This is a genomic window from Paenibacillus azoreducens, assembly GCF_021654775.1.
GTDB classification, from domain to species: domain Bacteria; phylum Bacillota; class Bacilli; order Paenibacillales; family Paenibacillaceae; genus Paenibacillus_AQ; species Paenibacillus_AQ azoreducens.
Window position 1 is genome coordinate 519,043 of record NZ_AP025343.1, and the last position, 461,373, is coordinate 980,415.

General features: G+C 49.2%; 388 protein-coding genes, 1 tRNA gene, 3 pseudogenes, 2 riboswitches and 1 other annotated feature (2 of these 395 cut by a window edge). Of the genes and pseudogenes, 285 read left to right on the forward strand and 107 right to left on the reverse strand.

What is annotated here, in order from left to right:
• From L6442_RS02235 to L6442_RS02265, 7 genes are all read left to right on the forward strand, one after another.
• On the forward strand, window positions 1-3,257 hold the 3' portion of the coding sequence (locus L6442_RS02235) for a tubulin-like doman-containing protein (protein ID WP_194233492.1). Its footprint begins 133 nt before the window's first position; only the last 3,257 of its 3,390 coding nucleotides appear in the window; its start codon lies off the left edge, out of view; its stop codon occupies window positions 3,255-3,257.
• 2 nt (window positions 3,258-3,259) lie between these two features.
• Window positions 3,260-5,707, forward strand: coding sequence for a transcription initiation factor TFIID (locus L6442_RS02240; RefSeq protein ID WP_212978353.1), 2,448 nt, complete (start codon window positions 3,260-3,262; stop codon window positions 5,705-5,707).
• Between the two features lie 37 nt (window positions 5,708-5,744).
• A complete protein-coding gene (locus tag L6442_RS02245) occupies window positions 5,745-7,022 on the forward strand; it encodes a vWA domain-containing protein (protein ID WP_194233490.1) in 1,278 nt (425 codons plus the stop codon).
• A gap of 17 nt (window positions 7,023-7,039) precedes the next feature.
• Window positions 7,040-7,687, forward strand: a complete 648-nt coding sequence (locus L6442_RS02250) for a beta-mannanase (protein ID WP_212978352.1) — start codon at window positions 7,040-7,042, stop codon at window positions 7,685-7,687.
• Between the two features lie 1,436 nt (window positions 7,688-9,123).
• Window positions 9,124-10,386, forward strand: a complete 1,263-nt coding sequence (locus L6442_RS02255; protein ID WP_212978351.1) for a hypothetical protein — start codon at window positions 9,124-9,126, stop codon at window positions 10,384-10,386.
• Window positions 10,386-13,511, forward strand: a complete 3,126-nt coding sequence (locus tag L6442_RS02260; RefSeq protein WP_212978350.1) for a GAP1-N2 domain-containing protein — start codon at window positions 10,386-10,388, stop codon at window positions 13,509-13,511. The genes L6442_RS02255 and L6442_RS02260 overlap by 1 nt, the downstream gene beginning before the upstream one ends.
• 861 nt (window positions 13,512-14,372) lie before the next feature.
• Window positions 14,373-15,701, forward strand: coding sequence for an MATE family efflux transporter (locus L6442_RS02265; protein WP_237100351.1), 1,329 nt, complete (start codon window positions 14,373-14,375; stop codon window positions 15,699-15,701).
• A gap of 370 nt (window positions 15,702-16,071) precedes the next feature.
• Here the strand turns inward: L6442_RS02265 and L6442_RS02270 are convergent, their stop codons facing one another.
• Complete coding sequence (locus tag L6442_RS02270) at window positions 16,072-17,457, reverse strand: HAMP domain-containing sensor histidine kinase (protein ID WP_212978348.1); 1,386 nt, start codon at window positions 17,455-17,457, stop codon at window positions 16,072-16,074.
• Entirely contained in the window at window positions 17,454-18,131 is a 678-nt protein-coding gene (locus tag L6442_RS02275) for a response regulator transcription factor (protein WP_212978347.1), read from the reverse strand. The genes L6442_RS02270 and L6442_RS02275 overlap by 4 nt, the downstream gene beginning before the upstream one ends.
• A gap of 256 nt (window positions 18,132-18,387) precedes the next feature.
• On the opposite strand from L6442_RS02275, the gene L6442_RS02280 reads away from it, so the two are divergent.
• The 3 genes from L6442_RS02280 (at window position 18,388) to L6442_RS02290 (ending at window position 21,280) form a co-directional block, all read left to right on the forward strand.
• Window positions 18,388-19,125 carry a phytanoyl-CoA dioxygenase family protein gene (locus L6442_RS02280; RefSeq protein ID WP_212978346.1) on the forward strand — a complete coding sequence of 246 codons (738 nt, stop codon included), beginning with the start codon at window positions 18,388-18,390 and terminating at the stop codon, window positions 19,123-19,125.
• Window positions 19,126-19,198: 73 nt separating this feature from the next.
• Entirely contained in the window at window positions 19,199-20,053 is an 855-nt protein-coding gene (locus L6442_RS02285) for an AraC family transcriptional regulator (protein ID WP_212978345.1), read from the forward strand.
• A gap of 96 nt (window positions 20,054-20,149) precedes the next feature.
• Window positions 20,150-21,280, forward strand: a complete 1,131-nt coding sequence (locus L6442_RS02290) for a GntR family transcriptional regulator (protein WP_212978344.1) — start codon at window positions 20,150-20,152, stop codon at window positions 21,278-21,280.
• Between the two features lie 148 nt (window positions 21,281-21,428).
• Here the strand turns inward: L6442_RS02290 and L6442_RS02295 are convergent, their stop codons facing one another.
• Both L6442_RS02295 and L6442_RS02300 read right to left on the reverse strand, forming a co-directional pair.
• The gene (locus L6442_RS02295) at window positions 21,429-21,902 is read right to left on the reverse strand and encodes an Rrf2 family transcriptional regulator (protein WP_194233479.1); all 474 of its coding nucleotides are present in this window, start codon (window positions 21,900-21,902) and stop codon (window positions 21,429-21,431) included.
• Between the two features lie 128 nt (window positions 21,903-22,030).
• On the reverse strand, window positions 22,031-23,149 hold the full coding sequence (locus L6442_RS02300) for a M24 family metallopeptidase (RefSeq protein ID WP_212978343.1): 1,119 nt from the start codon (window positions 23,147-23,149) through the stop codon (window positions 22,031-22,033).
• Window positions 23,150-23,303: 154 nt separating this feature from the next.
• On the opposite strand from L6442_RS02300, the gene L6442_RS02305 reads away from it, so the two are divergent.
• The 8 genes from L6442_RS02305 (at window position 23,304) to L6442_RS02340 (ending at window position 33,785) form a co-directional block, all read left to right on the forward strand.
• Window positions 23,304-24,077, forward strand: coding sequence for a threonine/serine exporter family protein (locus tag L6442_RS02305; protein ID WP_237100184.1), 774 nt, complete (start codon window positions 23,304-23,306; stop codon window positions 24,075-24,077).
• 39 nt (window positions 24,078-24,116) lie between these two features.
• Window positions 24,117-24,608, forward strand: coding sequence for a threonine/serine exporter family protein (locus L6442_RS02310; RefSeq protein ID WP_237100185.1), 492 nt, complete (start codon window positions 24,117-24,119; stop codon window positions 24,606-24,608).
• A gap of 121 nt (window positions 24,609-24,729) precedes the next feature.
• Window positions 24,730-27,942: an alpha-mannosidase gene (locus L6442_RS02315; RefSeq protein ID WP_212978341.1), complete on the forward strand. Its 3,213-nt coding sequence runs from the start codon at window positions 24,730-24,732 to the stop codon at window positions 27,940-27,942.
• A gap of 778 nt (window positions 27,943-28,720) precedes the next feature.
• On the forward strand, window positions 28,721-29,770 hold the full coding sequence (locus L6442_RS02320) for a Gfo/Idh/MocA family protein (RefSeq protein WP_212978340.1): 1,050 nt from the start codon (window positions 28,721-28,723) through the stop codon (window positions 29,768-29,770).
• Entirely contained in the window at window positions 29,767-30,684 is a 918-nt protein-coding gene (locus tag L6442_RS02325; protein WP_212978339.1) for a Gfo/Idh/MocA family protein, read from the forward strand. The genes L6442_RS02320 and L6442_RS02325 overlap by 4 nt, the downstream gene beginning before the upstream one ends.
• 77 nt (window positions 30,685-30,761) lie before the next feature.
• Window positions 30,762-31,643, forward strand: a complete 882-nt coding sequence (locus tag L6442_RS02330; RefSeq protein ID WP_212978338.1) for a sugar phosphate isomerase/epimerase family protein — start codon at window positions 30,762-30,764, stop codon at window positions 31,641-31,643.
• 85 nt (window positions 31,644-31,728) lie between these two features.
• Window positions 31,729-32,505 carry a glucosamine-6-phosphate deaminase gene (locus tag L6442_RS02335; protein WP_212978337.1) on the forward strand — a complete coding sequence of 259 codons (777 nt, stop codon included), beginning with the start codon at window positions 31,729-31,731 and terminating at the stop codon, window positions 32,503-32,505.
• A gap of 50 nt (window positions 32,506-32,555) precedes the next feature.
• Window positions 32,556-33,785, forward strand: coding sequence for an N-acetylglucosamine-6-phosphate deacetylase (locus L6442_RS02340; RefSeq protein WP_237100186.1), 1,230 nt, complete (start codon window positions 32,556-32,558; stop codon window positions 33,783-33,785).
• A gap of 306 nt (window positions 33,786-34,091) precedes the next feature.
• Here the strand turns inward: L6442_RS02340 and L6442_RS02345 are convergent, their stop codons facing one another.
• Window positions 34,092-36,359 (reverse strand): helix-turn-helix domain-containing protein, encoded by a 2,268-nt coding sequence (locus tag L6442_RS02345; RefSeq protein WP_212978336.1) that lies wholly within the window; start codon window positions 36,357-36,359, stop codon window positions 34,092-34,094.
• Between the two features lie 670 nt (window positions 36,360-37,029).
• Here L6442_RS02345 and L6442_RS02350 point away from each other — a divergent pair.
• The 3 genes from L6442_RS02350 to L6442_RS02360 all read left to right on the forward strand — a co-directional run bounded on the left by L6442_RS02350 (window position 37,030) and on the right by L6442_RS02360 (window position 40,474).
• On the forward strand, window positions 37,030-37,926 hold the full coding sequence (locus L6442_RS02350; protein WP_212978425.1) for an ABC transporter permease: 897 nt from the start codon (window positions 37,030-37,032) through the stop codon (window positions 37,924-37,926).
• A gap of 11 nt (window positions 37,927-37,937) precedes the next feature.
• Complete coding sequence (locus L6442_RS02355; RefSeq protein WP_194233528.1) at window positions 37,938-38,804, forward strand: carbohydrate ABC transporter permease; 867 nt, start codon at window positions 37,938-37,940, stop codon at window positions 38,802-38,804.
• A gap of 107 nt (window positions 38,805-38,911) precedes the next feature.
• On the forward strand, window positions 38,912-40,474 hold the full coding sequence (locus tag L6442_RS02360) for an extracellular solute-binding protein (protein WP_212978335.1): 1,563 nt from the start codon (window positions 38,912-38,914) through the stop codon (window positions 40,472-40,474).
• Window positions 40,475-41,532: 1,058 nt separating this feature from the next.
• On the opposite strand, the gene L6442_RS02365 is transcribed toward L6442_RS02360, so the two are convergent.
• From L6442_RS02365 to L6442_RS02395, 7 genes are all read right to left on the reverse strand, one after another.
• Window positions 41,533-42,780 carry a peptidase gene (locus L6442_RS02365; RefSeq protein ID WP_212978334.1) on the reverse strand — a complete coding sequence of 416 codons (1,248 nt, stop codon included), beginning with the start codon at window positions 42,778-42,780 and terminating at the stop codon, window positions 41,533-41,535.
• 733 nt (window positions 42,781-43,513) lie between these two features.
• The gene (locus tag L6442_RS02370) at window positions 43,514-44,164 is read right to left on the reverse strand and encodes an amino acid ABC transporter permease (RefSeq protein ID WP_212978333.1); all 651 of its coding nucleotides are present in this window, start codon (window positions 44,162-44,164) and stop codon (window positions 43,514-43,516) included.
• Window positions 44,165-44,194: 30 nt separating this feature from the next.
• Window positions 44,195-44,860: an amino acid ABC transporter permease gene (locus L6442_RS02375; RefSeq protein WP_212978332.1), complete on the reverse strand. Its 666-nt coding sequence runs from the start codon at window positions 44,858-44,860 to the stop codon at window positions 44,195-44,197.
• Between the two features lie 86 nt (window positions 44,861-44,946).
• The gene (locus L6442_RS02380; protein WP_212978331.1) at window positions 44,947-45,744 is read right to left on the reverse strand and encodes an ABC transporter substrate-binding protein; all 798 of its coding nucleotides are present in this window, start codon (window positions 45,742-45,744) and stop codon (window positions 44,947-44,949) included.
• A 32-nt stretch (window positions 45,745-45,776) separates the two neighbouring features.
• Complete coding sequence (locus tag L6442_RS02385; RefSeq protein ID WP_212978330.1) at window positions 45,777-46,505, reverse strand: amino acid ABC transporter ATP-binding protein; 729 nt, start codon at window positions 46,503-46,505, stop codon at window positions 45,777-45,779.
• 199 nt (window positions 46,506-46,704) lie between these two features.
• Complete coding sequence (locus L6442_RS02390; protein ID WP_212978329.1) at window positions 46,705-47,403, reverse strand: YcnI family copper-binding membrane protein; 699 nt, start codon at window positions 47,401-47,403, stop codon at window positions 46,705-46,707.
• A 99-nt stretch (window positions 47,404-47,502) separates the two neighbouring features.
• Entirely contained in the window at window positions 47,503-49,176 is a 1,674-nt protein-coding gene (locus tag L6442_RS02395) for a copper resistance protein CopC (protein WP_212978328.1), read from the reverse strand.
• 495 nt (window positions 49,177-49,671) lie between these two features.
• On the opposite strand from L6442_RS02395, the gene L6442_RS02400 reads away from it, so the two are divergent.
• Window positions 49,672-49,839, forward strand: coding sequence for a hypothetical protein (locus tag L6442_RS02400; protein ID WP_194235444.1), 168 nt, complete (start codon window positions 49,672-49,674; stop codon window positions 49,837-49,839).
• 280 nt (window positions 49,840-50,119) lie between these two features.
• Here the strand turns inward: L6442_RS02400 and L6442_RS02405 are convergent, their stop codons facing one another.
• Complete coding sequence (locus tag L6442_RS02405; protein WP_212978327.1) at window positions 50,120-51,976, reverse strand: bifunctional diguanylate cyclase/phosphohydrolase; 1,857 nt, start codon at window positions 51,974-51,976, stop codon at window positions 50,120-50,122.
• Window positions 51,977-52,299: 323 nt separating this feature from the next.
• On the opposite strand from L6442_RS02405, the gene L6442_RS02410 reads away from it, so the two are divergent.
• The 4 genes from L6442_RS02410 to nfsA all read left to right on the forward strand — a co-directional run bounded on the left by L6442_RS02410 (window position 52,300) and on the right by nfsA (window position 57,468).
• Window positions 52,300-52,635, forward strand: a complete 336-nt coding sequence (locus tag L6442_RS02410; protein ID WP_194235446.1) for a metal-sensitive transcriptional regulator — start codon at window positions 52,300-52,302, stop codon at window positions 52,633-52,635.
• A 45-nt stretch (window positions 52,636-52,680) separates the two neighbouring features.
• Window positions 52,681-52,881: a copper ion binding protein gene (locus tag L6442_RS02415; protein WP_194235447.1), complete on the forward strand. Its 201-nt coding sequence runs from the start codon at window positions 52,681-52,683 to the stop codon at window positions 52,879-52,881.
• A 238-nt stretch (window positions 52,882-53,119) separates the two neighbouring features.
• Entirely contained in the window at window positions 53,120-55,561 is a 2,442-nt protein-coding gene (locus L6442_RS02420; protein ID WP_212978326.1) for a heavy metal translocating P-type ATPase, read from the forward strand.
• A 1,163-nt stretch (window positions 55,562-56,724) separates the two neighbouring features.
• The gene (nfsA, locus tag L6442_RS02425; protein WP_212978325.1) at window positions 56,725-57,468 is read left to right on the forward strand and encodes an oxygen-insensitive NADPH nitroreductase; all 744 of its coding nucleotides are present in this window, start codon (window positions 56,725-56,727) and stop codon (window positions 57,466-57,468) included.
• Between the two features lie 35 nt (window positions 57,469-57,503).
• Here nfsA and L6442_RS02430 read toward each other — a convergent pair whose 3' ends face one another.
• The 6 genes from L6442_RS02430 to L6442_RS02455 form a co-directional block, all read right to left on the reverse strand.
• A complete protein-coding gene (locus L6442_RS02430) occupies window positions 57,504-58,370 on the reverse strand; it encodes a TatD family hydrolase (protein WP_212978324.1) in 867 nt (288 codons plus the stop codon).
• Window positions 58,371-58,433: 63 nt separating this feature from the next.
• Complete coding sequence (locus L6442_RS02435; RefSeq protein ID WP_212978323.1) at window positions 58,434-58,925, reverse strand: DUF3888 domain-containing protein; 492 nt, start codon at window positions 58,923-58,925, stop codon at window positions 58,434-58,436.
• A 164-nt stretch (window positions 58,926-59,089) separates the two neighbouring features.
• On the reverse strand, window positions 59,090-59,917 hold the full coding sequence (locus L6442_RS02440; protein ID WP_237100352.1) for an ABC transporter ATP-binding protein: 828 nt from the start codon (window positions 59,915-59,917) through the stop codon (window positions 59,090-59,092).
• A gap of 47 nt (window positions 59,918-59,964) precedes the next feature.
• Complete coding sequence (locus L6442_RS02445; RefSeq protein WP_212978321.1) at window positions 59,965-60,726, reverse strand: ABC transporter permease; 762 nt, start codon at window positions 60,724-60,726, stop codon at window positions 59,965-59,967.
• A complete protein-coding gene (locus L6442_RS02450; RefSeq protein ID WP_194235454.1) occupies window positions 60,723-61,016 on the reverse strand; it encodes a thiamine-binding protein in 294 nt (97 codons plus the stop codon). Before L6442_RS02450 ends, L6442_RS02445 begins: the two co-directional genes overlap by 4 nt.
• 62 nt (window positions 61,017-61,078) lie before the next feature.
• Window positions 61,079-62,116: an ABC transporter substrate-binding protein gene (locus tag L6442_RS02455; RefSeq protein ID WP_212978320.1), complete on the reverse strand. Its 1,038-nt coding sequence runs from the start codon at window positions 62,114-62,116 to the stop codon at window positions 61,079-61,081.
• 158 nt (window positions 62,117-62,274) lie between these two features.
• Window positions 62,275-62,386, reverse strand: a riboswitch (TPP riboswitch).
• Between the two features lie 370 nt (window positions 62,387-62,756).
• Here L6442_RS02455 and L6442_RS02460 point away from each other — a divergent pair.
• The 3 genes from L6442_RS02460 to L6442_RS02470 are packed head-to-tail and all read left to right on the forward strand — an operon-like array spanning window position 62,757 to window position 66,424.
• Window positions 62,757-63,848 (forward strand): GerAB/ArcD/ProY family transporter, encoded by a 1,092-nt coding sequence (locus L6442_RS02460; RefSeq protein WP_212978319.1) that lies wholly within the window; start codon window positions 62,757-62,759, stop codon window positions 63,846-63,848.
• Window positions 63,845-65,278, forward strand: a complete 1,434-nt coding sequence (locus L6442_RS02465; RefSeq protein WP_212978318.1) for a spore germination protein — start codon at window positions 63,845-63,847, stop codon at window positions 65,276-65,278. Before L6442_RS02460 ends, L6442_RS02465 begins: the two co-directional genes overlap by 4 nt.
• A gap of 6 nt (window positions 65,279-65,284) precedes the next feature.
• Entirely contained in the window at window positions 65,285-66,424 is a 1,140-nt protein-coding gene (locus L6442_RS02470) for a Ger(x)C family spore germination protein (protein WP_212978317.1), read from the forward strand.
• A 27-nt stretch (window positions 66,425-66,451) separates the two neighbouring features.
• Here the strand turns inward: L6442_RS02470 and L6442_RS02475 are convergent, their stop codons facing one another.
• Window positions 66,452-67,672: an MFS transporter gene (locus L6442_RS02475; RefSeq protein ID WP_212978316.1), complete on the reverse strand. Its 1,221-nt coding sequence runs from the start codon at window positions 67,670-67,672 to the stop codon at window positions 66,452-66,454.
• Window positions 67,673-67,818: 146 nt separating this feature from the next.
• Between L6442_RS02475 and L6442_RS02480 the strand changes: the two genes are divergently transcribed.
• The 3 genes from L6442_RS02480 to L6442_RS02490 all read left to right on the forward strand — a co-directional run bounded on the left by L6442_RS02480 (window position 67,819) and on the right by L6442_RS02490 (window position 72,040).
• Window positions 67,819-68,238 carry a pyridoxamine 5'-phosphate oxidase family protein gene (locus L6442_RS02480; RefSeq protein ID WP_212978315.1) on the forward strand — a complete coding sequence of 140 codons (420 nt, stop codon included), beginning with the start codon at window positions 67,819-67,821 and terminating at the stop codon, window positions 68,236-68,238.
• Between the two features lie 242 nt (window positions 68,239-68,480).
• Window positions 68,481-70,826 carry a bifunctional 2',3'-cyclic-nucleotide 2'-phosphodiesterase/3'-nucleotidase gene (locus tag L6442_RS02485; RefSeq protein ID WP_212978314.1) on the forward strand — a complete coding sequence of 782 codons (2,346 nt, stop codon included), beginning with the start codon at window positions 68,481-68,483 and terminating at the stop codon, window positions 70,824-70,826.
• A 173-nt stretch (window positions 70,827-70,999) separates the two neighbouring features.
• Window positions 71,000-72,040, forward strand: coding sequence for an EAL domain-containing protein (locus tag L6442_RS02490; RefSeq protein WP_212978313.1), 1,041 nt, complete (start codon window positions 71,000-71,002; stop codon window positions 72,038-72,040).
• Window positions 72,041-72,410: 370 nt separating this feature from the next.
• On the opposite strand, the gene L6442_RS02495 is transcribed toward L6442_RS02490, so the two are convergent.
• The 4 genes from L6442_RS02495 to L6442_RS02510 form a co-directional block, all read right to left on the reverse strand.
• Window positions 72,411-73,319 (reverse strand): copper amine oxidase N-terminal domain-containing protein, encoded by a 909-nt coding sequence (locus L6442_RS02495; RefSeq protein WP_212978312.1) that lies wholly within the window; start codon window positions 73,317-73,319, stop codon window positions 72,411-72,413.
• A gap of 271 nt (window positions 73,320-73,590) precedes the next feature.
• Window positions 73,591-75,894 (reverse strand): glycoside hydrolase family 65 protein, encoded by a 2,304-nt coding sequence (locus L6442_RS02500; RefSeq protein WP_212978311.1) that lies wholly within the window; start codon window positions 75,892-75,894, stop codon window positions 73,591-73,593.
• Window positions 75,895-76,313: 419 nt separating this feature from the next.
• Window positions 76,314-76,985, reverse strand: coding sequence for a beta-phosphoglucomutase (gene pgmB, locus L6442_RS02505; RefSeq protein ID WP_212978310.1), 672 nt, complete (start codon window positions 76,983-76,985; stop codon window positions 76,314-76,316).
• Between the two features lie 283 nt (window positions 76,986-77,268).
• Complete coding sequence (locus L6442_RS02510; protein WP_212978309.1) at window positions 77,269-78,312, reverse strand: LacI family DNA-binding transcriptional regulator; 1,044 nt, start codon at window positions 78,310-78,312, stop codon at window positions 77,269-77,271.
• A 923-nt stretch (window positions 78,313-79,235) separates the two neighbouring features.
• Here L6442_RS02510 and L6442_RS02515 point away from each other — a divergent pair.
• The 9 genes from L6442_RS02515 (at window position 79,236) to L6442_RS02555 (ending at window position 89,173) form a co-directional block, all read left to right on the forward strand.
• Window positions 79,236-80,555, forward strand: coding sequence for a sugar ABC transporter substrate-binding protein (locus L6442_RS02515; protein ID WP_212978308.1), 1,320 nt, complete (start codon window positions 79,236-79,238; stop codon window positions 80,553-80,555).
• 139 nt (window positions 80,556-80,694) lie between these two features.
• Entirely contained in the window at window positions 80,695-81,996 is a 1,302-nt protein-coding gene (locus L6442_RS02520; RefSeq protein ID WP_212978307.1) for a carbohydrate ABC transporter permease, read from the forward strand.
• Entirely contained in the window at window positions 81,993-82,838 is an 846-nt protein-coding gene (locus tag L6442_RS02525; RefSeq protein ID WP_194233128.1) for a sugar ABC transporter permease, read from the forward strand. Before L6442_RS02520 ends, L6442_RS02525 begins: the two co-directional genes overlap by 4 nt.
• A gap of 186 nt (window positions 82,839-83,024) precedes the next feature.
• Entirely contained in the window at window positions 83,025-83,531 is a 507-nt protein-coding gene (locus tag L6442_RS02530) for a GNAT family N-acetyltransferase (protein ID WP_212978306.1), read from the forward strand.
• 70 nt (window positions 83,532-83,601) lie between these two features.
• On the forward strand, window positions 83,602-84,324 hold the full coding sequence (locus tag L6442_RS02535) for a response regulator transcription factor (protein WP_212978305.1): 723 nt from the start codon (window positions 83,602-83,604) through the stop codon (window positions 84,322-84,324).
• A 21-nt stretch (window positions 84,325-84,345) separates the two neighbouring features.
• On the forward strand, window positions 84,346-85,449 hold the full coding sequence (locus tag L6442_RS02540; protein ID WP_212978304.1) for a sensor histidine kinase: 1,104 nt from the start codon (window positions 84,346-84,348) through the stop codon (window positions 85,447-85,449).
• A 483-nt stretch (window positions 85,450-85,932) separates the two neighbouring features.
• Window positions 85,933-86,868, forward strand: a complete 936-nt coding sequence (locus L6442_RS02545; RefSeq protein WP_212978303.1) for an ABC transporter ATP-binding protein — start codon at window positions 85,933-85,935, stop codon at window positions 86,866-86,868.
• A gap of 27 nt (window positions 86,869-86,895) precedes the next feature.
• Window positions 86,896-88,020 carry an ABC transporter permease gene (locus L6442_RS02550; RefSeq protein WP_212978302.1) on the forward strand — a complete coding sequence of 375 codons (1,125 nt, stop codon included), beginning with the start codon at window positions 86,896-86,898 and terminating at the stop codon, window positions 88,018-88,020.
• A gap of 1 nt (window position 88,021) precedes the next feature.
• Window positions 88,022-89,173 (forward strand): ABC transporter permease, encoded by a 1,152-nt coding sequence (locus tag L6442_RS02555; protein ID WP_212978301.1) that lies wholly within the window; start codon window positions 88,022-88,024, stop codon window positions 89,171-89,173.
• A gap of 325 nt (window positions 89,174-89,498) precedes the next feature.
• On the opposite strand, the gene L6442_RS02560 is transcribed toward L6442_RS02555, so the two are convergent.
• Window positions 89,499-91,241 (reverse strand): alpha-glycosidase, encoded by a 1,743-nt coding sequence (locus tag L6442_RS02560; protein ID WP_212978300.1) that lies wholly within the window; start codon window positions 91,239-91,241, stop codon window positions 89,499-89,501.
• A 258-nt stretch (window positions 91,242-91,499) separates the two neighbouring features.
• Between L6442_RS02560 and L6442_RS02565 the strand changes: the two genes are divergently transcribed.
• The 12 genes from L6442_RS02565 to L6442_RS02620 all read left to right on the forward strand — a co-directional run bounded on the left by L6442_RS02565 (window position 91,500) and on the right by L6442_RS02620 (window position 104,253).
• Complete coding sequence (locus tag L6442_RS02565; protein WP_212978299.1) at window positions 91,500-92,174, forward strand: response regulator transcription factor; 675 nt, start codon at window positions 91,500-91,502, stop codon at window positions 92,172-92,174.
• 2 nt (window positions 92,175-92,176) lie between these two features.
• Entirely contained in the window at window positions 92,177-93,616 is a 1,440-nt protein-coding gene (locus tag L6442_RS02570) for a sensor histidine kinase (RefSeq protein ID WP_212978298.1), read from the forward strand.
• 449 nt (window positions 93,617-94,065) lie between these two features.
• Window positions 94,066-94,983, forward strand: a complete 918-nt coding sequence (locus L6442_RS02575) for an ABC transporter ATP-binding protein (RefSeq protein ID WP_212978297.1) — start codon at window positions 94,066-94,068, stop codon at window positions 94,981-94,983.
• Window positions 94,983-95,702, forward strand: coding sequence for an ABC transporter permease (locus L6442_RS02580; RefSeq protein ID WP_212978424.1), 720 nt, complete (start codon window positions 94,983-94,985; stop codon window positions 95,700-95,702). Before L6442_RS02575 ends, L6442_RS02580 begins: the two co-directional genes overlap by 1 nt.
• 1 nt (window position 95,703) lies before the next feature.
• The gene (locus L6442_RS02585; RefSeq protein WP_212978296.1) at window positions 95,704-96,447 is read left to right on the forward strand and encodes an ABC transporter permease; all 744 of its coding nucleotides are present in this window, start codon (window positions 95,704-95,706) and stop codon (window positions 96,445-96,447) included.
• Between the two features lie 285 nt (window positions 96,448-96,732).
• Entirely contained in the window at window positions 96,733-97,893 is a 1,161-nt protein-coding gene (locus tag L6442_RS02590) for a GntR family transcriptional regulator (RefSeq protein ID WP_212978295.1), read from the forward strand.
• A gap of 267 nt (window positions 97,894-98,160) precedes the next feature.
• Window positions 98,161-99,453: a glycoside hydrolase family 125 protein gene (locus L6442_RS02595; RefSeq protein ID WP_212978294.1), complete on the forward strand. Its 1,293-nt coding sequence runs from the start codon at window positions 98,161-98,163 to the stop codon at window positions 99,451-99,453.
• 60 nt (window positions 99,454-99,513) lie between these two features.
• Window positions 99,514-100,815 (forward strand): ABC transporter substrate-binding protein, encoded by a 1,302-nt coding sequence (locus L6442_RS02600; protein WP_212978293.1) that lies wholly within the window; start codon window positions 99,514-99,516, stop codon window positions 100,813-100,815.
• Between the two features lie 79 nt (window positions 100,816-100,894).
• Complete coding sequence (locus L6442_RS02605; RefSeq protein ID WP_194233113.1) at window positions 100,895-101,785, forward strand: carbohydrate ABC transporter permease; 891 nt, start codon at window positions 100,895-100,897, stop codon at window positions 101,783-101,785.
• Between the two features lie 13 nt (window positions 101,786-101,798).
• Complete coding sequence (locus L6442_RS02610; RefSeq protein WP_212978292.1) at window positions 101,799-102,725, forward strand: carbohydrate ABC transporter permease; 927 nt, start codon at window positions 101,799-101,801, stop codon at window positions 102,723-102,725.
• 264 nt (window positions 102,726-102,989) lie between these two features.
• On the forward strand, window positions 102,990-103,169 hold the full coding sequence (locus L6442_RS02615; RefSeq protein ID WP_212978291.1) for a carbohydrate-binding protein: 180 nt from the start codon (window positions 102,990-102,992) through the stop codon (window positions 103,167-103,169).
• Window positions 103,170-103,200: 31 nt separating this feature from the next.
• Window positions 103,201-104,253 carry a glycoside hydrolase family 76 protein gene (locus L6442_RS02620; protein ID WP_212978290.1) on the forward strand — a complete coding sequence of 351 codons (1,053 nt, stop codon included), beginning with the start codon at window positions 103,201-103,203 and terminating at the stop codon, window positions 104,251-104,253.
• Between the two features lie 97 nt (window positions 104,254-104,350).
• Here L6442_RS02620 and L6442_RS02625 read toward each other — a convergent pair whose 3' ends face one another.
• The gene (locus L6442_RS02625) at window positions 104,351-105,367 is read right to left on the reverse strand and encodes a LacI family DNA-binding transcriptional regulator (protein ID WP_212978289.1); all 1,017 of its coding nucleotides are present in this window, start codon (window positions 105,365-105,367) and stop codon (window positions 104,351-104,353) included.
• Window positions 105,368-105,780: 413 nt separating this feature from the next.
• On the opposite strand from L6442_RS02625, the gene L6442_RS02630 reads away from it, so the two are divergent.
• The 4 genes from L6442_RS02630 (at window position 105,781) to L6442_RS02645 (ending at window position 110,646) form a co-directional block, all read left to right on the forward strand.
• Complete coding sequence (locus tag L6442_RS02630) at window positions 105,781-106,647, forward strand: ABC transporter permease (protein ID WP_373871805.1); 867 nt, start codon at window positions 105,781-105,783, stop codon at window positions 106,645-106,647.
• A gap of 132 nt (window positions 106,648-106,779) precedes the next feature.
• The gene (locus L6442_RS02635; protein WP_212978423.1) at window positions 106,780-107,625 is read left to right on the forward strand and encodes a carbohydrate ABC transporter permease; all 846 of its coding nucleotides are present in this window, start codon (window positions 106,780-106,782) and stop codon (window positions 107,623-107,625) included.
• 66 nt (window positions 107,626-107,691) lie between these two features.
• Window positions 107,692-109,275, forward strand: coding sequence for an extracellular solute-binding protein (locus L6442_RS02640; RefSeq protein ID WP_212978287.1), 1,584 nt, complete (start codon window positions 107,692-107,694; stop codon window positions 109,273-109,275).
• 24 nt (window positions 109,276-109,299) lie between these two features.
• On the forward strand, window positions 109,300-110,646 hold the full coding sequence (locus L6442_RS02645) for a glycoside hydrolase family 30 protein (protein WP_212978286.1): 1,347 nt from the start codon (window positions 109,300-109,302) through the stop codon (window positions 110,644-110,646).
• A gap of 261 nt (window positions 110,647-110,907) precedes the next feature.
• Here the strand turns inward: L6442_RS02645 and L6442_RS02650 are convergent, their stop codons facing one another.
• Window positions 110,908-112,074 carry a YhgE/Pip domain-containing protein gene (locus L6442_RS02650; protein ID WP_237100187.1) on the reverse strand — a complete coding sequence of 389 codons (1,167 nt, stop codon included), beginning with the start codon at window positions 112,072-112,074 and terminating at the stop codon, window positions 110,908-110,910.
• A 123-nt stretch (window positions 112,075-112,197) separates the two neighbouring features.
• Window positions 112,198-112,719, reverse strand: a complete 522-nt coding sequence (locus L6442_RS02655) for a TetR/AcrR family transcriptional regulator (protein WP_212978285.1) — start codon at window positions 112,717-112,719, stop codon at window positions 112,198-112,200.
• A 224-nt stretch (window positions 112,720-112,943) separates the two neighbouring features.
• Between L6442_RS02655 and L6442_RS02660 the strand changes: the two genes are divergently transcribed.
• The 12 genes from L6442_RS02660 to L6442_RS02715 all read left to right on the forward strand — a co-directional run bounded on the left by L6442_RS02660 (window position 112,944) and on the right by L6442_RS02715 (window position 131,300).
• Complete coding sequence (locus L6442_RS02660; protein ID WP_212978284.1) at window positions 112,944-113,699, forward strand: MerR family transcriptional regulator; 756 nt, start codon at window positions 112,944-112,946, stop codon at window positions 113,697-113,699.
• Between the two features lie 159 nt (window positions 113,700-113,858).
• On the forward strand, window positions 113,859-115,625 hold the full coding sequence (locus L6442_RS02665; RefSeq protein WP_237100188.1) for a cache domain-containing sensor histidine kinase: 1,767 nt from the start codon (window positions 113,859-113,861) through the stop codon (window positions 115,623-115,625).
• A gap of 92 nt (window positions 115,626-115,717) precedes the next feature.
• Window positions 115,718-117,046 carry an ABC transporter substrate-binding protein gene (locus tag L6442_RS02670; protein WP_212978283.1) on the forward strand — a complete coding sequence of 443 codons (1,329 nt, stop codon included), beginning with the start codon at window positions 115,718-115,720 and terminating at the stop codon, window positions 117,044-117,046.
• A gap of 105 nt (window positions 117,047-117,151) precedes the next feature.
• Entirely contained in the window at window positions 117,152-118,033 is an 882-nt protein-coding gene (locus L6442_RS02675; RefSeq protein ID WP_194233107.1) for a carbohydrate ABC transporter permease, read from the forward strand.
• A 12-nt stretch (window positions 118,034-118,045) separates the two neighbouring features.
• Window positions 118,046-118,873, forward strand: a complete 828-nt coding sequence (locus L6442_RS02680; protein ID WP_212978282.1) for a carbohydrate ABC transporter permease — start codon at window positions 118,046-118,048, stop codon at window positions 118,871-118,873.
• A 54-nt stretch (window positions 118,874-118,927) separates the two neighbouring features.
• Entirely contained in the window at window positions 118,928-120,172 is a 1,245-nt protein-coding gene (locus L6442_RS02685; RefSeq protein WP_212978281.1) for a response regulator transcription factor, read from the forward strand.
• The gene (gene ebgA, locus L6442_RS02690; protein WP_306436681.1) at window positions 120,117-123,296 is read left to right on the forward strand and encodes a beta-galactosidase subunit alpha; all 3,180 of its coding nucleotides are present in this window, start codon (window positions 120,117-120,119) and stop codon (window positions 123,294-123,296) included. The genes L6442_RS02685 and ebgA overlap by 56 nt, the downstream gene beginning before the upstream one ends.
• Window positions 123,286-124,068 carry an SDR family NAD(P)-dependent oxidoreductase gene (locus L6442_RS02695; RefSeq protein ID WP_212978280.1) on the forward strand — a complete coding sequence of 261 codons (783 nt, stop codon included), beginning with the start codon at window positions 123,286-123,288 and terminating at the stop codon, window positions 124,066-124,068. Before ebgA ends, L6442_RS02695 begins: the two co-directional genes overlap by 11 nt.
• Window positions 124,069-124,144: 76 nt before the next feature.
• A complete protein-coding gene (gene gcvPA, locus L6442_RS02700) occupies window positions 124,145-125,566 on the forward strand; it encodes an aminomethyl-transferring glycine dehydrogenase subunit GcvPA (RefSeq protein WP_212978279.1) in 1,422 nt (473 codons plus the stop codon).
• Entirely contained in the window at window positions 125,563-127,134 is a 1,572-nt protein-coding gene (gene gcvPB, locus L6442_RS02705; RefSeq protein ID WP_212978278.1) for an aminomethyl-transferring glycine dehydrogenase subunit GcvPB, read from the forward strand. Before gcvPA ends, gcvPB begins: the two co-directional genes overlap by 4 nt.
• A gap of 347 nt (window positions 127,135-127,481) precedes the next feature.
• Window positions 127,482-128,702, forward strand: a complete 1,221-nt coding sequence (locus L6442_RS02710; protein ID WP_212981629.1) for an IS110 family RNA-guided transposase — start codon at window positions 127,482-127,484, stop codon at window positions 128,700-128,702.
• A gap of 1,695 nt (window positions 128,703-130,397) precedes the next feature.
• Window positions 130,398-131,300, forward strand: coding sequence for a DMT family transporter (locus L6442_RS02715; RefSeq protein ID WP_212981183.1), 903 nt, complete (start codon window positions 130,398-130,400; stop codon window positions 131,298-131,300).
• A gap of 67 nt (window positions 131,301-131,367) precedes the next feature.
• Here L6442_RS02715 and L6442_RS02720 read toward each other — a convergent pair whose 3' ends face one another.
• Entirely contained in the window at window positions 131,368-131,751 is a 384-nt protein-coding gene (locus L6442_RS02720; RefSeq protein ID WP_212981182.1) for a VOC family protein, read from the reverse strand.
• Between the two features lie 110 nt (window positions 131,752-131,861).
• Complete coding sequence (locus L6442_RS02725; RefSeq protein ID WP_212981181.1) at window positions 131,862-133,175, reverse strand: PQQ-binding-like beta-propeller repeat protein; 1,314 nt, start codon at window positions 133,173-133,175, stop codon at window positions 131,862-131,864.
• Window positions 133,176-133,549: 374 nt separating this feature from the next.
• Here L6442_RS02725 and L6442_RS02730 point away from each other — a divergent pair, with 374 nt between their 5' ends.
• From L6442_RS02730 to L6442_RS02760, 7 genes are all read left to right on the forward strand, one after another.
• Window positions 133,550-133,762 carry a hypothetical protein gene (locus L6442_RS02730; RefSeq protein ID WP_194233098.1) on the forward strand — a complete coding sequence of 71 codons (213 nt, stop codon included), beginning with the start codon at window positions 133,550-133,552 and terminating at the stop codon, window positions 133,760-133,762.
• Window positions 133,763-133,803: 41 nt separating this feature from the next.
• Window positions 133,804-134,484: a hypothetical protein gene (locus L6442_RS02735; protein WP_212981180.1), complete on the forward strand. Its 681-nt coding sequence runs from the start codon at window positions 133,804-133,806 to the stop codon at window positions 134,482-134,484.
• Complete coding sequence (locus L6442_RS02740) at window positions 134,481-135,677, forward strand: glutathionylspermidine synthase family protein (protein ID WP_212981179.1); 1,197 nt, start codon at window positions 134,481-134,483, stop codon at window positions 135,675-135,677. Before L6442_RS02735 ends, L6442_RS02740 begins: the two co-directional genes overlap by 4 nt.
• Window positions 135,678-136,325, forward strand: coding sequence for a hypothetical protein (locus L6442_RS02745; protein WP_212981178.1), 648 nt, complete (start codon window positions 135,678-135,680; stop codon window positions 136,323-136,325). It begins immediately after the preceding gene.
• Window positions 136,322-136,714: a DUF350 domain-containing protein gene (locus tag L6442_RS02750; protein ID WP_212981177.1), complete on the forward strand. Its 393-nt coding sequence runs from the start codon at window positions 136,322-136,324 to the stop codon at window positions 136,712-136,714. Before L6442_RS02745 ends, L6442_RS02750 begins: the two co-directional genes overlap by 4 nt.
• A gap of 626 nt (window positions 136,715-137,340) precedes the next feature.
• A complete protein-coding gene (locus L6442_RS02755; RefSeq protein ID WP_212981176.1) occupies window positions 137,341-137,751 on the forward strand; it encodes a hypothetical protein in 411 nt (136 codons plus the stop codon).
• Between the two features lie 60 nt (window positions 137,752-137,811).
• Entirely contained in the window at window positions 137,812-138,330 is a 519-nt protein-coding gene (locus L6442_RS02760; RefSeq protein ID WP_212981175.1) for an NUDIX domain-containing protein, read from the forward strand.
• Between the two features lie 114 nt (window positions 138,331-138,444).
• Here the strand turns inward: L6442_RS02760 and L6442_RS02765 are convergent, their stop codons facing one another.
• Window positions 138,445-138,864 (reverse strand): GNAT family N-acetyltransferase, encoded by a 420-nt coding sequence (locus tag L6442_RS02765; RefSeq protein WP_212981174.1) that lies wholly within the window; start codon window positions 138,862-138,864, stop codon window positions 138,445-138,447.
• Between the two features lie 276 nt (window positions 138,865-139,140).
• Between L6442_RS02765 and L6442_RS02770 the strand changes: the two genes are divergently transcribed.
• Window positions 139,141-139,530 (forward strand): DUF4440 domain-containing protein, encoded by a 390-nt coding sequence (locus L6442_RS02770; RefSeq protein WP_212981173.1) that lies wholly within the window; start codon window positions 139,141-139,143, stop codon window positions 139,528-139,530.
• A gap of 45 nt (window positions 139,531-139,575) precedes the next feature.
• A complete protein-coding gene (locus L6442_RS02775; RefSeq protein ID WP_212981172.1) occupies window positions 139,576-141,078 on the forward strand; it encodes an amidase family protein in 1,503 nt (500 codons plus the stop codon).
• Window positions 141,079-141,295: 217 nt separating this feature from the next.
• Here the strand turns inward: L6442_RS02775 and L6442_RS32790 are convergent, their stop codons facing one another.
• Complete coding sequence (locus L6442_RS32790) at window positions 141,296-141,427, reverse strand: hypothetical protein (protein ID WP_272880316.1); 132 nt, start codon at window positions 141,425-141,427, stop codon at window positions 141,296-141,298.
• Between the two features lie 237 nt (window positions 141,428-141,664).
• Between L6442_RS32790 and L6442_RS02780 the strand changes: the two genes are divergently transcribed.
• The 3 genes from L6442_RS02780 to L6442_RS02790 all read left to right on the forward strand — a co-directional run bounded on the left by L6442_RS02780 (window position 141,665) and on the right by L6442_RS02790 (window position 144,880).
• On the forward strand, window positions 141,665-142,255 hold the full coding sequence (locus L6442_RS02780) for an RNA polymerase sigma factor (protein WP_212981171.1): 591 nt from the start codon (window positions 141,665-141,667) through the stop codon (window positions 142,253-142,255).
• On the forward strand, window positions 142,215-143,165 hold the full coding sequence (locus tag L6442_RS02785) for a DUF4367 domain-containing protein (RefSeq protein WP_212981170.1): 951 nt from the start codon (window positions 142,215-142,217) through the stop codon (window positions 143,163-143,165). Before L6442_RS02780 ends, L6442_RS02785 begins: the two co-directional genes overlap by 41 nt.
• 593 nt (window positions 143,166-143,758) lie before the next feature.
• Window positions 143,759-144,880, forward strand: coding sequence for a DUF4367 domain-containing protein (locus tag L6442_RS02790; protein ID WP_237100189.1), 1,122 nt, complete (start codon window positions 143,759-143,761; stop codon window positions 144,878-144,880).
• A gap of 278 nt (window positions 144,881-145,158) precedes the next feature.
• Here L6442_RS02790 and L6442_RS02795 read toward each other — a convergent pair whose 3' ends face one another.
• A complete protein-coding gene (locus tag L6442_RS02795) occupies window positions 145,159-146,124 on the reverse strand; it encodes an L-lactate dehydrogenase (protein ID WP_212981169.1) in 966 nt (321 codons plus the stop codon).
• Window positions 146,125-146,353: 229 nt separating this feature from the next.
• On the opposite strand from L6442_RS02795, the gene L6442_RS02800 reads away from it, so the two are divergent.
• A complete protein-coding gene (locus L6442_RS02800; RefSeq protein ID WP_194233083.1) occupies window positions 146,354-146,605 on the forward strand; it encodes a ferredoxin in 252 nt (83 codons plus the stop codon).
• A gap of 112 nt (window positions 146,606-146,717) precedes the next feature.
• Here the strand turns inward: L6442_RS02800 and L6442_RS02805 are convergent, their stop codons facing one another.
• From L6442_RS02805 to L6442_RS02825, 5 genes are all read right to left on the reverse strand, one after another.
• Entirely contained in the window at window positions 146,718-147,896 is a 1,179-nt protein-coding gene (locus tag L6442_RS02805) for an NAD(P)/FAD-dependent oxidoreductase (RefSeq protein WP_194233082.1), read from the reverse strand.
• 39 nt (window positions 147,897-147,935) lie between these two features.
• Complete coding sequence (locus tag L6442_RS02810; protein WP_194233081.1) at window positions 147,936-148,376, reverse strand: helical membrane plugin domain-containing protein; 441 nt, start codon at window positions 148,374-148,376, stop codon at window positions 147,936-147,938.
• Window positions 148,377-148,984: 608 nt separating this feature from the next.
• Window positions 148,985-149,512 (reverse strand): CcdC family protein, encoded by a 528-nt coding sequence (locus tag L6442_RS02815; protein ID WP_194233080.1) that lies wholly within the window; start codon window positions 149,510-149,512, stop codon window positions 148,985-148,987.
• Between the two features lie 107 nt (window positions 149,513-149,619).
• Window positions 149,620-150,189, reverse strand: a complete 570-nt coding sequence (locus L6442_RS02820) for a TetR/AcrR family transcriptional regulator (RefSeq protein ID WP_212981168.1) — start codon at window positions 150,187-150,189, stop codon at window positions 149,620-149,622.
• Window positions 150,190-150,192: 3 nt separating this feature from the next.
• Complete coding sequence (locus tag L6442_RS02825; protein WP_212981167.1) at window positions 150,193-150,909, reverse strand: MBL fold metallo-hydrolase; 717 nt, start codon at window positions 150,907-150,909, stop codon at window positions 150,193-150,195.
• 629 nt (window positions 150,910-151,538) lie between these two features.
• Between L6442_RS02825 and L6442_RS02830 the strand changes: the two genes are divergently transcribed.
• Window positions 151,539-152,144 (forward strand): RNA polymerase sigma factor, encoded by a 606-nt coding sequence (locus tag L6442_RS02830; RefSeq protein ID WP_194233077.1) that lies wholly within the window; start codon window positions 151,539-151,541, stop codon window positions 152,142-152,144.
• Window positions 152,092-153,702, forward strand: coding sequence for a DUF4179 domain-containing protein (locus L6442_RS02835; RefSeq protein WP_212981166.1), 1,611 nt, complete (start codon window positions 152,092-152,094; stop codon window positions 153,700-153,702). The genes L6442_RS02830 and L6442_RS02835 overlap by 53 nt, the downstream gene beginning before the upstream one ends.
• Window positions 153,703-153,929: 227 nt before the next feature.
• On the opposite strand, the gene L6442_RS02840 is transcribed toward L6442_RS02835, so the two are convergent.
• Window positions 153,930-154,961, reverse strand: a complete 1,032-nt coding sequence (locus tag L6442_RS02840; RefSeq protein ID WP_212981165.1) for a PocR ligand-binding domain-containing protein — start codon at window positions 154,959-154,961, stop codon at window positions 153,930-153,932.
• 208 nt (window positions 154,962-155,169) lie between these two features.
• Between L6442_RS02840 and L6442_RS02845 the strand changes: the two genes are divergently transcribed.
• Together L6442_RS02845 and dhaK are read left to right on the forward strand one after the other, a co-directional pair.
• Window positions 155,170-156,309 (forward strand): glycerol dehydrogenase, encoded by a 1,140-nt coding sequence (locus L6442_RS02845; protein WP_212981185.1) that lies wholly within the window; start codon window positions 155,170-155,172, stop codon window positions 156,307-156,309.
• Entirely contained in the window at window positions 156,309-158,069 is a 1,761-nt protein-coding gene (gene dhaK, locus L6442_RS02850) for a dihydroxyacetone kinase subunit DhaK (protein WP_212981164.1), read from the forward strand. Before L6442_RS02845 ends, dhaK begins: the two co-directional genes overlap by 1 nt.
• Window positions 158,070-159,372: 1,303 nt before the next feature.
• Here the strand turns inward: dhaK and L6442_RS02855 are convergent.
• Window positions 159,373-160,269, reverse strand: coding sequence for a putative RNA methyltransferase (locus tag L6442_RS02855; RefSeq protein WP_212981163.1), 897 nt, complete (start codon window positions 160,267-160,269; stop codon window positions 159,373-159,375).
• Between the two features lie 387 nt (window positions 160,270-160,656).
• On the opposite strand from L6442_RS02855, the gene L6442_RS02860 reads away from it, so the two are divergent.
• The 3 genes from L6442_RS02860 (at window position 160,657) to L6442_RS02870 (ending at window position 163,157) form a co-directional block, all read left to right on the forward strand.
• Window positions 160,657-161,091 carry an RrF2 family transcriptional regulator gene (locus tag L6442_RS02860; protein WP_194233072.1) on the forward strand — a complete coding sequence of 145 codons (435 nt, stop codon included), beginning with the start codon at window positions 160,657-160,659 and terminating at the stop codon, window positions 161,089-161,091.
• Window positions 161,092-161,260: 169 nt separating this feature from the next.
• Window positions 161,261-161,791, forward strand: coding sequence for a sigma-70 family RNA polymerase sigma factor (locus L6442_RS02865; RefSeq protein ID WP_212981162.1), 531 nt, complete (start codon window positions 161,261-161,263; stop codon window positions 161,789-161,791).
• The gene (locus L6442_RS02870; protein WP_212981161.1) at window positions 161,784-163,157 is read left to right on the forward strand and encodes a DUF4179 domain-containing protein; all 1,374 of its coding nucleotides are present in this window, start codon (window positions 161,784-161,786) and stop codon (window positions 163,155-163,157) included. Before L6442_RS02865 ends, L6442_RS02870 begins: the two co-directional genes overlap by 8 nt.
• 712 nt (window positions 163,158-163,869) lie before the next feature.
• Here L6442_RS02870 and L6442_RS02875 read toward each other — a convergent pair.
• Window positions 163,870-164,454, reverse strand: a complete 585-nt coding sequence (locus L6442_RS02875; RefSeq protein ID WP_212981160.1) for an LOG family protein — start codon at window positions 164,452-164,454, stop codon at window positions 163,870-163,872.
• A gap of 59 nt (window positions 164,455-164,513) precedes the next feature.
• Complete coding sequence (locus L6442_RS02880; RefSeq protein ID WP_212981159.1) at window positions 164,514-164,801, reverse strand: hypothetical protein; 288 nt, start codon at window positions 164,799-164,801, stop codon at window positions 164,514-164,516.
• 191 nt (window positions 164,802-164,992) lie between these two features.
• On the opposite strand from L6442_RS02880, the gene L6442_RS02885 reads away from it, so the two are divergent.
• The 6 genes from L6442_RS02885 (at window position 164,993) to L6442_RS02910 (ending at window position 169,974) form a co-directional block, all read left to right on the forward strand.
• Complete coding sequence (locus L6442_RS02885) at window positions 164,993-166,039, forward strand: lactonase family protein (protein WP_212981158.1); 1,047 nt, start codon at window positions 164,993-164,995, stop codon at window positions 166,037-166,039.
• A gap of 439 nt (window positions 166,040-166,478) precedes the next feature.
• The gene (locus L6442_RS02890) at window positions 166,479-167,516 is read left to right on the forward strand and encodes a sulfate ABC transporter substrate-binding protein (RefSeq protein WP_212981184.1); all 1,038 of its coding nucleotides are present in this window, start codon (window positions 166,479-166,481) and stop codon (window positions 167,514-167,516) included.
• 30 nt (window positions 167,517-167,546) lie between these two features.
• Window positions 167,547-168,386 carry a sulfate ABC transporter permease subunit CysT gene (cysT, locus tag L6442_RS02895; RefSeq protein WP_212981157.1) on the forward strand — a complete coding sequence of 280 codons (840 nt, stop codon included), beginning with the start codon at window positions 167,547-167,549 and terminating at the stop codon, window positions 168,384-168,386.
• A 1-nt stretch (window position 168,387) separates the two neighbouring features.
• Entirely contained in the window at window positions 168,388-169,251 is an 864-nt protein-coding gene (gene cysW, locus L6442_RS02900) for a sulfate ABC transporter permease subunit CysW (RefSeq protein WP_212981156.1), read from the forward strand.
• A 107-nt stretch (window positions 169,252-169,358) separates the two neighbouring features.
• Window positions 169,359-169,592: a YezD family protein gene (locus L6442_RS02905; RefSeq protein ID WP_194233064.1), complete on the forward strand. Its 234-nt coding sequence runs from the start codon at window positions 169,359-169,361 to the stop codon at window positions 169,590-169,592.
• Window positions 169,593-169,743: 151 nt separating this feature from the next.
• The gene (locus L6442_RS02910; protein ID WP_212981155.1) at window positions 169,744-169,974 is read left to right on the forward strand and encodes a hypothetical protein; all 231 of its coding nucleotides are present in this window, start codon (window positions 169,744-169,746) and stop codon (window positions 169,972-169,974) included.
• Between the two features lie 574 nt (window positions 169,975-170,548).
• Here L6442_RS02910 and L6442_RS02915 read toward each other — a convergent pair.
• The gene (locus tag L6442_RS02915) at window positions 170,549-171,469 is read right to left on the reverse strand and encodes a hypothetical protein (protein ID WP_212981154.1); all 921 of its coding nucleotides are present in this window, start codon (window positions 171,467-171,469) and stop codon (window positions 170,549-170,551) included.
• Window positions 171,470-171,547: 78 nt separating this feature from the next.
• Window positions 171,548-172,201 carry an MgtC/SapB family protein gene (locus L6442_RS02920; RefSeq protein ID WP_194233140.1) on the reverse strand — a complete coding sequence of 218 codons (654 nt, stop codon included), beginning with the start codon at window positions 172,199-172,201 and terminating at the stop codon, window positions 171,548-171,550.
• 731 nt (window positions 172,202-172,932) lie between these two features.
• On the opposite strand from L6442_RS02920, the gene L6442_RS02925 reads away from it, so the two are divergent.
• The 3 genes from L6442_RS02925 (at window position 172,933) to L6442_RS02935 (ending at window position 177,100) form a co-directional block, all read left to right on the forward strand.
• Window positions 172,933-174,123, forward strand: a complete 1,191-nt coding sequence (locus L6442_RS02925) for an IS701 family transposase (protein WP_237100135.1) — start codon at window positions 172,933-172,935, stop codon at window positions 174,121-174,123.
• A 472-nt stretch (window positions 174,124-174,595) separates the two neighbouring features.
• A complete protein-coding gene (locus L6442_RS02930) occupies window positions 174,596-175,228 on the forward strand; it encodes an NAD(P)-dependent oxidoreductase (RefSeq protein WP_212980453.1) in 633 nt (210 codons plus the stop codon).
• Window positions 175,229-175,477: 249 nt separating this feature from the next.
• A complete protein-coding gene (locus L6442_RS02935) occupies window positions 175,478-177,100 on the forward strand; it encodes an NAD(P)H-hydrate dehydratase (RefSeq protein ID WP_212980443.1) in 1,623 nt (540 codons plus the stop codon).
• 33 nt (window positions 177,101-177,133) lie between these two features.
• Here L6442_RS02935 and L6442_RS02940 read toward each other — a convergent pair whose 3' ends face one another.
• From L6442_RS02940 to serS, 3 genes are all read right to left on the reverse strand, one after another.
• The gene (locus L6442_RS02940; protein WP_212980442.1) at window positions 177,134-177,607 is read right to left on the reverse strand and encodes a hypothetical protein; all 474 of its coding nucleotides are present in this window, start codon (window positions 177,605-177,607) and stop codon (window positions 177,134-177,136) included.
• A gap of 728 nt (window positions 177,608-178,335) precedes the next feature.
• A complete protein-coding gene (locus tag L6442_RS02945) occupies window positions 178,336-178,875 on the reverse strand; it encodes a DUF1572 family protein (protein ID WP_237100191.1) in 540 nt (179 codons plus the stop codon).
• A 238-nt stretch (window positions 178,876-179,113) separates the two neighbouring features.
• Window positions 179,114-180,406 carry a serine--tRNA ligase gene (serS, locus tag L6442_RS02950; RefSeq protein ID WP_212980441.1) on the reverse strand — a complete coding sequence of 431 codons (1,293 nt, stop codon included), beginning with the start codon at window positions 180,404-180,406 and terminating at the stop codon, window positions 179,114-179,116.
• A 470-nt stretch (window positions 180,407-180,876) separates the two neighbouring features.
• Between serS and L6442_RS02955 the strand changes: the two genes are divergently transcribed.
• Together L6442_RS02955 and L6442_RS02960 are read left to right on the forward strand one after the other, a co-directional pair.
• Window positions 180,877-181,182, forward strand: a complete 306-nt coding sequence (locus L6442_RS02955) for an MTH1187 family thiamine-binding protein (RefSeq protein WP_194235253.1) — start codon at window positions 180,877-180,879, stop codon at window positions 181,180-181,182.
• A 96-nt stretch (window positions 181,183-181,278) separates the two neighbouring features.
• A tRNA-Thr gene (locus L6442_RS02960) sits at window positions 181,279-181,350 on the forward strand.
• 310 nt (window positions 181,351-181,660) lie between these two features.
• Here L6442_RS02960 and L6442_RS02965 read toward each other — a convergent pair.
• Both L6442_RS02965 and L6442_RS02970 read right to left on the reverse strand, forming a co-directional pair.
• Window positions 181,661-181,996: a DUF2500 family protein gene (locus tag L6442_RS02965; RefSeq protein ID WP_212980440.1), complete on the reverse strand. Its 336-nt coding sequence runs from the start codon at window positions 181,994-181,996 to the stop codon at window positions 181,661-181,663.
• 254 nt (window positions 181,997-182,250) lie between these two features.
• Complete coding sequence (locus L6442_RS02970) at window positions 182,251-183,408, reverse strand: PsbP-related protein (protein WP_212980439.1); 1,158 nt, start codon at window positions 183,406-183,408, stop codon at window positions 182,251-182,253.
• Window positions 183,409-183,810: 402 nt separating this feature from the next.
• Between L6442_RS02970 and L6442_RS02975 the strand changes: the two genes are divergently transcribed.
• Window positions 183,811-184,389: an LOG family protein gene (locus L6442_RS02975; RefSeq protein WP_194235260.1), complete on the forward strand. Its 579-nt coding sequence runs from the start codon at window positions 183,811-183,813 to the stop codon at window positions 184,387-184,389.
• A 322-nt stretch (window positions 184,390-184,711) separates the two neighbouring features.
• On the opposite strand, the gene L6442_RS02980 is transcribed toward L6442_RS02975, so the two are convergent.
• Window positions 184,712-185,389 (reverse strand): PsbP-related protein, encoded by a 678-nt coding sequence (locus L6442_RS02980; RefSeq protein WP_212980438.1) that lies wholly within the window; start codon window positions 185,387-185,389, stop codon window positions 184,712-184,714.
• Between the two features lie 402 nt (window positions 185,390-185,791).
• Between L6442_RS02980 and L6442_RS02985 the strand changes: the two genes are divergently transcribed.
• From L6442_RS02985 to L6442_RS02995, 3 genes are all read left to right on the forward strand, one after another.
• Entirely contained in the window at window positions 185,792-186,004 is a 213-nt protein-coding gene (locus L6442_RS02985; protein ID WP_194235249.1) for a hypothetical protein, read from the forward strand.
• Window positions 186,005-186,192: 188 nt separating this feature from the next.
• On the forward strand, window positions 186,193-186,483 hold the full coding sequence (locus tag L6442_RS02990; protein ID WP_212980437.1) for a YolD-like family protein: 291 nt from the start codon (window positions 186,193-186,195) through the stop codon (window positions 186,481-186,483).
• A gap of 143 nt (window positions 186,484-186,626) precedes the next feature.
• Window positions 186,627-187,544, forward strand: a complete 918-nt coding sequence (locus tag L6442_RS02995) for a hypothetical protein (RefSeq protein ID WP_212980436.1) — start codon at window positions 186,627-186,629, stop codon at window positions 187,542-187,544.
• A gap of 242 nt (window positions 187,545-187,786) precedes the next feature.
• Here the strand turns inward: L6442_RS02995 and L6442_RS03000 are convergent, their stop codons facing one another.
• On the reverse strand, window positions 187,787-188,347 hold the full coding sequence (locus L6442_RS03000) for a GNAT family N-acetyltransferase (protein ID WP_212980435.1): 561 nt from the start codon (window positions 188,345-188,347) through the stop codon (window positions 187,787-187,789).
• 243 nt (window positions 188,348-188,590) lie between these two features.
• Here L6442_RS03000 and L6442_RS03005 point away from each other — a divergent pair, with 243 nt between their 5' ends.
• Window positions 188,591-189,325, forward strand: coding sequence for a glycoside hydrolase family 73 protein (locus L6442_RS03005; RefSeq protein WP_237100192.1), 735 nt, complete (start codon window positions 188,591-188,593; stop codon window positions 189,323-189,325).
• 89 nt (window positions 189,326-189,414) lie between these two features.
• Here the strand turns inward: L6442_RS03005 and L6442_RS03010 are convergent, their stop codons facing one another.
• A complete protein-coding gene (locus L6442_RS03010; protein ID WP_194235245.1) occupies window positions 189,415-189,753 on the reverse strand; it encodes a L,D-transpeptidase in 339 nt (112 codons plus the stop codon).
• Between the two features lie 96 nt (window positions 189,754-189,849).
• On the opposite strand from L6442_RS03010, the gene L6442_RS03015 reads away from it, so the two are divergent.
• The 11 genes from L6442_RS03015 (at window position 189,850) to L6442_RS03065 (ending at window position 201,791) form a co-directional block, all read left to right on the forward strand.
• Complete coding sequence (locus L6442_RS03015; RefSeq protein WP_194235244.1) at window positions 189,850-190,848, forward strand: polysaccharide deacetylase family protein; 999 nt, start codon at window positions 189,850-189,852, stop codon at window positions 190,846-190,848.
• Between the two features lie 763 nt (window positions 190,849-191,611).
• Window positions 191,612-193,150 (forward strand): HD domain-containing phosphohydrolase, encoded by a 1,539-nt coding sequence (locus L6442_RS03020; protein ID WP_212980434.1) that lies wholly within the window; start codon window positions 191,612-191,614, stop codon window positions 193,148-193,150.
• Window positions 193,151-193,610: 460 nt separating this feature from the next.
• The gene (locus tag L6442_RS03025) at window positions 193,611-194,003 is read left to right on the forward strand and encodes a NusG domain II-containing protein (protein WP_194235242.1); all 393 of its coding nucleotides are present in this window, start codon (window positions 193,611-193,613) and stop codon (window positions 194,001-194,003) included.
• Window positions 193,990-194,541, forward strand: coding sequence for a Gx transporter family protein (locus L6442_RS03030; protein ID WP_194235241.1), 552 nt, complete (start codon window positions 193,990-193,992; stop codon window positions 194,539-194,541). The genes L6442_RS03025 and L6442_RS03030 overlap by 14 nt, the downstream gene beginning before the upstream one ends.
• Window positions 194,542-194,564: 23 nt before the next feature.
• A complete protein-coding gene (locus L6442_RS03035; RefSeq protein WP_237100193.1) occupies window positions 194,565-195,440 on the forward strand; it encodes an ATP-binding cassette domain-containing protein in 876 nt (291 codons plus the stop codon).
• Complete coding sequence (locus L6442_RS03040; RefSeq protein ID WP_212980433.1) at window positions 195,416-196,300, forward strand: ATP-binding cassette domain-containing protein; 885 nt, start codon at window positions 195,416-195,418, stop codon at window positions 196,298-196,300. Before L6442_RS03035 ends, L6442_RS03040 begins: the two co-directional genes overlap by 25 nt.
• Entirely contained in the window at window positions 196,293-197,093 is an 801-nt protein-coding gene (locus L6442_RS03045; RefSeq protein ID WP_212980432.1) for an energy-coupling factor transporter transmembrane component T family protein, read from the forward strand. The genes L6442_RS03040 and L6442_RS03045 overlap by 8 nt, the downstream gene beginning before the upstream one ends.
• An 80-nt stretch (window positions 197,094-197,173) precedes the next feature.
• A complete protein-coding gene (locus tag L6442_RS03050) occupies window positions 197,174-199,090 on the forward strand; it encodes a peptidase U32 family protein (protein ID WP_212980431.1) in 1,917 nt (638 codons plus the stop codon).
• A gap of 31 nt (window positions 199,091-199,121) precedes the next feature.
• Window positions 199,122-200,456 (forward strand): aspartate aminotransferase family protein, encoded by a 1,335-nt coding sequence (locus L6442_RS03055; protein WP_212980430.1) that lies wholly within the window; start codon window positions 199,122-199,124, stop codon window positions 200,454-200,456.
• A 5-nt stretch (window positions 200,457-200,461) separates the two neighbouring features.
• Window positions 200,462-201,343, forward strand: coding sequence for a UbiA-like polyprenyltransferase (locus L6442_RS03060; protein ID WP_212980429.1), 882 nt, complete (start codon window positions 200,462-200,464; stop codon window positions 201,341-201,343).
• A 145-nt stretch (window positions 201,344-201,488) separates the two neighbouring features.
• Window positions 201,489-201,791, forward strand: coding sequence for a hypothetical protein (locus L6442_RS03065; protein WP_194235235.1), 303 nt, complete (start codon window positions 201,489-201,491; stop codon window positions 201,789-201,791).
• A gap of 299 nt (window positions 201,792-202,090) precedes the next feature.
• Here the strand turns inward: L6442_RS03065 and L6442_RS03070 are convergent, their stop codons facing one another.
• From L6442_RS03070 to L6442_RS03120, 11 genes are all read right to left on the reverse strand, one after another.
• Window positions 202,091-203,077, reverse strand: a complete 987-nt coding sequence (locus tag L6442_RS03070; protein WP_212980428.1) for a polyprenyl synthetase family protein — start codon at window positions 203,075-203,077, stop codon at window positions 202,091-202,093.
• Between the two features lie 65 nt (window positions 203,078-203,142).
• Window positions 203,143-203,595 (reverse strand): hypothetical protein, encoded by a 453-nt coding sequence (locus L6442_RS03075; RefSeq protein ID WP_212980427.1) that lies wholly within the window; start codon window positions 203,593-203,595, stop codon window positions 203,143-203,145.
• A 189-nt stretch (window positions 203,596-203,784) separates the two neighbouring features.
• Window positions 203,785-205,662, reverse strand: coding sequence for an FAD-dependent oxidoreductase (locus tag L6442_RS03080; RefSeq protein ID WP_212980426.1), 1,878 nt, complete (start codon window positions 205,660-205,662; stop codon window positions 203,785-203,787).
• 67 nt (window positions 205,663-205,729) lie between these two features.
• The gene (locus L6442_RS03085; protein ID WP_212980425.1) at window positions 205,730-206,620 is read right to left on the reverse strand and encodes an FMN-binding protein; all 891 of its coding nucleotides are present in this window, start codon (window positions 206,618-206,620) and stop codon (window positions 205,730-205,732) included.
• A 1,376-nt stretch (window positions 206,621-207,996) separates the two neighbouring features.
• Entirely contained in the window at window positions 207,997-209,139 is a 1,143-nt protein-coding gene (locus L6442_RS03090) for an ABC transporter permease (RefSeq protein WP_212980424.1), read from the reverse strand.
• 35 nt (window positions 209,140-209,174) lie between these two features.
• The gene (locus L6442_RS03095; RefSeq protein ID WP_306436703.1) at window positions 209,175-210,149 is read right to left on the reverse strand and encodes an ABC transporter ATP-binding protein; all 975 of its coding nucleotides are present in this window, start codon (window positions 210,147-210,149) and stop codon (window positions 209,175-209,177) included.
• Between the two features lie 14 nt (window positions 210,150-210,163).
• The gene (locus tag L6442_RS03100; protein WP_212980423.1) at window positions 210,164-210,940 is read right to left on the reverse strand and encodes an ABC transporter permease subunit; all 777 of its coding nucleotides are present in this window, start codon (window positions 210,938-210,940) and stop codon (window positions 210,164-210,166) included.
• The gene (locus L6442_RS03105; RefSeq protein ID WP_212980422.1) at window positions 210,940-211,653 is read right to left on the reverse strand and encodes an ABC transporter ATP-binding protein; all 714 of its coding nucleotides are present in this window, start codon (window positions 211,651-211,653) and stop codon (window positions 210,940-210,942) included. The genes L6442_RS03100 and L6442_RS03105 overlap by 1 nt, the downstream gene beginning before the upstream one ends.
• Window positions 211,650-212,051 carry a GntR family transcriptional regulator gene (locus L6442_RS03110; RefSeq protein ID WP_212980421.1) on the reverse strand — a complete coding sequence of 134 codons (402 nt, stop codon included), beginning with the start codon at window positions 212,049-212,051 and terminating at the stop codon, window positions 211,650-211,652. Before L6442_RS03110 ends, L6442_RS03105 begins: the two co-directional genes overlap by 4 nt.
• An 819-nt stretch (window positions 212,052-212,870) precedes the next feature.
• Window positions 212,871-214,217 carry an MATE family efflux transporter gene (locus L6442_RS03115; RefSeq protein ID WP_212980420.1) on the reverse strand — a complete coding sequence of 449 codons (1,347 nt, stop codon included), beginning with the start codon at window positions 214,215-214,217 and terminating at the stop codon, window positions 212,871-212,873.
• A 44-nt stretch (window positions 214,218-214,261) separates the two neighbouring features.
• Entirely contained in the window at window positions 214,262-214,894 is a 633-nt protein-coding gene (locus tag L6442_RS03120) for a TetR/AcrR family transcriptional regulator (RefSeq protein ID WP_194234616.1), read from the reverse strand.
• 326 nt (window positions 214,895-215,220) lie between these two features.
• Between L6442_RS03120 and L6442_RS03125 the strand changes: the two genes are divergently transcribed.
• Together L6442_RS03125 and L6442_RS03130 are read left to right on the forward strand one after the other, a co-directional pair.
• A complete protein-coding gene (locus L6442_RS03125) occupies window positions 215,221-215,817 on the forward strand; it encodes an NAD(P)H-binding protein (protein WP_373871845.1) in 597 nt (198 codons plus the stop codon).
• 59 nt (window positions 215,818-215,876) lie between these two features.
• A complete protein-coding gene (locus tag L6442_RS03130) occupies window positions 215,877-216,260 on the forward strand; it encodes a RidA family protein (protein ID WP_212980418.1) in 384 nt (127 codons plus the stop codon).
• Between the two features lie 970 nt (window positions 216,261-217,230).
• Here the strand turns inward: L6442_RS03130 and L6442_RS03135 are convergent.
• A complete protein-coding gene (locus L6442_RS03135; protein ID WP_306436702.1) occupies window positions 217,231-218,853 on the reverse strand; it encodes a response regulator in 1,623 nt (540 codons plus the stop codon).
• Window positions 218,850-220,655 carry a cache domain-containing sensor histidine kinase gene (locus tag L6442_RS03140; protein WP_212980447.1) on the reverse strand — a complete coding sequence of 602 codons (1,806 nt, stop codon included), beginning with the start codon at window positions 220,653-220,655 and terminating at the stop codon, window positions 218,850-218,852. Before L6442_RS03140 ends, L6442_RS03135 begins: the two co-directional genes overlap by 4 nt.
• A gap of 151 nt (window positions 220,656-220,806) precedes the next feature.
• Between L6442_RS03140 and L6442_RS03145 the strand changes: the two genes are divergently transcribed.
• The 6 genes from L6442_RS03145 (at window position 220,807) to L6442_RS03170 (ending at window position 229,632) form a co-directional block, all read left to right on the forward strand.
• Window positions 220,807-221,688 carry a carbohydrate ABC transporter permease gene (locus L6442_RS03145; RefSeq protein WP_212980417.1) on the forward strand — a complete coding sequence of 294 codons (882 nt, stop codon included), beginning with the start codon at window positions 220,807-220,809 and terminating at the stop codon, window positions 221,686-221,688.
• On the forward strand, window positions 221,688-222,524 hold the full coding sequence (locus tag L6442_RS03150; RefSeq protein ID WP_212980416.1) for a carbohydrate ABC transporter permease: 837 nt from the start codon (window positions 221,688-221,690) through the stop codon (window positions 222,522-222,524). Before L6442_RS03145 ends, L6442_RS03150 begins: the two co-directional genes overlap by 1 nt.
• A gap of 337 nt (window positions 222,525-222,861) precedes the next feature.
• Window positions 222,862-224,154 (forward strand): ABC transporter substrate-binding protein, encoded by a 1,293-nt coding sequence (locus tag L6442_RS03155; RefSeq protein WP_212980415.1) that lies wholly within the window; start codon window positions 222,862-222,864, stop codon window positions 224,152-224,154.
• Window positions 224,155-224,776: 622 nt separating this feature from the next.
• Window positions 224,777-227,863, forward strand: coding sequence for a DEAD/DEAH box helicase (locus L6442_RS03160; RefSeq protein WP_212980414.1), 3,087 nt, complete (start codon window positions 224,777-224,779; stop codon window positions 227,861-227,863).
• Window positions 227,864-227,905: 42 nt separating this feature from the next.
• Window positions 227,906-228,646 (forward strand): hypothetical protein, encoded by a 741-nt coding sequence (locus tag L6442_RS03165; RefSeq protein ID WP_212980413.1) that lies wholly within the window; start codon window positions 227,906-227,908, stop codon window positions 228,644-228,646.
• Between the two features lie 152 nt (window positions 228,647-228,798).
• Entirely contained in the window at window positions 228,799-229,632 is an 834-nt protein-coding gene (locus L6442_RS03170; RefSeq protein ID WP_272880318.1) for a M15 family metallopeptidase, read from the forward strand.
• Window positions 229,633-230,591: 959 nt separating this feature from the next.
• Here L6442_RS03170 and L6442_RS03175 read toward each other — a convergent pair.
• Together L6442_RS03175 and L6442_RS03180 are read right to left on the reverse strand one after the other, a co-directional pair.
• On the reverse strand, window positions 230,592-231,209 hold the full coding sequence (locus tag L6442_RS03175) for a GTP pyrophosphokinase (protein WP_194234624.1): 618 nt from the start codon (window positions 231,207-231,209) through the stop codon (window positions 230,592-230,594).
• Between the two features lie 555 nt (window positions 231,210-231,764).
• Entirely contained in the window at window positions 231,765-233,915 is a 2,151-nt protein-coding gene (locus L6442_RS03180; protein WP_212980412.1) for an ATP-dependent helicase, read from the reverse strand.
• Between the two features lie 295 nt (window positions 233,916-234,210).
• Between L6442_RS03180 and L6442_RS03185 the strand changes: the two genes are divergently transcribed.
• Together L6442_RS03185 and L6442_RS03190 are read left to right on the forward strand one after the other, a co-directional pair.
• Window positions 234,211-235,008 (forward strand): zinc ribbon domain-containing protein, encoded by a 798-nt coding sequence (locus L6442_RS03185; RefSeq protein ID WP_212980411.1) that lies wholly within the window; start codon window positions 234,211-234,213, stop codon window positions 235,006-235,008.
• 138 nt (window positions 235,009-235,146) lie between these two features.
• Window positions 235,147-235,971, forward strand: coding sequence for a TrmB family transcriptional regulator (locus tag L6442_RS03190; RefSeq protein ID WP_212980410.1), 825 nt, complete (start codon window positions 235,147-235,149; stop codon window positions 235,969-235,971).
• 34 nt (window positions 235,972-236,005) lie between these two features.
• Here the strand turns inward: L6442_RS03190 and L6442_RS03195 are convergent, their stop codons facing one another.
• Window positions 236,006-236,641, reverse strand: coding sequence for an NUDIX hydrolase (locus L6442_RS03195; protein ID WP_212980409.1), 636 nt, complete (start codon window positions 236,639-236,641; stop codon window positions 236,006-236,008).
• 127 nt (window positions 236,642-236,768) lie between these two features.
• Between L6442_RS03195 and L6442_RS03200 the strand changes: the two genes are divergently transcribed.
• On the forward strand, window positions 236,769-237,074 hold the full coding sequence (locus tag L6442_RS03200; RefSeq protein ID WP_194234605.1) for a hypothetical protein: 306 nt from the start codon (window positions 236,769-236,771) through the stop codon (window positions 237,072-237,074).
• Between the two features lie 52 nt (window positions 237,075-237,126).
• On the opposite strand, the gene mscL is transcribed toward L6442_RS03200, so the two are convergent.
• Window positions 237,127-237,597, reverse strand: a complete 471-nt coding sequence (mscL, locus tag L6442_RS03205; RefSeq protein WP_373871844.1) for a large-conductance mechanosensitive channel protein MscL — start codon at window positions 237,595-237,597, stop codon at window positions 237,127-237,129.
• A gap of 174 nt (window positions 237,598-237,771) precedes the next feature.
• A riboswitch (purine riboswitch) is annotated at window positions 237,772-237,872 on the forward strand.
• Window positions 237,873-238,016: 144 nt separating this feature from the next.
• Here mscL and L6442_RS03210 point away from each other — a divergent pair.
• Together L6442_RS03210 and L6442_RS03215 are read left to right on the forward strand one after the other, a co-directional pair.
• On the forward strand, window positions 238,017-238,586 hold the full coding sequence (locus L6442_RS03210; RefSeq protein ID WP_212980408.1) for a xanthine phosphoribosyltransferase: 570 nt from the start codon (window positions 238,017-238,019) through the stop codon (window positions 238,584-238,586).
• A 61-nt stretch (window positions 238,587-238,647) separates the two neighbouring features.
• Window positions 238,648-240,015: a nucleobase:cation symporter-2 family protein gene (locus tag L6442_RS03215; RefSeq protein WP_212980407.1), complete on the forward strand. Its 1,368-nt coding sequence runs from the start codon at window positions 238,648-238,650 to the stop codon at window positions 240,013-240,015.
• A gap of 514 nt (window positions 240,016-240,529) precedes the next feature.
• Here the strand turns inward: L6442_RS03215 and L6442_RS03220 are convergent.
• The 3 genes from L6442_RS03220 to L6442_RS03230 all read right to left on the reverse strand — a co-directional run bounded on the left by L6442_RS03220 (window position 240,530) and on the right by L6442_RS03230 (window position 242,294).
• Window positions 240,530-241,426 carry a diacylglycerol/lipid kinase family protein gene (locus L6442_RS03220; RefSeq protein ID WP_212980406.1) on the reverse strand — a complete coding sequence of 299 codons (897 nt, stop codon included), beginning with the start codon at window positions 241,424-241,426 and terminating at the stop codon, window positions 240,530-240,532.
• 98 nt (window positions 241,427-241,524) lie between these two features.
• Window positions 241,525-241,866, reverse strand: a complete 342-nt coding sequence (locus L6442_RS03225; RefSeq protein ID WP_194234601.1) for a DUF4870 domain-containing protein — start codon at window positions 241,864-241,866, stop codon at window positions 241,525-241,527.
• 143 nt (window positions 241,867-242,009) lie between these two features.
• On the reverse strand, window positions 242,010-242,294 hold the full coding sequence (locus L6442_RS03230; RefSeq protein WP_194234600.1) for a transposase: 285 nt from the start codon (window positions 242,292-242,294) through the stop codon (window positions 242,010-242,012).
• A gap of 429 nt (window positions 242,295-242,723) precedes the next feature.
• Between L6442_RS03230 and L6442_RS03235 the strand changes: the two genes are divergently transcribed.
• The 29 genes and pseudogenes from L6442_RS03235 to L6442_RS03375 form a co-directional block, all read left to right on the forward strand.
• The gene (locus L6442_RS03235) at window positions 242,724-242,912 is read left to right on the forward strand and encodes a hypothetical protein (RefSeq protein WP_194234599.1); all 189 of its coding nucleotides are present in this window, start codon (window positions 242,724-242,726) and stop codon (window positions 242,910-242,912) included.
• 202 nt (window positions 242,913-243,114) lie between these two features.
• Window positions 243,115-243,864, forward strand: a complete 750-nt coding sequence (gene map, locus L6442_RS03240; RefSeq protein ID WP_212980405.1) for a type I methionyl aminopeptidase — start codon at window positions 243,115-243,117, stop codon at window positions 243,862-243,864.
• A 625-nt stretch (window positions 243,865-244,489) separates the two neighbouring features.
• Window positions 244,490-245,533 carry a cytochrome c oxidase subunit II gene (coxB, locus tag L6442_RS03245; protein ID WP_212980404.1) on the forward strand — a complete coding sequence of 348 codons (1,044 nt, stop codon included), beginning with the start codon at window positions 244,490-244,492 and terminating at the stop codon, window positions 245,531-245,533.
• 183 nt (window positions 245,534-245,716) lie between these two features.
• Window positions 245,717-247,567 carry a cytochrome c oxidase subunit I gene (ctaD, locus tag L6442_RS03250; protein WP_212980445.1) on the forward strand — a complete coding sequence of 617 codons (1,851 nt, stop codon included), beginning with the start codon at window positions 245,717-245,719 and terminating at the stop codon, window positions 247,565-247,567.
• Window positions 247,564-248,187 carry a cytochrome (ubi)quinol oxidase subunit III gene (locus L6442_RS03255; protein ID WP_194234596.1) on the forward strand — a complete coding sequence of 208 codons (624 nt, stop codon included), beginning with the start codon at window positions 247,564-247,566 and terminating at the stop codon, window positions 248,185-248,187. Before ctaD ends, L6442_RS03255 begins: the two co-directional genes overlap by 4 nt.
• A gap of 3 nt (window positions 248,188-248,190) precedes the next feature.
• Complete coding sequence (locus tag L6442_RS03260) at window positions 248,191-248,511, forward strand: cytochrome C oxidase subunit IV family protein (RefSeq protein WP_194234595.1); 321 nt, start codon at window positions 248,191-248,193, stop codon at window positions 248,509-248,511.
• Between the two features lie 99 nt (window positions 248,512-248,610).
• Window positions 248,611-249,522, forward strand: coding sequence for a cytochrome c oxidase assembly factor CtaG (gene ctaG, locus L6442_RS03265; RefSeq protein WP_212980403.1), 912 nt, complete (start codon window positions 248,611-248,613; stop codon window positions 249,520-249,522).
• Between the two features lie 31 nt (window positions 249,523-249,553).
• Entirely contained in the window at window positions 249,554-250,018 is a 465-nt protein-coding gene (locus tag L6442_RS03270; protein WP_194234593.1) for a DUF420 domain-containing protein, read from the forward strand.
• 351 nt (window positions 250,019-250,369) lie between these two features.
• Window positions 250,370-251,284 carry a DUF4850 domain-containing protein gene (locus L6442_RS03275; protein ID WP_212980402.1) on the forward strand — a complete coding sequence of 305 codons (915 nt, stop codon included), beginning with the start codon at window positions 250,370-250,372 and terminating at the stop codon, window positions 251,282-251,284.
• A 347-nt stretch (window positions 251,285-251,631) separates the two neighbouring features.
• Window positions 251,632-252,351 (forward strand): hypothetical protein, encoded by a 720-nt coding sequence (locus L6442_RS03280; RefSeq protein ID WP_212980401.1) that lies wholly within the window; start codon window positions 251,632-251,634, stop codon window positions 252,349-252,351.
• Between the two features lie 96 nt (window positions 252,352-252,447).
• Complete coding sequence (locus tag L6442_RS03285) at window positions 252,448-252,858, forward strand: GntR family transcriptional regulator (RefSeq protein ID WP_212980444.1); 411 nt, start codon at window positions 252,448-252,450, stop codon at window positions 252,856-252,858.
• Window positions 252,859-253,773 (forward strand): ABC transporter ATP-binding protein, encoded by a 915-nt coding sequence (locus L6442_RS03290; protein WP_212980400.1) that lies wholly within the window; start codon window positions 252,859-252,861, stop codon window positions 253,771-253,773.
• Between the two features lies 1 nt (window position 253,774).
• Window positions 253,775-254,677, forward strand: a complete 903-nt coding sequence (locus L6442_RS03295; protein ID WP_212980399.1) for an ABC transporter ATP-binding protein — start codon at window positions 253,775-253,777, stop codon at window positions 254,675-254,677.
• Window positions 254,670-255,968: an ABC transporter permease gene (locus L6442_RS03300; RefSeq protein WP_212980398.1), complete on the forward strand. Its 1,299-nt coding sequence runs from the start codon at window positions 254,670-254,672 to the stop codon at window positions 255,966-255,968. The genes L6442_RS03295 and L6442_RS03300 overlap by 8 nt, the downstream gene beginning before the upstream one ends.
• Before the next feature lie 149 nt (window positions 255,969-256,117).
• Window positions 256,118-257,335: a TraB/GumN family protein gene (locus tag L6442_RS03305; protein ID WP_212980397.1), complete on the forward strand. Its 1,218-nt coding sequence runs from the start codon at window positions 256,118-256,120 to the stop codon at window positions 257,333-257,335.
• Window positions 257,336-257,393: 58 nt separating this feature from the next.
• A complete protein-coding gene (locus L6442_RS03310) occupies window positions 257,394-258,755 on the forward strand; it encodes an erythromycin esterase family protein (protein WP_212980396.1) in 1,362 nt (453 codons plus the stop codon).
• Window positions 258,756-259,130: 375 nt separating this feature from the next.
• Window positions 259,131-259,226 carry a competence inhibitor ComI gene (comI, locus tag L6442_RS03315; RefSeq protein ID WP_227011709.1) on the forward strand — a complete coding sequence of 32 codons (96 nt, stop codon included), beginning with the start codon at window positions 259,131-259,133 and terminating at the stop codon, window positions 259,224-259,226.
• 384 nt (window positions 259,227-259,610) lie between these two features.
• Entirely contained in the window at window positions 259,611-260,549 is a 939-nt protein-coding gene (locus L6442_RS03320) for a hypothetical protein (RefSeq protein WP_212980395.1), read from the forward strand.
• Between the two features lie 416 nt (window positions 260,550-260,965).
• Window positions 260,966-261,652 carry a hypothetical protein gene (locus L6442_RS03325; RefSeq protein ID WP_212980394.1) on the forward strand — a complete coding sequence of 229 codons (687 nt, stop codon included), beginning with the start codon at window positions 260,966-260,968 and terminating at the stop codon, window positions 261,650-261,652.
• Between the two features lie 212 nt (window positions 261,653-261,864).
• Complete coding sequence (locus L6442_RS03330) at window positions 261,865-262,158, forward strand: hypothetical protein (protein ID WP_212980393.1); 294 nt, start codon at window positions 261,865-261,867, stop codon at window positions 262,156-262,158.
• Entirely contained in the window at window positions 262,142-262,549 is a 408-nt protein-coding gene (locus L6442_RS03335) for a hypothetical protein (protein WP_212980392.1), read from the forward strand. Before L6442_RS03330 ends, L6442_RS03335 begins: the two co-directional genes overlap by 17 nt.
• Before the next feature lie 281 nt (window positions 262,550-262,830).
• On the forward strand, window positions 262,831-263,346 hold the full coding sequence (locus L6442_RS03340; protein ID WP_212980391.1) for a hypothetical protein: 516 nt from the start codon (window positions 262,831-262,833) through the stop codon (window positions 263,344-263,346).
• Between the two features lie 223 nt (window positions 263,347-263,569).
• Window positions 263,570-264,007, forward strand: coding sequence for a hypothetical protein (locus L6442_RS03345; RefSeq protein WP_212980390.1), 438 nt, complete (start codon window positions 263,570-263,572; stop codon window positions 264,005-264,007).
• Window positions 264,008-264,372: 365 nt separating this feature from the next.
• Complete coding sequence (locus L6442_RS03350) at window positions 264,373-264,900, forward strand: hypothetical protein (protein ID WP_212980389.1); 528 nt, start codon at window positions 264,373-264,375, stop codon at window positions 264,898-264,900.
• A gap of 536 nt (window positions 264,901-265,436) precedes the next feature.
• A complete protein-coding gene (locus tag L6442_RS03355; RefSeq protein WP_212980388.1) occupies window positions 265,437-266,654 on the forward strand; it encodes a sialidase family protein in 1,218 nt (405 codons plus the stop codon).
• Window positions 266,655-266,827: 173 nt separating this feature from the next.
• Window positions 266,828-267,421 (forward strand): TetR/AcrR family transcriptional regulator, encoded by a 594-nt coding sequence (locus L6442_RS03360; protein ID WP_212980387.1) that lies wholly within the window; start codon window positions 266,828-266,830, stop codon window positions 267,419-267,421.
• Window positions 267,378-272,708 carry an NHL domain-containing protein gene (locus tag L6442_RS03365; RefSeq protein WP_212980386.1) on the forward strand — a complete coding sequence of 1,777 codons (5,331 nt, stop codon included), beginning with the start codon at window positions 267,378-267,380 and terminating at the stop codon, window positions 272,706-272,708. The genes L6442_RS03360 and L6442_RS03365 overlap by 44 nt, the downstream gene beginning before the upstream one ends.
• A 403-nt stretch (window positions 272,709-273,111) precedes the next feature.
• A complete protein-coding gene (locus L6442_RS03370; RefSeq protein ID WP_212980385.1) occupies window positions 273,112-273,954 on the forward strand; it encodes an aldo/keto reductase in 843 nt (280 codons plus the stop codon).
• Window positions 273,955-274,074: 120 nt separating this feature from the next.
• Window positions 274,075-274,518 (forward strand): annotated as a pseudogene (locus L6442_RS03375) (SDR family NAD(P)-dependent oxidoreductase); the annotation flags it as partial.
• Between the two features lie 128 nt (window positions 274,519-274,646).
• On the opposite strand, the gene L6442_RS03380 reads toward L6442_RS03375, so the two are convergent.
• Complete coding sequence (locus L6442_RS03380; protein WP_237099957.1) at window positions 274,647-275,837, reverse strand: IS256 family transposase; 1,191 nt, start codon at window positions 275,835-275,837, stop codon at window positions 274,647-274,649.
• Between the two features lie 105 nt (window positions 275,838-275,942).
• Here L6442_RS03380 and L6442_RS03385 point away from each other — a divergent pair.
• From L6442_RS03385 to L6442_RS03395, 3 genes and pseudogenes are all read left to right on the forward strand, one after another.
• Window positions 275,943-276,302: pseudogene (locus tag L6442_RS03385) on the forward strand (SDR family NAD(P)-dependent oxidoreductase); the annotation flags it as partial.
• Between the two features lie 338 nt (window positions 276,303-276,640).
• Window positions 276,641-277,216, forward strand: a complete 576-nt coding sequence (locus L6442_RS03390) for a hypothetical protein (RefSeq protein ID WP_194235688.1) — start codon at window positions 276,641-276,643, stop codon at window positions 277,214-277,216.
• Between the two features lie 408 nt (window positions 277,217-277,624).
• Window positions 277,625-278,845 carry an IS110 family RNA-guided transposase gene (locus L6442_RS03395; RefSeq protein WP_212981629.1) on the forward strand — a complete coding sequence of 407 codons (1,221 nt, stop codon included), beginning with the start codon at window positions 277,625-277,627 and terminating at the stop codon, window positions 278,843-278,845.
• Window positions 278,846-279,048: 203 nt separating this feature from the next.
• Here L6442_RS03395 and L6442_RS03400 read toward each other — a convergent pair whose 3' ends face one another.
• Complete coding sequence (locus tag L6442_RS03400) at window positions 279,049-279,693, reverse strand: hypothetical protein (RefSeq protein WP_212981469.1); 645 nt, start codon at window positions 279,691-279,693, stop codon at window positions 279,049-279,051.
• A gap of 470 nt (window positions 279,694-280,163) precedes the next feature.
• On the opposite strand from L6442_RS03400, the gene L6442_RS03405 reads away from it, so the two are divergent.
• From L6442_RS03405 to L6442_RS03445, 9 genes are all read left to right on the forward strand, one after another.
• Window positions 280,164-280,841 (forward strand): sigma-70 family RNA polymerase sigma factor, encoded by a 678-nt coding sequence (locus L6442_RS03405; RefSeq protein ID WP_212981468.1) that lies wholly within the window; start codon window positions 280,164-280,166, stop codon window positions 280,839-280,841.
• On the forward strand, window positions 280,823-280,990 hold the full coding sequence (locus L6442_RS03410; protein ID WP_212981467.1) for a YvrJ family protein: 168 nt from the start codon (window positions 280,823-280,825) through the stop codon (window positions 280,988-280,990). The genes L6442_RS03405 and L6442_RS03410 overlap by 19 nt, the downstream gene beginning before the upstream one ends.
• A gap of 2 nt (window positions 280,991-280,992) precedes the next feature.
• The gene (locus L6442_RS03415; protein ID WP_212981466.1) at window positions 280,993-281,241 is read left to right on the forward strand and encodes a helix-turn-helix domain-containing protein; all 249 of its coding nucleotides are present in this window, start codon (window positions 280,993-280,995) and stop codon (window positions 281,239-281,241) included.
• A gap of 247 nt (window positions 281,242-281,488) precedes the next feature.
• Complete coding sequence (locus L6442_RS03420; protein ID WP_212981465.1) at window positions 281,489-282,316, forward strand: sugar phosphate isomerase/epimerase family protein; 828 nt, start codon at window positions 281,489-281,491, stop codon at window positions 282,314-282,316.
• 240 nt (window positions 282,317-282,556) lie between these two features.
• Window positions 282,557-283,279 carry a response regulator transcription factor gene (locus L6442_RS03425; RefSeq protein WP_212981464.1) on the forward strand — a complete coding sequence of 241 codons (723 nt, stop codon included), beginning with the start codon at window positions 282,557-282,559 and terminating at the stop codon, window positions 283,277-283,279.
• Window positions 283,269-284,285 carry a sensor histidine kinase gene (locus tag L6442_RS03430; protein ID WP_212981463.1) on the forward strand — a complete coding sequence of 339 codons (1,017 nt, stop codon included), beginning with the start codon at window positions 283,269-283,271 and terminating at the stop codon, window positions 284,283-284,285. The genes L6442_RS03425 and L6442_RS03430 overlap by 11 nt, the downstream gene beginning before the upstream one ends.
• A gap of 102 nt (window positions 284,286-284,387) precedes the next feature.
• Window positions 284,388-285,308: an ABC transporter ATP-binding protein gene (locus L6442_RS03435; RefSeq protein ID WP_212981462.1), complete on the forward strand. Its 921-nt coding sequence runs from the start codon at window positions 284,388-284,390 to the stop codon at window positions 285,306-285,308.
• Window positions 285,301-286,035 carry an ABC transporter permease gene (locus L6442_RS03440; protein ID WP_212981461.1) on the forward strand — a complete coding sequence of 245 codons (735 nt, stop codon included), beginning with the start codon at window positions 285,301-285,303 and terminating at the stop codon, window positions 286,033-286,035. Before L6442_RS03435 ends, L6442_RS03440 begins: the two co-directional genes overlap by 8 nt.
• Window positions 286,036-286,093: 58 nt before the next feature.
• On the forward strand, window positions 286,094-286,687 hold the full coding sequence (locus L6442_RS03445; RefSeq protein WP_212981472.1) for an undecaprenyl-diphosphatase: 594 nt from the start codon (window positions 286,094-286,096) through the stop codon (window positions 286,685-286,687).
• 14 nt (window positions 286,688-286,701) lie between these two features.
• Here the strand turns inward: L6442_RS03445 and L6442_RS03450 are convergent, their stop codons facing one another.
• On the reverse strand, window positions 286,702-287,589 hold the full coding sequence (locus L6442_RS03450; protein WP_212981460.1) for a LysR family transcriptional regulator: 888 nt from the start codon (window positions 287,587-287,589) through the stop codon (window positions 286,702-286,704).
• A gap of 172 nt (window positions 287,590-287,761) precedes the next feature.
• Between L6442_RS03450 and L6442_RS03455 the strand changes: the two genes are divergently transcribed.
• The 15 genes from L6442_RS03455 (at window position 287,762) to L6442_RS03525 (ending at window position 302,652) form a co-directional block, all read left to right on the forward strand.
• Window positions 287,762-288,451, forward strand: coding sequence for a YeeE/YedE thiosulfate transporter family protein (locus L6442_RS03455; protein ID WP_237100194.1), 690 nt, complete (start codon window positions 287,762-287,764; stop codon window positions 288,449-288,451).
• Window positions 288,452-288,530: 79 nt separating this feature from the next.
• Window positions 288,531-288,758, forward strand: coding sequence for a sulfurtransferase TusA family protein (locus L6442_RS03460; protein WP_194233602.1), 228 nt, complete (start codon window positions 288,531-288,533; stop codon window positions 288,756-288,758).
• 35 nt (window positions 288,759-288,793) lie between these two features.
• Window positions 288,794-289,342 carry a YeeE/YedE thiosulfate transporter family protein gene (locus L6442_RS03465; protein ID WP_194233601.1) on the forward strand — a complete coding sequence of 183 codons (549 nt, stop codon included), beginning with the start codon at window positions 288,794-288,796 and terminating at the stop codon, window positions 289,340-289,342.
• A 142-nt stretch (window positions 289,343-289,484) separates the two neighbouring features.
• Complete coding sequence (locus tag L6442_RS03470; RefSeq protein WP_212981459.1) at window positions 289,485-290,726, forward strand: FAD-dependent oxidoreductase; 1,242 nt, start codon at window positions 289,485-289,487, stop codon at window positions 290,724-290,726.
• Between the two features lie 270 nt (window positions 290,727-290,996).
• A complete protein-coding gene (locus L6442_RS03475; protein ID WP_212981458.1) occupies window positions 290,997-292,082 on the forward strand; it encodes a GGDEF domain-containing protein in 1,086 nt (361 codons plus the stop codon).
• Window positions 292,079-293,329: a hypothetical protein gene (locus L6442_RS03480; protein WP_212981457.1), complete on the forward strand. Its 1,251-nt coding sequence runs from the start codon at window positions 292,079-292,081 to the stop codon at window positions 293,327-293,329. Before L6442_RS03475 ends, L6442_RS03480 begins: the two co-directional genes overlap by 4 nt.
• A gap of 295 nt (window positions 293,330-293,624) precedes the next feature.
• Window positions 293,625-294,647 (forward strand): SAF domain-containing protein, encoded by a 1,023-nt coding sequence (locus L6442_RS03485; protein WP_212981456.1) that lies wholly within the window; start codon window positions 293,625-293,627, stop codon window positions 294,645-294,647.
• A gap of 12 nt (window positions 294,648-294,659) precedes the next feature.
• Complete coding sequence (locus tag L6442_RS03490; RefSeq protein ID WP_212981455.1) at window positions 294,660-295,340, forward strand: hypothetical protein; 681 nt, start codon at window positions 294,660-294,662, stop codon at window positions 295,338-295,340.
• A 1-nt stretch (window position 295,341) separates the two neighbouring features.
• Window positions 295,342-296,187, forward strand: coding sequence for a hypothetical protein (locus L6442_RS03495; RefSeq protein WP_212981454.1), 846 nt, complete (start codon window positions 295,342-295,344; stop codon window positions 296,185-296,187).
• Complete coding sequence (locus tag L6442_RS03500) at window positions 296,188-298,107, forward strand: P-loop NTPase family protein (RefSeq protein WP_212981453.1); 1,920 nt, start codon at window positions 296,188-296,190, stop codon at window positions 298,105-298,107.
• Window positions 298,100-300,169, forward strand: a complete 2,070-nt coding sequence (locus L6442_RS03505) for a hypothetical protein (RefSeq protein ID WP_212981452.1) — start codon at window positions 298,100-298,102, stop codon at window positions 300,167-300,169. Before L6442_RS03500 ends, L6442_RS03505 begins: the two co-directional genes overlap by 8 nt.
• A gap of 18 nt (window positions 300,170-300,187) precedes the next feature.
• Window positions 300,188-300,745: an ABC transporter permease gene (locus L6442_RS03510; RefSeq protein WP_237100195.1), complete on the forward strand. Its 558-nt coding sequence runs from the start codon at window positions 300,188-300,190 to the stop codon at window positions 300,743-300,745.
• Entirely contained in the window at window positions 300,729-301,109 is a 381-nt protein-coding gene (locus tag L6442_RS03515) for a hypothetical protein (RefSeq protein ID WP_212981451.1), read from the forward strand. The genes L6442_RS03510 and L6442_RS03515 overlap by 17 nt, the downstream gene beginning before the upstream one ends.
• Before the next feature lie 3 nt (window positions 301,110-301,112).
• Window positions 301,113-301,676: a hypothetical protein gene (locus L6442_RS03520; RefSeq protein ID WP_237100196.1), complete on the forward strand. Its 564-nt coding sequence runs from the start codon at window positions 301,113-301,115 to the stop codon at window positions 301,674-301,676.
• Complete coding sequence (locus tag L6442_RS03525; protein WP_212981450.1) at window positions 301,663-302,652, forward strand: hypothetical protein; 990 nt, start codon at window positions 301,663-301,665, stop codon at window positions 302,650-302,652. Before L6442_RS03520 ends, L6442_RS03525 begins: the two co-directional genes overlap by 14 nt.
• A 47-nt stretch (window positions 302,653-302,699) precedes the next feature.
• On the opposite strand, the gene L6442_RS03530 is transcribed toward L6442_RS03525, so the two are convergent.
• Window positions 302,700-302,999, reverse strand: a complete 300-nt coding sequence (locus L6442_RS03530; protein ID WP_212981449.1) for a hypothetical protein — start codon at window positions 302,997-302,999, stop codon at window positions 302,700-302,702.
• A 466-nt stretch (window positions 303,000-303,465) separates the two neighbouring features.
• On the opposite strand from L6442_RS03530, the gene L6442_RS03535 reads away from it, so the two are divergent.
• The gene (locus L6442_RS03535) at window positions 303,466-304,605 is read left to right on the forward strand and encodes a copper amine oxidase N-terminal domain-containing protein (protein WP_212981448.1); all 1,140 of its coding nucleotides are present in this window, start codon (window positions 303,466-303,468) and stop codon (window positions 304,603-304,605) included.
• Window positions 304,606-304,794: 189 nt separating this feature from the next.
• Here the strand turns inward: L6442_RS03535 and L6442_RS03540 are convergent, their stop codons facing one another.
• Window positions 304,795-305,157 carry a hypothetical protein gene (locus tag L6442_RS03540; protein WP_212981447.1) on the reverse strand — a complete coding sequence of 121 codons (363 nt, stop codon included), beginning with the start codon at window positions 305,155-305,157 and terminating at the stop codon, window positions 304,795-304,797.
• 88 nt (window positions 305,158-305,245) lie between these two features.
• On the opposite strand from L6442_RS03540, the gene L6442_RS03545 reads away from it, so the two are divergent.
• The 4 genes from L6442_RS03545 to ltrA all read left to right on the forward strand — a co-directional run bounded on the left by L6442_RS03545 (window position 305,246) and on the right by ltrA (window position 313,040).
• Entirely contained in the window at window positions 305,246-306,643 is a 1,398-nt protein-coding gene (locus L6442_RS03545) for a Tle-like phospholipase domain-containing protein (RefSeq protein WP_212981446.1), read from the forward strand.
• A gap of 46 nt (window positions 306,644-306,689) precedes the next feature.
• Complete coding sequence (locus L6442_RS03550) at window positions 306,690-307,823, forward strand: copper amine oxidase N-terminal domain-containing protein (RefSeq protein ID WP_237100357.1); 1,134 nt, start codon at window positions 306,690-306,692, stop codon at window positions 307,821-307,823.
• A gap of 330 nt (window positions 307,824-308,153) precedes the next feature.
• A complete protein-coding gene (locus L6442_RS03555; RefSeq protein ID WP_237100197.1) occupies window positions 308,154-311,180 on the forward strand; it encodes a DUF5704 domain-containing protein in 3,027 nt (1,008 codons plus the stop codon).
• 468 nt (window positions 311,181-311,648) lie between these two features.
• On the forward strand, window positions 311,649-313,040 hold the full coding sequence (ltrA, locus tag L6442_RS03560; RefSeq protein WP_237100198.1) for a group II intron reverse transcriptase/maturase: 1,392 nt from the start codon (window positions 311,649-311,651) through the stop codon (window positions 313,038-313,040).
• Window positions 313,041-313,136: 96 nt separating this feature from the next.
• Here ltrA and L6442_RS03565 read toward each other — a convergent pair whose 3' ends face one another.
• The gene (locus L6442_RS03565; protein WP_212981569.1) at window positions 313,137-313,496 is read right to left on the reverse strand and encodes a hypothetical protein; all 360 of its coding nucleotides are present in this window, start codon (window positions 313,494-313,496) and stop codon (window positions 313,137-313,139) included.
• 106 nt (window positions 313,497-313,602) lie between these two features.
• Here L6442_RS03565 and L6442_RS03570 point away from each other — a divergent pair, with 106 nt between their 5' ends.
• Genes L6442_RS03570 through L6442_RS32930 form a run of 3 tightly spaced genes read left to right on the forward strand, consistent with a single transcriptional unit; the run spans window position 313,603 to window position 315,557 of the window.
• On the forward strand, window positions 313,603-315,000 hold the full coding sequence (locus L6442_RS03570; RefSeq protein ID WP_212981568.1) for a lipase family protein: 1,398 nt from the start codon (window positions 313,603-313,605) through the stop codon (window positions 314,998-315,000).
• The gene (locus tag L6442_RS32925; protein ID WP_306436716.1) at window positions 314,984-315,289 is read left to right on the forward strand and encodes a hypothetical protein; all 306 of its coding nucleotides are present in this window, start codon (window positions 314,984-314,986) and stop codon (window positions 315,287-315,289) included. Before L6442_RS03570 ends, L6442_RS32925 begins: the two co-directional genes overlap by 17 nt.
• Window positions 315,279-315,557: a hypothetical protein gene (locus tag L6442_RS32930; RefSeq protein ID WP_306436715.1), complete on the forward strand. Its 279-nt coding sequence runs from the start codon at window positions 315,279-315,281 to the stop codon at window positions 315,555-315,557. The genes L6442_RS32925 and L6442_RS32930 overlap by 11 nt, the downstream gene beginning before the upstream one ends.
• Window positions 315,558-315,625: 68 nt before the next feature.
• On the opposite strand, the gene L6442_RS03580 is transcribed toward L6442_RS32930, so the two are convergent.
• Window positions 315,626-315,988, reverse strand: a complete 363-nt coding sequence (locus L6442_RS03580; RefSeq protein WP_212981567.1) for a hypothetical protein — start codon at window positions 315,986-315,988, stop codon at window positions 315,626-315,628.
• 211 nt (window positions 315,989-316,199) lie between these two features.
• The gene (locus L6442_RS03585) at window positions 316,200-316,559 is read right to left on the reverse strand and encodes a hypothetical protein (RefSeq protein ID WP_212981566.1); all 360 of its coding nucleotides are present in this window, start codon (window positions 316,557-316,559) and stop codon (window positions 316,200-316,202) included.
• A gap of 94 nt (window positions 316,560-316,653) precedes the next feature.
• Between L6442_RS03585 and L6442_RS03590 the strand changes: the two genes are divergently transcribed.
• The 16 genes from L6442_RS03590 (at window position 316,654) to L6442_RS03665 (ending at window position 337,189) form a co-directional block, all read left to right on the forward strand.
• Complete coding sequence (locus L6442_RS03590; protein WP_212981565.1) at window positions 316,654-316,923, forward strand: hypothetical protein; 270 nt, start codon at window positions 316,654-316,656, stop codon at window positions 316,921-316,923.
• Window positions 316,924-317,129: 206 nt separating this feature from the next.
• The gene (locus L6442_RS03595) at window positions 317,130-317,396 is read left to right on the forward strand and encodes a hypothetical protein (protein WP_212981564.1); all 267 of its coding nucleotides are present in this window, start codon (window positions 317,130-317,132) and stop codon (window positions 317,394-317,396) included.
• Window positions 317,397-317,623: 227 nt separating this feature from the next.
• Window positions 317,624-321,646 (forward strand): type VII secretion protein EssC, encoded by a 4,023-nt coding sequence (essC, locus tag L6442_RS03600; RefSeq protein WP_212981563.1) that lies wholly within the window; start codon window positions 317,624-317,626, stop codon window positions 321,644-321,646.
• Window positions 321,647-321,746: 100 nt separating this feature from the next.
• Window positions 321,747-322,019, forward strand: coding sequence for a WXG100 family type VII secretion target (locus L6442_RS03605; protein ID WP_212981562.1), 273 nt, complete (start codon window positions 321,747-321,749; stop codon window positions 322,017-322,019).
• Window positions 322,020-322,094: 75 nt separating this feature from the next.
• A complete protein-coding gene (locus L6442_RS03610; RefSeq protein ID WP_212981561.1) occupies window positions 322,095-322,847 on the forward strand; it encodes a vWA domain-containing protein in 753 nt (250 codons plus the stop codon).
• 20 nt (window positions 322,848-322,867) lie between these two features.
• Window positions 322,868-323,152 (forward strand): EsaB/YukD family protein, encoded by a 285-nt coding sequence (locus L6442_RS03615; protein ID WP_212981560.1) that lies wholly within the window; start codon window positions 322,868-322,870, stop codon window positions 323,150-323,152.
• Window positions 323,153-323,285: 133 nt separating this feature from the next.
• Complete coding sequence (locus tag L6442_RS03620) at window positions 323,286-324,596, forward strand: protein kinase family protein (protein ID WP_212981559.1); 1,311 nt, start codon at window positions 323,286-323,288, stop codon at window positions 324,594-324,596.
• 28 nt (window positions 324,597-324,624) lie between these two features.
• Window positions 324,625-325,419, forward strand: coding sequence for a hypothetical protein (locus L6442_RS03625; protein ID WP_212981558.1), 795 nt, complete (start codon window positions 324,625-324,627; stop codon window positions 325,417-325,419).
• Between the two features lie 3 nt (window positions 325,420-325,422).
• Entirely contained in the window at window positions 325,423-325,698 is a 276-nt protein-coding gene (locus L6442_RS03630; protein WP_212981557.1) for a WXG100 family type VII secretion target, read from the forward strand.
• A 12-nt stretch (window positions 325,699-325,710) separates the two neighbouring features.
• A complete protein-coding gene (locus L6442_RS03635; RefSeq protein ID WP_212981556.1) occupies window positions 325,711-326,052 on the forward strand; it encodes a WXG100 family type VII secretion target in 342 nt (113 codons plus the stop codon).
• A 12-nt stretch (window positions 326,053-326,064) separates the two neighbouring features.
• On the forward strand, window positions 326,065-331,011 hold the full coding sequence (locus tag L6442_RS03640; RefSeq protein ID WP_212981555.1) for an RHS repeat-associated core domain-containing protein: 4,947 nt from the start codon (window positions 326,065-326,067) through the stop codon (window positions 331,009-331,011).
• A 12-nt stretch (window positions 331,012-331,023) separates the two neighbouring features.
• Window positions 331,024-331,284, forward strand: coding sequence for a hypothetical protein (locus L6442_RS03645; protein WP_212981554.1), 261 nt, complete (start codon window positions 331,024-331,026; stop codon window positions 331,282-331,284).
• 919 nt (window positions 331,285-332,203) lie between these two features.
• Window positions 332,204-333,229, forward strand: coding sequence for an NAD(P)/FAD-dependent oxidoreductase (locus tag L6442_RS03650; RefSeq protein ID WP_194233599.1), 1,026 nt, complete (start codon window positions 332,204-332,206; stop codon window positions 333,227-333,229).
• Window positions 333,230-333,865: 636 nt separating this feature from the next.
• The gene (locus L6442_RS03655) at window positions 333,866-334,816 is read left to right on the forward strand and encodes a helix-turn-helix transcriptional regulator (RefSeq protein ID WP_212981553.1); all 951 of its coding nucleotides are present in this window, start codon (window positions 333,866-333,868) and stop codon (window positions 334,814-334,816) included.
• 252 nt (window positions 334,817-335,068) lie between these two features.
• Window positions 335,069-335,578 carry a MarR family winged helix-turn-helix transcriptional regulator gene (locus tag L6442_RS03660; RefSeq protein ID WP_237100199.1) on the forward strand — a complete coding sequence of 170 codons (510 nt, stop codon included), beginning with the start codon at window positions 335,069-335,071 and terminating at the stop codon, window positions 335,576-335,578.
• Window positions 335,579-335,968: 390 nt separating this feature from the next.
• Window positions 335,969-337,189 carry an IS110 family RNA-guided transposase gene (locus tag L6442_RS03665; RefSeq protein ID WP_237100167.1) on the forward strand — a complete coding sequence of 407 codons (1,221 nt, stop codon included), beginning with the start codon at window positions 335,969-335,971 and terminating at the stop codon, window positions 337,187-337,189.
• A 323-nt stretch (window positions 337,190-337,512) separates the two neighbouring features.
• On the opposite strand, the gene L6442_RS03670 is transcribed toward L6442_RS03665, so the two are convergent.
• Complete coding sequence (locus tag L6442_RS03670; protein WP_212980300.1) at window positions 337,513-338,892, reverse strand: Nramp family divalent metal transporter; 1,380 nt, start codon at window positions 338,890-338,892, stop codon at window positions 337,513-337,515.
• Between the two features lie 327 nt (window positions 338,893-339,219).
• Between L6442_RS03670 and L6442_RS03675 the strand changes: the two genes are divergently transcribed.
• The 9 genes from L6442_RS03675 (at window position 339,220) to L6442_RS03715 (ending at window position 350,171) form a co-directional block, all read left to right on the forward strand.
• On the forward strand, window positions 339,220-341,235 hold the full coding sequence (locus L6442_RS03675) for a serine hydrolase domain-containing protein (RefSeq protein WP_212980299.1): 2,016 nt from the start codon (window positions 339,220-339,222) through the stop codon (window positions 341,233-341,235).
• A gap of 101 nt (window positions 341,236-341,336) precedes the next feature.
• A complete protein-coding gene (locus tag L6442_RS03680) occupies window positions 341,337-343,289 on the forward strand; it encodes a sensor histidine kinase (RefSeq protein WP_212980298.1) in 1,953 nt (650 codons plus the stop codon).
• Entirely contained in the window at window positions 343,282-343,914 is a 633-nt protein-coding gene (locus L6442_RS03685; protein ID WP_212980297.1) for a response regulator transcription factor, read from the forward strand. Before L6442_RS03680 ends, L6442_RS03685 begins: the two co-directional genes overlap by 8 nt.
• Before the next feature lie 258 nt (window positions 343,915-344,172).
• On the forward strand, window positions 344,173-344,856 hold the full coding sequence (locus L6442_RS03690) for a response regulator transcription factor (protein ID WP_272880319.1): 684 nt from the start codon (window positions 344,173-344,175) through the stop codon (window positions 344,854-344,856).
• Between the two features lie 16 nt (window positions 344,857-344,872).
• On the forward strand, window positions 344,873-345,895 hold the full coding sequence (locus L6442_RS03695; protein WP_237100200.1) for a sensor histidine kinase: 1,023 nt from the start codon (window positions 344,873-344,875) through the stop codon (window positions 345,893-345,895).
• A gap of 106 nt (window positions 345,896-346,001) precedes the next feature.
• Window positions 346,002-346,787, forward strand: coding sequence for an ABC transporter ATP-binding protein (locus L6442_RS03700; protein WP_212980296.1), 786 nt, complete (start codon window positions 346,002-346,004; stop codon window positions 346,785-346,787).
• A complete protein-coding gene (locus tag L6442_RS03705; protein ID WP_212980295.1) occupies window positions 346,774-348,693 on the forward strand; it encodes an FtsX-like permease family protein in 1,920 nt (639 codons plus the stop codon). Before L6442_RS03700 ends, L6442_RS03705 begins: the two co-directional genes overlap by 14 nt.
• A 52-nt stretch (window positions 348,694-348,745) precedes the next feature.
• Window positions 348,746-349,084, forward strand: a complete 339-nt coding sequence (locus L6442_RS03710; protein ID WP_212980294.1) for a YxeA family protein — start codon at window positions 348,746-348,748, stop codon at window positions 349,082-349,084.
• A gap of 409 nt (window positions 349,085-349,493) precedes the next feature.
• Window positions 349,494-350,171 (forward strand): MOSC domain-containing protein, encoded by a 678-nt coding sequence (locus L6442_RS03715; RefSeq protein ID WP_212980305.1) that lies wholly within the window; start codon window positions 349,494-349,496, stop codon window positions 350,169-350,171.
• Between the two features lie 845 nt (window positions 350,172-351,016).
• On the opposite strand, the gene L6442_RS03720 is transcribed toward L6442_RS03715, so the two are convergent.
• The gene (locus tag L6442_RS03720; protein ID WP_237100201.1) at window positions 351,017-351,673 is read right to left on the reverse strand and encodes a M50 family metallopeptidase; all 657 of its coding nucleotides are present in this window, start codon (window positions 351,671-351,673) and stop codon (window positions 351,017-351,019) included.
• Between the two features lie 424 nt (window positions 351,674-352,097).
• Here L6442_RS03720 and L6442_RS03725 point away from each other — a divergent pair, with 424 nt between their 5' ends.
• The 3 genes from L6442_RS03725 to L6442_RS03735 all read left to right on the forward strand — a co-directional run bounded on the left by L6442_RS03725 (window position 352,098) and on the right by L6442_RS03735 (window position 354,529).
• Window positions 352,098-353,798, forward strand: a complete 1,701-nt coding sequence (locus L6442_RS03725; RefSeq protein ID WP_212980293.1) for a DUF4127 family protein — start codon at window positions 352,098-352,100, stop codon at window positions 353,796-353,798.
• Window positions 353,799-353,985: 187 nt separating this feature from the next.
• Window positions 353,986-354,360, forward strand: coding sequence for a hypothetical protein (locus L6442_RS03730; RefSeq protein ID WP_212980292.1), 375 nt, complete (start codon window positions 353,986-353,988; stop codon window positions 354,358-354,360).
• 4 nt (window positions 354,361-354,364) lie between these two features.
• On the forward strand, window positions 354,365-354,529 hold the full coding sequence (locus L6442_RS03735) for a hypothetical protein (protein WP_212980291.1): 165 nt from the start codon (window positions 354,365-354,367) through the stop codon (window positions 354,527-354,529).
• A gap of 95 nt (window positions 354,530-354,624) precedes the next feature.
• On the opposite strand, the gene L6442_RS03740 is transcribed toward L6442_RS03735, so the two are convergent.
• Entirely contained in the window at window positions 354,625-354,936 is a 312-nt protein-coding gene (locus L6442_RS03740; RefSeq protein ID WP_194233587.1) for a hypothetical protein, read from the reverse strand.
• A 462-nt stretch (window positions 354,937-355,398) separates the two neighbouring features.
• Here L6442_RS03740 and L6442_RS03745 point away from each other — a divergent pair, with 462 nt between their 5' ends.
• The 14 genes from L6442_RS03745 (at window position 355,399) to L6442_RS03805 (ending at window position 375,014) form a co-directional block, all read left to right on the forward strand.
• Entirely contained in the window at window positions 355,399-356,499 is a 1,101-nt protein-coding gene (locus L6442_RS03745; RefSeq protein ID WP_212980290.1) for a hypothetical protein, read from the forward strand.
• Window positions 356,480-357,817 carry a hypothetical protein gene (locus L6442_RS03750; protein WP_212980289.1) on the forward strand — a complete coding sequence of 446 codons (1,338 nt, stop codon included), beginning with the start codon at window positions 356,480-356,482 and terminating at the stop codon, window positions 357,815-357,817. Before L6442_RS03745 ends, L6442_RS03750 begins: the two co-directional genes overlap by 20 nt.
• On the forward strand, window positions 357,814-359,760 hold the full coding sequence (locus L6442_RS03755; RefSeq protein ID WP_212980288.1) for a YcaO-like family protein: 1,947 nt from the start codon (window positions 357,814-357,816) through the stop codon (window positions 359,758-359,760). Before L6442_RS03750 ends, L6442_RS03755 begins: the two co-directional genes overlap by 4 nt.
• A gap of 185 nt (window positions 359,761-359,945) precedes the next feature.
• Window positions 359,946-360,866, forward strand: coding sequence for a polyprenyl synthetase family protein (locus L6442_RS03760; RefSeq protein ID WP_212980287.1), 921 nt, complete (start codon window positions 359,946-359,948; stop codon window positions 360,864-360,866).
• A 160-nt stretch (window positions 360,867-361,026) separates the two neighbouring features.
• On the forward strand, window positions 361,027-361,206 hold the full coding sequence (comX, locus tag L6442_RS03765; protein WP_194233582.1) for a competence pheromone ComX: 180 nt from the start codon (window positions 361,027-361,029) through the stop codon (window positions 361,204-361,206).
• 51 nt (window positions 361,207-361,257) lie between these two features.
• The gene (locus L6442_RS03770; protein ID WP_212980286.1) at window positions 361,258-363,633 is read left to right on the forward strand and encodes a sensor histidine kinase; all 2,376 of its coding nucleotides are present in this window, start codon (window positions 361,258-361,260) and stop codon (window positions 363,631-363,633) included.
• Window positions 363,611-364,270 carry a response regulator gene (locus tag L6442_RS03775; protein ID WP_194233580.1) on the forward strand — a complete coding sequence of 220 codons (660 nt, stop codon included), beginning with the start codon at window positions 363,611-363,613 and terminating at the stop codon, window positions 364,268-364,270. Before L6442_RS03770 ends, L6442_RS03775 begins: the two co-directional genes overlap by 23 nt.
• Before the next feature lie 788 nt (window positions 364,271-365,058).
• A complete protein-coding gene (locus L6442_RS32795) occupies window positions 365,059-365,181 on the forward strand; it encodes a hypothetical protein (RefSeq protein WP_272880320.1) in 123 nt (40 codons plus the stop codon).
• Window positions 365,182-365,214: 33 nt separating this feature from the next.
• A complete protein-coding gene (gene metG / locus L6442_RS03780; RefSeq protein WP_212980285.1) occupies window positions 365,215-366,849 on the forward strand; it encodes a methionine--tRNA ligase in 1,635 nt (544 codons plus the stop codon).
• 124 nt (window positions 366,850-366,973) lie between these two features.
• Window positions 366,974-367,600: a TetR/AcrR family transcriptional regulator gene (locus tag L6442_RS03785; RefSeq protein WP_212980284.1), complete on the forward strand. Its 627-nt coding sequence runs from the start codon at window positions 366,974-366,976 to the stop codon at window positions 367,598-367,600.
• Window positions 367,601-367,645: 45 nt separating this feature from the next.
• The gene (locus L6442_RS03790) at window positions 367,646-369,145 is read left to right on the forward strand and encodes an MDR family MFS transporter (protein WP_212980283.1); all 1,500 of its coding nucleotides are present in this window, start codon (window positions 367,646-367,648) and stop codon (window positions 369,143-369,145) included.
• Window positions 369,146-369,460: 315 nt separating this feature from the next.
• On the forward strand, window positions 369,461-370,771 hold the full coding sequence (locus tag L6442_RS03795) for a hemolysin family protein (protein WP_237100202.1): 1,311 nt from the start codon (window positions 369,461-369,463) through the stop codon (window positions 370,769-370,771).
• 3 nt (window positions 370,772-370,774) lie between these two features.
• Window positions 370,775-371,929, forward strand: coding sequence for an AI-2E family transporter (locus L6442_RS03800; RefSeq protein WP_212980282.1), 1,155 nt, complete (start codon window positions 370,775-370,777; stop codon window positions 371,927-371,929).
• Window positions 371,930-373,070: 1,141 nt separating this feature from the next.
• The gene (locus L6442_RS03805) at window positions 373,071-375,014 is read left to right on the forward strand and encodes an ATP-dependent DNA helicase (protein WP_212980281.1); all 1,944 of its coding nucleotides are present in this window, start codon (window positions 373,071-373,073) and stop codon (window positions 375,012-375,014) included.
• 146 nt (window positions 375,015-375,160) lie between these two features.
• Here the strand turns inward: L6442_RS03805 and L6442_RS03810 are convergent, their stop codons facing one another.
• Complete coding sequence (locus L6442_RS03810; RefSeq protein WP_212980280.1) at window positions 375,161-376,453, reverse strand: serpin family protein; 1,293 nt, start codon at window positions 376,451-376,453, stop codon at window positions 375,161-375,163.
• A gap of 188 nt (window positions 376,454-376,641) precedes the next feature.
• Here L6442_RS03810 and L6442_RS03815 point away from each other — a divergent pair, with 188 nt between their 5' ends.
• From L6442_RS03815 to L6442_RS03825, 3 genes are all read left to right on the forward strand, one after another.
• On the forward strand, window positions 376,642-377,118 hold the full coding sequence (locus L6442_RS03815; RefSeq protein WP_194233573.1) for a MarR family winged helix-turn-helix transcriptional regulator: 477 nt from the start codon (window positions 376,642-376,644) through the stop codon (window positions 377,116-377,118).
• Window positions 377,119-377,233: 115 nt separating this feature from the next.
• Window positions 377,234-377,545 (forward strand): ArsR/SmtB family transcription factor, encoded by a 312-nt coding sequence (locus tag L6442_RS03820; RefSeq protein WP_194233572.1) that lies wholly within the window; start codon window positions 377,234-377,236, stop codon window positions 377,543-377,545.
• 303 nt (window positions 377,546-377,848) lie between these two features.
• Window positions 377,849-379,024, forward strand: a complete 1,176-nt coding sequence (locus tag L6442_RS03825) for an MFS transporter (RefSeq protein ID WP_212980279.1) — start codon at window positions 377,849-377,851, stop codon at window positions 379,022-379,024.
• A 40-nt stretch (window positions 379,025-379,064) separates the two neighbouring features.
• Here L6442_RS03825 and L6442_RS03830 read toward each other — a convergent pair whose 3' ends face one another.
• On the reverse strand, window positions 379,065-379,799 hold the full coding sequence (locus tag L6442_RS03830) for a ZIP family metal transporter (protein ID WP_212980278.1): 735 nt from the start codon (window positions 379,797-379,799) through the stop codon (window positions 379,065-379,067).
• Window positions 379,800-380,172: 373 nt separating this feature from the next.
• A complete protein-coding gene (locus L6442_RS03835; RefSeq protein ID WP_212980277.1) occupies window positions 380,173-380,895 on the reverse strand; it encodes a peptidylprolyl isomerase in 723 nt (240 codons plus the stop codon).
• A 222-nt stretch (window positions 380,896-381,117) separates the two neighbouring features.
• Here L6442_RS03835 and L6442_RS03840 point away from each other — a divergent pair, with 222 nt between their 5' ends.
• The gene (locus L6442_RS03840) at window positions 381,118-382,047 is read left to right on the forward strand and encodes a hypothetical protein (RefSeq protein WP_212980276.1); all 930 of its coding nucleotides are present in this window, start codon (window positions 381,118-381,120) and stop codon (window positions 382,045-382,047) included.
• A 445-nt stretch (window positions 382,048-382,492) separates the two neighbouring features.
• Here the strand turns inward: L6442_RS03840 and L6442_RS03845 are convergent, their stop codons facing one another.
• Together L6442_RS03845 and L6442_RS03850 are read right to left on the reverse strand one after the other, a co-directional pair.
• On the reverse strand, window positions 382,493-382,783 hold the full coding sequence (locus L6442_RS03845) for a hypothetical protein (protein ID WP_212980275.1): 291 nt from the start codon (window positions 382,781-382,783) through the stop codon (window positions 382,493-382,495).
• Window positions 382,784-382,832: 49 nt separating this feature from the next.
• Window positions 382,833-384,113, reverse strand: coding sequence for an ArsB/NhaD family transporter (locus tag L6442_RS03850; protein WP_212980274.1), 1,281 nt, complete (start codon window positions 384,111-384,113; stop codon window positions 382,833-382,835).
• A gap of 502 nt (window positions 384,114-384,615) precedes the next feature.
• Between L6442_RS03850 and L6442_RS03855 the strand changes: the two genes are divergently transcribed.
• Both L6442_RS03855 and L6442_RS03860 read left to right on the forward strand, forming a co-directional pair.
• The gene (locus L6442_RS03855) at window positions 384,616-386,307 is read left to right on the forward strand and encodes a glycoside hydrolase family 13 protein (protein ID WP_212980273.1); all 1,692 of its coding nucleotides are present in this window, start codon (window positions 384,616-384,618) and stop codon (window positions 386,305-386,307) included.
• 570 nt (window positions 386,308-386,877) lie between these two features.
• A complete protein-coding gene (locus L6442_RS03860) occupies window positions 386,878-388,974 on the forward strand; it encodes an endonuclease MutS2 (RefSeq protein WP_212980272.1) in 2,097 nt (698 codons plus the stop codon).
• 75 nt (window positions 388,975-389,049) lie between these two features.
• On the opposite strand, the gene L6442_RS03865 is transcribed toward L6442_RS03860, so the two are convergent.
• Both L6442_RS03865 and L6442_RS03870 read right to left on the reverse strand, forming a co-directional pair.
• The gene (locus L6442_RS03865) at window positions 389,050-389,529 is read right to left on the reverse strand and encodes a GAF domain-containing protein (protein ID WP_212980302.1); all 480 of its coding nucleotides are present in this window, start codon (window positions 389,527-389,529) and stop codon (window positions 389,050-389,052) included.
• A gap of 191 nt (window positions 389,530-389,720) precedes the next feature.
• Entirely contained in the window at window positions 389,721-390,737 is a 1,017-nt protein-coding gene (locus L6442_RS03870; RefSeq protein ID WP_212980271.1) for an alpha/beta hydrolase, read from the reverse strand.
• An 827-nt stretch (window positions 390,738-391,564) separates the two neighbouring features.
• Here L6442_RS03870 and L6442_RS03875 point away from each other — a divergent pair.
• From L6442_RS03875 to L6442_RS03905, 7 genes are all read left to right on the forward strand, one after another.
• Entirely contained in the window at window positions 391,565-392,281 is a 717-nt protein-coding gene (locus tag L6442_RS03875; RefSeq protein ID WP_212980270.1) for a DsbA family protein, read from the forward strand.
• Window positions 392,282-392,333: 52 nt separating this feature from the next.
• Window positions 392,334-392,783, forward strand: a complete 450-nt coding sequence (locus L6442_RS03880; protein WP_194233558.1) for a disulfide oxidoreductase — start codon at window positions 392,334-392,336, stop codon at window positions 392,781-392,783.
• A 156-nt stretch (window positions 392,784-392,939) separates the two neighbouring features.
• Window positions 392,940-393,539, forward strand: a complete 600-nt coding sequence (locus L6442_RS03885) for a GNAT family N-acetyltransferase (protein ID WP_212980269.1) — start codon at window positions 392,940-392,942, stop codon at window positions 393,537-393,539.
• Between the two features lies 1 nt (window position 393,540).
• Window positions 393,541-394,311: an energy-coupling factor transporter transmembrane component T family protein gene (locus L6442_RS03890; RefSeq protein WP_212980268.1), complete on the forward strand. Its 771-nt coding sequence runs from the start codon at window positions 393,541-393,543 to the stop codon at window positions 394,309-394,311.
• A gap of 298 nt (window positions 394,312-394,609) precedes the next feature.
• Complete coding sequence (locus L6442_RS03895; RefSeq protein WP_194233555.1) at window positions 394,610-395,227, forward strand: ECF transporter S component; 618 nt, start codon at window positions 394,610-394,612, stop codon at window positions 395,225-395,227.
• Window positions 395,208-396,737: an ABC transporter ATP-binding protein gene (locus L6442_RS03900; RefSeq protein WP_212980267.1), complete on the forward strand. Its 1,530-nt coding sequence runs from the start codon at window positions 395,208-395,210 to the stop codon at window positions 396,735-396,737. Before L6442_RS03895 ends, L6442_RS03900 begins: the two co-directional genes overlap by 20 nt.
• Window positions 396,738-397,983: 1,246 nt before the next feature.
• Entirely contained in the window at window positions 397,984-399,498 is a 1,515-nt protein-coding gene (locus L6442_RS03905; protein ID WP_212980266.1) for an MDR family MFS transporter, read from the forward strand.
• A gap of 107 nt (window positions 399,499-399,605) precedes the next feature.
• Here L6442_RS03905 and L6442_RS03910 read toward each other — a convergent pair whose 3' ends face one another.
• On the reverse strand, window positions 399,606-400,073 hold the full coding sequence (locus L6442_RS03910) for a MarR family winged helix-turn-helix transcriptional regulator (protein ID WP_212980265.1): 468 nt from the start codon (window positions 400,071-400,073) through the stop codon (window positions 399,606-399,608).
• 584 nt (window positions 400,074-400,657) lie between these two features.
• Between L6442_RS03910 and L6442_RS03915 the strand changes: the two genes are divergently transcribed.
• Together L6442_RS03915 and L6442_RS03920 are read left to right on the forward strand one after the other, a co-directional pair.
• On the forward strand, window positions 400,658-401,377 hold the full coding sequence (locus tag L6442_RS03915) for an ABC transporter ATP-binding protein (RefSeq protein ID WP_212980264.1): 720 nt from the start codon (window positions 400,658-400,660) through the stop codon (window positions 401,375-401,377).
• Window positions 401,378-401,428: 51 nt separating this feature from the next.
• Window positions 401,429-402,703: an ABC transporter permease gene (locus L6442_RS03920; RefSeq protein WP_212980263.1), complete on the forward strand. Its 1,275-nt coding sequence runs from the start codon at window positions 401,429-401,431 to the stop codon at window positions 402,701-402,703.
• On the opposite strand, the gene L6442_RS03925 is transcribed toward L6442_RS03920, so the two are convergent.
• Entirely contained in the window at window positions 402,700-403,917 is a 1,218-nt protein-coding gene (locus L6442_RS03925) for a BaiN/RdsA family NAD(P)/FAD-dependent oxidoreductase (protein ID WP_373871842.1), read from the reverse strand. The genes L6442_RS03920 and L6442_RS03925 overlap by 4 nt on opposite strands.
• Before the next feature lie 359 nt (window positions 403,918-404,276).
• Here L6442_RS03925 and L6442_RS03930 point away from each other — a divergent pair, with 359 nt between their 5' ends.
• Complete coding sequence (locus L6442_RS03930; RefSeq protein ID WP_228101332.1) at window positions 404,277-405,938, forward strand: two-component system sensor histidine kinase NtrB; 1,662 nt, start codon at window positions 404,277-404,279, stop codon at window positions 405,936-405,938.
• Between the two features lie 216 nt (window positions 405,939-406,154).
• A complete protein-coding gene (locus tag L6442_RS03935; protein ID WP_212980261.1) occupies window positions 406,155-406,589 on the forward strand; it encodes a BrxA/BrxB family bacilliredoxin in 435 nt (144 codons plus the stop codon).
• Between the two features lie 594 nt (window positions 406,590-407,183).
• Here L6442_RS03935 and L6442_RS03940 read toward each other — a convergent pair.
• Window positions 407,184-407,972: a CPBP family intramembrane glutamic endopeptidase gene (locus tag L6442_RS03940; RefSeq protein ID WP_212980260.1), complete on the reverse strand. Its 789-nt coding sequence runs from the start codon at window positions 407,970-407,972 to the stop codon at window positions 407,184-407,186.
• Complete coding sequence (locus L6442_RS03945; protein WP_212980259.1) at window positions 407,965-408,501, reverse strand: PadR family transcriptional regulator; 537 nt, start codon at window positions 408,499-408,501, stop codon at window positions 407,965-407,967. The genes L6442_RS03940 and L6442_RS03945 overlap by 8 nt, the downstream gene beginning before the upstream one ends.
• A gap of 198 nt (window positions 408,502-408,699) precedes the next feature.
• Here L6442_RS03945 and acpS point away from each other — a divergent pair, with 198 nt between their 5' ends.
• Together acpS and mutY are read left to right on the forward strand one after the other, a co-directional pair.
• Entirely contained in the window at window positions 408,700-409,095 is a 396-nt protein-coding gene (acpS, locus tag L6442_RS03950) for a holo-ACP synthase (protein WP_212980258.1), read from the forward strand.
• A gap of 44 nt (window positions 409,096-409,139) precedes the next feature.
• The gene (gene mutY / locus L6442_RS03955) at window positions 409,140-410,297 is read left to right on the forward strand and encodes an A/G-specific adenine glycosylase (protein WP_212980257.1); all 1,158 of its coding nucleotides are present in this window, start codon (window positions 409,140-409,142) and stop codon (window positions 410,295-410,297) included.
• 149 nt (window positions 410,298-410,446) lie between these two features.
• Here mutY and L6442_RS03960 read toward each other — a convergent pair whose 3' ends face one another.
• Window positions 410,447-411,055, reverse strand: a complete 609-nt coding sequence (locus tag L6442_RS03960; RefSeq protein WP_212980256.1) for a superoxide dismutase — start codon at window positions 411,053-411,055, stop codon at window positions 410,447-410,449.
• A gap of 711 nt (window positions 411,056-411,766) precedes the next feature.
• Here L6442_RS03960 and L6442_RS03965 point away from each other — a divergent pair.
• The 6 genes from L6442_RS03965 (at window position 411,767) to folE (ending at window position 416,994) form a co-directional block, all read left to right on the forward strand.
• Window positions 411,767-412,195 carry a GNAT family N-acetyltransferase gene (locus L6442_RS03965; protein ID WP_194233543.1) on the forward strand — a complete coding sequence of 143 codons (429 nt, stop codon included), beginning with the start codon at window positions 411,767-411,769 and terminating at the stop codon, window positions 412,193-412,195.
• A gap of 216 nt (window positions 412,196-412,411) precedes the next feature.
• A complete protein-coding gene (gene lepB, locus L6442_RS03970) occupies window positions 412,412-413,017 on the forward strand; it encodes a signal peptidase I (RefSeq protein WP_194233542.1) in 606 nt (201 codons plus the stop codon).
• Window positions 413,018-413,064: 47 nt separating this feature from the next.
• Entirely contained in the window at window positions 413,065-414,828 is a 1,764-nt protein-coding gene (queG, locus tag L6442_RS03975) for a tRNA epoxyqueuosine(34) reductase QueG (RefSeq protein ID WP_212980301.1), read from the forward strand.
• A gap of 53 nt (window positions 414,829-414,881) precedes the next feature.
• Window positions 414,882-415,916 carry an HD-GYP domain-containing protein gene (locus tag L6442_RS03980; protein ID WP_212980255.1) on the forward strand — a complete coding sequence of 345 codons (1,035 nt, stop codon included), beginning with the start codon at window positions 414,882-414,884 and terminating at the stop codon, window positions 415,914-415,916.
• A 95-nt stretch (window positions 415,917-416,011) separates the two neighbouring features.
• The gene (locus L6442_RS03985; protein WP_194233540.1) at window positions 416,012-416,254 is read left to right on the forward strand and encodes a YneF family protein; all 243 of its coding nucleotides are present in this window, start codon (window positions 416,012-416,014) and stop codon (window positions 416,252-416,254) included.
• A gap of 146 nt (window positions 416,255-416,400) precedes the next feature.
• A complete protein-coding gene (gene folE / locus L6442_RS03990; protein WP_212980254.1) occupies window positions 416,401-416,994 on the forward strand; it encodes a GTP cyclohydrolase I FolE in 594 nt (197 codons plus the stop codon).
• A 469-nt stretch (window positions 416,995-417,463) separates the two neighbouring features.
• Here folE and L6442_RS03995 read toward each other — a convergent pair whose 3' ends face one another.
• On the reverse strand, window positions 417,464-418,492 hold the full coding sequence (locus L6442_RS03995; protein WP_373871841.1) for an alpha/beta hydrolase: 1,029 nt from the start codon (window positions 418,490-418,492) through the stop codon (window positions 417,464-417,466).
• 426 nt (window positions 418,493-418,918) lie between these two features.
• Here L6442_RS03995 and L6442_RS04000 point away from each other — a divergent pair, with 426 nt between their 5' ends.
• Window positions 418,919-419,659 carry an IclR family transcriptional regulator gene (locus tag L6442_RS04000; RefSeq protein WP_212980252.1) on the forward strand — a complete coding sequence of 247 codons (741 nt, stop codon included), beginning with the start codon at window positions 418,919-418,921 and terminating at the stop codon, window positions 419,657-419,659.
• Between the two features lie 62 nt (window positions 419,660-419,721).
• On the opposite strand, the gene L6442_RS04005 is transcribed toward L6442_RS04000, so the two are convergent.
• From L6442_RS04005 to L6442_RS04025, 5 genes are all read right to left on the reverse strand, one after another.
• Window positions 419,722-421,719: a S9 family peptidase gene (locus L6442_RS04005; RefSeq protein WP_212980251.1), complete on the reverse strand. Its 1,998-nt coding sequence runs from the start codon at window positions 421,717-421,719 to the stop codon at window positions 419,722-419,724.
• 119 nt (window positions 421,720-421,838) lie between these two features.
• Window positions 421,839-423,482, reverse strand: a complete 1,644-nt coding sequence (locus L6442_RS04010) for an alpha/beta hydrolase family protein (RefSeq protein ID WP_212980250.1) — start codon at window positions 423,480-423,482, stop codon at window positions 421,839-421,841.
• A 196-nt stretch (window positions 423,483-423,678) separates the two neighbouring features.
• Window positions 423,679-424,776: a DUF1648 domain-containing protein gene (locus tag L6442_RS04015; protein WP_212980249.1), complete on the reverse strand. Its 1,098-nt coding sequence runs from the start codon at window positions 424,774-424,776 to the stop codon at window positions 423,679-423,681.
• Complete coding sequence (locus tag L6442_RS04020) at window positions 424,773-425,174, reverse strand: GntR family transcriptional regulator (protein ID WP_212980248.1); 402 nt, start codon at window positions 425,172-425,174, stop codon at window positions 424,773-424,775. Before L6442_RS04020 ends, L6442_RS04015 begins: the two co-directional genes overlap by 4 nt.
• Window positions 425,175-425,930: 756 nt before the next feature.
• Window positions 425,931-426,077 (reverse strand): hypothetical protein, encoded by a 147-nt coding sequence (locus L6442_RS04025; RefSeq protein WP_194235062.1) that lies wholly within the window; start codon window positions 426,075-426,077, stop codon window positions 425,931-425,933.
• 272 nt (window positions 426,078-426,349) lie between these two features.
• Between L6442_RS04025 and L6442_RS04030 the strand changes: the two genes are divergently transcribed.
• From L6442_RS04030 to L6442_RS04045, 4 genes are all read left to right on the forward strand, one after another.
• Window positions 426,350-426,544, forward strand: coding sequence for a hypothetical protein (locus L6442_RS04030; protein ID WP_212980247.1), 195 nt, complete (start codon window positions 426,350-426,352; stop codon window positions 426,542-426,544).
• Window positions 426,545-426,695: 151 nt separating this feature from the next.
• Window positions 426,696-427,607 (forward strand): helix-turn-helix transcriptional regulator, encoded by a 912-nt coding sequence (locus L6442_RS04035; RefSeq protein ID WP_212980246.1) that lies wholly within the window; start codon window positions 426,696-426,698, stop codon window positions 427,605-427,607.
• Window positions 427,607-428,605, forward strand: a complete 999-nt coding sequence (locus L6442_RS04040; RefSeq protein WP_212980245.1) for a cysteine peptidase family C39 domain-containing protein — start codon at window positions 427,607-427,609, stop codon at window positions 428,603-428,605. Before L6442_RS04035 ends, L6442_RS04040 begins: the two co-directional genes overlap by 1 nt.
• Window positions 428,606-428,620: 15 nt before the next feature.
• Window positions 428,621-429,598 (forward strand): hypothetical protein, encoded by a 978-nt coding sequence (locus L6442_RS04045; RefSeq protein WP_212980244.1) that lies wholly within the window; start codon window positions 428,621-428,623, stop codon window positions 429,596-429,598.
• 1,007 nt (window positions 429,599-430,605) lie between these two features.
• Here the strand turns inward: L6442_RS04045 and acnA are convergent.
• Complete coding sequence (acnA, locus tag L6442_RS04050; protein WP_212980243.1) at window positions 430,606-433,320, reverse strand: aconitate hydratase AcnA; 2,715 nt, start codon at window positions 433,318-433,320, stop codon at window positions 430,606-430,608.
• A 449-nt stretch (window positions 433,321-433,769) separates the two neighbouring features.
• Between acnA and L6442_RS04055 the strand changes: the two genes are divergently transcribed.
• The 7 genes and pseudogenes from L6442_RS04055 (at window position 433,770) to L6442_RS04085 (ending at window position 440,399) form a co-directional block, all read left to right on the forward strand.
• Window positions 433,770-434,786, forward strand: a complete 1,017-nt coding sequence (locus L6442_RS04055; RefSeq protein WP_194235068.1) for an amidase domain-containing protein — start codon at window positions 433,770-433,772, stop codon at window positions 434,784-434,786.
• Window positions 434,787-434,859: 73 nt separating this feature from the next.
• Window positions 434,860-435,954, forward strand: coding sequence for a D-alanine--D-alanine ligase (locus tag L6442_RS04060; RefSeq protein ID WP_212980242.1), 1,095 nt, complete (start codon window positions 434,860-434,862; stop codon window positions 435,952-435,954).
• Window positions 435,955-436,152: 198 nt separating this feature from the next.
• A complete protein-coding gene (locus L6442_RS04065) occupies window positions 436,153-436,473 on the forward strand; it encodes a hypothetical protein (RefSeq protein WP_194235070.1) in 321 nt (106 codons plus the stop codon).
• A 38-nt stretch (window positions 436,474-436,511) separates the two neighbouring features.
• Window positions 436,512-437,513: pseudogene (uvsE, locus tag L6442_RS04070) on the forward strand (UV DNA damage repair endonuclease UvsE).
• 207 nt (window positions 437,514-437,720) lie between these two features.
• Entirely contained in the window at window positions 437,721-438,590 is an 870-nt protein-coding gene (locus tag L6442_RS04075) for an inositol monophosphatase family protein (protein ID WP_237100203.1), read from the forward strand.
• Between the two features lie 95 nt (window positions 438,591-438,685).
• Window positions 438,686-438,946: a hypothetical protein gene (locus L6442_RS04080; protein ID WP_194235073.1), complete on the forward strand. Its 261-nt coding sequence runs from the start codon at window positions 438,686-438,688 to the stop codon at window positions 438,944-438,946.
• Window positions 438,947-439,139: 193 nt separating this feature from the next.
• Window positions 439,140-440,399 carry an SGNH/GDSL hydrolase family protein gene (locus L6442_RS04085; RefSeq protein ID WP_212980240.1) on the forward strand — a complete coding sequence of 420 codons (1,260 nt, stop codon included), beginning with the start codon at window positions 439,140-439,142 and terminating at the stop codon, window positions 440,397-440,399.
• 80 nt (window positions 440,400-440,479) lie between these two features.
• On the opposite strand, the gene trpS is transcribed toward L6442_RS04085, so the two are convergent.
• Window positions 440,480-441,490 carry a tryptophan--tRNA ligase gene (gene trpS / locus L6442_RS04090; protein ID WP_212980239.1) on the reverse strand — a complete coding sequence of 337 codons (1,011 nt, stop codon included), beginning with the start codon at window positions 441,488-441,490 and terminating at the stop codon, window positions 440,480-440,482.
• 210 nt (window positions 441,491-441,700) lie between these two features.
• Window positions 441,701-442,005 (reverse strand) — a binding site (T-box leader).
• A gap of 175 nt (window positions 442,006-442,180) precedes the next feature.
• Between trpS and L6442_RS04095 the strand changes: the two genes are divergently transcribed.
• A complete protein-coding gene (locus tag L6442_RS04095; RefSeq protein ID WP_212980238.1) occupies window positions 442,181-442,756 on the forward strand; it encodes a VanZ family protein in 576 nt (191 codons plus the stop codon).
• Between the two features lie 24 nt (window positions 442,757-442,780).
• Complete coding sequence (locus L6442_RS04100) at window positions 442,781-443,398, forward strand: VanZ family protein (RefSeq protein ID WP_212980237.1); 618 nt, start codon at window positions 442,781-442,783, stop codon at window positions 443,396-443,398.
• 11 nt (window positions 443,399-443,409) lie between these two features.
• On the opposite strand, the gene L6442_RS04105 is transcribed toward L6442_RS04100, so the two are convergent.
• Window positions 443,410-443,550 (reverse strand): hypothetical protein, encoded by a 141-nt coding sequence (locus L6442_RS04105; protein WP_212980236.1) that lies wholly within the window; start codon window positions 443,548-443,550, stop codon window positions 443,410-443,412.
• A gap of 207 nt (window positions 443,551-443,757) precedes the next feature.
• On the opposite strand from L6442_RS04105, the gene L6442_RS04110 reads away from it, so the two are divergent.
• From L6442_RS04110 to L6442_RS04135, 6 genes are all read left to right on the forward strand, one after another.
• The gene (locus L6442_RS04110; RefSeq protein WP_212980235.1) at window positions 443,758-445,557 is read left to right on the forward strand and encodes a sensor histidine kinase; all 1,800 of its coding nucleotides are present in this window, start codon (window positions 443,758-443,760) and stop codon (window positions 445,555-445,557) included.
• A 17-nt stretch (window positions 445,558-445,574) separates the two neighbouring features.
• Complete coding sequence (locus tag L6442_RS04115) at window positions 445,575-446,906, forward strand: response regulator transcription factor (RefSeq protein WP_212980234.1); 1,332 nt, start codon at window positions 445,575-445,577, stop codon at window positions 446,904-446,906.
• 170 nt (window positions 446,907-447,076) lie between these two features.
• A complete protein-coding gene (locus L6442_RS04120; RefSeq protein ID WP_373871840.1) occupies window positions 447,077-447,937 on the forward strand; it encodes a carbohydrate ABC transporter permease in 861 nt (286 codons plus the stop codon).
• The gene (locus L6442_RS04125; RefSeq protein ID WP_194235081.1) at window positions 447,934-448,809 is read left to right on the forward strand and encodes a carbohydrate ABC transporter permease; all 876 of its coding nucleotides are present in this window, start codon (window positions 447,934-447,936) and stop codon (window positions 448,807-448,809) included. Before L6442_RS04120 ends, L6442_RS04125 begins: the two co-directional genes overlap by 4 nt.
• A 118-nt stretch (window positions 448,810-448,927) precedes the next feature.
• Window positions 448,928-450,382 (forward strand): ABC transporter substrate-binding protein, encoded by a 1,455-nt coding sequence (locus L6442_RS04130; protein WP_212980232.1) that lies wholly within the window; start codon window positions 448,928-448,930, stop codon window positions 450,380-450,382.
• 279 nt (window positions 450,383-450,661) lie between these two features.
• Window positions 450,662-451,939 carry an IS110 family RNA-guided transposase gene (locus L6442_RS04135; protein WP_237099969.1) on the forward strand — a complete coding sequence of 426 codons (1,278 nt, stop codon included), beginning with the start codon at window positions 450,662-450,664 and terminating at the stop codon, window positions 451,937-451,939.
• 597 nt (window positions 451,940-452,536) lie between these two features.
• Here the strand turns inward: L6442_RS04135 and L6442_RS04140 are convergent.
• Both L6442_RS04140 and L6442_RS04145 read right to left on the reverse strand, forming a co-directional pair.
• On the reverse strand, window positions 452,537-453,856 hold the full coding sequence (locus L6442_RS04140; protein WP_272880321.1) for a glutamate-1-semialdehyde 2,1-aminomutase: 1,320 nt from the start codon (window positions 453,854-453,856) through the stop codon (window positions 452,537-452,539).
• 48 nt (window positions 453,857-453,904) lie between these two features.
• The gene (locus L6442_RS04145) at window positions 453,905-454,966 is read right to left on the reverse strand and encodes an LCP family protein (protein ID WP_212981570.1); all 1,062 of its coding nucleotides are present in this window, start codon (window positions 454,964-454,966) and stop codon (window positions 453,905-453,907) included.
• Window positions 454,967-455,152: 186 nt separating this feature from the next.
• On the opposite strand from L6442_RS04145, the gene bcp reads away from it, so the two are divergent.
• From bcp to L6442_RS04160, 3 genes are all read left to right on the forward strand, one after another.
• Window positions 455,153-455,614: a thioredoxin-dependent thiol peroxidase gene (bcp, locus tag L6442_RS04150; protein WP_212981571.1), complete on the forward strand. Its 462-nt coding sequence runs from the start codon at window positions 455,153-455,155 to the stop codon at window positions 455,612-455,614.
• 648 nt (window positions 455,615-456,262) lie between these two features.
• A complete protein-coding gene (locus L6442_RS04155; RefSeq protein WP_212981572.1) occupies window positions 456,263-456,718 on the forward strand; it encodes a MarR family winged helix-turn-helix transcriptional regulator in 456 nt (151 codons plus the stop codon).
• On the forward strand, window positions 456,711-458,222 hold the full coding sequence (locus L6442_RS04160; RefSeq protein WP_212981573.1) for a DHA2 family efflux MFS transporter permease subunit: 1,512 nt from the start codon (window positions 456,711-456,713) through the stop codon (window positions 458,220-458,222). The genes L6442_RS04155 and L6442_RS04160 overlap by 8 nt, the downstream gene beginning before the upstream one ends.
• 106 nt (window positions 458,223-458,328) lie before the next feature.
• Here L6442_RS04160 and L6442_RS04165 read toward each other — a convergent pair whose 3' ends face one another.
• A complete protein-coding gene (locus L6442_RS04165; RefSeq protein ID WP_194235086.1) occupies window positions 458,329-458,991 on the reverse strand; it encodes a DedA family protein in 663 nt (220 codons plus the stop codon).
• Window positions 458,992-459,126: 135 nt separating this feature from the next.
• Between L6442_RS04165 and L6442_RS04170 the strand changes: the two genes are divergently transcribed.
• Together L6442_RS04170 and L6442_RS04175 are read left to right on the forward strand one after the other, a co-directional pair.
• Window positions 459,127-460,410, forward strand: coding sequence for a polysaccharide deacetylase family protein (locus L6442_RS04170; protein ID WP_237100204.1), 1,284 nt, complete (start codon window positions 459,127-459,129; stop codon window positions 460,408-460,410).
• Window positions 460,411-460,526: 116 nt separating this feature from the next.
• Window positions 460,527-461,373, forward strand: partial view of an AAA family ATPase gene (locus L6442_RS04175; protein ID WP_237100205.1) — the 5' portion only. The gene runs 137 nt beyond the window's last position; the window shows 847 of its 984 coding nt (coding positions 1-847); the start codon lies at window positions 460,527-460,529; its stop codon lies beyond the right edge, outside the window.

A 461,373-nucleotide genomic window follows, 5' to 3' on the forward strand; every position in this document is an offset into this window, starting at 1 on the left:
ACGCGCTTTTGCGCCTGAAATACCAGATCAACCGGCGCTTCAGGCTGCCGGAGGACCCGCTTTCCAAGAAAAAAATGGAGAAGCCGTCCAATGTGGAGTTTCTGGCTTTTGAAACGAATGAGCAGGACCGGAATAAACGCTATAGAGGCGTGGGACTGGACTCGATCAACGAATTCGTATTGCTGTCCAACGCCGAAATCGGCGGGCTGCTGCAAAACCGCAGCATTTTGGAGCCGTACATTACAAACTGGCTCTCTCCCGAGCTCAGCATCACGGACGGCATGAACGGCGCGGCCGGCGTGCGTCAGGCGGGGCGCCTGCTTCTGTTCACAAAGATCAACCAGGTCGTTCAGGCCATCGACAAAAAGATCAAAACATTGTCCGTCGGCACGAACAAAAAGCTGATGGTATTTCTGCTTACCGGCCTCTCCGGTGGTACCGGCAGCGGCTGCTTCCTGGATATCGCCTATATCGTGCGCGGCATCATCGAGCGCGACCATGGCTCGGCCGGGATCGACCGCGTTAATACGCTCGGTTACCTGTTCACGCCTGACGTCAACCTGTCGAACAAGAGTCTGAGCGAGCATACGCGCGAATACATTAAGAAAAACGGCTATGCAGCGCTCAAAGAGCTTGACTACTGGATGAACGTCGATGCGCGGGGCGAACGCTTCAAGCAGCAGTACGGCAACATTTTGACGGTGAACTCGCCGCTGCCGCCGTTTAATCTGTGCCATCTGATTTCGGCGACGAATACCGAAGGCAAGCTGCTGGAAAATGCGTATGACTACTGCATGAACGTAACCGCAGAGAACATTACCAACTTTATGGCCAGCGAAGAAAAACAGTCCGGCGAAGAATTCGCCATTCATGACTATATCAGCAATATCCGGACCAATATCGCGCAAATGAACAAAGCCTATCCGGCCAACTATGATTACAACATTATCGGCGCGTCTTCGGCGGTGCTGCCGATCGAGGAAATGACGACCTATCTGGCCTATCGCCTGTTCGGCAAAATGGAAACGATGTTCGAGAAGGCGCCGAGCCAGGAGGATGTCGAGACATTTGCCCGCAAGCTGAACATTGATCTCGATACGATGATGAAGACGTTCGAATCCCGCGTGCCTGAGCCGCTTCCGGGCTATCAGAACAGCGAGCGTTTGAGCTACACCAACGTGGTGAAAAATCAGGTTGTCAACATGGACACGGAGCTGGAACAGAACTTCCTGGCCCGCGCCCGCGAGGAATACATCAAGGCGAAAAAGCAGCTGCCGGGCGAAATCGTGGAGCAGTTCAGCGATCAGATCCGCCGCATTTTCCTGCATCCTGAGCAGGGACCATTTTATGTATCGCGTCTGATATACACGGAAAAAGGCTTCTGCCTCCTGAAGATGCTGCTGTCCTATATCGAGACGCTTCGTGAGAACCTGACCCGCATTCCGCGCGATATCGAAGCGGCGAGAGAGCAGGCGAACGAACGCCTGGGCGATGCGAAAAGCGCCTTTGTCTCAAAGGATAAGAAGAAAAACGTATACATTGAAGCCAAAATCAACGAATACTGGCTGATGGCGGACGTGGAACGCACCGAGCAGATGATCGAGTTCTATGAGGATCTGTATAATCTTTTGAATCAGGAAAATAACCGCATTTATAACGTATATACCGAAATTTTGAATGCCCTGAACGCGATCTTTGCCAAAAACGGGGACATCCTCCTGAGCGGCGAAGAGCAGCAGGATCATAAAGGCAATAAAACTTACTATTGGAACATTGTCAGCGTGCCTGATATTTCCAAAGTCATTAACAAAATGATGGAGCAAAAGGATGTCGAGGATCTCATCCGCGATTTTGCCCGCGAGCTTCTGGAGCATTCCAACCAATGGGTCAAGGAGCAGGAAATCGACATCGTCAGCTCGATCTCGGACTTCCTGACGGAAAAATTCGGCGACCTGATCACGAAATCGATGGAGGATTTCCTGGTGATGAAATTCGGCCAGGAGGAGTCCATCGAGAAGTTTGTAGAGCGCAAAATTGCCAGCAAGCTGGATGAGGAAGCCGTGCCGGTATTCCATCTGAGCAACAGCGCGGGCAACCTGTATTTCCCTTCCTGGGGGTTTGTATCCGTGCCGGTGCAAGCACCAAGCATCCTGAAAGGGATTCGCAATTATCAGAACAACTCGGTCGGCAAATCGAATTTTACGGTCAAGGAAAGCGAAGTGAAAAACCGGATCTTCTGGCTGAATACGAAAAACGGCGTGCCGCTGTTCGTCTATACGCCACTGAAGGTTTATGAAGAAAGCTACGAACGCACAATTCTCGACAAGGAAGGCGTCGGCCGCCACTTGGTGCAAACGGACCGCGCCAACTGGACGTATCTGCCTTCGCCGATTCCGGAAAAATCCTGGGGCGAGACCTACGTCAACTCACGCGTTCAGAGCTATAACGCCCGCGTTCGCGCCGAATTCATCGAGGCGCTTGGTTACAAGGTTATTGTGGAAAAAGATATCGATCACAACACAAGCAACCGCTATGCGCTGGTCTATACCAAACCGTTTGACCTGAATGGATTTTTGCGCGCGTTCGATATGCAGCTTGGAGCTTCCAAGCCGAATCTAGGGGAAGTGAAGCGCGCCGCAATCGAGCTTAAGGCTTTACTGGAAGCCGGCCTCGAAAAAGAAGGGACTAAAGATATCTTCGGCAGCATCAATGAGGATATGGCCAAAGAGAATCTGATCCGTTCGCCGGAGCAAATTACGCGCATGCGTGCCGAACTGGCCAAGTATCGTGAGATTGCGGCCAAGCTGCGGGAGCTTGAAGAAGTGATAAGCCGGAATCAGGACGAAGAAAAATGGCTGGATCATTTTATCGAAGCGATGTACACCGGAACGATCTGCAAGAAGGGCGCTTTATACGTTTATGACCGCGATCCGGAGGAAGAATCCTGGGAACCGTTCGCGAATCTGATGAAAAGCGTCAATTACGTGGAATACGAGGTTTACAAGCATTTCCGCGAGCTGGATGAGAAAAGCCGGAGCACGCTGCTGCGCAAAGCCTCCCGCCGCGATAACGAGCTGACGGCCTCCGAAGATATTTCGCCGCTGCTCATCAAACTGGAGGAGCTCGCTCAGGCGTTCCTTGAAGCGCGTGACCGTTTGGAATACGAAAAAGTGGAGCTGGCTGACGGGGAAGAACGCCATCAGTTCTACAAGCAGGTATCTTCCAAATTAAATGATATTCTCAGAAGGTTGAAATAACGATGGAGCAATTATTGGAACGGTTCGCTGCGGATTATGCCGCTAAGCAGGATCGGCTTTCGGGTAAAGGGGATGATCAGAGCACCATCCATTACCCGGCCGTATTTCTGTTCATCGGCGACAAGTCGGCGGGTGCGATTGAACCCATAATGAAAATAAACCATAAAAAATGGGATAACAGCGCCGGCGTCATGTATTTTCACGTGGGAACCGGCACGGGTGCATCGGGGGCTGCATCGGAAAGCCAAGCCTCCGGCCTTGCGCATGCACCTGGCCGTGATTTCCTGCAGGAAAGTCCGGGAGACTCCCGTGAAGCCAAGCTCCGGCTGAGCCGTTTTACGATGGCTTCAGCGCCGGCTGCAGGCGACGCCAAACGGCTGCGCAAGGAGATGTATCAATCCTTTTACCGGAATGAGGAGCAGCTTTACGGACTTAATCGCGCGCTGCGGCAGCTCAGTTATAACATAGCGGATTACGGACGGCTGTATTCGTCATTCGACCGTATTCATCTCTCAGTCATTACGCGGGTCGACGACCCGCTTAATGTGTTCATACCGGAAATTTCGCTGCTGGCGCAGTCCATATTCAGCCAGTCCTTCAAATCCGTACAGATGGATCTGTACGTGCTGATCAGCGAGCGGGAACAGATGGAGGCCTTCGGGTACGGCAGCGCGGCGGGAATCGCTTTTCTGAGAGAACTGGAGCTGATGCAGTGTTCGGATTTCAGCTTTTCGGCCAAACTGCATCTCACGGAGGATGGTTTGTCCATTCCCGTCACGCATCATGCAGCACCGCTTTTTGATCTGGTTTATGTGCTTTCAGACAAAAACGAACGCGGCATTTCGGCCTCTGGCGGCATGCAGGGCAACTATGAAATGATTTGTCATCTCAGCTTGCTGAAGAACCGCAAGCAAAAGGAAGGCCATTATGATATGAATACGGGAGGATATAACAATACCTCCTTTAAAAATAACATCATGACCGAATCCGGACGGCAGGGGTATGTTTCGGCCGGATTCGCGCGCGTGAAGCGGCCTAACGAATCGATCGCCCTCGCAGTGCTTTATCATTTTTACAGCGGGCTGCTGCAGCGGATGAAAAACCTGCCGGACTGGGGCATGCAGGAGAAGATGGCCTTTTTCGGCCTGGACTCGGTTTCCGTAGCGGGACGTGCGGCGGAGCTTGTGCCTGATGATACCAAAATTGCGGAAATGACCGGCATGATGACGCATCCGGTTAGCTACGGCTCCTTGAAACGCATGACGCTGCGCGAAGCGGAGAACGCGTTGTTCGGAGACGGTTGCGCGGCTTACTTTCATAGCAATTACGTACAGGAAGCCGCACATCGGCTTCAGAAGCTGGATTCCGGGGAACGGCTGCGGGCCTGGGTTCGTTCCCGTCTTAATGAACCGTCCGCGGCCGCTATTTTTGCGGTTGTCGAATGGACCGATGAAAAAAACGCCGGCAGCGTGCTTGAAGCAGTGCAGAACCGCATCCGGGACCTGTCGGCTCATTTGGAAGCGGAGAGAGGGCAGCTCGCCGGATTTTACGAGGAACGGGTGGATGAACAGCCGTTTCCGAAACGGCCGCTGATGGAGAAACATAATATCCGCAGCTTTATCCGTTTTTTCTTCGAAACGGCATATCAGCGGAAACGGGCAATTCTCCTCCTTGAAACCGAACTCAAGCTTTACCGCATCTACGAGGCGGAGCTTGAGCGGATTCATTCGGAATATAAGCGGAAAGCGCGGGAGCTGGAAAACCTGCAGGAAACGCTTTTGAATGTTGCCCGCGCAAGCATCCGGCAAGCCGATGATTATATCGGCCAGAACATTATGGAATATTACGGGGTCGTTACGGCTGAAATGATGTATGATGTGGAATCCCGGCGCGGCGAAGGTACCTTCTTTGAAGAACGGTTTATGGGAAGCATCGCGGAGCTTTTGGAAGAAGGTTTGGGACGTGTATTGACGCGGCTTGCCGAAGTGTGCCGGAAGGAACTGCTGGAAGCAGACGCTTTGGATCAGACCTTCGAAGAGGAACTGCTGAACCGTGCCAATGTCGCGACGGATTACAATAATAAGCAGGTTCTTTCGAAAGAAGAACTGTTCAAAAAGCTGTACCGGACTCTGGAGGAGAATGCGGTCATCAATGTGCGTCTTCTGGAATATACCCAGGAGCACCGGTATGAGGAGAAATACTTTTTTGGGGATGCCGAAAGCGAGTTTATCCGGTACGCCCTTTCCGCGGACGAAACTTCCCGCATCTATAAGCTGGGAGTCGTTCATGAGAAACGAAGCAGCGGCGTGGAGAAGCTGAACATCATGGGCGGATTTCATCTGGAGGACTTGATGTACTACCGCAACGGCAGAGTCTACTACGAAACGTACGTCCAAAACGGTTACGAATTCCACGGCATCGAGCCTGAGCGGTTGCCGGAGCTAAGGTAATAGCTCCCATCCCAATATGGAAAGGAAGCATGCGATTATGCAGCGAAAATTGAATTTGCTCCTGCTGCTCTTCAGCCTGATTGGCGGCGCCGTAGGTTTTGCCGTCGGGGAAGTCATTTTGGGCCGGTGGGGCGGCGAGTGGCCTTGGTTTGTGGTGATAGGCTTATACTTCGGGCTGTTGGCTTTGTTTATCGGACTTGCTTGTCTGGTCGCGGAAATCATTTCCCCGCGTTTAAACGGCCCTTCCTGGAGACAGCGTTATACGGGAACTTCTTGGAAGCTGCTCGTGCCGGCCACGCTCGTTATGATTTTCGTGCTCGGCTTAGGGCTGGAGTTTGCTTATGAAATCAATGCCGGAGGATCGAAGCCGATCAAGGATATAGCGCTTGTCATCGATAATTCGGGCAGCATGCAGGAAACCGACCCGGATAACGGGCGTTACGCGGCGGCAAAAAATTTGATCGACAGGATGGACAGCGACAATCGGGTAGCCGTTATGGTCTTTAATGACCGGACAACGTTACTGCAGCCTTTTATGAAACTGAAAAATCAGGCGGCAAAGGATAAGGTCATCGGTGAAATCGACGCGCTGGACGCAACGGATGGCGGTACCGACATCAGTTTGGCTTTAGCTGATACAATGAAGCATATCGAAGGTCAAGGCGAGGGCCGCGGGACGATGGTTGTGCTGCTCTCCGACGGCTTTAGCGAAGTTGACCTGAATACGGCTCTTGCTCCGTACAAGCAGAAGCATATCCAAGTGAACACCATCGGGCTCAGTCTGGTGCAAGCCCAAGGTTCGAGTCTGCTGAGAGAGATCGCTCAGGAAACGGGCGGGCAGTATTACGATGTGCAAAATGCCGACGGTTTGTCGCCGGTGTTTCAGAAAATTTATAAAGACGCGGGAGAACGCACGCTTGTCACCGAGCGGACAGGACCGCTCCAGGACAGCATGGTTTACCTGATTCTGCGCGTAGCCTCGCTGGCCCTGATCGGTGCAGGTATTGGTCTGGCGCTGGGGCTTATTTTCGACAACCGGTATCTGGCCCGCAGCTTTGGCGTTGGGGGAACGGTGTCCGGGCTGTTGGCAGGTTTGATGCTGGAATTCGGTTTGACTGGAGAAGGCTGGAAGGATGCAATGATCCGCCTGTTATCCTGTCTGGTGCTTGCAGGCGTGCTGGCCTTGTTCACGCTTGTTATACCGGTCAAAGAGAATGGCAAGCTCGAAACCGGACTTCATCGCCCGGGTTCGGCCGGACGTGCGCAAACCGGTATTGCGGGGCGATCCAAAAATAACGGCAGCAGAGGATTTTGACACGGGAGGCGAAGAAGATGAGGTTCATCGATGCGGATATAAGCTCGCTGCTCATTCGCGGTGTAACCCATCAACTGGATGGAGACCGCTGTACGCTTCGCTGGCGCTGGCCGGAGGATATTTCGGCGGTCTACATCGAACGAAGCATCGCAGGGGAAGAGCAGTTGTCGGACGCCCGGCGGCCCAATATGAGCAGGTTGAAGCTGTATACTCGAAATGAATACAAAGCGAGCAACGGCTATCATGACCGGATCGACGGCGTCGGCACGGTTGTGTATACCATATATGCATTCACCGAAACGGAGGACGGACCGGCGCTGATCCGCCAGCATGACGGACAAAACCGAAGGGAGTTCAGCACCGGCAAAGCTAAGGTATGGTTCTCCATCCGCCACAAAAGCGGGTGGCTGCAAAAGTACAAAACAGTCCAGATCAAGGTGACGGCGGAAATCCCTATCCCTAAAGAAGCGCTTTGTTACGTAAAAAAAGAGGGCGGTTACCCGGCGAATAAAGATGACGGCACCTTATATCCTTTTGTGACGGATTTTGAAGCCGGACAAAATGTGCTGCCGGTAATCGAAGTGGGCAAAAACGATTATGTGCGGCTGTTTTTTACCGATGGGAAGAGGTATGGGCAGCTATATGAGTTGGTGCCGGAAACGTAATTTTGGGCGCTCCATGTAATTCCCTTCGGCTTCTGTTGAAATCGTGTTATCGGGATGAATGTACATCACTACGCATGCGGATCATTCTTCCGATCGCTGTTGCCCCCGGATTCCTTTGGATTGAATTGTAGGCTGGAATCCGGGGACAAAGGCGACCGCTATCGCTTCTCCAGAATGATTCCGCCTGCTCCGTTGAAGCGCAAGGACATAACACGATTTCAAAGGAAGCCCGTAAACTCTCCGGGAAATTACATTCCGCTTGGTATCTCGGGTGAAGGCTAGTGGCTGATTCCAGCAAACGGAATCAGCACTCGTGAAGACATCGAAGTTCGGGGACAAAGCATATGCTTCCGATGCTAGCTTTCCTTTGGAAAGCTTTTAGGCGACCGCTATCGCTTCTCCAGAATGATTCCGCCTGCTCCGTTGAAGCGCAAGGACATAACACGATTTCAAAGGAAGCCCGTAAACTCTCCGGGAAATTACATTCCGCTTGGTATTTCGGGAGAAGGTTAGTGGCTGATTCCAGCAAACGGAATCAGCACTCGTGAAGACATCGTAGTTAGGGAAGCTACGTTTCGGCTGGGAGTGTGTAAGGAGAAGGAAGCCGGCTGATTCATCTCTAACGAAACGTGATATCGCTATTTACAACAAATAGGGCTTTTTGAAATTTTAACGAAACAGGGTATCGCTATTAAGCTCGATAAGTGCCTGCAAGCCTGATTTTCTCCCAAATAACGATCTATAGTTTCGTTAGATTTCATTTGCTCTTGTTTTTGAGGTAATAGCGCTCTGTAGTTTCGTTAGAGATACCTGCTTTCGTGACTGAATTCTAATAGCGGAATCAGCACTCGTAACGGCTTATAAAGTGATGGTGCTTTGAGGGTAAACTTTGGGCAGTTTGGACACATAAAGGGATTTCTATGATTTGTGCGAGAGTTTTACCCCTTTTTCGGAGTATAATTAGTAGGAAGAATCGTATATAATCCGATTCATTAAAATAGCGGCTGACGGGTTCATCTATGAACCGGCATGAATATTTTGTCAACGGGATTGTTAAGAAGTCTCGTTTTGGAATTATTATATAAAAAATGCATAGGGAGCGGAGGGACGGAATCGTTCTGAAGAAGCAGCAGCGGTCGCTAAAAGCTTTCCAAAGGAAAGCTATATAAGTTGAACTAAATAAAAGGATACGAAATAGGCAAGAGGGTTCAATATTCTAAAGGAGGACCATTTTAGAATATTGAACCTAGGAGAAATGATTCTGAAGAAGCTAAAAGCTTTTTGAAAAAAAGCTGCTTCGGAAGCATATGCTGCGTTCGCCTAAAAGCTTTCCGTAGGAAAGCTAACATCGTAAGCATATGCTTTTTCGAAAGAACGATCCGTAACCGAGGGGCTTCTATGCATAACCCATGAGCATAAAGGGGGAAGAGAAACCAATGGGCATTTTCGATATGTTCAAAAAGAAACCGACCGCTGAGCCAAAGCCGCTTTTTTACGATATTGTGTGTCCGTTCTGCTTCAGCAAGTTTGCGCCCGACGAGGTCGTATTCCGCGCGGCGCACAGCCGTGAAGACGATGAGGATTACGCCCTTCAGGAAGATGAGGTGCTCAATCGTTACCGCGAACGTTTTGGCCTGGATTCGGTGTATGACATGGAGGCGATATTGCGTCCGGACGATATCCCTGTTGAACACCATATTTATTCCGATCATGTGTTGGTCGGCCTGAACGACCGGTACGGCGTGGTGACGCGCCATCGTTTGTGTCCGAAATGCCATAACGAGCTGCCGGTCACATCCGGCAAGGTGCCGAGCAACATCATCTCGATTATCGGCGCCTCTCAAGTGGGCAAATCAGTATATATGACTTCGCTGATCCATACGCTTCAACACTCGACGGCGGATCATTTCGATGCGGCCTGCATGCCGCTGAATGCGGAGATTAGCCGTAAATTCCGGACGATGTATGAGGAACCGCTGTTTGAGCGCGGGGAACTGCTGGCCTCCACGCAGAAGGAGAGAATGCAGGAGCCTTTTATTTTCCAGTTCGTGTTTAAGGATGAGAGTAAACCGCCGCTAACGCTGGTGTTTTTTGATGTTGCCGGGGAAGGGATGGTTGACGAGGATTATCTCGGCCTGCATGGCCAGCACATCAAAAACTCTGCGGGGATTCTTTTTATGGTCGACCCGCTGCAGATCCGATCCATTCGCGACAAAATCCGCATCCAGATGGGTGACGAGCCCGGCGAATGGGTATCGCAATATGACGAACCGCGGGATGTGGTCCTGACCATGTTCGGCGATTTTATTGCGTACGAGGATAAGGGGAAAACCGACATTCCCACCGCCGTCGTATTGACCAAAAGCGATATGCTTCATTCCTTGAAGGATGAGGATGGCGAGTATATCAAATCAAACAGCAATGTATTTAACAATATGGTGCACCGCAAGGTGCTTAATTTGACGGAGTCTGCCAATATCGACGGCGAGATTCGCCGCTTTATCGAAAAGGTGGACCGTCCGTTTAAAGGCACGATGGATGTTTATTTTTCCAATACGGCCTATTTTGCGGTCTCCGCGCTGGGCAGCAATCCTGTACATCAGAAAATGCAGTCTGTTGTCAGCCCGATCCGCGTGGATGAGCCGTTTATTTGGCTGATGTATAAATTGAAGTACATTGAGGGGAGAGACGAGTTATAATGTTAACCCCGAATACGGTCCAACAGCAAATGTATACACGTGAGCGGCGCGGTATTTTCCGTACGACGGAAGGTTTCGACACGATAGCGCGATCACAAGGATTGGACCTTAATTTCATCAAAAAAGTATTGCATCCGTTTTGCCAATACGACGCTCCGGCGGAGCTGACGGCACGAACGGACAAGGAAGGACAAGAATACCCGGATGCCTTGCATGTGGTTCATTTGGAAACCGGCGAGACGATCGTGGGCCGGAGTATATACCAGCCGGCTGACTTTACCGGACTAAGAAGCGCTTTTTTCACGCATAACTACGTGATTCCGGCGGAATTCAAGGACGCACCCGAGTCCGATTACCGCACTTGGTTGAATGCTTCCTTCGCTGAAACGTATGACATCGAGCAAGGGATGGATCTGCCTGAATTGCCGTCGATTCCGGCCATGGAACAAGGCGGACATCTCTCGCGCGACCAGGCATTTGGCCTGCTGCAGGAGCTGAAGATCGACGAGCAGGTATTCAAGCAGCTGCTGTTTGCGGCGATGGCATCGGTTTCCGGCAAGAAAAAGGTATACATCGTACTTGATGTCGAAATCGAGCAGTTGTCCAAAAAGGCGAAGCAGCTGCTTGAGCTGTTGTTTGCCAGCCTTCCTTACGGCATCCGCCGGCAGCTCGGATTTTTGACCTATGCCAAAGAGACGCAAAGCAAAAAGGGCATACAGATCATGTTTGTCGAAAAAGGCGGCCTGCGTCTTAACGACCGGAGCATCGAAAAGGATTTTCTGTTCGAGCTCGCGGCAGGACGGGTGTTTAATGCCGATCTGGATTGGGATGACCAGCCGTATCTGGATTTTGCCTGGGATAACATCGGAAATCCGGCCCGGGCGGAGCGTTTTTATGATTTTGCCGCCCGGATGCTTAAAGATATGGAGCCGATCCGCCAGATTGCGATTGCCAGCTATCACGAGCTTGCCGTTCTTTTTCAGATCGAAGAAGGCAAGGTCGAGCTGTATGAACCTAACAAGCTGTCTGTTCTTCGCAGCATATTGGATTACTTGTCGCCAACGGATAGCCTGCATACCAAAATGCGTCTGAATGATTTGTTTTTGGCAAGCTTTGACCTGGAGTTTGACCGCATCAAGCAAGGAGAAGTTGCGGAGTCCGAGGTCATGGAATGCATCAAGGACTATTACCGGGTGGACCGGAAACATAGCGAACGCAAAATCGTGGAGTATTTTATCCGCTCATTGAACAATGCGATTTCCTTAAACCGCAAAGATCTGGTGTCGGCGATCTACGCGATGATCGAAAGCGATCCGGAGCTGAACCGCGCCTTTTTTGGAAGGGTGCTTTCAAGCCCTGGTTTACCGAAGCTGCTGTTTGATCCCTATATCGAAAATCGGCTGAAAAAAGCGGCAAAGTCGCGGGATGCCGTTGAACTCATCCATCGCTGGGTGGTTACGCACCCGGTCGTTCTGAACAGCACTTTCTTCACCCAGACAGCGGAAGCCCAATTGATCGACAAGCTCCGCAAGGAAGCCGAACCGATCAAAGCGGCCAATCAGGTGCTTGATCAGCTGATGGAGCTGGATCAGGACCCGCAGTATGGTTTTGCACTGGTAGAAGGCGGTTCCACATTTGTGGACAGGCTGCTTTATGCGGCGAATTTATTCATGTTGAAGGACGTCCAGCTGAACAAAATTACGAAGGAGCAGCTGCTGCAAATCGGGTTCCTGAACAACCCGAAAGAATTCCGCTCCTGGGTGTCCCGGTTTGATTCGCGGACCCGCTCCAAAGCGGAGGTTATGCTGGCGGCATATCAATGGTTTTCGAATCCGTATCCTGAGCCTTCCCTGCTCAAAGGGCTTTCTCCGGAGGAACGGGATGAGGTGCAGAAACTGGGACAAAATTGGCTGCGTTCGGAAGTGGGACTTCCCCGTTTCGGCAGTATTACGCTGGCTTTCTGCTACGACGTTGATAGTGAAGCGGTGGATTATAACGGGCTGATGGACTTTCTGTACAAACATGCTCCGCAGCCGGAAACGGTGTACGAATTCATCGAATGGTCGGCGAAGGAGCCTGCTTTTGTACGGCCGCGCGGTCTTGTTCCGGCTTACGCAACGGCTATCATCAACTATTTTACGGAATATGATCCGGCTGCATTCAGAAACAAGGAGAATGTCCGCAAGTATTTTGACACGGCTGCTCCCGTGCTGAAGCCGGTATATGCCAAGGTCAAAAACGAGCTGGCTTCGCCAATGATCAAGTTCTTGAGCGGGAACCCGAAGGCGATGAAACTTGGGGCCGTGCTCGCGCTGATGATCGTCGTGATCGGGGGCATGCTTATCATCCTCAAAGTGAACGGCGGATTTGCCAAGCCAAAAGCGGAGCCGGAGGAAGTTAAAAGTTCGCCGCCGGCCATGGTCCTTCTGCCGAAAAAACCCGAAGTGGTGAAAGAAGTACCCGCACTTACATCGAAGACGGTCAGAAATGCTGATAAATCCAGGGTTACCCAGCTCGTATTCCACTTCAAGCAGGCCGCATCCTGTCGCGATTTTAAAGTGGATGAAGTCGTCGTCAAGAATAAAGAAGGCAGCGTGATGGTAAGAATGTCTTCGCCTAAATTGGAGCATGTATGCGCGGCAGATTCTGTGCAGTCCGGGGCGGATTCCACCACGGGAACCAAGTCTCCTGCAGGGCAAACTGACGGAACGGGTGCAGCAGGTACCTCAGGGGAAATGACCGGTTTGGATGGTGCACAGGTTGACGGTACGGCGGCGGACGGAAATACTGCCGGACAAGCTGCAACCGGAGCAACGCTGGATTCGGCTAATCCCGATACTGGCAGCGCAGATGTGACAACCAACCCTAGCGGTAAAGATGCATATACCAGCACGGTCAACCTTAAACTCACCAAAAAGCTGGATTTGAAAAAGGTGGGTGAGGTGCTGATCGACAACGTACCTTATGTGATTATTTCAGAAGATCAGTTGGGGCAAACGGCGCCGCCCGCAGACAATACACAATCAACCGGCACGCAATCGACCGACATGCAAAATATGACGGATGGCGGTACAAATAGCGGAGTCCCAGGTACGCAAGACATGGAAAAAAGCGATACGCAGTAAGATATAAAAAAGAGTGTCATTCATCCGTATGACGGAGAAAGACGCTCTTTTTTTAGAAAATCAAGAGGCCGGTTGATCTTAGGCTTTCATTCCGGCGAGTCGGGATACAGCTCCATCAACTCGAACCGGTTGTCATCCGGGTCTTTGACCCGGCACTGCCAACTGTGATCTTTGCCCGGCAGCCTCCAAGTCATATTTGGATAGTGTAAAGAAAAACATACAAGAAGAGGGGTTGGAAAACTACTCTGAGAGCCTTTCAACTTTTGAAGGAGGGGTATCCGGCGCACTTGGGTTGCTTGCTGCAGGAAGCTGTGCGGGCTGGGCTGGTATTGTTCGAAGGGACATGTAAGTATGTTATTTTGCATTGCTTGATTCTTTAATGCTCATATGCCGGATAGATGATGACAGAAATAGAGTCCAAATCTCATTGAATGGGTTTGGGCTTTTTGGTGTTAAATTAGTATATGTAGTTCAAAATAATTGACAAGGTTGGTGCGTAGGGACATCCAAAATTGTTCATACACACACAGTATCCTTTTGTTAAAAAAGCCCGTCTTCTGTGCGAATACGTCGATTGACTTTTTTGATCCTCATTTGGGTGAATTCAGGTAAAATTTATGTATGAAAAAGCATATGCGACGGGTGAAAAAAACTGAAAATATCTTTTGTTTTCTATTGATAATTAATAAACGATAAACTATAATGTCTAAGTAAATTTCAAACCGATGAAAACTTTGTCTAATAAAAGGAGATGTTGCAATGAACTCTCAGCACCAATCTGCAGATCATGCGGCTGATTCCCGAAGGCCTGATGCAGCGCCTGGAATAGCCCCTCAAACTGGGCCCGGCGTATACCGGGCCATGATTGCGTTCCTCATTCCGCTCATTCTCAGCAATGCCCTTCAATCCGTCGGCCAGTTGGCAGGCACGATTGTCGTCGGACGCTGGATCGGAGTAGACGCATTGGCGGCCATTTCCGCTTTTTTCCCTCTCTTTTTCCTGCTTGTATCGTTCGTGATTGGAATCGGTTCAGGGAGTGCGATCTTGATCGGTCAGTCTTACGGGGCAGGCAATATAGAAAAGATGAAAACCATCGTAGGCACGACGCTGACCTTCACTTTCCTGCTGGGAATCGTGCTTGCCATTGTTGGCGGCATTTTTACGGAAGATATTTTGCGTATGGTCGGAACGCCGGCCAATATTATGGATGTAACGATCCATTATGCACGCATTATGTTCTGGAGTTTGCCTGTGATGTTTCTGTACATGGTATACACGACGTTTATGCGGGGAACCGGCGATTCCAAAACGCCTTTTTATTCGCTGATCGTCAGCACGGTGCTGAACCTGATCTTCCTGCCGGTGCTGATTTTCGGATGGCTGGGGTTGCCTAAATGCGGGATTTACGGCGCGGCGTATGCCAATCTGATTTCTACCGTCATTACGTTTATACTGCTGCTTTTTTATTTGCACTGGAAGCAAAGCCCGCTCCGCCTGGACGCTTCCGTCCGCAGGCATCTGGGCATGAATAAAGAGATGCTGAAGCTGCTGCTTAAGCTTGGCATCCCGTCAAGCGTCAGCATGATTCTCGTCTCTCTGTCCGAAATTGCGGTCATCGTGTTCGTCAACCGTTTCGGTTCGAATGCCACCGCAGCATACGGATCGGTCAACCAGGTCGTCAGTTATGTCCAGATGCCGGCGATCAGTTTAGGGATGACGGTATCCGTTCTGGCCGCGCAGTCCATTGGCGCCAAACAAAACGACCGTCTGAAGGAGGTCATCCGCGCCGGAATTGTCTTGAACTATATCATCGGCATTGTGTTGATGATTCCGATTTATATTTTTTCGAAAAATATTTTGTCTTGGTTCATTACGAGCCCGGAAACGTTGGACATCGCCCACCAGCTGCTGATGATTACGTTATGGAGCTATCTCATTTTTGGCCATGTGCAGATTATTTCGGCAGCGATGCGCGCGAGCGGGGTCGTGCTGTGGCCGATGATTTTCAGCATCATTTCGATCTGGGGCGTCGAGGTGCCGGTCGCTTACGTGCTTTCCTACCATACAAGCCTCGGCATTCGCGGCATTTGGCTCGGTTATCCGGCGGCGTTTATCGTCAGCATGATTTTGGTGTATACGTATTATTGGCTGGTCTGGAAAAAGAGACAGATTACCAGCTTGGTGCACTAAAACCGCGGCTAAGGCTTGGAATTCCATAAACGCGAACAATTGTATTGTGTTAACCCATTCTTTGCAGCCGGGCTGAGCCCGGCTTTTTTTAAGATATCAGAATGTATAACTTCGGGGGAAACGCATCCTGATATCGCAAGAAAAACTTCTGCTAAAAGCGGTCTGTCTTCTTAGAAAGTACGTCGATAGACGTTTTTCTTACGATTATAGAATGTATAAGTTTTTTGGGGTCTTCGCAAAGTATTTGGAATTAGCGACGAAGCATAGGCTCCACTCATTACTTTTGCTCCGCAAAAGCGCCCCTTTTTGAGAGGCGTCGGACTTCTTTCCGATACTCTTTGCGGGGGTACTTTGGTTCATGTTTATGAATTCACTTTAACGGCAGCTTGATATGAAACTCGGTTCCCTCATTTACCCGGCTTTCAACGGTAATCGTGCCGCCGTGCAGGCTGATGATTTTTTGCGTAATCGCCAGCCCCAGCCCGCTCCCCGTCTCTCCTTCCCTGCGGCTGCGGGCTTTATCGGCTTTGTAGAAGCGGTTGAAGATATAAGGGATATTTTCTTCGGCAATGCCGATCCCGGAATCTTTAAAATCGACATAGCCGTTTTTATCGTCTTGATGCAGCCGGATCGAAATGGTGCCGCCTTCCGGCGTGAATTTGATACTGTTGGTCATGAGATTGACCCATACCTGGTGCAGCAGCCTTTGGTCCGCGCTAATAAGGACTTCGGGCAGCTGCATATTTATAGCCAGTTCTTTCTGGCGCCAGCTCCATTCGGTCGTTAGCAGCACTTCTTTGATTTGTTCGGCCATGTTGAAGGTGGTTTTTTCGAGCGCATCCTGTTCTTTGTCCAGGGATGCCAGCATCAGCAGCTGCCTGCTCATTTGGGACATGCGTTTGGCTTCGCTTTCAATGACCGCCAGATAGTGCTTCCGCTCTTCCTCGCTAACCTCGCCGGTCTGCAGCGTTTGCGAAAAACCTTGAATGGAGGAAAGCGGCGACTGGATTTCATGCGATACGTTGGACACGAATTCCTGGCGCATGGCCTCCAACTGCTCGAGTCCTTTGGCCATCTGGGCAAAATGGCTGGCAAGCCGTCCAATCTCATCTTTCCGGTTTACGTTGAGTTTCAAATGGTAGGTACCTTGCGAAATCAGTTGCGTCGCTTCGGTCAGTTTCGTGATCGGTTTTACAATATAGCGGGTGCTGACGACGACCAGCAAAATACTGAGCAGAATGATCAGCACAACGATTACTGCCAGAAATATATGCAGCTCCCCTAACAGCATATCGATATTGGGACGAACGAATAGGGCATAGGTACCCGTGTCGTAATGCAATGGAACGCCTATTGTGTTGACCAGCGTATTATCGAAAAAACCTGTAATAAACGCCTTGGAGGGAAATTGTCCGATGCCGTGATACACTTCCCCCTGCTGAACCTGTTTTATGATGGAAGAAGCAAGCTCGGCATTGCGGAAGGCCCCGCCGTAAAAGCTGCTTTTGCCGCTTGGCCCCACGACGTATATTTGATAGCCCAGCGCTCCGATGCTCTCAAGATACGGTTCCCGTGCCGAGGCGGGATGGCTCTCGCAGAACAGTTTGATATTTTCCGCCACTTGCGTGATCTTGCTGTCATTGACAGGTTTGAGTTTATATTGGTAATAAACGTTGGCCAGCACGAAAGCAAGCACGCTGCTGAGCATCATGACAGCGATCGTCGTAAGGACGATCCGAAGGTAGAGGGATTTCATTTTTTGGCCACCTCCAATTTATAGCCGACCCCGCGCACGGTGCGGATGCTGAAATCATCGGTTATATCCGCAAAACGCTCCCGCAGCCTTTTGATATGGACGTCAACCGTCCGGTCGTCGCCTTCGAAATCCGCGCCCCAAATCAGCTGGATCAACTCCTCGCGTGAAAAGGTGCGATCCGGGAAACTCGCCAGCTGCGTCAACAGCTCGAATTCCTTCATGGGCAGCATGAACATGCTGTCGCCGCAGTATACCATGTAATTTTTGGCGTCAATGACCGTGTCGTTCAGCTTGATGACCTGTTCATTCACCATCTGGTAACGACGCAGCAGCGCTTTAATCCTGAACACCAGCTCTTTTGGCTCAAAGGGTTTGGTTACGTAATCATCCGTTCCCGCGGAATATCCCTTTTCTTTGTCGGGCAGCTGATCCTTAGCCGTCAACAGAATGACGGGAAAATCATAATCCTGGCGAATCTCGCTGCACAACTGCAATCCGTCTTTGCCAGGCATCATCACGTCGATAACCGCCAGGTTGATATGCTCCCTGGACAGCACTTCCGTAGCCTCGATGCCATCGCATGCCTCGAAAACGGCATATCCTTCATGCTGCAGGACATGCCTAAGCAGTTCGCGGATATGGGCATCGTCGTCCGCCACCAAAATATGTATCATAAGGTCAACTCCCCAGCTCATCGTTTATCATAAATTCCATTATAACTGTTAGTAAAATCAATTTCATAACGGGTTCATAGGACATGATGAAATTGATTTAGAAGGGGTGGTTTACACATCGCGTGCATGCCGTATTTATGGCAATAATCCGAAAATATGCACACTTTTCCCGGCAATAAACGAAGCGCCTTGATTCAGGCATCCGTACCATTAGAGGTGTAACAAATATCACACCCGATCGGGAGGATGAATGACTATGAAACAAAGCAAGTTGACAGCGGAAGAGATTAACGGTTACCGTAAAGACGGATACGCACTATACAAGAAGCAGCTGTTCAGCCCGGATAAGTTTGGCATGTTGAAGCAAATATTCGAAGAGCAGCTGGCCGAAAAGGGAGACAAGCTTTCCGATGAGCTCGACACGCCGCATTTTCGCGACGAACGGCTGCTTGACTTTTTGATGAGCGATGAAGTGCTGAACTTGGTAGAGCCTTTGATCGGACCGAACATCGGGCTTTGGTCGAGCCATTTTATATGCAAGGACCCTTATACGGGGCGCGCGACGCCGTGGCATGAGGATTCCGCTTATTGGAAAGGACGGCTTGACCGCTTTGACAAAATCGTAACCGTCTGGCTGGCCATCGACCGAAGTTGGGAGGAAAACGGCTGCATGCGCGTCATTCCAGGCACGCATCATAACGGATTTTCCGAATATGAGAATGTAGACGGCAAAGCCAATACGTTCGGAACCCAAATCAAAGGCGTGGATGAATCGAAAGCCGTATATTTCGGGCTGGAGCCCGGAGAATGTTCTGTGCATGACTCCCGCATTATTCACGGGGCGCGTCCGAATACGAGCCCTTACCGCCGCTGCGGTTATACGATGCGCTATTTTTCCACGGAAGCCAAGGTGATACCGGAAAATAATCCGGGATTCAAAATCTGGCTTGCACGCGGAAAGGACATTGCGGGAAATCCGTTTATCAATATTTAAAATAATGTATGATCCGTTTCTGTGCAGATAATTTAAAGCCGGAAGCGGACATGATCAAAAGGGAGGGCGGACGATGAACGGCAACCAGCCGAAGCGGCTGTTAAATGAGCAATATTTGTCCGAGTCCGCTCCCTTTCGCATTTTCAAGCACCGGATCGAAGGGAGCATTGAGGTCCATTGGCATGAATTTTTTGAAATGGCTTTGGTGCTTGAAGGGGAGGGCGTTCATGTGCTGAACGGAAAAAGCATGCGCCTTGCGCCAGGCAGCTTATTCCTCGTGACGCCTGCCGATTTTCATGAAATCATTCCCGATCCGGGCAGCGTCATCATTTTGTATGATGTCGTGTTTACCCAGCATGTGCTGCGGCAGGAGCTGTTTCAATGGTTGTTCCAAAGCTCTGGCGAGCGGGCATGCGACTTGGCGGGAACCGTATTTGCGGCTTTCCGCGCAGAATTTGACCGGATGTGGGAGGAGAGCGAGCTGCAGCAGGCCGGAAGCGAATGGGTCTCGCAGGGAGCGCTTGAGCGCGTGTTGATCGATATGGCGCGAATGGGAGCCCGGGATAGAGAGGATTACCAGGCTAGCGGCCATGTGCATCCATCCATTCGGATAGCGGTGACCTATATCCAGCATCATTTCCGCGAACCGCTCACGCTTCATCATGTCGCCAAACATGCCGGCTTGTCGGACAATTATTTCAGCGAATGCTTCCGCAGGCAGCTTGGCACCCCATTCCAGGTGTTTCTGCAGGAACAGCGGCTTCAGTTCGCCCATGCGCTGTTGAAGCTGACGGAGCTGCCTGTCACGGAGGTATGTTTGGCGTCAGGTTTCAGAACATTAAACCATTTCGAGCGAGCCTTCAAAAAGAAATACAACCACACCCCCAGAGAGCTGCGAAGCGGGCAGCGGCCGCAATTCGTTGACTAGTCTCATAGCTCCAATGATATAATGCTAAATATATATGCCGGGAATGAAAAGAAGCGGCATCGAAGCGAGGAATAATAGCTATTGGAGGACTAGACAATGAGTCAGGAACGGGAACCGCTTTATATCCAGATTCAAAACCACTTCAAGCAATTGATCTCATCCAGACAACTGGTCGAGGACGACCGGATTCCGACCGAAAAGGAATTGATTGACCAGTTTCAGGTCAGCCGTATCACGGTAGCGAACGCATTGGCGGATCTGGCGAATGAAGGCTGGATATACCGCATACCCGGCAGGGGCAGCTACGTCAAAGGCATTCCGGAGAAGTACATTCAAAGCGGCCGCAGCTCAGCCATTCAGGAAGCTTACGCCGCGAATTCGCCCAAAATCGGACTCATCTTTCCGTCCATTGAGGATTTTTTTGCGATTCAGATGGTGCGGGGGATCCGCAAAGCATTAAAGGACAGCAAATATTCGTTGATTGTGATGTTTACATATAATTCGAAGGAACTCGAAAAAGAGGCAATCCGCGAGCTGCGTTCCAGAGTGGATGGCCTGCTCATTTTTCCGGTCGATGCCGAAGTCTATAACGAAGAGATTATTGCGCTCAAGATGGAAAATTATCCGTTTGTCCTCCTGGACCGCCATCTTCCGGGAGTCGAAACGAATGTCGTGTTGTCCGATCCGCTTCAAGGCTCCATTTTGGCCGTGGATCATCTGTGGGAACAGGGGCACCGCAACATTGCGATCTGCTCGAATACGCCGATGCCGACCGTGACGGTGGAGGAGCGGATTCAAGGGTATAACGAGGCGCTGAAGCAGAAGGGGGCGCTGATCAATCCTGCGCTGATTTTGACCGATTTCAGCATTCAGGACGAACCCTTCCTGGAGGACTACGCCTTGTCACGTTTTATCAAAAACAAGATGGCCACCGCTTATATTGCCCTGAATTGCACGCTTGGAGTCCATATTTGGTCCGTGGCGCGCAAGCTGGGGCTGAGGGTACCGGAGGATGTCTCTATTATTACGTTCGATAACCCGAGCCCGATGCTCGAGGAATTCAGCGTGTTTACGTTCATCAACCAAAATGAGGAGAAGATGGGGTTTGAGGCGGCGAAAACGCTGCTGGATGTGCTTGCGAACCCGAACCGGACCCCGAAATACAGCAAAATCGTTCTGCAGCCGGAATTGGTAGCCAATCGCACCACCGGGCCCGTGTCTTCCTAAAAAGCGTATAGGCCATTGAATTGATAAGAGCGGAGTTAGCACAAGGGAACTGCGGTGTTGAGACCGGCATAAGAAAGGCTGCAAGTCTGCAGTAAAAATGGAAATCCTCGACCCGAAAGCGGATCGAGGATTTTTTTCGCACTGCAAGTTAAACGCGTCTGATTCCGTTCCAATCGAACTGCTGCAAATCCCCCACCTTGAAAGTTTCGCGCAATAACACGCCAAGCGAATAAGAGGCAAGTTCGGAGCGGTAGCTTTGCTCGGCATGGTCAAAAGCTTGCTTCATAATTTTTTCGCCGGCTTGTGCGGTCTTCTGATCCGAAAATATGTGCTGAACCAGATTTGTCGTTTTCAGGAATGGGCTTACGCCTTCGATCGCTTCAAAGACTTCGAGAAGTTGGATATCATCCACGTCTTTAGCAAGCTGGAAGCCGCCGTTTTTTCCCGACGTCGATGTAATGATTTTTTTTACGACGAGCATCCTCATGATTTTTTTCAAAAACGAAGGAGATACATCCAGACGCTCGCTGATCGTATCGCTTGTTACCGCTTCTCCATTACGCTGCGTCGCCAGCATCACCAATATGCACATGGCCTGCTCAACTCCACTTTTAATCTGCATCGGTACGCTCCTTTTATTGCTGTCTATCTCCATTATAGATAATTTGAAGTCTCCAGACCAACAAAAAAGCATGGATACGTCTTTCCCGTACCCATGCCTTTTATCGCAGTATGCTTCTTTGCAGCGTCTCAAAAAATGAGCTTTTCCAACTCAGTCGGAGCTTTCGTCAATAACTCGTAGCCATCCTTCGTAATCAAAACGGTATCCGAGTGCCGGAACCCCCCGACGCCTTCCACGTAAATCCCGGGCTCTATGGAGATCACCATGTTTTCCGTAAGCAAGTCATCGCTTCCTTCCGCCACGAACGGCGCCTCATGATTGCTGAGGCCGATACCATGCCCCGTGCGGTGCAGCAGGCTGCCAAGCAGGCCGTATGATTCCAGATAATTGCGTGCGGCCATATCGATATCCCTTGCCTTTACGCCCGCTTTGAGAATGGATAACGCCGCATTGCGGGCATTCATCATATGAACGAACATTTCCTTTTCGGATGCAGACGGCTCGCCAATAAAGAAGGTGCGTTCGCATTCCGATGCATAACCATTGATTCGATAATAGGTCATCGCCACGTTAGGGCCATCCCCGTATTTTTTATAAATATTCGGCACGCCATGCGGCATGGCGCTTTCCGGAGCGGGCCATACGACGGCCAGCAAATTGCTGTTGGCAGGGTCAAGCTGCATTGTATTAATTAGCTCCATATAGGATTTCTGCGATAAGGCGGACATTTCAAGCACCATGGTTTCCCGCGACGCTTTTTGGAAAATGTCAAACATCGTCTCATCGGCCTTTTTTGCACAGAACCGGATCTTTTCGATTTCATAGGCGCTTTTGATTTGACGTACTTTCGCTACCAGATTGGACAGCTCGACGCTGGTTCCTTGTATGCGGGCAAAATGCTCGGCAGGTATGTTCCCTTCGACGCCGGTATGCCGAAACTTCCCGAGCACGTCATTCAGCACTTCAAACCAGTTTTCGCCTGCAGGAGAAGGATAATCCCAATAAGCAATGTCATTCGTATCCAGAATTCCTTTTTTGACATGCGCTTCTTCCAATTTCGGAACCACCAGAACAGGTTTGTCATCCAGCGAAATCACGATAAAAAAAGGTCTTTCCTCAGGACTGTAGGTAATGTTCGTGTAATACCAGATATCCTCGCGGGACGACACGACATAGGAATCAAACCCTTTGCTTCTCATTTCCTCTTGCAATTTGCTGATTCGTGCATTCAACTCTTGTTCCAACATGTTCAATACCGCCTTTCCGTATAGTGTGATAAAAAAATAGCATATTCATCTACATTTTTTATCTATAATGGATTATAATTATCCACGTATAAAATTGCAACTGCCCGCGCAAACAATTTATTGCAAACGGGAGCAGCAAAGGGGAGAGCGCATTTTGAAAACCAGTCCGTCATTACAAGAAAATCAGGCCATTCTTGAAGCGGCGCTTCTGGCGGGAAAAGTTATGCTGGAAAGCGGGGCGGAGACAAGCCGTGTCGAAGATACGATGGAACGGATTATCCGCTATGCGATCGGCGACATAGGCACATTCAGCGCGTACACGTATGTAACCGTCAACGGCATATTTGCAAAGCTGGATCGGGTCGGTACGCAGTTCTATCGCATTGATCGACGAAGGTATGATTTGAACAAAATAACGAAGGTGAACCAGCTATCGCGTGATTTTGCGGGAGGCCGGATTGGATTCGAAGAAATGCATGCCGCCTTGCAGGCAGCCGAGAAAGAGAGCATGGGGCAGAAGCTCCGGCACAAACTGATCTATACCGCGAGCTTGAGCGGAAGCATTATGCTTATTTTCGGCGGGGCGTTCGATGATTTGCCCGCGGCTATGACGGCCGGGGTCGTCGCCTTTCTTAGTTGTTTGTGGCTGACTCGAATATTAAAGGTTCCCTTTCTTTCCGAGTGCGGCGCGGCTTTTCTTGGCGGATTGGCAGGGTTGTGCATGACTTCCCTCGCAGGCCGTCATCTGGATCTCGTCATGGTGGGAGCCGTCGTTCCGTTAGTGCCGGGAATCGCCATTACCAACGCCATTCGCGATATGATGGCCAGGCATTATATCTCCGGTGTCGTTGGCGCCATCGAAGCTTTATTTATCGCCGGCGCCTTAGGGGCGGGCATTGCCGGCGTCTACTGGATGTTTATCTTGTAAGAGATACAACATCCGCTTTCGCAAAGGAGAGGTGCACGGATGATGAAAGAAATTGCATTTCATGTGATGTTTAGCTTTATCTCTTCCGTATCGTTCGGGATGCTCTGCAACGTGCCTAAACGGTCGATCGCTGCAGGAGGGATGATCGGCATGATCGGATGGATGGGGTATATGGGAATGTCGGCTTACGGTTGCGGCGTTTTTGCTGCAAGTCTGGTTTGTTCTTTGCTGCTGGCGTTTGCGGGACAATTGGCGGCCGGTAAATACAAAATGCCCGTAACGGTTTTTTTTGTGCCGGGACTAGCGCCCGTCGTGCCTGGCATTACGTTTTATGAAGGCTTCCGCAGTCTTATTTTAGGGGAATATGCTGCGTCCGGGGTTGTCTTTTTGCATGTCGCCTACGGTGCGGTAGGGCTTGCCTGCGGCATCGTTGTCGTAGATATTTTATACCGGTTCACGATTGGAACGGCGATTCGCCGGAGCCAAGCGGCAGCACAGAAGAGGTCTTGCTCAGATGCCCGCGGTACATAGGCTGGGATATTTGGGGCATTCAAAAAATAGTCGGTAAAATCTAATATCCTTTGTTAATCATAAATGCTATATTATATATATTAAAAATGACTTGGAATGAGAAAGGAGTACATCTATCGTCATGAGATTCGTTCTGCAGAAGTTGGAAAACCGGATTCGGGAGCTGTCAGGACTTCGGTACCGGGAGGCGCGGACACTTGATTCCGTTCGCATCGTACCCGATGTTAAGAAACTGGAAGAGGCACGGCAGCAGGCTTCCTCCGGCCAAGTGGTTCGCGTTGGCGACCACTGGGGAGGCAGAGACCGGTATGCCTGGTTTATCACGGAGATTGAATTCCCTTCAAGCTGGAAAGGGCGCGATTGCATCGGCTTGATCAAGCTGGGAGAAACAGGCGGAGGCAACTGCAGCGGTTATGAGGCACAGGTTTACCTGAACGGGGAACCTTTGCAGGCGCTCGACCGCAATCACGCGGAATTGTTTTTCCCGGACAACACGGTCAGCGCGGGGCGTGCGGAGTTGGCCATTTACGCCTGGAGCGGACTGACTGCGCATGACGGACGTTCGCCGTTCGATCATCGCATCGACTCTCTCAGCGTCGCCGTATTGGACCACGATGTGGACGATTTGTATTATACGGCGCTGCATATGCTGCAAACCGTAAAGCAGCTGGATGAACGGCAACTGGAAAGACATGAGCTGACAGAAGCCCTGGAAGCGGCATTCCTTCAGCTTGATTGGAGCCGGCCCGGCTCGGAGGCGTTTTATGCGTCCGCAGCTCAAGCGCGGCATACGTTAAACGAGCGGCTCGCTGCGATTCCGCGCGGTCCGCGGCCGCAGATCACGGCGGTGGGACACTGCCACATCGATGTAGCCTGGTTATGGAGACTGCAGCATACGCGCGAGAAATCGGGCCGTTCGTTCTCGACGGTGCTTACGCTGATGGATCGTTTTCCCGAATACGTGTTCCTTCAATCGCAGCCGCAGCTGTATGCCTACTTGAAGAAAGACTTTCCTACGTTGTACGCAAAGATCAAGGACCGCGTGCAAAGCGGAAACTGGGAAGCGACCGGAGCGATGTGGCTGGAGTCGGACTGCAACATTCCTTCCGGAGAATCGCTGGTGCGCCAGCTGCTGACAGGCAAACGCTTCTTCCGGGACGAGTTCGGGGTGGACAACCGCGTATTGTGGCTGCCTGACGTCTTCGGCTATAGCTGGGCGCTTCCGCAGATTCTGAAGAAAAGCGGCATCGACTACTTTATGACAACGAAAATCAGCTGGAGCCAATACAACCGTTTCCCTTACGACACCTTTACCTGGAGAGGCATCGACGGTACGGAAATTTTGACGCATTATATCACGACGCCGGATAATGACGGCAGCTGGTTCTATACGTACAACGGCAACGTGACCGGTGCTTCGATTCAGGGTCTGTGGAACAATTACCGCCAGAAGGATATCAACGACCAGCTGCTGCTGGCCTATGGCTGGGGCGACGGAGGCGGCGGTCCGACCCGCGATATGCTGGAGGCGGTGCGGCGTTACGAGGACATGCCGGGTGCGCCTCAGGTTAAAACGGGAAAAGCGGAGGAGTTTTTTGCCCGGTTGGAAGAGCAGGTCAAGGATGAGCCGCAGCTGCACTTATGGGATGGCGAGCTGTATCTCGAATACCACCGCGGAACGTATACTTCCCAAGCCCACAACAAGCGCATGAACCGCCGGATGGAACTGCTGCTGCACAACGCGGAATTCCTGAATGCGCTCGCGCTTGCGCTGAATCCGGAACATGCCTATCCGGTGGAGCTGCTGGCGGAGAGCTGGGAAATCGTGCTGCGCAACCAGTTCCATGACATCATCCCGGGCTCTTCCATCCATGAAGTGTACGAGGACAGCAAGCTCGAATATGAGGAAGCGGAAAAGCTTGCGCTTGCAGCGATCGATAACGGCCTTGCTGGCCTGGATGCGAAAGATAGCGGTAAATCGGAACAAGGCCTTAACGCAGGTACTGATCAAGGCCACCCGGTCCGGATCTTCAATGCCCTGGGCTGGACGCGTTCCTTCCTGGCGGAGGTTGACGCCAATGACGCAGCAGAGCTCGCATGGTATTCCGCGGACGGGGCGAAGCTGGATGTTCAGGCGGCACCGGGAAGCTCAGGTAAAGTCATGGTGGCGGTTCAGGACGTGCCGGCGTATGGATTTACGACGATTTACGGGCGACGCGAAGAGAAGAAGCAAAGCGGAAACGCTGCGGATGTGCCGGATAAGGCGGCTGAATCGTGGAGCATCGGAACGGATCGAATTGAGACGCCATACTACAGCATCAGCCTGAACGAAATCGGCCAGATCGCTTCGCTTTATGATAAACAGTCCGGTCGTGAAGTGCTGAAACCAGGCCAGCCTGCCAACGTGCTCCAGGTGTTTGAAGATAAGCCGATGGCTCACGATGCTTGGGATATCGATATTTATTACCAGGATAAGATGACGGTGATTGATGGCTTGCAGGAAGTATCGGTGCTTGAAGCCGGACCGCTGCGGGGCGTGCTGAAGTTGGTTTACGCTTATCAGAACTCCACCATCGAGCAGCATCTGACCGTATACCGCGATCATCCGCGCATTGACTTCAAAACCCGCGTAGACTGGCATGAGCATCAGCAGCTGCTGAAAACGGCATTCCCGGTGGAAATCCGCTCGACCAAAGCGACGTATGAAATCCAGTTCGGCAATGTGGAGCGGCCGACACACTGGAATACAAGCTGGGATTATGCGCGGTTCGAATCGGTGGCCCAGCGCTGGGTCGACCTGTCCGAAGGCGGGTATGGCGTCAGCTTGCTGAATGATTGCAAGTACGGACATGACATCCGGAATCACGTCATCCGTCTCAGCTTGATCAAGTCGGCCGTATATCCGGACGGCAACGCGGACCAAGGGCTGCATGAATTCACATATTCGCTGTACCCGCACAGCGGGGGTTGGTATGAAGCGGGAACGCATCAGGCCGCTTGCGAGCTGAATGCGCCGCTGATGGCAGCTTCCGCGCCAGTCGGGGCAGGACTGCCTGAAACGCTTGGCATGTTGAACGTAAACGCCCGCAATGTCATGATCGACACGGTCAAAAAAGCCGAAGACGGCAAAACGCTGATCGTGCGCCTGTACGAATTCGGCGGCATCCGGACTAAAGCGGCGGTTACGGTTAATCCGCATTTAGGACAGATTCGCTCGGCAGACGAAACCGATCTGATGGAAGAACATCCATCCGCATTGTCTTTTGCCGGTCAGGATATTGAAGTGGCGCTTGCGCCGTATGAAATTAAGACGTTGAATATCGCTATTTCATAATTGAAATTGCGCCTAATGAACTGAGAATGCGTCTGACGAAATTGAAAAGCGCCTAACGTGGCTGAAAAAGCGCCTAACGTGGCTGAAAGGCGTCTAGCGAAACTGAAATGCGCCTAATGTAATTGAAAATACGTCTAACGAAACTGGGGAGCGTTATATCCGCAAAAACGGCGCCGATTTAAATCTAACGAAACTACATATCGTTATTTGGACGAAATGTGGTCGAATGAATCTTTATTGAGCCAAATAGCGTGTCATAGTTTCGTTAGAAATATCAGAAGCTCGTTTTTGCCCGAATAACGATTGTGGGTTTCGTTAGCCACGACTAGGGGCGGTGTGATTCCAATACTGGTTCATCCAGGCACAGATCGCGTTAGGAAATTGCCGTAACCAGTCGAAAGGGATGCAGTAACCAGTCCAAAGGGATGCCGAAGCCGGCCCAAAGGGATACCATAACCAGTCCCAAGAGGTTGCCGCAACCGCTCTAAACATAATATATGCCCTGACGCTCTCGTCAGCCTGGCGGCACAGGAATGATATCCTGTGCCGCCATTTTGCTTATAGCCGGCTGTTTGCCCGCAAAAAGAGAAAAGGCAGTAAATCCAGACAGTCAAGCCTCATATACATCGGTATATACACCTTTACGGATTCATCTTCCATTCTGCAGATGCCTCCAAAGATGCGGGCAAAGCGTAATAACGGAGGATTGGCGTGAGAGTTGACCGCTTCTAGAATGGGAGTTGAAAACCATGGTGCACTCACCTGTAAGGAGGTTGCAATGACGAAAAATATGCGGTTTGCCATTGTCGGCGCAGGAGTGATTTCTCCGCTTCATGCACGAGCGATCGTCAGCCATCCGGAGGCGGAGCTCACAGCCATTGTTGATGAGGTTCCGGAAAAGGCCGAGGTTTTGGCCAAGGAGTTCGGGTCGCCGCCCATATATGCCACGGTAGATGAGATGCTGAAGAACGGCGAAGTGGATGCGGTGTGCATTTGCGTGCCAAGCGGTTTGCATCGGGATATCACCCTTGCGGCGGCGCGGGCTGGCAAACATGTGCTTTGCGAGAAGCCGCTTGGCATCACGGCGCAGGATATGGATGAGATGATCGAAGCGTGCCGCAGCAGCGATGTCAAGCTGGCCACCGTGTTTCAGAAACGGACGGCGGCGGAGGCGCTGCTCACCAAAAAGGCGTTAAATGAAGGAAAACTGGGCCGGCTGGTGATGGGGGATGCCTATATGAAATATTTCCGCAGCCGTGAATACTACAAAAGCGCGGGCTGGCGGGGAACATGGGCGCTGGACGGCGGCGGGGCGCTGATGAACCAGGGCGTTCACGGCGTGGATATTATCCGCTGGCTGATGGGCGACGTAGAAAGTGTTTTTGCTTATGCTTCTCCGCTGATTCACGACATCGAGGTGGAGGATACCGCCGTTGCGGTCGTGAAATATGCAAACGGCGCCTATGGCGTGATCCAGGGGGCGACAACCGTTAATCCCGGCCAGGAGGCGCGTTTTGAAATCCACGGAGAGCATGGGTCGATTATATACGGGGACAGCGGATTCAAGGTGTGGAAAACGCTGGACGGCGACGCGGCTCCAGTTCAAGCGCAGCGCAAAGCGGCTGACGGCACCGATGATCCGAAGGCGATTTCGGCCGATGGACATTATATTTTGGTCGATGACTTGATTCATTCAGTAAGGGAGAACCGCGCCCCGTTGATCTCGGGAGAAGAAGCGCGCAAATCGGTTGATTTGATTCTCGCGATTTATGAGTCGGCAAGGACCGGCAGAGAAGTGCGGCTTCAACCGGGAGGGGACCCGGCATGAGTACAGAGATCTTGAAAATCGGCATGATCGGCTTGGACACATCTCATGCCCCTTTGTTTGCCGAGATGCTAAACGATACCGCCCACCCCCATCATATTCCGGGCGGACAAGTGACGGCGGCATTTCCGGGCGGATCTCCGGATTTTCCGCTTAGTATCAATAGGGTTGCAGGTTATACCGCGCAAATTCGTGACGGGTATGGGGTCAGGATGGTCGAAAGCGTGGAAGCCGTTGCCGAGCAGACGGACGCTCTGCTGCTGCTGACTGTCGATGGCAGGCTTCATGTGGAGCAATTCGCGGCGATAGCTTCTTACGGCAAGCCGGTATTTATTGACAAGCCGTTTGCGCTCAGCAGCAGGGACGCTCGCATCATCGCCGATCTGGCCCGCGAGCATCATGTACCGCTGCTCAGCTGCTCTTCCGTACGCTGGGCCGAGAATCTGGCTGCAGCAGCCGGGGAAAAGGAAGGCGGGAATCTATTTGGCGTTGACTGTTACGGTCCGATGGAGCTGCAGCCGACGCAGCCGGGGTTTTTCTGGTACGGCATTCATATGGCTGATATGCTGTACCGCTGTATGGGGCCGGGCTGCACCGAGGTGCGGGTGACGACGAGCGAGGATCATGATCTGGCGGTAGGGGTCTGGTCCGATGGCCGGATCGGAACCATCCGCGGGAACCGGAAAGGCAATAAACGTTTTGGCGCTTTGCTTCACCGTGAGCAGAATACCGCCCACGTGGACATCTATGCCCAGCAAAAACCCTATTACGCCAGCATGCTGGAGGCGGTCATCCGGATGTTTCAAACCCAAACGCCGCCGATCAATATCAATGAGACGCTTGAGGTGATCGCTTTTCTGGAAGCAGCTAACGAAAGCAGGGTGACAGGGCAGCCTGTCCGCTTAAAAATATCATAAAAAGGGCGGTAGTATGTTCATGCGCGGAACGTCCGCTCAATGAACCATCGCCAAGGAAAAAGGAGGCCGGAAACACGATGCCGCCATTCAGGCTGGGAGTAATTACAGATGAGATCTCGCAAGACGTGGGAGATGCGATCCGAATTGCCAAACAATACGGGCTTCAAGGGCTGGAGCTCCGTTCGGTAGACGGGAAGCAGCTGCACCGGATTAGCGAGCGAAGGCTGGAGGAAATCGCCGCCATGATCCATGACGCAGGGTTAAGTATCTGCGCATTGTCCACGCCGGTGTTTAAAAGCCACTTGAAAAACATTGAGGAGGTGGCCGCCCATCACCGCATGCTCCGCAAATACGCCGAACTGGCGCGGCGGCTGGATGCCCGCCTTCTGCGGGGCTTCAGTTTCTGGGCGGACGGTGATTTCGGCGCGGTCTTTCCGGCGATTGCGGAGGAATTGCGGCAAGCGGCGTCCGTTATGGAGGAATACGACCTGGTCTTTGCCTTGGAGCCGGATCCGTCCGTGTTTGCCACCAATGGGGCAAAGGTCGGAGCGCTCGTTCGGGCTGTGGGTTCTCCGCGGGTTCAGGCATTGTATGATCCTGGCAACCATTTATGGGACCCGGACGGGGAGCTGCCTTTCCCGGATGGGTATGAAGCGCTCCGCGGCCATATCTGCCATATTCATTTGAAAGATGCCGTACGGGAGCATGACCGGACGGAAGCCGTTGCCATCGGCACGGGTGAGGTTGGTTATGAACAACTGCTGGCCCGGCTGATTGCGGACGGGTACGACGGATGGCTTGTCGTCGAGACCCATTACCGGCTTCAATCCACGTTGAGTGAAGAGCAATTAAAACGCCCTGCGGGATACGACTTTTCCGCAGGCGGCGAAGCTGCGACGAAGGAATGCTTGGAGAGCTTTCTTCATCTGCTGAAACAGCTTGAACAGAAAAGCCTGTGAATTCGCCGGGGATTGTTGTTTGAAAGCAGTGTCTCGCGTTCAACACATTCGTGTTCATATCACAATCTAAAGGAGGGGGAGCAATATGCTGGGAACTCCATCTGCCGAGAAGGAATGGATCCAAGACAGGCTCCGGATCAGGCAATATGCCACCCGCGACGAGATGGGGAGGGCGGCCGCCGAGGAAGCCGCCGCCGCGCTAAGGAGCAAGCTGGCCATGCAGGATCATGTCCGGATCGTTTTTGCCGCCGCGCCTTCCCAGAATGAGTTTCTCCATTACCTGGGGGAAGCGGAGGGGATCGATTGGAAGCGGGTAACGGCATTTCATATGGACGAATATATCGGGCTTGATCCAGCCGCCCCGCAACGCTTCGGCATCTTTCTGGGCACGCGGTTGTTCATCCGCGTTCATCCGGGGTGGGTTCATCTGATCGACGGCAGCGCCGATCCTGCCAAGGAATGTGAACGTTATGCATCCCTGCTGCGGGAGGCGCCGATCGACATCGTTTGCCTCGGGATCGGCGAGAACGGGCATCTGGCTTTTAATGATCCGCCGGTAGCTGATTTTGAGGACCCCGAAATGGTCAAAATCGTCCGGTTGGATACCAAATGCCGCCAGCAGCAGGTTCATGACGGCTGTTTTGCCCGGCTGAAAGATGTGCCTGAACATGCGCTGACTCTGACGATCCCTGCTCTGTTGTCTGCCAAGCAGTTGTTCTGCGTAGTACCGGGAGCATCCAAACAACATGCAGTGCGGGAAGCGCTGGAGGGGCCGGTATCTACCGCTTGCCCGGCCTCGGTTCTCAGGACACATCAAGACTGCCGCCTGTATCTGGACCGGGATTCCAGTCCGGGGGGATAAGCGGAAGAGTAGCGCGACCATAACAAGCAAATCTTATGGGAGACGGTAGAATGATGGAAAAGGACAACATTCGGTTTTCCGGTTCCTTCTTAGCTGGAAGGCATTACCGGACGGGTGAGCCGATCGCGCTTGATATTGCGGGCGGAATCATTGTCGGCTGCAGAAGCTTTGCGGCAGCGGACGGAGCCGGAAAGTATGGGGAAGAGACGCTGCCATGGATTGCGCCGGGGCTGGTCGATTTGCAGATCAACGGTTACGCGGGCATGGACCTGAACGTCCCGGACTTATCGGAAGAGGAGGTTCTGGCGCTTTGCGATCGGTTGTGGGCTGAAGGAGTCACCACCTTTTATCCGACGATTATCACGGGAGCGGATGAGTCCATACAACGAGGGCTTGAGGCGATTGACAGGGCCTGCCGCCGGCTTGAACGGGAAGGGCGCGACACCGGCATGATGCATAATATTGCGGGCATTCATTTGGAAGGTCCGTTTATATCCAGAGAAGACGGGCCGCGCGGAGCCCATGACCGCATCTTCGTCAGGGCGCCCGATTGCGACAGCCTGGAAGAATGGCAGCAGGCGGCCGGCGGACGCATCCGCATCCTGACGTTGTCCCCGGAATGGCCGGAGAGCGAAGCGTTTATCATCCGCTGCGCGGACAACGGCATCGTCCCGGCCATCGGGCATACGGCGGCAACAGCCGGCCAGATCGGGCTGGCGGCTGCAGCGGGGGCACGCCTGTCCACCCATTTGGGAAATGGCGCACATCCCGTGCTGCCGCGCCACCCGCATTACATCTGGGATCAGCTGGCGGAGGAACGGCTGTGGGCGAGCGTGATCGCCGACGGGTTTCATCTCCCCGACGCCTTCCTAAAGGTAGCGCATAAGGTGAAAGGCGAGCGGCTGATTCTGGTAAGCGATGCCGTCAGTCTGGCCGGTATGCCGCCGGGGGTGTATGAAACACCCGTTGGAGGCAATGTTACGCTGACGGAGCAGGGCCGGCTGCATCTTACCGGACAACCGGCCCTATTGGCCGGATCGGCCTTGCCGCTTGCGGCCGGGATCGGTCATATGTGGTCGGCGGGAATCTGCAGCCTGGGGGAAGCATGGGACATGGCTTCGGTCAGACCTTCACGGCTCATGAATTTGCCTACCAGTGCAGGGCTGACGCCAGGCGCACCGGCCGATATCGCAATATTTGCGCTTGAGCAGGGGAAAATCCGGATTCTGGAGACGTATAAGCAGGGGCGATTGATGTACCGCCATCCGGATGCGGGTTAAATAACATTTCGCGCCCCTAATAAAAACAGGACTGTTCCCTGCTGAGAAGTCAGAGGGACAGTCCCGTTTTTGCATATGGCAAGCTGTATGCAGCTATCCGCGGCAGGAAACATGGTTGTGGACTTGCCGGCGCCATTCTGCCCCACAAATCCCAATACCGTCTCATTGGCACCGGTGAACTTACAAACTAATAACAGGTGCATGATTACAGTTTCGATCATAAGCATTTGATTAATTGGCTGATACGGATACATGAAGCAATTTATAGTCCACGGATATATGTCGAACACAGGCGTATGATCAGGCTCAAGAAGCATATTTTTTCCGGTACTCTCCCGGCGTCATGCCGGCCTGCCGCTTAAACATGCGAATAAATGAATTTACGTTTTGGTAGCCGACCCGGGCTGCGACATCCTGAATGCGGAGATCGAGGTTTTGCAGCATATCCTTCGCCGTCCGGATGCGGATATCGTTGAGGTAATCGCTGAAATTCAGTCCGGTTTTTTCTTTAAAATAGGAGGACAGGTACCCTGACGTAATGTTCAGCTTGTCGGCCATCATGTCCAGATTGATATCCTCCTCCAGATGATCATTGATATAAGTCATCACAAAGGAAGTAATCGGATCATGATTCTCCGTCTTGCGCCGGATCAATTGAAGCGCCGGATCGAGCAGCCTGCGGAACCAAGTATCGTATTGATCCGGGCTGTAGAAGTCCAAGGTTACATCCAGCGGCGGAACGTGTGCAGCTTCATAGGCGGCGGTAAGATTAAGGCTGCGCAGCAGTTTGTCGAGCTCGCCCGCGACATCCTTGGCGAAACGGTGGTAATCCCGGGCAAGCGCGCCCTTTTTCTCCAGCATGGCCAAGCTTTTGCGAATCCACTCCTGGATGCTTTCTTCGCTTCCGCTCAGCAGCCGGTTTTGAAATTCCTGCTCCCACAGCGCTTTGAAGCAGCCGCCCTCTTTTTCGGGATCGCCGTCCCCCGGACGAATCCACTGGGTTTGATCGCGGAGCATACGCTTTCTCAGCATACTCGTCACCTGGGAATAGGCGGCCGTAAACGGCGCACCCGCGGGCTGAACCGGACTTTCGGCCATCGTCACGAGATAGGATCCGCGATCCAGATTGAATACCCCCTGCAAATGGCGAAGCGATGTATCCGTTTCCATGGATTCGTTTGGCAAAAACACGATGGAAAGCACTTGCTGCGGTTCGGTCTGGATCGTAACCGATTCCGGATAGGACTGCTGCCAAATATGGTCGATATATTCCCGGATATAATAAGCGCCCTTCTCCTGCTCCAGATGATATTCGGCATACCCCTCCTTAAATATGATTTGATAAACGATCATGACATAAGGCAGGCTGGCATCCGCCAGCTCCCTGAGCTCGCTGAGATTCATGTGGATGTTTTTCAAGCGGTTGACATAAGCGTAATGGCGGAGAATGGAGTTTTTGCGGGCCAGATCCCTCGATATACGCTGATGCGTGGAACGCATATGCATCACCCTTCTGCTGATCAGCTCGATTTCCCGTACAGGTCCTGGCGTAGGTTCGGGCTCATCCTTGCGGAGGGTGTCCACCATGATGCGAATGGGAAGATGCACCCTGCGGCTGAAGACATAAGTTAGAATGATAAGCAGCCCTACGACGGCCAGCAGCGACAGAAGGAGAAGATTCAACTTCAGAAGCTGGGCCGAAATGCTTTGAAGCGGGACCTTGTTGACATACAAGAAGCCGGTATCCTTCCCTTTCTTGTAAAAATAATAAGAGTCGCCTGTTTGAATAAACGATTGTTTCTCATCAAACGAGGCAAAGTCGGGCAAAGCGGAAACGCTGGGCCCGGCTGCAGGAGCGTACAGCGGACGGCCTTCCGGGTCAAGGATGTAAAAGCTTCCGTTTAATGCGGATTGCAAATCCCGTGCGAGTCCCTCCGCATCCAGCATGGCAATCAGATACATATCTTTGTACGGGGTCATCTTGATTACGACAGGCATCAGATTTCCTTTCGAACGGGTGGAACCCGGCATTTGCTCGAAAAATCGGGCCGCAGGGAAAACCTTGAACGCATAAGCCTCATCAAATTGCTCCTTCCAAAATGCCGGCGTGTAGGACGGACTTTCATAATAGGTGCCAAACATTGCTTTTGCGCTGCTCGTCCCGTCCTTCTCCACTACGTAATGATCCTTTTGAAAATAAATAATGAGATTATCCATATCGAAAAAAGGATTCGTATACAGACGTTTCATTCCCGCGATCACGTCATTGACATAACCGTAAGCCCGGTTGTCCTTCACCTGCCGCAGCAGGTTGACATACGCCGTCCACAGCGGGTCCTGATTCAAACCAAGTACCATCTCCCGGGTCAGCCGGAATTGGTTTTCATAACCTCGGGCGGCATGGTTCATGCCCAGTTCGTTGTATTTGACGATTTCGTTGTGAATCTGCCGCTTCAGATAAAAGAAGGAAACAAGATTAAAAGCGGTCAGCAGCAGAATAACGGCAAGGAAACCGGACAACAGCTTGGTAAAAAGCGAGGGAAACCCGAGCAACTTTTTCAGAACGAGCGACATAAGATGAACACCTCCATGGCATATGGGCCGGAAAGGCAAGCGGCGGACTTTTAAAGTGCGAATTCAAAAAGGCCGGTTTTCAGCACCGAAGCATAGGCTTCCGATGTGCGTTTTTTCAAAACGCTTGAGTTGGATGAAGCTAGGGACGAAAGGAGCGGAGCGTACATGGAGGTACGTGAGCACCGGAAGGCCCGGCTGAATTCAAGATTCGATGTCGAACCTGCTTCCTGATTCACTTCGTGTTAGATATAGAATTTATTCGTTATCTAGCTACGCTGATGAAATTCTATATCGCAAGAAAACCTACCGTTGAATCGCGGCCCTTTCATCCTTGATTGAGCCTCGATTGGTTTTCTTATCAAAAGCGGACTTTTTGAACTACTTCTTAAAGTGACTATATCATAAGATTTATTTCCGCATTCACACAATATTCACCTTTTCAGGATTCTCTACAACCTTTACACTCACCCGAAAAAAAGGGGATGGCGCCGCAAACATGCCGATTTATTTTTCCCAGGGCCATCCATTATGCTGTCGGTACAGGAATGAAATTGTATTTGACATAGGGAGGTGCGAAATAAAAATGAAACCGGCCGAGACGGATCTGGCAGGCGCCGTTATTACACCGGGGGTACGATCTCGCGTCCGTCCGGGAACAGGAAAGGGGCGGATGGCTAGGGCCTTTCGGCGGAGCAAATATCTTTGGCTGCTCTTCCTGCCCTGCCTGGTATATTATTTGTTATTCAAATATGCTCCGATGTTTGGACTGGTCATCACCTTCAAAAACTATAATGTTTTTAAGGGGATTTGGGCGAGCGATTGGGTTGGTCTAAAGTATTACCGCATGTTTTTCAGCAATCCGGACTTTTGGGTCTTGATGAAGAACACGGTTTTGCTGGGAGTCTACAAGCTGGTGTTTGGCTTTCCCGCGCCGATTATTCTCGCGCTGCTGATGAATGAGATCAAGAATGCCGTCTTTAAAAAATGGGTCCAAACCTTCAGCTATTTGCCGCATTTTATTTCGAACGTGATCGTTGCCAGCATGGTCATCATGTTTCTGTCGCCGACAGGCGGCATCGTGAACAAACTGATTACCGCTTTTGGCGGAAGTCCGGTCAATTTTATGATGGAACCCGGGCTGTTCCGGCCGATTTACGTCATCTCGGAGATTTGGCAGCATATCGGCTGGGAGACGATCATTTACTTGGCCGCACTGACGGCCGTGGATCCGCAGCTTTATGAAGCGGCGGGAATCGATGGAGCCGGAAGATGGAGGAAGCTGTGGCATGTGACTCTTCCGGGCATAGCGCCGACCATCATGATCGTTCTCATTTTGAACATCGGCAAGGTGCTTGAGATCGGTTTCGAAAAAGTGTTCCTGATGTATAATCCTGCAGTTTACAGCACAGCGGATATTATCAGCACGTATGTATACCGCGTCGGCATGGAGCAGGGCAACTTCAGTTATGCATCCGCCATCGATTTGTTTATGGGCGTAATCAGCTTTATTTTCATATTTTCGGCCAACTATTTCAGCAGGCGGTTAGGGGGAACGAGCTTATGGTGAAAACCGGACGCATGCAAAGCCGCATCAGCCTGTTTGCTATTTTCAACACGCTGCTTATGCTGCTGCTCGCCTTCGTGATGCTGTATCCGTTTGTGTATATGCTTGCGGTGTCGCTCAGCAGCGACGTGTATGTGATGAAAGGGGAGGTTACCCTGTGGCCGAAAGGCTGGAACCTGCGGATGTACGAACTGGTTTTGGGCGATCCGAACATTTGGACGTCTTACCGCAATACCATCATTTACACGGTGCTGGGTACAGCCATCGCCATGCTGGTGACTTCAATGGGCGCATACGCATTGTCGCGCAAAGACATGACCTTTCACCGGGGTTTTACGCTAATGATTGTGTTTACGATGTTTTTCGGCGGCGGCATGATTCCCACGTTTCTGGTTGTCCGCTCGCTTGGGCTGGTGGATACGATTTGGGGCATGGTTTTGCCGGGAGCCGTCAGCACCTGGAACCTGATTTTGATGCGGACCTTCTTCAGCGGGATTCCGAAAGAGCTTGAGGAGTCGGGACGGATCGACGGACTGAACGATATCGGCATTTTTTTTCGGATCATCGTACCGTTGTCCAAACCTGTGTTTGCAACGATTTCACTTTTTTACGCGGTGGGAATCTGGAACAATTTTTTGTATCCGCTTTTATACTTGAGAAGCCAGGAACTGTTCCCGCTGCAGGTGCTTCTGCGCAATCTCGTTCTTGCCGGGAGCGTCAGCTCCGGACAGGTCACGCAAATCGGCGGGGATAATCTCGTGGTTGAGGATTCGCTTAAGTATGCCACGATTATGGTTTCCACGCTCCCGATTCTGATTATATATCCCTTCGTGCAGAAGTATTTCGTTAAAGGTTCCATGGTCGGCGCCGTGAAGGGATAATCATAAAGAACGGGCGCAGTGGAAGTTGAAACAAAGATCAAGAGCCGGATTCAATGCAGGTTCGAAGTCCACTCAAAAAACGAAAAGTTCAAAGGGGGATTATATTCATGGGGAAAAAGTGGCCGTATAAGGGCCTGATCGCAGTGCTATTGGTTGTATTGGCGATAGCGGGATGCTCTTCGGGCGCCGAGAAATCTTCGGAGGCAAAGATGCCGAACGAGACGGAAGCCGCCCCGAAACCTCAGAGCGAAGGGGTCACGTTAACCGCTCTTTTGGATAACAATGCGACGTTCCCGTACAGCAAGGATTGGCCGATCTGGAAATGGATCAAAGAGAAAACGGGAGTAACTTTAAATGTCCAAACGCCGTCGGGAAAGCTGAGCGACACCCTTAATCTTGTGATGGCCTCGGGTAATCTGCCGGATTTGATGTACATGTCCAGCCGGCGCGACTCCAATAAATACGGCGACCAGGGAGCTTTGGAAAATATTCTCGACCACGTGGACCAGATGCCGAACCTGAAAAAATGGATGGAGCAGTACCCGGAAGAAGCGAAAGCGGCGCTTTCCGCCGACGGGAAAATGTATATGTTTCCGAACCAGGGCTTCGGGGAAACGAACCGGATGATCTGGCTGTACCGCGAGGATATTTTCAAAAAACACGGGCTTGCCGTACCCACAACCTATGAAGAACTGCATCAGGTGCTGAAAAAGCTGAAGGAGCTGTACCCGGACAGCTACCCGCTGTCCATGCGTTTTGGCCAAATCCCGGATGAAATGATGGCGAATCTGACGACCAACTTCGGCAGCGGCACGGATGTCTATTATAATTTCGACGAAAAGAAATGGAAGTTCGGACCGACGGAAGATCATTACAAGGCGATGGTCGGCATGTGGCATACATTCTACAAGGAAGGGCTCATTCCGCCGGATTTCCTTTCGATCCAAACCAAGCAGTGGCAGGATGTCATGTCCACGGGTCAGTCGTTTATAACGATCGATTACATCAGCCGCGTCGACTTTTTCAACAATGCCATGCGCAAAGACAATCCGGAATACAGCCTGCAATTTATGGCGCCGCCGGCAGGTCTGGCCGGCATGAAACCTGAGAATCCGTACTTCCACTATCTGGAGGGCGGTTTGACGGTCGCTTCCACCTCCAAGCATAAAGATGACATCATGAAATATATGGACTTTTTCTACAGCGAAGAGGGACGGACGTTAAGCAGTTGGGGCAAGGATGGCGAAACGTATACCGAAGAAAACGGGCAAAAGAAATTCAAACCCGAATTTACGGATGTGACGGAAATGCGGAAGGAGACGGGACTGCAGACGAGCGGCACGTATACGTGGATCGATTACAACGCGCATCTGTCTCTGTTTTCTCCGGATCTGAAAAAGGCGTATGAAGAGGCCGCCAAATATGATCCGCCTGCCATGCAGCCGAAGCCGGCCTTTACGGATGCGGAAAATGAAGTCCTTTCGGTGACTGGGCAGGCCGTGAAAAAATACCGGGAAGAGAGTTTCTCCAAATTCGTGCTGGGCACAAGAAGCCTGGGCGAATGGAATAAATATGTGGAGGAAATCAATGGCCTGGGCGTACAGAAGCTGATCGACACGTATGATGCGGCGCTGAAGAGAGTGGAGCAGGCGAAGCTGGAGACCAAGTAAAAATTGAAGAATGATAACTTTCCCTGCCAGCATCATATCAGCACTCGTTCGGTACCTCCATCAGCATCTTTATAAAACTTAAAGAACTGCAGAAGTGCAATTATTTAGAGCGTTTCCCTCCGATCTTTCATAAATGCTTGCGAAAGCGCATCAATTTTTTCTCATTATTATCGAACTAAACGAATATTTTTTGAAAGCCTGCGCTTTCGCAAGTTTTTTCTTTAAACAGATCATATGCTCCTGGAAAAAATGCACTTTAAATCAATTCCATAATGAATAATATTAAGGGTATTTGAACAGCGGCATTATGAAATGGATTCTTGAATTCGTTTTTTGGTTTTAGCAAAATCCTACATGACAAAAATGACTGACTGGCTGACTGGCTGCTCCATCTGAAAAGTTGCAAAAGTGCATCTATTTTAGCGTTCCTGGCAATGATGGCTAGAAAGCTTGCAAAAGTGCATCTTTTCCCCAGCTTTTAGGGATTAACAGACGATTCATGGTCAAATGGATGCACTTTCGCAACAATTTTCCATTTCACGCTATAAAATGCCTGAAAAGGATGCACTTTCGCAACATTTTCCTTTTCACATGATCAGCTGGCTGAAAAAGTTGCGCTCTGAATCCATTTCATCATGGATTGATATCGAGTATTTGAACCTACTGGATCAACCAGCGGTTGGCATGATGAAGTGGATTCTATCTAACATGATTTCAAACTACAATTGGCATTATGAAATGGATTACTTTTGCAACTTTTACCTTTTTTAATCGCAGAACTCGTGATGCATCTCAAGGACATCCAACATAAATGGGAGGAGATATCGTAGTGGCGGGATTCCCTCCGAAAAGCAACTAGGCATTGAGCCGTGAAAATGGAAAAAACCCAACCGTTCCTAAAATGGAACCGGTTGGGTTTTTGTTAAGATATCAGAAAGTAAAAACTTCCGGGAAGCGCATCCTGATATCGCAAGAAAAGCTACCGCTAAACGCGGTCTGTCTTCCTAGAGATTACGTCGATAGACGTTTTTCTCATCGCGAAAGGGAGCTCTTCTAGATTAACGTGGTTTAATGGCGTTGTCGTCGGAAGTCACGATAACCACTTCGGCATTGGTGATGCCAGGGAGCGATAAGGTCATGATCGGCGAATGGAAAGCGACGATTTTCGTTCCTGCACGAAGTGCGGTTTCGCCGCCAACCGTTGGAATGATCTGCGTATCTTTGGTGATATTCAGAATCACGTCGTTGGCTGCGGAATCGTCGGAGCCTACGCTGACATACACTTGATCCTTGGATGTGCGGTCCGAAGCTTTGACGGTGCCTTCGATTTTAACGGATTCGGCTTTTTTCACCACGATTTTGTCCGCATGGGTTTGAGCAGGATAAATCATGGTCATGATTCCGCTGTAAGTGACATCCACATGAACTGCCGTTTTGAGCGCGTCTTTGGTCAGCGCCTTGCCGTCCTCGTCAACGATTTGCGTTTTGTCGTCCACGGTAAGGATCACGTGGTTGACTCCGCCCTTTTCCATGGCCTTGCCGATCACCGTGATTTTGCCGTCAGCCGTATCGGTAATGATGCCTTCCGTGCCTGCAGTCAGCTCTTGGCCGGTTTCGGGGCCATTTGCTTCGTTATCGGTATTGACGATGACATAGTTAGTTGTGGATTGCGGAGGCAAACTCTCCGCCACGGCAGGTCCGTAAAAAGCTCTTACGCTCATGCCTTTCTTGATGGAGTCGGCTGTAATGGCCTTGCCGTTCTGGTCGAGAATGGTAGCCTTGTCCGCGAAGTGGAGCAGAATCGTATCTTCATATTTATTATAAATATCGGTTCCTTTTACCAGGATGCCGCCTTCCCGAACTTCGGAAACCGCCCCGTCAATGGCCGTAAAGCTTTGGTCCTGAACGACAAGCGTCAGCGCGGCGCCGCGGGCTGGAAGGCTTTTCGTGATATTCGGATTGTAGAAGGCCTTAACGACCTTTTTCTCGTCGACGATCGTTTTCAGGGCCACAGGTTTTCCTTTGGCGTCAACAATCTTGGTATCTTTGGTAATGGACAAAATGATTTGGTTTTGATCCGTTGGAGCCAAACCGCGGCCTGTTACCGTAATGAATTTACCTGTGTTATCGTTAACGAAATTCGTAATTTGTCCCATCGTTCCCGGAACCACTTTCACTTGGTTCTGGATCAATTGTTTGTTTTCAGGTGCAGATCCGGACGGAACATCCTGCGCATTTGCAGCGACCGGTACGGCAGCCATGGCCAAAATCGATGCAGTAGCGAGCACTTTGTATACTTTGTTCATTGATTATTCCTCCTATATATGCGGTTTAGGTATGAACGTTCAGAGAAATTTTTCCGGAAATGAAAGACTAGTGTTAATGCTGCTTGCCTTTCACGATCCTAGACGAGGTATGTATGCAAAATGTTGCATATTTTTTCGAATGAGTTTTTAGCTTTTTTAGGACGAATGCCTGTAACTTCATGCTAATTTACTATTTTGACGCATTTAGCCTTTTTATCGTTACCTGTATGGCCGTTGAAACGTATGCAGCTGTATATATGAGTACTTTATTTACGACCGCAGGATGTGAACCGTCCTTTTAAGAAGAGCGCTGGATTCTTCCGTTTAAAGAGATTGCTTAAATAAAAAGAAAAGCAGGGACGCGGATGATCAACACCCGGTTCCCTGCTTCTTTTTTAAGATAATAAGTTATTTGGGGTCCCCGCAAAGTAATCGGAATAAGCTTCAAGGCTACACGTCACTTTGTGGGGTTTTTTAAGTTATTTGGGGTCCCCGCAAAGTAATCGGAATAAGCTTCAAAGGCTACACGTCACTTTGTGGGGTTTTTTAAGTTATTTGGGGTCCCCGCAAAGTATTTGGAATAACCATCGAAGCATAGGCTTCACTCAGTACTTTTGCTCCGCAAAAGCGCCCCTCTTTGAGAGGCGCCCTTATTTCTTTCCGATACTCTTTGTGAGATTATTTTACGGGAATAAATGATCTGCCTCAAACGGCTCCTGCGGTCAGACCGGCCTCATATCTCTTTGGCTTCTTGCCTCCGGGAAATAATCGACAGCGTATAGTTTACCGTAAAATACAGCAGCGAGGCGAGGAGTAAGGCAGGTATGACGTAATTCGGGCTGTGTCCTTGCAGAATCTGTACATTATGCATGATTTCCGGCAGTGAAATGATGATGGCAAGGGAGGTATCCTTCAGCAGCGAGATAAATTGGCTGACCAGCGGCGGCACCATCCGGCGCAATGCCTGCGGGAGGATGATGTGATGCATCGTCTGAATATAACTGAGTCCGGAAGAGCGCGACGCTTCAATCTGCCCCCGGTCGATCGAAGCCAAACCGCCGCGGACGATTTCCGAAATCATCGCGCCCTCGAACAGGGTTAATGCCGTAATCGCTGCCCAGAACGGCGTCATTTTGATTCCGAGATTAGGCAGCACGATATAGGCAAAATAAATGATCAGCAGCAGAGGCAGATTGCGCAGCAGGTCGATCAGAATGGCAAGCAGCCGGGATAAAGCGGGAATCCGCGCATAACGAATGATGCCGAGAATCGTGCCAAGGATAAAGCTGAACAGGATCGAAAGGACTGCGACGAGGAGGGTCATGCCAAACCCCTGCAAAATAAAGGAGAGGTTCGGCCAGGAATAGGCTCCTGCGAAATCCATGCCTAAAACCTCCTTTCAAAAAACTTATGCCTAACGGCCCGCCGAACGGAATCGCCGCTCCATGTGTTGCACGGCAAGGCTTAGCGGAATAGTCAGAATCAGATACAAAAGAGCGACGAGGGTATATACCGTCAGCGGCAGGAAGGTGTCCGCGTTGATTAAATCGGCGTAATACATGAGGTCGAAACCCGCAACAACGGCAAGAATCGATGAGTTTTTCACCAGATTGATAAATTGGTTGCTGATCGCGGGCAGCACGATCTTGATTGCCTGGGGCAGCACGATATGCAGCAGCGTCTGGATGTAAGTGAGTCCGGTGGCGCGTGCGGCCTCCGTTTGTCCCGAAGGTACGGACTGGATACCGGCGCGGATGCTCTCGGCGATAAACGAAGCGGTGTACACCATTAGCCCGAGAGTACCGGAGGTAAAACCGTCAATCGGGAACCCGAGCGAAGGCAGTCCAAGAAAAAAGAAAAAGACGACAAGCAAAAGCGGAATATTGCGGATAAATTCAACATAAGCCGTACCCAGCCAGTTTAGCGGTTTGACCGGCGATATGCGCATCACGGCGATGACCGTTCCCAGTATGAAGCTGCCGACTAGGGCAATAGCACTGGCCCCGAGCGTATGGACAAACCCTTCGAGAAATCGGTCCCAATGATCAAACAGAACATGGATATCGAATGTTCCGGTCATGTTTTCCCCTCCTTTCCTGGATCTCCAGCTTCATAGGAAGGCGCCCGGGGAGAAGGACCTGCACCTCCCCCGGGCGGCAGGTTTCCTTACTCCGGCTTCACGCCCATCCAATGTTCGTAAAGCTTATCGTATTCCCCGTTGGATTTCAGTTCTTTTAACAGATCATTGACGATCCCGGCAAACTCCTCATCCCCTTTTTTGATGGCGATGCCGTAAGGTTCATCGGTGAAATTCCCCCCGACCAGCACGTAATTCGGGTCTTGTTTCTGCATGCCGAGGAGGATGGAATTGTCGGTGGTAAGCACTTCTCCCTGTCCGGCTTTCAGCGCGGTGAATGCATCCTGATAGTTTTCGAATTCAAGCACGGTGGCATTGGGGGCCTTTTCCCGGATATTCTTGGCCGATGTTGATCCTTTGACGGTAAGCACCTTGACCCCTTGCTTCAAATCCGCGAGGCCTTGGATCGGGCTGCCCTTTTTGACGAGAAGAGATTGGCCTGCTTGAAAATAAACGTCGCTGAAGTCCACCTGCTTTTTGCGTTCGTCCGTGATGGTCATCGTGGCGATAATCAGATCGATATCCCCGTTTTGCAGCAGCGGAATCCGGGTTTTGGAGGTAACTTCCTTCAGCTCGACTTTGCTTTCATCGCCGAAAATCTTCTTGGCAAGCGCTTTGGCGATATCGATATCAAAGCCTTCCACTTTGCCTGTGGCCGGGTCTTTTAATCCAAAAAGCTTCGTATCATATTTCACGCCGGCAATGACCTTTCCCCGCGCCTTGATCGTTTCAAGCGTACCGCCTTTCTTGGCGGAACCGCATCCCCCAATGACCAGGCATACAGCTAATAACAGCAATAAGGCACTCCAACATGATTTTTTGCTCATCTTGTATATCTACCCCTTTCGATATGTATGTTCTAATGCCGGATCAGACGGCTTAAAAACAGACGTGCGCGTTCCTCGCGCGGCTGCTGAAAGAACGCCGGAGCGGGTGATTCCTCAATGATCTGCCCGTTGTCCATAAACACAATCCTATCGGCGGCTTCCCTCGCAAAGCCCATTTCATGGGTAACGATGACCATGGTCATGCCTTCATGGGCCAAGGCACGCATGACATCCAGAACCTCTCCGATCATTTCCGGATCGAGGGCGGAGGTAGGTTCGTCAAAGAGCATGATTTTGGGTTTCATGGCGAGTCCCCGGGCGATGGCCACCCGCTGCTGCTGGCCGCCGGAAAGCTGCGAAGGGTAGCTTTGCGCTTTATCGGCAATTCCGACCCGCATTAAATAGGAGAGAGCGCTTTCTTCTGCTTCATGCTTAGGCCGTTTAAGAACCTTCATGGGTGCGAGCGTAATATTATCGATCACTTTCTTGTGGGGATACAGATTAAAATGCTGAAAAACGATGCCGATATCGCGCCGGAAACGGTTGATGTCCACTTTCTTGTCATGAAGAGGCGTGCCGTTAACGATCAGTTCTCCGGAGGAGATGGCTTCAAGCCGGTTGATGCAGCGGAGCAGCGTGCTTTTTCCGGAGCCGGAGGGACCGATGATAACGACAACTTCGCCTTCTTCAATGCGAAGATTAATATTTTGCAGAACTTGAAAGCTGCCATAAGATTTGGATACCCCGCGAAACTCGATCATAATGAAGACCTCCTTTCGTAAGTCATGAAGTCATTGCTGTTTATCTCCGTGGAAGCTGTGTACATCTTTACCAATGTATTTCCATTTCCGTCACATCATGCGTGAATAATGAAAAAATTTCGGTCAAATGGGTCCCGTGACGAATGCAGACAAAAAGCCCGCATCTTGATCAGGTGCGGGCTCGGAAGGCAAAAGCGGATTAACGTTTCTTTTTGATCAAAGCGGCGATCAACGAAATGATCGACAGGACAAGCGCGGCACAGGATACAACAAGCGTGGCAGTTTGTACGCCATTGCTTGACGAGCTTTCACTACCCGCTTGCGCCGTTTCGGAGCTGCTTGTGCCTGTTTGCTGCTGCGTATGATCTTTGTGATCTGCAGCCCCGGCGTTATGGTCATGTCCGGAGGTTTCGACCGGTTGACCGGCAATGGTCGTTATTTTCGTCATGGAATGCGGGGATTCGGAGCCTTCGTCTCCGGTCCATTCCACGATGCTTCCATCCTTGTAGTATTGGAAGGCATCCCAAGCTACGTCGGCCTCTTTGTCGGGATTGTGGGCCACGAAGTTAAACTGCTGGAATTGCCCGGCCAGAATGCCTTCGCCGGTTGCATTCCAGGTGATGCTGCTAATTTTGCCGGAGCCGTCTTTTTCGGTTGTAACTTTCCAGTCAGGAACCGGCTGATACTGCATTAATTCCACGCCTTCGGGTACTTTCAAGGTAACTTTGGTTGTCGCAATTTCCTTTTCGGATGGAATCTTGATCGTATAGGTTTCCCAAGCTCCCGGTTGGGATGCTGCCGGTTTTACGGTTACATGCGCGCTTGCGATGCCCGAGAACAGCAGCAAACCCGCTGCTGCAGCAGTAATAACCGGTAGACGCTTGAAAATGTTCTTCATGTTGTTTCTCTCCTTTAAGATAGAATCATTTTGGATGCAGTAGTGTCAGCGTTAGATGATAAAACATAAATTTTTTAATAAAATTTAAAGTTTATGGCGTTAATGATTACCGACATAAATGATGATATCGGTGTCCCAGGCGTCAAGTTTGGCGGTCAGCACATGCACATGGACATTCCATTTCCCCGCCATGCTGATCAAATCTTGGGCTGTATAACCTTCGGCTTTGCCTCCCGGCATGACGATCTCGTATTTGCCCATGTCCATGTCCAGATGGGTCAAGGTGAGCTTGATTTGTTGGATCCCCTCAACCGGCTGCCCTTTACTGTCATGCACCTGAACTTTAAAGTCGTTTACGCCTGTTACATTCGGGGTAATTTGCAGCGATATCACGTTTTGGTTCTCAAGCGTCCGCTCGACATGAAGCGGGCCGGGTGATGACATGGCGGTCGGCATATTGGTTAGGACAGCCGCAAGCGCCAGAACGACTATGCCGGCAGCAAGCTCAAGCCATACACCGGCTCCCAGCTTGCGCTTTTCCCTTCTTCCGCTCAGCATATTCCAGCCGGCGAGTGCCAGCATGAGCAGCATAAGCACGCATTTGGCCAGCAGCACTTGACCGTATGGCGTGTGGAACAGCGAATACCAGGTCGGCACATTTTGCAGGCTGCCGTAAATGCCGCTGATCAGAATCAAGCCGACGAACAGGCTTCCCCATAAGCCGAATCTGCGGATGACGGCAAAATAACTTTGTTTGCGTTCCTCCGATGCTTTCGGCAAAGTCGACTCTTTGGGCAGCAGCACGGCGAAAGCGAGCAGGCTGCCAAGCCAAAGCGATGCGGCTCCAAGGTGGAGAAAGTCCATGGCAATGCCGATGACTTTGGACTCGGAAGCGGCTGGATGGCCGATAAACGACTTCGCGAGCAGCATGGTCAAGACAAGCAGAAAGGCGATCGTGCCGGCGATATATGCATTGTCTTTGTCTTTGATTTTTGGCGCGTATATTGCCAAGGCTGCAATGATAAGCAGCAGCAGAAGCTGGACCAGCCAAACTTCGCCAAAACTGGTGATCCGGAGCATTTTGAGCAGCAGCGAGGGTTCTGACCATACGCCGCTCCAGCCAACGCCTGCGTCGATCCCGGTCTGCAGCGGAAGACTCAGCAGGAAGCTCGCCGCAAAAACGGCGATGCAGCCCCACATCAGTTTCCTGCTTCTCGGTGACCAGTCCGGACGGATGCCTGCACCCGCCGGGAGCAAAAACAACTGGAAGAAATAGATGCCCGCCAGAAAGGCCAGGCTCGTATAGATCAACCAGCGGATGATAACCAGATCGGCCCCAGGCATGCCTGAGGAGACGACGGTTTCGGAGCGGGTATCAGCGGCGCCGCTGCCAGCCCCGACCTGAAACGAATAAGTGCCTTCAATCGGATGGCCATCCGCCGATACGGCTTTCCATTGAACGGCAAAAACCCCTTTCGGAAGATCAGGCTGCAAGGGGGCTTCAAGAATGAAGGTTTCCCCGTCTGGGAACCGGCTTTCCCCCGAATTTACCGTTTTGCCGGATGAGTCCGTCACTTTGATCGCGTGGAAAGCCTTCTGCAGAGGTTCGTTAAAGTGAATCATCACTTTGTCCGGCGGCTCGGTCAGCTGCTCATTTGCGGCCGGAACGGATTCGACGATGTAGGCATGAGCCGCAGCAAAACCCGGATTCAGCAGGAGAAGGATAACCATCATCATGAGCGCGGCCGGCCAAAGTCGCAATTTTTTGTTCAATCCATCACCTTCTATATAGAGCTTTGCAAAAATGAATATCCAACAATTTGAATTTGCAAACGTCCCTGATTGTTTTTAGACCTTCCTTCGGAAAGCCTCATGGGTAACATAGGCTAAATCTCTTGAATGAAGCCGCTTCTCAGCAGTTGTACGGTATTGTCTGAGCCCAGAATTATTTTATAGTTCGCATCCCCGAAAAAAAATGGCCCGTGTGGGCTATTCATGCAAAAGAGAGCAGCTTTAGAGAATTTCGACAATCCGCTATAAGGGTATGTAGGGGAATAATGGATGTTGTTTTAATGATTTTAAGGGTATGGCAGAGAAATACGGAGCTATAATTCGGCTGGTATCGTTCAGCGCCATTTCTGCATCCTCAGCTCGATCAAGGGAGTTTGAGGCGTTTTCTGCATGTTTTCATTATCTTTCAAAACGCTTTATAATGATAAAGTGAATTCCCGGCAAGGGCGAAAATCAAACCAGGAGTGATTTAATTTTATGAGTCAAGCTGTATTGGAACGTCGCAGTGAAATGCTGAAAAAGCATATTCAACAATTGCTTATTAGGGATAACCAGCAAGGAATCAGTCGTCAGCAAAGCAAGTTTCTGCAGCAAATGATCAAAGAACTTCATCAAACCTCGCATGAAATGAACGAAAACAAATAACGCTTTTTGTAAAAAAAGATCTTACTCTAACCTTATAAGTGCGTGTTCAAAAAGGTCGGTTTTCAGCACCGAGAAGGTTGGATGAAGCTAGGGACTGAGGAGCGGAGCGTACGTTATAGGTACGTGAGTACCGGAAGTCCCGGGTGAATTCAAGATTCGATGCCGAGTTACTTCTTGATTTACATCGTGATCAAAAGCGGACTTTTTGAACAACCTCTATAATTGAGCAAGGACTGTCCATGTCATAGCAATGACAATGGGGCAGTCCTTTTTTGTTTGCTTAAGAGCCGGTCAGGGGCGGAGTTAAGGAAGCGGGCGAGCTCCCGTTTTTTCCTTCAATGTACGCGATGAACAGTCCGGTCAGGTCGGGATCAAATTGGGTTCCGGAGCAGCGGCGGAGTTCCTCAAGCGCCTCTTGAACCGACTTGGTAGCTTGGTAGGGGCGCTCGGAGGTCATGGCGTCAAATGAATCGATGATGGTAAGCATCCGGCACAGCTGCGGGATTTCAGCTCCTTTATAGCCGTGGGGGTAGCCGGCGCCGTCGAACCGCTCATGATGCAGCTCGATATAAGGGGCGAGCTCCTTGAATTTGTCATGGGTCATCGCCATCTCTTTGCCCCAATTGACATGTTTTTTGACCTTTTCCCATTCCGCAGAGGTCAGCTTGTCCTTTTTGTTCAGGATTTCCCAGGGGATTTCCAGCTTGCCGATATCGTGGATCAGGGCCCCCAGGACGAATTGTTTGCGCGTCATCGCGTCCAGATCCAGCAGGATGCTCATATCCATGGCATAGCGGAATACGCGCTTGGAGTGCTTAAAAGTGTTGATGTCCTTGTACAGAAAAAGCTTCAGCAGCTGTTCGATATCCCGCACATCCTGGGCGATTTCGATTTCCTGTTCCGGCTGCACGGAACTTCCGTATATAAAAGCAATGTTTTTGCCTTGTTTTTTCGCATCGTAAAGCGCCTGGTCCGCATGCAGCACCAGTACAGATTTGTCGTGAATGTCGATATGATAACCGGAAATGCCGGCCGAAAAGGAAAGACAGGCATGCGGCAAAATTTCCACTCCGGCAAATGGGGTGTCATTCACTTTTTTGCGCAGCCGGTCTACGAAAACAAGCGCTTCCTCCTCCGTATAACCCGGCATGAGCAGTGTAAATTCCTCCCCGCCATAACGGGATGCCGTTACGCCGGCTTGTTCGGCCTCTTCCTTGAAAATCGAACCAAGCAGACCGAGCAGCTTATCGCCCTCCAAATGGCCGAAGTGATCGTTATAACGCTTGAAGTCGTCGATGTCGATCATGGCTAGAGACAAAGGTGTGCTTGCGTTTGCGGCAAAGCGGATTTCCTGTTCGAGAAGGATTTCGAAATAGCTGTGATTGAAAAGTCCGGTTCGCTCATCGCGAATGGCGCGCTCCTGAAGTTGAAGGTACATGTCGAACAGCTTTTTAAACAGATGGGAAAGGAAAATGCTGATGCCGAGAAATAAGACAAGCCCGGTAATCCCGTTGTTTTTAATCAGAATCGTCAGAACAAGCGACAGAATCAGAATGCACAGGTAGACAAGCCCCGATTCCCGGAGCAGACCCTTCGGCAGCCGGTAAAAATTGCTCCGGTCAGCCATGTAGTAGTAAATGCCGAGACATAAAACATTCAGGACAAAATAAGTAACCAGCGCCCCTATATAGGACAATAAACTGCCATTTTTAAGATCGCCGAGCTCGCCGCCCAACCCTGAGAATACGGTGCCTGCGCCAAAAATCATGGTTGCGTATACGGAAAAATTGGTTAAATGCTTCCACCACGATAACTTCCGTTCGATGACAGCGGACAAAATCGAGCTGAAGAGCAGAAGCGCATGGGCCGCAGGGGTCCCGAACATAAACAGGGTGGCCAAGTATACCGCGGAGTCCATGGATTGTTTATTGCCGTCCGGAGGAATCCGAAATGTATAGAAATACAAAATTAGCGAAGCGCAGAACATGGATCCGAGAAGCGCCCACTGCTTGGTTGTATATGCGAAGGAAAAATGTCTGATACTGAGCCAGAACAGGAAGATGCCAAGCACGCAAAATAAAAGGGCGTTCATGTTTTTCGCAACCCAGGACTTCGCAAACAGGTGTTTTTTTAACATGGAATCTACTCCCTGTCCGTTCATGATGTGTTCTGAAGCCGAAACACGCACGTAGTATATGATATGGGAAAATGGTTGCTGAAAAAAAGTGTGGATTTTGCCATCTTTATTAAAAGCCGGAAGCTGTTTTTCGTTTTAAATTTAGCGTTTAGCGGAGAGAATCGAAATAATAAGATAAGAGATTCGACTTAATCATTCGGAAATCCTTCAAGTAGGGTATTTAAGTAGGTGAACAAGCATAATAGTGTTTTTTGTTTCTTGTATACATAGAGGGGGTATAGTATAATGTGGATAAAAGCTTCGATCAAGGAGGAGTGGATTGAATGATCGCTGAGACCAACCAGGAGCCGGTAATTCAGGAAAAGGGCACGGAAGGCGGGGAGCGGCGCAGCCACCATTCGCAGCGAACGAAGAACAATCTCATTACCCGCCTGAACCGCATCGAAGGCCAAATCCGCGGCGTCAAGGGATTGATAGAGCGGGATACGTATTGCGATGATGTCTTGAATCAGATCGCAGCCATCCAGGCTGCTCTGAACGGCGTCGGCAAGCTGCTGCTGGAGAATCATATGAGAAGCTGCGTGGTGGAACGGATTGAATCCGGGGATCACGCCGTGATTGACGAAGTGCTGGTTACGGTTAAGAAATTGATGAAATAATCATGCCATGAGGCAGGGATTGAAACCTTAAAGGAGGAATATAAGATGAAAAGCATAACGCTGAATGTTCAAGGAATGTCTTGCGACCATTGTGTAAGAGCTGTTGAAGGTGCCGTGAAAGAAGCGGGTGCCGCCGGCAAGGTGGATCTGCCTGGGAATAAGGTTACTGTGGAATATGACGAAAGCAAAGTAAGCCTCGACGCCATTAAAGCAGCCATCGAAGACCAAGGCTACGATGTAGTCTAAGCTTGATTCCTAAGGTGATCGGCTGAAACGTATCCCGTAACGATTGCCGGGCAGCCCCGGGCCCTTTTGTGGTCCGAAGTCGCTGCCCTTTTTTGCATTTATAGGAGGTTTATAAGTTATTTGGGGTCCCCGCAAAGTATTGGGAATAAGCATTGAAGCAAGACTTCACTTTGTGGGGGAATTTTAGCATTTATCATATACCCCGCAAGGGTATATTCCCGGAAAGGAGACAAGGGTCATGGAACGTAATGCGGAAAACCGGGAGCATGAGCAACAGACGACGCTGCAGATTACTGGTATGACTTGTGCGGCCTGCGCCTCGCGGATCGAAAAAGGCTTAAGCCGCATGGACGGCGTCAGCCGCGCGAATGTCAATCTGGCATTGGAGCAGGCAACCGTGATGCATGATCCCAAGAAGGCCGACTTGCGCAAGCTCGAAGAGAAGATCGAGTCGCTCGGTTATGGAACGATAAAGGAAACGATGGATTTTGAAATTACCGGCATGACCTGTGCGGCCTGTTCTGCGCGGATCGAAAAAGGCTTAAGCCGCATGCCCGGCGTTTCCCGGGCCAACGTGAATTTGGCGCTGGAAACAGCTCAAGTGGAATACACGGCAGGTGCGGTTACCGTTCAAGATATGATGAAAAAGGTCGAGCAGCTTGGCTATAAGGCTATGCCGAAGCGGGCAGCGAAGGACAGTGCCGAGCTGCGCCGGCAGGAGATTAACCATAAGCGTTTCAAGTGGATGATGGCCGCAATTTTGTCCTTCCCGCTGCTATGGGCGATGGTGGGGCATTTCTCTTTCACTTCCTGGATTCCGGTGCCGTCGTTGTTTATGAATCCGTGGTTCCAGCTGGTGGCGGCGACGCCGGTTCAGTTTCTGATCGGCTGGCAGTTTTATGTCGGAGCCTATAAAGCGCTGCGCAACAAAAGCGCCAACATGGACGTGCTGGTCGCTCTTGGGACGTCCGCCGCGTATTTTTACAGCTTGTATCTGACGATTCAAACGGCCGGGCCCGGTTCGCATCATCCGGTAGAAATGTATTACGAAACCAGCAGCATATTGATTACGCTGATCCTGGTTGGCAAATGGTTTGAGGCTTTGGCCAAAGGCCGTTCTTCGGAAGCGATCAAAAGCCTGATGGGACTTCAGGCGAAAACCGCGCTGGTCGTCAGGGACGGCCGGGAGGCCAGCATTCCGGTGGAGGATGTAGTAGTGGGCGACAGCGTCATCGTCAAGCCGGGCGAAAAAATCCCGGTCGACGGCAAGGTGCTTGAGGGAGTTTCTTCCGTGGACGAGTCTATGCTGACGGGAGAAAGCATTCCCGTTGACAAGCGAGAGGGCGACATTGTTGCCGGGGCCACCTTGAATAAGAACGGTATGCTGCGCATTCAGGCCACCAAGGTGGGCGGGGAAACCGCGCTGGCGCAAATCATCAAGGTGGTCGAGGAAGCACAGGGATCGAAGGCGCCAATTCAGCGCATTGCCGACGTCATCTCCGGTATTTTCGTTCCGATCGTCGTCGGGATCGCTGTCGTGACGTTTCTGATTTGGTATTTCGGCGTGGAACCGGGACAGTTCGCCCCGGCGCTTGAAAAAGCCATCGCCGTGCTTGTCATTGCATGCCCTTGCGCGCTCGGGCTTGCTACGCCGACTTCCATTATGGCCGGATCCGGCCGGGCCGCCGAGTTCGGCATCCTGTTCAAGGGCGGGGAGCATCTGGAGTCGGCGCAGGCCATAGAGGTCGTCGTGCTGGACAAGACCGGCACGGTTACGAGCGGCAAGCCTGTGCTGACAGACGTCATCCCCGCGCCGCTGATGACGGAGCAGTCGCTGCTGCGGATGACGGCCGCCGTCGAACGCCAGTCCGAGCATCCGCTCGCGGAAGCGATCGTCGCCGGAGCCCGCGACCGCAGCAAAGCGCTGCCGCTGCCGGAGGCGAAGGACTTCGACAATTTGCCGGGATACGGAGTTTCGGCAAGGGTGGACGGCCGGGCGGTGCTGGTCGGCACCCGCAAGCTGATGGCGGAGCGGAGCATTCCGGTCGAGGCGGCCCTGCCTGCCATGCGACAGCTTGAAGACGCCGGCAAAACCGCCATGCTGGTCGCCATAGACGGCAAATATGCCGGCATGGTGGCCGTTGCGGATACGATCAAAGAGACGTCGCGGGAAGCCGTTTCCCGCCTGCAGGACATGGGGATCGAAGTGATCATGATTACCGGGGACAATGAACGGACGGCGAAGGCCATTGCCTCCCAGGCTGGTATTCACCATGTTTTGGCCGAGGTGCTGCCAGAGGGCAAAGCTGAGGAAGTGCGGAAGCTGCAGCAGACGGGCAAGCGGATCGCCATGGTCGGCGACGGCATCAACGACGCGCCGGCGCTGGCGACAGCCGACATCGGCATGGCGATCGGCACCGGCACGGATGTCGCCATGGAAGCTGCCGACGTGACGCTGATGCGCGGCGATCTGAACGCGATTGCCGATGCGATTCTGATGAGCCGCCGCACGATGGGCAACATCAAGCAGAATTTGTTCTGGGCGCTGGCGTATAACACGGTCGGCATTCCGATTGCCGCCGCAGGTTGTCTCGCCCCATGGCTGGCCGGCGCCGCTATGGCTTTCAGCTCGGTGTCGGTTGTGCTGAATGCGCTGCGTCTGCAGCGGGTGAAGCCGTAAAGATCGGACTAACGAAAAAGCCTTGAGCAAAAATTTCGGTTTTTGCTCAAGGCTTTTCTTTCAATATTGTATAATTGGTCCGTTCTCATTTCTGTGTCTCCCTTTCAGTTTTATTAGATTGACTTGATTTTATATCGACCGTTAACTGATGTTAAGTACGCACTATAAAGTAACCCGCTTATTTCAGGATTTTGCAAAGTTCGATTCTGCTCTCGGGAACAATATAGACGAACTAAACCATTTGCTCTGAATCAATCTCATAATGAATAGAAAAGGGGATTTGAACGATAAAATTGATTCCTGGAAGTCTCTTTTGGATTTTTGCAAAACCTTCGAGTGTTTGGACTCGCCGAATAGGGCCTAATGATACTATCTCTAACGGACACCATGGAGCCTAATTCGCTAAAAGCGGCGGCTTTCAAAAACTAACGGACACCACGGCGCTTAATTGCCCCAAAACAAGACTAAAAGAGGCTTTTTTCACAAAATAGCTGCGTCTGTGTCCGTTAGAAATCATAATGTTCGAAATTGACCTTAATAGCGGCTGCTGTGTCCGTTAGAGTTTTGCAGTCGTTGATTAGAAGTCGAGTATGATGCGGCAGAAAAAACGAAAAGACCATTTAAAGCCATTTCACAGGCCTAAAATGGTCTTTTTGAAGATATCAGAAAGTATAAATTCGGGGAAAACGCATCCTGATATCGCAAGAAAAACTACCGCTAAAAGCGGTCTGTCTTCTGTGAAAGTACGTCGATAGACGTTTTTCTTATTATTAAGTTAGACCCCACAATAAAGCGGGTTCTTATCAAAATAGCATGACTGGTGCTAAGCTTTTTGGGAGCTCCCGCAAGTTGAACTGGCTGGCCAGGTTTTCAGTCGCCTTCAAGAGCCCGATGTGGCTTATGAACATGTAGCCGAATGGATGCTGAATCATCTCGAGACTTCGGGGCCTTATAAATGGAGAAAACTTATCGGATATTTAGTTGGTGTAAATTTAAAGCTTTGATGCGTCAACGGCTTGGACCGTATTCAAAGCTTATACTCTATACATCCCGGTGTAAGGGAAGATATACTTGGGGAAGATATGGCTTATAAAATTCATATCTCTTACTCGAAAGCGCACCCGAGAGCGTGTTTACAGCAGGAACAAGGAGGAGATTTTCAGATGAATGATACGTTGTCTCTACTGATGAACCACCGTTCCATCCGAAAATATAAAAATACGCCGGTAACCGATGAGCAGCTGCAGGCGATCATCTCTGCGGCGCAAATGGCGTCAACGTCAAGCAACGTTCAGGCGTACAGCGTTATTGCGGTTACGGAACCTGAACTAAAAAAGGAGTTGGCCGAACTCGCCGGGAATCAGGCTTATGTGCGGGAGTGCCCGGTATTTCTCGTCTGGTGCGCGGATTTATATCGTTTGCAGCAGGTAACGGCTGAGCCGCTGCAGGGGCGCGCGTCTTATGCGGATACGACGGAGAATTTTATCGTGGCGACGGTGGATGCCGCTTTGGCGGCCCAGAATGCCGCGATTGCCGCGGAATCACTGGGCCTTGGCATCGTATATATCGGGGGCGTCCGCAACCGTATCGCCGAAGTGTCCAAGCTTCTTGGCCTGCCTGAATTGGTATATCCGGTGTTTGGCATGTGCGTCGGCGTTGCGGATCAGGAGCCTGGACAGCGTCCCCGCCTGCCGCTCGAGTCGGTGCTGCATCTGAACGGATACGCCAAGGTGCAAAGCGTTGAGGCGGTCAAGGCGTATGACGATGTCATGCAGGCTTACCTGCTTGAACGTACCGGCGGCAAAAAGGATACACCATGGTCGCATGTGATGGCTGACAGGCTGGCTGAGCCGATCCGGCTGCACATGAAGGTTTTTTTTGAAGACAAAGGATTTATGCGAAAATAAATGAGTTCATTGACGGATGTTGGTTCTGTCATATGTTATATTCCATAAAAACGTTTGGCATTGCCAAGCAGCTGGCGGCGTGCTTCCGGCAGGGACAAGCCTCGGATCATTCCCCAGGCGGCAGCCACATCGGCTGTCATGCGCGGGTGGGTCGTCTGCCCGGCGAATGGCCCTTCAAACGGCCAGGGGCCGTCGGTTTCCGACATGACGAGATCAGGTGGATACCTTCTTGCCAGCTCACGGGTTTCTTCTTCATACACAATGTCGGGTGTGAAGGAAATGAAGTAACCCTGTTTCGCCATATACCGTACGGTCTCCGGCGACCCCTTAAACCAGTGGAAATGGGCGCGGCGGACATTATATTTGGCGAGCAGACGGCAGGCTGTATCCGCATCTTCATATACGGCATGCAGCACGATCGGTTTGTCTTCCTCCCTGGCAAAAGCAATAAACCGTTCGAGCAGTTCCTCATAAGGAAGGGAATCGAATGACCGACCGGTTTTTACCGCTTCTGTGCGCGTGTAATAGGGTAAACCGACCTCGCCTACGGCGATCATTTCGCCCGTATGCCGCTTCATCCAGGCAAAAAGTTCCTCGATCTCGCCCCCGCTGGGGATGGCCTGCTCCGGATGGAACCCGAAAGCGGGATGGACAAGCTGCGGATACTCGCGAGCCAGCCGCAAATTGTTTCGGGAGGAATCCAGATGCATGGAAACGGCGATGAGTCCCTCGACATTTGCATTTTGTAGCCCGGACAGTATTTCATGCTGCCGGGTTTCATCATAAGAATCCAGATGGATATGCGCATCCACCAGCGGCGCCAGTTCAGCATGATATGCCGGAGTAGACTCATTTTCGGGATGGGCCCGGCCTGACCAAGCTTTTCCCTCAATCTGGTTCATGGAAGCACCTCCTGAACTGTGAAGTTTAGATATTAGTATTTTCATTTCAATCAGTCCGCAAAATTATTTGGGCAGATTACGATATCTTGTATCGCCTGCTGTTTCGCCGGCGCCTTTAAGCAGTTCCTCCAGATTGGGAGGCAGCTCATAAGATTGAAGATGCCTGAAGGCGATGAGTTTCACTTTGTCGGGAAAAAGGGGGGATATTTCGAAGGTCATCCTATCTTTTCCGACGGCGATATGGGATCCCAGGACAGGGGTGGTCTCCAGCGTAATGGAGAAGTGAAAACCGCGGTCCCCTGGCCCGCCGTTGACTCTTTTGGCCTGAATAATGTCGATTTGGTACGGGTATACGAGCGGGTTAGCGGACAGCAGGTTCTGATAATAGTTATTGACTGCGTTCTGGATATCGGGAAGCAGGAACTCCAATACCATGTCCTGGTACAGCAGCAGTTTAGGTTCTTTTGGCTCTTCCCCGGCTGCGGCGGCGAAGTCCGCCGCTATGGCCAGAAACATGCACAAACACAGCAGCAATGCTCGGATTCGGGTTTTCATAGTTTTCACCTCGTACAAAACTATCCCCAGGAGCGGCCCGAATTATTCCAGGAAACACAGCGTAAATCCGCGTTTGTTAAGCACCTGATGACTCCACCATCAATCTGATCCGGCAAGTTTGATTCCATTGGGACGAACCTTAAATCATTCAATTAACCACTGAGTCATCCTTTTAGAACCTTCTGCATTTTCAGCTGCTCCTCACGCATCCAGCCGGATAGCTCGCGTCTTAGCTTGATGAATTCCGGATGCTCGATGATCTCCTCGCTGCGCGGCCGCGGAAACGGTACATCCACCACCTGCAGCACCGAAGCCGGGCGCCCTGAGAACACATAAATGCGGTTGGAGAGCAGCAGCGCTTCTTCAATGTTATGGGTAATAAAAAGCACCGATCGCCGGCTTTCCTCCCAAATATTCAATAGCCAGCGCTGCATGTCGCTGCGTGTCAGCGCATCAAGCGCGCTGAACGGTTCATCAAGGCACATCAGCTCTTGCGGGCTGAGCAGGGCGCGCAGGAAAGCCGCCCGCTGCTGCATGCCGCCCGATAGAGTATGCGGATGGGCCTTTTCGAAACCGCCCAAACCGACCTTGTCAAGCCAATAGCGGGCATTTTCCCGGGCCGCTTGGTCGACGCTGCCCTGTATCTCTTGTGAGAGCAGAACATTATCCTCAATCGTCCGCCAAGGGAAAAGCGCAGGCTGCTGGGGCATATAGCTGATATGCCCCTGCTGTCCGGTTACGTCCGTGCCGTTCATGCGCACCGTTCCCGCGTCGGGTTTGACCAGGCCGCCGATGATGTGAAACAGCGTGCTTTTTCCGCTGCCGGAAGGACCGATAATAGAGACGAATTCCCCTTTGCGGACGGTGAGCGTCACATTGTTGAGCACCTGCAGATTGTCACGTTTACCGCGAAATGCTTTACTGACACCAGTGGCTTCAAGGGCGAGCGGAGGCTCCGCTTGGGCTGTTTCCACTTGGGCGGACGACCGCATTTCTTCTGTTTTTGACATAGGTTACAGCTCCTTTCTTTGTGCCGGCACTAACTTTCTTGCTTTGGCTTCCAGCGTACAAGCCATTTTTCCAGCAAAGCGATCAATCCAAACATCATTAGGCTCAGTGCGACAATGATCATAATGGCGACAAACATACGGTCGGTGCGGTATCCGGCCTTTTGCAGCATCATATAATAGCCGATCCCCTTTTCAGCCCCGATCCATTCCGCGATGACCGCCCCCATAACGCTGTAGGTAGCCGCAATTTTAATCCCCGAAAAGATCGAAGGCAGCGCATGCGGCAGCTCCAGCTTGGTAAATATCTGGCGTTTGTTTGCCCCGATCATCCGCATATAGTTCAGCATCATCCGGTCGGTCTGCTTAAGCCCGCCCATCGTTGCGACGGCAACAGGGAAAAAGCAGACGAGCGTGATCACGATCAGCTTGGGCAGCAGGCCGAAACCGAACCAGATCATCAGAAGCGGCGCCAGCGCAATCGTAGGGATGTTTTGGCTGAGGATCAGCAGCGGGTAGAGGGCCGACTTGAGAAAAGGGATCATATGCAGGATTAGTGCGATCAATAGACCGACAGACGTTCCGATCACAAAACCTTCCAAGGTCAGCTTGACCGTAGCCAAGACATGCCCCCATAAACCGCCGGCTCCCTCTGCCGTTTGTTTTGCGATATCCGCAGGGGAAGGAAGGATCCATTTTTCGATATCAAAAAGCGAAGTACACAGCTGCCAGGCGATCAAAAAGAAGAGGACCGCCACGAAGGGCGGCCAAACATGACTCCACCAGCGTTTCATGGACGGTATTTCTCCGTTAGCCGCTCCATGCTGATGCCGCTGGGATTATGGGCGATTTTGATCTGGGAGATGATGCTTGGGCTGCCGGCTTCGACCAGCGCCGTATGCATGCGGCGCACAACGTCAAGCAGCTCCTCCAGTTCACCTTCCATTGTCGTTTCAAGCGGATGTACCTCATATTTTACGCCGGATTGCTGAATGACCTCGATCGCACGGTCCACATAAGGAATGGAATCCTCGTTGTTTGGAGTTTTGGGAATTACCTGAATGCTAAGCAGGGTATGTGCCATACCTGATCACTTCCTTTTCTTATAGTATGATTGCTGCTGAAACGTTTGGGATAGCGAGCGCTTTACGGCAAAAAGTCATTGGTAAAAGCCTTATCGACATCAAGCGGTTTATCGAGCAGCTTATGCTCGTACATCCAATCGGAATATCCTTTCCAAACCTGCTCTTTCTGTTCGCCCCAACGCGCTGCGTCGTCCTGGTATTTCGGGCTAAGCCATTTTTGGCTGGCGATAACGAGATCTTTGTCGAGTTCAGGTACGGCTTTGAGCAAAATATTAGCCGCATCCTCCGGATTTTTGATCGCATATTCGTAACCTTTGGAAGTGGCGCGCATAAAGGCTTTGACCAGCTCAGGGTCCTCCTGAATCTGCTTCTCATTTGTCACGATGACCGGCGTATAGTAATCCAGCTTATCCGAGAAGTCTTTGACATACATCATATCAAGCGGCTCGTTGCGAAGCTCTGCTTCAATCCCGGTCCAAGCGTAAAAGATCCAAGCGAAATCGATGTCGCGTTTTACCGCCGTAAAGTAATCGGCTTCGCCCATATTGACGAATTTGACCTTGTTTGCATCCGCCTTGTCGTTTTCCATGATCGAACTGATTACAGCCTGCTCGACAGGCGATCCCCATCCGCCATAGGTTTTGCCTTCAAAATCCTTCGGCTTTTTGATGTTACGGTCAACCGGTGCGGCAAAACCGGAGGTGTTATGCTGGATAACCGCCGCAATCGATACCAGCGGCACACCTTGCGTCCGCCCCTGGGTTACATTCTCCTGGATGCTGACGCCGAACGGAACCTTGCCCGATGCCACCATGGCATCCGACCCGCCGGCACCAGGCTGCATGATTTCGACATTCAGTCCTTCTTCTGCGTAATATCCTTTTTCTTTGGCGACATATAGCCCCGTATGATTCGTATTTGGCGTCCAATCAAGAACGACCTTTACATCCTTCAGCTTTTCGGGTTCATTTTCGCCTACAGCGGAGGATGTTTCACCAGAGGTTTTACCCGCGCCGTTTTCGGTGGCCTTGCTGCCGCAGCCTGCTACCAGAATGAGCAGCAGGGTCAGCAGAAGCAGCCCGATTTTCTTTGTTTTCATTGCTTTTCTCTCTCCTTACCAGGTTTCTCCCCTTCATTTGGCGGCAGAATCGTTGATCCGTGTCTGAGAAATGAACGATAAAATCTTCAGTAATTCTATCATTCAACAAAAAAGCGCCCCGCATTCGGGACGCTTAAGGCGCAAGATGGGCATGGCTGTAGCCATGACAAATTGTTTCCTACGCTGGCATTACCCAGATCAGGTTTAAGGGTCAGTATCTTGAAGGGATACAATCTCAGCCGGCCGATTCCAGCACCCCGGTGATTCTTATGAAGTTGATGGGTTTTCAAAGTGTATTATAGCCTTACCTTTGAAAGAATTCAATCCATTCCCGCTTCCGGACCATAAATAAAAAGTATCTGTAGCCGTTCGGCAGATGGAGATTTCAGGTTAGATCAGCTCGGCGCCAAGTTTCTTGACCCGTTCAAGTCCCGCTTCCAAATCATCAACATGAAGTGTTTCGGGAAAGACCGAAGCTATCCGTACAGGATGAAGTATAAATGTTGTAATTTATGCCATTCTAAGGAAATGGAAGGCGTCGGATTTCTTTCCGATACTCTCAGTACTTTTGCTACGCAAAAGCGCCTCTGAGAGGCGTCGGACTTCTTTCCGATACTCTTTGTGGGGTTATTTCAGGAGGATGAGGAAAATTAGAACGAATATTTCGTTTTTGCAATCGATCATGATCATGATGCTGAGTACGGGTCTTCTGAATCATGTCATCGTTATTCCTATATTGCTGGACGCCGCCAATCGTGACGCCTGGATTTCGGCCCTGCTGGCATGCGCGCTTTCGCTGGTCTGGATTATTGTACTGCATTTCGGAATTACCAAACTCAATCAGAAGCATCTGTTTCAGTATCTGGCGAAAGCTTACCATCCTGCTCTAAGCTGGATTCTCGCGTTCTTTGCGGGCATTTACCTATTTGCGATATGTTTGCTTACGACCAGGGATACCGTATATTGGATCCATCTCACCTTTTCCCCTGAGACGCCCATACTGGTCCTCGTTCTCGTTTTTCTCTTGATCTCCGCGTTAAATGCCTATTTTGGAATCCACTCCATAGCCAATACGGCAGGTGTTTTATTGCCTGTTGTCGTTGTTTTAGGTTTCTTTGTCATGCTGTCCAACACGCCTCACAAGGATTACACCTTGCTGAAGCCGATACTTGAGCATGGAATGCAGCCGGTATGGAATGGGGCCGTCTATGTAGGAGCGGGTTTTGTCGAAGTATTTATCCTCTTCTTTTTTCAGCACTATATCAAGTCGCGTTTGTCTTATCTTTCCTTTATGATCATGGTCCTTCTCTTGCTGGGTCTCACCATAGGCCCGTTAATCGGCGCGATTGTTGAGTTCGGCCCGGATGAGGCGGAAAAGCTCCGGTTTCCGGCATTTGAGGAATGGAGGCTGTTGACGATCGGCCGGTACATCGAGCATATGGATTTTTTCAGCGTCTATCAATGGTTTAGCGGCGCTTTTCTGAGAATTTCCTTGAGTATGTTCCTGATACTCGAAGTTTTCCAGGTTCAGAGCAGGAAGGGGAAATTTTGGATGCTGGGAAGTATGTTTGCGGTCATTGTAGTCCTCACAACCATTCCCTTTAGCGATTATTATTTTTTGAAATTGTTGTCTTCTTACGTGCTTCCTTATTCTTTATGGGGAGTGCTCGGTTTTTCCATCATTATCGCCGGGCTGATCGCTCTGGCTCACCGAAGGGGGAATACAGCATGACGCAAAAACATTGGGATTCATTCAAACAGTATGAGGATGCGGCTGCCAGAATGTTTGGTTCAAGTGCCGACATCATACAACAGGTTATCTCTTTGTCGGGTGCAGAGGTGCATCTGGTTTACTGCCAGGGATTATGCGATGTGAAGAAGGTGGAGCAATACATTATTCCGGAATTGAAAAATATCCCTGAAGATATCCTTCGCTCGGATGAACTGAATCTGCAGCAGAAGGTTCCGTTTCACATGGAGCCCCTGCCAATGGACAAGATGGAAGAGGCGATGAAAGAAATCGTGCTGGAAGGCGATCTTCTTCTGGCTTTTACGCCAATGAATCTTCTCTTTTTCGCGAAGGTGGCCGATCCGCCCAAACGCCAGCCGGAGGAGCCGAATACGGAAGTGTCCACGAGGGGGCCAAGGGATGGTTTTATCGAAGACGCGCTGGTCAATATTGCTTTGATCCGCAGACGGCTCAAGTCGGATATGCTCGCGGTAGAAGAGTATACGGCCGGGACCGAAACCGCAACCAAAGTCTATCTTCTGTATCATAAGGATACGATCAAGCCGCATGTTTTACGCGAAATTAAGGATAAGTTGTCGCATCTGCAGGTCAAAGGATTGGTGAGCAATACGCAGCTGGAAGAAAGTTTGCACGGATTTACGTTTTTTCCCCTGATGACATATACCGGTAGGCCTGACTATGCCGTCAATTCGATCCTACATGGCAAATTCGTCATTGTGATGGGTGGTTCGCCTACGGTGCTTATGGCTCCGGTAACCTTTAACTTTTTGCTCAATACTTCGGAAGATGCGCATTTCGTGAATGTCTTTGTGGCTGTTACGAGGTTTTTAAGAATGTGCAGCGCATTTTTCTCCGTGTTTTTGCCGGGCTTTTGGATCGCGCTGAATACATTCCATCAGGATCAAATTCCCTTTACGCTGCTTGCAACCTTAGTGAATTCGAGACAAGGCGTACCTCTTCCGGCTCCGCTAGAGGCAATCGTGATGCTGATTTTGTTTGAGACTTTTCGGGAGGCGGGTATGAGATTGCCTTCCGCTTTCGGGCAGACCTTATCAGTAGTTGGGGGGTTAATTATCGGACAGGCAGCCATCAGCGCCGGGATTGCAGGCCCGGGAACGATCGTTGTGATTGCAATCTCGGTGCTCTCCACGTTTACATTGGTGAACCAATCCTTGATAAGCGTCATCAGCCTAATTCGGATTGTCGTGCTCTTGATTAGCGGGATCCTGGGGTTGTTCGGAACTTTGGTTTGTCTATTGACCCTGGTTCTCTATCTGGGTAATGTGCGTTCCTTCGGTACCCCTTATCTGGCTCCTATATCACCGCCGAAACTTAGGGATATATACAAAATTCTGTTCAGAATGCCGTGGGGCAAGGGGAATTTTACGGACAAATCGAAAAATAAAGGATGAACATGAATGATGAAGCGAATCCAATGCGCCCTTGTCATCATGCTGGTCACCACGCTTCTTACGGGCTGCTGGGGAATGAGGGAAATCGAGCATATGATCTATGTCAATACGCTCGGGGTCGACTATGAAAACGGCAAAGTCGTCGTTTATATCCAAATGGTTAACTTTAGCGGCATAGCCAAGAAGGAGACGGGGCAGGCCCAGAAACAGACGACATCGGTCGGTAAGGCGGAAGGGGACTCGTTTGATACGGCGATCTTTAATTTGTATGCCACAAGTCCGCAAAGGATCGTTTGGAGCAATATAAAAACAATTGTATTCAGCGAATCCGCCCTGAAACACAGCCTTGCTCGCCAGGTTACGGAGGTGTGGGACCGTTATTATGAATTCCGTTATACCGTCTGGGTCATGGCGACCAGTGAGCCCATGGAAAAAGTATTTAACACCCCATCCATAAGCCAATTGTCGGTGATCTATTCTCAGCTGAATAGCCCTATGCGCACCTACGAACAAAGCTCGATAATCGCTCCGTTGTATTTGTACAAGTTTATATGGAAATGGAAAGAAAAAGGGGAGACCGTTCTTATACCTCATCTGAGAGTCGCGAGGGGTTGGACGGAAGGCAAGAAACCTTCTCCGAATGTCAGCATGTCGGGAGTTTGTTTTTTAGATAATCAGCAGTATCGGGGCTGCCTGAAAATGAAGGATATTTTAGGCCTTCGCTGGTTGGAGAAAAAAACGAGAAGAACGCCGCTGCCTATAAAAAAAGAAAAACAGGTAAAGGCGTTGATGGTGATGAATAAAATTAAATCTTCCATTCACCCCAAGTTGAAACGCGGCAAGCCGGTCTTTGACATCAAGGTCTCCATGCAGGCTACGCTCCCATCGTTAAACACGAGTCTTCATAAGAGAAAGCTGGAGCTGCAGGCGACAAAAGTAGTTAAGGATCAAATAATGGGGACCTACTTAAAAGCTTTGGAGATGGATGTTGATGTTTACGGGCTGTCAGCAATACTCCGCCGCAGCATGCCGGATGCTTGGCATAAACTGAGCAAAAAAGGCAAAATTCCGCTTGATCCGAGCAGCATTCAAAACATCGAGATTAAGGTCGATTTGGTCAGCGGCGGCATTTCCAAGATGAAGTAATATGCAGACAGCCGCCGCTGATGAGAATTATCCGGAAACTTCTTGACGCCCGTTGTATTGCAGCTGTCTTCGCTCAATTCGGAAGGCCGCAAAGCTTAGCAGGACCATGAAAAGCGTAAACAAAGCGAGCAGCCATGAGGTTTGGTTGGCATGCAAATGATCCATGCTCCAGCCGGTGAACAACGGAAGGATCGCACCTCCCACGCCCCCGGCCGCAATGAGAATGCTTGGCGTGGATTCCTCGCTGCCTTCAAGCAATTTGCTGGCAAAGACGAGGGTGATCGAGAAGATGCCGGACATAAACAGGCCAAGCAGCAAAATCACGGCAAAGGACGACCAGATGTTTGAGGTGAAAGGGAACACGGCCAGCAAACCAAGAGTAACGATACAGCTAACCAGGACATATACACGGTAATGGATGCGTTCGGCGACGGTGCCCGCGAAAATCCGCCCCACTGACATCGCGATCCAGAAGCAGGTTACGCTGAGCGCGGCTCCGGCTTCCTTCATGCCGATTTTTTCGATCAAGATGGCCGGCATAAAATTAGCGAGACTCATCTCTGTACCGACGTAAAGGAAGAAAAATAAAATAAACATCAGCAGAATCCCAAAAGATTTGCCCTGATAGGGAAAAGGCTTCTTTCCGGAGGACGTGCCGGCACTGTCGGCGCCTGCCGCCGATGTTTTTGCCCTCAGCGCGGCATCGATTTCTCCGAAGGAGCTTTTGGACCAGAAGAGAAAGGTCACCAAAGCAAATAATGAAATGACAAGAAAAGAGAAGCGCCACCATCCTTGGGTGATTAAGCCGCTGGCAATCAGCGGCATGATCATGGCGCCTACGCCGAAAAAGACTTCCAAACGGCTCATGGCGACGGCCGTCTTGTCTTTGATCGCCGCAATGATAATCGTTCCGATGACGGCCTCGATCATGCCGAAACCAAAGCCGGCGCATAAGGCAATCGGGTAGAGAAGCCCCCATGGGGGAAGCAGCATGTATGTAAGCTCGGCTGCGCAAAGCAGGGAGATTGCGATAAGCACCCCGCCTCTTTTGCCGAATCGGCGGTTCAAGATGGGGGAGACAAGCACACCCGCCAGAAATCCGGCGAACTGCGTGAATATGAGTGTTCCGCCCTGACTGTATTCGCGGCCATAATGCTCAAGCAGTACCGGAAGAACGGAGCCCAGTACGACATGGGCCAAGCCGATCAAAAAATAGGATAAACATCCAATCCAAATCAAACGTTTCATGATAGCTCCTTTAGTGGCATATTTGCTTTTATCCGGATGGATTGTCCGAATCGCTGGTTAGCATTATGTTCATCATACAGGAGAAACCGCTCTAAAGTCATGAATCTTGAAAAATCCGGTTTTTAATTGAAAGGAGAATTGTGCATATGGAAGCCCGGATCGTTATGGAACAAAACATCGTTAAAATTTTGGACCACCATGAATACTGCGCCTTTGCCACCGTGGAAGGAAACAAGCCCAAGCAGCGGTACATGATGCTTTACAACAGGGGACTCAGCATTTATCTCGTTACGGACCGCAAAACGCATAAAGTTATGGAGCTGCAGGAAAACCCGCATGTTTCGCTGTTGTTCGGTTATGAAAACGGGTGTGCCAAAGGATCTGCCGAAATCGAAGGGACCTGCACAATAACAGATGACCGGGAACTTTGCGAGTATCTCTGGAAACCCGAGTTCAAAGACAAATTCACCGGACCCGAAGACCCCGATTACGTCATTCTAAAAATCAATCCGGTTCGCATTGTATATGTTTCGGAGAACGGCGATAAACATGAATGGATCGAATAAAAGAATCCGCGGATAGCAATTTTTCAGGACAAAATATATATGTAAAACCTTATATAATGCCTAGGACAGGGTCCCTGGTATTATTTTTTTTGCAAATGGATGCATTTGTCTTTATTTTGGCCTGAAATCAATATAAACTACTAATGTGGACCGGATGAATTAACCGCTGGACGTTTTTTGGCAGCGGTTACAATCAGGTCCGCATACTTGTCTTATCAGGTATATATAATAGGAGGGGTAAAATGTCGAAGTCCCGCAAAAAAGTAGTTAAAAGCATCACTGCCGCCGTCGTTGCCATCAACGTGCTGGCACTTCCGTTTGTCGCTTATGCCGACGGAAGCACATCAAACTCGAAAGTTAAGATTCGTTTGATGGAAACATCCGATTTGCATGTTAACATGGTCAATTACGACTATTATGGGGACAAGCCTACGGATGAATACGGATTTGCCAAAACGGCGAGCCTGATCAACGCGGCGCGCAAAGAAGCCAAAAACAGTCTGCTGTTCGATAACGGCGATCTCCTGCAAGGCAATCCGCTTGGAGATTATGTGGCCAAAGTCAATCCGTTGAAACCGGGCCAAATTCATCCCGTGTACAAAGCGATGGATTTGATGAATTACGATGCGGGCGGCGTAGGAAATCATGAATTCAACTACGGACTCGATTTTCTGAAATTGGCTGAACAGGGAGCCAAATTCCCGATCGTTAACGCTAACATTTACAAAGACGACGGGGATAAAGATGAAAGCAATGACGTGAACTATTTTACCCCTTATACGATCCTGAACAAAAAAGTGATTGACGAAAACGGCCAGGAGCAAACCGTCAAGGTTGGCGTGATTGCTTTTGCGCCTCCGCAAATCATGCAGTGGGACAGCGCGAATCTGGTCGGCAAGGTGATCGCCAAAGATATCGTCCAAACCGCCAAGAAATTCGTGCCGCAAATGAAAAAAGAAGGCGCCGACATCATCGTCGCGATCCCTCACTCCGGCTTCGAGGATATCCCGCAAACGGATTTGATGGAAAACTCCGTGCTGTATCTGAGCCAGGTTGAAGGCATTGACGCGATCATGTTCGGCCATGCTCATAAAACCTTCCCTAGCGCCGAGTTTAAAGGCAAAAAAGGCGTTGACCTCGAAAAGGGCACCATCAACGGCGTTCCTTCCGTCGAGCCCGGGTATTGGGGGGACCATCTCGGAATCATCGATTTGGATCTTGAAAAGGTAGACGGCAAATGGAAAGTCGTTGACTCCAAAACCGAGACCCGCGCTGTATATGACGTTGCGAACAAAAAGGCTTTGGTTGATGCCGATCAAAAAATTATCGATGCCGTTAAAACGGAGCATGAGGCAACGATCGAATATGTTCGCGGTCCTGTAGGCAAAACTTCAGCGCCAATCACCAGCTATTTCGCACTTGTGCAAGATGATCCGTCCATTCAAATCGTCACGAATGCCCAAAAATGGTATGTGGAAAAAAATCTGAAAGGTACGGATTATGAAAAACTTCCGGTTCTCTCTGCAGGAGCTCCATTTAAAGCGGGCGGGCGCGCAGGAGCATCGTATTATACCAATATTCCGGCAGGAACGATCGCCATCAAGAATGTTTCCGACCTTTACGTATATCCTAATACCGTACATGCGGTAGTAGTAAACGGCGAAGAATTGAAGAACTGGCTCGAATGGTCAGCAGGCCAATTTAACCAGGTCGATCCTTCCAAATCAACGGAGCAGCCGCTTATCAATAACGATTTCCCAACGTATAACTATGATGTTATCGATGGCGTGACTTATCAAATCGATGTAACTCAACCTAATAAATATGATCTGAAAGGCAATGTGGTCAATCCGGATGCAAACCGCATCAAAAACTTGCAGTTCAATGGCAAGCCGATTGATCCAAAGCAGAAGTTTGTCGTAGCTACAAACAACTACCGTGCTTCGTCTTCCAAGCTGGCGAATCCGGACGGCAAACGGATCATTATGGCGGCTCCGGACGAAAACCGTCAGGTGATTATCGACTATATCCGCGAGAATGGCACGATTAATCCTACCGCTGACCATAACTGGTCGTTTGCGCCGGTTGACAAGAAGCTGAACGTAACCTTTATTTCTTCGCCGGATGCGAAGGATTTGGTAGCGAAGAGCAATAATATGGCATATGTAGGAGACGGCGGAAACGGATTTGCGAAGTATTCCTTGGACCTGTCCGTTAAGGCGGAAGCTCCTGCAGCCGAAACGGCTAAGCCGTCAACGGCAGCAGAGACGACTCCGGCAGCAGAAACGACTCCGACAGCGACTAAGGAGGAGCCAAAAGCAGAGGCAGCGGAAGCGAAACCTGCCCAACCTGCCCAACCTGCCCAACCTGCAACCAAGCCGGCGACACAACCGGAAAACACTAAGCCGGCCGCACAACCGGAAAACGCCAAGCCTGCGACCAGCGGCAAGGTCTATGTCATTAAAAAAGGGGATAACCTGTATCGCATCGGACTGCGTTTCGGTGTTGATTGGGAAAAAATCGCCAAAGAAAATGGAATCACTAACGTACGCGGCCTTAAAATTGGCCAGGAAATCGTAATTCCATAAGTAAAATGTGACATATATTATAGATGAAAAACAAGCTGGCGGTTGATCTGTAACCGCCAGCTTGTTTTGTAAAAATAATCCTTGGAAATTCATAAAACCTCACACACAAAGTAAGGAGGTCGTGCTATAATCAAATCAACAATTTTCGGCAAAATATGCCAAGGAGGGACTACATGAGCTGCCGTGGATGTACCGCTATACAACCTATAGAAGATCAAGGCATGGTCAGGCTCAGGCCCAATCATGATCTGATGTCTGCTGTAATCCATGAGAAGAAGCTGGCATCGGAATCGAGCAGGGAAATGATGAAGGTGGAATACAGCTCGCAAGACGAATTGTTGGACCTGATGCAAAGTCTGCATACGCTTCCGGAGCAGATTGTAAACGGAACAGAAATTTCGATTACCGGCCTGAGCCAAAATGCCAACCAAAATCCATGGATTTCTCTATCCCAGATGAAGGCCCGCATGGATCATTCCAATGTCGCTGAAATTATCAGGCAGGGGAATTTCGTCAGCCATATGCAGCCCATTGTAGACGCCTCGCAAGAAATTATCGGCTTTGAGTTTCTGCTTCGGCCTGCGCCCGGGGGAGCGGCGTTTAATCCGTACCATTTGTTTGAAGTGGCAAGGGAGACCGGCATGCATTCTTTTTTGGACAGAGCAGCGCGCATTTCCGCGATCGAAACCAGCGCCAAGTGGCTGCCGCGCGGCATAAAACGTTTTATAAATTTTCTCCCGTCATCCATTTACAATCCGGAATATTGCCTGAGCCATACGTTTAAAACGATAGACCGACTGCATTTGGACCCTGAGGACTTTGTATTCGAGGTTGTGGAAACGGAACAAATCGACAATATGGATCATCTCTTACGCATTTTTAAGGCCTACCGCGACCATGGGATGAAAGTGGCGTTGGACGATGTCGGTTCAGGTTACTCGACACTGGAAGTCATGTCTTTATTGCAGCCCGATTACGTCAAAATCGACCGCAGCTTAATCGACCATTGCGATCAGGACCCCGCCAAGCAGGATAAAATTATGAGCATCTTGGGCCAAGCGGAGAAATTCGGGGGAAGGGTTCTAGCCGAGGGGATCGAGAGGCAGGAAGAGTTTGATTTTTGCCGAAGTTCCGGCATTCATCTTGCACAGGGGTATTTATTTGGCAAACCGGCGGAACGCCCTCCGTTTCAAATGCAAATTCGGGCAGTGTAGCATGAGGAAGTACATAAAGTATTAAATTTGAACGTATAAAGAAATAAGATGAAAAGCAAAGAATTTGTTGCATTAAGTTTTTGAATGTATGTATTTAAGTCAAAGCAATCCCTTCGCATTTCTGGTGGAAATGGAAGGGGTTGCTTTTTGGGTTATGGTAAAGCATGGAGGGAGAAGGATTTGCGGAGAAGCGAAACGTCCGCCTAAAAGTTTACCGTAGGAAAGCTAGCATCGAAAACATACGCTTTATGAGCGGATTTCGGCCATGAATGAGTTAAATCAAAGAAACCCGGGAGAAGGACTCTTTTTAGTGTCCGTTTCCCGGGTCACAGCCAGATGAATGGCGGCAGGCATTTTCTTCAAATCATACTTAATCAGTTCTCTTTTCGCCCTCTATCTCTTTAATAAACGGTTGGGTTCTGTCTGTATAATTGAATTTTCCAAGTTCCTTGGCCTTGCCGTCTTTGCCTACAACTCCATAGTCGACCATGCCACCTAAAAAATAGTCGGTAAAATAGACGTATTGATCGCTGCCTGACGGACGTTTGCCCGATTCTTGGATAATGGATTGAGACAGGTTTGAGATGATGTCTTTGTCATCCTGTTGTTTAGCAAAGTTCAGTTTGCCTGCCCAAATTTGCCATGCGGCTTGATCTTTGACTTCATAGTATTTTATAATATCGCCTTCAAGTACAAAGAATCGTTGAGTTTTACCATATGGGAAATAATATTTCGATATGTTGCTTTCGCTTATTGTTGGAATTGGGTCGTATAAACTGATATGCGGCAAAGATAAAACGGCGGCTCGTGCTTTAACGATATCTTTGCTGTTTTCGGCTCCTTCAGTATTTGAGTTGTAAATCACGGCCGTTCTGGTTCCAGCATCCCATACAACATTTGCTCCCAAAGACTCGCCAATGAATTTTAAAGGGACGTAAACGGTACCCTTCACATTTTTCGGGGGGGTATCCAATGTTAATTTCGAGTTTCCCTGATATGCAATTTTACTGTTTACCGTCATTTTGACGGTTTCTTTGGATTTCGAATTTGCAACCGTTATAGAGTTTGTTTTGCCATCCCATTCCACCTTGAAAATACGCATTAGAGTTAATGCACGAATAGGAACCATCGTGGTTTGATTGATGATGAGGGGTTTTTGATCCACCTGTTTAACTCCGTTCACATTCAGGTTGGCTGATGAAGAGGGGGCCGCCATTACCGAACTGCTGATCGAGAAAGCGAGCAGTAACGATGAAGCGGCTATAAAGATCTTTTTCATGAAAAATGACTCCTTCTTATAGAATTTCGACATGTTATTTTTGGGTCAGAAGTTATTTTTGCCCATCTATATGAATGACGAAAAAAATACGATTTTGTTTCGCTGAAAATGATAAAAATTGGATAGTTGATTGAGAGACAAAAAAGGCCGCCCCTAGTTAAATAACCTAAGGGCGGTCCATTTTCGTAGCCATTCATTTGTGAATTTTTATGGTATGGTCACGGTCTCCCTGAGCGAAAGAAAACTGCATCTGTTCGGGAGTAAAGCGGCATTAATGAGAGATTTTAACGTTGCCCATGCCGCCAACCGTGTACTCTTTGCCATACACTTGAATATCGGCAGGCACTTCCGACTCGTTGGCAATCACAACGTCATGTTCACCGACCGTTACATTCAGACGCGATTCGCGGAACATCACCTTAAAGGAGAAGGATTTCCAGTGGCCAGGATTGAAAGGATTCAGCTGCAGGACGCCGTCTCTCACCTTCAAGCCGCCAAAACCGTGAACGACGGACATCCAGGTTCCGGCCATGCTGGTCGTATGGCAGCCGTCTTCGGTATCGTTGTTGTAATTATCCAGGTCAAGGCGCGAGGTGCGCAAATACATTTCGTAAGCTTTTTCCTTGTAACCAAGTTCGCACGCAATGATCGAGTGAACGCAAGGCGAAAGGGAAGACTCATGCACCGTCAACGGCTCATAGAAATCGAAGTTGCGTTTTTTCGTTTCCAGGTCATAACGGTCGCCCAGGAAAAAGAGTCCCTGGAGAACATCGGCCTGCTTGATATATGCGGAACGCAGAATGCGGTCCCAAGACCAGTTCTGGTTCAGCGGCAGATGTTTCGGGTCGAGATCCTTGACAGGTGTCAGATCTTTATCCAGGAATCCGTCCTGCTGCAGGAAGATTTGACGTTCAGGATCATGCGGGTAATACATTTTGTCGATGATCTCCTGCCATTTTGCCGTTTCCGCTTCGGATAATTGCAGTTTTTCCACGAGTTCGTTGTAACGGGAAACCTCATTTTCGCGGAGATATGCAAGTACCTCCAGCGTGTATTCCATCGTCCAGCTGGCGATACGGTTCGTGTACCAGTTGTTGTTGACGTTATTTTCGTATTCGTTTGGACCTGTCACGCCGAGGATCATGTATTGATCTTTGGACGCCACATAGTTGACGCGCTCTTCCCAGAAGCGGGAAATTTCCGCGAGCACCTCGAGGCCATATTGGCCGAGATAAGCGAAATCGCCGGTGTAATTCACGTAGTTGTATATGGCATAAGCGATTGCGCCGTTCCGGTGGATTTCCTCAAAGGTAATTTCCCATTCGTTATGGCATTCCTCGCCGTTCATGGTTACCATCGGATACAGGGCGCCTTTGGTGAAGCCGAGTTTGGCCGCATTTTCTTTTGCTTTTTCCAGATGCTTATAGCGGTAGATCAGCAGATTGCGGGCGATGGAGGCATCCGCCGTGCTCAGGTAGAAAGGAAGGCAATAAGCTTCCGTATCCCAATAAGTGCTGCCGCCGTATTTTTCGCCGGTAAATCCTTTAGGTCCGATATTGAGACGGTCGTCTTCGCCGCTATAGGTTTGATTCAATTGGAAAATGTTAAACCGGATCGCTTGCTGCGCGGCCACATCGCCCTCAATCACAATGTCGCTGTCGCGCCATTTATTGGCCCATGCCTGCACCTGCTCCTCTAACAGCTGCTGGAAACCGGCAGCCACGGCATTTTGCAGGGCGGCGCGGCCGGCGTCAACCAATTGGCCAAGGCCATGGTCACGGGAGGTTACGTTGGCGGCGTATTTGTATACGACGATCTGATCATTGGCCGCAGCTTCAACCTTCACGCGGTAACCGACGTATTTTTCCTTCGTGATTTGTTCAGGCTGGAGCGCAAGCGCCTCACCGTTTTTGCTGATTTCAAACGTCATGACCGAGGTCAGATGAAAATCCAGCTTTTTCGTTTTAATCGTAAGCACGGCGTCCTTTTCGCCAAATTCTTTGGAGACTTCAGACCAAAACTTTTCTTCATAGTTTGAGTCTTTGTTCTGTACATCGCCGTCCAGATACGGGGTGATCGTAAGGTTGGCGTTAAAGTTAAGCGGAGTTACCGCATAACGGATAGCTCCGATCTCATGGCGTGTCATGCTGACAAAACGCAGCGCTTCAACACGGATCTCCTTGCCGCCTTCCAGTTCAGCCGTAAAGCTGCGGGACAGCGTTCCTTCCTTCATGTTCAACACCCGCGTAAAATCCTTCACTGTGCAGCTCGCAAGGTCCAGCGGTTGTCCGTCAATGTCGATGTTGATGCCGATCCAGTTGGTGCTGTTCAGCACCTTGGCGAAATACTCCGGATAACCGTTTTTCCACCAGCCGACACGGGTTTTGTCAGGATAATAAACGCCGGCCATGTAGCTTCCTTGCAGCGACGGACCGCTGTAGGTTTCCTCGAAATTGGCGCGTTGTCCCATATAACCGTTTCCAATACTGAAAATACTTTCAGAGATTTCATGTTGATGGGCTTGAAAATCCTCTTCAATGATGTTCCATGGATCAAGCTTTAAATATTGTTTCACAATCACCGGCTCCTTTTTAAAGGCATTTTAGAAGTTGTTCAAAAAGTTCGCTTTTGATAAGAAAACCAATCGAGGCCAATCAAGGATGAAAGGGCCGCGATTCAACGGTAGGTTTTCTTGCGATATAGAATCTCATCAGCGTAGTTAGATAACTTATAAATTCTATATCTAACACGAAGTTAATCAGGAAGCGGGCTCGGCATCTAATCTTGAATTCAGCCGGGCCTTCCGGGGCTCACGTACCCCTTACGTACGCTCCGCTCCTCAGTCCCTTCTTCATCCAATCTTCTCGGTGCTGAAAACCGACCTTTTTGAACTCGCATTTATAGTAAAGTATTCCATAAACGAATCGGGGCTATGTCATCATTTGCAAATGTTGGCTGTCGTAATATTGTGATTTCCAGGGAAATATCCCGAAGTTAGTTGGTCCCGAAAATATCGTACAGACGCTGAGCCGACATTTCCTGAAGGGAAGACACAACTTCATCGGCCCGGGCCAGGGTAGTTCTTGAACCTACGCCAATACTGCGCATTCCGGCGCGGATCGCCGCTTCGATACCGGCTTCGGCATCCTCGAATACGACGCATTCGACAGGGTCGACATTCAGCTCCTTGGCCCCAAGCAGAAACACTTTAGGATCCGGTTTGGCGCTGGCCGTTTTAGTTCCGTCGATAATTGCGTCAAAATAAGGTACCAGATGGGTGTTATTCAGGATTTTCATCGCGTTTTTGCTGGCTGAACCAAGGGCGACCAGAATTCCGGCGGACTTCAGCTCCTGCAAAAAGGAGAGCGCGCCGGGAAGAATTTCAGATTCATCCATACGCGATATGTAGTCCACATACCAATTGTTTTTTTTCTCGGCAAGCGCTACTTTAGTTTCGTCATCCAGCGAAATACCGCCGATTTCGAGCAAAATGTCGAGCGACGCCATTCGGCTGACACCTTTCAAACGCTCATTGTCCTGCTCGGTGAAATCAAATCCAAGCTCTTGCGCCAGACGTTTCCATGCCAGATAATGATATTTCGCGGTATCGACAAGCACGCCGTCCAGGTCGAATAGGCAGGCACGGATCGGAGTATGAGATGTCATAAAAAGTCCTCCTTGGTTAGTTGTGCAAACGTTTGAACAAATTGCGAAAATAAAGGAAGCACCAGAGATGCTTCGCCTATTTCTTCAAGCATATGTTGTGGAACCCGATTTTGCAACCCAATTCATCAATGAATGGGTAAAAAGATGGTTCTCCTGTGAAAATAACGTCAAACCGGCCGAACGTCAAGTGAAATTTTTGAAAAGGGCCTCAAAAGGAGAGAATAAGGTGCTTCGGACCCTTCAAAAAACAACGACGTCCGATAACCAAAACCCCACATGTACCCTATAACGACGGCTTTTTAGGTGGAGTATAAATAGACGATTCCCGCATGACTAGCCGATGGGGGATAATGTGCCGTTGTTGAATTTTCAATTTCCCGTCATCCCGGATGGATTGGATCAGCGCCTGCGAGGCGGTGTATCCGAGATTATAAATGCCGATATCGATACTGCTCACCGGCGGTGTCGCCAGTTCGGCGATCGAAAGATTGTTAAAGCTGACAATGCATAAATCTTCAGGCACCCTGTAGCCGAGCTCGTGAAGTCCGCGCAGGACGCCAAGGGACACGAAATCATCGACCACCACCAGCGCCGATGGGCGCTCGGGCAAATTCATAAAAAAAGACATGGCGCGATAGCCGCTTTCCTGCAAAAATTCGCCTTCGACGATCCATTCCTTGCGCATCTCAAGCCCGGCTTCCGTAAGCGCGTTCACATAACCCTTTAAACGGTCGCGCGAAACGATATGATTCGGCGGTCCGCTGACAAATCCGATTCGCTCATGACCGAGCGAGATCAGATGTTTCGTCGCATCGTAGGCGGCTTGGACGTTGTCATTATCCACCGACAGGATGTCCGGGTATTTTTCGCTCCGCCCGATGAGCACGAACGGGTAGTGGTTGCTTGTTAAAAATTCGACGACCTGGTCATCCTTGCGGGAATAAAGCAATATGGCTCCGTCAACCCGTTTCCCCTTCAGAAGGCGGGAAAGAGCTTCGACTTCCTCCTGTTCGCTCCCGCCCGAGCTGATCAGCACGTCATATCCCGAACGGTTGGCTTGCGTGACGATGCCCCGGATCAGTTCCATGAAGAACAGGTTGAGAAACAGCTCTTCCGCCGGCTTTGGCAGAATCACGCAAATACTTTCCGTGGTTCTGGAGACAAGGCTTTTGGCCATGATGTTCGGATGGTATCCAAGCTCCTCCATCACATCTCGCACTCTCTGGGATGTTTCTCGACTGATTCTGGAATTGTTCGACAGAACACGGGACACGGTGGAGGGAGAAACGCCCGCTTTTTTGGCGACATCTTTAATTGTTACAGACATTGTTACCTCCCTGTGAAACCGTTTGTGTTCCTTGCAAAAACGGGAACCTTGTAGAGGTTGTTCAAAAAGTCCGCTTTTGATCACGAAGTGAATCAGGAAGCGGATTCAGCATCGAATCTTGAATTCAGCCGGGCCTTCCGGTGCTCACGTACTTAAACGTACGCTCCGCTCCTCAGTCCCTATCTTCATTCAACCTTCTCGGTGCTGAAAACCGACCTTTTTGAACACGCACTTGTATAAACTGTTTACGGTATTTTTACACTTGCTATCTTAATCGATAGCATGGGGCTTGTAAATACGGGACCTCTCAGTCCCCTTTGATTATTGCCGGAATTTCCGGAGTAAATACCAGGGATATCTTTACGTCGAAGGCGGCTCCACCATCATGTGCAATTTGCAGCGATGCACAGAATGCGCGCAGAATTCGTGCATAAAGTTGCACAATCGATAAAGTCAAACATGAGGGAAGAATAGGTATTATTTATTTTAACCGTCAGTACGACGAATGAAAGACTTGGTGAAAAACCTTTACAAATCAAGGGATTTAGCGAAAATTCAGTTTTTATTTCATGAAAAACAGGGTTAGATATGATACACCGGATCAGATAGATTTCTTTGCAAAAACGCCAAAAAGAATAGATAATTTAAGATATCAAGAGATAATAAGGCATTATAAACTGTAATTGGCTAATTATGGCCGAATTGATAGTGTGCAAACGTTTTTACAAAACGATTATCGTTGTGTATGATGAACACATGATTAAAGCGCTTACCAAAAATGCTTTTACAGCTTTAACAGGCATTTTATGAATATTGATCTGTTGTACATATAGATAAATGGGTCATTCACGCTTTCTGTGAAATCGTTTGCGCTAAAATCAGGACAAGGCAAAACAAAAATGTTGGAGAGGGGTTATTTCAAAATGAAAATGAAACAGTTTATGGCACTGGCTGCAACGCTGACCATGGCATTCTCCCTTACCGCCTGCGGCAGTTCGAACAAATCAGCCGAGGAGCCGGCAGCTTCGGGAAATGAAACGGAGAACGCAGCAAAAACTACTGATAACAATGAGCAAACGTCGCCGGGAGAATTGAAACCTGAAGACGGAGCTTCCCTGGTTGTTTGGGAAAGTAAAGAAGAAAGAGCATTCACGGATGAAATCGCGAAACAGTTTACCGCCAAATATAACATTCCTGTCAAAGTCGAAGAAGTAAGTCCGACCGATCAAGTGACGAAGCTGTCCCAAGACGGACCATCCGGTCTGGCTGCGGATGTTGTGATCTTCCCGCATGATAACCTGGGTAGAGCGGTTGAAGCCGGCCTTTTGCTTGCCAACGACACCTACAAGGATGAAACGGTCAAAAACAATACCGAGGCTTCCATCCAAGGCGTAACTTATGACGGCACGCTGTACGGATATCCGAGAGCGGCCGAAACTTATGCTTTGTATTACAATAAATCGCTTGTCAAAGAAGCGCCAAAATCATTTGACGATGTTATCGCTTTTGGCAAGACATTTACAGATAAAGCCAAGAAAAAATACGCCCTGATGTGGGAAACAGGAAACATGTACTTCAACTATCCGTTTATCGCAACGACCGGCGGATACATCTACGGTAAAAACGGCACGGACAAGGACGATATCGGCATCAACTCCGCAGGGGCTTTGGAGAGCATGCAAACCTATGTGAAGCTGAAAGAAATTTTGCCTATCAAGAGCGGCGACATTAACCCGGACATCAAACGCAGCTTGTTTAACTCCGGCGACGTGGCAATGGATATCAATGGTCCTTGGGAGCTTGGCGGCTATAAAAAAGCGCTGGGCGATAATCTCGGAATTGCTCCGATTCCAACCATCGGCGGCAAACCGGCGATTTCCTTCTCGGGAATCAAGGCTTGGTATGTAAACTCCTTTACGAAGTATCCAAATGCTTCCCAATTGTTTGCCGAGTTCGCTTCCAACAAGGATGCGCAATTGCTGCTGAACGAAAAAGTAGGCTCCATCCCGACCAACAAAGAAGCTTTGGAAGCTGATCAAATCAAAAACGACCCTTACATTTCCGCCTTTGCGGAACAAACCAAAAACTCCCAGCCGATGCCTTCGATCCCTGAAATGGGCAACGTTTGGAGCCCTGTAAATGCGGCGCTGCCTGAAATTTGGGACAACAATGCGGATCCGAAAGCTGCCTTTGATAAAGCGGCTCAGCAAATCAAGGATTTGAATAACGGCGCAACCAAATAATCAAGACTAGATTGACGTTATTCAGGACGGATACACCCGCTGCTCAATGGAGCGGCGGGTGGTTTCCTTTCAAACGGAATACATGGGATATATTTTCATCGGATTCTGTTTTAAGGAAAATTCGGGAGAGGAGAGGCCAATGGAAAATTACCGCAGCAAGGCGACGATATTGTCGGTTTTAAGCATGGGGCTTGGACAAATTTATAACCGCCAGTTTATGAAAGGCATCGTTTTCCTGCTTGTCGAGGCATGGAGTGTTTTCTATTTCAGCGGAAGTTTGGGCAGAGCCCTCTGGGGCATCGTAACGCTTGGGGAGGAGCCCCGCAGATTGGTTAGAGGCAAATGGGTTGAAGGGGACCACTCCATTTTTATTTTGGTTCAAAGCTTGATCACGTTATTGTTCCTGGTGTTGTTTATCATCGCGTACATTATGAACGTCCGGGATGCTTATAAAACGGCGCAAAAGCGGGAGCAGGGCCAGCAGCCGAACAACTTTAAGCAATCGGTGCGTTACATGTTGGACTACAAGTTTGCGCAAGCATTCTTGACGCTGCCGACCATCGGGGTGCTGTTCTTTACGATCATGCCGATTCTGTTCATGATCATGCTCGCTTTTACGAACTATTCGGCACCGAACCATATTCCGCCGGCTAAACTCGTCGATTGGGTCGGTTTTCAAACCTTCAAGGATCTTCTATCGCTGAAAACATGGAGCCATACCTTCTTCGGCGTGCTGACCTGGACGATTATCTGGGCTGTTTTGTCTACGGTAACCACTTATTTAGGCGGTCTGCTTGTAGCGCTTCTCATTAACCAGCAGGGCATCAAATTTAAAGGCATGTGGCGGACAATTCTGGTAATCCCATACGCAATTCCGCAGCTTATCTCGCTGTTGGTAATGCGGAACATGTTTAACGGCCAATTCGGCCCGATCAATCAGTATCTCGGTTATTTCGGTCTTGGCGGGCTGCCGTGGCTGACAGATCCGTTCTGGGCGAAGGTAACGGTCATTGTCGTCAATATGTGGGTCGGCATTCCGGTATCGATGATTCTGATTATGGGCATTTTGACTACAATTCCGAAAGATATGTATGAAGCAGCGGAAATCGACGGCGCAAACGGCTATCAAAAATTCCGGATCATTACGCTGCCGATGATCCTGTTCTCGACGGCGCCGACTTTGATTATGCAGTTTGCCGGCAATATCAACAACTTTAACGCCATCTATCTGCTCACAAACGGGAATCCGGTCGTTGGCGACTATCAATACGCCGGCGCGACGGATTTGCTCGTGACCTGGCTGTATAAACTGACGCTGGATCAAAACAAATACAACATGGCTTCGGCTGTCGGCATCATCATTTTCCTGATTATCGCTTCGTTTTCCATTTACAATTACCGGCGGACCAAGTCATTTAAAGAGGAGGACATGATCCAATGAGCGGACGCAAAGCAAGAAAAGGAATCCGGCTGGGTCTGAGCTACCTGGTTCTGATCATCCTGTCGATCGGCGCGATTTATCCCGCGCTTTGGGTTGTCCTCGGATCATTCCGGCCGGGCAAATCACTGTACAGTAAAACTTTGATTCCGGAGAGTTTCACGCTTGAGCATTACCGCGAGCTGTTTAACTCCCAAAGCTACATGTTTGGCCAGTGGTATCTTAATACACTAAAAATTGCAACGTTATCTATGATTATCGGCGTGTTTTTAACGCTGCTGACCAGTTATGCGGTATCCCGTTTCCGTTTCCGCGGACGCAAGACGGCATTGTCGACGGTGCTCATTTTGGGGATGTTCCCGGGTTTTATGAGCATGATCGCCATTTACCTCTTGTTAAAAGAATGGCATTTGCTTGACACGCATCTCGCGCTTGTCATTGTGTATGCTGCGGGCGCCCCTCTCGGGGGGACTTTTATCGCCAAAGGTTTTCTTGATACGATTCCGCGGACATTGGATGAAGCGGCCAAAATCGACGGTGCCAGCAACTGGATGATTTTTACGCGCATTATTTTGCCGCTGTCGAAGCCGATGCTGACTTATATGGCCTTGACGCAGTTTGTCGGCCCATGGGTGGATTACATTTTTGCAAGGCTGGTGCTGCGGACGAAGGAAAACTGGACGCTTGCGGTCGGCTTGTACGATATGGTAGCTTCCAATCAAAATACCAACTTTACGGCATTTTCCGCCGGCGCGGTATTGATCGCGGTGCCGATTACCATCCTGTTTGTTTTCCTGCAGCGGCTGCTTGTGGACGGACTGACATCAGGCGCCAGCAAAGGCTGAAACTTCATCACAATCTCAAAAGTACAGTGCTTCATCGTCAGATGGGGGCTGTACTTTTTTCTTTCAATAAAAGTATCCTTTGAGTACAATTAAGACCAAAAGAGGCTGAATATAGACTAAAAGTGCGATTTCAAAAGCGGACTTTTTGAACTATCTCTAAAAAATATTTTTCACGGGGGTTAAAACATGGAGGTTGTATATGAAACCGAGCGCCTTTCCCTGCGCGCCTTTCAGGATGAAGATGTTGAGGCTGTTAAGCAGTTTTGGGGCGATGAGGAAGTGATGCGGTATTGTCTTGGTGCCACTGCCCATGAGAAGCTGCCCTTGAGCCTTAAGGCTTACCGCGAATGTCATGAGGCAAAAGGGCTGTCCGTCTATGCGGTTGTGGAAAAAGAAACAGGAACAGTGATTGGCGCTGGAGGTTTTAACATATCTGGTGAAATACGCGAGGTTGAACTCATTTATCATTTTGCCAAATCCAGTTGGGGAAAAGGATATGCGACGGAGACGGCCAGGGCTTGTGTGGAGCTTGCCAAGAGCCATGGGGGCGTAGAGCGGATCGATGCTTCCGTCGACCCTAGCAATGCGGACTCCAGCAAGATCCTTGAAAAAATCGGCTTTACATACGCCGGTATGGAGTGGTTCGAAGATTCGCAGCAGGAAGAAGCCGTTTACGAAATCATGCTGAAATGAAGCAGCGCTTCCATGTAATCCATCGCTTAAATACATATTGCAATCGCATAACGACAAGAGGGGGCGTAAGATGAAAATCCGCGTACTGATCGCTGATGACAATTCTTTTATCCGGGAAGGGATGAAAATCATTCTAAACACGTTCGGGGAATTCGACGTGCTGGCTACGGTGGAAGATGGCCGGGAAGCCGTAGACTACTGCCTGGTCCATGAGGTGGACGTTGCCTTGCTGGATGTACGGATGCCGAATATGAACGGGGTCGAGGCCACCAGGCTGATTAGCGAGCAGACGGCGACCAAACCGCTCATTTTGACGACGTTCGACGATGATGAATATATTCTGGATGCCATCCGGTTCGGGGCGAAGGGATATCTGCTCAAAAACAATGATCCGGAGCGGATCCGCGACGCCATCAAAAGCGTGCATAACGGGCAAAGCGTCCTGCAGGATGTTGTGCTGGATAAGCTGAAATCACAGATGCTCGGGGGGCGGGAGCCGGCTCAGGATATGTCCGCCCCGGCAGCTGCTGCCGGCAAAGGGGCGGCAGGGAGCGTTGCGGAACAAAATGAAAGCACTCCAACCGCATGTCCTTTCGACCGCAGTTTGTTTACGGAACGGGAGCTGGATGTCATGTCGCTGATTGCGCAGGGGCTATCGAACAAGGAGATATCCAAGGAATTATTTATCTCCGAAGGGACGACGGCCAATTATATCACGGCCATTTTAAATAAAACCGGGCTTTCGCACCGGACGCAAATTGCGATTTATTATCTGACGGGCAAAACCCGTTAGGGAAGGGAACATGACTCTTTCATGGAAGTTTGGACTATTGGCAATAAAACGATCATGCTGCTGTTTGTCGTCACTTCCGCCTATTTTGCGGCGGCGGCGTCAAACCAGCGGCTGGTGTTGTTGTTTTTGATTTATGTGGCGCTGAATTTAGGTTTGCATATCGCAAAAAAGAATGTTACCAAGCAAGCCGTCATTTTGGTCATTATGATGTATTTGATCGGCTGCGCCGTTTACCATCCGTATTTTGTGCTGCTGCTTCCGTTTAGCATGAATGAGTTGGCATCCTTTTATCCTCGCAAAAACGGTTACCTGCTGATCGCCGTATTTCTTCCGCTGCTGTTTTTGCACGGAGATATCATGATTTTGTATGCCTTTGCAGCCGCTTTAAGCTTCTTCGGTTATGTAATGGTCCGCCATTATATGGGGAGGGTCGTCAAACAGGAGGATGAGCTGGAACGGATGCGCAAGGATTTGCAGAAAATGGCGAAAAGGCTCAATGAGAATCGGGAATTCGCCAGAGCTTCGGAATATATGGTCAAGCTGGAGGAACGCAACAGGCTGGCCCAGGAAATTCATGATGGCATCGGGCATGCGATGACCGGAGCCCTGATTCAGATGGAAGCAGCCAAACGACTTCTTGGCAGCGACACGGCAGCGGCGGAGACGCTGCTGCAAAACGCGATTGGCATCTCCAAGGAGGCGATCGAAGAGATCCGGATTACGCTGAAACACCACAAGCCACCGGTGGAGCAATTAGGGCTCAGCCGCTTGAAGACCGTGGTTGAAGCTTTTGCGGGTCAAACCGGATTGATGACATCGGTTGTCCATGAAGGGAACATCGAGCGGATCACTCCGCTTCATTGGAAAATTATTTATGAAAATGTCACGGAGGCTTTGACCAACTGCGCCAAATATTCCGGCGCTTCGGCCGTTCATGTGGAAATCCGGGTATTGAACCGCTTTATTAAAGCCGTCGTATCCGATAATGGCAAAGGTGCGTCCAAGATCGTCAAAGGCCTCGGCTTGATCGGGATGGAGGAGCGGACCGCATCGGTCAATGGAACCGTCGTTGCCGACGGTACCCGAGGCTTTATTATCACGACCCTGATTCCGTACGGCGGCTAAATGAGAATTCTCATCTGCCCTCCCATGGCCGCCCACAACAAAATATGAACTTTCTCATGTGCAAAGGATGAACTTATACACTGATATAAGAGCATCCTTTTTTATTATTATAATCGTAGGCAATACATTCGAGAGCTATAGCCTGATAGATCGAAAGAAACTATCGTTCGATAGGTTTTCTTGAGATAAGACAATAAAAGCGGCTCAACTTTAATTAATACCTGTTAAGATGCGAGGTAGCGGAGGGGGACGGAATCGATCTGAAGAAGCGATAGCGGTCGCCTGAAAGCTTTCCGCAGGAAAGCTAGCATCGGAAGCATACGCTGTCTCCGAATTTCTACCTTTATGAAAGATATAATCAAGAAATTTGGGGACAACAGCGATCGGAAGAACGATCCGGAGACCGTAGCGGTCAACTCGCATATATCAAGAACTAGTTTCAGTATGATGGCAAAAAAGAACAACGAAACGGAGAGATGACTGATGAACGTATTGGAAATCCGCGGACTTACGAAGAAATTCGGCGATTTTATCGCTGTTGATAACATGTCGCTGACCATCCGGGAGGGTGAAATTTTTGGTTTTCTCGGATCCAACGGAGCCGGCAAGAGCACAACAATCAACATGATTTCGTCGCTGCTGCGTCCGACGAGCGGAGAAATCCGAATTCTGGAGAAGGACATCATGAAACATAGCCGCTTTGCCAAAATGAACCTCGGCGTTGTTCCCCAGGATTTAGCGATTTATGGGGATATGACCGCATACGAGAACGTGAGCTTTTTTGCGGGGCTGTATGGCTTGCGGGGGGGCGAGCTGAAGGAGCGGACAGAGGAAGCGCTGATGTTTGTCGGCCTTAGCGATAAGGCCAAAAGCTTCCCGAAAAACTTCTCCGGCGGGATGAAGCGCCGCCTTAACATCGCCTGCGCCATTGCGCATAAACCGAAGCTGATTATTATGGATGAACCGACGGTAGGGATTGACCCCCAATCGCGCAACTATATTTTAAGCTCGGTGCGCAAGCTGAACGAATCCGGCTGCACCATTATTTACACGAGCCATTACATGGAGGAAGTCGAGGAGATTTGCTCACGCATCGCTATCGTGGATCACGGGAAAATCATCGCCGAGGGAACCAAGGAGCAGTTGAAGTCGACCGTTACCGACGTCAAGAATATTCGCATTGAATTGAAATCGGCCCAAGGCGGGGAAAGCGAAGGATTAAAGGCCATTCCGGGGGTGCGCAATGCGCTTCAGGATGAACAGGTCATTCGGATTCAGAGCGATACGGCAGTGGATAACCTGAACCGGATATTGAAGCAGCTGATGGATAATGGCAAAGAGATCCGCGCGGTTGAAGAACAGGAACCTAATCTGGAAACGGTATTCCTGACGTTAACCGGACGTAATTTACGGGATTAACATTTCGCGGACAAGGAGGTTAACACGGTGAATATTTTATCGATTGCATTAAAAGAAATGAAGCAGGATCTCCGTGATCGGCGTACGCTGGTGTTCATGCTGGGCTTTCCGATCATTCTCATGCTAATCCTGGGTCTGGCGCTGACCAATGCATTCAGCTCCGATATGAAAATCGGAGATCTCAAGGTTTTGCTGAAGGACTCAACCGGCGGTGGGGAGCTGTCTCAAGCGTTTAACGCTTTTGCGAAGGAAGTAGGCAAAACGGGAGTGACATTTGAGCCGCTTCAGCCCGGGATGGATGGACGGAAGGAAGTTGAAAATAACCGGTACGTGGATTATGTCGAGTTGACTCCGCAAGGAATCTCCCTTTACGGCAGTAGCCGCGATCCGATTCAAAGCAATATCGTGCAGGGGATGCTGGCTTCTTTTACGGATAAATATAATGCGGCCGTGGCGGTGGCCAGGATCGAACCGGCCCAAACCGAGGCGGTGCTGGCAAGCGGCGGGCAGGACTACATCAGGGAAATGTCCATTGCGCCGGACCGAACGCCAAACTCCGTCGACTATTATGCGCTAGCCATGACTGCGATGGTCGCCATGTGGGCGGCCATGTCGGCAGGCGGGCTGATCCAGAGCGAGGTTGCGCTCGGTACCGCAAATCGGCTTATCATCGCCCCGATAAGTAAAGGCGAGATTTTTACGGGCAAGATTTTGGGCGGAATGATGACGAATTTATTGTGCGTGGCGGCGATGGTCCTGTTCAGCAAATATGTGTTTAAAGCTTATTGGGGCAACCATATGGGGATTGTCGCCATCGTTCTGCTGACATTAGTCATCTTTGCGATGAGCTTTGGTCTTGCGTGCAGCTATATGGTGAAAGGCAGGGCGGGCCGCAATCTCATTAGTTTGATCGTTCAGCTCATGTCCTTTTTCGGCGGAGCCTACTTCCCGATCGGCAACGATTCCGGGAGCGGTCTGCTGAGTTTTCTCGTCAATTTGTCACCCATCCGCTGGGCCAATCATAGCCTTACGAAAGTGATATATAGCAATGACGTATCGGCAGCCTGGCCGGTTGTTTGGATAAACGTCGGCTTCGCCGTATTATTTCTAGGTACATCAATTATCGTGATGAGACGCAGGGAGGGATTGTAACATGTGGAGCGAGATCTGGTTTCTGGCTGCCAAAACGTTGATCACGACATTTCGCAAGCGCAGCGCGCTGCTGATATATTTCGGTCTGCCGATTGTCGGCATTTTGGCTTCCATCATTCTGTATGGCCAGCAAGGGCAGAAGGAGTTACGGGTTGGCGTGGTTAATGAGGATCAGGGTCAACAGATCGCGGCGGATACGATCGGTTTTGTGCAGCGTCTCGACCATGTGCAAATCGTAAACGTCACGTCAAGCGAGCTGAAGGAAAAGCTGGCTGCGAGCATACTGGACAGCGGTCTTATCATTGATTCCGGGTATTCGGAAAGCGTGCTGAGCGGAAATCCGGACCATATCGCCATCGAATCGGTAAAGGGGGTTGAAGTAACGGCATACATGAAATCGATGCTGCGCGGATATATCGATAATGTCGCGGCAATGGCAAAAATCGCCGGGGGCGATCAAGCGAAATTCCGGCAGTTGTATGATGCTTACCAATCTCCCGATTTTAAGCTGACGTCGCAGTCTGTTAATGATGCATCTACAACCAAAGAAATGTCGTACTCATCCATCGGGTTTCTAGTGATGTTTATGATGAACTCCGCCGTTGGATTATCGGAGCTGATTTTGAAAAACCGGGAGAACCGAACCTATTACCGTATTCTTTCTTCGCCGATTAGTGCAAGGACCTACGTGCTGGCGAATATTATGGTGAATTTGATCGTCATGTTCGCACAAATTATCGTCGCGTTGTTTTTCATGCGGGTCGTGTTTCAGATGGATCCGGGAATCCCGATGGGGGAAATGCTTTTCATTCTAACGCTTTTTGCGCTTGTATCGGTCAGCGTGTCGCTTGTAATCGTAGCTTTCTCCAAAAATACGGCAATGGCCGGAGCGCTTCAAAATTTGATTATTGTTCCTACATGTCTGTTAGCTGGCTGCTTTTTCCCGAGAAGCATTATGCCTGAAATGCTGCGCCGCGTTTCCGATTTTATGCCGCAGAGTTGGGCGCTGCAGTCGATCGGCAAATTACAGTCTGGAGAAGCGCTGGGCAATATCTGGTTTCATCTGACGATTTTATTCGCCTTTGCGGTTGTGTTCTTCCTGATTGCAACCTACAAATTCGGACGGAACAACGATACGAGAAATTTTGTGTAGGTTTCATGGCTCAATACTGAAATTAGTTCTTGATATTATGTGAGGTGGCCGCTACGGTTACGGATCGTTCTTCCGATCGCTGTTGTCTCCAAATTTCTTGATTTTGTTTTTCAAAAAGGTAGAAATTCGGAGACAAAGGCGAACGCTGCCGCTTCTTCAGAACGATTCCGTCCCCTCCGCTTCTTTCGTTTTTTTTGTAAGCACCAATCATGATGTTGGGCCGTTAAAACAGTAAAGTGGCTGTACCCGGGTTTAACCCGTCGTACAGCCTCTTTGTCATATGTCGCTTCAATCGCGTCCTCTATATGAAAAATATAAAGCAGGATTACTTAGCTTTAAGCATTCTGCATCCGTAAGCCGGCAGTTTAAGGTTCAGCGCCCCGTTCGCGGCGGAGACAGTTTCACCTGTGCGAATATCTTCCCAGCGGCTTTCTTCCACGTCCACTTCAAGGGTGCGGGGCTTGGAATCATTGTTCATGAAAATAATGATTTTGCTCTCTTCATCCTCACGCGTATAAACAAGACGGTTGCTTCCGGCTTCCGCTGACAGGAACTTCAGGTTTCCGGTCCGGAGGGCGCTGTATTTAAGGCGCAGGGCGATCAGTTCCTGATAGAAAGAGAACAACTCCTGATCCTGTTTGTCTTCATCCCATTCCATGCATTTGCGGCAATCCGGATCATTGCTGCCGGTCATGCCGATTTCATCCCCGTAATAGATGCAAGGGGTTCCCGTGTAAGTGAACTGGAACTGGGCTGCCAGCTTCATTTTATCCTTGTTTTCGTCGCAGCGGGTCAGCAGTCTGGCGGTATCATGGCTGTCGAGCAGGTTAAAGGTGACCTCATTGGCTTGACGCGGATAACGCGAGAACTGCTTGCCGATCGCATTGGCAAAATGGCTCGCGTCGCCCACGCCATCCACGAAAAAGTCCAGCACGGCATTGGTGAACGGATAGTTCATCACCGCATCGAACTGGTCGCCCATAAGCCATGGAGAAGACTCATGCCAGATTTCGCCGAGGATGTAGGCGTCAGGCTTGATGCCTTTGACGACGCGGCGGAACTCGCGCCAGAATTCGTGGTCGACTTCGTTTGCGACATCAAGGCGCCAACCGTCAATGTCCGCTTCCTGAATCCAATAGGCGGCGGCTTTCAGCAAATATTCCTTTACTTCCGGATTGGCGGTGTTGAGTTTTGGCATCAGCGGTTCAAAGGCAAAAGTATCGTAGGATGGTATGCCGTCCTCAACGGTAATCGGATACTTGCGGATATAGAACCAATCTTTGTACCGGGACTTTTCTTTATTCTTTTGCAAATCCACAAATGGGGCGAACGTTCTTCCCGAATGATTGAATACGGCGTCGAGGACGACGCGGATGCCGCGGTCATGGCAGATTTTGACCAGTTTCTTTAAGGTTTCGATATCCCCGAATTGCGGATCGACCCGCATGTAGTCTTCGGTGTCGTATTTATGGTTGGTCGTTGCCGCAAAAATCGGCGTAAAGTAAATGGCGTTGACGCCAAGCTTCGTCAAATGATCGATATGGTCGATGACGCCCTGAAGGTCTCCGCCGAAAAAGTTGTCCCGCTCGGGTTTGCCTCCCCAAGGCAGAACGCCTTCGGGATCGATGGACGGGTCGCCATTGGCAAAACGTTCAGGGAATATTTGATAAAATACCGCATCTTTTACCCAAGCCGGGGTTTCAAATACATCGGCAGGATTGATGAACGGATATTCGAATAAACGGTCCGGATTTTCCGGTTGCTGTTTCATGAAATCATATTCGGTCATCCAATATTTTTCTTTGCCGCTCTCAAGCAAAAAACCGTATTTCAGCCGGCGATAGGGCGGAACGACTTCGCATTCCCAATAATCGAACATCTCATCGGACGCTAGCTTGTACATCGGCACATAAGTCAGGGACTGATCCCACATATATTTATCTCCGGTCATGGCGGAGACGGCAGTCACATCATCTCGTTTGGTACGGATTCTCAGGTGGATGGTACGTCCGTCATAGGCGTAACACCAGTTTAGTTTTGGGCGGTGGTATACAGCTTCCAGCAGCATTTAGGTTTCCTCCTCAAGGCTTAAGTATGATAAGTACGTGGAGAGAGCGAAGGCTATCCACCAATGCCAAAAAGGCACAACCTGGACGAGAAACGAATTGTCCGAGGTTGTACCTTGATTTCATGGTAGCATAGCCTTTAAATTGTTAATGACAGGCAAACGCTTGATCGGGCGCCGCCAGACACGTAAAATATACCATGTTTTTGTAGAGAGAACAACCCGGGAAGCGAAAATCCGGGACAGAAAGGGACGGAGATATTGAGTATTCAATTGTTATATATCGAAGATGACGCCGAAATCGGCGCATGGGTGAATGAGGATTTGACAGGACGCGGTTACGAGATTATCTGGCTGCAAAACGGGGAACAGGCCGTGGACAGGGCGTCAGGCTGCCGTTTGGTTATACTTGACGTGATGCTGCCGGGACTTGACGGCTTTACGGTGGGACAACGGCTTAAGAAGGCTTATCCGGATTTGCCCATTCTGATGCTGTCCGCACGGACATCCATTGATGACAAGCTTGAGGGGCTGCAGTTTGCCGATGATTATTTGACCAAGCCGTTTCATCCGGATGAGCTTGCCGCCCGGATCGAAGTGCTGCTGCGCCGTTCCGGTTCTTATTCGTCCGAACCGCTTGTGCTTAAACATCTGCTCGTGTACGAGCGGGAAAACCGGATCGTAAATCATGACACAGGCGAGGAAATTACGCTGACAGGCAAACAGTTTCAAATTTTCACCTATTTACTCCGCCACCTCGGCCAGATCTTGACCAAAGAGCAAATTTATGAGGGCGTATGGGGCGATCCTTACCTGGATGGAGACAAAACGCTGATGGTCCATATCCGCTATCTTCGGGAGAAGTTGGAACGTGATCCGGCGAGTCCGGAGATTATTGAGACTGTACGCGGCGTCGGTTACCGGGTGAAGGCATGAGGATGAAAAAAAATCTGCCCCAATCACGCTTTCGGGGCTCTCTGCTCTCAAGATATCTCTTGATCATCCTGAGTGCGATGCTGTTCATCCCGGTGGTATTTCCCGCTTCGATGATCGCTTACCAATTGATTCAAAAGACGGTGCTCACCAGTACGTTTCCGCAGGTTGATGAAAAAGACAGCCGTTACCGGACCTATTACCTCGAAAAGATGTGGCATGAAGAGGCCAAACAGCTGAAGGGAAGCACGCCGGAACGGATCGACCAGAAACTCAGTGAATTAAGCAAGATGTACCCGAGGGTGGACATGTTTTGGGTAGATGCGGATTCCCGCGTAAGACAGCCCGCGACGAGCCGATTGAAGTTACCGCAAACATGGGGCGCGGCGGATGCGGTGTCCTATTTGAAGCGTTACAGAGCAGCCACGCAGCAATTTTCAGTCATTGCCTTCATCGGCGACAACGAAAAGCTGAACCAGGGGTTCATGGTCATGCAGGTGTCGAGAGCGGTTTTGGACGAAAATGACAATGACATCTCGACCCGCGACTCGGTGATTTTTTTCGGCATCATGCTGCTCATTTTCATATTGTTTATCGCGGCCTCATGGATGTTTTTCGTTAAAATGCGCCGGCGGCTGCTTCGCTTGCAATCCGCGATGACGGTGGAGGACGGCAGCAGGCTGCCAGAACCGATTGTGGTCAAAAAGACCGACGAAATCGGTCAGCTTGAAGAAGCATTCAACGGTATGGTTCACCAGCTGAGCAGCAGCCTGAAGCGCGAGCGGGAGGAGGAGGAACTGCGCAAACGCCTCGTGGCCAATCTGTCGCATGATTTGAGAACTCCGCTGACAGTGGTCCGAAGCCATGTATATTCGCTGCAAAAGGAACAGCTGTCCGATAAAGGCAAAGAGCTGCTGAAACTTACGGAAACCAAACTCGATGATCTAGCCGGACTGATCGATAATTTGCTTTCCTATAATTTGCTGACAAGCGGAAAATACACGCTTCATCCTGAACGAAGCGACGTACTGCGGATCGTACGGGAAAGCGCGGCGGCCTGGTACCCGCTTTGGGAGAAAGAGGGGTTTGAGGTCGATATCGAACTGCCGGAAGAAGCGGTGTTCTGGATGCTGGATACCAAGTGGTTCCGCAGAATTCTCGATAATATATTTCAAAACGCGGTCCGACATGCGCACAGTGGACAATATATCGGCATCCATACCCAAGTGGATGAAAACGGCCGAACCGCGCTAGTCATTTCGGATAAAGGCCAAGGGATCAAAGCGGCCTCGTCGGCCAAAGGAGCAGGCATTGGCCTTGCCATCGTCGGTTTCTTGGCAAGAGAGATGGGCCTTGGCATCGAAATGAACAGCTCCGCGGACGGTACGAATATTTTTATTTATCCGGCGATCGTCGGCGAATCGGGACTAAAACTGAATGGATAGAGAGGTTGTTAAAAAAGTTCGTTTTTGATAAGAAAAACGTCAGTCGACGTACTCTCAAAGAAGACAGACCGCGTTTAGCGGAAGTTTTTCTTGCGATACAGAATTTCATCAGCTTCCGCTGATAACGTATAAATTCTATATCTAACACGGAGTGAATCAGGAAGCAGGCCAGGACATCGAATCTTGAATTCAGCCGGACCTAAACAGATGCTTTCGAAGGCATTTTCTACGAAAACGTGTAGCTCCGCTCCTCAGTCCCTATCTTCATTCAACTAAAGCGTTTTGAAAAAACGCACATCGAAAGCATAAGCTTCGGTGCTGAAAACCGATCTTTTTTAACATGTATTAAATGTTAACGGCAGGCAGCCGCAAGTTTAAATCATTTTTAAACTTGAGGCTGCTTGTACTTTAACCTTGGCAGCTTAAGATAGTTTCCGAGGTGATTAATCGTGAGAGAACTCGTGATACAGACAAAAGATTTAAATAAGAAATATGGCGGGCATTATGCGGTTCGCCATTTGAATTTGGAAATTGGCAGAGGGGAAATATACGGATTTCTCGGCCCTAACGGGGCAGGCAAAACGACAACGATTCGAATGCTGCTCGGACTAATCCGGCCTAGCATGGGTTCCATCCATATTTTCGGCAAAGATCTCAGGAAGGAAAAGCTGAATATCCTCCGCAAGGTTGGCTCGCTGGTCGAATATCCATCCAACTACGGCCATTTGACGGCCGTGCAAAATCTGGAGGCGGTTCGGCGCATCCTTGACGTGCCGAAGTCCCGTATCGATGAAGTGCTGAGCATCGTTTCCTTGACCAAAGATGCCAAACGTCCGGTCAAAGGTTATTCGCTTGGCATGAAACAGCGTCTGGGCATTGCGACGGCACTGCTAGGCAATCCCGAACTGCTGATTCTCGATGAGCCTACCAACGGCCTGGACCCTGAGGGCATTCATGAAATCCGCGAGCTGATCCGCAGCATGCCGGAGCAGCATGGAATTACCGTGCTGGTTTCGAGCCATCTGCTGAGCGAAGTGGAGCAAATGGCCGGAACCGTGGGCATTATCCGCGAAGGCGAAATGGTTTTCCAGGATACGATCAACAATTTGCGGCAGCAGGCGTCGGCAGGATTCCGGCTGGTCGTCTCCGAGCCGGTTGAAGCTCTCCAGCTTATTCAGTCACAGGGGTATGCCGGACAACTGGAGAACGGCGGACTCAGGCTGGAACAGCAGCTTAGCGACCCCGAAGTGGCGCTGCTCGTCAAACGGTTGGTAGATAACAACCATGCTATCTATCGGGTGGAAGAGAAACGCCGCACGCTCGAGGATATTTTCATGCAGGTGATCGAGCAGGGGGGATTTGAGTGATGATTGGTAAAGCATTGTCATCCGATTTCCTGAAAATCCGCAAAAAAGGCGTTTGGTTTCTGGTTTTTCTCGGTTCCGTCGGACTGCTGGCCATGCAGGCTTTGAATTTCGGTCTTCGTTATGATTACATGATTGATCATTATAAAACGGATCTATGGCTAGGATTGATCAGGGAAATCTTTTCTTTTGTGCCGATCGCTTTATATCTTGGCTGCACGCTAATTGCTTCCCTGATTGCGAATGTGGAACATCAGAACAATTCGTGGAAGCAGCTGCTGGCGCTGCCGATTTCCAGAGTTTCGGTGTTTACCGCCAAAGTTCTGCTTGCCTTTATTGCGATGGGAGTGGCCTGCCTCATCTTATCTGCCGGAACGGTTATCCTTGGTATTCTACTTGGATTCGGGACGGATAACATCCCATATCTAACCATTCTGAAGCTTAGCTTCCTGCCTTATCTGGGCGCGTTGCCTATGCTGGCTCTCCAGTTGTGGATGTCCTTGACGCTCAAAAATCAGGCTTTGCCTATAACGCTTGGGATTACGGCTGCTATCGCTTCGATGTTTTCAGCAAGTTATCCGGAATTTGTCCCGCTCTCCTGGCCGTTCCTGTCCTTTGTCAGCGAGGTTAAACCCGAACTTCCAATCGGTGCCGGCATCATTCTTGCTTTTATCGTCTATATGGTAGGTATGGGGCATTTCCGCAGAAAGGACGTGAACTAAAATGGGATCTTTCTTCAAGGTACTGTCTTCAGAGCGGCTAAAAATGTCCCGTTCGTTTATTATGCTGTTTATATTCATCAGTCCGGTCATTTCCGTACTTGTCGGGCTGATGTCCAAGATCGGGGACTCCGAGTATTCCTGGCTGATGCTGCTTGGTCCCATGGGCATGCTTCACGCCGTGCTGTTTCTGCCGATCATGTCCGGCATATTTGCGGCTTTTATTTGCCGGTACGAGCATAGCGGTGGCGGATGGAAGCAGCTTTTGGTGCTGCCGGTAACCCGGACGGGCGTGTTTTTTGCCAAGTATACGGTTATTATCATCATGCTGGCCTTGATGCAGGTACTTTTTCTCGGGGCGGTTATATTGGTCGGAACGATCAAAGGTTTTAGCGCTCCCGTCGAGTGGGACATTATGCTCCGCTCCGTATTTGGAGGATGGGTGGCGTGCTTGCCGCTCGCCGCATTGCAGCTTGCGGTTTCGCTGATGTGGAGCAGCTTTGCCGCACCGCTTGCGATGAATGTCATGTTCACCATTCCTAACATACTGGTCGTTAATTCGGCGACGTATGGACCTTATTATCCATGGGCTCAGCCGTTTCTTGCCACGATTCCTGGGAAGGCGTTGGGAGGGGGAGGATTCGGAGCTATGAACCTGCCGTTTGAAAATTTGATGATCACCGTGCTTGGCAGCTTTGTGGTGTTCCTTGTTTTCGGGTGGACGTATTTTAAGAGGAAAGAAATATAGGATGGATTGAAAGAGTATGTACTGCTGTCTTGGTTTTGGTTTTTTAGAGTAGGCTCACCAGATGATAGACCGTCTTCATATGATTGAAGGCGGTCTTTCTGTTTTAAAAGTACGTCGATAGATGTTTTTTTGATTAAGTTGTTAAAAAGCATAACTTTAAGAGAATAGCTATTCACAAAGTCAATATAACATGATATATTATTATATAAGGTGTACATATATTCTACATTATTGAGCACTATCTATCCAGGCTGGGTAGATATTTTCTTGTGGAGGGATCTTACCATGTCGCATGAATCATCCTCAAAACCGATGTACGAGCAAATATTCGAAGCGCTGCGAGATCAAATCATATCCCGTAAATACGAACCCGGCGAACGGATTCCTTCCGAGAAGGAGCTGGGCGAGGCGTACAATGTCAGCCGGATTACAAGCAAAAAAGCACTCGAGATGCTGACTCAGGAAGGCTATATCGTCAGGCAGCCGGGCCGGGGTTCGTTTGTTTCCGAGCATTTCGGTTCGGACACTGCTTCGCGGGGCAATACGGCGGCAGCTGCCGTCAAGCAGCGGCGCGATAACGGGAAGCTTTTGATCGGGCTCGTTATGACCGATTTTGGTGACAGCTACGGTACGGGACTTGTATACGGAATGGAAGAAGCGTCCCGGCAGCATGACAGCTATTTAATTCTTAGAAGATCCCTTGGAGTGCCGGAAAATGAGCAGGAAGCCATCCAAGGCCTTTTGGAGCTTGGGGTCGACGGGCTGATTATCTTCCCTGCACAGGGAGAGTATTTTAATGCCGAGATTCTGAAGCTTGTTATCAGCCAATATCCTTTTGTACTGCTGGATCGCCATCTCAAGGGGGTTTCGGCCAGCTCGATCAGCACGAACAACGTCGCGGCAGCCAAACACATGATTCAGTATCTTTTTGAATTGGGGCATTCGCATATTGCGTTGATGACAACCCCGCCACAGGATACGACGGCCATTGAAGAGCGGATCGAGGGTTTTATCCAGGCACATGCCGAAAGCGGGATCGTCGTGGATCGCAGTCTGTGGATGGAACGCATCACGGCAACGCTGCCAACCGCTTTTGTTCCCGAGAATAAAGAGAAGGAAAAGGAAAATATCAAGCGGCATCTGCGGGAGCACCCCGAGATCACAGCATTGTTTGCAATGGAGCACAACATTGCCCAACTGGCCTATGAAGCCGCGCGGGAATCGGGACTGCGAATTCCGGAAGATCTGTCGATCGTATGTTTTGACAGCCCGGATTATGCCGGAGGTTTTCTGTTTACTCATATGCGTCAAAAGCAGGAGGAAATGGGGAGACTCGCCTTTGAAAATGTCCTTAAACTGAGAAATGGAGAAAGCGTACCAAACAAAATTCTGTTGGAAGCCGAGCTGATTAAGGGCTCCTCTACAGGGCCGGTCCGCAAAGGATAAACTGAGCCGGATTGAAAATGGAGATGCCATTCGAAATGAATGGCATCTTTTTTTGGCCTCTGAAAAGAAATGAGCACCTAGGGATTACTTTCTCTAATAGCAGAAACAAATCAAAAGTTATTATATTGGTATGTTTAAATGTTATAAAAAGAATATTGACATGTTAACTTACTGAAATTATAATGTGTCTATGCAAGCGTTGACAATACCTGGTATATGGTTGTCATGAACTTGGTTTCTTAACTACATACAACAGGAGGGATGCACATGGAATCATTGGGCCAAGAACCTGTTTCCTTGGGGCGGCTGGCTGAAAGAATGTCCGACAGACTAACTTCGGCGCCGCATCTTTTGCCTATTTTCCAAAATGCCATCCGCAACACATGGGGGACGACACTAAAGAGAATGGAGGATGGAACCACCTTCGTCATTACCGGCGATATTCCGGCTATGTGGCTTCGCGATTCGGCTGCGCAGGTAAGACCCTTTCTGGTGTTGGCGGCAGAGGATAGGGAAGTGGGAGATTTGATCGAGGGATTAGTGGTTAGGCAGTTAAAGTCCATCTTACTCGATCCGCATGCAAACGCTTTCAACGAAAGTCCTAATGGCCACGGACATCAGGGGGACGAAACGGAAATGTCTCCATGGATCTGGGAACGCAAATATGAAATTGACTCCCTCTGCTATCCGCTGCAGCTCAGCTATCTGCTCTGGAAAAATACCGGAAGAATCTCGCAGTTTGGCGACCTGTTCAAAGAAGCGGCGAGCGTAATCATGGATCTGTGGACCACGGAACAAAGGCATGAAACCGACTCGAAGTACAGGTTCCAGCGAAGGGACTGCGTTCCCACGGACACGTTAATCCGCGAGGGAAAAGGCGCCGAGACCGGATATACCGGCATGACGTGGTCTGGATTCCGTCCGAGTGACGATGCCTGCGATTATGGTTACTTGATTCCGTCCAACATGTTTGCGGTGGTTGTGCTCGGATATCTTCAAGAGATTGCCAAAGAGGTGCTTCGGGATGAAGAGCTGTCCAGCAGGGCCTATCATCTTGCTGCGGAGATCGACAACGGAATTCAGCAGTACGGAATTGTAGAGCACCCGGAATTCGGCAAAATGTATGCTTATGAGACGGACGGCCTCGGCAATCACAATCTGATGGATGATGCCAACGTACCGAGTCTTTTGTCCATTCCTTACCTTGGCTACAGAGGGACGAACGATGCAGTCTACCGGAACACGCGACGGTTTATTTTAAGTAGAAACAATCCTTGCTACTATGCGGGAAGTGCCGCAGAGGGGATCGGCAGTCCGCATACGCCAAAAGGTTATGTCTGGCATATAGCGCTTGCGATGCAGGGGCTGACGGATGACCGGGTAGAGGAGAAGGAACGACTTCTTAAAGTCATGAGCGAGACCGATGCCGGCACAGGCCTGATGCATGAAAGCTTCAATGCCGATCATCCCGAGGACTATACCAGACCCTGGTTTTCCTGGGCGAACATGATGTTCTGCGAGCTGCTAATGGATTACTGCGGAGTGCGGGTACAGCGGTGACTAACCGGTTATGACCGGATTCATTTCAAGAAAAAGAGAATATTCAGGGAGGTTATTTGAATGAAAAAATGGGCTTCCATCGTGCTGACTGCGTTTATGGCGGTTTCCCTGTTGGCGGGGTGCGGATCGAAAGAAACAGATAGCAACACAACAGCCAAAGGAGGCGCAAGCTCCTCCGATAAGCCGGTTGAGCTTGCTTTCTGGGGGGACTGGGCCGGTGAAGGACAAAAACAATTTGAGACGATGGTCGATGCTTTCAACAAATCCCAGAATAAAATTCATGTGAAATATGTGCTCCAGCAAGATATGATCACGAAATTCATGACGACGGCAACCTCGGGCGGGGAATCGCCGGATCTTGTGTTCTGGGACAGATGGCGGACCTCGTTGTACGCACCGAAAAACGTGTTCCATCCGATCGACGAATTTATGGAGCAGGACAAAATCAACAAAGACGATTTCTACGGCGAAGCGCTCAAAGAACTGAGCTATGACGGCAAGCTGTACGGTCTTCCGTTGACGGTGGATGCAAGGGCGCTCTTCTATAATAAAAAAATTCTGGATGCAGCCGGCGTGAAGCCTCCGACCAATTGGGATGAACTGGAGCAGGCTGCAATCAAAACAACCAAGTGGAACGGCAGCAAGCTGGAGGTCGCGGGTTTCTCTCTTGCGGACAATGGACTCTTCAACATGTATCTGCAGCAGACCGGTGGTCAGATGCTGGATGAGACCGGAACCAAAACCAACTTCAATAACGAGAAGGGTCTCGAGGTACTGAATTTCTGGGATCGCCTCCTAAACAAGGATAAAGTCTACAAGATCGGATTCGAACAAGGGCTGGGCGAAGGAACCGATGCTTTCGTAACCGGGAAGCTGGCGATGCAGTATACCGGGCCTTGGATGCTCAGCACCTACAAAAAATACGGCAAGGACCTCGATTTTGGCGTCGTAACCCCTCCCGTTGGGCCGAATGGCGATAAAGGCAGCGTAATGGGAGGTTTGGGTCTTGTCATCCCGGAAGGTTCCAAACATCAGAAGGAAGCCTGGGAATTCATGAAATGGTGGGCGGCGAATAAGGACAACGCTCTGCTCTGGGCCAAGACGAGTCTGAATATTCCGGGCTTCAAGCCTGCGATCGAAGATCCATTCTTCCAGAATGATCCGCTCTGGAAACCTTTCCTTGATACCCTTGAATTCGCCAAAATCCGTGCACAGCATCCGGGCTATTCCGTGATGGAGGATGACGGGTTGATTCCGAATCTGCAGCTGTTCCAGCAGAATAAGATGAGCGCGGAAGAAGCGCTGGCCAAATCCCAGCAGCGCGGAGACCAGCTCCTGCAGGACAATGCGGCCGTGAAATAAAACCGGGCGAGGAATTTACCATGAATGGGCGGCAGGGGCCTTGATGTTAGGGCCCCAAAAGGCTCAAAGGGAGGGATGGATGTTGGCTTCGATAGGAAAGCTGAACCGGCATCAGGAAAAAATGGCCTACGTGTTTATCACCCCGACACTGCTATTATTTGCGATTTTCACCGTAATTCCGGTCGTGATGGCACTGTATTTGAGTTTTACGAATTACGATGTCCTGAGCCGGATGGACTGGGTGGCTTTGGACAATTACAAACGGTTGTTTAAAGACAGCCTGTACTGGACCACCTTTAAAAACGTCATCTTTTATTCGATTATTTTCGTACCGCTCAACATTCTGTTTTCCTTGGGACTGGCGATGCTGATGAATTTTAAACGCTTCGGTATCCGTTTGTTCCGTACCTTGAACTATTTGCCGACGCTGACTTCAGCCGTTGCAGCCGCAACGGTGTGGATTTGGCTGCTGCACCCGGAATTCGGTCTGGTGAACAACATCCTCGGCTGGTTTGGGATTACGGGTCCGGCCTGGCTGGCACAAACAGAGACGGCAATGCCTTCCATCATTATGGTGACCCTATGGCAGTCGATTGGCTCCAATATGGTGATTTACATTGCCGGCCTGCAGGGAGTGCCGGATTATTTGTATGAATCAGCGAAGCTCGACGGCGCCTCCGCTTTTGCGAGATTTCGTTATATTACCTGGCCGCAGCTAAGACCGACGACTTTCCTGATCAGCACGATGGCGATTATCGGCGCGCTGCAGCTGTTCGACCAGGCTTTCGTCCTCACGCAGGGGGGGCCCGGAAATGTGACCAAAACGCCGGTGTACCTGATTTACCAGCAAGGCTTCAAGCAGCTGCAGATGGGGTATGCCTCGGCGCAGGCATTCGTTTTGGCAATTGCCATTTTAATATTTTCGCTGATCAACATGCGCATCAATAAAGCGGAAGAACCGGTGGTGTAAAGGAGGAAAGACCATGGATACCACTATTGAACCTAATGCCGGTACAGGAAGGCTTTCGAAACCGCCGGGTGTTGTGTTCGGTAAAGTCGCGGCAGCAGCGCTCTTTTATATTGTAGCCATTTTGATTGCGGCGGCGATGTTTCTGCCTTTTTTCTGGAGCTTGATTACCTCGTTCAAGCCAAGCGACGAAATCTTCTCGGTGCCGCTGCGCTGGCTGCCGTCGCATTTTACATTAGAGCATTACATCAAGGCGTTTACGACGGTTTCATTCGGCCTGTATTTCAAGAATTCCGTGATCTTGGCAGTTGCCGGCGTCATTGCGAACCTGTTTTTCGGTTCCCTTGCCGGATATGCTTTCGCCAAGCTGAGTTTCCGCGGCAATATGCCGATTTTCCGCACGCTTTTGGCTGCGATGATGATTCCGGGCATCGTGACGATGATTCCAAGCTTTTATGTACTGCGTCATTTTCCGCTGCTGGGTGGCAATGATCTCTTCGGCTCCGGGGGAATGGGGCTGTTGAATTCCTTCTGGGGGATTATTCTTCCGGGAGCCTCCGGAACGTTCGCCGTCTTTTTTATGCGGCAATTCTTCCTGACACTGCCCTCTGACATGATGGAAGTGGCCCGCATTGAAGGCTGCGGCGAATTCCGCATCTTCTGGAACATTTATCTGCCGCTGACGAAACCGGCCCTTGCCACGCTCAGTATCTTTACGTTCCAGGCAGGCTGGAACAGCTTCCTGTGGCCGATGATCGTCCTGAACGATCCTGACAAAGCGACCATTCAGATGGGGCTGCAAGCCTTTTCCTACAATAATCAGACAGACTACGGACCGATGATGGCCGGGGCCCTTATTGCGATTCTGCCGATTCTGGTTCTGTTCCTGCTGCTGCAAAAGTATTTTGTGCAGGGCATTGCTTTCAGCGGTATTAAAGGCTGAGGAAGTGAGCCTGACACATGCTGTTACTTTAATCCAATTCCATGCGGGAAGGAACGAAGGGTATATGAGAAAGAACTGGGGAAAATGGGCGCTTGCGGCATAACGGATCGTCAATGAGCGCGTACTCGCCGAGTTCTGGTTCACATTGAACTTCACAGCCGTTCCGTCGGTATTCCAGCCCGCAACATAACCTCTTCCGGAAAATCCCGGCGAGCTGCTCTCCGTCAGGATACCGTAGCAGGAAACGCGAGCCGGTATGTTACGGTGAACGGAAAAGTGGTCCAATCCAACCTGAACTTTCCCGCTACAAGCGGCTGGGGGGACTGGAAGACTGTGACGATGAACGTAGATCTTCAGGCTGGCTATAACCAAATTATCATCGGCCAGGATACCCCGAAAGGAAACGCTAATTATTTGAACCTTGATAAAATATACGGACTGTAAGGCTTGGTCTAGAGAAAGAGGAGGAGAGAGCATGCTGTGGTCTGATCGCGCGGAAGCAGCTCAGGAAGCGCTCCGGCAATATTTTTGGAACCCGGAGATTGCGATGTACAACATTGAAACCCCTTGCCCGGACGGAGAATGCAACACGATTATTTTTCATTACTGGTGGATGGCCCATGCCGTGGATGTTTTGGTAGACGGTTTGCTCAGATCGAAGCGGGGGATTTATGACCGGACGCTGGCTGAGCTTCACGAAGGCATTTTGCGCCGCAACGGAGGCGCGTACCCGAATGAGCTTTATGACGATATGGAATGGATGGCCATTGCCTGGCTCCGCGCTTACAACGCGACCGGACGAGAGACTTACAAGAAAACGGCTCTTTTGCTATGGGAAGATATCAAAACAGGTTGGAACGATCATATGGGCGGAGGCATCGCCTGGCAGAAATCGCAGTTGGATTATAAAAATACTCCTGCAAATGCTCCGGCTGTCATTTTGGCGGCAAGACTGTACCAGTGTTTTGGGAATCAGGAGGATCTCGATTGGGCAAAGAGGATTTATGATTGGCAAAAACGGCACCTGGTTGATCCGCAGAGCGGCTTTGTCTGGGACGGGATGAACCGTACTGGTGACGGGAGCATTGATAAGGATTGGAAGTTCACCTATTGCCAGGGTGTGTTTATAGGAGCAGGAGTAGAGCTGTATCGCGCAACCGGAGAGGTCTTGTATCTGAAGGATGCGCTGCGGACGGCAGAAGCGGCAGAAGCGGAACTTGCGGGACAAGACGGATTGTTCCCGGATGAAGAGGATGGCGACGGCGGTCTGTTCAAAGGTATTCTGGTACGTTACTTGGCGGAGTTATGCCTTTGTGTCGGTTCTCCCGGGCAGCCGGCGGCAGCATTGCTGATCCGCAATGCGGATAGCTTATGGGAACAGGGAAGAGGCGCCGGTTATCTCTTCGGGACGGACTGGAGCAAACCTCCTGCCGGAAATGTATCGCTCAGCACGCAGCTCAGCGGCATCAAGCTTCTGGAACGGATGGCGGAGCTGGAATGGAAAGGAATCCTCCTTCAAGAGGTTTAAGGGCGGCGCGTAACAGAGAAAGATGCGGGCTTGAAAATCGTCCTTCGATAATGACAACGAAGGACGATTTTCTCTGTTCTGTTCGGCGGCCCAATCATCATGATTTCTTGATATTATAATTGGAAGAATCCCTGATAAGCAGCTCGGAATCCACGACAAATACCCGTTTATCCTCGAATTGGTTGTCGTTCATCTGATCGATGAACTTCTCTACAATAATCGCGCCCATCGTATATTTTGGCTGGTTCACTGTGCTCAGTGACGGCGTGATGTATTTGCTGATCCGGTTGTTGTCGACGCCGACGACGGCTAACTGATCCGGGATGGATATCCCATGTTTGGCGCATGCCTGGTATACGCCGAGCGCCATCTCGTCGTTGGCGGCAAAGACAGCGGTGAACGGAATCTGCTTCTGAATCAGCCGCTCCATCGCATCGAATCCGCCGGTTTCGTTGAAGTTGCCGTTCTCCACGAGCTCCGGACGGAAAGGAATATGATTGTCCTTGAGCGCCTTCAAATATCCTTCCAGCCGCTCATAGCTGTCAATCGCCTCCGGGTAACCGTTAAGGAACACGATATCCCGGTGCCCGCATGCCAGCAGATGCTCCATCACCTGCCTGGAAAATTTGACGTTATCGGTATATATGCAAGGGATTTTTGCATGTTCGATGTGTCGTCCGATCACGGCGATATAGTAGCCTTTGTCGGCCATTTCGCCGATTTCCTCATCCGGAAGCTGCGGCGTGATCATGATGACACCATCCATCGTGCGGTCCATCAGCATCGTGAGGTATTCGCGTTCTTTTTCGGGCTGATTCTCGGCATCGCAAATAAAAACCCTGTACTTCTGGGCATAAGCCATATTTTCGATCCCTTTAATGATTTCGGTAAAATATGCATTGTTGATATCCTGGGCGATGACGCCGATGTTCATCGTCTTTTGTTGGCGGAGATTTTTGGCGGCCGCATTGGGATGATAGTTCAGCTCATCCACGGCCCGCATCACTTTATCTCTCGTTTTGGCCCTTACGCCGCTGGCCTGATTCAGTACGCGGGAAACCGTAGCGGGGGAGACGCCGGCCTTGGCGGCAACGTCGATGATTTTTGCATCCATATGATTTACCTACTTTTTATTTTTTTGGCTGAACTTTTTTGAAATTCTCATTTGACAAATGTTTCTTGCGTAATTATAATTCAAAATGAAATCGATTTCAATAACTGCTGAGATTCTAAGTTTATGCCTTGGGAAGTCGATATCCAGCCTAATCTTTATTTATTGAGAAGGGCTTTTCTTTTAGAATAAAAAGAAATCGATTTCATTTTTATGTTTAATTAATGTTATTAAGTTGGAATCGGAGGTGTGATACATATTTTTATTCGCATAAATGAAATCGATTTCATTATAGGGGATGATGAACCTTATCATGAGGTTTTGTTCACGTCCTGACGTTATTTTAACGAACCGAGGTGAAGTATTAGGTGCGGGAATTTCTCAAGGAGCTGGCCAAAAACAGAGTACTGTTTCTGATGATCCTGCCGGCGCTGCTGTTCTTTATTGTTTTTAGCTATATTCCGATGGTCGGCGTCTATTATGCTTTTACGAATTTCAGCTTTGACGGCGGATTGTTCGGGAGTCCTTTTGTCGGCATGCAGAACTTTAAATTTCTGTTCGAGTCGGGGGCGCTGTACAATCTCACGAAAAACACCGTGCTTTACAATTTGGCGTTTATTTTCGTCGGCAACTTGCTGCAGCTCATCTGTGCGGTCTTCCTCAGCGAAATGGCCGGCAAGTGGTTCAAGAAAACGACGCAGTCGATTATGTTTCTGCCTTTCTTTATTTCCTTCGTCCTTGTCGGCGCATTTGTCTACAACCTATTTAACTTTGAAACCGGCTCGGTAAACGCGCTTCTGCGCGGGCTTGGTCTTCAGCCTTATGATTTTTACCTTCATACTGCCCCATGGAAATACATCATCGTTTTCTTCAACGTCTGGAAAGGTCTCGGTTACGGCACGGTTATTTACCTGGCAGCCATTATGGGTATCAGCGACGAATATCACGAAGCGGCCAAGATCGACGGGGCCAATATTTTCAAACGTATCCGCTACATCACGATTCCGCTGCTTAGGCCGACCTTCGTGCTGCTTATTCTGCTCAGCCTGGGCGGTATTTTGAAAGGGCAATTCGATCTTTTTTGGCAGATTGTCGGCAACAACGGGATGCTTTATGACGCCACGGATATTATCGATACTTATGTCTACCGTTCGCTTGCCATCAATTTCGATATCGGCATGGGAACGGCGGCCGGATTGTTCCAATCCTTCTTCGGTTTTGTGCTGGTCGTGACCGTGAATTGGATCGTCCGCAAGGTGCAGAAGGATTATGCGCTTTTTTGAAGATTGTGCCTTCATCCGTACAATCATTGGTTCAACTTATTTAGATAAGAGCAGAGTAAGGACGGAATTTTAGAACTTAAAGGAGGTAGCCGTACATTGCGTGCTGAACGCTCGACCATCGTTTTTAACATTATGGGTTATATCGTCATTTCGGTGCTCGCTTTGCTGTGCCTGCTGCCGTTCTGGCTGATTATTTCCGGTTCGTTTTCAGCGGAGGATGACATTATACGGGACGGTTTCCGGCTGGTGCCGAATCACTTTTCCATCGATGCCTACAAAGCGGTATTCAGTAATCCGATGCAAATTATCCAGGCTTACGAAGTTACCGTCGGGCTGACGCTGACCGGAACGATACTGGGGCTCTTTTTTACTTCAATGGCAGGTTACGTCCTGTCCCGCAAAGATTTCAAATACCGCGACAAGCTGGCCTTTTTCATTTATTTTACGACCTTGTTCAGCGGCGGCCTGATCCCGTGGTATATCCTGATCGTCAACTATTTGGACTGGAAGGACAGCTACCTGGCGCTGCTGGTTCCGGCGCTTATGAGTGCGTGGAATATTATCCTGATGAAGAATTTCATGAAATCGATTCCAGACTCCATCGTGGAGTCGGCCAAAATCGACGGCGCGGGAGAGTTCACGATCTACTGGAAGCTCATTCTTCCGCTCTCGACGCCGGGGCTGGCTACGATCGGCCTGTTTCTTGGGCTCTCGTATTGGAACGATTGGTTCTCCGCCAATGTGTTTATTACGACCGAATCCAAATATCCGCTGCAGTTTCTGCTCTATAAAATTTTAGCCAGTGCGGCGGTGCTCAAAACCGATATCGCCGGCAATTTGGGCGCGGATTTTAAGGCGCCAGCCGAAACGCTGAAGATGGCGGTGGCGATCGTCGTAACCGGTCCAATCATTTTTCTGTATCCGTTCGTGCAGCGTTACTTCGTCAAAGGTCTCACCATTGGCGCCGTAAAGGGATAGTGCGATCAACGTCTGTCCTGACCGGCAGCCCGATGTCAATGAAATCATAAACAGGGGGAGTATTTTATGAAAAAGAGGTTGTTCAAACTGCTGTCCGTCTGTATGGCTGTGGCGATGCTGTCTGTACTCATGTCCGCGTGCGGCGGCAGTGGAGGAAGCGGAAGCCCGGAGGAAGGCAAAAGCACGGATTCATCCGCGAAAGAGGAATCGGCTGCGGTAGATGACGGCAAACCGGATACATCCAAAAAGGTAGTGCTGAACTGGTACCTGCTGGGCGATGCGCATGCCGATACACCGAAGGTTGTGGCTGAGTGGAACAAAATGCTAGAAAAAGACCTTAACGCGACCGTGAAGCTGAACTTCACGACCTGGAACGACTGGCAGACCAAATACAACCTCCTGCTTGCTTCGGGAGAAAAGGTGGATATGCTGTTTGCGTCGTCCTGGGCCGACTTTTTCAAATTTGCGAAGCAAGGCGCGTTTTTGGATCTCAAGGATCTGCTGCCGAAGTATGCGCCGGAAACTTGGAAAGAGGTGCCTGAGCAGGATTGGAAGGACGTGACGATCGGGGGCAAAATCCTTGCCGTGCCGAGCACTTATCCCGAATATACGCCGGACGGACTGGTATATCGCGAAGACTGGCGAGAAGAATTGAACGCTCCTGAAATCACTGATCTGGATTCGATCGAGAAATACCTGGAAGCAGTCAAAACTGTCAAAAAAGTGACGCCGATCAAAGGCAAGGCATGGAATGAAGTGAACACCCTTTTCCACAACTATTACGATTTCAAAAACATCGGCGGCGACAGCGGCGTTATCGTGGCCAAATCCTACGACACGCCTCGCGATGTGGTGGCTTATCCTTTCACAATGGAATTCGAAGAATGGGTGAAACGGATGAAAACCTGGGCGGATAAAGGATTCTGGACGTCCAACACGCTTTCGATTCAGCAGGAATCGGGCGATTTCATCAAAACGGGAACCGGTGCGGTCTATTGGCGCAATGCTCCGGGCGCATCGGGCTTTATTGCCGACATCGAAAAAAACCATAGAGAGATCAAAAAAATGGGCTATTTCCCGTTCACTCGTTTCCATAACTATGCCGTGCCGAACCTTGGCATCAACAACGGCATGGCCATTCCGAAAAATTCGGAAAATCCGGAACGTTCCTTGATGGTGCTTGAAAAGCTCCGCAATGATCCGAAATATTATAACCTGATGACGTACGGCATTGAAGGCGAAAACTACGTCTTAAACGACAAGGGCGCGATCGTTTCCCCGCCACCGGGCAAAGATCCGAAAAAAGGCTACGGCATTGCCAGCTGGGGCTGGAGATACAGCAAAAACGAGCATCCATCTTCCAACCGCTGGGAAGGCGAGGATAAATTGATGGAGGAATTCAAAGCGGCATCGAGACCGGATATTTTCGCTCCGATCCTGATGGACTACCAGCCGGTCAAATCCCAGCTTGCCGCCGTCAACCAGGTGTACCAGCAGTTCGGCATGCCGCTGATGATGGGGCTTGTGCCGGATGTGGATCAAGCGCTCGAAAATTACCGCAGCAAGCTGAAAGCGGCGGGCGTAGATGCCGTGCTGGCTTATGTTCAGAAGGAAGTTAACGCATATGCAGATGAAAAAGGGTTAAAATAGAGGATTTTGCAAGGAGGAACAGCAATGAATCAGCATGCTAACGTATGGCTCAGCACAATCGACCAGCAGCAGAAGCTGCAGCTGCAGCAGCCGGCGGTTATCGTAGAAACGGCTGCGGCACATAAGGCGGTCAAACGCATTCGGGTTGAAGCGGATAAAAGGTATCAGGAGATGGACGGTTTTGGAGCCTCTTTTACGGATGCTTCTGCGTACCTGGTGCAGCGGGTGCTGGATGGGAAGTCGCGCCGGGAGGTCATGAAAAAGCTGTTTGATCCGGAAGAAGGGATCGGGATCAGTTTTCTGCGCCAGCCGATGGGGGCGACCGACTATACGACGGAAATTTACAGCTATGATGACATGCCGGAAGGCGAGGAAGATTTCCTGCTTGAGCATTTCAGTATCGATCATGACCGTGATTATGTCATTCCGGCGGTGCTGGAAGCACTTAGTATCAATCCGGCCATCAAAGTGATGGCTTCGCCATGGAGCCCGCCGGGGTGGATGAAAACCTCGGGGCATATGATAACGGGCAAGCTGCGTCCGGCATGTTACGGCGTCTACGCGCAGTATTTCGTGAAATTCGTGCAGGCGTATGAAGCGGCGGGCATCCCGATCTATGCGGTATCGATTCAAAATGAACCCGGCTACGAGCCGAAGGAATATCCGGGCATGTTGATGACGCCGCAGGAGGAGGCTGAATTCATCCGCAACCATTTGGGACCGGCTTTCGAAAAAGCGGGCATACAAGCGAAAATCCTTTGCTACGACCATAACTGGGACGTTCCCCAGCATCCGCTTGGCATCTTGTCGGATCGGGAAGCCGCCCGTTACATCGCGGGAGTCGCTTGGCATGTATACGGCGGCGAACATGAAGCGATGTCGCAGGTGAAGGAGGCGTATCCGGACAAGGAAGCGTGGTTCACGGAAGCGTCCGGAGGCAGCTGGATTCCGCCGTTCCGTACCGCGTTTCTGGATCAGATGAAGCATGTCATCCGCACGACCCGGAACTGGTCCAAGTCGGTGGTGTGGTGGAATCTCGCGCTTGACGAGCGCAACGGTCCGACCGTGCTTTCGAACAGCACCTGCCGCGGGCTGGTGCAGATCAATCAGGCGAGCGGGGATGTGAAATACGAGCTGGATTACTACACAATGGGGCATATCAGCAAGTTCGTCATGCCGGGCGCATACCGGATCGGGTCAACCACCTTCCGTGACGAACTGGAAACCGCCGCTTTCCTGAATCGGGACGGCCGGACGGTGCTGATCCTGTCCAACCGCACGGAGCAGGAGCAAACCGTGGAGATTGACACCGGAAAAGGTTTTTTTGCGCTGACGCTCCCGGGAGGTGCGGCGGCGACGGCGAAGTGGTAGGAAAGGCGGCAAGATTGTGACGCATTAAAATATTTTAACGGACACAGCTACCGCTATAGGGGGGGATTTCGCCAACTATGAAATCTAACGGACACAGTTGCAACTATTTGGCGAAAATGCCCCCTTTAGAGATAGTTTTACAGCAATTTAAGTGCTGCGGTGACCATTAGAATTTGAAAATTGCTGCTTTTTGCGAATTAGCGTCCATGGTGTCCGTTACGTGCGGGTATTTGTTAGAATCGGCTGCACTATTGCTGCCGCCTAAGAAGCCATTTGTACCTTTTCCTCAGGCTTGCCCTGCAGCAGCTGCATTCCCCCTACGATCATGATCGTCGCAACCAAAACGGACAGCAGGATGAGCAGGAGCGAAGCGGCTGCACTTGTAACGGCAGGCCCGCCGTTTACCATGTTCATAATGCCGGTAACCGCATAGGTGGCTGGTGAATATTCACTGACAAAGTGGTAAAAGGATGGCAGCAATTCACGCGGAACCATTGCCCCGGATGTAATCAGCTGTATGGACAGCAGCGCGATATTGATCCACCCGCCGGCATCGCTGAAGATATAAAATGACAGCTGAGCGACGAACAAAAACGTGATGACGTAGATGAACTGGAACAGCCACATGGCGGCAAATCCCTGATCGGAATGGACGCCCATCAGGGTAACCATGCCGGTACCGACGGTTGTCACAAGCAAAGACGCCGCGATATTAAGCAGCGACCGGGCCGAGAGCAATGTCCAGCGGCCGTATGTTTGCCTGATCAGCTTGGAAGCCTTGTTCACTTCCATCACGAACAGCATGCAGCCTGTGAAGGAAGCGAGAACAAGCATCATGGGCACCATCGTCCGTGAAAAGTTGGAGATGGCGTGAATGTTGTTCATGTCCGCCACGACGCGTGAAGACATGGATTGCGAAAGATGGAGCGCTTGGGATTTTGGAATATTCGACTGCTCGAGAACGGCGGTAATTCGGGATTGAACCGCTTGATCGTTGAGCGAGGCTGAAATCTGGTTAACCACGGTTTGCATGACGCTTTTGACCATCGACGGATTGGACTCGTTAACGGAGTACGTCACAACAGCCTTTTGAGCGGGATCTTTTATTGCGTGAGAGAAGTCCTTCGGAATATGAACGACCATTTGCAGTTTACGTTCGTCAAGCTCGGCCATTGCTTGCTCAAGATTGCTTTCCTGCATCATTTGAAATGGCAGCTTCGTCATCATTGCCTGCATAGCTTTCGATCCAATGCCCTGATCTTCATTCACAACCGCAATCGTAAACCGGTTCACATTGTTTGTAATATGATCGTACCCCGTCAGCCAAATCAAGCTGAATAATATTTGGAAGATAAGCGCCGTAATCGTTCCGATGATCACCATTGGAGATTTCAACAAAGCTAACAATGCAGATTTAATAGATTTCATGTGCAGCACTCCTTTTTTTATTTATTGATAAATAAATAATGTTGCCAAAAAAATGCGACCTCGGGCAGGAGGCAGCATTTTGACGATATTTAATAGAGGGTTTTGCAAAAACCTGAATAAAAGCTATTTGTTCGACCAAGGCGAAAGCTCAGGGGCTTCGAGCACTTCTGACATGGTGATGATGAGTCCCGAGCCGATAAACATGCTGGCTGCAAATTTAGCATTCGGTATTCCCGAACGCTCGAAGCGCAGGATCACCGTCTGGTGAATCGAGGTGAAATGATTACGCACAATCGCGCGGATGCCGGGTTCGGAAGTCGTAAATGCTTGCATGGTGACGAGCATTTCATCGCGGTGGGTCTTCATCAGTTGACCGAATGCACGGCCCATAACCTCAACGAGCTGTTCAGGCGGGGCTTCCACATTGACGAACGCCTCTTCAATTTTGCCTTTGGCACGTTCCAGGACTGCGATAAACAGATCTTCCTTGGATTTGAAGAAGTGAAAGACGTATGGCTGCGTCACGCCGGCCGCTTTTGCTACATTAGCTGTTGTCGTCTTGTAATAACCATGTTCGGCAAAGGATGCCACGGCAGCATCAATGATTTGATCCCTGCGTGACGGTGAAGCTTCTTTTGATGGCATGTTGGATCAGCACCTTTTTTATTTATTAATCAATAAATTAATACTCTTCATAGAAATTGTCAATCCTTTTTTGCAATTCTGTTTTTTACGCAATGCTTGAAAAAGGAGAGGTATAATCAAAGAAAACAAAAATTTGGCTTTATGCCGATTATTTAAGCAAAACACTATTGACCCTCCTCTTTGGTCAGGCTTTAGACTGCTCTCAGAAAGGAGTGAAGCTTATTATGCTATTCACAGTCAAAGAAGTATCGGATCTGTCCAAGGTGACGATCAAGACGCTGCATCATTATCACAAAATCGCTCTGCTTGAGCCGGCCGAAATCACGGAAGCGGGCTATCGCTTATACGGAATGAAAGAGCTTGAACGACTGCAGGCGATTTTATTTTACCGCGAGCTCGATTTTTCATTGGAGCAAATCGGCAAGCTGCTGGACCGGGAGCCGGACCGGATGGCGATGCTGGCGGACCAGGAAAAACTTCTGGAGCAGCGCAGGTTGAGATTGGACCGGGTCATGGACACGCTTAGGAAAACGAAAGCCGGCCTGGAAAGCGGAAAAACACTGCCGCAGGAGGAATTGTTCACCGGCTTTGAGAGCGAAGAAGAGTGGCGGCAAGCGCTGCAGGAACAAAGCGATTATCTTAAAGAACAGTACGGGGTAGAGCTTGAAGCGGAGCCGATTGATGTGCAGGAGATGAACGAGCAGGCCGTGGAGGCCGCAGCTTTTATGAAAAATATGTCCGCTTCCCTGCGTGGGGGGATCAAGCATAACGATCCGAGGGTCCATCAATTGATTCGGGATCATTTGGAATTTATGAACGCGCATGGTCATCAAATATCGGCTAAGGATTTTACGTCCCAGACATCGTTTTTTCTGCAGGATGATTTTCATCTTGGCATGCTCGAAGGACAGCAAACCGGTTTGGCTTATTACTTGAATGCCGCTGCGGCGTCGTATGCCGAAGCCGAAACTGAAGCATAAAAAAATACAGGCAGAGGATAGACGAAACGTTTATCTTCTGTCTTTTTTTGTCGATAGAGATGATTATTCCAAATTTTTATATTGTGCATCCACAAGGAACTTTTGTCCCTCCATCGAATACATACGCCTAACAGCCAAAGGGAAAGGAGGCTCTGCCGCATGCAAGTACGAGTACCCATTTTGAAGTCGGCATATCGGTATTTCAAGCGAAACCTGCGCGCCAAGCTGTTTTTGTTTTTCTTTATCGCATCGGCTGTCCCCTTGATGATTCTCGGGTATTTGTCATATTCGAAATCCACGGAGGAAATGCAGTCGCAGACCGTCCAATACGGCCAATCAAATATCACCCAGCTGCAGTCGCAGCTTGATTCGTATTCGCGCCAAATGAAATCGACCACCCGTTATATCTATTCCTACCTGCTTGATCCGCTTAACGGCACGCTGCATCCGGAAGAGCCGCAGGACTATGCTGGTTATGTGAGCCAAAAAAACTTCAACCGCTTTCTGGCTGCTCATAAAACAGAGGAAACCTCGGGCATTTATCTCATTACGCCGTCAAATATTTATTTCGGATCGCCCCAGATTGATGTGAACAGGCTGAAGCAGCAGCCATGGTGGCAGGCCATTCCCGGGAATTACCGCGGCGAATATTGGACGGGGCTTCATGACAGCAGCTATTACGTGTCCCGCAACATGAATATTCCAAAGCAGATCATCGGTCTGGTATTTCCGGTGCAAAGCCAATACGGTTACCTGCAAAACAGCCGGATCGTCGTCGAAATGGACGCAACCAAGCTGCTGGAATCTTTCCGGACGCTCGAAAACAACCTGCATTCCTTCATTACGATCCGGGACAAGGACGGCAGGCTGATCTATCAGAGCCCGAACATGGTCGAGGCGAGGGACGATGATCTCGTGTGGAACCGCAGCATTGAGTCCAGCGGGTGGAGCATTGAGGTAAGAACGCTGTATGAGCCGGTGTACCGCTCGACGATCATGATCCGCTATTTTACGATCGCGCTCATCGGATTTGCTTTTGTGCTTGTCCTGCTGATTTCCTACTTGTTCTCCGCACGCCTGACGAGACGGATTATTTCCCTAAAAAATAAAATGCAGCTTGTCGGCATCGGCCAGCTTCAATCGCGCATCGAGCCGAATACGGAGGACGAACTCGGACGCCTGGGGGCGAGCTTTAATAAAATGGTGGAGCAGATCCGTTTCCTCATCGAGGAGGTGCAGCATAAGGAACAGCTCAAAAAAGAAGCCCAGCTGCAGGCCTTCCACTACCAGATCAACCCGCATCTGCTGCTGAACACGCTCAACATGATCCAGTGGCAGGCGAAGCTTAAGAGCGACCCGGAAATCCAGAACATGATCCACTATCTGATCAAGGTGCTGGAGGGTAACCTGGTAATCACGGAAGAGCTGATTCCTTTGCAAAAGGAGCTGCAAACCGTCGAATATTATTTGAAAATCCAGGAGGTGCGCTACAGCGGGGCCTTTGAGTACAGCATCGACGTGAACGCGGCGCTTGCCTCCTGCCTGATTCCGCGCATGACGCTGCAGCCGCTGCTCGAAAATACGTTTTTTCACGGTTTTGAAGACGGCGAAGGCACCATTCGTATCGAAGTGAGGGAGGAAGGGACAGATCTGGTACTGACGCTGGAAGACGACGGCGAGGGCATCGAACCGGACAAGCTGGCAACTCTTCTTCATGCGAAACAATCCCCGGCTCGGCTTGGAAAGGGCGGGCTCGGCTGCTACAATGTCGATCAAAAATTCAAGCTCCATTTTGGGGAAATGTACGGCATGCAGATTCGGTCGAAGCTGGGCGAAGGAACTGCGATTACCATTCGCTGGCCGAAAACGGAAGGTGCAAACAACCGGATTTTATCTGCGGACAAGGAAGAAAACCGAACAAATTGACAGAAAAGTGAAAACAAAATTCCGTTATGAAACGCTTTCATTGTTGTTATACTTGGGAAAATTATTGGGTTTCACAAAGGAGGCAGGCAGCTATGAATGCCATGAAACGCATGTCGGCGGCTGTATTATGTTCGGTTCTCATGTTGACGCTAATTTTGTCAGGTTGTTCCGGCAAAACGGGCGAAAGCAAGTCCGAGGGGGAAGCGGCGGGCAAAAAGACGAAAATTACCGTCTGGATTTGGGAGGATGCCAAAAACGTCATTGATCTGAACATGCCGGAATTCAAAAAGCAGTACCCGGAGATCGATGTGGATTTGCATGTACTTGCCCAGTCCGATGTCTATCAAAATTTCCTGATTGCAGCCAGTTCCAGCGATGAGGTTCCCGATGTGGTGAATCTCGAATCGCTCCGCTTGTCGCAAATGATCGAAACCGGCGGTTTGCTGGACATTACGGATAAGGTGGCTCCGTATAAGGATAAAATGAATGCTTATAAATGGGCTGACGCCACAAAAGACGGCAAAATTTACGCGATGCCATGGGACAGCGGCCCGGTAGTCATGTTCTACCGCAACGATCTGTTCAAGCAGGCGGGGCTTCCTTACAAGCCGGAGGACGTGGCCGCCCAACTGAAGACCTGGAATGACTATATGAAATTCGCCAAGCAGCTGAAGGAAAAAACGGGCGTCGCGATGCTGGCGGAATCGAAATCGCAGACCGACGGCGTGTTCTTCCAACAGATGTTGTGGCAGCGCGACCTGTGGATGTTCGGCAAGGACGGTTCGGTTCAGCTGGATAACCCGGAAGTGATCAAGACGGCGCAGTATTTCGTCGACCTCGTGAAAAACGGCTATGTATATGAGGTGAAGCCATGGAGCGACGCCTGGTACAGCTCCTTCCAGCAAAATAAAGAAGCGACCATCGTAGGCGCCTCCTGGTACGAAGGACTGCTGCCGACGCTGATCGATCCGGACGCAAGCGGCAAATGGTCGGTGGTGCCGATGCCGAAGTGGTCCGCAGATGATAAATACGGCAGCGCGATCGACGGCGGGGCGAACCTGGCCATCAACAAAAACTCCAAGCATCCGGAAGAGGCGTGGAAATTCATCGAATTCATGCTCGGCAAAGAAGAGTCGCAGCTCAAGATGATGAAGGAAGGCGGATTGTTCCCATCCCTCGAGACGACCTACAATGACGAGGTTTTTAAGGGAAAGGTACCTTACTTTAACGACCAGCCGGTCCGTACCCTGTACATCGATGCTGTGAAGAATGTGGCTCCAATCACCTATACAAAGGATTATCCGCTTGCCAATGAACTGATTACGAACGCCTTCGCCGAGATCTTCCTTGACAATAAGTCGGTTGAAAGCGTGTTCAAAAAGGCGGCTGCCGAGCTGCGGCAGAAGACGGGACGCAAATAGGCAACCATGAATCTGCGTGTAAAGATACCGAAGCCGTCCGCACCCCGAACATACCGGTCAACCCGGGCTCGTAGTGCGAGGCTTCGCTTTCCTGGAGGAATCCCGATGCAAAATTTTTACTGGAGATGGCAGTTTAAAACGGCGCCGTACCGGTTTATCGCCCCGTTTTTCATATGTTTTGTGGTGTTTGTATTTATACCCTTCATATTTTCGATTTACTTGAGCTTCACGAACTGGCATGGCGAGGAAGCGAAAACATTCGTCGGGCTCGCGAATTACAAAACGCTGCTGACGGGCCGCGAGTTCTGGCAGTCGCTGCTCAACAGCATCATCATTTTTGTGCTGTACGTGCCGGCGATGCTGCTGCTGGCGCTCATTTTCGCTTCCTGTCTCAGCAGCAGCTGGATGAAATGGACCGGATTTTTCCGCACGGTGTTTTTTATTCCGAACATTACTTCGGTCGTCGCCATTTCGTTCGTGTTTCTGCTTATTTTCAACTCGACGGGCATTCTCAATCAGCTGCTGATGAATGCGGGGGTCATCCATGAGCCGATTCCGTTTCTGGAAACGCCATGGTGGGCCCGGATCTCGGTGTCGCTGCTCGTTATTTTTAGGTGGACCGGTTACAACATGATTCTGCTGCTGGGCGGCATGCAGAGCATCTCGAAATCGCTGTACGAAGCGGCCGAGGTAGATGGAGCCAGCGGCATCAAGTCGTTTTGGTACATCACCCTGCCCTTGATGAAAAGGCTGCTGGCCTTTTGTACCGTGCTGTCCACGCTCGGGACGTTTTCGCTGTTTACGGAGCCGTTCATTTTGACCAAAGGCGGACCGAATCTGGCCACGACGACGCCGGTAGTCCTGATCTACAAGGAAAGCTTCCAAAATCTGAACATGGGTTACGCTTCTACGATTTCGATCTTTTTCTTTATCGTGATGATGATTCTTTCCTTAATGCAGCTGCGGCTGTTCCGGGAAAACGATTAGGCGGTGGATGACATGAGAAAACAACATAAAACCTTATCCATTGTCATGCTTTTGGTATTTCTGGCGCTGGCCGCCGTATTCATGTTTCCGTTTGTCTGGATGCTTAGTTCGTCGTTGAAGGATAAGAGCCAAATTTTTGCGAGTCCTCCGGTCTGGATTCCACACACTTTTCATTGGGAGAACTTTACGCAGCTGTTTACGGAGCGGCATTTCGGGGCGGTCATCCTGAACAGTCTGTTTACGGCTGTGACCGGCACGGTAGGAGCTTTGTTTTTCTGCTCGCTGGCCGGGTTTGCTTTTGCGAAATACCGCTTTCGCGGCAAAGGGCTGCTGTTCGGACTGGTGCTGGCGTCACTGATGATTCCGATGGAATCGAGCCTTGTGCCGCTGTTTGTCATTTACCGCGAACTTGGGCTGATCGACCAGCTGTGGGGCGTCATTCTACCGCGGCTGACCAGCGCCTTCGGCATCTTTTACATGAGGCAGTATTGCATGTCGATCGAAAATGAGCTGCTTGAGGCGGCACGGATGGACGGCTGCTCGGAGAACCGGATTTACTTCCGCATCGTGGCTCCGATTTTGATTCCGGCGTTTGCGAGCCTTGGCATCATCTTTTTCGTGGAGGAATGGAACAATTTCCTGTGGCCGACGGTCATTCTCCGCAGCGAAGATCATTTGACGATCGCCGTGGCGATTCGCGCGCTTCAGTCCGGAGTCCGGACGCCGTACAACCTGATTATGTCGGGTTCGGTGATCAGCGTTTTGCCGATGCTTGCCGTGATTTTCATATTCCAGAAGCAGATTTTCGCCGGGCTGACCGACGGAACCGTAAAAGGATAAATTTGCGTTGCAGTGACCGTTTGGCATAAGGATACGGCAAAAGGAGGCGTGACCATGGCAGTACCCAAAATAAAGGTTCTGATTGTCGATGATGAGTTGATCGTCCGCAAAGGACTGCGCACCACGGTGCCTTGGGAACGGTACGGGATGGAAGTGGTGGCCGAGGCGGGCAACGGGCTGAAGGGTTGGGATGCGTTTCTTGCGCATCGACCCGACGTCGTCATTACGGATATCGTGATGCCGAAGCTGAACGGGCTGGAGCTCGCGCGCAGAATCAAGCAGGCGGAAGGGGACACGCAAATTTTGCTGCTCAGCTGCCATGAGGATTTCTCCTATGCGCAGCAGGGTTTCCGGATTGGAGCTTCGGGTTATATTCTCAAAACCAATATGGATGAAGATGAAATCGGCTTTTATCTGAATCAGTTTCAGGAGCAGTATCTTCAGCGGACCGGCGGCAGCGTTTCGAGAGAAGCGGTGATCCATGGGAGCGGTGAGGCGCGGCAGGCGTACATCGGCTCCTGGCTCGGCGGTTTTTCGGTAGGGATCGAAGAGCAGGCAGGGCAGTGGTTTGCGGAGGACTGGAGCTGGATGGGCGAAGGCTGCTTCATCTTGCTGATCCGCTGCGGTGAAGGAAGCGGCATGCTGGATAACGGCGGCTGGCAGGAGGTGCTGCAGGCTGCAGGTGCGCCGAGTGAATGCATTTCCTGCGGGAAAGGCAGAACCTTTCTGGTGTGCAAGCCAATTGCGGCGGAAAGGGTTATCCATCGGTTGAAGGCCTTGAAGGGTAAGCAATCGAAGCTGATTTGGCGGGAGCAGGGACTTGTCTCCGGCATACAAGCATGGATTGACGCAATGCTGAGCCTGTATCGGCAGGATGAACTTATGATCCAGTATGACCTATGGGATGACACTTGGCCGGAGGCCGTCATGAAGGCAATCGGGATTGTCTCTTCCGACCGGGGCAGCACGTTATCCGTCGCCGAGGTCGCGGAGGAGGTCGGGCTGAGCCGCAGCCATTTCAGCACGCTGTTCAAACGTACGGTAGGCGAGAACTTTATCGATTTTCAAGCGAAAATCAAACTTCATAAAGCCGAGCATATGCTGACAGGCACGCTGATGAGCGTCAACGAAATATCCGACCAATTGGGGATGGTGGACGCCGGTTATTTCAGCAAATGGTTCAAGCGCTGCACGGGAATCACTCCCAGTCAGTATCGCTCGGTTCAGCATCAGGATGCAATTATTGAAGAGAAAAGAGGGCTACAGCGACATGATCAACAACAGGCAACCGCGGAATGACTGGGAAAATCTCGACGTGCTGCAGCTTAAGCGGCTCAAAGATCATGCGTATTTCGTGTCGTACGCGGATGCGGCGGCCGCGCTGACGTATGAGAGAGGGCTTTCTCCCTGGTTCCGCCTATTGAACGGTTCTTGGAGATTCCATTACGCCGCCGCGCCGGGGCTTGCGCCTGAAGGCTTTGAGAGGGAAGATTTCGACGAATCGGCCTGGGCGACGCTGGAGGTGCCTGGACACTGGCAGCTGCAAGGATACGGCAAACCGCATTATACGGATTTGTATTACCCGTTCCCGGTCGATCCGCCGCGCGTGCCTTCGGATAATCCGACAGGCTGTTACCGCAGAAGCTTCCATATTCCGGCGGCATGGACGGACAGGCAAATCGTGCTGCGTTTCGAGGGCGTGGACAGCGCCTTTCATGTATGGGTTAACGGGCAGGAAGCGGGGTACAGCCAAGGCAGCCGCCTGCCGTCCGAATTCGATATTACGCCTTATATTCGCGAAGGCGGTAACCAGGTAGCCGTTAAGGTCTACCAATGGTCCGACGGCTCGTACCTGGAGGACCAGGATATGTGGTGGCTCAGCGGGATTTTCCGCGATGTGAGCCTGTTTGCCCGGCCCAAGGTGCAGATACGCGATTTTACGATCCGCACCGATCTGAACGACGCCTTGGATCAAGGCGTGCTGGATATTCAAGTTGAGATCGAAAGATTGATGGCAGCAGGTGTGGGCGGGAGCGGGTATCGCTTGAAGGCGCGGCTGCTGGATGAAAGCAAGGTGAAGGAGGTTGGAGCCGGGATTGTTGGCGGCGTTGGAATGGTGTCCTGCGAGGCCGAACTTGCCTCACTTCGCATTCGGGTGGAACGGCCGCGGCTGTGGTCCGCGGAAGAGCCGAATCTGTATCATCTGCTGCTTACGCTGGAGGATGAAGAGGGCGGCATCATCGAATGCATCCCGTACCGGGTCGGGTTCCGGCGAATCGAGATCGCAGGCAATCAATTTTTGGTTAACGGGGTGCCGATTCTTCTGAAGGGCGTAAACCGTCACGATTATCACCCGGAGCTGGGACGCACTGTGCCATACGGAACGATGCTTCAGGATGTGCTGCTGATGAAGCGGCATAACATCAACGCCGTCCGCACCTCGCATTATCCGAATGATCCGCGGTTTTACGATCTATGCGACGAATACGGCCTGTACGTGATGGATGAGACGGATCTGGAATGCCACGGCTTCGAACTGCTCGGCAATATCAGCCGGATCAGCGACGATCCCGCCTGGAAAAACGCCTATGTGGACCGCATGGTTCGCATGGTGGAGCGGGATAAAAACCATCCGAGCATCATCATGTGGTCGATGGGCAACGAGTCCGGCTTCGGCTGCAATTTTGAGGCCATGGCCGACTGGTGCCGGGCCAAAGATCCGACCCGCCTGATCCATTACGAGGAGGACCGGGAAGGCAAGTCCGTCGATGTGATGAGCACCATGTATACGTCCGTGGAAAAGCTGGCCGAGCTGGCGGGCGCGGAAGGTCCGCAAAAGCCGCGGATCATCTGCGAATATGCGCATGCCATGGGCAACGGGCCGGGGGGATTGACCGAATACAACGAGCTGTTCCGCAGCTGCGAAGGGCTGCAGGGCGGATTCGTCTGGGAGTGGACCGACCACGGTCTAAGGACAGTGGATGAACAGGGTAGAAGCTATTACGCCTACGGCGGGGACTTTGGCGACGTGCCGAACAACTCCAATTTTTGCCTGGACGGTCTGCTATTCCCTGACCGAACGCCTTCACCGGGTTTACTTGAGCTGAAGAAGGTCATTGAACCCGTGGCCACGGTGGCAATTGATCTGGAACACGGAGAGTTCGAGGCGGAAAATCGGTTCGATTTTATCGGTTTAGATGGTTTTGAGGTTTCCTGGTCGCTTCATGCGGATGGACAACTGCTGCAAAGCGGTTCCGCCCCGATGCCGGAGGTGGAACCTCACCGCCGGGCACGGCTTGCCTTGCCTTATCAGCTTGCGGGGCTGGATGTTCAGGTTGCAGGCGAGATCTATCTGACGATCCGGTATGCACTAAGGCAGGACTGCATATGGGCCAGGAAGGGGCATGAAGTGGCGACGGCCCAGTTCCGGATCCCGGAAGAGCTGCTGTCTCTACCGCAAGTTGCGTCTGAGGATGCCAGTGCCCATCGTGCGCCTGGGGTTTTAAGCTGCGCTGAGCAGGGACATCATCTGCAAATAAGCGGAGCCGATTTTGAGCTTGTGTTTAACATGGCGGAAGGAATCATTCAATCCTGGACATCGAACGGAACGGATATGATCGCAAACGGCGGGGGACCGAAGCTTTCCTTCTGGAGAGCACCCATCGACAATGACATGTACATTGTGCAGGAGTGGCGCAAAGCGTATCTGCATCTGCTTCAGCATCGGATCGATGATGTATCTTGGGATCATACCGATGAAGGCAGCGTGACCGTGAATGTCCATACCCGTATCGCGCCGCCGGTGTACGATTGGGGCTTCCGCTGCACTTACCGGTACACGCTCCATGGCGACGGCCGGATGCATCTTAGCGTGGACGGTGAACCGGAAGGCACGCCGCCGAAGATGCTGCCGCGGATCGGTCTGGATCTGACGCTGCCGGCAGCGATGGACCAGGTAGAATGGTCCGGCAGAGGTCCGGGCGAATCGTACGCTGACAGCAAACAGGCTAACCTTTTCGGCGTTTATCATGCTTCAGTCGATGAATTATTCACGCCATATATCGTTCCGCAGGACAACGGAAACCGTACCGATGTGAGTTGGGTATCCGTAACGAATATCCGGGGGGCCGGAATTTTGGCTGCAGGGCTGCCGGGTCTGGAATTCAGCGCTCACCGCTATACGGCGGAAGATCTGGAGAAGGCCGCGCATTTGAAGGATTTAACGCCCAGAGACGCCGTTTTTCTGCATCTCGACTACCGCCAAAACGGACTGGGCAGCAACAGCTGCGGACCGGCTCAGCTGCCGGCGTATGAACTGCGGCCGGAAGCATTTGCATATCAGCTTATGCTGATCCCGTATTCCAATCAGGCTGTATCTCCAGCCAACCTGCGAAAGGAGTTATTAAAACGACATGCCGAATAATCAGAACATTTTGCGTTTGGACGGAAAGACAGCAGTGGTGACGGGAGGAGCCTCAGGCATCGGGTATGCCGCAGCCGAAATGCTGGGGGAGTTTGGCGCCCGGGTCATGCTGCTGGACATTCATGAAGAGAACGGGGAAAAGGCGGCGGCCCGCATCCGCGAAAGCGGCGGTCAGGCCCGGTTTTACCGCTGCAACGTGGCTTCCGGAGAGGATTGCAAACGGACGGCGGACGCCATTGCAGAGGAATTCGGACGCATCGATATCCTGTTTAACAATGCGGGCGTCATTCGCCGCAAAACGGTGGTCGATCTGGATGAGCAGGATTGGGATCTGGTCATGGACGTATCCTTGAAGGGCGCTTATCTGCTCTCCAAGTATGTTATTCCGCATATGGCCGCGGGCGGCGGAGGCAGCATCATCAATACGGGCTCGGGCTGGGGGCTGAAGGGCGGCGACCAAGCCGCCGCTTATTGTGCGGCTAAGGCCGGCGTGGTGAATCTCACCAAAGCGATGGCAATCGATCATGGCCCGCAGAACATCCGCGTGAACTGCGTATGCCCTGGCGATACGGACACGCCGCTGCTGCGGGACGAAGCGAAGCAGCTCGGGAAGGAAGAGTCCTCCTTCCTTGTGTCCTCGGCGTCCGGACGTCCGCTGGAGCGGCTCGGTACGCCGCGCGACATCGCCGGTGCGGTGCTGTTCCTCGCAAGCGAAATGTCCGCTTGGGTGACAGGCAGCGTGCTGGTCGTTGATGGCGGCGGTTTGGCTTAGACAGGCGCCTTTTAACATGACAACGAACGGATAAGCATATACGGATCAAAATGGGTTGATAAGGAGAGATGACAATATGGCACAGCCGAAACAAACGGCAATGCATCCCTATATACCGAACATGATCCCGGAAGTGCAGCGCCAGATGCTGGACGAAATCGGGGTGGAACGAATCGAGGATCTGTACCGGATCATTCCGGATGAGCTGAAGCTGAAAGAGCAAATGGATTTGCCGCCGGCTTTATCCGAGCTGGAGCTGAGACGTCATGTTGAGAAGCTGCTGAATCGGAACCAAAGCACGCAGGATGTCCTCAGCTTTCTCGGCGCCGGCTGCTGGCCGCATTTCATTCCCGCCGTATGCGACGAGATCAACCAGCGTTCCGAATTCGTAACCGCCTATGCAGGCGAACCTTATGAGGATCACGGCCGTTTCCAGGCTTTGTTTGAATACCAGAGCCTGGTGGCGGAGCTGGTCGACATGGATGTCGTCAACGTGCCGACCTTTGACTGGGCGCAGGCGGCATCAACCTCACTGCGGATGGCGGCCCGGATGACCGGACGCACGGAGGTGCTGCTGGCGGGGACCATCGACAAAGACAAGCTGAAAATCATTGCCAACTACATCACGCCGGATTTGACCTATAGGCTGGTGGATTTTCATCACGAATCCGGGGAATTAAACCTGCAGGATCTGCGCAATAAAATGACGGGCAACATCGCAGCGGTCTACTTTGAAAACCCTACTTTCCTTGGCACGATCGAATCGCAGGGACAGCAAATCGCGGACATCGCGCATGAGGCGGGGGCGATCTGCGTGGTGGGCGTGGACCCGATTTCCCTCGGCGTCCTCAAGCCGCCGAGCCAATACGGCGCGGACATCATTTGCGGCGATCTGCAGCCGCTCGGGATGCATATGAATTACGGCGGCGGTCAGGCCGGCTTTATTGCGACGCGGGACGAAGAGAAATACGTCATGGAGTATCCGTCGCGTTTGTTCGGCATCGCTCCGACCATCGTTGAAGGCGAATACGGCTTCGGGGATGTAGCCTATGAACGGACGTCGTTTCACGACAGGGAAAAAGGCAAGGAATCCGTCGGCACCCAAACGGCCCTATGGGGCATTACGGCCGGGGTTTACCTGGCGCTGCTCGGGCCTTACGGCATGCAGGAACTCGGGCAGACGATCATGCAAAAATCCCAATATGCGGCCACACTGCTCGGGCAGATCGAAGGCGTCACAATTCGGCTGCAGTCCCCGTTTTTCAAGGAGTTCGCGGTGGATTTCTCGCAAACCGGCCTGACGGTAGAAGAGGTTCTGAAGCAGCTGCGCGCGGAAGGGATACAGGGCGGACGGGATTTATCGTCTGACTTTCCCGAACTGGGCGAAAGCATGCTGCTTTGCGTAACCGAGGTCCACAGCCAGGAGGAAATCGAACTGCTGGCGGCAGCGCTTGGGCGCATCTGCAGCCGGGAAACGAAGGGAGTGAACAGCCGATGAAGCGCATTATCAGAGAGCGGAAGGTACGCAATTTTCATCAGGCCAAATGGGATGAGCCGGTCATATTCGAACTGCATAAACCTGGAGAACGCGGCGTAGAGGCTCCGCAGGCTGAATCTGCGATAGAGGCGGCCGTTGGAGACGGCATTTCGTCCATCCCGGAAAACATGAAACGGACGGGACTTCCGGCTTTGCCGGAAATCGGCCAGGCCAAAGTGCTGCGTCATTACCTGCGCCTGTCACAGGAAACGCTGGGCTCGGACTTTAACGTGGAGATCGGCCAAGGCACCTGCACCATGAAATATATTCCGCGCGTCAATGAGATGATGATCCGTACCCCGAAAATGATGGATCTCCACCCGCTGCAGCATGAGGATGACGTTCAGGGGATTCTTGAGATCTATCATCGCCTGGATTTGGCCATGCGGGAAATTTCCGGGATGGACCGCTTTTCCTTCCAGCCAAGCAGCGGCACGCAGGCTTTGCTCACGATGGCGTCCATTGTCCGGGCCTATCATGATTCCAGGGGTGAGGGAGAGCGGCGCAACGAGATCATCACGACGATGTTTTCCCATCCGTCGCAGGCGGCGACCGCTGTCGTCAAGGGTTATAAGATTATCACGGTCATGCCGGATGAAGACGGTTTTCCGGATATCGAGCAGCTGAAACGCGCCGTTTCCGACCGGACGGCGGGATTTGTGGTCGCGAACCCGGAGGATACCGGCATCTTTAATCCGCGCATCCGCGAATTCACGGATATCGTGCATGCCGCTGGCGGCATCTGTTATTACGACCAGGCGAACGCCAACGGCCTGCTGGGAATCACCCGAGCGAAGGAAGCCGGATTCGATATGTGCTTCTTTAATCTTCATAAAACCTTTGCGGCGCCGCATATGTGCGGAGGTCCGGCAACAGGCGCGCTCGGCGTCGTCGAAGCGCTCGCCCCGTTCCTGCCAGGCCCCGTCGTCAGCCGTAACGGAGACCGTTATGAGCTTGAAGAGCCGGGAGATCTCAGCATCGGGAAAGTGCGCAGCTTTCATGGCGTAGCCCAGACCGTGCTGCGGGCGTATGCCTGGATCCGCAGTTTAGGGGCGGACGGACTGCTGAACGTGGCCCAGGCGGCCGTGCTGAACAACAATTATCTCTATCATAAAATCCTGCAGATTCCCGGAGCTTCTGCGCCTTACATTAAAGGCAGCCGGCTGGAGCAGGTGCGTTACAGTTGGCAGAAGATGACCGAAGACACCGGGGTGACGACCGAGGATGTCACGCGCCGGATGTGCGATTTCGGATTGCATTACTGGACCAGCCATCATCCGTATGTGGTACCGCAGCCGTTTACGCTCGAGCCGACGGAATCTTACTCCAAGGAGGATCTCGACGAGTATATTCAGGCGCTTGCGCAGATTTCCCGGGAAGCCTACAGCGAGCCGGAGACGGTGAAAAACGCGCCGACGCGCAGCACCGTGCACCGCATCGACGATTCCAGCTTCGACGATCCCGCCAAGTGGTGCATTACGTGGAGAGCTTATTTGAAGAAAACGGCTTCGCCGCAAACGGAGGCATGATAGGAAAGAGGATTGCTGATAAACAGGACTGCTGAAAAAGAGGGCTACTGATAAACAGGACTGCTGATAAAGAGGGCTACTGATAAATAGTGGCCCTCTTTTTTTAAATATAAGACTTCCATGCCGCTTCGCGGCACCACTGATGGATGAAAATTTTGTCCATACTGCTACTATGGCTGGCGAAGGTAGGTCGTACTTTCTTGGTGTCTCGAACCCGTATATAAGACGGACCACAACGACCCGGTGCATCGCAGATTGTTGCTCCTTCGGGAAGCACGCAGGGCAGAATAACCCTTTTTGGTAGTTGCACCAGCCTTAAAATCACCCAGTCGTAAGGAGAAGTACGTATGGAAGTGTTAATCGAACGTTGCTGCGGTCTGGATGTTCACAAGAAGAGCATCACCGCCTGCATTATCACCCCTCAAGGAAAGGAGATTCGAACATTTGCTACAATGACCCGAAACCTGATTGAATTGGTAGACTGGGTCAAACAACACCGTTGCACCCATGTCGCGATGGAAAGCACCGGAGACTACTGGAAACCGATATATAACCTGTTGGAATTGGAAGAACTCAAGCCCATGGTCGTGAATGCGCAACATATTAAATCTGTCCCTGGACGTAAAACGGATGTCAAGGATGCTGAATGGATTGCCAAGCTGCTGCGGCATGGTTTGGTGCAAGGAAGCTATATTCCGGACCGAGATCAAAGGGAACTGCGAGAGGTGATTCGTTACCGGCGAAGCATTATTGAAGAACGAACGCGTGAAGCGAATCGGCTTCAAAAGGTGCTCGAAGGCGGCAACATCAAGCTATCCTCAGTCGCTTCCAACGTACTCGGGGTTTCCGGACGAAACATGTTGGAAGCCATAATTAACGGTGAAACCGATGTCTCTGTCTTGGCCGATTTCGCCCAAAAGAAACTAAAGCTGAAGAAAGAACAGTTGAAACTGGCGCTGGAAGGGCGACTTGGCCCTCATCAACTGCTCATGATCGAGAAGCAGCTCGCCCATATCGATTATCTGAACGAATTGATCACCGAATTGGATACAGAGATCGATAAACGTATGGCCCCTTTTGCTGAGGACCTGAAGTTATTGGATTCGATCCCCGGTGTCGGTAAACGAACTGCCGAACAAATCTTGGCAGAGATCGGTACGGACATGTCGCGGTTTCCAACCCCTGGCCATTTATGTTCCTGGGCAGGGATGACTCCAGGTCACGATGAAAGCGCGGGGAAGAAAAGGTCAGCCAAAACACGAAAAGGAAACAAAAAACTGCGAAGTGCCCTAACTGAGGCGGCGCGGGCGGTGACACGTAAAAAAAATTCGTACCTGGCAGCCCAGTATCATCGTATTGCTGCACGACGCGGAAAAAATAGAGCCGCAGTCGCCGTAGGACATACCATTCTAACGATCGTACATATCTTGTTAACGCGAAAACAAGAATATGTGGAGCTTGGCTTTGATTACTTTGATAAGCGAAAGCGTGACATCTTGATTAACAACTCGATTAAGAGACTAGAGTCCCTTGGACTTACAGTCAGCATTCAAGAACAAACGGCTTAAGCGGTTCAAACCCATTTTTTAAAAAAGCAAGTTACTGGGGTTAGTTTCGTATTGCCAAAAACGGCTTTTCTAACGATACTACGAGCTGATAATTTTCAGGGCAGAAAGTATAAGCTGCGCATATCTCTGATCTTATATTTCTCCCGGAATTGCTTAAAACTTCGCTCTTTAGTGAGTGAGGATAAAACTTTTCCGGATGAGCGTTTGACGTTTCGATACATAGGCTACATCTGAGGATGCGTGTCGTCATCGGCGAACGTATACAGTCTTTGAAGAGGCCGACGAAGGCGTTTCTCCTTTAGATATCAAGATTTGCGAAACTCAATTCCAGACGCTCCAGGGAACAATATATAGACGAACTAAACTGTTGCAATCTATACATTACGCCCCCTGGATCAATATATAGACGAACTAAACCGTTGCAATCTAGACATTGCTTGATTGAATCCATTTCATCATCATCTCTAACGAAACGTGACATCGCTATTTGCAACAAAAATGGCCTTTTGAAATTTTAACGAAACAGGGTATTGTTATTAAGCTCAAAGGTGGCTTGCAAGCCCGATTTTACCCCAAATAACGATCTGTAGTTTCGTTAGATTTCATTTGCTCTTGTTTTTGCGGCAATAACGCTCCGTAGTTTCGTTAGAAAAACCTAGGTGGCAGCTTTTTTCCAAAAAGCTTTCAGCTTCGCTAGAAAATTCCCCTCCCAGGTTCAATTTTCTAACAAGGATCTTCTATAGATGATGAAACCCTCTTGACTGTTTCTAATCTCTTTCTTTCATTCTACTTATACAGAAGTCGCTTATTGGGTTTTTGCAAAATCCTTGTGAGTTTGGACACGCCGAATAGGGCCTTGGAATGGAACTATTTTTCTAACGGACGCCATGGACGTTATTTCGCTAAAAGTGGCGGTTTTCAAAATGTAACGGACACCACAGCGCTTAATTGCCCCAAAATCCGCTAAAAATTAGTTTCTTCGCAAAATAGGTGCATCTGTGACCGTTAGAAATCAAAAAGCTCGAAATTTGCCCCGATAGCGGCCGCTGTGTCCGTTAGAGTTTTGCAGTGGATTTGGTCCTCCGATGGCGCTGCCTACGCTGGCCGCTTGCATGCAGTTCCCAACGCACGGTGAGCGGAGGTCAACCGCCAAACAGATTTTTGTGCAATGATTCCATACTGCTGGGATTGTTTTATCTCTGGCATATTTTCGTCAACGTAACGATCATGCCGTGCTTTTTAATCCTGGTTTGCATAATTCCATGGTTGAAAATTAAACAGGGGGGAATTTCAAGGGTAGTTAGCAGTGCCTTCCAAATCCAGTATGAAAAGAGGCAAAGACAGGGAAGACTTTTAAGATTTCAATTCACCTTAAATTCACGCTGTAAGATTATCTGTACCAGTACAGATGGTGTTTTCTTTTATTGAAGCAGAGAGGCAGAGCCCATTAAAATCAAGGCAAGGACCTTAATGAATTGGCTTTGCATGCAGGCTGGAAGGAATATAGATGATGAATTCAACAACGTATTTTACCTTTGACGAAGGGGCAGCTTCGATGATAACAACAAGTATTGGCGAATTCATGCGCAATTGCAACCGAACTGGCAACTGTACTAGGAACTGTACTAGCAAACGTACTGGCAACCGCACTGGCAATACTAGCATCTGCCTCCGGAATGAAAGGAAGTGGGGGGAATGAAAAAGATATCCTACCTGCTTCTTATCAGTATCAGCCTGATTTGGGGGTCGCAATTTTTCCTGGTCGATCTGGTCATTCACTCGATCCCTCCGGTCACGTTAGCGGCTGTCAAAGCTATCATTGGCGCAGGAACGCTCGCTTTGCTTTATATATTTTCGGGGCAGGGACGGAAGCGGGAGCCGGTGGGAAGGAAACAAAGCAAGTCGCTCTGGGGAAGCTTCGTTTGGATCGGCCTGCTTGAAGCCGTCATTCCTTTTATCCTGATCGGATGGGGACAACAAACGGTAAGCAGCAGCATGGCCGCCATTTTGATGGGGACTATTCCGATTTTTACGATTTTATTCGTCAAGCTGTTCGTCCCCGGGGAAACCATTTCTGCATCCAAATGGATCAGCGTGATTGTCGGCATGGTCGGCATTGTCATCCTGTTTGCCCCTGATCTTGGTTCCTCTTTTCATGCTGGAAATATCGCCGGCGACTTGGCGTTGGTAGGCGCTGCCGTCAGTTTTGCGGGTTCGCTCATTCTGATCAAACGGCTTCCGCCTATGTCCTCCATCCTTGCGATGCGGAATGTGCTTGCCGCTGCGTCCGTCATCCTGGTGCCGCTTGCGTTTTTGCTGGAAGATCCGCTTCATGTAGCCCTAACGCCGACACAAATCCTTGCGGTCATCATTTTGGGCAGCTTCCATGCGGGTATTGTATATATGCTTTACAATCTATTGATTCAGCGGGCAGGTGCCACGTTTGCATCCTTAAACAATTATTTAGTCCCCCTCATTGGCATCGTTCTTGGCGTAACTGTTCTGGGAGATTCTTTGACATGGAACGCAGTGGCGGGGTTAGCCGTTATTTTGCTTTCGCTGGCATTAGGCGGGTTCGAAAAACAAAAAAGGCCGTGATGTCACGGCCTTTCCTTGTGCAATGAAAGATAAAGGGATTTCTCTAATACATCTGACCTTCCTGTATTCACCCGATTTTGATTCCGAATGCGATCCATCTTCTATCGATGTCTTCAATGACGAATTCTTTATTGTTGTAATCCGTGCTTTCTAGTGAGCGGATGATTTTGACACCGGAGTTCATGAGTTCTTCTTGAAGTTCTTCGTGATTTTTAGTGATAAAATATGCATCATACCCATAGCCGTATAATTCTCTATTCGGTATGACCTTTTGCCCGTTGGTTTGGGTTAAAATGATTTCGGTAGCATCGCGGTATAAACAGATATGGGGCTCTCTGGCATCCAAATACCGGACGGCTCTAAATCCCATATGCTGCTCATAATACTCCGCGGTTTTGATGATGTCGAGTGTCGGGAACACGCAGTGGGACATTAATAATAGATCTTTCATTTTAGTCTCCTTCTATCTGAAACAGGCAGTGTAAAATTTACATTTCAGATCTAAGCCCCGTTTGTTCTATATAGCTCAGTATTTTTGCGCCCCTTGACCCGTCAAATCCCCTATTGCAGCGCCTTCGGCACCGGAACGGCAATCAGTTTGCCTGTATCTTTGGCTTGAATAATCAGCGTATTGCCTGAACGCAAAGTCGGGCCGTAGTTACGTGAGCCGGTGTTCACCGTAAAAACGGAAAATGTCGTTTGCAGGTTATATCCATGAAGGACCCCGTCGCTTTGTCCGATGTAAACCCCGTTGCCGTAAATATCGGTTTGAACGGGCGGGTTGTCTGTCCGGAAGTTGAATGTCATGCTGTCTGCGAGTTTCATGCCCGTAATTTCCGGTTTGCTAGAGTTCTTGAAAAAGACCCTATTGTCATGCACGGAACCGATGATATCTTTATCGGTATTATCTACATTCCATGTTTTGAGCGGTTTTCCGTCCTTTTTGTAGGCTGTAATGTCAAATTTCATCACGGCTCTGTCTGTGGCGATATAGAGATCTTTGCCGTTTAGGATTGCAGAACCGCTGCCCCCTTGGTATGGCGGCTGACTTTTCAAGGTCCAGCTGTAGGTCTGGGTTTCTTTTGTCTTTCCTGTCTTGGCATCCAACACGGCGATGTTCAGTTCGCGTTTGGGATCGGCATCATCAAAAGAATATTGATCAGCGATAGAGTATACAAGTCCGTTTTGAATGGTTAATGGTGCATATTGCTTGAATTTCTTCCAGAGTATTTTGCCTGTTTTCAGATCAATGGCGTCCAGTTGGGAAGAGGTAAGGGCGCCTTGCACCCAATAAGTAACATAAAGGATTCCATCTGCTTCCGTAGCGACCGTCCCCTGATTTTCAGCTTGATCTTCAACGGCCTTCCAACGCTGTTTGCCTGTGGCGGCATCCAGTGCAATGAAGGCATTTTTGTTGCTGACAAGCACCGTGTCTTTGATCACAACAGGCGCGTTCGCATCGGTGATTCCTGCGGCGCTTTTCCATACCTGTTTGCCTGTTTTTGCACTCACCGCATATACCTGGCCGGAATCGGTCACTCCGTAAACGACTCCATTCAGATAGGCAGCGCCTGGGCGGAGCTTGGAGCCGTATGTGAACAGCTTCTTGCCGTTTTGGACATTCAAGGCCACCAGTTTCCCGCCCTCAAAGGTGAACAGGAGACCATCCCCCGATACAACGCTGCTCGCATTTTTATCGAAGGAAGCTGTCCAGAGCGGTTTTTGCAGAGGGGCTTTTATCGGATCTCCTGCCGAGAAACTCTCCGAGACGATGGGAGCATCGGCATATATTACAGGCAGATTAAGGCTGCCAATCGAAATGGCCGCAAGCGCAGCGATGATTCCGGCACGGACAGGTTTGAATTTTGTTGTCATTTTTAGCACTCCTTTTTCCAAAATTTCATTTGTAAGATTCAAGGATGGATTTTAGCATCAACGCTTCATTCTTAAAGGGAACAATTTAAGTATGGTTAAATTATTCCAAACATTTATATTAGACGCTAATTAACATGGTAAAGTTTCTGCCAGCCATCGTCCAAATTTCCGGGGAGAGCGAAATATTGGATTGTGCAACGGATTGCGGGTGTTTTATGCTATAAGGTGTAAGCTTTAACATATGATGGAGGTGGGCAGGCGCATGCCCATACAACTTGCGTTTCGGAAATATGCAGCCCTGATGGAACGAAAGCCTCCATATATACGTATCAAAATGACATATGAGTAAATTTAGAAACAGGGGTGGATATAAGATGGGCAATGATATGAACGTGATTTTGCTGGAGAAAATGCCAAACGGCGAGCTGCGTGAAATCGAGGAGCGGGGCTGGAGCATGAATATGGTTGCGGCGCTTGAGCATGTCAATTATCTCGTCGTTCGGGGCGAGGAATATGAAACGCTTGAAGGCCGATTGAATGTGGATGAAGGCAAGCTGGAGCTTTTGCTGGTCCGGATTCGCGGATAAAATCAGCTTGCTTTAGCGAAAGCAAGAAAGGAGGAGCAAACATGAAGAACGAGCAATCAAAGCAGCAGCAAGACGAGGGAAACCATACATCAAAGCTGTTTAATCCGGAAGGCAAGCCGGTCAGGGTGCTGTCCACGTCGCTTGGCGTAGCGCTGCTTGCGAACGCGTTTTTGCTTGCGGGCGGCGTGACGGCTGAGGGCGCTGGTTCCGGCACGGCGGGGGGAACCGCGGAGCAACCCAAGCTGGTGGCCTGGTCCAATGATGAAGTGAAAGCTTATTTTGATCAAAATGCAGATTGGAACATCCCGCTTCCCGAAGAAAAGGAAAAGGAAAACGGAACGCAGACCGGGACCGCAGGGAATGCCGGCAGCAGCGGAACAACGGTGGTCAACAATTACCACTCCGGTTTTGGCTGGAATGATTTGCTGCTGTATCATTTTCTGTTCAACAGCGGATCGGGTTATCATCCGAGCACTTATTATGACAACCGCCAAACTTATTATACCGGCACTTCGCAAAGCTACAAACCGCGTTCCTATTCAAGCGGCGCGTTTCAGAATAAATCTGTCGTCGGATCGAGGGTTACGCCGAAAACCTCCAGATCGACAGGTTCGATCGTCCGGCGCGGCACATCGGCCAAATCCGGCAGCATCGGGGGCAAATCGAGCGGCTTTAGCTCATCCGGGTCGCATTCCAGCTCACGGGGCGGGTTCGGCGGATGACAGGCAGCGTATTCGAAGTGCTTGAGCCGGGACGGCATAACCGGCAGGACCGCGTAAAAGAGCTTGGCGAGATGGGATTTACCTGGGCCAATCTTGAGGATGAAGAGTACTGGCTGGATCAATTGGTTGTCATGAACAGAACTACGTATGAGGAACTTGAAGAGGCGTCCGCCCGGCTGTGGCGCATTCTGGATCGGACGGTACGTTATGTGCACGGCAACCGGGTATTGTATGAACTTATCGGGATTCCGCCGATTTTATGGGATATGCTTGATATTTGCCCGCTACCTGACGAGAATGTGATCAGCCGGTATGCGCGGTTTGATTTTGCCGTCGCGCATGACGGAAGCATCAAGCTGTATGAATTAAACGCGGATACGCCGACGGGTTACGTCGAAGCCTCAATCGTCACGCCTTGGATGTGCCGGGAGGCCGGCATCGATTCACCCAATGTGCGGATGAAAGACCTTGTCGCGGCAGCTTGGGGCGTGGAGCGTCCGGATACGGCGGCCTGTGTCGCATATGGCGAACATCTGGAGGATTCGGGGACCATCGATGCGCTTGTCCGGCATAGCGGCCTGGATATCCGGTGCGTGGATTGTCTGGAGCTTTCGATCGACGAGGGAATCGTCAAGGACGGCAGCGGACGCGAGATCAAGCGTATGTTTGCTCTTTACCCCAAGGAATGGATGGCGGTTGACGACGGGGGAGATGCGCTTAGCTTTTCGATCGAAACCGGCAAGCTTACGTTATTTAATTCACCGCACAGCATCCTTTTGCAGTCCAAAGGATTGATTGCCGCCGTTTGGGGGCTGTTCGAGCTAGGGCTGTTATACACCGAAGAAGAACGCCAGACGATTGAAAAATACATTTTGCCGACCTATAACAAACCGGTTTTCTCGGGGAATTATGTTTCCAAATCCATGTTCGGACGCGAAGGCGGATCCGTGCAAATGTTCGGCAGCGACGGGGAGTTGGAAATCAAAGACGAGGACGGTTTTGACACCAGCGGGATGTTCCCGTCGGTGTATCAAATGAGGGCCAATCTGCCGGAAATCGCCACAGCTGCGGGCAGCCGCCGCCTGTTGACGGGGATGTTCGTGATTAACGGGGAGCCCTGCGGGCTGCTGGGCAGAGCCGGCGGTCTGATTACAGGCAATACGAGTCAGTTTATAGCGATCGGAGTGAGATAGATGAATCATGTGCGGAAAAGCAAACGCCGCCTTGGCGGATCAGGCTTTAGGCTTGCCGCCGTTCTGGCCCTGTCCTTGTTGGCCATGCTGCTCTTGAATGCCTGTTCCGACAACGAAAGTTCCTCGGAAGAAATGCAGAACGAGTCATCCCGCGTGCCGTGGGATTACCGGGTGATCGAGGGTACCGTCGGGGATTTGATCGGCAGCGACATGACGATTTTGCCGGATAACGAATTAATACCTAATGATGAAAACTATGCGACAGGGGATAAAATCTGGGCCCTTCAGTATATGGATGCCGAATTGACGACGGATGCGAACCAGCGCAGCAACGTCCATCTGTCCTCCTGGAGTACGATCAAAACGTTCAAAACGCAGGAAGATGCCGAAAAAGACATGGCAAACCTGAAAATTCCGGTTACGACGGAAATTGATCTGGTTGGCGTATATAAAACGCAGTATAAAGATAAAACGCGGAACTTTGCCGTGCTGGAGCTGCCTTCGGGAAACCGGATCAAGCAGCCGATCGATGACGCGCGGTATAAGGAATTGGAGAAGAAAAAGAAAGTTTCGGTCAAGCTTGAAGAAATACATGATTTTGCCGATTACGATACGGCTTATGCAAAATTCAGGGGGTGGGCGAGTTGACCGTCGTTTTAAATCTGGTCGTGAGCGTGGCTGTGATCATCGTGCTTCAGCTTTTGGGGATGGTGATTTTCAGCTGGATGACGCCATTTAAAGATATGGAGGAATTAAAAAAAGGAAATGTGGCGGTAGGACTCGCTCTGGGCGGCAGATTTCTGGCTACGGCCATCATCCTTGGCGTTGCGGCGTTTACCAATACATCCATTTGGTTTTTGGCGTTGTGGTTTGCCGTTGGTTATGTCTGCCTGATCTTGGCATATTGGATTTTCGATCTGGCGACGCCAAGCTTTAAAATCTCCGAATGCCTGCAGCAGGGCAATGTGGCGGTAGCGACGCTGCTGTGCATGGTGTTTATCGGCACGGCGTTTGCGGTGAGCAGTTTGATTGTGTAGCACGTAGCAATGCAAAAAAAGGATTCGCCCGGCGGCTTGTGGAAGCAAGTTGAACGGGCGTTTTTTGCTTGATGGACATCATTTGTTGGCCGCCCTTTAAGCTATATAAGTTGAACCAATGATTTGCACGGATGTAGGCAGCCGGGTGAAATGTTCTTTCGTTCGCTGTTGCTCCCGGATTTCTTTGATTTATACTAAATTCATGGTTGAAATCCGATCACAAAGCGTATGCTTACGATGCTAGCTTTCCTTCGGAAAGCTTTTAGGCGAACGCTTCGCTTCTCCGTAAATCTTTCTCCCTCTTGCCTATTCCTTATGCTTTTCTTTAGTTCAACTTATATAGACACCGCCCAGACAAGACACCTCCCGGGTAAAAGGCTCTCGCAAAACGCCGTCCTAGACGAAGCCTTCGCTTAACGGACACAGCGGCCGCTATTGAGGGCAATTCCGGCTAATATGATTTTTAACGGACACAGATGCAGCTATTTCGTGGAAAATCCCGCATTTACCTGTGTTTGGAGCATATAAGCGCTGTGGTGACCGTTAGAATTTCAAAACGGCTATTATTAGCGAATTAACGTCCGTGGTGTCCGTTAGAAAAATATCAGTATGCGAGGAGGAGTTCGGTGGATTTACGTCCTTATAAAAACTTGTCGATATTCCTGGCTGCAAACATTTTGATGTTTGGCTCATTTTGTGTCCGCCTGGTTTTGGATATCCAGCTTCAGCTTCTACCGGTACTGGCATGGCTTTCTTTTCTCGTCTGCTTAGGCAGTTTGACGGGGATTCTGTTCGTGGGAGCCGATTTGGTGACAAGAAAGCAGGACTGCTTTCAGGGGAAAGTTATCAACAAGGAAGGCCGGATCGTCCATATTTTAACGACGGAAGACAGGCTGAAACGGCTTAGGTTAAACCAGACCTGGGTGCGCGAAAGGCTGGAGGCCGATCAAAAGGTGGAATTTAGGCTTACCCATTTTACGAAGATGCCGGTGAGCATCTCCATATTGGAGCCGCCTGCGCAGAAAGAAATGGAGTAGACGCGGGGTAGAAGGGGAAAAGACATCCCGCCTAATTTTTCTCGAAAGGATGCATGCAGCATGAATCAATCCATATACGAAAACTGGAATGGCCATCGGATCAAGCTGACCTGGATACCAGGGGAGGAGAAGCCTGGCCCTGCGCTGGTAACAAGTGTACACGGGATTTGCCTGCATCAGGGTCTTGTGCTCGCCGTACATGTACAGGGCCGAGGGTACAACCTGCCGGGAGGCCATGTGGAGCCGGGGGAGACACCGGAGGAGGCTTTTCACCGGGAAGTATTGGAAGAGGGCAGCGTTAAGGGAAAGATCGAATATCTCGGAAAAATGGAAGTCAGTCATGAAGAGAATGCGCTGTTTGACCCGAATGGAAAATATCCGATGGTCGGCTATCAGTTGTTTTACCGGATGGATGTGACCGAGCGTTTGCCTTTCAACCGTGAGCATGAGAGTTTGTCGCGGATTTGGATCGAGCCGGAGGAACTTGGTTATGTCGTAAATGAGCACGAATTGATCGGCTTGGTGCTTAAGAAAGCACTGCAACGGGATGTGAATCAGTCGCATTTCCGGAAACGGTAGACAAGCTGTATTACAGACACGCTGGATATATTCCAGTCCGCGAGCAAAATAACAACTTTTACGTTAACGGCATGATGATGCCGCTATATTTTTACTCATTAGGGATTAGGATTGTCATTTCTCTATTTTGCCTGACTGGAATTCATAGTTTCGAATCAGCATCCCCTGTGCTCTTCTCATCCCAAGCCCCTCATAGAATTCCTGAAGATCCGGATCGCACAGCAAGTCAACCATGTAGATATCTTTCAGCTTGTCGAGCATCTGCCGGGTCAGTTCTTTTCCGATTCCCTGTTTCTGATAGGCTGGAACGACCTCCAGCAAAGGAATATAGGCGGTTAGCACCCCATCGGATAACGCTGTAATAAAACCGACAACCTCACCGGTATGGTCATCGATGGCGAGCATGATATGCGCAGCATTTTGAAGAATTCGCATGAAAACGGCATTCGAAGGCGGATTGGGCCATCCGTCGAAAAAACCTTCCGCAAAGGATGCTTCGGTAATATTTTGCATATGGTCCTGATATCGAATCATAGGGATTTCCTCCTTGAAGATAGGTGATTTTGAAATATTGGGGATAAAAATACGTTTCTCAGAATCTACTACAAATGATTGGAGAAATCAAAAGCGAAGATACGAGATAATTGGGGATTTTCGCGAGGGCTATCAATGGAAACAACGGTTATAACCGTTTTTTAGATAGCGGTATGGATTCGTTATTGATATGATAAGTAGAATATTATTTGGAAGTTTTTGCACTTTGCACTTTTCGTTTCTTGAAAAAAATATTTTACCTATGGAGTGGATGATATGTTGGAAGAAGCGATTGTCGCCGTTGAAGAATACCGCAGAGTGATTAATGAAGGTAATGTAGAGGAGGTAAACACCTGGATTTCAAATGAATTTATCGGTTATTTCGGTTATTACCCGGACAGGGATTACGAGATTTACCGGTCCGAGTATTATAAAACGGATAATATTGAAACGTTCGCCGCATATGAGGGGAAGCAGCCTCATTGGGAGTATAAAGACCTTGCCCGGAATATGCGTACAGACAACGAGCTGATCATCTCGGCGATCGTGGATTTCAGCCTTCATGGCAAAAAGGTCGCCAGCGTGCTGGCTATGGAAGTATACCGCAAGGAAAAAGGAGCGTGGAAGCTGTACAGGCAGCATATGGAGAAATATGCGGAAGTCTAACCTGGCACAGCTTGGCTCCTCTCAATTCATATAGAGGTGATCCGAATGGAACATATAACGAAAATAGAAGATTGGATGATTGAAGTTGACATCCCGCGGATGCAGGCCGCCATGGAATCCGGAGAGACAAGCTCCGAGGAAATCGTACGAGCTTACTTGAAGCGGATCGACCGGTATGACGGCAAGCTGAGATCGGTGATCGAAATCAATCCGGAGGCATTAGAGATCGCACAGGCGCTGGATAAGGAGCGGCGTGAAAAAGGAAGCCGCGGGCCGCTGCACGGCATTCCCCTGCTTCTGAAGGACAATATTGATACTCATGATGCGCTGCATACGAGCGCCGGTACGCTTGCCTTGGCAGGGAATGTGGCGGCGCAGGATTCGTTTGTGGCGGCACAGCTTCGCAAGGCCGGGGCGGTTTTTCTCGGGAAGGCGAACATGACCGAATGGGCCAACTTCATGGCCAGCGAGATGTGGGCAGGATATACCACCCGCCGTGGACTTTGCCTGAATCCGTACGGCCCCGGCGAGCTGTTCGTCGGCGGCTCCAGTTCGGGCTCTGGCGCTGCCGTGGCGGCGAACCTGGCAGCTGCTGCAGTGGGGACGGAAACATCCGGTTCGATCATCAGCCCGGCGAGCCAGAACATGGTGGTCGGCATCAAACCGACAGTTGGGCTTGTCAGCCGCTCGGGCATTATTCCGATTACGCACACCCAGGATACGGCCGGCCCGATGGCCAGAACCGTCACCGATGCGGCCATTTTGCTGGGGGGAATGACCGGCCTGGACGAACGGGATGAGGCAACCCAATCGAGCAAAGGGCATTTCTTAACGGATTATACGCCTTTTCTGGATGCCTCGTTTCTGAAGCAGGCGCGGATTGGCATTCCGCGGTTTTATTTCAGGGATCTTGATCCCGACAGATTGGGGATTCTCGAAGCCGCCATTGAAGCGCTCCGCAGCGAAGGGGTAACCATCGTCGACCCGGTGGAGCTGCCCTGCCAGGAGACTCAGTGGAGCTGGCATGTCCTCCATTACGAATTCAAAAAAGGGGTCAACGATTATTTGGCTCCGTTGCCGGATAACATTCCTGTTCATTCATTGTCTGAGGTTATCGCTTATAACAAGGAACATGCCGAGCAGTGCCTGAAATACGGGCAAAATGTGCTCGAGGCTTCCGAGGCGACCAGCGGAACGCTGACGGAACCGGAATATCAGGCTGCGCTCCGCCTGAATGAAGAAATGTCGCGGTCCAAAGGCATTGATTATGCGCTTGAAACTTATAACCTGGATGCGCTGCTGTTTCTGGGCTGCGACGAGGGAGACGATATCGCGGCCAGAGCGGGATATCCGGCGATTACAGTGCCGGGCGGTTGGGCACAAGAGGGAATCATCGCTCCTGGCGGTTATATCACGAAAGGCCCGGTGGGAATTACCTTTATCGGGACTGCATACAGCGAGCCGACGCTGATCAAGATCGCGTACGGCTATGAGCAGGCGACGAAGCATAGGGTGCCGCCGGAGATGGAGAAACTTGTTGAGGCATAACAGTGAATTGGGATATGCTGAAAGAACATTAGGCTGCAAATCCGGTACACCTTCCCGCAAGAGACCTTCCGGCTGTTGCAGAGATGACCTGATTAGAAATCATTCATACCTATGATGGATGAAAAAAAGAGCGTTAACCTCTGCTATTCCGGAAATGGCCTTCATTTACCGGAAGGCAGGTTAAGGCTCCTTAAGCCTTATCTATTTGATTCGGTTTTTACGCATTCGCCGTAAAAAAATGATCAAAATAATGGATGCCGATAATAACACGCTTGTATTCAGCCGCTGAGAGTGCAGCAAAAATAATCAATGGACATTCACTCCATTCCGTAATGGATATTATTTCCATTCCACCTCTTTTTCTCCTGGAACAAAAGAGCCCTTTGAACAGATTAAGCTCAAGTTCCATCCCCTCATGATTATCGCGGACCGCTATGGTCGTTGCGTCCTCTTTTATTCTCAATTTAGCTTAAGCTGGAGGTTATCTTCTTATCTTCCCACCCAATGATGATCGGAATGATTTTTTTGTGCTGTCACATTTTTAGCCCAGTTGTTCGTTGTATAGAGTGAAAGGGGGGGAGAGGGCTTGAATGACGCGGAGTTAAGTCAGATCATCGCAGAGGTGCTGGATGGGAACACGGCAAAATTTGAGAAGATTATGGAGAAATACCAAAAACCGATTTTTCTCTATTGCTATCACATGCTGGGTAATTACACCGAAGCCGAGGATAACGCGCAGGAAGTATTTTTGAAGACATTCCGCAATTTGCGGAAATATCAGAGTGAGGTCCCTTTTGGAGCCTGGTTGTACAAGATTGCTTATCATCAATGCATCGATATCATCCGCAAGCGGAAGCTGGTGAAATATTTGCCTTTCTTTTACCGGGACGATAAGGAAAATAAAGATGTCGACTTGCAGATTGAAGCCAACTATTTTGATGAATCCGTGCATCAGGCCATGGCAAAATTAACGGCGGAAGAGCGGAACTTATTAATTTTACGCTGTGTCGAGGATAAGAGCTACCGGGAGATTGGTTTGATTTTGGGCAAAAGCAGCGCAAGCCTGCGCAAAAAATACGAACGTACGGCTGCAAAATTCCGAAAGTATTATGCTCAGGCGAAGGAGGTGGGAGTGTATGAATATGGACAAGGATCGGGATTTGAAAAAACTGTTTAATGACCCGCGCATTCCCGACGCCGACTTGACAGGAAAGGTCATGAGGATTTTGCATACCGAACCTAAAAAAAAGGAGAGATTTTTTGTGAAATATAAAGTTGCTTTGACTGCGGTTGTAGGGATGATGTTAATGGCCTCCACGGGTTACGCGGCCGTTCAGTATAATTCATTGTCGAATAAGGATGGCGAGGTCGTATATGAGACGAAATCGGCGAAAGAGATGGGAACAGAATCGAATGAGGACAGGAAGCATGGCGAAGAATTTTATGCTCTTAAGGAAAAGGTGCTAAAGAGCGGTGAAGCTGGACTGTTCTATCTGGTTGCCAATAACCCGAATCATAAAACAGATCTTGGGACGAAGATGATGCCATTCCAAAATCTCACTCAATTGCGCGATAAGATTACGGATAAATCCGTTAAGATTCCAGACAGTGTCAATGGAAATTATACATTCAAACAAGCGGATGTGATGTTTAGAAATGCTCAGGAAGTAAATCCACCTTCACCGGAAGAAAAAAAGGCGCTTGCGGAAAAACTGAGAAAGCAGGCGGAAGAATCCAAGCAGGGATATGCCATGATGCCGGTTGAAATGACAAATCAGTTTTTCATTCTCCATGCTACGTATCAAAATGGAGAGGATGAAATCGGGGTTACTGTCACTAATGTGAGTGGAAAGGACAAGAACGCTGGATTGTATATTGACGAGGAAGTTGAGTTTAAGCAGGAGAAGGTTCAAGTGAAGGGAGTAGAAATGCTGTATACAGATTGGGGTCGTTCAAAGACGCATGATCTGAGATGGGTATACCAGAGCCCAGACAAAAAGGTGAAATACGTCTATGATATAAGTGGGGACATAGATAAAGTAAGTAAAGAAGCCTTGATGAAAATTGCTGAAAGCTATTTGGAATAAAAATTATTAAACAAGCATTTTGCAAAATTCTGAAATAAAAAACGGGAACCTGCTTCAAAGCGAATTGGAGCGGGTTCCCGTTTCTTTTACATATCAAAAACTTCCGGGGTTCCCGCAAAGTAATCGGAATAAGCTTCAAAGGCTACACGTCACTCAGTATTTTTTGCTCCGCAAAAGCGCCTCTCCTCGAGAGGCGTCGGACTTCTTTCCGATACTCTCAGTACTTTTACTTTGCAAAAGCGCCCTTCAGGCGTCGGACTTCTTTCCGATACTCTTTGTGGGGTTATTTTAACCGGTCGGATCCGGGCTGCGCGCCTTATGATTGAATCGGTTCAAGAACAAGGGGGCGGCACGGTCTTTTATCCTTAATTTACCTTAAGCTGCAGGTCGTTTTTTGTCGTCATATCCCATGATTACCGGAATAATTTTTCATGTTGTCACATTTTTGGACCAGCTGTTCGTTGTATAGAGTGAAAGGTGGGGAGAGGGCTTGAATGACGCGGAGTTAAGTCAGATCATCGTAGAGGGTTTCTCTACTGTTATCACATGCTGGGAAATTGCACCGAAGCCGAGGATCACGCACAGGAGTATTTTTGAAGACATTCCGCAATTTGCGGAAATATCAGGGTGAGGTCCCTTTTGGCGCCTGGTTGTACAAGATTGCTTATCATCAATGCATTGATATGATCCGCAAGCGGAAGCTGGTGAAATATTTGCCTTTCTTTTACCGGGACGATAAAGAAAATAAAGATGTCGACTTGCAGATTGAAGCGGGCTATTTTGATGACCTGCGCATTCCCGATGCCGACTTGACAGGAAAGGTTATGCAAATATTGCATACTGAACAAAAAACAAAGGAGAGATTTTTCATGAAATATAAAGTTGCTTTGACTGCGGTTGTAGGGATGATGTTGATGGGCTCCACGAGTTACGCAGACGTGCAGTATCATTCTTTGAAGAACAAGGATGGCGAAGTCGTATATGAGGTGAAATCGACGAAGACGCAAAAGTCCGGAAAAACAGAATCGAAAGATGAAATAGCGCGTTTCAATGCATTTTTTGAACTTAAGGAGAAGGTGCTAAAGAACGGGGAAGCTGGGCTGTTCTATATGGTTGCCAATAACCCGAATCATCAAACAGATCTTGGAACGAAGTTGACTTCATTCCAAAATCTCTCTCAATTGCGCGATAAGATTACGGATAAATCCGTTAAGATTGCAGACAGTGTTAATGGTAATTATAAATTCAAACAAGCGCAAGTGCTCTTTAAAAATGCTCAGGAAGTAAATCCGCCTTCTCCGGAAGAAAAAAAGGCGATGACGGAAAAGCTGAGAAAGCAGGCAGAAAAGTCCAAAAAGGGATATGCCATGATGCCGGTTGAAATGACAGACCAGTATTCCAACATCTGGGCCACGTATCAAAATGGAGAGAATACAATCGAGGTTACGATCACTAATCTGATCGAGAAAAAGAATGCAATAAGTCTTATTGACGAGAAAGTTGAATTTAAGCAGGAGAAAGTTCAAGTGAAGGGAGTAGAAATGCTGTATACAGATTGGGGGCCTTCAAAGACGCATGATCTGACATGGGTATACGAGAGCCCGGACAAAAAGAAAAGATACGTCTATAATGTCCAGGGAAACATGGATAAAACCAGCAAAGAAAACTTGATGAAAATTGCTGAAAGCTATTTGGAATTTATAAATAGTAAATAAAAAAACGGGAATCCCCTTCAAAGCGAATTGGAGAGGGTTCCCGTTTCTTTTACATATCAAAAACTTCCGGGGTTCCCGCAAAGTAATCGGAATAAGCTTCAAAGGCTACACGTCACTCAGTATTTTTTGCTCCGCAAAAGCGCCTCTCCTCGAGAGGCGTCGGACTTCTTTCCGATACTCTCAGTACTTTTGCTTTGCAAAAGCGCCCTTCAGGCGTCGGACTTCTTTCCGATACTCTTTGTGGGGTTATTTTAACCGGTCAGATCGGGCTGCGCGCCTTATGATTGAATCGGTTCAAGAACAAGACCGGCCATATTGCGGCGGATCAAGTCGCAAGAATCGTTAAACAGCTTGGTTTCTTCCTCATTCAGCCTCAGCTCCAGCAGCTCCTGAATGCCTTCGCTGCCGATGATCGCCGGTACGCCTGCGCATACGTCGCGCTGACCGTATTCCCCATCCAGGATCGCCGATACGGCAATGATTTTATGCTCGTCATTGAGGACGGCGCGGGTAATATGGGCGATTGCGCTGCCGATTCCGAAGTGGGTGGAGCCTTTGCGGGTGAAAATTTCCCAGCCGGCGTCTTTGGTTTTGCGGGCGATATCGTCCAAATCCAGATGTTTGAAGCGCTCAGGATGCTGCGCCAAAATATCGAGGATAGGTTTGCCGCCGATCGTCACATGCGACCAGGCCACAAATTGCGATTCGCCGTGCTCTCCTAACGCATAACCGCTTACGCTGCGCGGATCGACGGAAAAGACATCCGACAGCAGCGTTTTCAGCCGCGATGTATCGATAGAAGTCCCCGAACCGATGACGCGGTGGCGCGGAAAGCCGGTCAGCTTCCAGATCATATACGTCACGATATCCACCGGATTCGCGGCCGTAATAAAAATGCCTTGAAATCCGCTTTCCACGATCGGCACGACAATTTGGCGGGTAATTTCCGCGGCTTGCTCGAGTACGTCCATCCGGTTTTGCCCCGGCTTCGGATTCGCTCCGGCTGTAATGATAACGACGTCCACGTCGGCGCAATCGGCATAGGTGCCTGCATAAATGCTTGTCCGCGTATGGGTGAAATCAATGCAGTGCGACAGGTCCAGCGCCTGTGCCAGTGCCCGGTCATATGTGCGGTCAATCATCATGATTTCGTCGCAGATCGATTGGTTGATCATGGAGTAGGCGCAGCTGGATCCGACCATGCCGGAGCCTACGATGGCGACTCTTCTTCTTTTGCGTTTCATACTTTATCCGCTCCTTTATGAATATTGTACACAAGAAAATTGCAAAAATCCCATGATGAACAAAAGCAACCCAAAATCAGACAAGGTAATGTTAGGCGATCTGACAAAAACAATGTGTCGAAAATCACAAGGAGGCCCAAGACGCTTTGATACGCTGAAGATGTCAAAGAAAATCAAGGTCAGCAAAGGCTAAAGTCCCTTTATCCCGGCCAAGAAAGGGTGAAGTGATGTGAAAACTTATACTTGCGTGGACAAGGACACCTGCATCGCCTGCGGCGCTTGCATCGTTGTTGCTCCGGATATTTTTGATTGCGATGATGAAGGGCTGGCTGAAAATATTCTGCCTGGAGACCAGAATCTCGGCATTGTAGAGGTCCCTGAAGAATTATTGGACAGTCTGGATGAGGCGGAAGATGGATGCCCAACATCATCGATTCGAGTATCCGCAAGTCCGTTTCAAGATCCGAAATCCGAAAAATAAAAAGGGGGATCAACATAAGAAGTTGAAGTTCTACATTTCAGGATCTGAAAAATACACCGCTAAAAAAGCCCCGTCCAAATGAAACATCCGGATGGGGCTTCGTGCTCGTCTATTAATATGCCAAAGCGAACAGCGCCTTGATGTGGGAAAGGTAACGGATGTTACTTGCTTCCTTCATCAGGGATGCAGGCATGCCTTTCAGCGAAATGTTGTTTTCGCCAATGGTAGCTACGGCATCTTTGCGGCCAAGGCTTGCCAGCGTACCGGAGTTCACCGGAGCGAAGGTTTCAAAAGCCTTGTCATTGAGGTAAGCGTAAAGGTTGTAGCCGATCAGCTCGCCCATTTGCCAAGCGATTTGAGCCGTTGGAGGGTAAGGACGACCGGTTGGATCAAAGACAACGGCGCTGTCGCCGGCAACGAATACATCTTGATGGGAAGTGGATTGCAGGAATTCGTTAACGGTTGCGCGTCCGCGGTTCACTTCCAGACCGGATTCGCCAACAAGCGGGTTGCCTTGCACGCCGCCGGTCCATACAAACGTGTTCGTCACGATTTTTTGGCCGTCTTTCAGTTCTACGACATTGTTTTCCACGTTCGTGACAGGAAGTCCGGTCAGGAACTTGACGCCGCGGTTCTCAAGACTTGTCGTGGCGCGCTCGATCAGATGGTCAGGCAGTACCGGCAGGATTTTCGGACCGGCTTCTACCAGAAGCAATTTGATTTCGGCAGGGTTAACGCCGTATTTTTTGGTCAGGTTCGGCAGAACGTCAGCGATTTCGCCGACAAGCTCAACGCCGGTCAAGCCGCCGCCGCCGATCAGGATCGTTGCGTCAGCTTCGTCTTTTGTTTGCGCATAAGCTTTGATGCGTTCTTCGATATGGGAATGAATCCGTTTCGCGTCATCGGCGGACTTCAGCACCATGCTGTATTTGTCCAGCCCAGGAATGCCGAAGTAAGCGGTGATGCTGCCAAGGCCGACTACAAGTGCGTCGTAAGTCAGCTTGGAGCCGTCGGAAAGTTTTACTTCTTTATCTTCTACGGAGAAAGATTCAACCTTTGCGATTTTCAGATCGATATCTTTGCCTTTGAAGAGTTTGCCGAGAGGCATCGTAACTGCTTTTTCAGCCACGCTGCCTGCAGCCAGACGGTGAAGCTCAGTGATGATTTGATGGGTCGAAAATTGGTTCACCACAGTGACGCGCGCTTGTTCTTTGTCCATATACTTGCGCAGCGTCAGTGCAGAAAGAAGTCCACCATATCCTGCACCCAAAATGACAATATGTTTTGACATAGTTTTTCCTCCGTCCTTACTGGTAATTATTGAAAAAAATTATTTTTGTTCTTTAGCGCGTTCGGCAGAAACCTGGAGAAATGCATTCAAGAAGCGGAACATTTTTTGCGCTTGCGGATCTTTCAGCAATTTGAGCAGGCCAAAAACACCGATGACTTCTTGGCTCTCGTCGGCGCGGTCTTTAGCTTCAATAACGTTGGCTGCAAGATGTTTCGCGGATTTGATGACTGGAGAAGCGATTTCCGAGATAGCTCCGACCGTATCGCTTTTCAGTGTTTTGTCCGTTAGAGCGGCTTGGGCGAAATCATAAGACTTTGTCAATACATTCACAAGCTCAGTCAGCTTTGGAAGATTGTCGACCAGAGTCGTCAAGGATTCCTGAACCTCGGGCTTGAGCAGCTGGTCCAGCAAATCTTTTTGATCTTGACTGACAGGCACGTTTGCTTGTTCAGTCTTTACATCAGTAATTGTTTCTGACATGTCCATTTCTCCTTTGCGTAAGCAGCAATGCTTATATTTATTTAAAAAGGGCTGATAGACCCTTTTTGGGCAGAGGGGTCTACAAGCTTCAGACCTTCCTCGGGGATGAAAAAGGCCGTAATCTAAATCACCATTTCCTATGTTAGCATAACACTCTCCAAAAGGATAACGAGGCTTAGGCACAAATTGTGAAGTTTTACACATGTATACGTCTTTTTGGTCCAAAATTCTCTGATTTGCTTCATTTTTACGCCGAAATAGTGATAAAAACTATAGCGAAAACTCGAAAAACTGACGATTCTCCTCGCTAAATAGCAATTCTTCACCTAGCTTCTTCCAAATGCCGCCTCCCTATGCATCGTTTGCCTAAAAGATTGACACTTTAAGGCATCCCAGCTTGGCAAGCCTTCCAGATATACCCAAGAATTGCTACGCTGCTTGACTCCACCTGATGAATTGTTTTCCTAATATTAACTATATGCGCGTTTCCGTACTTTTCCAATATCCAATTTCGGATTTGTACATATCAATAGGCGATCAATCGGGCACGAAAAAACCGCTCTTCCTGCACGCGGGTGCTTGGCGAGAGCGGTTTGGATCATCCGCAATTAAGGTTGGTTCGGCGTCTGCGGCGTGATCGGGTCCGAATTCAGTGCGCCGGAAGCTTCAATGGTCCGATACTGCTTCAGCATAAAAATTCTCCAGCGGACGATCATGCCGAATGCCAGCAGGAAGAAAAGCGCGCCGGATTGCGGAATCGAAACATATTCATCAATCACTTGGTGGAGCACCGTGCGAACGATCAGAAGCACAAACAAAATAACGACGAAGCTCTTGGAGCGTTTGGCAAATATGTGGCCTTCGCTCACCTCGAATTTGGTGCTTCGGATCAGCGGATATGAAAACAAGAACCAGCCGACAAGGAAGGCGATCAAAGCCCAAAGAATGGGGACGCGTACAGCGGGCGCCACGAACATCAGAAAGCCTGTGGCCATGCCCATCGGCGGGATCAGTATTTTTTTAATGGTAACCGGTTTGTTGCTGGCCTTCAAACGTACAAAGATGACCGCAAGCGCCATAACCAGTGCCCCCACGGTGGATCCAATTTGAAGGAATGAGGGACTAATATGAGCCAAGTTCAAGACTCCTCTCCAAAAAAAGATGTAATTAATCACATATAACTATATTATATCACACCCACCAAGAAGTAAACTTGTGCTCCGTTTGAAGTCAAGTTGCCTGATTACCTGCGGTTTTCAGAGTTCATGCCATCCACAAACATCCTCAGTACATACCGAAAGCTCTCGTCCAATGGGATATCCATTTGAAAGCCGCCATGCTGCTCAAGCGTCGCAAATCCATGCAAAAGGCTGCGCAGACCGCGAATGGCATGCAGCGTCTCCTGTTCTCCAAGCCCGAAAGGTTCCATAATCCGGAGAAAGAGATCCAGCAGCTCCTGTTTGGCCTGGTCGAGTTCTTCATGCTGCAGCAGGTTTACCTTATAAAATGCTTCGTACAGCCCTGGTCGGGAGCGGGCAAACCGGAGGTATGCTTCGCATAGACTCAAAATGGCTTCATCACCGGATTTGCCAATAACGGCGTCGCGGGTTGTCTCGACGAGCAGATGCAGGCAGTAAACCGTCAGCGCTGCGCGCAGATCGGGCAGCCCCTTCACATGATTATACAGCGAAGGCGAGCGTACGTTTAATTTTTGCGCCAGAGCGGCCAGCGTAAGCGAGTCCAATCCCGATTCGTCGGCAAGCTCGGCGGCGGCAACCAGCAAGGTGTGGCGGTCAAGTCCTATTTTAGCCATAGGTTACTTCCCTCCTTTAAAAGCTTCGGCTGCGCGTTGGACAGCATGGTTCATCGCATCAACCGGATTTTCGATCATCGAGCCGTGGCCGACGGCAAGCCAAGAAGGCTGAAGCGCCGTTAAACGGCGGGCGCTCGCGAGAGCAGCCTCTTTGTTCCAGGTCGCCATCGCCGGAAAAGGGAACAGCAGCCGCATATGGCCGGATACGGCCATTCCGCCCCGGATTTGAAAAGCATCGCCGGCTATCAGCACCTTGCTCCGCGTATCCAGAAATGCCATATGTCCCGGAGTATGGCCGGGCGAGGCGATGGCCTGCAGCGATCCGATCCGGTCTCCGTCAGCGATCAAATGATCCGGTTTGGTGCGGATGTTCTTAGGAACGCTTCCCCGGATAGCCGTCTGCGGCTCGCCTTCTTCGAGAGCGCTGCTGCCGGCCAGAAGGGCCTGGTCACGGCGCGAAATATAGACTTGTGCGGTTGGAATGGCATCCTTAAGCGCATCCAGAGCGCCAATATGATCTCCATGCGCATGGGTAAGCAGGATGCGGGTAATCGGTTTGCCTAGCGAATCGGCTGCTTCACGTATCCCCTTGATGCTGAATGGCATGCCTGCGTCGATTAGAGTAAGGCCGTCATTTTCTTCCACAAGGTACACGTTTACCGGAAACAGATTCGGCATAAAGGAAAGTTGGGTTACTTGATGAACTGTCGTCTTTTTCATAATAATCTTCCTCCGCATCTACCAAACTAATGATATTAGTATTATAACTAATACAATTAGTTTTAACAAGCTTATTTTTATTTTGAAATAAAAAAGCGAGGGAATCATATGAAAAAACGTTTCCAAAAATACATATTCATACTATAATGGTTTTGTAAACCCTTTCATATGTCTAATCTGATTTTTGGGCCCTTCCTGCGAAGGGCCCCTTTTTTTACATATCAGATAATAGTATAAACTTCCGGGGTCCCCGCAAAGTAATCGGAATAAGCTTCGAAGGTCATGCGTCACTCAGTACTTTTACTCCGTAAAAGCGCCTCTCTTCGAGAGTCGTCGGACTTCTTTCCGATACTCTCAGTACTTTTGCTTTGCAAAAGCGCCCTTCAGGCGTCGGACTTCTTTCCGATACTTTTTGTGGGGTTATTTTAGTAAAAGTGAGAACATCGCTGGCCTAAGGCCGTCTAATTGTATAGAAGAAAAACGCCAACCGAAGTACCCTTCAAAGAAGACAGACCGCATTTGGCGGAAATTTTTTCTTGCGATTATAAAATTACTTAAGCTCCGCTTAAAACTTATATATTCTATAATCTTATAAGATAAGAGTGAAAGAGAGAGCAGGGAGGATCGTCATGATGGACGCGTCACGGGATGCTGCGTTGGTCAGGGAAGTACTGGCTGGTCAAAAAGAAAGCTTTACGCAGCTAGTGGATGCACACAAAAACAAAATCTACGGGTTGCTGCGCGGAATGGGTGCAGGTCCGCAGGATGCCCAAGATTATACTCAGGAGGCTTTTCTCAAGGCATACCGGAAGCTGGGGACTTTTAGGGAGGAATCCAGTTTTGCTTCCTGGATGTACACGATTGCCGTAAATGTGATGAGGGATGCCAAGCGGAAAAAAAAAGCCGAGCCGGCGGATGATGAGGTCTTGGCCCAAGGGCGTCATCATAGCGAAACGCCGGAATTCGTTTATTTGCGCAAGGAGACCGGCGGAGAAGTAAGTCGTTTACTGGAGGAGCTTCCGGATAAATACCGCATCGTGCTTCTCCTTAGATATACAAATGAACTCAGTTATGAAGAAATTGCCGAAATTGCCGGTATTGAAGTGAATCAGGTGCGCAACCGGCTTCACCGGGCCAAGAAGTCCTTATATAAGAAAATCAAGGATAAGGAGGGGATGAAGAATGAAATGCTGGAAGCTATCGCAAACGAAAAAGTACATTCAATCTGGAAATGATGGAGACGATGAGCTGAAGTTCCATATTGAGATATGTCCGGAGTGTCAGACATTGGTACGTGAAGCTGAAGAAGAGGAAAAGCTTTGGATGGACCTGCTGTATTCGGAATCCCTGCCCGAAGGTTTCACGGAGCGGGTTATGTCTGCACTCGAAGGGGTGGAAATCGAACAGACTGAGCCAATCCATTCGGCTGCAGCAAGCAAACGTATTCGAAAAACACGGCGGCTGTTGAAAAAAAGCGCCTTATGGATCGCATCGTTGTTCATTGTTACCGCAGCCTTTACACTATACGCCCAGCCGTCTATTGCCGATTGGGTAAGATCCATTTTTTCGAATGAGACAACGGACAGCGGCATGATGGACGCCCGCCAGGTCGGGCTCCTGCAGAACCCCCACGTAAAGGTTGAGGATAAGGGGTACATCCTTGAAATCAATGAAGTGATTGCGGATGCCACCAGACTCGTGATGGGAGTCAAAGTAACAGATCCTGAAGGGAAACCTCTAGTTTATCAAGTGAACTGGAATAACTTGCATATCAGAGATGCGAACGGAAAAGAAGTGGCAGAGCTCAGGGGCATTGAAGGCACGGATACCATCGAAAAGCTGACATTTACTTTTACGCAGGAAATCAATACGGATGAGTTGGATGTGGAAGGACATGTGGATCGCATTGCGATCCCGTTCTCGGAGCAGTATGTGGAAGGGAAGTGGGATTTCAGCTTCAAGCTCGACATGAGGAAGGCAAACGAGCTGACGGTTGTCACTCCGCTGCATCAGCAATATACAACCCCTGAAGGTATGCACATTGAAATGGAAAAGCTGGTCCGGACACCAAGCGGGGTACGTCTGGAATTAAACACCAGCCTAAGGGGCAAGGCTGCGGAACTTTCTCCGGAAGAACTCGAAGGACAGCAGCAGCTCATGTTTCATTTTGAAAACGAGCAAGGAGAAGTCATCTCTAACGTGGACAGTTATAAAGTTGGCCATGCCCGAACGATCATTTCGCAAATCAGCGAGATGAATGCGGGCAAACTCCATTGGACCTATACATTTAACTATCTCCCTTATGACCATCAGAAGCTTCGTTTTGTATTCGATGGATATTCGATTCCCGTAAAAAGCGGCGGGTCGGTAGAGCTGATATCCAAAGATTTCAAAAAGAGTCCGATTATTTTTAAAGATCAAGGGGATGAATTTACCTTAAACGATTTCAGGGTTCATCAGGATCCCAACCTGAAAGAAGATGAGGAGCCGAGGGAAAGCATCATTCAGGTGACAGGAAAGATGTATAACCGGTTCAATAATGATACTTGGGTTGTGAAGGATCAGGACGGCAAGGAATATCAGGTAGGTTTTAAAGGATCCGTTCGATGGGGCGAGGTCAACCTGGTATCCGGAGAACCTGGTTTTATCGTGTACGGAATGGGGAAACTTCCGGAAAAAGCAACCTTGATCCGCACAGTTACTGATAAGTTTTACGATAATGTGAAATGGTCCTTTGAAATTCCTAAAGCCAAGTCCATACCCGGCCTGGAAAATGCGGATCCGCAGAACTAATGAGTTTTTGATATGTCAAAATAAGCGTACCTCCTAAATGGCCTGATGCCAGGAAGGAGGTACGCTATTTTTTAGCAGTATAGAATTTATAAGTTTTTTTGGGGGTCCCCGCAAAGTATTTGGAATAAGCATCGAAGCATAGGCTCCACTTTGTGGGGTTATTTTAGAGTCTTTATTGTAGTCGATGTATCCGCATGGGATGGGTAAGCATTGCTGCCGCAAAGCCGTTAATCATGCTTTATATAGATTTTCCGGTATACAGCCGGCGTCAGACTTTCGAATTTTTTGAAGGTTTTGATAAAATATCCCGGATCGGCAAAACCCATCTCGTCGCTGATCTGATTGACGGACAAATCGGTTGTTTCCAGGAGCTGCTTGGCCCATTCGATTTTGAGCCGGGGGACGAATACGGAGAAATTCTCGCCCGTCTCCCGGGTAAAGATGCGGCTGAAATAGCTTGGGCTGACATGGCAAAGATTTGCCATATCCCGTAAATGGACGTTTTCGCGCTTATGCCGGTAAATATAATCGAAAGCGGGCTGCAGCGTCAGGTTGCTCGAACGGTACGCATTGGCCATGCTTTTTTGGATCTTCGTGTCGATGAGGGTGCTTGAAAGTTCGTTTTGCATCGCCTGAAGATGTTCATAGGCCGGCGCTGCAGGGGGGATGGAAGTTGTAGTGTTAGTCGGCTCCAGAGATAACGTTTTTCTGTACATATCGATCGTTGCGTTTTTATGGATAGCCTCTTCAACGATATAATTGCATAAATGAAACAACATTTCGGCAATCGTCGACACTTCTTCGGAGGACAAGATCGGCAGGGACCGATATTCGTTTTTGAGCGCCTTAAACTTCCGGTCTGTTTCAGCGTTCGCCGGCCGGGTTACAATTTGTTCAAGCGGAAGATCCGAGTCCCGAAGTTTGATTTGCCCCGCCATGATCGCGCCGATGTATTGGTTATCTATAATGATCGGAATCGCGATGTCGATAATGCCGAAATGGCATTTGTAGACATAAGGTTTGTTCGTGCGGACGGCTTCCAGCCCTCCCCGCGCATCGCATTTCTGACAGTAGGAAGACAGGGCATCATCTTGGCGCACCGCTTGGCAGAAGGCCTGGCAGTGGCTGTGCTTGGTGACGGGCACTCCTTTGTAATCGACTGTGATAATCGCCATCCGGGTAACCAGGGAAAGCGAGTCCTGCAGTTTATGCCATTTATCGATATCAATGATCCGGTGCAGATCAAATCTTGAGTTCATCTTGTTCGCTCCAATTCGCATGGGAATCATATTTTTATGCCATTTTGATTATACTAAAATGTTGGTTTTCAGGACAAGATAGTACAATTTTGGCGGTAATGGACAAGAAAATTCCATCGGAAAGCGCTTTAAATGGACTTTGAAGTGCAATGATCCTGCGATGCATCCAAAGTATAATGGACGTGAGAATATGAAGGAGGGAATCATGATGAGAAAGGCTTTTATTAGTCCAAGCAAGTATGTACAAGGAGAAAATGAATTATTGAATTTGGGTTATTTTATCCGGACATACGGAGATTCCGCTCTGCTGATCGCCCATCCGGAAGATGTGGAACGGGTTAAGGACAAGCTGGATGTTACAATAAATAAATTTAATGTTACACTGGTTGAAAGCGGATTCCATGGTGAGTGCACCCGGGATGAAATAAAGCGGCTCAAGGAGCTGGCCCGCGAGAAGAAATGCTCTTGCACCATCGGACTTGGCGGAGGCAAAGCGATCGATACCGCCAAATGCGTAGCGGAAGGCGATGCGTTGATCATTGTGCCGACGATTGCGGCTACGGATGCGCCAACAAGCCATTCGGCCGTCATTTATACCGAAGAAGGGGCTTTTGAGGACTACGCCTATTTCAAACAAAGTCCAAGCGTGGTGATGATCGATACGACGGTGATCGCCAATGCGCCTACGCGTTTTCTGGTATCCGGCATGGGGGATGCCTTATCGACATATTATGAAGCGAGAGCAACGTCGCGTTCTTTTACAAAAGTGAATGCGGGCTTGCCTTGCGGCGTTCATGAGGGGGCTGCTCCGGTGGCGCGGGGAACCAAAGCGGCGCTTGCGCTTGCCAAACTGTGTTACGAAACATTGCTGGAAGACGGGGTTAACGCCAAAATCGCCTGTGACAGCAATCAGGTTACGCCTGCGCTTGAAAATATCATCGAAACCAACATCCTGCTGTCCGGACTGGGTTTTGAAAGCGGCGGTCTGGCTGCGGCCCATGCCATTCACAATGGCTTGACGGTGCTTCCTGGAACGCATCATTATTTCCATGGGGAAAAGGTAGCTTTCAGCACCATTGCCCAACTGGTTCTCGAAAATGCGCCGCAGGCAGAGCTGAATGAAGTGCTGGAGTTTTGTTCGGCCATCGGTTTGCCGGTATGTTTGGCGGACATCGGCGTAAACAGCATCACGCAGGAGGAACTGCTTAAGGTTGCGCAAATCGCCTGCATTCCCGAAGAATCGATTCATGCGATGCCATTCCCGATTACCGAGGAAGCCGTTGCGTCCGCGATTGCGGTTGCGGACCAAATCGGCCGCGAATTCAAAAAAAGTAAGGGTGCTTTGTAATGAAAAAAATTATGAATCAGCCGGAGACGCTGGTCAGAGAGATGTTGAGCGGCCTGGTGCTGGCGCATCCGGAGCTGGAGTTCAACAGCAAATATAAAATCATCAAGAAAAAACAAATCAATCCGCAAAAGGTGACGCTGATCAGCGGAGGCGGCAGCGGGCATGAACCGGCGCATGCAGGATTCGTGGGCAAAGGAATGCTGGATGTGGCTGTCTGCGGCGACGTGTTCGCTTCCCCGTCCCAAATCCAGGTGTACCAAGCGATCCGTTCATCGGCAAGCGAAAAGGGAACCCTGTTGATCATTAAAAATTACAGCGGCGACATCATGAATTTCAAAAATGCGGCCCATTTGGCCGAAGAAGACGGTATTCGCGTCGATTATGTGAAGGTTGACGACGATATTGCCGTGGAAGACAGCTTGTATACGGTAGGTAAAAGAGGCGTTGCCGGGACCGTACTCGTGCATAAAATCGCCGGAGCGGCTGCGGAAGCCGGCATGTCCTTGGAGCAGGTGAAGGCTGCGGCGCAGCATGCCGTAGACAACGTGAAAAGCATCGGATTTGCACTGACCTCCTGCACCGTGCCTGCTAAAGGTACGCCAACCTTCTCCCTCGGCGAACAGGAGATGGAATACGGCGTAGGCATCCACGGCGAGCCGGGTATCCGGCGGGAGCAGATGATCTCAGCCGACGAGCTGGCGGGCAGAATGGTGGCGGAATTGCTGCAGAGCCTGCAGATCAGCGGCGGTGCATCCGCCGAAGTGGCCGTATTGGTGAACGGTTTTGGGGGGACTCCGCTTCAGGAACTGTATCTGCTGAACAATTCGGTGATGCGGGAGTTAAGCTTGCGGGGAATCCAGGTGTACAAAGGTTTTGTCGGCAATTACATGACAAGCATCGACATGGCCGGCGCTTCGGTCTCCATCATGAAGCTGGATGATCAGCTTAAGGAGCTGCTGAGCGATGCATGCAACACGCCTGGGCTGACCATCAGCGGTCCGTTTGAACCTGTGCAATACAGCGAAGTGGTTGTCAAAGAGGATGAAGGCGGCAAGTCTGTGTCTTACGGTATGACAACAAGCGATGAGTATGCGGTTATCCGTGACGGCAAATTGTCGCTGAACAATATGATTTACCTGGTCGATAAAATGAGCGAGATCATTATCGAAAATGAGGTTCCTTTCTGCGAATTGGATTCCCATGCTGGCGATGGCGATTTTGGGATGAGCGTGGCCAAGGGCTTCAAGCAGTTAAAAACCGAATGGGATGAAGTCATCGCCCAAGGAACGGATATCGGAAGATTCCTGGACGCCTGCTCGCTGATCATCATGGAGCATTGCGGCGGCGCTTCCGGCCCGATCTGGGGCTCGGGCTTCCGTGCTGCTAGCAAATATGCGGCGGATCGAGTGGAATTGTCTGTTTCGGAAATTGCGGATATGCTGAGCGCGGTTGTTAAAGGGATTCAGGACACGGGCGAAAGATCCTTTGGCCGGGGGGCGGTAGTCGGAGACAAGACGCTGGTCGATGCACTTGTGCCTTACGCGGATGCTTGGGCCGTTAGCGCCCGTAATGGCGACGATTTGAAGTCGGCCGGCATCAAAGCCGCCGAAGCGGCTGTGGAAGGCGCCAAGAAAACCGAAACGATCGTTGCGCGCATGGGAAGAGCGGGAACGGTCGGCGAGCGCAGCATCGGATACCCGGATGCCGGGGCGTATGCACTGGGAGTTATCTTTACAGGGCTTGCGCAGGCGCTTAAATAATAGGTTGCGGTTGCGACAAAAACAGTAGTTTATCTCTATGAACGCATAAATAATGCTCCAACATGTAAGAATGCTCAAACGCAAGAATGCTCCAATTGATATAAATGATGGCGGCTTGAGTTTGTTTTTCAGCCAGGATGGACAGTTTCTAATGGGGAACATTGGGAATGCTCTTGAATGGCACGGACGACGCATAATCCCCGGCTGCCGCTGTGCTAGGGCACAAATAGCCAACCAGGCTTCTGGTTGGCATTTTTTATGGGCAGAGTCTCCGGGGAGGTGATGAGGATGATGTGAGCAGAGCCGGATGACTAGGGGAGAAGTAAAGCAGGGGGATGGATGGGATCCTTATCTCGAAAGACATCTGATTGTTAGATAGGGGCTTCACATTGTGGGAGCAAGCCATTGCGTAATTAGAGATGCATTATGGTGAACAAACAATTATGTGGTCAGGTGCTGGATAGTGCAAAAAAGTAGTCTAGCTAGAAGGCGAGAATTAAGAGATGAAGTATTTGGTAGCAAAGATGCTGCATCGAGAACCCCATCATGGAAAAAATGCAAAAGTGCAGTTATTTACCTTTGTTTTGCTGGATTATTAGGGAATTGTTGCTAAAGTGCATCCTTTTTTTCGATTTGGAATCTTTTATCACTATATGACTTGAAAAGGTTGCACTTTTGAAAGCTTTTCCAGTAAAAATTCCTTTTTGTCTTAAAAAACTGCACTTTTGCAACTTTCACCGGTACAATGCTTCATTTTAGGCTCCGGGTTAGGATTGCACCCCCCTTCGAATACGTTTTCGGGTAGGGGTAGCGATGATACGGACGACTGATCGTCGTGTTTTTTTCCAAACATCTGGTTGGCGATCTGGGATACGACCGTTTCCTAACCACATAAATAAGTGGACCTCCGTCATGCAAACGCCATACCGTGCGCTGGGAGCGCGGTGAGAGCAGCACAAATGGCACAAACGGCACAAACAGCACCGTCCGCAGCCGACATGAGATAAAGGGTGAGGGAATCGACGATCATAGCGAGGAGTGCACAAGCAGTTTTCTCTTCAGCTAGAAAAAAGGAGCGTAGCACCAGAAATAAGGAGCATATCACCACAGATAAGGAGCATATCACCAAAAAAAGGAGTATATCACCAAAAAAAAGGAGCATATCACCAAAAAAAGGAGCATTTCACCAAAAAAAAGGAGCGTAGCACCAGAAATAAGGAGCATTTCACCACAAATAAGGAGCGTACCAATAAATGAACATTTTGGCACGCCCCATTAAATTACTGCATACATTTATTCGCTGTTATTTTTCAGCCCATAAAATATAAAAATCAAATGTGAGCTTCAAGGATTGACGTGCCAGCAGCAGTTGCTTGTCTTCCTCCGGGGCATGCCAGGATAACGGCGTCATTTCCAGCATGGCTTGCAGATGCCGTTGAGGCAGCTCTTTTTCATAACGAACGCGTTCCGGGTTCATCTTCGGAAAATGCTTCGCAAATAATGCTGCAGTTTCTTCAAAGGCAGCCTGCCGCCGAGGGGCGCCGTTTCCGTGCAGGAGCTGCCTGAATTCCTGTAAATACTGCGGTCCGGGGACGACTTTGACGAGGAGCCCGTTGGGCATCAGCAACCGCTGAAATTCCCCGTAATTGGATGGGGACAAAATGTTGAAAATGATATCGAAAGTCCGGTCCTGAAAGGGACTACGGGCCAGATCTGCCACACACCAGATAATCTGCGAGCTTCCTTTGGCAGCCGTCATGATGCCTGCTTTGGCCAGATCGGCTCCTACCGCTAGAACCTCCTGACCCCAAGGGCCGGATAGTTTGTCCCGGAGGAATGCTAGCTGCGATCCTTCCCCACAGCCCGCATCCAGCATGGACAAAGGAGATGTGCCGGACAGGGGCCAAGGCCTGCTCTTGGCGATTCCGGAAACAAGAGCTTCCAGCAAAGGCGAAAAATAACCGCTGGCATGGATCAGCCTGCGCGCTTCAAACAGCCTTTTATCGTATTTGGTCGGCTTGGCGTTGGGAAGCAGGTGAAGATATCCGTCCTTGGACAAATCGAAGCCGTGATTCGCCGAACAAACCAAACCTTGTTTGCCTTTCATTTTCATAACGCCGGAGCAAACCGGACAGCGAAAAATATGCCCATAAAGCGCCATCAAGTCTGCACGCATGGATGCAATTTCTTTTCTGAACAATGTTAAAACACCTCAATCATTCGTTTTTGGTTGAATGAAAAAAGGCACAGAAAAATAAACCCGGGGCCTCAAGTTTCAAAAAAATCAGCCGGGCTAATTCATCCTGCACCCTCATTAACGCAAACGAATGAAATGAATCATGATCAGCGTTTCAACTCCTTTTTCAGAAAAAACCGGAAGAATAACCTCCGTGAATCTATTGTAACAGAAACCCGATTCGGGATAAAATCACTGTTGGAGGTTTATCTTAACCAAGGATAGTCACACTAGAAAATAAAGCGTTTAACAAAAGGCCGATTGCGGCCTTTTAGCAAAATATAAAAGAGGTTCGAAAGGTTGACATCGTCAACTGTTAACCATATAATTACAGTATAAGGAGGAGCAAAGATGAATAGTGAGTTTAACATTGCCGTCCATTGTTTAACCCTTCTTAGCTTAAAAGAGGATCATATGGCTAACAGTGAGGAGATTTCCAAAAGCGTTTGCACGCATCCTGCCCGTATCCGCAAAGTGCTTGGCCTTCTGCGCAGGCATGGATATGTAGCGACCAAAGAAGGGGTCGGCGGAGGATATCTGCTGAATCCCGACACCGAAAATGCGACGCTTGGAGACTTGTACCGTTTGCTTGCCCGAGGTTCCCTGAAGCCTGGCTGGTGCTCCGGCGGCGAAGAGCTGCCCTGCGAGGTTGCGTCCAATATCCAGGGGATTATGGATCAAATATACGGCGGTGGGGAAACGGCGCTTGAGCGTTATCTTGACGGAATTACGATGAAGGATATCAAACGCCAGATCGAAGCGGCTGGGACCGCTGACCCGGTCTAAGATCCGATCATAAATGATGTAAAGCAGCTTCCGTGCAAAGGAGCTGCTTTTTTTCATGCGAAAAAAATAAAAACCGTTTATGCGTCTGTGCCGTCCTATATTTCGAAATCTTTTACAAAATATTTTCCAGTAGGTAGAACCGCAGAGAAACAGGAAAGGGGCCAGACCTATGCAACATGACCCGGAACTTTCCGCAGCTGCGTGCCAAGGAGATGAAGAAGCGTTTTACACCCTGGTTTCCGGAATGAAAAGAAAGCTGTTCGGCATCGCGTACAGTTATTTGGGCAGCGAGACCGATGCGCTGGAGGCGGTGCAGGAAGCAATCTGCCGAGCCTGGATGAAATGCGGCAAGCTTAAAGATCCGGCGGCGTTTCATGCATGGCTGATTCGCATTTTGATCCATTGCTGCATCGATGAGCAGAAACGCAGGAAACGTACGCTGCCTCTAAATAGCGATACCCGGGATGAACGGGTGGCGGTGATGGTAAGCGACAGCAGATTGGATTTGCAGCAGGCCATGCAGAGGCTGAAACCCAAATACAGGCATGTGCTTATGCTCAAATACTACCAGGATATGACGCTCACCGAAATCGCAAGGGTGCTGGGGAAACCGGAGGGGACGGTTAAAACGTGGCTGCATCAAGGCTTAAAGCAGCTTCGCGGCAAAATGGACGAAGGAGGCGAATTGTATCATGGCTGACGAACAAGGGATGTTGGAACAGTTCTACCAGTCGGCGGCTATCGCGGAAAGGCGCATATCGGAAGAAAGGCTGGATGCAGCGCTGAGAAATGGAATCGCACGCGGCAAACAAGCCAAGAGCCGGCAGAGAATGAAGAGAATAACAGTCTCCTGTGCAGCGGCAGTCCTGCTGATGATTGGCGGCGCGTTCGCTATGAATGGATTGCATTTTGGAAACGGGATTGAATCGGCGTCAGTGCATACTGCGGTTAACAACCAGATTCCTGCATATGTATATCAGCTTGCTGGCGATAAGGGCATGCTGCGTGAAGCATTGGATCAGGGGAAATATCAGGTTGTTGAAAAGAGCGCGGCTTATGATGGATACCAGGTGACCGTGGATGGAATGGTAATGGATCGAAAGCATCTGGTGTTGTTTTACACTTCCAAAGGCGGAAGCAGCGGCCCGATCATACCTGAGACACCGGGGCTGTTTACGTCAGCCTACGACAAACTGGAATTCGCACCTTTTATCCGTTATGAAAACCGAATTACGGGTTATTATGATGGGGAAAATTATCACGACATGCTGGTTTTTGATACAACCGGAAACGAAAGTCTGCCCGATGAATTTTATTTCGCAGGCAAATGGGGCAGCGGCGGGCCGGGGAGTGTTCAAAAGTTTTTGGAGATTAAAATTCCGGCAGACACTTCCAAGCTGGCTATGCTGGAGCAGACGATGAAAGTAGACAAGACCCTTGATTTCGAAGGACAAAAGATAAAGGTTCAAAGCGTTGTACAAGTACCGCTGCGATTAAATCTGAACTTGGATATCGATACCGCAAACAGCAAAAAAATAGAACAGCTGCTTGATTGGAAACTGTATACGGATAGCAGTGGTAAAAAACCGTTAGAGACAATGGAGGTAGTCCCTGATCAATGGATGATGAGTTTCTTGGCACCGGATTATGTGAAGGGAGAAAAGCTGGGGCTGCGTGGCTCCTGGATTGTAACGGAATATACTGGCAGCAAAAAGTTAGTCATCAATACGAAAGAAAGGAAAATCCTCAATGCCCCCGATGGGCGGATGAAGCTGCACAATATCGAAAAAAAGAACGGTTTTTTGCGAATCGAATTTTCATTTCCAAAGATTGAACCGCAGATGAGCGGGTTTGTAAAGAATGACGGCCTGTTAGTGGATGGAAAAGGAATAAAACATTTTGTATATGATGAGAGGGGGCGTAAGGAGGATCGTGAGGATCTGAACAAATTGGACTTGTATGTGATAAATATCGAAAACTTATCCTATCCGCAGCCGCTCACGTTTGATTTCTACGAATATCCCGGAGATTTTATCCAACATCCGTTTGATTTGACCATTCAATGACAGGCTGAAGCAAATTGAAACAGACCGAATAGGGAATAACCCGGGCGGTCTGTTTTTCAATGTAAACTTTCATGCCACATTTTGGCGAATGAGCAAGATAAAATTCGTGTGACTTATCGCAATGAGTACGAGAACGCCCCCTGAATGCCGCTAACGAAACTGAGACACGCTATATCGGCAAAATCGAAGCCAAACAAAATCTAACGAAACTAAAAGATCGTTATTCGGGCGAAATTCAGCTATTTTCCCAATTATTGTGGTCAATAGCGATACCCAGTTTCGTTAAAATTTCCGGAGGTCTAAAATTGCCCAAATAACGATTGTGAGTTTCGTTAGCCTGTTCCGAGTTCCGCAATGCAGCTGAGGTGTATGGATTCCTTACTGCAAGTCCAACATACGGGATTCAGAATGCAAAGGCACAGCATACGGATTCAGAATGCAAAACCGCAGCATACGGATTCAGAATGCAAAGCCGCAGCATACGGATTCAGAATGCAAAGCCGCAGCATACGGGATTCAGAATGCAAGGCTGCAGCATACGGGATTCAGAATGCAAGGCTGCAGCATATAATGCCAGAACGAATGGGCAGCATGCGAGTTGCCATCCGTGAAGATACGTCGGTAGACGTTTTTTCTTACGTCATTTAGGGTTGCCCGGTATCTTTTCTTTTCGATTTTTCAAATTTCATCTATCTTCATGTTTCTTCTGGTTTTAGGTTTGATCCGGCTTCTTCAGGTAAGTCTTAACGGCTGGCGGCTCATAGGCGGCAAATTGATCGAGCAAACGGCCGGGATCGGTATCGACTAGGGCCATGGTGAGATATTTTTCATGCAGGAACTGCTCGCGGGCCATATGCTGGAAAAATGCCAGCAGAGGATCATAATAGCCGTTGATATTCAGAAAACCGAGCGGCTTGCGGTGCAGGCCAAGCTGGGCCCAGGTATAGATTTCAAAAAATTCCTCCATCGTGCCCGGTCCGCCGGGCAGGACCATGAAACCTTCGGCCAGTTCGGCCATTTTGGCCTTCCGTTCATGCATGGAGTCGACAATAAACAGTTCGGTCAAATGCTTATGGGATATTTCCTTTTTGTCCAAAAAGCCGGGCATCACCCCGATAACCTTCCCGCCTTCCGCCAGAACGGCATCCGCCACGGCACCCATAATGCCGACGCTGGAGCCTCCGTACACCAACGTGATTCCGCGATGCGCCAGCTCCTTGCCGAGCAGTTTCGCCTTATCCGCATAAACTTCCGAGGCCCCCATGCTCGACCCGCAAAATACAGCTACCGATTTCAATCGAATCTCCTCCTCCAGATGCATGTTTCATTTTGTCTGTACATTTTTTTGTTGGATCTTTACATAAGCCAGTTGTTGTCCTCATTCGCTTCAAGGAGCTCCTTTAGTCCATAAGAGGCATAATCCCCGTCTTGATTGAAGGGATCGCTTTCCATGATCGCTGTCGCTTCGCCGAAATGATCGCAGATCAAAATTCGGATCGCCTGACTGCTGTCCCGGAAGGTCCGCACAACTGCAGCTTGCCTTTCAGCCTGAAATTTTCGCAGTTGATCGACGTGGCGCCGCAATAAATGTTCGGAAAGTTCCCCTGTTCTTTTCTCTTTCAGGATTGCCACAAATTTCTTCATGAATTCCTCCCTGGTTCGGGTAAATGAGGAACTAACGTTCTTGTTTTCATTATAATGTTTGCAGCAGCGAATAGAAAGAACTTGAAAATTTGAGTTATCATTGCTGAAAAACAAATAAACCCTTATTGTAAGAATATGGACAGAATTTTTTCGTCAGACCTTGAAGCAGAGAACAAAGGAGCGGATTCGATATGAATGATAACACCAGCCTGTTTTATGCCGGAACCTATACCCGTGAGGACGAGCCGGGGATTTTTCTGTGCGCCTTGGATTTGGGCAGCGGCCGTATGGAAATCGTCAATCGTACCGATGGCATTGCCAATTCATCGTTTCTGGCCGTCAACAAGGCTCAAGATCGTTTGTATGCAGTCAGCGAGACGGATGAAGGCGAAGTGTTCGCCTATGCGGTGGACGCGGAAACGAGCGGGCTCCATTTGCTGAACCGCCAGCCGACCCGGGGGGCGGCTCCTTGCTACATATCGCTCAGCCGGGATGAAAGGCATGTGCTTGTTGCCAATTACACAAGCGGACATGTGAATGCTTACCGGATTGAAAACAACGGGGAGCTTGCGCCAAGCGGCTTGGTACAGCACAAAGGCAGCAGCGTCAATCGGGAACGCCAGGAAGGGGCGCATCCGCATTCCATATTCCAGGATCCGGACGGAAAGTATACTCTGGTATGTGATCTCGGATTGGACGAAATTGTTTTTTACCGTTTGGAGGAAGGCAAGCTGGTATCGCATCATGCGGTGAAGACGGCTCCCGGAGCGGGACCGCGCCATTTTGATTTCCATCCTTCTGGCCGCTGGGCGTATGGAATCAACGAGCTGGACGACACGGTGAATGTTTATGAGTTTGACGCGCAGACAGGGGATCTGAACATTTTGCAGACGTTATCGGCTCTTCCGGAAGGCGCGGCGCGGGGAAGCGCAAGCGCGGACATCCATGTCACGCCTTGCGGACGTTTTCTTTATGCCTCCAACCGCAGCGAGGACAGCATCGGGCTTTATCATATCCATCCATCCACGGGCATGCTTACTGCAGTGGAATGGGTATCCACCAACGGCAAGACGCCGCGCAACTTCGCTATTTTCAAAGGCGGATATTTGCTTGCGGCCAACCAGAACAGCAACACGATCGTTTCCTTCAGGATAGACAAAGAGAGCGGACGGCTGACGCCGACAGGGTACGAGCTTGAAGTGCCGAAGCCTGTATGTATTCTCCCGATCCGTAAATAATCGTGTCCCATTTGAGCTTTAAGGGTGGAACGAAATGAAGTAGGCCTCTGCATATTGCAGGGGCTAATTTTTCTTTTGGACTGAATCTCCCAGGTATAGATAGCAAACACCAAGGATTTCCTGAAAAAAAGATTGACGAAGCCGTGGACTATGATTACAATACGAATATAACATACTAAACAGGTAGGAATAATAAATTTAAACAAACGCATATGATTTCGTTCTCGCCGTACAAACGGAGGAACTGCTGATCCAAGATGGCCTGCAGCCTGCAGCATGCAGTCGCGCCATGTGGGGAAACAGGAGTTCTCCGTTTTTTTTTGCTTTCTGGGCTGCAGGCGGGGCAAAGCCAATTCGTAAAATAGGAGTGGGGAATATGGGACAATACCGGAACGAAAAAAACAGAACGGTTAAAAGAGCGGCGGCAATCGTTCTTGCCATGCTGGTGGCGGCTTCGCTGGCGGCTTGCGGTTCCAAGGAGAGCGCCGGGTCGTCTGCGGAGGGGAAAAGTTCGGCCGCCGGGACGAAAAGCAGCGCGAAAGAGATCAATTTGCTGAACGTCTCTTATGACCCGACCCGGGAGCTTTATGAAAATTACAACAAAGCTTTTGCAGCCTATTGGGAAAAGGAAAAGGGACAGAAGGTTACGATCAAGCAGTCCCACGGAGGCTCCGGGGCCCAAAGCCGTTCCGTTATTGACGGATTGGAGGCGGATGTGGTGACGCTCGCTTTGGGATATGACATTGACGCTATCCAGAAAAAAGGCTTGATCAAGGAAGGTTGGCAAAGCAAATTCGATCTGAACAGCACTCCATACAATTCAACCATCGTCTTTCTTGTGCGTAAAGGCAATCCCAAGCAGATCAAGGATTGGAACGACCTGATCAAAAACGACGTGCAGGTCATCACGCCTAATCCGAAAACATCAGGGGGAGCGCGTTGGAACTATCTGGCGGCCTGGGGTTATGCGCTGAAACAGAATAATAACGATGAGGAAAAAACGAAAGAATTTGTCCGCGATCTTTACAAGCATGTGCCGGTACTGGATACCGGAGCCCGTGGCGCGACAACAACCTTCGTGGAACGCGGGATCGGCGATGTGCTGCTGGCATGGGAGAATGAAGCTCTGCTTTCCGTCAAGGAATTGGGGCCGGACAAATTTGATATCGTTTATCCATCCGTGAGCATTCTGGCTGAGCCGCCGGTGGCTGTCGTGGATAAAGTCGTGGACAAAAAAGGCACGCGCGAAGTTGCGGAAGGTTACCTGAAATATCTTTATTCGGAAGAAGGGCAAAAAATAGCCGCCGAAAACTTCTACCGTCCGACGCTTGCCAGCGTTCTAGACCAATATAAAGATACGTTTAAAGATATTCAGCTGTTTACGCTGAAAGATGTTTTCGGAACCTGGGATGAAACGCAGGCCAATCACTTTAGCGATGGTGGGGTATTCGATCAGATTTATACGCCGGGAAAATAAAAATGTGCCGCAAGAGGAGGGGGATAAGTGATGAGCCAAGTGAAGACGGGCCGGAGCCGGGTGCTGCCCGGCTTTGGGCTTACGCTGGGATACAGTGTTGCTTATTTAAGTCTGGTCGTTTTACTGCCGTTATCGGCGCTTTTAATCAATTCGACCGGGCTGGATTGGGCGAAATTCTGGCAGGTGGCGACCGATCCGCGCGTACTCGCCTCCTACCGCATCAGCTTCACAACGTCGGCCGCCGCCGCTTTGGTCGATACTGTGCTTGGTCTTTTGCTTGCCTGGGTGCTGGTCCGCTACGAATTTCCGGGAAGGAAGCTGTGCGACGCGCTGATCGATCTGCCTTTTGCGCTGCCGACGGCGGTCGCGGGAGTATCCTTGACCGCTTTGTATGCGCCGAACGGCTGGGTCGGCTCCTTGCTTGAGCCGCTAGGCATCAAAATTGCCTTCTCGCAGCAGGGGATTACGCTGGCGCTGATGTTCATCGGGCTGCCGTTCGTCGTAAGGACGCTGCAGCCTGTGCTGCAGGATGCGGAGCGGGATGCCGAGGAGGCATCCGCGACGCTTGGCGCAGGCCGGTTTCGCACGTTCCGCTCCGTCATCCTGCCGGGACTTGTTCCTCCGCTGCTCACCGGATTTGCGCTGGCTTTTGCGAGAGGGATCGGGGAGTACGGCTCGGTCGTGTTCATTTCGGGGAACATGCCGATGAAAACGGAGATTGCGCCGCTGCTCATCATGTCGAAGCTGGAGCAATATGATTATGCGGGCGCGGCTGCAGTTGCTTTGCTGCTGCTTCTGATCTCCTTCCTGATGCTGCTTGTGATCAACTCGCTCCAGCGGTGGTCTGGCCGGAGAAAGGAGGCGGTGTAGCATGGCTGGAAATATTCCCGGCGCCGCCGCCGCGGTTCGACCGGTTCAAAGCTCGCGGGCCGCTACGGAAGCATCATGGGTGAAATGGCTGCTTATTGCGGCAGCTGTGCTGGTGCTTCTCTGGCTGATCCTGCTTCCGCTTGGGGTTGTACTGACCCAGGCGCTGAAGAAGGGATGGGAGGTTTACATCAGCGCTTTAACCGACCCCGATGCATTATCCGCCCTGAGGCTGACTTTGCTGGCGGCGCTGATCACCGTTCCGCTCAACACCGTCTTCGGCGTGGCGGCAGCTTGGGCAATCACCAAATTCAAATTTAAAGGCAAGGGTGTCCTGATTACGCTGATCGATCTGCCTTTTGCCGTGTCGCCGGTTATCGGCGGCCTGATCTTCGTGCTTGTGTTCGGAGCAAACGGCTGGTTTGGTCCCTTGCTTGCAGATCATGACATCAAAATCATATATGCCGTACCCGGCATTGTGCTGGCGACGCTGTTCGTAACCTTCCCCTTCGTCGCAAGGGAGTTGATCCCGCTTATGGAAGATCAGGGCAGTCAGGAAGAGGAGGCTGCCATTACGCTGGGAGCAAAGGGATGGGTTGTTTTTACGCGCGTGACGCTGCCGAATATCCGCTGGGGGCTTATTTACGGCATGATTTTGTGCAATGCGAGGGCCATGGGCGAATTCGGAGCGGTGTCGGTCGTTTCCGGACATATCCGGGGAGAAACGAACACGCTGCCGCTGCATGTGGAGATACTTTATAACGAATACCAGTTTTCCGCCTCCTTCGCCGTAGCTTCCCTACTTCTTCTGCTGGCGCTCGCCACGCTTTTGGTCAAAAGCTTTTATGCCCGTAAAAATGTACATTGACAGTCTTTTTGCCGGCATGATAATGTTAAAACAAAGTAAATTAGTTGGAAAAGAATGAATAATTTGGGTTGGCATCATAATACGTCCGGAAGCAAAGGAGGCGCATCATGGCAAAAGGGCTCCAGGTAGATCAGATTTGGCTCGATCGGATCGCAAGCCAGTTGAATGACATGGAATTCGGCTCGCTTCACATCGTTGTGCATGAAGGCCAGATTGTGCAGATGGAACGGACCGAGCGGAAGCGTTTCGAGAATGCGTCTGCCAAATCGGGCAAGACGGCACTTGCGGCGCGGACAAGGCAGGAATTGAAAAAAGCGGCCCCTGAACAAAGGCAGGTTTAAGGCGCTGCTAGTAACGGGACCGAGTGTATACGGTACTGGCTTTTGGACAAACAATCATCTGTCGTTTGTCTCAAAAGCCCATGACAAAGAGGCCTCTGGTTGCTCATTGCGGAATGAAGAATTCTGCTGATGAGCCGCCGGAGGTTATTTTTTGCTGCCATTTTACGAAATACTCGTAAAATCCGGGGAAAAGGACCGGAACAAACGGGGCGTACAGGGAATTGCAGTATCGCCAACATATTTGGCAGTTTTGACTTCTATTAACGGAAAGAAAGCTATGATCGTTTATGGAGGCGCTACCATTTACTGCGATTCCATCACTTTAAGGTCAAGAGGGATATCCGTGAAATCTGTCGATACGGCCAGCGGGAAGTCGTCATAACGGACGAATTAACTGCGTTGGGGATCGTATGGATGGATCGCACACAAACGTAGGATCGACATATGCGTTGGGATCGCAACAAACTCTAACGGACACAGGGGCCGCTATGAAGGGCAAATCCGACGATTTTGAATTTTAACGGACACAGGTGCAGCTATTTGGGGAAGAAGCCTGTTTTTACCTGTGTTTCGGAGAGTTTAAGCGCTGTGGTGACCGTTAGAATTCCCAAACGGCTGTTTTTGGCGGCTTAGCGTTTGTAGTGTCCGTTAAAATAGTTGAGTTGGCATAGGATCGCACAAAGGAACGAAAAAATGAACGTTCTACCAAGTGATTTGCGGCTCCAGAGATTCCGTTTTCCGTTTCACCACCATCCAGTTTGCCCTCCCTTCCATACAGGGATTCGATCATCCACCAAAAAAAAACCCGCTCGAGTGAGTGAGGTTTTCTTTGATAATGATAGAATTGTTTTCAATAGAGTTTATGGCAGCCATTCCGGGCGCAAGCTCACCGAATCAGCCTATCCATGATGCGGAGGCAACGGAATCACCTGTTGTATTCTATAATCGCAAGATAACTAAACGCGATCTGTCTTCTTAGAAACTGCGTCGATAGACGTTTTTCCTGCTTCCTGCGTATGTTCCGTTTTCTTTGAATCTTCAAGCAGATCCACGGAGCCCGGATATGGGCGATCGCGGCGTGACCGTTTCTTGTTGATGCCGAATCCGCTTAGAAAAAGGATAAACTGAACGGCTACTATGTAAGGCGCAGCGGCCAAGCCGGCAAAGTGCCCTAGCGCAGCCGCGCTGATGGTGAGGGCCAAAATACGGTAAGCATACCGGGGTGAATCGTTCCGGCTCGTCATGACGGCAAGATAGAAAAATACGACTGCGGCCAGACATGAGACAAAACGCATCCACAACTCGGCGCTTGTCCAGGAAAGCAGCGGAATATGCCTTTCCTGAAATGCTTGGTAGAGCTGTAGGCAGAAGCTCAGGATGAACGCCAAGGTCGCAAAAGGAAGCGCGGGACGGACCAGCTTCCAGAGTCCGATCCCCCAGCCGGGATTGTCCAGAGAGCGGATAATGGATGCCTGCTCACGGATACGGCGGCTAATCTCGCGGCCTAGCGTCCGCTGGAGCTGGACATGGCGGGAAGTATCCCGTTCTCTTAGATACATATCTATCGTTTCAATAAGTTCGGTTGTTATAAGCGGGGCAGCCTTGCACTGCTGCAGCACTATGCTTAGTGATTCGGATTCCGGCTCCGGTTCGCCCGAAGCCTGAGTACCTGGTTCTTCATCGAGCATACCGGCTGCACGGCAGTATAGCCCCAGCGTGTGTTGAAGCCGCTCCAACCGAGCGGATGCGGCTTTTCTGTAGGAGCGGGCGGTCCGGATATACGTCCACAGGAATACTAGGACGGCAAGCCCCGCCATGAAGATTCCAGGCTGCGTATAGGTTATATCGTATACAGGTATCCAAGCCGCAAGGGACATCCGGCTCCCCTCCCTTCATCGCATTTGTTTTCACTATTGCACAACAGGCTCCGGATTTCAATATTTCAGTTCGTTCAATTATTCCAATTTTGCGGATATTATATGGGGCAAGTTATCGAAATCCCCCAGCAGCTCCTGCAAAGTGCCGTTATGTTTGGCCTTGCCTTCGATTTTGAGGTGATACATCCCCGGATGTTCGGAATCCTGAACCATTTCATAAGAGGAGATGGAGATTTTTCGTAACGCCAGCGATTCCAGAATCGGCTGTACGGATTCTTTGGACTCCAGCTCGAAGGATATATTCAGCGCCCTTCCTGTTTTGAAAATCATGCTGAGCAGCTCAAGACCGATCATCACGAGGATGGTTGCGCTGATGCCGGCGGCATACATGCCCGAGCCGATGGTCAGGCCGATGCCTGAGGTGGCCCATACCCCAGCGGCTGTCGTGAGGCCACGTACCATTTTGCGTTCGATAATGATCATGCCAGCCCCAAGAAAACCGATGCCGCTGACCGCCTGTGCCGCCACACGGCTTGGGTCAAGCGCGACGTGATCCATTCCGAGCACCTCGGAAAAGCCGTATTGCGATACCAGCATAATAAGCGCACTGCCGACGCTGACGAGAAAATGGGTTCGAAGACCGGCTTCCTTGGCCCGGAGCTCTCGCTCCAAACCAATGATTGCTCCAAGCAATCCGGCTACTGCCAAACGGATGATGTATTCTGCTATCATGCATTCATCAGCTCCTTTTCTGAAGATATAAGAAAGGATAGGCTTCAAGAAGCCCACATCCTTATACCGCAAGGAAAACTACCGCTAAACGAAGAGTTCCTGATTTATTACCCATTGCGCAAAAAAACGGGTACGCCATTAATCCCTTGTCGCCGGTGGAGAAATGAATGTCCTGAGAAATGGTATGAAGGCCGGATATGGATTCGTCAGATAGTTTTTCGTCGAAGATGATCCATCGGCTGATTGAAATTTCCAGGATGATGACGCAGGTTCAGGGCGAAATGGACATTTCCCGGTTTATTTTCTTGGAGGTCGTGTCTTCGGTTATGATGATCAAAAGTGCAGGTAAATACGCTATATCAGGAAAATGTTGATTGGAAAAATTACCGCTAAATGCGGTCTGTCTTCTATGAGAGTACGTCGATAGACGATTTTCTTACGATTATAGAATTTATAAGTTTTTTGGGGTCCCCGCAAAGGTTTAGGAATAAGGATCAAAGCATAGGCCCCACTCAGTACTTTTGCTCCGCAAAAGCGCCCCTCTTTGAAGGGCGTCCTTACTTCTTTCCGATACTCTTTGTGGGGTTATTTTACTGGCTATAGGGTTTATTTTATCTTATGTACTGTACATGCCAAAATTCACTGTAATGAAATGTAAAAAGAGACATCCTTGATTCTCTCTGTGTAAAATAGAAGTGCGACCAACCACTCTACGCAGAGGAGAACAAGAAATGTCTCATACGTATACGTTAACACAGCATCGCAATTGGTACAATATCTTTCGGCAATGGAAACTCCCGTTGTATTTTTCCAAATCTGTAATGAGTCACATCACTCACTTTGTAGATGGCATGTTGTCATCTGGATTTACAGGTACCTTAACAGACATACATCGTGAAAGCTTGCACCATCGGGATCGCAGAAGCTTAAGCCATTTTTTATCCCATGGGAAGTGGGATGAACAGTTCCTGAAGGACATCGTACGTAATATCGCCTATCAGCAAGTCAAATTCAGCGCCAAACACAATAACAGTCCGATCTTTGTCCTCGTAGATGATACGGTGTGTGAAAAAACCAAACCTTCGTCACAGGCGGTTGACTCGATCCAGGGATCAGCCTTTCACCACTCTCATCTCAAGGGCAAGAAGGTCTATGGTCATGCTGTAGTGGAAGCCATGCTTCGGGCGGGTGATGTCGTATATCCTTTTGCAACAGAACGTTATGAATCCAAAAGCAAGAGCAAGATTGATCTGGTTTGTGACATGATTCGGCAAGTGCCCAGGTCTCATCACCCTACGTACGTATTAATGGACTCGTGGTATCCTTCAGCCTCTGTTCTTCAGGTGAGTAGCGAGCAAGGATTCCATGTCATTAGTGGTCTGAAGACCAATCGCATCATTTACCCCCAAGGGATTCGCCAATCCATTAAAGAATTTGCTTCGTTTATTTCGAAGTCTGATACCGATCTCGTGACCATCGGAGTAGACTCTTATCGCGTTTATCGATACGAAGGAAAGCTCAATTTGCTGGATAATGGAGTCGTTCTTTTCTGCTGGAAAGAAGGAGAAGAACTGAACCCAAAGCAAGTAAAAGCTTTTCTAAGTACAGATGTTTCTCTAACCAACAAGCAAATTCTGAGCTATTACAGCAAGCGATGGTCGATTGAAACGTATTTTCGAGCGGCGAAGGTCCACCTCGGCTTGGATCGATATCAGGTTCGATCTACGAAAGCGATCGATCGCTACTGGGCGCTGCTATCTTTTGTTTCGATGTGCTGCATTTACAGCGGTCAGGGCAATCTTTTGGATGGATTGCACCAATATCGACGAGAAAAAAAGCAACATTGGATTGAGTATGTCTATAAACAAGCTCTATCCGGAGTAGCTCTCGCTCAAATTCAAACACAGCTTAGAGCTGCATAGGGATACTGTCAGCTTTTTTGAATTTACAATTTCTTGAAGTGTTTATTGGCATGTACAGTTATGTATTTGAAAATGTAACCCGATATGCCTGAAAAAGCTCTGGAACTTTTCCAGCCCAACTTTCATGTTCATTCGTCAGCGGCAGGCGGGAATTTGCGGAAACAAAGTTGAACCCGCATGCAGAATGGCTGCGGACTTTCTCTTTACAGGATCGATTTCAAGACATATTTGTCGGGAAGTTTAAAGGTATTGTCACGAGTTTATTTTCTCCGTCAGTGAAATTGCCTATGCCATTTCGGCCAATTTGGTGCGGGCGGTTCTCGGATATTCTTGAAGATTTCCGGGCATTAAGGGAGTTTTGAGGGTAATATAAGAGTATTGGATTTAGCAAGGTCATTAGTAAAAGCAGCCGCCATTAGGATGGTATACCGACACAGAGGAGATTTCATTTATGACAGAAACAATTCACCCTATGAATATTACGATTTTTGGCGCTACAGGCAGGGTTGGGCAGGCGCTGCTTACGGAGGCGCTGAACCGCGAACATGAAATAACCGCCGTCGTGCGCGACGTTTCCCGTTTAAAACTGGAGCATGAACGCCTGCATGTTGTGCAGGGGGATATTCTTGATCCGGAATCGGTGGAGAAGCATGCGAAAGGCCGGGAAGCCGTGATCAGCGCTTACGGTCCAAAGTTCGGCATGGAAGAAGAGCTGCTTGAAGCTGCCCGTTCCCTGGTCGAAGGCGTTCGGCGCGCCGGGACGAAACGTCTGCTTATTGTAGGAGGGGCGGGTAGTCTGATAACGGATGAAGGCGTAAGGCTGATGGATACACCGTCATTCCCGGCGGAGTTTTATCCGCTGGCCAGAGCCCATGCTGACGCATATGAGATTTACAGCCAGTCAGGTCTCGAATGGACTTATCTAAGTCCGGCCGCAGTTCTGGAGGAAGGGCGCCGCAGCGGCAATTTCAGAATCGGCATCGACCGCTTGATTACGGATGAAATCGGCAGCAGCCGGATTACGATAGGCGATTTGGCGGCTGCGCTGATCGATGAGCTGGAGGATCCGTATTTTATGGGTTCCCGTTTTACGGCTGCGTATTAACAATATGATTAACATTTTTCAAAAGTAGTCTGCCAGTTCTACACGTGTAGGAGCAGTGGCACCTATAGGTTCCGAAAGCTGCGGCAAGGCATAAGAAAGATAGAGAAAAAGGCAGCCGCCGCGGGTATTTAGGTGCTGCCTTTTTCATGCTTTGCGTTAGGACGCTCGTGACTTCAATCAGAGTTGTTGGCGCAGTTTGTTTCCATGTGATGCAAATCTGTTTTTGTATTTTTCGTTAGGAGGTATTCCATGTATATTGTGACTTCTCAGCAAATGCGGGAGCTGGACCGACGCACGACCCAGGAGATTGGCATTCCGTCGATGGCGCTGATGGAAAATGCGGGCAAAGCCATTGCGGAGGAAATTATCCGTTTATGCCGCGGACGGGAATCCTTGCTGCGAGAAGAGATGGCCGCGGAAGGATGCGGCGCAGGAGTAGGGCGGACCGGATGGGTGAGGGGGGACGAGGATTTGGCGCTCGAACGGCCGGAGCGGGAGCACTGGCTTATCCTCGCGGGCAAGGGCAATAACGGCGGCGACGGATTGGTGGCCGCGCGTTATTTGCGCGAGGCGGGCATGGGCGTCACGATCGTGTATGCCCTGCCGCCGGAGCAACTTCATGGGGATGCCGCCCTGCAGCGGGACGCTGCCGCGGCTTTGGGCATCCCCATGCTTGTCCACGGGCGCGACGCCGTGGACTATACCGTATGCACGGGCATCGTTGATGCCCTGCTGGGGACGGGCGCGCACGGCGCTCCGCGCGGCGCGTACGCGGACATGATTGCCGCAGCGAATGCCAGCGGCAATATCATCGTGTCGGCGGACATCCCGAGCGGGGTGAACGCCGACACGGGGGAAGTCAGCCAGCCGTGCATTGCGGCGCGGCTGACGGTCTGCCTCGCGTTCCTGAAGCGAGGCGTGACGCAGTACCCCGGCGCGGAGGCCGCCGGGGAAGTGGTGGTCCGCTCCATCGGCATACCCTCGGAGCTGTGCGGTCAGCAGGAGGGCATGGCCTTCCTGCTGACCGAAAGCACGCTGCGCGGCCCGCTGCACGTGGACACGGCGCGCCGCCGCGCGGCGGACGGCCACAAAGGCACGTATGGCCACGTGCTTGTGGCGGCCGGGAGCCCGCGCATGAGCGGCGCGGGCCTGCTCTGCAGCCGCGCGGCGCTTCGTGCGGGCAGCGGCCTCGTGACCTGGGCGCTGCCCGCATCGCTGCTGCCGCATATGGCCGGTGCAGCGCCGGAAATTATGCTAGCGCCAGCTGCGGACGGCGACTGGGATGAAGCTTCAGCCCAGTCGGTGCTCGGGCTGGCCGAAAGCCGCAGCGCACTGGCGCTTGGCCCCGGTCTGGGACGTTTCGACGGGGACGGCGCCTGGCTGCGCAGCATCTGGGAAGGAGCCGCCTGTCCGCTCGTCGTGGACGCTGACGCACTGAACATGCTGGCGGACTGCGGAGATTTTACATCCTGGCAAGAGCGAAAGGCGGAAACGGTATTGACTCCGCATCCAGGCGAAATGGCCCGCTTGACCGGCTTGTCCACGCAGGAAATACAGCGTGACCGGATTTCCACGGCTGTGGCCTATGCGGTCAAACATCAGGTGACGCTCGTGCTTAAAGGGGCGCGGACAGTTATCGCCGCGCCGGACGGATTCGCTTACGTGAATATAACGGGCAATGCCGGAATGGCGACAGGCGGTTCCGGCGACGTGCTGACTGGCATCATCGCCGGATTGTTAGCCCAAGGACTGACAGGACCGCAGGCCGCGGCATACGGGGTGTATCTGCATGGGATTGCAGGCGAGCGTGCTGCCGCGCGGCGCGGAAACCTGCCGTCTTTGATCGCCGGCGACCTGATTGAGGCATTGTAAATCAGTACATTGAAATTGGCGGTTTCCATGCTTTTACAAAAAAAACATACAAATCAGCGGTACCAGAAGCGCAAATACTGGCGTAAGCAAGGACTGTTCGGAGAACAAACGCTTGCCCGTAAAAAAAACCAGCACGGTGCACACGCCTGCAACAGCCGCCAGTTCCGGATAACCGTCAAATTCCGGCGTCCTGATAAATAGGCAATAAAAGGTGACATAACCGGCTGCCGCATACATGGTGGCCTGCTTCAGGCGATTAATCGGCGGCATAACGGCCAGGATCGCATCGGTTGCAATCGAGATGAGCATCGCATAGCTGTAGACCCAGATTTCAGGGGAAATGGCGACATCGGTTCCCTCCGACCTCCAGGGCGTCTCCGCCATCGGCAGCATCCGGGACAGCAGCATTAGCATCAGCAGGGTCAAACCTGCGGATGCCAGCTTGTTCATTGTATATTTTCCCGACTTCAGCCGGGCATGGATAAAGGAAGATTCCGGTTTTCTCATTTGATTCGCTCCTTGCCCAAGTCATCCTTGTTACAGCATAAGCGCAAGCCATGAAAAAGGTTACAACAGCAATCTTTCGCATCGTGTCGGCATATTAAGAAGGGATTGGATTGGGAGCTTGAGTGGAATTAGTCATTATTGATTGGATTTAGGATTATCGTTTGTGGCGTAAACCCCCTTGCTTTAGCTACGGAGATTTTGATTGATCAGCGGGAAGAAGTGGTGGTCTGGAAGCAGGTGGATGTCAGACATGGGTTGAATCGAAAATCGCGATTGGAAAAAAGGCAACTTCCCTGCATGCAAGGGCCGGGAGGTTGCCTTTTTATATAAGTTGAACTAAATAAAAGGATAAGGAATAGGCAAGAGGGTTCAATCTCCTAACGAAGATCACTTTAGAATATTGAACCTAGGAGAAAGATTTACGGAGAAGCGAAGCGTTCGCCTAAAAGCTTTCCGAAGGAAAGCTAGCATCGTAAGCATATGCTTTGTGAGCGGATTTCTACAATAGATAGGTTCAATCATAGAAATCTGGGAGCAACAGCGATCGAAAGAACATTTCACCCGGCTGCTTTCATCCGTACAAATCATTGGTTCAACTTATATAGATCAGCCTTGAAATTGCATGATGGCCATTTGCCGCATCTTCCCCGGCAGTCAGGATTTCTTGACATATGAGAAAGTATAAACTTCCGGGGGCCCCGCAAAGTAATCGGAATAAGCTTCAAAGGCTACACGTCACTTTGTGGGGTTGTTTTGCGCCGTGGAATGGTGAGAGTCTGCCAAGCATCGTCCCGGATCATTTTGGCGACGTAAATGATTTGGCCGACATGGCCGGAATAATGCGAAAGCTGCCGCTGGATGGCTTCCAGCACCGAATGCGGCTGCTTCCGGATATATACGGTGCGGAGCAAGTCTTCACCCTTAAGTTCGGAGAGGCTGTGGAGGAAAACGTCCCAGCCCCGGTTCCAAACATCCAGAAGCTCCTCCTTGGAGTGGATGGTACCTTCGAATTCCCCATCCCGGTCACGGTCAGGTTTTTCGCCATCCGTCGTCAGGAAATCGGTCCAGCGTGAAATCATATTGCCGCTAAGATGCTTGACGATTACAGCGATGCTGTTGGATTCCTCATTGGGGGCCCAGTTCAGTTTCGTTTCATCGGAAATTTGGGCCATGGCTTTTTCGGCAGACTGTTTGAGTTCTTTGAAATTCGCGATTACGTTTTGCAGATATAGACTGGGCACATTTTGAATGTTCACTTGATTTTCCAAGGGAATCACCTCCGCAAGATTTGGGTAACACAAGCTGCTGCATGATACAGCCAGTATATTTCAAACGAATCAGCGGCTGCAAACTTGGCTTGAGCAATAGTTGACGCAAAATAGAGCGGCTTTGGACCATGTTATGAATCATTCCTATGGAGCGCCATTGTTTTTCCTGTTTCGGGACAGTGCGTGTACTGTTAATTATCGTTCTTGTCCGAAGCCATCTTTCCCTCAAGCGCTGAAGTTATTCCAGGGGGAGTGGAGGAACCAGGCGTTCAACCCCGCCCATATAAGGGCGCAGCGCCTCAGGGATATATATGCTGCCGTCTTGCTGCTGATGATTTTCCAGCAGCGGAATCAGGATGCGGGGCGATGCGACGGCGGTATTGTTTAGCGTATGGCAGTACTGCAAATTGCCTTCTTCATCCCGGTACCGGATATTCGAGCGGCGGGCTTGAAAATCGAGCAAACTCGACGACGAATGTGTCTCTCCGTATTCCCCGCGGCTTGGCATCCAAGTTTCGATATCGTACTGTTTATGGGTCTTTTGCGACATATCGCCGGTACAGACGGCCATTACCCGGTAGGGCAGTTCCAGCAGCTGCAGAATGCCTTCGGCATGACCGGTAATTTCCTGCAGCATGGCCTCCGACACTGCCGGATCATTTTGGCAGAGAACGACCTGCTCCACCTTGGCAAACTGATGGACGCGGTATAATCCGCGGACATCCCGTCCGGCCGACCCAATCTCGCGGCGGTAGCAGGCCGACATTCCGGCCAGCCGAATCGGCTCGGCCACATCCACAATTTCATCGCTGTAATACGAAACTAGCGATACCTCCGACGTGCCGACCAGCCATTTATTTTCTCCGGTCAGTTCGAAGGTCTGGTCCTGGCCGGTCGGGAAAAAGCCCGTCCGGTTCAAGGCTTCAGGGCGGACCATCACCGGAACGTCCATCGGCGTGAATCCGCGGGCAGCCAGATAGTCCAGCGCGAGCCGCTGCACGGCCAGGTGGAGATAAAGGCCAGCACCTTTCAGGTAGTAGTTGCGTGTGCCGGCGGTTTTGACGCCGCGCGGGATATCGATCATGTCATGCATTTCCCCAAGGGTGACATGATCCCTAAACTCAAAATCAAACTCAGGTATTTCTCCAATCCGGCGGATCTCGACATTGTCGCTGTCATCTTTGCCGACCGGCGTATCCGCCGACACGATATTGGGCGCGAGCAGGAGCATTTCCGATACATAAGCCTCGGCTTCCTGAAGCTTGGTTTCCAAGCCGGCCAAATCATCATTCAACTGCTTGACTTGGGCTTTCACCGGCTCAGCCGCCGCAAGGTTCCCTTGTTTCATCAACGGAGCAATTTCCTTGCTCAATTTGTTTCGCTGTGCCCGCAGCCCTTCCGTTTGCAGCAGCAGTTCCCGCCGCTTGGTATCCCAGGCCAGCAGTTCGTTCACCTGGAAAGGAATATTTTTGTTTACCGCCGTTTGCTGTACGAGTTCCGCATGCTCGCGGATAAATTGAATGGTTAACATGGTTGATCACTAGCTCCTTTGTCCGTGAAAATACAAAAAGCGCCCTCATCCTTTGGGACGAGGAGCGCTTGCTCGCGGTGCCACCCAACTTGACCGGACTGTTTTGGTGAAAACATCGATCCGATCCTCTTGGTCCGCGGTAACGGGCGGAAGCCGGTAAACTTAGAGAGCGGGAATATAGCTGCTCCGGTCGAAAACGCCTCACAGTTGGATGCTGATCATAGGCATAATAGCTAATGTTCAATTCTTTGGGGTAAGTATAACGTAAACCGTTTTTTTACGCAATATGCATTTTCTACGAAAAAAATCGGGTGATCGGCAGAAACTCATAAAGCCATGGGCTGACATAGCTTGCCCGTAACTTTGCGCTGAAGTCTGATACTTTGCTATCTTTTCCGCAGTTGGATACAATGAGAATAAATCGAAGGTGGTAAAAGCTGCCTTAAGTACAGAGATGGGGAGGAGTAAAAATGGCGATAGCAGAAGTAACGGTTATTCCGATCGGGACGGCAACGACCAGCCTCAGCGCTTATGTGGCCGATATGCAGAAAGTACTCGCAAACCAGCAAGGAGTCAGTTACCAGTTAACCTCCATGAGCACGATTATTGAGGGGCCGTTGGAGGAGGTTTGGAAAGCTATTTCGGCACTGCATGAGGCGCCTTTCCTTTCGGGAGCGCAGCGCGTGTCCACATCTGTAAAAATCGACGACCGGCGCGATAAAGCTTCATCCAGTGCGCAAAAACTTCAGTCGGTGCAAGAGAAGCTTCATCATTAAACCATCTATATTGATAAAAGGTGTTGCATTTTGAAACGAAAGTTGTATAATAGTTTTTGTTTCGTTTGATTGTTCAGACGAAAAACAACTTGCCAAGCTGGTGTAGCTCAGGGGTAGAGCAACGCACTCGTAATGCGTAGGTCGGGGGTTCAATTCCCTTCACCAGCACTCTTATAAAGCCTGATAGGGCGCGGGTTTCCGGATTTCGGAGACTGCGCCTTTTTTGTTTGATCGGCCTGATTGCTAACATTTTTACTAACCTTTACTCGATTAAAGTGTTTTCTTCGGTAGAAATTCGCGTTTCAGTGATCGAATCATCAATATTTTCAGGGCGGATTAGGGCAAATATCTGAAATAAGCAAGCAAAGACTCCCAATCCATTGGTGCAGTGCACATCCCTTAGAATTTATCGGATTAACCAAGGGGGGTTCTAGTGTCTCTTCTAAAGAGTTCAGTTCAAGTTTATGGCAGATCATTTTTATATTCTTGTAATATTCACATAAGTTCCTTGCTGTTCCCATTCGACTTCATCGCCGATAACCAAAAGGCCGTACTCTGATGATGTAACACCAGCCTCACGGCGTGATCTATCCTCAAACTCACAAGTTATAAAATATGCATTTTTTATTGGGCTGTCACTTGCGGTCTGAGTTGCAACAACCCTTTTATCGACTATTTTACATTGATATCGTTCTATGGGTTGCATAGCATTTCTTCTTTTTTCTCTTCGCTCCTGAATAATAGGGATGCCTATAGCTAGTGATATTATTCCGATAATAATTAAAACGCCAATTATGCTACCAAGTCTCTCCATATAAAATTTTATCTCCTTCCTTAGTAAGCTAAGGGGAATTATATCAAATGTTCATAGAACTAACATAATAATTTCCAGATAATATGTGTAATATGGTAAAAATCTTGAAACAAGATAGAAGCGATAACTGAATTAATAGTATATAACTAGACCCTGCTAGCTACAAGCGCTGTTCATCCAGGTTTAGCGCGAAATAAACGCAGACCTTATGGCAATATGCCACCTGGTCTGCGTTCTTCATGTAGTTCAACAACTTATTTTTTCTGTACGGTCGACACGATCAATAAAATGCCTTGGTCTGTGCCACCATTGGAGTTGGCGAAAGAAAATATGGTGGTAGGAACACCGCACATTATAACTTCGTCGTCTTGTAAAATATCGCCTGTGGCCCCCATATATATACCGGTATGGGATTTTTGATTTTTATCCATTACATGAAAGATGGCCATTGGACCGATATTTTCAATATTTTCTTCCACAATTTCTATAACGGTTCCTTTAACCTGAACCATCTTATCCAGATACGGAGTTATGTTTTTGAAAATATGACGGGAAGTGATGCTTGCATCCACCAGCGATTTGGCTTTGTTTTTGCTTTCAGCCGTAACGGCAGGGAAAAGATCGCTATGACTCGCTATGTAGTTATAAGTTGCCTCTGACATTTCTCCGTCTTTCCCCGCGAAAGCTGGAACAAGCTTTGACATAAAGTCAGCTATTGTCATTTGATCTGAACTGGCTGCTGCCGCGGATGCGTCCGGTGCTGCTGACTGTGTGGCGGTAGCCGCTGTTTGGGTAACTTTAAAGGAATCGACCATCTTTTGAACCATTTCTTTGCCGCCTTTATCGTAAGATTCTTTGGTGTAAGAAATGGAGAGGGTGTACATATTGGGGCTTGCAGGTACGATGTATTGAGCTACAACGACTTGAACTCCCGATTGTCCTTGGGTATACTCGCCGATCAGCACGCCGGAATTATTGGCTTTGTCGTCGTAACTTATTTTTTTGTAATTTTTTATGGCGTCTCCAAAAGCTCCGCTTTCATATTGGGCAACGGTCGCATCCGCAATTGCTTTAGCCGTCGCATCCGAGTTGTTAGCTGCACCAGTAACGTTAACATTATCCGCAAATGCTGCTTTTGTATCAGGATTGGCATAAGCGGCTTTAACCAAAGGCTGATTAAGTTTCGCTAAATCTACGGCTTCCCAAGAAGCTGGATATACAAATGAAAACTCTTTAGTTTCGGCCGTTGCCGTTTTTTCTTCATCCGATTCCTTCGGAGTGTCCTTCGCCGCTTCCTGGGTTACGGTCGTTTTGCTTTCTTCGGTCGCCGATTTTTTTTTCTCTTTTTCTTTGGAACCGCATGCTGTTAGTAGCAAGCATAAAGATAATATAAGTACTATTGATTTTTTCAACTTTATTCATTCCTTTTTACGATTGCCCATCGGCTGGGGGATTTGCTCCGTTCATCATGCATGACAAACCTGGGTGCTGCTATTTTGCTTTTTGTGGTCCCCCCTCTACATGGTGTTTTCGGATTGATATGGCTGAAAAACCGAAGTGAAGATGAGGTATGCTGCTTTTTTTACCAGGTTCTATTTTTTACGAAAGTTTTTAGTTGTTGGTTTCACCAAAAAAGTTACCGATCCCCATCAATGGTTATTATTGTAACATGAAATCGGGAATAACGACTTTTATCCCTACTGAGTTTCGGGGAATCGTGCGGAATTTGGCGAGTTTTGCTGGCGGAAACCTATGCTTTCTCCTATACTAGGGAACTGTTAGAGAAAAACAGCAGGAGGGAAATCATGAAAGACATTAAACGTATTTGCGTCTATTCCGGTTCCAATCCGGGAAACCATGCCGAATATGAAGAAGCGGCGGTTCGATTGGGCGAGGTGCTTGCGGCGCGCGGCATCGATCTGGTGTACGGCGGAGCCAGCGTCGGCCTGATGGGGCGTGTGGCGAACCAGGTGATGTCTAGGGGAGGAAAGGCCATCGGCGTCATGCCAACCGGACTGTTCCGTGGTGAAGTCGCCCATACCCGCTTGTCTGAGTTCCATGAAGTAGCGAGCATGCATGAGCGTAAGAAGATGATGGCCGACTTATCGGACGCGTTTATCAGCATGCCAGGCGGCCTTGGTACATATGATGAGCTTTTTGAAGCAGCCTGCTGGTCGCAAATAGGGGTTCACAACAAGCCGATCGGCTTGCTGAACGTGCGCGGATTTTATAATCCGCTGATGGCCATGCTGGAGCATACGGTAAAAGAAGGTTTTATGCGCGAGGAAAATCTTGAGCTGCTGATCGTCGAATCCGACCCGGAAATTCTTGTGGAACGGCTCCTGCATTACGTCCCTGTCCAGCAAGGGCAGAAATGGGTCGAGCTGACCTAAGCGAGCCAAGTAAGTTCACGAAAACGCGGTTAAATCGATTATATGAGGATATTTAAAAAAGCAGGCCCAATGGCAGTAAACTGCCTGGGTCTGCTTGTCGATCAACTGCTCATGTATCCACCAGCGATGATTTAGCTTTGTTTTGCTTTCTGCCGATATGGCAGGGAATGGACGCTATGACTCGCTATGTAATAATAAGCTGTTTATGTCATTTATCTGTCATATTTTAGAACAAGCGCTGCCATGCATCGGCCAGAATCTATCAGCTCATTAATGCTGTCATGGTTTTACAAATGTCGAGCGTTGATTGTGCGCCGGTACATTACTTCTTGTTTACTGTAAAGGAGTCGAGCATCTTTTGAGCCATTTCTTTGCCGCCGTTATCGTAAGATTCTTTGGTGTAAGAAATGGAAAGGGTATACATATTAGGGCTTCCAGTTATGATGTATTGAGTTAATACGACCTTAATTCCCGATTGCCCTTGGGTATACTCGCCGATCAGCACGCCGGAATTTTTGTCTTTGTCGTCATAGCTTATTTTTTTGAAATCTTTCATGGCGTCCCCTAAAGCTCCGCTTTCATATTGGGTAACAGTCAAATCCGCAATTGCTTTAGCCGTCACACCCGAGTTGCCAGGCGCAGAAGTGACATTGACATTATCCGCAAACGCTACTTTCGGAGCAGGATCGGCATAAGCCGCTTTGATCATGGGCTGGTTCAATTCCGACAAATCATAAGCTTGCCAGGATTCCGGGTATTCGAAGGAAAATCCTTCGGCTTCTGCCTTTTTGGTTTTTAAATCATCCGATGGTTTAGCGGCATCTTTCGAAGCATCATCTTTTGAAGTCTCTTTCGGAGTCTCCTTCGTGGTTTCCTTCGGCGCTTCTTGGGTTACGGTAGTCTTGCTTTCTTCTGCCGTTTTTTCTTTGTCCTTCTCTTTGGAACCACAAGCGGTTAATAGCAGGCATAAAGACAATATCAGTACAATCGATTTTTTCAACTTCGTTCATTCCTTTTTACGATTACCCATCGGCTGGGGGATTGGCTTTATTCATCATGTCTAAAAAGCTTGGTACTAGCGGGTGCCGCTCCTTTGTTCTCTTTATAATAAACCTCCCTTTTCCTTGGAATGCCCAATTGATTCTGCACTAAGCAGAAGCGAAGATCAGGTCTATCTTTATTATCGGATTTCCACTTCCATTTACAAAGATTTAAGTAGATAGTTTCACCAAAAAAGTTACCTGTCTCCACCAATGGTTTATTGTAACATAATTTTTAATGAATTCCGACGCTTTTATTTCTTTATCAGGTTTCTTGGCCTGTCCATTAGGTGTAAATAAGAAGTAGAAGGATGGGGAATAATTTCTGAAGGGCGGCAAGCCAATTTTTGGAGGTGGAAACGGTGGGCGAAAACAGCATTACGATTCATTTTATCGGCGGGGAATCGCTTAATATCATTTCAGGCGATATTCCGGGAATCATCCAAAAGCTGAAGAGCGAGGAATGGGTCGTTATCAACGAACATCATGTGAAAACATCAAGCATTTCCTTTTTCAGCGTATATGAGCCAGGTTACGACAAGAAAAGCGAGAAGAAGGCACCGTTAACCCGCTGAAAATTTGGGGGCGGATGCCAACAGCATTTCCCGGAAAACGGCGGTTGCAGGATCAAAACGCAGTTCAAGGCTGGTGGACTGCGTTTTTGTTATGCGCTAAAATTGTCTTATTTTTCATTTGCCAAAATGGGATGTTTTGAGTTATAATAGGAACACTTGTTCTTATAAGTAATCAGGAGATGATATTTTTGAGCAAACCGAATCAATCTGTTTTGATTGCCCCGGACCGGGACTTCAAGGGAACGCCTGCCACAGAGAACAACATAGAAAATTCCGAATGGCGGAAAGTGGAGCAAGTGCTTACGCGTTCGCTCGAAGAGCATGTGAAAATCTGCTTGACCGTGAATAAGCCGCATGGAACCAGCGATTTAAAGGGGTTCGTGACAGTTATTAATACATATTTGAGAGAAATCAAATTGCGTGAAGAAGACGACTGGCAGTGGATCAGATTTGAGGATATTCGATCAGCGCAAATTTAATAGTTTCGGTTAAATTCCCTGTAAGCTTCCCCCGACTAAGGTCCAGTACGAAACCGGTCTGCGGTTTGTTGTTGCTGCTGCTTTCAAATCCGTATAATGGGTACCATATATAACCAGGTTGATTTGATAGAGGGGGAGACAAGGTGAAATCATTTAGGCGGTTCGGAGCCGTGGCATTACTTTCAACAGTGTTTCTGGCGGGGTGCGGCGAAGTGGATGAAGCCATGCAAAATATCAAGGAAGAAGCGGTGCAAACGGCTGACGAATTCGTGCAGGCTGCCAAGGACGAAGGTAATGTTGCGGTCAGGGCGGCGGATCATTTGGCCACCGACACCACAAACAAGGTGAAGGACAATATAAGAAAAAAGGGCAAGCAGTTAAACCTGACCGCCCAGCGCGAGGTTGGCGCCGATACCATGCTCTATATTGATCATAAGGTCGGTGACATCAAGCTTGTGCCCGGGAAAGGGCAAACATTGTCCGTCAAGACAACGATCTGGGCGAAGGATGATAAGGCGTACAGCAGAATCGAGAAGGAAGCCGAGACTTCTTTTGTGTCCGCAAACGGTAAGCTGATGATCGTCACCAGCCCGAAAGGGGAGCCAGATACAAACCTATGGGATTGGTCCAACTCCAAGTACGGTACCTCCAATTTCATGATCGATTATGAGGTGGAAGTCCCTGCGGCAATGACCGGTTTTGAAATCACCAATAATGTTGGCGGAATTCAGATCGATAATCTCAAGGGAGTATATCTGGTCAATAATGATGTGGGAGAGACCGTGATTAGCCACGCTTATATCCAAGGGGAATCCCGAATTGGATCGGGTGCGGGCAGATTGCAGCTCGACATCAGCGGGATCGCCGAGGACGGAAGTCTTAAGGCTAAAACCGATGTGGGCAGCATCGATGCCAATTTCGAAGGTTCAATCAAATATACCTTGGATGCCGATAGTGATATTGGGCCTATTTCCGGCGCCGCTAAAGGAAAACAAGACGTTAACGGAGGAGGCCCGCTGGTTACTCTTTCTTCCTCGGTAGGATCTATTACCGTAAGGTAGACGCGGGGGTTTTGATGACGATACTTCGGTATTGATCGCGTTTATCCCGTAAGGGAGTTCATTTCATAGATAGCAAAAAGCCTGCGTCTCAGTGAGACTGCAGGCTTTTTGCCAAGTAAGGGGAATGATGGGTGAAGAGTGAGGCTGGCGGAAAACGAAGATTTGATCTTCGTTTCTAGTAATATATTCAGAATGCAACGGATGTTTCGTGATAGAATAAGAGGTTAAAATGCTCATTTTTACTAACCTAGTGAGGTTTCCAGCTGTATTTTCTCAAACAGACTGAACTCGCCGCTGGCGGATGGGCCTTTATAAGTAAAGCCTGCACCGCTATACAAACGGTTCAGGGCAGGTTCGGACGCAATGCAATCAAGACGGATTCGGTCTTTGCCGGGGAAACGAACGTCTTGCTGAGCCCAATGCAGAATCGCATTTCCAAGCTGCTTGCCTTGAAAATCGCGGTTGATGCATAGCCGGTGCAAGTAAACGGATGATTCATGCCCTTCATCGCCCCAGAGCGAACGGTCCCAATTGCTGGCATGCTGCTGCAGAATGGCCATGCCGGCGATGATCCCATCCTGCTTGAATATAAATACTTCGCCGCGCCCAATCGCATCTTCCATTCCGTGCCGGTCTTCCCCGGCAAGAAGTTCATGCCATTGCTTGGAGCCTTTGCTTTGCAGCCAGGCAGCGGTTTGAACCATCAGATTCTTCACGGCTTCCCTATCATCAGGTCCTGCTTGCCCTGCTACGATCCCCGGCAAGACCTCCCGCCTAAGAATGCTACATTTCACTTTATCCATATCGGTATATGCTCCTCCTTGGCTTGTATGATCCTATTTTAAAAAGAGGACCGACTATACGCAAGCAACCTGCCGAAGCTTGAAATCAGGCTTGTCCGCCTTAAGAGGCAAGGTATGGTCGTACAGGCCGTCTGATGCCAAGCGGCATTTAATAGAATATAAAGCTATTGCGGCAGATCAATTCGTCGGCTGAAGTCGAAGGGATTCGGATGCAGCCGGGATTTGAGCTAAGCGGGAAAGGTGGTGAAGGACAGATTGAAAAAGGCCGATTTTATATCCAAAATGATCCCGCTTGCCGTAGCCGATCAGCTGAAAACGGGGGTTCCGGCTTCGCTTACGATCGCTCAGGCGGCGCTTGAATCGTCATGGGGCGGGAGCGGTCTCACCGCCAAAGCCAATAATTTGTTCGGCATCAAGGGCGATGGCCCGGCCGGAAGTATTCGTATGCAAACCTCGGAATATATCAAAGGCACAATGGTACAGATTTATGCTTATTTCCGGATGTATCACAGCTGGGAAGAATCGATCCAGGATCACTCCCGGTTGATTGTTAACGGTGTGGCCGGTGATCGGAGATATGCGGGAGCTCTGAATACGGACGGCAAAACGGCAGCCAAAGCCGTGGCCAAAGCCGGTTATGCAACCGATCCGCAATATGCCGATAAGCTGATTCTCATCATGGATCAGTACAGTTTGTATCAATATGACAGCATGACGGGAGGAGAGGAACCCATGACCAAAGAAGAGAAAGCGGCATTTGAAGCGCTGCAGCAGACGGTAAAGCAGCAGGCGGAATGGATGAAGCAGCAGGAGGGTCTGCTGAATATGCCATGTCCGGTTTGGGCGCAGGATGCGTTTGAGTTCTACAAGCCGTATATTGCGGATAATAAAGGCAGTTATGATTTTTGGCGGCAGCTCGTGATCCAGTACCGGCGCGAAAAAGGAATAAGGGTCAGCAATGCCGGCGGCTTCATTTAGACATTTTCCGGGCCGATCCCCAAAAGGAAAAATCCCTGGGAGAGTTTGCACTCAAGCAGGGATTTTTTTGAAGTTCGGAAAATAAAATATTAAGGCCTTATGGTTACGCGTGTACCGACAGGTACGTACGATGAAAGCTCAAGTACGTCCTCGTTATGCATACGGATGCAACCATGTGAAACTTCGTGACCGATCGATTCAGGATCATTGGTGCCATGGATGCCGTAATGCGGTTTCGAGAGTCCCATCCAAAGCGCTCCAAACGGTCCGCCGGGATTCAACTGCTTATTGATGATCTTATATTCGCCGGTCGGGGTACTTGTCAGCATTTTGCCGATGCCAACGGGATAGGACTTGGTAACTCTATCGCCGTCCAGCAAATATAGCGTTCGGTCCGATAGATCGACGATAATCCGATAGTTCGGCATTTGCATCACTCCTTACTTTCAGAGTATGTTTATAAGGTGGGGAATGTACTCTCGGATTCATTCGAATATTCTGAAATAAAGGAGTTCAAGAAATTGATGCATCGAAAAAGAATTCTCCAGTACAGCGTGCTTGGCATAATCGTATTGATTGCCGCTGTGTTTCTCTGGAGGGAAGGTCCTTATGTTTATCACCCGGCGCGAACGAGTGCCGAGGTTCACAATAAAGCGGGAGCGGGGGCCATACGGGTCCATGGTTTTTTCTCGACCAGACCAACGCCTAATGCCATTTATTATAAGAATAAAGTGATTGTATTGATGTACCATGACGTTCAGCCGAACCCTACGAACATCAAAAGCTTGGATACGGCTGTGTTCAAACAGCAGCTTGATGCCATGAAGGCCAACGGATTTAAGTGGATTACGATGGAGCAGTACGCGGATTTTATTACCAAACGCCGCCCCGTTCCGGATAACGCTGTACTTTTGACATTTGATGACGGTTATGAAACATTTTATAAGCATGTTTTCCCGATCTTGCAGGAATATAAGGTACCGGCTACGAATTTTTTGATCGTTTCAACGGTAGGGAACAATAAGCATCCCGGCATTCCGAAGTTGAACTGGAAGCAGGTACAGGAGATGCGCAAGGCGGGAATCGACTTTTACAACCATACCTACGACTCCCACTCTTACGGTTATATTCGGCTTCCAGGCAAAACGAAAGACCGTGCCGAACCGTTGTTGATGGGGCCGCTGCACAACAAAACGCTGCATCATGTGGAAAACCAGGAAGAATACGTCCGTCGTGTAAAACATGATTTGGGGCTGGCGGGTCAGATTTTGCGCCAGGAGGTCGGGAATACGGAGGATATTCTAGCTTTCCCTTACGGGGGTTATTCCAAACCCGTCATCGACATCTGTCACGAGCTCGGCATACGGGTTACCTTCTCGGTCAAACAGGGGATCAACAGTCCTGGCCAATATATCGGTTACCGCGTCAATGCCGGAGGAATGGATAATAACCCGATTTCGCTTATTGAATATATGAAAAGAGGCGCACCGATCAAAACGCCGATCAAAGGCTTCAACGTATAGAAAATGGGCAACCCCCGGGAAGGCTGCAAATCGCAGCTCCCCGGGGGTTTATGTTTGGTCTGGCGCAGCATGACGCCAACTATTTAACCCCTGACAGTCTATACAAGCAAGACTGCAGCCGGTTCCTGTGTTTCTTGATGTGTTGGTAAGCAGAATAAATGACATTCTAAAACAACAAAAGCCCTACCTCTCTTTTGTCCTTGCGGCTCCGATGACCGCGCCAGTGTGAATCAGAATTACGTCTTTGTTAAACTCATACTTCGTTAGGGTTATTCAAAATAGGAATTTAATACTTCGTGGTCACGAAGGGTTATTCTTCTAGCGAGGAACGTAAAAAGGGGTTAAATGAATTATACAAGTTCAAATCTTATCATAAAAGCAATGATTTGGCAAGGGTTGGTTTGAAGCAATATTTCAACGTGGAATTTTAATGCGAAGATGTTTTGATTTTTTTGCTCCGCTTGGGCGGGGCTTTTCTTGGCATATCAGAAAGTATAAATTTCCGGGGTCCCCGCAAAGTAATCGGAATAGGCTTCGAAGGTCACGCGTCACTTTGTGGGGTTGAGTTTCCGGGGTCCCCGCAAAGTAATCGGAATAAGCATCGAAGGTCATGCGTCACTTTGTGGGGTTGTTTTGTTTGTTATATCATTTTATACAAAAAGATATATTTTACTGAGAATATAGTCATAAATTCCAGTCTTTCGACCGATATACATAGTATTAATGGACTATATACTCTTATAAAAAGGAAGGCTAAGGCTCTATGGATACCGAATCTGCTTGTCCGGAGACAAGAAATCTGTACCGGACTTTTTTTTATAAGTTGCTGCGAAATTATGTGGTCGGTTCGTTGTTGGTTATTTTGATTGCGGGAAGCTCTGTCGTATTGGCGACATTGAATTTGCCCCCGGAGGAACACCGCAGGCTCGGATTCATTATGCTGTTGTCGCTAGCTGTCATGACGATCGTCGAACTGATTGTTTTTTTGCGCCATATCAAGCCAATCCGTCAAGGCTTAAATTCAGGTGCAGGCTTGAAGAAGTTAAAGGCGGCATATGTTCAAACGCACCGGCTGCCGCTTTTAACCGTGTTTCGGATTTTGGTGCCTCATCTGCTGGGTTTCTCCGTTCCGGCGGTTATATTGACTTCCTGCCTGCTTAGCAGAGGGCTGCTGAATTTCCCGGTTCTGTACATGTTGGGGGCGTCTTTGGGGGCGCTGGTGATTGCGGGCATGCATGCCATGCTGGATTTTTTCCTGACTACAGCCGCCATCCGCCCGCTGCTGGTTGATCTCAAGATACAGGCTAATAAGAAGTATCAGGTTGAACTGAATGCCAAAGGATATAAGTTTTTATCGATAAGGCCGAAGTTTCTGATCAGCGGCATGCTGATCGGTACGTCGCCGCTGCTGCTGTTCAGCCTGGTTGTGCATTTCCGGCTACAAAATTCGGATGCGGGCCTTTTTCAGAATTACTGGAGTTGGGCGGGGGTGATCCTTCTTATCGCTGCTGCTTTCACTTATATGGGGGCGCGGCTGATCACGCAGGATATCGAGCGACCGATTTCCCAGCTGTACGATGCGATGAATGACATCAAGGAAGGGCAAATGACGAAAATCCCAAACATTTATTCGGATGAATTCTCCAAACTTGTTTCCGGATTCAACATGATGGTTGGCTCGCTGCAGCATCGCGAGAAGCAGAGCCAGGTTATGCTGGACAGCTATTTCGTGGCGCTTGCGGCAGCACTCGATGCGCGGGACCCGTATACCGCCGGTCATTCACTCCGTGTGGCCGAATACTCGGAGCTGATCGGCAGGCTTTGCAGCATGTCAACAGAGGAACTGGCCATCATCCGGAAGTCGGCGCTGCTGCATGACATTGGCAAAATCGGCATCAGCGACACCGTCCTGTTGAAGGAAGGACGCCTGACGGATGAAGAGTTCAACCAAATCAAAGCCCACCCGATCCTTGGCGAGAACATTCTGGTCCAGATTGAACCGAAAGATGAGATGGCCCCCTTGCTGCCCGGTGTTCGCTCGCACCATGAGCGATATGACGGCCAGGGGTATCCTGACGGCTTGGCTGGAGAGGACATACCGGTGCTTGGACGGATTATTGCGGTGGCGGACGCTTACGATGCCATGACCTCCGATCGCCCTTACAGGAGAGGGATGGCCCCCTCCATTGCGCTTTTGATTTTGGAAGAAGGCAAAGGAAGCCAGTGGGACCCGGCTTTTGCCCAGGTCTTCGTAGACCATATGCGCGCGCAGCTGTTCTCTATGAGGAAAGGGAGAGCATAGATGATGAAAGGAGTCCGCCGGCAACGGCGGTTTTTTTAGCAGTATAGAATTTATAAGTTTTTTGGGGGTCCCCGCAAAGTATTTGGAATAAGCATCGAAGCATAGGCTCCACTTTGTGGGGTTATTTTAGATATGGATGAGCATGAATATCAAGCGCCCTACAATCCTTATATGCGAATATGCGAAGGTCTCGTATTAAAGGCGGTCCAACCCTATATAAATGCATCACCGAAGGATACGTTTCAAGGAAAATGCTGTCTGAAATCGGAATAATAATCCTGCCCCCAAAAAGTTACATTTGCGAATACGACGATAAATGCTTTCTAGGAGGTGAGCATTTTGTGAAATTCCTAACAAATAATTATTTTCATCGACTTCGCTCATTGAAGCTTTGATAGAACATAGTTATAATGGTGGCATCTAAGATTTGAAACATTAAAAACTAAGGGAGTTTCGCACTATGAAACGTGGAGACCTGCTGCTCATTTCAGCGGTTTTATTGGCCGCCGTGCTGCTGATGGTTCCCAAGTGGATTCAAGGCAGCACTGAAAGTGAAAAAAATCACAATAATGCATTGACGGCTGTTATTAAGGTAGATGGGAAAGTATATCGGACTGTTAATCTGACCCAGGAGGAACAAACGATCGAAATCAAGAACGACCACGGTTATAACCTGCTTAAGGTGCATGATTACGGAATCGAAATGATTGATGCCGATTGCCCGGACCAGATCTGTTTGTCATTCGGCTTTAAATCCAGAAAGGGAGACAGCATCGTCTGCCTGCCGCATCGGATCATTGTCGAAATCGAAGGCGAGGGCGGGGAAGGAGAGGGTACGGATGCCGTTATCTGACGAAGAATCATCGATTGTCCTGAAAAGAACGGTAATGATCGCGATCTTTGCAGCGGTGGCCGTGGTGCTGAGCATCGCCGAATCCATGATTCCGATAAATATTCAGATTCCAGGGGCTAAGCTGGGTCTAGCCAACATTATGATTTTGACTTGCTTGTATTTTTTAAGAGCGAGGGATTGCTTGCTGCTGGTCGTGCTGAAAACGATTTTGACCGCTTTTATATTCGGGACCTTTTCCAGTTTGATGTTCAGTCTGTTCGGTTCTCTGTTCAGCTTTGCGGTGATGGCGCTTCTGATGAAGCTGGGACGCCGTAAACTGAGTTTGGTCGGCATCAGTATCGCCGGCGGTGTCGCTCACAACTTCGGACAGCTGACAGCGGCGTCCATCGTGTTCGCGACGATGAATATTTTCTATTATTTGCCCGCGCTGCTGATCAGTGGTATTGCCACAGGTATTCTGGTCGGGATCGCTGTGAGGTATCTGGTGCCGTCCCTGGCCCGGCTGTCCTTGTTTGAACCGTTTGTGAAGGCGGAATAAAAGCTTGGCGGGGGGAGTTCAAAATGAATGTGATGATGAAAAGTACGAATGCCGGCCCGGATATGGTCGTGCTTGAAGATGTGTCCTTTGCCTATGATGGCAGCCATGCGGATATCCGGGATGTATCGCTTACGATTCCTCAAGGCGAATGGGTTACCCTTGCCGGCGCGAACGGCTGCGGGAAGACCACCCTGACCCGGCTGCTCAATGGGCTTTTGCGGGCAAACTCAGGCCGCATTGCTATAGGCGGGCTTGAGCTTGGGAGAGGTACGCTTGCCGAAATCCGGCAGAAGGTCGGCGTCGTTTTTCAAAATCCGGATAACCAGTTTATCGGCTCGACCGTGGAGGAGGACATGGCTTTTGGGCTGGAGGGTCGCTGCCTTGACCGGGAAGAGATGCAGGGAAGAATCCAATATTACGCTTCACGCCTTGGGATCAGCCAGCTTTTGCACCGCCATCCGCATGAGCTGTCCGGCGGGCAGAAGCAGCGGGCCGCGATTGCAGCCATCCTGGCCATGGAGCCGGAGCTCATCATTCTCGACGAAGCATCGTCCATGTTGGACGAAAAGGCCCGTCAGCAATGGCTTAGCTTATTGCAGGAAATGCATGGGGAAGGACGCTACACTCTGCTCTCCATCACCCATGATGCCGAGGAGGTTGCCGCTTCGCAGCGGGTGGTTGTGATGCGGGAAGGGACTTTGGCAGCGGATGTGACGCCTAATGAACTGTTTCGGGATGAAGGGCTGCTGCATTTATGCCGGATGCTGCCGCCGTTTCGGATTCAGCTTGAGATGGAAATGGAAAAGCAAGGGATTTTGCCCGTGGATCGGGATTTCGCGGGAAGCGGGATGACAGGCTCGGAGGTTGAATGGATATGGCCATTATACTTCGGCAAGTGAGTTATATGTATGATGCGAAAAGCCTGCTGAAGCAAACGGCGCTTGAGCATGTGGATCTTGAGTTTGGGCAGGGGGTGCTGACAGGAATTGCCGGGGCTTCGGGGTCAGGCAAATCCACGCTGCTGCAGCTGCTGAACGGCATTTTGCTTCCGACGGAAGGAACCGTCAGCGTACTGGATGTAACGCTAGCGGCCGGCAAGAAGCCGCCAAAGCTTAGATCCTTGCGCAAGCGGGTAGGCCTTGTTTTCCAGTTTCCCGAACAGCAGTTGTTCGCGGCTACGCTGGAAGAGGATTTATGTTTTGGCCCGATCAATTTCGGGGTATCTCCCGCCGAAGCCGCCAGCCAGGCTAGACAAGCGATGCAGCGTATGGGGCTTGATGAATCGCTCCTGGCACGTCACCCGCTTCAGCTTAGCGGGGGGCAGCGGCGCAAGGCGGCGATCGCCTCCGTGCTGGCGATGGACCCGGACATTCTCGTGCTCGATGAACCGGGTGCCACCTTGGATCAGGAAAGCCGGGCCGAGCTTACTGAACTTCTCTGCAAGCTGTGCCGCGAAGAAGGCAAAACGGTCATCATCGTGACGCACCGGATGGATGAGCTGCTGCCTTATGCAGACCGCTGGGTGATCATGCATGAGGGCCAGGCCGCATTTAGCGGTACCCCGCGCATGCTTGTCGATCAGGCGGAAAAGCTGGCGGGCTGTGGTTTGACGATTCCGCAGCCCATTGGGTACTGGCTGCAGCTTGAGAAAGCCTTCGGGCTTGAGGGCGAGAGTCCATGTTTCAGCCCCGCTGCCTTGGCCGCCCGGCTTGCCAGGCTGATACACGCTGAGAAGAGAAAGGAGCGTGTTTATGCGTGAGAAGCTGTTAATCGGAAGATTGATCGACACCGGTTCTCCGGTACATCAGCTGGACCCCAGATCGAAATTGACCGCCATGCTGTTGTACGCGGTTATGGTCGTGGCTGCGCGGACATGGCCGGCGCTGCTCTGCTTGACCGCTTTTTCCGTACTCATCATGGTCATCACCCGCATTCCGCTTGGCACCTATCTGAAGGCGGCGAAGCCGCTAAGGCTGCTGATGTTGTTTATCCTGATCGTACAATGCCTTGCCGTCAAGGGCGGCAGCGTGCTGGTTTCTATAGGCTCCTGGCATTTGGATGCAGCTGGGCTGCAGGCGGGCATTTACGCCGTGGTGCGGATGACGCTGCTGGTATCTTTTACGGCACTGCTCACGTTTACAACATCCCCCGGGCAATTGAACCAGGGAATGGAAGGGATGCTTCGTCCGTTTGAACGCATCGGCATTTCGGCCGAGCGCCTGTCGCTGATGACCGGGATTGCGCTGCGGTTCATTCCGGCGATTCTGGATGAGGCGCAAACGATATTAAAAGCGCAGGCATCGCGGGGCGCGGACTTGCGGGAACTGCCGTGGAAAGACAAGGGGCGGATGCTAATGGCGCTGCTGGTTCCCGTGACGGTCGGCGCGTTCCGGAGAGCGGAGGATTTGACCGCTTCGATGGAATCGCGGGGTTACCGGATCGGGGCGCCGCGGTCAAGATACCGGCCGTTAATTTGGAGCATGGCGGACACCTGGTTTGTGGTAGCTTTTGCGATCATGTGCCTGACGATGATATGGATAGGGATCTTCTAGGCGATTTATCAAGATCGAAAGAAAGAATTCAGCACCTTAAGTGCTTGATTCAATATAACAAAAATGTGGAGGGGATCGCTGTGTCACGTTGGTTTGGAGAAAAAGAGATTGAGCTGCTGGCACCCGTAGGAACGTTCGAAATTTTCAAAGAGGTTATTCAGGCCCCGTGCGATGCGGTTTATTTTGGCGGACCTGCTTTTAATATGCGTCTGATGCGCAAAGGATACAATTTTTCGCTAGAGGAAATTGCCGAGGCGGTTCGCATGGCTCATGGACTTGGCAAAAAAGTATACGTAACCGTCAATAACCTGCTCAACGAAACGGAGGTCGAAGGGGCGAAGGAGTACTTGCGTTTTCTGGAACAGGCTGGGGTGGACGCTTTGATCGTACAGGATTTTGCGGTGCTGTCGTTAGTGCAGGAAATGGGGCTTAACCTTCCGCTGCATGCTTCGGTTATGATGAACGTGCAAAATCTGGAGATGGTGAAGGCGCTGCAGGAGCTTGGCGTGGAGCGATGCGTGACCTCGCGGGAAATGGATTTGCAAACGGCCCGTTATATCCACAGTCAGACCGGGATGGAACTGGAATACTTCATTCATGGCGACATGTGTGTAGCCCACGGCGCGAGCTGCAGCTACAGCTCTATGGTGTTCGGGATGAGCAGCAGCCGCGGCAAATGCATGAAGCCGTGCCGGTGGGATTATCGCATCAAAAAGGATGGCTGCGTCTATCCTGCCGAGTTCCCCCTTGCCGTCAAAGATATGTACATGTACGAGAATATACCTGAGCTGATTGAATCGGGGGTCTGTTCCTTCAAAATCGAAGGCCGGATGCGGGATGCTTCCTTTGTCCTGATGCTGGTTAACAGCTACGCGGATGCCATCGATCGCTATATCGCCGACCCTGTCGGATTCGACCGCTCGAAGGACGCCAAGCATTTATATGAAAATCGGAAACGGGATTTTTCAACTGCCTACGCATTCGGAAAACCAGGGCTTTCCAACATTAATCGCCGTTATGAAGGAACCGGGAAATTTTACAGCACCGGGCGGGTATTCAGTACGCCGACGCCCGAGCGGGAACTTTCTGATCAAAGAATAGATGAAATTCGGACGCAGCTCTTAGGCGTGAAGGGGGCAAAGTCCGCGGCGGGGGCAGCCTGCCTGGCCGTCAGGGTGAACAATATGGATCAGGCGCGAATGGCTATAGAAGAGGGAGTCGATGAGCTGTATCTCTCAGGCGATGTGTTTTTACCGGACCTGCCGTTCACAAGAGAAGATATCCAATCGCTTTGCGCCATCAAAGGCGGGACGAAGATGTATTTAGGATTGCCGCGGATGATGACCGAGCTGCATATGGAGCAATACCGGCAGCTGCTTAGCCGGGAAAAACTTGCGATCGATGGATTGCTGGTCACGAATTTAGGCGCGATTCATGCATTCAAGGATTTGGGTTACCCGATGATCGGGGATACGAGTCTGAACGTATACAACCATCTGGCGGCGAAATTCTACGGAAATCAAGGTTTGCAAAGAATCGCCTTATCTTCAGAATTGACTGCTGAACATTTGGGAGAAGCGTTGACATATTCGGAATTGCCGCTGGAGATGATCGTGCACGGCTCCCCGACAGTGATGTATATGGAACATGACTTGTACGAAAATACGGAAGTTTTGGAGCCGATTGGCGAAGAGGATAATCGTTACGTCGATAATAGTGTGCTGGTATTGATGACCGACAAAGGCGAAAACCCGGTTTACCGGGACCGGAATGGCCGGAATCATCTTCTGCTTAGCAAAGAGCTTAATTATCTTCCGCTGCTGCGGGAGCTGGCCGAAGCGGGCGTATCCTGCTTCCGGATTGAAGGGGCGACTTACAAGGTGAGCGATCTGCAGACCATTATCCGTGCATACCAACAAGCCCTGAAGGAAGAAGCGGCCCCCCATCTTGAGCCGGTATACGCCGGTTATACGCTTGGAGCGCTTCAATTCAACTGATTCAATCACGACGACCGGAGGAGGAATTCGCATGACTGAGCATGGAAAGCAATTGGAGGCCAAAACGGTTCAGGAGCTGAGAGGTTCCTACTTTTACCCCTGCACGCAGCATTTTTACCGGCAGCCGCCGCTGATTGTGCGCGGTGAAATGCAGTATTTATTTGATAATCACGGCAAAAAGTACACTGACTTGTTTGCGGGAGTCTCAGTAGTAGCGTGCGGGCACTGCAATCCCGCTATTGCAGAGGCTTCCGCCGACCAGCTGCATCGCCTGCAGCATACATCGACGATTTATTTGACTGAACCCAATGTACTGCTGGCAGAACGGCTCGCCGAGCTGTTGCCGGGAGAGCTGACACGGAGCTTTTTCGTCAACAGCGGCACCGAGGCCAATGAAGGCGCCCTGCTGCTGGCCCGCCGGCATACGGGACGCAAAGGTTTCATTTCGCTTGAACACAGCCTGCATGGCCGGAGTTATCTGACCATGGAGGTGACAGGGCTGGCGATGTGGCGCTGCGACCCGTTTCTGGACGGGGATACGTCCTTTATTCCGCGGCCGTTCCAGCCGGGGCTAACAGAGGATGAAGCGGCACAATGCTCTTTGGAGGCGCTGGATCGGGTGCTTGCGGCTCGGGGAACGGAGATTGCGGCCATGATTGTGGAGCCGATTCAGGGCAACGGGGGCATCATCGTCCCTCCGGCCTGGTATTTCCGCGAGGTCAAAAAGAGACTGGACAGCTATGGCATTCTGCTGATTGCCGACGAGATCCAGACCGGCTTCGGCCGTACGGGGGAGATGTTCGCTATCGAGCATTTTGGCGTACAGCCGGACATCATGACGATGGCCAAAGCGCTTGGGAACGGCGTGCCGGTAGCGGCTTTCTCCACGACCGATGTTATCGCCGCCTCCATGAACCAGCCGTCGGCCTCCACGTTCGGAGGCAATCCGGTATCGGCAATGACTGCGCTGGCCGTGCTGGATTATATCCGGGACGCCGGGCTGGTCGAACGTTCGCGGCTGCTTGGGGAAACTCTGCAGGCCTGCCTTCGGGAACTGAAGCAGCGTCATGAGCCGTTTGTAGCGGATGTCCGCGGCTTCGGACTTATGGTCGGAGCGGAGATCGGCGGTGGAACTCCGGAGGAAAACGCGCAGCTGGTTGACCGGATACTGGAAGCTATGAAGGACAAGGGATTCATTATCGGTAAAAACGGGGTCAACCGCAACGTACTGGCCTTCCAGCCGCCGCTTGTGATCAATGAGGAGGATATCGGGCGTATGCTGAAGGCGCTGGACCAAGTGTTGGCCGGGATCGGCCGGGATACGGAAGGTTCTCCCGAGCGGATGAACGCATCGGAAAGGAAGTGAACGTGATGCAGGCTATTGGGATGCACAAAGTGCTGCATAAGACCAGGCAGTTCGGCGAACTGGTCATGTTCTCGCATACGCTGTTTTCATTGCCGTTTGCCGTCATTTCCATGGTATGGGCCGCCGGAGGTTTCCCTTCCTGGCATGTCATGCTGTGGGGACTGATCGCACTTGTTGCCGCGCGGAATGGGGCCAACGCCTTTAACCGTCTCGCTGACAGGCGGTTTGATGCCGCCAACCCGCGTACGGCCCATAGGCACCTGCCCAGACGTCTGCTGGGCACCCGGGAAGTGGTCATATTCGTTGTCGTAAACTATGCCGTATTTATCTTTGCGGCTGCAATGCTGAATCCGTTGTGCTTCGCATTATCGCCGGTCGCCATTTTTCTGATCACGACGTATTCTTATACCAAACGATTTACCTGGCTGAGCCATCTATATCTTGGTTTTGTGATCGCTTCGGCGCCGATTGGCGCATGGTTTGCCGTAACCGGAGCTTTTGCTTTCACTCCATTCGTGCTGGGAACGGTGGTTATGTTGTGGATTGCCGGCTTTGATGTCATCTACGGAACCCAGGATATTGAATTCGACCGTTCCCATGGCTTGTGGTCCATTCCCAGCTATTTTGGGCTTAAAACAGGCCTGCTGATGGCCAAAGCGATGCATTTGGTCATGATGCTGCTGCTTGTGATGCTCTATTTTATCCAGGATCTGGGCTGGCTTTATTTGACGGGGCTCGGCATCGCGGTCATCCTTCTGATGACGGAGCATGGAATTATTCGGCCTGCCAATACCCGGGTCATGAAAATGGCTTCTTATCATTTGAATCAAATTATCAGTATGGTGATTCTGTTTTTTACGCTCATGGACTTTTTCCTGATTCACTGATTTCACATATATAGGGAATTTTGCTAATATAAAAGTAATCCCGGCAGAACCGAACAGATTCGATCATCTCAGAAAATGGACTCATGCCGCAGATTATGCCACGAAAACGTGCCCCATGAATGGAGCAAAGCTAGGAGGTAGGGGAATGAGTATTCGGAAAGCAGTATCCTGGCTGCTTGAGGCCTTGCGCAGCGTCGTTTTTCTTATGGTGGGAATTCTGATTCTCGGAGCTGCTGAAAGGCCTTTAACGGCAGGAGGACGGCTGCAGCCCGCACAATTGCTGCTGCTGCTCGCAGCGGATCTGATTATACTTTATGTTGTGCATCGGAAATTTATAGCGCAGCGGCGGTTTTACCGCTCTTCGGAGAAGCCGGCGTTGTCCGGCAGGCAGACGCTGATTCTGCTCGGATTCGCAGCTATAGCCTTCGTAACGGTAGCCATTGTGTAAATGCAAGCATTATCGTAAGTCTATGGAACATAATATCGACGTACATCTAAGAAGCGAGGCGCAATTAGCGGATGTTTCTTAATAAGTTTTTTTTGGGGTCCCCGCAAAGTATTTGGAATAAGCATCGAAGCATAGGTTCCACTCAGTACTTTTGCTCCGCAAAAGCGCCCTTCAGGCGTCGGACTTCTTTCCGATACACTTTGTGGGGTTATTTTGCGATTATAGAATACTTAGGCTCCGCTTAAAACTTAATCTTAAAAAAGGCTGTCCCCCAGTTTGGGGAGCAGCCTTTTTGCTTCTTATGCAGCTCTGCCTCCGAAATACCGATGCAGCACCTCCAGCTGTCCGAATGCCGGATGGCTGAGCAGCGGAGAGACGGCATTCATGGCCTCTTGCAGATAGTCTTCTCGCATCTTCTCCGCCTTTGCCAGCGCGCCGCCCGAGCGGATGCCCCGAAGGACGTATTCGATTTCCTCCTCGGCCACGCCGGAATGGATATTGCGAATATAAGGGGCAAGAGCTGCATCCTCCAATGCGAAGAGGACAGGCAGCGTTACCTGCCCGCGTCTCAGATCGCTGCCGGCGGGTTTGCCAATTGCGGCGGCGGTCGCCGTGAAATCAAGGATGTCGTCTTCAATTTGGAAAGCCATTCCCAGCGACTCGCCGAAGCGGTAGAGCATGTCAGCCGTTTCGGAATCCGCGTCTGCGGAAAGCGCGCCTACGCGAAGGCAGGTGGCCATGAGTTGGGCCGTTTTGCAGCGGGTTTTCTCAAGATACTCCTCCAAGCTGAGATCATAGTCATAAGCATGCTGCAATTGGTTATATTCACCGAGGCAAAGCTGCACGGTGGCGATGGAGGAGAGATCATGGACAAAACGGTCCTCATCCGCCGTATACATCGAAAGCAGTTCAACCACCCTAGCGGACATATAGTTTCCGATATGAACCGCTTCGGCCACGCCGGTCTGCGTATGCAAGGAGGGGGCGCCCCGCCGCAGATCCGAACGATCGATAATATCATCGTGAATCAGTGAGGCGGCGTGGATGAATTCCGCGGCAGCCGCAAGCTGGTATTGCCGGCGTCCGGTGCTTGCCGTGCCGAAACGGCTGCCGGTAATGACCATGATGGGCCGCAGCCGTTTGCCGCCCGAGCGGATCAGACGCAGCACGCTGCGGGCCAGCACGGACGTGCGGGGAACATCCTTGTCGTATTTGACGATATTCTCGATTTCGCGGTTAATCCGGTGGATATCCATTTGAAGGGCTTCGTGCAGGGATGGTTTCATCTCTCTTACCTCCACATATTGATCTATTTTTACAGCAGGCGGACATTTCCCTACCTTGCGAAGGATTAGATAGCTTTATGTTTTTCAGGTGCAGCCGACGCCTGCTCATGCTGCAAATAGGCCTGAAAAACGGATGCCAGCGGTTCGGCTGCGGGTTGCCCCAGCGCTTGCCGGATATACCATGTCTTCAGAACCGGCGCGAGATAACGTACCAGTTCCATTTCCCCGAACTGAAGGGCCAGCTGAATGTACAAGCTTTGAAAGTAGTCGCCGTCCAATATTTTCCTTGTCAGATCGGGATCGGAATAGCTGACTTTGTCATGTCTTTTCCTGGCCAGTATCAGCAGCGTGAACAGAGCCAGCAGATTTACGGCGCGTGAATATGAGACCTCATTTCGCTGCAGCATCGCCGCGGCTTCCGTAAGCTCCGACAGGTCCGGATCCGGCACGATCATCGCTTCCGGCGCACAAGCGGCCTTCAGAAGCTGAAGTGTATCCTCAATCAGTTGAGTCATCATTAACGCCACCCCCTGGGATAAAATCGGTTAAAGTATTGGCCCCGGCTGAATTCAAGATTCGATGCCGAGTCCGCTCCCTGATTCGCTTCGGAATCAAAAGCAGACTTTTTGAACAACCTCTGAAAACAAAGATGGAGCAACGTGCGTACCGAGCACATTACTCCATCTCCGACGAATTCGCTATTAGCGTCAATCCGTGTACAGATACCAGCGCCGCACAACCGGGATCCGTTTCCAGTGTTTTTTGAGCCAAGGCAGAACGTAATAATCGAGTCCGAATACGCTGCCCGATCCGCCGATCAAGGCGACTCCGGCTGCGAGATACCACAGCATTTCATATGGAGCCATGCCGGAACACCAGATCATGATACCCATGCCGATCGTTGCGATCGAGGATAACGCTGTAAACAATCCGACGATCAGCAAGATACCGAAAGTGATTTCGGCGAGAACCATGCCGGTCTGGAACACTTTGGCCAGCACTGTATAATCACCGTTAGATTGATAGAAGAAGATATCCATAAAACCGTTCATGATGCTGGTAATAAACTTAGGCACCGGCAGCGCCGCAACAGCATCCTTGGCGTTGGTCACCGCGGAAGCGGCTGCTTGGGCATCAACGGTTTGATTTACCGCTTCAACCGCCTGGCTGGCCGATGAAGTGGCGTCTGCGGCATGCGGGGACGGCGGAATCAAGAAGATACGTGACGGTTCATCGATGATCTTCCATAATTTCTCGAGACCTTCCGTTAGCCACATAATGCCGACATAGACCCGCAGCGGCAGGAGCCAGAAATTCGGCGAGCGTTTGGAAAAATGCCCTCCCACGAAGCTGCGCCGGTTATTCACGTGGAAAAATTCATGCATCATATACGACCATACTTTATTGAAGCCTGCGATCGTAAACAGATAGAACATATTCATAAAATGCTTGCCCAAAAGCGCCATAAAGCCGCTTAGCATAAACATGCGGTTTGGCAGGCCGACGTTGGCGACGCCGTAACGGCTGCCGATGCAAACCATGGTGCCGTGGAAGCCTGGTTTGTAGGACTTTTTCGGCTGGTTGTTGATTTCCGCGTGGATGTTATGGGCGACCACCGCCGCCGACTGTTCGGCGTTTTCAACCATTTGCGGCACGGGGCGCTCTTCGCCTTCGGGAATATAGAAAATATTGTCGCCGACGACATATACATTTTCATGATCAACGCTTTGCAGCTTGTCGTTGGTAACGACCCGTTTGCGTCCTTGCTGCTGCACGTCCAGGTTTCCGACCAAATCCGAGCCTTCCACGCCGGCCGTCCATACGATGGTATTGGCCTGAATGCGCTCTTCGCCCATAATAACGGCCTGCGGATCTACGCCGGTAATTTTTGCGCTAGTGATAATTTCCACGCCCATCCGGACGAGACGTCTTTCCGACTTGGCGATCAGCTTATCCGGGAGAATCGGCAGGATTTTCGGAGCCATATCAGCCACGACCAGCCGCACGTCATTGCGGTCAATATAAAACTCCTTGCACAGCTCGTCGCGGAACTCGGCCATTTCGCCGACCAGTTCGACGCCGGTAAACCCTGCGCCCACCACGACGAATGACAGCTTGGATTTGCGCACCGCCGGATCGGTTTCTTTGGCGGCTTCGCTGAAACACTGCCGGATCTGTCTTTTCAGGCGAACCGCGTCTTCATAAGACCAAAGCGTAAAGCTGTTTTCCTCAGCGCCGGGGATGCCGAAGAAAGTAGGCTTACAACCCGTGCCGAGAACCAGATAATCGTAGTTGTATTTGGTTTTGCGGGACGATAAAGTTTTGGCTGCGAAATCGATATGATTGATATCATCCAGCACCACATTTACTTTTAGCCCGGCAAATATTTTTTTTAGTTCGACTTTGACCGAATCCTCCGGCGTCCGGTTGGCCGCCACTTCGTGAAGCTCCGTTAAAAGGGTATGATATGGATTGCGGTCGATAAGAGTTATTTCAACATCGTCGTTTTTTTTGAATTTCTTGGCCAGCTTTTTGGCTGCAGTAACACCGCCGTAACCGCCGCCCAACAGGACGATTTTTTTCATGGGACGCTCACCTCTTTGACTCGATTAATGACTTGACCTTGCTTGTTCATCTTGATGCCATATAGCGTTATTTGGCCTGATCGAGTGCTTTTTGAGCCAGCGTGACATAATCCTTGATGTGGATGGTTACTCCGGAAATGGCATCGGTGGTGCCGTCATCCTTAAGCGTGATAGCCGCCGGATCTTGTTTTTCGATCAGATAATCTTGTGCTTTAATGGCTTCTTCATGCCATTCTCCTTGCGCGCCGGCAGCTTTCATGCCATATTTTCCTTCCTTGGAGAAGGTTTGTTTGTCTTCGCCTTTAGCGTTTACGCCGCTGAAATAAGCGTAGATGACCTTGCCGTTGGCAACCGTGATGTCCACAGTCGATTTCCAGCCGCTTTCTTTGTCGAAGTCTTCGCCTTCGGCATGGTAAGAGCCGTCTTTATAGGAACCTGGAGCTTGAGGACCGGCGGAAAGTGCTTGCTCGGCCAGTGAAGTGAAATCCTTCACATGGATGGAAACACCGGAGATGGCGTCCGTCTTGCCGTCGTCTTTAACATTGATCGCTGCTGGATCCTGTTTTTCGATCAAGAACTGCTCTGCTTTTTCGGCTTGCTCATACCATTCGGAAGAAGCGCCGCCTGCCTTCATGCCATATTTGCCTTCTTTGTCCAGCGCTTTTTTGTCAGGTCCGCCTTTGTCGCTGACATAGTTCCAGTTGGCTTGCGTGATTTTGCCGCCTTCGACCTTCAGCACAACATAAGGTTTCCAGCCGGATTTTTCATCCATCGTGCCTTCGGCAAAGTAGGTGCCGTCTTTATATTTTCCATTTTCAGATGCGGTTGTTTCTTTTGTATCCGTAGCGGCCGGTGCTGGATCATTAGCCACCTTATCCGCTTCTTTGTCGCTGCCGCAACCTGCGAGCAGACCTGCCATCAAGGCGCCCGATAATAAAATAGACCATTTCTTGTTCATGTGTATGACCTCCAGTTTCATTTTTAATATCTATAAAATAAATATGTTAAACCCGGGAAGAACACTTTTTAGCTATTTTACCTGTTGGATGAATGGCGATGGTTTAAAAATCGAGGTAATTAATCCAATTGATATTCAAAATTGTCTTTTCGAAGGCATTGTAGCATAGGATCTTAGAGTAATTATGTGAAAATAGTCACGATACAATCAAGGATTATTCTTTCTTTATAATTATCCTATTTTATGTCACAAAGTAAGCGATTTCAGAAGGTTAGGTGAAGCGAGGAAGGATATTTTCTAGGAAAAACAACCTGGAACCATAGTCCCGATGAGGGTTGGTTTCAGGTTGATTAAGGTTGCTGACGTCGTATGGGTGGATGTCTGAAGTCTGGTGTCTATGGGGGAAGGGTATGGGATTGCAGTGTGCGATTGCGTACAGAGAACGGAGAATGGAGAACGTAGAACGCCAAAGTATACGTTAAAGACTGCAAACGGTAGTGCGTCATTGCGGCAAGCGTGTTCGAAACAAAGCGCACTAGGTGATTGGGAGGCGCTAACGAAACTGTGCAGCGTTATATCCGTAAAAAGGAGGCGAATTCAAATCTAAATAAGTTGAACTAAAGAAAAGCATAGGGGATAGGCAAAAGGGAGAAAGATTTACGGAGAAGCGAAGCGTTCGCCTTTGTGATCGGATTTCAACCATGAAAGTATAAATCAAAGAAATCTGGGAGCAACAGCGATCGAAAGAACATTTCACCCGGCTGCCTACATCCGTGCAAATCATTGGTTCAACTTATATAAACGAAACTACATAACGTTATTAGGGTGGAAAACGACGGAAAACGGCATTATTACCTTCTTTTTCGCTGAATAGCGTTACCCGTTTCGTTAGATCCAACATGGCCTGATGGCCACCACGACCATACATGAAAAATGGACTTGAGTTCTTGCCCGCTTTTTGAGGCACTTAAGATAGACGGATGATAGGTCGATTATATTTTGGAGACACACTCCGTGTTAGAGTTGAACCTATTGCAACCATGAGAATCACCGATTGTTACTGCGAGTAAATGTGTAAAGTTCCATTTTTCTACTAGGCTGTATGATCCTGTCTGAGCGAATCCCTTTTGCGCCAATTACTGCACTTAACGGACACCATGGACGCTAATTTGTAAAAAAGAGCGATTTTCAAATTCTAATGGACACCACAGCACTTAATTGCCGCAAATTATCGAAAATAGGGTCATTTTCACCTAAATAGCTGCAGTTGTGTCCGTTAGAAATCATAATGGTTGAAATTACCCCTAATAGCTGCAACTGTGTCCGTTAGAACGGCATGGCATCCGCAAGGCAGCAAAGCATCCGTAAGCAGCCTCTTAATTCGCCGCCGAGCGGAGGAAGCCGGGAAGTCTAAGCATGGCAATCGTAAGTCCGACGAGACCAAAAGTAAGAAGGATGAGCGCCGGTCCTGCGACGTCGCCCAAATGCGCGCCATGGGCAATGATGTCCTGCAGGGAATGCTGCGCCCAAAATTGCGGCATGAAATGTCCAATGGTCTGCACGGTTTGCGGCAGCAGGTAAGAAGGGACCCACAAACCGCCAAGCATGGCTCCGCCCATAGAGATGAGCTGCGTGATAACCATGGCTGCTCCTTCGCCGGGAACAAGGAAGGAGAGTCCGAGGCCGATGCCCGTTCCGGCGATGCTCAGTGAGATGATAACCGCTGATAACGCGGCGATATCCCCAAGCTTCAATCCATATACGAAATGTCCGAAGGCAAACAAAATAACGCATTGGGCGATAACGGTAAGCATGAACGGGAACCACATACCGATCAGATAATAGAGCGGTTTGATGCGAGTCGTGCGGATGCGCGACAGCAGGCCTGTTTTCTTTTCCTCAAAAAAGCGGCGGGCCATCGTAATCATGATGAAAAATACGAACATAACGGTCATCCCGGGTACCACTTGGTCGATCATGTCAAAATGGTCGGAAGTTGCGGACACATTTTCGATCTGGATCGGAGAAGCGAGAGCGGCTTCGGCTTGGGCTTTGGATTGGCCTTGGGCCATCAGCATGCCCGTCAGTTTTTGCTCGCGGTATTGGGTCGAAATGCTGCTGAGGATAGCTTGGATCGGAGCCGTTTCCGTAGGGGAAGCAGGGTCCTGATACAGTTTGATGTTAGCAGCCTTGCTTGCCTTCATGGCTTGTTCAAAACCGCTTGGAATAACCAGCATCGCTGAAAATTGTCCCTGCTTCATATTATCGAGCTGCTCGTTCAGGCTATCAGCCGGAAGTTGTTTGACGTCCATAATGCCTTCCATTTGCCCGAGCAGCGCCCGGGAAGCGGCGGTTTGATCCTGGTCAACGGTCCGCAGCGTAAGCGAAGAGCTGCCGTTTCCCTGATTAAATACCGAGCCGAACATCACAATGAAAAGGATGGGCATCAGGAGGAGGAAAATAAAGCTGCGCCGGTCTTTGCCGATCAGGCGAAGTTCTTTGAGAATCATAGCTTTCATGGGACTATATCTCCTTTGTGAAAATTTATTATTCTTTAATCGCGAAGCGCCGTTCCGGTTACTCTCAAAAACACGCTTTCGAGCGAAGGGCGCACAACCTCCAGCTGCTTGACGTCCCAAGCATGCTGTGAAGCCTGGCGCAGAAGGCGCTGCATAACATCTGTCGATTTTTCCGTCTCCAGCAGCCAGCCTGAACCTTCCTTGCGGATGGAGGCGACGTCCGGATCCTGAGAAAGTTCGGTTAGTCCAGGAACCTCCAGATAAATGGACTTTTGTCCGTATTGCTCCAGCAGCTGTCCAAGCGGTCCCATGGCCTTGATCGACCCTTGGTCCATAATAGCGACTTCGTCGCAAAGGGCTTCGACTTCCTCCATATAGTGGGTGGAATAAATGATGGTTACACCTTCACGGTTAAGCTCCCTGATCATCTCGAAAATATGGTTGCGCGACTGGGGATCGATTCCCACCGTAGGTTCGTCGAGTATAAGCAGCTTGGGCCGGTGAAGCAGGGCTGCGGCAATGTTGATTCTTCGTTTCATCCCGCCGGAAAAGGTGCTGACGATATCTTTGGAACGTTCAAGCAGTCCGGTTCTAGTAAGCACTTCTTGAATCCGCTGCTTCAGCTCTTTGCCGCGAACGCCGTAAGCTTCCCCGAAAAATTCGAGATTTTCGAAGGCGCTGAGCTTCTCATACAGAGTTATATCCTGTGGAACGTAACCGATATATTTGGATACCGCTTCGGATTCGCGGGTGAGATCCTTGCCGAAGAGCTTGGCTGAGCCGCTGTCGGCCTTCACGATGCCCGTTAAAATTTTCATAGTCGTCGATTTGCCCGCGCCATTTGGTCCCAAAAAGCCGAATGAGGTTCCGGGTCTTAGCGAAAAGGTGACATTCTCGAGTGCCTGTTTTTTGGGGTAAGCTTTTCTAAGTCCGGTTACCTCCAGCATGTAATCATCACGCACCGAATCGGGTGCAGCCGTTTTCTCTGGTTTCATTATCATTTGAACCATGTTTGTATCTCCTCCTATAAATCCAATTTCTTTTCAAGCAGATGTGCTGAAAAACGAAGAACGACATAGGTGAGGATCCAGCTCAGCCCCATAATGACTGGAAGCTCCCACGGAAAAGGAAACCAGGCGTAGGCAAATTGAGTGGTTCCGTATTCGACCATGTACTCGGGAAAAATCCGGTCGGTCGATTGGTAAACAAGACTGAAGCCTGACATAAAAACGATCCACAACACTGGGCTAATAGGTCGCAATACGCTGTTTTGAATCGTGGAGGTCAGGATGCCAAGCGCGATAAACAACGGGCTAAAACCTGCAACTAACGAAAGCCAATTGATGCCGGCAATCATAAAGGAGACGACGGAATCAAGAGAGTAATAGGGAATCGTGAGCGATAATATTAAGACATAGGCGGACATGATGACAAAAACGATCAGAATTCCGGCCCAAATCTTCAGCCAGACTGCCAGCCATTTGGCGGAAATCAGCTGTTTTCGTGGATACGGCATGGTCAACCACCAGCCATAGGTATCATTTTCCCATTCCCGTTTGACCGCGTTTAAACCGAGGAAAAAGACCATATAAGGAAAGCCCATGGTGACAAACCAGATCGTATTCAGCTGCAGCGAGTTATTTATGGCAAAATAAGTGGCTGTGCCGACGAGTGTAATAAGGATTAGTAGGAAATAGGCCCTCCACCAGCCTTTAGTAATATGAGAGCGGCTTTGTCTTCTCCAGCTACCCTTGCTTTTAAATTCATGCCGGACTAAATTCCGGAATACTGCCGAGTCCATTACTTATTCCACTCCTTCACATACATTTTGCGGAAAACATCCCGCAATGAGCCGTATTCAGCTCTTAAATCCTCTGTATTCCCAGACCAAATGGCGCGTCCTGCTTTCATCATGACCGTGTAATCAAACAGGCCTTCAACTTCCTGAATGTCATGGGTACTGATCAGGATGGATTGCTCACTTTCCTCGAGGTAATCGATGAGACTGGCCACGATGGCTTCCCTTGAGATCACGTCGATGCCGGTAAAAGGTTCGTCAAGCACGATCAATTGCACGTCACGGGCAAGACAAAGGATCAGCATGATCCGGGCTTCTTGCCCACGGCTCATGCCGCCGACTTTCATATCCAGGTCAATGTCCATATAGTCCGCAAGCTGAATGGCTCTTTCCATGGAGAAACCGGGGAGGAAGGATTTTCCCCACTCGAGCGATTGTCTGGCCGTATGGTTCGGATACCATCTGGCACGGTCCGGCAGATAGGCAATATCTTGATTGGTCTGCCAACCCGGCGTTTGGCCAAGTACGCGGACGCTGCCTTCATCCGGTCTGACCATTCCCGTCAATATGCGGAAAAACGTCGATTTACCGCATCCGTTCGGGCCCAGAATTCCGGTGATCCGCCCGGAAGGGATGGCAAGCTCCAGTTGATCCAGCGCTTTTTTCTTGCCGTACTGTTTGGTCAACCGTTGGCATTCAATGATATATGGCGTCATGAACCTTCACCTCCATGTGCCGCTTTCCTGCGGACGTATTTCTCAATGTCATCCCATGTGAGCCCGAGGCTTTCCATTTGCTCCATGAAGCTGTCGATATATTTGGCGGCAAGGGCTGTCCGGAAGGAGGCCACACGCTCGGGAGATGAGGTGACGTATGTGCCCTGCCCCCGCCGTTTTTCCGTTAAACCGTCCCGTTCCAGCTCTTGATAGGCGCGCATAACAGTATTCGGATTAATTCGAAGTTCCTGCGCCAGCTCTCTAACCGATGGCATTTTGTCTCCCAAAGCAATCTCTCCTTTTGCAATCGCGCTTCTGGCTTGTTCCAGTATTTGCTCATATAAAGGTTGACTGAAGTCAATCTGGAAATGCAGCGAGCCAACCTGTTGCTCTTCCATAAACGCCCCTCCTACCGCACAAGGTGCGATTAGTGATTTAAGTGTATTATATCACTTAATACACTTAATACAATAGGCTGTTGAAAAATTTTCTGAAAAATAGAAATAAAAAAACCGCCTGCCGATTCCCCTGAAAAAGGGGTGGCAAGCGGATTGCAGATAACTGCTCGCAAGAAAAGCTTCAACTTACGCAGGGTCAATCAACGTAGAAAGGGCGCCGAATAGGAGCTTTTCTTTAGAGTAAAGAAAGTATAAGTTTTCAGCGGAAGCTGAACACTTTCTGCTCGCAAGAAAAGCTTCAACTTACGCAGGGTCAATCAACGTGGAAAGGGCGCCGAATAGGAGCTTTTCTTTAGAGTAAAGAAAGTATAAGTTTTCAGCGGAAGCTGAACACTTTCTGCTCGCAAGAAAAGCTTCAACTTACGCAGGGTCAATCAACGTGGAAAGGGCGTCGAATAGAAGCTTTTCTTTAGAGTAAAGAAAGTATAAGTTTTCAGCGGAAGCTGAACACTTTCTGCTCGCAAGAAAAGCTTCAACTTACGCAGGGTCAATCAACGTGGAAAGGGCGTCGAATAGAAGCTTTTCTTTAGAGTAAAGAAAGTATAAGTTTTCAGCGGAAGCTGAACACTTTCTGCTCGCAAGAAAAGCTTCAACTTACGCAGGGTCAATCAACGTGGAAAGGGCGTCGAATAGGAGCTTTTCTTTAGAGTAAAGAAAGTATAAGTTTTCAGCGTAAGCTGAACACTTTCTGCTCGCAAGAAAAGCTTCAACTTACGCAGGGTCAATCAACGTGGAAAGGGCGTCGAATAGAAGCTTTTCTTATTGTGTGGCGTTTTTTTGCAAGAATCTCACATATATAAAAATCGCTGTAGCGACAACGCATTCGGATAAAGGGATGGAAAGCCAAACCCCATTGGTTCCAAACAGAGGAGGCAGGATCAGCAGGAAAATGACCATAAGAATAATTTCCCGTGATAACGTGATCCAGACTGCGGCTGTGACCCGTTCCGACGCTTGGAAGAATGTCATCATCACGAAGTTGATGCCCATAAACATATAACCGACGAAGAACAGCCGGATGCCCGTGATCGCAAGCGATCTGACTTCATCCGGAAAATCGCCGAACAATGTCACGATACCGCCAGCTAGCGCCTGGCCGAATAGAAAGACGATAATTCCGGAAATGAACGCTGTTGTTACTGCAATCCGGATCGTTTGGACTTCACGAAGGCGGAGTTTGGCTCCGCGGTAATAGCTGATCAGCGGCTGAATTGCCGAGCCCATGCCGAGGAACAGCATCAGCATGACGCTGTGGGCGTAATTCAGTACCGAAAATGCCGCCACGCCTGTCGTGCCGGCCCATCGGACCATGGCGACATTATAGCCGATGGTGAAAACGGATAAGCCGACCTCGGAGATGAAGCTTGGAAAACCGATCGTCAGCGTGCGGACGGTCAGCTGCCATGAGAAACGCGGATTGACAAATGCAAGCGACCGGTCCTTGCGCAGGAAATGCGCAAACAGTACCACCGCGCCGGCCAGCGTCGCGATCACGGTCGCCAGTGCCGACCCCTTGACGCTCATATTTAGCACGTATAAAAAGAAATAATTCAAAATGATATTGAGCACTGCCGACACGACCATGGAGATCATGGCCAGGTTTGGATTGCCGTCATTTCGGACGAATAAGCTAAACGCATTTTGAATCGTGATAATAAATCCGTAAGTCAGCAATACCGTCATGTATTCAAGGGCATAAGGGAGTGTATCCTGATTGGCCCCAAGCGCATAAGCGAGAGGAACCCGCAGCAGATAAGCGGTCACAGCCACAAGCATGGTAAAAACGAAAATAAGGATCAGCGAGTGTGTGAAAATTTGCTGCGCCTGTTTGATGTTTTTGGCTCCTTTGGATTGGGAATAAAGGGTTGCGCCGCCGGTGCCCAGCCATAACGACAAGGCAAAAAATACGGAAAATACAGGAGAGGCGATATTAATGCCGGCCAGTGCCAGCGCCCCGAGACGGTGTCCGACGAAAATGCCGTCGGCGACCACATTGATAGACATCATCAGCATCCCGATCAGGGATGGTATTAAATAACGTACGAATACTTTACCGACGGAGTCGGTCTCCATCGAAGGGAGAATTGCTGCTTTTTCTTGACCCATGTTGTCCTCCATAACCTATAACCCCGAGGGGGATTTAGGGATTCCTAATATTTGCAAAATGAATTATCTGCCGGAGATGTTCGGTCAGTACCGCTGATCCCGTATAAAAAGACGTTCATCGCCTTCAGGTAAAGCTCACGCGCTTCCTGGAAAGACATTTGATTCGCAGAAAATTCGATTCCGGCCAGCGTGCCTTCTAGGATTATACTCAAGAGACGTGCGTCATCCGGCTTGAATTCCCCCTTTTGCATGCCAGCCTCGAGCAGTTCCTCGTAATTGCGCAGATACAAGCGCATCATCTCTTGAACCTTGTCCTGATTTGGTGAAGTGATAAGCTCAGTGGCATAAAATTCATTGGTGGCTTTCGTGAGCGGATGGTGGAAGCCATCCATGACAAAGTGCTCCACCAGTGCGATCATTTGCTCTTTTACCGTATGATACAGGGCTTTCTTAGCCTGAAATTGCTCGGTCCATTCCCGCGTCCATTCTTCAAGCAGGTAAAGGAACAAACCTTCCTTGTTTTTGAAGTGGTAATAGATGTTGCCCTTGCTGATCTGCGTGGCGTTTACGATATCTTCGATCGAAGTGCAGGCATATCCCTTTTGGCCGAATAACGTACGCGCGGCATCGGCGATTTTGAGTTTGGTTTGCTGGCTGGATAGCTGCTTTTTATTCATCCATTTCACCTCAATCTTTTTTGACGGTTATATACTGAACGTTCATTCTAAAATCGATATTTCTCAGTATACTTCCGTCCACCAGCGATTTCAACTCGTAGATTGCAGTATAAAACTAGCGGAAAATGCGTCTGGATTGCCAAGTAAAAGGTAGCAGGCGCGGGACCGGAAGATGCTATAATGAAGAGACATTAGGTTCGGAAAGAAACAATTCCGATCCCGCTTTACGTAGGCGGATCATCGGTTAAGGAAGAAGTTTGTTGAAACGGAAGGCTGGAAGCAGTTAGAATGAGGACAGGCGGTAGTCGTGATTTGAAAGTGGGGTGTTGAAGATCGGATTGCAAGCATTGGTGCTTGGCGCCACCGGCCTTCAGCATCCGAAGCTGCACGAAGCCATCATCGATTTGGAAGATTTGGAGAAGCATGCGGAGGCGTTTGAGGGCGTGAGGGACGTGTACTGCTGTCTGGGTACGACCATCCGCAAAGCAGGATCGCAGCTTAAATTCCGCAAGGTCGACCTGGAATATCCGCTGCGCGCTGCAAAAGTGTCAAGGAGGCAGGGCGTGAAGCAGTTTCTTACCGTATCGGCGATGGGAGCTGATCCAGACTCCAAAATCTTTTACAACCGCGTCAAAGGGGAAGCTGAAAGGGCGATATCCCAGGTAGGAATACCTGGTGTGCACCTGTTTCGGCCATCGCTTCTGCTTGGGGATCGAAGCGAATTCCGGTTGGGGGAAGCGGCCGGCGCTTGGGTCATGAAGCGGCTTGAGCCGCTGATGCGGGGCAGAGCGGCCAAATACCGGGCCATGCCTGCCGCGACGATTGCCCGAGCCATGGTGAACATCGCTCTTGCAGGCACTGCGGGCATTCATGTGTACCCGAATGATGTCATTCATGCGCTTGGTATAGCTACGGCGGATTGATACATACAATGACGTTTGTTTTTAGCCGAACCATAAAAATTGGAAAGGGTGATTGTATAATGAGTAAAAAAGTGATTGCGACGACATCTGCGCCAGGGGCGATTGGACCATACAGCCAGGCGATTCAAATGGGGGATTTGATTTTCACCTCAGGCCAGCTGGGGCTGAATCCCGAAACCGGCGAGTTTGGAAAAGACGTTCAGGAGCAGGCACGCCTTGCGCTCGGCAATGTGAAAGCCATTCTGGAAGCCGCAGGCAGCAGCCTGAATCAGATCGTAAAAACGACCGTGTTTTTGAAGGACATGAATGACTTCGCCGCCGTCAATGAAATTTATGCTTCCTTCTTCGCCGAGCCTTATCCGGCCCGGAGCGCCATAGAGGTTGCGCGTCTGCCGAAAGACGGATTGGTGGAAATCGAAGTGATTGCCTCGCTGAAATCATAATTTGAATAGCTTTGATGTGATAAAAGAAGCGCCCTTTCAAGGTAGTGTCCTTGAAAGGGCGCTTGCATGCTTATGTATTTATTGCGTGGATACTCTTTTCCTTTCAGATCCTCCACATATGCAAATCCCACGCTTATGCAAATACTCCGCTTGTGTAGATGCTTCGCTTGTGTAGATGCTTCGCTTATGCAGATCCCACGCCATGCAAATATTCCACTTATGCAGATGCTAGGTATTCCCGATTCGTTGTGCCGCAGTATGTTCGTTCCATGCCTCCTATCGCACCACTACTGGCGTTATCCTTCCCTTATTCAAAAGGTGGGAATCCATTTTGGATTTCTGCAGACAAGTTAACTATGATATCTTCAACGTTCATTTAATTCGGTGAAGGGCTCTATGCGCGCATTTCTATAACATGGAAGCTGCCTAAGTGGGAATTATTGCGAAAGTGCATCCTTTTCAGGCATTTTATAGCGCGAATTGCAAAATTGTTGCGATAGTACATCAATTTGGCCATGAATCATCTGTTTATGCCTAAAAGCCCGGGAAAAGATGCACTTTTGCAAGCTTTCTAGTCATAGTTGTCTGGAACGTTAAAATAGATGCACTTTTGCAAGCTTTCTAGCCATAGTTGCCTGGAACGTTAAAACAGATGCACTTTTGCAAGCTTTCAGATGGAACAGCCATTCAGCCAGCCATTTTTATCATGTAAGGATTTTGCTAAAACCAAAAAGCGAATTCAAGAATCTATTTCATAATGCCGCTGCCAAATACCCGTAACATGATTCATTATGAAATTGATTCGAATTGCAAGCTTTTCAATAATAGTGAAGCTAAAAAATATAGTGCACGGCGCATGGATAGAGTCGCATACTGCGATGTGGTGGACCGCCATCATGCAAACGCCAACCATGCGCCGTGCGAGAAAGAAGTCTTATGTTGAGCCGGAGGCCCTAAGCGCCAAACGGCCTTAATGGGAAGACTGATCCTTCCGGTAATCATTGGGTGTGCGGCCTTCCTGCTTCTTGAATACTTTGCTGAAGTATTTTTCGTCCTGATATCCGACCATTTCAGCGACCTGGGAAATGCGAAGCTGCGGATTGAGCAGCAGCAGCTTGGCTTTGGCAATGCGTACGTCCGCAAGAAATTCGGAAATGTTCACGCCAAATTCCTGTTTAAAGCGGCGGGAGATATATTCTCTGCTCAGGAAAAAGCGGGCCGCCATATCCTGAAGTGAAATATCCTCGGCATAATGGTTCTCCAAATACTTCGCGATATCATGAATGATGTGGTTGTTGTTATCGCGGGAATGCTGCTGGGTCATGATCCGGCTGGCCGCGATAAGCCGGCCCTCATACTGGGTTTTCCAGAGCGGATAAGACAGCCGGCCAAGCGGGTCCAGCGGGAGCGATGGCGGGAGTTCAAGCATCGCATCCTTGTCGGGACCGGGAGCCGGAGCATTGGAATCCAAATCCATCCACTGTTTCAGCATCCAATCCCATTCGGAATTCCATTGCTTAAGCTGGGCAGGCGTGACGCAGGCAAGCTTGCGAACCTGCTCCATCCAGCCGTCGACGGCGGAGCTGATGCTATCCGCGTTGCCGCTGAGCGCCGCCGTGCGGAAGCTGTCCTCATGCGCGGCAAGCCGCTGGGGCTTTTGCGACGGCGGTGCAGCGGTATGAAGCCACTCCGCAGGTTCGTTTAGATTACGCTGCCAAAGCGCCTGATGCGCGTCGTGATAAGATGCGGCAATCCCCGCCGGAAAGGGCTGGCGCGGCCCTGCGCCGATGTGAACCTGGCGGTGCAGCGTCAGGTCGATGCCGGAGCGGATCTCCGCAAGCGTTGTTTGCAGCGGCATCGTTTCGTCCCAAATGAGCAGCACGATTTCCTCAGGGTTATTCAGGTTGTGAAAGGCGATCCCTTTTTGCCAAGCGAGCAGCACCTCATTGCAGATATTGATCAGCGTAAAGTACAGCAGCTGCCGCATCGGCCGGAACTTATCCAGCAGTTCCTGGTCGAGCTGTGCCGTGCTGATCACGGCGGCGCTGGCGGCCTCGATTTCTCTCGGCAGGCCGAATTCTTCCTGAAGCTGGCGCGCAAGCTCGTCCCTGTTGCCATGGCTGCCGATGAGGTCGGTTAACAGCTTGTCCGCGTAATGGGGTTTCATCTGATTGAGTTCCCTATTTTTGCGGGCGCTGAGGCGATCCTGCAGCGTTTCCAGGCGCACCTCTTCGACCGCTTTGTTCAGCGCCTCATTAAGCTCGTCCGGATCGACCGGTTTCAGAATATAATCAAGGCCTCCATTACGGATGGCATGACGAACCAGATCGAAATCGTCATATCCGCTGATCACGATCGATTTTACGGCAGGCTGGTTGTTTTTGATCCATTCCAGCAGCTGGGTGCCGTCCATGCGCGGCATGCGCATGTCGGTCATAACGATTTGGGGGGAGTGCTCCATGATCAAATTCACGGCGGACTGCCCGTCTTCCGCTTCGATGATCTCCGTGATGCCGTGGCTGTTCCAGTCCGCCAGCATCTTTATCGCTTCTCTTACATGTTTCTCATCGTCTGCAATCAATACTTTCATCATTCGTGATTCTCCTCCGCACGCTTGCCTTGGGTGTGAATTTCAACTGTAATTCGAACGCCTTGCGGCTTGATATTGCTGATATAAAGCGCCGATTCATATTCGGTGTAGAGCTGCAGGCGCATCAGTACGTTATGCAGCCCGATGCCGTCCTCATCGGACCATTCGGCCGGAACCCCGCTGTGCTGGCGTTCCAGCTGGAGGTTCAGCCGCTCCAGTTCCTCCGGCGGTATCGATTCTCCGTTATTTTCAATGACGATCTCCAAAACCCCATCAGGCTTCATCCGGCTGGCGATATCCAGTCTGCCTTGATTCCCCTGATTGCCCATCCCGTGCTTAAAGTAGTTTTCAACCAGCGGCTGCAAAATCATTTTCGGCATCGATATCTGCAGCGTTTCCGGTTCGAGCCGGAATGAAAATTCGAGCTGGTCGCCAAAACGCTCTTTTTGCAGCTCGAGATACTTCTTTACATGCCCTGCCTCTTCCTGGAGCGTAACCAAAGCATCGTTGTTGTTCATGCTGTAGCGCATGATTTTGGCGAGCGAGGAGAGCAGGGCATAGATGCGGGGCACATTGTTTTGAAGTGCCAGCGTGCCGATCGACTGCAGCGTATTGTACAGGAAATGCGGGTTGATCTGGGCTTGCAGCGCTTTAAGCTGATTGGTTTTGTTGGCCAGCTCGAGCCGGTATTCCCGCAAAATCAGATTGTTGATCGTGTCCATCATCTGCCTGAAACGCGTGAACATGATACCCGTTTCATCACGGCTGTTCCAGTCGATATCGACGTTGAGCTGTCCGGCCTGAATCCGGTTCATATAACTGGTGAGGCGCTTGATCGGTTCGGTAATGCGGACGGAAATGAACAGCGTGCCAAACGCAATGACAAACAAAGCGATCACGGCGATGGCCGTATTGATTTTCGTCAGCTGGTTTGCGCGCTCGTACAGGGTTGCATTAGGTATCCTTTTGATGATCGTCCAATCGGCATACGGGGTTTGCATCTTCTCAAAAACATGCATGGCCCCGCCATTTTCAAATGAACCGCTGATTTGGTCCCGGCGGATGTGTTCAAGCACGACCTCGTCCTTTAACTTTTGTCCGATTTGCTCGTCCTTGTCCGAGTATATGATGCTGCCGCTCTGGTCCACAACGAGAAGCTGCTCATTTTGTTTATTAAACAGCTGCTCGCAAATAGCCGCAACCGCATCGAGCCTGACATCGATCGCCAGCACGCCGAGCACCTTCTCTGACGGAATATTCGTAACGGTCCGGTGGAATGTGAACACCTCGCGCTCGGAATAAGAGGTAGGCGACGGGGGGAAACCATAATCATGGCTTTTATGGGTGGGCTCCATAGACGTTGTATATTTTTCATAAGGACGGGTGCTTACATAAGGTTCGGTACGTGATTCCCTTTTGGGAAAGGTAGCCGGCGTCACCAGCGTGGACTGGTTGGATTCGGTCGCATGCAGATAAATCCGCTCGATGCCGCTCACCGTGTTCTGGATATTTTGCAATACGGTATATATCTCCGCCACCGCCCGGTAATCATCGGGAATTTTTCGCAGATTGCGCAGGAAATTGGTGTCCGTATACACGACAAGCGAAGCCTTGTTGATATTGTCCAGGTAGTTTTTTAAATTCGTTGTCCCTTGAAAAATCAAATGCCGGTTCTCCTCAAGCGACTGTCCTTTAATCGTTTCCTTGGTATGGATATAGGTGATGCTGATGGACAGCAGAATCGGTATAGTTGTGGCGAGCAGCATGAACTGAATCAGCCGCGAGCGGATACTGCGGAATTTCACCGGCTTGCCGCCTTCATTAAAATACTGTCCCGTTTTGCTCATATCAATATTTTCCCCCTAACGGTTCACGATCCTCCGTGTTTTTTGTAAACGGATTCCCGCATACTGAAGCTACAAACCACATCGAAATGTTGAAAAGGGGAGAAAAGGGATGAGTCGCAAAAAGTCATCCGGTCTGCTCCAGCAGCTGGTATTCGTTGGTCCGTCCACCGTTTTTTTTACCGCTATTATTGTGATTCCGTTCCTGTTGGGCCTTTATTATTCCTTTACGAACTGGAACGGCGTATCCGGTGAAGTGACCTGGGTCGGTCTCGACAATTTCAAACAAATATTAACGAATGATCCCGATTTTGGGAAGGCTTTTTGGTTTACGGTCCGGTTTACGGTAATCGGCATTATTGTAACCAATCTGCTCGGATTTTTCCTTGCTTATTTTTTGACCAAGCCGCTAAAAACACGGAATGTGCTCCGCACCATCTTTTTTATGCCGAATGTCATCGGCGGTTTGCTGCTCGGTTTTATTTGGCAGTTCATTTTCGTCAAAGGTTTTTCGGCGCTTGGGGATTCGACCGGCTGGTCTTTCTTCAATCTGCCTTGGCTTGGCGACGCAACGACGGCCTTTTGGGGCATCGTCATCGTATTCGTTTGGCAAACCGCAGGTTATCTGATGGTCATCTACATCTCTTCCATCAATAACATCCCTAAAGACATCATTGAGGCCGCCGAAATCGACGGGGCTAGCAAGCTGCAAATTCTGAAATCGGTCATCGTGCCGCTTGTGATGCCAGCCGTCACCGTCTGTCTGTTCCTGGCGATCTCCTGGTCGTTTAAAATGTTCGATCTGAACCTGTCCCTGACCAAAGGCGGACCGTTCCGCTCGACGGAATCCGTTGCGCTTAACATCTATAACGAGGCATTCCAGAACAACCGTTACGGTCTGGGTACCGCCAAAGCCATCATCTTCTTCATCGTTGTAGCGGTTATTACCAGCGTGCAGGTTAAACTTACGAAAAGCAAGGAGGTTGAATCCTGATGGAAGTATCCAAAAAGTACCGGGTCGGTACGCTTGCCACCGAACTTATTATGGTCGTCATCGCGCTGGTCTTCCTGACCCCGTTCTACTTCCTGTTCGTGAACTCGGTGAAAACCTTCGGCGATCTGCTCACAAACTCCGCCAGCTGGCCGAAAAGCTTCGAATGGCATAACTATGCCAGAGCCTGGGATATCACGAATTTCCCGACTGCCTTCTGGAACTCGCTTATTGTCACGGTTGTCAGCAACCTGCTGCTCGCGTTGTTCAGCGCGATGTCGGCATACCGCATGGTCCGTCACAACACCCGCTTTAACCGGTTTCTGTTTGCGATTTTCGTAGCGGCGATGGTCATTCCGTTTCAATCCATCATGATTCCGCTGGTAAAGGTGATGAGCTCTCTCGGGCTGATGAACAGCATTCCGGGACTGGTCGTCGCTTATCTGGGATTTGGCGTTCCGCTTAGCGTATTCCTGTTCCACGGCTTTGTGAAAGGCATTCCGCTGGAGATCGAAGAGGCCGCACGCGTGGACGGCACAAGCACCTACGGCACGTTTTTCCGCATCGTATTGCCGTTGATGAAGCCGATGTTCGTGACCGTCATTATTTTGAACACGCTCTGGATTTGGAATGACTACCTGCTTCCGTCCCTGGTGCTGCAAAGCGCAAGCCTGCGGACGATTCCGATCGCAACCTTTGCCTTTTTCGGCCAATTCACGAAGCAGTGGGATCTGGCGCTGCCGGCGCTGGTTCTGGGCATCCTGCCGGTCATTGTTTTCTTCCTGGCCATGCAGAAATACATCGTGGAAGGCATTACGCAAGGCGCCGTCAAGGGCTGATAAGAGCAGAAACAAGGACAAGAACAAGCTAAGAACAGGACATGACCATAGTAAAAGCGGGCCAGAAAAAGGGCAAGAACAGGGCATCCTGCCGGATAGGTCAATCCCGTCCCCCTGTTTCGTCAATATCGTAAGTGCTCGTGGCGATGGCTCGTCTCTATAATGAGGGAGTAAGCGATTACAAGATGGACCGAATGAATAATTCAGCAGTTATGTAAATTTTTCGAATTCACAAAATGACAGACAAGAGGGGATATTGCAAAAATCCATTAAGCGACTTCCAAGGATATCAATGAATTTTGCAAAAATCCTGAAAGAAAAAAGGGAGGATTCATTCATGAAAAAACGTACCAAGATCACGCTGGCTTCCATGCTCGCACTTTCCGTCGTGCTGGCCGGCTGCGGCTCGAAAACTGACAAGAATGCCGAAGGCGCAAGCGGCGACAGCGGCAAAGGCAGCGCTAAAACGATTCATATCTTCCAGTTCAAAGTCGAGATTGCCGAGGCGCTCAATAAACTAAAGGCCGATTATGAAGCGAGCCATCCGGGCATCAAGCTCGATATCCAAACTGTCGGAGGCGGTTCCGACTACGGCGCGGCGCTGAAAGCGAAATTCGCTTCCGGCGATGAACCGGATATTTTCAACGTAGGCGGTTATACAGATTTGAACACTTGGTCTGATAAGCTCGAAGACTTGTCCAATGAAAAATGGGTCGGCGACATGGTCGACGTGTCCAAGGATCAAATTACGAAGGACGGCAAAATCTACGGCATGCCGATGAACCTGGAAGGTTACGGCTTCGTATACAACAAGGATCTGTTCAAAAAAGCAGGCATCACCGAAATACCGAAAACATTGACGGAACTCGAGGCCGCTGCTAAAAAATTGCAGGATGCAGGCATCACGCCTTTCGTGAACGGCTATCAGGAAGGCTGGATTTTGGGACAACATACGCTGAACGTGCCGTTTGCGCATCAGGAGGATCCAAGCGCCTACATCGACGGTTTGAACAAGGGTACGGCCAAATTCGCCGGCAACAAGCAAATGGACGAATTTATGAAGCTGTTTGATCTGACGCTGAAATACGGCAATAAAAATCCGCTGACGACGGACTACAACACGGAAATGACGATGTTCGCAAACGGCCAGGCGGCCATGACGCAGCAGGGCAACTGGACTCAGGTTCAAATCGACGGCATTACGCCAAATATGAATATCGGTCTTTTGCCAATGCCAATCAATGATGATCCGCAGGAAAATGACAAGCTGCTCGTTGGCGTGCCAAACAACTGGGTCATCAACAAAAATTCGAAAGTGAAAGACGATGCGAAGGAATTCCTGAACTGGCTGGTTACTTCCGATCAAGGCAAAAATTATATCACCAAAGAGTTTAAATTTATCCCTGCGTTCAAGAGCATTAACGCTACGGAACAAGATTTGGGCCCGCTCGGCTCGGATATCCTGAAGTACAGCAAAGAAAACAAAGTGCTGAGCTGGCAGTTCGCCAGATTCCCTGAGGGCGCTTGGAATGAGTTCGGATCCAGCATGCAAAGCTATATCGCAGGCAAATCCGACAAAAACCAGCTCTTCGCGGATTTCCAAAAGACATGGGATAACCTGAAAAAATAATTCAGGAAAGCCGGATAGAGCGAGGGAAGTTTGACCCTATTCGTTTAACCGGATACTCTGAAGGCAGTTCGCAGCAGTGCACAAATGAAATGAGGCAAAGAGGTCACCTTTCTATGGAAAGGGGCCTCTTTTTCATAAAATATAAGCGTTATATTTTGGGGCTAATGGGTTATGCTTATTGGAAATGCCGCAGATGCCGGGAAAAACGCTAAATAAATGTGAGCTGCCATTTTTGAGCGTTCGCCGATATTACTCTAATGGATCAAATGGAGCTATCGTGACCGCTGAGATAAATTAATGGCTTTCACGAAGGTAACAGGGGTTCGAATCCCCTATGGGTCACCATGGCCTGACATTGGGCGAAAATGCGCTGAATCCCGAGCGGGCATTCTTAAATCAGGACTTTGCAAAATTCGATTCCAACCGCTCCCGGGTACAATATATAGACGAACTAAACCGTTCGCTCTATATATTGCTGATTGAAAGCCGCTCCTTGGATTTTTGCAAAATGCTTAAATACATGAAAATAGTCTAGGAAGAGTGGATTGCCGTTTTTAAATTGGCTGTTTTTCGTATAAGATGAAGGTATATGTGTAATTTTCGGAAACGACAGGAGACAACGATGAATCAACCGCTATATGGCGTATGGCTAGGTGATGTGTTTTTTTGTTTTTCGGGAGAAATGTCCGAACCGAGAGTGGATGCGTGGAGCAAAGTTATGAAGTCGCTTGCGCTGGAGGATGGCTTCAAGCCGTTTGCGCAGGCCGTACTCCGATTGGCGGAGCTGCGTTATCCCTCGCCTTCAGCCGTCCAGCGTACGGCTCGACGCGGAGAGCGGAAGCAGCTGATGGGAAGAACCTTGGAGGGACTTGCCTTGACTCCGGGGGATGCTTTTACTCTGCTGCTGGCATGGGACGAGACTGCCTCCAGGCGTCTGGGGATCCAATCGGGAGCAGAGATCGGATACTGGTCCAAGGCGGCACGTTTTGCGCTGGAGCTATTGCTGCGTGGTCAAATAGCTCCCGGTACGGCCGCGGTGTCTGCGGGCGGTACGCGCCGCCGGGCAGGCGTGCTGGCGCTGACAGGCAGCTGGAAGCCGAAGCTGCGCGAGCCTCAGGATATTGAGCGTTTCCTGCAGCTGGCGGCTGCGATGCCGCCGGTGGCGCTTGGCGTGCCTGCGTTCTTCGGCAACGAGCCGATGACAAAGCAGGAGGCAGGCGTCGCTGTGCTGCACTCCTTCCTGAGCGCGATGATCCATGCGCGTGTAATGGAGGTCGTGCGGGCCCAGGAGGGTAAGCTGTCACGCTACCAAGCTGACTACCGGCGGGGAACATCGCCGCTGGAGGAACTTTGGTGGAACAGCCTGCTCACGGCTAGCCGCGCGATTTCCGTTCAGGGAACGGCGGAGGAGATCACCGCTCTTGGCGAGAAGATTGCTGCGATCGGCTGCACTCAGGTCCCTGATGCAGGTGGAGAAGCGGAGCGCTCTCGCTCAGGACGGCTGCAGCTTGGGCTGCGTCTCGCGCCGAGCCATCAGGAGGAACAGGAAAGCTGGCGCGTTACCTTTTGGGCGGAACTGCAGGATGAATTTGGCGCTTGGCTGCCTGCTGCGGCGATCTGGGGACATCAGGAACGCGATATTCACCGGCGCGGTAAAATATATAAAAATGTACAGGAACAGATGCTGATGCTTCTGGGGGAAGCGGCAGCGTTATCGCCGGAAATAGCGGAAGCGCTTTGCGAACCCGCACCGCAGGGGATGGAGCTGACAAATGATGAGATGGTGGCGTTTGTGCGAAACTCCGTCCCCCGGCTGAATAAAGCCGGCATGGCGGTCCAAATGCCTTCCAAGTGGAGCCGCAAGGGGCGGCGCCGCGTCGGTGTATCGCTTAAGATGCAAACCGATGAGAGCAAGCCCGGGGCACCTGTACTTGGCATGGAGCAGCTGGTATCTTTCCAGGTGGCGGCGGTTCTCGACGGGGTAACTCTTACCCGTGAAGAACTGGCTGAACTGGCAGCGTCTGCTTTGCCTTACGTCCAGTTCCGCGGCGAGTGGATCGAGCTGGATTTGAAGGAAATCCGCCAAGTGCTGCGGTATTTGAAGCGGCATGAGGAAGGCGAGATGGGCCTTTCGGAATGGCTGCATTTATCGGCGGAAGAAGGAGAAGAGCGGCTGTGGAAGGGCATGCAGGTACTGGGGCTGGAAACGGCCGGCTACCTGCGTTCTCTGCTCGGTGAAGAGGCGCCGCGCAAGGTTCCGGCCAGAGCTGTTCCAGCTTCCTTGCATGGCGTGCTTCGTCCATATCAGGAGCGGGGATATCAATGGCTGTCCGCCATGAGAGACATGGCGTTTGGCGTCTGCTTGGCGGATGATATGGGGCTTGGCAAAACCATTCAGGTTATTACCTGCTTGCTCGAACAGCACCGGAAAGGCCAGAATCCGGTATTGATCGTCTGTCCGACATCGCTTTTGGGCAATTGGCAGCGTGAGCTGCAGCGGTTTGCGCCTGACCTCAATCTGTATATCCATCATGGCAACCGCCGCCGGCACGGCGAGGATTTTTTGCGGGAAGCCGCCCGGCATGATCTCGTGCTGACGACCTATCATTTGGCGGGACGGGATGGAACGGATTTAGCCGGCATGAGATGGACCTCAATCGTGCTGGACGAAGCCCAGTATATAAAAAACCATCGCACCAAACAGGCTCAGAGCGTTATGAAGCTCTCATCCCCCCACCGGATTGCTATGACGGGGACGCCGGTTGAGAATCGGCTTGGCGAGTTATGGTCCATTTTTCACTTTTTGAATCCGGGTTATCTCGGTTCGGCGGCTTCCTTTCGCCAGCGTTATACGTCGGCTGATGCCGACAGCGGCAAATTGCAGGAGCTTCACAAGCTGGTAGCCCCGTTTATGCTGCGCCGTCTCAAAAGCGATCCGGATATCCGCAAGGATTTGCCTGAGAAGCTGGAGATCAAATCGTATTGTGCATTGACCCCGATCCAAGGCGCGATGTACCAGTCTGTCGTTGAGCAAATGATGGAGAAAATCGGCCAAGAGACGGGCATCGCGCGCAAAGGGCTGGTGTTGTCCTCTTTGACGAAGCTGAAACAGATTTGCGATTCGCCGCTGCTTCTTGGCAGGGAGGAAGCTAAAGGGACCAAGGCGGAATCTTCGGGCAAAATGGAGCGGCTATATGATTTGCTTGATACCATTTCGGAGTCCGGGGAGTCGGCATTGATTTTCACGCAATATGTGACGATGGGCCATTTGATCGTGTCGCGTCTTGAACAGCGGTATGGCGTTAAACCGTCCTTTTTGCACGGGGCCGTTTCCAAGGCGGAACGCGATCGGATGGTACATGCTTTTCAAACAGGAGAAGGATCGCCGTTTTTCGTGCTTTCGTTAAAGGCCGGCGGCGTTGGACTGAACCTTACCCGGGCCAATCATGTGCTCCATTATGACCGGTGGTGGAATCCGGCGGTGGAGAACCAGGCCACCGACCGCGTATTCCGGATCGGGCAGCAAAAAAATGTCCAAGTGTATAAGCTGATCTGCCAAGGTACGCTGGAGGAACGGATCGACGAACTGATCGAGCATAAAAAGTCGCTGTCCGAACAGGTAGTCGGCTCCGGGGAGACCTGGCTGACCGAAATGTCCGACAGCGAGCTCCGGGAGCTGATTACACTTCAGGGAGAGGATTGGATGTAACCTGCAAGGGCAATCGCACAGTAAAACGGGAGGGGTGCAAGGATGAATAAAAAAGAAGCATTCGACCTGAAGATTGTACCTGGCCGGATTCACGCCGCCGCGGCTCACAGCGGGCAAGAACATAATGACAATATGAAAAAACAGCCTTTTTGGCAAGTTGATATTCCTTTTGAGCAATGGAGCATGGAGAAACGTGCTGATATTTCCCGAGATTTGGCGCAGAATCCTTACGAGGTATTCACTTTGCTTCGTGGGCAGACTCCCCCGTGGCTTGAGGAGACGCTTCAGTCTTGCTGGCAGCCGAAGCCGGATCAAGCGGCTTGCAGCTGCGGCCGGGGGGAGTGCGGCCATATTTCTGAGGTTTTGACGGAAGCGTATCGACATATTCGCTTGGACCCCTTCTTGGGTTTGGCGCTGTTCGGACTTGAGCGCGGACCGCTGCTGGATGCCGTTTTTCAGGATTGGGCCGCGAAGATGCCAAAGGCAGCCGGGGCTGCAGATGGAGGCGATTTGAGCAGGCTTGAAGAGAAAGGCAAGGCTGGGCCGTCTGCGGGTGAATGGCTGGCAGAAGCGGCGGAACAGGGAAAATTGCATGAACCTGGAGCTCTTTACCATGAAGTTGCCATACATCTGGATAACGTGCCAGACGGCGAACCTAAGGCAGATGATTGGTCGGAACTGCTGCCAAAGGTTAAGTCCGCACAGCAGGTCATCAGTCAAATCACGACAGAGGCCGCCGGGAAGGCGCGGGAAAGTTTGAACCTGATCCCCAAATCCGTCTAAATAAGCGGCTTCAAGAATCAATTTCATGATGTACTGTTCAAATGTATAGAAAAGTCGAAATCCGCCCTGGGGATTTCGACTTTTTTTGCTGCTGCCCCAAGAATAAAGTACAATGGACATATATTAGGCAAGGGATAGTAAGGAGAATATACATGGGAATGAAAACTTGGAAAAAGGGATTATGGACATGCCTGCTGATCTCTGCGCTAGCGGTTTCCACCGCTGCACTCAGCGGCTGCAACAAGACAGGCGGTTCCGGCAAAGAGCAGGGACAAACCCTGCAATCGAAGGCGGGCAATAGCGAGAAGGAAAACCAGGTTCCGGCGGATCCGGTTATGCTGAAGCGCAGTGAAAGCTCGCTGCAGACGACGATTAAGGAAGTGGACGGAAAGGAAGTCGTCACGAATCCGGAAGCGGTCACGGTGATTGTGAACAAGCAGCGCAGCCTCCCGGACGGCTATGAGCCGACAGATCTCGTAGAGCCGAATGTTCCGTTTTCCTTCGACGGGCCGCATGAAAAGCGGCATCTGCGCAAAGAGGCTGCTGACGCTCTGGAGAAATTGTTTGCCGGAGCGGAAGCCGATGGGATCGAACTTCGCGCTGTGTCCGGATACCGTTCCTACAGCCGCCAGAAATCGATCTATGATAATAATGTGCGTACCAAAGGAGAGGAATACGCTAGCCGTGTAAGCGCGGTGCCCGGAACAAGCGAGCATCAGACAGGCCTTACGATCGATGTGTCCAGCCCAAGCGTGGGCAATGCATTGGAAGAAAATTTCGGCGAATCTGCGGAAGGAAAGTGGCTTGCCGAACATGCGCCTGAATACGGCTTCGTTATCCGTTATCTTAAGGACCGCGAGGACACTACCGGTTATGTATACGAGCCGTGGCATATCCGCTATATCGGCACGGATCTAGCGCCTGATGTGGCCAAAAGCGGCTTGACGCTTGAAGAATATTTTGACGAGGCAAATATAAAGCTGTAAATCCTACATGACAAAATGACGGGCTGTTCTATCTGAAAAGTTGCAAAAGTGCATCTATTTTAGCGTTCCAGGCAACTATGGCTAGAAAGCTTGCAAAAGTGCATCTTTTTCCCACCTTTTAGGCATAAGCAGACGATCCATGGTCAAATGGATGTACTTTCGCAACAATTTTGCATTTCACGCTATAGAATGCCTGAAAAGGATGCACTTTCGCAACAATTTCTATTTCACATGATCAACTGTCTGCAAAAGCTGGTACCCTGAATCCATTTCATTATGGATTTATATCGAGTACTTGAACCTGAATATCGAATCATCTAATACTTATCGATCTATATCCAATCCATTTCATAATGGATTTATATCGAATGCTTGAACCTATATAAGTTGAACTAAAGAAAAGCATAGGGGATAGGCAAAAGGGAGAAAGATTTACGGAGAAGCGAAGCGTTCGCCTAAAAGCTTTCCGAAGGAAAGCTAGCATCGTAAGCATACGCTTTGTGATCGGATTTCAACCATGAAAGTATAAATCAAAGAAATCTGGGAGCGGGCAGCGATCGAAAGAACATTTCACCCGGCTGCCTACATCCGTGCAAATCATTGGTTCAACTTATATAGATATTGGATCAAACCAGCGGGTTGGCATTGTGAAGTTGATCTATCTAACATGATTTCAAACACAATTGGCATTATGAAATTGATTATTTGCAGGTGTTTTTTCGAATAGTCCATAATTCGCAATTAGTTCGAAAACTTATTCGAAATAAAGGAATGCAACGAACGGATTTATCGAAACTCATCCTGCCCCTTAAAATAGTCGGCAAAAGAAATCAAGAGATGGCGGGACAAGAAGTATCTCCTGTACCGTCATCTCTTGATTTTTCATGATCATATTGCGTTAAACAAGCATGCTTTAATTTGGCCAACCTTTTTACATGCTGAATCAAAATGAACTGAAATTACTCCTGCTGGGTATCCTGCATTTCTTCGGAATAATACTCGCCGGCTTCTGCCAGAATTTCTTCCCGCAAGCGAAGCATCTGATGGTCCAGCTTGTCGGCGGCTTCGGCAGCCTCTTTTAATTCGCCGACCACATGGTTCGGCACCCGTTTATCGTATTTATAGAAGATAATATGCTCTATGCTGGCCCAGAAGTCCATCGCGAGCGTGCGCATTTGAATCTCAACCTTCATCCAGCGCGTGCCTTCGAATAGGACCAAAGGGACCTCGGCAATAACATGCAGGCTCTGGTAGCCGTTAGGTTTTGGATGGGCAATGTAGTCCTTGACTTCGATAATGCGGATGTCGTCCCTGTGCGAAAAATGATCCAAAAGGCGATAAATGTCCTGAACAAACGCGCATACGATACGCATGCCGGCAATATCATGGATATGATTCAAAATATTTTCGAGCGAAAAATCGATGCCTTTGCGCTCAAGTTTATTAATGATGCTTTTCGGCTCCTTGATCCGGACTTTGATATGTTCAATCGGACTGTAACCGTCTTGGAGCTTTAATTCCGTTTTGATCAGTTTAATTTTATTTTGGAGTTCATCCAGCGCAAGCTTATACAGCATCGGCAGTCTTTTCCACTCATTGAATTGATTCAGCAAATTGCTTTCGATATCCAACTTCTGCAACTCCGTCAGTGTGACCGATCTCGTAACAAGCTGATGATTCGTTTCCTCTTTCAATGGCCGTTCTCCTATATCTGCTTTTTTTGGTAAAAACCATGCCCGGTTTCAAGCTCGGGCTTCGATTTTATTTTACCTGAAAACAGGCTGTATAGGCAAAACCCAAGCCCGAAAGAAGGGCTTTAAATAACCCCACAAAGAGTATCGGAAAGAAGTAAGGGCGCCTCTCAAAGAGGGGCGCTTTTGCAGAGCAAAAGTACTGAGTGAAGCCTAATCTTCGATGCTTATTCCCAATACTATGCGGGGAACCCGAAAAAACTAATAAAATCCCCCACAAAGTGGAGCCCATGCTTCGGTGCTTATTCCAATTACTTTGCGGGGACCCCCAAAAAAACTATAAATTCTATAATCTTAAAAAAAAGCGCCAAAACGGATTTTCATTCTCCCCGGCAGCGGCTAATGAAGCCGTAAAGGAGACATGGCAATCGCATGCAGGGCTTATCTTTTCTTAAGCGGAGCCGCCTGATTTGAACCGATGGTGACACGTACCCGGGGAGGGGATGCCTCCGTGGCCTGCTTGATTCCGAAAGCTTCGAGCAGAAATCGGGAGGGAGCCGCAGGTTTGCTGTGGTAGTAGGCAGGCGAGCTGATGTACAGCTTTTCCTTGGCCCGGGTCACAGCCACATAAGCCAGCCTCCGTTCCTCTTCAAGGGCTGCCTCATGCACCTGCTGCTCAGCAGCATCGGGTCGCGTTGCTTTTAATTCTTCCGGCGGTTTTGCCTTTAAGGCGGTGGTGTGCGGGAGAATGCCTTCACTTGCCCCGATCCAATAAACATAAGGGAATTCAAGCCCCTTTGCCCGGTGGATGGTCATCAGTTGAACAGCATCGCCGTTTTGCTCGTCCTTCATTGATTTCATTTGGGCATGGCGGAGGGATAATTCATCCGCGTATGCGACAAACCGTTCCACTGTATCAAACCTTGCTGCGGCGCTTTCAAGTTCTTCCAACGAATCGAGAACCATTTCTTTATATTGCGTATATACTAACGGGTCCCCTGCTTGTACGTATTTGTCATAAAACAACCGGCGCATTTCCTGCAGTGCATAAGCAGGTTTCATCGACTTTAGCGATTTGATCAGTTTGATCCGTTCTTTGACGGCCGTTTGTTGGAATGACTGCAGCCTGCTCCAGCGGGTTAAATGGATCAAAGGATATTTTTTGCGGGTCTCCTTCTCCTGAGCGGAGATAAAGGCGAGCCCTTCTTCCTTGGGGACGTACAGCGGCCCAAGCGCACCGGGCAAAGCTTCCGTTCGGCGCGGATTCAGGCTGAGCCGCAAATGATCCATAAGCGGTTTGACCAGCGGTTCATCATAAAATACGGTTGTGCTGCCATACTGAACAAACGGAATGCTTTGCAGCAGCAGCTGTTCGAGAACGGCGCGGCTGCTGCCGGAAGTTCGGTGCAAAATCGCAATGTCCTTATATGAAGCCTTCCCGCTTTGAACCTGGCCGACAATATGGCGTACCACCCATTCGGCTTCTTCTTCGGGATGCGACGGCTTTACGTACTTTGGTTTCTGTCCTGCCGGGCCTGCGGCTTTCAGCTCTTTGTCGCGCCGGATCCGGTTATGACGGACCATGGCGCTGCCAAGCCCGATAATCCGGCTGTCGCTGCGGTAGTTGATATCCAGCGTGACGATGCGGCTTTCGGGGTAGAGCTTGTCAAATTCGAGAATCGATTCCTGCCGGGCTCCGTTAAAGCTATAAATCGTCTGGTCATCGTCGCCGACAACGGCAAGATTCCGATGGGCGGCCGCGATATATTGCACCAGTTCGTATTGAATCAGGTTCGTATCCTGGAATTCATCGACCATCAGCCAGATATAACGCTGCTGAAGGCGTTTAAGGAACAGACGGTCGTCCAAGCGCCGCCGCAGCTGCAGCAGGATATCGTCGAAGTCCCACAGATGCCGTTCCTGCTTCCATGCTTCAAAAGCTTCCAGAATCTCTTTAACGAGAGCTTCTTCGCTTGTTTGGTCCGGAAGCTCATCGGCGCTCCGGCCTTGCATTTTCCAGGCCGATAATGCGGCCAAAAGCGTCTCCGGCTGATAGGTTTGGGAAGGGTCCAGCCTGCGCAGAATTACCTTCATGATCGTGTGCCGGGCGCCGGTATCCCCCAAAATTTGTTCTTTGCATCCGCTTCTGCGAAGCAGCAGGAGCGCGAATGAATGAAAGGTTCTGGCCTCCACGGCCCGCGCCGCCGCAGGATGAACGCCTGGCATCCGGGCGATCCGCTCCTTGATTTCGCTGGCGGCCTTGCTTGTGAAAGTCACCAATAAAATGTTTGATGCCGGCACGCCGCGCACGGCGAGCAGGTAAGCTGTCCTTGCCGCCAGCACGGTTGTTTTGCCGCAGCCGGCCCCGGCCAAAATCAGCATGGGGCCTTCCCCGTGGCGGACCGCTTTGATTTGGGGAGCGTTCAGCAGTATGCCGCTGCGTTCAAGCTCGCGGAAGAAGAAGGCATCAGGCTCATGATCCTTGACCAGATCAAGGCTGGTGAGAGCCGGTGCCGCCTCGGCCTGGGGCGGCTTGGCGGAGTCCGGTACTTGGGCAGGAACGCTTGTCGGCGTCAACTGCGTATTCACCATGGCGCATCCTCCTGTTCTTTGTCTGAAAAGATGTTCTTTGATTGCTTTTTTTCACAAGTGCCCTTTAAATTTGGTATGATATAACCACCTAAACCGCATGCAGTCCATTATAACCCGGGCGGCGGCAAGGGAGAAGGTTTAACAAGCAAAGCGCTTTATCGATTTCACAGTGGGGGCGTCACATGGTATCTTTGTAGCATAAGGATTTTGTTTACAGACCTTCACTAAAAAATATGACTAATAAAAAATATGAATTTACGAGAGATAAGTATATGGGAAACTGGAGGAGAAAACGATGAATATTTTGCAACGAATCAAGGATGGGGCGAACCGTGCAACCGAGAAGGCGCAGGGAGCCGTGGAGGTTAGCAAGCTGAACGGGCAGATTGCCGAAGTCGAAAAGGAAATGGAACTGCATTTCATGGAAATGGGCAGGTCTTTTTATGAAGGATACAGTGATGAGAACATGTCGCGCGCGGAAAAGGAAATGCTTAAACACTGCAAGGCATGTGACGAACTTAAGCTGGAGATTGATGAGCTGCGCCGCCGAATTGCGGAACTGAAAAACGAGAAGCTCTGCAAGTGCGGGCGCACGGTGCAGCTGGATGCGAATTTCTGCCCGTCCTGCGGCAGAAGTCTGAAGGAAGGACAGACGCCGCGGAGACATGACGATTCCCGTGATGCAGGAGCAGCCATGTTCCAAGAGGATGACTTTGGGGAAACCAAAATATATAAAGAACCCGCGCAAGATGACGAGTTTAATTTTGACCATGTCTACGGCAAAGACGAAACCGGCGCTTCGGAGGAACGTAGTTATGATTATGACCTTGCGCCAGGCAAGGAATGGGATGCAATGGAAGAGGATTCCCCTGCAGACGAGCGTGAACGGCTTCAAGAAGATGAGCTCGAGCGTGAGCGCGAGCGCCAGCTGGAACTGGACCGCCGCATTCGCTTCTGGAAAGAAAACAACGAAGGAGAAACCGAAGCGCCTGTCTCCGGATCTCCGCGGGAAACGGTCAAATGTCAGATTTGCCGGGCTGAACTTCCGAAGGGTTCGAAGTGGTGCCCGCGCTGCGGTGCAGAGCAAATTTAACGGGATAAATGTTTAACTTACTGAAACAACTCTGATTCCGGATAAATTCCGTTCAGGTGATCGGACATACGGGATCCTATGCAAATCCCTGTTCAAAGGGGAATGATTAGGTTTTTGGCAGCTTGGGAGGACAAAAGAATGGAACAATTGCTACAGCATCTGCGGAATTTAAGCTTCACCGAGATGGAAGCGAAAATTATGGTGGAGTTGGCCGCTAAAGGCCCGTCTTCCGGTTACGAGGTGGCAAAGGGGCTTGGCGTTTCGAGGTCCAACGTCTACGCTGCCTTACAGCGCTTGGCGCAGCATGGCTTCTTGCGCCGGAGCGCCGGGGAGCCGGTCCGTTATAGCATGCTGAAGCCTGAGGAACTGACGCAGATGATATCAGGTCAGGTTAAGGAGTCCTTGGCCTTTATCGAAACGAGGATGCCACGGGTTGAAACGGATCAGCCTCCTTTTTACAGTATCGAAGGCGACCGGAATGTGCTGGAGATGTTGTCCCGGGAAATGGAGCGGGCCGAACATGAAATCGTGGTTGACGTATGGCGCGAAGAAGCGGCGCTGGTGAGGAAAGGGCTTGAAGAAGCCGAAGGCCGCGGCGTTAAACTGCTTTGGTCCTGCATAGGCGAGGATGCAGCCATGAACCGGCTTGTTCCATGGCCTTCCCACGATAGAGAAGGAGATAGCCAGCATACGGGGCGCAGATTCTCGATTGTCATCGACCGACGCTGGTGTATACTGGGGGTTCGGGGTGATAACTGCACGACGCAAGGACTTGTCACTGAACATCCGGTGATGGTGGAACTGCTGCTGGATCATTTTACGCAGGAAATGGTGCTTTACGAGCTGGAGCAGGATATCGGCGAAGATTTGGCGGAGCGGTATGGGCCGCGTTATGAGCGGATTTACAGCAAGTATGTCGGCCCGGATGAAGAACGGGAACCGGTCGCCGAAAAGGACGCCTAAGCGTCCTTTGGCTGGATGTAAACTTGTCTGGACGTCACAGTTCTTTTAGTGCTTTGAAAACGCGGAGATAATCTTCATACTTATGAGGCACGAATTGTTGTAAGCTTAAAGAAGTATCAAAAATTTTAGATTCCGCCTGTCCTTCCTTCACGGAATGAATGCCGGAGGCGGGAATGGAATCGATGTTCCCTTCAAACAGCGAGATGGCGTCTTCCAAACCGGTTTCGTATAGCCCGGCGACTTCTTCTTCCTGCAAACGGTATGAGGTAAGCGGAAGATTGAGAAGATAACCGAAAACAAAACATTTTTCCCGGTCGATGAAGGTTTTGCCGCCTGCAGTCCCGGTTGCGTAGTAATCGATCACGCCAAGGGAGGTCAGCTCATCCATGCGAACGGGAATGCCGAGTTCTTCCTCAACTTCACGAACCGCGTCTGCAACGGTTTCGCCCGCCGACAGATGGCCTGCGGCCGTAATATCAAAATGACCGGGGAAGGTATCCTTGCTGTCCTGGCGTTTTTGAAACAATATTTTGCGTCCTTGCCCAGTATCCCTAACGATCCAGCAGTGAAAGGAATGATGGAGATAGCCTTTGGCATGCACTTCATCCCGGGGGACGGTACCGATTTTTTGGCCTTGTTCGTCGTAGATATCAAATAATTCCTGGCTCATCTGCTAAAAGCACCTCCGGGGAAGATCAAGTTTATGCTTATTATCCCGCAGGTGTGAACCTATCGCAAGCGTCGCCAATCATTCATCATGGCCATATACAAAAAATGAAAGAAAGTGAGAGATCGACATGGAATGCATCGTTCATTTTGAAGTGAAAAACAGGCAGGAGATCAAGCGTCTGCGAGGTTTGTTGTTTATCGAAAAAGGGAAGAAGCCAAGCGCGGAACAGCTGATTGAAATGTTCAAAGACATGCATTACGAAGTCGCGTTGACGGAACCGGACAGATTATTGTTTACGCCGACGAAAGCAAACGAAGAGTATGAATACATACGCGTAACGGAGCTGGATACCGGGGAAGAAAAATATACCGAGGACCGGGATTTGAAAAACATTATTTCCACCTTGATGCCGCAAAGACCTCCAGGCTTGTAACCGCGGGTTCCCCCGCGGACCTTCCCTGGCCTTGTGCCGATGCCATAAAGGGTCAGGCGTTCTCTGGCTTGGCATCCAGAACAGAAGTGCAATGGGAGCAGCGGGTGGCTGCCAAAGGGATTTCAGACAAGCAATAAGGGCAATCTTTCGTTGTTTTTTCGGGCTCCGGCTGCTCTTTTGTATCTCTTTTCAGCCAGTTGATTCCTTTGACAAGCATGAAAATGCAGAAAGCCACGATCAGAAAATCAAGCACCGTATTGATGAATTGCCCGATTGCGATGACAGGCGCCCCGATTTTTTGGGCTTCCGTCAATGTATGGATATGCAGATCTGGTTTAAGTGGAATAATCAATTCTCCGAAATTGACGCCACCCAGCAGTAAGCCAATCGGCGGCATAATTATATCGCTTACGATCGACGTAACGATTTTGCCGAATGCTCCCCCAATAATGACGCCGACCGCCAGATCAACGACGTTGCCGCGGACCGCAAATTCCTTGAATTCATTAATAAAGCCTTTCAAAATAATTTCCCTCCTGATTCTGGTGCATCATTCTATTAAAATATGATGATGCAATTTTCATAAAGTATAAACGAGATTTGGCAAAAAATCAGCAATTTTGCTTCCTCCATCAAATACCTCTTTCTTTTTTACCCCGTTTTGGGGTATACTTCATGCATTGTCTATAAATTTATGCAGCAAATTTTATACATCTCTCGTATATGTGCAGGAATTGGCCTGCATGTCTCTACCCGGTCACCGGAAATGATCGGACTACGGGAACATCGAAAGTCGGGTTTAGTCCCGGCATATTTAAGTTGTTTCCAAGGTCCATTGTATTCTTTGCTCTGCATTAACAAGCAGGCTCGGAGTAGAAGGGCTTTTTTGGCGTTTTTTTAAGATATCGGAAAACATACAAGAGATTCTAAGGGGGAAGCGTAATGCAGCTGTTAAAGCAGAAGGTATTAACCGAAGGTATCGTACTCAGCAATCAAGTTCTCAAGGTCGATTCATTCCTGAACCACCAAATGGACCCTGTGCTGATGAAAGAAGTGGGGAAGGAATTCAAGCGATTGTTTGCTGACGAGTCCATTGACCGCGTTCTGACGATTGAATCTTCAGGGATTGCACCCGGGATCATGACGGCTTTGGAGCTTGAAGTGCCGCTTATTTTTGCCCGCAAGCAGAAGTCGCTGACTTTGCGCGAAGATATTTTCGTGGAAAAAGTGTATTCATTTACGAAGCAGGAAACGAATGAAATCACCGTCTCCCGCAAGTTTATCAAACCTGGGGAGCGCGTGCTGATTATCGATGATTTTCTGGCAAACGGCGAAGCAGCTTTCGGACTTGCCCGTATTGTCGAGCAGGCGGGAGCGGAAGTGGCCGGCATCGGAATCGTGATCGAAAAGGCATTCCAGCCGGGAGGACGGCTGCTGAAAGAAGCGGGTTACCGCGTAGAGTCGCTGGTCCGCATCGCCGCTCTCGACAACGAAACCGTTACTTTCGCCTAAGGCAAAACGGAACTGTGAATTCAGGACAAGCACAACAAACACTGGGAGGAATCAATTCCGTATGGAACGGACCATTCAAGATGAGGGTTTGACGCCCGAGAGCAGCAGAAATCCTTTCAAAACCTTCTCGCTGGGGATTCAACACGTGCTGGCGATGTACGCGGGCGCGGTTATCGTGCCGCTTATCGTGGGAAATGCGCTTAATTTTACGGTAGAACAGCTTACGTATCTTATATCCATTGATTTGATGGCCTGCGGATTGGCAACGCTGCTCCAAGTTTGGGGCAACCGCTTTTTCGGGATCGGCCTGCCTGTAATGTTGGGGTGTGCATTTCAAGCCGTTTCTCCGATGATCGCCATCGGACTGAAAGACGGTGTATCCGCCATTTACGGCGCGATTATTGCGTCCGGGATATTTGTTGTTTTGTTTTCGGGACTTTTCGGCAAATTGATTGCCTTTTTCCCGCCGGTAGTTACGGGATCCGTTGTGACGGTTATCGGTGTTACTCTGATTCCGGTAGCCCTGAATGACCTGGGCGGCGGTGAAGGGGCGAAGGCGGCGGGAGAGTTCGGCAGCCTGTTCAATCTCGGGCTGGGCTTTGGGGTCTTATTGTTTATCATACTGATGAATCGTTTCGCCAAAGGCTTTATACGTTCTATCTCGGTATTGATCGGCCTTATCGCGGGTACTCTGGTAGCGGCTTTCGCCGGGCACGTCGATCTGGCGCCCCTGAAGGAAGCCAGCTGGTTCCATGCGGTCAGACCGTTTTATTTCGGTACGCCTACCTTCCATATATCTTCAATTCTGACGATGATTCTGGTGGCGATTGTCAGCATTGCGGAATCGACGGGGGTATTTATGGCTCTTGGGAAAATTGTCGATAAAGACATTTCCTCGAAGGATCTTGCCCGGGGATACCGCGCGGAAGGTTTGGCCATTGTACTCGGCGGGATCTTCAACTCGTTCCCGTATACCACCTACTCGCAAAACGTTGGCCTTGTTCAAATGAGCCGCGTGAAAACAAGGGATGTGATTGTTGTTGCGGGCGGCATTCTGATCGTGATCGGTTTCGTGCCGAAAATCGCTGCTTTGACGCAGCTTGTGCCAACCTCCGTGCTTGGCGGCGCGATGGTAGCCCTGTTCGGGATGGTTGTTTCCTCCGGCATCCGTATGCTGGGAGGGCAAGTAGATCTGAACAAATTCGAAAATTTGTTTATTATTGCCTGCTCGGTAGGTATGGGGCTTGGCGTCAGCGTCCATCCGGACCTTTTCCTCGCGTTGCCGGATTGGGCCCGCATTTTGGTGGATAACGGCATCGTGGCCGGAAGCGTGACGGCCATCGTGCTTAACTTGCTGTTTAATGGATTGAAGGGCGGAAAGCTGCCTAGCGCAGATGATTCGTCCATAAAAGAAAGACAAGCCGCATAAGCGGGCTTGCAAGGCTGTCGGGAATTTCCCGGCAGCTATTTTTCTAACGGCATCGCTGCTCGGTCGAATCGGATGGGAAATCCTACGCGATAATCTTTGGACTACATTGAACCAATCATACTGGTTTAGAGGCTAACGAAACGCACAATCGCTATTTGGTCAAAAATGAGCTTCAAAAATTTTTAACGAAACAAGAAATCGCTATTTAGCTCAATAGAGGCTCCTTGGGCCGTATTTTGTCTAAATAGCGATCTGTACTTTCGTTAGGTTTTAATCGGCATTGTTTCCGGGGCTATAACGCTCCCCAGTTTCATTAGCCGTTTTCGGTCAGCGTTCTTGCCAACTCTATCCGAGCCGAATCTGCTTGCCGGCCTTTCAGAACCCAATCTGTAAATAATTGTAATGATGTGCAAATCTAAAGTAACATTAATGTTACGCAAATCTTAAAGCAACACTCGTGTTACACAAATCCTTAAACAACATTCGTGTTACAAAACCTAAAGCAACATCCGAGCTATACTGCGTAAACCTGCAGCGCGTTTGGCTCGATGGAAATATCGTATGGGCCGGCGGACATGTTTTCACCGTCGCCAAGGGCGAGCCGCTGCTGGTCAAAATGGACCGACAGCTGTTTGCCGCGCAAAAACTTCACGAACGGAAGCCGGACATGCTTGCCGCTCAGCACCGTCGGAAACAAGCGCAAAAGCTGCAGCCGCGAGCAACCGTGAACGATGCAAATATCGAGTTCGCCGTCCCCGGGATGGGCCTCCGGGCAAATATGCAGTCCGCCGCCATAGCTGCTGACGTTAGAAACGGCAGTTAGCCAGGCATCGGGATAGGTGGTTGTAGAGCCGTCGCAGGTAACGGTGACGCTGCAGGGTTTGAAGGTCATGAGCGTATGCAGGACGCCGACGATATACGCGAACCGGCCAACGCGGAAAAAATTGCAGACCTTTTTGTAAAGACTAGTATTAACGTTTTCGGCAACCTGTGCATCAAAGCCGATCGCTAGCGCCGTAAGAGTCAATCCATTTGAGGTAGCGATCAGATCGGCCGTTCTCGTTTGCCCGGCGAGCATAATGTCGAGCGCCGTCAGCGGATCATGCGGAATGCCGAAGCCGCGGGCGGTGTCATTGCCGGAGCCGGCCGGGATGACGGCAAGCGGAATGCCGAAGTCCTTCAAGACTTGCAGCACGCTGTGGATGGTGCCGTCTCCGCCGATGACGGCCACCCCCAGCCATTTCTTCTGCTCGGAGAGAGTTTCTGCAATCGAGATTTCCGCCTGACCGGCGCTTTCCGTAAATAAGTATCGATAACGGACCGCCCTGGCATCCAAGGCGGCCTTGATTTTGATCCAGGTACGGTAGCCGTGGCCATTGCCCGATTTTTTATTGATTACAAACAAATACATTTGTTTTCCCCCATGTTGATCTCTATGAACCCTACATCTTCATTGTAAGAATTCTAGGGGCAAAAGGGAATCCCCGAATTACTGGCGCAGGGGGAAGATTACAAATGCCGGAGCTGTTTTTCCGCCAGATCGCCGATCCAGGGCAGCTTTATCCACTTCCCTTGAAGGGAGGAGAAGAGGAGGAAGATCCACATGACAAGCGTCAGGATGGAAACGAGTCCTGCAATAAACGGCCCGATCAGGGGAATGAAGCCGCACAGCATATGGGCGACCATGACGGCTCCGAATCCGAGCACGGACTGCAGCGCGTGAAACAGAACGAAGCGGCTGCGTTTCTCCAGAGCTAGAAACACAAGACCGCCAATAAAGGCGAACAGATAACAAAGCGTCGCAGCGATATTTTCGGGCAGACCCGTGGATGATTTGAAGAAGGGGGACATCTCTTACCACTCTCCTTGTCTTACGGCGGGATTGTTGTATAAACATATGTCCGCACGAGACAAGTTATGAAAAGTATCAATGCAAAAGAGCCGCTTCTGAAGTTCGATTGAACTGGAGCGGCTCTTGCACTGCAAATTCCCGATTACGAAGGGTCTCCGCCTTGCTGCTGTCTGCGCGGATGGGTGATTTTTCCCATTTTGTCGGTATCGTTTTCCTTTGGAACGAGGCGCGGGTCCGTGCGGCCTTCATGATGGTTGTCAAACATGAATTCGCTAAGCTGCCATTCGGTTGTTCCGAGAACCGGATCCGCAGGGAAAGTTTGACCCCGGTGCAGCGTTTCCTCACGCCCCCACTCATTGGTGTAAATACCGTCCACCTCGACCTCCTCGCGGGAAATAGGCAGCATGGCTTTATCTTTATTTTTCATGACATAAGTCCTCCTTCACTGCTGTAGGAAAGTTTAGTAAATGTCTGGCAGGCTTTATTAAGATTCCCTGACTTGCGGGGAAAGATGCATTCCGATATAGCCGAAAGCAATATACGACCACTCCTATTTATTAACTTAATCTAATTAGCCGATGATAGAAGATAAGAAGCGAAAATAACGCTGTAAAAAAACGAATCGTATTCATTTTTTTGGAAAGCTGTTTTTGGCGGTGGAATATGATACAATGAAAGGAGTGATTCAGTCATATCGCCTTGGGGTAAATAGAATTCTGTAACCTTAGGCGGCAGCCGGGAGCGTTCAGCCCAAACCTAAATAACTGCAAACGACGACTTCTAAATGTCAGGTAAGGTCTTTTCGGCATTCTCTTAATTGGAGCAATCCATTCAAGTGTTTTGGGAGGGAACTATCATGGCAACGAAAGGTCACAATGAAGTAAAAGAAAGTCTGCGGGAAATGACAAGGATTTTCCGGCCAAAGGATCCGAAGAAGTTTGTGAAGGAATATGTCCGGAAATATCATATTATGGGAGGATACGAAGAGGAATTGACCTCGGTTGTGGAGAATGAATTGGGAAGGATGAATTCTTCGGTTTCATAACCGCTTCGATGCAAGACTGAGCTTCACTATTAAATGAATAATAAAGCCGTTCATGGTTAAACCGTATATCTGCAAACTTGTTTTTGCGGAGATGCGGTTTTTTTTGCTGTTTTGTGCTGCTGTACGCGCCCGTTTCGCATATATTGTAAAAACAAATCGCCCTTGGCTGTTTGGAAGAATCCTGTGTGAAAGGAGCGGCAGCATGGAGATCTGCTTGAAAAGCAAGGAAGAAATCGGATATATGCGTGAAGCGGGGCGCATTTTGGCCGCGTGCCACCGCGAAATATCCCGTATGATTCAGCCCGGTGTAACGCCGCTTGCCATCGACGCTTTTGTCGAAGAGTATTTGGCCAGACACGGCGCCACCCCCGAGCAAAAAGGATACCGCGGGTTTCCGTTTGCGATCTGTTCTTCGGTGAATGATACGGTGTGTCATGGCTTTCCAACCGACACTCCGCTTAAGGAAGGCGATGTTGTAACAATCGATATGGTGGTGAATAAGGATGGTTGGTTGGCCGATTCCGGTTGGAGTTACGGGGTGGGCGCCATCGGCAAACCTCTGCAGAAGCTTCTGCTGCGGACGGAACAGGCGCTGTATGAAGGAATAACTCAAGCACAGGCAGGAAATACGATCGGAGACATCGGTTATGTGCTCGAAAAAGCGGCGAAGAGAGGACGATATGGCATCGTCAAACCTTTGGTCGGTCATGGCATCGGGAAACGGATTCACGAACCCCCTGAGGTTCCGAATTTCGGCAGGCGAGGAGAGGGAATCCGGTTGGCTGAAGGAATGGTCATTACGATAGAGCCGATTTTCACGCTCGGGTCGACGGGGGCTGTGTTATGGAATGATGACGGTTGGAGCATTCAAACGGCGGACGGATCATGCGGGGTTCAGTTTGAGCATACGATTGCCATCACTAAAGAAGGTCCGGTCATACTTACTGAGTAGGGAGCCGCAAGGCTCCCTTTTTTAAGATATCAGAATGTATAACTTCGGGGGAAACGCATCCTGATATCGCAAGAAAAACTTCTGCTAAAAGCGGTCTGTCTTCTTATAAAGTACGTCGATAGATGTTTTTCTAATAGAATTTTTTAGGGATCCCCCAAAGTATTTGGAATAAGCACCGAAGCATAGGCTCCGCTCAGTACTTTTGCTCGCAAAAGCGCCCCTCTTTGAGAGGCGCCCTTACTTCTTTCCGATACTCTTTGTGGGGTTATTTTGTTGAATATTGACGATTCGGTGAAGATCCAATACAGAAAAAAAAGGAAAAATGAATGAATTTAAGGAAAAATGGGTATACGTAAAGGGATTCCAGTGGTTGCAAAAGGGGGAAGCCGTTCGCGAGTGAAAGGACAGTGGAAACGATTCCAAATGCTTATGTGGCGCGCTTTTCAGGACTTTTGAACAATTTGTGAACTAGGTCAGAAACATTGACAAAATAGTACCTTAAATTTATATTAAATAGGTGATTGTTTTAATTGACAGTAGCAATTCATCCGTTATAGCACAGGCGTTTGATCGTTGACAGCCTTTTTGGCGACGCCTGTGAAAATGTACAAAGTGGGGTAGATGAATGATGAAACGGTGGCAGGCTGTAAAGCGTCTCCTTCCCATGCTCGCAGTGTTTTCTCTGCTTTTAGCCGGTTGCGGCCGCGAGGACTTGTCGGCATTGCGACCACAGGGACCTGTGGCGGAAGGACAGTACGATTTGATGAAGCTCGCAATTACGATCATGATTTTCGTCGTGGCCGTCGTATTTGCAATCGCGGTATATGTTCTGATTAAGTTCCGTAGGAAAAAGGGACAAACAGAAGTGCCGGAACAAGTGGAAGGGAATTTTAAGCTGGAGATTATCTGGACGGTTATCCCGCTTATTCTGGTATTTATTCTTGCTGTTCCTACCGTTCAAAAGATTTTTGCTTTTGGTGACGACCACTATAATGAAAAGGGTTCCGTACAGGTCAAGGTTACTTCGCATCTGTACTGGTGGGAGTTTGAATATCCGCAATACGGAGTGAAAACCGCCCAGGAATTGATGATTCCAACCGGTAAAAACATTGCTTTTGAACTGAAAACAGCCGACGTTCTTCACTCATTCTGGGTGCCTTCTTTGTCCGGTAAAATGGACACGAACCCGGATGGGACGATCAACAGATTCAGCTTCAGCACGAACAAAGAAGGGGTTTACCGCGGCAAGTGCGCCGAGCTTTGCGGTCCTTCGCACGGTTTGATGGAATTCAAGGTCAAGGCAGTAAGCCCTGATTCGTTTGATAAGTGGGTTGCGGCGATGAAAGCGCCTGCGGTTCTGCCTAAAGATCAAGCTTTGGCCGAAACTTTCAAGAAATCCTGCCTGTCCTGCCACGCTGTGGGCGATCAAGGTGGTCCAGCGGCTCCGGATCTTACAGGCATCGGTTCCCGTGAATCTGTTGCCGGTATCTTGCTGAACGAAGGTCAAGACGGGGGCAAACCGGTTAAGGAAAACCTTAAAACATGGCTCGAAGACCCGCAAGCCGTGAAACCGGGGAACAAAATGCCTGCACCAAAAGATTTGGGTCTGACAGATGAACAAATCGATGGCATCGCCGATTACTTGGCTAACTACAAGTTGGATTACTAAGGCGCGGATCAAATAAAGCAACGGACCATTCGATTTGCCGAAAGTAGCGTAATGACAGGCATTTTCCGGGCAAATCCGATTCGCAGTTTTTTGATCGCGCTAATCGTTATCAACAGCAAGATTTTATAAGAGGGGGTACCAACCTTGGCTCATGCTCATAGTGTCAAGCGCCACAAGGGCTTGATGGATTGGCTGACGACAGTCGACCATAAGAAAATAGCCATTCTTTATTTGCTGGCTGGCGGTTTGTTTTTCGGCATCGGCGGCATTGAAGCGGTGTTGATCCGCTTGCAGCTGATCAAACCGATGAATGACTTTGTGTCAGCTCAAACCTTTAACGAATTGATTACGATGCACGGTACGACAATGATCTTTCTGGGCGTTATGCCCGTCATTTTCGCGCTGATGAATGCGGTTATCCCGCTTCAAATCGGTGCGCGTGACGTTGCATTTCCGTTCCTGAACTCTCTGGGCTTCTGGACGTTCCTGTTCGGCGGCCTGCTGCTCAACCTGAGCTGGATTATGGGCGGGGCGCCGGATGCCGGCTGGACGGCTTATACTCCGCTGTCATCTACTACTTACAGTCCGAACCACGGTGTCGACTTTTATACGGTCGGTCTGCAGATTGCAGGTCTCGGCACATTGATCGGGGGCATCAACTTCCTGGCTACGATCATTACGATGCGTGCTCCGGGGATGTCCTTTATGAGAATGCCGATGTTTACATGGACGTCTTTCATTACTTCCGCAATGATTTTGTTCGCTTTCCCTGCCGTTACGGTAGGTCTGGTATTGCTTTCTTTCGACCGGATTTTAGGAGCCAATTTCTTTGAAGTTGCCGGTGGGGGCAGCCCCGTTCTTTGGCAGCATATCTTCTGGATATTTGGCCACCCTGAAGTGTATATCCTCATCCTGCCGGCTTTCGGCGTGATTTCCGAGGTTATACCGACATTTTCGCGCAAGCGTCTTTTCGGTTACAGCTCGATGGTGTTCGCGACGATCCTGATCGCTTTCCTGGGCTTCATGGTTTGGGCTCACCACATGTTCACGACGGGCCTTGGCCCTGTCGCAAACGCGCTGTTCTCGATTGCGACGATGCTGATTGCGGTACCTACAGGTATCAAAATTTTCAACTGGCTGTTTACGATGTGGGGCGGCCAAATCCGTTTTACAAGTCCGAACCTGTTTGCGATCGGATTTATTCCAACATTCGTTATGGGCGGGGTAACAGGGGTTATGCTTGCATCGGCTCCTGCCGACTACCAATTCCATGACACGTATTTCGTTGTTGCCCACTTCCACTACGTTATCGTGGGCGCTCTCGTATCCGGTCTCCTCTCAGGCCTGCATTACTGGTGGCCTAAAATGTTCGGCCGAATGCTGAATGAAACGCTTGGCAAGCTGTCTTTCTGGTTCTTTATTATCGGCTTCCATATGACATTCTTCGTGCAGCATTTCCTAGGCTTGATGGGCATGCAGCGCCGCGTATTCACGTATTTGCCTAACCAGCAATTCGATACGCTCAACTTGGTTAGTACGATCGGAGCCATCCTGATGGGGACCGGTGTTCTCATCTTCTTGATCAATGCGTTCGTCACGGCTGCGAAGCCCAAAGGCGTCGCTGATGATCCTTGGGAAGATGGACGTACGCTGGAATGGACGATTCCTTCGCCGCCTCCGGAGTACAATTTCAAACAGATTCCGCTCGTTCGCGGCATCGACGCTTTGTGGAAGGAAAAAATGGCTGGAAACAAAAGCATGACGCCTGCGGAACCGCTGGGTCCGATTCATATGCCATCGCCAACCATTTTGCCGTTTGTAATGTCTGTCGGCATTTTCATCGCCGGTCTGGGCTTTATGTTCAGCAAAGAGCAATTCTCTAACTCCTTTATGAGTTTTATTTTCAACAACTGGATTGTTGTCATTATCGGCTTGGTGATCACGTTCGGTTCCATGCTGCTGCGTTCTTTGTATGACGATCACGGCTGGCATATCGAAGTGGAAGAACTGGAAGAAGAGGGGGTAAAAGCATGAGTTCATCGCATGCACAAACCAACGGCGCATTGCCGCATGAACCGGAAAAAGCGACGTTGGAAGGCCGCAATAAAGTGCTCGCCTTTTGGCTTTTCCTTGGTGGAGAGGCCGTGCTGTTCGGTACCCTGTTCGCGACATTTCTGGCGCTTCGCAACCAAACGAATGAAGGTCCTACCGCAAATGAATTGTTTCAATTGCCAATGACCGCTGCAATGACTTTGATCCTGCTTGTCAGCAGCTTGACCAGTGTATTCGCCGTTCAGGCGATGCACCGCCATAAAGTTGCCGCACTCCGCGTGTGGTTAATGGTTACCGTTCTTTTGGGACTTTGCTTCCTCGGCGGGGAAATTTATGAATTTTACGAGTATGTACATGCCGAGAAGTTCGGCATGACAACCAGCGCATTCAGTTCCGCTTTCTATACGTTGGTTGGTTTCCACGGGGCTCACGTTGCCTTTGGTGTATTATGGATTTCCATCCTGATCGGACAGCTGTACAAAAAGAATTTGACTGTTGTAACCGCGCCTAAGGTTTATGTGTCGGCAATGTATTGGCACTTTATCGACGTTGTGTGGGTATTCATCTTTACGGTGGTTTACCTGCTCGGGAAGGTGGGCTAAGATATGACTACGGAACATCAGGTCACCCAAGATGGCGTTAAACGCAGCCATCGTCATGAGGGACCACAGAAGCATATCGTCGTTTTCATTTTCTCAATCATTTTGACGGCTATTGCCTTTGCGGCTGTCGCCGCGGGCGGAGTTAACGCTGCTTTTGCCGTAATTCTGCTTTTGGTGATGGCGGTGCTTCAAGTGATCGTGCAAATGGGTTACTGGATGCACTTGAAGGATCGGGGACATATGATTCCTATCCTGTTTATGATCGGTGGATTTTTCGTAGCCGGGACAGCCATTGTTATGGGTCTGTACTGGGTATGGTGGTAAAATAGAGAAAGAGGAGGGCTTTAGCCCCCTCTTTTTTTCAATGCAGGCGGACTGTCACAATTTCGACAGATCTGATGCCGCTTGGAAGGAGGTTTTTACATGCTGGGTTTAGAATATTTTAGCTTTAGCGATTTGTTCAGTCCAATATTTCTCGCATTTATGCTGCTCGTAACGGCTGCGTATTTCGTTGTGATCGGACCGTTAAGCGAGAAATTTGCCGATAGCGAACCTGTGCCCTTCGGCAAAAAGCTCAGCTTCGTCTGCGGTATGGTTATTTTATACCTTGCTCAAGGCGGGCCGATTAATCTGCTCGGACACACCATGTTTACGTTTCACATGGCCACGATGGCGTTGTCTTATCTGGTAGCGCCGCCGCTTTTGATGATGGGGCTACCGACTTGGCTTTGGCGGGCGATTCTGGCGGTCAATCCGTTTAAGAAATTCAGCTTTTTTGCGCGGCCCGTGGTTGCGGCTGTTATATTTAACGGATTGTTTTCGTTTTATCATTTTCCAGCGGTACATGACTATGTGATGCTGCATTTTACAGTCCACCGATTGTATTATGTGCTGTTATTTGTTACTGCTGTTTTGATGTGGTGGACTCTCATTAACCCGCTTCCGGGGAAAAACAAAACTTCCGGACTTGCCAAAACCGGTTATATTTTTCTCAATATGGTGCTGCTTACGCCGGCTTGCGGTTTGATTATCTTCGCCATCAAGCCGCTGTATGCGACATATAGCGATCCCAATGTCTGGGCACAGGCTATGGGTTATTGCGTTACCGGAGATCCATCGAAGCTGCTTGAAGCGTTCGGAGGTCCAACCTTTTTTAATATTATGAGCACAAAAGTAGATCAGCAGGTCGGCGGGATCGTCATGAAGTTTATTCAGGAGATCATTTTTGCGTCCATGCTTGCCAGAGTATTTTACCGCTGGTATAAGGATGAGAATAAGGAAGAGAATGATGTGGTGCCGGCTGAACTTGGCGAAGGTTCCCTGAATCAGGTCTAACGCTGATCTTTCGTGAGTAAGGAGGATAAAGATGGATTTATACATGCTGCTGCCAACCATCAGTACATCGTTTATTGTCATCAGTGCGATTTTGGTGGCTATCGGCTGGGGGCTAATCATTCAAGGAAAACGGGACGCCCATAAAAAGGTGATGATCTGGGGGGCTGTTGCAGCGCTTTTGTTTTTTGTAATCTACATGTCCAGAACCATCTTTATAGGCAACACTTCCTGGGGAGGTTCGGATGAACTTAAGGTGTATTATCAGATCTTCCTGATTTTCCATGTTACCTTGGCTTCCGTTGCCGCGGTATTTGGGATTACCACTTTGGTGCTGGGATTCAAGGAGAAGTTCGCGAAGCACCGGAAGTGGGGCAGAGTTACGGCGACGATCTGGTTTATCACTGCCATTACGGGCGTAGCCGTGTATATTTTGCTTTATGTGCTGTACCCGGGCGGACATACGAAACCGGTTTGGGAAGTTATTTTGGGTGCATAAAGCCTGGCCTTACAACTTGGAATTGCCATCCTAAAATAACCCCAAAAACTTATACATTCCATAGTCGTAAAAAAGACTTTTTTGTTGCTTGTACGGAAGCAGCGAAAAGGTCTTTTTGTTCTTTCGGTCACATATTCGTATCATGGCGCATTTTATTTGGCCGGAGCATGGCATAAGGGAGGGACGAAAAACACAGATAAACAGCAATTTTTACAGGCCGGCAGCGGTTGGAACAACAAGTCCAAAAGCCGCATCGGTCAACTTGGTGGAATATCTGGAATTAATTTCTGTAACGAGCCCAAAATTAAATGGTAACTTTTTTGTTTCTAATCGCGTCTAAAGAGTATAAAGGTGAACTTCCAAATCACGAAAAGGTCCGGGATCCGCATGAGACGTATTGGATTAGAAAAATATAAGAGCCAGCGAAGCAGACGTTACATTATGGCAGCGGCGGTTATCATTATACTGTTATTTACGACTTCGCTTTCGCATCCAGGGTTGATGTCGGCTGACCAACAGCATATAACGGGAAAGCTGAATCAGAACGGGGGATCATCTGATTCAGGTGAAGTGTCCATCCCTGACTATGGAACCGATTCCGGCAGTGCAAGCCAGATCGCGGTGCAATGCGGGGTTCTCAAGCTGAGGCAATCCACGGAAAGCACTGCGCAGATTCCTTTGTACTGCATATCCGGCAAATTTCATGGCGAATTTGTTCCATCGAATCTTCCGCACAGAGAACTGCCGGTGATACAAGGGGTTTCTCTTCCGGCCACGGAATTAACGCGTTGGGGGGCATATCTGCTGAACGGAGGCAGCAATCACGGTTATCTTTTGTTGGCACCGCGCAGTTGGAAAGTTGTTACGGCAGAAACTGGCATGAACGGATCGGTAAAAGTAGAAATGCAGGACTCCGGTAATCCTCGGATCCATATGACTTATCAGGATGTAGGGGCTTGTATGGGCTGTGCTGCCCAGATGATGGGGAGCTATTTTCCGGATATGAGAAAATGGGCGGAAGAACAGGGATTCGCTGGAGAACCGCCGGTGTTTGAAAGCAGAGTGGAATTAAATGAGCATATGACGCAATTCGTTCTGAATAATGATAACGGAGCCTATAAAACGTATGGAGCGGCGTATCGCTTTCTTGATCCGGACAATGCTCAATTTACATCGCTGGAGATAGAAGCTCCTGAAGCCCAGGTTCAAACCGTGCATACCATGCTTGATTTTTATGCCAAACATCCGACGGCATTTGTGTATTAAAAATCCATATGTCAACCTTGCAGCATAAGGCTCGCAGCCCGTTAATTAAAGGGGTGCGGGCTTTTTTTGTTTTGGAGAAGAACTATATTTTAAGATTATAGAATGTATAAGTTTTAAGCAGAGCTTAAGTCATTCTATAATCGCAAGAAAAACATCCGCTAAAAGCGGTCTGTCTTCTGTGAAAGTACGTCGATAGACGTTTTTCTTATGAAAATATGGCTGGCACCTATTGTCAAAACAATCATCACACTATATACTGTGTATAAAGATATACACAGTGAGCACAGTGGCAGATGTATATATACACTTGAGAGATATGTATTAAGTCGGAAATGGAGGAGAGCTGTTTGGAAAATGCAAAAAAAGCCTGGTCCATGATTCTGAAGGATCTGAAATGCGAAAAGAAATATTTTGTATGGACGTTTGTATATGCCGCTTATATGGCCTTTACGATCGGGTTCGCGGTCAAAGGTCAGGTGACAGCTCCTAAATATTTAAATCCGGTTATCGATGGATTGTTTATGATGCTCATTCCTTTCCTGGGTTTTTATTTTAACCGTAGGTCGTTTAAATACTTAACCGAAGATTCGTATACGCAAATGCTGGCCTTTTTCAGAGCATTGCCCATTCCTGACCAAATTGTGATCGCATATCGGTTAATACAGATTTTTTTGGCTTATCTCATCAACGGCACCGTTTTCTTTGGTCTGATGTACTTCATTTTAGAGCCAACGCAAAATCAAATGTCATTAGTGGAGTATCTGGCCTTCGCACTTACCTGGATTGGATACGGCATGATAATGTCAGGATTATACATGTATCTTGAGCTTTCCATCCACGGCAAAGGTTATTTCAAAATCACAATGCTTTTGATCCTGGGAGTGGTGGTAGTGGCTATCATCATTAGATTATTGGGTGGCAACATGCTTCTTAGCTCGTTTGAGCTGGCAAACCGCTGGAGTATGCTTTCTCCCCTGATGTGGGGGATGTTGTTAGCGGGGGCAGTTAGTCTGGTTTTATTTACCAATCTTACGAAACGCAAGCTCAGAATTCGGGATCTTGTCTAACCTGCGGCACAAAATGGACTGTATTGGTTTCGTTAACGTAAACTGCTGCGAGCTGCAGATATACTACGCAAGAAGGCGCGAGGTGAGGTGCGAAAGGTGTGGATTCCTATACAACTGAATGAAAATAGCGCTGAACCGCTGTACCATCAGATTGAATCCCAGTTAAGATCGCTGATCATTAGCGGACAAATCAAGGAGGGGACCCTATTGCCATCCATCAGGGAATTTGCGGGAGGATTAAACTGCAGCGTCATCACCGTTCGCCGGGTGTACCAGGATCTGGAGAATGAAGGACTGCTGCGAACCAAACAGGGGACCGGAACATTTGTCGCCAAGGTAGGCGATACGCAGCGTGAGGTGTTCAGACGGGAAGCGGTTGAAGAAGCGTTAAAATCAGCGGTCGATGTCGGTTTATCCGTTAAATGCGAAGAGGAAGAACTGAAACAGCTTTTCTTATCGATACTGCATAGAAAATATCACCCGGAGCAGGAAGAAGGTGAAGCATAAATGGAACAGGTTGCCGTCGAATTCAAAGGCATTGAAAAAAAGATGCGGCATAAACTGATCGGTCCCATCGATTTGAAGCTGCCGCAAGGCCATGTCATCGGCTTGATCGGTGAAAACGGTTCGGGAAAAAGCACGCTTATTCACATGATATTGAGAATTGTGTTTCCAGATCGGGGCAGCATCGCCTGGTTTGGCGAGAACTATCAGCATGAAATTCCCTGGGATATTCGCAGCAAGATCGGGTTTGTGTCCGAAAAATCAAATACAGAGGAAGACAATCTGACCGCGGAAGAAGCGGCGGAGTTCAGGGCGCTATGGTACCGCGATTGGGATCAGCAATATTTTGAAGACCTGCTTGGGAAGTTCAAGGTTCCGCGAAACATCAAACTGAGGAAAATGTCCAAGGGGGAGCGGCGCAAATACGAAATTTCCGCAGCGCTTGCACCGCATCCGAAGCTGCTTCTGCTGGATGAGCCTTCATCCGGGCTGGATCCTTTTGCCTGGAAGCTGATGATCGATGAGCTTCGGAGTTTTATGGAACCCGGTGATGTTACAATTTTGCTCTCGACCCATATCGTTGACGAAGTCAAACGGCTGGCCGATTATGTGGTGCTGATGAACCACGGGAAACTGCATGGGATGGCGGAAAAAGACAGTTTGATGGATAACTGGAAAGAAATCTGGATTAACGGAAGTATGGATGTGGTGGATGATTTGCCTGGAATTATTCAGGTTCAGCATGAATTTCAAGGCGTCATACGGATGATTACGACAGAATGCCTGGAAGTGGAAAAGATTTTGCATGACTCGGGTATCCAGGTGCTAAAAACTAGAATGCTCGAGCTTGATGAAATATTGGAGTTATGGTTAAAAGGCCATCTGCCTGCAGGAGTGCAGCCAGGGAAAGGGGATTAATATGGTATCTTTACAACTGGATCATGTGTTTAAGCAGTATGGGGAAAAGACCGCGGTGAACAACATTTCGCTGGAGGTCGAAAAAGGTGAAATTTACGGTCTCTTGGGCGCGAACGGCGCCGGAAAGACGACAACGATGCGGATGGTGCTCGGATTGATTTATCCGGATGGAGGCGACATTCGTTATCACGGCAAACCTTACAGCAATGAGCTGACGCGCGTGATGGGATATCTGCCGGAAGAACGGGGATTGTACCCGAAGGTTAAAGTAAGCGAACAAATCGTCTATTTGGCGCGGTTGCGGGGGATGTCCAAACAGGATGCCGATAAAAGCCTGCGTTACTGGCTCGACCGTTTCGAAGTGCCGGAATATTACGATAAGCGGATCGAGGAATTGTCCAAAGGGAATCAGCAGAAGATGGGTTTTATCGCTGCCATCGTGCACAAGCCGCAAATTTTGATTTTGGATGAAGCCTTTAGCGGTTTGGACCCGGTCAATGTGGAGCTGCTCAAATCGACGGTAAAAGAACTGCGGGATAATGGAACAAGTATTTTGTTTTCGACGCATCGCATGGAACATGTCGAGGAGTTATGCCGCCGCATTACCATCCTTCACCGGTCTAATACGGTAGTGCAGGGTGATATTAAAGAGATCAAAAGCCGCTACCCGCGTGAAGAAGTCATTTTATACACTCAAGGGCAAGTAACCCGTCTAGAGTCTATTCCTGGCGTTAAATCGGTGGAGCGCGTGGAGCGCGGCTACCATATCCATATCCAAACACCGGAGACTGCCCAGTTGATTTTACGGCAAGCCATGGCCGAGACGACAGTGGAGCGCTTTGAGATCAAAGAGCCAACGTTGAACCAAATCTTTATTCAAGAGGTAGGTGAGTCTAATGAATAATACATTAGGTACCATTATCGGGTTTACTTTTAAAAATAAAGTCAAAACAAAATCTTTTCTGGTCACGACATTGGTGTTAGCTCTCCTCATTACCGTCGGGATGAATCTTCCTTATCTGATCAAACAGTTCAGCGGCGGGGATGACGGAAAAGCGGAACAAATCGGTTTGATGTACGGCAGCCAGCAGGAAGCGGCGGCGCAGCTGGAGAAATATGCGGCGGCTTCCGGCAGTAAGGACTTTGTATTCGTCAAATACGAAGGAAACGCGGAAGAACAACTGAAAAATGATGTGCAAAACGGCAAATTGGAAGGGTATTTGAAATTTGAAGAAGATCCTGCCGACAAATCGTTTCCGAAAGCGGTATATGCAGGCAAGGGGGATATGAGTCGCGGGTTGAATGCTTACCTGCAAGCCGCTTTGCAAAATGTAAAAACTTCGATGATTGCCAAAGACTCCTTGACTGCGGAACAGATCAGCGCCCTGAGCAAGCCGGTTTCGCTAAGCTCGCTTGATATCTCCGACAAAGCCCAAGCCAATGCGGCGAGCGGAGATGCGGAGAAAAACAACAATCAAAAAGTCATGAACTATATTATCGTCTACTTCTTGATGATCCTGTTCTTCACTTCTAACATGATGACAGGCAATATGATCGCGGCTGAAGTCACAGCCGAAAAAAGCTCGCGTATTATGGAAATTCTTATTACCAGCGTATCGCCGCTGAACCAAATGTTCGGCAAAATCATCGGGATCTTCCTGGTGGGCATTACCCAAATGTTAGCCTTCGGCGTGGTCATTGCCGTCAACATCATGCTGCCGCATAACGTAGGCATACTGGAAGAATTCCATCTCAGCCTTGCGGATATCAATATTTCTGTATTGGTATATGGCTTGCTGTTCTATATTTTGGGATATTTCCTGTTCGCGGTTCTATATGCCGCTGTAGGTTCCCTTGTCAGCCGCACCGAAGAGCTCGGCCAGGCGGTTATGCCGATTACAATGATCGGACTCGCAACGTTCTACATCGGTATCTTCAGCATCAATACGCCGAACAGCATGCTGATTAAAATTACAAGCTTTATTCCGTTCACGGCGCCAACTTCCATGTTGGTCCGAGTCGGCATGAGCGATGTCGCGGTATGGCAAATCTTGATTTCGCTGGCGCTCCTGGTCGTGTCGATCCTGATTTTCGGCTGGTTGTCGGCCAAAATCTACCGTACCGGCGTGTTGATGTACGGCAAACGTCCATCGTTTAAAGAGCTGCGTAAAGCAATGAAGGCATATAAGATTTAACGAGAATTCAGAGAAGCACAGCAGCAGGGCCCTCGCATGCCGGGTTAGTGGCATGCGAGGGTAGACACTGCGTGATGGTTGGAAGATGGAACGTAAGTGAATCCGATAACGCCCTTAACGTACATTACATAGAAAAGGAGAATCTTAACATGAAAAATTGGAAACGAATGCTCTTATCGATTTTTATCTCGGCTGGGCTTATTACCTCAGCAGCACCTGCCATGGCTGCACCTTCGCAGCCGGCAGCAGTCAAAGTGAATGATCAAAATGTTAAATATGCCGGAGGCGCACCGGTCATCGACCAGGGGACAACGTTTGTTCCACTGAAGATGACGCTCCAGGCCATGGATGCGAAGCTTACGGATGCGGCAGATGGCACGATTCACGCGGTAGTCAACGACAAAACGATTACGCTAAAAAGCAAGCTCAAACGAATCAATGGCGTGACTTATGCCCCTATTCGGGTAGTTGGCGATGCAGCGGGCTATGAGGTTCGCTGGGATGCTAAGACGCGTACGATTCTGCTGGCTCCCAAAGCAGGCGCATCCGCCAAAACGGGTGGTCGCGGATTCATGTGGGAAGTGGAGAAGAACGGTAATACAGTGTATTTGGTAGGCTCCATTCATATTGCCAATGACAGCTTCTACCCGCTGCGTCCGGAATTTGAAAAAGCGTTTGCCAAGGCGGACTATCTCGGCGTAGAGATTGATTTAAGCAAAGCAGCCGACGAGGCGCAGCAAAAACTGATTATGGATCTGGGCATGTATCAGGATGGAACCACGCTGAAGGATCATGTGTCCAGTGCCACTTATACCAAAGTTGGCAAGATTCTGAAGCAAAGCGGCATGAAGCCGGATGCTTTGGACGCATTTAAACCTTGGGTAGTGGGAACCACGATCAACAGTCTGAAATCGGTAAAGGCCGGGTACGAGGCGGCTTCGGGGATCGACCTGTATTTCATCCAGAAAGCGATCGAGCGTAAAATTCCGGTACTGGAGCTGGAATCCTATGAATCTCAGCTTGGTATGTTCAATGGTTTCTCCAAGGAATTGCAGGAGAAAAATCTCAACGATGTTCTGGACAACTTTGACGTGCTGGATGACACGGTGGATAAGATGGCTGAGATGTGGAAAACAGGCAGCGAGGAGCAGCTCCTGGAGTTGACAAACAGCATGGCCGCTGATGAGGAATATAACAAAGCGATGCTGATCGACAGAAACATCAAAATGGCCGATAAAATTGACGGATACTTGAAAAACGGTAAAAAAGAGGAGTATTTCATTGTGGTTGGCGCAGCCCACTATCTGGGCGAGCATGGAATCGTCAAGCTGCTGGAGGATAAAGGATACAAGGTTGTTCGGAAATAAATTCCTTATTTTATATTCATCGCTAAACTATTATTCAACCGAAAGGATCTGTAACCAAGTGAAACCTACATTTGCAAAAATCATGAAATTTAGCACGATCTGCGCTATTGTAACATCCATTGGAATTACTTCAGGAACGGTGTCTGCCGCACCGGCTGCCAAGCCGGTACCCGTCAAGTCGAACCCGATTCAGACCATTGAGTTCAAGACGAATGACAAGTTCGAAGACTTGAGATTCCTCAAGAATGTGATCGGGAATAAAAAAATCGTGATGATCGGCGAGAGCTCGCATGGCGCGGCCGAGTTCAACAAATCGAAAGCGAGACTGGTGCAATTTTTACATAAAGAAATGGGGTTTAATGTTCTTGCATTCGAATCGGGACTCGGAGATACTAGCGGTACTTATGCTAATATTTCAAAATTAACAGGCGAAGAAACGCTGCGTAAATCGATCTATCCGGTGTGGCACGCGAAGGAATTGGTTCCAATGTTCGATTATATTAAGCAGCAATCGACGTCGAAGCAGCCGCTGATTCTAACCGGATTCGATATGCAGCCGAATCCCGATTTCGGCCGGTTCATGGAGACATGGTTCGCACCAATCGACAAGCAGTTCGCTGTAGAAGCCAAAAATCTAGAAAAGAAGCTGACAAACATTTATTACAATGTGGATTGGAATCAGGCGGATTGGGATCAGGATTATACGTATGTGCTCGACGGATATACGAAGATCCAGAAGTTCATGGCAGAGAATGAAGCTGCGCTGCAGAAGGATTTTCCGAATAATAAGACCATCATGCCGATTATGAAACATGTCATCGCGGATCGCATCTATATGATTCAGAACATGCTCAAGTATCAGGTGGCTTACAACAATCTGACGCCGGAGAATTATGTGGTCTCCAAGAGCTTGCGTGAGAATGTGGCTTACCTGCGCGATGAGATGATGGCAAGTACATTGACTTGGCTTGTGGATAATATCTACAAGGATCAGAAAGTGATCGTATGGGGGCATAACTATCATGTCCGGAAGAACAATTCCGTGATGGATTCGCCGGTTCAACTTCACCTTTACGAGGGCGGCTCGGTGCAGAACATGGGGGAACTGATGCCATCGCGTTTGAAACAAAAAACATATACGATCGGTCTGTTCATGTACGAAGGTGCAACTGCAGGGAATGACGGAAAGGCGATGCCAGTAAGCACGACGAAGGACCCGGACAGCGTGGAATCGATTTTGAAAAGCACCGGTAAATCTTACGCATTCGTGGATTTGACCTCACCTTATAATAAAGAATGGAAGAACAGTACGCATAACGGCATGTATTGGGGCATGATCGAAGAACCATTCGTGCCGAGCCAGCAGTATGACGGCATATTATTTATCAAAAAGACAACACCGTCTGTATATTTAAAATAATGGGGCTGTGAGCCAATATTAAACACTTTCAAGTTGAAAAGTAAAATACTTTTCAGCTTGGAGGTGTTTTTGTTTTAGGAGCAATTTGAAATTTCCATCTCTCACAATATCGGCTCTAATTAAAAGGACAAAACTAGAGTGAAGTATTTGCCCGATGGAAGCAGGGATTTTGTGCGCAGTTTATTATGAATGTCACAATAATTCTGGGTAGAGGAAGTATTGCCCTGTTCGTAGAATTATAGGGATGCAGGATAAGGACTTTAAAACAAACAAAAAGAAATGTGAGAACGCTTGTACGTAGATGTAAATAAAGTTAAATATAACTACAATTGAATCTTGGGTGGGCATGGTTTCCCTTCGAAAGGAGGTGAAGCCATGGAAGTAAAGGATGCATTAACGATTATGTTCCTATTTGGATCATTCATTCTTGCTCTTTTAACTTACATTAATAATAACAACAAGAGAAAGTAAAAACCCACCCCAAGGTTACGAGCCGAAGGTGGGTTTTCGTTCTTAACTGACTAAGATGGGAATACCTATCCAAGCCAATTGTACTGATCAAGTTTTCGCCGCACCTGGTCTTTATTAACTATATAATAGCACATCTAAAAACATGTATCAAAACAATATTGAAAAACGGTAAATGACTTATTTAAGTAAATCAAGGAGGCATCCCCATTGCAATGAAGATATTTATTGTAAAATACGGTTCAGATGAAGATGGTTTTCGAGGAGGGTGGAGCAACAGAGGGACATTTGGATTGGATAAATAATATTAAATTGGCGGTTTACATTTTTGCCTAATCTGTTAATGTAAATAAACGTATTCGGGTTTGATGAGAGGAGTATACGAATATGGATTCCGCTGTTTCAAAAAAAGTAACGATGATATCTTATACGATTGCCATATCATTTATTGTCGCGATGATTGCGGCTTCGGTATTGTTACGTAATCACGAAATCATTTTACCGGAAATTGCGGCAATGGCAATTGCTATGTGGGTGTACCGGGAAGCCGGATGGATCAGGCAACCATCGAAAATTTTTATCGCTCCTACTGTAACTGCGGGGATCGGCCTTATGATTAATCAACTTCAGATTGCATATGTAGGAAAAGTCATACTGACTTTAATGCTGATGATGCTCTTTTTGCGAATCATTCGATCGAACCTGGCACCGTCAATTGCAACAGGGTTACTGCCATTGGTGATAAATACTCATGAATGGTCATTTGTTATGATCGTTTTTATTTTCACAATCATATTGATGATTGGGGTTCTCGCCTTTGGGTTGAATAAAGGACTTGAAAAGAAAGTGAGTATACAGTACAAGTATATGCTCATATTTCTTGCTCTGACTTTCTTCTGGATTGGTTTATGTTGGGTTGCCGGTTATCAACAAATCGCAGTGATCCCGCCTATTCTTGTTGTTGTGTATGAGTCAGTTCAAAAGCCAATGTACAATGGAAAGATGGCTTTTAAGCAAGGGCTTGTGCTGACCTTATCCGCGGCTATCGGAACGCTATTGTATTTTACGATGGATTCATGGGTCTTGACAGCTCTGTTGGACATGATCTTGATGCTTGCTCTGTCCCTGATTGTTGGTATCCGTATCCCTGCGATTTACGCCTTCCCACTGCTGTCGTTTATTTTTCCCGAAGAAAATGTCATGAACCTGCCACTAGGTACGTTGGTTACATGTTTGTTTATGTTTACCTGCGTGCTGCTATATAAAAAGTATGAAATGAAGCGAACCGGAAAATCAAAAGCTCCCTCATCTCCGATAGGGGTGTGATGTGTAGCTAATGCAGATGGCCATTACTGACCGTGAACATCGGTCAGTAATGGCCATTTTATTCTCTAGCAATATACATAGTTTAGTAAAAGTTTATGTAGAAAAGAAACTCATTTATTCTCATTTAAATCATGACTTAATTATTTAGCCTATTTTGATATTGCATTGGCTAATGCTCAGCGGATCAAATAAGTTTAACAAAAAAGGAATTGAATCAAAATGAATATAATGGTGATTTATATATGTATTTACTATTAAACATATTTATTGAAAATAAGGTTATTTAAAGGTGGGTGAATCTATAAAAATTTAATAAGAAGAATCTTCATTTCTTAGTTTTGGCGATATTTTATGATTTAAGCTAGAGGGCATAGTTATTTTGTAGTAATTTAACTAATTTAGAAAGGGTGTTTCATTTGAAGAGTTATAAAAACAATTTTGCTCTGATTGTTGATTCAAAAGAAAGAAAAGAAAATGCAATTGCAAAAAAAGGTAGAAAAATTTTATCTGCATTTCTTTTATGCTCTTTTTGTTTTGGATTAAGTACTGCAACCACTTTTGCTGCCTCTGAATATCCTGAAAATCAAGATACAATTACTATGAATGAAGCAGGTGCGATTGAAACATACATTGGTAATTTTGCAACTGAACAGACCTTTACACCTGAACAAGATACAACTACTGTCAACCAGGAAGATTCAAACAACGGTCTAAAAGCAGCGGAACCAACTATCTCAGACATCAAAAAGACGAAGATGAATTTGTTTGAAACTGTCTCTGATTACGTTGCTTATCCGGGTACTGTTTCAGTTTCAAAAGGAGTAAGTACAACTATTTCTGCTTCAGTTACAGGGGGCGGAGGTGTTGACATAAAGTTCTTAAAACTGAATCTTTCAAAAACAGTTGGTGATAGTGTTACATTTACAACGACACAGACCACCTCATATCCAGTGTCTAAAGGTATGAGAGGGAGAATTATTTTAAGATATTCCCAGGATTATTACACCTATAAAATTACCAAATCCGGTAAGGATTATACTGGTAGTGCTACTACTCAAGCATATGACCAATACTACGCACTTCAAGAAGTTTCATTGGGTTAATTTTATATTTAAATCATTGTTACCATCGAATGATCTAGGAGTTTAGTTCATAAAAAAGGAGTGAATGCTTGTTTTTCACTCCTTTTTTATAATTAGAAAGGGTATGATATTTAAAAAAAACACTATTTATTACATTATTTACTTTATTGATCATATCAGTTGGATGTGAAAATGATAGAATAGAAACTGAAACTGATAGTATAAGTACTATATTGGAGAAGTTAGAGTTTAACCAAGCAGTGGGGGTTTATACTAATTTAGAACAATCAGGGAATAATGTTTCTTCATTTTTGTTATTTGGATTGGCATTAAATTTTAAAAATGAGATTTTTGACACACTAAATAACTCAGATATATCTATAACATTATCAAATGAAAAGAAAGATGAAATTAAATTTACTCCAGAAGAAATAAAATGGGAATTATCTGATCCAAGATTATTAAAGGAGAGATTTTCTATACATTTAACTTCTGATAGGATAATAGGTTTTGAAATTAGTCTTTGATAAAATCAAATTTGATGTAAACAAGAATAGTATTACTAAAAATATTAACCCGATATATTTACAATTTTACTCTGGAGAGCAAAATGGAGTTTCTGTCATGGAGTCTCCATTAGCACCTAAAAATGAGGTAACACTAGAGAAAGAGTATACATACTCTTATAAAATTTTAGATTCAAACAATATTATAACCAGTGATGTACAAGCAGAATTGATCTATCCTGAAGAAATAAAGAATTATATTGAAATAGTTAATATTGAAGTTAATCATGATAAATATACAGAAGAACAGCTTAAGGGAGAATACAAAGGTAAATTAGACGAAAAAAAATTAAAAGGGATACAAGTTTATGAAATTAAATGCACTTATGTTATACGAAAAAAGGTAACATAGTTTTTTAACCAGCAATAAAACTTCTTTTTAATAAAAAGGAACAAATATTAGCACCATCAAAACCAGTATCTTTCTTTAATTTTTCAACAACATAGGCTTAACACTAACTGTTACATCTTGAATTGGTATATTAGTTTCAACTGGATGAGTCAAAGCGAAGAATCCTTTATTTGATGGAAAAAAATTGAATGTGATATCCATTTAGAACCTCTTCTAACCTTCAATATTATAGGTCTTAATTGATCAGTTTATGCATATTTCGTCTAAAAGGCAGTTAACTTATGTTCCTATTCGGTTCATTTGATATTTTTATGCTTAGACACATCTACTTTGAGTTTACTCTAAAGATTACTTTGATTTGGCTCAGTGAAGTTGGAATTATTAGAATTGAGAGGGTGAGTAATATATTTATTCAAAAAAAATGGATGTTTATATTTATAATTTTTATAACTTTATTATCGGGTTGTGAAAGAAGTAACCCAGATCCATTAAATGACTATAATTTAACGATTACTAATAATAGTCCATTGGATTTAAAAAGTATAGTTGTTACCGTTGAGGGAAATAATGACTCTAAAATTAATTCTTTGATTGATAATAATATTGGATATAAAGATATTGCGAAATTTCATATGAAAAATGGAAAGCAATCGTTTAAGATTACAATCAACCCAAAAGGGAATTACTCGGTAAGCAAAGAATTTAGTGAAAAATTTAATACGGAAGAAATTGTTGAGTATCAAATAATAATAGAAAGTAATGAAATAACTATTCAAAAAATAAATAATGCGCAGTAATATAATGTCATTGCATGTAACATTTTCACTTTGGCATAGGATAGACCGCCCCGGAATTGCTTCGTTCTCTCCGCTGCTTATTTGGACGATACGCTCGTCAACTAAATAGAGATTCGACTTAATTATTTCTCACCTTCCAGCATTTATGCGAATAGACTTGATAGTTCGTCCATACGTGATATAAAAATCTCGCATAAGCTATGGATGAAAGGAGGGAAAAATTATGCCTAAACGTTTAATAGATAGCCAGATTTCCCAAAATGTATCAACCACAGGAGCAGTAGCTATTCCTGCAAGTCCAACTCCCGCTTTGTTTGGGACACTTGGTTTGAATACAGCTGCTGCCGGACCGAATCTCTCTGTTCACTTTACGGCAACGGTTACGTTAAGTGCAGTAGTTAACATTCTTGTACCTGTAACCTTAACCGTATTCCGCGTAGTAGATGGTGTCTCGACTCTCATCTATTCTGCAACGGAGACCTTACCTGTAGGCACACTTTTGTTAACGACGGATGTATTGACCGTAACGGGTATCGATCTGTTAACAACTAACCCCGGATTCGTCGTCTATCAGGCTTTCGTTAGTATTCCAGAAGGTATTGCAGTCATTCCGAACAGGGTTGGCCCTGAAAGCTTTGAAGCAGTGGCTTACTCTGACTAACATTCTGTGTTCAACTGGCGAAATTAATAAGAAATGAATAGAATCTATGAATACCGATTGATCAAGAAAGTCCTTATGGAATATATCCATGAGGACTTTTCCATTTTTGAACTTACGTTTCATTATACGTCTCAGCCTGGAGCTGTCCCCCTAAGGCTCTTAACTAGAGCTTTTTAGGAAAAAGTACCGTCGTAACAAACTTTAAGGAATCAATTGAATAATTAATTTGGCTGAACTAAAAATCTTTTAGGACAATGGTTTGTTTAACGCTAGGTTAGGCGTATAGGTGGTTATATGCCATTTACATTATTCTTATTGTTAACATAGAAATACTTATCAAACGAGAGTAAAGTAGGTGGAATTTAATGACGAACAACCAAATTTTTAGTAATCCTATAAACAACCCTATAGGTGCAGTACCTCCGGAGTATTCGGCTGCTCAATCTGGGGTGTATTATACCATTACAACAGGAGCCCAAACTGTTAGTGGTGTGAATGGTTACATGGCACTAGAATTAACTAATCCAGCCAATTCCGGAAAGACTATACGTTTTGAATTAATCCGAGCTACATCATCTGTTTCTTCTATCATTAGTTTATATCGCAATGCTACCCTGAACGTGAGTGGGACATCGGCAACACCTCGTAATACCAATTGGGGATTTACAGATTCGAGCAAAGTCACTGGAACGTGGGTAGCACAAACGGGGGACCCAGTTACTGGTGGAGTTCTTTTACAAACGATTGAACAATTGGGTGGACCAACCGAAATTGATTTTAATGGTAAATGGCTTATTCCTAGCAAGGCGTCAAATCAAACTTTGATTGTCTTATTACAAAATAAACAAGCAAATTCTGAGATGTCGATCAATGTTAGTTGGTGGGAGTTGTAATTATCTAAAAGATTAGTGAACATGTCGCAAAGCGAATGTAGTTTAAATTCTCATCCTTTATATGTGGATGGGGATTTTTGTGTTTATTTATAATATCGAATGCCCGTTCTTTGGGGGTTAGTTAAGGAACAAGAGTATTCAATCATTTAATACATAATTCGGGTTGGAAAATAAGGTGCAGGAAATGAACAAGAATTCCAGTACCCTAGTTATATGGATTTGGAAAGCGAATGAGAGCTGTCTGCGTCCTATTCACTGGGAATTTCACAAAATTTCTGGTGAGTGTAGTCCACACAATTTGGATCTGTAGGTTCATATACTAAAAAAACTGATTCTTAATTTCAACATTGCAGGAAACCTTCTTACGAGGTTCGATTTTTTGTTACCGGACAGGTACCAACAGAATACAGTCATCACTGTATTCGGAACGGATTCAACGGAAATATAGTTCACTATCAAAATGTGTTGAACACAGAACTTGCATCCATTGCGCAACTGAATCCATAAGACCATTGCTATAAAGGGGGAAAATGACTATGGCAAACATACAAATATCGCCAAGTGCGAGTAATCAATTTGAGCCATCCATTGCGGTCAATTGGCTCAATCCCTCCGTTATGGTGGCGGTGGCAGTCGATTTAAGGGCAGGTCCTGCATTGATTGGCTTGTACAAGTCAATCGATGCAGGCGTAACATGGAGCACGCAGTTACTTCCACTGCCAACTGGATTCGCTAGCATGGATTCGCCCCATATTGATTATAAATTTCCCAATACATTCGTCGTGGTAGCAAACGCCCTTGATACAGACGGTCTCAGCGGCACGATCGTGACTTATACGTCCAGCGACAACGCATCTACGTTTGGACCACCTGTCATTGTAAACCAGGGATTTGGACAGTTTGTCAGTAACGATCAGGTTGTTGTTATCATCGATAAGGCGGGATCAAGCCCGTTTTTTGGAAACATTTATGCCGGTTATACACATGCTTATAACACGCAATTTATACCGGGAAATACAATATTCTTTAATCGTTCCCAAAATGGGGGCAATGCGTTTTCGGATCCAATTCTCCTCTCTTCTGTCAACGAATTTGAAAAATTCCCCGGAATTGCAATCACATTAAATGGGATTGTTATCGTAGGATGGATTACCCAACCTCCCGGCAGCAGCAGTTTTAATACTCGAACATCACAAGACGGTGGAGCGACATTCGGGCCCGAGACTATGGTTACATCCGTTGTTGTCGTACCTTCGCCGTTACCAGGATATCAGTTCAGATGCCTGACCTTCCCATCCTTAGCAGGGGATACCTCAAACTCCCCAACGACGCGAGGAAATGTCTACGCCGTCTGGCAGGACTTTCGGCAAGGTTATTCCGATATCTTTCTGTCTGTCTCGACAAACTTTGGCTTAGATTGGAGTGCGCCTAAGCCCGTTGCAAATAGTCCGGCGGGTTCCCAGAACTTTTTCCCAGCGATCACCGTTTCACCAACGGATGGAGCGGTTTTTGTTTCCTACTACACCAATCGGGTCAATCCACCTAATCTTGACGTTTTTCTTGCTACATCCAGGGACGGGGGAAATACGTTTACCAATACCCGCATTACGACGACTTCGTTTAGTGTTACGGGCCTTGCTTTAATTGGAGACTATATTGGAAATGCAGTTGTCCCTCAGACAGGCCGGCTTGTAACCGTTTGGACAGACACTCGGACAGGGGTGGAAAACATTTGGTTTGGCGATAACCAATAAACAAACTTTTTAGAACGAGCGACACTGCATTGCATAGATGATCGGCCCCAAATGGGCAAAAACAAATATATAGAAAATATCCTTGTCAATCAATTCCTTGACGAAATAGGGGGGAATGATAATATAATACTTTGTAGTAATATAATTTGATTGATTGAGGGAGATTGATAGGTATGGGGCAGAGAGGAAGAAAGAAAGGAGCGAGCGGCGAACAAAGTCGAGGGTTATTGTTAAGCATCGCCACAGAAGAATTTGCCTTGCGAGGATATCATGAGACGAAGATAAGCAGCATCGTTGAGAAGGCCGGTGTTACCCAACCAACCTTCTACCTTTACTTCGAGAATAAAGAGGCGTTGTTTCAAGAGTTGGTCCATTTATTTCGATCCCGGTTGAGCGAATATACCCAGAAAAGTCGCCTCGAACCAGGTATTGAAAAAACACTCATCCGTCAAAGAATTGCGGGGGGGCTTACGCCATTCTTCCGGTTTTTCATCGAAGAACCCCATCTGGCCAGTATCGGTTTTTTGGTTGCTCCCCAGGCGGCCGAGATTAAAGACCAATTGGCCGATCAGATTCTTGCGAACCTGATTTCGGAGCAGCAGGCAGGCTATTTCCGTGAAGACCTGGATATGGGGATCGTTGCAGATAGTCTCGTGGGCATGATGGAACGCTTTATAGCGACACAAAAAGCTCGCGCGAATAAAGAGCCGGAGGTTTTGGCGGATGAGGTTGTACGTCTATTTTTATATGGAATTGCAGCACCGTAGAAATTTGCCTTGGGAGGGGAAAAAAATTCGTAAGCAGATCAAAAAGTTAACGGCCAGCGTACTGGCTCTATTATTGATTACATCGATGGTGCCAGAACTATACGGAGGAAAAGTCCATGCTGCCAGCGGCTATACCATCAACACGGAAGCAGGCATAGGTATCAACGATTATTCGGGGGATGGGGGACCTGCTGCATCAGCAGGATTGAATAACCCTAGTGGAGTCGCGGTAGACAGCACTGGAAACCTGTATATCGCGGATTCATCAAACCACCGGGTCAGGAAAGTCGATACGTCGGGAAAGATTAGCACGATAGCGGGTACAGGTACCGGCGGCTATTCGGGGGATGGAGGACCTGCGACATCGGCCTCATTGAATAACCCTTATGGGTTGACGATAGACAGTATTGGAAATCTGTATATATCGGACTACTCTAACGACTGTATACGGAAAGTTGATATATCGGGGAAAATCAGCACGGTAGCAGGCGGGAAGGGTAACGGCTATTCGGGAGACGGTGGACCAGCGACCTCGGCAAAATTGAGTTATCCGGACGGAGTGGCGGTAGACAGTAGCGGAAATCTGTATATCGCGGATAAAGGCAACCACCGGATTCGGAAAGTCGATACAATGGGGACGATTAGCACGGTAGCGGGCACGGGAGTTCGCGGCTATTCGGGGGACGAAGGAAATGCTGCGTCGGCCCAACTTGGCTCCCCGGCTGGAGTGGCAGTAGACTGGGTCGGAAATCTGTATATATCGGATACATTCAATCACCGAGTTCGAAAAGTCGATACTACGGGGAAGATCAGCACGATAGCAGGTACAGATGGACCGGGCTATTGGGGAGATGGAGTACCGGCGACCTCGGCTATATTGAACCAGCCCATTGGAATAGCTGTCGACCATGGCGGAAATGTATATATAGCGGATAGATCCAATTCCCGAATTCGGAAAGTTGATACATCAGGGAATATTAGCACGATAGCGGGTACGGGACGATATAACTATTCGGGAGACGGTGGACCCGCGACTTCGGCAGACTTGAATTGCCCTTACGGCATGGCGATAGATAGAAGCGGAAACCTGTACATAGCGGATGTTTTAAATAATCGGATTCGAAAATTAAGCTTGAGTGCACAAACCGTCGTCGCGTTCGCCGGCTCGTCCATCCCCGGAGTCGGTATGGATGATCCGATCACGCTGACCGTGAAGAATGCGAATGGGAACACGGATACGACGTTTAGCGGAGCGCATGAGGTGACGATATCCGGTTACTTGCAAGCTCCGGATAGCTCCTTTGGCAGCTTGAACGGAACGGCCCTGAGCGCATCGTCACACACGACCAACGTCATGTTTGCGAACGGCGTAGCTACAATAAATCTGAGGCTAAACAAAGCGGGGACGCAAACGATCAACATAAGTGTAGCGGACGCGGCATCACCCGGTGCAAATTCGTTGATCATTACGCCAGTAGCAGGAAGGGCGGCCTCGATGGCGCTAACCACGGACATTAAAGCTCCAGCCAGCAATGGAAGAGCGTTCGCGCAGCAGCCTGTCGTCATGCTTCTCGATGCTTACGGCAATACGAGCACAAACGACAACCATACCGCTGTTACGGTAAAGAAGAAGGACTCGGGGGCCTGGAAGCTTACAGGGACAACAATGGCAACAGCAAGCTCAGGGATCGTAACTTTTACTGATCTTGGTGCTGCGAATGGAGCGGTAGTAACGGGAGCGCAGCTTGGATTTGAAGCGGATGGCTTGCCGCCAATTGAAAGTACGACTGTAACATTACCCTGGGAGAATCCTGAGGTAACGACTCAGCGTATTGGCGAATTGCCGATTGGCACGAAAATTCGCGATAGCAGAGAATGGGGTTATTTTACGGCCGGACCAATCGAAGCGGGATTGCCGGATGCTGTAATATACAAGACGGCACCGATCAACTGGATTCTTGCAGCTAAAGATAGATACAAGCCCGATACCAGCTTGTTCATCTCAGAAGATATTATAGCTGAAACGCATGAAGTTAACGGGCAAGAAAATTTGAACAGCTGGACCCTTTCCCCTGTCCGCCAATGGCTAAGAGGATCATTTTATGCAGCCTTCTCCTCGTCATTCCGCAATGCGATCTCGTTAACGAGCTACCCAATGTTATCCGATGGCGATTGGCTAGAAGATGAGACATTCTTTGTTTTAGCGGCTCCAGAATTAATTCCTGTGAAGGGTCAACCACAATTCATTATTCCTTACTTCAATGATGCCAACAACAGAAAGGCTAGTGGCAACGAATCGGAGTATCATTGGACAAGATCGCAATATAGCTTTCAGAGTTATTATCTAGTCAACAATACGAGTGGGCAAGTTCTTGTTAAGTCTGGTAACTTAAAGGTTGGCATTCGGCCAGCCGTTAATCTGAATTCCGATACCCTCGTTGAAGGTCCTTTTATCGACTCAGCTAACGGAAGCGCCTACTATCAACTCGTTCAGGAGCCAAATCAAGCTGTAGCTGAGCTTGAATCGTCAGAGGTAAAAGTGGGCTCGGCGGTAAACGTTCTCTTTAAGGTTCATTACGCAGACGGCAGCTTGAACACTTCCTTTAACGAGCTGGCAGAAGTAACACTTGAAGGCTATGCAGCAGCGCCAGATGGGACATTCGGATTTTTTGCAGGCGAGGAATTGGCCGGCACACCAAAAACGATTCGGGCGCAATTTACAAATGGAGTCGCTACAGTACCTCTAGTTTTGCATGCAGCGGTACAGCAGACGCTTCAATTTCAAATCAAGGGACTTCTGGAGCCTAATCTGGAAGCCATTGTCGTACAACCTGAATCCGGCGACGGAAAGAAACTAAAAATACAGAGGGATATCTCAGGATTTGACGCGCAAACAGGGTTGTTTGACCCGCAGCCGATTTTGTGGATTGTCGATGATTTTGGCAATGTGAGTGAAAATAGTCCTGCGTCGGTTGAGGCATCAAAAAGTGACTCTGGAAACTGGAGTTTGACAGGTACGACAGTAAAACGAGCGGCAAATGGAAAAGTGGTTTTCGAGGATCTGGGAGCGAACTATGATAGAGAAATTACTGGCGCCAGACTAAATTTTGCAGCGCCTGTACTTGGATCGGACGGGGATGTTACAAGCGGGGCAGTTATTCTTCCGAGTCCGGTGTTTGTCGACCCGATCAACAGCAGCTTCGATAAGAATCCGGCGAACCAAGCGGATATAACGACGACCGTTAAACTAAACGGCAACACATTGCTCAGCATTAAGAACGGCTCGGATGAGCTGGCGGCGGGCGAAGATTATACGCTTGTTGGCAATGTGCTTACGATCAAGAAGGAATACCTGGCTCATCAAGCAGTCGGATCGGTCACCTTGACGTTGACTTTTAGCGCAGGTACACCGCAGCCGCTGGTCATTCCGATCGTAGATACTGCGCTGCCGACTTGGCCGGAAGGAAGTAAACTAACCATCTCAGACATTACACAAACAAGTGTGAAGCTATCTTGGCCCGTTCCGGTAGATCATGAAAAAGTGATTAATTATCAAATTGCCGTGATCGGGAAGGGGGGCAAGGCGGTAAGCGCTAACGAATACGAAACCAGTATTAATGACTTAACGGCCGATACGGAATATACGTTCCAAGTTAGGGCGTACGGTTTAGGGGGGAACGAAAGCGAGCCCCTGACTGCAACAGCCAAGACATTACCAATGTCATCGAACCCGGATACCGAAGCGCCGCAATGGCCGGAAGGAAGCGTGCTGACAGCGTCGGACATCATGCAAACAAGTGTGAAGCTGTCTTGGGCAAGCGCGACGGATAATGTCGGGGTGACCGGCTACAGGATTTACGTGAACGGGACGGAGCGCGAGACAGTAGACGGTAGCGTCCATGCAACGACGATTAACGGCTTGAGCGCAGACACCACTTATACGTTCAAAGTTACCGCCTATGATGCGGCAGGGAACGAGAGCGAACCGGGACTAAGCGTAGAAGCGACTACTTTGCCGCAACCGCTTGAACCAGACACCGAAGCTCCGGAATGGCCGAAAGGCAGTGAACTAACCGTCTCGGATATTATGCCAACAAGTGTGAAGCTATCCTGGCCAAGCGCGATGGATAACGTGGGCGTAGCAGGCTACCGGATTTACGTGAATGGTACGGAGCGTGAAACGGTAAGCGGCAGCGTCTATGCAGCCACCATCGACAGCCTGACGGCCGATACGACGTACACGTTCAAAGTCACGGCTTATGACGCGGCGGGTAACGAGAGTACGCCGCTAAGTAAGCAAGCAACGACATCCCGATCTTCGGATGGAGGCGGCGGCGGTTCCGGAGGCAGTGGTTCCGGGGGCAACGGTTCTGGAGGCAGTGGTTCTGGAGGCAGTGGTTCCGGAGGCAGTGGTTCCGAGGGAGGCCGCACGTTATCCAGCAACGCTGATCTGCAAGAATTGCGGGTATGGGATAAGGATAAGAAATTGGAGCTCAGTCCATCGTTTGCTGCCAGTACGATAAGTTATACAGCCCGAACGGAAGCGGAGCAGGTCGAAATTGCAGTGAAACCGGCGCACTCCGCAGCAAAAGTGATGTTAAAGGATAACGTGATCACGGATAGAACCAAAGTACATTTGGAGGAAGGCGACAATAAATGGGTGTTGATCGTGCAGGCGGAGAATGGCAGCAAGAAGGAGTATACGCTGAACATTCGCCGCGAAACACCGAAGCCATCTGATCCGTTGATCCATTTCACCGACATCGCCGGCCACTGGGCGGAAAGTGGCATCAAACGCGCTGCGGCGAAAGGCATTATCAGCGGCTATCCGGACGGAACGTTTAGGCCGAACCATGCCGTTACCCGAGCGGAGTTTACGGTGATGCTGACGGGCGCATTGCAATTGAAGGAAAAAGGCGCAACCGTAACGTTCACCGATAACGACCAAATCGGCACATGGGCAAAACAAGCGATTGCCCAAGCGGTACAGGCGGAAATCGTCGGCGGATATCAAGACAGCAGCTTCCGTCCGAATGCGCAGATCACCCGAGCGGAAATGGCGGTCATGATCGCCAGAGCGCTCAAACTGCCGCTTATGACCGATACCGTGACTGGTTTTGCCGATGAACAAGCAATTCCGGGATGGGCAAAAGGCTCTGTGGAAGCGATTCGTGCATTTGGCATCGCCAATGGCCGCGAGGGTAATAAGTTCGTGCCGAACGATACAACGACGCGTGCAGAAGCAGCGGTCATGCTGCTCCGGATTTTAGAAAATAAAGAAAAGTAAGTAGAACTTTAACAGGTACAACGACTGAAACGTTTGTTTCTAAGTTGTATCTGTTTTTTTGTAGAAATAGGTGGGGCAGCTTAGGAAGAACAATTCCGTAGTGGATTCGCCAGATCGTATATAGGTACTTAAAAGCGTCCATTATATAAAGGATATGTGAACGGGAATTCGCAATTGCGATCCCGAAATACGGATGAATGTTCGTATGTCCAATCCAATACCATTTAGCGCCAAGCAGGTTTAGAAAGGCAAAAGGCACTTTTAAGTACCTATAGCACAAAAAAGTACGTACTTTTATTTTGGATTGTAGTATAAGATAATATTTTTTGCCGACAAGGCTGGACAAAATTTTGAAAAGCATTTTCGTTAATGTTTTAGCTAGATAATATAGGAGGAATTTTTAATGATAAAGAATTTGCAGGATACAGTGACTCTACACAATGGTGTGAAAATGCCGGGATTTGGTCTCGGAGTATTTAAAGTAGAAGAGGGTCCAGAGCTCATCAATGCCGTTAAAGTAGCCATCAAACATGGTTACCGTAGTATCGATACAGCAGCCATTTATGGAAATGAAGAAGGGGTAGGTCAAGGGATCCGTGAAGGACTACAAGAAGCGGGTATCACAAGAGGAGAGGTATTTGTCACTTCAAAAGTATGGAATGCTGATTTAGGATATGAATCGACAATCGCAGCTTATGAAACAAGCCTAAAAAAACTTGGGTTAGAGTATCTGGATCTTTATCTTATTCATTGGCCAGTTGAAGGAAAATACAAGGAAGCATGGCGTGCATTAGAAACCCTTTATAAAGAAGGACGGGTAAAAGCGATCGGTGTAAGTAATTTTCAAATTCACCATCTTGAAAACTTAATGAAGGATGCAGAAATTAAACCTGTGATTAATCAGGTGGAATGTCATCCACGTTTAACACAAAAAGAGCTTCAAGCATTTTGTGAAAAACATGGCATCCAACTGGAAGCTTGGTCTCCATTAATGCAAGGCGAACTCTTGGACAATGAAGTTTTGACCGCCATTGCTGCTAAATATAATAAATCTGTAGCCCAAGTGATTTTACGCTGGGATGTGCAGAAGGGCATTATTACGATTCCAAAATCAACCAAGGAGCATCGTATTGTAGAAAATGCTGCAATCTTTGATTTTGAACTAACAAAAGAAGATATGAAACTCATTGATGAATTGAATCAAAATCACCGTGTTGGTCCAGATCCCGACAATTTTGATTTTTAATTCAGGGAAAGGGGCTAGACAGGCCATTCAGTTTGTTTGTCTGGCTCCTTTTTTTCAAAATAATACCTTTTGCTTTTTTAATCCTTTTCACAGTCAACTCAAAATAAGGAGGAATGTAGATTGAAATTGAATTTACAAGGTAAAATTGCGCTTGTTACAGGATCGACAGCAGGTATTGGCAGGGCTATTGCCTTTTCATTAGCAGTAGAGGGCGCTACGATTTTTATTAACGGGCGACGGGAAGAAAAGGTACATGAAACCATCAAAGAAATTCAAACAAAATACCCTCAAGCTACTCTAAAGCCAGCTGTATATGATTTGGGAACGGAACAAGGCTGTCAACAGATATTCGATGAGTATCCAGAAGTAGATATCTTGATCAATAATTTGGGCATTTTTGAACCTATTGATTATTTTGACATCCCAGATGATGATTGGTTTCGTTTATTCGAAGTGAATATCATGAGTGGTGTACGGCTAACTCGCTCTTACCTTAAGAAAATGATTCAAAAAGACGAAGGCAGAGTTATCTTTATTGCAAGTGAGGCAGCTATTATGCCATCGGGTAGCGTCAAGAAGTTTGTGTAAGCACACAGCAGGTAAACTTAGGAAACGACAACACCAACGTAGTTGAATGATTTTTTTGTGGTGGTGAGAGGACATAGCCCAAGCGAAGGCGCGGGAGCTTGGTTTTAGGATTCATCTTCCATGGACGAAGGATACCGCTCCTCAAAAAGACTCCGCAGTTCCTGTTTCGTGTCCGGGACACCAAAGCCTGGGATAATACGGTCCGCGTAACGCTGGTTGTACTCCACTACATCCAGGTACACAATCTTCTCTACAGCGTCTAGATTGGTTAAGCTGTTCATTGGCTTCAGACGCTTCCGGATTTCTTTGTTCATCCGTTCGATGGGATTAGAAGTGTAAATGGCTTTTCGAATGGCGACAGGATACTTGTAGAAGGTTAACAGCGTAGGCAGATTATTCTCCCACGACTCGATCTCCCTTGGGTATTTCTTGCCCCATCTGGCTTTGAGTGTATCAAAGGCGGCCATAGCCAGATCGTGGTCAAGGGCGTTATAGACAGTCTTCAAGTCGTCGAGAAATGCCGTCTTGTCTTGTACACGGATTTTTGGAAACGTCGACCGCACCTTATGAACCACACAATGCTGCACGTCGGCCTGAGGATAGGTTTCACGGAAGGCATCGTCCAGTCCAGGAAGGCCGTCAAATACACCAAGCAGCACTTCCTGGGCACCGCGTCGGTACAAGTCTTTCAAGACATCACGCCATCCATTCGAACTCTCATGTCCGCCTACGTAAAACCCGAGGATCTGGCGGCGACCTTCGTCGTCAATTCCCATGGCAAAGTAAACGACCTCGCCGCTTACCGTACTACGCTTGAGCTTCACATACAGGCCATCCAAGTAGATGACAGAGTACCGCTTGTTCAATTTTCGCTGATGCCAATTCTCGATATCCTCCAAGACTGTAGCGGTGATGTTGCTGACTGTTGTCGGCGAATAGTGGCTGCCGAACATGCTTTCAATGAAACGGGCGACATCTCGGGTACCCATGCCGCTTTTGTACATCTGAATCACGGCTTCTTCCAGCCAACCGTCCCGTCTTTGGTAGGGCTCAAACACATGCGTTTGAAAATCACCGTTACGATCTCGGGGCACTTGCAGGTCTTCTAGGTTTCCGTACTTCGTGTGCAGATTACGCTTGTAGTAACCATTGCGACTATTGCGGATCCCTTCTTGTTCATTCTCCATGAACTGTTGGATTTCCGCTCGCATGATGGTTTCCAGATTCTCTTTTACAAATTGAGTGACAAGATTTTCAAATAGATTGTTGAGTATGTTTTCGGGTATCATATTCATTGAGTAGGGTTCCTTTCTTGGTGACTTTCGCAATCCCGAGAATACCCTACTTTTTTATGTTTTGGATAGACTCCAAATCATGGTACACAACTTATTTTACGCCGCCTGCCATCGCAGGAAATGCCGCATTACAGCGCAACAAAAACCATGCAACTGTCTCTTTCACGCAGTTTGGCAGAGTTATGTAAAGGCACAAAGGTCACTGTAAATACAGTCATGCCAGGCTCAACGCTAACCGAAGGTGTAGAGACTATGTTAAACAGTCTTTATCCTAATGAAAACTTAACAATGGAAGAAGCTGAAAAGAGATTCATGAAAGAGAATCGTCCTACTTCTATAATAGAACGATTCATTCGCCCAGAAGAAATTGCACATTTTGTTACGTTCTTAAGTAGTCCGCTTTCCTCCGCTATTAATGGCTCTGCATTGAGAATAGACGGTGGATTAGTACGTAGTGTGTTCTAAAATAAAAAAAGCCTACAAGTAAGTAGACTAATTAGAAGCAATTCAGAAATCGCATGATATTATCCCTTCTAAGTGTACACTCAAAAAAAGCCTTATGTTTATCATGAGGAACGAGTGAACTTGGAGGGGATATTTTATGGTTAAAAAGGGGCAAGTGTTTCAATCGGTATCTTCTTGTATTCCGTTTAGATGCTTGTACAATTTTTTATGAAATATGGTTGTGCGAATGCCTAGTTATTTCACTTTAATAATTAAGGACGAAACGATGTAGGCGGTTTGGGATCGACCTCCTGCATCATGATCCCACGGACCTTACAAAAATAAGGGAGGAAATTCTAATGCCACACAAACTTTCGTCTACGCATTTAATCAACCAAGGTGATGCTTCTATTAAGTATCCAGGAACTACTACTTCTGCTTTCACTGACACGAACTTTTATAAAAAATGCGGCAAAACGGCCGCAAGCGGAACCATCAAACAATATGGATGTGCAATTTGTGATTTGGCCATGTTTATCCTGTATAAAGGCGGTTTGTCTAACAACAATGACAATACCTATAATGCCGTTGTGCAAGCCACAATTGGAGGCACAAACAATGCCGCTGATTTTACGCATCAAAGTTTTACAGCAACAATGGGAAGTAAGAGCATCAAAGTGAATATTCAGGCGATTTCTGACATTTCTACAGAAGTTGAGAAAGGTAATATCTGCATCGCAAGGCTTTATAATTCTAGTACCAAAAACTCGCATTATGTGATCGTCGATGGATGGGACTCATCAGCTTCGGGTTTTTACAGATATCTTGTTTGTGATCCTGATGGCGGCGTTCAGAAAACGCTTGCTGATACAATGATCAAAAGAGGATTCCCGGTTGATGCTGCGTATATCACTGAAAGATATTTACTTAGCTAAAAAAGTGGGCCGAGGACAATGATATCCTGTCCTCGGCTTCCTTCATCTCTAACGAAACGTGACATCGCTATTTGCAACAAAAAGGGCTTTTTGAAATGTTAACGAAACAGGGTATGGCTAATGCAGTCTGTCTTCTATGAGAGTACGTCGATAGACGTTTTTCTTAAGATATAAGACTTCCATGCCGCTTCGCGGCACCACTGATGGATGAAAATTTTGTCCATACTGCTACTATGGCTGGCGAAGGTAGGTCGTACTTTCTTGGTGTCTCGAACCCGTATATAAGACGGACCACAACGACCCGGTGCATCGCAGATTGTTGCTCCTTCGGGAAGCACGCAGGGCAGAATAACCCTTTTTGGTAGTTGCACCAGCCTTAAAATCACCCAGTCGTAAGGAGAAGTACGTATGGAAGTGTTAATCGAACGTTGCTGCGGTCTGGATGTTCACAAGAAGAGCATCACCGCCTGCATTATCACCCCTCAAGGAAAGGAGATTCGAACATTTGCTACAATGACCCGAAACCTGATTGAATTGGTAGACTGGGTCAAACAACACCGTTGCACCCATGTCGCGATGGAAAGCACCGGAGACTACTGGAAACCGATATATAACCTGTTGGAATTGGAAGAACTCAAGCCCATGGTCGTGAATGCGCAACATATTAAATCTGTCCCTGGACGTAAAACGGATGTCAAGGATGCTGAATGGATTGCCAAGCTGCTGCGGCATGGTTTGGTGCAAGGAAGCTATATTCCGGACCGAGATCAAAGGGAACTGCGAGAGGTGATTCGTTACCGGCGAAGCATTATTGAAGAACGAACGCGTGAAGCGAATCGGCTTCAAAAGGTGCTCGAAGGCGGCAACATCAAGCTATCCTCAGTCGCTTCCAACGTACTCGGGGTTTCCGGACGAAACATGTTGGAAGCCATAATTAACGGTGAAACCGATGTTTCTGTCTTGGCCGATTTCGCCCAAAAGAAACTAAAGCTGAAGAAAGAACAGTTGAAACTGGCGCTGGAAGGGCGACTTGGCCCTCATCAACTGCTCATGATCGAGAAGCAGCTCGCCCATATCGATTATCTGAACGAATTGATCACCGAATTGGATACAGAGATCGATAAACGTATGGCCCCTTTTGCTGAGGACCTGAAGTTATTGGATTCGATCCCCGGTGTCGGTAAACGAACTGCCGAACAAATCTTGGCAGAGATCGGTACGGACATGTCGCGGTTTCCAACCCCTGGCCATTTATGTTCCTGGGCAGGGATGACTCCAGGTCACGATGAAAGCGCGGGGAAGAAAAGGTCAGCCAAAACACGAAAAGGAAACAAAAAACTGCGAAGTGCCCTAACTGAGGCGGCGCGGGCGGTGACACGTAAAAAAAATTCGTACCTGGCAGCCCAGTATCATCGTATTGCTGCACGACGCGGAAAAAATAGAGCCGCAGTCGCCGTAGGACATACCATTCTAACGATCGTACATATCTTGTTAACGCGAAAACAAGAATATGTGGAGCTTGGCTTTGATTACTTTGATAAGCGAAAGCGTGACATCTTGATTAACAACTCGATTAAGAGACTAGAGTCCCTTGGACTTACAGTCAGCATTCAAGAACAAACGGCTTAAGCGGTTCAAACCCATTTTTTAAAAAAGCAAGTTACTGGGGTTAGTTTCGTATTGCCAAAAACGGCTTTTCTAACGATACTACGAGCTGATAATTTTCAGGGCAGAAAGTATAAACTTCGGAGATCTCGCATCCTTATATCGCAAGAAAAATTACTGCTAAACGCGGTCTGTCTTCTATGAGAGTACGTCGATAGACGTTTTTCTTATAAAACAAGTGGTGATGCCAGGAGCCACTTACCATTAACGAATTCAATTCTTATCGTCAATTTATCGCCCGGATCGTCAAGAATTGTAGTATCTAACTCTATTTCTGCAACATTATCTTTTTGTCCCTTTAGCTTGGCGGTTTCAATTAAAAATTTTTCAGCCCATCCGTGTCCTCCATTATTTGTGTTTACATATAGACGCCCTTCAAAATCCTTATAAAGAGGAAGACCTATATCTTTCGTTTCCAAATAACGACTATAAAATAGATTGCTAGCGGTATCTTTTGTAAATACCTCCTCTACTTCTCTTTTTAAATCGGCTATTGCCTTAACGTCAGCGGCATCAATTGCCGGTTTCCCGCTCACTCCTGTTACGAGACAAAATTCATTTTCGCCTGGAATTGTTTTCTTCGTATCGAATTTGAAGAATCCTATTCCGTTAAATAATCCATAGATACTTACTGCCTTCGGTATAAGCTGGTTGAGAATATCCTTTGCTTGATTGTCAGTGAGATGAATAGATTGGCTTTCTTGCGTGTTCATTTTTGTGGCTTCTTTGGGGCTTCCTATGTTACTCCCACAACCAGCAAGTAAAGCCAAGATTGCCAAAAACAAAAAGAAGGTACTCTTCATCCTCTTCATAAAATCCACCTCTTTAATTCAAAATATTTTTCAAAACATTATTTAATTTTGGGAAGAAGTGCAAGCTTTATATTGGCTTGGATTTCTTTTTGCCTTTTCCAATGAAGGCTAACGCGCCAGTTGCAAAGGACAAACCGCAATGATAATAGCATTGGCTATTATCAATAAATCCCATTGATGACACGGTATCAATATATGGTTATTAAAGGCGAATAATGCAGAGAGCCCGGCCCTCATCGAAAGGGTCTTTTTGATTTACTCAAACAATAAGGTTAGAAAAAGATGGCGATAGAGGCGCTTTACAAAAAGGGAACATACGTTCTATAATTAAGTGTGAAAATACATTAGATGGTATAATAACATGTTTTTTTACAAAATAAATAGGAACACAAGTTCTCCTTTTGGTTGTATTTTTGCGCATTCGAACCACTTTAATAACTATATATGCACTTTATTAAGGAGGGGTAAATATGGCTGCTGACTTAAAATTTAGAGGTCTAAATAAAGATGAATTAATTGCGGTTTCCACCTACTGGGAGAAGAATAAAAAAATTCTAAGGAACCCCGTGGTACGAGGTTTCTTTGAGAATCAGGGTAACATGGAACTTCTTGCAAGACAACTGACTTCTCCCACCCCGGAATCGAGTCAGATGTTCGAGGCGGCCTTCAGACGGTATTTCTTTAGAATTCGCTTCACTAAATACCTGAGCTCATTGATCAAGTTCTGCGATATTGATTACCACAGGAAACGAACACTTCAAGAGCAGAGGCATCCTCTTGTCCTTGACACACCGGTTGACGATGGAGAATCGACTTTAGGGGAGTTTATGTACAGCATTTCAACTGTTCTAGAGGAAGATACGTTTCTCTCAGATCCTGCAAAGTTCCAATACTCCTTTGACAACGAGGCACTTTTCCATGCCTTCAATCGCTTAACGGACAAGCAGAAATTGATCATCACTTTGGCCTACTCCACATGCGCGATGGATAAGGAAATAGCAGATTTGTTGCATATTTCCCAGCAGGCAATCACCAAGACAAGATTAACTGCTTTAAGAAAGATGAAAAAATACATAACCGACCGACAACTAGAGTACCAGCTAAACCGAAAGGAAGGGAGCGGGCTAACATGGAAGATTCACAGCTGATCACTCTAATCACGAATTCAATCTCTAATTTTGGGTTTCCAATCGTAATTACTGTATATCTGCTTTACCGTTTCGAAAAACGAATCGACGCTTTAAATTCGTCAATTATTGAATTGCTGCAGGTTATAAAGGAGGAGGTGCGCAAATAGAAATGGATGCTACTGAATTGTTCGATCTTGTGAGCCAGGCAAAGAACGGAGATAAAGCTGCCATTGAATCGATCATTCAACTATTTCAGCCGGCAATACAAAAGGCATGCAGAAGAACAAAACCCCAAGAACGCCGCGACCTTGAACAACATATGAGCGAGAAGATTATTCGAGCTGTTTATTCTTACGATATTGATTCCATCCCTGACTACTCACGGTTTGTTAAGGTGCTTTCCGATTCGGATGGGTAGTGGTTTTTTAAAAAAAATCTCTCCTTCATGCAAGAGAAGTAGCAGACGCGACATCCGCTTTTCCACAAGAACAAAGAAGGCATGTCCTCGAACATGTAGTTCATGGGGTGATTTCGGCAATCACCAGTGTAAGATGAGAATAAACAGGCGGGATGTCCAAGTCACGCAGCAATATCTTTCAAGGCCGCCTATCTTCTATGAGAGCACTCTTACGAAATTAAAAATCGAATGGAGGATCCAAACGAAGATGACGATCAATCCTGGGCAGTGGAAGCTTGGCACGTATTGGGACGATAAGGAGCCGCATTCCCTGGAACAGATCCGGGAGGCCGGATATTCCTGTATTGAACTGAACCTGGACAACTATAAATCGCCTGCGGATACGGTGACACCGGAGAACTTTGCGCGTTATGACAGTGCGGTGCAGACAGCCAAGAGGCTGGGGCTTGAAGTCTGGTCGGTGCATTTGCCGTTCGGCAGCCAGTGGGATATTTCCGATCTCGATGACACGGTGCGCGAATCGGCTATCAAGGGTAATATCCAGATCATGGATTGGGTAAAAGGTTGGGGGGCAAGGGTTCTCGTCATTCATCCAAGCTTTGAGCCGATTCAGAATGAGGAACGGGCGGGACGCCTTGTGAAAGCAGCGGAAACCATTCGTCTGTTGAGCGGAGAGGCTGCGAAGCGGGGGCTGCATCTTGCCGTGGAAGATCTTCCGCGCACCTGTTTAGGAAACAACGCCGAAGAAATTGCCGCGCTGATCAAGGATGCTCCTGAAGCTGTTGTTTGCTGCGATTCGAACCATCTGCTGACTGAAACGCCGGAATCCTTCATTCGAGCCATCGGGAGCCGTATTATGACGCTGCATATTTCTGATTATGACGGTGTGAACGAAAGGCACTGGATTCCGGGCCGCGGCATTGTGAAGTGGGTAGAAGTGGTTCGGGCGCTCGTCGAGATCGGCTATGCCGGGCCGTTTATGTACGAAGCCGACTACGAGAACCCTCAGGACGTTGTCGCAAGCTTCCGTGCCATTCTGAACGCATACCGTGAAGCCGGTCAAGGCGTGCAATGAAGGGGAGATAGGGCTGAGAATGCAGGTTATAGCAGCCGAAAGCAATATATACCCGCATAAATCCCAGAGCGAGCAAAGCTGGAAAGATGCCAAATCAATCGAAACTGCCGTTATTGCCACCACCGAATAGCGGCAGTTTTGTGTATCTACACGCGCTTCATTCGCCGAAGACCTCTTTTTCTTGTAAAATGGTCATGAATGATAGAAAGATAACACAGCACATATGGAGACGGTGAGAAGATGGGGAATATTCGCGTACTTGTAGCCGATGATGAAAAAGAAATACGCGACCTGGTCAAAAAATATTTGGAACGGGAATTGTATCAAGTGGATACGGCGGTTGATGGGGAGGAAGCCCTCCGTCTGTTCGAAAACCATAAATATGATTTAATCCTGCTGGATCTGATGATGCCGGGGATTGACGGCATTGAGGTCTGCAGAAGGCTGCGAAATTTGACAAACATCCCGATTCTGATGCTGACGGCCAAGGATCAGGAGATTGACAAGGTCTTGGGGCTTGGCATCGGAGCCGATGATTATATGACAAAACCATTCAGCATCAACGAATTGGTGGCGAGAATCAAAGCCCATTTGCGGCGGTTTTTGGTGCTTGGAAGTGAAGCGGATAGTGCTGCAGACGCTGAGGAATCGCTTATCCGTTATAAAGGTTTAACGATTGATCTCAAAAAATATTCAGTGATCATCGAAGGCGAAGAAACTGCGCTGACAGCCAAGGAGTTTGAACTGTTGAAGTTTTTTGCCGCGCATCCGGAGCAAGTATTTACGAAGACGCAAATTTTTCGCCAGGTATGGGGCAGCGCCTATTTGGAGGATGACAATACGGTGATGGTCCATATCCGCAAGCTTAGAAAAAAGATCGAAGCCGACCCATCCGATCCGAAATGGATTCAGACCGTGTGGGGAATCGGATACAAGTTTGCAGGTGAAAAAGATGAAGCATGATAAAACGATCCTCCTTCTCAGTCTGCAATTATTGCTGTTAGCAGGTCTTATTCTGATAGAAGCAACAAATCAGCCCCAAAGCTTCCTGCGCGGGGTTTTATTTATTGCGTTTGCGGCGATTACGGTCATGCTGCTGCTTATGCGCTTACGGTTCAAAGCGAAACTGGCGGGCATGATTGATGCGCTGAAAAGAGCGGGCAGCGGAAATGTAAACACCCGTTTACTCGCCAATGACGAACCTGCCGTTAACGAGTTGATTTTCGCCATCAATGAGCTGATTGAGCAGCTGGATAAAATCCGGGTGCAGACAATCAAATCCGAGGCGGCGAGAAAAAGCCTGCTGTCTAATATTTCCCATGATATCCGGACGCCCCTGACGTCGATTATCGGGTATGTGGACGCCTTAAACGATGATATTGCCGCATCCCGCGCAGAAAAGCTGGAGTATATCGGCATCATCTCGCGGAAGGCCACTGCCTTAAAACAATTGATCGATGAAATATTCGACTTGGCCAAGCTGGATGCCGATGAGGTTCCGCAGCGGTCGCAGCGGCTTGATTTGGCGGAAATGGCGCGGGAGTCGGTGATTGAGTTTTTGCCTGCATTGAAGCAAGCGAACATGAAGTTGACCGTATCCATTCCGGAGGAGAAATGCCTAGTGACTGCGGATCGGCTCAGCGTTCAGCGAGTCCTAAATAATCTGATGAAAAATGCGGTGCAACATGGTCAACAGGGAGAAGTATTAGGCGTTGAATTGACGGAACATGCGGGTTTCTACCAGCTGACGATATGGGATAAAGGGCAGGGGATTCCGGAAGGCGAATTAACGAAAGTGTTTGATCGAATGTACCGGACCGAGCGCTCGCGCAACCCCATGTACGGAGGAAGCGGCCTGGGGCTGGCTATCGCCAAAGCGCTTGTCGAGAAAAACGGTGGGAAAATATGGGTGGAAAGCGAGCCGGGACAAAAAACTTCTTTCACTTTCTCCATGCCGAAGAACAGTTAAGAGATAATTAAGAACTGATTAAGAGGCATTTAAAAACGCCTGCTTATCATAGAGATAGAGGCCAACCCAAGAGAATCGGCGCCAAAGCAGGAGGTGCAGCAAATGACCGCAATTATAAAAACGACACAATTAACGAAAAAATACGGCGGCCAGACCGCGGTAGACAACCTGAACATGACCGTGAAGCAAGGGCAAATATACGGCTTTCTCGGCCAAAATGGCGCGGGTAAAACGACAACCATCCGCATGCTCCTCGGTTTGATTAAACCGACGCATGGGGATATCGAGATGTTCGGGGAACAGTTATACGCCAAACAGAAAGAGATATTAAGGAGAGTAGGCTCCATCGTCGAGTTTTCCGGCTTCTATGAAAACCTGACGGCCCGGGAGAATCTGCTGATCAATGCCAGGCTTATGGGGGTTCACAAAAAAAATGCTATAGAAGAAGCGCTCGAAATTGTCGGGCTGCAGCATGAACCTGATAAGCTGGTCGGCAAATTCTCTTTGGGCATGAAGCAGCGTTTGGGGATCGCCCGCGCCATTTTTCATCATCCGGAATTGCTCGTATTGGATGAACCCACCAATGGTTTGGACCCGATCGGTATTAAAGAGATCCGGAATCTGATCAAATCGCTGGCCGAAGAACGGAAAATAACGATTCTGATCTCGAGCCATATCTTATCGGAAGTCGAGCAATTAGCGGATCATATCGGAATTATTCATCATGGCAAGCTGCTGGAGGAAATTTCATTTGCGGAGGTTCGGCGGCGGAACCGCAAATTTCTGGAATTCCAGGTTTCGAATGATAACAAGGCGGCCATGCTTCTCGAGCAGCATTTTGCCATTACGGACTACGAGGTGCATGACGGGGGGATCATCCGCGTCTACTCGCATATGGGGAGCCAAGGGAAAATCAATAAGATGCTGGTGGATCATCAGATTGAAGTGACGAAAATCGCGCTGAGCGAAGACGGATTGGAAGATTATTTTATTCAATTGATTGGGGGCGGGAAGGTTGATTAATTTACTGTACACCGAGTTGCTGAAACTGAAGCGGGCCAAAATGTTTATGGTCAGCCTCATTGGAGCGGCGGCAGCCCCATTTATGATCTTTATCGGGTATTTGGGTTACAAGGCCAAAAACCCCGACAAATCCGTCATGTTCAGCGAGGTGTGGTCACAGACCAATCTGTATACAATCCTGCTGATCGGAACGCTGCTGTACGGAGTCATTACGACTTATTTGTTTAACCGTGAATATACGGAAGACACATTAAAAAATCTATTAACCATTCCTGTGCCCAAAAGCAGTCTTATTGTCAGCAAGCTGGTGCTCCTGTTTTTCTGGATCATGATATTGACCTTTACGTCGTGGAGCCTGATATTGATTCTTGGCCTTTTCGCGCAGTATGAGGGTTTGTCCGCGGGTGTCATTGTGCTGTCGCTGAAGAAGTTTTTCGTCGGGGGCAGTCTGCTGTTTCTTTTGTCGACTCCTACGATGTTTGTTGCATTCCTGTTCAAAAACTTCGTGCCCACCATTATTTTTACGGCCGTGATTACGATGGGAAATGTAGCGCTCGCGAATCATGATGATAAAGCGATATTTCCGTGGTCGGCTGCGCATGTGATTGCGGAGAACGGCTTTGTGCCTGCATATCCTCCGTTTTATTCCTATGTGTCGATTATTGCTACCTCAATTATTGGACTACTGGCGACGATGGCCTACTTCAAAAAAACGGATATTCATTGAAGTAGAACGGGTTGGATCCTTCTCATTATAAGACAGAAATGCAGGTGGAATTAAAATGATGTCTCAATGGAATATCGATATGTTTCGAGCAATTAATGATCTGGGTAAGCAGTTTCCTTTCCTGAATCCCGCTGCCGTCTTTGTGGCGGAATATATGCTGTATGTACTCGCGCTGGCGATGCTTGTATATTGGTTTACCCGCAGCAGCCGGAACCGGATGATGGTCATCCAGGCCGGACTTGCTTTTGTTTTGGCGGAAATCATCGGGAAATTGGCGGGGAAAATATATGAGCATCATCAGCCGTTTGCGGAACTGCCGCATGTTAACAAACTCATAGACCACGCCATAGATAATTCTTTTCCGAGCGATCATACGATTTTGTTTTTCTCCGTCTGCGTCTCTTTTTGGTTGGTCCGGAGAATGGAGGGGTGGCTTTGGCTTGCGCTTGCTTGCTGCGTCGCTGTCTCCCGCATTTGGGTAGGGGTTCATTATCCGGTGGATATCGCAGCAGGAGCGCTGATTGGCATTATCTCGGCTTTGTTTATCTACTGGCTTGCACCTAAACTCGGGATGATCAAACGACTGCTGGCTTTATATGAAAAGGCGGAGCAGCGCGTTTTGCCGATCCGCCGCAAGTCCGGTAGTATGTAAAATCAAGTCAGCGCTCAGCATACCGTATCAGGCAGGCTTTTTTCGATATAACGAATCAATTGCCGGGTATCATGGTGACAGCGCTGGTTTTTCTTTTTAATCAAATGAATTTCATTATATACTTGAAAATTATCGATGTGAATGATGCGCAGCTGCTTGCCGCGCAGTTCCCTCCGAATGGACATATAGGGAAGAAAAGCGGCTCCGTGCCCCTTAATCGCAGCCAGCTTCACGGCTTCAATCGAATCCAGATTGTAGAGAATATTCAGCTTGGGCTTGTCTTCCATAATCTCATTCAAGGCCCGCTGGACGCAGGACAGCTGTGCCGACCAGATCAAAGGAAAACGGGAGAGCTCGCTTAATTTAATCTTGTCGGGCCGCAGCGTATTGCTGCCGGATACAAGCATCACCCGGTCCAATAAAACTTTGCAGGAGCTCAGTTCGGGATGGGCCGACGGCCCCGATATAAACCCGATATTGGCTTCTTCCATCAATATTTGTTCCTCGATCAGCGTCGAAGGACCTTCATTTAACGTGATCAAGTAATCAGGAAATTGCTTTTTCATTTCATACATGGTGCAGGGAAGCGCGTAATTGCAAACTTCCGGAATCGCGTAGATGGATAATTGATGCGATCCGTGCTTCAACTGCTGCTCCATTTCCATCATCATTTCATCATACAGTTTGCAGATCTGAACCGCGTATTTATGGGCAATGAGCCCCGACTCCGTAAGCTGTGTCCCTTTGTTGCTCCGCTGAAGAAGCTCGGTACCGAGCGAGTTTTCCCATGATTTGATTTGCTGACTCAGCGCCGATTGCGTAATATGCGCCGTATTCGCCGCTTTCGAAATGCTTTTGAGCGCCGCGATGTCCAGAAATAGTTTAAGCGTTTCCAAATTCATGCGTGACCCTCCTGTTTTCTTAACTGCCGGAATAGCTAATGCGATTAATGATCCTGTCATTTATGCCATTAGCTAAACTTATACAGCATAAACAAAGCATATGACTACGCCTCCAAAAAGTATGTTACTATTTTCACAAAGTTAAATATCATATTGCTGGAGGTGCTGCAAGATGGGACAAACTGCGGGTCCCGCGACGAAATCCACCCGAACCAGGGCGCCTAGAAAACCTAAAAAGAGCCAGCTGCCATTTGCCTTATTGGCAACCGCTCTCGTCATTGTCTTCGGATTTTATTTGAATTACTACAATGACAAAATGGTCGTCTATCTGCTCTTCGGCATTTCGTTTGGCGTCATTTTGCAAAGATCGAGATTCTGCTTTACGGCTTCAATGAGGGATCCTTGCATCACGGGAAGCACGTCGGTGACGAGGGCGGTACTGATCGCCTGTTCGCTGGCGACGATCGGGTTCACGGCCATCAAATATTCGGCGCATATGAAAGGGGAAACGATCCCCGGAATGGAAAATGTGGGCCAAATCAGCCTCGCGCTTGCCATTGGCGCCGTATTGTTCGGCATCGGGATGGTGATCGCCGGCGGTTGTGCTTCGGGAACGCTGATGCGTGTCGGGGAAGGTTTCACGATGCAGATGATTTCGCTGTTTTTCTTCGTCCTCGGTTCTCTTTGGGGAGCGCATGATATGGGCTGGTGGCGTGCACATGTCATCAAGGATGCGCCTGCCGTATTTCTGCCGGATGTATTCGGTTGGCTGGGCGCCTTGCTCGTTCAGTCCCTCATTATTTTGCTGCTCTACATCGCTTCCGTGAAATGGCAAGAGAAGAAAATGGGAAGCGCTGAATGACGCTGTTATAAGTATAAGTTACTCTTTTCACAAAGTTTTGGTATCACTAAAATAAATGAAGATAAAGGTGGTTTTCAAGATGGCAGAATTTACGCTTGATTGTTTGGGAGAAGCTTGTCCGGTACCTCTGATGAGAACGGAGAAAAAAATGGCCGAACTAAGCGTGGGCGACGTTCTGGTCGTATCGATCGACCACAGCTGCGCCATGAAAAACGTGCCGGAGTGGGCCAGAAAGCAAGGGCATAATGTGGAAATCGAAGAAATTGACGATGGGGAATGGGAAGTTGTCATCGAAAAGACCAAATAGCCTCCGCGAAAGGAAGAAAGGATGGGGTGTGAGCGGTGAATGCATTTTGGTTGAAAATCACGTCGAACCGCTTCTACAAGCGTCTGTTGAAAGAACCGTTTACATATGTAACCGGGGCCGTGCTGCTCGCGGTATTCGCTATCGCCCATTTGGCTGTCTTTAGTAAAGGCTGGGGCGTTACCAGCGCATTTGCGGACTGGGGGGCATGGATGTACAAGCTGGTCGGCGGAAATGTGGACAATTGGGCTTATTTCAGTTCGGAAAAGGCGCAAAAAACATTATCCGGCGGTTTCATGAATGATGGCGGGTCGATCCGCAATCTCGGCATTATATTAGGGGCTTTTCTGGCTACGCTGTTTGCGTCGGAATTCAAATTGAAGAAAATCAAATCCAAAAAGCAAATCGTGGCCGCTGCGCTTGGCGGGCTGCTGATGGGATATGGCGCGAGATTGGCTAACGGATGCAACATCGGGGCGCTGTTCACTTCGATTTCTTCCCTGTCGCTGTCAGGCTGGATCTTCTGGCTGTTCTTGTTCGGCGGGGCTTTTATAGGCAGCAAGCTTTTGGCCAAATATTTTATGTAGATCGTAAAGGGCTGACGGAAGTCAGCCTCTTTTCAACATATCAATAAACTTCCGGGGTCCCCGCAAAGTAATCGGAATAGGCATCGAAGGTCACGTGTCACTTTGTGGGGTTGAATTTCCAATACAGGAGGACCAAACAGCAATGATCAAAGAAACAGTAGCATATGACGTTGTCATCATAGGCGGTGGGGCCGCTGGATTGACGGCGGGAATTTACTGCGGGCGCGCAAGACTCAAGACGTTGATTCTGGAAAAGTCGCTTGTGGGCGGGCTCGCCACCTATACCAATGAGATTGAAAACTATCCGGGTTTTCCGGAAGGGGCGACAGGAACGGAGCTAATGGGTTTGTTCCACAAACAGGCGAAGAAATTCGGCGTGGATTTCAAAATGACCGATGTCAAAGCGGTGTCGCTTGAAGGCACCGTCAAAATCGTCGAGACATTCCGGCAGCGGTATGAATGCAAAGCCGTCATTATCGCCAGCGGCGGGAAACCAAGACTGACCGGTGCGCAAAATGAGGATAAGTTTTTATATGATAAAGGCATTTCCTTCTGCGCCACCTGTGACGCCGCGTCAAACACGGGGAAAACGGTCATGGTCATCGGAAGCGGCGATGCCGCGATTGAAGAAGGCATGTTCCTGACCAAGTTTGCGGATCGGGTCATCGTATCGGTGATGCATGATCACGGAAAAATGGACTGCAATGAAATCGCCAAAACCGAAGCGCTCGAAAACCCGAAAATGGAATTCATCTGGAACACGCTTGTCCATTCCTTCGAAGGCGGGGAACGGCTGGATACTGTTGTGCTGAAGAACCTTAAAACCAATGAACTGCATAAGGTTGCGGTCGATTCCTGTTTCCTGTTTATCGGCTACATGCCGAATACGGAAATTTTCGAAGGAATGATCGGTATGAACCGGAACGGCTACGTCCGCGTGAACGGGAGAATGGAGACGAACATTCCCGGTGTTTTTGCGGCGGGAGACGTCTGCGACAAATTTCTGAAGCAGGTGGCCACCGCCGTCGGCGACGGCGCGATTGCAGGCTATGGTGCGGAGAAGTATATTTCGGAATGCGAAGTGTATGAAAATCAAATTTTGAACCACGGCCAGCCGTCCGTTGTTTACTTGTGGAATGCCACCGACGCGTCATGCCGGGAGCTGCTGCCGGAGATTGAGGCATTCGAGCGGGCGCATGCAGCAAACTGCAGAGTTACCAAGGTCGATGTCTACAAATCGCCCGGGCTTGCCGGTAGATTGGGCATCGATCGCGTTCCAGCCGTGGCCTACCTTACGGATGGCAAGATCCAACAGATAATGACCGAAAATATTAATGCGGCGTCGCTGGTGGATTTGTTAGAGATGAAAAGTTTGGTTAAATAGATAATGAAGGAAAAGAATTTGGGCTGACATGAAGCATGTGGATGTCAGCCTTTTTTGCGTCAGTTGAGGGAATATATTTCATATTAATCCACAAACGATCAATTAAAAACAGATTTCGACATATTTTTCATAATTTTGGTGTTATAATCTCCTGGGACAAAAGATATAAGGGAGTGAGAATAAATACCTAACTCTTAAATTGAAACCTATACATAGAGTCCTTAAATTGAGTTTTAGATTAACGAACACAAGAATTTAGGAGGGAGCGTCGTGGAGCGTTTTCAAGCCTTGCAGGATGGATTGATTATTGGAATCAGCTTAATTTTATTGTTAATGTGTGCCTTGATGTACTTAAGATGGAAAACTCAGCTTTATTTGAATTTTTCCGGCGCGGCTTTATTGGGGGTATTTGCGACGATAGGGCTGGCCTCCTTTTCGGATAAGCCTGGTGTCGTATATATGTTTTTTGCATCCCTGTTTACATGCGGTTTGATTATGCAGCAGATAAACAGCTTCAGGCTTTTTTACCATAAACGTACCGATCGGCTATATGTTCATCTGGGCACTGCCTTTCTGACGGTGCTTGCCGCAGCAGCCTCGCTTTTTCTTCCTACGGAAATGTCTTCGCTGCTGATTTTATTGATTGTTGCGCTGCTGGGATGCTACTCCGCATTGAAGCTGTTTTCAGAGAATGAGCGGTTGCGAAACACTCTGGCCATTGCTCTGTATAGCGTGTATGCGCTTTGCCTTTTTGTATGGGCGATGACGAAGGTGGAACGTTTGCTGCTGTTCGGTAATTTGTTTTTGATTTTCTCGCTGTTGGTTATGTTTGGCTTGTTGTTTGAGAGGATTGTGGGGATTATGCAGGCTGCAACCTTTACATCCACGCATGATGAAATAACGGGGCTGCTCACGCGCAAGCATTTTATGCAGCAGGCTCACCAATGGATCAACCGGAAACAAGCCTTTGGGATCATTTATATCGATATTGCTGTGAACAGCGATGGAACCGGATTATTAAACGACGTTCTTCTTAAAAATTTGGGGATCGCCATCATGAAATATACAGAGGGGTTTGGAATCTCAGGTCGTTATGCGCCAAACGGATTTGCGGTTCTGGTCACCAAACCCGATGTCGAAATCGGGGATTTGTCGGACCGAATCCGGATGAGATTGGAATTTGAGGCTCCCGGGTCGATCTTTACGGGGCACATGTTGCTCATAGAAGACAACGAGCTGGAGCATGTTATCCATGAGGCGGCGCAATTGGCCGAACGTTCACGGAAACACGGTTTGGACAAGATACACGGACTGGAGCAGAGCAGAATTTTGTCGGATAGCGGGGTGCAGAAATGAACGCGGTTATTATTTCGAATAAAACGGCTCCTTATGTACATGAAGCTATCGGGAACATGGATATAAGCTTTGAAAAGGTCGGCAGGTTTACGCCCGAGCAATTTTGGGAGGACTGCCAATCGGCGGCCAGAATCAATATTTCGACATTGATTTTGGATATGGACTGCGTTGAACCAAAAGCTTTTATGGAAGGCTTAAGGCAATACAGATCCTATCGCAGCCAGGTTCCCGTAATTGTTATCGCGCTGGACCGCCAGGATGATGACGGAATGATTCACAAATTGGCCGAAATGGGGATCACAGTCATTACGACCGCACCCGGCACGAACCCTAAATCGATTATCAAAGCATTGATCAAGCTGCAGCCGGGCAATAGTCAATCTTCCGGAACCGAAATCACCGAAGATCCGGAATTCAACATGGAGCGGATAAAAGACAAGATTTACCGGTATACATCCAGATTAACCGCGGCTCCGCTGCATGGAGCGGATGTGATGGACCTGGAATTGCCTGATCTGCCGGTTCAGGAACGCGTCATTCTTCAGGATCGCATTATCGGTACGATTACCGTTGCGGTAGCGGGAGCGGAATCCAAGATGGGTGCCACTCATTTCAGTATTCTAATCGCCAATTATCTGAACAGGAAGGGCTATAAGGCTGCTATCAAGGAGGCGAATAACTCCCGCGACTTCAGCCGGATCGAGCATGCATATGAAGGGATCAAGGACTTCGTAAGCCAAACGGCGCATTTTAATATCAACGGCGTTGAATATTACAAAAGCAGCAGTCCGGAGGACATGAGCAAACTGATCAGCTATGGCTACGACTATTTGATTCTGGATATCGGCAGCATGGAGGATAATGATTGGGGACATGAGTTTTACAGGGCCGGGGTGCAAATTGTTGTAGGGGCAGGCAGCGAATGGAGGCAGCCGCAAATCATCCAATTCCGCGAAAAGCACAAACATATGGATCAATCCAATTGGCTCTACTGCATTCCGTTCATAGAGAAACTGGGAATCAAAGATATCCGAAAAGAGCTTCCGGGTAATCTGGTATACAGGATTCCTCCGCATCCCGATCCATATAAAACCCAATCGGATACGGACGCTTTACTGAATAACGTTCTCAAAAAATATCTGGGGGAGAAAAAGAAGGCATCCACTAAAAATATCTTGTACAGCATTATCGGAGCATGTGTTCTGATTATCATTATTCTAGTTATCGTATTGCTCGTTAAGTTATAGATGCCATATCATTCGCCAAATCCTGGATTTGGCGTTTTTTTGTTGAATTATGACTAAAGAAACGGTTCTTGAACACTATTTTTTATTTTTGTAAATAAATTAATTCAATAAACGACAAATTTTTCAAAAAATGTATGATATAATTTTCCTAGATTTGGGGTTTTGACAGGTATTTTGGAGGTAATGTTGAAAGAAGGAAGAGTGGTGACGGAGAACTATATGATGACTATCGCTTAAGAGCAACGAGAAAAATGCCGTTTGGTAGCGAGCGTTAACATGTGGAAGGAGCAGAAGGATGTCAAGGATTCGTTTTCGACAAAAACGGCTGCTGATTGCTTCATTGATCGGCGGTGCGGCCGTATTGTTAATTTGCGTTATTTTCGGCTATCTCTACTTCAATTACATACATAACAAATATGAAAAACGCACGGCTGAGATCCAGCTGAAGCTTAATGAAGCCGAGAAGAGGCTTAATGAAGAACGGGTTGACGTTACCGTTGTCAATAAAGACCACGCGGCCGGCGACCGGCTTCGGGAAGAAGATTTGCAGACGATCAGCGTGCCGAAGAGCTCGGTTCCGGCTAATACGCTGGACAGGCAGTCGGTTGTAGGCAAATTCATTAAAATCGATATTCAAGCCAATGCGGTCATTACGGAACCGATGGTCTTTGAAGAAGGAATTACGCCGGACGATCTCCGCATTCAGGAGTTCCGAATGATCGAGCTGCCTTTGAAACTGAAAAAGGAAGACTTCGTCGATGTTCGCATCAAATTCCCGACAGGCCAAGATTACATTGTACTATCGAAGAAAAAAGTCGAAGATCTGCTTACGGGAACCGTCTGGTATGACATGAATGAAAAAGAGATTTTGACCATGTCAAGCGCCATCGTGGATGCATACATCAATAACGCGTCCATCTACGCGCTGAATTACGTGGATCCATATATGCAGCAAGAAGCGGTAGTCACTTATCCGCCTAATCCGAAGGTTCAGGACCTAATTGATTCCGATCCGAACATTGTTGAAGTGGCCAAGTCGGAGATGGAGCGCAAGGTACGCGCCAAGCTGGAACAGGATTTGAAATCCATGCCGGAGGAAGATATTCAAAAATACGTAAACGGCAAGAGCAAAGACGATTCCAAAGCGTTTGAATACCATGCGAATCCGGATCAGCCCGACGGCGCGGCTCAGCAAAACCCATTGATTGACGGCGACAATTTGCAGAACAGGGGCCAGGCGCCGGATCAGGAAGCCAATCCAAGCGGCTCGACGCAAATTTTCAATGATAATAATGTTTCAGTTCCCATCAAGAAGTGAGGTATGTAGATCGTGAAGCAGATAGTTTTTATTGGAGATTGTGATAAAACGGATCTTTTATTTTACGTATGCAAACTGCTCGGCATGGAGCATGAGGTTTTGCTGGCGGATCTGACCCGAAGCGGAAGATATCGGCATACCTATCCCAAAATGGAGATGGAAGCCGAGATTCATCAATACGACAATTTCGATATTGCCGAATCCGTTCCGGATATAACCGGAATTAGCGAGCTAACCGCTTCGAATGCTTACGATTACGTCATTGTGGATATTGATGACCCATTCAAAATCGGCGGCCTGGCTTCCTTGAATGATTTCTACTTGGTAACCTCCTATGATAATCATTCTATCCAGGAAAATAAGGTACTGCTCGAAGCGTTGGTCCGGGAATTGTCCAAAGACCGGCTGGTCACCATGACCAAAGTCATCTGCGAGGTTGAACATACCTTTACGGAGGATTTTCTGGTCCAGCAATATGATCATCTCCCGATTGAGTGGAGGGAGCCGTTGATCTACGTGCCAGACGAACGGGATTTGAGCCGTAAAATAAACAATCAATTTTCCGGAACGGTCCAGTTGAAACGGTTGTCCCCCGAATACAAGCTGGTGATTAAAAGTATTGTCGAATCCATTTTGGGGATTGAAGCGAAGCAAGCGCACGCTTTATGGAAGCAGGCGGAAAGGAGCAAATAGGATGGGAAGAGTAACATTTTGGGGGATGCAGCATGGACTCGGGATTACAAGCGCGACCGCGGCGGTTGCGGCTTTCCTTGGTTCCGATTATACGGTTCGCACTTTGGTGTCGCAGCCTCAATGGTCGGATTTTACTTTGGAGAAATGCTTTGGCAAAGCTGTTTCCAACTATAATAAGCCTTTTTCGGATGTTTCGGCTCGGGGGATTGATGCTTTGGAACGGGCTGCGCGAAGCAATAAGCTGGAACGGGATACGATCAAAAACCACGCCCTGCCGATCGAACGCGGACGGTTGGACTTGCTGCAGGCGACGGAGAAAATGGACAAGCTCCATTTTGAAAATGCCGTGGATGTTATCAATATCATCTTTGATAAGGCAGAGGATTATTATGAAGCAATTTTGCTGGATGGACACAGCGGCGGCAATCAAGCGGTCACCAATCGGCTGATGCGCGATTCCGATTTGATTGTAGTTTGCCTTAATCAGAATGTAAATGTTTTAAACAAATATTTTGACCCGTCCAAAGAGTATTGGCCAAAGGCGCTGCATCATGTTCCCCATATCCTTCTGCTCACGCAGTATGACCATGATTCTAAATATAAAGTGAAAAATATTGCGGCCAAATACAAATATAAGGGCGGAATATTTCCGCTTTCATACAATACGGATTTTCGGGATCACTTAAATGACGGGGATATCAGAGGGTTCTTCGCCAGAAATAAAAATGTGCACAAGCAGCATGAGAACTATATGTTCATGAAAGAAATCCGGCAAATTGCCGAATGTATCCTGGATCGAATCGAAGTATATGCACAGAGTAAGCAGGCGGAAAGAAGGGCCTTGTAAATGGGCTTGGCTTTCACGATTAACTTTGTTGTTATTGTTCTCATTTTAATTCTGCTGATTGTGTTTTTATGGATTAAATTCAACCAAAAACCCTCATATACAGACCAAGTTCAAGGCAAAAAACAATCCTATGCTCAGGAGCACTACAAGTTTGAAACGATACTGAATTACGTCAAAAGGACCATCAACGAGTACGTAAACAGCAATCTGCTCGATATGGGGCTGTCGGGAGAAGAATACCAGCGAAGACAGGCGATCGTTTCCGAGCTGAGAAGCGCCATGAAAAATGCAACCTCGGGCGATATCCAGGAGAAGATTTACCTTAAACAATATATCTATGATTTGCTGGACAGGAATTACGGATTTGACGGGGAGAACATCAATAGGGTGATTCCTTTTGACAATCCGGAGCGGCTGAGCCATCAGGACAAGTTCGATATCATGCTCTATTTGTACAAACAGAAATACGGCTTTCAGGGGCTTGCGAAATGGATTGACAAATACGGACTCGACACGCCTAAAAAGGTTATCGAAGACGGAACGGTGGATTCCTATATCATTACGGGGGAAGAGATTGACCGGATTTTCGGCAAGGAGTATAAGGCGGATCTGGAATATGCGGACAAGCTCAAGATTGTGACGCAGCGGATTTATCAGCACTACAAAGGTTTTGGTGTAATTGACGAAATCAGGGATATGTCCATTGATGGTGTATCCGGGGGCGTATCGGGCATTCCGGTCAGCATGCAGGTCATTGAAGACGAAATGGAACTTTTGCATGGCATGAAGCATTCGAAGCATCCGGGTTATCAAAGCGTGTGGATTTTCTTCCGGGGCAAATCAATCCATTTATCCTTCCTTACCTTCGGTTCGGAGCTTGAGCTGAAGCGCGTATGCCAGAATATTTACAAATACGATAATCCGGGCCAGCTTACCGAAACGAACGGCTATAAGGTAAACGAAATGAAAGACGGCTCGCGCGTAGTTGTCGTACGTCCGCCTTTTGCGGAGAGCTGGGCATTTTTCGTCCGGAAGTTCGATCTGCCCAATATGAATCTGGAACGATTGGTTTCTTCAGAAAAAGCAGAAAATGCCGACCTGCCGCGGGAGATGATCAAACATCTGATGAAGGGAGCGCAGGTTACCGCCTTTACGGGGCCGCAGGGTTCGGGAAAAACCAGTTTGGTCATGGCTGCTGTGAAATATATTTATGCCACATTGACGCTGCGGATTCAGGAGATGACCTTCGAGCTTCATCTAAGAAGACTTTATCCCGAACGGAACATCCTTTCGTTCAGAGAAACCGACAGCATTACCGGTCAAGCCGGGCTCGATCTCCAGAAAAAAACGGACGGTTCGGTCAATATCCTCGGGGAGGTTGCTACCGACCCGGTTGCGGCATGGATGATTCAGATGTCCCAGGTCGCGAGTTTGTTTACGGTTTTCACTCACCATGCGACGACAGCAAGAGAACTGGTATGGTCATTGCGAAATTCCCTGCTTAAGACAGGGGTTTTTCAAAATGAAAGAATCGCCGAGGAGCAGGTCGTGAATGCCGTGAAGTGGGATATACATCTTAGAAAAGAAAATGACGGCAGGCGTTATATCGAACGGATTACGGAGATCGTACCGGTAACGTATGATGAGGATTTGTTCGGTACGGAGAAATCCTCATCCATTGGCGACACCATGGAAAGCAAAATGGACGCGCTGCTCGAGCTGCAAAAAGAAGTTTACATGAGAAGCAGCGGACGCGTCTGGAACGCCCGCAACATTATTGAATACCGGGATGGGGAATATGTTGCGGCTGCCCCAATTTCCTCTGCGAAGATTGAAAGTATGATGTTTAACATGAATGCGGGGGACCGGGAACAGTTTCAGCAGTTTTTAGATCGGTATTGGGGGGAGCAGCATGAATAAATGGTTCTGGATTCTTCTCGTTTGCGGAACGGCTGTCGCTCTCTCCGGAGGTTTTTTGATCTACACTGTGCTGAAAGAAAGGAAACGCAAGAAAAATTTCGGAAGCGTATGGACGACTGCGGCACAATCCGGTAGAAGAACCCATCCGAAGCTGCTTATTTTTTATCAAAAATCGTATGTGAAATTGCAGAAGGTACCTGTATTCAAAAGCCAAATCAGGCGCATACGCAAAAGGCTTTCCGCGATTAATACTTATGATGAATATACGCTTCGTAAGGAAACGATGAGGATCACGTATCTTTCTCTCGGATCGCTTCTGCTCGTGCTCATTATTTTGGCGATTTTCAGCCGAAGCTGGATTGCGGTGTTTTTTGGAGTATTGATCAGCGTCGTCGTTAACGAGTTGTTTCTGGACCTTTTCATAAATCGGATTGAGGACAAGCAGTTGAAGCAGTTCGCCCATTTTCTTGAGGACAACCGCCATTACTATCAGGAGCTGCGCATGGTGGACGAGTCGATCTATCAGGCTGCACAGGTATCGGCGCATGAAATCAAGCTTCAGGTGGAAAAAATCCATGAAATTCTCACCTCCGACGAACCGACGAAGGGATTGGAAAAATATTATGCGGTGGCTCCGAACCGGTATCTGAAGGTTTTTTCGGGGATTTCGCATCTGGTGCAGGAATACGGGGACCGCACATTGCAAAAAGGTTCGATGTATTTGAATGCGATCAATAAACTGGTGCAGGAAATTCGATATGACCTGCTGCGGCGGCAGAGACTCCGTTACAAACTAGGCGGTCTGACGATGATTGCACTTGCGCCGATTCTGATTTCATTTCCGCTTAAACGATGGGGAGAATCCTACTTCCCGATTACTGTGGATTTCTACGAGGGTCGGATCGGGTATATTATCCAATTGTCCATTTATGCGATCGCCATCATCAGCTATGTGCTGATCCGAAAGCTGGCGGAAAACGATGAAGCTAAATATGTTTCCAAGGGAAGGCGCAAGCAGTGGGAAAAGAAGATTTATCGCTGGCCGCCGGTTCGCTGGTTGGTGGATCGGCTCGTTCCGGCTCCACATACCCGCGAGCACTACCGTTTAAGCCTGCTATTAAAGGAAGCCAATTCTCCGCTTACAATCGAGTGGTTTTTCCTGCACCGTATATTGACAAGCATCGGCGGCTTTATCGGTGTGATCCTGATCGCCTTGTTTCTGCATTGGAATGCCGTCCATCACATCTGGACGGATCCAACGAAGGAAGGAGCCAACATACTGGGCTACATGAATGATCAGGAGCTGCAAAATGCCAGGGAATTAACGAAATCAGACAATGAGATCATTCAGGATTTTAAGGGGACCCGGGATTTGCCGAGGGAAATGATCTTGCAGAGGGTTCAGGAGCAGCAGGAACCCTCGGACATCACAGCCTTGAATAATACCGTGAATCGCATCATGGAGAAAATTCAATCGCTGAACAGCGAGTATTTGAAATGGTGGGAGGTACTGCTCGCTATCGCGATGGGCACGGGAGGCTATTATCTTCCTCTATGGATCCTGCAGTTTCAACGCCGGATGCGGGCGCTGGAGATGCAAAACGAAGTGGATCAATTCCATGCCCTGATTTCCATTCTCGCCGAGTTTGAACGGATATCGGTAGAGTCGGTGCTGGAATGGATGGAGCGGTATGGCATCATATTCAAGCCGGCGATTCAGCGCGCGCTCTTAACCTATGACAGCGGGGCTGAAGAAGCGCTGAAAACATTGCAGCAGGAAGCTCCGTTTGAGTCCTTCGAGCGGATCGTGCGCAGATTGCTGCAGGCGGTTGAGAAAATTTCGATTCACGATGCCTTTGATGACTTGGAAATGGAACAGGAATATTATGCGGAGCAGAAAAAGGAACGGCTGGAGCGGTTGATCCGGAAGAAAACGTCCTGGGGAAAATTGATCGGCTGGACTCCGGGCGCGCTTCTGATCGGATTATATCTGGTGTTCCCGTTCCTGTACATGTCATTTAACCAATTAAGCGATTTGTCTACCAAAATACAAACCATATAGCAAAGGGGATTGATAAGTATGGAAGAAAATACTGGCGTCGGTATACGAGTTGCGGCAGGGATATTCCTGACCATCATGCTGATCACGATTGTGGTTATTATTACGATTTCATCCCAGGATGCGGCCAAGCAGGGGCAGACCAAAATGGCTTCGATCACGACCCAACTGTCGGATACGGAATTTAATACGTACAATAACACGACGTTGTCGGGAAGTCAGGTTATGAATGCGATTAGGCAATATATGAATTTAAAACAATTTGGGATAAAGGTTGTAACAGGTAAGCAGCGGGGAAGTTCCGAGAGTTTCTATGGAAATCCTTTTACAGAGAAGAACGGAATGATAGAAACAATTGAGGGGGATAATTTAAAAAGGCTCAAACTGGATGAAGCTCAAAATGAAGCATCTCCTGAGTATATTAATCCAAGCGGTCAATTTAAATCGTATATCGTAAGAGATTCAAACAACATGATCCGTGGCATTGTTTTCGAGCAGTTAAAATTATCCGGCATCTCCTTCCCCAATGAGGAAGGAGATGACCTTCTATATCGGTGGGATTATGAACGATACTGTTGAAAGATCCATCATCATTGTGGTTGAGCTTTTTATCTTTATCACCGCCTGCATATTCGCCATTAACGGGATCAATATCCAAGAAGCCGCGGTGAATGTCGTACATAAATCAACCATGCAGGATGAAAAAAGATTATTTACCGATTTGAAGGACAAAGGCTTTGAAACGTACACCGGAGCTGAAGTGCTGCAAAGCATTTATCACATCCGTGAACTAAATGCGGATATCCGCGTCAATGGTTACCTTTTCTCCAAAAATGCAGAGATTGAAGATATAAACGTTTCCGTTATTTCCCTTAACCGGACCTACCAGGTGCAGTATATCCGCGGTTCGGACGGAGAGGTTCACACAATTGTTTTTTCCTAAAGGGTGATTACACTGGAATTCTCTTTATCAAAAACCCTGGGCGTGTTGATCGCGCTGATATTAATGTTCGCTTACCCGCTTTATCAGCAGGCCCAGAGACAGGATACTTTATCGCAAATCGTCGTACATTCGGCGGTCACGGAATTCGTGGATGCGGCCCGGACGAAAGGATATATCACGCCGGTGATGTATACAGATCTGACACGCAAGCTTGGGGCGACCGGAAATCAATATGATATCAAAATGGAGCATCTGCATAAGAAGTATCATCCCGTTTATACCGACCCGGCGGATCCAACATCTTTTAAGAACAGCTTTGCAACCTATTTTGACGGTCATTACACCGATGAAATCATGAAAAGACTTTTTCCGGACAACGCTTTGGGGCTGGAAGATAACAACCGGAGGTACCTCATGGCCGAAGGCGATTTTTTTACCGTCAAGGCCAAAAATATTAACCGGACCATGGCGACGGTCTTGCAGGACTTTTTCCTGAACGGCAACACCGGGGACAACACTAGGATTTATATGCCGTATGGAGGCATGGTATTAAATGAAGATTACTAATTTGGCTATTCTGTTTGTGTGCATCTTTCTACCGTTTATGCTTGTCCTGGATATGCGGACCAGGGATCAGGAAACGGTCCTCCAGCTGAAAAGCCAATATACCGCCGCCCTTCGCACTGCGGTGCAGGATGCCAGCAAGATGCTGAATATCAACGAACTGCAGGAATATGAAGCGGGATATCAATCGGTGAAATTTTTTAAAGTGAATAAGGAACTGGCTCTGGATACGTTTTTTCGGACCTTATATTTGAATTTTGGGGTTGAAAATGATCCGATTGGGCAGGGGACATTGGCCTCGTACATTCCGGTAATCGGTATTACCGATTATGACGGCTTTTTCTTATATACGATGTCGGAATACAAGGATCAAACCGGACAAAACCTTGCAAAACCGATGTGGCGCCCCAAAAAACCTTACGCATATTCGGACGGTAGCGGTAACAGCATTAATTTTACATTGGACAGCTATGTCCATGCCTATGATGCGGCCAGCGGCAAATGGGTTGAAGGCTTTCGGGAGGATTTGCAGGGCATAACTTCCATCCCTCTGCTAAATGATCCCGTGAACTTCGATTCCGTTCGGCGAAGCACGATCATCCGAAGCATTCAGAGGGATTTGGCCTATTTCATCAATGCATACAATGAATACGCCATCCGGAACGGGATTAGCTATACGTTTAAGCTCCCGGAGATCCCCCATGAGGAATGGACCAATACAATTAACGATGTCGGAATCATCGCTTTTATTCAAGGGCTGCCGATTGGAGAGCAGATGTATAACAATTACGCCCTTGGGGGAGGCCGGCTTGTCAAAAAGACCAATTTCTACGGGGCGATCGATCCGCAAACGGGAATCAAATATTACTATAAGACAACATGTGGTTTTCCTTATCAGGTGGAAGAAATATTTGATCATGCGAAAGACGCTGCCGCAGCGGGATATATTCCGAAGGAATGCGTGAATGGGGGCTCGTGAGGCATTGGTAAAAATAGAAAGGGGATATGGACATGAAGCGATGCGATTCATTTTTTGGTGTCTTCAGTGGAGGATTTGTTTTTTTGGTCAGGCTTCACCCTACGGTCCATTACTTTGCTAGATCCTCCTACTTGACTAATTTTAAATGTCCCGTGATCAATCATAATGTCAAAGGTAGCGTCTTTGTCCCCTGACATGTGTCCGTATAATACAATTGTTGAGCTCATAGGATCAAGAAACTCGTAATTATCAGAAAAAACCACATCGGCATTAAAATTGTCTTTCATATACTGTTGTGCAATAGGAACAGCTTTATTATAGATGGCTTCTTTTTTTGATTTGGTCATACATCCTCCTATCAAAATCGACATTAGAGTGAAGATAATAAATAATCTCAAAAGAGTTTTCATAAGGTTTTATCCTTTCTATTCATTTTGGAATATGTGCTAGTATATCCACATTTTTTAACATTTGTATTTATTGGTGAAATACAACTGAATCAAAAATGTAAATATCATAAATTAGATAGGTGGAAATATGAAATTCATAAAGGATAAGACATACCATGACATTTCAAAGTCATCCTATTTTAGGAATTTGAATAATGGGAAAGCGTTGAGCTCTGATCATGATTGGGAAGTAGTAGAACCAGAGGGGGCTTTACTTCATGATACGAATGGTTCGTGCTTCGATGCAACCGTTTATAAAATATAAATACGGATCAGGTTATCATTGCTTATCGTGGGACTGAGCCGCGTGCTGATCAAGGTTGAAGAGAAAATGTTATTTAAGACGAAGATAGGAGGAGTATGAATGAACATAGAAAATCAACTTAGCAAGATGAATCGGTTTAAGTGGTCAAGAACTATTGTAGTGTTTTTTCTTTTATTGCTTATACCGCTGGCTTTCAGCCGCCAAGTAAACGCAGATAGCCCGGTTGTCACCGTCGTCATGGACGGAATCAAGGAACCGTTAGCAAGCGGTCACCCTTACTTGGAAAATGGCAAGATCATGATTCCGTTCCGGATCATATCAGGCAAGCTTGGCATACAGTCTGCTTGGGACGCTAAAACCAAAACTTTAATGATACAACAGAACGGGAAAAAAATCGTACTTACTGTAGGATCATCCACCGCGAATATCGATGGGAATCCAGTGAACCTAGGGATCAAAGTGACGCAAAAAGAAGGAGTAACGATGATTCCGCTTAGTTTGGTATCGGATCATTTATCAGCCGAAGTGAAGATAGACGATGCCACAGGTGTGGTGAGCATTCGTACCCCCAATAAGGAAATTGGCAAAGTCGACGATTTCGGGAGAAAAATACGCACTACGAATCTCCCGAAAAATTATAAGGACTATCCATATATTCTAGAGGATATTCCCAATGAAGTTTATGAGATGAAAATATCTAAGCTTATGTATTATAAGCCTGATGCGAAGACGGGGGCGCAATTATATAAGAATAATGAAGTTACCACAGAAGATATGGTCAAAATCATGGATCGGATGAAAAAAGGCTTCGATCTCCGTCTTAATGTTGATTACAAAACAATTAACCCGGTTGCCTTTGCCAATGAAGCTTTTAAATATGAGAATCAGTCTATTTCCAGCCGTGTTATTCGCCTAAAGGAATATGCACAATGGGTTCAAAAAAACAAAATCCAAATCGAAGGAACGATTGATCCAGAACCATCCCTGATATACGATACTGGGATCAGATGGTATTTTCGGTCCAAGGTGAGATTTAGGATCATAAACTATACTGAGTATAAAGATTTGCTGGCCGATTTTCTTTTTGATAATGATAGCAGATTTAAAAAGGGTGTATGGTATGAAGGTTATGCGGATATAAGCGTTTCCATGAATCATAACATAGGTGTAGGTGAATATATGAATATTGGCTCTATGACCAGTTTGTTTGATAACAGTAAGTTCTATGAAGTGAAGTGATGCGTGATGAGGAGTAAGTTTTGTAGTTTATTTATTACAATATTTCTATTTGTGGCGATCTTTTCTTTGTTCCCAGGTTCAGTAGAGGCGACAGAGGCGAGATTTAAAGATGGGGAATTTATATATATAACAACTTAAAAGTCCTCAAGGTAACCTGAGGACTTTCCGTTGATTATGGGACTGTGAGATTCATTTTTTAGGGTCTTCCGTAGAGGATTTGTTTTTTTGATCGGGTTTGACGTAGCGGTCCATTATTTCGCTAGATCCTATTATATTATTAATTTTAAATGTCTTGTGGTTAATTCCGATGCTAAAGGTAGCGCTCTCATCTCCCACCATGTGTCCATTCAATACAATTTCCGAGTTCATAGGATCAAGAAATTGGTAGTTATCGGAAATAATAACATCAGTATTATAGTTGTCTTTCATGTACTGTTCTGCAATTGGAACTGCTTTGTTATAAATAGTTTTCTTTTGTGATTTGGACATGCATCCACTAAGTAATGATATAACTAGAATGACGGAGAATATTACTCTAAAGATTCTCCACATAGTCAGCCTCCAATTCTTTTCTCGAAAAATAATTATAGTATTATTTTATACTATTTTCATACTATATGGAATTATAAGGAGGGTTAAAGTGAGTTATATAAGAGATGAAATTTATCATACCTTATCAGATCATGCTTATAAAAGAGATTTAATGGTTCATAAGAAAGTAGGACCAGATAATAATTGGGAAGTCGTAGAACCAGAAGGAGCTTTACTTCATGATACGAATGGTTCAGGATTCGATGCAGCCGTTTTTAAAAATGTAAACACGGATCAGGTTATCATTGCTTACCGTGGGACTGAACCATTTGGTAACCCCCTGTGGAGCATGTTTATGGATTATGGAACAGATGGAATGGATGTGGTTGGCGGGAGAGCCAAAGGGCTTGAAAAATTCCATGAAGCTTATGAGAAGGTCAAAGATAATCCTTGGGTTATGTCAAATCCGTCAACAGCACAGATGTACTATAAAATGGAATACGATTATCAAACGAATCAGTTTCATCAAGCTGAGGAGCTATATCATGCAGTAAAAAAAGCATACCCTAATGCCCAAATCTCAACAACGGGCCATTCCTTGGGTGGGGCTGAGGCTGAATATGTCGCCGTACGCAACGGTTTGCAAAGCACCAGCTTTAATGCGCCTAGCATCGTGCATCTTTTGCCAGATGAACTTCAAGAGAAGGTGAAGAGAGGCGTTTTTGAAAAAACGAATATAGCTTATGTAGACCCCGGAGATGCAATCGGTTCAGGATTTAAAGAAGCCAAAGGACATGTTGGATCTACTTATTATACGACCTCTACATATGAAGAGGCAAACAAACAATATCAAAATTCCACAAGCTACTTCCCTATGATCACATCCCAGAATAGAAGCAATCCGCTGGCAAATTTCTTTTTAGGACCAGAGTTTCATATTCAGTATATCCCTGTAACGCTGCCAATGGGAAATTGGGGGGCTGTCAAAAAGTTCTTCAATTCGATATCGGGCGAGGCAAGACATTCGCTCGAGCGGTTTGTATTTGATCAGGAAGGGAACATCGCCAATAAACTGTTTACTATGGATGGCCAGCCTGTTGAAGGTTCTCCAAGACTCAAGTATTACAATGAACGTGTGGCAAATGAGGAATTAATGAAAGAAGCTGTGAAGGAACTCATTCAACGTTACGGAAGCAATTGGGGGATGTTTGGGAAGGTTGTAGCATCTGCTGCAGGGGTGACCATACAGCTGCGTCCAGAAGCGCTTAAAGAAGCGGGGCAAACCATTAACCGGCATGTGCAGGAATTTCAAACAGAGCTTCCGGCAGCCATTCGAAGCATTCAGCATTTGGTGGAGACAAGCAGCAGCCGTTCGCTTCAGCCTATTGTGGAAAGGTTAATAACCAGCTTGAATACATTCAACCGTTGGTATGCAAAAGAAGCGCGGGAGATTGGCGAATATATCAACAAAAAGGCAGAAGATTTTTTGCGTGCTGATCAAGGCTGAAGAGAAAATGTTATTTAAGACGAAGATAGGAGGAGTATAAGTGAACATGGAAAATCAACTTAGCAAGATGAATCGGTTTAAGTGGTCAAGAACTATTGTAGTGTTTTTTCTTTTGTTGCTTATACCGCTGGCTTTCACCCGCCAAGTAAACGCAGATAGCCCGGTTGTCACCGTCGTCATGGACGGAATCAAGGAACCGTTAGCAAGCGGTCACCCTTACTTGGAAAATGGCAAGATCATGATTCCATTCCGGATCATATCAGGCAAGCTTGGCATACAGTCTGCTTGGGACGCTAAAACCCAAACTTTAATGATACAGCAGAACGGGAAAAAAATCGTACTTACTGTAGGATCATCCACCGCGAATATCGATGGGAATCCAGTGAACCTAGGGATCAAAGTGACACAAAAAGAAGGAGTAACGATGATTCCGCTTAGTCTGGTATCGGATCATTTATCAGCCGAAGTGAAAATAGACGATGCCACAGGGGTGGTGAGTATTCGTACCCCCAATAAGGAAATTGGCAAAGTCGATGATTTCGGGAGAAAAATACGCACTACGAATCTCCCGAAAAATTATAAGGACTATCCATATATTTTAGAAGATATCCCCAATGAAGTTTATGAGATGAAAATATCTAAGCTTATGTATTATAAGCCTGATGCGAAGACGGGGGCGCAATTATATAAGAATAATGAAGTTACCACAGAAGATATGGTCAAAATCATGGATCGGATGAAAAAAGGCTTCGATCTCCGTCTTAATGTTGATTACAAAACAATTAACCCGGTTGCCTTTGCCAATGAAGCTTTTAAATATGAGAATCAGTCTATTTCCAGCCGTGTTATTCGCCTAAAGGAATATGCACAATGGGCTCAAAAAAACAAAATCCAGATCGAAGGAACGATTGATCCAGAACCATCCCTGATATACGACTCTGGGATAAATTGGTATATTCGGTCCAAGGTGAGATTTAGGATCATTAACTATACTGAATATAAAGATTTGCTAGTCGATTTCCTTTTTGACAATGATAGAAGATTAAAAAAGGGTGTATGGTATGAAGGTTATGCGGATATATGCGTTTCTATGAATCACAATATAGGCGTAGGTGAATATATGAATATTGATTCCATGACCAGTTTGTTTGATAACAGTAAGTTTTATGAAGTGAAGTGATGCGTGATGAGGAGTAAGTTTTATAGTTTATTTATTATAATATTTCTATTTGTGGCGATCTTTTCATTGTTTCCTCATTCAGCAGGGGCGGCAGGGGCGAGATTTCAAGATGGGGAATTTATATATGTAACAACTCAAAAGAAGGCTACCAGCAATATTAGATATCAAACCGTTGGCTGGTACATTCACTTAAAACCAACATGTAATCCTTCAGGAGACTACACTGGTCAATGTGATCCAACTAAATTAAAATCTGATGAGTATTTTAAATTGGACGACAGTGGTAATGGCCACATCATTTCTGATGTAGAGGATTCAACCGGGAAGAATATGATTACTACATTTAAATGGTCGGAAGAAGAAGTGTTGGCAGCAATCGGAAAAGCCAAAGCTGAGCAGGCTATTTACGAAGGAATGCCTCTGTATGCTAGTGCTATTATGCGGGTGGTGACAGGCCCCAGAGAAAAACCTGTTCACGTTTCAGGCCCGTACCATACACTTCGGGATATTGTAAAAGCGCAACCATGGGCTGATCCCAAGGGATTAATTGATTATTATGATGTAGAACTCTCCTTCCATGGTAAAAAATACCCTGTAAATATGATCCTGAAGTTATCGAATGGAACGGTAGTAGATCGGCAGTTGTTAGGGAGCCATGTGGCCGGATCCCCTTTCACGAAATCATTTCCCAAAACGGTAACCTATGGGCAAAAAGAATACGAAATCTATCAATCATGGTTGTCTCCAGTCATTCGTCCGAGCGAACAACTGTACATGCAGAAAAAGGATTCAGGAGATCAGGCGGTTGAGACAAGGAATTTTAAAGTTTTTGTCGGCGGAGTCAACATGGCGGCTCAATATAGAGAGAAAAAGACTCCTCCTGACAAGCCGCCTCCAAACGGAGAAGGCGACTGCACCTATACCATAGGCCCGCCAAGACAGGTTGCTGCACCTAACACGGAATACATGGACCCGGGAGCAACCGGAGTCATTCTGGCGGATGATTCGGCAAATGGTCTTCATTTTGATGCAGTCCGCGCCATACCAACATCGGAAAATTTATATGCAAACGCCTGGGGGATGAATTATTTATTCCAACATACCTTTGGGAATATGCAGGGGGAGGTTCGCTATGTCTGTAAGGTAAAAGTTACTTACCCGACCAGATGGGAAGAGAAGCAGCCGGATATCACCGGTCCGGATGGAAAACCTCAGCCGCAAGAACCGATTGAACATACAGGCACACTTGAGAAAGAATACAATTTCGAGCTAACGCCGCGTCAATATGCATACTGGCAGATCAATCAATTGGAAGTGTATGAAATTGACCAAGCCGAAATGAGAAACTATGCCTTACCTGGTGGTGAAGTCACATTATACCCGGATGGATATGATCCTCCAGTGGTTGAGCTGATCAACAGCACAGATGTAGAAGATCATGTATATCCGAAGGAGACAGGTACGATCAGCTTTACCCCGGAGGAAATCGATGGAGGGGATCGTGAGCCTACCGAAGGGGATGTCGATGATACCGAAGCGTTAAAAGCAATTGCAGAATCGCAAACTGAGGATCCCGATGTGCAAAATGATTATCTTAGTTTTAATGGCGAAACGATCATGGATGATGCCCAGGTCAGCAAGTCGGGGCCTACCCCTAGCCAAATCCCTGCACCTGAACGAATTGGCGATCGTGTCCTGTATGAGGGAAGGCAGTTTATCAGCAGCATACTTCTGAATAAAGCCAATACGATCAGTACCGGCACGATCTACTATAGGCTTCTACCTGAAAATGTTAACGGCAGTTCGGATAAGGAATACCCGATCAATGGGATCAATACGGTAACTGTACACACCCCGGTTGTCAACTATTCATCCGTTACCGATGACCAGGCTCACAATCAGAAGACCATCCCGAATGAGCAGAGGGCTGCATTTATTTTGGAAAGACCTTTTACCGTAACGATTCCAACCTCGGGACAGCATTTAAATGAAGGGGCTTATCCCGGCTACGGCAACCGCGATTATGCCAAATATTATCGGACAAAGCAGGTGCTGTTCCCTTTTGATGTGTACAACGAAAACCGGACGCAGTTCATACCGAAAAATACTTGGATTGACATTCCGGTCAATCAACTGGATACCACGTTTTATTTGCCGGTATGGGTAGACGAAGGGGATTACCAAGTGTATTTCCGAAATATTGCCGAAAATGCCCCATATGATTACACGAATCAGGGAGAGCCGGATGCCAACCTGGATCTTATCCATCATATGGCTACGGATGAAATCCCTGTGGAAGTGATCGGCCGTTTATATGATTTTGAGATTACAGATATCGCGGACTACAACTGGGAATCGGTTTTCCGTGCAAGACCGGGAAGTCCGGAGCCGAGAGGCATATCTTACTGGATCGGTCAGAAGAAGATTGACGGCGATCCCCGTGGAAACAAGGATACATTCACCTTGTCCATTCGTCCGGGCAGTAATCCGCTGAAAGGTTACAAAAATATTGCCATCAAGACGGGTTACCATTTCAAATTCGACTTTAAAACGAAAGGGAATATGTTCGGCAAGCTGGATGGCATCCGGATTACGCCGAAATTCTACTATGTGGGCAAAAAAGGTGGTACGCCGAAAGAAGTAGATTTGTACTACAAGACCAATAAGCGCCAGTTCGTCAAAATTGGTTCCGAAGACGATCAGGTGAAACGTTATGTCATTCTGAATGACAGGCTCCGCAATGTGCCGACTGAGGAAGTAAAGGACACGGCTTCTTACAAATATGATAAATACGATGTCCTGTCCCAATTGGGGAACCTCACAAAACCACAATACGAGAAGTTGTATTTCGATAAGCTGACCAAACAGAAGACGCCAGTGGGGGGATACAGCCTGTTACTGTTGCCGGAGCAGCTTCGGACCTTTATCGGGCCGAAAACAGATATTCCACCTTCCGTGGATGTGCAGCGCGCCAATGTGGCGATACAAAAATGGTATGGGGAGTATAGTCTACCGGCTAACCCTTATGTAGTAGCGGCCAATACGAATATTGCAGAGTATGGGCGGACTCACGGAGGATTGGACGATAAATCCCCGATCTTCTTGAGAGATGGATATATTGTTGTCAACTTCAATATCGAATCGATTCAGGAAGGGAAACTGGGCGACCCGCATCTTCAATATATTGATGCGCCAATGATGAACAAATGGAAGGAAAACCAGTGGCAAATGGAAGGGTTTCAATCTACTGTGAGGGATTCATATGGCCACGAATTTAAACTGAAACAGGGAGATGTGGTGTTCTACCACGCGGACAAGTCCAGCAGGGATGATTTTAGCTCCCAGGTGCCGCATTAGAATTCTGCTAATGGAAAAAGTCCTCAAGGTAACTTGAGGACTTTCCATTGATGTACGCCCAGCATGGGCGTCATCTCTAGGGTGAAAGTCCTGAACGGGGGCTGGCGAGCGCCTACCGTTAGCCAAGGGCAAGGGTGTCTGTCGCGAGGCAGAATCTGAAGGAAGCCGGAGGCAAAAGCACGGGCCAAGGTACACGAACTGGATTCGAGGCAGGGATAGCCGGATGAGTTGCCTTCACACAACGAAATCCCAAGCCGCCAAAGGCTATTCCTGTAAACTCCAGTGGTCGCGGGCGGAAAGATGACGTTCTTATCTGGGGAGACCTGCGGGAGAAAAAAAAATGCGAAGTCACTTCGTAACCACAGTCGAAAGGCTGTGCTGAACCCGCAGGAGTCAGCAGAGGCCATAGTACGCGAGTACGGGACACCGGAAAACGGAAGGACCGAACCGAAAGGAGAGAGGAAACCGATGCGTTCGAGTGAAAAGCGAAGACAGCCGAATATCCCGCAAGGGAGCTTCCAGCAGAGAGAAGCGGTGAAGCCGCAAGGGTATGCTGGAGCGCCGAGCTCTTCACCGGCACAAGTCGCCCCTTCCTCTCGCGAAGACCAAAACGACCTGCTGGAGAACATGCTCGAAGGAGATAACCTTCGGCTCGCTTACAAGCGGGTGGTCCAAAACGGAGGAGGTCCTGGTGTGGACGGTGTAACGGTAGCCGAGCTACAAGCTTACCTGAAAACTCACTGGGAAACGGTGAAAGCCGAACTTCTGGCGGGAACCTACCAGCCGGCGCCAGTCAAACGGGTGGAAATCCCCAAACCCGGAGGCGGCGTACGGCTGCTCGGTATCCCGACCGTAATGGACCGCTTCCTCCAGCAAGCGCTTCTACAAGTGATGAATCCGATGTTTGATGCTCACTTTTCGTGGTACAGCTACGGCTTTAGACCCGGAAAGCGGGCTCATGACGCAGTGAAGCAAGCGCAGCACTATATCCAAAGCGGCCGAAGATGGGTCGTAGATCTGGACCTGGAGAAGTTCTTTGACCAGGTGAATCATGATATGCTCATGGCCAAGGTGGCACGGAAGGTGAAGGACAAGCGAGTGTTGAAGCTGATCCGAGCTTACCTGAGTGCCGGAGCGATGGAAAACGGAGCTTGCCAAAAGACCGAGGAAGGAACGCCGCAAGGTGGTCCGCTCAGTCCACTCTTGGCCAACATCCTGCTGGACGATCTGGATCGAGAGCTTCACCGGAGAGGATTGCGGTTTGTCCGCTACGCGGACGACTGTAATATCTTCGTCGCGAGTAAACGAGCAGGAGAGCGTGTGATGGAGTCGGTGACACGCTATGTAGAAGGAAAGCTAAAACTGAAAGTGAATCGGGAGAAGAGCGCGGTGGACCGGCCATGGAACCGTAAGTTTCTTGGCTTTAGTTTTCTGTCGAACAAGAAGGCTACGATTCGACTAGCCCCCAAGACGATACACCGATTGAAGGAGAAGATCCGGGAGCTCACAAGCCGCACCCGCCCGATAGCGATGGAAGAGAGGATTGCTCGTCTCAATCGCTATCTGATGGGTTGGCTGGGCTACTTTCGTCTGGCCTCAGCCCAGAAACACTACGAGAGATTGGACAAATGGATCCGAAGAAGATTGCGCATGTGCCTATGGAAACAATGGAAGCGAGTACGTACGCGTATCCGAGAACTCCGGGCCTTGGGCGTGCCAGACTGGGCCACTTTCATCATGGCCAACTCCCGCAGAGGAGCTTGGGAAATGTCCCGAAACATGAATAACGCCCTTCCGACATCCTATTGGGAAGCGAAAGGGCTGAAAAGTCTGCTTTCTCGTTATTTGGAACTTTGTTAACCTTTTGGAACCGCCGTATGCGGACCCGCATGTACGGTGGTGTGAGAGGACGGGGGTTCGTCACCCCCTCCTACTCGATTTATGAAGCTGTGAGATTTATTTTTTGGTGTTTTCTGTGGAGGATTTGTTTTTCTTATTGGGTTCTACATAGCGGTCCATGACTTTTCTTGATCCACTTACCCGGTTGATTTTAAAGGTTTTATGGCTAATTCCAACCTGAATGGTGGCGTCCTCGTCACCCACCATATGTCCATACAAAACAATTTCCGAGTTCATGGGATCAAGAAACTTGTAATCATAAAAAATCACATCGGTATTATAGTTATCTTTCATGTACTGTTGGGCAATAGGCTCGGCTTTGTTATAAATGGCTTCCTTTTGCGTTTTGGACATGCATCCAGTGAGTAAAAGTAAAACTAAAGTGACTAAAGATATTATTCTTAGATTTCTCCACATATTTGCCCCCATTTCATTTTTGAAATTATAACTATTTGGGATGAAATAATATAGTGCTTATTTTATACTATTATTCTGCTATTTGGAAAATATAGGAGGGATTAAAATGAGTTTCATTAGAGATGAAATTTATCATACTTTATCCGATAAAACATATTCGAGAGACATAGAGGCCCATGGGAAATTTGGGCCAAATCGTGATTGGGAGGCCGTAGAACCAGAAGGAGCCTTACTTCATGATACAAATGGTTCAGGCTTCGATGCAGCCGTTTTTAAAAATGTAAATACGGATCAGGTTATCATTGCTTATCGTGGGACTGAACCTTTTGGTCGCCCCCTGTGGAGCGTGCTGATGGATTATGGAACGGATGGAATGGATGTGGTTGGCGGGAGAGCCAAAGGGCTTGAAGAATTCCATAAAGCCTATGAGAAAATCAAAGATAATCCTTGGGTGATGTCAAATCCGTCAACAGCACAGATGTACTATAAAATGGAATCTGATTATCAAACAAATCAGTTTCATCAAGCTGAGGAGTTGTACCATGCAGTAAAAAAAGCTTACCCTAATGCACAAATCTCAACAACGGGTCATTCCTTGGGTGGAGCGGAGGCTGAGTATGTTGCCGTACGCAATGGTTTGCATTCCATCAGTTTTAATGCGCCCAGCATCGTACATCTTTTGCCAGATGAACTCCAAGAGAAGGCGAAGAGAGGCGTTTTTGAAAAAACAAACGTAGCTTATGTAGATCCCGGAGACGGGATTGGCTCAGGATTTAAAGAAGCTAAAAGGCATGTTGGATCTACTTATTATACGTACTCTACATACGAAGAGGCGAACAAACAATATCAAAGTTCCACAAGCTACTTCCCTATGATCACATCCCAGAATAGAAGCAACCCGCTGACAAATTTCATTTTAGGGCCAGAGTTTCATATTCAGTATATCCCTGTAACACTGCCAATGGGAAATTGGGGGGCTGTCAAAAAGTTTTACAATTCGATATGGGGCGAGTCAAGACATTCGCTCGAGCGTTTTGTATTTGATCAGGAAGGGAATATCGCAAACCAGCTGTTTACAATAGATGGCCAGCCTTTTGAGGGTTCCCCGAGACTCAAGTATTACAATGAAAGTGTGGCAAATGAGGAATTAATGAAAGAAGCCGTGAAGGAACTCATTCAACGCTACGGAAGCAATTGGGGGATGTTTGGGAAGGTTGTGGCAACTGCTGCAGGGGTGACCATACAATTGCGTCCGGAAGCGCTCAAAGAAGCAGGGCAAACCATTAACCGGCATGTGCAGGAATTTCAAACAGAGCTTCCGGCAGCCATTCGAAGCATTCAGCATTTGGTAGAGACAAGCAGTAGCCGTTCGCTTGGGCCTATTGTCGAAAGATTAATAACCAGCTTGAATACATTCAACCGTTGGTATGCAAACGGAGCGCGGGAGATTGGCGAATATATCAACAAAAAGGCGGACGATTTTTTGCGTGCTGATCAAGGCTGAGCATGAGAAAAAGAACCTCACAAAACCACAATACGAGAAGTTGTATTTCGATAAGCTGACCAAACAGAAGACGCCAGTGGGCGGATACAGCCTGTTACTGTTGCCGGAGCAGCTTCGGACCTTTATCGGACCGAAAACAGATATTCCACCTTCCGTGGATGTGCAGCGCGCCAATGTGGCGATACAAAAATGGTATGGGGAGTATAGTCTACCGGCTAACCCTTATGTAGTAGCGGCCAATACGAATATTGCAGAGTACGGGCGGACTCACGAGAGGATTGGACGATAAATCCCCGATCTTCTTGAGAGATGGATATATTGTTGTCAACTTCAATATCGAATCGATTCAGGAAGGGAAACTGGGCGACCCGCATCTTCAATATATTGATGCGCCAATGATGAACAAATGGAAGGAAAACCAGTGGCAAATGGAAGGGTTTCAATCTACTGTGAGGGATTCATATGGCCACGAATTTAAACTGAAACAGGGAGATGTGGTGTTCTACCACGCGGACAAGTCCAGCAGGGATGATTTCAGTTCCCAGGTACCGCATTAGAATTCTGCTAATAGAAAAGTCCTCAAGGTAGCTTGAGGACTTTCCGTTAGCTTATGAAGCGATGAGATTCATTTTTTGGTGTCTTCTGTGGAGGATTTGTTTTTCTTATTGGGTTCTACATAGCGGTCCATGACTTTGCTAGATCCGCCTACGTTATTAACTTTAAATGTCTTGTGATTAATTCCGATGCTAAAGGTAGCGCTCTCATCTCCCCCCATATGTCCATACAAAACAATTTCCGAGTTCATAGGATCATTAATTTCATAGTAATCAGAAAAAACCACATCGGCATTAAAATTGTCCTTCATGTACTGTTGTGCAATAGGAATGGCTTTGTCATAAAGGGATTTTTTTTGGGCTTTTGACATGCATCCACTGAGTAAAAGTAAAACCAAAATGACTAAAAATATTATCCTTAGATTTCTCCACATATTTGCCCCCATTTCATTTTGAAATTATAACTATTTGGGATGAAATAATATAGTGCTTATTTTATACTATTATTCTGCTATTTGGAAATTATAGGAGGAATTAAAATGAGTTTCATTAGAGATGAAATTTATCATACTTTATCCGATAAAACATATTCAAGAGACATAGAGGCCCATGGGAAATTTGGACCCAATCGTGATTGGGAGGCCTTTATTTTTTGGTGTTTTCTGTGGAGGATTTGTTTTTCTTATCGAGCTTAACCCTGCGATCCATTACTTCACTAGATCCTCCTACTTGACTAATTTTAAATGTCCCGTGATCAATCATAATGTCAAAGGTAGCGTCTTTGTCCCCTGACATGTGTCCGTATAATACAATTGTTGAGCTCATCGGGTCAAGAAACTCGTAATTATCTGAAAAAATCACATCGGCATTAAAATTGTTCTTCATATACTGTTGTGCAATAGGAACCGCTTTATTATAAATGGTCTCCTTTTGCGTTTTGGACATGCATCCACTGAGGAAAAATAAAACTAAAATGATTAAAGATATGATTCTTAAATTTCTCATATACTTACCTCCATTTTTCACTAAAAAATAAATGTCAAGATTTGAATAATATATATCATGAAAAATCAGTTTCATCAGGGCAACTGCTACAGGCGTGACTATACAATTGCGTTCGGAAGCGCTTAAAGAAGCAGGGCAAACCATTAACCGGCATGTGCAGGAATTTCAAGCAGAGCTTCCGGCAGCCATTCGAAGCATTCAGCATTTGGTAGAGACAAGCAGCAGCCGTTCGCTTGGGCCTATTGTCGAAAGGTTAATAACCAGCTTGAATACATTCAACCGTTGGTATGCAAAAGAAGCGCGGGAGATTGGCGAATATATCAACAAAAAGGCGGACGATTTTTTACGTGCTGATCAAGGTTGAGCATGAGAAAAAGAACCTCACAAAACCACAATACGAGAAGTTATAGCCAACCCTTTCTTCCAAAGGTCCTGTATACAATTGGGGATAATGTCATAAAAACAATGATTATGTATGGTAAAATATTACTATCCTATAATATACTATAAATATTGGAATTGAAACAAGCAGCGGCAGCCGATCAGGACTTACGGAAGGGGATTTAATCTATGAGCAGAATTGTCGTAGAGCTTTTGGATTTAATGAAAGCAGAACAGGAACTGAGCAAACTGCTTCAGAAGTTAAAGCGCAATGAACTTCATCTGCGGACAATCAGCGACGGGATACAGGATTGGAAAGGCAAATCTGCTGATGAATTGCGCAGCCGGCTGGATGTCTTTTTCAAAGGTTTGCAGAAGCAGATGGAATATATCGAAGAGCAAAAAATACAACTCGCAAAATACACCTACCGAATGGAAAGGGTAGATCAACAGTAAGCAATGGGCTAGCAAGAGTGAGATTGTACAATGAAGAACGAACAAAATCATAGCGAACCTCATGGAATTAAGTTTCTTTGAGGTTTTTTTATGTATATTTTTAAGTTATAAACAATAAATATCATGTTTCGACATATTTTTCAAAATTTAGGTGGTATAATGTGCCTACTACTATAGTCATATAATTACAAGCATGGAATATGAAAGGAAAGGTAGTTGGTTTAAGCATGTCTTTCTTTTACTATCGCAGATCGCCACGGATTATTAAGGACCAAGGTGAACGCACGCTTGAGGTTTTCCGCCCTCCTTCTACTCCCCAGGCGCCGACTTTGAATCTTATTTCTATTATGGTTCCCATCATCGTGACGGTGGCGGGTGCGGCAGCCATGATGATGTTTTATAAGCGGTCGGGGAACTCGACCTTTGTCGTTGTTCAAATGATATCGCTTTGTACCATGGTCGTTTCTTATTTTGTTCCGATCCTGGTTCATCTGCAGCAAAAAAGCAAACATAAGAAAAACATCAAGAAGCGAAAAAAGCAATACGAGGCCCATTTGGATGAAAAACGGGAGCAGCTCCAGAACTGGAAAAACGAGCTGATTTTAAATTGGCATCAAACTCACCTTGAGCCCCAGTTTTGCATACAAGCTTTTAATGAAGGGAGCTCATCGATATGGGAGCGTATTCCGCAGGATATCGATTTTCTGAAAGTGCGTGCAGGGATCGGTACAGTCCCGAGCGGCTTTGACATATCTGTACCGAAACAGGAGGGAATAGACAAGGACCCTCTGATTGAAAAGGCCAATGAATTGGCTAACAAGTTCTCATCCATTGCCAATGCGCCTGCACTGCTGGATTTGAACAAGTACAGGGTTGTGGGAATTGTCGGCGAAGCTGAGCAGTTAAAAGCCTTCTGCCGAGCGGTTATCACCCAGATCGCAACGCATCATTCGCCCGACGAGGTGAAGCTCGCGGCATTTATAAGCAAGATGCAGACGGAGGATTGGGACTGGATGAGATGGCTCCCGCATATATGGGATGATAAAAGATCCGGCAGATACATATTTCAGGACGGAGCTTACCAGGCTCCGGTTCTGGAGCAGCTGCACTCCCTGCTTCAACGCCGCCTGTGGATGAAAGAGAAGGAGAAGGCCCTTCCGTTTATCGTATGCTTCCTACCTTATATCGAAATGCTGGAGCATGAGCCGTTGCTGCCGTTGCTGATGAAAGAAGGAGATCATATTGGAGCGACGTCGATTGTTTTGGCGGAACGCCAAGACCTTCTTCCGAAGGAATGTCAGCTAGTCGTGGACATCCGCGGGGATGAAGCGGTTATGCGTTCTACCAATGTAACGGGAGGCGCTAAAGATTCTGCATATGCAAAACCAAAAGACGATGTTCCGTATGTGCAGTCCTTCAAACCGGATATTATGTCTGCGGGAGAAGCGGATCATTTTGCCCGCAAGGCGGCCCCATATCGTGTCAAAACGAGCTCGGCGGATGAAGTTGCTAACGTACTCACCTTGTTTGATCTGTATGAGATCCAAAAAATAGACGAACTGAATGTATCCAATCATTGGGAGGAAAACAGATTTCCGAATACGCTGCCGTTCCCGGTCGGGGTCAGGGGAGGAATGAAACCTGTTCTCCTGAACCTGCATGACAAAATTGAGCGGAAGGGGCATGGTCCGCATGGACTAATGGCTGGTACGACAGGCTCGGGCAAAAGCGAGGTAATCCAATCGATTATTGCTTCGCTGGCTATTCAATATCATCCGCATGATTTGGCGTTTATGCTGATCGACTATAAAGGCGGCGGCATGTCGAATACCTTCATGGATCTGCCTCATGTGATCGCTACCATTACCAACCTGGAAGAAGAGGGTTTAATCGAACGTTCGAAGGTTTCCTTAAAGGCGGAGTTGAACAGAAGGCAGAAGCTGTTTGTGGCTGCGGGCAATGTCCAGCACATCGATGAATACTACAAAACGGAATGGAGAACCAGGGAGCCGCTGCCGCATTTGTTTATCGTCATCGACGAGTTTGCCCAGCTTAAGAAAGACCAACCTGAATTTATGAACGAATTGGTGTCGATTGCGGCCATTGGCCGGACATTGGGTGTCCACTTGCTGCTTGCCACGCAGAAACCGGGCGGCGTCGTCGACGACAAAATCTGGAGTAACTCCAGATACCGTATATGCCTAAGGGTTCAGGATGAAGCGGACAGCCGGGAAATGCTGAAAATCAGCGATGCGGCTTATATAACAACTCCCGGGCGGGGGTACCTTCAGGTAGGCAGCAATGAAGTGTTTGAACTGGTACAGTTTGCTTGGAGCGGAGCACCTTACGATCCGAATAAATCCGTTCAGCAAACAAGCTTTGCCGCCTACAAATTAAATCTGGACGGCAGACGGTCGAAACTGAAAAATCCGATGGAGCCCATCGCTGACGGATCGGACAGCAAGAAGGCTGACGGAGTCGAGCAAAAGCAATTAAGCGTACTGATTGAATATATTGCCGAGGAATGCCGCAAGTCGGGGCTTCCCCGCCTTCCCGGACCTTGGCTGCCGCCGCTGCCTCAGCATATTACGCTTGATCAATTACCGGTTTCGGATGATGGGTCCATGGGGAAAATTCTTTATCCCGTTATCGGTCTCGTAGACGATGTTGCGAACCAGACGCAATTTCCGCTGCATCTTGATATCGAGTCCGGTAACTGGATCGTGAACGGAATGCCAGGCACAGGCAAAACCACGTTTGTCCAAACGCTTTTATTCTCGCTGGCTACAAGCTGCACTCCGGAGGATGTCCATATCTATGCGCTAGATTTCGGAAGAATGCTTAGGGATTATGCTTTAATGCCGCATACCGGAGATATTATTTTGGATGACGAAGAAGAGAAACTAGGCCGGCTGATCGCATATTTGGAGGATGAATTAAACGGAAGGAAAATGATGTTTGCTGAAGCGGGAGTGAAGTCCAGACAAGCTTATTGCCAAGATACACAACGTCAACTGCCGGCAATCTTGGTCATCATCGACGGTTATGTCAGCTTCAAAACGCAATACGAATCCCTTCATGAGAAGCTGGAAGTATTATTCCGCGAAGGAGCGGGTTACGGTATTTACTTCCTGCTGACGGCTAATCGCGTATCGGATATTTATGACAGAGTTCGCAGCAACTTCCCTAACGGGGTTTCGTTCCTGTTGGCGGACAGCGCAGATTACCATTACGCGGTAGGCAGATTGTCCAAGATTCCGTCGCATCTACCGGAAGGGCGCGGTTTTGTGAAGGGCCATGTTCCGCCATACGAGTTCCATACCGCCTTGTCCGTTGACGCCGCCAACGAATCTACGAGGGCCAAACTCGTGAAGGAGCGCTTCATTCAAATGGATGCGGAGTGGAAAGGCTCCAAACCGCTGCCTATCCGAACCTTGCCGGAAACTGTAGCGCTTGAGGAAATATGGAATGAAGGCACAGCGGATGAAAAGAGTAAACTGACGCTGGGGCTTCAGGTCGCTAATTTGAAGAGTTTCGAGTGGAATATGGAGGATGGCCCTTATTTTATTATCGGGGGCAGAATGGAAAGCGGCAAAACCTCTATGCTGATGACCATCGGCATCATGGCTTCCCGTATCTATGCTCCTAAAGAGCTCCAACTCTATTTATGCGATGTCCGCCGTTCTGCCCCGGGATTAAGCTCGCTGAGAGAACTTGCGCATACCCGCGGAATTGCCTCGGATGAACGCTCTTTGGAAGATATGATCGCTGAGCTCAAGCTTGAAGTGGAAACAAGAGTACAGGCTGAGACGGCAAATCCCGGCGCTCCGCGTCTGTTGCTGTTGATTGACGATGCCGATGTCATGGCCAAGCGGATTTCTTCCAATTATACCTTGACCGAAAATCTCGAATATATCACCAGATACGGCCGTGAGCATGGCGTCTATATTATAGCGGCCGGTCAGGCAAACGATATGAACCAGAACTGGGATACCTGGCTGAAAGAAATTAAGTCCGCACAGATTGGATGGCTGATGGGGACGACAGATCTGAATGAAGCTCAGCTGTTTAATATTAAAATACCTTATGATCAGAGCGGCAAAACGCTTCCTTCCGGGGAGGGCTTCTATATCAAACGGAAATTTGAGCATGTCAAAATAGCCCATGCATTTGCTCATGGAAATGAACAATTTATGGAGCAAGTGAATATAGTAAATTCATCCTGGTTAGTTAGTATGAATTTATCATAAAATCGACAGTTTCTACCATAAATTGTATTGAAAAATATTAGGAGACTTGTTACTATTTTAGTATATTCATAAAAAAGAAGAGAAAAAAGGAGGAAAAAGGATGGCTCGTATTTTAATTACACCTGAAGAAATTGATAAGGCATCTTCTCTTTTCAAAACGACCTCTCAACAGAGTCGGGAATTGGTCAATAAGTTGAACTCGACAATACAATCCATGCAAGGTCAATGGGACGGTATGACCCAGCAGCGCTTCTTTCAGCGGTATGAAACAGACAAGAAGAACATGGAGACATACATAACTATGCTGAATGATGTTTCACAGGAACTAGCCAAGATTGCGGAACGGTTCAGAGCAGCGGACCAACAGGGTTAGACGGGCAAAGGCCAGGTATTTATTTACCTGGTCTTTACTTTATCTGAAGTATGTATAAAAGGAGACTGGATGCTAGTGGACTATCAGATTCAAGCAACCGCCGAAACCCCAGCCCTGATTATTTACCTGCTGGACATTAGCGGTTCAATGACCTTGGAATTTGAGGGCAGACGGAGAATGGATATCGTAAATGAAGCCCTGAAAACGGCAATCCGGCAGATTGTATACCGTTCGACAAAAGGTTCGAGACTTTCTCCGAGATACCGGATAGCCATATTGGCTTACAGCGACGAAGTGTACGATCTCCTGAACGGGGTCAAACCCATCGATCGCATCGCCAATAGCAGCAGCCTGCCCGAGCTGTATCCCAAGCGATTTACGGATACGGCCAAAGCCTTCAGGCAAGCTGAGAAGATCCTGCTCGCAGAGCTGCCGAATATGCAGCATTGTCCTGCTCCGTTGGTATGCCATATGACAGATGGGGTGTATACGGGAGAAGATCCGGAGCCTGTTGTCGAAAGAATCAAGGCGATGAAAGTGCCCGATGGCCATGTACTGGTAGAGAACATCTTCATCACAGACGCGGCTTTTGGGGGGGGAATCAGAGATATCAAAGCTTGGGGAGGGGTGCTGCCGGGGAGCTTTTCCGCGGACGCTTATATGGAAAAGCTCAAACGCATGTCATCGATTATCCCGGAATCTTACCGGGAGATGATGATTGAATCCTCCTATTCCATACGGCAAGGAGCTCTGATGATGCTTCCGGGAACAAGCAGTGACCTGATTTCCTTGGGATTTCAGATGTCTACAGCGACCCCGATCAAATAAATGGACACGAGGGAGATAGGATGAACAGTACAATACTTACGCTGATGATTGATTGGACAGGGAAATCCGTTGATTTGGAACTGCCTGGGGATGTGCCGCTGAATGAAGTGTTGGGCAAAGTGCTCCCGGGGCTTGAGGAATGGGGGCCGTATCCTTTCTCGGAGAGGGAATACCAATATGTCATAAGCGACGGCGGCCAGCAATGGAAGCAGGTGGATGTATCCCGGACGTTAAACGAGCAGGGAGTCATGGACGGATTTTACCTGCGCGTAGAGAAAAACGGAAATTTTTCTACTTTGACCTAATGCCAGTTGTAACGGGCGGTTGTAAAAGGTTTATCATCGGACTTTAAATTACTGATTTTTTTGGAAAGGGAGACGAGCATTGTTTCCACCCGAACGAGATTTTACATTTTCGCTGCTAGGGAGAATGTATCAGATGGCAGAGCATCCCCGTTTTGCCGGAATCCCTTACGGCCAGGAGGGCAGACAGGGGACGGTTTACAAACTGGTATGCTCCGAGGATAACCAAAGTTATGCTTTAAAAGTGTTTCGGCCATCGTTCAGGTATCCGACCATCGTCAAAAAGGCGGAAATCCTGAAGCAGTATGCGGGTTTAAGCGGCATGCGCGCTTGCTCTAGAACCGTGATTCATCCCCAGAACAGCAAGGAGCTTTTGGGACAATATCCCGAACTGCTGTATGCCGCAGTGATGCCATGGATTGAAGCGGAGACCTGGAATGAGGTTTTAGCATCCAAACGCGAGCTTTTACCGGAGCAGTGCAGATTACTGGCGGAAGCTTTCATTCACATTATGATGGGTCTCGAAGAGAATGGTCTTGCCCACACGGATCTGACATCCTCCAACGTGATGATCGGGCTGTCTCCCGGACAGCAGTGGGTTGAACTCGTGGATTTGGAGGATCTTTATATGAGCGAGTTCGAGGAGCCGGATGATCTGCCGGAGGGGACAGATGGATATAAAGCTCCGTTTCTTCAGCAAGAACCGATTTGGGGACCATATACGGACCGATTCTCAGGCGGCATTCTGATCGCTGAGATGCTTGCCTGGGCAGATAGCGAAATACGGGAGCAGTGCTGGGGCGAGAGTTATTTTTTCCCCGGAGAAATGCAGCAGCCGAGCACCCGCCGGGAATTGATGTACCTAACCTTGGAGCGCTTATATGGGGCTACGCTTGCGGGGCTTTTCGAAAGGTTATGGAATGCGGAGCAGCTTGAGCAGTGTCCTTCTTTTGCGGAATGGTCCGTCATTTTGGCATCGGCGGAGAAACGCTTAGTTCCTAAGGAAGACGAACCCTCCGCAGAGCAGACGGCAGGCGCTGAATGCAATCCGGACGAACAATCTCTGACGGTTGAGGAGCAGCCCGGTTCCGATGCTTGGGAAGCTATCGATCTGCTGCCGGACGAAGAAGCGGAGAACAGACTGGCCAAAGCGAGAAATTTTGAGCAGCAAGGAAGGTTACCCGCAGCGCTGTGGGAATATGGCAGGCTTGTGGAGGGTTTCCCGGAGAACTCTGCCATACATCGGGAAATCGAAATCGTTATGGCCAAGATCCAAGAAATCATCGACCAATCCGGGGATAGCTTGGAATCTGAAGGAGTGGTCCAGCAGTTTCAGCAAAAAGCTTCGGATTTTAACAAAGAAAGTTTATACAGTAAGCTGTGGATCATTTTGCTCGGAGCATCTTTCATTATTTTGATTATTGCTGTATTGGCCTATTTGCTTTGATACGGCGCGAAGGGGGAGAACAACGAAGATGTCAGCGGAGACCGAAACTTTTCATTTAACCGTCGAGGAATTCTTTTTCCTCACTCAAATGCTGGGGATCTCTCATATTGCCGGTTTCAAGGATCCTTTCCAGGGCTATTTCATGGAGGAGCTTGAGGAGGAATTTGTGAAAATCAAACAACGGCTTTTGGACCGGGGATTGGTTGCTGGCAAGGAGGACTCGGAAGAACTGGAGATAGACGAGCTTCTGGGCCTCTGCCTGATGAGCTGCGGTTCGGAAGAAGCGGTTTATTTGAAGAAAAATATCAAGGCGTCGGGAGAATATGAGGCCTATTTATATTTTACCCCAAACGTGGTGGTTGAACGCACCTGGGATGACAGCGGCTCGCTCACTTTGGCGCCTGTGTCCAATGCGGAGCTGTCGATGAATGTGCTTGCCAGATTTTTTCCGCTGACGCTGCGCGGAGAAACGCCTTTCCAAACTGCATTGAAAAATATCAATGGGGATACATGGGATTTGCTGTCGGTGCAAGAAAAGGAAAAGTATCTGCGCGAACAGGGGATGGCTTCGGAGAATATCGGCTTTTTACTTCGCCTGGAATCCGATCCGGACAGGTCCGGCACGATGGTATTTTGCTCGCGTTACGGAGGATATTGGGAGGAAGAGGTTTATCTTTACAGGCAGCTTGATAAAGAACTTCTTCTGATAACACAGCCGGCGGATTATGAAATTTGTATCGAATCTTACCGGCCTGAACCTGTATTGGCAGCGCTGGAAAGATTGGCGGAGAAATTTGATTTGGTTAGAGGGAAGGGGGCGTAAATCTTGGCAAACCGCATTAAAATCGACCCGGAGCAAATACAGCGGATTGGAGACCGTTTTCTTCAGTGCTGCGAGCAGAACTTATCCATGGCCAAGGAATTGAAATCTTTGATCGACGGGCTGCAGGGGGATTGGGAAGGGAAATCGCGCGAGCGGTTTTACTCTTCCTATCAGGACGCTCATAAACAGCTGGAAAGCGCATCTACGCTGCTGAAAAACGTCGGGGATGAGCTTAAGGCTATCTCTGAAAGGTTCAGAAAAACGGATGCAAGCACATAGAGGAGGGATAGTATGCCTATTCGTGTTGATGTGGCGGTTCTGCAGAGCATTGCAAGGCAGGTCCGTTCCGGAAGCAGACGGCTGCAAAATGAAGGAAGCAGGGTCAATAGCAACGTACAGGGCATGCTTTGGACAGGAAATGCTTATCAGAGATTCATTAAAGGGTACCGCGATACGAATCTCAAGCTAAACCGGACGATTGAACAGATGGATGCCTTTGCCGATCAATTGGAGAGAATTGCCGAAGCATTCCGTCAAGCCGATCTGGAGGAGGACAGAAGGCGTGAACAGGAGGAGCGGGCCCGCCGGGAGCGCGAAGCGATGGCCCGTTCCTCATCGAACCAGAGGAGATAAGGAGGGTGCGGTTTGAAAATTGAAGTGGATGTATCCAGTTTGAAGCAGACGGGGAGAAGCTTAAAATCCGCCGCCAACGAAATCGAATATATTCAATCAAGTCTGCAGCGGGCCATGAGTCAATTGACGATGGAAAGCCGCAGGCGTCCCGAAGTGGACAGCACCTTCAGAATGATCAGCCAACGGTTAAGCGAACTCAAAGAAGAAATGGACGAGCTTTCGAATTTCTCGGAACGTAAGGGCGAACAATTTGCCGATGACGATGCATACGGACAGAAAATCGAAACCGGGAAATGGTGGGAAATATTTAAAGCCGGAGCCAGCATGGTTTTGGACTTTGTACCGATCATCGGAAATGCCAAAGGATTGATCGAAGCTGTAACCGGCCGCGATTTGATTACTGGCGATAAGCTTGCCCCGTGGGAGAGAGCGCTCGCAGTAGCTGGTCCGCTTGGCAAAGGTGTTCGTAATACGGCTAAAGTGGTACGTTTCGCCGATGAAGTGGTGGAAGGCGTTACTTTTGTTGCCAAGCATGGCGATGATGTGGCAGGTTTGGCGAAAAAGACCGAGCGTGCGGCGGAAGCGGCTGTTGACATAAAAAGGGCAGAGCAAACTGCCGAAGCGGCCTCCAATGCCAAAAAAGCGGAACATGCGGCTGAGGCGACCGGGGATATGAGAAGGGCAGAGCACGGGGCCCAAACTGCTGGCAGTGGAAAACAAGCTGAGCATGCATCCGTGGCGACCGGGGATATGAGAAAGGCGGAGCATGGGGCCCAAACTGCTGGTAGTGGAAAACAAGGCGAACATGCAGCCGAGGCGAGCGGCGATATGAGAAAGCCGGAGCATTCAGCCAATGCTGCTGGTAGCGGAAAACATGCGGGAGACACGGTTAAATCATCCGAGGGTTTGTCCAAGGATGCGCTTGCAGCTGGACTGGGGGCCGGCGCTGGCGGTGCAGCAGTGGCCACGGGGGCTCATATGTTAGGATCGAGCGCCAAAAAAACGGCTGGAACCGTCAAGAATGCTGCGAGTGAAACTTCGAGAAACGCTACCGAGTTGTCCAAATCCAGTGTTCCAAAAACCGGAGATACAACAAAAGTAAGCTTTACAACGGAAACTAAACAAAGTCAAAATCTAACCAGCCGCAATACGAAAAGCTGTGGGGGCGACCCGATCCATATGGGGACGGGGGATCAATTTATTGACCATACGGCGATCAGATTATACGGCGCCTCTACGTGGCCTTTTATTATGCATTATCATTCAGGGCTGCTTCAGGAAAGCGAAATGGGAGCGGCTTGGACGCATAACTATGCCATGCGTTTAATAAAATCCGGGGAAATGCCATTCGGGAGCGGGAGTCTGACGCTTTATTGGAATGCGGCCAGAAGAAATCGGTACATTCTTGGTGAAGATGGGGTATATCGGACAGAGGATATCGATGCAAAATGGGATGAACTGCATTCGGACGGGGATGGTTATCGGCTCATATGCCGAAAAACGCAAGAGGTGTATGTGTTTTCGAAGGAAGGGATCCTGTTAAAACATATCAATGCGGAAGGCCACACGCTGAAGATCGACCATAATGGAATGGGATATACCGAGCGGCTGACCGATGAAATTACGGGGAGGAGTCTTGATTTTCACTATAACAGTCGCGGACTATTGGCTAAAGTGGAGGACACGGAACGTACCCTTAGCTTCGAATACAATGAACAGAATCAGATGATCCGGTTTACGGACCCGAATGGGCATAGAACCGATATATCATGTGATGCTGAAGGTAGGATCATGTCTACGGTTGTGGAGGGAGAAGTACAGTTCGAGAATACCTTTGACGAACATCATCGAATTGTCGCCCAAAGCAATGGCGAGGGGCATGTTATGCGTTTGGCTTATGACGATGAAATCCTGCCCGGCAGCATAGTAACCATTTTAACGAACGCATTGGGGCATCAAACCAAGTATGTTCACGATGCACGCTGTTTGCTGACAGAAATCGAATACCCGGACGGCAGCAAGATCAACTATACATATAATGAACACGGACAAGAGGAAAGCCGGGTGTACTCGGATGGCAGAGCCGAATACAACCGCTACGACGACCAGGGACGGTTGAATCAGTATACGGATGAGCTGGGACATATCACTTCATTCGATTACAATGAGCGCGGACAGCTTGTCCGGCTTGTGGATGCGGAGCAGCATGAAACGAAATACCATTATGATGAAATGCATCGCTTGGTTCGCGTTACGAGACATGACGGAAGTTACTCGGAAACGGAGTATAACGGGCAAGGTCTCAAATCCTCTTATCGTGATTTTAATGGCGCAATTCGTCAATTTATATATAAGGAAAACGGTGATCTTGAGGCATGGGAGGATGCAGAAGGCCGCCGAACGATGGTGGAACTCGATGGTGCCGGCCGGGTTGCGGTACTTGTAGATGCACTTGGCGGAAGAGCGGTCCGGGAATATGACGGCAATGATAATTTGATTCGAGCACAAAATGCGCTCGGCCATACATGGCAATATGAATATGACGCCAATGACCGCCTGCTCCGAAGCCAACATCCTTCCGGCGGCGAAACCCGATATATCTATACGGCTACGGGGAAACTTGCATCGGTAACGGACCCGCTTCAGCAAACAGCGCAGTATGTTTATGACGAAGAGGATCAGCTGGTAACAGAAATGGATCCGCTAGGGAATAAGACCTCGCTCGAATATGATAAGGTTGGCCGTCTAATTAGCGTTATCGATCCGCTGGACCGTACCACGCAATATCAATACGATGCGGCAGGAAGGCTTCAGGCCGTGATCGATGGGGAAGGGCGCTTGGTTCGGCAGTTAACCTACGACCAGGCAGGAAACCCGATTGCTGTTATGAACGGACTGGGCCATACAACAAGCTATCGTTTCAATCATCTGCATCAGGTTACGGAAGTCATGGATGCGGCAGGGCGAGTTACGCGTTATAAATACGATGAATTATCCCGCCTAACCGAAGTGGTGGAAGCGGAGCAAGCGGTGTATCGTCAGGAATATGACGGGGAAGACAGACAGATCTCCTATACCGATGCGAACCATAACCGTACCGAGCTTCGCTATGATCGTACCGGTTTGCTTACGGAGGAAAAGAACGCGTCGGGGAATGCTATTCTCTTTACGTATGACCTTCGCGGCTTATTGTCTTCCCGGATCAACGGAAGAAAGCAGTCGACAGCTTACAGCTATGACATGGCGGGCCGCCTGACCCGTTTCAAAGACGATGCTGGCGAGATCGCGCTGAACTATGATGAGGATGGTCGCGTCATCTCCCTTGCAGAAGGCGAGTCCGTCTTATCCCGTGTGTACGACAAAGCCGGCCGCTTGATTGCAAGTACTGACACCCTAGGATACACGATCCGCTATGCGTATGATGCCGCCGGGCGTTTGACGATGCTGACCTATCCGGACGGCAAAACGGTTGAGTATCGATACAATGCCGCTGGCGAGATGGTGGAAGTGAAAGATTGGCGTGAACGGCTGACACGATACAGCTATGACCAAAGCGGAAAACTTGTAGAGACCATAAGAGCCAATGGCAGCAGGGAAAAACGAAGATATGATGCTGCCGGTCAATTAACGAAGCTGACCGATCAGACGGCGCTGGGCATGATGCTGCAGCAATTCCGCTTAACCTACAATGAGATCGGGCAGATCATCCAGGAAGAGGACAAGCAATATACGTATGATCGATTGCGTCGTTTAATCAGCGGAGCATACAAGGGAAGAATCCATACCTATCAGTACGATTTAGGTGGCAACCTTACCCAGAGCACAGATACGGAAACAGGCCAAGTTTCTTCATACCAGTATGCTTCAGACAACCGTTTGCAAAGCTTGGGAGACCATCCGGTCGAAATGGATGCCGACGGGAACCTGCTGTACGCCAGCAACGGCGAAAGCATGTCATCGTACGAATATGATGCGCGGAACCGCTTGGTAAAATCAGGAAAGATCAGATATACTTATAACATGCTGGGAACCCGGACCTCAGTGAGCTGGAAAGGAAAAACGACGCAATATGTCGTGGATGACCTTGGAGAGCTGAGCCGTGTTCTGATGGAGCTGGATGAGCAGGGCAAGCCGATAGCGTATTATGTATACGGCTTAGGCCTGATCGGACGTGAAGACGCCGCCGGCAACTATGCAAGCTACCACAGCGATATCCGCGGCAGCACCACGCTGCTGACTGATGAACAGTGCCGTGTGACCGACCGGTACACCTACGGAATCTATGGTGAGATAGAACACCATGAAGGCCATACCCGCCAGCCTTTCCAATACAATGGCCGAGACGGTGTCATGACGGACCCGAATGGGCTGTATTATATGCGTGCACGTTATTACGATCCGGCGCTTAAACGTTTCCTGAACCGTGACGTGATCCAAGGGGATCTAACGGATGGCCAGACCCTGAACCGTTATGCGTATGTAAACGGAGATCCGGTGAGTTATGTGGATCCGTTGGGGTTGTTTAAGTGTCCGACTGAGGGGACGGGTGAAGGTCTTACAAGAAGTACGGGGCGTTCTACTGGTTCTATAGACCCTGTTAAATTTGATAGGATGAAAAAGGCATTTGAAAAACAAGGAGGAGTAATTGACCAGTCCGACGAGGCAATAAGGTATTTAGATTACCGTGGGGCAGAGGCTGTCACTTGGAATGAGAAAACAATACAATTAAGGCAGAATCCAACGACTTCTGCGGTATTTGAAGAATTCATTCATACTGCACAATACAGAGCAGGGAAAATACCCGACCAAACGCCAAGAACAGTGCTCACCGTGGAAATTGAAGCCGCCGAAAAACTCATAAATTACAGAAAAGCGTATGGGATTCCAAATGTTGAGACAAGAGCTACGATTGAGAGATTGAGAAGAATGAGACAAGAATTAGATGAACTAGGGAAATGACGAGGTGAGAATATGTTTTCAATTGAGGTCAAAACAGCTTTCTATATCAGGGTTGCCAATATAGTTGCTATTGAAGGAAAACCAAATGGAAATCTTCAGGGGAAAGTTCTACATGATGAAACCGACAATTCAAAATCTTATTTTGTAAAAGGGGTTGCACTGGTTAATAGGCAGGAATACATTAGCCCTACAGAATCCATAACTATTCAATTAGAGCCAGGCGACTATATTGCTGAGGATTTAATAGGAAAGAGATTAGTAAGCTACGATTAACAACCGATTGCCCCGTTTGCTACTAACGGGGCTTTTTCTGTCGGGCGGCTACCCAGTGCCGAATGAACCCACCATTCAACGAATAACACATATAACCCATGTAATACCCGTATGAAGATTTCACCATTTCTATTTGTACGCACATCAATGCTTTAATTTTATAACCTAATAATGCTGTTGCGTTGCAATGAATAGGTCGATTTTGGTCAGTTACCACCATGATTGACCTGTTTTTTGTTATGTTTGATTTCTTGCAGGTTTTTCAAAAATCATCGCAACTGTAGAATATCCTACAGCGATAGGTAATATATCGCATCTTCTAGGATGGATAGCACGATAATTAATAGTAGGAGAGATTGATACAACATTCTTTATTTTGTCTGCAACAGAATGGCATGTTATGGCGATTGTTACTGTGAAGAAAATAACTGGATATAGAACAGGCAGGGAACGTATAAGGCTAGCCACCTGCCCTCTAATTAAGCCCGAAATCCATGAAAAATTCGGGAGGGATGGCATATGAAAGGGGAAACGGTATCCATAGACCATATGGTCATTGACTTTATAGACGTGTACTGGGACTTCTTCAATGAGTTCCATAAACGAATCTGTCATTTCTACGGGGTCGAGATGACGGTTGGCAGGAAGGCTTCAGGCCGTGATCGACGGGGAAGACAAACAGATTTCCTATAATAAAATTTCAAAGGCTTATTCCAACTTGCATTTAGGGGAGGAATAAGCTTTTTCCGTATCTCAACATTCAGAAGATTGAAAATTCAACTGATGTGCATTAGCAAATCGCAAGCAAAATAATACCTCTTCGGCCGAAAAAAATCCGTCAGCAGGTGGAAGACAATTCTAATTGTGAATGATAATCAATATCAAATAGGCTGTGTAGTTAGGATTAGGAGGAATCAAGATGCAGAAAGAAATGAATCCGTGTTATGATGTGACGATTATCGGCGGGGGGCCGACAGGACTTTTTGCCGCTTTTTATGCAGGAATGCGGGATATGAAGACAAAGGTGATCGAGGCCGCGCCGTATCTCGGAGGAAAGCTGCCTTACTATCGCGAGAAATTTTTGTATGACATCGGCGGTATCGAGGCTATCACGGCAGAGGATCTCACGAAAGAGCTGGAAGCGCAGGCCCGTACATTCGATCCGACCATCGTGTTATCCCAGCTTATTGAGACCATGGAACGTCTTGATGACGGTACCTTCCGTTTAACGAGCCAAACCGGGGAAGTGCATCTGACGCACACCGTATTGGTGGCTGCCGGAGGAGGGACGCTGGTAGCGGAGAAGTTGGACTTGCCCAATGCCCGGCAATATGAAGGACGTCATCTGCATTATAAAGCTGAGAGCCTGGAGCAATTCCGCAATAAAAGAGTATTGATCTCCGGTGGAGGGGATTCGGCAGTCGATTGGGCCATCGCGCTGGCATCCATCGCCGAATCCGTTACCATCGTGCATCGCAGAGACGAGTTTCGTGCCCATGAAGGCAATGTGGCCCAGATGAGGAATACTTCGGTGCATATCATGACTTCTTCGCTGTTATGCGGGATTCACGGAGATCAAGAACGCATCTATGAAGTAACGATTGAACATTTCGATTCGGGTGAAATCTCGGTGCTTGAGATCGATGAGATTCTTGTCTGCCACGGCGTTAAACCGGATTTAGGGGAAATCAAACACTGGGGTCTGAAAATTGAACGGGGGCGCGTTATTGTTGACGCGTGGATGCAGACATCCATTCCGGGAATTTTCGCTGCCGGAGATGTCGCAGAATACCCGGGCAAGCTGCCGGGGCTTATCGCGGGAGGGTTCATGGAAGGCCCTGCAGCCATCAACCGTGCAAAAGCGTATTTGGAGCCCTATGAGGATATAAAGCCGATCTGGTCGACGGGTCATCCCAAGCTGATGGCCATTCACGGCGAGTCGTAATGAAGCAGCGGATCATAAACGAATATTTAGCTGGCAGATGACTGTTAGTCAGTCGGCAGCCAGTATAACACATAGATATGAATAAAGAGCGGCGGCTGCAGGAAAATCCTGTAGAAGCCGCTTTTCTGTTCACAGCAATGAGCATATGGGAAGATGCGTAATATGATCTATATAAGTTGAACTAAAGAAAAGGTTAAGGAATAGGCAAGAGGGTTCAGTATTCTAAAGAAGGATCATTTTAGAATATTGAACCTAGGGGAAAGATTTACGGAGAAGCTGAAAGCTTTTTGAAAAAAAGCTGCTTCGGAAGCCTATGCTGCGTTCGCCTAAAAGCTTTCCGTAGGAAAGCTAGCATCGTAAGCATATGCTTTGTGAGCGGATTTCGACCATGAATGAGATAAAATCATAGAAATCTGGGAGCAACAGCGATCGAAAGAACATTCCACCCGGCTGCCTTCATCCGTACCAATTCATTGGTTCAACTTATATAGCTGGGAAAATTTATTTCGTTATTACCCTCCTTTTTGAGCAGATATGGCATCCAGTTGATAATGATTCTCACTGGTGTTACGATGGAATCGACAGACAAAGAGCATAACGCGCCAGTGGGTTTATGGATCAAGGAGGAGCCATTTAATGGAACAAAAAATTCGATCGCAGCATATCCACGGGTATTTTGACGGGCTCTCCGCTTATCTGAATAAAAATGATACACAGCCGGGGGAGGAGCGGCTTGTGCTTTCGCCATTTCTGGGAACAGGCGTCATTTCCCGCCTGAAAATCAGGCAGGGCATTGAGGTTATCGTATCCGACATGACTTTGGAGGAAGACTGGGATCAGGTTATTCACGAGGACCGGGTATTTGAGATTAATTATTGTTTCAGCGGCCGCACGGACTGCTTGTTCAAGGGAAACCGTTTTTCCACCGGCATTCATTCCGGTAATGTGTATTCGGTGGAAGATAGCGAAATCCGGTTGTTCAGGAGATCCAAAGAGAGATATCGGGGGCTTGAGATCCGGATGACACCGGAACAGGTATTGCGCTACTTTAAAGGTGATGAGGCATGCGTGAAGGGGTGGCTTAAAGACCAGGCGGGACGGATCAGCCCGTTGATGAACTCCCTGCCCTTGCAGCGGGCCATGCATGAAATGCTCTGTTCCCCGTACCATGGATCGTTGAAAAAGCTTCACATGGAAAGCAAAATTATGGAGATCATATTACTGGTATTGGAAAAATATACGATGGGGAAGGATCAGTTCCCTGGTTCTTGGATGAAAAAGCAGGATATTGAGAAACTTTATGCTGCCAGACAAATTATCGCAGGGCGGCTGGAAAATCCGCTATCGCTGAAAGAACTGGCAAGGGCTGCCGAATTAAACGAATTCAAGCTGAAGAAGGGCTTCAAGGAGCTGTTTGGCATGACAGTGTTCGCATACGTCCGGGATCAACGTCTGGAGAAAGGAGCCTATTTGATGCAGGCTGAACAGATGAATGTGGGCGAGGCCGCGGCGGCCGTCGGATACAGTAATCCAAGCAATTTTTCCGCCGCCTTTCATAAGAAAAACGTCTATCGACGTACTTTCTAGGAAGACAGACCGCATTTAGCGGATGTTTTTCTTGCGATTATAGGATTTCTTAAGCTCCGCTTAAAATTTATAAATTCTATAATCTTAAAAAATACGGCTGCAAGCCAATTCAATATGTGAAGTCAAAGAAGCCGTAAAATTGGTTTTCCAGGTTTGATACCTTATTAGGGAAATACCCAAATCAAGAATAATTTTATTGACAATAAATTAGTTAGTTGCCATACTACATGTATGAGAAATGGAAAAAAGACGATGCCAACCCATGCCACTACGCCTACGATTCAACAAATTGAACGGCAAATTCAAAGTTATCACATGGATGTCGATGCACAGGCGGTGCTTGTCGCAGCCCGATTGGTTGCGGCCGGAGGGCAAATTAGCCAGGCTGCCGAGATTCATTTTTCCAGGTTCGGATTATCTACGGGGCGCTACCGCTTATTGGCGGATCTCGAAGATCATGAAGGGGAGTTATTGCCTTCGCAGCTGGCCGAGCATCTAGGGGTGACGCGTGCTACCGTGACGGGACTTATCGATAATCTGGAGCGGGATGGGCTTGTGTCCAGGCGGATGAGCGCTGAAGACGGACGCCAAAGATCGGTCGTTTTGACTGAATCGGGAACAACAAAACTGCGTGAGATGGCAAATGAGCATTACGAACGTTTGGAAGCGATGGTTCGTTTGCTTAGCATCGAGGAGCGCAGTGTGTTTCTGGATCTTCTTGATCGTGTAACGCAAGGAATTTCGGCTTTGACGGATGATTAATTCAGTTCACAAAAAGAATCCTTAGGCAAAGGAGGAGAGCGGGCTAGTTCAACTAGCCCATTTTAATCCGTGAATAGTTAGTTGCCTTACTTTCGCCGGCAGCCGCGTACGATGGATGCTTTGCTGCAGGAGAATATCGGATTTTTTAAGATATAAGACTTCCATGCCGCTTCGCGGCACCACTGATGGATGAAAATTTTGTCCATACTGCTACTATGGCTGGCGAAGGTAGGTCGTACTTTCTTGGTGTCTCGAACCCGTATATAAGACGGACCACAACGACCCGGTGCATCGCAGATTGTTGCTCCTTCGGGAAGCACGCAGGGCAGAATAACCCTTTTTGGTAGTTGCACCAGCCTTAAAATCACCCAGTCGTAAGGAGAAGTACGTATGGAAGTGTTAATCGAACGTTGCTGCGGTCTGGATGTTCACAAGAAGAGCATCACCGCCTGCATTATCACCCCTCAAGGAAAGGAGATTCGAACATTTGCTACAATGACCCGAAACCTGATTGAATTGGTAGACTGGGTCAAACAACACCGTTGCACCCATGTCGCGATGGAAAGCACCGGAGACTACTGGAAACCGATATATAACCTGTTGGAATTGGAAGAACTCAAGCCCATGGTCGTGAATGCGCAACATATTAAATCTGTCCCTGGACGTAAAACGGATGTCAAGGATGCTGAATGGATTGCCAAGCTGCTGCGGCATGGTTTGGTGCAAGGAAGCTATATTCCGGACCGAGATCAAAGGGAACTGCGAGAGGTGATTCGTTACCGGCGAAGCATTATTGAAGAACGAACGCGTGAAGCGAATCGGCTTCAAAAGGTGCTCGAAGGCGGCAACATCAAGCTATCCTCAGTCGCTTCCAACGTACTCGGGGTTTCCGGACGAAACATGTTGGAAGCCATAATTAACGGTGAAACCGATGTTTCTGTCTTGGCCGATTTCGCCCAAAAGAAACTAAAGCTGAAGAAAGAACAGTTGAAACTGGCGCTGGAAGGGCGACTTGGCCCTCATCAACTGCTCATGATCGAGAAGCAGCTCGCCCATATCGATTATCTGAACGAATTGATCACCGAATTGGATACAGAAATCGATAAACGTATGGACCCTTTTGCTGAGGACCTGAAGTTATTGGATTCGATCCCCGGTGTCGGTAAACGAACTGCCGAACAAATCTTGGCAGAGATCGGTACGGACATGTCGCGGTTTCCAACCCCTGGCCATTTATGTTCCTGGGCAGGGATGACTCCAGGTCACGATGAAAGCGCGGGGAAGAAAAGGTCAGCCAAAACACGAAAAGGAAACAAAAAACTGCGAAGTGCCCTAACTGAGGCGGCGCGGGCGGTGACACGTAAAAAAAATTCGTACCTGGCAGCCCAGTATCATCGTATTGCTGCACGACGCGGAAAAAATAGAGCCGCAGTCGCCGTAGGACATACCATTCTAACGATCGTACATATCTTGTTAACGCGAAAACAAGAATATGTGGAGCTTGGCTTTGATTACTTTGATAAGCGAAAGCGTGACATCTTGATTAACAACTCGATTAAGAGACTAGAGTCCCTTGGACTTACAGTCAGCATTCAAGAACAAACGGCTTAAGCGGTTCAAACCCATTTTTTAAAAAAGCAAGTTACTGGGGTTAGTTTCGTATTGCCAAAAACGGCTTTTCTAACGATACTACGAGCTGATAATTTTCAGGGCAGAAAGTATAAACTTCGGAGATCTCGCATCCTTAATATCGCAAGAAAAATTACCGCTAAACGCGGTCTGTCTTCTATGAGAGTACGTCGATAGACGTTTTTCTTAAGAAATAATCTTCAAAAAAGCTACGGCATCGGGCCGTAGCTTTTTATCCATAGGAGGGGAATACTAGGTATCATGGCACTATTCTAAAAAATCTGCTTTCATTCTTACTTATGTGTTTAAGCTAACCCGGTAAATGTACCGTAGATCAGGAAGACGTTCAGCAGCGACAAAACAATGGCGATGATCCATGATAAATATTTGACCCAAGCCGGGTTGGCGAATTCGCCCATCCGTTTTTTGTCGCTTGTAAAAATGGTTAACGGAATGATGGCAAACGGCAATTGCACGCTCAGGAATACTTGCGTATAAAGCAGCAGCTGTTCGACCGCATTTTCACGTCCGCCGTAAATGATCACGCAGATAATAACGGGAATGACGGCGAGGAGCCGTGTAATGATTCTGCGCACCCATCCAGGCATTTTCATCCGGATAAAGCCTTCCATGACGATTTGGCCGGACAAAGTTCCTGTAATGGTAGAGTTCTGGCCCGAAGCCAGCAGGGCGACGGCAAACAATGTGCTTAACACCGGGCTTGCGATGGCCCCGACGATGGCATTGTCGGCAAGCGCGTTATACAAATCCGTGAACCGTCCGAGATCGCTGGTTGTACCGAAGAACATGGCGGCCCCGAGCACAAGCAGCAAGCAGTTGATGACGAATGCGACGCTAAGCTGAATGTTGGAGTCAATGGTTGCAAAACGGACAGCTTCCTTTTTGCCTTCATAGCTGCGCTCGTACTGGCGTGTTTGAACGATGGATGAGTGCAGATACAAGTTATGAGGCATAACGGTCGCACCTACGATCCCGAGAGCGATCAGCAGCATGCCGTTATTGGTTGCGATTTCCGGGCTTGGAATAAATCCTTTAAGCATCGGCCCGATACTTGGAGTAGATAAGATCACTTCGTACAAAAACACGATAAAGATGGTTGCGATCAAGGTGGCGACAATGGCTTCGATTTTCCGGAATCCGACTTTAGCCAGCAATAATAACAGAAGTACGTCTAAAGTCGTAATCAATACGCCGACAAGGAGCGGGATTTTAAATAAAAGCTGCAGCGCAACCGCGCCCCCGATAACTTCGGCGATATCGGTCGCCATGATGGCGAGTTCGGTCAGAATCCATAAAACAATGGCAACGGGTTTGCTGGTGGCTTGGCGTGTCGCCTGGGCCAAGTCCATGCCGGTTACGATCCCCAGCTTGGCGCACATGCTTTGAAGCAGCATGGCGATTAAACTCGAAAGAAGAATGACGCTAAGCAGGGTATACCCGAATTGCGCCCCGCCCTGAATGGATGTGACCCAGTTCCCCGGATCCATATAACCGACGGCGACCAAAGCGCCTGGACCGCTGTATGCGGCTAGTTTTTTCCAGAATCCTGCGTTTTTGGGCAGCGACACTGTGTTATTGATCTCCTCAAGACTCAAACCGTTCGCATGGGAGAACACTTGTTGTTTATGCTGAGATGTCTCTTTGATAGTTGTTAAATTCCCCATAATAGATCCCTTCAATCAATTGTAGATTAATTACCTGTTGATCATATTTTGCATCAAGGAAACATTCTTGTCAATGGTAAATGTATTTACTCGCGCACAAATTAATTGTCCGAGTACAAGTTTCAGAAAGGAAACAATGCCGAATCGGGATATAGTATGCAAAGAAGAGGGCGAGTGCCTATTGAAGGACGGTATGATTGGCGTGATCGCGCAAAAAAAAATGCGGGAACGGGTCCGCATTACGCCTGCTACCACTGATGTGCCGTTCTCGGAAAAGCGGTAGGATATGGCGTGAGAACTCCATATTGAAGCAAAGGAGCTGTGGTTATGCGAGATTTTGCCGCCCGCTTGTTCATAAAGCCCTGTGGGCTGTTGAGCGCCATATTCGTCGCGTGCTTGCTGATGCCGCCGGCAGCTTACGCATCCGAATCCGGACGACAGCCGGAAGGCCCCCAGGATGCTCATGAGGTTGAAACCTTCATGGATAATTTTTTCAAGCGGGAAGACATCAAAAAGACGCTTGCAGGTGCTGTCGTCACCGTCGTCCAGGGAGATAAGCGGCTGCTTGCAAAAGGGTACGGTTTTTCCGATAAAAAGCGCCGCGAGCCGGTCGACCCGGACAAAACGCTGTTTCGCCTGGCTTCGATCTCCAAAACCTTTACGGCTACGGCCGTCATGCAGTTGGCGGAAGAAAATAAGATCGATCTGGACAGCGATATCGGCATGTATTTAAAAGCAATGACCATTCCCAATCGGACCGGTGGGCCGCTGACACTGAAACATCTGATGACGCATTCCAGCGGTTTTGACCGGACGGAGGCAGATGCGGATGAAGGCGACCCGCAGGAGGTTTATCCGCTGGAAACATTTATCAAAGACAATATCCCGACCATTGTCCGCAAACCCGGGGAGGCGTTCCGGTACGACAATTACGCGTTTGATCTGATGGGTTATATCGTCCAAAACGTGGCGGGAAAGCCTTTCGAAAATGCTGTAGAGGATCGTATATTCAAACCGCTCGGGATGAGGAACAGCTATTTCGCATTAACTCCCGATATTGAGAAACGTCTTGCGACTCCTTATGACGGCGAAGGCAAGCCGCTTCCTCAATATGCCACGTTGCCAAACAATTCGCCTGACGGCGGGCTGATCTCCACGGGCTCGGATATGGCCCGGTTCATGATTGCGGAGCTGAATAACGGTCAAGAAGGCCGGACTTCCATTCTGAAAAAGAAATCGCTGCAGGAAATGCAGCGGCTCGGATTTTCGATCCATCCGGATATCCCCGGGGTTGGGTACGGTTTCGAATCGTCGTATCCAGATCTCGCGAGTGGAGAATACGTCATCGACAAAAGCGGCGCTTCCTCCGGATTCCAATCGCATTTTTGGCTGCTGCCGGACAGGAAAACCGGACTTTTTATTGCCCTGAACAGCGTGCAAAATGCCAGAACACTGCAAAGGGAGCTATTCCGGAGCTTCATGGATCATTATTTCCCGCGTTCCCATCAAGCGGAATCCCTCGAACCTGCTATTCGCCAATCCAAGGAGCAGCTTGCGCGTTTGGAAGGAAATTACCGCGATTTGCGGATACCGATGTGGCATTATTCGATTTCTGCGGAAGACGGGGGGATTATGGTCACCGATGCTTACGGCGTTCACCGCCTGACTCCGTTGAAGGAATTGCTGTTTGTCGACGGGGAAGGGAGAAAAGCCGCTTTTAAGGAAAACGAACGGGGAGACATCGTGTATTTTTCTTACAACAAAGCGGACAGCTGGTCGGAGAAATTGCCCGAAGCGAAGCGGTTTATCGATGTACCGGAGGACCATCCTTATGCGAAATTCATCGAATACGTTCAGCAGCAAGGCATGCTTGCCAAAGAAGACAACCAGAGGTTTTTCCCGGATCAGCCCATCACGCGCGCCCAATTTATCGGACAACTGATGGCTTTATCCGGACTGCCCCTTTCCGAGTCGCCTGCGGCTTTCCGGGATTCCGCCGATAGCCCGTATGCGGCCGAGATTCAGACGGCTTTGGAAATGGGACTCGTAAACGGAACGAAGGAGCGGCGGTTCGAACCCGACCGGTTTATCGCCCGCCAGGAAGCGGCGGTTATCATGTCGCGCGCTCTGCTGCTCCAATTCGGTTCGGCCGGAGCAGCTGCGCAAACAGCAGAGCTTATGAGCGGAACCGACCCATGGGCTTTGGCAGGCGTGGAAACGGTTGTAGCCCGTGGATATTTTGGGCCAGAAGTGGCTAGGAATGAAAATGGAAAGGTGGATTACCGCCCCAAACAACCGATGCTGCGCCAGGAAGCAGCCGCGATGTTCTACCATTTTCCCTGATCATTTGATCATGCTTGAACGGAGCAAAAACGGCCCCAGCACCGTATTTTGCTCTTGTTTTTTGGGATCCATGTTATACTTGGCTTGGGTGATGGTGGAAAATGAACGGGAAAATCGTTCGCCGGTTTAAACCTAAAATAAGCCTTCTGATTGCCGTATCGATGATCGGTTATGCCCTCTTGGCATTTTACATTCATTATATGTCGATAAAATCCCCATTCATCGGCATACATGTCCGGCAAGAGTCTGGGTCCGGCTTTAGCGTTGACTTTTTGGAGGAAAGAGGAAAGGCCGGAGATTGGGATATTGAGCCAGGTGACCGTATTTTGTCCATCAAAGGCGCTCCTCATCCGAAGCTGCTGGATACCGGAAACGGACAATTGCTGAGCAAAGCAGACCTCGTCGTCGTAAGGAAAATGAACGGAACGAGGCTCGAATTCGGCAATGCCGTTTCTTCGGGCGATATTATTCAAACGATATTTTCCGTCTTGGTAGAGCTGACCCTGCTTGGAATCGGGTGTTATGCCGTCCTGCTCATGCCGGAGTCGCGGATCATGCGCCTGTTTTATATCCTGAACTGGACGATGGCGCTGAGTATTCTGACGCAATTTTCTTATGAGCACAGCCTATCCGAGATTTTAATTTCTTTTATTTCCGTCTGGATGCCGTATCTGCTTCTTTCCTTCTATCTATCCTTCGTATTCCGCACCACTTACAGCCGATTCAAGAGGTTTTTGCTGCTTTATAAGGGGTATTCGGCCTTGTTTTCCGCATGGATTGCATATTCGATTATGATGGAGCTCGACATGGATAAATGGGCAGTGGATTTAATGAATTTTACCGTGGTTGCAGCGCTGTTTGCGCTTGCGTACATCACGCTCGCTTATTGGAAAGAGTTCGAGCGCATCGAGAAAAACCAGCTGCGTGTCCTTATCGGCGGGCTTTTTCTAAGTCTGCTGCCGTATATGTTCCTGTACGCCGTTCCGGTGCTGATCGGTGGGGATTATGTCATCCCCGTCCAGTTTACGCTTATTGGGCTCGTTCCCTTTTCGTGTACAATCATGTATCTCCTGACTGCGCGAAGCATGATTGCTGCTCCGGTTGATCTGCCGCGCCTGGTCATCCACTGTTTTTATGCGGGAACGGTTTTCGTATTGTTTTTCTTTGCTTCCAAGGGAGGAGGGATCCTTTCAACATGCTTGCTTTTTATCGTGTTCGTCCTTGCCACCTGGGCGCATCTGCAAGTTTTGCGAAGATTTCCGCGTCGAACCGAGAAACGGGCTGAGTGGCTCGAAAGGCAAAGACGGCTGTTGTCGCTGCAGGTCGCGAATAAGAAGCATGGAAAAACGTTATCCGGGTTGGACTCGGAGAGGCGGATCAGCGACCTGGCTTCGGACAGCCGCAACCTGCTTGAGGCCCAGCAATCGGAACGGATGCGCATCACGTACTTTTTGCATGACCATCTCCTGCAGAATTTGATATTTTTGTCGCGGGATCTGGAAGAGCTGCATGACACGGGTCTGGCGGAACAAGAACGGGTCGCTGTCTGGCTCAAATGCCTTTATGACTCGCAGCGGGATATCCGGACCATGTGCGACGACATTTATCCGCATATTATCGAACAAGGAGACCTGAAAGAAGCGCTGCAGTGGTTGATTCGAACCATGCGGCAAAAAGGGGACATCGCAATGGAGCTGGTCTACGAACTTCCTCCCGGGGAGCCGAAAGACGAATGGATCAAAACCAATCTATTCCGCGTGGTCCGCGAATTCGTGCACAATGTGTTCAAACATTCCCGCGCTTCGGAGATGAGCGTCCGTCTGTGGCCGGAACGGCATGGAATTTGCTGCAGCGTCCGCGATAATGGCATCGGATTCGACATCGATTCGGTTTTAGCGCCTTCGCCGGCAGCGAAGAAAAGCTTCGGTCTCTTGTCGGCTTACAGCCAGATCCGCTATTTAGGCGGGGATGCGGATATTCAATCGGCGCCAGGGGAAGGAACGGTTATTAAGATTTATTTGCCGCTTGGAAAGGAGGAGGAACTTCATGCCTGATAAAACAAGGGTTGTTCTTCTTGACGATCATCCGCTTGTACTGGAAGGACTTAAGAACAGGCTGGAAAAAGAAGCTGATATTGAGGTTCCCAGAACATTCGGCGATCCCCGTGATCTGCTTGACAATATAGACGCCTGCAGGGCTGACGTTATCGTGATGGATGTTTCCATGCCGCATATGAACGGGTTCGAGCTTGGAAAGAAATTAAAGGAGCGTTACGGCCATTCCATCAAAATTATCATTTTATCCGGCTACACCTATGAGGAATTCTACAATAAAGCCTATGAAATCGAGGCGCATGCTTATCTGTCCAAACAAAGCACATACGCCCAAATCATTAATGCCATTAAGCAAAGCATGATGGGGCATATTCTTGTGCCGGAGAAGGCCATCGCCAAATCAAAGTATCTTCTTACGCCTGTAGAGCGGAAGGTTCTTCAAAAAATAGCTGAGGAAAAAACAAACAGGGAAATCGCCAAGGAACTTGCCATGAGCCAGCGTACGGTTGAATACCATATGACATCGATCAATCAGAAACTCGGCGTGAAATCGCGCATCGGGGCGGTGGCCAAAGGCTACGAGTCAGGTTTGCTTGGTTCTTTGCGTACTCAGGATGATGAATAGCATTTGGATGAGGATTTGTAAAATCCTGAGAAAATAAATGCCAGGCAAATATAAGAACGGCAGCGGACGTGATGAGGTTCGTGCCGTTCTTTTTTGCTTACGGATAGAAATCGCGGCATCTGAAGGCCATTCAGCTCGCTTCTTTAGTTCCTGCGGCCGCCGCCGGGATTGCATCTTTCCCTCCCGATGCGGCAAACTGGGATAAAAGGGGAATGGCTAACCGCTTTTGATAAATCCGATTATAAAGGAAGTGTAAGCATGGACATGCATATTTTCATCGTTGAAGACGATGCCGCCATATTTAAAGCGCTGAAGGAAAGATTAAGCCAATGGTCGTTTAAGGTAAGCGGTCCGGATGATTTTCAGGACGTGATGGGGGCTTTTGCCAAGGAGCAGCCGCATCTGGTCATCATTGACATTCAGCTCCCCATGTACGACGGCTTCCACTGGTGCAGGGAAATCCGCGCGGTATCCCAGGTGCCGATCCTGTTTCTTTCGTCGCGGGACCATCCGATGGACATGGTGATGGCGATGAATATGGGGGCCGATGATTACATTCAGAAGCCTTTCCATATGGATGTGCTGCTTGCCAAAATCCAGGCGGTACTCCGCCGGACATATGCTTATGGTGAAGAAACGGCACACATTATTGAATGGAATGGAGCCATCATCGACCTGGGCCGCGGAGCCATCCGGATGGAGGGCCAAGAGGCGGATCTGACCAAAAATGAATTTTTTATTCTGGTGGCTTTGGTAAAGGCCCAAAATGAAATCGTATCGCGTGATGAATTGATCCGGAAACTGTGGGACGATGAGCGATTTGTCAATGACAACACGTTAACGGCAAATGTGACGCGGCTGCGCCAGAAGTTGGCGATGTTCCATCTGGAGGAAGCCATCGTAACGAAAAAAGGCATCGGTTATATGGCTGTTACGTTATAAGAGGGGGATGGGAGATATGTTCATCCGCTATCTGATCGACATGAAAAGCTGGATCCTGTTTTTTCTGGCCTCACTCGGACTAACGGACCTGCTGATATGGATCGACAAAGGCGTCGCGATGCAGCTGCGATCCATTATATATTTAAATGTTTTGCTGCTGTTGGGCTTCATTTTGTTTTTGGCATGGCGGTGGAAAATGGAAACGAAATACCTGCGGGGTTTGGTCCGGTGTACCGAAACGCTTGAAGGGGATTGGGCGGAAACGCTGCCGGAAGCCGTTTTTGCCAGGGACGAGATTACGGATGAGGCGCTGCGTGCCGTCGACCGGTTTTATAGAAGCAAATTATCCGACTATCGCAAGGATTGGCTGGCGGAGAGCGAATACATGGCCTCATGGGTTCATGAGGTGAAAGCGCCGCTGACAGCCATGAAGCTGGCCATAGATTCCCGCCGCAGCGACCCTGACATGCGCCGGATCGAAGCGGAATGGCTCCGGGTCCATCTGCTTCTTGACAGGCAGCTCTACATGACGCGTCTTCCTTCGCTCGCATCGGACTATGTTCTGAAGGAGGAGAACGTGCAGCAGCTTGCCGCCCAAGAAGTACGTGAGCTCGCCTCCTGGTGTATGGAAAAAAACATAGCCGTCGAAATCGAAGGAGAAGCGCGCCAGGCGATGACGGACAGCAAATGGTGCCGGTTCATCATCCGTCAGATTCTGACGAATGCGGTGAAATACAGCCCGGCAGGCGGAACGATCATGATCTCGACCGGGCTGTCGGCAAACGGAAATGTGGTATTGACCATTCGGGACGAAGGCCCGGGGATACCGGCTCAGGACCTGCCGCGGATTTTCGATAAAGGGTTCACCGGCGAGACCGGCAGAATCCAGCATGCGGCTACGGGACTCGGTTTATACCTTGCGCAAGCGGCGGCTGAAGGGATAGGGATCACCCTTGCCGCCGAATCGGCGAAAGGAAGCGGGACGGCGGTGAGTCTGGCATTTGCTTCCCGAAATGACTTCGACTCGGTCCGAACATGACGAAAATGTCATGTTCATCCTCCCGTTTATCATGTAAATCATGCGACGGTGTCCGGCATCCGGGGCTAAAATAAGACCAGAGCTTACGAAAAGAGGAGAGTTGACCATGGATTCAGTACATTCAACCAAAACCATGCTTCTTGCGCAAAATGTCCGCAAATCCTATGGGACGAGGGGGAATGTGCAGCAGGTATTGAAAGGAATACATTTACGGGTGCTGGAAGGCGAATTCATCGGGATTATGGGGCCGTCCGGATCGGGAAAGACGACGCTTTTGAACGTGCTCGCGACGATTGACCGGGCCACCGAAGGATCGATTTTTATCGGGGACGAAAATATATCCGGAATGAAAAATGCCGAGCTATCGGCCTTTAGGCGCAATAAACTCGGATTTATTTTTCAGGATTACAACCTTCTTGACACTTTAACGGTGAAGGAAAACATCCTGCTTCCCGTTTCACTGGGGAAAATGAAGAAAAAAACGGCGGAAGAGGAGTTTCAGGCGATTGCGCAAATGCTGGATATCCGTGATTTGGCGCATAAATACCCCCATGAAATTTCCGGCGGCCAAAAGCAGCGTACGGCTGCGGCCCGGGCGCTGATCCATCGGCCATCCATGGTGTTCGCGGATGAGCCTACAGGGGCGCTCGATTCCAAGTCCGCGTCCTCGCTTCTGGAAATGGTGGAACGGCTCAACAAGGAGCGTGGCGTCACAATCATGATGGTCACCCATGATCCTGTCGCTTCAAGTTATTGCAGCCGGGTCGTGTTTTTGAAAGATGGTACGGTTTATTCCGAATTGTACCGCGGCGACAAGACGAGGGCTGCTTTCTTTAAGGAGATCATGAACGTCCAGGCCGTGCTTGGGGGTGACAACGTTGAGTCTATTTGACCTTGTTATCCGAAGCATGCGCAAAAACATCAAACATTACTACCTGTATTTTTTTGCGCTTATTTTCAGCGCCAGCCTTTATTTTGTGTTTGCGTCATTGCAGGACGCCCCTTCGATGCAAGCGACCCGCTCCAGCATGAAATTTTCCACGCCGTTTCAAGTCGCCGGCATTTTGCTTTGCGTAATCGTCATCGTGTTTACGGGGTATGCAAACCGGATTTTTCTGAAACGCCGCAGCCGGGAAATCGGGCTTTACCAGCTAATCGGCCTGACGAGAATCGGAACCGCGCGCCTTCTCATCATCGAAAATGTGCTGCTTGGAGCAGGGGCGTTTCTGGCCGGCATTTTATGCGGTTCGCTTGCATCCAGACTATTTCTGTTAATTCTCGTTAAACTGCTTGGCAGCGACGTTGTGATCAGCATTTCGTTTTCGGTCGACGCTGCATTGCAAACGGCGCTTCTGTTTGGAGGTCTTATTATCCTTACCTCGGTACAGACGCTGCTTACTGTTTACCGCAGCACATTGTTGGAATTGTTCCATGCCGATCAGCAGGGGGAGAACCCCCGGCAGCCGAAAGCGATCATTTCCGCCTTTCTGGCCCTGCTCGGCATTGGTCTCATCGGGTTCGGTTATTTTCTTTCAGGCCATATGCTCAATAAGATGATGCTGATGAACATGCTGGCGGTGCTCGGTTCGACGATTTTGGGGACCTATTTGCTGTTTCGCGTCACGATCAGCTGGCTTCTATTCAGGTACAGGAAAGGCAAGGGAGGACATCTGGGACTGAAAAACAGCCTCTCCCTGGCGCCCCTCATGCACCGCATGAAAGGAAACGCCAACTCATTAACGCTGATCACGGTGTTGTCCGCCATGACGATGACGATGATCGCGATTGCTTATTCATTTTATTATTCCGCGGAAAATGACACCCGCTCATCCCTTCCATATGACTATATATTCGAAAGTAACCGGAAGGACGCGGAAGCTTTTCAAGCGGAACTGAAAAAGGCGAATATCGAATTTACCCATGCCGGAATCGATGCTCTCGTGTTGAAAGGCAGCATTGACGAGCGTGACAACGGCGGCTCGGACTCGGCCCACACGCTGATATTTTTCCCTGCCGAGCAGCTTAAGCAAACAGGCCGGGGGATCCCGGTACCCACGGATGGCAGCGCCGAAATGTATGATGCGCGGTTCAATTTGAATAATCAGCTGGACCAGAAGACGCTGAAATTGCCGGCGGAAATCCGTTGGCAAAAAGGGCAGGCGCTTCCGCTGGTGAAGCTGACCCGGGTCAACGAGCGGTATGCGATGAATTACAGCGTGCTGGGCATGCAGTTCGTCGTATCCGAGCGGACTTTCCAGGATCTTCAAGGAAAAATCGGCTTCAAATCAGAGAAGGAATCTATCGACACGTTCCAGGTACCGGGTAAGGCCGACCGGATCCGGGCGTCCGGCATGTATGCGAAGTATGTTCCCAAAGGCGCTTTTATGCCCGATTACCAAACCGAATTTGAAGCTTCCTTCAAGTCAGCCGGACTGTTTATCTTTATTTCGGGTTTTCTGGGGCTGGTGTTCCTCATTTCAACCGGCAGCATTTTGTATTTCAAGCAGATGACGGAGGCGGAACAAGAAAAGAAAAGCTACACGATCCTGCGGCAGCTCGACTTTGAGGAAAAGGAAATTTTGCGGGGGATTATCCGCAAGCAGCTGTTCGTGTTCGCGATCCCGCTCGGCATCGGGCTTTTGCATTCGGCATTCGCGGTGAAGGCGGCATCCATCATGTTGATTTCCGATATTACCGTACCGTCCGTGATCGCGATGGCAGTGTATGCTTTGATTTACTTCATTTTTGCGATCCTGTCGATCGGTTATTACCGAAAAATGGTCAGAGGGGCTTTATAAAAAAATTACCCAGCAAATTCATTGCCAAATAGCAAGACAGGAGGGGAAAAGCTTGAAAAAAGCAGGAATAATTGTTGCTCTGCTGCTGATTGTGATCATTGGAGCCTATTTCGGCCTGCGGGAGGAAATCGACCGTTATAACCCGTTGGTCGCTGAGGAGTATGTATATGTGCAAATCAACCAGCAGCCGGTGCCTGAGAACCATCGGTATAGATATAAGCTGAACGGATTTAACGCAGAGGGTAAGGAGAAAAAGGTGACGTTTACGGCCAGCGCAGTTCTAAAAGAAGGCACTTTTCTGAAAGTAATGGCCAAGGGGTCCTATACAAAAGAATGGGAACAACTAGCTAGCGGTGATGTGCCTAAAACGGTAATGGAAAAATTGCGGTAAGAACGGGAAAAGGGTGGCTGCGTTTGTCCTTGGGACAGACGTGCCGCTCTTTTTTGCGCTAGAAGTGCGTGTTCAAAAAGGTCGGTTTTCAGCACCAAGAAGATTGGATAAAGCTAGGGACTGAGGAGCGGAGCGTACGTAGTGGGTACGTGAGCACCGGAAGGCCCGGCTGAATTCAAGATTCGATGTCGAACCTGCTTCCCGATTTACTTCGTGATCAAAAGCGGACTTTTTGAACAACCTCTAGAAGAAGGGAGTAAGCATGGAATTTTAACCAAGTTGCGCCTCTTTCGGTATATAATGATGGAAACATGCTTTTGCCATGAATCAAAATGGATTGGCTGGCTTCAGTTATTGGGAATAAGGCTAATCATAAAATAACGACGAAGTGGAAAGAGAAGTGGGAGAAATGGTTGAAATCCTGTCCATTAATGTAGGTAAACCGATGCAGGTACAGTTTCATCAAAAAGAGGTGTCCACAGGCATTTATAAGACTCCCGTTGAAGAACCGTTGTTTTTATCTTACTTAAACTTTGCCGGGGACGGACAAGCAGACCTTGCTCACCATGGGGGCAGGGAGAAGGCGGTGTGCGTTTATTCCTACGACCACTACCCCTATTGGGAAAAAGTACTTCAGAAAACCTTGGATTACGGCGCTTTCGGTGAGAATTTAACCATAAGGGGCTTGTTGGAAACAGAGGTTTGCATCGGCGATGTTTTTCAGCTTGGCGAAGCGGTGGTTCAGGTCAGCCAACCGAGACAGCCTTGTTATAAGTTGTCGTTAAAGTACGGACTTACCGATATGCCGTTGAAGGTGCAGGATACGGGCTTTACCGGATTTTATTTTCGCGTGCTGGAAGAGGGTGTTGTATCGCGAGCGGACGGTTTGACTAAAATCCACTCCCATCCAAAAGCGATCACGGTGGATTATGCCAACCACATTATGCATCGCGACAAAAATAATATTGAAGGCATACAGCGCATTCTTGAAGTGGAAGAACTGTCGGTCAACTGGAGAAATACGTTTATGAAGCGTCTGGGCGGGCAGGAAACGGATCCAAGCGAGAGACTGAGCGGCAAGGCATGATGGGTGAGGGCGGCGGTACCGGCGGATAAAGCGTACGTCGCAGATTAGCAGCGGATATGAGCGGTTCCAGAGAGCAATTGTTGCGAAAGTGCATCCTTTTTTGTTAATTTCCTCTAAAAAAATAAAATTCTTGCGTTTGTACATCCTTTTTAGGGAGATTCATCAAAATTAGCCTAAGCAGCCCGAAAAACCTGTGCTTTTGCAACAATTCATGAGATAGTGGCGGAACTACGTTCAAAAGGATGCAGTTTTGCAAGCTTTTTTCAAACCTATCATTTCCGGGAAGCGCATCCTGATATCGCAAAAAAACATCCCTAAACGCGGTCTGTATTCCTAGAGAGTACGTCGATTTACGTTTTTCTTACAGGTTACGGAATTTGTGAATTTTTTTAAGGGGTCCCCGCAAAGTACTTGGAATAAACAACAAAGCATAGTTTCCACTTTGTGGGGGGTTAAATAAGCTTTTTGATTGCATCCCATAAAGGCTTGATTTTCGAAGGTTCAGGAATATGTTCAAAGATCCAAGTTTCTTCCCTTTGAATCAAACATACGATGTCTTTGCTTGCGGATGGATGAGAATGAATTCCAGCTTTATTTACGATCGATTCCCATTCATGAACCAAGGGAGAAGGGAGTGAGCTTTGGATCGTTTTTAAACCTAGCTGCGCCCGACCTGGCATGTAATGATGGAGCAGTACTTTTGCCATGCATGCAATGCCTTTTCTAGTACCATTTCTTTCCCTCCCTTTTTCGGGTCACATTCATTTGAATGTTATTATTAAATTATACATGAATAAAAAAACGACATGCTGTATGCATGCCGTTAAAGCAAAACAGCTTCCCGTTTACTGTGCAAGCGTCGTTTGCTCCTTGCCGAATCCCCGTTTGAACAGCAGCGAGGTTGAGACTTTCGCGCATAATAAGGAGATGGCTGCAAAGACCAGGCACCAGATCAAAGCAGGAACATGTGTCGCTTGGGCCAGATTCGCCGCGTCCCCGGCTGAGCTGGGGTTATATAAAGACGCGAATAAAATAATGAATGGACTGACCACCGACTCGACCAGACAGATAAAAGCGATAAGCATATAATAGCCGTTCCGAAGCCAAGGCGGAGCCAAATAAGCGACCAAAGCGCTAACTGCAGCAAAACCTACGCACCAGATGATGCCATACCCGTTGCGGACAAACAGCACCACTGCTATGGCGGCAAGCACCGTGACCACGATCAGGCCGGCGCGTTCATATCTTTTGGCGTAGAGCGCGAACAGCAGGAGCGCAAACAGCGCGGAACCGATATAACCGGCAAGCGAGATCGGGATAGCCATCCAGTTGCTGGGAAAGGAAGACTGCGTAATTCCGCTCTGATCCCAATACAAATGGATCACATTCACCTTGCCCGACAAGGCGAGTGTAGCCAATGCATGCGACAGCTCATGCACAAGCGTATCCACATTACGGAAAAAAGACGAAAACGGAAGAAAATGCGTCAAGATGCCAGTCAATGCAACAACCAGAATCACTTTTAGCCAGGATCGGATAACGTTCCCCTCATTTCTGTTCTTGTGGTTGTAATTATCTTACCGCCTGCCGCCGGAGAAATCCAGTTCATTCCATTGGTCTTGATCCATATAAAAAGGCAATATCAGTCGAAGTATGGATGTAAGAATAAATAAGATTTGCCAATTTACTCCCAAATATATATTGCGTAACGTTACGGTATATGTTACCATATCGGTATGAAGGAAGATTCGGCTGCCCGATCCTTCATATGGAACGATATCGGTCCCGGATGTCCGGAAATTCGGAATCGCATCATTCCATGCAGGCAGATGTATCGATACAAGCAGCTATTCATATTTTTTTGTTTTATGGTAAAGCGTTACGTAACGGAATATAATATTTCAATCGGGAAAAGGAGAGAGTTTTATGAAAAAAGTTTTGTACGTTCCATTGGATGATCGCCCGGTTAATCTGGATGATGTTATTGTGCAAGGGAGGGCGGCAGGAATACATGTGATCGTCCCTCAAGCGGGCGATGTGGAGAACCGCCTGGATACCAAGGCCGATGCCGAAGGGAACACGCTTGTTAACACCTATGAACCGATTTTTGGAAATAAGCAAAATATTCGGCAGTTCATTTTGGATCATATTTCGTCTGTAGACGGTTTTATTATTTCAACCGACATGCTTGCATACGGAGGGCTGATTGGAAGCAGACGTTTCCGAACAAGCGGCGGCGGCGCTTACCCCGATTATGACCCGGATACAACGCAGCTGCTGAACGTAATCCGCGAAATCAAAAAAGCTTGCCCGCATAAACCTGTATATGTGCTTGATACGATTATGCGTTTGGCTACGACGGTTTTTGTCGAAGGGCTGACCCAGAGCGCTTATGATGAAGCCCGGGCTTTCGCGCAGCAGCCGCGCGCGGCGGCCTCGGATTTCGAAGCGATTCTGGAAGGGTACGACATAACACCCGACGGTACTCATTTTGGGACTCCGGTACATTTTGACAAAGAACAATATTATAATGCGCGCCGCCATAAATTCAAATCGAACTATTATATATTGGATCAGCTCGTCCGTACGGGAGCTATCGATTTTCTGGCGGTTGGCGTTGATGACTCTTATACGCAGGGAGTTCAGGCCAACGAGATCGCCTTCCTTGAGGCATATGTCAACGCAAACCTTGGCGGCTGCGGCGGTCAAAATCCGGACCGGGTCGTGATCCTGCCGGATGCGGACGGATTGGGGCATTCCCTGATGGGCCGCATGGCAAGCCATTTGCACCGCTGCGGCTTCAAACCGCGGTACGCCGTGGAGTACTTCGGTCCCGACGGGTCGACGATCGTCAATCCTTACGAATATATGAGCGTTCATGACAATATCCGGCATCATGTGGATATGATCGGCGGCAGGTTTGTCGCTTCGGGGCCATGCGATGTGAAGATCGTTGCGGTTACAAGCGCAGATCAGGCCGCTGCAGCGGTGACCCATTTGGAAGACAATGATAAGCGGCATGTGCCAACCGTCGTTATTGACTTCGTGGGCGGCGGCGCGTCCGACGAACGAGTTACCCAGGCTTTGCTCGGCAGTTATTCGACAGGGGGACTTCTTGGGTACAGCGGCTGGAACACGGCCGGGAACAAAATCGGTCTTTCCCTGGGAATGGCGCAATCCCGTTATGTGTTCCTGGCTACGGAGAAAAGGCCTCCGTCTCTGGATGCGGCAGTGAATGCGCATGGCTCGCTGCTGTTCAAACGGTTCCTGAAAGATTACTTTTATAAGAAAATAACGATTGCCGAGGTTCGGACATATTCCAGAGCGCATGCGCTTTATACGAATGTCCCGTATGCCGACCAGAATATGCTCCTGTTTAATTCGCCGGAGGATTACCAGGTTGTAACACAGCTGCTGCGGGACCGCATGCAAGCCAATACAAGCACCCTCTCGGAGAAAAATGCATTTTTGGGCGGAAAGTCCCGTTCCATCCGTCAAATGAAACCTTTCGGCTGGTCCTATTCAACATATTCCAGCGCAAAGCTTGATTACGACAATCCGGAATTTATTTGGAAGCGAGCTTTTGAGATTACGCTGAACCCGTCCGTCACGTTAAAACCTTGTTGATAGGAGCCGGTAAAGCGAACAAAGCAGCCCGTTTATGCGGCGGGCTGCTCTTTTTGCGCTTTAACATATTCACTGCTTGCAATATTTTCAAAGATGGCTGACAGCAGCTCTGGATTCACGGTATAAAGTATATTGCGTAACGATACAATGCATACTATAATACAACCGTGAGAAAGGAGACGCGTTTATGAAATATAACCTTAATTTATTTGGATATACGGTCGATTGCCTGCTATCTTTTCCGAACGGAACGATGCGTATCGAAATTTCGGAAGAAGATCAGGCCGCTTTGCGTGCTTATTTGCTGCGGGTATTGGTGAAATACGGACGGGAGCCCCAGCCGCAGGATTCTCTAGAAAATCTGGTCCGGGATGCAATAGAGATTGAAAAGGGTATGAACGGACATTTAAGCGAGCCCAAGCTGAAGCTCCCCTACGAGTTCCAGCCCGAAATCAAGGAAAAGCTGATCGAAGCCGCCGAACTGCAGGACATGTCCGCTACGCAGCTGTTGATCCGACTTATCGAAAGAAAACATCAAAACGTGTTTGGAAAGGAAGGCTGAAGTTATGGCATACGGCAATAAGGTGAAATTTCATTACGACGTCCCGGTATATATAAAGCAGATGCTGGCAGAGACGGCGAAAAAATTGAATATGACCGCAACCGAGCTTCTTTCCAAAATCATTGAAGAAGAATATATGCGCATCAAGGCGCAATCAAAAAAAGAGTGAATCAGATTTGCACAGAAAATGCCAGTCGTTACGCTATTTTCGGCAAATCGAATGGTCTATTATTTTTTTGACTCGCGCCAAAACCGAAAAGGAATCTAAATAATATTGCACTCCCGCGCCAATTCGGAGAACATTCTGACGCTGGCAAGCGGCAAACTTTCATAGGCATAATCGCGGTCCCGCATATCCGTCGAAAAGCAGTGGCACTGGGCGTAATGCTCCCGATTGTTGTGTTCAATCACCAGCAACTGAATTTGAGCGCGGTCCGTGAACAGCTTGTAATAATAATCCGAACTGGAATCTGCTTTAATAAGCTCTATGGCTGCCTGCCTAATTTGTTTGGGAAGCCGGCATTTCAGCTCGGAGAGAGCAGCGTTTGAATCAATTTTTTGATATGTCGTCGTCAACGGGGTCCACTCCATTTCTTCATAGTATGGATAGTATATTCGGTACACCTCTCCTAGATTTCAAATTATACCAAACATACGTTCGTATGTTAAGCTGGTTTTCTATTGAAAATAAATTCATAGGTTTTCAGCGGCCGTTTGAACTAGTTTCAGGCTTTTGTACGAAAAGGGTTTCGATTCGTTATGCCAATGACGAGGGAAACCCTTTATTTGTTTTATTTAGACGAAACTGGAATGCGCGCCCTGCCTGCTTTTACGCAAATTGCGGATACCGTAACCAGCCCGCAAACATGCCGCAAAATAATTGCGGGCAACCCTAAACGAGTATTCGGTGAAGGCTAGTCAAACCTATGTTAGTCTTTTTACATAAGGAAAAAGAATAAGAGACGGGCATACGGAGCTTAGATGGATTACGTCCGGGAAACACATCTATGAAATGAATGCGGGGGAGGCGTAAAAACGATGCGACTGCGAACAATACGCTGCTTTTTATATGATAGCGAGGCTAGCGCCTTGCTGATCCAAGGTTTGGTCCGGTATATTCAGACAGGTTCCTTGAAGAATGTTATTTTGCAAAAAAGCTGGGTTAACGGTTTTCATATAAGCACGACCACGCCTGTATCGGAGGCCTGCAGCGGGCTGGAGGATCTGATCAGACGTATGGCGGCCCGTTATGCGAAGGAGCGAAGCCGGGAGGAATATGACGGATTCCGTGAGACGCTTCACAAGCTCGCGAAAAGGGAGACATATACCGGCGATTATCTGCCTTTATACCGTGACGGCGAGGTGATCGTAGAGGAGAACGACTTGCTGCCAGGCGGCGTTCCTTTTTGCAGCCCGAGAATCAATTATAGGGTTGAGCTGCTAAAAAGCCAGCTGCTTACGGACATATATCATGAATGGGAAGAGCTTCCCGAAGAACGGCAAAATATCGAATGCGCAAAAATGTTTCTTATCACAGGCAGCAGGAGCCCCGGAGGGCTCAAAACCGGCTATTTGCCTTTGCGCTCGAATTGCGGTGGCTTTAAATCCTTGCGGGGAATGATTGGACAAGAGGCTATCGCCGATGCGGACATCCGGGAGGGCCTTCTCCTGCGAACGGATCTTGAAAAGGAATTTATTGCGGAAGGGGTGCGGAAATTTTCGAACGGCTATTTTGAAAGGGAATTCATTTTCGGTCGGCTGCGGATTTTTATTCATTCCCTGTCTTCCATGTTGACGCGGGCATATAACGAAGGCGAACTGGAAGTGGAAAAGCTCTCGCTAGGCGATCATTTTTTGGAGGGACATGACCGGATGAACGAGGTTCACCGCATGTTATATTCCAATCCGTGGTTTTTGCGGCATTACCGGGAAAAGGGTTTTATCATCAATCGTTGTGTAGCGTCTGTTCTGTATTCGCTGATGTCGATGCTTGGCATATCGCCGCCCAGACATCAAAAAATTATAGGGCTTACGGCGGAATGCGTAGAAAGCGGGTTTAATATGGACTGGCGGGATGCATACCGTCATTTGGAAATGAAATTGGCAGGTGAAACCGAATATGGCAAACTGGTTTATTAAGCGCGAGGACAGGTTTTACGTATATGAAAAGAAAGGTCTGCATCGTCTGTACATGCCTCCGGAGACAGGGCGGATTTTGGAAAAAGCGGTGTTCGGCGGCGGAGCGGGCAGAACGGTCAAGATCGATCAATCATTGGCGGACCGCCTGCTGAGGAGAACCGCGGCCGGCAAGCACGGTGATCCATCCGGCCACGTCACGGCGGCCAGCATCCGGATCGCGGAAAGCAATCCCTCTCAGGCGCCGGACGGGTGGCAGATGCTTCATATCGATGCATCCAGATCGGTACTGTTTCGGAATGTGACGCAGCTGAATTATGAGGAACTTCTGGCTGCCGCAGATGAAGGCCCGGAGGAAAAGGATGATTACCTGCTTGATATTTATGCGGATCATATGGCGGCAGCCAGCCATGGGCTGGCTGAGGATGCGGGAAATTCTGCCGGAAAAACCGTCATACTGCTTGACAGTGCCTCGAAGTGTGTAGCCGAACCCAAGGAACTGCTAAGCGACTATAGTCTTGAAAACGGAAATTTGCCGGAGATGCTGACTGAAGGCAAGCGGGCGGATTGGATTGAAATGCTTGCTGCATTAGAGCAGCTTGAAGGCCGCATCGTTCCCGATTTTGTATTCCGCTCGAAGGAATGGATTCAGGTACCGTACAAAATCGCCGAATCCGAGGATGGCTGCTTTTACACGGGGGAATCCGGAGCGGAACAAATCGTATACGCTTCCTGCCGCAATCTGGAACTGCTGCTGGAGCGGATCGATCCCAGCGCCGACTGGCTGGTGGTCGCCGGGCCTGAGCATGGGTATAAGAGATTGGTCCAATTTTTATTGGAGAGCGAAGCGATCAAACCCGGACGGATGCATAGACGGGTGGTTCCTTTCTCGAACCTGCCGCAAAATCAGCGGATTCACGCGATGATACAACGTTTTGTGCCGGATGCCGATCGGCTGCATATTCATATGGACCATATCTCCGGAACTCCGCTGTGGAGTGCGGCTGCCGGATATGCAGAAGAAGCTTGGACGGATAAAGTGTATGGCACTACGGCGGAGCAGGTTATGAATGAGGCATTGATCCGGTTTTATGCCATGTTCCGGCAGAACGGAATCCGAAGCGGAGGACCCGGCCTATCCCGGGTTGCCGAATTCGGGGAGCATGCCTGCTGGAATGAAGCTTCGTCCTGCCAAGCGGGGGAATACCTGAACACCCGGTTGCTCGGAGCCTATGAAGTGAAGTTTATGCATGTGCCTATGCTCAGGGCGAGCGGAATCACGGTCATCGGGCTGCGCAGAAAAGGGAGGGTCAGAGCGTGAAGGAACTGGTTCTGTACCAAACCGGAAGCGTGCTGCTTCAGCAGGTTTTGCAGGAGATGGACCGCCGGGGCATGATGTACTGGTTAACGGATGAGCGCTGCAGTGAGCCGGGAACCATTCTTCATGTCATTGCCGACGGTTTGATAGAAGATGACTTCGCGCCGTTTTTTGCAGCAGAGTCTGCAAATTTTGACGGCGTGTTTTTCTACCATCAAATGTTGAATACTCTTTTGGTAGGACCTTATAAGGATAAGCGAGGCGGAGTTTGTTTCTCCTGCCTGAACGGCAGTCTGCAGGCTAATGGGCGGGAGAACCTGATATCGTTGTTATACGGGGAGCCGAGTCCGTATTCGCCCCATCCCCAGGCTGCTGAATGCGTAGCGGACCTGATGGAGGCTTTTCAGCTTTCGAAAGATTTGCCTGAACGGTACGTAAACCGGGTGGAGCATATTCAGTTCGATGCGCAGCGGGCTGATGCTTACCTGCTAAGCCGCAGCGGCCAATGTCCGATTTGTGCGCCTGCAGCGCGCAAACGGGCACATCCGTTTGCGGCCGGTTTTCATTTTGGCTTCAAGAGCCATCCGCGGCAATACCGATTGAACTCCGAACCGGAGACAGAAGCGCTTATGCAGCGGTTATATGACCGCGATAGCGGCACGATTTCGCATCGCTATCGTGAATTGCAGTCCACGATGATCGAAGCGGAGGGAATCAAGCTGCGGGCGGGCTCGGGAATTGAAGACAGCGGATCCGGCCAAGCGTATCGGCGGCAGGAAGCGGAACAGCTTGTCATTCTGGAAGCGGTTGAACGATATTGCGGGATGAAGGACCGCAGAAGCAATGCGGCCGAGAAGAAGACCTATGCAGAAATCGGGCATATGGCGGTTAACCCGGCTGATTTCGGCCTGCATGGTGCGGCTGAAACGGAACATCCTGCTTACCGGCTCAAGCGGTATAAGGAGGATTTGCCTGTTTTTTGGACATCCGCCTACGCGATGAAGGAAAAACAAGAGATTCTCGTACCGGAGCAGCTTGTTTATTTTGCCGATAGAAGTTGGAGGGATCCATCCAACAGGTTCGTATACGATAGTTCCAACGGCCTGGCACTGGGCAGCTCGCATGAAGAGGCGGTCCTGCACGGGCTGTTTGAATTGATTGAGCGGGATCATTTCCTTTGTGCCTGGTACAACCGGCTGCCGCTGCAGGAGCTTGACATTGATGACACCGACCTGGATGAATTAAAGCAGATTTTATATTATTTGGAGCTGGAAGGCATCCGGGTCCGCTTTTTCGACATTACGATGGAGCTGCGGATCCCCAGCGTTTGGGCCGTAGCCTATAACACCCGGGAAAATGCGGTTATGAAAGCCTGCAATGCGGCAGCAGCGCACTTCGATCCGGAAAAGGCGATTGAATCAGCCGCGATGGAAGTCATTACGGCCATGCCTGTTTATGAAGATGCCCTGCGCCGGGATGAGGCGATGCGGGCCCGGGCCCGCATGCTTGCGAACCATCCGGATGCCGTAACCGGCTGGGAGGATCATGCGCTGTATTATGCCTGCGAGCAGAACTGCGCCCATGGGCTGGGGTTCGTGTTGGACATGGATGAAACGAACAAACGGCCGGTGCGCCAGGTATACGGGGAGATATTTTACGATGATGCCCGTTTTGTTCATCAGAATCTGAGCGAGGATTTGGAGGAGTTGGTCTCCGAAGTGCTCCGCCATTATGACAATGTATATGTGGTTGACATCACGCCGGAAGAAGTTGCGAATCATGGCTTGTATGCGGCAAAGGTACTTGTCCCGGGAATGCTGCCGCTGACTTTCGGATATCAACATAAGCGCATTATTCCCGAGCGGCTGCTGCGCGAGCGAAAGCGGCGCGGTTTGAAGGAAGAGCTTGAAGTGAATCCCCAGCCTCATCCTTTCTGCAAAATATGATAGGCTTTGAAGGCGGGGACTCCGAAAAAATGATCCGGAAGCCGCAGCGCCCGGACCAAATGATAATCAGGAACTAATTTCAGTTTTATTCAGGTAGAATATGGAAGACCATTTTGCAAAATCCTGATGTGTTAATATAATAGTTAAATGTTGGTGGATTTTGGAGAGCTGGAGGAAAAGAGCGCATGGATGATTTTAAATCAAGGCTGATGTCCGAATTGGCAGATCAAACGAAGTCTTTTTTTAAAGTGGAAGTGCTGCTTGAGGCAGCGCTGAAGTCCCTGAAGGTGAAGGAGTCCGAATCGCTGCTGTTCGGCAAGTTGACCGTCCTGCATTACCGGATGTTCGGCGGAGAAGGCAGCGGAATTTACAGGGCGGCGGCGGCCGTGGAGCTTATGATCCTTGGGCTGGACATCATCGATGACCTGCAGGATGAGGACCATGGCGGCATGCCTTGGCATAATCTCTCCAAGGATATTGCTTTGAATCTTGCCATCGGTTTTCTGACCTTGTCCCAGGAGGTGCTGCTGCTCTGCGACTTCCCGCTGGAACATGTGCATCAATCCGCAGTCTATTTGAACCGGCAGGTTCTCACGGCGATTAATGGCCAGACACTGGATCTTTTGAATACCGCTCGGGACGAGAAAGACTATTTGCGGATGGTGGAGCAAAAGTCAGCTGCTCTTCTGGTATGCGCCTGCATGATCGGGGTGATCATGGCAACCGGCCGGCCGGATGAGCGGGTTGAGGAATATGCCCGGGAGGTCGGCATCGCCGCGCAAATCAAAAACGATTACCGGGATTTGCTGGACTGGAGTAATAAAAACGATTTTTTGCGCCGCAAAAAAACGCTGCCGCTCCTGTTTCTGCTGTCTGCGGCGGAATCTGAGGAAGAGCGGTGGATCCAGGATTATTTTGCAGGCCGGTTGGAGCTAGAAGAGGTACGGGATCGTTCCGACGAATTCGCAGCCATAGTGGAGCGTACCGGCACAACACTGTATACCTCCGTTCGGATGCGTTCGCACTATTATCAATTTTTGGACATTATTGAAAGCATGGATGTGGACATAAAATGGCGCGATCTCATGATCGAAGCTGCAAGGTGACCGCGAATAGCCGAGCTAACACCGCAATCAGCCGCAAGTTATACCGCAATGGGTTTGCGGTAAATACGGGACAGGTTGTCGTTCTGTTAGGGCTTTTGAACTGATATATTTGGAACTAGGAGCAGAAATTCACTTTATAGATGATTGGGAGGAATGAACCATGTTAAAAGAAATGATTCTTAAAATGGTAAAGGAACCCGAATTTATGGCTCGTGTTCAAAACGGACAGCTGCAGCTGGCAGGCGTGTCGGCGGCGGAACAGCGTGCGCTTTTTGATATCATGAAAGAACGCAAAGCAGAGCCTGTTTCTTTCCGCGGAGGCAGTGTATACTGGGCTTAATTCAAAATTGATATCCGTTCAGACTTAAAAGTGATCTGGAGGCTTGCTTCATTGTCAAGATGGATGAAGAATATTAAATTTGGTGCGGTATTTATGGTGCTGCTGGCGCTGGTTGCATATTTGGCCAATGTCATTATCAACCAGCGGGATATGGGGATTGGCGTCACATTGAATTCAGATAACCAGGTCGTTATTACATCGCTAGAGACTGATGGTTGGGGGCAAGAGGTGCTTGAGCCTGGCGATATCGTGCTCAAAGTGGACGGATCCAATCCCCTGCAAACGGAAATGGTCAGGCAGTATGGAGTCATCGAAAGCGCCGACAATATTACGGTTAATCGAATCGGTTCGGACGGCACCTTACGGACGTTATGGTTCCCTGTAACACATGGTGCTTCAGCTCATGGAGTGCTCTTTTATCTGGTGATACCTGGAGCCTCCCTTTTGCTGTTGTTGGTATTTTCGGGATATGTGTATTGGAAGGAAAAAAACGATCACGCCGCACAAATGCTGATTTTGTTTTTCCTGAGCATCGGCCTGAGCTACTTCAGTTCGGCGGCTTCCGGCTTGCTGGATCCCGTCGGCAGAACGACGCTTGGTTTCAGCTTTGCGTACATCCCGGTCTTTTTCGTTCATTTCATGCAGGCTTATCTTCGAAGATTTCAGGAGGAATTCGTCAGTAGGGCGGGGCTAAGGTTTCTATATATCCTGGCATTTCTGATTGGCGTGCTGATGACGCTCAGCGTCATCCCGGGAATCCCAATCCACCCGCTTGAAACGGCGAGCCTGTTGGTATTTTTTATATGCTCCAATTTCTTTATCGTATATAAATTAATACTCAAATTCGTAAAGCACCGCTCCGGTGATCTGAAATCCCTTTTCAAGTTTACTTTAACCGGACACGCGGTTGCTTTTCTGCCGTTTTTGTTGTTTGACGCCATTCCAGGCTTTTTTGATCAAAGCTTTGTTCCGGCGAAGCTGACGGCGATTTTTTTGCTGGCGATTCCGATCGTGTATTTCTATCTGTTTATTACCAAAAGGCTTTTTGACATCGATTTCGTGCTGAACCGCTTCTCTTATTATACGACGATATCTTTTGTTCCCGCATTGGTCATCATCGGCCTGATGGCGCTTACGATGCATCAGAATCAATATACGTGGTTGAAATGGATTCAGATTTTCCTGCTGGTTTATTTGATGATTACGCTGTTTTTATTCGCCAAGGAATTTATGGATTATCGGCTTCGGCCGCATTTTCTTAAGGAAACCCATGATTTTCAGGGAAGTATTGACCGGTTTTCCAAGCGGATATCGAAAGTGATGAAACGATCCGATCTGGAGCAGGCGCTCGAACGTGAGGTATGCCTGATTTTGCCTGTCCGGAATATCTCATTTCTGAAAATCGTTCAGGATATAAACATGGATAGCACGGCTGTCACAGGTGATGGAAGAGCGGCTGCCGGGGTTGAAGACACGCTGCAAAAACTGGCTAACAAACCAGCTCTAGGAGACATGCTCCGCATGCCGCAAGGCGTGGGTCTGGTCATTGGGAATTACGGAACGACGCAGCATATTATGTGGATCGACGAAAAAGTAAATCATACAAGCCTTAATCTGGACGAACGCAATTGGCTCAAAACGATCGCCCATTACAGCGGTATCGTCTACGAAAACCTGTATTTGATCGAGGGTTTGATCGGGGACTTGGAAATGGAGATGAAGAATCAGAAAGAGGCCCCTTCCTGGGTGCTTCGGCTGATTTTTACTTTGTCCGAAAATGAACGGAGACGGCTGGCGTCGGATCTGCATGACGCGGCGCTGCAGGATCAGCTTATCTGGTATCGCAAGCTCGAATCGCTGATGCTCGACTATCCGATGGAAGAGGGATTGGTTGCCCAGTTGGAACAGATCAAGGAAGGGCTTCTGGATGTAATTCACCAGATCCGGCAGACCTGTAATGAGCTGCGGCCGCCGCTTCTGAAGGAGATGGGGATTGTGGAGGCGCTGGAGCAGTTGATTCAGCAAGAACAAATTCGCTCCAACTATTCCGTTAAGCTTTGGGCTGAACCAACGGTTATCGAATTAAACGATGTGCAGATTTTGGCCGTATACCGGATCGTGCAGGAACTGCTGCGGAATGCCGACAAACACGCCAGAGCGTCGCAGATCTTCATTAGGCTGGAGCAGCGCGATGATGAGTTGTGTTTCTATTATAAGGACGACGGGCGCGGAATGAACTTGACGGAGCTGACCGATTCATTCAAGCATATGGGGATTTCAGGAATCAAGGAACGCGTACGCAGTCTTGACGGCGAAATTACGTTCAACTCGGAACCGGGTAAAGGCTTTGAGGTCCGGCTGACGCTGCCGCTAGATGCCCACAGTGAAGAAGGAGGAGTGAGTGATGGTTCGTATTTTGCTGGTTGACGACCATCCTTCGGTTTGTGAAGGCACCAAAACGATGATTGAACAGGACCCGGAGATGAAAGTGACGGTATCCTACAATTCGCCGGAAGCCCTCGAACTGGCTAAAAACGAAGAATTTGACGTCATGCTTTTCGACCTTAATATTCCGGTGATCAGCGGACTCGAGCTCACCAAACGATTGATGAGCATCAACCCGGATTTTCGGATTCTTATTTATACGGGATATGAGATCAGCTCAAACTTCAATTTGCTGGTGGATGCCGGCGTATCCGGCGTGATCAGCAAGACGGCCAGCCGGGAGCAGCTGCTCAACGCCATCCGCTGTGCCCTTCGCGGGGAGGCGGTCATTCCGGTTTCGCTGTTCAGGCAGCTGCGCCGGAGCGAAGTCCGGTTATCATCCTTCCGCAGCGATAAAACGATGGATGATGTGTCGATTAACGAACGGGAGCAGGAAATTTTGCAGGAAGTGGCGGGGGGCAGCAGCAATAAGGATATTGCCGCCAAACTGCTTATGAGTCAGCGCACGGTCGAATATAATTTGACGCGCATCTTCGAAAAGCTTGGCGTTCGTTCCCGCTCGGAAGCCATTGTGGAAGCCAAACGGCTTGGCTTGATTCATAACGGGGAGTTCGTATAAGCGGCAGCTGCCATAAGTATAGCGATTCGGATTTGCCTATTGCCTATTGACTCTGCCATCCGGATTGTGTATAATTTCCAAAAAAATGAAATTGTGATAAAAGCAATGAAAAGAAGAGTACCGTGGCAGACGCCTTAAAGTGCGTGTTCAAAAAGGTCGGTTTTCAGCACCGAGAAGATTGGATGAAGATAGGGACGAAAGGAGCGGAGCGTACGTAGTGGGTACGTGAGCACCGGAAGGCCCGGCTGAATTCAAGATTCGATGCGAAAGCCAGCTTCCCGATTTACTTCGTGTTAGATATAGAATTTATAAGTTATCTAGCTACGCTGATGAAATTCTATATCACAAGAAAACCTACCGCTGCATCGCGGTCGCTCATCCTTGAATTGGCCTCGATTGGTTTTCTTATCAAAAGCGGACTTTTTGAACAACCTCTTAAACAGAGAGCTCCGGCAGCTGAAAAGGAGCAAGGAACAACCCCGGGAACATGGTCTTGGAGCTGCGCACCGAATCCCTGCCGGATGTAGGCTGCGCCGGAAACCCGCACCCGTTAACGTGCTAAGGTATAACCGCCGCCGGTTTGGCCGCGGCGTACCTGATGAGGTGAGTGCCGTGAGGCATTGATGAATTTGGGTGGTAACACGTGAGTTTTACGCTCTCGTCCCTTTGGGACGGGAGCTTTTTTGCGTCTTGGACCAAATTCGTAGTGAAAGATCTGCAGACACGAAAGCGGCTGTTGGTGACAAATTGATTTAGAAGAAAGCATGATGCGAAAAAAGGAGCTCATCATGATTAGTGCTTGTCAAAAAAGCGAAAGTAGCGGAGGGGACGGAATCAATCTGAAGAAGCAGCAGCGATCGGAAGAACGATCCGCGACCGTAGCGGCCACCTCGAATGATGTCAAAAACTAATTTCAGTATTGAGCCAAGAAAGGAGGAACGAACATGGCACATATTTTTATTGGCGGGGCGTGGCCTTACGCCAACGGTTCGCTTCACTTGGGAAGACTTGCGAGTTTGCTGCCAGGGGATGTATTGGCCCGCTATTTCCGGTCCAAGGGCGACAATGTTTTGTATGTGTCCGGCAGCGACTGCCATGGGACTCCGGTAGCCGTTCAGGCTGCCCAGGAAGGGATTTCGCCTGCGGAATTTGCTGGACGATATCATCAGGAATTTAAGGCCTGTTTTGAACAGTTGGGTTTTAGCTATGACTTGTATACCCGCACAGACCAGGAAGCTCATCAAGAGACTGTACAGGAGTTGTTTGTGAAGCTTTTGAAGAACGGGTATTTATATCGGAAGAGTGCGAAGCAAACTTATTGCGAGGTAGACCGTCGGTTTTTACCCGATCGGTATGTGGAAGGAATCTGCCCGGTTTGCGGCGCGCGTGCGCGGGGGGATCAATGCGATCACTGCTCCACGCTGCTCGAACCCCAAGACTTAAAGGAACGCACATGTAAGCTGTGCGGCACACCGCCTACGGAACGTCCGACGGAGCACTACTACTTCGCGTTGTCGCGGTTTCAGGAGGTTTTATCCCAATATGCGCAGCAGGCGAAAGGCTGGCGTGACAATGCGGTGCAGATGACCCGCCGGTATTTGAGTGAAGGCCTTCAAGACCGTGCGGCAACGAGGGATTTGGATTGGGGCGTGGATGTTCCGCTGCCGGGATTTACGGAGAAAAAGATCTATGTCTGGATCGAAGCCGTCTGCGGGTACTTCTCCGCCAGCAAGCTGTGGGCGAAGCAAGCGGGGGAAGGTTGGGAGCCTTTTTGGCTTGAAGGTCAAGGCGACCTTACATCGTATTATGTGCATGGAAAGGATAACATCCCATTTCATACGTTGATTTGGCCGGCCATTCTCCTTGGGACAGGTGGGCTGCATCTGCCGGATCATATTATTTCTTGCGAATACATGACGCTGGAGGGCAGGAAATTTTCGACCAGCCGCAATTGGGCCGTATGGGTCCCTGATTTGCTTGCCAGATATGAGCCCGATTCGATCCGTTACTTTTTGATTGGAAGCGGACCGGAGAACCGGGATGCCGATTTTTCCTGGAGAGAATTCATATACAGCCATAATGGCGAACTGCTTGGCGCTTTTGGGAACTTTGTGCAGCGGACGCTTGCGTTTATCAATAAATCATTTGCCGGGCGGGTTCCGGAAGGGGAACTCCCGGGCGAATGGAAAGAAACGATATCAGCGCTGTATATGAGCACGGGGAGCCGCATTGAAGCTGGTCGTTTCAAGGAAGCCCTGGAGGGCGTCTTCTCTTTGGTGCGCCAGGGCAACAAATATTTTGATGCGGAGAAACCTTGGCAGCAAATCAGGGAGGATCAAGCAGCATGCGGATCGACTTTGTATAACTGCGTACAGATCATGGCGAATCTCAGCAATCTTTTGGAGCCGTTTATCCCGTTTTCCTGCCGAAAGCTCAAAGGCTTTTTGTCATTGCCGGAACCATCATGGCGGTTTGTAACTGTTCCGGCGGGCCGTAAGATTGAACGCTTGGAGCTGCTTTTTGAAAGGATTGATCCCGCCCGGATTGAAGAGGAGATGCAGCGGCTCGGGAAAATTTAAAAATCGCCCTCGGTTGCTATTCATAAAATATCTTGACAACACAACTCTGGGCGATTAAATTAAACGATGTATTAAACAATGTTTAAAATTTTAAATATTTTTTGAAAGGGGGACGGAATCGGCCTTGATTAAGGATGACAGCTCGGTAAACACAACAGGAACGGACACAAAAATGGAAATATTAAACGCGACCATCGAGTTGATCCGGGAGGAAGGCTTCGCTTGTGCGACGCTGCGCAGAATTGCAGATAAGGCGGAAACGAATTTGGCGCTCGTAAATTATCATTTCGGATCCAAGGAAAAGCTGATCGCCAAGGCCATCGGCATGATCGTGGGTACCTTCGACGATGCATTTGCTTTGCTTGAAGATGAGTCGCTTACGCCGATCGAACGGCTGAAGCAGTTTTTTTACCGGTATCAGCAGCACCTACAGCAATATCCGGGTCTTGCCAAAGAAATGATGGACCAGAGCCGCCTGATTCTGTGCTCCCAGCATGAATATGTCCGCTTTAGCAAAGTGATGAGGACGGAGAAGCTGCTTGGCACGCTAAGAGAAATCACGAATGAGACGGACGAAACAGTATTAAGCGGCATGCTTGCCCAGCTCTATGGCGCGGTTTTCTATCCGGTCATCATGAACTCTTATTTAAGCCTTGGCGGAGAAGAACCCGCACAAGTGCATCTGCCTGACCTCAAGCATCAAGTCGAAATGCTTTTCAGCCTCTATTTTCACAAATACAGCCAGAATTAAAAGATATTAAAAATCGATAAACTATAGAAAAGAGTGGAGAAATCTATGACTAAACCATTGGCGGGGCATACCGCCACAGAAGAGGCGCCGTTTTCGCTCAAAGCGATCCTTCCGCCTCTTCTAGCAATTATCGTCGGCATGATTATGGTTATTTTGGATGGGACTGTCGTGAACGTTGCGGTTCCGAAGCTGGTTGACTTTTTTCACACGGACCTGAAAACGATCCAGTGGGCGATCACCGGTTACACACTTGCCCTGTCGGCGGTGATCCCGCTGGCGGGTTGGATGACGGACCGTTTTGGAGCGAAGCAGGTTTTCGTTACTACAGTAATTTTTTTCGTTCTCGGATCGGCTTTATGCTCTATTGCCCAAGATTCGACTCAGCTTATTATTTACCGCGTTATTCAGGGGCTCGGTGGAGGCATGGTGGCACCGATCGGGATGGCGATGGTGTTCAAACTGGCACCGCCGGAGCGCCGGGGCGCCATCATGGGCATGCTTGGGGTTCCGATGCTGCTTGCGCCGGCTCTTGGACCGGTACTTTCCGGATGGTTGGTTGAATACGCCAACTGGCGCTGGATTTTCCTGATTAACGTGCCGATCGGCGTAATTGCCGTCATCCTGGGCATCGCTTATTTGCCAAAAGCGGACCGGAATGCGGCCAAGCAGCTTGATCTGCTGGGCATCATTTTGGCGCCGATTGCTTTCTCGATGCTGGCTTACGGCGTCAATGAGGGCGGCAGCGTTTCCTGGACCTCCAAAGGAGCCGAGCTCGGCATCCTCATCGGTGGAGCTGCGCTGATATTATTTATAATCGTGGAGCTTATCCATAAAAATCCGCTGCTGGAGCTGCGCGTGTTCCGTTCTTCGGACTTTACGCGCGGGATCATCCTGACATGGATCATGCAGGCTTCCTTGTTTGGGTGCATGCTTTTCGTTCCTTTGTATCTTCAGAACATCCGTCAGTTCACTCCGCTGGAAACCGGTCTGATCCTGCTTCCGCAGGCGTTGTGCTCTGCCATTGCCATGCCGATCGGGGGCAGATTTTTTGACAAGTACGGCGCCCGCCCGGTTTCCTTTGTCGGCCTCGTAATCATTGCCGCATCCTTGTTTTTCCTGAGCGGAATTCATGCGGATACGTCGCTGTACATGATCATGCCGCTGCTGGGCGCCATGGGTTTTGGCATGGGTCTGTCGATGATGCCGTTGAATACGCATGTGCTGAATGCGGCGCCCCGCCAGTGGGTCAACCGCGTCACGCCGCTCACATCGGCATTGCAGCAGGTCGTCGTGTCCTTTGCCGTTGCCGGCATGACCGGATACATGACCAGCCGCATCAACCATCATGCGCTTGAAGTCGGTAAAGGCGGCAACCCGCTTGAGGTTTCGGTACTCGGATTCGACGACGTCTTTTTGCTGTCAGCCTGGCTGGCCGTCGCAGGTGTTGCGCTTTGCCTGATTTTGCGGAAACCGAAGGAAATGGTTGTAGAATCGGAGCAGGGAGAGGAAGGCAAGCCGGATCCGTCGTTGATGATCGGCCATTAAACCAGCGTAACGTCTAGAGGGATTTGTCGAAAATGAAGAGCCCGGAAGACCGCTTTACGGAGCAGGTTTTCTGGGCTCTTTTGCCAATATAGCATATATCGATTAAACGCTGGATTTCTCCGACAAATTCATCGGTAACCCCACTGTGATTTTTTGTGTTCTGTTATAATCATTCCCAAAGATGAGATTCTAAGAGATGGTGGTAAATTCTACTGCAAAAATTTTTCGAAGTCGTGAAACCTTAGTCTCTTAAGCATCGTATAAGGATGTTAAACGGATTTATCCGAATCATTTTTATAAGGAGAAGATGCATCAGTGGAAAGTGACAGGTATGTTTTAAATTTGGTTTTGGTAGCTTTAATGATTGGATTGTCGGCTTTTTTTGTGGCGGTGGAATTTGCCGTCATCCGTGTCCGTGCCAGCCGGGTGGACCAGCTTATTGCCGAAGGACGCAAGGGTGCTAATGCCGTGAAGAAGGTGCTTGGGGATCTGGACGGCTATTTGTCGGCCTGCCAGCTCGGCATTACGATTACATCGCTGGTTCTGGGTTTCCTTGGGGAGCCGACGGTGGAGAAAATTCTTCACCCGCTGTTTGATAAATGGCATGTTCCCGCAGGGCTTAGCTCTTTCCTGTCCCTGCTCATTGCGTTTACCGTCATTACGTACCTGCATGTGGTCATTGGCGAACTTGCGCCGAAAACCGTCGCAATCCGCAAGGCGGAAACCATTGCGCTTTGGTTCTCGCCGCCGATTATCTGGTTTAATAAAATCATGTATCCTTTTATCTGGCTGCTTAACGGTTCGGCTAACCAATTGGTCCGTTTGTTCGGCATCAAACCGGCCTCGGAGCATGAGGAAGCCCATTCCGAAGAAGAGCTGCAGATTATTTTAAGCGAAAGTTATGAAAGTGGAAAAATCAACGACAATGAATTCGGGTATGTCAGCCGAATCTTTGCGTTTGACAATATGCTGGCCAAAGAGATTATGGTTCCGCGTACCGACATGATCTGCCTTGATAAAAACAAGCCGCGGAGCGAAAACCTGGAAGTTATCAAAGAGCAGCAGTATACCCGGTTTCCGCTGATCGACGGCAGTAAGGACAATGTGATCGGTATCATTAATACCAAACAGTTCTTCCTGGCCTATGAAGATGATCCTAACGTTGATGTGGCGACGCTGATCCATCCGGTGATGGCGGTTTCGGAAGTCACTCCGGTCAATGTACTGCTGCAGCGGATGCAGCGGGAGGGCACCCACATGGCCTTGCTGATCGATGAATATGGCGGTACAGCGGGCATCGTGACGATTGAAGATATCATTGAAGAAATCGTGGGCGAGATCCGCGACGAATTCGACAGTGATGAAGAGGAAGAAATAACGGAGCTGGCGGAAAATCATCTGATCGTCGACGGCATGGTCTCTATTTCGGAAATTAACGATTACTTCCATTTGGATCTGGATGCGAAAGAATGGGATACGATCGGGGGGTGGCTTTACAGCCATAATAACGAGATGGAGGAGAAGGAATCCTTCGTGCACGAGGATGTAACGTTCATTTTGCTGGAGCGGGATCATAATCGGTTCTGTAAGCTGGAGATTATCAAGAATAAACAAAGCGAGGAATAAAAGATGGACAACACCGAGAACTGGGCGGCCCGCTTCAAACGGTTGTTCCTGAACAACCGGTTTGTATTGTTTCTGCTGATTTTGCTCTTGATTGGTCTAAATATTATGGTGCTCAGCAAAGTTTCGTTTATCTTTCATCCGATTAATGTGCTGTTAAAAACCGTCGTATTGCCAATCATCCTCACTGGAATCGTGTATTATCTCCTGAATCCGATCGTGAATTTTCTGGAAAAACATAAGGTAAAGCGGGTCTACTCTATTTTAATGCTGTATATGTTGATCATCGGCATCGTTGCAGTGCTGCTGACGCTTGTCATTCCGGTTATACGGGAGCAAATTATGGACCTCGTCAGCAACTTCCCGGCATATGGCGAGATGATTCGGGAACAGTTTGAGCATTTAATGGGAAGCAATATCTTCAACCAAGTCCAGGAATCCATCAACTTTGACCCGCAGGAATTGATCAAAACAATCTCCCAGCGTGCAACGAGTTTTCTCAATAAAACATGGATTGGCATCGGCGGTTTCGTCGGAAGCTTGATTGAAGTGGTGCTTTCGGTTGTTACCGTTCCGTTTATCTTGTTTTATTTGCTGAAGGACGGCAAGAAGCTTCCGGGCTTTATTTTGGGCTTTGTACCTACGAAGCTGCGCCCTGAAACCGACCGGGTCATGAAGGAAATGAATCACCAGATCAGCTCATACATCCGCGGGCAGATTATTGTCAGCTTCTGTATCGGGGCGCTGTTGTTCATCGGATATTTGATCATCGGCCTGAAATATTCGCTGATATTGGCGGTCATTGCAGCCTTTACCAGCGTAGTTCCTTATTTGGGCCCGGCGATTGCGATTACTCCAGCCTTAATCGTGGCTGCGGTGACTTCGCCGTTCATGCTGCTCAAAATGATCATCGTATGGACGGTTGTGCAGCTGATCGAAGGAAAGTTCATATCGCCGCAGGTCATGGGTAAGACGCTGAAGATTCATCCGATTACAATTATTTTCGTGATCTTGACGAGCGGCAACCTGTTTGGCATCGTCGGCATTTTGCTGGCGGTTCCGGGATATGCGGTGCTGAAAGTCGTTGTATCTCATGTCTATCAATGGTTTAGAGTGCGTTCGCGTTTATATGAAAACGAGCCGGTTAACCCGGAGGCATAAGAAGCCGGAAGATTGCGACTGCGGGAAAGCCCGCAGTCTTTTTTGTTTTTGCGATTATATGAATTTATTAGCTGGGGACCCCGCAAAGTATTTGGCATAAGGATCGAAACGAAGGCTACGCTTTGGAAATTGATGCAAAAGTGCATCTATTTACGATACAGCAGTTTGTTTTAGGTAAAAAGCTTGCGAAAGTGCAAGCTTTTTCCTTTTTATGAGTGCAATTAGGTCATTCATGGTCGAAAGGATGCACAATCGCAACAATTCTGCCTCCCACACCACAAAACGCCTGAAAAGGATGCACAATCGCAACAATTCTGCCTCCCACACCACAAAACGCCTGAAAAGGATGCGCAATCGCAACAATTCTGCCTCCCAACCACAAAACGCTTGAAAAGGATGCACAATCGCAACAATTGCACTTCGGCTTCAACACTCGAGGATAGCGAGTTGTTCTGAAGATATAAGAAAGTATAAACTTCGGAGATCTCACATCCTTATATTGCAAGAAAAATTACCGCTAAACGCGGTCTGTCTTCTATGAGAGTACGTCGATTGACGTTTTTCTTACGCACTATATTTTTAATTAAGTCAGGATTTTGCAAAATTCGATTCCAACCGCTCCCGGGTGCAATATATAGACGAACTAAACCGTTTTCGCTATATATTGCTGATTGAAAGTCGCTCCTTGGATTTTTGCAAAATCCTTAAGTATGAAAAAGTTCCTCTTACAAACGAGCACTGCAAACCGAATACAGTTGCTGTAAGTCATACCCACCGGCTTAGCCGGTGCTTCCATCAACCCTATAAGGGCATGGCACTGGCAAGCGCCTGTAAAGCACACTGAAAGTCTACCCGCAGGGGTTCTCAGGCTTGACCCTCAAAGGGGCTTTTTAACTACTGCAAAAACGTGGCTCTTGCAGTGCCTCACTTTGCAGGGGGGATTTTGCGGGATTACGGGAGATGAGAGCGACTTTGCTTTTGACATCCACCGCACCGAAATCCTCGGGTTTGCCGAGTCCTGATTAGATTTATTCGCAAATACAGTTGTAATTCCGCATGAGCCGTGTGATAATGGGTTGTTCGTCTTTGCGAACAGTTGAAGAATCCTGACTTTTAAGTGAATGCTGGAGGTTATTTGAACGTGGAACGGTACCCTTTTTCGTATAATCCTGCGCGGCCTTTTATTCAGCAAGCGGGTGAATGGGTGGCGGATGTATTTTATGAATTGCTGCCTGAGGCGGGCTTTGAGGTCCGGGATGAGCAGATATATATGGCGTTTCAGTTGGAAAAGGCTTTTGCCGAGAAAAAAACGATATTTGCCGAGGCAGGCGTAGGCACGGGAAAAACACTGGCATATCTTTTATATGCCGTTTGTTATGCGCGTTATACCCGCAAACCGGCTGTGATCGCATGTGCGGACGAGTCGCTGATCGAACAGCTCGTTAAGCCGGAAGGCGATATTGCGAAGCTGGCCCGGCATCTGGATTTGAGGATCGATGCCCGGCTAGGCAAATCGCCGGATCAATATCTTTGCCTTAGAAAGCTGGACGAAGCGCGGGTGCAAGGCGATGAGGAGATGCTGTGGGAAGACATTGCGGCAAGCCTGCCGGATTTCGTCTATTCCCATGCGCCGATGCAAGCCTTCCATGCCTATGGCGACCGGCGGGATTACCCGCAGCTCAGCGACGAGGAGTGGCAGCGGATCAGCTGGGATTCCTTCCAGGACTGCTTTACCTGCGACCGGCGCCACCGCTGCGGGCAGACCTTGTCACGCGATCATTACCGACGCTCCACCGATTTGATTATTTGCTCGCATGATTATTATTTGGAGCATGTCTGGACGTATGACGGCCGTAAGCGGGAGGGGCAGCTGCCCTTGCTTCCGGAGCATTCCTCCGTCGTTTTTGACGAGGGGCATTTGCTCGAGTCAGCCGCAATGAAGGCGCTTGGATACAAGATGAAGCATGTTGTCTTTGAGGAACTGATTACGCGGCTGCTGCAAAATGAAATCCGCGAGTCGCTTGCCGTGCTTATCGATAACGCAATCGTGCAGAGCGAAGCGATGTTTGCCGCTTTCGGGCACTTCAGCCGTTTGATTCCGGGTTCGGACCGCAAGGAAATCATACTGCATCCGGAGCTCCTGCAGGAGGTGCACCGGTTCCGCGAGCTGCTTACTGCTATTGAGGAAGGGCTGGTATTCGAAAGCGAACTGTATACGCTGGATGATTATCAGCTCCGCATCGTTGAAGAGCATTTGGAGATGATGCAGAAGGCTTTGATGCTGTTTGAGCGTTCGGAGGCTTTGATCTGCTGGGTGACGGATAGCCCGGAAGGACTTGTGCTTTCGATCATGCCGAAAAGCGTGAAGGAAGTGCTGGAGACGCATGTATTTGGCCTGAATATGCCGATTGTGTTTTCGTCGGCGACCTTGTCGGTGGATGGCTCGTTCCGTTATGTGGCGGACAGTCTCGGCATCGGCAACTTCCTGTCCTTTTCGGTTGCCTCTCCATATGACTATGAACAGCAGATGAAGGTTTTGGCGCCGCAGTGGCCTTTGGCGGATGGTTTTGCCGGCAAGATGAAGGAAGCCGCGCGGGCGCTGCAGGCAACCGGAGGCAGAGCCCTTATTCTGTTCCGCACCCGGGAGGAGCTGCGTTTGTTCAAGCAGCACGCCGCGGCAGAGCCGGTTCTAGCCGGTATGCGGTTATATTTTGAAGGTGACGGGGAAATCAGCCATCTGATTTCAGCTTTCCAGAGCGAGGAAGAAAGCGTGCTGTGCGCAGTCAGCCTGTGGGAGGGATTGGATGTGCCCGGCCCGTCTCTTTCGAACGTCATCATCTGGTCGCTGCCGTTTCCGCCGCATGATCCGGTCTTTATCGCCAAGCGTAAAACTGCTGCGGACCCGTTTGCCGAAGTGGATCTGCCGTATATGCTGCTGCGTCTCAGACAGGGGATTGGCCGGTTGATTCGTTCCCGGGATGACAACGGGGTTGCCGTCCTTTTGGGCGAAGAACTGCGTACCGATCCGGTGGTTAGAGAGCGGGTGCTGGCTGTGCTGCCGGAAGGTGTGCGGCTGCAGGATTAATAATTGCTCAGTAACTATAAAGAACCGCAACCGTAGCGGCCAACCCGCTCAATATTATTGGAGAATTAAATGAATTCAATATAACAAGGCAAGCTCCGGCATCCCGGTCTGACTTTTCAGGCCGCGGCCGGAGCTTTTCAATTTCTTTACGGATTCTCAATCGTCCCCATAAAAATCCACAATCCGGTTTGGCGGTCCTCAATACAGAAGAAGAAGGGATGGTCTACATCCATCCGGAATCTATCTAGCGGCGCAGAAGCTGTCGCCAAGCCGATGGCGGTAACGGCCGCGGCTTCCGTACCCTGTTCATTCACGTCAACTACCGTCTTGTGAAGTACGGATGAAATGAACAGCGGCTTGATGTCGGACATGGCGGTAAAATCGGCGGCTGCCGGATCAAAAGCTTGTTTCATTCCCATTTGGGCCAAGGGGTCCTTAAGCTGTCCGGAATACTCTGCTTTGAAACGGGGCAGGCGGATTTCGCCGGAGGCATTGGGGAAATTCCCCTGCCATGGAGAGGGATCCTTCCGGATTTTATTCATCAAATCAGCGAGTGTACGCCCCTCAGCGGGCATAATAATCATCATGTCCAGCCGCCCGTCGCCATAAGGAAGGCGGATGGCCTGAGCCTCGGATGTGTTCTTGTATTCGAACATGCCGCTTTGTGCCATCATCGGAACCTTTTTAACCGTTTGGTTCGCCAGCGTGAAGGATCCTTCCCGCGTATCTTTCGGGTCAAAAGGTTTTTGCCAAGAGCCCTTAAAATAGACGGCATTCAGCAGGACGGCCAGCGTTTCGGGAGCGGGCAGCTGGTCAAGAATCGAAGGGATTTTGCCGTTTGTGTGCTTGCTGACCCAGTCGTTGATTTCGTTTAGTGTTTTCTTATTTTGGAAATCCGCATCCCGGATTTCGGCTCCGTAGCTTTTACGCGCCGTGCCCACGAAACTGTCTTTCATGCTGCCGCCGCGCTGGTACCAAACGGAGTTGGCGGTATTGAGGCGAACGCCCGATCCGGCATCCTCAAGCAGTGTTTGCAGCGTATGGAAAGCGGCGCTGATCTGGTCCTTGCGAAGCTGCTGCACTCCGAGCGTTTGCGCCATTTCTTTGGCGGTTTGTCCGTCCGCACCGTTATAGGCTAATGCCAAAGCGGTAAAAATACTGTAAGGCGAAAGAATCAGGTTTTGGCCTTGACCGGCCGCTGGCGCGAGTTTTTGATGAAGCGTAAGTCCGAACCGGTTTTGCGCCTGGATGAAGGCTGGATTGAGTTTGCTTGCAGCCTGCTGTCTTTCCCCAAGCGAAAGAACCGGTACATCTTTTTCTATTGCGGGTGAATTGGATTTGGCAATTGCAGTAGGATTCATCGGACCGGAACAGGCCGAAACCACGGTTGATACAGCCAGCAGCATAAGCGCGCAACCTTTTTTTGGATTAAAGAACATCCTATAAACGCCCCCCTTTGACAATTTGTCACATGATATTCATAGACGCTTCCATATAATAGGATGTTGCACTGCGAAAAGTAAAACCGGATTTGATTATGCTAGAAGCTGAGCGGTATAATGAGCATAGAAGTCAACTAAACTGACCAATTTTTAACTTTTATTGATATCAAGGAGTTGTACAACTTATGCCTAAGACACCCCGTCGACATCAAGAGGATTTGGCATCATTGTTTTCGGTAGCCTTCAGCGCCCTCAATCAGGAGCTTCATCAGCGGCTGAACGAGCTTGGATTCGGAGATATCCGGCCTATGCACGGTTTTTTATTCCAGGGCTTGATTCCGGACGGGGCCACAGCCAAGACGTTGGTTGAGCTTTTGGGCATTTCCAAGCAGGCAGTAAGCCAGATGCTGGATTACCTGGAGGAACGGGGATACGTCGCAAGAAAACCCCATCCTTCGGACGGAAGAGGCAAGCTGGTTGTGCTTACGGAGAAGGGACAAGCGGCTATTAAGGCTAAAGAAAGCATTTACTCGAAGATCGAACGTCGTTGGGGCGAGATTGTGGGCCCTGAACGTCTGAATATGATGCGCTCTGATTTGAAGATGATCATTGAGAGCATCAATGAAGGGGATTTACCGCAAAAGCTGCGCCCAACCTGGTGACTATAATCTGGAATCCCAGTATTTATGTTTCACATAAAGTCCGTTTGTCATGGTAATATGTCTTTAGATGTTTTTCTTGTGAATACTCTAACTTTGCAAAAGGATCGGATAACGCATGGAACCGTCTTTGATTTTAAAAGCTTTATCCAACGAGACGCGCCGCCAAATTTTGTTTTGGCTTAAGCATCCGGATGAGCATTTTGATGAAACGCCTTATCTTCAGCAAGGACTGACGCTCAAGATCGGCGCTTGCGTAAGCGATATTCAGGAAAAAGCGGGGCTTGCGCAATCCGTTGTTTCCAGCTATTTGCTTATGATGCAGAAGGCTGGCTTGCTTGAAGCGGAAAGGTTCGGCAAGTGGACTTTTTACCGCCGGAACGAAAAGACGATACAGGCTTTTGCAGACTACATTCGAGATGAGTTGTAGGTGTGAGGAAAAAGGAGGAAACTCCTTTTTTTTGGCAGTATAGAATTTATAAGTTTTTTTGGGGGTCCCCACAAAGTAATCGGAATAAGCTTCGAAGGCCATGCGTCACTTTGTGGGTTTTTTTTGCGATTTCGAATTTACATATCTAGATAAGTAGATGTATAATATCATAGGTATACGGAGACCTGGGAAAATAAATAGAAAGGAGTTTGATAAAAGAAGAGATAAAGAAAATGATGTCCAAACATATCTATATATCTAGATATATAGTTACAAAATGAATTCAGATTGGAGATTAAATCGATGAAAAAAAGCAATCCACTGCTGATTATCATATTGGCGTTGGGCGTATTCGGCATTATTACCACGGAAATGGGGATTGTTGGAGTTCTTCCGCAGGTAAGTCAGAAGTTTAATATTGGGGCGGCTCAGGCCGGGCTTATGGTGAGCGTTTTTGCTTTCGTTGTGGCCATTTCAGGACCTTTTGTCACGCTTCTGGCCTCCGGGATGAATCGCAAGCTGATTCTGAGTTTGTCGGTTTTGATGTTTGCGGTTTCGAATATTTTTTACGCTCTGACGGGTCAGTTTGAGGTGCTGATGATTTTTCGCATTCTGCCCGCCATTTTTCATCCCGTGTTTTTTTCGATTGCGCTTGTTACGGCGGCACAGCTTGTTCCTCCGGAAAAAAGCGGCGGGGCGGTAACGAAGGTTTTTGCCGGTATTACCGTTGGTTTTGCTTTTGGCGTCCCTCTAACATCGTATCTGGCGGAGCGGATTTCGCTGGAAGCGGCATTTCTATTCGCAGCTGCTGTGAATGGGATCGCGTTTGCAGGGATTTTGCTTCTGCTGCCATCCATGCCGGTCCGGGAGAAAATGTCGTACGGTAAACAGATCAGCATTTTGGGCAGACCGGCCGTATGGCTCAATATTGCTGCGGTCTGCTGCATTTTCGCGGCGATGTTTTCGGTTTACAGCTATTTTGCCGAGTACCTGGGACAGGTTACAAATATGAACGGCACATGGATCAGCGGGATGCTGATGGCGTTTGGCGTTATTATGATTGCAGGCAACTTCTTGTTTGGCGGTTCGCTGCAAAGGAACATGGTTAAAACGGTGGCGGCTTTTCCGATTCTTTATCTGGCCGTTTACTTGCTTGTCTATATGTTCGGGGCATCTTTTGTGCCAATGCTGCCGATTGTATTGTTGTGGGGAGTGATTCATTCCGGCGGGCTGATCGTCAGCCAAACCTGGTTGATGACCGAGGTCAAGGATGCGCCCGAATTCGGCAACAGTCTGTTCGTTTCGTTCTCCAATCTTGGGATTACGCTGGGATCATCATTGGGCGGCTGGTTTATATCTCAATTTGGCATCCATCAGCTTATCTGGAGCGGAATGATTTTTGCGGCTTTAGCGTTTGTTTTGATTTTGGTGAAGTTGAAAATATTCAGCTCGCGGGCTGAGCAGGCTCCGGCGGCGTAATTAATATATAGTGAGAATCGGGATTTGATCATTCGAATGTTCACCGCAGCAAATGAGTCAACGCAATCATGGTGAGCAGGCCGAGTATAAAAGAAAAGGTAGAAGCACGTTCATTGCCGTCACCGTGGCTTTCGGGAATCAGCTCTTTATAGACGACGAATAACATGGCTCCGGCGGCAAAAGCAAGCCCGTAAGGGATGATGGAATGGAAGCTTTCGGTAAACTGCAGTCCAACCCAGCAGGCCGCCAGTTCAAGCACGCCCGTAAAGGTGGCCAGCAGCAGCGCTGTCCGTCTGCGAAGGCCATGGGTAATGAGAAACAAAGCCGTCAGGAAGCCCTCCGGTATATTCTGCAGGCCGATGCTGAGCGCGACGATGGTTCCAAGCTCCTGATTCGTACTCCCATAACTAACCCCTACAGATAGCCCCTCCGGCAGATTATGAAGGGCCATGGCGGAGAGGAACATCAATGAACTTGTCCGGGAATTGTCCGCACCGTGCGAGTTATGCTCAAGATCTTGATGGGGGATAAGCTGCTCCATAAGGGTGAGAACGGCTGTGCCCAGAAGTGTGCCAATGGTCAGAATCCAAAGATTCGACAGTTTCAATGCCGATGGAATCAGTCCGTAGGTCGAAGCGGCGACCATGATACCGGCGGTGAATGCCAGGAGAATATCTCTCCCCCTGTGGGTTACGTTGCTGAACAGCAGCGCCGGCAGCGCGCCCAAAGCGGTGCATATCGATGTGGCCAGACTTCCAAGCAGAACAGTATTCATCGTTTCCTCCCGTTTCCCATGGATTGAAGCTGCTAAAACCTACTTGTACCAAAATATGTGCAAGCTCTGACCAATATGACCGGGGGCTGTCGGCTATGGAGGAGATGTAAGGTTTATCCTTCCAATAGCCGCGGCGGTTTTCGATCTGAAGCGACCGGCATATCAACAAAAAGGGACCGCCCATGCAGCTAAATCCAGCGCTGACATGAACGGTCCCTTTTAACGGATATGGAATTTTTTTGAAGTCCCCGCAAAGTATTTGGAATAAGCATCGGAGCATAGATTCCACTCAGTACTTTTGCTCCGCAAAAGGGCCCCTCTTTGAGAGTCGCCCTTACTTCTTTCCGATACTCTTTGCGGGGGTGTTTAATGATTATTTTTCCTCAATCTTGACGCTGTCGATCGTTACTTTCTCGCTTGGCTTGCTTACCTCGTTGTTGGCGGCGGGATTCACTTCTACAGGCGTTGCCGCGATTTGTTTGACGATGTCCATGCCCTCGGTGACTTTGCCGAAGATGGTGTAGTTTGGATTCTGGTTCAGCGAAGTGCTGTCTTCTCCGGTGCAGATGAAGAACTGGCTGCCGTTAGTATTCGGGCCGGCATTGGCCATCGCTACGATTCCGGGTTCGTATTTGTAGCTTGTTTTTTCATCCTCGAAGGAGTAGCCCGGGCCGCCCGCGCCGGTTCCCGTCGGGTCACCGGTTTGAACCATAAACGATTCGATGATGCGATGGAATGTTACCCCGTTATAGAAACCTTCCTTGGACAGGAAAACGAAGTTGTTTACGGTTTTTGGGGCATCCTTGGCAAACAGCTCGATCTTAAACGTACCTTTGGAAGTTTTAACTTCGGCTTCATAGGTTTTCCCTGTGTCGATTTTCATTTCCGGCGGGCTTGTCCAGCTTTTCGCCGCTTGAGATCCTTGATCGGATTTACTTCCCTGCGTCTCTTTAGAGCCTTGATTTTGATCGTTTTGCGTCTCTTGCGATTGTTTTGGCTGATCCGCCGATTTTTCCGTCTTTTTGCCGCAGCCGCCGAGTACAAGCGCAGCTACGATCATGATCATGAATGGAAGATATGCTTTTTTGAATTTCATCTAACTCATGTTCACTCCTTTTAGCATTCTGTTTCTGTTATCCGGAATTCCCCGGCAACCGCTTTTCTAATCATATCGATTTTTCAGCGCAAAATCTAGCGTATGTCTTGGAAGGCTTTTGCTCATAGCTTGAACAGGGGTTCTTGAATTGTTTGAAACTTCTTTCCGAAAGGCGCGTTAATGAAGGTATTGAAAGTAAAAATTGGCATGGAGGGATGTCGAATGTTCGAAGCGGAAAATGCCCGACTGGCTGAATTGAAAGAGAATATGCGCAACAAGACCAAATGGGAGAAGCGGCTTCAGGAGCTGCAGAGGGAACTGAAAGAACATGAGCGGGAAGCGGATGGATGGAAGATGCGGCTGGCGGATGAGGAGAAAGATGTAGAACGGTTGATGGGAGCATCTTTGACCGGACTATTCTTCAGCTTGATCGGCAAAAAGGAGGAGAAGCTGGAACGTGAGCAGCTGGAGGTGTTGGAAGTCAAGGCTAAGTACGATGCGGCTGCACGGGCTGTGGGGGACATCAAACAGCAGTGCAAGGAGCTGGAGGATTTGCTCCGGGACGTGCGTTATTCCGATATCGAATTTGAACGTATTTTACAGGAAAAAGAAAAATGGATGCTGCAGCAAAACGGGGAGTTAGCGGAGCTTGCGGAACAGCAGGCGGATTTGTCCATTTATCTTAAAGAAATGAAGGAAGCGGTGCAGGCAGGCCGATCCGTGCTGCATGATCTGGAGCAGGCCAGAGATTACCTGCAATCTGCACGCAATTGGGGAACTTATGACATGCTTGGCGGCGGGATGATCTCCACGCATATCAAACATAACAAGATTGACGAAGCGATGGATTATATCCATGCAGCCCAGACCAGCCTGCGCCGGTTCGGCAAAGAGCTGCAGGATGTGCAGATGAATCTATCCATCGAAATGGACATCGATGGTTTTTTGCGTTTCTCGGATTATTTTTTCGATGGCTTTATTTTCGATTGGATGGTGCAGGGACGGATCAATGACGCGCTGGCTCAGGTCGAGAATAAATTGCATGAGGCAAAACAATTGGTCAGGCATTTGGAATCCGAATACAAAGGTATGGAAACGCGCCTGAATGATATGAAAAGAAGGTATGAGTCGATCATTGAATCGGCTGATTAGCCGAAGGTGCTTGATTCGCTCCGGGAGTCTGTTTTTAGATGGAATTAGGAAAAAATTGCAAAAGTGCATGCTTTTTCAGGCATAAATCCCACCATATAGCAAAAAATTGCGAAAGTGCAGGTTTTTAAGGTGTTACATACAAAATAAGGTTCTACATAAGAAAAAAGATGCACTTTCGCAGGAATATGTCACTAATGATTAAAAAATAGCTCCAAAAGATGCACAATCGCAACTTTTTCAGAAAAAAGAAGCAACTCTTGATGCTGTCATATCATTAATCATTCACCCAACCCACGTTAAATCATGAGGTCATTGGTCATCAGCACCACGGATCCAATGGATATAAAAAGCGGCGCAGGAATTAATCTCCTATGCCGCTTTTTCGGTTGCTTCAGCCAAACTCCATTCATGGTTGCCTCTAACGGGAAAGCTAAAGCCAGACGGTTTACGCTTTTTCGTCCTTCCATTCCACGCTCCGGAGAAAACCGTATTTCATCAGCTGGAGCACGAAATCCACGTAATAGGCCTGCCGGACAATGGCTCCGTACTCATGATTTTTGTAGATATAGAAGAGCACATCGGTATAGATGTCGTTCTCCTCGAAGTAATGCCGGATTTCCTTCAAGTGTTGCAGATAAGGCTCTGTCTGAAGCAGCCGCAAATGAAATTCAACATCCTGTTCATTTACCGTTTCGGTAATTACAGTTACATCGTCATTGCAACGGTATGCCAGCATGCGAGCACCTCCATCTCAATCCAGTGTTAGCATTTCCTTGTTTCGCTAATTACATTAAATATCTAAGGTATATATAACCGCTTGCTAATACAATAGACAGCACCATGATCGGGAAGCCGATCTTCAGAAAAGCGGTAAACTTAAGCGGATATCCCTCTTTGGAGGCCATGCCGGCCACAATCAAGTTGGCGCTGGCGCCAATCAGGGTGCCGTTTCCGCCGAGGCAGGCGCCAAGCGCAAGGCTCCACCATAAAGGTTCCAGATTGCTTACCCCCATGCTGCCCATATCTTGGATCATCGGAATCATGGTGGCCACAAACGGGATGTTATCGACAAAGGCGGAAGCGATGGCGCTCAGCCATAAAATCAGCATCGAGGTGGAAGTCACATCGCCTCCGGTGAGTCCAACGGCTTTTTCCGCCAGTGTGGCAATGACGCCTGTTTCGATCAAGCCGCCAACCAATACGAATAATCCGATAAAGAAGAATATCGTAGGCCATTCCACCTTGGCAAAAGCCTCTTCCAGCATATGTTCGCCCGTCATCAGCAGAAGCAGGAAGGCTCCGGCCAATGCGACGGTCGCGGATTCGATGTGCACGAGCTGATGAATGAAAAATCCGATGATCGTCAGACCAAGCACCGTCAGACATTTGATCAGCAATTTACGATCCGTCAAAAGCTCTTTTTCGTCCAGATCCATAATGCCCTGCATCAGTTCCGGCGTCGTTTTGATGTGTTTCCGGAATAGCAGGACAAAGATCGGAATGAGAACTAGAAGAATCAAAAGCGCAATCGGCGTTAGATTCTGAATAAAGGCCATAAAAGTTAATTCCTTGACCGCGCTGCCAATCATAATGTTCGGCGGATCGCCGATCAGGGTTGCCGTGCCCCCCACGTTGGACGCAATAATCTGCGTGATCAGGAAAGGCAGCGGATTGACCCGCAGCTGGCGTGTAATACTAAAGGTAACGGGTACCATCAGCAGTACGGTGGTCACATTGTCCAGAAATGCCGATCCCAAGGCGGTCAGCAGCATCAGCGCGATCATGATGGCCAGCGGCCGTCCTTTGGCTTTTTTGGCAGCCCAGACTGCTATAAATTTGAAGAGCCCCGTTTCTGCGGTAATGTTGACAATAATCATCATCCCGATCAGAAGGCCCAGCGTGTTGAAATCGATGTGATGGATAGCGGTTTCCTGGCTCACGATGCCAAGAACCACCATAAGCGCGCCGCCGATCATCGCAATGATCGTACGGTGGATTTTTTCCGAAATAATGAGTGCATAAGCAATCAAAAAAATAGCAATAGCCAAAATCGTTTGCAGTTCCATAATTCCTCCCCATTTTCTTCGATGCGGTCCGTACGTGAGCACCTAAAATGCTTCCGAAGGAAACATACTTCGTAAGCATATGCTTGGCCCGGCTGAATTCAAGATTCGATGCCGAATCCGCTTCCTGATTCACTTCGTGTTAGATATAGAATTCATTCGTTATCTAGCTACGCTGATGAAATTCTATATCGCAAGAAAAACTACAGCTAAAGGTGGTCGCGGACTTTTTGAACAACCTCTATAGATTTCGCATCAATCCATGCTTCAATTCCTCCTTAGGCATCAGGGGGAAATTGCCGCATGCGGACCCGAACAAAGAACGAGAAGCCCAAAAAAAGACAAACGGAGCCCGCACGTGGCAGGCTCCTCCGAATGTATTCTATGCGATTTAAGTGACTATGCCCCTATGTGAAAAGGGTTAGTAAACATTTAGAAATAATTATAAAGTGTTTCCGTCTACTTGTAAAGCAAAGTCAAAGTTCAGGCGTAAAGGAGGGCGACCATGAATAAAAAATGGTGGAAGGAAAGCGTGGTATACCAGATTTATCCTATCAGCTTTCTAGATACAAACGGCGATGGAATCGGCGATTTGCGGGGGATTGAAGCTAAGCTGGATTATTTGAAGGACCTGGGCGTGGACGTCATTTGGATCTGTCCCATTTATCAATCGCCGAACCATGACAACGGATATGACATCAGCGATTATCAGGCAATCATGAAGGAATTCGGGACGATGGAGGATTTTGACCGTCTGCTGGAGCAGGCCCATGCCAGGGGCCTCAAAATCATGATGGACCTCGTGCTGAACCATACCTCGGACGAGCATCCCTGGTTTATCGAATCCCGGGCCTCGAAGGACAATCCTAAGCGTGATTTTTACGTATGGCGAAAAGGAAAAAACGGCGCTCCCCCAAACAACTGGGAATCCTATTTCAGCGGCTCGGTCTGGGAATATGATGATGCGACGGATGAATATTATTTGCATCTGTATTCAAAACATCAGCCTGACCTGAACTGGGAAAACCCCAAGGTTGTCGAATGCATGCATCAGATGGTGGAGTGGTGGCTGAAAAAAGGGGTGGACGGATTCAGGTTGGATGCTATTGCGCATATCGCCAAAACGGTTGGTTTGCCGGACGGTCCCAACCCGGAGCATTTGCCGACGGTGCGCGCTTACGAGCTGTTTTCCAATCTGGAAAACGTACATACGCTTCTTCGAAACTTGCACGAACAGGTGCTTTTTCATTACGATATCATGACGGTGGGGGAGACGTCGGGAATCGGTCCTGAAGAAGCGTTATGTTATGTCGGCGAAGACCGGGGGGAACTGAATATGGTATTTCAGTTTGAGCATATGCAGATTGACGCACTCTCCGGAGGTTCGGGCAAATGGGATGTACGGCCGTGGAATCTGCTTGAATTGAAGAAGGTGATCGGCCATTGGCAGGCGGTTTTGCATGAACGGGGTTGGAACGCGAACTACTGGTGCAACCATGATCAGCCGCGCTCCGTGTCCCGGTTCGGCGATGATCGAAACTATCGCGTAGAGTCGGCCAAAATGCTCGCTACCTTCATGCATACACTGGAGGGAACGCCTTATATATACCAGGGTGAGGAGATCGGCATGACGAATATCGCCTTTAAGTCCATCGATGATTACCGGGATGTGGAGACGGTCAACTTCTATCAGGAACAAATTCGCAAGGGTGTGCCGGAAGGCCGGATTATGGAGGCAATTTGGAAAAAAAGCCGGGATAACGCCAGAACGCCGATGCAGTGGAACAGCTCGGAGGAAGCGGGATTTACTTCAGGTACGCCGTGGATCAAAGTAAACCCGAATTATCCGATGATTAATGTGGAGAAAGCTTTACGGGATCCTGATTCCATATGGCATTACTATAAAAAGCTGATTGCTCTGCGGAAAAAACATGAAGTGATCGTCTACGGGAAATATAAGCTGCTGTTAGCGGAACATCCGGAGATTTATGCATACACGAGGACGCTTGGGGACGTTTGCCTGCTCGTCATTTTGAATTTTTTGGGCGGTGAGCCGGAGTTCAAGCTGCCTACGGAGATACATCAGGAGCGGGGGGAACTTTTAATCTGCAACTATCCGGTTAAAGATGAAGAGGAACTTTCCCGGACATTCCGGCTTCGTCCCTACGAGGCGAGAGTGTATTTGCTGAGTCATTAAAGCGGCTTGACATGGATCAAAAATACTGATAAATTTGCCTTAACCTAAAAGCAGGGAGAGATTTTGATGTCGGTGGTTGTTCTTAACTAACACAATTCCATAAGAGACCGCAAGCAAGCTATTCAAGCAGGCTGATGAAGGCAGCTTTGTTTCTTTTCGCCCTTTTTTTGGCAGAGAGAAGCTTGGCCTGGCTGTATTCGATCATGGCTTTTTATTGGAAGTGCTTGCAATGGTCATGGAAATAGTTAAGAACACGCGAAGCATCAAACGGCGCCTTGGCTGCTGTTTCATCCTTTGTTATCTATACAGGTATTCCCGCCCGGAGTTGCTCCGGTTTAGGGAGCCTTGTACAACCGTGCTCTTGCAGTACGGTTTTTTGGCGTATACGGGGGGAATCTCCAGTTTGATATGCCAAAAGCCCGGAAGCCATGCTGCTCTTTGAAGGGCACTGTGCATCGGTTATTCGGGATAACATGGGATAGGGACGCAAGAAAGGACAAAGAATCGCGTATGCGTTCTTTGTCCCTTTTTTGTTTTAGGGTACAAAACAAAGGGAGGATCAAAATACAAATGGATCACATGACAATAAGCACGCTGGAATATGACAAAGTAAAAGAAAACCTGCGCGAATACGCGGTATCTTATGCGGGCAGAAAGCATATTAACGACCTTGAGCCAATGAATAATCTGCGGGCGATTGAAACCGCGCTGACGGAGTCTGCGGAGGCCAAGGAGATTCTGGACAAAGGAGCAAGCATCCCGCTGCCTTCACTGGAAGGGATAGAGCATGTCATCTCGCTGCTTCATACGGGTTATCTGTTTAGAGAGCAGGATTTTGCGGCAGTTCAGACCTTTCTGCACAGCTGCGGGCAGCTCATGAAATATATGGTCGGCAAAAGGGATATTGCACCAACAGTCAGCAGTTACGCGTCCTCAATGAAGGAACTGGGGCGCTTGAAGGGTGAAATCGAACGCTGCATCCGCTTCGGGAAAGTGGATGATCAGGCTAGTAAACAGCTGGAAAAGGTTCGGAAGAAAATAACGGTGGTGAAAGACCGTATTCAGAAGAAAATAAGTTCGATTCTGTCGCGGCACGGTTCGATTTTGCAGGAGCATTTGGTCAGCCAGCGGGGCGGCCGTTATGTCGTACCTGTCAAAAGGGAGTTTCACAGACATGTCAAAGGGTCAGTGCTCGACCAGTCTACCAGCGGTCAGACGGTATTCGTGGAACCGGAGGAAATTGCGCAGCTTCAGATGGAGCTGGGCATGCTGGAGGCAGATGAGGCCCGTGAGACAGCGGTTGTTTTAAGCATGCTTACTGGACTGCTGGAGGAAGCGAGCGAGGATCTGCTGCTCAATATCGATATTACCGGAAACTATGATTTTATCTTCGCGAAGGCAAAATTCGGGCGCTCGATCGGAGGTCGGGCGGTTCAACTTAATGACCGGGGTTGGATCCGAATTCGCGAAGCGAAACATCCCATGATGCTGAATAAGATGGTTCCGCTTGAGCTGGAGCTGGGCAAAAATTACCGCTCATTGATCATCACCGGACCGAATACCGGCGGGAAAACGGTTGCCTTAAAGACGCTTGGACTATTGACGCTGATGGTTCAGTCCGGGCTGCTCGTTCCTGTTGCGGAAGGAAGCGTGTTTGCCGTATTCAGCCAGGTGATGACCGCTATTGGCGACGGACAAAGCATCGAGCAGTCGCTCAGCACCTTCTCCGCCCAAATCCGCAGATTGGCAGACATGGTCGAAACGGCCGACAGCTCCACGCTGCTTCTCATTGACGAACTGGCTGCGGGAACCGATCCGGGGGAAGGCATGTCGCTGTCTATCGCGATTTTGGAGGAACTGGGTCACCGCGGCGCAATGATGATGGTCACGACCCATTTTAATGAGCTAAAAGGGTTTGCCTCCCGCACCCCTGGCTTTCAAAACGCCCGCATGGAATTCGATGTGGAGAGTCTCGCGCCGCTGTACCGCTTGACGATTGGAGAATCGGGCCAAAGTTATGCGATCGAGATTGCGACCAAGCTGGGGTTGGCTGGGAATATCATTGAACGTTCGCGCGATATATTGCGGGTTCACAAGCCGCATTTGTCCGGAACTGAACTCAATCATGGGCTGATGGCAGAAGCCGGAATGGATACGGGAAATAAAATCGAAGCAGACCTTGGCATGGATACTATGGAAACTTCCAGCTCCATTCAAAACGGCTTGGATCAGGGGAAGCAGCCGCAGCCGCTGCAGCCGGGTGAAGGCGGAGAAAGCATGCAGGATCCGGCGGAGCAGGATGGGCATTCAGAAACTATGAAAAGTGAAGGGGAAATATTGCACAAGGACGGCAAAGCGGAAGAGAAGGAAGACAAACCGCGCCGGCTTGAGGTGGGAGACGCGGTATTTGTCACCTCGCTTCAGCGCGTAGGAATTATTTATCAGGAGGTGGACGCCAAGGGGATGATCGGCGTGATGGTTCAGAAGCAGAAGCTGAAGATCAACCATAAACGAGTTAAGCTGTATATCGAAAAAGGCAATCTTTATCCGGAAGATTATGATTTCGATATTGTTTTTGACAGCAAGGAGAACCGTAAAAAGCATAAGCTGATGCAGCGCAAGCATGTGGAGGGATTGAACATCATCCGCAAACCGGAGGATCAATAGAAAAAGAAGTAAATGGAAAAACCCCGCTTTCTGAGGCTAACAGAAGGCGGGGTTTTGGTATGAATTTACAATAAATTACAGTGATTTGCTGATAATCGCAGCGAACTGCTCCAAAAATTGCCGCTCCTCATGATCGAAGCGTCCTTTCAGCGGACTGTCGATGTCGAGCACGCCAAACAGCTCCCCATTTTTGATGAGCGGAACCACGATTTCGCTGTTGGATGCCGCATCACAGGCAATATGTCCCGGAAATTCATGCACATCATCCACAACGATCGTTCTGCGCTCGCCGGCTGCCGTTCCGCATACGCCGCGGTTTAGCGGAATGCGGATGCAGGCGGGAAGCCCTTGAAAAGGGCCAAGCACAAGCTCTTGTCCGTCGTAAAGATAGAAGCCAACCCAATTGATATCCGGCAAAAAGCTGTTGAGCAGCGCCGAAGCATTGGCCAAATTGGCGATGGAGCTGGGTTCATCATGGATGAGCGCTTTCAGTTGTTCCAGAACGGCTACGAACTGCTCGCTCCGGTTTCCTTCATAAGGAAGTGCTTGAAACATCATACTCCACCCTTTCATTTTTACCGATGGTTAATAATTTTAGATAGTATACAGGAATGACTTCCGAGTCAAGAAAAAGATGTGTTTTTTTTTATATGTAGATATAAATACATCATGTAACAGGGGATGGAAAAATCCCATCCTTGTTAATAAAACAACAACCCCTGGGATAAATACCCAGGGGTTGTTTCTCAAGCATTGGGGGCTTCCGTCAGCGGCAGGCCGACACAATCATTTTCTTCCGGCCATTTACGCTCCAAGGCGGGTTCCGGGGCTTCCGACGGGCCGACGCAGCCGGAAAGAACCTCCCTGACAAACTCCTGTACCGATTTTTTATACAAAAGGGGGTCAGCGTCGAGCGCAAAACCGTGCGTGGCGCCCTCGACCAGCAGCAGCCGCTTGGGACCGGTTGCGGCCGCAAACAATTCCTCGCTCATTTCGGGCGGAATGTAATGGTCTTTGGTTCCGTGTATAAACATGAGCGGAATGCTGCTTTTTTGTACGGACCGGAGCGGGCTGACCTGACTTAGAGTAAAGCCGATCCTTCGGCGCAGTCTTTTATCGACCAACGGAAGAAACAGGGCCGCCGGGATATGATTTAGCTTCTGTATCTGGTGATGCATCAGGCGGGTCAGGTCCGAATAAGGACAGTCGGCGATGACGAACTTGACTTCCGGGCCCGATAGCGGCAAATATTCCAGTACCGTGCTTCCGCCAAGGGAAACGCCGTGCAGGCCAATCATAAGATTGCCGCCATAATTGTCTTTAAGGTATTGGATCCACGCTGCGACGTCATGCTTTTCGTGATAGCCGTATGTCGTATATTTGCCCTCGCTTTTTCCGTGACGGCGCTGGTCAATGAGCAGCAGGTTAAACCCTTCCTCGCGGAATATTTCCATAAATGGGATGGACGCAGGCAGGGAAGTCGTATATCCATGCACGAGAATCACCCATTTTGGCGAATCATGCCGGGCTTTGACTACGACTCCGCTTAACCGGAGACCGTCATGGCTTTGAATCTGGACATCCTCTTTGGGCAATGGATCAAAAAAATCCCGCAGCCGGGCGCCGGCGCGCTCCAACGCTTCGAAGGTTTGCTGATGGCTCAGCGCTTTCATCTGGGTCATTTGTACGAATGCGTATTGGGTAATGCATGCGGCCGCAAGCGCGGCAAAAGCTGCAATGAGAGCGGCAATCCACCATTCCATATCATTTATCCCCCTTGCCGGAAACGAAATCAGTAGGGCATAGTATATGCCGAAATATCCGAATTTAACCGCCGCATCGAAGCAATGAACACAAATATGAACCCGTTTTGTAATGGATTAATGCGGGCACAAGCAAAGAGGGGCAAATTCTCTACAGAAGATCCATTTTAGAAAATTGAATCCGGGGGAAACTTCATCTCACGAAGCTGAAAGCTTTTTGAAAAAATTGCACCGGAAGCATGTATTCTGTTCGTCTAGGTCTCTCTAACGAAACTACAGAGTGCTATTGCCGCAAAAAACAAGAGCAAATGAAATCTAACGAAACTATAGATCGTTATTAGGGATAAAATCAGGCTTGCAGGCACTTATTTAGCTTAATAGCGATACCCTGTTTCGTTAAGATTTCAAAAAGACCTTTTTGTAGCGAATAGCGCTCTCACGTTTCGTTAGAGATGAACATGATCCAAAAAGCGGCTTGCAATATATGGATCGAATCGATTTAGTTCGACTATATATTGTTCTCGGGAGCGCCTGGGATCTTTCGCACCGCGCGCAGCTCACAGCGCGCGGTGCTTCGCTGCATGACGGCAGTCGGTTGAACTACATGAATTTCGCGAAATCCTAATTTTGTATAAATTCCGAAGAATTCGTCAAAATGCGTTCGAATGCGGGCGATCTCTCTTGCTGGATATAGCCTTTCAAAGAGTAAGATGCTAGAATAAAGTAGATGAGATGTGCTTTGTTGCAAGCGATTAGGAGAAAAACCAAAAAGACCATGCCAAGGCGCCTCAAACTTTAACGTAAAGAGAGGAGAGGGTTGGCAATCCATGAAAGCAAAGAAAAAGCCGGTGAATAAAGTTGCACAGCGGCAGGCTGAACGCCAGCAGCAGGAGAAGCGCATGAAGAGGGGAATCTGGATTACGGGTGCGTGCATCGTAGTGTTGGTGGCGCTGCTGCTGTTCTTGAAGCCGGGCTCTACAACCAAGGAAAACTTTGATTACAGCTCAATGCCTGTGCTGGGCAACCCGGAAGCACCGATCAAAATCGTGGAGATGGGCGACTATAAATGTCCAAGCTGCCAGTATTTCACGCAGGGAGTTTTACCGAATCTGAAGAAGGATTTCATTGATACCGGCAAGGTCGCGCTGTATTCCATGAATTATCTGATCATCAGCCCGGAAGCGGATTCCAATACCGCCGCACTGGCTGCGATGTCCGTATTCCATCAGAATAAGGACGAGTTCTGGAAATACAACGAAGCGATATTCAAAAACCAGGGCGATGAAACCAAGGAATGGGCAACGCCTGATTTTCTGGTAAACTTGGCCCGCACCGAGAATATCAAAGTCGATTATGACAAGCTGCGCAAGGATATCGATGAAAAAACCTATCAAAAGGAAATTGACAGCCAAAACAAAACCGCGGTGGATTTGCATGTCATGAGTACGCCGACCTTGTTCATCAACGGGGAAAAAGCAGAGGATCAGGCACCGATGGACTATAACGTATTAAAGCCGATCATCGAGAAGAAGCTGGCTAAATAAAAGTAACAATGTCATTTGCCGGATCAATCCTGAAATAAGAGGAGTTTTCGCGATGGAAAGCAATCGTTTCTTGGCGTCGATCCGCCCGTATGCCCTGTACCTGGCATGGATTGTGTCCATCGTGGCTACGGGCGCAAGCTTGTACTTAAGCGAAGTCTTGCATTATCTGCCATGTAATCTTTGCTGGTTTCAGCGGATTTTTATGTATCCGCAGGTGATTCTGCTCGGAATCGCAAGCTATAAAAACGACCGCAAAATCATCCCTTATGCCGTCACGCTTAGCGTCATCGGAGGCTGCATCTCGATCTATCATTATGCGGAGCAGAAAATTCCGGCGCTGGCCAAAGCGCTTCCTTGCACCGCCGGAATTCCTTGCAATTTTGATTACCTGAACTGGTTCGGGTTTATCACGATTCCGTTGATGGCGTTGATCGCTTCTATCCTGATTATCGTCCTGCTGCTCGCCGGTCGCGAAACCAAGGAAGAAGTTCATGAGGCATAATTGGCAAATAGACACGGCGCTTGTTCCGTCTGGCCTTACGGCCGGGCTTATATGGGACAAGCGCTTTTGAACGTTTATAATCGATTTGTACAGCTTGATTTGTTCGCGACTTGAGGTGTACAGTGTATTGTGATTTTGTGCGTAAGGAGGGACAGCATGCCGTACAGTTGCGAAGGGGAGATCCCCGCGCTTGAGGGGGAGCGAGTGAAACTGCGCCGGCTCACTTCACGCGATGCGGACGAGATGTTCCGCTGTTGGTCGGATCCGGAGGTAAGACGTTATGCCGATCTTCCCGGGATGCCGGATGCGGCTTCCGCTGCCGAAATGATACGAATACTGAACAGCCTGTCACTGACCGACGACGGTTTGCGATGGGGAATTGAGGATGCGGCGGGCAAGCTGATCGGAAGCTGCGGCATAAATTGGTGGCAGCTTGAAGGGGCATACCGCGGGGAGATTGGATGCGAGCTGTCCAGCCCCCATTGGGGCTGCGGATATATGAGCGAAGCCGTGAGTTTGGTGGTCGAGTATGCTTTTGAGGAGATGGGTCTGAACCGGATTGAAGCGTTGACCGACCCGCGGAACGAACGCGCCGGGCGGCTGTTTCAAGCCCTCGGATTTATGCTGGAAGGGCGGCTGAGACAGTATCGCCATACGGACAAAGGTTTTGTGGATGCGGATATGTATGCGCTGCTGCGCCATGAATGGGAGAAATCCCGAAAGCTGCAGGCTGAGGGTAACGGACGGGAGGAATAAGATGATTGCATACCAAAAACAACAGTCGCATTTGCACCGGATTGATCCGCTCAGCAAGCTGGTGCTGCTGTTTTGCATTGCGCTGCTGGTCATGAGGCTGCATTCTTCATTGGGGCAGGTATTGCTATTGTGTACCGTTGCGTGTATGGCCAGGTGGGCTGCCGGAATGCCCTGGAAGAAGCAGGCGAAGGCGCTTGCCGTCGTGGCCGGATTTGCGGTACCGTATTTTCTTGTGACGCTGCTGACCGTCCCCGGTGGACAGGTGCTCGCGCAGTGGGGGCCGCTGCGGTTTACGCTTGAGGCTTTGGATACGGCGGGTTCGGTGACGCTGCGGATGTTTACGGTGTTTCTATCCTCATATGTATTTATGTTTACGACAGACCCGCGCGACATGGTTGTATCACTGACGCTAAGGCTGCGCATTCCTTACCGTTTCGCTTTTGGTTTGTCGATGGCGCTGACCTTTTTGCCTTTGCTTCAGGAAGAAGGGAGAAGCATTTCGGCGGCCCATCAGGTTAGAGGCCAAGGAAAGCCGGACGGAATACGGGGGAAACTGGAGTGGGGCCGGACATTTGCGGCTGCGGTGATGCATAACAGCCTTAGACGGATCCAGCAGACTGCCGGGGCTATGGAGGCCAAAGGTTTTGGCGCTTATCCGGACCGGACGTTCCTGCGGACGGCAATGCCTGTGGGGAAAGGGAGGATCATCGCCATCATGGCGGTCGCGTTAACGGCAGGGTTGTGGTGGTATACTCAGAATGTTAACCTTTGATTTATTTCTGGTTGACGGTTAATGGGGAAACATGCAAAATAACAGGGAGAGCTTCAACGGAAGATTGAGAGACGGAAGACAGATGTTGTCTTTCGCCTTCCGTTGGTTCATCCCTTTTTTAATTATATAATTTATGAGTTTTTTGGTGTCCCCGCGAGAGTATTTGGAATAAGCATCGAAGCTTAGGCTTCCCTTTGTGGGGTTATTTTGAAATCGGGTCCCCGCAAAATAAACCGAATAAGCTTCAAAAGCAACGTCCCTTTATGGGGATATTTCACTGTTTAGGAGTTGACATGAGATGGAAACCTTATCACAATCAAAGAGACGTAATCTTTCGTTCACCACGCTGGATATTGTGCTTATGGCAATGCTGGCTACAGCCAATGCTGTAATGACTTTTTATTTGACTTATATCAATAAAATGCTGAACAGTCTGGGCGGCCCTGTAGCGACATCAACCATCGTCGGGGTGTATATGGTTTACGGCCTGCTTGCCTATTATATTATCCGCAAGCCCGGCACGGCAGCCATTACCTATGGAATCGGCGGAGCCATCCAGTGTTTTGTGGGGACGACTTACGGGATCGCCTCCGCAATTGTGGCGGCGCTGTGCTACATAGTGGTGGCGGAAGCCGTGTTTGCGCTTACGCGTTATAAACGATGGGGCATGGGCATGATGATGTTTGCCGGAGGAGCGATGGTTCCTTTGTGGTTTGTGTGCGCAGCCAATATGTTTGGCTATACGGCGTGGAGCTGGCAGGTGCTTGCGGTCACGCTGGTCATGCGTCTCTTGAGCGGTATCGTTTTATGCGGTGTGTTGACCAAGATGCTCGGAGACATGCTTCAGCGGAGCGGACTTCTGCGGCGTTTTGCCATCGGAAGGAAGGAAGCGGAGCATGCCCCGACTATCCATTAAATGTACGAATCTAACTTATTATTATGATGACGAGCGGGGACCCGCGCTGCAAGGGCTGGACCTGTCCATTCCGGAAGGGGAATGGACGGCGGTCATCGGCCCGGGCGGCAGCGGCAAGTCCACGCTGTGCCAGCTGCTGAGCGGATATTTGCCGCGCAGCGGCGGAGGCAAGAGGGAAGGCGGATTGGAACTGGGCGGAATCGATCCGGCGACGGCGGAAATCGCCGAGATTGCAGAGCGGTGCGGGTTGGTCTTCCAAGACCCCGATGCGCAGCTTGTGCAAGGGACCCCGCAGGACGAGGCGGCCTTCGGCCCGGAGAACCTGCGGGTGCCGCCGCCGGAAATCGAGCGGCGGGTAGAGGAGGCGTTGGCGGCGGTGAATCTGGAGCAGCGCCGCCACTCGCCCGTGCGCGAGCTGTCCGGCGGGCAGCGCCAGCGCACGGCCATAGCCGCGGTGTTGGCGCTGCGCCCCCGCATCGTCGTATTCGACGATGCGTCGGCAAGCCTGGACCCCGCGGCGCAGGGGCAGTTCGTGCAGCTGTGCCGCAAGCTGCACGCCGAAGGCCGGACGCTGATCACCGCGTCCGGCCGGTTTGACGATGCCGCGCGCTCTGCGGAGCGCGTCATCGTCCTGGCCGGCGGCCGCGTCCTGCTGGACGGGCCGCCGCAGGAGCTGCTGCGCAAGGGCCGGGGCCTGCTTGCGCAGCTCGGGCTGCTGCCCCCATGGGAGGGGGCAGCCAAGGCCGGTCCCGGCCTCGCGGCGGGACCGGCGGTGCCGGCGGCGTCAGCGCACATGACGCCGCCCGGGGCTGCCGCCGATTCCGGCAGCCTGCTTGCGGTTGACCGGCTGAGCTTCGCCTATGCCGGCGCCCCCTTAGCGCTTCATGAGACTAGCTTCGCCATGAAGCCGGGGGAATGGGGCATTATAACCGGGGAGAACGGCTCCGGGAAAACGACGCTGACCCGTCTTTTGATGGGACTGCTGCCGGTGCCCATCGGCGCGGTTTTCTGGCAGGGCCAGGATATGGCCGGATGGAGGGTTAGGCAGCGCGCCGCTAAGATCGGGTATGTTTTTCAGCAGCCGGAGCATCAGTTTGTTGCCCATACGGTGTGGGATGAGCTGATATACGGACTCGGCCGGAAAAAGGGGCGGGGCAGGGAACTGGATTCCAGCGAGCGCGAAAGGGCCGAAAGCCTGCTCCTAATGGCGGGCCTCGAAGGCCGGCGCGGTGCATCCCCTTATTTGCTCAGCCAGGGAGAGAAGAAGCTGCTCAGCATCATCGCCCAGTTTGTACATCCGAAGTCATTATACATTCTGGATGAACCGACGTCTGGCATCGATTATGGGGCGGCGGACAAAATTCTTCGGCTTTGCAGGGAACAGGCGGCTTGCGGCGCTGCCGTGCTCATGATCACGCATGATCCCGCACTCGTAGAAGGAGAAGCTTCATTTATGCTGAAGCTGTACAGGCATAAACCTGCCGAATACCGGAGACTTGCTTCCGTGTAATTTTATAAGTTGAACTAAAGAAAAGCCAGGGAATAGGCAAAGAGGGTTGAAAATTTATTGACGCGATGTTGACGGCACAAAGGACGCATTGCGGTGTCGCACAACACTCTAAAGAACGCATTGCAGTGCCGCACAACACTCGAAAGAACGTATTGCAGTGTCACACAACACTATATAGGACGCATTGCAGTGTCACACAACACTATATAGGACGCATTGCAGTGTCACACAACACTATATAGGACGCATTGCAGTGTTGCACAACACTCTAACGGACACAGCAGCCGCTATTGTTGGCAATTTCGACCATTATGGTTTCTAACGGACACAGATGCTGCTATTTAGTGGAAAAGCCTGCTTTCGATGTGTTTTTGGGCATTTAAGCGCTGTGGTGTCCGTTAAAATTTAAAAACGGCTGTTTTTAGCCATTTAGCGGTCGTGGTGTCCGTTAGAATCATAAGCGTATGCTTTGTGAGCGGATTTCGACCATGAATGGATACTTCATAGAAATCTGGGAACAACAGCGATCGAAAGAACATTTCACCTGGCTGCCTCCATCTGTACCATCATTGGTGCAACTCATTTAGAATCATAAGCGTATGCTTTGTGAGCGGACTTCGACCATGGATGGATACTTCATAGAAATCTGGGAACAACAGCGATCGAAAGAACATTTCACCTGGCTGCCTCCATCTGTACCATCATTGGTGCAATTCATTTAGAATCATAAGCGTATGCTTTGTGAGCGGATTTCGACCATGAATGGATACTTCATAGAAATCTGGGAACAACAGCGATCGAAAGAACATTTCACTGGCTGCCTCCATCTGTACCATCATTGGTTCAACTCATTTAGAATCGTAGGAGTATGCTTTGTGAGCGGATTTCGACCATGAATGGATACTTCATAGAAATCTGGGAACAACAGCGATCGAAAGAACATTTCACTGGCTGCCTCCATCTGTACCATCATTGGTTCAACTCATTTAGAATCGTAGGAGTATGCTTTGTGAGCGGATTTCGACCATGAATGGATACTTCATAGAAATCTGGGAACAACAGCGATCAAAAAGAACATTTCACCCGATTTCCTTCATCCCTGCATAATCAATGGTTCAACTTATATAGAGCCCGGGCTTGAAAGGCCGCTGCATGATGGCAGCAAGGCCGCTTTCTACCTCCTGGGGGTATATGTTTCGTTATATGACCTTCCTATTTCGTCATCTGGAAAGGAATCCGAATAGCTGTGAATTCTGGTGTTCAACAATCACAACGTAAATTTATTCTGATCGGAATTTTGGTGTCGACTTTTCTGTCGGCGATTGAAGGAACGGTGACCGGGCCTGCCGGTCCGGCCATCATCAGCAGTTTTGGCGGCATGAAGCTGCTAAGCTGGATTTTTACGGCCTTTTTGCTGACCATGGCCGTCTCGACTCCGATTTTTGGCAAAGTGAGCGACTTGTATGGCCGCAAGCCTGTATTTCAAATCGGTTCGGCCCTGTTTCTAATCGGTTCGCTGCTCTGCAGCTTTTCGCAAAGCATGGAACAGCTTATTATATTCCGCGCCATTCAGGGGATAGGCGCCGGAGCCATCGTTCCGGTGACCTTCACCATTATCGGCGATGTATACCGGATCGAGGAACGCGCCAAAATTCAAGGCATGATCAGTTCGGTGTGGGGGATTTCCTCGCTGATCGGACCGCTCGTGGGCGGTTATTTTGTGGATTATTTGAACTGGCGCTGGATTTTTGGTTTTAACGTTCCGTTTGGCCTCGTATCCATGTGGCTGATCGCCCGTTATTTGCACGAAAACCGGGATCAGCGGGAGAAGACGCAAGTCGATGTGGCCGGTGCAGGGACTTTTACTCTGGGGATGACGGCTCTGCTGTTTGCCCTGGCCACCGGCGGCCAATATTTCAGCTGGAGTTCGCCGCTTTTGCTTGGCTGCTTCATTCTGGCGGCTGTTTGTCTCAGCGCCTTTATCTTTATCGAAAACCGTGCAGCCGAGCCGATGCTGCCTTTAAAGCTGTTCCGGATCCGCGATATTTCGGTATCCACGGTAGCCAGCTTTTTGACCAGCGCGCTGCTGATCGGTTTAACTACCTATACGCCGCTTTGGATTCAAGGGGTCATGGGTAAAAACGCCACGATGTCCGGCTTGACGATGGCGCCGATGTCGATCGGCTGGCTGTTTGGCTCCGTCCTTGGCAGCCGGCTTATCCTGACGGCCGGCTCGCGCAAGACAAGCGCCGTCGGTCTCGTTGGCATCGTGCTTGGCGCCCTTGGACTCGCATTTATTACGGGTTCGACGCCGCATTATGTTTTGCTGATTTACACGTTTATCTATGGATTGGGTTTTGGCTATTCGACCACAGTCTTTACGATCATCGCCCAGTCCTCCGTCGGTTATTCGCTCAGGGGTGCTTCCACTGCGCTAAATACCTTCGTGCGTTCCTTGGGGCAGACGGTTGGCGTTGCTGTATTGGGATCTTGGATCAATCTCAGCATCGCAAGCCGGATTGCCCGTCAGCCGGGGCTTGAACACGTCAAACAGGACGAAATTAACCAGCTCCTGTCTCCGGAAGGAAGCAAAAACATGCCGGGAGAGCTGTGGAACCAGCTGAAGCATATTCTGGAGGGGAGCCTTCATTCGCTGTACGTGATTATGGCGGTAATTGCGGTGGTCAGCTTGATTTCCGTGTTGGCGCTGCGGAATACAGTGCCTTCACCGGATGAAGATGCCGAATCGGAAAAAGCTTGAGAAGCCGACTTCCGGCATCATAAATACAACAAAAGGGCACCCGGGATCATGAATCCCAAAGGGGTGCCCTTTTGATTTCGAATATTATCCTAGCCATGACGATCATGTTATTTGCGCAGTGAAGGTGTCAGCCGTTCTGCCTGCATGCCCAGTTTTTTCAGCAAGCCGATCAGCTCAAACTTTTCATCATCGTTTAATCCGCTGAAAGCATGATGAATCCGTTCTGTATATTTTGGATATAAATCGCTCATCAATGCTTCGCCTTCCGGCGTCAGTTCCGCATAAATCACGCGCCGGTCGTTCGGACAAGGTCTGCGGTGGATGAATCCGCGTTCCTCCAGTTTGTCAATCACATAAGTGACGTTGCCGCTTTGCAAAAGAAGCTTGGAGCCGATTTGTTGTATAGGCTGCGAGCCTTTGTAGTATAGCACTTCCATAACGGCAAAAGCTGTCGGATTAAAACCTTCGATTTTGCTGCTGATGACGGCGTGTTCGTTTATGCTTTTAAAGCTTTTTGCGAACACCCGATACAGGTGCAGAGATAACTGGGCATCACGTTCGTGTGCTTGAATCATGATTATTCCCGCCTTTATATGGTCATTTAGGCACCATCAAAAAAACAATACCACTCGATTTGCCGAAAGTAGTGCAAAAACGGGCATTTTCCGTGCAAATCTGATTCGCTATTTTTTTGTTCGCGCCTTACTGCCGCATTCCTGGAAGAATACCGGACTTATGCAGTATGGATTGTAGGATATGGATGAGACCTGCAAGCGCTTAGATCGACCGCCGCCCGCCGTATTTGTATCATCCACATTTTGTATTCTTATCATAGCGCTTGGCCCAAATGAAAAACATGTGATTTGTCACATTTGAAACATTCAAATTTGTAGTAATTTTTTCATGCTGCTTTTTGCCTATATGGGCCGTCCCGCGTGGGGAGAACGGGATCTTTGCGGCTAAATTGAAAGCGGTACCGTCGATAGATGGCGGGCTGGTCAAAACAGAGCGTATACAAGTGATCCGGACATTGCACTTTACCGCGAAATAAAGAGTATTGTAAAGTTTATAATGCAGGTTCTTCCTTCCGGTTGTATTCCCCGGTTGTGCCAGGGGGTTGAGGATGGAACAGTTCATACTTTAACAAGGGGTTGTTGATATGGAAACAGGAAGCGCCGAAACCGCGCTGTTGAGCGTATATATTGAAGAAGCCGGATACGAGGAAAAACATCCGCGCATCCGCGAGATAGCTTTTCAAGTCGAGCCCGGTGAGCTGCTCGGATTAATTGGCCCGAACGGGGCCGGCAAAAGCACAACCATCAAAACGCTGCTTGGTCTTTTGAAGCATGCCAAAACTCAGGTTCATTTCGGCGGGAAATCGGGACGGTACGCATACATACCGGAGCAGCCGGTTTATCATGACGATTTGACGCTGTGGGAGCATATGGATTTGGCGGCAGCCGTGTACGGTTTGGAATATGGAACCTTTACTGCGGAGGCGAATAGACTTCTTCGGCAGTTTGGGATGGAAGAGGTCAAGAATGATCTTCCCGGCGGGTTTTCCAAAGGGATGAAACAGAAAATGATGCTGATGCTGGGGTTCTTGAGCGGACCGGATGTTTATATCGTGGACGAGCCTTTTATCGGCCTAGACCCGCGTGCAACCAAAGATTTTTTAAAGCTGCTCGACGAGGAGCGCAGCCGTGGGGCAGCCGTGCTGATGTCCACACATGTGCTTGATACGGCGGAGAAAATTTGCGATCGGTTCATCATGATTTCCGGGGGGAGAATGGTGGCGGAAGGAAGCCTGGCGGATATCCGTGCAAAAGCGGGGCTGGCTGAGGCTTCGCTGTTTGATTGCTTCGATGTGCTCGCTTGAGCGTATGATTAGCGCATTTATTTCAATTATGGAGTAAGGAAGGATAAGGTCATGGCAGGCAATGATAAAGATTATTTGTTTGAAGGTCCGGGAAGTCTGTTCCGGCGGCGGTTATGGAGCTATTTCAAAGAAACGGCAGCCATCCTGCGTTCCGTAGCGGACGACTGGACGGTGTTCGTATATATCCTGATCCCGGGGCTTCTGCTCGGAGGACGATTGTATTACGGGTTATGGAAAGAACCGCTTCCGGACTTAGCAAGCAGGATTCCTTTTGCTGCGATACCCTTGCTGCTCTTGGCGGTTGCCTCTGCAGGAGGCGTTATCCTGCTGATCCGGGAAGCGGATGTATTGTTTCTCGTTCAACGCAAAAGATGGGTTAGGGGGATTATGCTTCGGGGCGGCTTGTACAGTATGGCCGCAGCGGCTTTGAAAACCTCGTTCGTTTTTCTGATCTTGCTGCCTTTTCTCATCAGGCAGTTCCACGAAAGCGGCAGGTTTGCAGGCAGCATGCTGGCATTTACCATCGCTTTTGAATGGGTTCAAATGTGGCTGAAGCATCTTGTTAAGGTGCAAACAAGCGGATGGCGGAGATGGCTGCTCTACATTCCGTTCGCCATCATGCCCGCTTCCTTGTATCTGGCCTTTATGCTTGTTTTTAAATCGAGGCCAGTAGTTTTGCTCATCGGTACGCTGGTGCTAGCAGTATTTGTTGTGGTCCTGCTTCGAATGCGGCTGCGGCTCCGCGGAACCTTTATGAACGACGCCCAGGAGGATTTGGCGCGAAGAACCCGTTTGACGGCGATTGTACTCAGCCAAACCATAGACAAACCGCGGCGCGTCCGTAGGAAAACCTGGATTTTCCGCCGTTCCCGCCCGCTTTTCCGTTCGGTTCAGCCATCCAAGCGAATCGCGGGAACGATGATTAAAGCGCTGCTGCGCCATCCGGGACAGCGGTCGCTGTATTTGCGGTTTGCGGTGGTGAGCCTGCCGGTATTTTTCCTGCCCATGCCTTCAAGCGTCCGGGTTGTCGTGTATGCCGCGCTGCATTTGCTGCTTGTATATTGGCTGTTTCTGCAATGGTTCAGCTTCAAGGGAGATCCCTTTGTTTCGCTGCTGCCTTGGCCGGATGACCAAAGCATTCAGGCAAGCATGATCGCCGTCCAGACGCTGCTTTTTCCATACGCGGTTATCGTCTCGGCACTTATGCTGTTCAATTCGGGTATGGCGACGGGAATTGCGGCCGCCGGATTCATTCCGCTTGCAGCGGGCGTCACGTGGGTAGTTCCTCAAGTAATACGCATGTTCATGCTAAATAAAAAGTACTAATTTCCGATTTGCGCTGCGTGCATTCCCGCCGTATATCCTGTAGAGAAGGCGGCGGTAATGTTGTAGCCGCCGGTATAGCCGTGAATATCGAGGACTTCGCCGCAGAAGAAGAGACCCGGCATCAGCTTGGACTCCATTGTCTTCGGATTGATCTCCTTCAAGTTCACGCCGCCGCCGGTTACAAAAGCCTCCTCGATCGATTTGGTGCCGTGCACCCGAATGACGAATTTTTTCAGCATGTCTACAAAAGCCAGCCACTGCTGTTTCGGCAGGTGGGCGAAAGTGGCGTCGCCGTCTAGTCCGGCCCGTTGCATAAGCAGCGGCAGCATGCGTTCAGGAACGAAAACCTTGAGTACGTTTTTGATCGCTTTTTTCGGTTCTGCCGCAAGTCCTTCCCTCAGCATCCGGTCGAGCTCCTGAAGCGGCAGATCGGGGAACATGTCCACCGCCATCTCCACTTCATCGACTTTGAACTTGCGTTTAACCTGGCGGATAAATTGGCTGCAGCGCAGGGCGATCGGGCCCGAGAGACCGAAATGGGTAAAAATCATGTCCCCGCGGTGTCCGATCAGCTTTTTCCCTTTCGGCGTCCATACGGATAGTTCGACATCGCGAAGCGACAAACCTTGAAGCTCTTTGGAAGCGATCCAGCTTTCGCGCGAGACGATGGGAACTTCCGTAGGATACAGCTCGGTAATCGTATGTCCTGCGGCTTGCGCCCATGGATAACCGTCTCCGGTTGAGCCGGTATGCGGCACCGATTTGCCGCCTGTCGCAACGATGACCGCAGGCGCTTTGTAAGTTTGGCCTGAAACGAGCTTAACGCCCGCAACCCGTTCCTCTGCGTATACAACTTCCGCCACAGGCGAGTCGGTTTTGATGTCCACGCCCAATCTGCGCACTTCCCCGATCAACGTGTTTACCACGCTCGCCGCTTTATCGCTGACCGGAAACATCCTTCCGTTATCCTCTTCTTTCAGGGCGATGCCCAGGCCTTCAAAAAAGTCCATGATATCGCGGTTGTTAAAATGCTGAAATGGGCTGTACAGAAATCGTCCATTGCCCGGAATATGAGCGATCAGCTCTTCGGTATCCTTCGCATTGGTCACATTGCAGCGTCCGCCTCCGGAAATGCCGAGCTTGCGCCCAAGCTTATTTCCTTTATCGAGCAGCAGCACGGCTGCTCCGTTTTTGGCTGCCGCAATGCTGGCCATCAGTCCGGCGGAGCCGCCCCCAATGACAATGACATCATATAACTTCACGTTGTTCTCTCCTTAACGTTCCATGCTTAATCCTGGATTTTTATTGTACCTTTTTAGGATATATAAGGGTATATTGTAATATAGTGTAGGCTGTGATTTAATTTACGTGTATGGATCATAAATCTGAATTTCAATCGTTCTTGGATACAAGCTTTTTTCAAGTTTCCATTTGAATTTATTTTGTCGCTATTTCCTGCAGAATCAGATATGCCCGTAATCTTCCTAGTGAATGGATCTGTACATGCCGCCCGGACGGGGAGGAGGGATTTGCGATCATTTATGCGCTGAAAAACATTATAACACAGGTGCTCATGGCGGGTTCCTTTGCATTTTTGTTTCCGCTAAGTCTGGACAAGTACGTTCGTGCACTCAGGCGCAAGCGGAAGCTCGGATCCACCGGATTCGAAGTTATTATTATTATATCCAGTGCTTTGAGTATTCTGATGTGCTCGGTATTCTCCACCACGCTGTTTCAGTTAATTCCTCTTAATTTGGGGATTCTGCCGCTGTTTATCGGCATGCTGTACGGGGGATACAAAAGCGGTCTTCCTTTGGCGGGGCTGTATCTGCTGTGCGATTTTTATTTTAATGAAAAATGGTCTTTTTCCGGAATCGTCATACATACCGGTTTGCTGTTTTATCCGCTCCTGGTTTGGATGTCCCCCAATTTCCGGAAGGGCACACTAACCGATAAAATCAATAAGCTGTGGATGTGCCTCCTTCCAGCCATGCTGCTCATTTGCGCATCCCCGATTATCGAAAATCCAGGGATGACGCTTACCGATGCAGGTCAACTGCTGATGACTTTATTTTATATGATGGTTAGCGTTTTTTCCGGCGGAGCCCTTATCTATGTCATTGAATTCGCTCTGGAAAAGCTGCTGCTGAAGGAACAGATCAAAGGCATCTCCGAGAAATACCTCCGGGAGGAGGAGAAACTGCAGCAGGTCATGGATGTGGCTCCGCTGTGCATGGTTTCAGTGGACAATAACGGCTGCGTGACGAGCATCAATGAAATGATGATGAATCTATTTAAAAACCGAAGGCCGGAGCTGACTAAACACGATATATTGGGCCAGCCGCTGGAAATGTTCGTTGAATTGAGTGAAAAGGAATACATAAGCAACAGGGTTGCCCAGGCGTTAAAGGGCGTTAAGATGAATAATGAACTGATCCGGATCGGTTCGCAAATTCATTATACAAGCACATCTCCACTCACCAACAGCTTTACCGGAGAAATTCTCGGAGCGGTTCTGGTGATTCAGGATATTACGGAGTTGGAACAGCTGAGGAGCGAGCTCGGAAATGTGGAAAGGCTTAGTCTGGTCGGACAAATGGCAGCCAGCATTACCCATGAAATCCGTAACCCGATGGCGGTGGTCCGCGGCTTCCTCCAGCTTATGAAGGAAAAGAGCCCGGATTCGCTGGATCATTATTACAGAATCGTGATGGAAGAGCTTGATCGCGCAAACGGTATCATTAATGATTTTCTGTCGCTGGCGCAAAACCGGATTACCGAAAAAGAGCAATGCCATCTCCATCAAATTATCAATGATCTCAGTCCGCTGCTGTGGGCAGATGCGAATTTGCGGGGGCAAACGATCGAGCTGGTCATGGACGAACGGGTGCCGAAGCTGAACCTGAATGCCAAAGAAATCAAGCAGATGCTCCTGAACCTGGCCCGCAACGGAATGGAGGCGATGAATGAAAAGGGGAAACTCACCATCCAAACCCGCCTGAAGGAAAACCAGGGTGCAGTGGAACTCATCGTCCGGGATACCGGCATCGGCATGTCTCCAAGCTTCCGGGAGCGTTTGTTTGAACCTTTTTTTACAACCAAAGCCAAAGGAACGGGACTCGGTCTTGCGCTTTGTTTAAGCATTGTGGAGAGGCATGGGGGGAAAATCGAGGTCGAATCGGAGGAAGGACAGGGGACGACGTTTATCATCCGCTTTCCGTTTGCCGAATCCTAATGCAGAAGGAGCGGCAAGCGCTTTCGCATACGGCAATATCTTGATTTAACATCTTTTGAATGTATAATATTAATTATTGATGCAATAAGGCGAGATCAAGAAAATAGTGAATCAGATTTGCACGGAGTTATTACTGCTTTCGGCAATTCCAATGGTCTATTATTTTTTGATCGTGCCTGAGTCTTGATATTTTTGCGAATTAGGGAGTGATCAGAAATGTCCATGTCTTTTGACAGATATATGAAAGATATGATTCAGCCAATGAGGGATGAGCTTACCCGGATCGGGATCAAGGAGCTCAGAACGCCGGAAGAAGTAGAATTGCATTTGCCGGATGCGCCGGGCACAACGCTGGTTGTGATCAACTCGGTATGCGGATGCGCGGCAGGACAATGCCGTCCAGGCGTAGCGCTGGCGCTGCAAAACGACTTGGTGCCTGACAATTTGTTTACGGTATTTGCCGGACAGGATAAGGAAGCAACGGCCAAAGCCAGAGAATATTTTGCTCCATATCCGCCTTCTTCTCCTTCCATCGCTTTGTTGAAGGACGGGGAGCTCGTTCATTTCATCGAACGCCATCAGATCGAAGACCATTCCGCTCAGGAAATCGCCGATGATCTTATTGAAGCATTTAACCGTATTTGCAGCTAATACACATAGCGGCTGATAGCTGCTAATAGCAGCTCGATAAGCTGCATGTTAGTCTGCCGAGCTCATTGTGCCGCCCTCAGGTGTAGAAAAATTGCATAAGTGCAGTTTTTATCGCGTGAAGCGGCCTCTTAAGTAAAAAACCTGCAAAAGTGCAGGTTTTTTTGCTTTTTTATCCATTTTAGGCGACTGATCGAGGAAATAAGTGCATTTTCGCAGCAATTTCTCATCCATGTACGAAAAAATATGAAAAAGGATGCACTTTTGCAGGCTTATGCCACTTGCGGATAACGGTCACAAACTACGGATTGCATATTGCGGATGACGGTCACAAGCTATGGATTGCATATTACGGATAACGGTCACAAGCTATGGATTGCATAATACGGATGACGAATCACAGACTGTGGATTGCATATTGCGGATAACGGATCACAACGACCCATTATTGACTGCGGATTTGGCGAATAACGAATTTCGAAAGGTACCGCATGAATTACCGCAATAGGCAGCCGGATAGATTTTACTATATGCGCGCACTAGGCTCTCAAGGCCAGCGCATCCTCTCGAAAACACTTTTCACAGTGTCCATTCAACTTATACCCACGATTTAGAAGCACCCGCCGGCTGCTTCCAAGCGGCATCCCTTTTCAAGCTAACAATGAGCCATACGCAGTGCAGCAGCAAAACCCCGAGAATAACGTAATCCCATACAGAAACCGAGCGGCCGTCTTGGCCAAGAAATTGCAGCAAATTATGTATGAAGTGATAGGCGATCAGCGGAATGATGTTTTTATTTTTTAAGATCAGAAGGGATAAAGCCGCGCCAGTAAGGAGGGCATATACAAGTTGTACAACCGTATTCTCGATGCTCTGCCCGGATAAGAGGTTAAGGACATGAGTGACAGAGAACAGCAAACTGGAGATGGCAACGGCTGTGACGGCGCTTTTTTTCCGGAGAAGAATATGCAGGATCAGTCCCCGGTATACTGTTTCTTCCACAAAACCGACCATCAGGGTGAAAAATACAAAGAAGAGCGCCTCACGGAGCGTAAAAGCTCTAAATCCATTGAAAGCGATGCAGGCCAGCACCAGCAGGAGCGGGAGATAATACATCCAGCCCTGCACGGGAATGTGGGAAATAGGGCGAAAACCGTAACGTTTCCAGCTTTTTTTCCATGTCAGACAGACAATCAACACAAGCGAGACTGGAATAAACGCGATCAGCACAGGAGCCGTATAGTCCAGCTCTTGAATGGTGGCATAGGCTCCGGCGATAAACATGGCTGCAACAAGCAGCAGCTCGATGATCACGACGCTCAGGATCGGACGGTTTTCTGTGAACGGGATTCTGCCGATGCTTTCTTTAATTTGGTTTTTATTCATGATTTGAAGCAGCTCCTTTAAGCAATCGCTCGATATATTCTTTTTCCATATTAAAAAAATGCTTGCCGTAAGATAACACAGACACTCTAAAATAATGGTTCTCCGGATTCGGAATTTGCGACAGTTCGCCCTCGACGACCTCTTCGACGGCCTGCAGACGCCCGATTTCCTGATTTAATTTCTCTTGATATTCCCCCAAGCGGAGGTTACGGGTCGGTTCATCCAGATAGTCGTAGAAAAAAACCTTTAACAGGAACTCATTGCGGCTGTGCTCGAGAGGTTCTTTTAACCAAAGAAGGAAGCTGCTGCGGCCTGCCGGCAGGAGGGAGTAGATTTTTTTATTTTTGGTGCTGCCCTCTTCTTCGGTTACTGATACCCATTTTTTGTCGGCAAGACGCTTTAATGCGGGATATAAACTGCCGAAGCTTGCTTTGTAAAACAGGCCTACGGACATGTCGATCGTTTTCTTCATTTCATAACCGCTCATGTCTCCTTCCATAAGCAGTCCTAAAATAATGTATTCCAACATACGTTCCACCTCTTATATGTATCGTTTCGATATATCGTATCGATATATGTAATGTAGCGGATTCGACTTCAATAGTCAACTGAATTTGCGAAATTTTCTGGAAAACTTCGAATTAAATGTTGCGAGCATAACTCGCATCCTGAAAGGTCTCCTGATACAATAAGGTTTGAATGTTTTTGGGAAGGATGGTGTGGTTCATTGATTCACGGAATCGGGCATGACGTGCTGGAAATCAGACGGCTTTCGCTTCTGCTGAACGGACAGCTCGGGCACCGGTTTATGGAGCGGGTACTCACGTCTAGTGAACGGGAGGAAGCCAGAAAAAGAGGCGGGAAGCTGACGGAATTCGTTGCCGGCCGTTTCGCTGCGAAAGAGGCGATTTCCAAGGCTTTCGGCTGCGGAATCGGCAGCATTATCAGCTTTGGCGATATGGAGATTTTGCCGGATTCCATGGGCAGACCGGTGCCTGTCTTAAGCGAAGGAGCCTGGGAACGTCTGAGGCTTCCGGGAGAACCGGAGTATGTCATTCATTTGTCCATATCACATCAGACGGAGCTCGCTTCGGCATTTGCCGTCGTTGAAAGAAAAGCTTAGCGTTGTTGGGAGAGAAGAAAGCCGGAAGGATTTGAAGCATAAATATGAATCAAACAAATCAAAAAGAATTTTTCAGCGCTCATTTGCTGGATTGGTATACAGAGAACAAAAGGGATCTGCCTTGGCGCCGCCACCGCAATCCCTACTATATATGGGTATCGGAGATCATGCTGCAGCAGACGCGCGTGGATACGGTTATTCCGTATTTTCAGCGTTTTATCGAGCAGTTCCCTACCGTCGAGGACTTGGCGGATGCGCCAGAACAGGAAGTGCTGAAATGCTGGGAGGGACTCGGCTATTATTCGCGCGCCAGAAACCTTCAAGCGGCTGCCAAGCAGGTGAAGGAGCAGCATGGCGGACAAGTTCCCGACGACAAGGCGTCCGTGTTTGCTTTAAAGGGAGTGGGCCCTTATACGGCCGGGGCGATTCTCAGCATTGCCTTCAATAAGCCGGAGCCGGCGGTGGATGGCAATGTAATGCGCGTGCTGTCCCGGTATTTTTTGATCGAAGAAGATATTATGAAAGGAAGCACGCGGGCGAATATGGAACGTCTGGTTGTGGAGCTGATTCCTGAAAGCCGGGCTTCCGATTTCAATCAGGCGCTGATGGAACTCGGAGCGCTCGTATGTACGCCCAAATCGCCGCATTGCTTGACCTGTCCGGTTATGGAGCACTGCGCCGCCCGCATCGAAGGGGTGGAGGAGTCGCTGCCGGTGAAGACCAAAGCCAAACCGCCCCGCCCGGAATACCGCGTAGTGGCTTTGGTGGAGGGGACAGGCGCAAATGCCGGCAAAGTGCTGATCCGCCAGCGTCCGCAAGTTGGCCTGCTCGCCAAAATGTGGGAGCTGCCGCATGTGCAGGTGCCGCAGAACCGGAGTGGGCAAATCCCGGATGAACAGGCGATGGATATTTTGGCCGGGGTTTTATTGGAGGAAGGCGTGGCTGCAAGGCCGGAGGCGTATATGTTGGATGCCGAGCATACGTTCAGCCATATCCATTGGAACCTCAAAGTCTACCGGTGCCGTGAAGAGGAGCAGCTTTTGGCGGCCGAAACCAAGGAGGCCTACCAGCTCAGCCATCCGGAACCTGAAGAGGACATGCAGGGCGCTGTGCTTCGTTGGATTGGCGAAGAGGATATGGCGCTGTATGCTTTCCCGAACGTGTTCTTGAAAATACTCCGGGAATACTTCAAAAAGCACTAGGTGTGACCGGTTGTTTACTCGATGCTTAGGGAAGGAAACTTCTTTCGGCCTGTCAATACATGTCAATAGATCAAAGAGATAATCACAACTATAAAAGGAGCTGCCCCGGTTGGGACAGCTCCTTTATGCTGTTAGCGCAGTTTGAATGATTATTTGGCAGCGTCGTAACGTTTGCCGACTTCATCCCAGTTTACAACGTTCCAGAAAGCGGCGATGTAATCAGGGCGTTTGTTTTGATATTTCAGGTAATAGGCATGTTCCCAAACGTCCAGGCCCAGAATCGGAGTTTGGCCTTCCATGATTGGGTTGTCTTGGTTCGGCGTGCTGGTTACAGCCAGCTTGCCGTCTTTGACCACGAGCCAAGCCCAGCCGCTGCCAAAACGGGTTGTAGCCGCTTTGGCGAAGTCTTCTTTGAATTTATCGAAACCGCCAAGCTCGCTGTCGATCGCTTGAGCCAAAGCTCCGGTCGGAGCGCCGCCGCCGTTTGGTCCGATGACTTCCCAGAAGAGGGAGTGGTTCGCATGTCCGCCGCCATTGTTGCGAACAGCGGTGCGGATGCCTTCAGGAACGCTGTCCAGATTGGACAGAAGATCGTCAAGGCTTTTATTTTGCAGCTCAGGAGCGCTTTCCAAGGCTGCATTCAAGTTGGTTACATACGTGTTATGGTGACGGTCGTGGTGAATCTCCATTGTTTGTGCGTCGATATGAGGTTCGAGCGCATTGTTAGGGTAAGGAAGTGCAGGTAATTGAAATGCCATGATAAATACCTCCTGTAAATTGTTTTTTTTAGATTATAGAATGTATAAGTTTTAAGCAGAGCTTAAGTCATTCTATAATCGCAAGAAAAACATCCGCTAAAGGCGGTCTGTTTTCTTAAGAAAGTACGTCGATAGACGTTTTTCTTCAAAGGAATCAATTTTAAAAATTGACCCCTATCATAAAGGATATTTGCTGCCGCAAAGGCATCCTTTATTGACCGGATTATGTAGCATTAACCTATCCAAATATAATTAAACCGTATTTTTTCAATTAAATCAACATTTATGTTTAAAAAGTCGGTTTTAAAATTTCCAGGCATGCATAACCCATATTATCCTTTACCCAATTTACGAAGTTTTATGCGCCTCTCGATAACCATTATATGGGTATTTGACTGTTATTTCATTGAAAACGCTTGCTATAAAGCGCTTTCAAAAGAAAAAGCGTGTATTTTAAAGAAAACTATGGTTTAATGGATGATAAAGAAGGAATTTAACGGTTTTTGTCGTAATAATTAATCTGGAATATTTGGATTATAAATGTGCCAGTTGGCCATTGCACAGAAGACAAGCCGCTATTAGCGGAAGTTTTCCTTGCGGTATAAGCGATGGAGGATATGGGCTCTTTGAGGCCTGTTCCTTTTTATGTCTTAAGGGAAGCTTGCTCTTCCAATGAATCCAAACAAGCTGACGAAAAGGGAGATTTAAGACATGCATGTTCGTTCCTTTCAGTTAAGTGATTGTACCAGCGTGACCGAATTGATGAAGATTGCTTTGTCGGAAGAGTGTTACCGGAATACGATAGGGCCGTTCTCAAGACAGCTTTCCTGGGATTCGGAACTGATTATGGTGGCGGAGGAAGACGGTGATATCGTGGGTGCCTTAATCGGAACGATTGAGCATAACCACGGCTGTTACTACCGGATCGCCATTCACCCGGACTACCGCCGGCAAGGCGTGGGCAAAGCGTTGGTGTCTGCCATGGAGCAGCGTTTTCAACTCCGCAAGGTAAGCCGCATCGTCATCGCCGGAGACGAGCACAACAAGGCCGCAATGCCGCTTTACGAAGCCATGGGTTACGGTGCAAATAAGATTCTGGAAGCCTTTCAGAAGCTTAGCATTATCAGTCCGCAGCATTAATCCGGACAAAGTAGGGGCAAGATTATCCCCATAATAAACCGGTCTTTATCCAATGATTTATGCAGGCAGTTTTATTGATTGAAAGAAGAAGAGACAAGCATTATTGTTAATAAACAATATTTCCCATATTGAGCATATCTTTACCGTCGTTGCAAAAACGCGAAAGATATGCTTTTCTGTATATAAGGGGAATTTGTCTAAAAAATGAGGTGTAGCATGAATCCAATTCAACAGCAAGAATCCGGATATTCGGGGAATAACCCGCCGGACACGCCGGAATCCGGACCGAAGCCGCGCAATCTGATTTCAGAGGTATGGGATTGGGCCAAGACAGTCGTTATTGCTTTTGTGATCATGATGCTGCTTAATTTATTCGTATTTAATCTGTCGATGGTTAAGGGTCAATCCATGCAGCCCACACTGTATGAGAAAGAACGGCTGTTTGTTGATAAAATCGTCTATAATTTCAAAGCGCCGAGCCAGGGCGAAGTTGTGGTGCTGCGTGATCCGAGCAACGGACCGGATAAAAAGGAATTTTTGGTCAAGCGGGTCATCGGCACTCCAGGGGATACTATCGAAGTGAAGGACCACAAGCTTTATGTCAACGGGCAGCTCCAGGTGGAGCCGTATACCGAGGTTGAGATTCAAGATCCCGACTTTGGGCCGCTTACGGTAGAGAATGATCATTATTTCGTTATGGGCGATAACAGGCATAAGGACGCCAGCAAAGACAGCCGGTCTTTCGGCTGCGTCAGCACTAAAGAGATCGTCGGCAGGGCCGAATTTATTTTCTGGCCGGTGTCCCAAATCAGAGGCTTGTGAGATGTTTCCACTAAGGCTGATAAAGGAGGCGCAACATTTTGACAAACATGAACACTTCCGCTTACGCTCCTCCGTCCTCGCCTTGGGAGCAGCTGAAGCGGGATATTAAGGAGGCTGCGGCCGATTTTGGCATCGACGAAATCGGCTTTGCTTCCGCAGATCCATTTATATCGTTAAAAGCGATTTTGCAAAATCACCGGGACCTCGGTTACGAGTCCGGCTTTGAAGAGCCGGATCTGGATAAACGCACTACCCCCGCATTGCCCTCCGCTGAACCTGCTTCCCTGATCTCCATCGCTGTTGCATATTCTTCCAAAATGAACGATGCTCCGAAGAATGAGCCCGGCAAATACCGGGGCGTTTTATCCCGCTCATCCTGGGGCAGGGACTATCATCATGTGCTGCGCGAGGCGATGGCGAAGCTGGAGGCTTATATCCGGGAGAGAGTGCCCGAAGCTGTTATGGAAAGCATGGTGGATACCGGAGCGCTGGTGGATCGAGCTGTGGCGCAGCGTGCAGGTATTGGCTTCAGCGGCAAAAACTGCGCCATCATATCCCCGAAATGGGGATCATGGATCTTTCTTGGGGATATGGTGACCAATATTCCGTTTCCCCCGGATACGCCTGTGATGGAAGATTGCGGGGACTGCACTCTGTGTATCGACGCTTGTCCGACCGGAGCGTTGGTAGGTCCGGGACAGTTGAACGCACAGCGCTGCATTTCATTTTTGACGCAAACGAAAGGGTTTCTTTCGGACGAGATCATGCGCAAGATCGGCAACCGTTTATACGGCTGCGATACATGCCAGGTTATCTGTCCGAAGAACAAAGGCAAGCACTGGACGCATCATAAAGATTTGCTGCCGGTGCCCGAGAAGGACCGGCCGCTGCTGCTGCCGATCCTGGATATGACGAACAGGGAGTTCAAGGAGAAATTCGGGGAAAGCGCCGCCGCCTGGCGGGGCAGAAAGCCGATTCAGCGCAATGCTGTTATAGCGCTTGGCAATTACAAAGACAAATCCGCGGTGCCCAAACTGGGAGAGGTACTGCTGAACGACCCGAGGCCGGAGCTGCGGGGAACCGCCGCCTGGTCACTTGGGCGCATAGGAGGCGAAGAGGCAATGGACATCATGAAAAAAGCCTTGGCTGGCGAGCAGGACGAGAAGGTTAGAGAAATGATCGAAAACGCCAAGGAAGAACTTCAATCGCAAACGAAAGCGGAAGCAGCAGAAACAAAAAACGGAGCACCGGAGGCATCCGGTTTCGGCGGAGAGCCGGAAACCATTTATTACGATGAAATGCAGTCCAAAATCGGGCCTTTAACATTATGCGCCACGGAAAAAGGACTTTGTTTAATAGAGTTTGGCAGCTTTAGCGTGAAGGAAGCCGTTCTGCAAAAATGGTCCCGCACCTGGTGCGGCGGCGGGGAGTTCGAATACGACGACCAGCGGCTTGCAGAGGCTAAACGGCAGCTTGGAGAGTATTTTGCCGGGCAGCGTCAATCGATTGATCTTCCGTTGGATTTGCGCGGAACGGCGTTTCAGCTACAGGTTTGGGCGACTATTGCCGATATTCCTTATGGGGAGGTCCGTTCTTACGGGGTGATAGCCGAGGCGATCGGAAGACCTAAAGCGCTGCGTGCCGTCAGCGGAGCCGTGAGTAAAAATCCGGTTCCGGTGGTCATACCCTGTCACCGCGTACTTGAAAGCGATGGCAGTTTGACCGGATACAGCGGAGGGCTGGAAATGAAGCGCAGTCTTCTTAGCCTTGAGGATGCACTTCCCGAAAGAAATACGCGGATCGACGAGTAAAGCGGCAAAGGGCTGACATGGGTTCCTGCCGTTTCAAAATCGGGGGAAGATTCATGAGATATGTAAGTATAGATAATGTAGAACCTGGACAGTTTCTGGGCAAAACGATATACTCCGGCAACGGTACAGTCCTTTTGTCGGGAGGGGTTCAACTGACGGTGTATATGATCAGTACGTTGAACCGGATCGGCGTTACCATGTTATATATTCAGGATCCGCTGTATGAAGATGTAGAGACGGATGACATGCTGAGCGAAGCCACCAAACAGGGAATCATCCAGGAAATGAGCAGTGCGTTTGAGGCGATTCGCTCGGGCAAGGAATGGAATACCCAGATGATCGGCACCAGTGTCGAGAATTTGCTTCAGGACGTGATCGGCAATAAGGAACTGCTGGTTCAGTTGACGGATATACAAACAAGCGACAACAGCCAATACATTCATGCCATGAATGTATGCTTGCTGTCTTCCGTCATGGGGATCAATATGGGGCTTAACTATCAGCAGCTGAAGGAGCTGGCGTCAGGTGCCCTGCTTCATGACATCGGAAAAAGCGGCATGACCGAAGAGGATGAAATTTTGCCTGGTCTCAGAACTCACCATACGTGGAGAGGTTTTGAGAAGCTGAAAAACAAAAGGGAATTTGGTCTTCTGGTCGCCCATGTCGCGCTGCAGCATCATGAACGGGTCGACGGCGCCGGGCTTCCACGGGGACTTGCGGGCGATGAGATTCATTTATATGCCAAAATCGTATCGGCAGCCGATACGTATGACCGTTTAATTCACCCGGCTCTCCCTGAGGAAAAAGCGCTTTTGCCGCATGAGGCTTGCGAAGAAATGATGGCTATGTCGGAAAAGCAGCTGGATTACGAAGTGCTTCTGCAATTTAACCGGATTATTTCCATCTATCCCAATGGCACGGCCGTCCGTTTGTCCACTAGGGAAACAGGGGTTGTCGTGCGGCAGCACCGCGGGCTTCCCGGCCGTCCTGTGGTCAGGATCGTACGCGGCGAAGCGGGGAATTTCGATGTCAAGGAACTGGATCTGGCGCAGGAAACGACCGTTTTTATCGAGGCGGTTTTAACGTAGAAATTCATTTGCTAGCCACGCGGGGGTCGTGCTATGATAAGTTCGTGTCGCTTAGCACGCAAAAGTATTGATTTATAAATATGAGGTGGCGGAAAATGCAATATGTCATTCCTGTGATTACGCTGATTGTCGGCTTGGTCGGGGGCTTTTTTATCGGCGCGTTTTATTTGCGCAAGCAAATGGAGAAAATGCAAAGTGACCCGGAAATGCTTCAAAAAGTGGCCAAACAGATGGGGTATAACCTGAACAACCGGCAAATGCAGAAAGCGCAGCAAATGATGAAAAACAACCCGCAGCTTCCGGGTAAAAAGAAACCGGGCGGCGGCAAGCGCAAGTAAGTCAGGATAAAAGACATCGGCAGGCATAGACATCTATGACACAGATCCTGATGACAACAAAGCAAACCACCGCTAAACGCGGCATGTCGTTTAACGGAAATGCTTTTTAATTTCAAAAAAATAAAGTCACGAGAGGAGGACATGCCGTGGCTGGCGTTAAAGATTACGCAAATACCAAGGTTCAACAGAATCGCGAACAAATTGAACATCATATAGGGCAGATTTTGAAGCTGATTGGCGAAGATCCGCAGCGCGAAGGGCTGCTTGACACGCCTGCGCGTGTTGCGCGGATGTGTGAAGAAATTTTTGCAGGATATGAGGTTGATCCGAGGGATGTGCTGGGCGTTACCTTTGACGAAAACCATGAAGAACTGGTTATCGTTAAAGATATCGTGTATTACAGCCAATGCGAGCATCATATGGCGCCGTTTTTCGGCAAAGTCCATATCGGTTACATCCCGAGCGGTAAAATCGCCGGTTTGAGCAAGCTGGCTCGTTTGGTCGAAGCGGTAACACGCCGCCTGCAGGTTCAGGAGCGCATCACGTCGCAAATCGCCGACATTATGGTGGAGGTTCTGCAGCCTCACGGCGTTATGGTCGTGGTGGAAGGCGAGCATCTGTGCATGTGTTCCCGCGGCGTAAAAAAACCGGGCAGCAAAACAGTGACTTCTGCGGTACGCGGTGTTTTCCGTGAAGAGGCCGCTTCCAGGGCCGAATTTTTATCCCTGATCAAAGAGTAGGCAGCAATAGAAAAGAGGCATCCCGAAAGGTGCGATTCATACCTTTTGGCGATGCCTCTTTTAAAGTTCCGGGGTCCCCGCAAAGTAATCGGAATAAGCTTCGAAGGTCACTCGTCACTTTGTGGGGTTATTTTAAGTTCCGGGGTCCCCGCAAAGTAATCGGAACAAGCTTCGAAGGTCACTCGTCACTTTGTGGGGTTATTTTAAGTTCCGGGGTCCCCGCAAAGTAATCGGAATAGGCTTCAAAGGTCGCTCGTCACTTTGTGGGGTTATTTAAAGTTCCGGGGTCCCCGCAAAGTAATCGGAATAAGCTTCGAAGGTCGCTCCTCACTTTGTGGGGTTATTTTAAGTTCCGGGGTCCCCGCAAAGTAATCGGAATAAGCTTCGAAGGTCACTCGTCACTTTGTGGGGTTATTTAAAGTTCCGGGGTCCCCGCAAAGTAATCGGAATAAGCTTCGAAGGTCGCTCGTCACTTTGTGGGGTTATTTTGCATAGGCGCATTGTCGATGTCCTTCTGCTCCGCCAGATTCACGTTACCCAGGAAAGCGGACACGCGGCGCAAATATTCACGCGGATGCTCGCGGAAAATGAGCTCATGATGACTTCCTTTAACAATCCATACGTCCGAGTAGGGGTTTGTTTGGTTTTCAGCCAATTTTTCCGCAATCGGATAAGGCGCTTTTTCATCTTCCGTGCCGTGGATAAAAAAGATCGGGAACGGATAATCCTCTTTTTTGACCTGCTGATACGGAATTTGATGCAGGCTGGTTCCGTTTAGTATAGGGAAAAGCAGCTCCAATATTTCAAGCGACGGATGCCGCGGCAGATCGATCTGGTTTTTGATATTGTGGTACAGCGTATCCGGCTCAAGCAAAAATGTACTGTCCAGAATCATGGCATCGATATCTTTCGACTGCAGTCCGGCCTGAAGCGCCGTGCCTGCCCCCATCGAAAAGCCCCAAACCACGATCTGTTTGGCGCCCCGCTGCTTGGCCAGCTCGATGGCTCCGAGCAGCTGCTGCGACTCGGCTTTGCCGCCTGTGGCGACGGCTTTGCTGGATTGTGAAGCGAAACCGTAATCGAACATCATGACATTAAAATTCATTCGGTGCGCGTAATGCGCCAGATCATACATCGGAATCCATGTTTCCTCACGGTTGGCACCGTACCCATGGCTGAATACGATCGTTTTCTTAGAACCGGCTGCGGGAATATACCAGCCCTGCATCATCCGGCTGCCATCCAATGCGGGGAAGGTCACATTTTCGTAGGGCATATGTTTGGCCTGCATAGGATTGGAGTACAGCGGCGCCACGTTCGGATTCGAAAGGACCCAAGCGATATATGCATGCAGCGCGATGAAACAGAAGATCAGGAAAAATAATACGGATAGCAGCAAAGCCACCAGAATATGTTTGAAACGAATAAGCCCCGGGGTAAGGGGAATGGGTGTTTCAGTCAGGGGGCGGGTAATTTGGGTGTCATTCTGCGTTGCCATGTTCATGTTTGCCCCTCCTTAATGTTATCTGCAAAATATGATATCGCTCCTAGTACAATGGCATATCCTATAATATAAGTTTACCTTTTGAACTTCGAAACGGAAATAAAAAAATTTACTCTATATCCTATGCCGATCAACGGCTAAAGTCAACAGCCTGCCCACAGACGTTTTTCTAAAGATATAAGAAAGCATAAACTTAAGAAACCCGCATCCTTTTTAACACAAGAAAAACATCCGCTAAATGCGGTCTGTCTTCTTAGTATAGTGCATCGATAGACGTTTTTCTGCAGCTTCCGGTATTTGCATGTCTTCTATGAAAAGAAAGGTTTATGCAATTAAAGTAGACTTTGACCGCCGAATTTTTTATAATTATTGTAACCATGTTTCATGTGTTGAAACACTATGGAGAGGCGGGAGCAGGTAATGGAAGACCGCAAATTGACCGTACGCGCCGTTGAGCGCGCGCTTGATATATTGATGTGCTTTACCAAAAGCAGCGAATTGGGACTGACGGAGATCGCCAGTCAGATCCATCTTCATAAAAGCACGGTGCATCGCCTGATGGCGACGCTTGAAGAGAAGGGGTTTGTGTCGCGGGATGCTGCCACGGAGAAGTATCGCCTCGGACTGAAAATCTGGGAGCTGTCGACGCATCTGTCGAGGAGCGATGATCCTGCGGCGCTGCTTCTTCCGGCCATGGAACGCCTGCGTGATCGGCTTGGCGAAACGGTCAGCCTGTATTTGCGGGATGGCAAAGACAGATTGCGCATCCAGGCGGTGCAGAGCAACCAGGCTATTCGCAGAGTGGCCCAGGTTGGAGCACGGCTGCCTTTGTACGTCGGTGCCTCCAGTAAGGTGCTTGTCGCTTTTGCCCCGGAGGAGGAACGTCAGGAGCTGTTTCAGGACCCGGATTGGCCGGACATGCCTGACTTTGACGGTTATCTCCGCATGCTTGAGGAGATCCGGGGGCGGGGGTACGCGACGAGTTTTGAGGAACGCGAGCCTGGAGCGGCTGCGGTAGCTGTGCCGATCGTAAACCGCAGCGGCGTGGTGGCGGCGGCATTGTCTGTCTCCGGGCCCGTCAGCCGGATTTCAACGGATACGCTGCATGAATTTGCCCCTGTGTTGAAGGAAGCAGCCCATGAGATGGGCCTGATGATATAAACATAATGAAAAGCCCGCCTGGCCGTGAATACGGCTCTGGCGGGCTTTTCCCATACCTTGTGTTATTTTTCGATATGTTCGTCAAACCAGCGCACAATATGGCTGAGTCTTCTTGTACGCAGGTAAGGGTTGCCGCTTCTCGACAAATCGTGGTTCGCTTCAGGGAAGCGGATCAGCTGCGTTTGCTTGCCGAGGCGTTTCAGGGCCACGAACAGCTGCTCGCCTTGCTCGATCGGACAGCGCAAGTCCTGTTCCCCATGCAGGATCAGAAGCGGCGTGGTCACGTTCTTCACGTAAGCGAGCGGCGAATGCTTCCACAGCTTGTCGAAATCAGCCCATGCATTGCCCCAGATCTGGTCTTCGGTAAAGTGGTAGCCGATATCGCTCACGCCATAAAACGAAAGCCAGTTCGAGATGGAACGCTGGGTGACGGCCGCCCGGAAGCGGTCGGTATGCCCTACGATCCAGTTGGTCATAAAGCCGCCGTAGCTGCCGCCGGTTACGCCGAGACGGGAACCGTCGACGAAGGGGAAACGTTCCAGAACATGGTCCACCGTTTCCATCAGATCCTGGAAATCGCGTCCGCCATAGTCGCCGCGTACGGTGTTGACATGCTTTTGACCATAGCCATGCCCACCGCGCGGATTCGTGTAGAAGACTGCAAAACCTGCGGCGGCAAGCAGTTGGAATTCATGCATAAACGTATGGCCGTACATGACCTGCGGTCCGCCGTGGATTTCCAGCACAGCGGGAACCTTGGTACCCTCCTTGAAGCCGGCCGGTTTGATAATCCAGCCCTGCAGCGGCCAGCCGTCGCCTGTCGTGAACTGGAATTCTTCCGGCAGGCTCAGCTCAAGCTCGCTCCAAAGCTCGCCGTTGCAATCGGTCAGGCGGGTTTCGGCACCTGTGGATAGTTCCATACGGTACAAATCGCCTGGGTTCAGCGGATCGGCAGCGGCAAATACGAAGCTGCCATCCGGAGCCAGGGCGAATTGATAGATTTCACGATCTCCCCCGGCGACGATCTCAAAGTCAGAGCCGTCGAGAGCGAAGCGGGCGATTTCTACGCGGCCGTTTTGGGTGACCTGGATATAAACTGACTTTTGGTCCGCAGTGTATAGAGGCGGTGTTCCCGCACCTGAACGCATGTCGCTGACACAGCTGTGTCCGAGTTGGATGTCCAGATCCGTGTACAATGCGCGGTATTCTCCGCCCTCGGCAGGGATGAGATGAATGCGTGTCAATGTCGCGTACCCGCAGGACATGTCATCTGCGAGCATCAGAATTTGCTTGCCGTCAGGAATGAAGCTGATGAATGAAATCCTGATTTTCCCATCGGTGAGCTGGCGGGCTTCCCCGCCTTCACGGCTGATCACATACAGGTCATTCGTTGGTCTGAGATCGGCGTCGGCAAACTCCTCGGTTGGCAGCTTTGTTGTATAGGCGATTTGGGTACCGTCAGGCGACCAGTCGAATGAGCCGATATCAAAAGCTCCGTCCGTAAGCTGCTCGCTGCTTTTTGACGCGATATTAAAAATAAATAAATGAGTTCTGCGGTTATTCAGCAGGCCGACTCCATCCGCTTTGCAGCGGATGCGGTCCACGATTTTCTCTTGGGGCCGTTTGGTTTCGTCTTTGGACATGCCGTCTACGGCTTCATCCGCATTATCAGGGGCCTCGGCTCTCAGCAGCAGCGCCGTTCCGTCAGGCGACCATTTAAACGCGCTTACGCCATGTTTGAGCCTGGTAACGACTTGCGCTTCCCCGCCATGCGCGGGCAGCAGCCATACTTGGTTCGCTTCGCCCTTTTTACGGAGAAAGGCCAGCTGGGAACCGTCGGGCGACCATTGCGGGGCCGCATCCTGTTCACCGGCGGCAAATGGGACGTCCTCGCCGCCATCCGGTTTGATCAGGCGGATTTGGGTTATGTATCCGTCCTGCTTGTCGTTAACCGATTTCAGTATGTATGCAGTCGCACCGCTTTCTGGAGAGACTGCCGGGTCGCTGACCCAATGCATACGGTACAGGTCTTCGGACGTGATCATGCGTTTCGTACTCATTCACAAAACCTCCTTAAGAAAAACATAATAATGACTTGTGAGTACATTATCCCAGAGATTGGAGGAGAATTCCAACCCACCCAGGCGCATCATTTTCCGAATACCTGCACCCTATTATTTTATTTTTGCTTTTGAATCCAGCTGGCGATATCCGTGATGAGTTTGGATGACACGTTAGCCGGTTTGGCGTATTCCGCACCGATTGAGATGCCGTCATAATCGACGAGCAGATGGTTCATTTTCGGATATGATTTGAATTCGACGTCGCTTCGTTTTTGAAGCGCGCTTTTCCATTCATTGAACTGTTTCATCGTTACTTGCCAGTCGTTTTCCCCTTGCAGGATCAACATCGGAGTATGTTGTTTTTGCGCCAGATCGGTTGGTTTGTAGTTTTTCTGCTCAAACCACCAGTAGGCAGGGGAAAGCGGGAATTTCTCCGGCATATGGTCCACCGTGTATTGCGGATCATTCACGAGTTTGGCAATGCCGGTCCAGACAGCTGCTTGTTGTTCGTATGGAGCGGCGTCCTGTCCTAATTTTTTGACGCGATCAATAAGTTCCTGCTGCTGTTCGATCAGCACGTCGGCAAACTTGGAGCTTGGGCCGGAAAGCGAAATGGCGCCTGCGATATCATGAGCCTTGTCGGCATCGATCATCAGCGGTATGGCGAAGCCCCCTTGGCTGTGACCTGCGATAAAGATGCGGCTGGCATCGATTTTTGGTGTCTGCTTCAGCAGATTGACCGCGGAGAGTGCGTCATCGACCGTTTCTCTTTTTAGCGTGAATTTTGGGTCTGCCGCCACCTTAAAGGTATGTTCATAAGTAATCTTGTCATAACGCAGTACGGCAATCCCTTTAGCGGCCAGGCCAACGGCCAAATCGCGCATCGGCTTCACCGCTCCGGACGAACTGTCGCGGTCATGCATCCCCGAGCCTTGTACAAGCACAACGGCAGGGAAGGGGCCATCCCCTTTCGGAAGGGTTAAAGTACCGGGCAAGGCCAAATCGCCTGTGCCGACACGCACTTCCTGCTCCGTATAAGCGGCAGGATTATCGTAAGCCGGTTTTTGGAATCCTCCGGTGTTGACTGGTGATGGCGAGAGGTTCATATCGTCAACCAGCCCGTCGGCATTCAGGCGGAGCGTGACGTTCAGAGGTGTCTGGCTTGTTTGCACCGTGTAGGTTACATTCTGGTGAATCGCGTTTTTTTGCTCGGTCTTTACTGGATTTCCAGGAGCGGCTTTTCCGTATACCTGTTCATAGTTGCTCCACAGCATGCTCAGGGTCTGAACCGGGAGAGCTTTTGCCAGTGCGGGGCTCATGTACTCGGCCGCTTTGGCTCCGTTGCCGGCTTGAAGCTCTTTCAGGAATAAATCAGCCGTTTGATTGGGCGCAGCTGGAGCGGAGCCGTTATTTTCGGTTTCATTTTTCTCAAAAATATTGATAATCGCGGAGGAAGGGACCGTCGCTTTGCCGTCATTCACCCGCACCTGGCTGCCAAGCTCTACCCGCTTGCCATTGAACATTCCGTGGGACATACCCTTGAATAAAAGAAGCTTATCGTCGCCTTTGGTCAGCGTGATGGTAAGGGCGGCCTGATCCCACTTCACATTTGCGCCAAGCTTGGCTGCGACCTCACGCACAGGCGCATATGAGGATTCTTTGCCGGAATCCGCTGCGGCTGCCACGGCGGGTACGGAGAGTGCCAGGACCATGGAAGCAATGGCCGCTTTGTAGAATTTCTGCGAGTTTTTTTTCTTCATCTCATATTCCTCCTCAGGAAAATCGAATTTCTCCTTTATATTGAAGGCATCTTTAACACGGATGAATGTTGTCTTAAGATATCAGATGCCAGTGAACCCTTTTTTAATGCAGAGAGGTGGCGGTCCTCCGTTATGTTGTGCCATACCGTGCGCTAGGGGCTATCCCTGATGTGTGGAAGAGTTTCACCGCAGCCGGCTACTTCCCGAAGAAGATGGCGGCAAGCACGGCGATCAAAATACCGGCAGTTACCATCCAAGCGGCGGGTCTGGCAAAGTTAACGGTCCAGCCGATCCCCATCCGTTTTTCTACGAACAGCGCCGGATCATTCGGGTTGTAATAGACAAAGCCCAGCTTCCAGTAGCGGTCATCATCAACAGCTGCAGTGCCTCCCCCGGGAGACGTCCGGTTGATGAGCCGTCCCCCCTGTCCGGTCGTCAATGAGAGAACGAAAGCCATGATGATGATCAAGGACGGGAATAGCAGGGACACAAGCATGACGATGCCGCTCTGCAGTTGAAATCTCATATTCAGCTGGATAAACGAAAGCAGAAGAACAATCATCATACAGGCCACGGCGTTAAACATAGACCAACGGAGCCTGAAAACGGCATTTTGCCGCGCGGATAATTCCGGATGGTCGGGGTTGATTTGCTGTTTGCTTTTGTGGATCATCCGGTTAAGGAACATGAACAATGCAATCAGGGCCAACTGGGTCAGGTTGGGGGCCAGCACCGCTTGCAGTGATTTGGCTGCGGAATGGGTGATTTCACCATGCGATCCAAACTTCATCGCGAGGGTGGCGGGAAATTCGTCGTAATATGCAAGCGCCAGAGCGGCACTGGTCAGCGCGATGGCAGCATGGAGTGCAAACCAGCGGTTGGAAATCGTTATTTTATGGCTCCGAAAGCGGGTATCCACCGCGATTTTCCCGCTTTTAATCGTATTGGGCGGAAAAGAAGCTTTGACCTTTTTCATTCTCAGGTAAAACGCCAGATTGATTGCCGCGGAACCTATGACCATCATCAAAATATACGAGGACAGCGCATAGGACTGACCGCCCTCATCCGTTTGCAGCAGCGTGAACAAGCATGCCGTGAGCAGCAAGGTGTATAGAATGCCGCTTATCCAGGCATATTGCTTGCGCATCCGGCGCAGCTGCGGGCTGTGGTACATTTCCTCGCTGACCGATATGCCGAAGCTGACGGTTTCCCTGGTGAGAAACGGCATGACCACAAGCGAGATGGCGATCGGGATGAACATGACCACCGTCGTTAAAGCTAATATCCAAATCATGATGTTGTCTCCTTTCTGCCATGCAGGATATCTTCATAAAGCGATTCTACGATTTGGAGCAGACGTCCCTTATTCATGCCGCGGCAAATCGCTTCCGCAATCAGTGGTCTAAGCTGCTCCGCCTGTTTTTGCTCATAGTCCGGGGTGATGCCCGGCATGCCGTCAGGGTTGACGACAACTCCTTTTTGCCGGTGGATTTGGATAAAACCTTCCTGCTTGAGCAGCGTATATGCTTTGTTGATCGTGTGCAGATTGACGCCGATATCCGATGCGAGACTTCGCACGGAGGGCAGATCTTCACCGGGTTTCAGTTCTCCGCTGGCAATGCCCTCGATAATCTGGTTCATCAGTTGTGCATAGATGGGAATATCCGACTGCATATCCAGACGGATGATCATACAAAGCCCTTCTTTCAATCATAATTTTGAAAATGTAACTGTTATACTACAAATATAACAGATGGGACAATAGGGTGTAAAGAGGCCATAAACATGGTCGTTAGAATCATTGCTAATGTAAGCATGAGATTGCTACGAGGCCAAATTGGTGTTTTACGAAAACGGAACAAGGAATGAGCATGAGTCTAAACGGAGAGATCTGCGAGTTCTAATGGAACAGGAATGGGTATGAGTTCAAACGGGAGATTCGTAAGCTCTAACGGAGCAAGGAATGGATATAAGTCTAAAAGGGAGAACTATGGGCTCTAACGGAACAACGGAACAAGGGAGCGGAATGAGGTCATTTACGCACTCTAACGAAACTACGAAACGCTATTAAGGCAATATGGGACCTTTAATAAATCTAAGGAAACTGGGACTCGCTATTAAGCTAAAAAGACAACCAAAACGCTCAATTTCGCTCGATTAACGATATGTAGTTTCGTTACATTTTTTGTGTTAGCATTTTTGGGGGTATAAGGTTTCTCAGTTTCGTTAGCTGCACTTTAAGAAAGGATGGGACGCCGAACTGCTGAAGACCCAACCGCAATCCTAAAAAAAGAGCGCTGCTGTATGCAGACACTCTTTTTAACATTTAATCTTATGAGAGGAAGGGGGAAGCCGCTCATAAGGAGGAATATGCCGAATTTCGCTAGAAGCGCATGCTTCTGCGCTCGATTATGACGCCGTATGATGGCGACCGCCGCGAGCGGGTGTTTACCGCCCGTTTTTTTGCTTCATTTTCTTTTTAAGCACTTCTTGGAAGGTTACCGTTTGCTGGTCGGAATTTTTCTTCTGCGGCGTTAAGACCTGAGGTCTTGGGTAGGCATGGTGAAAGGGAATAATTTGCGGAACATTCATCATTTTCTCCTCCTTTAACAGGTCCGTCACCGCGTCAGGGTTAAACCACCGCAGCTCTATACTATTTCATTACCCTCTCTTTTTTGCTTTCAAACATCATTTTATCAATAATGTGAGAAAAATCATGGTTATTTTGTAGCAATTCATGGAATTAGGACTGGCGATGCAGATTGCCGTAATTGGCACATAAATTGATACGACATTTTATGTCGTATCTTATGTTCTATAATGGGCATGTGATTTGCAACAATTGATGGAAGGAGGTCGATATGATTATGGCAAAAACAAAAAGAGGCCGCGCATTGTGGAGCCTGCCGTCCAGAGGCCGGGGGACATGTCCTGTTTGCAGCAGCACGCGGATCAAGCTTTTGTATGCGCGTACTGCAGCGGATGGAACACAGCTTAAAGTATGCAAGAAGTGCTTCAAAGCCGAGCAGGGGAGAATCGATGCAGTTGGTCAAGCAAGATAATAAACATCGCAACAAAAATGGCTGAATGTGGCAAACCGTGGGTACCGCGCTCTAAAGGAACGGATATGCCAAAAAATGGCTTGAATCTGTGAGTGGACTGATGCTTCAATTAAGCTGCAAGGTTCTACCTGAGATAAGGGGGCAGCCGGAGATGAGCAATATGCATCGAATTCATTGGTTTGACCAGATGATCAGGGAGGGACATTATCCGAACAGCAAAGATATGGCCCTCCAGTTTGAAATATCCAGGAGGCAGGCGCAGCGGGATATTGAATATTTGACCGTTTCCCTGCGGGCTCCGCTCCTATACATAGCCAAATATCGGGGGTATTGTTACGAGGACGCCACGTACGTGCTGCCGCATTTATACATAACGGAAGAAGAAAAGAGCGTGCTGAAGTTTTTGGCGCGGAAATATGGGCAGTACAGCAGCGATTACCCGGCTGGCGTACAGCGGGTTGCCCATCTGCTCGGCAAATTTGCGGGAGAAGAGGAGGACGGGGCAGAAAGGCGCCTGCCCTTTTTTGAAGCGGACCCGCATCTTATCCAAATTAGCGGACAGCTTTCGTTTGCGATTGCCCATCGAAAAATCGTACATCTTCATTACCGGCACGAAGGCGAAGAGATCCAGCTTGATATTTGCCCGACGAAGCTGGTATCCAAATACAATGCCGACTACGTTGCCGCTTTTGCTCCAGGCAGTGAGCGCCTGCGTTTATTTCGTTTGGACGAAATCATAAGTTTGCAAATAACGTCGCGGGTATTTGTGGAAGATGAATTGAATGGCGACATTTACGAGCAGAGCGGCACTCCGGCGCTTAAACCTTTTACAGCCCGCGTCAAACTGCATTCGGAGCTGTGTGAGGATTCATGGTATGGATACGCTGCCCGGCCGGTGGGAGAGCTTCATTATGATATCGATTTCTATGACGCGGATACGTTTATGCAGCAGCTTCTGCTTGCGCCTTGGCGGCGGCTTGATTCCCCGAAGTGGTTGAAAGCAAAGTTTAAGGATCAATGCGTGAAGGTTTTGAAGCACTTGGACGGAGAGGAGGAAAGTTGATGGGCGAAGTCATTCTTCATGATCTGGTGGTGCAAAGAGAGTCCAAGTCCTATACCGACAGTTTGTATGCTGTGTTAACCGCTGCCGGACGATTTAAAGGTCCGAAATTTATGCTGTCCGCACTGAGCGGCATGGCGTTTATTTTTACGGTGCATAAGCGGCTGCTTTCCTTTTCCGTGACGGCTTACGGGCAGTGGGGGATAGTCCATAAGCGTGCTGCCGACAGTTTGGGCGTTTATACGGTTACAGATGGCGGCCGAACGCGGCACCCTACCTTCCAGCATTATCAGCAGGAGGCCGTGCAGTGGATCAAATCCAGCATCGATGCAGGGCTTGGAGCAATCTATTGGATTCCAGAGTTTGGAGTCATTCACGGCTATGATGATGATGACCGGATTTTTTATGTGCTGGATGGGCATTCCAGTGAAAGCCGCATTCTTCTGTATGATAATTTTGGCATTAACTTTACCCCATTTTGGTGTGCGCAGATTTTTGGGGAGAACGTAGAAATTCCTGCGAAGGATATGGTCCTTGAAGCGCTGCGATTAGCGATGGACGAATGGGAGAAGCCTTATCCGGTCATGCCGAATCAAGACATTGCATCGGGAAGGCTGGCATACGCCTATTTGATTCAGGCCTTGGAGCAAGGAGATTATGATGAATTCGGCGCGGTGTATATTTTGGATACGTTCAGGGTTTCGCGAAAAGAGATTATGTTGTTTTTGCAGGAAGCCGTTTCGTTTTTCCCGGATTTGCGAGAGGCCGGCTTATGCTACAGCAAGCTTGTGGACATGACCGGAGGCCTGGATCTGTGGATTGGCAGCGGGACGGATGGACGGAAGGTGAACCGGGGGGACATCCCGGCTTTGGTTGCCATGCTGAAAGAGGCTCGGATGATGGAAGAGCAAGCGACGGACATCTTCAAACAAGTTTCGGGCCGGTATCCCGACTTGCAAAGAACAACGGTCCCCCGCTGGGGGCTGCATACCGCGAGGTAAGGAGGAGAAAAGGGGATGGGGACAAAAATAATCCGTGATTTGCATATGACGATCGATTGCAGATCTTATATCGATGCCATGCATGCGGTGTTATCCCATGCCGGCTGGACGGCGTATTCCAAAGCGGAATTATCCGGCATGACCGTGACCGGCTTTCGCCTGGCGGTTCATCGGCGGTTAACCTCCGAATCGGCGACGGCATACAACTGGGTGGCGGAAAATTTCCTTGCCGCGGATTTTTTGGGCGTCACAGCCTCGTCAGCTGCCGGCTTCTCCTTCCATCCTACGTTTCCTTTATATCGGGAGCAGGCGATATCGGACCTGAAAGCAGCTATAGACCGGGACGTCGGGGCGATATTCTGGAAGGACGGATTTGTAACAGCCGCAGGTTATGACGACCAAGCCGGAATGCTATATTATGACGATGGTTCCGGACGCGTACTGCAGCCGCTTTCTTACGGCGAATTCGGACGGAACAGCTCTCCATATTGGTATTACCAGGTGTTCGAAGATAAGATTGACCTTGATCCTATTGAAGTATATAAGGAATCTTTAATGCAGGCTGTCTATAAATGGGAAATGCATGATCTGATGCTTCCTGAAGCGGACTATGCTTGCGGCTCCGAAGCCTATGAGGCAATCAAGCAGGCGTTACGCACCGGGGAATTTGATCCCATTCAGGCCGGAGAGGTGTTTCAGTGTTATGCTTGCGCCAAAAGCGACATCAGCGAATATATGGATAAGCTTCATTCGCTGTGGCCGCAGCTTCGTTCGGCGGCTGCAGCTTACGGCAGAACCGCAGCTTTATTTCATGATGTACTGGACGCCGTCGCGAGGGGGGGAATGGAAGATTGGTCCGAGCAGGGAGTTAGGCAGGAGCTTGTCCACTTGTTCGCTGAGGCGCAGAGGTCGGAGCAGGAGGGAATCGACTGCATTAAAGGATTTATGCGCGAACGGATCGGCAACCGCTTTGAACATGTCGGGCTTAGGTAGGCGGTGGACATCCGTCATGCAACGCCGCACCGCGCGGTACGAAGAAACCTCTCGCATTAAGGGGTGGAGCCATACGCAGCCGCGATGCTGGTGCCGGTTGGATATCCCGTAAAGCCTGAGCAAAGCTTGACAAACATTTGAAGAGAGCCTCATCGGATATGTTATGTGTAATGGACAGGGCACACCGGTAAATAGCTGCCCGGCACTGATTTAAAAGTGAAACTTGAAATATAAAAAAAGACCGTGAGCAGTTTGGTTGAATGAAGCGTGTCATTAGAGGGCAGTTCGGCGGTTCGGAAAAGGAAAGATGCAGAAGTACATCTTTTTTCATTGTTCTATAGGTAAAATAAGTAAATCCCTGCGATTCTGCATCCTTTCCAGCTCAAATATACATATTTGGCAGATATGACTGAAAAAGCCTGCATTTTTGCAGGCTTTTTCTTGTGAAAGCGATAGGGCGGCGGAAAAAGATGCAGATTTGCAGGCTTTCCCTCGCGGATTTAACTAGCAAGTCCTATCACGATGTTTCCGAAATCGAAAAAAGAAAAACTGCTGCTTTGCGATGATCTGCAGCTAATTTTTCTGCAACAAGCCAATCGAAAAACTGCGTGTGCGTCTACATTAAAGTTACTACAAGAAAAACGTCTGTCAACGAACTTATCCAAGAAGACAGGCCGCATTTAGCGGATGTTTTTCTTAATAAGATCCCCGCAAAGTATTTGGAATAAGCATCGAAGCCATAGGTTCCACTCCGTACTTTTGCTCCGCAAAAGCGCCCCTCTTTGAGAGGCGCCCTTACTTCTTTCCGATACTCTCAGTACTTTTGCTTCGCAAAAGCGCCCTTCAGGCGTCGGACTTCTTTCCGATACACTTTGTGGGGCTATTTTGCCATTATAGAATGACTTAAGCTCGGCTTAAACCGTATATATCCATATAAAAATGGCGGCACAAGACGTATCTCTTGTGCCGCCATTTCGTGAAACAGTAAGTTGGTTCCTGGTTACAGATTATTGATTAGCGATCATTTGACGAAGCACGGTTTGCAGAATGCCGCCGTTGTGGTAGTAGTCCACATCCACCATGCTGTCCAGACGTGCGGTAACCGGGAATTCGAATTTTGTTCCGTCTTCGCGGATTGCGACCACCGTCAGGGTCTGGCCTGGTTTAACATCATTGCTCAGCCCATTGATGCTGAATGTTTCCCGGCCTGTCAGGCCAAGGTCCTTCCAGCCATGTCCGTCCTGGAACTGCAATGGCAGGACGCCCATGCCGACGAGGTTGCTGCGGTGAATCCGTTCGAAGCTTTCAGCGATAACCGCTTTAACACCCAGGAGGTAGGTACCTTTGGCCGCCCAGTCGCGGGAGCTGCCTGTACCGTATTCCTTGCCGGCGATTACGACGAGGTTGCGGTCGCCTTGCTGATATTTCATGGATGCGTCATAAATGGACATCACTTCATCCGTAGGCAGGTAAGTTGTTACGCCGCCTTCCGTTCCAGGAGCTACCTGGTTGCGGATCCGGATGTTGGCGAAGGTGCCGCGCATCATGACTTCATGGTTGCCGCGGCGGGAGCCGTAGGAGTTGAAGTCTTTGCGTTCTACGCCATGCTCTTTCAGGTACAAACCTGCAGGGCTGGTTGGCGAAATGTTGCCGGCAGGAGAGATATGGTCCGTTGTGACGGAATCTCCGAGCAGGGCAAGTACATTGGCATCCTTGATGTCATTAATGTCGTTCAGTTCGGTACCCAGGTTCTTGAAGAACGGAGGATTTTGGATATAGGTGGATTTTTCATCCCACTCATACAGCTCGCCTTCCGGAACCGAAATCGCGTTCCAGCGTTCATTGGCGGTAAATACGTTCGCGTATTTTTGACGGAACATTTCCGCGTTGAGCGACAGGTTGATCGCTTCTTTGATCTCTTCGGAAGTTGGCCAGATATCTTTCAGATAGACAGGTTCGCCTTGTTGGTCGTGACCGATCGGATCGTTTTGCAGATCGATGTTGACGGTTCCGGCCAGGGCATACGCAACGACGAGCGGAGGCGAAGCCAGGTAGTTGGCCTTAACCTGCGCATGGACGCGGCCTTCGAAGTTACGGTTGCCGGAGAGTACTGCAGCGACTGTCATATCGTTATCCGTGATGGCTTGGCTGACTTCATCCGGAAGCGGACCGGAGTTGCCGATACATGTCGCGCAGCCATAACCTGCCACATAGAAGCCGAGAGCTTCGAGTGATTCCAGCAGGCCTGCTTTTTTCAGATATTCGGTAACGACAAGGGAGCCTGGCGTCAAGCTGCTTTTTACGTAGCCAGGTTTTTTCAGGCCGCGTTCAACCGCTTTTTTCGCCAAAATGCCCGCACCCAGCATAACGCTTGGGTTGGATGTGTTCGTACAGCTGGTGATCGCTGCGATCACGACTGCGCCGGCGCTCATTTCGCTAGTCGTACCGTCTTGATGCTTCACGGTTACTTTCTCTTCGATTTTGGCATCGCTGAGGCCGTAGCCGCCTTTATCGATTGGCGTACGAATGATGTCGTTAAAGGATTGCTTCATGTTCGTCAATTCGATGCGGTCTTGCGGACGTTTAGGTCCGGCAAGGCTCGGTACGACGGAAGCAAGATCCAGTTCGATAACGTCCGTGAATTCCGGATCTTCCGTATCAGAGGTGCGGAACATGCCTTGCGCTTTATAGTAAGCTTCAACCAGCGCGATTTGCTCTTCGGAGCGGCCGGTATTGCGCAAGTAAGACAATGTTTCGCTGTCGACAGGGAAAAAGCCGATCGTTGCGCCGTATTCCGGTGCCATGTTCGCAACCGTAGCGCGGTCTGCCAGGCTGATGTTAGCCAATCCAGGGCCGAAGAACTCGACGAATTTGCCGACAACGCCTTTTTTACGCAGCATTTGCGTAACGGTCAGGGCCAGGTCGGTTGCCGTAGCGCCTTCGGACAGGCTGCCTGTCAGTTTAAAGCCGATAACGTCAGGAGTCACGAAATACAGCGGTTGTCCGAGCATTCCTGCTTCGGCTTCGATCCCGCCAACACCCCAGCCTACGACGCCAAGACCGTTGATCATGGTGGTATGGGAGTCCGTGCCTACGAGCGAGTCTGGATATACGACGGTTTCGCCGTCAATCGTTTTGGTGGCTGCAACCGATGCCAGATATTCCAGGTTAACCTGGTGAACAATGCCTGTAGCCGGAGGAACGGCGCGGAAATTGTTGAATGCGGTTTGCGCCCAGCGCAGGAAGCGGTAGCGCTCTTCGTTTCGTTCAAATTCGACTTTCATGTTATAGTTCAGCGCTTCTGGCGTTCCGAACGCGTCGACCATAACGGAGTGGTCAATAACCAGATCGACCGGTACGAGCGGATTGATCTTCTTCGGATCCCCGCCGGCTTTCTTTACGGTGTCGCGCATTGCCGCAAGGTCAACGACAACCGGTACGCCTGTAAAGTCTTGAAGCACGATCCGAGCGGGAATGAACGGGATTTCCTTGTTTTGGCCAAGGCCTTCATTCCATTTTGCAAGCTGGTTAACATGCTCCTCGGTAATGGCGCGTCCGTCGAACTGGCGGACAGCAGCTTCCAGAAGCACTCTGATCGAGAACGGGAGCTTGGAGACGTTGCCGAGTCCTTGTTCTTCAAGCGCCTGCAGACTGTGGTATCGATAGGTTTTGCCGCTGACTTCCAAGCTGCGGACGGTGGAGAATTGATCCTTTGCTGTCATACATGTACCTCCTTAAGAATGTGGTCAATGTGAACATTTTCAGTGGGATGGCGATAAGCGATAGGGCAATCACTTTGCCGTTCCTTGTTTCACTAGATGAAACGTAATTTCAAAATAGTGAGCTTTGATTTTAGTATACCGTTTACAAGACGGTGAGTAAAGAACTTTTTGCGTCTATTTATATGAAACGAAAGGGAGGATTTCCGGACCCGGCAAACCTCTGGATGAAGCTTAAATCCTTGGCGGGAACCATAAATGGAAAGGGATAGGCCGATGTAAATCATTCTTTCCTTGCCGCCTCCGAAAAAAACCTGAACTTCAGTTACGGCTCATAGCGGCTCGTTTCATTTCATATATGTAATACAAGAAGCCGTTTCATAAAGGGGTATAAGCTGCTTTAGGATGGCAAACGGCTGCAAGTTAACGGTAATGAGAGGGGAATAGAGCGGATGGATAAGGAATGGAAACAGACACTCTACACCTATGTGAATCAATATAACCAACATCAAATTGATTACAGATCGCAGCAAATGCAGCAGGTTATCACCGATCCGGCATATTTGATGGCCAGGGCGGACCGATCCTACCGTCTTTCGCATTGGTATTCGGAGCGGGGAGCCCGGCCGCTGCGCAGCGAAACGAGGGCCAAGCTGCTGAGGACGATTCGGGACACTCCCGAAGAGGCTGTCATTGACGTGCAATTGCATGTACAGCTTTTTTATGAAAAAGGCGGAGTTAACCATGTGGAAGAAATGGTCCAGAGAGAGCGCTTGACGCTGATCCGCGACGGGAATGATTGGGTCATCGTGTCCATAGAAAATCTTTCGCCGGAAAAGCATCCCGTAGCCGCAGGGGGACATATGCCGGAAATACCGCAAAACCATGCTTACCATCAAGGCGGCAGTCCACAGCCTTATCTGAATTCGTATATTCTTCAAGGGGGCGGACCCGGACGCAAGTCAATCAAGTATCGGCGCGAGGTAGCCGCGGCGTATGCCGATAAGTGGTGGAATTCCTATAATCCGGAGTTCACCGAATTCGACGTGGATTGCACGAATTATATCTCGCAATGTCTCTTTGCAGGGGATGCGCCGATCAACTATACTGGTAAAAGAGAAGCGGGCTGGTGGTACAAAGGATATGTCGGCGGGAAGGAATGGTGGAGTTACAGCTGGGCAGTCTCCAACGCACTTGCGGCTCACCTTACGGCGAGCGCCTGGGGAGTCCGCGGCGAGGTGGTGGAACGTCCGGAGCAGCTTATGCTGGGCGATGTCATTTTTTATGACTGGGACGGAAACGGGTCCTTTCAACATTCGACAATTGTGACCGCTTTCGACGCCGGCGGACAGCCGCTGGTAAACGCACATACCGTCAGCAGCAAACACCGTTATTGGGATTATAAGGATTCCTATGCATGGACCGAAAATACCGTATACCGATTTTTGCATATTCCGGACTACTTCTAGAGCGTTATAATGGTTATATGAGCAACAGCAGCAGGAACAACCTGCAATACAGTGAAAAAGAGAGAGGTTAGGCATGGGGAACAACAAGATAACCGTAGGGCTTGTATACGGCGGCAAATCTGGCGAGCATGAGGTGTCGCTGCAAACGGCTTTTGCGGTCATGAACGCCTTCGATTACGATAAATACGAGCTGATTCCGTTCTACATCACGAAACAAGGGGAATGGAGAAAGGGCGGCAAGATGTCGGCGCCGCTGGATAAAGTAGAGAAGCTCAAACTGGAGCATGGCAGCGAAGGAACCGAAGGAGCGCTCAGCGCGATTTTCAGCCGCTTGTATGGCGGGGAAGCCGCGGTGGATTTGATGTTTCCGCTTCTTCACGGAACCTTTGGCGAAGACGGAACGATCCAGGGATTGTTCGAAATGGCGAACATTCCATACGTGGGCGCGGGGGTGCTGGCTTCTGCGGCCGGCATGGATAAGGTCGTGATGAAAAAGCTGTTCGCACAGGCCGGTCTTCCGCAATGCGGCTTCCGTTACTTTACCAAATCCCAGTGGGAACGTAACAGCTTTAATCTGATCATGGGCGTTGAAGACGATTTGGGCTACCCATGCTTCATCAAACCGGCCAACCTTGGATCCAGCGTAGGGATTTCCAAAGCCAGAAACCGCGATGAGCTTGAACGTGCGGTGGAGTTGGCCTTCCGGTATGACGTTAAAGTGATTGTTGAGGAATTCGTGGATGCTCGCGAAGTGGAGGTGGCCGTTCTTGGCAACCAGGAACCGATGGCTTCGGTACCCGGGGAGATCGTATCCTCCGCGGATTACTATGACTATGCGGCAAAATATACCGACGGACAATCGGAGATGATCATTCCGGCGCTTCTCGATTCCGAGGTGGCTGACCGCCTTCGCGAGGCGGCTCTGATTGCGTTTCAGGCGATTGAAGGCAGCGGCATTACCCGGGCCGACTTCTTCATCCGCAAATCCGACGGAGCCATTCTTATCAACGAAGTCAATACGATGCCGGGTTTTACCCCGTACAGCATGTATCCGCTCTTGTGGCGGGAGACGGGGCTCGGTTATCAATCGCTTCTTGACCGAATGATCGAGCTGGCCTTGGAGCGTTACGAGAGCAAACAGGCTTTAAGCTACACCAATGAGCCGTAACAGCGTTTATTAGATATTGCAGCGATCTAGGCGCGATCAAAAAAAGCGAGTCGGATTTGCACGGGAAAAGCCCGTCATTACGCTGCTTTTTCGCAAATCGGATTGTCTATTATTTTTTTTGATCGCGCTCAAAAAGTGTCCGGCCGGCGGCAGCAAGTGGCCGGGCATCTTTTCAATCAAAGAAAGGAAGGTGTATGGATGGGATTTCAAACGGAATTCAACTCCGTGTGCAAATTCAAAAGCGAGCAGGAGCTGTACGAGCTTCTGGAATACGGGCGCGGTAAAATGGTCAAGCAGGGCCTGCGCGTATTTCCTACCGGGCAAAAGGTGATCGCCTATACGCCGGATAATGTTGCGGTAGCGATCGTTAAAATCATGGGCTGCATCGCCGAAATCAATTTTCAGGGACAGGAAGTTACCGAAGTCGAGATGGAACTGATCCGCAAGCTGAATGAGGAAGAGTCGCGGATTCAGACGAATTTGGCTTACGAAATGTTTTTTGGAGAACATAATCCTTAAGGTGTTATCAACAATGAGACCATAAGGAGCAGAAAAACATGATCGTCAGGTTCGGCTATGTGGCTATGTCAATGATAATTTAGGACTCCTCACCGTCCAAAACGATGACAATGGCGAGTTTCGGCAAACTGAATGACCGGGATGCGGCAATACGCAAGCTGGAGAGAATTGCGGAAATGAATTTGCACAATACGCTTCGGCTGTTGAAGCATAATATAGGCAATGACATCCGGGTCTACCGATTTTCTTCAAAGTTGATTCCGCTGGCCACCCATGAAGATTTGCAAGATTGGGATCCGTTTGCGGCGCTGAAGGACGCTTTTGCCGAGGTGGGACGGTATGTGCGCGATCATCAGATGAGAGTGTCTTTCCATCCGGATCATTTTACCGTTCTTAGCACGCCCCGGCAGGAAGTATTGCGGAGTTCGGTCCGGGACCTGCGGCATCATGTCAAAATGTTGAAGGCTATGGGATTGAACGCAACCGCCAAAAACAATATTCATATCGGAGGAGCTTATAAGGACAAGCTATCTGCAGCCGGACGCTTCAAAGAGCATTTTGATCTGCTCGATCCGGAAATTCAGAAACGTTTGACGCTTGAAAATGACGATAAGACGTTTACCGCAGCCGAAGCGCTGGAAGTATGCAAAGCAACCGGCCTGCCAATGGTGCTGGATATCCATCATCAATGGGTGAACAACGACGGCGAAAAGCCGTGGGAACTATGGCCTGACATTTTAAAGACCTGGACCGGTCCATTGGCGCAGGCAGACGCGAATCCGGGCCAGCCGCTGCCGCCTAAAATTCATGTCTCCAGCCCGAAAAATAGCCAAGAACCGCGCAGCCATGCCGATCTGGTCGACCCTGCTCCGCTGCTTGCCTTCTTGCGCGAAATTGCGGGTGCCACGCCTGCGGTCGACGTGATGATAGAAGCCAAGCACAAAGATGCTGCTTTATTTGACTTAATGAAGCATTTAGCGGATTATGAATCGGAGGGCATCAAAATTTTGAATGGGGCGAGCATCGATGTTTCGGGTTGAACACTGAATCGGAAAGGGCGCTTAAGTCGGAATTCTCTCCGGAAACCAGCGTTTCGGGCTGCTGCGGATTTTGCCGCAAGCGGTGAAATCGGGCGAAACTTTGAATCTTTCATAACGTATATTTTAGAAGATTACTATTTATTAGACTTGAGCTTGAGTAAGCCTTAATGAATGGATAACGATAACACAGAAAGTAGAGTGAGCGCTTTGAACCAAAAGGATAAAACTCCTTATGTCGTGACGAGCAAAAGCTATACCGCTGTGGCGATAAATGCCGCTTCCAAAGCGGGTGAATGGATTAAAACCAGATTGGGTACCGTAACACAATTAACAACCAAGTCCGCCGTCGGCGATTTGGTGACTGAAGTTGATAAAGGCGCGGAGCAAATGATCCGCAAGCTGATCTTTACCCACTTCCCGGATCATGCGATCCTTGGCGAAGAAGGCGTGGAGCCGGGACCCGAAGCATCGGCAAAGGCGCTTGAGAAGTACGCTGACGAAGAATATCTTTGGATCGTTGATCCCGTCGACGGCACGACCAATTTCGTGCACGGTTTTCCGTTCTTCTCCGTTTCGATTGCGCTGGCGCATAAAGGCGAGGTTATCGTCGGCGTTATTTATGATCCTTCGCGGGATGAAATGTTTGTGGCGGAAAAGGGCAAGGGCGCATATGTCCATGGCAAACGTATGAAGGTATCCGGAGAAACCACGCTTGAGCAAAGCCTGATCGCCACCGGTTTTCCGGTAGGACGTGACAGCACGCTTCCTGCAAACATGGCAGGACTTACGCATCTGGCGCCGAAAGTCCGTAATATCCGCTGCGGCGGTTCGGCCGCGCTGCATCTCGCTTATGTAGCTGCGGGACGGTTGACCGGCTTCTGGGAGATAGGCCTCAATGCCTGGGATATTGCGGCAGGTGCGCTGCTGGTGACGGAATCCGGCGGCCAAATCGGCGATACGAAAGGCGGCGCCTTCCATTTGGGCATACGTCAAGTCGTCGCTACGAACGGAGCCGTTCATGCAGAACTGGTGCAGGCTTTACAGGAAGCGGAGGCAACCGGGTTTGAAAACAGCTGAGGAATTTTCGGCTGCGTTTCCTCCTGTATGTAACAAGGTAAAAAACATATCGCAATAGGCCATTCGGGGCCAAAATCGCAAAGGAGTGTCTGGCTATGAGTGAAAACCATGATATAGAGCGGCAGCTCAGTGAGATGCTAACCGAAGGCGAAATGGAAGAGAAGCAGGACCGCAAGGATCAGGAACGGGAACTGATCTCTCCAAGATATGAAATCCGGGTTCAAACCGAATTGGATCCGATCGTGGAAGAAACGCTGAAATACCGCAGCATGGCGCGGGAGCTTGATGACCGGTATGATCGCTATTTGGAAAAAACGAAAAAAGAGAAGCCGGAAACAAAGCCCGCTGAAGATTAAAGGGGCCATGATTTGAACCAAAGCCTTTATGGATCGCTTATAGCGAATTCATAAGGGCTTTTTTGCTGCTGCAATTATTTGACTCCAAGAAATGTCGCAAAACGGTTAACCGCTCTAACAGAAGATGGTAAAATGGAGAAAGCCCAGCACCTGACGGTAGACTGGGTTTTCATTGGCGAGAAGGAGTGGTTTAATGCGAAAATCTTTTAAAAAGTACATATCCGCCGTTTCGACGGCGGTACTGATGTCCACCATGCTGCTCGGGGCAGCTTCGGCCGCGCCAGCCGCAAATGATGCGGGGGACAAGCAGCCGTACCGGATCGTCGCCCTTGGCGACTCGCTCACGGTAGGTTATGAGCCGGGGAAAAGCGAAACCGACCTTCCTTACGGATTCGTTGACCGCTTGCAGGAGCAAGCCTTGCTGCATGGGCGGGCAGAAACGGTCAACGTTGGCATCGCCGGCTTGAAAAGCGCCGGACTGCTAAATTTCGTGGAAGCGGTGAAGAAGGGCGAAGCGATTACGGCCGATGAGATCCAGCCGAAGCTGCCGGATCCGCGTACGCCGCAAATCGGCGCCGCGGCTGCGGAGACCAAAGCAGACCTGGCTAAAGCGGATATGATTACCATTACGATCGGCGGAAACGACATGTCTGAACTGCTAAGTACGGCAGGCAAGATGAGTGAAGCTGATTTGCAAACCAGTCTGGAGCAGATGTTCAAGCTCTACACAGACAATATGGGCGTGATCGTTACGGATCTGCATGAGCTGAACCCGAATGCGCTCATCGTGGTTGCCGACCAATATCAGCCGATGCCGGAGATTGCCGACGGCGCCTTATATCCGAAGCTGGAGAAAGCGGCGGAGGCCTTTACCGGTGTCATCGATAAAATGGCGGCAGGTTTTGTGGAAAAGGGCATTCAGGTGAAGGTAGCACATGTGGCCAAGGAGTTTGTCGGCGGCGAAGGCACAATGACCCACATCATTAAGGATCGGGACATCCATCCAAACCAGCTTGGTTATGAAACGATGGCCAAAGTATTTTCCAATGTCATTTGGGGAAGTTATACCAAGCTCGTTGCCCATGAAACGGGAGCGCCGATGGGCGTTATCGTCAAAGGGAAGGAGCTGGATACTCCGTATAAGCCGGTGATCCGGCAGAATATGAACTTCGTGGCGATCCAGGATATCGTGAGTGCCATCGGCGCCAAATCCAAATGGGATAACAAAACATCAAGCGCAACGATAACCTATGAAGGTCACACGGTTGTCATTACGATCGGTTCCAAGACGGTTCAAGTCGATGGCAAGCCGGTGCCTGTCGAAGCGGCGGCTTTCCTGAACAAGGTCGGCAATGAATCGAAGACCTACGTGCCGCTTGCGGCGCTAGCGTCGGGCCTTGGCCTTGACGTACAGTATGTATCCAAACTCAGAACGGTATTTATTAATCCATAATAGAACGCAAAGTGAAGGCCCAGGGTTTCATACCCGGGGCCTTTTATTGTAAAGCGGCCAGTCTATGCCGGCTCCCTGAATTATTTGAAATAATCGATTCCCATCGCTTCCCGCACCTCGCTCATTGTTTGCGACGCCACTTTACGAGCTTTGGCGGTACCCGCCATCAGGATCTCATCGATGTCCTTGGGGCGGTTTTTGTACATTTCCCGCCGCTCGCGAATCGGCTTCATCACTTCTTCGATGGCTTCCATTACCAACTCTTTGCAGGCTGCGCAGCCGATGCCGCCTTTTTGGCACTGTTCCCGGATTTCTTCGCTGCCTTCATTGCGGAAAATGCAGTGATAACCGTAAATGGTGCAGATGTCGGGATGCCCGGGATCGGTTTTATGGATGCGGGCGGGATCGGTTTTGGCCCTCCGGATTTGCGTACGCACTTCTTCAGTGGATGAATCGAGGCAGATGGCATTGCCGAGGCTCTTGCTCATTTTGCTGCCGCCGTCAAGCCCTTCCAAACGTTCGCCGACAAGTATTTGCGGTTCGACCAGCACGGGCGCATACAGTTCATTGAAACGGCGCACGATCCGGCGGGTCTGCTCGATATGGGGAATCTGATCTTCTCCGGCAGGGACGAGCGACGCCTTGAAGGCGGTAATGTCCGCAGCCTGGCTGACCGGATATCCAAGAAAGCCATAATACAGATCCTCATAGCCGCGTTCCTGCGCTTCATGTTTGACCGTGGGGTTATGCCGCAGCGAGCTGACGCTAACGAACATCGAATAAAAAATCGTAAGCTCGGCGATTTCCGGAACCATGGATTGCACGAAAATGGTCGCCCGTTCCGGATCGATTCCGACGGACAAATAGTCCAGCGCCACTTGGCGCACGCTTTCGGCGAGCAGGCCGGGATTATGGAAATGGGTTGTTAACGCCTGCACGTCTGCCAGCATAATGTAGGTCTCGTATTGCTGCTGAAGCTGCACCCGGCTTTTCAGGCTGCCGACGTAATGGCCCAGATGCAGCTTGCCGGTTGTGCGGTCTCCAGTCAATACGACTTCCTGTTTGGGTTGTATCTCTGTTTGATTTGTCATTGTGATTCCTCCTAAAGTTTTGAATTGTCATTTGTTTGCCATCGCTTCGCCACCACCAGCCGTCATCCATGGCCATCACCTCCTAAAAAGCATGTATTCACAAACATTCGGGCGAGCAGACCGCATAAGAGATCTGATTCTGCGCTAACCAAAAAAAAGCTCCGTCCTGTGGAAAGCGATTGACCGGAGATTTCACTCGGTAGATCGGATTCCAAGGACGAAGCTGTCAGCTTCGCGGTGCCACCTTGATTGGCTGCCATTTCATGAGAAACGGGAGCCCTGCTCGTCAGGTACGGATTCGGCTGGCCGTGAAATCAGCCCCTCCTCGATACCCTGCCCCGGTTAACGGTGGGGACACGCCGCCTGTCCTACTGATCGCCGCCATAAACCCCTGCGGTTTTGTTCAGACCGGTCACTCCGAAGCCCACTTCCGCGCACGCCGCCACCGGCTCGCAGCATCCGCCGGTTCTCTGAAGACGATCTGTCCACGTACTCTTCTTCATCATCGTGATTAATGGGTACATTGTAACGCATTCGGTCGGAAAAGGGAATAGGCGTTATCAAGATCAATGCCTATGCGGGGCAGTGCCAATCTTAAGGATTCTTTATATTTTATTGAAAAAAGCCAAAGACTTTCGAGTTAAGCTTTAACTATAGACGAAGATTCAAAATAGTAAAGGGAGAATCGCTATGAATGAATATGATGCCAATCGAAATGAATGGAATCCGCCCGCATCGCAACCTGCAGCGTCTGGACATACACTCCGTCTGACATTTATGCTGGGCGTGGTTCTGCTGTTTGTGTTTTGTGCTTTTGTGCTTGCTGCCGCCGTTTTATTCCGGTATGGTGGTTCATCGCTTATTTATCACGCCAAGGATCTGATCGGAAGCGTAGTTCATCCCGGCGTGATGGCAGAGCGGCTTCGAGATTTGGTCGGGAATTTCCCCGGCTTGTGGGAACCGGTGAGATTTACACACTCTTACGGAAGCATGGCCGCATTTGTGCTGATCGGTTTTTTGCTGCCGCTGATCTACGGCCCGCGTTCCATGCCCCTGCAGAAGGTAATGCTGATTTGCTTCGGGTTTAGCATCACGCTGGAGCTGCTGCATCTCTTGCTTTATGTCGGTGCTTTGGATGTGAAAAGCATGGCGATGGACATGGCAGGCGGCGCGGTGGGATATTTGGTGTTTTACGGGCTGCAGCTGACGGTTTTGTCCAAGCGGTCCGGTAATAAGGAAGAACAGCGGTCAATCCAGAGACAGTGAGCGATGAGTAAGGGAGTAACCACGATGAATCCTTATGAAACGGTTCGAAACGAATGGAGCGATATCCATCATCGCCAAGCCGATCCACAAACGCATGATTCCAATCAACCCATCCGCATGACCGTCAAACTGGGCCTGATCCTGCTGTTTCTCGTTTACTTATATGTGCTCGTAAAGGTCATTTTGTTCAAGTTCGGAGGCTCGGGTCCCGAGTTCTACCTGCGGCAGCTGACCGAAAGCGTCACGAATCCCGAACGCATCGCGCAGCGGCTGCGGCTGATGAGCAATCTGACGCCGTTCCACGAAATTTCGAATAACATTCAGAGTCTGCGAAGCCCGACGAGTTTCATTAACTTCTTCGGGAATATCGTCGCCTTCATGCCGCTCGGGTTCCTGCTGCCGCTCATCTGCGGCTTCCGGTCCATGCGGCTGCTGAAGGTGCTCCTGATTTCCTTCGGCGTCAGCCTGGCGCTCGAAACGGCGCAGTTGGTGCTTGCGATCGGCACATTTGACGTCGACGACATGATCATGAACACCGCGGGCGGCGTACTGGGGTACGCGCTGCTTTGGATCATGCGCCTGATTTTCGCCCCGAAGCCGGGCAGAAAGCCGGATGAAGCTCAATCCGGAACGGCTTCATGACCCTTGACCCGCTAATAATCGCCTGCGTGGCCTTCAAAAGGCGGCCGTCCGGCCGCTTTTTGCATGCCGCAGGAACGAAGCGCCGTCCCGGAACCTCCGGATAAAGCAAGCGCAAGACCGCCGTCCGGCGGTCTTTTTGCTGTAGTGATCATTTTCGCGAATGGTCGCGCTTTTCCGATAAAAATATACTGGCAAGCCGGATAAAATGCCGTACACTAGAGTTCTGGAGTTACATTTCCTGTAAACCCCGCCCTCCTTGAGGGCCCATCTTACAAATGCCCATGATTATCGTAGAGATGCACATACCTAACGTCATTTTGGAACTGCTATATTGAAAGAAGCCGGAGGTGTTTGGGCGGATGAAGCTTCAGAACCCATTTACGAGATTGAACGTCAAGCAGCAGATGATCCTGTTTTTCCTTGTGCTTGTCATTCCGCTGTTCATCCTGAACGCTTATGGCAACAATAAGGCGGGACAAATTCTGAAACGGCATGTCACGAATGCGTATATCGAGCTTAACAAGCAAAATTTCAAGCTGATCAGCAGGGATATCGAAACGATCAACAAGGTCACCTCGACCGTGTTCCAGAATTCCATGATCCAGCAGCTTGACACGACCAAAGACGAGGCGATCCTCGCCCGTGTGAAGAATTACGAAAAAATCGAAGTCATGCTGAGTACATATTCACAGGAGACCGACCAAAGGGAACCGCTGTATTTTTCGCTTTATGTTTATGACCCGGACAACGCTTATTTTTTCGCACCCTATTATCCGGAGTCCAAAAAGTCGGGCGTGTATTTTTTCTCAAGCGACAAGGAAAAGCCGGAATGGTTCGACGAAGCCGTCTCCCGCAAGGGAAACGGTTATTTGAAGCTGACAGATCACCTCTCCCCGCCCGTTAATGGCCAGAAGGATCAGAAGACGCTCCTTTACGTGCGGGCGATCAATAATATCTACAAAGGCGGAACGATCGGAGTTTTGGCCGTATCCAACGTAGATGCCCGCATCAGCGAATCTTTGAAAACGGTATCACTGCCGGATGGCGAAATCTATTTCACGGATTGGAAGAACCAGATCCTGACGTCGACCGAACAAGAGAAAACAGGGGTGCTGGAACTGCCGCCGGAGCTCGATCCCGGCAATTCTACCATCGGCGTCAAGGACGTGATCACCAAGGATTTCATCTATGTCGCGGATTACAATTACGTGCTGCAGCAGAAGCTGATTTATAAAGTGCCCGTCAAAGCGCTGCTTCAGCAGCAAAACGAAATCAAACGGGTCATTCTGGTCATTTCGATCGCGTATTTTATCGTCGGCCTGATCATTATTTTGTATTTCTGGCGGTCGCTGATGACGCCGCTGCAAAAGCTGGTTTTTTTCGTCCGCAGATACGAACCGGGCAATATCGTGCCGCAGACCCCATTCCGGAAGCGAAACGACGAGGTTAGCGTGCTGATCTCGACGACCTACGATATGGCCCGAAGGCTCAACGATCTAATCCATTATAAATACACGATGGACCTGAAGCAGAAGGAAGCGCAGCTTGCGCTGTTATACCAGCAGATCAACCCGCATTTGCTGTACAACACGCTGGAAAGCATCTATTGGAAAAGCATGATGGAAGGGAATACCGTCTCCGCCGAAATGATCAAGGATTTATCCAAGCTGATGAAAATCAGCCTTAGCCGCGGACGGGAGCTGATTACGCTGGAGGAGGAGATGGAGCATGCCAGGGCTTACATCAAGCTGCAGCAGAACCGTTACGATTATGCCTTCCGCGTGGAAATGAACGTTCCGGAGTACCTGTACCCGGTCCAAATTCCGAAAATCACACTTCAGCCTTTGATCGAAAACGCCATTATTCATGGCATTAAAAATATGGGCGAGGACGGAGAAATACGGATTATCGCCGAAGAGAGCCAGGGCGTGCTGTACATCCGCATTTCGGATAACGGCTTCAAGCCCGTGGACTACGAAGCGATCCGCAAGGTGCTCAGCGACGATTCGCCGAATCCCGTGAAGGGCTACGGCATCCGAAATATCCACCGGCGCCTGCAGCTGCATTTTGGTCCGGAATATGGGCTGAACTACGAGGCGCGGGACGTTGGGGGAACGACGGTAACCGTATCGCTGCTGATTACGCTGCAGGACGATTAAAGGGAGGAATGAACGCGATGTACAACATTTTAGTCGTGGATGACGAACCGCTCATTTGCAAGGGACTGGCCGGACTGTTAAATGCATCGGGTTTGGGCATCGGCAAAATCATTACCGCAGGCAGCGGGGAAGAGGCGCTGGACTGCATCCGCATGGAGGAGATCGACCTGCTCATCACGGATATCCAAATGGGAGAGATGAGCGGCATCGAACTGATGCATCAAGCCAAAATCGTCAAGCCTTGGATGCAGACGATCATCATTTCGGCACATGAAACGTTTCAGTATGCGCAGATGGCCATCCGACTGGGAGCCCGCGATTATTTGATCAAGCCGCTCAACGGCGAGCAGTTCCTCGACTCGGTGCGCAGCGTGCTGCTCAAGATGGATAAGCCGCTGCCGCGCACGGAAGAGGTGCTTTCGGGCGGGCATGAGGATTTTCGCATGGAGGAGCCGCAGCCGGGGTTCAGCGAGCCGCTGAACCGTCTGCTGGACGTGACGGTAGACCATCCGGATGAGCCGTATCCGATGCAATCGTTCTATGACAGCATCGGCATTGCCGGTCCTTATTTCGCCGTCATCAAGGTAAAACTTGCGTTTAGCGGAGCGGATGGGGAAAGTGCCTTCCCGGAAAAGGATATTCCGCTCATGCAGTACGCTTCGCTCAATATTATCAAGGAGCTGCTGGATCAGGAATTGAACGCGCAGGTGTTCTACGCGCCTGACCGCAGCATCAATATCTTGGTGCAATGGAGCGAGGAAGAGTACGCGGAGCAGCATTCAAACCGGATCAATCAGTTGGAGATGATCAGCCGGAGCATGCACCACCATATAGGCAAGTATTTGAAAATAGAGTGCACGGTCGGCATCAGCCAAATCCTGAAGGGACTGCAGTTCGTGAACGTGCTCAGCCGCCAGGCCGACAAGGCGATGCTTTGGACCCGGGAGCACGGCGATTACCATATTTTTTACTATGGCGATTTCAGCTGGCATAATTACGCCCGCGACCCGAACGCCGAGGAGCTGTCCACCCAAAGCAACCGGATCGTGGAGCAGGCCAAAGCTTATATTGAGGATAACTACAACAAAAAGGGGCTCACGATTCATGAGGTCGCCAAGCGCAACCATGTCAGCCCGAACTACTTGAGCTACCTGTTCAAGAAAATTACCGGCTTCAACCTGTGGGAATACGTGGTCAAGCTGCGCATGGAGGAAAGCAAGTCGCTGCTGCTGCACACCGATCTGCGGCGCTACGAAATCGCGGAGCGGGTCGGCTATGAATCGCCGGAGCATTTCAGCAAAATTTTCAAAAAGTACTTCGGCGTCAGCCCGAGCGACCTGAAAAAATAGATGGAGTAAGATCAACCATCATTCACATAGAACTAGACATGTTCCAAGGCGGCTCCCTTTTTTACAATGAAGTTAAGCTGGAAATCAACAAGGAATGAGGGAGAAAAATGGGGGAGCCAGGAGCAGTGCTGCAGCCGGCGCTCAAGAACAAATCGCCCAAAAGAAGAGGGATGTTTAAAAAGCATTTTTGGGGATACATGTTTCTGCTGCCGGCTGTCGTGATTTTCATTTTGTTTTTATGGGTGCCGATCGCCAAAGGGGCCTTATACAGCTTTTACAATATTGACTTCGTGAAAGGCAACACCTTTGTCGGCTTGGACAACTATATACGGGTGTTTCATGATCCGGACGTTTGGACGGCGGTCAAAAATACGCTGTATTACATGCTGCTGACGGTCATTATCGGATTCTGGGTGCCGATCGTCGCTTCCATCGCAATTTCGGAGCTTCGCAGATTCCAAGGATTTGCGCGCATCGCCGCGTATTTGCCGTTCGTCGTTCCCGGCGTAGTGCTGTACGGCATGTGGAGATGGATGTACGATCCGGTCGGTCCGATCAACGGGCTGCTTGGCTCGTTCGGCATCGATCCGGTGTCGTTCATCTCGGACAGCCGGTGGTCGATGGTCGCGATCGTATTGATGGAGACCTGGCAGCAGTTCGGCTCGGCGATGCTGATCTATCTGGCCGGCGTGCTCAGCATTCCGCGGGATTGGTACGAGGCGGCCGAGATCGACGGGGCAGGGGTATGGAACCGCATTCGCTACATTACGCTGCCTTCGCTCCGCAGCTTGATTATCCTGATGTTTATTTTGCAGATTATTGGCACCTCGCAGGCTTACCAATCACAGCTGGCTTTGCTGGACGGAGGGCCCAATAATGCGACTCTGACTTACGCGCTTCTCATCGTCAAATATGCCTTTACGCGGCTGGATTATGGCACCGCCACGGCGCTCGGCATGTTGATGTTCGTCGTGCTCAGCCTTGTGGGGCTGCTTCAATACAAGCTGAACAAGGAGGAATACGAAAGATGAGCAAGCAGCATGAACGCGGCATCCTGTCGGACTCCGATCTGAAAAGGCCTTTCAACCGGTTCGTGTACGGCATCATGATTTTATGTATCCTCGTCATGATCGTCACGATGCTGTATCCGATTTTGATGACGATGTTTAACGGTTTGAAAACGAACCAGGAAGTGAACACGTTTCCGCCGCATTTTTTGCCGGAGACATGGAGCTGGAGCAATTTCAAGGAGGGATGGGAGTATATCGATCTCCCGATGTTCTTGAAAAATACGCTGCTGGTATTTGCCGGGAACCTGGTAATGACCATTTTCGTGCTCGGTCTCGCATCCTTCAGCATATCGCGCCTGAAGGTGCCGTATCACCGGGCGATCTACTTTTTTATTTTGATGACTCTGTTCATACCTGCTTCGAGCTACATGATACCCAACTTCGTTAACCTGAAAGATTTGGGACTCTTGAACACGTTTTGGGCTTTTTGGCTGCCGGCGGGGGCGAGCGCGTATTACTTCCTGCTGATGAAGAACTTTTTCGACGGCATCCATCCGGAGATTTTCGAAGCGGCTCGCATTGACGGCGCCTCCGAGATCAAGAGCTATCTCCGCATCGCCGTGCCATTATCTATACCCATTTTTGCCACGCTCGCGATCTTTATTTTTTCGGGTGCATGGAACGACTGGTTCTGGCCATCCCTGGTTCTTCACAGCGAAGAGAAGTACACGCTGGCTACGGCCATTTATAAATACGTCATTAGCGCCCGCAATATGGATAACAACATTAAATTCACGATCCTGTTCATGGTTATGGTGCCGCCGATTCTCGTATTCCTGGTGTTCCAACGGTTTATCATGCGCAGCGTGAGCCTGTCCGCGGTGAAAGGATAGTTTCCTATGAACATCGTAGGCCTGCACACGAAGGCCATAAGATTGCACATCGTTAGATTGCGGTTCCTCTCTTATGATGAAAGAGCAACAACATTTAATAGCGAAAAGGGGAGTTTCAATGCGTAAGTTCTCAATGGTGCTCGTTATTCTCATGCTCTCCGCCTCGATGTTGGCCGCTTGCGGCGGCGGCAAAACGGCGGAAGAAAATAAGCCGGCGGATTCCCAAGGCTCGCAAGGTACCAATGACGGCAGCAAATCCGGGGAGCCTGCCCAAACAGATGACATTTCCACCAAAAAAATTACGATCAAGATCCACTATCCGCTGCCGGACCAAAAGGAAGCCAGAGCGCAGGAAGACGATAAGATTAAACGCTTTACCGAAAAATACCCCAACGTGACGATCGTCAAGGACGACTGGCAGTACAACGTTAACGAAATCGGCATTAAAATGGCTTCGAACGAAGCGCCTACCTTCTATAACACGTTTGCGACGGAAGCCCAAATGCTCGTGGAGCATGGATGGGTTGCGGACATCAGCGATTTGTACAACAACTGGGAATACAAGGATGAAATGAATCCGCTGCTGCAGAACCAATTCCTCGTAGACGGCAAGGTATACGGCATTACGCAAAACGGCTACGTGACCTCGACGGTCATCAACAAAGGACTGCTGGATGCCAAGCAGGTGCCGCTGCCGGACATGGACTGGACTTGGGATGACATGTATAACACCGCCAAAGGCGCAACCGACGCCAAAAAAGGCATCTCCGGCATCGCTCCGATGGGTAAAGGCAATGAGGCAGGCTGGAACTGGACGAACTTCCTGTTCGAAGCCGGCGGGGATATCCAAAAGAACGAAAACGGCAAATACATTGCAACCTTCAATTCCGATGCAGGCATCAAAGCGCTCGACTTCTACAAGAAGCTGAGATGGGAAGCGAACGCGATTCCGCAGGACTGGGCGCTCGGCTGGGGGGATGCGATCAATGCGTTCCAGCAAGGACGCACGGCGATGGCAATCGCAGGCGCATTCGACATCGTCGACTCGGCTCTTAATCAAGGCGGGTTGAAGCCGGAGGACGTTCTGGTGTATCCGATGCCGGCAGCAGAGAAGGGCGGCAAGCATATCGGCATTCTTGGCGGCAACTACCTGGTCATCAATCCGAATGCTACAAAAGATGAACAGGAAATGGCTTTCCGTTACATCACATTCGATTATTTTACGGATAAAGGCATTGAAGCGCTGGATGCCAATATCCAGGAACGCAAGAGCAAAAATAAATATTACGTCCCAACTCCGTTGAACTATTACAGCGACGAGTCCGAATACGCCAAAAAGGTGAATGCCGTTTATGACAAATACGATAATGTATACCGTTATGACGAAAAAATGCTGGGCCTGATCGACGGCAAGCCTGAGGCCCAATATGGCACGCAGGACTACTACGGCGCCATGTCCAACGTCGTGCAGGAGTCCTTCTCGAAAAATGGCACGGATTCCAAAGCGCAGCTTGATGCAACCGCAAAAACCGTGCAGACGAAGTTTTTTGACAATATCAAAGCTGTCAAATAGGCGTTGACACGCATAAAAGGCGGTCCCAAGGTCATTAAGACTAAGGGACCGCCTTTTAGATGGTAAAATTTCCAATTCCGAAAGTGCGTTAAAAGTTCTTCGATAGACTTTATCGCAAGGAGCGTGCTTGGGTTCTGTCCGCGCCCTTTAATTTATCTGAACGTGTCTAAACATTCCTGTGTAGGCTAAGAAAATGGTCTTTGAAAAAAAAAGGAGCGCCTCGTATGATAGGGGTGAGACGGGTCAAATGCCCTAAAAACCTATCAGGAGGCGCCTACTATGAAGTTTACTCGAATTGAAGTTACAAATCAACGGATTGAACGAATTACCACCCAGCACGCTATCGTGGGGATCGACATCGCCAAAGAGAAGCACGTCGCTCAAGTGACCAACTTCCGCGGTATCGTACTCACGCGTCGGCATCTGACCTTTGCAAATACGCTCGAAGGCTTTGAGAGGCTGATGCGCTTTACCCAAGAAGTACAGAAGAAGCAGGGATTGACATCGGTTATCGTCGGCCTCGAGCCGACCGGACACTACTGGTTTAATCTAGCCCATTGGCTGCGGAAACAAGGAATCGAGGTCGTCCTGGTGAACCCAGTCGTGACGCATCGCAACAAGGAGAACCGTGACAATAGCCCGTCCAAAAACGATGCCAAGGATGCCCTAACCATTGCCGATGCGGTCAGCCGCGGCTTCTATACCGAGTTTACCCCGCAAGCAGGCCAATTGGAGCAACTCAAGACGCTGATGAGCGATCGGGAATTCTGGGTGAAATATGCTATCAGTTTGGGTAATCGCATCGTCCGCTGGATCGACATGTACTTTCCGGAGTTCCAGCTTGTTTTTAAAGACTGGAAGGCCGAGCGCTCGTTGGCTTCCCTGCGGGCTTTTCCTTTACCGTGCGAGTTGCAGGACCTGAACGCCGATGAAGTCATCCAGCGCTGGCACGAACAAGGCATGAGACGCCCGGGTGGAGTTACCGGGAAAGCGAAGGCGGTCCAACTCATCCAGGCGGCCAAACGCAGCATTGGCCGTACCGAGGGATTGGAGCAGGCAAGGCGAGATCTGCAGCGCCTGCTGACGGCGTACGACCAGATTACAAGCCACCTGCAAGAGATGAAGGAAGAAGTCGAAGCGCTGCTAGGGAAGATCCCCATGGCCAAACAGTTGCAGAGCATCCCCGGGATGGGCCCGACCACGATCGCAGCCTTGCTGGGATTCGCCGGCGATCTTGGTCACTATGCCCATGGACGGCAGCTCTTGCGCCGCGCCGGGCTCAATCTGGCTGAACGAACCTCCGGCAAGTACAAAGGTCAGATCAAGCTCTCCAAACGCGGAGACAGTGCGCTGCGCAAATATTTCTTTTTGGCTATGCTCACCTTGGTGCGTGAAAACCCGGACTTCAAACGGTGGCATGAACACAACTTGAACAAGGGCATGAAGAAGATGGCTTCGTTATTCAAATTAATCGGCAAGCTGGCCCGGATCGTCATCGGGATGGTCCAGCGTGGAGAAACGTATCGCCCTGAGATCGGTGTGAAGCAGGCCGCCTAACCCCGAGGATTCCTATCGATCCCGTAGCACCTGTCGCCCCGTCGTATTACGAATATTGTCTTATTCGCAGGATCTCTAATATGCACAGAGAACCGAGTGCCAGTTTCGCAAGGGCATAGACCCGTCACCTAAACGCTATCGGTCTCCACGCCTTGGGTAGGTATGACGAAGGAATGGAAGGACAATGATCCGTTGAGACATGGGAGGGTGAACCTCCAAGGGCCAAGTGGAGCGTGCAGTATACCAGCACCCACGAAGTGCGTATAAGCGTAGCTTCTGTTCTTGCACGCCCGTTTGTCGAAAAAAGCGGTGTCTACTTCTTCATTCCGGCTCTCGTTCTGTTTTACAAGGCGAAGGAATTCTGCGAATAAGTGAGTATTCGTGAGAAAACACCTTAAATACGAGGGACGAAACTGGAGAGCGTTATATCCACAAAAATGAAGCTGATTTAAATTTAACGAAACTACAGATCGTTATTTGCACGAAATACGGCCGGATGAACCTTTTTTGAGCTGAATAGCGTTTCCTGGTTTCGTTAGCAGTTTTAGAGGCTCATTTTTGCCCAAATAACGATTATGTGTTTCGTTAGCCCTCACATTACTTACGGCTCTTGCCCATCTCGCGGAACGACTCTTCCGCAGCGGCGAGGGTCGCGTCGATATCTTCATCCGTATGGGCAGTGGTCAGGAACCAGGCTTCATATTTGGACGGTGCCAGGTTAATGCCCCGATCCAGCATATGACGGAAGAAAGCGGCGAAAGCTTCACCGTCCGTGTCCTGCGCCTCTTCGTAATTGGTGACCGGGTGAGCGCAGAAATGCGTGGACAACGAGCCGCGGATACGGTTGATCGTCAGCGGCACGCCATGGCGGTCAGCCGAGGCCTGCAGTCCGTCGGTAAGTTTAACTGCCAACCGGTTCATTTCTTCGTAGACGCCTTCTCCCTGCAGCACTTCAAGACAGGCGATGCCGGCGGCGATCGAAGCCGGGTTGCCAGCCATGGTGCCGGCTTGGTAAGCAGGGCCGAGCGGAGCTACCTGCTCCATAATTTCTTTGCTGCCGCCGTAAGCGCCGATCGGCAGACCGCCGCCGATAATTTTGCCAAGCGCAGTCAGATCCGGTTTGATGGCATCATGATTGCTGAGGCCGGAGAAGGTTTGGGCCGAGCCGTAATGGAAACGGAAAGCGGTGATGACTTCGTCATAAATCACCAGCGAGCCATTGTCACGAGCCATTTGGCAGAGACCTTCCAGGAAGCCCGGTTCCGGCATAACCATGCCGAAGTTGCCGACGATCGGCTCAACCATAACCGCCGCCACGTCTTTGCCCCATTTGTCCAGCGCTTCACGCAGCCCGTTCAAATCGTTAAACGGAACGGTGATGACTTCCTGCGCGATGCTGGAAGGAACGCCGGCGCTGTCCGGGGTACCGAGAGTGGAAGGGCCGGAACCTGCCGCAACCAGCACCAGATCGGAGTGGCCGTGATAGCAGCCGGCGAATTTGATGATTTTGCTTCGCCCGGTATAGGCCCGTGCGACGCGGATCGTCGTCATGACGGCTTCGGTGCCGGAGTTGACGAAACGCACCTTGTCCATCGAAGGGATGGCTTCCTTAAGCATACGGGCCAGTTTGATCTCCAGTTCTGTCGGCGTGCCGTACAGCGTGCCGTTTTCAGCGGCGTGCGTGATTGCTGCCGTAATATGGGGATGGGCATGTCCCGTAATGATCGGACCGTATGCCGCCAAATAATCGACGTATCGGTTCCCGTCTTCATCCCAGAAATAAGCGCCTTTGGCTCTTTTCATAAATACGGGCGCCCCGCCGCCTACCGCTTTGAATGAACGGGAGGGACTGTTGACGCCGCCGACGATGTGCTGAGTAGCTTCCTGGTAGAGATGTTCTGAACGTGAACGATTCATGTTTATTTCAACTTCCTTTCCTGATTGGGAAAAGCATACGGGCAGCTCTTAGTCGCTGCTGCCCGTACTGCTTTTTGTTTTGCCGGACGAAGTGTCCTGCGAATTTGTATCGCCGGTTTCGGACTCGGTTTTGCCGTCGCTTGCAACTGGCACCGGTGTCGGTTTGTTAAAGATATCCTTGATGTAATTCTTCAGGGCCGATTCGCTGGAAACCGTGAGAACGGCAGCCTTGTTGATGGTCTTTTCCTTCAAAAGCTTCATCGGAGGAATCTGCTCGCTGCCGGCCATCTCGCTCTTGTAACCGACCGAAGCTAGTTTCCACATATCATTGACGGACAGGTTGGTGTCGATATAAGGACTGACTTCCTCCAATATATCAGGGAGTTTCATGATGGATGTCGTAGACTGCATTTTCCCGGCTACGGCCTTCAGAAAGGCGCGCTGGCGTTCTGTCCGGGTGAAATCCGAGGTTGCATCATGACGGAAGCGGACATACTGCAGCGCTGTTTTTCCGTCCAGGTGCTGCGTCCCTTTTTTTAGATCGATGTCATATTCATGCTTATCCGCGGCGCTAGGGTAGTACATATCTTTTTCCACGTAAAAATCGACGCCGCCGACCGCATCCACCATTTTGATAAAGCCTTGAAAATCGGTATAGACATAGTATTGGATCGGAATCCCCAGTAAATCGCCGACGGCTTTCATAGCCGTATTCGGACCGTGCGTAATCGCCGTATTGATCCGTTCTTTTCCATGTTCCGGAATATTGGTATAAGTATCGCGCAGAATAGAAAATAGATGAATGCGTTTTTTGACGGGATCAAGGGAGACGACCATCATGCTGTCCGACCTGGGAATTTCACCTTCCTCAATACCGCGTGCGTCCACGCCCATAAGAAGGATGTTTACCGGCTCGGTGCCTTCCCATTTGGGAGGGTCGGGAACCTTGACTTCAACAGTGTTCAAATTTTTAAAGGGAGAAGCTTCTCCGGTCTTGTGCAAACCCTGAAGACCATTATAAATCGAAGTAAAATAATATACTGCGTATCCGATTACGGCTGCCAAAATGACGGCTATAATCCACAATATCGCTTTCTTCCTTGAAGTCATTCCTTCTCTTCCTTTCAATTTTCCTGATAAAAGAGGTAGCTGCCGTTTTCGACATTTTATAAGGGTTAGGATTCATTTATTATAATTTTTTTTGTCAATACAATCAATTTTATGATATAGAAGAGCTAAGCTTGTTTTATAGAGGAAAAAGTATCCACCCTCTTGTCGAAAGGAGACAAAACGAATATGGCAGAGCTTACAATCGGACAAACAGTTCCGGATTTCACCCTTCCGGCGGCGACCGGCGAACAAGTTACGCTGAGCAGCTTCCGCGGACGTAAGGTTGTATTGTATTTTTACCCGAAGGATATGACGCCCGGCTGTACCCAGGAAGCATGCAGCTTTCGCGATTCCCATCATAAATTGGAGGAAAAGGGGGCCGTGGTCATTGGCATAAGCCCCGATCCGGTGAAATCCCATCGCAAGTTTGCGGATAAATACGAGCTGCCTTTTCTCCTGCTGTCGGATGAAGACCACCATGTCAGCGAGCTGTATGGCGTATGGCAGCCCAAAAAGATGTTCGGCCGCGAATATATGGGCATTGTCCGCTCCACTTTTCTCATCGATGAGGAAGGGAAGCTGATGAAAGAATGGAATAAGGTTAAAGTAGCAGGACATACCGAAGATATTTTGGATGCTCTTGCCTGACCGCGAAAGAACCGGCACTGCTCTTACGGCAGCCAGCCGGTTTTTTAGTTTTTTGGTGACCCCGCAAAGTACTTGGAATAAGCATCAAAGCATAGGCTCCACTTAGTACTTCTGCTCCGCAAAAGCGCCCTTCAGGCGTCGGACTTCTTTCCGATACTCTTTATCGGGTTGTTTTTTGCTTCCCGGCCCCAGAAAACTATATAAGTTGAACTAAAGAAGATGAAAAGGGATAGGCAAGAGGGAGAAAGATTTACGGAGAAGCAGAGCGTTCGCCTTTGTGAGCGGATTTCTACCATAGATTAGGTTCAAATCATAGAAATCTGGGAGCAACAGCGATCGAAAGAACATTTCACCCGGCTGCCTCCTTCCGTCATAATCATTGGTTCAACTTATATAGAATGAATATATCGAAGAATCCAATGACTTACGTAGGGATATTACTAGATGTATATAGTGGGCATTCTAAAAAAATGACAGGGTAACGGATACGTATCTTGTCCGATTTTCATGAAATTACGAAAGAATTTTGTAAAAACATATGTCAATTTATTCTTATATTTTTATTGACATACAAACAGATTGGCATTAAACTAATTCGTACGCGAAATATTAGAAATGGAATAGATTATGAAACAGGGTGAACATGCTTTGAATTCGAAAGAACAAATTCTTGAATTGCTGTACTCTTTTCGCCAAGTGCATCTCAGCTTCTACCAGACGTTCTGGAAGGAAGCCGATATGCTTGGGACCACCTGGATTCAGTATCTCGTGCTGCGAACACTCCGTGATCACCCGGACATCGGACTCACCGAGCTTGCAGATTTCATTCTTATAGGAAACAGCACTACCAGCGGTGTCGTGGATCGTCTTGTCAAAGCGGGGCTTGTCGAACGCAAACGCTCCGAGACGGATCGTCGTTCCATCACGTTGAGAAATACAGAGGAAGGAGATGAGCTAAAGGAACGCACCGAAGACATATTCAATGGCTATCTCGAGCCTCTTTTGCAAATCAAGGAAGAGGATCGGCGCCGTTTATTGGATATACATCAACAAATTGTTGACTTATTATCACAAAAGGGAGAGAGAGAAGTACATTATGAATAGCAGCCAAGCTCAGTCTATGGAACATGTCAAGAAAGGCCCGATTATCGCGGCTATGCTGATCGGTGCTTTCGTGGCATTCTTGAACCAGACGCTGATGAATGTCGCCCTTCCCAAAATCATGGATGATTTGGGAATCCAAGCCACGACCGGGCAATGGCTCACCACCGGTTACATGCTTGTCAATGGTGTTTTAATCCCGGTTACGGCGTTTTTGATTGCCCGGTTTACAACCCGCCAGTTGTTTATATCGGCCATGTCATTGTTTACGCTAGGAACACTTATATGCGCGGTTTCGCCTTCGTTTGCGATCTTGATGATCGGCCGTTTAATCCAGGCCGGCGGCGCAGGGATTTTGATGCCGCTGATGACGGTCGTGTTCCTGAATATCTTTCCGGTTGAAAAACGCGGGTCGGCGATGGGGATGATGGGGATCGCGATGATTTTGGCTCCGGCCATCGGCCCGACTTTGTCCGGCTACATTGTCGAACATCATTCCTGGCGTGTTCTGTTCTACATCATTTTGCCGTTTGCCGTCATCGCAACGGTCATCGGCGTACTCTTCGTAAGAAACGTAACCAAGGTCACGAAGCCCAAATTCGATTTGATTTCGGTTGTGTTATCCACCGCCGGCTTCGGCGGATTGTTGTACGGATTCAGTGAAGCAGGCACAGCCGGCTGGAACAGCAGCGAAGTGGTTTGGTCGCTTGCGATTGGCACCGTCGCTCTGATTGCTTTCGTAGCGGTCCAATTGATGTCCAAAAACCCGATGCTGGAATTCCGGATTTTCAAATACAATATGTTTACATTAACGACGCTCATCAACGTCATCGTTACGATGGCCATGTATGCAGCCATGATTCTGATGCCGCTATTTCTGCAGAACATCCGCGGCTTTACGCCGCTTGAATCCGGTCTGATGATGCTCCCTGGGGCGATTGTGATGGGAATTATGTCACCGATCACGGGAGCGATTTTCGATAAGATCGGGGCAAGATGGCTTTCGGTTATCGGCCTTGCGATTACGGTCGGCATGACCTATGAATTCAGTCATTTGACCGTGGATACGAGCTACACGCATTTGATCGTGATTTATACGGTGCGCATGTTCGGCATGTCGCTTATGATGATGCCGATCCAAACGGCCGGCCTGAACCAGCTGCCGCGCAGCATGAATGCCCATGGCACGGCGATGTCCAATACGCTGCGGACGATTTCCGGTTCCATCGGTACGGCGATCCTGGTGACGGTTATGACCTCGCAGACGAAGCATTATGTGACCGAAGGAATTAAAGCCGGCGCCGCCAAGGCGACTGACAAAGCGCAAATGGCAGCCTTGACCGGGCAGTCCATGGTCCATGGCATTAACGACGCGTTCGTTATTGCAACCTGGCTCAGCGCAGTATCTCTGGTTCTGGCTTTCTTCATCAAGAAAACCACGCCGCAAGAAGAAAATCCGAAAGCGGAGATGCAGCAGGTGGGCCAAACGGCAAATGCCAAAGGTTAATTGCATCATGAATCCTCTTTGAAATCATTGATCTTATCATCATGCCAAAAAGACGCATCCTGGATCTTCAGGGTGCGTCTTTTCTTCTTCGAATATTACATCAGGGTTATTTAATCACGTCTTTTGACAAGGGTTCGGCTTTGGATTTGCGCTTGAGCTTGCTGAACATGGCGCTAATAGATTTTCTGCAGCGATAGATGATCAGGGCGATTACAAGCGCTATGATGGCGGCTATCACCCAAATGGAGTATTTTTCTACCAGATGGAAGGCGTAATTCCATTGGGGGCCGAAGAACTTGCCGACACCGACAAACACGATCACCCATACAAGTGCGCCGCTATAAGCATAAAGGGCGAACTTTCGGAAAGGAACCGCGATGATTCCGGAGAAATATCCGGTGAAATGCCGGACGCCAGGAATAAAATATCCGATAAATACCAGGCTTTGTCCATATTTGTTAAACCATTTTTGCGCGCGCTCGATCTTGTTTTCGGACAGCAGCACCCATTTGCCATACCGCCGTATAAAAGGAAGACCTGCTTTTAGGCCGACGAAATACGTGATCGTAATCCCGATCGTTGTGCCCAGGAATGCAATCACAAGCAGCCAGCCGAAATTAAGTTTGCCCATATAAGAGAGGTACCCCGCATACGCCATTGTCGTTTCGCCGGGGAACGGAAGGGCGATAAACTCCAGCACCAGCCCAAGAAACAAAACAATATAACCGTAATCCTCAAATAATACTTGTATCCACTTTAGCAGTTCCAACGGACTCACTCCAAACCAGATCCAGAGATATATTTTTCTTTTGCCAAAAGACGGCAGATCCCAAGTCTATTTCGAACTTCTCCACCATATAATCTACCAGAAAGCAGAATTCATAGTAATAGTGGAGGTATCGGGATGGTTAACAGGGAATTGCCAGGTACAAAAAGAGGGTTTTGCCGCATGCTCGCTTTATTCATGTTGATGTTTTTTTCGTTTTCAGGACAACAAGCGTTCGGGGAGCAAATCCCGTCTACAAATGCAGAAGCACCGGTATACGAGGCAAGCCGGCAGCAAAACGAACCGCTTTATGCATCGTCATCTTCTAAAGTTAAACCGGAAGCCGCGGCGGCTCCAAAAACAGTCTTCCTTACGTTTGACGATGGACCCAGCGCATTAACCTGCAAAGTTCTCGATATTTTGAAAAAAAATAATATTCATGCGACCTTTTTCGTTCTGGGCGAGCAGGTGAAGCGATATCCCGAGGTGCTGCAGCGCATTTACGAAGAAGGACATGCCATAGGCAATCACTCGTACAATCACAATTATACAGAACTTTATAGCGGATTTCCTGTGTTCTGGAACCAGATCAAAAAGACGGAAGAAGAGGTCAACCGGATTACCGGTTTCCGTCCGCAGCTGGTCAGAGCTCCCGGAGGAACGGCAGGACATTTTGATGATACATATTTTCGCCTGATGAAGCTGGGCGGATACATTGTGACGGATTGGAATGTGGATAGCGGCGACTCGAAGCGGCGCGGAGTACCCGAGTCTGAAATTATAAAAGGGGCCGAAACGCCGGTAAAGTCGGATCGGGTCGTGCTGCTGATGCATGATGGCAGCGGACATGGCGAAAGCGTTAAGGCTCTGCCGCAAATCATCGCATGGTACAAGAGCAAGGGATATCAATTTGGGGTTCTTTCGCCGAATGATGAGCCCATTCAGTTCAAAGTCAATGACAAGGCGAGATCGCTAAAGCGAAATGCGCCAAGCGAAGCATGGGTTCAATCGCATGTGGCAGGCAACGCGGCTTTATTTGCTGACGGCAAACCGCTGCGGCTGGAAGTGGGGCCGCAGGAAACGACGCTAGGGCCGGGTGAATACTTGTATGAGAATGGGCGGTACCTGGTTCCGGTGCGCACTGTGGCGGCAAGACTCGGCGGCACGGCCGCCTGGAATGCCACAACGCAGACGGCGGGAGTTGCGCTGCTGGCGGGGACGAACAAGACGCTGCAAATTGACATGAGATCGGGATCGCTGAGCATCAGGTCCCCGGGCAAGGAGCAGTCCGCGCGATCTACGTCCATCCGGGTGTTCAATGATGCGGTCTGGATTCCGCTTCGCGATCTTTTTGACGGTGCGGGTTATACGCATATCGTGGCCTCCGAAAACAACAAGGAGAAAAGAGTTAAGGTATTCTGATCATTTGCCCGGAGTTCTTCCAGGCGGATGTCTACTTCCTCTCATTTATGGAAAGACTATATTCATAGATTCCGATCAGGAACTCAAATTCCGTAATGAAGAGGAGGTTATCGAAATTGTCTACTCCTTCTATACAACCCCAGGACATTGCTCCTGAACTTCTGGAGCGGGTAATCGCCCGCGTAGGAACCGTGATCGTCGGGAAGGAAACCCAAATCCGGCTTGCCGTCATGTCGATGCTGTGCGGAGGGCATGTGCTGCTGGAAGATATGCCCGGCGTGGGTAAAACGATGCTGGTACGGGCGCTTGCGGCTTGTCTCGGCGCTAGTTTTGGCCGTATCCAATTCACCTATGACTTGATGCCGGCGGATGTCACAGGAACGTCGGTATACCGTCAGCACACCGGCACATTCGAATTTCGCCCGGGGCCGATTATGTCCAACTTGGTATTGGGCGATGAACTTAACCGGGCTTCCCCGCGGACACAATCGGCGCTGCTGGAAGCGATGGAGGAAGGACGGGTAACCGTCGATGGCCACACCTATCCGCTGCCGCGGCCGTTTTTGCTTTTGGCCACCCAGAACCCGCTGCAGTTCGAAGGAACTTACCGGCTGCCTGAAGCGCAGCTGGATCGTTTCCTGATGCGGATTCAGCTCGGATACCCGGAGCCGCAGCAGGAAATCGAGCTTTTATCGCGCATGCAGGGGGGACATCCCTTGGAGCGGCTGAAGCCTGTCATGCTGGCCGAGGAAATGGTGCGGATGCAGCGGGAGGTCAAAGGCGTATTTGTGGATGATTCCATCAAGCTGATGCTGGTTCAAGCCGCAGATGCTTCAAGGCGTCATGCCAAAGTACAGCTCGGCATCAGTCCGCGCGGCACGCTCGCCTGGATGCAGGCCTCGCAGGCAGCCGCTTATATGGCGGGCCGTTCCTATGTGATCCCGGATGACGTGAAGATAACGG

Excerpts from the sequence above, each read along its gene's own strand:
- L6442_RS02240 (WP_212978353.1), top strand. The coding sequence starts at position 3,260 with ATGGAGCAATTATTGGAACGGTTCGCTGCGGATTATGCCGCTAAGCAG.
- L6442_RS02245 (WP_194233490.1), top strand. The coding sequence starts at position 5,745 with ATGCAGCGAAAATTGAATTTGCTCCTGCTGCTCTTCAGCCTGATTGGC.
- L6442_RS02250 (WP_212978352.1), top strand. The coding sequence starts at position 7,040 with ATGAGGTTCATCGATGCGGATATAAGCTCGCTGCTCATTCGCGGTGTA.
- L6442_RS02255 (WP_212978351.1), top strand. The coding sequence starts at position 9,124 with ATGGGCATTTTCGATATGTTCAAAAAGAAACCGACCGCTGAGCCAAAG.
- L6442_RS02260 (WP_212978350.1), top strand. The coding sequence starts at position 10,386 with ATGTTAACCCCGAATACGGTCCAACAGCAAATGTATACACGTGAGCGG.
- L6442_RS02265 (WP_237100351.1), top strand. The coding sequence starts at position 14,373 with ATGATTGCGTTCCTCATTCCGCTCATTCTCAGCAATGCCCTTCAATCC.
- L6442_RS02270 (WP_212978348.1), bottom strand. The coding sequence starts at position 17,457 with ATGAAATCCCTCTACCTTCGGATCGTCCTTACGACGATCGCTGTCATG.
- L6442_RS02275 (WP_212978347.1), bottom strand. The coding sequence starts at position 18,131 with ATGATACATATTTTGGTGGCGGACGACGATGCCCATATCCGCGAACTG.
- L6442_RS02280 (WP_212978346.1), top strand. The coding sequence starts at position 18,388 with ATGAAACAAAGCAAGTTGACAGCGGAAGAGATTAACGGTTACCGTAAA.
- L6442_RS02285 (WP_212978345.1), top strand. The coding sequence starts at position 19,199 with ATGAACGGCAACCAGCCGAAGCGGCTGTTAAATGAGCAATATTTGTCC.
- L6442_RS02290 (WP_212978344.1), top strand. The coding sequence starts at position 20,150 with ATGAGTCAGGAACGGGAACCGCTTTATATCCAGATTCAAAACCACTTC.
- L6442_RS02295 (WP_194233479.1), bottom strand. The coding sequence starts at position 21,902 with ATGCAGATTAAAAGTGGAGTTGAGCAGGCCATGTGCATATTGGTGATG.
- L6442_RS02300 (WP_212978343.1), bottom strand. The coding sequence starts at position 23,149 with ATGTTGGAACAAGAGTTGAATGCACGAATCAGCAAATTGCAAGAGGAA.
- L6442_RS02310 (WP_237100185.1), top strand. The coding sequence starts at position 24,117 with ATGATGAAAGAAATTGCATTTCATGTGATGTTTAGCTTTATCTCTTCC.
- L6442_RS02315 (WP_212978341.1), top strand. The coding sequence starts at position 24,730 with ATGAGATTCGTTCTGCAGAAGTTGGAAAACCGGATTCGGGAGCTGTCA.
- L6442_RS02320 (WP_212978340.1), top strand. The coding sequence starts at position 28,721 with ATGACGAAAAATATGCGGTTTGCCATTGTCGGCGCAGGAGTGATTTCT.
- L6442_RS02325 (WP_212978339.1), top strand. The coding sequence starts at position 29,767 with ATGAGTACAGAGATCTTGAAAATCGGCATGATCGGCTTGGACACATCT.
- L6442_RS02330 (WP_212978338.1), top strand. The coding sequence starts at position 30,762 with ATGCCGCCATTCAGGCTGGGAGTAATTACAGATGAGATCTCGCAAGAC.
- L6442_RS02335 (WP_212978337.1), top strand. The coding sequence starts at position 31,729 with ATGCTGGGAACTCCATCTGCCGAGAAGGAATGGATCCAAGACAGGCTC.
- L6442_RS02340 (WP_237100186.1), top strand. The coding sequence starts at position 32,556 with ATGATGGAAAAGGACAACATTCGGTTTTCCGGTTCCTTCTTAGCTGGA.
- L6442_RS02345 (WP_212978336.1), bottom strand. The coding sequence starts at position 36,359 with ATGTCGCTCGTTCTGAAAAAGTTGCTCGGGTTTCCCTCGCTTTTTACC.
- L6442_RS02350 (WP_212978425.1), top strand. The coding sequence starts at position 37,030 with ATGGCTAGGGCCTTTCGGCGGAGCAAATATCTTTGGCTGCTCTTCCTG.
- L6442_RS02355 (WP_194233528.1), top strand. The coding sequence starts at position 37,938 with ATGCAAAGCCGCATCAGCCTGTTTGCTATTTTCAACACGCTGCTTATG.
- L6442_RS02360 (WP_212978335.1), top strand. The coding sequence starts at position 38,912 with ATGGGGAAAAAGTGGCCGTATAAGGGCCTGATCGCAGTGCTATTGGTT.
- L6442_RS02365 (WP_212978334.1), bottom strand. The coding sequence starts at position 42,780 with ATGAACAAAGTATACAAAGTGCTCGCTACTGCATCGATTTTGGCCATG.
- L6442_RS02370 (WP_212978333.1), bottom strand. The coding sequence starts at position 44,164 with ATGGATTTCGCAGGAGCCTATTCCTGGCCGAACCTCTCCTTTATTTTG.
- L6442_RS02375 (WP_212978332.1), bottom strand. The coding sequence starts at position 44,860 with ATGACCGGAACATTCGATATCCATGTTCTGTTTGATCATTGGGACCGA.
- L6442_RS02380 (WP_212978331.1), bottom strand. The coding sequence starts at position 45,744 with ATGAGCAAAAAATCATGTTGGAGTGCCTTATTGCTGTTATTAGCTGTA.
- L6442_RS02385 (WP_212978330.1), bottom strand. The coding sequence starts at position 46,505 with ATGATCGAGTTTCGCGGGGTATCCAAATCTTATGGCAGCTTTCAAGTT.
- L6442_RS02390 (WP_212978329.1), bottom strand. The coding sequence starts at position 47,403 with ATGAAGAACATTTTCAAGCGTCTACCGGTTATTACTGCTGCAGCAGCG.
- L6442_RS02400 (WP_194235444.1), top strand. The coding sequence starts at position 49,672 with ATGAGTCAAGCTGTATTGGAACGTCGCAGTGAAATGCTGAAAAAGCAT.
- L6442_RS02405 (WP_212978327.1), bottom strand. The coding sequence starts at position 51,976 with ATGTTAAAAAAACACCTGTTTGCGAAGTCCTGGGTTGCGAAAAACATG.
- L6442_RS02410 (WP_194235446.1), top strand. The coding sequence starts at position 52,300 with ATGATCGCTGAGACCAACCAGGAGCCGGTAATTCAGGAAAAGGGCACG.
- L6442_RS02415 (WP_194235447.1), top strand. The coding sequence starts at position 52,681 with ATGAAAAGCATAACGCTGAATGTTCAAGGAATGTCTTGCGACCATTGT.
- L6442_RS02420 (WP_212978326.1), top strand. The coding sequence starts at position 53,120 with ATGGAACGTAATGCGGAAAACCGGGAGCATGAGCAACAGACGACGCTG.
- nfsA (WP_212978325.1), top strand. The coding sequence starts at position 56,725 with ATGAATGATACGTTGTCTCTACTGATGAACCACCGTTCCATCCGAAAA.
- L6442_RS02430 (WP_212978324.1), bottom strand. The coding sequence starts at position 58,370 with ATGAACCAGATTGAGGGAAAAGCTTGGTCAGGCCGGGCCCATCCCGAA.
- L6442_RS02435 (WP_212978323.1), bottom strand. The coding sequence starts at position 58,925 with ATGAAAACCCGAATCCGAGCATTGCTGCTGTGTTTGTGCATGTTTCTG.
- L6442_RS02440 (WP_237100352.1), bottom strand. The coding sequence starts at position 59,917 with ATGCGGTCGTCCGCCCAAGTGGAAACAGCCCAAGCGGAGCCTCCGCTC.
- L6442_RS02445 (WP_212978321.1), bottom strand. The coding sequence starts at position 60,726 with ATGAAACGCTGGTGGAGTCATGTTTGGCCGCCCTTCGTGGCGGTCCTC.
- L6442_RS02450 (WP_194235454.1), bottom strand. The coding sequence starts at position 61,016 with ATGGCACATACCCTGCTTAGCATTCAGGTAATTCCCAAAACTCCAAAC.
- L6442_RS02455 (WP_212978320.1), bottom strand. The coding sequence starts at position 62,116 with ATGAAAACAAAGAAAATCGGGCTGCTTCTGCTGACCCTGCTGCTCATT.
- L6442_RS02460 (WP_212978319.1), top strand. The coding sequence starts at position 62,757 with ATGAGGAAAATTAGAACGAATATTTCGTTTTTGCAATCGATCATGATC.
- L6442_RS02465 (WP_212978318.1), top strand. The coding sequence starts at position 63,845 with ATGACGCAAAAACATTGGGATTCATTCAAACAGTATGAGGATGCGGCT.
- L6442_RS02470 (WP_212978317.1), top strand. The coding sequence starts at position 65,285 with ATGATGAAGCGAATCCAATGCGCCCTTGTCATCATGCTGGTCACCACG.
- L6442_RS02475 (WP_212978316.1), bottom strand. The coding sequence starts at position 67,672 with ATGAAACGTTTGATTTGGATTGGATGTTTATCCTATTTTTTGATCGGC.
- L6442_RS02480 (WP_212978315.1), top strand. The coding sequence starts at position 67,819 with ATGGAAGCCCGGATCGTTATGGAACAAAACATCGTTAAAATTTTGGAC.
- L6442_RS02485 (WP_212978314.1), top strand. The coding sequence starts at position 68,481 with ATGTCGAAGTCCCGCAAAAAAGTAGTTAAAAGCATCACTGCCGCCGTC.
- L6442_RS02490 (WP_212978313.1), top strand. The coding sequence starts at position 71,000 with ATGAGCTGCCGTGGATGTACCGCTATACAACCTATAGAAGATCAAGGC.
- L6442_RS02495 (WP_212978312.1), bottom strand. The coding sequence starts at position 73,319 with ATGAAAAAGATCTTTATAGCCGCTTCATCGTTACTGCTCGCTTTCTCG.
- pgmB (WP_212978310.1), bottom strand. The coding sequence starts at position 76,985 with ATGACATCTCATACTCCGATCCGTGCCTGCCTATTCGACCTGGACGGC.
- L6442_RS02510 (WP_212978309.1), bottom strand. The coding sequence starts at position 78,312 with ATGTCTGTAACAATTAAAGATGTCGCCAAAAAAGCGGGCGTTTCTCCC.
- L6442_RS02515 (WP_212978308.1), top strand. The coding sequence starts at position 79,236 with ATGAAAATGAAACAGTTTATGGCACTGGCTGCAACGCTGACCATGGCA.
- L6442_RS02520 (WP_212978307.1), top strand. The coding sequence starts at position 80,695 with ATGGAAAATTACCGCAGCAAGGCGACGATATTGTCGGTTTTAAGCATG.
- L6442_RS02525 (WP_194233128.1), top strand. The coding sequence starts at position 81,993 with ATGAGCGGACGCAAAGCAAGAAAAGGAATCCGGCTGGGTCTGAGCTAC.
- L6442_RS02530 (WP_212978306.1), top strand. The coding sequence starts at position 83,025 with ATGGAGGTTGTATATGAAACCGAGCGCCTTTCCCTGCGCGCCTTTCAG.
- L6442_RS02535 (WP_212978305.1), top strand. The coding sequence starts at position 83,602 with ATGAAAATCCGCGTACTGATCGCTGATGACAATTCTTTTATCCGGGAA.
- L6442_RS02540 (WP_212978304.1), top strand. The coding sequence starts at position 84,346 with ATGGAAGTTTGGACTATTGGCAATAAAACGATCATGCTGCTGTTTGTC.
- L6442_RS02545 (WP_212978303.1), top strand. The coding sequence starts at position 85,933 with ATGAACGTATTGGAAATCCGCGGACTTACGAAGAAATTCGGCGATTTT.
- L6442_RS02555 (WP_212978301.1), top strand. The coding sequence starts at position 88,022 with ATGTGGAGCGAGATCTGGTTTCTGGCTGCCAAAACGTTGATCACGACA.
- L6442_RS02560 (WP_212978300.1), bottom strand. The coding sequence starts at position 91,241 with ATGCTGCTGGAAGCTGTATACCACCGCCCAAAACTAAACTGGTGTTAC.
- L6442_RS02570 (WP_212978298.1), top strand. The coding sequence starts at position 92,177 with ATGAAAAAAAATCTGCCCCAATCACGCTTTCGGGGCTCTCTGCTCTCA.
- L6442_RS02580 (WP_212978424.1), top strand. The coding sequence starts at position 94,983 with ATGATTGGTAAAGCATTGTCATCCGATTTCCTGAAAATCCGCAAAAAA.
- L6442_RS02585 (WP_212978296.1), top strand. The coding sequence starts at position 95,704 with ATGGGATCTTTCTTCAAGGTACTGTCTTCAGAGCGGCTAAAAATGTCC.
- L6442_RS02590 (WP_212978295.1), top strand. The coding sequence starts at position 96,733 with ATGTCGCATGAATCATCCTCAAAACCGATGTACGAGCAAATATTCGAA.
- L6442_RS02595 (WP_212978294.1), top strand. The coding sequence starts at position 98,161 with ATGGAATCATTGGGCCAAGAACCTGTTTCCTTGGGGCGGCTGGCTGAA.
- L6442_RS02600 (WP_212978293.1), top strand. The coding sequence starts at position 99,514 with ATGAAAAAATGGGCTTCCATCGTGCTGACTGCGTTTATGGCGGTTTCC.
- L6442_RS02605 (WP_194233113.1), top strand. The coding sequence starts at position 100,895 with ATGTTGGCTTCGATAGGAAAGCTGAACCGGCATCAGGAAAAAATGGCC.
- L6442_RS02610 (WP_212978292.1), top strand. The coding sequence starts at position 101,799 with ATGGATACCACTATTGAACCTAATGCCGGTACAGGAAGGCTTTCGAAA.
- L6442_RS02620 (WP_212978290.1), top strand. The coding sequence starts at position 103,201 with ATGCTGTGGTCTGATCGCGCGGAAGCAGCTCAGGAAGCGCTCCGGCAA.
- L6442_RS02625 (WP_212978289.1), bottom strand. The coding sequence starts at position 105,367 with ATGGATGCAAAAATCATCGACGTTGCCGCCAAGGCCGGCGTCTCCCCC.
- L6442_RS02630 (WP_373871805.1), top strand. The coding sequence starts at position 105,781 with ATGATCCTGCCGGCGCTGCTGTTCTTTATTGTTTTTAGCTATATTCCG.
- L6442_RS02635 (WP_212978423.1), top strand. The coding sequence starts at position 106,780 with ATGGGTTATATCGTCATTTCGGTGCTCGCTTTGCTGTGCCTGCTGCCG.
- L6442_RS02640 (WP_212978287.1), top strand. The coding sequence starts at position 107,692 with ATGAAAAAGAGGTTGTTCAAACTGCTGTCCGTCTGTATGGCTGTGGCG.
- L6442_RS02645 (WP_212978286.1), top strand. The coding sequence starts at position 109,300 with ATGAATCAGCATGCTAACGTATGGCTCAGCACAATCGACCAGCAGCAG.
- L6442_RS02650 (WP_237100187.1), bottom strand. The coding sequence starts at position 112,074 with ATGAAATCTATTAAATCTGCATTGTTAGCTTTGTTGAAATCTCCAATG.
- L6442_RS02655 (WP_212978285.1), bottom strand. The coding sequence starts at position 112,719 with ATGCCATCAAAAGAAGCTTCACCGTCACGCAGGGATCAAATCATTGAT.
- L6442_RS02660 (WP_212978284.1), top strand. The coding sequence starts at position 112,944 with ATGCTATTCACAGTCAAAGAAGTATCGGATCTGTCCAAGGTGACGATC.
- L6442_RS02665 (WP_237100188.1), top strand. The coding sequence starts at position 113,859 with ATGCAAGTACGAGTACCCATTTTGAAGTCGGCATATCGGTATTTCAAG.
- L6442_RS02670 (WP_212978283.1), top strand. The coding sequence starts at position 115,718 with ATGAATGCCATGAAACGCATGTCGGCGGCTGTATTATGTTCGGTTCTC.
- L6442_RS02675 (WP_194233107.1), top strand. The coding sequence starts at position 117,152 with ATGCAAAATTTTTACTGGAGATGGCAGTTTAAAACGGCGCCGTACCGG.
- L6442_RS02680 (WP_212978282.1), top strand. The coding sequence starts at position 118,046 with ATGAGAAAACAACATAAAACCTTATCCATTGTCATGCTTTTGGTATTT.
- L6442_RS02685 (WP_212978281.1), top strand. The coding sequence starts at position 118,928 with ATGGCAGTACCCAAAATAAAGGTTCTGATTGTCGATGATGAGTTGATC.
- L6442_RS02695 (WP_212978280.1), top strand. The coding sequence starts at position 123,286 with ATGCCGAATAATCAGAACATTTTGCGTTTGGACGGAAAGACAGCAGTG.
- gcvPA (WP_212978279.1), top strand. The coding sequence starts at position 124,145 with ATGGCACAGCCGAAACAAACGGCAATGCATCCCTATATACCGAACATG.
- gcvPB (WP_212978278.1), top strand. The coding sequence starts at position 125,563 with ATGAAGCGCATTATCAGAGAGCGGAAGGTACGCAATTTTCATCAGGCC.
- L6442_RS02710 (WP_212981629.1), top strand. The coding sequence starts at position 127,482 with ATGGAAGTGTTAATCGAACGTTGCTGCGGTCTGGATGTTCACAAGAAG.
- L6442_RS02715 (WP_212981183.1), top strand. The coding sequence starts at position 130,398 with ATGAAAAAGATATCCTACCTGCTTCTTATCAGTATCAGCCTGATTTGG.
- L6442_RS02720 (WP_212981182.1), bottom strand. The coding sequence starts at position 131,751 with ATGAAAGATCTATTATTAATGTCCCACTGCGTGTTCCCGACACTCGAC.
- L6442_RS02725 (WP_212981181.1), bottom strand. The coding sequence starts at position 133,175 with ATGACAACAAAATTCAAACCTGTCCGTGCCGGAATCATCGCTGCGCTT.
- L6442_RS02730 (WP_194233098.1), top strand. The coding sequence starts at position 133,550 with ATGGGCAATGATATGAACGTGATTTTGCTGGAGAAAATGCCAAACGGC.
- L6442_RS02735 (WP_212981180.1), top strand. The coding sequence starts at position 133,804 with ATGAAGAACGAGCAATCAAAGCAGCAGCAAGACGAGGGAAACCATACA.
- L6442_RS02740 (WP_212981179.1), top strand. The coding sequence starts at position 134,481 with ATGACAGGCAGCGTATTCGAAGTGCTTGAGCCGGGACGGCATAACCGG.
- L6442_RS02745 (WP_212981178.1), top strand. The coding sequence starts at position 135,678 with ATGAATCATGTGCGGAAAAGCAAACGCCGCCTTGGCGGATCAGGCTTT.
- L6442_RS02760 (WP_212981175.1), top strand. The coding sequence starts at position 137,812 with ATGAATCAATCCATATACGAAAACTGGAATGGCCATCGGATCAAGCTG.
- L6442_RS02765 (WP_212981174.1), bottom strand. The coding sequence starts at position 138,864 with ATGATTCGATATCAGGACCATATGCAAAATATTACCGAAGCATCCTTT.
- L6442_RS02770 (WP_212981173.1), top strand. The coding sequence starts at position 139,141 with ATGTTGGAAGAAGCGATTGTCGCCGTTGAAGAATACCGCAGAGTGATT.
- L6442_RS02775 (WP_212981172.1), top strand. The coding sequence starts at position 139,576 with ATGGAACATATAACGAAAATAGAAGATTGGATGATTGAAGTTGACATC.
- L6442_RS32790 (WP_272880316.1), bottom strand. The coding sequence starts at position 141,427 with ATGGAAATAATATCCATTACGGAATGGAGTGAATGTCCATTGATTATT.
- L6442_RS02785 (WP_212981170.1), top strand. The coding sequence starts at position 142,215 with ATGAATATGGACAAGGATCGGGATTTGAAAAAACTGTTTAATGACCCG.
- L6442_RS02795 (WP_212981169.1), bottom strand. The coding sequence starts at position 146,124 with ATGAAACGCAAAAGAAGAAGAGTCGCCATCGTAGGCTCCGGCATGGTC.
- L6442_RS02805 (WP_194233082.1), bottom strand. The coding sequence starts at position 147,896 with ATGTCAAAACATATTGTCATTTTGGGTGCAGGATATGGTGGACTTCTT.
- L6442_RS02810 (WP_194233081.1), bottom strand. The coding sequence starts at position 148,376 with ATGTCAGAAACAATTACTGATGTAAAGACTGAACAAGCAAACGTGCCT.
- L6442_RS02820 (WP_212981168.1), bottom strand. The coding sequence starts at position 150,189 with ATGGCTAAAATAGGACTTGACCGCCACACCTTGCTGGTTGCCGCCGCC.
- L6442_RS02825 (WP_212981167.1), bottom strand. The coding sequence starts at position 150,909 with ATGAAAAAGACGACAGTTCATCAAGTAACCCAACTTTCCTTTATGCCG.
- L6442_RS02830 (WP_194233077.1), top strand. The coding sequence starts at position 151,539 with ATGATGGACGCGTCACGGGATGCTGCGTTGGTCAGGGAAGTACTGGCT.
- L6442_RS02835 (WP_212981166.1), top strand. The coding sequence starts at position 152,092 with ATGAAATGCTGGAAGCTATCGCAAACGAAAAAGTACATTCAATCTGGA.
- L6442_RS02840 (WP_212981165.1), bottom strand. The coding sequence starts at position 154,961 with ATGAACTCAAGATTTGATCTGCACCGGATCATTGATATCGATAAATGG.
- L6442_RS02845 (WP_212981185.1), top strand. The coding sequence starts at position 155,170 with ATGAGAAAGGCTTTTATTAGTCCAAGCAAGTATGTACAAGGAGAAAAT.
- dhaK (WP_212981164.1), top strand. The coding sequence starts at position 156,309 with ATGAAAAAAATTATGAATCAGCCGGAGACGCTGGTCAGAGAGATGTTG.
- L6442_RS02860 (WP_194233072.1), top strand. The coding sequence starts at position 160,657 with ATGAATAGTGAGTTTAACATTGCCGTCCATTGTTTAACCCTTCTTAGC.
- L6442_RS02865 (WP_212981162.1), top strand. The coding sequence starts at position 161,261 with ATGCAACATGACCCGGAACTTTCCGCAGCTGCGTGCCAAGGAGATGAA.
- L6442_RS02870 (WP_212981161.1), top strand. The coding sequence starts at position 161,784 with ATGGCTGACGAACAAGGGATGTTGGAACAGTTCTACCAGTCGGCGGCT.
- L6442_RS02880 (WP_212981159.1), bottom strand. The coding sequence starts at position 164,801 with ATGAAGAAATTTGTGGCAATCCTGAAAGAGAAAAGAACAGGGGAACTT.
- L6442_RS02885 (WP_212981158.1), top strand. The coding sequence starts at position 164,993 with ATGAATGATAACACCAGCCTGTTTTATGCCGGAACCTATACCCGTGAG.
- L6442_RS02890 (WP_212981184.1), top strand. The coding sequence starts at position 166,479 with ATGCTGGTGGCGGCTTCGCTGGCGGCTTGCGGTTCCAAGGAGAGCGCC.
- cysT (WP_212981157.1), top strand. The coding sequence starts at position 167,547 with ATGAGCCAAGTGAAGACGGGCCGGAGCCGGGTGCTGCCCGGCTTTGGG.
- cysW (WP_212981156.1), top strand. The coding sequence starts at position 168,388 with ATGGCTGGAAATATTCCCGGCGCCGCCGCCGCGGTTCGACCGGTTCAA.
- L6442_RS02905 (WP_194233064.1), top strand. The coding sequence starts at position 169,359 with ATGGCAAAAGGGCTCCAGGTAGATCAGATTTGGCTCGATCGGATCGCA.
- L6442_RS02915 (WP_212981154.1), bottom strand. The coding sequence starts at position 171,469 with ATGTCCCTTGCGGCTTGGATACCTGTATACGATATAACCTATACGCAG.
- L6442_RS02920 (WP_194233140.1), bottom strand. The coding sequence starts at position 172,201 with ATGATAGCAGAATACATCATCCGTTTGGCAGTAGCCGGATTGCTTGGA.
- L6442_RS02925 (WP_237100135.1), top strand. The coding sequence starts at position 172,933 with ATGTCTCATACGTATACGTTAACACAGCATCGCAATTGGTACAATATC.
- L6442_RS02930 (WP_212980453.1), top strand. The coding sequence starts at position 174,596 with ATGAATATTACGATTTTTGGCGCTACAGGCAGGGTTGGGCAGGCGCTG.
- L6442_RS02935 (WP_212980443.1), top strand. The coding sequence starts at position 175,478 with ATGTATATTGTGACTTCTCAGCAAATGCGGGAGCTGGACCGACGCACG.
- L6442_RS02940 (WP_212980442.1), bottom strand. The coding sequence starts at position 177,607 with ATGAGAAAACCGGAATCTTCCTTTATCCATGCCCGGCTGAAGTCGGGA.
- serS (WP_212980441.1), bottom strand. The coding sequence starts at position 180,406 with ATGTTAACCATTCAATTTATCCGCGAGCATGCGGAACTCGTACAGCAA.
- L6442_RS02955 (WP_194235253.1), top strand. The coding sequence starts at position 180,877 with ATGGCGATAGCAGAAGTAACGGTTATTCCGATCGGGACGGCAACGACC.
- L6442_RS02965 (WP_212980440.1), bottom strand. The coding sequence starts at position 181,996 with ATGGAGAGACTTGGTAGCATAATTGGCGTTTTAATTATTATCGGAATA.
- L6442_RS03000 (WP_212980435.1), bottom strand. The coding sequence starts at position 188,347 with ATGGATAAAGTGAAATGTAGCATTCTTAGGCGGGAGGTCTTGCCGGGG.
- L6442_RS03010 (WP_194235245.1), bottom strand. The coding sequence starts at position 189,753 with ATGCCGAACTATCGGATTATCGTCGATCTATCGGACCGAACGCTATAT.
- L6442_RS03015 (WP_194235244.1), top strand. The coding sequence starts at position 189,850 with ATGCATCGAAAAAGAATTCTCCAGTACAGCGTGCTTGGCATAATCGTA.
- L6442_RS03020 (WP_212980434.1), top strand. The coding sequence starts at position 191,612 with ATGGATACCGAATCTGCTTGTCCGGAGACAAGAAATCTGTACCGGACT.
- L6442_RS03025 (WP_194235242.1), top strand. The coding sequence starts at position 193,611 with ATGAAACGTGGAGACCTGCTGCTCATTTCAGCGGTTTTATTGGCCGCC.
- L6442_RS03030 (WP_194235241.1), top strand. The coding sequence starts at position 193,990 with ATGCCGTTATCTGACGAAGAATCATCGATTGTCCTGAAAAGAACGGTA.
- L6442_RS03035 (WP_237100193.1), top strand. The coding sequence starts at position 194,565 with ATGAATGTGATGATGAAAAGTACGAATGCCGGCCCGGATATGGTCGTG.
- L6442_RS03040 (WP_212980433.1), top strand. The coding sequence starts at position 195,416 with ATGGCCATTATACTTCGGCAAGTGAGTTATATGTATGATGCGAAAAGC.
- L6442_RS03045 (WP_212980432.1), top strand. The coding sequence starts at position 196,293 with ATGCGTGAGAAGCTGTTAATCGGAAGATTGATCGACACCGGTTCTCCG.
- L6442_RS03055 (WP_212980430.1), top strand. The coding sequence starts at position 199,122 with ATGACTGAGCATGGAAAGCAATTGGAGGCCAAAACGGTTCAGGAGCTG.
- L6442_RS03060 (WP_212980429.1), top strand. The coding sequence starts at position 200,462 with ATGCAGGCTATTGGGATGCACAAAGTGCTGCATAAGACCAGGCAGTTC.
- L6442_RS03065 (WP_194235235.1), top strand. The coding sequence starts at position 201,489 with ATGAGTATTCGGAAAGCAGTATCCTGGCTGCTTGAGGCCTTGCGCAGC.
- L6442_RS03070 (WP_212980428.1), bottom strand. The coding sequence starts at position 203,077 with ATGAAACCATCCCTGCACGAAGCCCTTCAAATGGATATCCACCGGATT.
- L6442_RS03075 (WP_212980427.1), bottom strand. The coding sequence starts at position 203,595 with ATGATGACTCAACTGATTGAGGATACACTTCAGCTTCTGAAGGCCGCT.
- L6442_RS03080 (WP_212980426.1), bottom strand. The coding sequence starts at position 205,662 with ATGAAAAAAATCGTCCTGTTGGGCGGCGGTTACGGCGGTGTTACTGCA.
- L6442_RS03085 (WP_212980425.1), bottom strand. The coding sequence starts at position 206,620 with ATGAACAAGAAATGGTCTATTTTATTATCGGGCGCCTTGATGGCAGGT.
- L6442_RS03090 (WP_212980424.1), bottom strand. The coding sequence starts at position 209,139 with ATGAAAGCTATGATTCTCAAAGAACTTCGCCTGATCGGCAAAGACCGG.
- L6442_RS03095 (WP_306436703.1), bottom strand. The coding sequence starts at position 210,149 with ATGGTTCAAATGATAATGAAACCAGAGAAAACGGCTGCACCCGATTCG.
- L6442_RS03100 (WP_212980423.1), bottom strand. The coding sequence starts at position 210,940 with ATGGACTCGGCAGTATTCCGGAATTTAGTCCGGCATGAATTTAAAAGC.
- L6442_RS03105 (WP_212980422.1), bottom strand. The coding sequence starts at position 211,653 with ATGACGCCATATATCATTGAATGCCAACGGTTGACCAAACAGTACGGC.
- L6442_RS03110 (WP_212980421.1), bottom strand. The coding sequence starts at position 212,051 with ATGGAAGAGCAACAGGTTGGCTCGCTGCATTTCCAGATTGACTTCAGT.
- L6442_RS03115 (WP_212980420.1), bottom strand. The coding sequence starts at position 214,217 with ATGGGTCAAGAAAAAGCAGCAATTCTCCCTTCGATGGAGACCGACTCC.
- L6442_RS03120 (WP_194234616.1), bottom strand. The coding sequence starts at position 214,894 with ATGAATAAAAAGCAGCTATCCAGCCAGCAAACCAAACTCAAAATCGCC.
- L6442_RS03130 (WP_212980418.1), top strand. The coding sequence starts at position 215,877 with ATGAGTAAAAAAGTGATTGCGACGACATCTGCGCCAGGGGCGATTGGA.
- L6442_RS03135 (WP_306436702.1), bottom strand. The coding sequence starts at position 218,853 with ATGATGAAAGTATTGATTGCAGACGATGAGAAACATGTAAGAGAAGCG.
- L6442_RS03145 (WP_212980417.1), top strand. The coding sequence starts at position 220,807 with ATGAGTCGCAAAAAGTCATCCGGTCTGCTCCAGCAGCTGGTATTCGTT.
- L6442_RS03150 (WP_212980416.1), top strand. The coding sequence starts at position 221,688 with ATGGAAGTATCCAAAAAGTACCGGGTCGGTACGCTTGCCACCGAACTT.
- L6442_RS03155 (WP_212980415.1), top strand. The coding sequence starts at position 222,862 with ATGAAAAAACGTACCAAGATCACGCTGGCTTCCATGCTCGCACTTTCC.
- L6442_RS03160 (WP_212980414.1), top strand. The coding sequence starts at position 224,777 with ATGAATCAACCGCTATATGGCGTATGGCTAGGTGATGTGTTTTTTTGT.
- L6442_RS03165 (WP_212980413.1), top strand. The coding sequence starts at position 227,906 with ATGAATAAAAAAGAAGCATTCGACCTGAAGATTGTACCTGGCCGGATT.
- L6442_RS03170 (WP_272880318.1), top strand. The coding sequence starts at position 228,799 with ATGGGAATGAAAACTTGGAAAAAGGGATTATGGACATGCCTGCTGATC.
- L6442_RS03175 (WP_194234624.1), bottom strand. The coding sequence starts at position 231,209 with ATGCTGTATAAGCTTGCGCTGGATGAACTCCAAAATAAAATTAAACTG.
- L6442_RS03180 (WP_212980412.1), bottom strand. The coding sequence starts at position 233,915 with ATGGTGAATACGCAGTTGACGCCGACAAGCGTTCCTGCCCAAGTACCG.
- L6442_RS03185 (WP_212980411.1), top strand. The coding sequence starts at position 234,211 with ATGAATATTTTGCAACGAATCAAGGATGGGGCGAACCGTGCAACCGAG.
- L6442_RS03190 (WP_212980410.1), top strand. The coding sequence starts at position 235,147 with ATGGAACAATTGCTACAGCATCTGCGGAATTTAAGCTTCACCGAGATG.
- L6442_RS03195 (WP_212980409.1), bottom strand. The coding sequence starts at position 236,641 with ATGAGCCAGGAATTATTTGATATCTACGACGAACAAGGCCAAAAAATC.
- L6442_RS03200 (WP_194234605.1), top strand. The coding sequence starts at position 236,769 with ATGGAATGCATCGTTCATTTTGAAGTGAAAAACAGGCAGGAGATCAAG.
- L6442_RS03210 (WP_212980408.1), top strand. The coding sequence starts at position 238,017 with ATGCAGCTGTTAAAGCAGAAGGTATTAACCGAAGGTATCGTACTCAGC.
- L6442_RS03215 (WP_212980407.1), top strand. The coding sequence starts at position 238,648 with ATGGAACGGACCATTCAAGATGAGGGTTTGACGCCCGAGAGCAGCAGA.
- L6442_RS03220 (WP_212980406.1), bottom strand. The coding sequence starts at position 241,426 with ATGTATTTGTTTGTAATCAATAAAAAATCGGGCAATGGCCACGGCTAC.
- L6442_RS03225 (WP_194234601.1), bottom strand. The coding sequence starts at position 241,866 with ATGTCCCCCTTCTTCAAATCATCCACGGGTCTGCCCGAAAATATCGCT.
- L6442_RS03230 (WP_194234600.1), bottom strand. The coding sequence starts at position 242,294 with ATGAAAAATAAAGATAAAGCCATGCTGCCTATTTCCCGCGAGGAGGTC.
- L6442_RS03235 (WP_194234599.1), top strand. The coding sequence starts at position 242,724 with ATGGCAACGAAAGGTCACAATGAAGTAAAAGAAAGTCTGCGGGAAATG.
- map (WP_212980405.1), top strand. The coding sequence starts at position 243,115 with ATGGAGATCTGCTTGAAAAGCAAGGAAGAAATCGGATATATGCGTGAA.
- coxB (WP_212980404.1), top strand. The coding sequence starts at position 244,490 with ATGATGAAACGGTGGCAGGCTGTAAAGCGTCTCCTTCCCATGCTCGCA.
- ctaD (WP_212980445.1), top strand. The coding sequence starts at position 245,717 with ATGGATTGGCTGACGACAGTCGACCATAAGAAAATAGCCATTCTTTAT.
- L6442_RS03255 (WP_194234596.1), top strand. The coding sequence starts at position 247,564 with ATGAGTTCATCGCATGCACAAACCAACGGCGCATTGCCGCATGAACCG.
- L6442_RS03260 (WP_194234595.1), top strand. The coding sequence starts at position 248,191 with ATGACTACGGAACATCAGGTCACCCAAGATGGCGTTAAACGCAGCCAT.
- ctaG (WP_212980403.1), top strand. The coding sequence starts at position 248,611 with ATGCTGGGTTTAGAATATTTTAGCTTTAGCGATTTGTTCAGTCCAATA.
- L6442_RS03270 (WP_194234593.1), top strand. The coding sequence starts at position 249,554 with ATGGATTTATACATGCTGCTGCCAACCATCAGTACATCGTTTATTGTC.
- L6442_RS03290 (WP_212980400.1), top strand. The coding sequence starts at position 252,859 with ATGGAACAGGTTGCCGTCGAATTCAAAGGCATTGAAAAAAAGATGCGG.
- L6442_RS03295 (WP_212980399.1), top strand. The coding sequence starts at position 253,775 with ATGGTATCTTTACAACTGGATCATGTGTTTAAGCAGTATGGGGAAAAG.
- L6442_RS03300 (WP_212980398.1), top strand. The coding sequence starts at position 254,670 with ATGAATAATACATTAGGTACCATTATCGGGTTTACTTTTAAAAATAAA.
- L6442_RS03305 (WP_212980397.1), top strand. The coding sequence starts at position 256,118 with ATGAAAAATTGGAAACGAATGCTCTTATCGATTTTTATCTCGGCTGGG.
- comI (WP_227011709.1), top strand. The coding sequence starts at position 259,131 with ATGGAAGTAAAGGATGCATTAACGATTATGTTCCTATTTGGATCATTC.
- L6442_RS03320 (WP_212980395.1), top strand. The coding sequence starts at position 259,611 with ATGGATTCCGCTGTTTCAAAAAAAGTAACGATGATATCTTATACGATT.
- L6442_RS03340 (WP_212980391.1), top strand. The coding sequence starts at position 262,831 with ATGTTCCTATTCGGTTCATTTGATATTTTTATGCTTAGACACATCTAC.
- L6442_RS03345 (WP_212980390.1), top strand. The coding sequence starts at position 263,570 with ATGCCTAAACGTTTAATAGATAGCCAGATTTCCCAAAATGTATCAACC.
- L6442_RS03350 (WP_212980389.1), top strand. The coding sequence starts at position 264,373 with ATGACGAACAACCAAATTTTTAGTAATCCTATAAACAACCCTATAGGT.
- L6442_RS03355 (WP_212980388.1), top strand. The coding sequence starts at position 265,437 with ATGGCAAACATACAAATATCGCCAAGTGCGAGTAATCAATTTGAGCCA.
- L6442_RS03360 (WP_212980387.1), top strand. The coding sequence starts at position 266,828 with ATGGGGCAGAGAGGAAGAAAGAAAGGAGCGAGCGGCGAACAAAGTCGA.
- L6442_RS03365 (WP_212980386.1), top strand. The coding sequence starts at position 267,378 with ATGAGGTTGTACGTCTATTTTTATATGGAATTGCAGCACCGTAGAAAT.
- L6442_RS03370 (WP_212980385.1), top strand. The coding sequence starts at position 273,112 with ATGATAAAGAATTTGCAGGATACAGTGACTCTACACAATGGTGTGAAA.
- L6442_RS03380 (WP_237099957.1), bottom strand. The coding sequence starts at position 275,837 with ATGAATATGATACCCGAAAACATACTCAACAATCTATTTGAAAATCTT.
- L6442_RS03390 (WP_194235688.1), top strand. The coding sequence starts at position 276,641 with ATGCCACACAAACTTTCGTCTACGCATTTAATCAACCAAGGTGATGCT.
- L6442_RS03395 (WP_212981629.1), top strand. The coding sequence starts at position 277,625 with ATGGAAGTGTTAATCGAACGTTGCTGCGGTCTGGATGTTCACAAGAAG.
- L6442_RS03400 (WP_212981469.1), bottom strand. The coding sequence starts at position 279,693 with ATGAAGAGGATGAAGAGTACCTTCTTTTTGTTTTTGGCAATCTTGGCT.
- L6442_RS03405 (WP_212981468.1), top strand. The coding sequence starts at position 280,164 with ATGGCTGCTGACTTAAAATTTAGAGGTCTAAATAAAGATGAATTAATT.
- L6442_RS03410 (WP_212981467.1), top strand. The coding sequence starts at position 280,823 with ATGGAAGATTCACAGCTGATCACTCTAATCACGAATTCAATCTCTAAT.
- L6442_RS03415 (WP_212981466.1), top strand. The coding sequence starts at position 280,993 with ATGGATGCTACTGAATTGTTCGATCTTGTGAGCCAGGCAAAGAACGGA.
- L6442_RS03420 (WP_212981465.1), top strand. The coding sequence starts at position 281,489 with ATGACGATCAATCCTGGGCAGTGGAAGCTTGGCACGTATTGGGACGAT.
- L6442_RS03425 (WP_212981464.1), top strand. The coding sequence starts at position 282,557 with ATGGGGAATATTCGCGTACTTGTAGCCGATGATGAAAAAGAAATACGC.
- L6442_RS03430 (WP_212981463.1), top strand. The coding sequence starts at position 283,269 with ATGAAGCATGATAAAACGATCCTCCTTCTCAGTCTGCAATTATTGCTG.
- L6442_RS03435 (WP_212981462.1), top strand. The coding sequence starts at position 284,388 with ATGACCGCAATTATAAAAACGACACAATTAACGAAAAAATACGGCGGC.
- L6442_RS03445 (WP_212981472.1), top strand. The coding sequence starts at position 286,094 with ATGTCTCAATGGAATATCGATATGTTTCGAGCAATTAATGATCTGGGT.
- L6442_RS03450 (WP_212981460.1), bottom strand. The coding sequence starts at position 287,589 with ATGAATTTGGAAACGCTTAAACTATTTCTGGACATCGCGGCGCTCAAA.
- L6442_RS03455 (WP_237100194.1), top strand. The coding sequence starts at position 287,762 with ATGGGACAAACTGCGGGTCCCGCGACGAAATCCACCCGAACCAGGGCG.
- L6442_RS03460 (WP_194233602.1), top strand. The coding sequence starts at position 288,531 with ATGGCAGAATTTACGCTTGATTGTTTGGGAGAAGCTTGTCCGGTACCT.
- L6442_RS03470 (WP_212981459.1), top strand. The coding sequence starts at position 289,485 with ATGATCAAAGAAACAGTAGCATATGACGTTGTCATCATAGGCGGTGGG.
- L6442_RS03480 (WP_212981457.1), top strand. The coding sequence starts at position 292,079 with ATGAACGCGGTTATTATTTCGAATAAAACGGCTCCTTATGTACATGAA.
- L6442_RS03485 (WP_212981456.1), top strand. The coding sequence starts at position 293,625 with ATGTCAAGGATTCGTTTTCGACAAAAACGGCTGCTGATTGCTTCATTG.
- L6442_RS03495 (WP_212981454.1), top strand. The coding sequence starts at position 295,342 with ATGGGAAGAGTAACATTTTGGGGGATGCAGCATGGACTCGGGATTACA.
- L6442_RS03500 (WP_212981453.1), top strand. The coding sequence starts at position 296,188 with ATGGGCTTGGCTTTCACGATTAACTTTGTTGTTATTGTTCTCATTTTA.
- L6442_RS03505 (WP_212981452.1), top strand. The coding sequence starts at position 298,100 with ATGAATAAATGGTTCTGGATTCTTCTCGTTTGCGGAACGGCTGTCGCT.
- L6442_RS03510 (WP_237100195.1), top strand. The coding sequence starts at position 300,188 with ATGGAAGAAAATACTGGCGTCGGTATACGAGTTGCGGCAGGGATATTC.
- L6442_RS03515 (WP_212981451.1), top strand. The coding sequence starts at position 300,729 with ATGAACGATACTGTTGAAAGATCCATCATCATTGTGGTTGAGCTTTTT.
- L6442_RS03525 (WP_212981450.1), top strand. The coding sequence starts at position 301,663 with ATGAAGATTACTAATTTGGCTATTCTGTTTGTGTGCATCTTTCTACCG.
- L6442_RS03530 (WP_212981449.1), bottom strand. The coding sequence starts at position 302,999 with ATGACCAAATCAAAAAAAGAAGCCATCTATAATAAAGCTGTTCCTATT.
- L6442_RS03535 (WP_212981448.1), top strand. The coding sequence starts at position 303,466 with ATGAACATAGAAAATCAACTTAGCAAGATGAATCGGTTTAAGTGGTCA.
- L6442_RS03540 (WP_212981447.1), bottom strand. The coding sequence starts at position 305,157 with ATGTGGAGAATCTTTAGAGTAATATTCTCCGTCATTCTAGTTATATCA.
- L6442_RS03550 (WP_237100357.1), top strand. The coding sequence starts at position 306,690 with ATGGAAAATCAACTTAGCAAGATGAATCGGTTTAAGTGGTCAAGAACT.
- L6442_RS03555 (WP_237100197.1), top strand. The coding sequence starts at position 308,154 with ATGATTACTACATTTAAATGGTCGGAAGAAGAAGTGTTGGCAGCAATC.
- ltrA (WP_237100198.1), top strand. The coding sequence starts at position 311,649 with ATGCGTTCGAGTGAAAAGCGAAGACAGCCGAATATCCCGCAAGGGAGC.
- L6442_RS03565 (WP_212981569.1), bottom strand. The coding sequence starts at position 313,496 with ATGTGGAGAAATCTAAGAATAATATCTTTAGTCACTTTAGTTTTACTT.
- L6442_RS03570 (WP_212981568.1), top strand. The coding sequence starts at position 313,603 with ATGAGTTTCATTAGAGATGAAATTTATCATACTTTATCCGATAAAACA.
- L6442_RS03580 (WP_212981567.1), bottom strand. The coding sequence starts at position 315,988 with ATGTGGAGAAATCTAAGGATAATATTTTTAGTCATTTTGGTTTTACTT.
- L6442_RS03585 (WP_212981566.1), bottom strand. The coding sequence starts at position 316,559 with ATGAGAAATTTAAGAATCATATCTTTAATCATTTTAGTTTTATTTTTC.
- L6442_RS03595 (WP_212981564.1), top strand. The coding sequence starts at position 317,130 with ATGAGCAGAATTGTCGTAGAGCTTTTGGATTTAATGAAAGCAGAACAG.
- essC (WP_212981563.1), top strand. The coding sequence starts at position 317,624 with ATGTCTTTCTTTTACTATCGCAGATCGCCACGGATTATTAAGGACCAA.
- L6442_RS03605 (WP_212981562.1), top strand. The coding sequence starts at position 321,747 with ATGGCTCGTATTTTAATTACACCTGAAGAAATTGATAAGGCATCTTCT.
- L6442_RS03615 (WP_212981560.1), top strand. The coding sequence starts at position 322,868 with ATGAACAGTACAATACTTACGCTGATGATTGATTGGACAGGGAAATCC.
- L6442_RS03620 (WP_212981559.1), top strand. The coding sequence starts at position 323,286 with ATGGCAGAGCATCCCCGTTTTGCCGGAATCCCTTACGGCCAGGAGGGC.
- L6442_RS03625 (WP_212981558.1), top strand. The coding sequence starts at position 324,625 with ATGTCAGCGGAGACCGAAACTTTTCATTTAACCGTCGAGGAATTCTTT.
- L6442_RS03635 (WP_212981556.1), top strand. The coding sequence starts at position 325,711 with ATGCCTATTCGTGTTGATGTGGCGGTTCTGCAGAGCATTGCAAGGCAG.
- L6442_RS03645 (WP_212981554.1), top strand. The coding sequence starts at position 331,024 with ATGTTTTCAATTGAGGTCAAAACAGCTTTCTATATCAGGGTTGCCAAT.
- L6442_RS03650 (WP_194233599.1), top strand. The coding sequence starts at position 332,204 with ATGCAGAAAGAAATGAATCCGTGTTATGATGTGACGATTATCGGCGGG.
- L6442_RS03655 (WP_212981553.1), top strand. The coding sequence starts at position 333,866 with ATGGAACAAAAAATTCGATCGCAGCATATCCACGGGTATTTTGACGGG.
- L6442_RS03660 (WP_237100199.1), top strand. The coding sequence starts at position 335,069 with ATGCCAACCCATGCCACTACGCCTACGATTCAACAAATTGAACGGCAA.
- L6442_RS03665 (WP_237100167.1), top strand. The coding sequence starts at position 335,969 with ATGGAAGTGTTAATCGAACGTTGCTGCGGTCTGGATGTTCACAAGAAG.
- L6442_RS03670 (WP_212980300.1), bottom strand. The coding sequence starts at position 338,892 with ATGGGGAATTTAACAACTATCAAAGAGACATCTCAGCATAAACAACAA.
- L6442_RS03675 (WP_212980299.1), top strand. The coding sequence starts at position 339,220 with ATGCGAGATTTTGCCGCCCGCTTGTTCATAAAGCCCTGTGGGCTGTTG.
- L6442_RS03680 (WP_212980298.1), top strand. The coding sequence starts at position 341,337 with ATGAACGGGAAAATCGTTCGCCGGTTTAAACCTAAAATAAGCCTTCTG.
- L6442_RS03685 (WP_212980297.1), top strand. The coding sequence starts at position 343,282 with ATGCCTGATAAAACAAGGGTTGTTCTTCTTGACGATCATCCGCTTGTA.
- L6442_RS03690 (WP_272880319.1), top strand. The coding sequence starts at position 344,173 with ATGGACATGCATATTTTCATCGTTGAAGACGATGCCGCCATATTTAAA.
- L6442_RS03695 (WP_237100200.1), top strand. The coding sequence starts at position 344,873 with ATGTTCATCCGCTATCTGATCGACATGAAAAGCTGGATCCTGTTTTTT.
- L6442_RS03700 (WP_212980296.1), top strand. The coding sequence starts at position 346,002 with ATGGATTCAGTACATTCAACCAAAACCATGCTTCTTGCGCAAAATGTC.
- L6442_RS03715 (WP_212980305.1), top strand. The coding sequence starts at position 349,494 with ATGGTTGAAATCCTGTCCATTAATGTAGGTAAACCGATGCAGGTACAG.
- L6442_RS03725 (WP_212980293.1), top strand. The coding sequence starts at position 352,098 with ATGAAAAAAGTTTTGTACGTTCCATTGGATGATCGCCCGGTTAATCTG.
- L6442_RS03730 (WP_212980292.1), top strand. The coding sequence starts at position 353,986 with ATGAAATATAACCTTAATTTATTTGGATATACGGTCGATTGCCTGCTA.
- L6442_RS03735 (WP_212980291.1), top strand. The coding sequence starts at position 354,365 with ATGGCATACGGCAATAAGGTGAAATTTCATTACGACGTCCCGGTATAT.
- L6442_RS03745 (WP_212980290.1), top strand. The coding sequence starts at position 355,399 with ATGCGACTGCGAACAATACGCTGCTTTTTATATGATAGCGAGGCTAGC.
- L6442_RS03750 (WP_212980289.1), top strand. The coding sequence starts at position 356,480 with ATGGCAAACTGGTTTATTAAGCGCGAGGACAGGTTTTACGTATATGAA.
- L6442_RS03760 (WP_212980287.1), top strand. The coding sequence starts at position 359,946 with ATGGATGATTTTAAATCAAGGCTGATGTCCGAATTGGCAGATCAAACG.
- comX (WP_194233582.1), top strand. The coding sequence starts at position 361,027 with ATGTTAAAAGAAATGATTCTTAAAATGGTAAAGGAACCCGAATTTATG.
- L6442_RS03775 (WP_194233580.1), top strand. The coding sequence starts at position 363,611 with ATGGTTCGTATTTTGCTGGTTGACGACCATCCTTCGGTTTGTGAAGGC.
- L6442_RS32795 (WP_272880320.1), top strand. The coding sequence starts at position 365,059 with ATGATTAGTGCTTGTCAAAAAAGCGAAAGTAGCGGAGGGGACGGAATC.
- metG (WP_212980285.1), top strand. The coding sequence starts at position 365,215 with ATGGCACATATTTTTATTGGCGGGGCGTGGCCTTACGCCAACGGTTCG.
- L6442_RS03790 (WP_212980283.1), top strand. The coding sequence starts at position 367,646 with ATGACTAAACCATTGGCGGGGCATACCGCCACAGAAGAGGCGCCGTTT.
- L6442_RS03800 (WP_212980282.1), top strand. The coding sequence starts at position 370,775 with ATGGACAACACCGAGAACTGGGCGGCCCGCTTCAAACGGTTGTTCCTG.
- L6442_RS03810 (WP_212980280.1), bottom strand. The coding sequence starts at position 376,453 with ATGTTCTTTAATCCAAAAAAAGGTTGCGCGCTTATGCTGCTGGCTGTA.
- L6442_RS03815 (WP_194233573.1), top strand. The coding sequence starts at position 376,642 with ATGCCTAAGACACCCCGTCGACATCAAGAGGATTTGGCATCATTGTTT.
- L6442_RS03820 (WP_194233572.1), top strand. The coding sequence starts at position 377,234 with ATGGAACCGTCTTTGATTTTAAAAGCTTTATCCAACGAGACGCGCCGC.
- L6442_RS03825 (WP_212980279.1), top strand. The coding sequence starts at position 377,849 with ATGAAAAAAAGCAATCCACTGCTGATTATCATATTGGCGTTGGGCGTA.
- L6442_RS03830 (WP_212980278.1), bottom strand. The coding sequence starts at position 379,799 with ATGAATACTGTTCTGCTTGGAAGTCTGGCCACATCGATATGCACCGCT.
- L6442_RS03835 (WP_212980277.1), bottom strand. The coding sequence starts at position 380,895 with ATGAAATTCAAAAAAGCATATCTTCCATTCATGATCATGATCGTAGCT.
- L6442_RS03840 (WP_212980276.1), top strand. The coding sequence starts at position 381,118 with ATGTTCGAAGCGGAAAATGCCCGACTGGCTGAATTGAAAGAGAATATG.
- L6442_RS03845 (WP_212980275.1), bottom strand. The coding sequence starts at position 382,783 with ATGCTGGCATACCGTTGCAATGACGATGTAACTGTAATTACCGAAACG.
- L6442_RS03850 (WP_212980274.1), bottom strand. The coding sequence starts at position 384,113 with ATGGAACTGCAAACGATTTTGGCTATTGCTATTTTTTTGATTGCTTAT.
- L6442_RS03855 (WP_212980273.1), top strand. The coding sequence starts at position 384,616 with ATGAATAAAAAATGGTGGAAGGAAAGCGTGGTATACCAGATTTATCCT.
- L6442_RS03860 (WP_212980272.1), top strand. The coding sequence starts at position 386,878 with ATGGATCACATGACAATAAGCACGCTGGAATATGACAAAGTAAAAGAA.
- L6442_RS03865 (WP_212980302.1), bottom strand. The coding sequence starts at position 389,529 with ATGTTTCAAGCACTTCCTTATGAAGGAAACCGGAGCGAGCAGTTCGTA.
- L6442_RS03870 (WP_212980271.1), bottom strand. The coding sequence starts at position 390,737 with ATGGAATGGTGGATTGCCGCTCTCATTGCAGCTTTTGCCGCGCTTGCG.
- L6442_RS03875 (WP_212980270.1), top strand. The coding sequence starts at position 391,565 with ATGAAAGCAAAGAAAAAGCCGGTGAATAAAGTTGCACAGCGGCAGGCT.
- L6442_RS03880 (WP_194233558.1), top strand. The coding sequence starts at position 392,334 with ATGGAAAGCAATCGTTTCTTGGCGTCGATCCGCCCGTATGCCCTGTAC.
- L6442_RS03885 (WP_212980269.1), top strand. The coding sequence starts at position 392,940 with ATGCCGTACAGTTGCGAAGGGGAGATCCCCGCGCTTGAGGGGGAGCGA.
- L6442_RS03890 (WP_212980268.1), top strand. The coding sequence starts at position 393,541 with ATGATTGCATACCAAAAACAACAGTCGCATTTGCACCGGATTGATCCG.
- L6442_RS03895 (WP_194233555.1), top strand. The coding sequence starts at position 394,610 with ATGGAAACCTTATCACAATCAAAGAGACGTAATCTTTCGTTCACCACG.
- L6442_RS03900 (WP_212980267.1), top strand. The coding sequence starts at position 395,208 with ATGCCCCGACTATCCATTAAATGTACGAATCTAACTTATTATTATGAT.
- L6442_RS03910 (WP_212980265.1), bottom strand. The coding sequence starts at position 400,073 with ATGATTCAAGCACACGAACGTGATGCCCAGTTATCTCTGCACCTGTAT.
- L6442_RS03915 (WP_212980264.1), top strand. The coding sequence starts at position 400,658 with ATGGAAACAGGAAGCGCCGAAACCGCGCTGTTGAGCGTATATATTGAA.
- L6442_RS03920 (WP_212980263.1), top strand. The coding sequence starts at position 401,429 with ATGGCAGGCAATGATAAAGATTATTTGTTTGAAGGTCCGGGAAGTCTG.
- L6442_RS03925 (WP_373871842.1), bottom strand. The coding sequence starts at position 403,917 with ATGGCCAGCATTGCGGCAGCCAAAAACGGAGCAGCCGTGCTGCTGCTC.
- L6442_RS03930 (WP_228101332.1), top strand. The coding sequence starts at position 404,277 with ATGGCGGGTTCCTTTGCATTTTTGTTTCCGCTAAGTCTGGACAAGTAC.
- L6442_RS03935 (WP_212980261.1), top strand. The coding sequence starts at position 406,155 with ATGTCCATGTCTTTTGACAGATATATGAAAGATATGATTCAGCCAATG.
- L6442_RS03940 (WP_212980260.1), bottom strand. The coding sequence starts at position 407,972 with ATGAATAAAAACCAAATTAAAGAAAGCATCGGCAGAATCCCGTTCACA.
- L6442_RS03945 (WP_212980259.1), bottom strand. The coding sequence starts at position 408,501 with ATGTTGGAATACATTATTTTAGGACTGCTTATGGAAGGAGACATGAGC.
- mutY (WP_212980257.1), top strand. The coding sequence starts at position 409,140 with ATGAATCAAACAAATCAAAAAGAATTTTTCAGCGCTCATTTGCTGGAT.
- L6442_RS03960 (WP_212980256.1), bottom strand. The coding sequence starts at position 411,055 with ATGGCATTTCAATTACCTGCACTTCCTTACCCTAACAATGCGCTCGAA.
- L6442_RS03965 (WP_194233543.1), top strand. The coding sequence starts at position 411,767 with ATGCATGTTCGTTCCTTTCAGTTAAGTGATTGTACCAGCGTGACCGAA.
- lepB (WP_194233542.1), top strand. The coding sequence starts at position 412,412 with ATGAATCCAATTCAACAGCAAGAATCCGGATATTCGGGGAATAACCCG.
- queG (WP_212980301.1), top strand. The coding sequence starts at position 413,065 with ATGAACACTTCCGCTTACGCTCCTCCGTCCTCGCCTTGGGAGCAGCTG.
- L6442_RS03980 (WP_212980255.1), top strand. The coding sequence starts at position 414,882 with ATGAGATATGTAAGTATAGATAATGTAGAACCTGGACAGTTTCTGGGC.
- L6442_RS03985 (WP_194233540.1), top strand. The coding sequence starts at position 416,012 with ATGCAATATGTCATTCCTGTGATTACGCTGATTGTCGGCTTGGTCGGG.
- L6442_RS03995 (WP_373871841.1), bottom strand. The coding sequence starts at position 418,492 with ATGGCAACGCAGAATGACACCCAAATTACCCGCCCCCTGACTGAAACA.
- L6442_RS04000 (WP_212980252.1), top strand. The coding sequence starts at position 418,919 with ATGGAAGACCGCAAATTGACCGTACGCGCCGTTGAGCGCGCGCTTGAT.
- L6442_RS04005 (WP_212980251.1), bottom strand. The coding sequence starts at position 421,719 with ATGAGTACGAAACGCATGATCACGTCCGAAGACCTGTACCGTATGCAT.
- L6442_RS04010 (WP_212980250.1), bottom strand. The coding sequence starts at position 423,482 with ATGAAGAAAAAAAACTCGCAGAAATTCTACAAAGCGGCCATTGCTTCC.
- L6442_RS04015 (WP_212980249.1), bottom strand. The coding sequence starts at position 424,776 with ATGATTTGGATATTAGCTTTAACGACGGTGGTCATGTTCATCCCGATC.
- L6442_RS04020 (WP_212980248.1), bottom strand. The coding sequence starts at position 425,174 with ATGATCATCCGTCTGGATATGCAGTCGGATATTCCCATCTATGCACAA.
- L6442_RS04025 (WP_194235062.1), bottom strand. The coding sequence starts at position 426,077 with ATGATGAATGTTCCGCAAATTATTCCCTTTCACCATGCCTACCCAAGA.
- L6442_RS04030 (WP_212980247.1), top strand. The coding sequence starts at position 426,350 with ATGGCAAAAACAAAAAGAGGCCGCGCATTGTGGAGCCTGCCGTCCAGA.
- L6442_RS04035 (WP_212980246.1), top strand. The coding sequence starts at position 426,696 with ATGAGCAATATGCATCGAATTCATTGGTTTGACCAGATGATCAGGGAG.
- L6442_RS04040 (WP_212980245.1), top strand. The coding sequence starts at position 427,607 with ATGGGCGAAGTCATTCTTCATGATCTGGTGGTGCAAAGAGAGTCCAAG.
- L6442_RS04045 (WP_212980244.1), top strand. The coding sequence starts at position 428,621 with ATGGGGACAAAAATAATCCGTGATTTGCATATGACGATCGATTGCAGA.
- acnA (WP_212980243.1), bottom strand. The coding sequence starts at position 433,320 with ATGACAGCAAAGGATCAATTCTCCACCGTCCGCAGCTTGGAAGTCAGC.
- L6442_RS04055 (WP_194235068.1), top strand. The coding sequence starts at position 433,770 with ATGGATAAGGAATGGAAACAGACACTCTACACCTATGTGAATCAATAT.
- L6442_RS04060 (WP_212980242.1), top strand. The coding sequence starts at position 434,860 with ATGGGGAACAACAAGATAACCGTAGGGCTTGTATACGGCGGCAAATCT.
- L6442_RS04065 (WP_194235070.1), top strand. The coding sequence starts at position 436,153 with ATGGGATTTCAAACGGAATTCAACTCCGTGTGCAAATTCAAAAGCGAG.
- L6442_RS04080 (WP_194235073.1), top strand. The coding sequence starts at position 438,686 with ATGAGTGAAAACCATGATATAGAGCGGCAGCTCAGTGAGATGCTAACC.
- L6442_RS04085 (WP_212980240.1), top strand. The coding sequence starts at position 439,140 with ATGCGAAAATCTTTTAAAAAGTACATATCCGCCGTTTCGACGGCGGTA.
- trpS (WP_212980239.1), bottom strand. The coding sequence starts at position 441,490 with ATGACAAATCAAACAGAGATACAACCCAAACAGGAAGTCGTATTGACT.
- L6442_RS04095 (WP_212980238.1), top strand. The coding sequence starts at position 442,181 with ATGAATGAATATGATGCCAATCGAAATGAATGGAATCCGCCCGCATCG.
- L6442_RS04100 (WP_212980237.1), top strand. The coding sequence starts at position 442,781 with ATGAATCCTTATGAAACGGTTCGAAACGAATGGAGCGATATCCATCAT.
- L6442_RS04105 (WP_212980236.1), bottom strand. The coding sequence starts at position 443,550 with ATGATCACTACAGCAAAAAGACCGCCGGACGGCGGTCTTGCGCTTGCT.
- L6442_RS04110 (WP_212980235.1), top strand. The coding sequence starts at position 443,758 with ATGAAGCTTCAGAACCCATTTACGAGATTGAACGTCAAGCAGCAGATG.
- L6442_RS04115 (WP_212980234.1), top strand. The coding sequence starts at position 445,575 with ATGTACAACATTTTAGTCGTGGATGACGAACCGCTCATTTGCAAGGGA.
- L6442_RS04120 (WP_373871840.1), top strand. The coding sequence starts at position 447,077 with ATGTTTAAAAAGCATTTTTGGGGATACATGTTTCTGCTGCCGGCTGTC.
- L6442_RS04125 (WP_194235081.1), top strand. The coding sequence starts at position 447,934 with ATGAGCAAGCAGCATGAACGCGGCATCCTGTCGGACTCCGATCTGAAA.
- L6442_RS04130 (WP_212980232.1), top strand. The coding sequence starts at position 448,928 with ATGCGTAAGTTCTCAATGGTGCTCGTTATTCTCATGCTCTCCGCCTCG.
- L6442_RS04135 (WP_237099969.1), top strand. The coding sequence starts at position 450,662 with ATGAAGTTTACTCGAATTGAAGTTACAAATCAACGGATTGAACGAATT.
- L6442_RS04140 (WP_272880321.1), bottom strand. The coding sequence starts at position 453,856 with ATGAATCGTTCACGTTCAGAACATCTCTACCAGGAAGCTACTCAGCAC.
- L6442_RS04145 (WP_212981570.1), bottom strand. The coding sequence starts at position 454,966 with ATGACTTCAAGGAAGAAAGCGATATTGTGGATTATAGCCGTCATTTTG.
- bcp (WP_212981571.1), top strand. The coding sequence starts at position 455,153 with ATGGCAGAGCTTACAATCGGACAAACAGTTCCGGATTTCACCCTTCCG.
- L6442_RS04160 (WP_212981573.1), top strand. The coding sequence starts at position 456,711 with ATGAATAGCAGCCAAGCTCAGTCTATGGAACATGTCAAGAAAGGCCCG.
- L6442_RS04170 (WP_237100204.1), top strand. The coding sequence starts at position 459,127 with ATGGTTAACAGGGAATTGCCAGGTACAAAAAGAGGGTTTTGCCGCATG.